Below are 461373 nucleotides of genomic sequence, written 5' to 3' on the forward strand. Positions count from 1 at the left end.
GGTCGAAGACTTATCCTGAGAGGTTCGAAAGATAAGCGGAAGAGATTGGAGAGAGTGAAGTCGCAAGACTTTCTGTATGAAATTCTGAAGGTACATGAATAGTTAAAAAAAAGAAAGCGTCAAAAACGCTTTCTTTTTTTGTGTATAAATATTAATTTGAAATATGAAATAATCATTCTGTACCTCATAAAATATTGTAAAATATAAAAATTAAAAAGCAACGGCATGTTATTCTTAGATAGCCGGATATTGAAGGCTGTTAGGGTATTTAAAAACTAATATAATGGTAAAAGATTGTGTATTTTTATTGCAATTACATGCATAAATCTATAAAATAGATATGGTGAATCATACGTAAACAGTGTGAAAAAGGGTATTTATCTGATATATTATATCAGATAAATAAGAACAATAATTACAGATGTATTGTAATAGAAAGGAACGATAATAGCAGGCAGCTATTGAAAAAGGTATGGGAATAAAAGAAGAAACAATAAAAATGAAAGCGGCAGCACCTTATCTGGCAGCTTCCTCTGTAGAACAGAGAAATAAAGCACTTCTAATGGTTGCAGAGAATTTAAGGGCAAATGCGGCAAAGATTTTTGAAGAGAATAAACGAGATCTGGCAGCGGCAGAAGAAGATCATATTGCACAGGCAGTGAAGAAACGCTTGAAGTTTGATGAGGGAAAACTAAGAGATGTTATAAAAGGAATTGAGCAGTTAGTTGCTCTGCCTGATCCATTAGGAAAAGTGACATTAAAACGCCAGTTGGATGAGGGATTAGTTCTGAATCGTGTCAGCTGTCCGATTGGTGTTATCGGAGTTATTTTTGAAGCAAGACCGGACGCACTTGTTCAGATATCATCTCTTTGTATTAAGAGTGGAAATTGTGCGATACTAAAGGGTGGTAGGGAGACAACATATACCAATCGTATCCTGTTTCAGGTTATACATGATAGTATAATAGATGCAGGGTTGCCGGCAGATTGTATGCTTCAGGCAGAGCAGCACAGTGAGATTGATGAACTTCTGTCGTGTCATGAGACGGTTGACCTTCTGATACCGAGAGGATCGAACAGTTTCGTTCAGTATATTATGAATCATACAAAGATTCCTGTTATGGGACATGCAGATGGAATCTGTCATATTTATGTAGATAGAGATTATGATCCAAATAAAGCGATTCCGATTATTATCGATGCAAAGACCCAGTATACAGCAGCATGTAATGCAGTGGAAACTTTGTTGATCCATAGAGATATAGCAGGAAAATTTCTTCCGGTTCTTGCAAAAGCATTAAAGGAAAATGGAATTACGCTTCGTGGTACAAAGGAAGTAACAGATCTGATTGGCGGAGAGACAATCGGTGAACAGGAGTTCAAAGAATATCTGGACCTGATTGTTTCTGTTAAGATTGTAGATACGGTAAATGATGCGATCGCACATATCAATAAATACGGTTCCCATCATACAGACAGTATCATTACCGAAAATGCGGAAACTGCAGAATTATTTATGCAGATGGTAGATTCTGCCGGAGTTTATCAGAATTGTTCAACTAGGTTTGCGGATGGTTTCCGTTATGGCTTTGGTGCAGAGGTTGGAATCAGTACAGGAAAGATCCACGCAAGAGGTCCGGTTGGTCTGGAAGGACTTGTTACTTATAAATACAAGCTGTTTGGATGTGGACAGATTGTAGATGATTATGCAACAGGAAAGAAAGAATTTCATTTTAAAGATTTATAATAAAAATCATTCACAAGATTATTACAGGAGTTAGAAAGATGCATAAGGAATTTCGAATGGGAAATGAAGCAATTGCGCTTGGGGCAATTGCTGCCGGGGTAAATTTGATTTCCGGATATCCGGGAACGCCATCGACAGAGGTACTTGAGACGGTTGCAAAGAACAGAACAAATGACTGTTATGTAGAATGGTCGGTTAACGAGAAGGTTGCCATGGAGGTAGCAGCCGGTGCTGCTTATTCAGGAGCGAGAGTTATGGTAACAATGAAGCAGGTCGGATTAAATGTGGCATCTGATCCGTTGATGAGTCTGGAGTATGTGGGAGTAAAAGGCGGTATGGTGATTCTGGTTGCCGATGATCCGGGTCCAATCTCATCACAGACAGAACAGGATACGCGAACATTTGCAGCATTTTCAAAGGTTCCATGCTTTGATCCTACATCGGCACAGGAAGCTTATGAAATGGTACAGGAGGCCTTTGAGTACTCGGAAAAATATAAAACACCGGTATTTTTAAGACCGACAACAAGAGTGTGTCATGGATATGCAACGATTGAAGTAAAGGATGCAGCAGAATACAAAAAGAATGAATCGGAGGGATTTGTGAAAGATTCCAAACGGTGGGTTATTTTCCCGAAGCTGTCCTTTCAGGCGCATCGTAATATTGAAAAGCGAAATGTCGAGCTGGGGGATGCCTTTTCTGAATATGGCAGAAATGTTGTGAGCAGGAAGATAGAGACAAGATTTGGTATTGCAACCGGTGGAATCAATTATACATATACAATGGAAGCCCTGGGAGACGATGCAGAAAAAATAGCGATATTTAAAGTAGCGACCCCGTTTCCGTTCCCGGAACGAAAAGCAGTTGAATATCTGGAACAGTTAGATGCGGTTTTATGTGTGGAAGAATTAGATCCGGTGATCGAACGTGCGCTTGCCTATATAGCGGGCAAATATCATCTCCCGGTAAAGATCTATGGTAAGCTGACCGGTCATGTAGCAGCCTCAGGTGAGAACACGATTGACAGTGTAAAGGACAGTATCACACAGTTCTTATTGGATCAGGGTATTGCAGTAGACCGGTACAAGGCGCTTACCGCAGGTGAAAAGAACAATCAGTCGGAAGAGTTGGCAGAGATGCCGGAGCTTCCGGTACGTCCACCTGTATTATGTGCAGGTTGTCCTCATCGTGCTTCCTTTTATGATGTAAAATGCGCTATGAAGGGAAAGAAGACAATCTTTTGTGGAGATATCGGATGTTATACACTTGGAAATGCCATGCCGCTTGATATGGTTGACACTTGTCTGTGTATGGGCGCAGGGCTTGGAATTGCGCAGGGTGTTTATCATACAGAACCGGATACGACATGTTTTGCATTTGTTGGAGATTCTACATTCTTCGCGTCAGCAATTCCCGGCGTCGTAAATGCGGTTTATAATCAGGCAGATATGACATTGATCGTTCTTGATAATTCCACGACGGCTATGACAGGACACCAGCCACATCCTGGAACCGGACATACGATGATGGGAGATATTGTAAATAAGATTGATATTGTTGGTATCTTAAAGGGAATTGGTCTTAAGACAGTAGAGACGATCAATCCATTTGAGCATGAAGCAGCGGTACAGACAGTTGCGCGTGTTGCAGCAGAACCGGGTGTGAAGGCAATTATTTTCAAATCTCCATGTATAGCCATTACGAAGTCGTCCAGATGTATGCATATAGATACAGATGCATGTATAGGTTGCCAGAAATGTATCAGAGAGATCGGTTGTCCGGCACTTTACACATTTGAAGGCAAGGTTTGTATCGATGAAAGTCTCTGTACAGGATGTACTTTGTGCAGCCAACTCTGCCCGGTACATGCAATCGGGGACGGACAAGAAGAAAGGGGGCAGGCATAATGAATAAGAATATTATTCTGTGTGGTGTCGGTGGACAGGGAACAGTGCTTGCATCCAAGCTGATCGCAGCCGCAGCTATGGAGAAAGGAATTCCGGTTATGAGTGCGGAAACGATCGGTATGGCACAGCGCGGAGGAAGCGTATTTAGCCACGTAAGAATGGGTGAAAATCTGTATTCACCAATGATAGCAAAAGGAACAGCAGATATGATCCTGGGATTTGAACCGGGAGAAACGGTGCGGATGCTTCCTTATCTGAAAAAAAACGGAGCAGTAGTCGTCAGCAATCGTGCGGTTATGCCGGTTACAGCATCGCTGGCGAAGACCGGTTATAACGGAGCATCTATGATCGAATATCTGAAGACACAGGTAGATCGGGTTTTGGTGATCGATACAGATCAGGCATGTGAAACTCTTGGGTCTGCAAAGGTGTTAAATGTCTTGATGCTGGGAGCCGCAATCTCAACCGGTATGCTTGGACTTGAAAAAGAAGATATCAAACAGGCTTTGATAAAAAGATTGCCGGAAAAATTACATGAGCTGAATTTCAGAGCACTTGATTATATACAATAAAAATATTTTATAAAATAGAAAGTTTGGAGGATAAATAATGGAGATTTCAGAATTACAGATCAGTCAGGTCAATAAACAGATCGAAGCATTGATTAAGGCTGAAAGTTTTTATGGAAAGAAGCTGGAGGAAGCAGGAATTACAAGAATTTCGACATCGGAGGATTTTAAGAAGCTTCCATTTTCAGAAAAAAAAGACCTGAGAGATGCATATCCACTTGGTTTAATGACAGCACCGGAAAGTGAGATCGTTCGTATCCATTCATCATCAGGAACAACAGGACTTCCGGTTATTATTCCATACACAGCAAAGGATGTAGATGACTGGGCAATCATGTTCAAGCGTTGTTATGAGCTTGCAGGTATCACGAATATGGATCGTATTCAGATCACACCGGGATATGGACTCTGGACGGCAGGAATCGGCTTCCAGAACGGAGCAGAGAAGTTGGGTGCTATGGTCATACCTATGGGACCGGGAAATACGGATAAACAGCTTCAGATGATGCAGGACATGAAATCTACTGTCCTTTGTTCGACGTCTTCCTATGCACTTCTTCTTGCAGAGGAGATCGAGAAACGTGGTATCAAAGATAAGATTTGCCTGAAGAAAGGTGTGATCGGTTCTGAACGCTGGGGTGAAAAGATGAGAAAACGTATCTCAGAGGAACTGGGAATTGAATTATATGACATCTATGGTTTGACAGAGATCTATGGACCGGGTATCGGAATCAGCTGTAAATATGACAACGGTATGCATTACTGGGATGATTATGTCTATATTGAGATTCTTGATCCTGTAACCTTAGAGCCGGTTCCGGATGGCGAAATGGGTGAGATTGTTATAACAACGCTTGTAAAAGAGGGCGCACCTCTGATTCGTTATCGTACACATGATCTTTCAAGAATTATTCCGGGAGAATGCCCATGTGGATGCAAGCATCCAAGGTTAGGTGTGATTATGGGAAGAACGGATGATATGATGAAGATCAAGGGCGTAAATGTATTCCCAAGTCAGATTGAAGAAGTATTGAAGGAATTCCCTGAATTATCAAGTGAATATCAGATTCGCATCTCCCATCTGGATGGAAAAGATACTATGAGAATCTATGTAGAGACGGATGGAAGCGTAGATTTCGTAGAGTTATCTAAGCGTATTGCAGAGAGAGTAAAGAGTCGGATCGGATTTACCCCACTTGTTAAGGTTGTAGAGATTGGGGTGCTTCCAAGAAGTGAGAAGAAGACAAAACGTGTAATTGACGAGAGATATGAATAAAGCAGAAAGCCGGATATGATATTTCATACCCGGCTTTGTTTTTGTCAGTAAATTATGAATTACAGATCAAATTTTGTTTTTACAAAATCTTCAATGATATCGGCGGTCTTTTTGAAGCCCAGGACGGTTGAATTGATCGTCATATCATAGTTCTTACTGTTGCCCCATTCCATATCAGTGTGATCCTTGTAATATGTTTTTCTGTTACGGTCATGACGTTTGATCGTAGCTTCAGCATCACGTTGGGATAACTGCTTGGTTTCCATAGTACGCTGTAACTTCGCTTCGGCATCAGCGACAATAAAGAATGAAGCTACACAATCCATATCCTTTAATACATAGTCGGCACATCTGCCAACAATTACAAAGGATTCTCCGGATGCTGCCTTTTCTTTTATAAAATCGAACTGAAGACCGGCAAGAATCTCTTCCGGAGAATTGCTGTATCCCTGAACGGTACGAGAGAACAGATATTTTCTAGGTGACTCATCATAGTCTTTAATATTATCTGTATCAAAATTATTCTGTTTTGCAACTTCTTCAATTAGATTACGATTGTAATATGGGACATTAAAACGTTTTGCAATGTCCTGTGCAATTACATGTCCGCCACTTCCATATTCACGACCGATCGTGATAATAACCTGTTTGTCCATATTTTATAACCTCCCTAAAAATATGTAAGTTTCTTAGAAGACGCTGTTATATCGAATAAATACACCGAGTGTACAAATGATCATAACAAGAATAGTAGCAGGAGCCATCTTCTTACAATATTCGCCCCATCCGACCGGATGACCTGCTTTAGCAGCTACTGAAGTACCAACAACATTTGCGGAAGCACCGATAGGTGTTGCATTTCCACCAATATCTGTACCAATGGCTAATGAATAGGCAAGGACGGCAAGAACCCCACCATTACCTGCTGCAAGTTCTTTGATAACAGGAACCATAGTAGCAGCAAATGGAACATTATCGATAAAGGCACTGCAGATAGCTGAGAGCCAGATGATAATAGCAACCATGATATACATATTTCCACCGCTGACGTTTTTGATGAATTTTGCAATGACTTCCAGAATACCGGTCTGCTCCAAACCACCAACGACAACAAATAAACCAATAAAGAATAAGAGTGTCTTGTAATCAATCTTCTTTAAAAGTTCCAGTCCATGTCTGCCGGAACAGATCAGTGTGATTATAGCTATTATAACACCAATCGCAGCAACTGTCAGCCCTGTCTGTGTCTGTGTAAGAAGCAGAACAACAGAAAGCAGGAAAATAACACAGCTGAAGATAAATCCGGATTTGTCTGTAATTGCTTCTGAAGGACTTGGTATTGTTGAGGTATCAACCCCACCTTCATTTTGCTTTAATTCCTTACGAAAAGCAAGATAAAAATAGACAATCATAATTACCAGTGAAATAAGAACAAATACACCTGTATTTGTCAGGAAATCAAAGAATGAAAATCCAAGTGAGGTACCGATGATGATGTTTGGTGGATCACCACAGACGGTAGCAGTTCCACCGAGGTTGGAGCAGAAGACTTCTGCCAAGATCATTGGAACCGGATTGAATTTTAATAATTGTGAGAGTTCTACTGTTACAGCTGCAAGGAACAGAATAACCGTGATACTTGCAATGAACATAGAAAGAAATGCTGACAGGATCATAAAGGTGATCAGAATTGGAACAATTCTGTATCGTACAAGCTTTGCAATCAGCATGCAGAGCCATGTAAAGAAACCTGCACGTTTCATACCTTCAACCATGACCATCATACCGGCAATAAAAATAATGGTCGCCCAGCTGATACCGCTGGAATCTTCAGATGCTTGTCCAACTGTATGCCAGAAGCTGGTTGTAAAAATGCTTTTAACGTTTAACACTTCCATGATAGCCTGTCCACTGTGCAGACAGATACCAAGGACAAAGATGATGGTGAGTAATCCACAGCCCAGCGTTATAAGATAATGTTCGATCTTATCAAGAACGATCAGCACAAACATAGCCAGGAAGATGGTTACTGCTAAGATGGATGCTAACATGTTTCCTCCTTCTTGAGAGATACCTGAAAATCATAATGGTAGTATCTCTTCTTATTTATAATATTTTTTTTCCGTTTATCATTATAGGAAGATTGCACAAAAAGTCAATATTTTTCGGTAAAGGTTCGGTAAAGGACGATGAAAATTGATAAAAAACAAGTAAATATGACTAAAAATAGAGTGAGTAAATAAAAAATAGTCATTATATTTGGTACAAATGTTACAGTTTTCAACCGTATTGTGGATAGGAACAAAATTAATTAAGAAGAAACTGTTGCATTTCCGTTCAGACTGGGGCATTATAGAGAAAGAATATTAAAGGAGAATGAGTAATTATGTATAAAATTATTTGTAAAGATGGCAGAGCAAAAAGAGCTACCTTTACGACTGTTCATGGTACAGTGGAAACTCCTGTATTCATGAATGTGGGAACTGCTGCTGCGATCAAAGGTGCAGTTGCTACGACAGATCTGAAAGAAATCGGCTGTCAGATTGAATTATCAAACACCTATCATTTACATGTAAGACCGGGTGATGAGGTTGTGAAGAAAATGGGCGGTTTACATAAGTTTATGTATTGGGATCGTCCAATTCTTACGGATTCCGGCGGATTTCAGGTGTTCTCGCTTGCAGGACTTCGAAAGATTAAGGAAGAAGGCGTTACATTTAACTCGCATGTAGATGGACGCAAGATATTCATGGGACCGGAGGAAAGTATGCAGATCCAGTCTAATCTTGCATCTACGATCGCAATGGCGTTTGACGAGTGTGCACCTGCAAAGGCGGAACGTTCTTATGTGGAGAATTCGGTTGCCAGAACCTATCGTTGGCTGGAGCGCTGTAAGGCAGAGATGACACGTTTAAACAGCCTGCCGGATACGATCAATAAGGAACAGATGCTATTCGGAATCAATCAGGGCGCAGTATATGAGGATATTCGTATTGACCATGCAAAAAGAATTGCAGAGCTGGATCTGCCGGGGTATGCTATTGGTGGATTGGCTGTTGGAGAGACAGCGGAGGAAATGTATCATATTCTGGATGTAACCGTGCCATATCTTCCTGAGAATAAGCCGGTTTATCTGATGGGTGTCGGAACGCCGATCAATATACTCGAAGCAGTTGACCGTGGTGTGGATTTCTTTGACTGTGTATATCCATCCAGAAACGGACGACATGCACATGTATACACAAAACATGGAAAACTGAATCTGAAGAATGCAAAATATGAGACAGATGACAGACCGATTGAAGAAGGCTGCGGATGTCCGGCATGTCAGCATTACAGCAGAGGTTATATCAGACATCTGTTAAAGGCAAATGAAATGCTTGGTATGAGATTTTGCGTCTTGCATAATTTGTATTTTTATAATAATATGATGAAAGAGATTAGACAGGCTATCGAAGAAGGCTCATATGCATCGTATAAAAAGTCTATGATAGAGAGTTTAACATCAAATGAAGTTTAGAAGGAGAATATTATGAACACATTAGGAATGGTTTTAAGCAGTAGTACAGCATCGGGTTCAGGTTCAGGCAGCACAATGTTTATCGTTGTATATATCCTGATTTTTGTTGCAATTATCTACTTCATGATGATCCGTCCACAGAAGAAGCAGAAGGCTAAGACAGAGGAAATGCATAACCAGATGGAACCGGGTGACAATATTATGACAACCAGTGGTTTCTATGGCACAATCCTTGATATTGTAGATGACACAACTATCATTGTTGAGTTTGGTAATAACAAGAACTGTCGTATTCCAATGCATAAGAATGCAGTTGCTGAGCTTGAAAAGAAGAATGCAGCAGTAGTGGAAGAAGATAAGGAAAAGAAATAAAGAATATCTTTTTAAATAAGAAGATGTCAGAACAGAAAAATCTCCATGTTCAGTAGAAAATCTGAATATGGAGATTTTTTTCTGTTCTTCAAAAAAGATGCGCTTTTATATTGTCCAGAATTCCGGTGGTGATCCGCATACCGCCGCGACCGGTTCCGAGAGAGATGTCCGGTTTGATCACACCGTGGAAATCCGTACCGCCGGAGACAAACAAGTCATGTCTGTCTGCGATCGCCCGGAGCTTTCCGCTCTCATAGGAATTGTTAGAAGAATGATAAGCTTCTAAGCCCTTTATCCCAAGTGGTTTCAGATAGTCCAGTAATTCCTCAATCTGGTTATAACCAAGCTTATAGAGTAATGGATGTGCGAGAACTGCACATTTGCCATATTGGTTGATGATCGAGAGAGCACGTTCACATGTGACCTCCGGTTTCGGAAGATAGTATCTGCATTTTTCGCCAAGGTATTTTTTAAATGCCTGATCCTTGTTCTTGACAATGCCGTCCTCAATCAGAATTCTTGCAAAATGCGCACGGGTAATGACTGTATCCGGATTTCCCTCTTGAAGTTTTTCGATGGTCATATCGATGCCGTCACGCTGAAACAGCTTGCACATTTCCACATTTCGGTTAAAACGTGCATCTTTTAAAGCGTTCAATTCAGCAAGAAGTCCGGGATTGGTATAGTCCATATAGAAGCCAAGAATATGGATCTCGCGTGAACCATAGTTGCACGAAAGTTCGATACCGGGAATCAATTCCATAGGAAGAGGATCCTGTGTATCCGGGGCCGGCTGATGATTTTCCATGAACCGGATTGCTTCCGGGACTCCATCAACCGTATCGTGGTCGGTGATCGCCAGAGCGGCAAGTCCCTTATCAAGAGCCATCTGGCACACTTCAGATGGAGTAAAAGAACCATCCGAAGCAGTTGTATGGACATGTAGATCTATAAAACGCATATGTATTCCTCTTTTCTTTATACAATGTAGGATTGGTTTACCGAAATCTAAAAAGATAAAAACAAACCAAAATAATTATAATATGAATCTAAAAACATGGCAAATTTTTAGACAAACTTATTGATATTTTTTATTAATTGGTATAGACTTAATTGACGGTTTATGAGAAAATATGTCTGATGGTTACGAAAAAAGAATAGATATTCATAACCGCTTTAAGCAGATTTTCATATTTCGAAAGGAGATTCACAATGATTTATTCACAGGAAGTTGAAAACATGTGCCCAGTTGGACAGGGCGTACATCATGGATGTGCTCCAATTCCAGAAGAAGCAAAATGGGTACAGGCAAAAGAAGTAAAGGATATTTCAGGCTTTACACATGGTATTGGCTGGTGTGCACCACAGCAGGGTGCCTGCAAGCTGACATTAAATGTTAAGGAAGGAATTATTCAGGAAGCATTAGTTGAGACAGTTGGATGTTCAGGTATGACTCATTCAGCAGCTATGGCAGCAGAGATCCTTCCGGGACTTACAGTTATGGAAGCTCTTAACACAGACCTTGTTTGTGATGCTATCAACACAGCTATGAGAGAGTTATTCTTACAGATCGTATACGGACGTTCACAGAGTGCATTCTCAGAGGATGGACTTGCTATCGGTGCTGGTCTTGAAGATCTTGGTAAGGGACTTCGTTCACAGGTTGGTACTATGTACGGTACATTAAAGAAGGGTCCTAGATACCTTGAGATGGCTGAAGGATATGTAAATGCTATCGCTCTTGATGAAGAGGGTATGATCATTGGATATAAATTCGTTAACCTTGGTAAGATGACTGATTTCATTAAGAAGGGTGATGACCCTAACACAGCTTATGAGAAGTCATGTGGACAGTATGGACGTGTTGCAGATGCAGTTAAACTCATCGACCCACGTACAGACAAAGAGATTGAGAAATAATAGAAGGAGGTAACGATATAATGGCATTATTTGAATCATATGAAAGAAGAATCAAACAGATCAATGAAGTATTAAACAGCTACGGTATCTCCTCAATCGAAGAGGCAGAGAAGATCACAAAGGATGCTGGTTTAGACGTATACAATCAGGTAAAGAGCATTCAGCCTATTTGTTTTGAGAATGCATGCTGGGCATACACAGTAGGTGCAGCAATCGCAATCAAGAAGAACTGCAGAAAGGCTTCAGAAGCTGCAGCAGCAATCGGTGAAGGACTTCAGTCATTCTGTATCCCAGGTTCAGTTGCTGATACACGTAAGGTTGGTCTTGGACATGGTAACCTTGGTAAGATGTTACTGGAAGAAGAGACAAAGTGCTTCTGTTTCTTAGCAGGACATGAGTCATTCGCAGCAGCAGAAGGTGCGATCGGTATCGCAGAGAAAGCTAACAAAGTTCGTAAAGAGCCACTTCGTGTTATCTTAAACGGTCTTGGTAAGGATGCTGCTCAGATTATTTCAAGAATTAACGGTTTCACATTTGTTGAGACTGAGTATGATCCATATACAAACACAGTTAAAGAAGTATTCAGAAAGTCTTACTCAGAAGGACTTCGTGCAAAGGTTAACTGCTATGGTGCGAACTCTGTACCAGAAGGTGTTGCTATCATGCACAAAGAGGGTGTTGATGTATCTATCACCGGTAACTCAACAAACCCAACTCGTTTCCAGCATCCGGTAGCTGGTACTTACAAGAAGGAATGTAACGAGTTAGGAAAGAAGTACTTCTCAGTTGCTTCAGGTGGTGGTACAGGTCGTACACTTCACCCAGATAACATGGCAGCAGGTCCTGCTTCCTACGGTATGACAGATACACTTGGACGTATGCACAGTGACGCTCAGTTCGCTGGTTCATCATCCGTACCTGCTCACGTAGAAATGATGGGTCTGATCGGTGCTGGTAACAACCCTATGGTTGGTATGACAGTTGCTGTAGCTGTTTCTGTAGAGGAAGCAGCAAAGGCTGGTAAGTTCTAAAAAAGCTAGGAAATAAGCCAAATAAAGAAACGTGAAAATACCTGAAAAAGTGATTGTAACTAACAAACAACTAACAGGTAACTAACACTCGTAACTAACAAAAAACGGGGCAGCAATTATAATGATTGTTGCCCCATATTTTTTATTCTATCTTTTCAATTTCAGTGTGAAGTTGCTTCATGGTCCTGTGGGTGTACACTTTCTCAGTCACATCCTCGATAGAATGACCAACTATCAGCTTTATGATGTATTCATCCATGCCAGCATCTTTGACCAATGTAATAAATGTATGTCTTGTATCGTGAGGACGGTGGGAGAGTTTTTATTTTCCCATGACCTTATTCCAACGGCTTCTGTATTTGTCGTATGTCATGCGCATACCAGACTGACTATCCGAATCATTGAATAAATAATCGGATTCCAATTCTTTAGCCTGATCTACTCGTTTTATGATCAAATCTCTTATTTTTGGATGAATAGGAACGCCCCTGTTGCGCCCTGCATCAGTCTTAAGACCGCCGAACATGGTATTATTTTCCAGATCAATATCAGCTATTTTCGAGATAGACAGTTCTTGTGGTCGCCATCCGCTGTATATACCAATTAGAATCATATCAACAACACCATAGTTTATGTTCTTCCAGAGTAGATCTATTTCCTCCGGCGTAAATGGAACACGAATGATCTGAGACTTTCCACGCTTGATGGCAATACAAGAGATCTGCATAGACTGCTTGATGGACAGATTCGGGATGTGAACGAGCTTTTTGAGGTGGCAAACCTCAAGGTTGAAGCCCCTGGAATGTTTGGAGATCCGGCAGAAGACTGCAACTGCCGGTACTGTCTCTTGCAGCGTGCCAGATGGGCGCTGGATGATGTAGAACTTGAGACTCTGAGAAAGCGAGCGGAATACTTCGGGTTGGATAAGACAAAGGATTTTGAAGAGTACCAGACGAAGTACTTTAAGGTGTCGTTTCAGATTGAGCATGAAAAAGATGTTGCTAATATTATTGATGATGGTACAATAAAATCAGGTGCAATTAGTGGGGCAAGGAACTCATTTGGCGAGAAGGCTCAAAAACATGCAGAAACATATTATGGATTGGTTCGTAGCATGACAACAGATGTTGCTAAGATATCAAAAGCTACAGGCATATCGGAAAAAGAAATCCAAGATATAAAGAATTATATATTCCTAGAAAAGCATGATTTGGGTGGAGAGAAAAAAGAATATTTTGCTCCTGATTATATGATGGCAGAATCTTGGCAGAGGTTAATGTCTGGCAAGCCAGAAAAACATGATATTACATTACTGAAACATGAAATCATGGAGAAAAAGCTCATGCAATCAGGAATGTCGCAGGAAATGGCACATATTGAGACGTCAAAGGTATATAATTATTCAAAGGAAGCAGGTGAGTTTTATGCTAAAATTAAAAAATATAAAAAAGAGTAATGGTATTATTTCGGCAGATTACGATCCTGAATGTAGTGGTGAAATTGGAAGAATATCAATAAATATAGATTCAGGAAAAGAAGTGGAGACAACAATATCACTTATGGATAGAGAATTTCCAATATATTTGAACCATGCACTTGATATATTAAGGAAAATTAAAGATGAAAAGGATATACCAGAAGAGAAGTTAGTTATGTGGTACTAAAAGTATCGTAATTTAATAGCAGTTAATTCAGACCATGATAAAAACATGGCCTTTTTTTATGCCCAAAGTCGGCTTAAGGCGATAAAACTGTGACCGACAAAGAATAACTCCGGCAAGAGTGATAACTGCCATGTGTGGCTACGATTAAAGCCAAGAAAGGATGGAACAATGGAATTAAAGGAACTGTTAGGAGAAGAATTGTACAAACAGGTACAGGCGAAGATTGACGAGAAGAACAGCACAGAGACAGACAAGCTCAAGCATGTAAGATACACAGATCTGTCCGAGGACAAGTACGTCAGCAAGGAGAAACAACGAACATATCACGATGCATCTTCTAAAGTCAATACAAGAATATTAGCAAATGATTCTTCTGGAATAGTGACAGAAGATGGATTACTTGAATTTGGAAACTTATGACGATCTTCGAGTTCTCTGTAAATTCAACCAGATGTGGCATTTTGTCCCATGCCTGACAGATTTCAAATTCATGAATATCTTTCAGAGCTTCTCATATTCGCGAAAAATACAATTTCTTTTATAAGAGAAAAATTTTTTGACAGCACGTAACGTGCAGATTTAATCTGGAAATAGCATCAGAAAGATCATAACAAACGGAAAAGTAAAATTAGAATTTGAATAGGAGACAAATGATATGCATAGAGAAGTGGAAGATAATACAGTTATATTTACAGCATTTAACAGAAAATTGTTAAGAGATTTAGAAGAATTGAGAAATCTTCTGGTTAGAAATAAACCTGAGAGAGTCATGAAAAAACTGAATGAATTAATTGAAGATACAAAGAGGGACATAACCGAATAGTTTGTAGTATGGGAAATGGTTCGCGAAAAAAACATTCTCTTTTATGAAATAAAAAATCATAAAAGCCTTTGACAGCACGTAACGTGCAGATTTAGGCTGAAGGAGGATGTATATGGAACTAATGACTTTAAGAACAATGTGTGAACGATTGAATGTTTCAAGAAGAAGTATTCAATGTTATGAGCAGGCTGGTTTATTGAAGCCTTCGGCAAAAAATAAATATGGTCATTTGCTATATGATGAGCAGGCGTTTCAGAGAGCACAAATGATTCGTTTCTTACAACAGCTTGGGTTTAAACTGGAGGAGGTAAAAGAAATTATAGATGCACCTGATAATGTAAGAAAAGATGCGATGGAAGTACATGTGAGAATGCTTGAATGTGAAACAGAAAAAATGACGGAACTTATTCAACAGGCGAGAGTTTATATTAATAGCATTAATGGAAAATCTGAAAATGGAGGGAAGACAAATGAGAAGTAAAAAGAAAATTATAATCACAACATTTATTGGGGCAATCATGTTGTTAGCAGGTTGTCACAGTGCAGGAACAGATCAAGAGCAAAAAGATAATAAAAAATCAGACTCTGAAACTGTAGAAATTGAGGATATTGATTGGAATGTAGGAGAAGGAATAATAGATGGAGACAGACATATTGTGATGAATTATGTAAATAATTCAAAGTTGGACATTGTTTATTTCGGCCTGGACTATACTGAAAAAGAGGGAATAACGGAAGAAGAAAAACAAAAGTTTTATTCGGACATAGAGAAGAAATTTAATTTGAGTGATGACGATATGATTAAAATAAAAGAAGAAACAATTGGAATGAATACAAGTGTAGAAAGATTGGTGAAAGAAGGAGATGAAGTATCTAACGTACCATGTCACTACTTTTCTGGAATTTATTATTTAAAGGATAAAGCACATCTGGAACTTATGCAGCCGGATATTGCAACAATAGAATTCGTAAGTAATGGTAGATTATATACAGAATATTATGATTTCAAATCACAGAAATACTCCTTGGAATCTGATAGTGAAGAGGCCGTACAATGGACAGAAAAAGAGATTGGAACAGAGATTGATAAGCCGGAAGCAGAAGTTATAAAAGTAACATTAGATCTGGATGATTATCTATGCTTTGATGTGTATGGAGTATCAGAGTCACAATTTGAGGAATATATAGATTTATGCAAGGAAAGGGGATATACAAAGGACGCAGATAAAGATGAGGATTCTTACGATGCGGAGCGGGATGATGGATATAGTGTTTCTATAGATTATGATCAGACAGATTGTATTATGGATGTTTCTGTTAGTAAGTAAATTTATTTATGATAGGCATAGCCGGATGGTATATTATGCAAACAAATATACCGTTCGGCTATAGTTTATTTGTTTCGTGTAAAAGCCGATATGAGAACATCTCAGGTTTTGCTTAAATGTTAAAAAATGAAGCCTTGGCAAATAAACGAACGTTTACTAAAATAAAAGTGTAAACGGTCGTTTATTTTTTGCCCAGAGGTTATTAGTATGAGTAATAGGAAAGAAGAAATATTAATTGCGGCACTTAATCTTTTCGCCAGGGATGGTTACGAGGCTGCCTCAGTCAGCCAGATAGCAGGAGAACTTGGTATGACAAAAGGAGATTATACCATCATTATAAGAGCAAAAAAGATATTTTTAACTGTATTGTGGAGCGGATGAAGCAACAGGATAGTGAGCAGGCATCAGATCATGATATGCCGGAGGATGATAAAGAGAGAATGCCTGAAAAGTATGAGACGGTGTCATTGGATGATTTTGTAAAATATAATATCATGAAGGAGAATATTGATTTTTATGGTAAGAGTGGTTTCAGACAGGCAAGCGAGTATGGTATCCGTTATCACGGATTGCCGGAGGGCTATCTGGTTGACGAGCAGGAAGTGGAAGAGTTTGATAGGCAGTTAACGATGTTCTTTTCTATTTTTAAATAATAACTGTTGATAAGTAACCGATAGGTAACTATAATAAAGTGGCCAAAAGGTAACCGATTGATGAGGCTGATTTAGGAGACAAGTGTGGAGATTAAAGAAAAGAATACAAAGGACAAAATACTGGAAGAAGCTTTAAAATTATTTGCACAGAGCGGATATATGGGAACATCCATGAATGATATTGCTTCAAAGCTTGGAGTAACCAAGGCTGCATTGTATAAGCATTATAAAAGCAAGCAGGAGATATTGGACAGTATTATTGACAAAATGAATGAACTGGATATGGAGAGAGTAAAGCGGTATGAAATGCCGGAGGGCGATCTGGAAAAGGTTGTGACCGAGTATAAAGAAACAGCATTTGATAAAATTAAGCAGTTTACAAAGGTGCAGTTTCTTCACTGGACAGAGGAAGAGTTTTCATCCTGTTTCCGTAAGATGCTGACATTGGAACAGTACAGGGAGCCGCAGATGGCACAGTTATATCAGAATTATCTTGCAGGTGGACCATTAACTTATATAGAAGCTTTGTTCTCGGATATGCTGGGGGATACAAGAAAAGCCAGACAGACAGCACTTGATTTTTATGGACCTGTTTTTTTGCTTTACAGCATATATGATGGAGTAGATGACAAGAGTCGGGTGATAAGGCTTCTGGAAGATCACATGGATCATTTTCTACAGGAAATGTAGAAAAATGTTATAAATACCCCTGATATAGAGGTAGGGGATTATACAATATACAACGATTTTGTACATGATCCGATTGATTTTGAAAAAAATAATGTTTTGTATCATTATCCTGTTAATAAGGATAAGCTAAAAATTGGAAAATTCTGTTCTATTGCATGTGGGGCAAAATTTTTATTTACCAGTGCAAATCACGCAATGAAATCGTTATCTACGTATCCGTTTCCTGTTTTCTTTGAAGAATGGGGATTGGATGCAAAGAAAATATATGCGATGCATGGGATAATAAGGGTGATATTGTAATTGGAAATGATGTGTGGATTGGATATGAAGCAGTTATTTTGTCTGGTGTAACAATCGGTGATGGCGCAATTATAGGCGCTCGTGCAGTGGTAACAAAAGATGTGCCTTCATATACGGTAGTTGGAGGAGTACCGGCAAAGCCAATTCGTAAACGATTTGATGAAGGAACGATTCAGAAACTTGAAGAAATCAGATGGTGGGACTGGGAAGAAGAACGAATTAAAAAGAATATTCAGGCAATACAGTCTGGCGATATAAGTATGTTAGAGCGTATGAATTAGAAATAAAAACATGACTTTAATAAAGGATATATACCATTTTAATTACAAAAGAGGTGAATGTAGACATGAGTACATTTGAACATGATCTTACAAAAGGAAATATCTGGAAGCAGCTTGTATGGTTTGCTGTGCCGTTTTTTATCAGTAATTTGATCCAGTCCTTATACAGCCTGATCGATCTGATCATATTAGGACATTTTGGCGGAACAAATTCCATATCGGCAGCTAATATCGGAGGACAGGTGCTTGTGATCCTGACAAATCTTGCTGCGGGACTGTCAGGCGGAGGAACTGTGATGCTTGGAAATTATCTAGGATCAAAACGTAAGGATAAGATCAATGGAGCGATCAGTACATTATTCATAACATTGACAGTTATGGCAGCAGCATTTATGGTACTGTTATTTATATTAAAACAGCCGTTACTTCGATTACTTGATACACCTGAAGAGGCATTTTCACAGGCAGAACAGTATTTGTTTATTTGCACTTTGGGCCTATTATTTATTTATGGTTATAATGCATTAAGTGCAATTATGCGTGGACTTGGTGACAGTCGGACACCGATGATCTTTGTTATGATTGCATGTGTGATCAACATTATTTTGGATCTGGTGCTGGTTGCCGGATTTCATTTAGGAGCCGGTGGTGCTGCTGTTGCAACTGTATTTGCACAGGGCTGTTCGATGTTATTTTGTATAATATATTTAAAACATCATGATTTTATGTTTGATTTCAAACCATCTTCTTTTCATTTTATAAAAGAGGGATTCCACACTCTGCTTCGTACCGGATTGCCGCTTAGTATTCAAATGGTTGGTACAAATTTTTCGTTTTTGATCTTGACTACATTCATTAACAGGGCGGGTGGTGTAGCAGCATCGGCTGCAGCAGGAATAGTAAATAACTTTAATGGATTTGCAATTCTTCCGGAAGCAGCGATCAGCTCGGCTGCATCAGCCATGATCGCACAGAATATGGGCAAGAAAGATGTGAAACGATCATCAAAGACTATGCACTGTTGTCTGGTTCTCTGTATTGGTGTGTCTTTGGTCGTGTTTACGTTGATGCACATATTCCCGGAGCAGATATTTCATCTGTTTGGCGTAAAAGAAGATGTCCTAGTCTATGGTATGCCGTATATCTTTGCTTTTTCGTTTGAATATGTGGGACTTCCATTTATCATGTCATTTAATACGGTTTCAACTGCAACTGGAAATGGATGGATTACGCTGGTTACAAATATGATATCTGCATTTATCGTTCGTATTCCGTTAGCATATGTTCTGGCGTTCCTTTGTGAACTTGGTGTAAGAGGAATTGCGATATCTATACCGATCGCGACAGCCGTTGGAGCTATAATATCATTTTTATTTTACAAAGCCGGAATTTGGAAAAAACACATTCTGTTATAAAAGGATTTATATGCCATATCTGAAAAATTGAGTATAATGTTTCTATCCGGGCAGTACAGATATAGAATGTACCTATCCCCGGCATAGAACGAAGGTTGTAGTATGTCAGTTTGAATATGGAGCGGAAAATGGCATTTTCAGAAAATACAAAAACAGAATCCGGGTGTTTTTTGACTATAGTAAATGTTATGACCGGCTTTATTATCTGAAACGGTTAAATAAAAATGCAATCCTGATCGCAGCATTTTACAGCAGGGAACTCAGTGATGTCCTTACCGCATCTGACGATATGAGTGAGTTGCAGTCTTATCTGGTAGATGAAGACTATAATATTCTTTATTCGGATAATGAAAAAAGCATTGGAAAAAATGCAGTTGATGTAATTGCAGATGTCACAATGGGGTATGATAATTACCAGTTGATCGGAGATGAAAATTTGATCGTGCAGGGAAAATGTGAGAATAACTGGAGAGTCCTTTTATAAATAAGTGTCAGATGATTCTTATCTTGTATCTCATCCTGCAAAATGATAGAATAGACAACTGAAAACGATAACCTGCTGATTAGCAGAGATAACATGGAGGATAAATCATGGCATCATGGAGAGATAATATTCGTCAGGTTGAACCATATGTACCTGGTGAGCAGCCAAAGAATACAAATGTGATCAAATTAAATACAAATGAGAATCCGTATGGACCGTCTCCAAGAGTAAAAGCGGTTCAGGATAATGAGGATCTGTTACGGTTATATCCGGATCCGACAGCAGGCGCACTGGTGGATGCACTGGCGGAGTATCATGGTGTGGATGCATCACAGGTATTTGTAGGTGTAGGTTCCGATGATGTACTTGCAATGTTATTTCTGACCTTCTTTAATTCGGATAAACCGATTCTGTTCCCGGATATCACATATTCTTTTTATGATGTATGGGCAGAACTGTTCCGGATTCCATATAAGCAGATGCCACTTGATGAGAACTTCCGTCTGAAGATAGATGATTATAAGGGCGAAAACGGTGGAATCGTATTCCCGAATCCAAACGCACCGACAGGTATCTACGAATCGTTGGATCATGTAGAGGAGATCATAAAGAACAATCCGGACGTGATCGTGATCGTAGATGAGGCATATATTGATTTTGGAGGAGAAACAGCACTTCCTCTGATCGACAAATACGACAATCTTGTGGTAGTCAGAACCTTTTCAAAATCACGTTCCATGGCGGGACTTCGAATCGGTTATGCGATCAGCAACCCTGAATTGATCAAAGCCTTAAATGATGTGAAATACTCCTATAATTCATATACGATGAACCGCCCGTCTCTTGTGCTCGGTGTAGAATCCATTCATGATGATGCATATTTCAGGGAGAAGGTTGGACAGATCATTGCAACCAGAGAAAGATTTGTGAAAGAGATCGCAGAGCTTGGATTTACCTGTCTGCCATCAACTGCAAACTTTGTATTTGCAACACATGAGAGTATTCCTGCAAAGGAGATCTTTGCTGCGGCAAAAGAGAATAATATCTATGTGCGTTATTTTGATAAGCCAAGGATTGACAATTATCTGAGAATCTCGATCGGAACGGATGCAGAGATGGACGTATTTGTTAGTTTTTTGTCAAAATATGTAAAAGAATATAAATAGGGATGGCTGGTTTTGCCTGTGAGCAGGCGGATAAAAGCATTGTTATCCATCGATAAAAAAATATAAGAGCGGATGTGTTTTTTGCAGATTTTGATAAGAAAGATGCGAAATACACATCCGTTTTTGTTTGTTCGGAAGAAAAACTGTTACAGAAACGCACAAGCTGTTACAAATAAACACACGCAAAATGTTGACGACACATAGGAAATTCTTTATCATGATGGAAGAAATATTTCAGCAATAGAATCCGGATTTTATCATTTTTTCGAAATGTTTCAGACAAAGAAGCTGCGAAGGAGAGATAAAATGAAATTTAATGAATTTACAGAAACAGTCAGAGATGGGCTGGCAGTTTTATTTGAACCGGACAATATGGAGGTTGCGGTTACCAGAGTTGTAAAAAATAACGGGTTGATTCTTACAGGAATCAATATAAGGGACAGAAATTCCATGATAACACCAACGATATATATTGACGATTTTTATAGAGAGGATATTCAAAAGGAGGAGATACATACTGTTGTTTTGAGGATAAAGGATATCTTTACGGAACGATGTACCAAAGTATCATCCGACAATGAAATTCAGAACTATATGGATTTTAACTGGGTGAAGAACCGGCTGATCTATACGGTTGTGAATCAAAGTATGAATGAAGAATATCTGGAGCATGTTCCGTATATTCCGTTTCATGATCTTGCGATCATATTTCGATGTGTCTTTCATAAAGGTGAGAATGGGATGGCATCATCAACGGTATCAGAGGATGATCTGAAACGATGGCATACAGATACGAAGACACTTTACCAACTGGCAGAAAGGAATACTCCAAGATATTTTCCTCCAGTGATCGACCGGATCACAGCATATCTAAAGGCGAGAAACTGTCTTCCTGCATTTGTGGAAGATGAGTTTTCGGGCGAGTGCGGAGAACTGTATGTAATATCAAATGAAATGGGATTAAACGGAGCCGGAGCTATGTTGTACAGGGGAATCCTTGATATGTGTACGGAGCTTGCCGGGGACAGTATCTATATTATGCCGTCCAGTATTCATGAGTGTATGTTTGTGGAGGCTGGAAAAGTGTCGGAGCCAAAGATGCTGGCAGATATTGTGAAAGAAGCAAATGACAGTGTGCTTCACCGACAGGATATCCTTTCTTATAATCTTTATTATTACGACCGGAAAAAGCATATGCTGACGACTGTAACTGTATAAAAACAGGTGTTTCATCAGAAACACAGGCATAAAAGCACCTTGAAAACAGAAGAAAAAAGAGAAGTTTACAACTGTGTTCTGCGTATATTAATTTGAAGCTTTTTTGATTGACAAACGAAAGAGCATGACATAGAATTATATAGTATATATTGGGTGTAAGTTTATGTGTTGAGAGGAGAACGGTGTGGCTGAGAATTACGTTTCAAGAAGGGATAAGATCGTTGCATCGGCAGTTGAACTAATCGGCGATCTGGGATTGAATGCTCTGACAACCAAGAATCTGGCTCGTAAGGAAAATATATCCGAAACTTTGATCTATAAATACTTCGGGGGTATTGATGAAGTATTGACGGAAGTGGTCGTACAGTATGCGGCATTTGATAAGAATATCCAGATGACCGTGGATCATCAGGCCGGATCAAATATGGATAAGTTACGTTTTTATGCAGATACATATGCAACCTATTATGATAATTATATTGGTATGGGTGCGATTATGCTGCATTATGAGGAATTATTGCATCTGAGTGAGACACGAGAGGTTATTTCTGAATGTATTTTGAAGAGAAATGAATTTGTCTGTAAGCTGTTTGAAGACGCTATAGCAGACAGAGAGATTCGGGAGGTATTTACCCCACGGGAATTGACATTGATGTTTAATGGTATATTTACAGAGGGTCTTTTAGAGCGAAGAACCAAATATTCCAAGAAAACATTTCGTGTTGAAGTAAAAGAGATGCTGAACCAGATTGAAAAGATGCTTAGATTTTAAAGTAGGAGGAAGTTTGTCATGAGAATATTAATTGCTGAGGACGATGTTGCAAATGCAAAGTTTTTATCAAAATATTTAAGTAAATTTGGAGAAGTTGTAATTACACCAGATGGAATTGCAGCTGTTGATGAATTTGTAAATCATTTGGAAAAGGGCGAAAATTTTGAACTTGTCTGTCTGGATATCATGATGCCGAAGATCGATGGATATAAGGTACTTGCATCGATTCGAAATGCAGAGAGAAAGCATGGCGTATCCAGAATGTTACGGTCAAAGGTTATTATGACAAGTGCACTGGATGAAACCAGCTTTGACAGCAATCAGGCCAGTGATGATTATGATGATTACATCTGCAAACCGATTGATATTATGAAATTCAACGAGATCCTTAAGAAGCTTGATGTTATTTAGGATGAATAAGAATGGATTTATTTGATTATATGAGAGAAAACCAGAAGGATGATGATTCTCCTCTGGCAAAACGAATGCGACCTGAGAGCTTGGATGAGGTGATCGGGCAGGAGCATATTATCGGAAAAGAGAAATTACTCTATCGTGCGATAAAGGCGGATAAGCTTAGCTCACTGATTTTTTACGGACCGCCGGGAACCGGAAAAACGACGCTTGCCATGGTGATCGCACATACGACAAAGGCGGATTTCAAGCAGATCAATGCAACAACCTCCGGTAAGAAGGATATGGAGCAGATCATAGAAGAAGCGAAGAATATGAAGGCAATGTATGGAAAACGAACCATACTTTTTATTGATGAGATCCATCGCTTTAATAAATCACAGCAGGATTATCTGCTTCCATTTGTGGAGGATGGAACGATCATCCTGATCGGAGCAACGACAGAGAATCCTTACTTTGAAGTGAATGGGGCTTTAATTTCAAGATCTAATATTTTTGAATTAAAACCGTTGTCAAAAGAAAATATAAAAGAGATCATATTAAAGGCTGTTTATGACCAGAGGGGCATGGGAGCCTTTAATGCATGTATAGATGATGATGCCGTGGAATTCTTAAGTGATATGTCAGAAGGAGATGCCAGAAGTGCACTAAATGCAGTAGAGCTTGGAGTTCTTTCTTCCGAACCGGAAGCAGATGGGCAGATTCATATTACGCTGTCGGTGGCAGAGGAATGTATTCAGAGAAGAGCATTCCGATATGATAAGGACGGAGACAATCATTATGATATCATTTCTGCATTTATCAAGAGTATGCGTGGTTCCGATCCGGATGCTGCCGTATTTTATCTGGCAAAGATGCTGTGCGGTGGAGAAAGCATTACATTTATAGCAAGACGGATCATGATATGTGCCTGTGAGGATGTTGGAAATGCGGATCCAAATGCAATCTGTGTTGCAACAGCATGTGCGCAGGCGGTAGAGCGGGTCGGTATGCCGGAGGCTCAGATCATACTTGCACATGCGGCGATCTACGTGGCGTGCGCTCCAAAGAGTAATGCGATCGTGAATGCGATCTTTTCTGCAAAAAATGTTGTGGAACATGAGCAGACAGGACAGGTTCCGGTCTATCTGCGGGATGCACATTATGGCGGAGCAAAGAAGCTTGGACATACAGGTTATAAATATGCACACGATTATCCAAATCATTATGTAAAACAGCAGTATCTGCCTGATGAGATCGCAGACAGACAGTTTTATGAACCGACGGATAATGGATATGAGCAGAACATAAAACAATATTTTAAGAAGATAAAGGAAGAACTTTAATGGAGAAAATGAAGCGGATAGCAGCCTTTCTTATGGTCCTTGTGATTCTTGGACTGGTTGTCTGGGTATTTATCTTGGGAATAACAGGCAGTGAATATTTTTCAGCGGCATTATTTCTGTGCATTCTGGTTCCGGTATTATTTTATGGAATCAGTCTGATCACAAAGCTGCTTACAGCAAAAGGAAAAGAACTGGCAGATCAGGCTGTGTCGTCAGATGAAACAGAAAAGAATAATGTTGAAAAATAAGGGATTATCTGATATACTCTATAAAGTTTTAAAAATTGAAACGAGGTATGTAACATGAGTTTATTATCACAGTGGCGCGATTATGCGTATGGTTTTGATGACAGAACACCAGAAGGAAAGCAGTTCTGGTTTGATTATTTTCAGGCAGAAAAAGGTATTTATGAAATAATTCTTGCAAATCCAAAGGCAGATCCTGTAAAAGGAACAGTAAAGGCACTTGCAGAGAAGTTTGAAGTAAGTATCCAGACCATGATCGGTTTCCTGGATGGAATTGATGACAGTCTGATCACATCGAATAATCTCGACGAGGTTACAGAGGATTCGGAAGTAACACTTGGTATTGATTATGAGAAGCTGTATATGAATATGGTTGGATGCAATGCAGAATGGTTATATACATTACCTGCATGGGACAAGATCCTTACACAGGAAAAGAGAGATGAACTCTATAAGAAAGAGAAGACATCCAGAACACTTGTAAAGCCTCCAAAGGTTGGAAGAAATGATCCATGCCCTTGTGGTAGTGGTAAGAAGTATAAGAAATGCTGCGGTAGATAATCTGATAAAGAAGAACTACAGCAGAATTTTATAACAGGAAAGAGAAAGAGAACAGACAGATGGTTGTATCCGTCCTGTTCTCTTTTCTGTTGAAGGGAAGAACGATTGGAAGAAAAACAGCAATTCAGTAAAGAACAATTAGAAGCGATCCGGCATGAAAAAGGGCCAATGCTAGTTCTGGCGGGACCGGGAAGTGGAAAAACGACGGTGATCACGCACCGGGTGAAATATATGTTGGAGCATGGTCGGGTAAATGGAAGTCAGATCCTGGTGATCACTTTTACCAAGGCAGCAGCAGGTGAGATGAAAAGCCGGTTTGAGAAAATAATGGGATATTCGAGTGGTGTTACTTTTGGAACCTTTCATTCGGTATTCTTTATGATCTTACGTCAAGCCTATGGATATAATGGAAGCAATATCATACTGGAATCGGAGAAATATCAGATCATTCGCAGTATTATTGAAAAACATAATATGGAATACAATGGACAGGATGATTTTGCAAAAAATGTAATTGCAGAGATCGGTCTGGTAAAAAGTGAACTGACACCGATCGGACAATATCATTCGATGAACATGAAGCCGGAAGATTTCCGGATTGCTTACAGGGAGTATGAAGAGGTACTTCGGGCGAATAATAAGATTGATTTTGATGATATGCTCGTATTTACATATGAATTGCTTCGGGATAGACCGGATATCCGGAGAATGTGGCAGCAGAGGTTCCGGTATATTCTGATTGATGAGTTTCAGGATATTAACAGGATCCAGTATCAGACTGTGAAGCTGCTGTTAGGAAAAGAACATAATATATTTGCGGTGGGAGACGACGACCAGTCTGTTTATGGATTCCGTGGCGCAGATACGAGGATCATGCTTGGCTTCCCGGATGATTTCCCGTATACCCGGATGGTCTGCTTAAGTATAAATTACAGATGCAGCAGTGCAATCGTGGAATCGGCAGGACGTATCATTAAGAACAATAAGAAGCGGTATCAGAAGGAGATCCGGTCTGCATTTGAGAAAGGTCAGTGTGAGCGTGTGCATGTGATTGAAGTCGAGGGAATGCGGCAGGAAACAGATGGTATCATACAGAAAATCCGGGAGATGAATCAGCAGGGTATCCCATATTTGGATATTGCTATTCTTTATCGTACCAATTCGGAACCATCCGGACTTGCAATGAAGCTGATGCAGAATAATATTCCATTCCGGATGAAGGATAATATGCCGGATCTGTTTTCCCATTTTGTCGTTGTGAATATTCTTGATTATATTAAGGCAGCACTTGGAAACCGAGAACGGGCATTATTTTTACGGATCATAAATCGACCGAACCGGTATATAAGCCGGGAGTGTCTGGAAACTGATCCGGTAGATCTGGAGCGGATGCAGGAATTCTATAAGGACAATCACAGGATAGTGCAGAATCTGGTAACCCTGGAAACGGATTTCAGGAGGATCGCAGAATTAAAACCATATGCAGCCGTTAATTATATCAGGAAAGCGGTTGGGTATGATGAATATCTGAAGGAATATGCTTTATATAGGGGAATCGATCCACAGGAGTATATGGATATTGCGGATGAATTTCAGGAGATGGCAAGAGGTGCCGATTCCTTTATTGAGTGGTTTAACCTGTTAAATGAATACAGGATAAAACTGAAGGAACAGGGAAAAACAGCGGAACACGCAAAGGATGCAGTTGTACTTGCGACGATGCATGGGGCAAAAGGACTGGAGTTTGATCAGGTATTTATCATGAATGCAGTAGAAGGAATGACGCCCCATAAGAAATCGGTCACAGATGCGGAACTGGAGGAAGAACGGAGAATGTTCTATGTTGCCGTTACCAGGGCACGATATGGTCTGTATATCTATGTACCGAAGGTGGTGTATGGAAAGACGGGACAGATTTCCCGGTTTGTAACAGAAATGGTGATCGACTATGATATGCTTCAGGTTGGAAATAAAATCATCCACAAACGATATGGCAAAGGTGTCATAACATTTGTGGATGATAAAAAAATCTGTGTGTATTTTGAAAAAGATCAGATTACAAAAACATTAAGTATCGAATATACGATAAAAAATAATCTGGTTACTGTGTCTGAAGATGATTAGTCATCTTCAGACATGGAATTGAATTCCATCTCATCCAGAATTTCATCAAAAGCATCAGCAACCATATCGAATTCTTCTTCATCATCAATTGGTTCCAGTGTGAATTCATCGTTTGGAAGTTCAATATAACGGTATACAAGAACCTCGTCATCATCATAACCTTCCGGTGCTTCGACAGGAAGCAAAGCAATATAAGAGGTATCCTCAACATCAAAGGTAGCAACAATCTCACATTCGAGGTTTGTTCCGTCGTCGAGTTCAAGTGACATCATTTCGATATCATCTAATTCATCATCATTCTGTTTTGCCATGTTTGGTCTCCTTATTAAAATAAAATTGACGGTCATTTCCGGGTATGCCGGATACCATTCAAAACTGTGTTGACCGATCATTTTCATCATAATGGAAAAGTAACCAAAAGTCCACAGCCAAATTTTATAATTGTAATAAAATGCAGCACCTTTATTCATTGAATTATATGTATAAATATGATAAAATTAATATTATTTTGGAGTTATTCCATGGGAGGAAATAAGAGAAGATGAAGAAAGTTGCTTATATTGCTTCAGAGTGTGTACCATTTATCAAAACGGGTGGTCTGGCGGATGTTGTAGGAACACTTCCAAAAATATTTGACAGAAATGAATATGATGTTCGGGTTATCATGCCGAACTATCTTTGTATTCCAAATAAATACAGAGAAAAAATGCAGTATCTGACCCATTTCTATATGGATATCGGATATAAGAATGATTATGTCGGGGTTATGTATCTGGAATACGAAGGAGTAAAAGTATATTTTATTGATAATGAATATTACTTCAATGGATTTACCCCATACGGAGATGTAAAGTGGGATATTGAAAAGTTCAGCTTCTTTTCAAAGGCAGCATTATGTATTCTGCCGGCAGTAGGATTCCAGCCGGATATCCTGCACTGCCATGACTGGCAGGCTGGTCTGGTTCCGGTATACTTGAAAACGTTATTTGCCGGAAATCCGTTTTTCAGTGGCATGAAGTCTGTTATGACAATCCACAATTTACAGTTCCAGGGTAAGTGGGATATCGATACGCTCAAGGCAGATTCCGGTCTCCCGGATTATGTATTCACACCGGATAAGCTGGAAGTCAGAAAAGATGCAAGTATGTTAAAGGGTGGTCTTGTATATGCAGACAAGATCACAACAGTAAGTAACACATATGCCAGAGAGATTCAGACACCATATTACGGTGAAGGCTTGGATGGGCTTCTGAGTGCAAGATGGCAGTCACTCTGGGGAATTGTAAACGGAATTGATTATGATGTATGGAATCCTGCTACAGACTCACAGGTGTACAAGAATTACAGTGTCGACAATTTCCGTGAACTGAAGAAGATCAACAAGGTTGAACTTCAGAAGGAATGTGGACTTCCACAGGATGATAAGCAGTTTGTGATCGGTATTATATCCAGACTGACAGACCAGAAGGGACTTGATCTGGTTGATCGCATTATGAATGATATCTGTTGTGATGGTGTCCAGTTCATCGTTCTTGGAACTGGTGACAGCAGATATGAAGATATGTTCCGTTATTATCAGGGCATTCATCCTGCAAAGGTTTCTGCGAATATTTATTATTCGGATGAAAGATCCCATAAGATGTATGCGGGTTGTGATGTTATGCTTGTCCCATCCAGATTTGAGCCATGTGGTCTGACCCAGTTAATGGCACTTCGTTATGGAACAGTTCCGATCGTAAGAGAGACTGGTGGTCTGAAAGATACAGTAGAACCATATAACCAGTTTGAGAATACAGGTACAGGTTTCTCATTTGCAAATTACAATGCATATGAGCTGTTAGATGCGATCAACTATGCAAAGGAAGTTTATTATAACAACAAAGACGCATGGTATGGTATTCAGGAGCGTGGCATGAGAATGGATTACTCCTGGTACAATTCAGCAAAGATCTATAACGATCTTTACAATTCATTATAAAAACAAACGGTCAAACTCATTTTTCATAAATGAAAAATCAGGCAGAAGATGTTGCGATACATTTTCTGCCTTTTTACCGCAGAACATATAGATCTGGGGCTGCGGTCGTACAAAAATAGGTGGATCTGCGCAGGAAAGGTGGTTTCATATGGCTTTTGACGGAGTTGTAATATCAAATGTTGTAAGTGATCTGAAAAAGAAATTAGTGGATGGAAGGATCTATAAGATCTACCAGCCGGAAAATGATGAACTGAATATTATTATAAAAAACAACAGGGAGAATTACCGCTTACTGTTATCTGCAGATGCAAGTCTGCCTCTGATCTATCTGCTGCCGGTGCCTAAGGAGAATCCGATGACAGCTCCGAATTTCTGTATGCTGCTTCGTAAGCATATCGGAAATGGCAGGATCGTAGATGTCTGCCAGCCGGGCTTTGAACGTATCGTGGAATTCACGATCGAGCACCTCGATGAGATGGGAGATCTGTGCAAAAAGAAGCTTATTATAGAAATCATGGGTAAGCACAGTAATATTATCTTCACGGATGCGGATGGAATGATAATTGATAGTATCAAGCATATATCCCATCTGGTAAGCTCGGTGAGAGAGGTCCTTCCAGGTAAAGCTTATGTATATCCACCGTCCGGTGATAAGCGTTCTCCATATGATGCAGATCAGGATTATTTTGCATCTTCGGTATATACAAAGCCTGTGACTGTTACAAAGGCAATTTATACCTCAGTTACAGGTATTTCACCCCTGATCGCAAATGAGCTTTGTTATCGTGTGGGAATCGATGGCGGACAGTCAACAGCAGCGTTAACGGATATTCAGAAAGAGAAGCTGTACCAGGAATTTGAGAAAATGGTTTCCGATATAAAGACAGAAAACTATGTGCCGAATATTGTATATGATGGGTATATTCCGGTTGAATTTTCATCAGTAAGACTCAGTATGTATCAGGATTATCAGGTAGAAGATAAGGATGAAATTTCAAAGGTTTTAGATGAGTATTACTTTAAGAAGAGCAAGGTAACAAGAATCCGGCAGAAATCAGCAGATCTGCGGAAAATCATCTCAACTGCGATTGAAAGAGCCAGCAAGAAATATGATCTGCAGTTAAAGCAGATGAAGGATACCGAAGGTCGGGAGAAATATAAGGTATATGGTGAGCTGATCAATACCTATGGATATGGAGTGGAGCAGGGAACAAAGAGCTTCCGTGCATTGAATTATTACACAAATGAAGAAATCGAAATTCCACTCGATCCGACAATATCGGTGCTTGAGAATGCCAAACGGTATTTTGCAAAGTACAACAAGCAGAAGCGGACATATGAGGTGTTAGAAAAGCTGACTGTTGAGACCAGACATGAATTGGAATATCTACAATCGGTTCAGACATTTATCGATATGACACTGGATGAAAATGCGTTAGCTCAGGTAAAAGAAGAGCTGATGATCAGCGGATATATCAAGGGAAGATATGGCAAAAAAGGGGATAAGCATACCAGCAAGAGCAAGCCATATCACTATATATCATCTGATGGTTTTCATATATATGTCGGCAAGAATAATCTGCAGAATGATGAACTGACATTTAAGTTTGCAAATGGCGGGGACATGTGGTTCCATGCAAAGAAGATGCCGGGCTCGCATGTGATCGTACGGATGGAGGGAGCAGAAGAACTTCCGGATCAGACCTATGAAGAGGCGGCAAGGCTTGCAGCATATTATTCGTCTGGAAGAGAGAATCCAAAGGTGGAGATCGACTATACAAAACGGATGAATCTGAAGAAGCCGGCAGGAGCCAAACCGGGATTTGTCATCTATCATACGAATTATTCAATGATAGCAGAACCGGTGATCCGTGGAATAGAAGAAGTAACGAGATAAAATATTTGATTTTTTATGGCGGTTGAAGTATAATATAGTATCCATTGTTTTAAGGAGAATGTGATTTTTATGATTAAGAGCATGACAGGTTTTGGACGAAGCGAAGTCGTTTCCGGAGCCCGTAAGATAGTTGTGGAGATTAAGGCTGTTAATCACAGGTTTTGCGAGATCAATGTAAAAACACCAAAGAAACTGAGTTTTTTTGAAACAACTATAAGAGCATATTTAAAGAAGTATATAGAACGTGGTAAGGTAGATGTCTTTATCACTTATGAAGATCTGACCGAGACAAATGTCTCAGTAAAATATAATAAAGAGTTGGCAGAGGAATATGTTGGCTATATGAATCAGATGGCAGCAGATTTTAATCTTACAAATGATATCAGTCCATCGATTATATGCAGACTTCCGGAGGTTTTTATTCTGGAAGAGCAGACAGTAGATGAAGATGAGTTATGGAGCCTGATACAAGGTGCACTTGACGAGGCGGCTGATAAGTTTGTGAAGTCAAGAATGGTGGAAGGTGAGAACCTGAAGGTTAATCTGCTGGAGAAGCTTGACAATATGACGGCTGCAGTCGATTATATTGAAGAAGTATCGCCGGAGCTTATAACAGCTTATCGTCAGAAATTGATCGACAAGATTTCAGAACTGATTGATAGCTCAGCAATCGATGAGAACCGGATTGCAACCGAGGTTGTTATATATGCGGATAAAATCTGTGTAGATGAGGAAACGGTTCGTCTGAAGAGCCACATTGACAGCACCAGAAAGATTCTGGAGGCAGGTGGAAGTGTTGGAAGAAAACTTGATTTTATTGCGCAGGAGATGAACAGAGAGGCGAATACGATCCTTTCCAAGGCAAACTCACTGGATGTATCAAACCGTGCGATCGAATTAAAGACGGACATTGAAAAAGTCAGAGAACAGATACAGAATTTGGAGTAAAAAAGATGGGAAACAGAGGTTCATTAATTGTAATTTCAGGTTTTTCCGGAGTCGGAAAAGGTACCGTTGTAAAGAGACTGGTGTCTGATTATGGATATGAATTATCGATATCAGCAACAACCAGAAGTCCACGGACCGGAGAAGAACATGGAAGAGAATACTTTTTCATGGATAAGAGCGAATTTGAGAATCTGATTGATTATGGCGGATTTATCGAGTGGACACAATATGTTGAGAATTACTATGGTACACCAAGAAAATTTGTGGAAGAAAGTCTGAATCAGGGTAAAAATATTATCCTTGAGATAGAAGTCATGGGTGCTATGAAGATCAAAGAACAGTACCCTGATGCATTGCTGATCTTTATCAGTGCGCCGAGCATTGACAGCCTGCGCGACAGACTGCGGGGCAGAGGAACGGAAGCAGAGGATGTAATTCTGAAGCGTTTAAAGAAAGCAACAGAAGAGTCTGCAGACATGGATAAATATGACTACATAGTGATCAATGATGATCTGGAAGAATGTATACAGACAGTGAATTCAGTGATCGTAGGCTATGCATGCAGAACATCAAATAATCAGGCTTATATAAAAGAAATAAGAGATGACCTGAAAGGCATCTGGTAAGAAAAAATATAGAAAGGGGATATAATTTTATGTTACATCCATCATACACAGACTTAATGGCAGTTGTAAATTCAGAGGTTGAACCTGGAGAACATCCGGTAGTTCAGAGCAGATATTCTATCGTGCTTGCAACTGCTAAGCGCGCAAGAGAGATAATAGCAGGACAGGAGCCACTTGTAAATACAGCAAGCAATAAGCCTTTATCCATAGCAGTTGATGAGCTTTACAGCGGCAAAGTAAAGATTGTCGGTGACGACGAAGAAGATAACTAATAAAAAAAGAGGTTGTTGCATTTTTGCGCAACCTTTTTCTTTTCTAAAAAGGAGAGCAGCATATGAAAGCAAGCGAATTATTAAAGGGACTGCAGTATTCGGTTATCTGCGGAGATGAAGATATTGAGATAAAAGAGATTTATAATGATTCCAGAAAAGTTGGAGCACAGGGATTGTTTTTCTGTATAGTGGGAGCCAAGTTTGATGGGCATGAATATATAAAAGATGTAACAGAAAAAGGAGCTGTCTGTCTGATCGTCCAGAAGGATGTAAATCCAGTTCCGGGCGTGTTGATCGTAAAGGTTGAAAGTACCCGGTATGCGATGGGAATCATCAGCAGCAATTTTTATGGAAATCCTTCGTCCAAGCTGACAGTGATCGGCATTACAGGAACAAAGGGCAAGACAACAACAACATATATGATCCGTGAGATGCTGATGAGTGCAGGACACAAGACTGGACTGATCGGAACGATCGAGATCATGGATGGAAAAGAAGTCATACCGGCGAACAATACGACACCGGAATCCATGATCGTGCATAAGAAGTTAAAGGACATGCTCGACAATGGCTTAGACAGTGTTGTTATGGAAGTGTCTTCACAGGGATTGATGCTTGACCGTGTGGCAGGGGTTGATTTTGATTACGGTATTTTCTCAAACCTTTCCAGAGATCATATCGGACCAAATGAACATAAGACATTTGAAGAATATGCAATGTGGAAAAGCAAATTATTCACGATGTGCAAAACGGGTATCTTCAATGCAGATGATGCATATGTAGATATGATGACAGAGCATGCAGCCTGCAAGATCGTGACCTATGGAATTCATGGCGATTATGATTACAAGGCAAACGATCATAATCTGTATAACAAAGACGGACATCTGGGTATTGGTTATCATTTGTCTGGAAAATTAAATGGTGATGTTCTGGTTAATCTTCCGGGTAATTTCAGTATTTATAATTCACTGGCAGCGATTGCAGTTGCAGATCTGATGGGCGTTCCATTTGACAAGATACAGGCAATCCTGAAAACGATCAAGGTAAAGGGAAGAGTAGAACTGATCCCAATCTCAGACAAATTCACGATCATGATCGACTATGCACATAATGCAGTCAGTCTTGAAAGCATTTTGGAAACATTGCGTGAATATAATCCTGGCAGACTGGTCAGCCTGTTTGGATGTGGAGGAGACCGTTCCAAAGAGAGAAGATTTGAGATGGGCGAGGTTTCCGGAAATATGGCAGATCTCACGATCATAACATCGGATAATCCAAGATCAGAAGATCCACAGGCAATCATCAATGATATAAAAACAGGAATCGATAAGACAACAGGAAAATATGTAGAGATCATTGACCGGAAGGAAGCAATTCGGTATGCGATCATGCATGCGGAACCGGGCGATGTGATCGTACTTGCAGGTAAAGGACATGAGGATTATCAGGAGATCAAGGGTGTGAAATATCACATGGATGAGAGAGACCTGATCCGGGAGATACTGGAGGAAGAAGATGTTACCAAGATATGCGGATATAATAATCGATATTTCGCATGAAGCCATTGACCGGCCGTTTCAATACCGGATACCGGATGAATTACAGGAAAAAATCCAGATAGGAAGCATGGTTAAAATCCCATTTGGCAGAGGCAACCACCTTCGTACAGGATATGTGATCGGTTTTTCGGATCAGACGGAATATCAGCCGGAACGGATCAAGAAGATTGCAGAACTTTGTGATCGGTCGGTTCCGGTGGAAGGACGACTGCTTGCGCTCGCTGCATGGATCCGGGAGAACTATGGATCTACAATGATCAATGCAATCCGCATGGTAATGCCGGTAAAGAAGACGATCCGGCAGTTGACGGATCAGATGGTTGTGCTGACGGATCAGATGGATGCAGAACAGTTAGCACGGGTCAGAGAACAATATCAGAAAAAACATGCACAGGCGAAGTTGCGGCTGCTACAGGCGCTGGAAGAAGTGCCGGAACGGTATCTGTCAATGGATATTGTCAGACAGAGACTGAATATCTCTTCGGTTACACTGAAAGCGATGCAGCAGGAAAAAGTCATCGCAGTCATCAGCAAAGAACGATATCGGACGGCGGGGATTTATGACTATAAAGAGGGATTTCAGATCACTTTAAACAAAGAACAGCAGATTGTAGTAGATGAGATAACCCATGATATGGAACAGGGACATCAACAGACTTATCTGTTGCATGGAATTACCGGCAGCGGTAAGACAGAAGTCTATGTGAATATTGTAAAGAAAACAGTGGAGATGGGAAAACAGGCGATCGTTCTGATCCCGGAAATTGCATTGACATATCAGACCGTACGGTATTTCCGGAATTACTTTGGAGACCGGGTGACAATCCTGAATTCCAGATTGAGTGATGGAGAAAAATATGACCAGTTCATGCGGGCAAAGAACGGGGATGTAGATGTTGTGATCGGTCCACGTTCGGCATTATTTGCACCATTTCAGAATCTGGGGATCATTATTATAGATGAGGAACACGAATCAAGTTATAAGAGTGATTATCCGCCGAAGTATCATGCAAGAGAGACAGCAGTAAAAAGGGCGGAGCTTGAACATGCAAGTGTACTGCTTGGTTCGGCAACTCCGTCCGTTGAGAGTTATCACAGGGCACTTAACGGGACATATCGTTTGCTTGAACTGCATGAACGTGCAGGAAGCGGACAACTCGCAAAGACATCAATCGTTGACCTGAGAAAGGAATTAAAAGCAGGAAACCGATCGATCATAAGTCGGGAACTTGCAGATGATATCGCGGATCGGCTTGCCCGCAGGCAGCAGGTAATGTTGTTTATCAATAAAAGAGGATATAACAGTTTCGTGTCATGCAGAAGTTGTGGGGAGGCACTGAAATGTCCACATTGTGATGTCAGCCTGACCAGGCATGGAAATAATCAGATGATCTGTCATTATTGTGGATTCCAGATGCCTCAGCCAAAAGTATGTCCTTCCTGTCATTCAGGGTTGATCGGCGGATATGGAACCGGAACTCAGAAGGTGGAGGAAGAGGTACAGAGATTGTTTCCGCAGGCGAGGATCCTTCGTATGGATAAGGATACGACAACTGCGAAGAATGCGCATGAACAGATCCTGGAAAAGTTTGGAAACGGAGAAGCTGATATTCTGGTCGGAACACAGATGATCGTAAAAGGACATGATTTTGCAAATGTAACACTGGTTGGGATCATTCTTGCAGACCTTACACTGTTTCAGAATGATTACCGTGCAGGAGAACGGACTTTTGATCTGATCACCCAGGCGGCAGGAAGAGCCGGAAGAGGGGAACAGCCGGGAAAGGTTGTGATCCAGACCTATAAGCCGGAGCATTATGCGATAAAAGCAGCAGCCGGACAGGATTATTCCTATTTTTATAAAGAAGAAGAGGCATATCGGGGACTGATGAAATATCCACCGGAATGGAATATGATGGTGGTATTGATGGTAAGTTCAGATGAAGCCTTTCTGGATCAGATGGCGGAGGATATCTGTGATTATATCAGAAGCTGTTCGGTAGATGACCGGAACATGAAGATAATCGGACCGTCAGCTCCGGTAATTGCAAAAATCCGTGATATTTACAGAAGGGTTGTCTATATTAAGAATTATCGGTATAATGAGCTGGTGGTTTTAAAAGATCAGATAGAACAATATATATCAGAGAAAAAAGAAGTTCAGGATTTAAGTCTTCAATTTGACTTTAATCCTTTAAATATGTATTAAGGAGAGAACGAGAGATGGCAACAAGAAAGATAAGAATCGATGGTGACAGTATTTTAAGAAAGATATGTAAGCCTGTTACGGAGATGACTCCACGGTTATCTCAGTTGATCGATGATATGTTTGATACTATGTATGAGGCAAATGGTGTCGGGCTTGCAGCGCCACAGGTAGGAATCGTAAAAAGAATCGTTGTAATTGATATCGGAGATAAGAATCCGTTGACGCTCATTAATCCGGAAATCATAGAGACTTCCGGCGAACAGACCGGAGATGAGGGCTGTCTGAGCCTTCCGGGTAAGGTTGGTCAGGTGACAAGACCGATGCGTGTTGTGTGCAAAGCCCTGGATCGAGATATGAATGAGATCACAGTAACGGGGGAAGGACTTCTGGCACGGGCAATCTGCCATGAGGCAGACCATCTGGAGGGTATCTTATATAAAGATAAAGTAGAAGATGGCTTATACGAGACAGAATAAAAGAATTACCAGATGACTATAAGGAGGCAGAGATAATCGTATGAATATTATATATATGGGAACCCCTGAATTTGCAGTAAAGCCTTTGCAGGCAATCGTAGATGCAGGACACAAGGTTCTTGCATGTTTTACGCAGCCGGATAAACCGAAGGGAAGAGGAAAAACACTTCAGCCAACACCTGTTAAGGAAAAGGCACTTTCCCTTGATATACCAGTTTATCAGCCGGTAAAACTCAGGGAGGAAGAAAATGTTCAGATTATCCGGGACTATCAGCCGGATGCTATCGTTGTAGCAGCCTATGGACAGATCCTTCCGGAATCTATCTTAAATATTCCACAGTACGGATGCATCAATATCCATGCGTCACTGCTTCCAAAATACAGAGGAGCAGCTCCGATTGAGTGGACGATCATTAATGGTGAGACAGAATCCGGTGTTACTACGATGTATATGGCAAAGGGATTAGATACCGGAGATATGATCGAAAAGACGGTTGTTCCGATCGCAGATACCGATACCGGAGTTACGCTTCACGATAAACTTGCAGACGCAGGTGCAGAGCTGATCCTGTCTACACTTTCAAAGCTTGAAAACCATACAGCTATACGGACACCACAGGATGATTCGTTAAGCTGTTACGCATCCATGCTGAAGAAAGAAATGGGAGAGCTTGATTTTACAAAAGATGCAGCTTCTCTGGAACGACTGATCCGTGGGTTACAGCCATGGCCGGTTGCTTATACGAAGATGAATCAGAAGACTGTACGGATCTATGAGGCTTCCGTTTGTGAACAACCGGAGGAGGCATTGGAGGATGGAACACAGATCGTTCCGGGAATGATCGTTCGTGTGACGAAGAAAAACTTTACGGTTGCATGTGGAAATGGAGCATTAATGATAAGAAAGCTTCAGCCGGAAGGCAAGAAGCCGATGGATTGTGCAGCATTTCTTGCAGGAAATAAACTTAAGACAGGTCAGATGATATATGAGTAAAACTTCAAGAGAGATCGTTCTGGATATTCTGCTTGATATTGACCGTAATGATCGATTTGCAGGGGATGCTCTAGGTGGAGCACTCCGGGCAAATCAGTTTATGAATAAAAAAGAACGTGCTTACATCAGCCGGTTGACGGAGGGTGTAACAGAGCAGAAGATCAGATTGGATTATATTCTTAATCAATTTTCAAAAACAAAAATTAAAAAAAGTAAGCCGGTCATCCGCTGTATTTTACGGATGGCAGCATATGAGATTTTTTATATGGATGCAGTACCGGATGAAGCTGCCTGTAATGAATATGTGAACCTGACAGGAAAAAGAGGGTTCCGGACATTAAAAGGGTATGTAAATGGCGTGCTCCGGAGTGTATGCAGGAACAAAGCGGCAATTACTTATCCTTCCATGGAGGATGGTGTAGAATCATATCTGTCTGTGAAATATTCAGTTCCGGAGGAGCTGGTGGGATTTCTGTTAAAGGAATACAGTACAGACCAGTTAGAGCAGATTCTACAGGCAGGCGAGCAGGAGCGTGGCACAACGATCCGTGTAAATACGATGCAGACGACAACGGAGAAATTTCGGAATATTCTGATCGAAAAAGGCATAAAAGTAGAAAAAGGATATTATAATCAGACGTCCCTGATTATTTCAGGATATGATTATATCCGTACGGTTCCGGGGTTCCATGAAGGCCTGTTTACGGTTCAGGATGAGAGCTCCAGCCTGCAGGTGCTTGCAGCAGGGATCAGATCGGGTGATGTGATCCTTGATGTCTGTGCAGCTCCCGGCGGAAAGACCATGTATGCGGCAGAACAGACCGGAGAACGGGGACATGTATATGCGCGTGATATCTCAGAAGAAAAGGTTGATAAGATCGATGAGAATTTGGAACGGTTAGAGCTTCATAACGTATCAACAAAGGTATGGGATGCAGCGGTTCCGGATCCGGATATGATTGAGAAAGCAGATGTTGTTCTTGCAGATCTTCCCTGTTCCGGACTTGGTGTTATGGCGAGAAAAAATGATATTAAATATCATGTAACAGAGGATATGGTAAGGGAACTTGCAGCAATACAAAAGACGATTCTGGATGTCTGTGCCGTCTATGTAAAACCGGGAGGGACACTGATCTATTCAACCTGTACGATCGACCGGATCGAGAATGAAGAAAACGTGACAGCATTTTTAAAGGCACATGAAGAGTACGAACTGGAAAGTCTTTCTGACTATATGCCGGAATGTTTAAAAAAACGTGCAGAAAAAGGGTATATCACTTTGCTGCAGGGAGTGGATCACTGCGATGGATTTTTTATTTCAAGATTGCGCAGACGGAAATAGCAGATAAGAAAATTGATGCCGGAGAGCAGAGCACTTTTCCGGTTATTCTATGGTTCAGGAAGAGAAAGATATGTTTACAGAGATAGAAGATATAAAAAAACTGGATATCCGCTCCATGATGTTTGATGAACTGGCAGTCTGGGTAAAGGCAGTCGGACAGCCGGCATTCCGTGCAAAACAGATATTTGAATGGGTGCATGAAAAAGGAATTGCAGATGCGGAAGAAATGACAAATGTTCCAAAGAAACTGATCGAGGAGATTAAAAAGCAGGGCATGCATGGTGTAGAAGAGGTGACCAGACTGGTATCGAAACAGGATGGAACCAATAAATTTCTATTCCGTTTACAGGATGGAAATGTATTGGAAAGTGTGCTGATGCGGTATAAGCATGGAAACTCCGTCTGTATTTCTTCTCAGGTCGGATGCCGTATGGGATGCCGGTTCTGCGCCTCTACAATAGGCGGTCTGATTCGGAATCTGGAAGCATCAGAGATGCTTGATCAGATCTATGCGATCGAACGGATCACAGGAGAACGCGTGTCAAATATTGTTGTAATGGGAACCGGAGAGCCTCTGGATAATTATGATAATCTGATTCGTTTCATCCGGATCATCAATGACGAGCGGGGCAAAAATATCAGCCAGAGAAATATTACGGTTTCAAGCTGCGGACTGGTTCCACAAATAAAAAAACTGGCAGATGAGGAACTTTCTATTACATTTGCTTTGTCTCTTCATAGTCCGACCGATGAAGACAGAAGAAAGCTGTTGCCGATTGCAAATAAGTATTCGATCGCAGAACTGATGGAAGTATGCAGGTATTATTTTGAAAAAACAGGCAGAAGGGTAACCTTTGAATATTCATTGGTGAAGGATGAAAATGATACACCGGAGCATGCATATAAGCTGGCGGAGCTTCTAAAAAATATGCACGGACATGTGAATCTGATTCCGGTAAATCCGATCAAAGAGCGTGAGTATTGTCGTTCACTCGGTGATTCTGTTGAAAAATTCAAATATATACTTGAAAAGAAAGATATAAATGTTACAATAAGAAGAAGTATGGGCAGAGATATTGATGCTGCCTGTGGACAGCTTCGAAGAAAATATGAAGAGGCAAAAGAGACTTTTTAGACGGGAGGCATCAGATGAGATCGGATGGTAGAACAGACATCGGTAAGAAACGAGCCCAGAATCAGGACAGCATTTTCTTTTGTGATGAGCCAGTTGGACCACTGCCAAATCTGTACATAGTAGCAGACGGTATGGGGGGTCATAAAGCTGGTGATGTTGCATCAAGGACTGCGATTGAATGTGTAACAGAATATATAAAAGAAAGCACGTTGAACAATTCGGTATCCGTTCTAAAAAGAGCGATTGTTTATGCAAATGATAAGATATACAGAATGGCAAGGGAGAACGAAGATCTGAAAGGGATGGGAACGACCCTTGTGGCGGCTGTATGTGAGGAAGATGCCCTGTATGTTGCAAACATCGGGGACAGCCGGCTGTATTTTATAGATAATGATATCAGACAGGTAACTCTGGATCATTCCCTTGTGGAGGAATTGATACGATCCGGACAGTTAGACAGAAATAAAGGTAGAAATCACCCCGAAAAAAATATAATAACCAGAGCACTGGGAATATCAGATAAGGTCATGATCGATTTCTTTGAGTTAGATATGAAGGAAAATGACAGGATTTTGTTATGTTCAGATGGCTTGACCAATATGATCGAGGATGATGAGATAAAAGAAATCGTGATGGAAGACAGCGGGGATATTACAGCAGCGGTTGAAAAATTGATTGACAGAGCGAACTATTACGGAGGAAAAGATAATATCTCCGTTGTGGTTGCTGTAAAATAGTGAGAGGTGTAAACATGTTAAATCCAGGAATGATACTCAGTAATCGTTATGAGATAATAGAATTGATCGGTACGGGCGGAATGTCTGAGGTTTATAAGGCAAAATGCCATGTGCTGAACCGATATGTAGCAATAAAAGTTTTAAAGCCGGAATTCAGTTCCGATGTGAATTTTGTAACAAAATTCAGGATCGAGGCGCAGTCAGCAGCCGGATTATCCCATCCGAATATCGTAAATGTATATGATGTCGGGGAGGACAATGGCATTTACTATATCGTAATGGAACTGGTAGAAGGAATTACCTTAAAGGAATATATTCAGGAAAAGGGAAGACTGAAATCAGATGAGGCAATTAATATTGCGATCCAGATCGCACAGGGACTGGAAGTAGCCCATCAGAATCATACGATCCACAGAGATATAAAGCCACAGAATATTATTGTGTCAAAAAATGGCGGAATCAAGGTTACAGATTTTGGTATTGCAAGAGCAGCTTCTTCCAACACTATGACAGCAAATGCCATGGGAAGTGTTCATTATATTTCCCCGGAGCAGGCAAGAGGCGGCTTCAGTGATGAAAGAAGTGATATTTATTCGCTTGGTATCACTATGTATGAAATGGTAACCGGACATGTGCCATTTGAGGGAGAGAATAATGTTGCGGTTGCATTGATGCATATACAGGGTGAGATGATCTCCCCTAGAGAATATTATCCGGACATACCGACGAGTCTGGAAAAGATTATTTTGAAATGTACACAGAAGAAGGCAGAGCGCAGATATCTGACAGCAAGTGCTTTGATCGCAGATCTGAAGCGCGTGCAGGCAAATCCGGATATTGACTGTGTTGTTGTGCCTCCAATCGTGCCAAGTTCGCCAACGGTTGAAATGACCTCGGATGAAATGAAAGCAATCAAAGAAGGAAGGCAGATGAATGAGCCGGTGTTGGATGAGGAAGATCTGGAACCGGAAGAGCATCCGGAAGACACACCGATCATACCACCTTCCAAATTTGATAATCTGTTTGATGATGACGACGATGAGGAGGATAACGAGGAAGAACTCAGACAGCCGGAAGATGATGACGATGCAGAACTGGATGAGCTGGATCCAAAACTGAAAAAGATCATTATGATATCAAGTATTGCAGTTGTAGTTATCATTGCAATCCTTGTTGCATTATTGATTTCTAAGATTGCCGGTTTCAAGCTATTCTCCGGAAAGAAGGATACGACAGATACACCGACGACTACGGAAGCAACAGAAAGTACTGACGATACAGATGAGAACAGTGATGCCAGTACAGATGATGTTACTACAAGTGAACAGGCAACGATTCCAATGGTCAATGTAGTAGGTCTGTATAAAACAGCAGCAGAAGAAGAACTGAAAAAAGCAGGATTCACAAACTATACATTTGAAACAAAGAAGGACAATGACGTTCAGGAGGGCTATGTAATCAGTCAGAGCGTAGACGAAGGAACGGCGGTCTCAGCAGATGAGGAGATTGTTGTAACGGTTTCAGAAGGCAAGGAAGATAAAGAAGTTCCGAATGTCAGAGGATATTCCGATGACCAGGCAACAACCTTGCTTACAGAAGCAGGCTTTACGGTTACCCATGGTTATGAATATGACGATACAGTAGAGAAAAATTATGTAATCAGTCAGTCGCCGGAAGCAAAGACAATGCAGCCGGAGGGTTCTACTGTTAAGATCATTGTCAGCAATGGTAAAGAGGTACAGGATGTACCGGTGCCAAATCTGGTAGGTAAGACAGAGAAGGAAGCAGAATCTCTGCTGAGTGATGCAGGACTGGTTGGAAATCCAAGCCATGCAAACAGTAATGATGTAAAAGCAGGAAAGGTGATCAGCCAGGAAATTGATGCAGACAGTAAGGTAGAAGAAGGTTCAACGATCAATTATGTGATCAGTGACGGACCGGAAACAGTTTCCTATACAGTTAAATTTACAGGTGCTATCACAAATGCAGGATATGATTTTGAGGCAGCAGGTAATGTATCAGTGACCGTATCTTATACGATCGGAGATGCAACTTATAAGATATATTCCGGAGCAGCCGGAGAGGAGTCCTTCCCACTGGATATCGGCGGAGCAGATTCCATCAGCGGTTTATCAGAGGATTCCGGTACATTTACGGTTATGATCACAGATTCAGAAGGACAGGATGTAACATCAAGCTTTAACACCAGTGGTTTATCAGCATCCTTTACAAAGGAATAGGTGCAGGTATGACAGGTAAGATCATAAAAGGCATTGGTGGTTTCTACTATGTTGTCTGTGAAAACGGCATCACATATGAATGTAAAGCAAAGGGTGTCTTCCGGAATCGGAAGATTAAACCTTTGGTAGGCGATAATGTTGAGATAGAGATATTAGATGAAGAGAAGAATCTGGGCAATATTGAAGATATATTGCCCAGATTTAACTGGTTAAACAGACCTGCAGTTGCAAACGTAGATCAGACTGTAATTATTTTTGCAGTGTCTGCACCAGCACCTAACTTCAATCTGCTTGACCGCTTTCTGATCAATATGGAGCAGCATGAGGTTCCTACAGTGATCTGCTTTAATAAAGTGGATCTGGAGGGCTTTCGTCAGAGTGAAGATATATGCAGATCTTATACAAAGAGTGGCTATGAGGTATTGTTTATCAGTGCCGAAAGCGGCTATGGGATTGATGTGTTAGAAGCAGTTATAAAAGGGAAAACAACGGTATTTGCAGGACCTTCAGGTGTAGGCAAGTCATCGACACTGAATTCATTATTTCCGGATGCCAATGTGCAGACGGGAGGTTTAAGTGAAAAGATCCAGCGTGGAAAACATACAACGAGACATTCAGAGCTGATGTTTGTAGATGATGATACTTATATTATGGATACACCGGGTTTCAGTTCGTTATATACAGAAGGAATCGAAGCAGAAGATCTGAAGCTGTATTTTCCTGAGATTGCAGCATATACAGGAACCTGTAAATTTAACATGTGTAATCACATCAGTGAACCGGGATGCCTGGTAAAGAAAGCTGTCAGCGATGGCAGAATCAGTAAGATGCGGTATGATGATTATGTTATGATATACAATGAATTAAAGGAAAAGAGGAAATGGTAATGTTAAAGCTGTCCCCATCAGTATTGTCTGCGGATTTTGGACATCTGGCAGAAGATATACAGATCATAGATCAGGCAGGAAGTGAATATATTCATCTGGATGTTATGGATGGGTCCTTTGTGCCGAATATTTCATTTGGAGCACCGGTTATCAAGAGTGTTCGTCCGGTATCTGATAAGGTGTTTGATGTTCATCTTATGATTGATGAACCGGTGCGTTTCTTACAGGATTATAAGAATTGTGGAGCAGATATCGTAACAGTACATGCAGAAGCCTGCAAGCACCTTCACAGAACCATCGCAGCCATAAAAGAGCTGGGAATGAAAGCCGGAGTTGCATTAAATCCTGCAACACCATTATCGGTACTTGATTATGTATTAGAGGATGTAGATATGATTCTGATCATGTCAGTAAATCCGGGCTTTGGAGGGCAGAAGTTTATTCCATCTTCCCTTCGGAAGATTACAGAGACCAGAGCACTGTTAAACAGCCGTGGACTTCAGACAGATATTCAGGTAGACGGCGGTGTCACTCTTTCTAATGTGGCTGAGATCATTCAGGCAGGTGCAAATGTATTAGTTGCCGGATCTGCAGTATTCAAGGGAGATAAGGTTGAGAATGTAAAAGCCTTCCATAAGATTTTTTCAGAAATACAATAGAAAGTAATAAAAAGGCAGAAAGCAGATCTGCTGTCTGCCGGAACAGGTAACAGGATATATGAATCGATATTTAGTTGTTACAGGAGGAACCGTTTCAAAAAAAGTGCTTGAAACGGTTCTTTCCGATTATGATTTTCAAAAAATAATAGCATGTGATAAAGGACTTGAAATCTGTCAGGAATGTGACATACTTCCGGATCTGGTTATTGGAGATTTTGATTCGGCAAAGACAGATATTGTAGCATCATATCGGGAAAAGACAGAATTTCTGGATCTGGATACACATAAGGATTTTACAGATACCCATGTTGCGATTTCTTATATACTGGAGCAGGAGATCAGACCGGATGAAGTAATTCTGGTTGGAGCAACCGGAACCCGTATGGATCATACTCTTGCCAATATTGGCTTATTAAAGCAGTTTGCAGAGTTCGGAATATCGGCATATCTGATCGACGAGCATAACAGGATCACGATGACAGCACACCAACATATCGTGAAGCGTACCGATGCATACAGATATGTGTCACTGCTTCCATATACGGAACAGGTGACCGGTGTAACACTTCAGGGTTTTTATTATAATGCACAGGGGCTTACATTGAAGCTTGGAGAAAGCATCGGCGTCAGCAATGAGCTGATTGCAGAGTGCGGTCTAATCGAATTTGAATCCGGATTATTAATTGTAATTGAAAGCCGTGATTGAGATAGAGTCATTATGTATATCTGTCTAAACGATATACAAGATCAAATAATAATAAAATGCAGTATTAAAGAATAAAAGGAAATAAAAAAGATACTCTGAAAGCAAAGGACCAGTGTAATCCCGTGATCAGAGTATCTTTTTATAATGCTTATTATCAGAATAATCTTTATTTTTTCTTAGAGTCTTTTTTCTGTTTTACTTTTTCAATCTTTGTCTTCTTGATCTCTTTTAATTTAGGCTCTTTTTTTGTCTGCTGTTCGTTTTTATCTGCCTTAGCTGTGTTCAGATCCACAGATTTCGGAGCAGAAGATTTATTTGCATCTGATTGCGAGATCTTATGTTCCAGCTCTGGCAGGCTCGCCTTATACTTTTCGGTGATCGGATCAGAGTACAGAGACATGTAGTAGCAGTAGAGTGCTTTATATTCTTCGGAGGTCTTATATCCATTTGTGTAGATATGACCGTGCATTTCGTCAAAGGAATCTGTAGTTAATTTCTTTGCAATATGAAGTCCGATATTAGAACAGTGACTTCCGATACGATCCAGACTGGTCAGGATATCTACAAGAGCAAAACCACCGTCGATATCGCAGTCTCCGGTCTGTAAACGGATAACATGGTGATCTTTGATGATCTCTTTTACCTCTGTGATTGACTGAGCAAGCGGCTCGATACGGGAGACAGCCGTTAAATCATCGTTTTTGAATGCCATAAAGGTTGTATCAATGATATTGGCTGTAGCCTGTAAGAGCGTATTGATCTCCATGGTTCCCTGTGTGGAGAAGGAGATTTTTTCATCGGTGATCTTTCTGCCGACGATCAGAAGATTTTCACAGTGGTCACCGATTCGTTCCAGGTCACTGACACTGTTTAATAATTCAGATGCCAGCTTTCGTTCGGATGAATGCAGCCGCTTGGAGGTAATCTTTAACAGATATTCGTTTAACGCACTTTCACATTTATCAATGAACATCTCATTTTCAAGAAGTTTTCCAGCAGTTTCTTCATTATATTCCGATAATAACTGACTTCCGAGTTCGAAGTTTTCCTTGATGGAGTCTGTCATGGAGAACATTACCTTCTGCGCCTGGGTAAGAGCAATGTTTGGTGTATCAAGAAGCATTGGATCGAGAGATGCAAGCTCTTTGTCAATTTTGGATTCTTTATCGTCGCCGATGATCTTACCGGTCAGATCTGCGATCTTATTTGCGAATGGAAGCAGCAGGATCGCAATGATAAAGTTAAACATAAAATGTAGGTTTGCAATTACACCACGGTTGATGATCTTATCTATGAATGGGAAGGTGATAAACAACTGAAGGCCATAGATCACAACAACGAAGAAAATCGCACCGATAATATTAAATAACAGATAGGACATGGCAACACGTTTTGCCTTTTTGTTTGCACCGATACTGCCGAGCAGGATGGCGAAACATTTTCCTATATTAATACCGATAATAATAGGAATTGAAGAACCATAGGAAACAACTCCTGTTGAGGATAATGCCTGAAGGATACCGACTGAAGCAGAGGAGCTCTGGATGATCGCTGTTAAGACAAGACCAATCAGGATACCAAGGAGTGGATTACTGAAAGAAATGAACAGATTCTGGAATGCTTCAGATTCTTTTAAAGGAGCGAACACAGCTTCCATTGTATTCATACCAAGGAATAAGATACCAAGACCGACTAAGATACCGGCGATATCTTTATGTTTTTTCTTATGGGCAAACAGAATGATAAAAGCACCAATACCGATCAGAACGGGTGCAAAAGAAGAAGGTTTTAATAATTTAAGAATAAACATATCTTCGCCAAGATCACCAAGACGTAAAATCTGTGCGGTTGCGGTACTACCGACATTGGCACCAAATACAACAGGGATCGCCTGACCAAGCTTCATGATACCGGCATTTACAAAACCGATCAGCATGATCGTAGTTGCTGCAGAACTCTGAATGATCGCTGTTACACCGGTACCAAGACCAAAGCCCTTAATCGCGCCGGTTGCCTGACTCTTACCGGTCGTCAGTTTTTCAAGTATCCGTTCCAGACTTCCTCCTGCCAGATTCTTCAGGGAATCGCCCATCATGTTCATTCCAAACAGGAACAGTCCTACGCCTCCAAGTAAAGTCAGTATTGAAAAAAAGTCCACTTCCATATCCTCCTGTGAATAAAAATTACCTTCTGAATAAATGTTAAAATCATGTAATGACCATGTAAAATAAAATTTACATGCTTGGATATTATAACATAGATAGTATTCTTGTTCTATATTTTTTATTAGGATGCTTACAAATTTGTAATAATATAATAGAAATAAAAAAGAAATATAGAAAAATTATATAAAAAGAGACTTGACACGAAGAAGCGGATAGTGAGAACATAAAGCAGTAAAAAATGATCGGAACCCGGGTGGGTTTGAAGGAGTCTTTGATATGAGCAGAAGCAAAAGAAAATATTTATTTCAGAATGATCAAAATACATTAAACGGGGCACTGCTGGCTGGAAATAATTCAATGGCAGAGATGCTGCTCTGGTCATTGGTCCTGCTGCCGCCGGTGATCGGAGTATATGGAGCCGGTGTGTGTGTTATCAATATTGGTCTGTTTGTCGGTACAACATTTGCCTGGTTGTTTCTGGTAAAGCGGCTCCGTTCTTATCGGGATCTTCCCCAGAAGACAATCGGAAGTATGTGGGAATTTTTATATGACAGATACCGGTCGGTTATATTAAAGGACAGCTTTCTTGTTGTATGGCTGCTGATCCTTCTGTCTATGACTGCAGCATTGCTGGAATATGGGAGTAAGGTGATCAGCAAGACGGTTGGCATGGAATATCACTGGGTTGCCGTAGGAATCGTGGTGAGCTTAAGCATTTATATGTGTATACTCGGAAATAAAGTAAGAAGTGTAATAAGGAGTATCTTCTATATAATATTGCTGTTTGTATTCTTTGTGCTGGTCATCAGTTTGTTTATGGTAAATAAACCATCGGAGCTTCTCGATATTTATGGAAAGCTGCATATGAAGGGCGGAACTAGTGTATATCTGAATATTCTGTATTATAACGGCACACAGACCGGTGTTACATATATTATATCCATGGTCGGTATGGGACTTGGCTGTCTTGGACTTCCATTTTTATTTAATGGAGCATTTGAAGCAAAGGACAGTCATGAGCTGGATCGTGGACGGGTGTTGTCAATCCTGTATACAGGCGTGATGATTGTTGTGATCAGTGTCTGGTCATTGTTAAATGCAGTATGTATCTATCCGTTAAAGGTGACGCTTGATTCTGGAATTGACGAACTGCTCCGGACTTATATTGCAGCCTTATGTCATAAGCTGGAAGTTCCGACAGAGATCCGATATGTTATACTTGGAGTTTTGGTTATTACGCTGTTGTGTCTGACCGAGCGTATATTTGCAATGAGTATGGAAGTAGCTCGGGGACTTCTGCCAAAAATGAAATGGATCAGGAATGAAAAACAGCAGAATGTGGCAGATATAGGCCTGCTGGTTATTCTTTCAGGCGCATTACTGGTGATCGTCGGTATATGGAAGCCGGAGTATCAGAAACTGATCACGGTTTCATGGGAGTATGCATCTGCAATGGCAGCTCCATGTATATTGGCAGTTGTCTGGCGAGCAGCAAGCAGACCGGGAATTTTTGCAGGACTGTTTACAGGGCTTGCGGTTTGTTCTGTCTGGTATTTTGTACCGATGATAGAAGGAAATACACTGGCGGTATCAACAGAACTGAGTGCGGGAACTGCGTCCTTTGTATTTGCTTTGGCGGTAACGATCATTGTCAGTATGTTTACGCATAAGAAAAATGAAGCGGAAAAGAAATTGTTTGACCAGATAAAGCTGGATCAGAGATAGAAAATGGAGATGCATGATGCTGTTCAAGATCATATGTGTTGGAAAGATAAAAGAAGAATATTATAGCAGTCAGATACAGGAACTCTGTAAACAGATCAACAAAAAGAACCGGGTAGAGATCATTCAGAGTGAGGATGAGAAAATACCGAAGAATGCATCCGATGCTGTAAAGCAGAAGATCATTGAAACAGAAAGCAGAAACAGTCTTGCAAGTATCGGCAAAAATGATTTTGTGATCGCTCTTTGCATAGAAGGTAAAAAATATACAACCGAACAATTTGCGGCAATCATACGTCAGGCAGAAGAGCGGGAATATGAAGCAGTATCCTTTCTGATCGGTGGTTCTCTGGGAACTTCAAACGAACTTATCAGACGTGCAGATGTGAAAATGAGTTTTTCGGATATGACATTCCCGCATCAGTTGATGCGTGTCATGTTGCTTGACCAGATCCGTATTATTTGTGATAAGTAATGTTGTTATTGATGGTATAGGCACGATAGAGCTGTTCCGTAAAGGCAATCAGGCAGATCTCGTTAGATAATGTCATACTGGAAACAGAAAAGATCTGATCGGATAAAATCGGCAGATCATCCGGAGAAAATCCAATAAAATAACTGATTTTTGAATATCCGCCCAGGGCATAGTCAGAGATCATTCGGGCAAAGGCTTCGGAAGAGATCGTGTGCTTGCCTGTCTGGTCAGGGGTGATCAGGATATTGATATCGCTGCCTGCAAAGGCAGCTTTTTTTTTGCCTGCACAGCAGACTGTAGCTTTACAGAAAGGTGACAGCCGCTTGATATATTCATGAACAGCCGCTTTTATATTTGGTGCCAGATTTTTTTCTTTTATATAGATCGTATAATTCATGCCAAAACTCCGAAATTTAATAAAAAAGATGCATTTATGATTGATTATTATAATACAATCGCACCGTCAATTACAATAGAATCGCATTTTTTCGGGTAAACTACTGGACAAAGAGGTGAAACTACTATATATTATCAACTTGATCATTACAAATTGAAGATAAACGTGGAGATAACAAGATGAAGAAGATAATAGCACTTGATATTGATGGTACATTGACTAATTCGAAAAAAGAGATCACAAAGCCTACACTGGATAAGATCATGGAGATCCAGAAAAAAGGACATGTTGTGGCAATTGCATCCGGACGGCCGCTGCCTGGAATCCGGAAGATTGCGGATGAACTGGAACTGAATCAGTATGGTGGATATGTGCTGGCATTCAATGGCGGACGTATCGTGAATTACAAAACAGGTGAGATCGCATATCAGGCATGTGTAGATAATGAGATCGCAAGAAAAATATATGATTACTGTGTTGAGAAAAAGATTGGGATGGTGACTTATAAGGATGACGTCGTTGTAACAGGAACCCCGGTTGATGATTATATGAGTCTTGAGGCAAGGATCAATCGTATGGAGATCGTACAGGTGGAGGATTTTCGTTCCTTTATTGACTTCCCGATCAATAAGTGCCTGCTGACAGCAGAACCGGATGTTGCAGAACAGGTGGAGCAGGAGCTGGTAGCCCTGTATGGAGATTCGGTTACTGTTTTCCGTTCCGAGCCTTTCTTTGTTGAGATCATGCCAAAGGGTGTGCATAAGGCAACATCCCTTGAAAAGCTTCTGGAATATCTGCACATGGATGTAAAGAATCTGGTTGCCTGCGGAGATGGATATAACGATCTGACGATGATCGAATATGCGGGTGTCGGTGTGGCGATGGCAAATGCACAGGAGATCGTAAAGGAACATGCAGATTATGTAACACTCTCAAATGACGAAGATGGTCTGGTTCCGGTTATTGACAAATTTATCCTGGGCGAATAAAGAAGACAGTCCGGCGTAAATGTTATATTTTTATGAACAGGTTGAATTTGAATATTATTTGTAGTAGAATACACCTTGTTTGTTCGTGAAAAATTGACATTTTGTACGAAAAATAGTTCTGTTGAGATGAAACATATACACAAACGTATAGGAGAATGAATAATGAGCGATAATATTTTTAGCGATGAAGATTTCGACGATTATGATGATATGGAAGATACAGCAGCAAAGCGGGCACAGAAAAAATCTGCTGAGCGCAGATCTTCCGGAAAAAAGAAGAAAAAGAGTAAAAACAAACCATGGATCATTGCACTTATAGCAGAAATACTGGTGATCATTCTTGGAGGTGTCCTTTTTGTAAATGCTTATATCAATTCAGCATTTAATAAAATGAATTTTGAAGAGTTAAAAGACGTTAAGGTGAATGATGACCTTGCAGAAGAAACCGTAAAGAAGATGACCGGTTATACAACGATCGCATTATTCGGTGTAGATAGCCGTGATATTGATATGGTAGAAAGCGGAGCACGATCCGATGCAATCATCATTGTAAGCATTAACAATGATACACAGGAGGTTAAGATGTCTTCTGTATATCGTGACACATATTTGGAGCTTGCAAATGATTCCAAGAGCTATGAGAAGGCCACACATGCTTATGCTTATGGCGGAGCTTCAGAGGCGATCAATACATTGAACAAGAACCTTGACCTGAATATTACAGCTTATGTAACTGTAAACTTCAAGGCATTGACAGAAGCAATCGATGCACTTGGCGGTCTTGATATCGAATTGAAGTCCAGCGAGCTTGACAAGCTGAATCAGTGTATCGATGAACAGCAGAGAGTCAATGGCATCCCGTCTACGTATGTATATGATACAGGTGTTGTACATCTCGATGGTGTTCAGGCTACCGCATATGCAAGAATCCGAAGTACAGACCAGGGTGATATCACCAGAGCATGGAGACAGAGAAAGGTTATCAGCCTTATGATCGAAAAGGCAAAGAGTGCCGGAATCTCCAAGTTAAATGACTGTCTGAATGTAGTTGTAGATGATATCAGCTCCAGCCTTACAAAGAAAGAGATTATGGATCTTGCAACGAACTGCTTCAATTACAAACTGGAATCCTCAACCGGTTTTCCATTTACATGGTCAACACCAACACTTGGAAGTAAGGGAAGTCTGGTTGTAGCAGGAGATCTGGAGAACAATGTAGTTGTTCTTCACAGATATCTGTTTAACGATTATGATTATGTTCCATCCCAGACAGTTAAAAATATCAGTGCAAATATTATCAACGATACAGGATATTATAACCAGATCGATCTGGATACGTTTACAGTAGAAGATGATCCGGATTCAATCGTTAATAAATAGTATATAGAAACATATCAGAAACGAAAGAACATCATGAAACCAGTCAGATTTTGTGGTGTTCTTTTTGTTATGGAGAACAGATCCGGAGCTACGATAATTTGAATAAAATCTTTCCAACTTCCTGTTTGAAATATAGTTATATTGTGCTATACTAGGATAGAAAAATTTTGAGAAAACATAAGAGGTTACAATTATGGAAATGAACAGAGTGTTATTGAAACTTAGTGGAGAAGCACTTGCCGGAGAAAAAAAGCATGGCTTTGATGAAAAGACTGTATATGATGTTGCCGGACAGGTGAAGAAGATCCTGGATAAAGGAATCCAGCTTTGTGTAGTAATCGGTGGTGGTAATTTCTGGCGTGGCAGAACCTCAGAAAATATGGATCGTGTAAAAGCAGATTCAATCGGCATGCTTGCAACTGTTATGAACTGTATCTATACCGCAGATGCTTTTCGTGTATTTGGAATCAAATCACATATCATGACACCATTTGCATGTGGAACAATGACAGAGCTGTTCAACCGTGATAAAGCTGTAGAATATATGGAGCAGGGAGAAGTTGTTTTCTTTGCCGGAGGAATCGGACATCCGTATTTCTCAACAGATATGGCAACTGTTCTTATGGCGGTTGAAGTAAAGGCAGATGTAGTCTTATCTGCAAAAGCAATTGACGGCGTATATGACAGTGACCCTAAGACAAATCCAAATGCAAAGAAATATGACAGCATGCAGATGAAAGACATTGTTGATAATAAGCTTGGAGTTATCGATCTTGCATCTGCAGTTCTTGCAATGGAAAACAAAATGCCGATGATGTTATTCGGCTTAAATGGTGAAGACAGTATTGTAAAGGCCGTTACCGGTGGCTTTACAGGAACATATGTGAACGTATAAATAAACAGGAGGAACAAAGATATGTTGACACAGTACGAAGAGAAAATGACGAAGACAGTTGAAAACCTGGAAGGGGAATATGCTACGATCCGTGCAGGACGTGCCAACCCTAACATTTTAAATAAGATCAAGGTAGAATATTATGGTGTACCGACACCGATGCAGCAGCTTGCAAATATCACTGTACCGGAAGCAAGAACGCTGATGATTGCACCATGGGAGCCATCACTGGTAAAGGCGATCGAGAAGGCGATCCTGAATTCAGATCTTGGGCTGACACCAAACAATGACGGTAAGAACATCATCCTGAATTTCCCTGAACTGACAGAGGAAAGAAGAAAAGAGATCGTTAAGGATATTAAGAAAAAAGGTGAGAATGCAAAAGTTGCTATCCGTAATGTCAGAAGAGATGCAAACGATGCAATCAAGAAGATGGAGAAAGCCGGAGATATCTCAGAGGATGAATTAAAGACAAACGAGGATAAGATCCAGAAGATGACAGACAAGTATGTTGGTCTGATTGATAAGGCTATTGAGAAGAAATCAACAGAGATCTTAACTGTTTAATTTGGAGTAATTATGAATAAAGAAATAAATGGAGAAATGATCAATATTCCTGAGCATGTTGCGATCATCATGGATGGAAACGGAAGATGGGCGAAGAAACGACTGATGCCAAGAACCTATGGACATTCAGAGGGCGCAAAGGCAATCGAGCGAACATGCGAGAATGCAGATGAACTTGGTATTAAATACCTGACTGTATACGCATTTTCTACCGAGAACTGGAAACGTTCAGTAGAGGAAGTATCTACGATCATGAATATTTTCCGCAAGTATCTGGTTGACAGCATCGAGCGATCCAATCGGAATAACATGCGCGTAAGGATCATCGGTAAGCGCGAGGACCTTCCGGAGGATATCGTGGAGAAGATGGATAATCTGGAGAAAGCTACAGCAAATAATACAGGACTTCAGTTTTCTGTAGCGATTAACTATGGCGGACGGGATGAGATTACAAGAGCGGTCAGACAGATTGCATCCGACTGTATGGCTGGAAAGCTATCACCGGATGCGGTTACAGAGGATACAGTCAGTTCCTACCTCGATACAAAGGAACTGACGGATCCGGATCTGTTGATTCGTACCAGCGGAGAGCTTCGGACATCGAATTTTCTTCCATGGCAGATCGCATATTCGGAATTTTATTTTACGGATGTGTTATGGCCGGACTTTGATATGGACGAGCTGGTCAATGCATGCCGGTATTACAGTCATAGAGACCGTCGGTATGGCGGGGTAAAATAAAGAGGAAATAATATGTTTAAACAACGGGCAATCAGTGCAGTGATCCTGGTGATCATTGCAGCAATCACACTTTATTTTGGCGGAGCACTTACATGTCTGGTAATGTGTGCGGTTTCGCTGATCGGTGTGATGGAGTTACTTCGTATATATGGGCTGAACAAGAAGGGACTTGGATATGCAGCTTACGGTGCAACGGTTTTTTATTATGCATTGTTGTATTTTGACCTGCATCAGTTTATATTACCGTTGATCGCGGTCTATATGCTGGTCATCCTTGCAATCTATGTGCTCACATATCCGAATTACAAAGATAAAGAGATCATGGCGGCGTTTTTTGCATTTGTATATGTAGGTGTAATGTTGTCGTATGTGTATCTCATACGAGATATGAAACATGGACTGATTCTTGTTCTGCTGATCTTTGTCAGCTCCTGGGGTAATGATACCTGTGCCTATCTGGTCGGACGCGCGATCGGTAAGCACAAGATGTCACCGATCTTAAGTCCGAAGAAGAGTATCGAGGGTCTGATCGGCGGAATCGTTGGAGCAGGAATATTAGGTGTTGTATTTGGTTTGATTTATAATCATTTCATGCAGGTTGCACATTCTGTATGGATATTTGCATTGATCGGAGCTGTATGTGCTCTGCCTGCAGTTATCGGGGATCTGGCGGCTTCTGCAATCAAGAGAAATAATGATATCAAAGATTATGGCAAGCTGATACCGGGACATGGCGGAATCCTTGACCGGTTTGACAGTATTATATTTACAGCACCAATTATGTATTATCTTATATTATATTTGTTGTAATCAGAAAAAGCAGTGTGGGAGAGCGTACAGATGAACTGTGCTCATAATTACGCTGCTTTTCCTTTATGTCGCATTGGAAATAGTGCAGACAGATAAAAAATGTTAGATACAGATGTTTGAAATGGGTAAAGGAGAACAAATATGAAACATGTAGCTATCATTGGATCCACAGGATCTATAGGGACACAGACACTTGAGATCGCAAGATGGAATCAGGATATAAAAATCTGTGCTTTATCAGCAGGAAGAAACATAGACTTATTAGAGAAGCAGGCGAGAGAGTTCCGACCGGAGATCGTTGGTCTGTGGGATGAGAAGCTGGCAGATGAATTAAAAGATCGTCTGAAGGATATGGATATCCGTGTCGTATCAGGCATGGATGGGCTGATCGAGATTGCAGAATACAAGACATCGGATATATTAGTTACCGCTATTGTAGGAATGATCGGTATCCGCCCGACTGTGGCAGCGATTAAAGCGGGAAAAGACATTGCCCTTGCAAATAAAGAAACTCTGGTTACAGCGGGACATATCATTATGCCGCTTGCAAAGGAAAAAGGAGTATCGATCCTTCCGGTTGACAGTGAACATTCGGCAATCTTCCAGTCATTGCAGGGAAATACACATGATTCCATTGAAAAAATTCTGTTGACAGCATCCGGTGGACCATTTCGTGGCAAGAGCAGAGAGTTTTTAAAGCATGTGAAATTAGAGGACGCATTAAAGCATCCAAACTGGAGCATGGGAAGAAAGATCACCATTGATTCAGCAACGATGGTAAATAAAGGGTTGGAAGTTATTGAAGCAAAATGGTTATTTGATGTAGCACCGGAAAATATTCAGGTTGTGATCCAGCCGCAGAGTATCATTCATTCTATGGTAGAATATAAAGATGGAGCAGTGATCGCACAGCTCGGTACACCGGATATGAAGCTGCCGATCCAGTATGCGCTGTTCTATCCGGAACGAAGATACATGCCGGGAGATCGTCTTGACTTTACGAAGCTTTCATCGATTGTGATCGAGACACCGGATATGGATACCTTTCTTGGGTTACGATATGCATATGAGGCAATCGGGATCGGTGGTTCGATGCCTACAGTATTCAATGCGGCAAATGAATATGCAGTAAAGCAGTTCTTAGACAGAAAAATCGATTTTCTTGATATCTATGATATCATCCGTGCATCCATGGATCATCATAAATTGATTGAAAATCCTGATATAGATGAGATTCTTGCAACCGAGCAGGAAGTATATGAATTTATTGAAAGTGGGTGTTAGTTTTTGAATATCATATTGATCATACTTGTTTTTGGTGTCATCATTTTCTTTCATGAGCTGGGACATTTTATCGTAGCAAAGATCAATCATATCACAGTAAAAGAGTTTTCGATGGGATTCGGACCGAAGCTGTTTCAGTTTCATAAGAAAGAAACACAGTATACGCTGCGGCTGATTCCACTTGGCGGCTATTGTATGATGCTCAGCGAAGATGATGAAGAAAACGAAAATGATGAGAATTCCTTTGAGAAGAAATCCATCTGGGCAAGAATGGCGGTTGTACTTGCAGGACCTGCCATGAACTTTGTGATCGCATTTTTATTTTCCATGGTGATCATTCATTTCTGTGGAAGTGATCCTGCGATCATAGGAGCAGTATACAATAAAGATAATATTGAAAAATACCAGATCGAAAATGCAGAGGAATATTTTAATGGTGTATATCCGGCGGAAGAAGCCGGGATATCAGATGGCGATCAGGTATTAAAGATTGAGGGAAGTACAGTTAAAAATTTCCGTGAGTTACAGATCTATCTTCAGATCTATGGAGATGGTTCACCGATCGATCTGACACTTGAGAAAGAAGACGGAACGGTCTATGATACGACGGTACATCCGGCAAAGACACCGGATGGCTATAAGATCGGAATAATGAGTGTCGGTTATCAGCTCCCGAAGAACTTCGGAGAGCTTTGTAAATATTCTGCTTATGAGACCAGATACTGGGTAAAAGCAACCTTCTTAAGCCTGAAGCTGATCGTTACCCGTCAGGTAAGTTCGGATGAAGTATCCGGTCCGGTCGGAGTAGCGAAGAACATGAACGATACCTTCAATGAGGCAGCAAAGAGCAGTGTGCTCGATCTGTTCTTAAACTGGATGAATTATATCGTACTGCTGTCGGCAAACCTTGGCGTTATGAACCTACTGCCGATACCGGGCTTGGATGGAGGACGATTTATCTTCCTGTTAATTGAAGCAGTAACGAGAAAGAAGGTTCCGAAGGATAAGGAGAATATCGTGACGCTGATCGGATTTGTTCTGGTTATGCTGTTGATGGTTGTGATATTATTTAACGATATCAAGAATGTATTCTTTCATTAGATGAACAGGAGTTAATATGTATAGAGATCATACAAAAGTTATAAAGATAGGAGACCGGGTGATCGGTGGTGGAAATCCGATCCTGATCCAGTCGATGACAAATACAAAAACCAGTGATATAGATGCTACAGTTGCACAGATCTTAAAACTTGAAAAGGCAGGCTGTGATATCATCAGAAGCACCGTAAATGATGATGCGGCAGCGGCAGCGATCCCTGCGATCAAGAAACAGATCCATATTCCGCTGGTTGCAGACATTCATTTTGATTACCGTCTGGCGATCGCAGCGGCTGAGGCGGGAGCAGATAAGATTCGTATCAATCCGGGTAATATCGGTGGTAAGGATAAGCTGGCACAGGTAGTAGCGGTATGTAAGGAACGGAATATACCGATCCGTGTTGGTGTAAACAGCGGTTCCCTTGAAAAAGAATTAGTTGAAAAATACCACGGCGTGACAGCAGAAGGAATCGTTGAGAGTGCATTGGATAAGGTTCATATGATCGAAGACTGCGGATATGACAATATGGTCATCAGTATTAAATCTTCCGATGTTATGATGTGTGTAAAAGCACATGAGCTGATTGCAGATCAGACGAATTATCCGCTGCATGTGGGTATCACGGAATCCGGTACGGTTATGAGCGGTAATATCAAATCCTCTGTAGGACTTGGTATTATCCTGCATGAGGGAATCGGAGATACGATCCGTGTATCTTTAACAGGGGATCCGGTCAATGAGATCATGACAGCAAAGATGATCTTAAAGACGCTTGGACTCCGTACAGGTGGAATCGAACTTGTGTCCTGTCCAACATGTGGAAGAACGGAGATTGATCTGATCGGACTGGCAGAACAGGTAGAAAAGCTGGTTGCCGATTATGATCATCTGAATATCAAGGTTGCTGTTATGGGCTGTGTTGTAAACGGACCGGGCGAAGCCAAGGAAGCAGATCTTGGAATTGCGGGCGGAAAAGGCTGCGGTATCTTGATCAAAAAAGGCCAGATCATAAAGAAGATCGACGAGAAAGATATATTATCAACATTAAAGTACGAGTTAGATAACTGGAGTGAATAGAACGTGCCGGTAGAAGCAAAATTATTTTTTGAAGTATTTCCTGAACTGAATATGGATAAAGAGCTGTCTTCCCTGTTTGAGGATACGATGATCGAAAAGGTGGTAATGAAGCAGGCAGAACGCCAGCTTATTATCAGCCTGCTGTCGAAGCACCTGATCAGCCGTCCGAAGATTGTACAGGTGGAAGATATCATTTGCGGACATTTATTTCGTGGACGTGGTTATAAGGTCATTATTGATGACCGTTATGAGCTGTCTTCCCAGTACAATACCAGAACCTTAACAGAGGTATATAAGGACAGTATCTTGTATGATGTCGAGAAGATCAGTCATGTTGGATATCGTTTATTAAAGCGGGCAGAATGGTATTATTCAGATGATATTATCACGCTTGCGATGGAAGACAGTAAGCTTTCAAAGAGCCATTCGATCGGGATCAAAAAGTATCTGGAGGAGACCTATAAGAAACGGTTCGGTATGGATATCAAAGTCGGTTTTGATTATACGGAATCTGATAAAGAGATGCTCCGCCGTGCAAATGAACAGAAGATGAAGCTTGAGATTGAGGCAATCTTAAGTAATGTACATGAGGATGCGGATTTGACCTTGGATGGTAAATCAGTAGATAAAAAGAAGCTGGTCGGAGAAGGCAAGAAGGATGCTCCGGCTGAAAAGAAAGCACCTGCACAGGACGAAAAGCCGAAGGAGACATTTGCCGCCAGAAGGAAGAAATATACCTCGAATGATCCGGATGTATTCTATGGCAGAGACTGCGAAGGGGAACTGGTAAAGATTTCTACATTAGTAGATGGTATCGGTGAAGTCTGTATTCATGGCCAGTTGATCAAGATGGAAGAAAAGGTTCTCCGAAATGGTAAGACTTTATTCATCTGCAATATTACGGATTTTGAAGATACGATCGCATTTAAGATATTTGCATCAGAGGATGATGTGCCGGTTTATAAGGATGAGTTAAAAGAAGGAAGCTTCTATCGGTTAAAGGGTGTGCCGTTATACGATACTTTTTCCAAGGAGTTAAATATTGCATCTGTGCGTGGTATCAAGCATATACCGGATTTCCGTGTGCCAAGAGTTGACACATCGCTTGAAAAACGTGTGGAATTACATATGCATACGGTTATGAGCGAGATGGACAGTGTTGTTGATATCGAGAAGATCGTGAAACGTGCAAATGACTGGGGACACCCGGCGATTGCAATCACGGATCACGGCGTTGCACAGGCATTCCCGATTGCAGCACATGCAAAGGGTATGAAGGATGGCTTTAAACTGATCTTTGGCTGTGAGGGATATTTTGTCGATGACCTGAAGAATCTGGTTATCAATCCCAAAGGACAGGATTTGAATACAGAATATATCGTATTCGATATCGAGACGACCGGTCTTAGTCAGAAGAAGAATAAGATCATAGAAATCGGAGCTGTAAAGGTAAAAGATGGAGAGGAGATTGATCGTTTCTCGGAATTTATCAATCCGGAAGAACCGATCCCTTATAGTATAGAGCAGTTGACTTCCATTACAGATGAGATGGTTATGCATGCACCGACCGTCGACGTGATCCTGCCGAAGTTTTTGGAATTCTGTGGTGATGATATCGTTGTTGCACATAATGCAGCATTTGATACCGGATTCATCAAGAAAAATGCCAAAGATCTTGGAATGAAATTCGATAATACGATCATGGATACCATGACACTCAGCCATGTGTTATTGCCGGAGCTTGGTAAGTTTACACTGGATCGTGTCTGTAAGGCGTTAAATGTAAAAAATGAACATCATCACCGTGCTGTTGATGATGCAAATGCAACCGCAAAAATTTTCGTAAAATTATATGAGATGTTAGTGGAACGTGGCGTAAAGACGGTGGAGGATGTAAATGAATTAGGTTCTGAATCGGATGATACGATCAAAAAAGGCAGAACATATCATGGCATCATTCTGGCAAAAAATGAGATCGGCCGTGTGAATCTGTATCGTCTGATTTCTGAAGCGCATGTCAGATACTTCAACCGCAGACCGCGTATGCCTATGAGCATGATCAATAAATATAGAGAAGGACTGATCTTAGGTTCTGCCTGTGAAGCAGGTGAGCTGTTCCGTGCGGTCGTAGATGATGCACCGGATGAAGAAATTGCAAGACTTGTTAATTTCTTTGATTATCTGGAGATACAGCCGATCGGAAATAACGAGTTTATGACCAGAAAGAAGGAGAATCCTTGTACGATCGAGGATCTTCAGAATTATAATAAGCGTATCGTGGAGCTTGGACGATTATTTAATAAGCCGGTTGTTGCAACCTGTGATGTCCATTTCCTTGATCCGGAAGACAGTATCTATCGTGCGATCATCATGAAAAGTAAAGGTTTTGAGGATGCAGTTAATCAGCCTCCGCTTTATTTCAGAACGACGGAAGAAATGTTGGCGGAATTCGAATATCTGGGAAGTGAGAAAGCCAGAGAGGTTGTTATCACGAATACAAATCTGATCGCGGATATGGTGGAATATATGGACCCGGTTCGACCGGATAAAGCACCGCCTATCATCGAGAATTCCGATGAGACACTTACGAATATCTGTTATGAAAAGGCTCATAAGATCTATGGACCGGATCTGCCGGAGGTCGTTGTAGAACGACTGGAACGTGAGTTACATTCCATTATATCAAATGGATTTGCCGTTATGTATATCATTGCACAGAAGCTTGTGTGGGATTCCAACGATCATGGCTATCTGGTTGGTTCCAGAGGATCTGTAGGTTCTTCCTTTGTAGCAACGATGGCAGGTATCACAGAGGTAAATCCGTTGTCGGCACATTATATTTGTCCGGAGTGTCATTTTGTTGATTTTGATTCCGAGCTTGTAAAATCATATTCCGGTATGTCGGGATGTGATATGCCGGATCGTGATTGCCCTCGATGCGGTCATCCACTGATCAAAGAGGGACACGATATCCCATTTGAAACCTTCCTTGGATTCAAAGGAGATAAGGAGCCGGATATCGACCTGAACTTCTCCGGTGAATATCAGTCATGTGCACATGCTTACACAGAAGTGTTATTCGGTAAGGGTAAGGCATTCCGTGCAGGAACTGTAACAACGGTAGCAGATAAGACAGCGTATGGTTATGTATATAATTACTTCAAAGATCTTGCAAAGGATGAAGCGAGAGCAGAAGCTACGGCAATGGGAGATCTGACCCAGAAGGAGATCGAGAAATATGTCGATGAAAAGGCTATCGTCACGAAACGAAGCTGTGAGATGGAACGTCTGGCAATCGGATGTACCGGCGTTAAGCGTTCGACCGGACAGCATCCGGGTGGTATGATCGTTCTTCCAAGGCATGAGGAGATCTATTCCTTCACACCGATCCAGAAGCCGGCAAATGATATGACGACGGATGTCGTAACATCTCATTTCGAGTACCATTCGATCGATCATAACCTGTTGAAGCTTGATATTCTCGGTCATGATGATCCTACGATGATCCGAAGACTGGAGGATCTGACCGGTCTTGATGCAACCACGATCCGGTTAGATGATCCTGATGTTATGGCGTTGTTCCATGGAACAGAAAGTCTTCATATTACACCGGAGGATATCAATGGCATTCCGCTTGGCAGTCTGGGTGTGCCGGAGTTCGGTACGGATTTCGCCATGCAGATGTTAATTGATGCAAATCCACAGAACTTCTCGGATCTGGTGCGAATCGCAGGTCTGGCGCATGGTACGGATGTATGGCTTGGAAATGCACAGGAGCTGATCAAATCCGGTCAGTGTACGATCTCGACCGCAATCTGTTGTCGAGATGATATCATGGTATATCTGATCCATATGGGCCTGGAATCCGGTACAGCGTTTCAGATCATGGAGAATGTCCGAAAAGGTAACGTAGCTAAAGGCAAATGTGCAAAATGGGAAGAATGGAAAGAGGATATGAAGGCACATGGTGTACCGGACTGGTATATCTGGTCGTGCCAGAAGATCAAGTACATGTTCCCGAAAGCCCATGCGGCGGCTTACGTTATGATGGCGTGGAGAATTGCATATTTTAAGGTGAATTATCCGCTTCAGTATTATGCAGCGTTTTTCAGTATTCGTGCATCAGCCTTCAGTTATGAGATGATGTGCTTTGGAAAAGAAAAGGTACTGTATCATATCAATATGATACAGAGTATTGATAAGAATAAACGAACTGCAAAGGATGAAGATAAGTTAAAGGATCTGAAGCTGGTTCTTGAGATGTATGCGAGAGGTTTTGAGTTCATGCCGATCGATATCTATGTGGCGGATGATATCCGTTTTCAGGTAATAGACGGTAAGATCATGCCGTCACTGGCTTCCATTGAAGGAATGGGAGAGAAGGCTGCAAAGCAGTTGAAGGATGCAGCCGGCAAAGGCAGGTTTATCTCAAAGGAAGATCTGCAGGCTCATTCTAAGATTGGAAAGAGTGCGATCGACAAGCTGTCAGAGCTTGGCATCTTAGACGGTATGCCGGATACCAACCAGCTTACCTTTGACTTTGTATAGACGGGCAGACCCGCTGCATAGATCTTCCTTAAATCATTTGTTACGCAGAACGTTTGCACTCTGTTTCTTACGTAGTGGTACTAAACTCGCTCCGTATAAAGGAGCTCGTTAAGGACCAACGTAAGAAAAGGTCTGCTTCACAAAGATATAAGGAAGATCTATGCAGCAGCCCTGTATCCCTTTCATTACGCAAAACACTTGCGTTCTGTTTTTCACGTAGCGGTACTAAGCTCACTGCTTACAGCAGTTTGCCAAGTACCGACGTGAAAAAAGGTTTGCTGCATGAAAGAATACAGAATCAGGACTTGGCAGATAAAAGGTATTGTTTCTGTCTATGATAAAATTAATGCAAAAATATGCTAAGTTGTATTTAGATATAAGGAAGATCTATGTAGCAGCCCTGTATCCCTTTCATTACCAAAACACTTACGTATTTGATTGACAATGCCCTTATTACAAGCTAAAATATGGTCAGTATAAAAAAATGTAAATTTACTGAAAAAAAAGCTTGCATTTTATCGTAGCTTCTGGTATATTAAACAAGTCGCTAAGATATATGGTTCATTGGTCAAGCGGTTAAGACGTCGCCCTCTCACGGCGAAAACAGGGGTTCGATTCCCCTATGAACTGCTATTTGATAACCTGGAAGTTTTTTCCAGGTTTTTTCTTTTTTATGCATAATCTATAACGCATGATAAAACTGCTTCGAATGAAAGACAGGCGAAAATAAAAACTATATTTATTGGAGGATTCCCATGAAGATTTTTAATACTCTTACAAGAACAAAAGAAGAATTTGTACCGATCAATGAAGGTAAAGTAGGAATCTATGTCTGCGGACCTACCGTATATGATTATATCCACATCGGAAACGCAAGACCAATGATCGTATTTGACACATTGAGACGGTATCTCACATATAAGGGATACGATGTAAATTACGTATCCAATTTTACAGATGTTGATGATAAGATCATCAAACGTGCAAATGAAGAAGGTGTTGATTCCAAGGTGATCTCTGAGCGCTTCATTGCAGAGACAAAGAAGGATATGGCAGCGATGAATGTACAGGAAGCTACGACACATCCAAAGGCTACCGAAGAGATCCCGGATATGATCGAGATGATCAAGACACTGATTGAAAAAGGACATGCATATGAAGTAAATGGCACTGTATATTTCCGTACCAGAAGCTTTGCAGATTATGGTAAATTATCTCATAAGAATATTGATGATCTGGAATCCGGACACAGAGCAGAGAATCATCAGCTTAAGGTTTCCGGTCAGGATGAGAAGGAAGATCCGTTGGATTTCGTTCTCTGGAAGCCAAAGAAAGAGGGAGAACCGTTCTGGGAGTCACCATGGGGTGAAGGAAGACCGGGCTGGCATCTGGAATGTTCTGTTATGTCTAAGAAATATATCGGTGATATCATTGATATCCATGCAGGTGGTGAGGATCTGATCTTCCCACACCACGAAAATGAGATTGCACAGAGTGAAGCAGCAAATGATAAGGAATTTGCAAGATACTGGATGCATAACGGTTTCTTAAAGATCAACAACGAGAAGATGTCCAAGTCACTTGGCAACTTCTTTACAGTAAGAGAGATCGCAGACAAATATCCACTTCAGGTTATCCGTTTCTTTATGCTGTCTGCTCACTACAGAAGTCCATTGAACTTCTCGGCTGATCTGGTAGAGGCATCCAAGAATGGTCTGGAACGTATCCTGACTGCTGTTGACAAGTTAAAGTCACTTGTGCCGGCAGATGTGGAGGGTTCCGATGTTTCTGTCGAGGCAGAATTAGATGGATATACGAAACGATTTGAAGCAGCTATGGACGATGATCTGAATACAGCAGATGCGATCTCAGTTATCTTTGAATTAGTAAAATATACAAATATCAATATTTCAAATGATACACCAAAGAAAACAGTAGATCTGGCGATCCGGACGATTGAGAAGCTGTGTGATATTCTTGGTATCATTACAGAGAGGGAAGAAGAACTGTTAGATTCTGATATCGAGGCTTTGATCAATGAACGTCAGGAAGCAAGAAAAGCAAAGAATTTTGCAAGAGCAGATGAGATCCGTAACATGCTCAGTGATAAGGGCATTATTCTTGAGGATACAAGAGAAGGAGTAAAATGGAAAAGAGCTTAGATCAGTATTTTACTGCGATATTAGGTGTAGAAGATTCCAATCCGGCGGAATATTCCGGGCTGGCGCTTGCTTATATAGGGGACAGTGTATTTGACCTTTTAGTAAAGACCGTTCTGGTATCAAAGGATAACAAACAGGCATTCAAATACCATAAAGAAGCTATTCATATCGTAAATGCAGAGTCACAGGCAGGTTATATCGATCTGTTGGAAGAGAAACTGACCGAGCAGGAAATGGCGATATATAAGCGTGGAAGGAATACAAAGACACATTCCAAGGCAAAGAATGCATCGGTAGGACAGTACAGGAAAGCTACCGGTTTTGAAGCGCTGATTGGCTATCTTTATCTGAATAAAGAATATGACCGTTTATTTGAGTTGACAAGAGACTGCCTGGAATCAAAACAACTGATTGAGCATTTACAATCTGATGATGTGGATTAGAAATGGAGCATAAGCATGGAAGAAAACAGAAATGAAAAGTTTGAGATAGAGGGTAGAAATGCAGTTATGGAAGCATTTCGTTCCGGTAAAACAGTTGACAAGTTATATCTGCAGGATGGCTGTCATGATGGCAGTATCAATTCAATCGTGCGTGAAGCAAAGAAGCAGGAGACGATTATTAATTATGTTTCGAAAGAGAAGCTGAACCAGATGTCTTCGACCGGAAAACATCAGGGTGTGATCGCTCATGTGGCAGCCTATGAATATTCAGCGATCGATGAGATCTTTGCAAAGGCTGAGGAAAAAGGACAGCCGCCATTTATCTTTATTTTGGATGAGATTGAAGATCCTCATAATCTTGGCGCAATCGTTCGTACAGCGAATCTGTGCGGTGCACATGGCGTTATTATTCCGAAACGAAGAGCGGTCGGAATCACAGCAACAGTTGTTAAGGCTTCTGCCGGTGCAATCGCATATACACCGGTGGTTAAGGTAACAAATCTGGCGAAGACGATTGATGAATTGAAAAAACGTGGTATGTGGTTTGCCTGTGCCGATATGGATGGAGAACTGATGTACCGCTGCAATCTGACCGGACCGATGGGACTTGTGATCGGAAATGAGGGTACAGGTGTCAGTCGTCTGGTAAAAGAAAAATGTGATTATGTTGTATCTATACCGATGAGTGGTGATATCGATTCATTAAATGCTTCGGTTGCGGCCGGAGTATTGGGATATGAGGTTGTCCGTCAGAGAATGGGTGTAAAATAGGGGAGTACCAACGCCGTGTGTGTGTATGAAAGAAATACCGATGAAGAAAATATCCGGTTGATCCGGGAAGAAAATGATAATGCCGCTTTTGAATATCTGATCAAAAAGTATATGGGAATCGTAAAGAAAGAGAGTCGTGCCCTGTATATTATCGGTGCAGAAAATGAGGACATCATTCAGGAAGGAATGATAGGGCTCATTAAAGCTATCCGAAGCTTTGACGGAAGCAAAGGGGCATCTTTTTCTACATTTGCAAATCTGTGTATCAAGCGACAGTTGATCACTGCGGTGAAGCTGTCGAACAGGAAGAAGCATTCTCCGCTTAATTATTATGTATCATTTTATACGGAAAATGACGATGATGTTGCGCTTGTGGATGAGCTGCAGGCAGATCAGGCATTTGAACCGGAGAATCAGATGCTTGGGCAGCTGGAATCCCAGAAGCTTGCGGAGACGATTGATAAAAAACTCAGCAAATTTGAAAGACAGGTGTTAGAAGGATATCTTGCCGGAAAAAGCTATGATGAGCTAGCGGAAGCATTTGGAAAGCCGTATAAATCTATCGATAATGCGATCCAGCGAATACGAAAGAAATTACGGGATATAGAACAGGATTAAAGATATAATTCTGGGGGAGCAGCTTATGATAAATTCTATAAATAAAAAGAATGGCCTGAGGAAAGTGATGATCATTGTCGGCATGTGCTTTGTCCTTGGGCTTTTTTCAGGATGTCTGGATTTATCGGATGAAACGAACGAAAATCAGACAGGAAATACAACAGAGAATATAACAGAATCGATTGACAGTACGGAAGCTACGTCAGATGAGCAAATAACTTCGGAAGCGAATATCGGGGGAACAACAGACGATCTTGCCGGACTTACAGTTACTTTCTTAGATGTCGGTCAGGGGAATGCGGTGTTATTTTCCTGTGATGACCATTACATGATGATGGATGGAGGTCCGTCGTCAGCGTCTTCATTTGTCGTGGCATACCTGAAAAAACAGAATATAGAGTCACTTGATTACGTGATCGCGAGCCATTATGATTCCGATCATATAAATGGTCTGGTGGGTGTGTTGAATGTATTTGACACAGAGACTTTTATCGGCCCGGATTATGTTGCAGATACAAAGATCTATGATTCGTTGATTGATAAGCTTGCGGCGCAGAACCTGACTATTACATTCCCAAAGGCAGGGGATTCTTATACCTTTGGTGATGCGGTATTTACAATAGTAGCACCGATTACTTATAGTGATGATAATGAAAATGATAATTCTGTCGGAATTCGTATGACATATGGGGATACTTCATTCCTGATCTATGGGGATGGAGAAGAAGCCGGTGAGCAGGCAATGATCGCATCCGGAGAGGAACTTTCCAGTGACGTTCTGATGGTCAGTCATCACGGCAGCAGAAATGCCACAACAAAAGAGATATTAGAGGCTGTTAAGCCCAGTTATGCGGTAATCAGCGTTGGGGCAGATAATTCATATGGACATCCGACCGAAGAAGTGCTTGATCGTTTGGCAAATGCAGGATGCACGGTGTATCGTACGGATCTGAATGGTACGATTCAGGCGTACAGTGATGGAAAAACAATTACTTTTATACCGGAACGGCAATCAGATATGTCAGGGGTGGGAGAAAATCAGAATCTGTCGGATGATACAACGAAGACAGATAATGTAACAAGAGAGAGTACGACAGAGAAAGTTCAGACGGAAATAGAAGCAGGATCAGAAAAGGCAGCAGAGCATACTTATATTATTAATACAAATACAGGAAAGTTCCATGAGCCGTCCTGCCGTTCAGTAAAGCGCATGAATGACAGCAATAAGAAAGAATATATCGGAAGCCGGGATGATCTGATCACGCAGGGGTATGAGCCATGTAAGATCTGTAATCCATAGGGTATGTTAAGAATGGAAGGATAAACGGATATGAAAAACAATTACAGATTTTTTCAGAATCGGGATTGTGAATTTTTCCCATGTCATAAAATAGAAAATGAAGATTCCTTTAATTGTCTGTTCTGTTATTGCCCCTTGTATCTGAAGGAAAACTGCCTTGGAAGTCCTGATTATATCTTAAATGGGAAAGGACAGAAAATCCGGGATTGCAGTAAATGTACGATCGTACATCGCCCGGAGATGTATGATGCAGTGATTGCACAGTTTCAAAAGCAGGACTGTGTGGTATTCGTCAGTATTTGGGATCTGAAGGATGAAATCATGGCGCGGATCGCAGAGATTGCTTCATGGGAACAGATGGAGCCGGAGAGCAGAAAAGAGCATAAGGATGAAGCCGAGAAAACGGTTATGCGTTTTTTATCCAGATACAATAATCGAAACCGGTATCTGGTACCTGTACTTTTGCAGCCATTTTCCAGAGACTGTATTAAGTCTGATGGATTTATGCTCGGCAAAAAGAATATTTCATGCCGGATACTGGAACGAATAGATCCGTCAAAGATTACACAGGGATATCTGTATGCATTTCATGCCCCGGAGATCCAGATCGAGGAGATGGATTCATTACTTGGAACTTATTATCTGGAAACCTTTCAGATTGCATGTATGGATATTGTAAGAAAATGGATAAGAAAATACCTGGAACGAAAGCACAGTGTAGAGTCGGGGCATTACTGCAGTCATTCTTTTGGACCCGGTTATTATGGAATGCCATTGGAAGCTGCCGGAATTCTTTGCAGCCTGATGGATACGGAACAGGTTGGAATCAGTTGGCATAAAGAACGAATGGAGCCGATGATGAGTCTGGCAGGAATTTATCTGATCAGTGAAGAACCACTGATACAGAACTGGAATGATTGTGAGAACTGTATCGGACAGTCCGTTGGATGTGAATACTGTATAAATAAATCCGGACATTAAAAAAGAGCTACTAACGGGAGTCGGACCCGTGACCTCCACATTACCAATGTGGCGCTCTACCACCTGAGCTATAGTAGCAACAACATTAGTTAATATATAGTAAAATGATGTATTTGTCAATAAGAGATTTACTGAAAGTTATTGAAAATTACTTGAGTTTTGTTGAGTTTTAGAATTTGCAGTTGAGGCTTTATGTAAAATGTGATAGACTTAAAAAAGTCATGCTAATTATATGAAGGAGGCATTAATGATGGCAGAAGAATCAATCGGGAAAAATTTTATTGAACAGATTATTGATAAAGATATAGCGGAGGGCAAGGTAACGAAGGTAGTCACAAGATTTCCTCCGGAACCGAATGGATATTTGCATATAGGACATGCCAAATCCATATTATTGAACTATGGTCTTGCACAGGAATATGGCGGACAGTTTAATCTGAGATTTGACGATACGAATCCAACAAAGGAAAAGACAGAATTTGTAGAATCCATATTAGATGATGTAAGATGGCTGGGTGCCGATTTCGGAGACAGAGTATTCTTTGCATCCAATTATTTTGACCAGATGTATGAAGCAGCAGTCAAATTGATCAAGAAAGGCAAGGCATTTGTATGTGATCTGACGGCAGATGAGATCCGTGAATACCGAGGAACGCTGACAGAGCCGGGTAAAAACAGCCCATACAGAGACAGAAGTATTGAAGAAAATCTTGCATTATTTGAAGCAATGAAGAACGGAGAGTTCCCGGATGGAAGCAAGGTGCTTCGTGCAAAGATCGATATGGCTTCACCGAATATTAATATGCGCGATCCTGTTATCTATCGTGTTGCCCGTATGACACATCATAATACAGGGGATAAATGGTGTATTTATCCAATGTATGATTTCGCTCATCCGATTGAGGATGCGATTGAAGGTGTAACGCATTCTATCTGTACACTGGAATTTGAGGATCACAGACCTTTATATGACTGGGTAGTACGGGAACTGGAATATGAGAACCCACCAAAGCAGATTGAATTTGCAAAGTTATATCTGACAAATGTAGTTACAGGTAAGAGATATATTAAGAAGCTGGTAGAGGATGGTATCGTAGATGGCTGGGATGATCCAAGACTTGTATCGATCGCAGCACTCAGAAGACGAGGATTCACTGCTTCTTCTATTAAGAAGTTTATGGAGTTGGTTGGTATCTCAAAGAGCCAGAGCTCTGTTGATTATGCGATGCTTGAGTATTGTCTGCGTGATGATCTGAAGCTTACAGCAAACCGTTATATGGCAGTCCTGAATCCGATCAAGCTGGTGATCGATAATTATCCGGAGGATCAGGTAGAATATCTGCCGGTTGAAAATAATCAGGAAAATGAGGAAGCAGGCTCCAGAGAAGTTGCATTCAGCAAATATCTCTATATTGAAAGAGATGATTTCATGGAAGAACCGCCTAAGAAATATTTCCGTCTGTTCCCTGGCAATGAGGTACGTCTGAAGAATGCATATTTTGTAACCTGTACAGGATATGAGAAGGATGAAGATGGAAATGTAACAGTTGTTCACTGTACTTATGATCCTGCGACCAAGAGTGGTTCAGGATTCGAAGGAAGAAAGGTAAAAGGAACGATACACTGGGTATCAGCAGAAAGTGCAATTGATGCTGAGGTTCGTTTATATGAGAATATCGTGGATGAAGAAAAAGGTAAGCTGAATGAGGATGGTACTTTGAATCTGAATCCGAATTCATTGACCGTATTACAGGGATGTAAGCTCGAGAAAGCATTTGAAGATGCAAAACCCGGTGAAGCATTCCAGTTCCTTCGTAATGGATTCTTCTGTGTAGATTCCAAAGACTCTACTAAGGAGCATCCTGTATATAACCGTATTGTTTCATTAAAGAGTTCCTATAAGCCGGGAAAATAAAATTTAGTCTATTAAAAGTATGAAAAATGATATATCAGAATTAGAAAACAGAAAATTATATATCCTGATCTCCAAGACACACACAGTTCCTGCAAGAATCATCAAATTCTGGACAAAAGAGCCATATGCACATGCATCCATTGCATTGGATCTGGAGCTTCGGGAGATGTACAGCTTCGCCAGAAAGGGAATCTATAATCCATTCAACTGCGGATTCATTATAGAAGATATTGATACCGGAATATTTGGCAGAGATGTTGAAACAAGCTGTGTTGTTCTGGAACTGACCGTGACAGATAAGCAGTACAGACATGTACTGCAGGAGCTTGCGGCATTTAAAACAAATGCTGATCGCTATCGGTATAATTTTTGGGGACTTTATGGTGTTATACGAAATAAGGCGATTGAGAGGAAATATAATTATTTCTGTTCCCAGTTCGTGGCATGTGTGTTAGAACGTTCTGGTATACATATTCTCGATAAACAACCGGGGCTTGTAAGGCCGGATGATTTTCGGAAGAGCAGTAATGTTAAGGTGATTTACAAAGGCCTGCTCAGAAGATATCGTGAATACCTGTGGACACATGATCTGGCACAGGCATTTGGCGGTCATGTAACCAAACAGGCAATGTAAAAAGGTGACAATATTGCTGTGAATTTTATACTATATAAAAAATACTGTGTACATTACACTCACTATTATGAAGCAAACCTGACCGAACGCCAGTCCTTAGTGAGCCGTATAATACGGCGAACTTAGTACTGCTGCGTTGAGGGTAGAGCGAAAGCGTTTTGCGGAATAATATGTGAAGTGCAATGTACACAGTATTTTTGTGTGTATCCTATGTTTATCAGGCAGTAATATTGTCACTTTTTATTCTACAAATGTATGATTAGCCTTGATTATGCCGCGAGGTAGGGCATCCTTTGAGTTCTTCCATGGTTCATTCTTGAATCGATAGTCGAATTTATCGATGAACCATCCGATATCTCCGTTGACACGTTCCATGTTTTCAAAATATAAGTGATTCAAGGCTTCGATGAATTCTTCACATTGGTTTTTGGACAGCTTTGTGACAGAGGTATCGTAGAGGATACCGTAGTGGTAAGTACAGAAGCCCTTGCTGCTTTTGAAGGTGTCCTTGAATTCAGGATCTTTTTTCCACATATGAAAGATCGTATCGACATAGCGGTCAAAGGTACGATTCATACGGTCACAGATAAAGCAGGAGCTTTCCAGTTCTTTGATATATGCACCAACACCGGAAAAATTTGACTGCTTGGAAAAAAGTCCCGGTTTTGTAGGAGTTCCTTTTTCTGATAAAGCTTTCAGATCCCGGATCGTTTTATCAGTGTGTGTTTTTAACATCAGGGCAAGTCCCAGACGATTCTTTTCTTTATATAACATGCCGATGTGATGGGAGCAGAAGCCCATTTTATCTGTCATAGCACGATTATCGTCTTCCATATAGCTTGGTCCCATCGTATATTCGATGGCATGTTCCTCCAGCGTTTTCTGCATCTGACAGAGAGGACATTCACAGTCTGCATGAAAGGCATCGTTGACAGGTATTGTGTATAATTGTTCAGCCATAGTATTCTCCATTTCTATATATCATTTGGATAGCAGCCTTTGAACAGGCGTTATCCTGTATCATGTCAGAAATCATCGGTTTGATTCCTGTATTAGAAGCATATCATGCAACACCTGAATTTACAAATCAAAATCGCCGGTTTTCGTTCTGAATTCAGGGTATATTTCATATAATGTAAGAGACCTTGTCCATTTAATATATTTTTTATCATTTTAGGGGTTGATTTTTTCCACAAAATGAATACAATAATAATTGTGTTAGCACTCAAGAGATATGAGTGCTAGGAACTGCCGGAGTACATAAGGCAGATAAGAACGGATTTAATATGTTAGGAGGAATATATATTATGAAATTAGTACCATTAGGAGACAGAGTTGTATTAAAACAGTCCGTAGCAGAAGAGACAACAAAATCAGGTATTGTATTACCGGGACAGGCAAAAGAGAAGCCACAGTATGCAGATGTTGTAGAAGTTGGTCCCGGAGCTGTTGTCGATGGCGTTAAGGTTCCTATGGAAGTAAAGGCAGGAGACAGAGTTATTTATTCTAAATACGCAGGAACAGAAGTTAAGCTCGGTGATGATGAATATATCATCGTAAAACAGAGTGACATTCTTGCAGTTGTAAGTGAATAATCAGATAGCAGAAAAACAGTTGGAGGTAGAAAAAAATGGCAAAGGAAATTAAATACGGAGCAGAAGCCAGAAAGGCTCTTGAAGCAGGCGTAAATCAGTTAGCAGATACAGTAAGAGTAACACTTGGACCAAAAGGAAGAAACGTAGTTCTTGCAAAGTCATATGGTTCACCACTTATCACAAATGATGGTGTTACAATTGCAAAGGATATAGAGCTGGAAGATGCATTTGAGAACATGGGTGCTCAGATCGTAAAAGAAGTAGCAACAAAGACAAATGATGTTGCAGGTGATGGTACTACAACAGCTACTGTTCTTGCTCAGGCAATGATCAATGAAGGTATGAAAAACCTTGCAGCAGGTGCTAATCCAATCATCCTCAGAAAGGGTATGAAGAAGGCTTGTGACAAGGCTGTAGAAGCAATTTCAGAGATGAGCCAGACAATCAACGGCAAAGAGCAGATCGCAAGAGTTGCATCTATTTCAGCCGGTGATGATGAAGTTGGACAGATGGTTGCAGATGCTATGGAAAAGGTATCAAACGATGGTGTTATCACGATTGAAGAGTCCAAGTCCATGAAGACAGAACTTGACCTCGTAGAAGGTATGCAGTTCGACAGAGGATATATTTCAGCTTACATGTCAACTGATATGGAGAAGATGGTTGCAGAACTTGATAATCCATACATCCTGATCACAGATAAGAAGATCTCAAATATTCAGGATATCCTTCCGGTACTTGAGCAGATCGTACAGGGTGGTCAGAAGCTTTTGATCATTGCGGAAGATGTAGAAGGTGAAGCACTTACAACATTGATCGTAAACAAGTTAAGAGGTACATTCCAGGTTGTAGCTGTTAAGGCTCCGGGTTATGGTGACAGAAGAAAAGAAATGTTACAGGATATTGCTATCCTTACAAACGGTAAGGTTATTTCCGAAGAACTCGGTTATGATTTAAAGGATACGACATTAGATGACCTTGGCCGTGCTAAGAGTGTAAAGGTAACAAAAGAGAATACAGTTATCGTAGATGGTTTCGGAACCAAGGAAGATATTCAGGGCAGAGTAAATGTTATCAAGGCTCAGCTTGAGGAGACAACATCTGAATTTGATAAAGAGAAGCTTCAGGAAAGACTTGCAAAGCTTGCAGGTGGTGTAGCAGTTATCCGTGTTGGTGCAGCTACTGAGACAGAGATGAAGGAAGCTAAGCTCCGTATGGAAGATGCATTAAATGCTACCAGAGCTGCTGTTGAAGAAGGCATCATCGCAGGTGGTGGATCAGCATATATTCATGCAGCTAAGAAGGTTGCAGAACTGGTTGCAGAACTTGAAGGCGATGAGAAGACAGGTGCTAAGGTAGTTCTTAAGGCTATGGAAGCTCCGTTATTCCACATTTCAGCAAATGCCGGTCTGGAAGGCTCTGTTATCATCAATAAGATCAAAGAATCACAGCCGGGTATCGGTTTTGATGCATACAATGAGAAGTATGTAGATATGATCGAAGCAGGTATCATCGATCCTGTTAAGGTTACAAGAAGTGCTTTACAGAACGCAACATCCGTAGCATCTACATTACTGACAACAGAATCTGTTGTAGCTGATATTAAGGAAGATGCTCCAGCTATGCCGGCAGGTGCAGGTATGGGCGGCGGAATGGGTATGATGTAAAAATAATACATCACTCATAAAGTTCAAATAGAGAATAAAAAGGAAGATAGTATTGTTTATTATCGTGTAAGATACATGATAGTGACATGCTATCTTTCTTTTTTTTATACACGCATAGACCATATTTCCAGACCTAGTGAAACATTTCATGCCGTTTTTCAGACATTTCGTGCATAGAATCCGGTATGGGGAAATGATTATGGTACAATACCAGAAAATAACTTATTTGGAACAACATAATGAGACATGCAGATATAATTATACTATATGTTGTATTATGTGTTGTATTCAGATGAATGAAAGGGGATAAGAAAATATGGTAAGACGACTAAAAGAAAACAAAGTTACAGGCATCCTGACGGCCTTGCTGGTTGGCATTGTTATGTTTGTAGGCATGGGAACAATGAAAGTAAATGCAACAGAATACAGGTCAGGAACGATTGATCCTACGACTCTACAGGTAGGGGATACGGTTTATGTAGGAGCTGAGTTGTCTCCAGACAAACAGATAGTAGTTTGCAAGCAATGTCATATGATCTGGATAACATACGGTGGCTCTTCGCAATATTGGATTGGAGACAGAATCAATTCTATTGTAATGAGATCAGATGCACACAAAGATCATGCCGGTTATGTTGGATATAGTGAGTTTAATTTTTACTTCACAGGAGAATATTTACCTAGTAATACTCCATATACAGTTATGGGAAATTCAAATCTTGGATATACGATTAAATATAATACAAATGGTGGTAGTGCAATAGCGGATGCTGTTAAACAGACACATATACCGAGTACATTTCCAACAACGACCAAAGCTGGATATGATTTTATTGGCTGGTATACAGATGAAAATCTTACACAGCCGGTATCGCGAGAACTTTCAATATTTGAAGATATAACGTTGTATGCAAAGTGGTCGAAATCGAGTGTACACCAGCATACATTTTCTAATAGTTGGAGCAGTAATGCATATGGTCATTGGCATGCGGCAACCTGTGAACATAGTGATTTGAAGGAAGATTTCCAGGAACATTCTTATGGAACTGCAGGTGAAGCCAGATATACATGTTCAATCTGTAAGTATGTAGATGCAGACAAGAAAGCTGCGGCAGATATCGTAGATGCGTCAAATACAGTATTAAAGGCAGATGAAGTGCAGGTCGGAGACAAGATTTATTTTGGTAATCAGTTATCGCCTAATAAATGGATCACTGTATGTAGGAAATGTCATATGATCTGGATCACATCTGCTGACTCTGATCCGGATAATATAGATGTAGGAATCAGTGATGGAGATCAGAAGTGTTATGAGGTTGAGCAGACGGATGAACATAAAGACCATAAAGATGATGTTGGATATGCAGATTTTAATTGGTATACAACAAATTCAAATAGTCCATTAGAGAGAAATGTTCCATATACAGTTATCGAGAATGATAACCTTGGATATAAGATCACATATAACACAAATGGCGGAAGTGAAGTAACTGAAGCTGTACATCAAAAGAAGCTCCCGGATGTGCTTCCAACAACAAGTAAAGCTGGATATGAATTTGCAGGCTGGTATACAGACGAGGCACTCACAAAGGCGGCTATGCCGGGTAAAGCATTAACAGGAAATACAATTCTTTATGCTAAGTGGACGGTGAAGCAGTCCCCTGTTGTAAAAGCAAAACGGACAAAAGCAAATGATCAGGCATTAAGTTCCAAGTTCAATATCACTACAGGAAAGCCGATTAAAGTAACATGGGGCAAGGTTGCAAAAGCAGATGGATATGATGTATATATGGCATATTGTAAGAAGGGAAAATACACCGTTGTTAAGTCTGTAAAATCTGCAAAGACCTTATCTGTGACGATCAATAAGCTGAATAAGAAGGCTGTAAATCAGAAAGATAATGTAAAATGTTATGTAGTTGCATATAAGAAGGTTGCCGGCAAGAAAGTGACCATCGGAAAATCCATTACAGGTCATGCGGTTGGCAAGAAGAATACGACTGTAACAGATGCCAAGAAGATTCAGATAAAGAAATCCGCTTACAGCCTGAAAAAGGGAAAAACAGCTAAGATAAAAGCAACTATTGTTAAAAAGAATAATAAACTTCCACTCTTTGGTCATACAGCAAAATTCAGATATGACACATCAAATAAAAAGGTAGCAACTGTATCCAAAGATGGCAAGATCACAGCAAAAGGAAAAGGCACCTGTTATGTATATATCTATGCAGTAAATGGATGCGCTAAGAAAGTAAAGGTAACAGTTAAATAAAAGTAAATAGAAAGAAGTTGTAAATTCGGCAGTGGCTTGGATGGACAGTAGTCTGAGACCACTGCTGATAAATGTTTCTGATAAATATTTCTAAAATAAGATGTTGACACGCATGGTTACATTTGATAATATTTATCGAGTAACTTAATATTCCATGAGGGAGTAGTTAGCGCGAAAGTGTGATTTGTCAACATTCTGATTATAATAAGAGAGTATAATCTGGCAAATCTTAAATAATGAGACTCATGTATATCGATTAACAGCTTGTGTAATATACACCGGCGGATAATTGATATACATGAGTCTTTTTTAATCTGTCGGACATACTTTATAGTAGTAGACAGTTCGGCTGACATCACTGGTATGGATAGAGAAAAAGGAGAATAATATGGAAAAATTCATTAACAACGCCCCGTTTGCTCTTGTAATTGTAATTCTTGTGATCGGTTTTGTACTGCTGATCAAAGGAGCGGATTTTTTTGTAGAGGGAAGCTCGAGTGTAGCAAAGAGACTGCATGTTCCATCTATAATTATTGGACTTACAATCGTTGCGATGGGAACATCACTTCCGGAAACAGCGGTCAGTGTATCAGCATCAATAGCAGGCAATAATGAACTTGCAGTTAGTAATGTAGTTGGTTCTAATATTTTTAATCTGATGGTTGTTATCGGAGTATGTGCAATATTAGCCACAGTAAATGTTGCAGGAGAAACGATAAAGAGAGATATTCCGCTTTCACTTATATGTGCCGGACTCTTAATGCTTTTAGGAATAATCGGCCTTGGAGACAAAACAGGCATGACGTTGGGACATATGGATGGTGCTATATTTATTGGTTTATTTGCAGGATACATTTTTTACATGATCAGGATTGCATTAAAGGCCAACAAAGAAGGAAAGAAAGTTGAGATTGAAGGTGGCTCGGATGAGGAAATTAAGCTTGTATCCGTTCCGGTCAGTATTCTGTTTATCGTTGGCGGAGCAATAGCGATTGCAGTCGGAGGGGATGTGACCGTTGATGCGGCATCAAGAATTGCAAGTGATCTCGGAATGAGTCAGACACTGATCGGACTTACAATCGTTTCGATAGGCACGTCACTCCCGGAGCTTGTGACCTCAATTGTTGCAGCCAGAAAGAATGAAGTTGATATGGCGCTTGGTAACGCGATCGGTTCAAATATATTTAACATACTTATGGTACTTGGTATTGCATCAGTAATCAGTCCGATCAGTATAATCAGAGAGAATATTATTGATCTGTGTGTACTGGTTGCATTTACTGTGTGTGTATGGATATTCGCAGGGACAAAGAAGAAAATCGGAAGAATCGAAGGTTTGTGTATGGTTGCTCTCTATGCAGTATATGCAGTTTATATTGTAATAAGATAAATGAGGGTATAACAAATGATATTATTTTTAAAGGTATTTTTTATGGAATTCATAGCGGAGATGGGAGATAAGACACAGCTTATGTTGATTGCTCTTACGTCTAAGTACAAATTAAAAGATATCATATTAGGAACTGCTGCTGCAATTCTTGTACTGAATGGTCTGGCGGTTCTTGCAGGTGGACTTGTCAGCGAATTTGTTCCGGAATGGCTCATTAAGAATATTGCAGCACTTGCATTTCTTTACTTCGCAGCATCAACGATTTCCGATGACGACGAAGAGGAAGAAGAAAACGGAAGATCAAAGATCGAGTTTGCGCCATTGGCTGTTTTCTGTATATTTTTTGTAGCTGAGCTTGGAGATAAGACTCAGCTTACCGCTATAACATTTGGTGCGAATGAAGGTATGGGGGCAGCACTTATTATATGGATCGGTTGTTCGCTCGGATTATTTGCAGCGGACATTCTTGGAATGCTGATCGGTTATCTCTTAAAGAGCAAAACTCCGGATGGACTGCTTAATACACTGGCATTTGTGATATTCTCGATATTTGGTGTGTATACACTTTATCAGGGCCTTAAGCTCATCTCTTCAAGTGTTTGCCGGATTCCGGTACTGCTGATACTTATAGCTGTAGTCGTTGTATTTGCGGGCTTATGTGCATTCCTTTTCGTACGGCGAAAAAAGAAAAAAAGAAAAAATACAGGAAACGAATAGAATACAAATCTCATTTCATTAAATAAATAGTCTGGATGTCAACGATAAGATTAACAATTCTGATAGATTATTGCGTGAAATAGTAGAAATAGTGCCATTTTTGTTTGATATTATACAAGAAACACATAAAGATATATCGTATTATTGATAATATATGTTATATTTGTATGTAAGGAGAAAACATGATGGTTGAAAGGAAAACATTATCGCAATTATCTGTGCCAATATGTCTGGAAACTTTATTCTATATGCTTTCAGGGATGGTTGATACACTTATGTTATCATCTGTAAGTGATCAGGCTGTGGGAGCAGTGGGAACAGCAAATACTTATATAGGTGTTTTCATTGTTATGTTTGGAGTGATATCATCGGGTATGATAGCTGTTATGTCACAAAATATCGGAGCGGGAAGACCCGGGATAGCATATCAGGCCAGACAGCTTGGACTTATGTTTAATGCGTTCATAGGTATTCTGATGTCTGTTGTTCTTGCAATTTTTTCCGGTAGAATACTTAGAATAGTAAGTATTGCTCCTGCTTTGTTTGAACCGGCTGAAACATACCTCAAAATTGTTGGTGGAACATGTTTTTTAAATGCGATTATTCCTATTTTTTCCAGTTATTTGAGAGTATTTGGATATACAAAGCATTCCCTGATAGGAACTATTGTTGGAAATGTTCTTAATATAATACTAAATTCGGTATTCTTATTTGTATTTAACTGGGGAGTAATGGGAGTTGCCGTTGCCACGGTTATTTCAAGGGTTGTAAATCTTGTTATTGTAGCGGTGATGGGCGCTGTACTTATAAAAGCAAAACAAAGTCCTGATCGTATTTTGCCGCGAAAGATACTTGCGCAGATTGTTAAAATAGGTTTTCCTTCTGCATTTGAAACAGCACTTTATAATATAGCAATGACATTTATAGTGCGTTTTATGAATCAGATGGATGCGAACGGAATGAATGTCACAGCTCGTTCGTATGCTATGCAGATAGCAAATTTCTCATATTGTGCAGGAGCTGCACTGGCACAGGCTAATGCTATTATGACAGGCTGGAGAATCGGAGCAAAGGAGTTTGAAGAATGTGACAGGGGTATAAAAAAAGCAGAGATATATGGCCTTGTAATAGCCACATGCTTCTCTGTGACATTTGCACTGTCCGGACACATTATAGTGCATATATTTACGGATGATGCACAGATGATAAGTCTTGTTGTAAAATTGTTAATAATAGATATATTCCTTGAACTTGGAAGGGTGACAAATCTTGTGTATAGTCAGGCGCTAAAAACCAGTGGAGATGCAGTTTTTCCGGTTATAATGGGTGCAATTTTCATGTATCTGTTTGCGGTTGGTGGTACATATTTTCTTGGAATACATTTGGGCTTTCTGGCGGTAGGAGCATATATTGCCATGGCAGGTGATGAATGTGCGAGAGCTGTTGGAATGGTGCTTCGATGGAAAAGCGGAAAATGGAAAAGTAAGAGTCTTATAGAACTATAGGAGAGATTATGTATTTTGAATTAAAGGAAAATAAACCACATGGTACAAAGGATGATCCGTTCAGTACATATCATATAGAGAATGCGGGTCAGTCCTTTCAGATACCGGTACATTGGCATGATGAATTCGAAATTATATATGTAAAAAGTGGTTTTTTGACTGTAAATATATCAGGAGAGAACTATATCGGGAAACCCGGGGATGCCTTCGTTGTATCACCGGGCAATCTGCATTTTATGGGTTCAAAGACCGGTACTGTAGATTATTTTACTTTTCTTTTCCCATTGAAATATATATCATTTTATACAGATGATATACTAGATGATAGATTACTTGAGCCGTTAGAGAGTGGTCGCCTGATGATAAGTCCCAGTGTAAAAGATACGATAAAAGAATTGTGTGAGCAGTTAATTGAGATATATAAAACAAAAAAGAGTGAAAGAGAGTTGAACATAGCGACGCAGATAAAGACCAAAATAATTCTTTTACAATTTATTCTTGAAATGTGGGAAAAGGGATTTATAGTAGAAAATAACACAAGTGGTAGAAATATTGTAGAAAAAGAAATGGTCTCGTATATACAGCAGAATTTTACAGGAAAAATATCATTAAGAGAATTTGGGGAGCAATTTCATCTTTCTGAAAAATATATATCCAGATATTTTAAGGAGCATTTTCATATTACACTTTCACAATATGTGGCGTATTTACGGTTAGAGTATGCAAAACAGCTGTTGCAAGACACTGATATTTCTGTTACAGAGGCAGCAATGCGGAGTGGTTATCAAAATATAAGCTATTTTATCAGAAGTTTTAAAAAAACATACGGAGTTTCTCCGTTAAAATACAGAAAAAAGCAAGTTGACTGTATGCAATAACATTGTATTGGCTGCGTTAGCTCTGATTTTGTAACGTTTTACGTTTTATGGAGGAAAATGATAATGTCAAAAGATGAATATTTAATTACAGATGCCCCTATAAAAGCACTGACTGTATTTGCAATGCCTATGATTCTGGGTAGCTTCTTTCAACAGGTATACAATATGGCAGATTCAATCATTGTTGGTCAGTATGTCGGTGCTCCTGCACTTGCGGCAGTTGGCGCCTGTGCCGCACTGACAAATGTTTTTATCTGTATAGCACTCGGTGCCGGGGTAGGGGCGGGGGTGCTCGTAAGTCGCTATTTTGGTGCCCAAGATTATAGCAAAATGAAAACTATTGTATCAACATCCTTGATCAGCTTTTTGATTTTAAGCGTACTTTTGGGTATCTTCGGTTTTTGTTTTTCTCGCTTTATGATGACTGCATTACAAACACCTGCTGATATACTGGAGGAAGCAGTGTTGTATCTTCGCGTTTATTTTGTGGGATTTCCGTTTTTGTTTATGTATAACATTCTTTCAACGATGTTTAACTCAATCGGTGAATCGAAGATTCCGTTAGGCCTTTTGATAGTTTCTTCTATTTTGAATATTTTTATGGACATTTGGCTGGTGGCCGGTCTTGGTCTGGGTGTGTTCGGGGCCGCTCTCGCAACTCTTATTGCACAGGGAATTTCCGCCGTGTTCTCGCTTTTGATTTTCTTTAGCCGGATGCGTCGATATAAAAGTCCCTTTAACTGGTTTGACAGGCAGGAACTATCTTCTATGCTTCAAATTGCCGTTCCGTCTGTTCTGCAGCAGTCTACAGTGTCAATTGGTATGATGATCGTACAGGCTGTTGTAAATCCATTCGGCACGCAGGCGCTTGCAGGTTATGCAGCAACGATGAGAGTAGAGAATGTTTTTTCATTGATATTCGTATCCATTGGTAATGCAGTTTCACCATATGTTTCCCAGAACTATGGTGCAAAGAAAATTGAACGTATCAAAAAAGGATATCATGCTGCGTTGGTGTTGGATGTATGTTTTGCAGTGCTTGCTTTTGTAGTTATTGAAACACTGCACACACAAATTTCTTCGCTATTTCTTGGTAAAGATGGAACTGCTTTGGCGTATCAGGTGTCTGGTGATTATATGAGATGGCTTGGTTATTTTTTCATTTTTATGGGTATTAAGATGGCAACTGACGGAGTCCTTCGCGGACTTGGAATTATGCGTCCGTTTCTCATTGCAAATATGGTAAACCTTGCGATACGCTTGTCGGTTGCATTGATTTTTGCACCCCGTTTCGGTATTGCGTTTGTCTGGCTTGCTGTACCGGCCGGCTGGCTTGCAAACTTTCTGATTTCGTATGTGGCACTTAGAAAAAGCTGGAGAATTCAACTAAAATTATACAGCAATTAATAAAGGAAAGAAGTTGGAATGATATAAAAGAATTTGAGTGATTAAAATCAATTTACACGTTTGTAAGAGATGAAGATCATAGAGTGTGGTTTTGTCAGTTTACATAGCATAAATCTCAATTAGTTTTATTGCTTTTTTCTTGATAATTACATATAATGTAAACGAGCAAGTACACTTGCTTGATTTAAGTGCGTTGCTACTTTGAGTGCAAACCTTTAATTTAAGTGCTTTGCAGCTTAAAATGCGAATTGTTAATTTCAGGGAGATAAGATGATTAGCTCCCTGTTTTGCTATACTATGGAGATAAAAATGAAAAACAAATCGGTGAATGCGTTCTATACGGCTGAGATTTTAGCACTTGTAGTTGCTTTGATTTTCTTTGCGGCCGGGTATGCCGAAGGTGGTCGGATATGCCTGTAAGAAGAATCATACAAAAGGAACTGTAACATATCAAAGTTCTCGGCAGAGCTCCAATCATGTCAAGGTACATAGCGGAAATGATGTCAGAAATTACAAATCACGTTATGGGAAAGGCATCCGGTCAACTTATACGGTGCTGCAGATTAAGGCGAATTCGCCTGTCAATGGTGCCGATGTGTTCTGGTATGAGGAAAATTGCAGCACTCTGGGCAGTAAGAATGTTTATATAGGCTATAATGATAATTCCATGTTGGTCTTATCACAGTTTGAACTGGTAATGACGATTATAAGCGGTGCATTTTTATTATTACATGCAGTTTCTGCGCTGTTAATCAGTAAGAAAAATTCATATGGAGGGAAGCTTTTCTGGTTTTTTAAATTTTGACCAATCCTGCCGGAAGTCATTTTATATTATGACAGAATTAAGTTGATAAAACAGAAAAATTAGAAATTTTAGAGGTATAAAGAATGATAAATTTAGTAGCACTTCCGTGTTTATGTGTAGATGTTTTTGATGGAACTGATGAACTATATGCTGGCGGTGAAGCCCTTAATTTTGCAGTCCATGCATCAAAATTTGAGGAGTTCAATGTTTCAATATTGGGTGCAGTTGGACAGGATTCTTACGCAAAATTTATTATGGATTCTATTTCTGATAAGAGAATAGATGTAAGCCACGTAAGAGTAGAAAAGGATAAAGTAACAGCGAATAATCGTACATATCTTACAGCTGGCGGTGACAGATATTACAAAGATGATTCATGGACGGGTGATATTGTTGATAAAATGATATTGAACCATGATGAATTGGAGTTTATCAAAAAATCAGATGTTGTATTTGTACATTTTTGGGCAGGCTGTTTTGGACAAATTATAGATTTAAAAAAGAATAACAATTTCAGATTGGCAGTGGATTTTGTAGAATGTCGTAATTTTAAAGAAATGGAAAAATATGCACCATATATAGATTATTTCATGATTAGTGGAGAGAAATCAATTCTCCCAATATTTGAAGCGTTTTCAGAGAAGTATAAAGGGCTATTTAATGTGTCTTTAGCTGATAAAGGAAGTGTTACATATCATAATGGTGAAAAGTATTTTGTTCAAGCTAATAAAGTTAAAGAAGTAATTGATACTACAGGTTGTGGAGATAGTTACCATGCAGGCTTTGTATGTTCACATTTGATAAATGGGAATATTTATGAGGCTATGAGAGTTGGGACAGAATTAGCAACAGAGACGCTGTCTCATTATGGTGGATTTTAAGAAGAAGAGAGTCTTTTGGAGTTCCTGAATTTCAATGATGGTTGGAACAGTATTGGATAATCTGTTACGGTGAAAAGAATTGTTATGAGAAAACAGCATATATTTCTTTTTATAACAACCAACGGATGAATGCGGTATAAATTATTTATGCTGGATGTCGGATTACTGGGGGCATTAAGTGAGTTGCCGGTGACATCTATATTGGAAGGAAATGATATTTTTATGGAATTCAAGGGTGCTCTCACAGAGCAATATGTATTGCAGCAGCTGATTTCAGATACGCCGTACGCACCATATTATTATGGAACTGAGAAAGCTGTACGTTTTTCGACTCTAAAGTATATGGATCAGGAATGGATGGTAAATATACCATTGTATGCGGTATGTAATTTATAAATATCAGTTTGTATAAGGGAATCGTGAAAATGGATATTAGATATAAAAGACTTACAGAAAAAGAACTGAATACGTTTATTCATATGAGGATAAATCAGCTTAGAGAAGAAGGTGCTAAAGAAAAGATAGATTTGGTTCCTGCATTGAAGGAATATTATACTCGACATATGGCGGATGGAACATTTGTATCTTGGCTTGCTCTTGATGAGGAAAATATTATTGGAACAAGCGGGATGTCATTTGTGGAGAAGCCTCCCTATTTTGGATGTCCAAGTGGAAAGATAGGATTGTTGTCCAGTATGTTTACTAATCCGGAATATAGAAGAAGAGGTATTGCAAAGGAACTGCTATCCCGCGTTATAGATGACGCCAGGGAATATGGCTGTGGAACAATACAGATTACAGCGTCTGATATGGGAGTTAAATTATATACGGATTTTGGATTTGTACATAATGGTAACTTCATGCAATATAAACTTTAACGGCTATAGATATGCGTTTATTGAAAATGTTGTGACACATTCAGACTATAGAGGACACGGCTATGCTACGAAATGCTTGGAATATGCAAAGTACATAGCGGAGCAGAATAACTGCTTTAAGATGATGCTTCTGACAGGATCAAAAAAGGAAAGTACATTAAGATTTTATGAGAATGCAGGATATAATAGTTCTGATAAAACTGCTTTTATTCAGTGGCTTGAATAACAATAGTTAAAGAACACTATGAGATAGTTGGAACAATTTTACGAGAGAAATATTTCCAGAAAGAGATATTAAGGTGAATTATGGGATTATTTGATAAATTAAAAAGAGAAAAAAACAATTTGACGATTGGTGCGATCATAGGCAAAGAGTATGAGCAGCAGTATTTTGATGAGTGTAAATATATTTGGAAAAATTATGTTCCGCAAGCTGGACAAGCAGATAATCTGCAGGGAGAATTATTAAGAGAAATAGAAAAGATTCGATGTGAAGCCCAGGACAATGGAAATATTAACTGGGATGATGACTATTCCTATTTTTGTGATTTTATCAGTGAAAAATTAACGGAACAACCTATTTTTTCAGAAGTCGAGAAACAAGAAATTAATTTAATAATGGCTTACATAAAAGAATGTGGAACATACGCCCAAAAATTCTACAGCGGAAAAAAATCAAAGAACAATGTGGATATGGAGAAGATTGCATATGTGAATGATAATTTGTACGATAGAATCTGCGATAAAATAGGACGCCTACATAAAGAAAATGGGGAGCCGATGCCATACGAGAAAAATGACGATATTGTGAGATGATTTCAAAAAGAGTGTTGGAGAAAAAGCTTTTATGAAAAGCTTGGCTTTGAGGCAAATACGGAGGTAATGTTATTATGATATTGTGCTTTTCCGGAACTGGTAATAGTCGTTATATAGCAAAGAAAATTGCAGATGAATTGCAGGACGAGATTGTAGATATGAATGCAAAAATCAAGGCAACAGATTATTCGCCAATGAAAACAGGCAGAAATATAATCGTAGTGGTTCCAACTTATGCGTGGCGTATTCCACAAATTGTATCGGAGTGGCTTTGTAAAACGGAACTGCTTTCTGCAGAACGCATTTGGTTCGTGATGGACTGTGGAGGCGAGATTGGGAATGCAGCGAAATATAATCGGCGCCTTGCGGAGCAAAAACATTTATGGTATATGGGTACAGCTCAGGTTATTATGCCGGAAAATTATATTGCTATGTTTGGTGCACCGAAAGCAGAAGAAGCAAGAAAGATTGTTAGAAATGCGGAACCTGCTATTATGGATATAATTGCGCACATTAAGGCAGAGCAACCGTTCGCTGTACCAAGAAACAATCTTTATGACCGGTTAATGAGTGGTCCGGTAAATCCGATTTTTTATCATTTCTTTGTGAAATCTGATGCATTTCGTACGGATGCTGCCTGTGTCGGTTGTGGTCAATGTGTTAAGAACTGTCCATTGAACAACATTACGCTTAAGGACAGAAAGCCTGTATGGGGAAAGCAATGCACTCATTGTATGGCTTGTATTTGTTATTGCCCTACAGAAGCTATTGAGTATGGGAAAAAGAGTGTTGGAAAGCCGCGTTACCATTTTGAAAAAATATTCTAAGAGTAATATTGATTGTAATCACGGTTATTGCATTATTCGTGATAATATCATTGGTTCGCCATAAAGTATGCAGTTCAAGAGAAAAAGATTTATTAACTCCGTTAGGTGAACTGGTAGAAGTCAACGGGCACAAGATGAGCGTATATACAGAGGGGGATGGTGATAAAACGCTTGTGTTCATGTCCGGAGGTGGAACCTGCTCACCAATATTGGATTTTAAGTCTTTGTATTCGCTGCTTAGCAATGATTATAAAATCGTTGTAGTGGAAAAATTCGGTTATGGCTTTAGTGATGTTGTAGACGAAAACAGGGATATCGATACGATGTTAAGCGAAACAAGAATGGCACTTGATAAAGCCGGAATAAAAGGACCATATGTGCTTTGCCCCCATTCAATGTCCGGACTTGAGGCTTTATACTGGGCACAGAAGTATCCGGAAGAAGTTGAGGCTATTGTTGGTTTGGATATGGCAGTACCAGACTATTATGATGAAATGAACATTAATATTCCTATTATGAAATTAGGGCAGTATGGTGCGGCACTTGGAATCACCAGATGGATACCGAGCCTTGCCGAGAGCGATGCAATCAAAGCCGGAACATTGTCTGAAAAGGAAAAAGAGATTTACAGAGCAGTATTTTATCAAAAAACTGCAACTGTAACGATGATCGATGAAGTAAAAGCTGTAAAACAGAATGCAAATATTGTAAAAGAAAACGGAATTCCGCAGGTGCCGATGTTATTGTTTATTTCTGACGGCTCCGGTGGAACCGGTTTTACAAAAGAAAAGTGGAGAAGTATTCCCGAAAATTATATTTCAGGTTGTGACAATGCAGGTTATATTGAATTGGATTGTCCGCATTATGTCCACGACTACAAATATGATGAGATAAGTAAAGAAATCAGGAAGTTTATTCAGTGAATGGAACAGGTGGTACATATGACTGTGTTGCTTTAATGGCATATTATGTCATTTGCAAATCAGTGACAAATCTTTCCGAGATAGAAGAAATAAATGAGACCTTATGGAGGATAGAAAATGGTAAAACCTATTGTAAAAGATATTCTTTTTCTGGGACAGAAATCCGTTCCGGCGACACCGCTTGATATGAATGTGGTAAATGATCTTCGTGATACATTAGCTGCAAACTGTGAGCGTTGTGTCGGAATGGCAGCAAATATGATCGGGTATAAGAAAAATGTGATCATTGTAAGTGCCGGACCTGTAGATATGATTATGATCAATCCTGTAATCTGTTCAAAGAGTGGACGTTATGAAACAGAGGAAGGTTGTCTGTCATTAGAGGGAAAACGAAAAACAACGCGGTATAAGAAGATAGAGGTAGAGTTTCAGGATGCTGGTTTTGTAAAAAGAAAGATGGCGTTTGAGGGATTTGTGGCACAGATTATTCAGCATGAGGTGGATCACTGTAATGGGATAGTGATATAACAGGAGACAAACATGGAAAAAGACTCAGGCAAATGGATCATGTATGGTGTAGACTGGGATGATCCGGAGTGTATTCATACAGTAGATGAGGCAATAGAATATATAAATGAGATTGGCTTCCTACCGCTTTTTAGAAATGATATACCGGGATTTTCGCTGGAAGAACGAACCGTGCCGGAGTACTGGTGGTGTGAGGATGTTGACAGAGATCCATGGATGTGGCGGGCGGTTATCGCAAGAAGACATGACATCGTATATGGCAAGTTTTTTAATAAAAAGGCAGGTTTTATATCGAGAAAATGGCTTCCTGTATTTGCCAATTACAGACGGGATGGATATGATTTTGATGCGCTGTATGAGGATGGAAAAGCCCCGAATAAGCATAAAAAGATCATGGATCATTTTATGGAAGAACATGTGGATACAGAACTGTATTCCAACGAACTGAAGAAAATGGCAGGGTACGGAAAAGACGGCGAAAAGGGATTTGATGGAGCTGTCACCAATCTTATGATGCAGATGTACCTTTGTAATTGCAACTTCAGAAAACGTGTAAATAAAAAAGGACTGGAGTATGGTTGGGATGTGGCGGTTTACTCGTCTCCGGAACATATCTATGGGTATGATTATGTAACCTCCTGTTACAAGGATGATCCGCAGGAGTCATGGAATACGATCATCCGGCACATGCATGATATTTATCCGATCGCAACAGATGCACAGATAAAAAAACTTTTGAAATAGAATCAAAGAAATTAATGATCTTCATGTAGAAGGTCTGCCTGAGGTAAAAAGACTGAATGCCCTTGTTGGAGAATATGTGAATTTAGAATACAGGCTTCCGAATGGAGAAAAAGTGAAATTCCTGGATGACCGGAAAACATATTTAGGCAATCAGCTTGAATGTGAATTTGGTGGAGACAGATACTTTGGAGTTCTTGCAGATATGGATTTTATTCTGATTTCAACATATGAAGCTCAGGGCAAAGATCCGGAACTGATAATTTACAAAAAAAGATAATTGCTTGACAAATCATTTTTTTGTGCTATACTTCATGCCAACAGAATAGTAAAAAATAAGTACGCAAGGGTGTGTTACATCGGTTGCGTACTTTTTTGTTTTATGAAATACAAGGGAGGTGGAACCTGGTGAAGACCCTTGAAACAAATGACTGGCTGGTCATGAACAGTATCATATACAAGATCTACACAACCGGTGATTTTGATGCCATGCGGACACAGTTTCTGGAACAGATCAAGACCGTCATTGATTTTGACAGTGCAGATTTTTATCTGGCATCATCAAATGAGAAAGAAAATCTGGAACGTCCGGTATTCCTCAACTGTGATGAAGACTTGTCAGATATTTATGAGAATATGGATTACAGCCGTGGTATTATGTTCAGTGGCAGGAGTATGGTATACCGGGAAACTGATATCATATCTGATGAGAAAAGAGTTCAAACCGAATATTATCAAAGAGTATATAAGCCAAATAACTGGCATTATGCGTTACAAATGATATTTGGACGGAACAAACATTTTCTGGGTGTGGTGACACTATATAGGACGATTGGTAAAGAGGACTTTACATATGAAGATGTATTCCTGATGGATATGCTTAAGGATCATATGGCATACCGGTTGTCACAGGACAGAAACAATCAGATGACCAGTCAGGAGAAACTGACGCTGACACAGGCAGTAAAGACCTATGATCTGACGAAGCGGGAGCAGACCATATTGCAGCTTTTGCTGCAGGGAATGGAGAATACGGAGATTTGTGACCGTTTATCCATAACGGTAAATACACTAAAGAAGCATATTTTAAATATTTATCGGAAACTGGGAATCCGAAACCGTGTTCAGATGTTTAAACTGATTAAAGAAAAAGAGTAGTTAATACCATAAAAGTAGTAGAAAAATGGTAATCCTGTTCTATTGAAGAATTAATTTGAAAGTAGTATATTTTCGTTAACAAGCAAAGGAGCTGTTCAGAGATGAACGGCTCTTTTTTGTTATATTAGTTGTATGTTGCAGATTGGAGGAAGAAAGAATGAAAGAAATCATATTAATAATCAGACCGGAAAAGCTGGAAGTATTAAAAAGCATATTGGATGAGAAGAATTGTGGTGGTATGACAATCTCAACCGTTATGGGATGCGGAACACAGAAAGGAACTGTTGAGGGCGTAAATGAGATTAAAGGCTTTAAAACTACGATCAATCTTCTTCCAAAAGTAAGAGTTGAAGTAGTAGTTGAAGATTCCAAGGTAGAGCAGATTATTCTGGATGTCAGAGAAAAGGTAGCTACCGGACATGTCGGAGATGGTAAGATCTTCATTCGAAATATCGAAGAGGCTATACGAATCCGTACCGGTGAACGAGGAGAAAAAGCATTATAGAGAAATTTGAAAAAGAGGTGATATGATTTGGCAAATGTTATAGTTGATATCAAAGACGTAAATAAAATATACGGAACAAATCATGTTGTAAAAGATCTGAATCTGCAGGTAGAGGAAGGCGAGTTCCTGACATTGCTTGGATCATCCGGATGTGGCAAGACGACAACGCTTCGTATGATCGCAGGATTTGAAGAACCGACGACAGGCTCCATTCAGGTAGAAGGTGAGCCGATTGAAGATAAAGAGCCATTTGAGAGAAATGTAAACACTGTCTTTCAGAGTTACGCTTTATTTCCACATAAGACCATATATGACAACGTAGCATATGGTCTTAAGATGAAAAAGGTTCCAAAGAAAGAGATCAAAGAACGGGTAACGGAGATGTTAGAGATGGTTCAGTTATCCGGATTTGAGAAGCGGTATCCAAGTCAGTTGTCCGGTGGACAGAAGCAGCGAGTTGCGATTGCAAGAGCGTTGATCAACCGTCCGAAGGTTCTGCTGTTGGATGAGCCGCTTGGTGCATTGGATCTGAAGCTTAGAAAACAGATGCAGCTGGAACTGAAACGGCTGCAGAAGAAATTACATATCACATTTATCTATGTTACACATGATCAGGAAGAAGCACTTACGATGAGCGACAGGATAGCCATTATGCATGATGGTGTCATGGATCAGATCGGATCACCGACAGACATCTATGAAAGACCGGCAACCAAGTTCGTAGCGACCTTCATTGGAGAGACAAATGTATTTGACGGAACGATCAAATCAATCGTAAACGGAAAAGCGGTTATAGGAATTGAAAATGGAGATGTAACAACCTCCGGCTCCGTGATCGAGACAGAGGAAAAGAACACCGGATTTTCAGTTGGTGAATTTGTAACCGTTTCTGTTCGACCGGAAAAGCTTCATTTTTCGGCAGAACCGGTAGAGGGCTTCAGCGTACCGGCACTGGTTAAGGATTATATTTATGTTGGCTCAGTCGTCAAGTGTCTGGCGGTTCTTCCAAATGGAAATGAAGTAAAGATGGAACGTCTGGCAGGCGAAGAACTTCCAAAATCCGGTGACAAAGTATTTATCTGCTGGAATCCGGAGGATGCGGTATTGATCCACAGTCTGGATAACAGCTTCTATCAGAGTATGGAAAATATAACACTGGCATAAGGAGGTGTTTGATATGAATAAAAAGAGATTCAGAGAAAAGACACTTCCGGCAACGATCATGGTAGGGCCGGTGACCTTATGGCTGATCCTGTTGGTAGCAGTTCCACTCATCTATATACTGGTCATGAGTTTTTGCAGTATTGATCAGTATTACAATGTAACATTTCAGTTCACATTCGATAATTACAAACATCTGGTGGACAGTTCTTATATTAAGATCTATGTTCAGTCACTTGTGATTGCATTGCTTACAACCGTGATCTGTATCGTGCTTGCATATCCGTTTACCTATATTATTGCAAGGACAAAGAGCAGATCAAAGAACCTGTTATATATGCTGGTTATTATTCCATTCTGGACGAATTCACTGATCCGTATCTATGGATGGAAGACATTCCTTGGTTCGTCCGGTTGGTTGAATACCGTGCTTATGAAGCTGCATCTGATATCAGAGCCATTGAACCTCTTATATAACCAGGGAACTACTGTATTTGGTATGGTGTACTGCCTGTTCCCATTTATGGTACTTCCGCTTTATACTGCGATCGGTAAGCTGAATCATACTTTATTGGAGGCTTCCTCTGATCTTGGAGCTAAGGGCTGGCGGACTTTCTTTGAAGTGATCCTGCCGCTGACAGCCAGCGGAATTTTCTCCGGCTGTATCATGGTATTTATCCCATGTCTTGGATATTTCTTTGTATCGAATATCTTAGGTGGTGGAAATGCAGATGTTATTGGTAACCTGATCGAGCGTCAGTTCAAGAGTGGAAATAACTGGCCGCTTGGTGCAGCCCTATCCATCATATTAATTGTTATCACATTGATCCTCGTCAAACTGTACCAGAAGACAGGCGGCGATATGGATAGTCTGGGGGTGTAAACGATGAGCAGAAAAGCAAAAGTAAGAACAAAGAGTATTCTTTCAAAGATCTTTTGTTCTCTGATTTATATTGTATTGTTTATGCCGATTGCAGTTGTTGTAGTGAATTCCTTTAATGCAACGACATCAAAACCATATTTGACCTGGAAGGGGTTTACATTTGACTGGTATGTGAAATTGTTTGAAAATCAGTCGCTTCTTACATCCTTTGGCAATACGATGATCATAGCATTGGTCACAACTGTACTTTCAACGATTATAGGTACGCTTGGTGCGATCGGAATGTACAAATATAAATTCAAAGGAAAAGGGATCATAGACGGACTTTTGTATATCCCGGTCGTTATTCCTGAGATTGTAATGGGTATATCCTTACTTACTGTATTCGCAAAGGTCTCGGTCCCAAGAGGTATGCTTACATTGATCATTGCACATATCACCTTCTGTGTGCCATATGTTATCTTCAATGTCAGGGCAAGATTATCCGGCTATGATATTTCGATCGAAGAAGCAAGTATGGATCTGGGAGCTAACCGCATCCGTACATTCTGGGAGATCACACTTCCGGTTTTGAGACCCGGCATTACAGCCGGTGCATTACTGGCATTTACGTTATCGATTGATGACGTTATCATAAGCTACTTTGTAAATGGTAATACGATGACTTATCCGTTACAGGTTATGGCAAGTATTAAGAGTGGAGTAGCACCTGATGTAAATGCATTATCAGCACTGATCTTAACAGGCACGATCATTTTTGTTGTCCTGACTCAGGGCAATCTGTTTAAGAAGAAAAAACAGTAGCTGTATAGAATGAAACAGTAAACAATTTATAGAAGTAACTGAACAAGGTTCAAGAGTAGAAGGGAGACATAATTATGAAGAAAAACAGAAAAAGAGCAGTAAGTATTGCATTATCACTTGTTCTTGCAATGACAGCAGTAAATATCACAGGCTGTGGTAAGAAAGCAGACAGTACAAAAGGAGAGTTAAACCTGTTCATCTGGACAGAGTATGTACCGGATGAAGTAATTAAGGATTTTGAAAAAGAATATGGAATTAAAGTAAATGTATCAACATTCTCATCCAATGAGGATATGCTTGCAAAGGTAAAATCAGAGGATGAAGGAACTTATGATATCGTACAGCCGAGTGACTATATGGTAGAATCCATGATCGCTCAGGGAATGCTTGAGAAGTTGGATCAGGATGCACTTACCAATCTGTCCAATATTGGTAGTCAGTATCTGGATCCTACATATGATCCGGGCAATGTCTACTCCGTTCCTTATCAGGGTGGTGTGGCAGCGATCGCAGTCAACACCGACAAGGTATCAACAGATATTAAGGGATACGCAGATCTCTTTGATCCTTCATTAAAAGGACAGATCGTAGCACTGGATGACTACAGAGCAGTTATCGGTATGACGGAGAGAAGCATGGGACTCAGCATGAATGAAACAGATACAGCAAAGCTTGCCGAGGTTGAAACGAAGCTTCTGACATTAAAGGATAATATCGCAGTATATGACAGTGACAGTCCAAAGTCATCTCTGATCAGCGGAGATTGTAATGTTGGTTACTGCTGGGCTGCTGAAGTAGCGCTTGCTATGGATGAGAACCCATCGATCAAGATTGTATTCCCTGAAGAGGGCGCATATAAATTCATTGATAACTGGGCAATCGCAAAGGGTGCCAAGAACTATGATAATGCAATGAAATTCATCAACTATATGTGTGATCCGGATGTTGCTACAAAGGTTATGGCGGAATACCCATATCTGAATGCGAATGCAACTGCAGTGGAGGCAAATGAAGATTACAGGAACAATGAAGCAAAGAATATACCGGCTGAGGTATTTGAAAAAGGTGAATTTGTTGGAAATCTTGATACAGATACATTGACTGTTTACAACGATATGTGGAACAAATTAAAGCAGTAATACAAAACGGCAAAAGACAGACAAAAAAGTTGATCAGGAGGAGTAAGATATATGGAACCAAAAAAGATGTATATTGATGGTGAGTGGGTAACAGGAAGTATGGAAAAGCCGTTTGACGTTATCAATCCGGCGACCGGAGAAGTGCTCGCGCAGGTCTATGAAAGCAGTGTAGAAGATGCCAGACGTGCGATCGCTGCGGCAAAGAAATCATTTTACCAGACAAGAGAGTGGCGTGATATGGATTCCCAGACCAGAAGTGATATGATTCTAAAGATCGCAGATCTGATCGACAAATATGCCGATGAACTGGCAATGCTGGATACTCTGGATAATGGTAAGCCGCTTCGTGAAGCAGAAGGAGATATCAGTGATGGTATTCATTGCTTCCGTTATTACGCAGGTCTTTGCAAGACTCCGCATGGTGGTGTATATGAGGTAAATGATGGATTTGGCAAGATGCATTCATATGAGACCAGAGAGCCGGTCGGTGTCTGTGCGCAGATCACTCCATGGAATTATCCGTTTTTGATGTCTGTCTGGAAGCTGGCTCCTGCACTTGCAGCAGGAAACAGTATCGTGTTTAAACCAAGTCCAAAGGCTCCGCTTTCAACAATCCGGTTATTCGAGATCTTTGAAGAAGCAGGACTTCCGAAGGGCTGCGTCAATCTGTTACAGGGTGATGCTGAGGTCGGAACGGAAATGGGCGAGAATACCGATGTTGATATGATCACATTTACCGGAAGTACCAGAGTCGGTCAAAGTCTGATGAAAGCAGCAGCTACAAATGTAAAGAAGATCGGACTGGAGCTTGGTGGTAAATCCCCAAATGTCATTTTCGCAGATGCAGATCTGGATGGTGCTGTAGAATGGGCAATGATCGGTATTTTCTTCAATCAGGGCGAGGTATGTTCCGCAGGATCAAGAATCATTATAGAAGAAAGTATCCATGATGAGTTTGTTGCCAGATTAAAGAAAAAGGCGGAAGCCATGACGATCGGCAATCCTGTGAACAATCCGGATATCGGACCTGTCATTACGGAAAAGGATATGGAGAAAGTTCTGTCTTACATAAAGAGCGGTATTGAGGAAGGCGCAACACTTGTAACAGGTGGTGAGCGTTATACAGAAGGAGAATGTGCAAAGGGCTACTTTGTACGTCCAACGATCTTTGATAATTGTACTTCGGATATGAAGATTGTCCGTGAGGAGATCTTTGGTCCGGTTGTCAGCATCCAGACCTTTAAGACAGAGAAAGAAGCGATTGCGATGGCAAATGATACCGTATATGGTCTTGCCGGAGCTGTATTTACTTCCGATATAACCAGAGCACATCGTGTGATCAGTGAGCTTCGCGCAGGTATCACATGGATCAACTGCTACAACCCAACCTTCAATGAAGCACCTTGGGGCGGCTATAAGATGAGCGGTATCGGCAGAGAGCTTGGCGTTCATGGTATCGAGGAATATCAGGAGGTTAAGCAGATCAATATCAATCTGAACCCGGGTATTGTAGGCTGGTATGAACACTAGATAAAACAGACCGTTCACTTTCTGAAAAATGAAGGTGGGCGGTTTTTTAATGCGTTTCAAATACCGAATGATTTGGCGAATAACAGAAATAGGGTAGAAAATGATACTTCGATAGAGGTATGACGATGGAATTACAAGTCAGTTATATGAGCTAAATATACTTATATTTAATTATATATAATAGATAAATGGTAGATAAATGGTATAAATTAGTAATTGAAAAAGAGCATGAGATACGATAATATACAGACATAGAAGCAAAGGAGCTTGTGAACAGGTCACAGGCTCCTTTTTTTCAGTTTAAAGATGAATATATTTTAAGGAGGATTTTAATATGAGTTATGAACAGGTAAGTAAGGATTTGGAAAAGGTAATTGGTTATATCCATTCAGATGAATTAACAGATGATGAAAAGAAATTAATGACAGAACAGACATTAGATTATTTTGATAATTATGTAAGCCCGGGCTGGTTAAAATACAGAAAGTCAGTATCTACCAACTCAGCAGTGCTTGAGTGGAAAGATCATGACGGTGTATGTGATGGCTTATATGGTGAAGAATTCATTGACTGTCTTGGTGGTTTCGGCATTTATACATGTGGTCATAGAAATCCGGAGATCCTTGATACCGTAAAGGCACAGCTTGATCATCAGGCGCTTCATTCACAGGAGCTGTTGGATCCGCTTCGTGGATATCTTGCGAAGGCAGTTGCAGATATCACACCGGGTGATCTTCAGTATTGTTTCTTTACAAATGGTGGTGCAGAGGCAGTCGAAATGGCATTGAAGCTTGCCAGAATCGCAACAGGCGGAAGATGGTATATCTCAACCGTTGGTGCATTCCATGGTAAATCAATGGGTGCAATCTCAATGGGTGGTAAGAATACATACAGAGTTCCATATACACCTATGGTACAGCAGGTACAGCATGTAGAATATGGTAATGCAGAGGATGCAAGAAAGGCAATCCGTAACCTGATCGCTGTTGGTGAAAAGGTTGCAGCCATGATCGTTGAACCAATTCAGGGCGAGGCTGGTGTTATCGTTCCACCGGAAGGATATCTGACAGAGTTAAGACAGATCTGTGATGAGTATGGTGTAGCGTTGATCTTTGATGAGATCCAGACAGGTATGGGTCGTACCGGTACAATGTGGAGATGCGAAGCAGAAGGCGTAACACCGGATATCATGACATTCGGTAAAGCATTTGGTGGTGGTATTATGCCAATCACAGGTATTATCTGTAAGCCATCCATGTGGGTACAGCAGTTGATCGACAACCCATGGTTACTTGGTTCTCCTACATTTGGTGGTAACCCTGTATGTTGTTCGGCAGCGATCGCAACGATCAAATACATGATTGATAATGATATTCCAGGACAGTGTGCAAGCAAAGGTAAGATCTTAAAGGCAGGACTTGAAAGTCTGAAGGCAAAATATCCTGAGATCATCGATGATGTCAGAGGCGTAGGTCTGATGCTTGCGGTTGAGTTCGTTACATCTGATATCGGTTACAGCATCGCAAAGGGCTTGTTCTCAAGAGGTGTTATGACAGCCGGAACACTTGTAAACTCCAAGTGTATCCGTTTCGAGCCGACAGCGGTTATTACAGAGGAACAGATCGCAGCCGTTATCGAGCGTATGGATGCGGCACTTGCTGATACGAAGAAAGAATATAATCTGTAAATTCATCGGTATATCGTGATGAAAAATCATCTGACCATAGTATAGGCAATGATTTTTCGGATGCATAGAATGTGCGAAGTATATATAAGACTACCGTTTATTCGGATACAGATTTGATCGTCAGTTGAAACTGCTATGATCAGACTGCCGGATGGACGGTAGTTTTGTTTTATAGAAATATTTATCCTGTAAAGCAATTTTGTTCTGGGGTAAAAGAGTCGAAGCGGCTCTTTGTATTTATACATAAATAGGGTATAATAAAGCTATTCATTCTATATGGGGAGGTATATACAGATGAGAAAATTAAAGATCACATTTAACGCGCCGGTGACGCTGGGCTTTGTATTCATTTGTTTTGTTGTAACGCTGCTTGGGGTACTGACCGGTGGCGGAAGTATCCGGTTATTATTTATGACATATCATTCATCGCTTACAAATCCACTCACATATCTGCGATTCTTTACACATGTATTCGGGCATGCAGGATGGAGTCATTTTATCGGAAATGCCTCCTATCTGTTATTGCTTGGACCGATGTTAGAAGAAAAATATGGTTCGAAAGAAATGTTGGAAGTGATCGGTGTAACAGCACTTGCGACCGGTATTGTGAATTACATCTTTTTCTGGAATGTAGCACTTTGTGGAGCGAGTGGTGTCGTATTTGCATTTATCGTGCTGGCGTCCTTTACCGGATTCCGAGCAGGCGAAATTCCGTTATCCTTTATTCTGGTTGCGATCATCTTTATCGGACAGCAGGTATATGAAGGTATCGTAGTACAGGACAATATCTCGAATATGGCACATATCATTGGCGGTATTGTGGGTGCAGTTGTCGGATATAATCTGAACCGGAAATAAACGGTGTGATATTTGCAAGGGAGGACTTCTCAAATGAATCGAACATGTGAAATACATGACACCATATTGCAGGATGATCTGAAATTGAGAGAAAGACCGCTTAAGGTTCTGGCGGCTGTTGATTCTTTTAAGGGCAGTATGACATCTGTTCAGGCAGGCATGGCGGTTAAAAAAGGTCTGGAGAAAAATTATAAGAATTGTGAGATCAAAGTGGTTCCGGTTGCAGATGGCGGAGAGGGAACCATGGATGCGATCGCCTATGGAAAATCGAACATGAAACGTCATACAGTTAATGTAACAGGACCGCTTGGACAGGTCGTAAAGGCTTCTTATATCAGTTATGATGAAGGAGGAGAAAAAGTAGCATTAATTGAGATGGCAGAGGCAGCAGGACTTCCGCTTGTACCGGAGTCAGCCAGAAATCCGATGCATACAACTACATATGGAGTAGGCGAGATGATAAAGGATGCCATGCTGCATGGATGCCGGAGCTTTATTATAGGGATTGGCGGAAGCGCAACAAATGATGCCGGGATTGGAATGCTGCAGGCACTTGGGTGTCATTTCCTTGATGAACATGGGAATGAAGTTTGCTATGGAGCAGAAGGACTTTCCAAAGTATGCGGGATTCACATAGAAGATATGTTACCGGAGCTTTCAGTATGTTCATTTCAGATTGCCTGTGACGTTACAAATCCGCTGGTTGGAGAGAATGGATGCAGCCATATCTTTGCACCGCAAAAGGGAGCAGATGCTCAGATGGTAGAGAACATGGAGAAATCCATGGTGCGTTATGCAGATCTGGTAGAACAGCAGAACTGGTCAGGCTGTAAGCAGGATAAAGTGCAAATGAATACAGACCCGGAGAAGTGTCAGATGGACAGCATAATAAATCGTATGACACCGGGAGCAGGTGCAGCAGGCGGTCTTGGATATGCATTTTTAATGTTCCTGCATGCAAGATTACGACCGGGAATTGATATAGTATTTGATGAGATCCATTTAAAAGAAAGAATAAAAAATGTCGATCTGGTTATTACCGGAGAGGGCCGGATGGATGCGCAGACGTTAATGGGAAAAACTCCGGCAGGCGTAGCAAAACTTGCAAAAGCACAGAAGAAAAAAGTGGTTGCATTTGCAGGCTGCTTCGGGAAAGGCATCGAACAATGTATGGAGAGCGGCTTGTTTGATGCATGTTATTCCATAACCGACGGACTTTCCGAAGAGGAACGAGGGAGAGCCATGCAGACAGAATGTGCCATGCAGAATATGGAACGAGCTGTGGAGGAGAAACTATAGCAAATAAGAAAGCCTGAATAGAGCAGTAAACTCTATTTAGGCTTTTTATGTAAGAACATTTAAAAGTCATATGACACTGTTAAGATAGGCGCAAGGAGGTAAGAAATATGACATATCAGATACTGATGATTGAAGATGATGAACAGATCTGCGAAGTAGTGAAAGATTATTTTACCAGAGAAAGCGAAAATGAGATTGTAGTACGGACGGCACAGAATGGACAGGACGGGCTGGATTTATTTGAGACGGAACGGGTGGATCTTGTATTGTTAGACATCATGCTTCCGGGAATGGATGGATTTGCGATCTGTCGGGAGCTGCGTAGGACGAGCATGGTTCCAATCCTGTTTTTAACAGCCAGAATTTCCGAACGGGATATCCTGCTTGGCTATGATCTCGGCTGTGACGATTATATCATCAAACCATTTTCTCTTGTGACCCTATATGCGAAATGCAAGGCACTGATCAGACGGTCAAAGGATCTCAGCAGAACCGGAGAGTTGGTCTGTGGCAGGATACATATGAAGCCATCGGAGTATAGGGTTCTTGTGGATTCTCAGGAAATAGAACTTGCGCCAAAAGAGTTTGCATTGTTGCGGATGTTGCTTGAGAACAAAAATAAGACTGTGGCAAGAGAACGGCTGCTGATCGGTGTATGGGGTTATGATTATGAAGGCAGTGATCGTTGTGTGGATAATCACATTCGAAAGATTCGAAAACATCTTGGAAGTGCAGGAAAGCAGATTAAAACAGTGATAGGAAATGGATATCAGATACGGGGTGACGACGATGAAAAAGAACAAAAAGAATGATAAAAAAAGAAATGCATTATTGTCGGAGCGGCAGAAAAGAAAAAGACAAAAGATAAAAAGAAAATGGATATGGATTTCATCTGGCATTATAGCAGTCAGCATAATATTGTATCTGCTGGTGATCGGTTATTACAGAAATCAGGTCAATCTGGAATTAAAAGAATATTTTCAGGTATCAACAAATAGTGTCAGTGCAAGTTTGGCTGAATGTCAGAAAGATATTGCAGGTATGACAGATATAGAGGAAGCCCGTAATAGAATACAGGAGATCTTTGCGGAGGAAAATACACCATATTTTTTGACAGCAGTTTACAGGCGGCATTTGGAAAACTCAGATGCAGTAGACAATATAGAAGAAAAAGACGGTGTAAATGCTGCAGATGAAAATCAAGAAACAGAAACTACGAAGCATACAGACGAAAATGATACAGAAAAATTAGAACAACAGGTACAGGATATAGAGGATGATATGGGGCAGATGCAGTCCAAAGTACAGATGTATTCACCGATTATGCCTTCTTTCCGGCAGGTGGTTCAAAATGCTGATGCAGGGGAATTTGCATGGAGTCTTCATGGCAGAGTAGATGAAGCCAATCAGTATAGTAAGACGAGCAGGTATTTGCTGGCTAAGATGGAGACTTATGGAGCACATCCGGCAGATATAACAGAGAGTATAAGTGGTTATCTGGGTGGAAACTATTATTTTAAAAGTCAGTATGTCGTTTTTGACAATGACATATATTATATCGTATCCGCTATGTATGCAGATCCATTTGGCTGGCATACAGAAGGCATCTGGTTATTTTATGGAGGGCTTGCAGTTGTATTTCTCATTATAATTGCAACGATCCTGACTGCGTTTATATCCTGTAGACGGATATTTTCACAGATGGAAGATGCAGAGAGAAAAGAAACGGTTATTACAGCACTTGCACATGATGTAAAAAGTCCATTGATGGCAATTTCCGGGTATGCAGAGAATCTGAAACAGTTAAACCAGACAGGAGAGTGCCGGCATTACATAGATGTTATTTTGGAAAATACATCTTACATGAATGAACTTTTATGTCAGTTAAGCGAGTATATCAAGCTTGGTAAAATGGAAGCGTTACAGACAGAGTCTGTAAGCATCGAACAGATATGGGAGCCGTTACAGGAACGGTATCAGAATCTTCTGGATGAAAAAGGTCTGGAGGTAAGAATGTCAGGAAACTGTACGGTAAAAGGTGATCCGCTGATGCTTTCCCATATGTTAGAGAATCTGTTTGTAAATGCAATTAAGTATTCACTGAAAGGAAGTGTGATCCGGCTGGTATTAAAGGAAGATCATCTGATCCTTAGCAATCCGATGGAACAGCCGATTACAACCGATCCGGAGGAGTTATGGAAGCCATTTGTAAAGGGAGACGAAGCAAGAACCGGCAGAAGCGGAAGCGGAATCGGATTGAGCATCGTGCAGGAGATCATGCAGATATTTGGCTACCACGGAAGTTTAAAAACAGAAGACGGTGAATTTGAAATAATGATTTATTTTTAAATAGAGAGTAGAAATTTTAAATAGTAGATTGACAGTGGTCTTACTATTATGTAACAAGCCTATCCACTCTGTGTAACTTCGAACTAACCTCGATCAAGTCGAGCTAAGGTCTCAGTTACGAATGTCGGTACTTGGGCAGCGTATTTTGCTGCCTTATGTACCGCTACATGAGGATAGAATGAGAATGTCTTGTGTAATAATAGGTAAGACCACTGTCAATCTGTTTTGTATAGTTTACAGTTAGAATACGCCAGAATCGCATTGCAAACACATGGAAAATAGGCTATATTTATGGGTGGTACTGTTAGTTCCATGTAACAGGAAGTAAGAGGAAATTTGTATGAATGAAAACGAGATTTCAGAGATGATCGAGCTTGCGATGCAGGCAAGAACAAAGGCATATGCGCCATATTCGAATTTTCAGGTGGGAGCCTGTGTAAAGATGGAGAATGGAAGTTATTATACAGGATGCAACATAGAGAATGCTTCCTATGGGGCAACAAACTGTGCGGAACGGACGGCTGTTTTTAAGGCAGTCAGTGAAGGGTGCAGAAAGCTGGCTGCGATCGCGATCGTTGGCGGACTAAAGAACGGAGAATGTGACTATACTTATCCATGTGGGATATGCAGACAGGTCATTGCCGAATTTGCCGAACAAGGCTGCGTGATCGTTGTAGCAAAGAACAAACAGGAATATAGGAAGTATTCGGTAGAAGAGCTGCTTCCGGAGACATTTCATTTGAATAAAGAAGAATAAAGGAGACATCAGATTGAGAGACTTAAAAGAATTAACAGGGTATGACATCATAACAGAAGAAAAGATCCCTGAAGTAAATGGAACAGGTTATATCTTAAGCCACAAGAAGACAAAGGCCAGAGTGCTTGTAATTGCAAATGATGATGAGAACAAGGTGTTTAATATCGGATTCCGGACACCGCCGTATGATGATTCTGGTATTCCGCATATTCTGGAACATTCGGTATTATGCGGTTCCAGAAAATATCCGGTAAAAGACCCGTTTGTAGAACTGGCAAAGGGTTCATTAAATACGTTTTTAAATGCAATGACATATTCTGATAAGACGGTATATCCGATTGCAAGCTGTAACGAAAAGGATTTTGAAAATCTTATGGATGTCTATCTGGATGCGGTATTCTATCCGAATATTTATGAACATACAGAGATCATGCGTCAGGAAGGCTGGCATTATGAACTTGAAACTGTAGAAGGGGAACTGATCTATAATGGTGTTGTGTTTAATGAGATGAAGGGTGCATTTTCATCTCCGGAACAGCAGATGTATTCAAAGATTGAAAAACTTCTTCTTGCTGACACACCATACAAGAATGAATCCGGTGGTGATCCTGCAGCGATTCCAACATTAAGTCAGGAACGTTTTCTTGATTTTCACAGAAAGTATTATCATCCGTCAAACAGTTATATTTATCTGTATGGTGATCTTGATATGTATAAGGAATTGGACTATATCGATAAGGAGTATCTCTCGAGCTTTGATTATAGAGAGATTGATTCTACGATCGCTGTGCAGACAGCCTATGAACAGATGAAGGATGAGAGCTGCTTTTATTCAATCGCAGAAAATGAGAGCGAAGAAAATCAGACATTTTTAACCTATAATATGGTAGTTGGCAGCAGCCTTGATAAGAAGCAGTCCGTTGCCATGAATATACTGGAATACGCAATTATGGACGCTCCGGGCGCACCTTTGAAGAAAGCATTAGTAGATGCAGGGATCGGAGAGGATGTCTTTGCTTCCTTTGATGATGGGATCCGGCAGACAATCTTTTCAATCGTAGCAAGAAATGCAAATATGTCCGATAAGGAACGTTTTGTGTCAGTGATCAGGGATACACTGACTGATCTTTCCGGGCATGGAGAAGAAGGAAAGGCGATCGATCGGACTTCGATCGAGGCTGCGATCAATAATTTTGAGTTTAAACATAAGGAAGCAAACTTCGGCAGATTTCCGAAGGGGCTTATGATGGGTCTGGATGCATTTAATACATGGCTGTATGATGATGCATCTGCACTTGAAATGTTTAAGTTAAATGAAGTATATGATGAATTGAAAGAAAGTCTGAAAACCGGATATTTTGAAGAACTGATCTGGGAAAAGCTGGTTCAGAATACCTTTGGTATGATTTTTGTTATGAAGCCGAAGAAGGGGCTTGATAAGGAGAATGATGCAGCAGAGAAGCAGAAGCTTGCAGACTATAAGGCCTCTCTTACGGAAAATGAGCTTGAACAGGTTGTATCAGATACAAAGGAATTAAAATTATATCAGGAGACACCATCTCCGGCAGAGGATATGGAGAAGGTTCCGTTGCTTAGTATTTCTGATATCAGAAAAGAGATCCATCCGTTAAAGAACCGTGAGGACAGCATTTATGGTATGCCATTAATAAGTCATGATATCTTTACTAACGGAATCGGTTATCTGGAGTTTATATTTGATATCAATGATCTGGATGCAGAGTTTGTTCCATATGTAGAGCTGCTCACCAGCATTTTCAAATATGTGGATACAGAGCATTACACATATGGTGAACTGTCCAATCAGATCAATTTCCATACCGGTGGTATCGGATTTTCTACAGGAGCCATGTATAAGGATGGCGGGAAGGATCATTTTTCATTCTTCTCCGTTAAGACAAAGGCCATGTATGACAAGCTTGGAGAAGGTCTGAAGCTGATCGAGGAGATCCTGTTCACATCGAAGCTTTCGGATAAGAAGAGATTGAAAGAGATTATATCGGAAGAAAAGGCCGGACTTAAGACTGATCTGATATCCTCAGGGCATATCACATCTGCAACACGCGCGATGTCTTATGTCTCAGATGTGATGGCATTTAAGGATATGACAGAGGGAATCGGATATTATGATTTCTTACAGGAGCTGGATCAGGATTTTGAGCAGAATGCAGATGCGATCATTGAGAAGCTGCAGACAACGCTTGCCGAGATCCTCAGAAAAGGAGCGGTAACAATCTCTTATACCGGTGACAATGATATCACGGAATTATTGGGCACAGATATTGAAGCGTTTGCAAGAAAGTTGTCGACCAGACCTGCTTTTGCAGAAAAACGTGTGATGAAAAAAGCTGTTAAGAACGAAGCCTTTAAGACTGCAAGCCAGGTACAGTATGCGGCTCTCGCAGGAAATTATAAAGAAAAAGGATTTGAATATACCGGAGCACTGGAAGTCCTACAGGTGATCTTCTCCTATGGATATCTCTGGGAGAATATCCGTGTAAAGGGTGGGGCATATGGAGCTATGTGTTCATTTGCCAGATCAGGAATGGGATATTTTACATCCTACAGAGATCCGAACCTGATGGAGACATATGATATCTATAAGAAGGCAGCAGACTATGTGGCAGGCTTTGATGCAAGCGACAGAGATATGACCAAATATCTGATCGGTGCGATCGCAAAGTTAGATTCTCCAATGACACCATCAGCAGAAGGAGCATTTAGCCAGACCTGTTACTTTGCAGGTATTACAGATGAGCAGCTTCAGAAAGAACGTGATCAGGTGCTTACTGCAAATGTAGAAACGATCCGTTCATTGGCACCTGTGATCCGGGCGATCACAGACGGCGGAGTTATCTGTGCGATCGGTGGGGAAGATAAGATCGAACAGAATCGGGCAAAGTTTAAAGAAGTAAAAGATCTATAGTTTTTACAGAAGTAACGAAAGAAGATATAAGTATATAGATTTGTAAATAGTTCTCCGGCAGGTTACAGGATTCTGTGCCGAATGGAGAACATGAATACATACAGAGTATGGAAGGAGAAGTATGAACGATACATACAAATCAGGATTTGTTGCGATCATAGGAAGACCAAATGTAGGTAAATCCACACTGATGAATCAGTTGATCGGACAGAAAATCGCGATAACGAGCAGTAAGGCGCAGACAACAAGAAACCGTATTCAGACCGTGTATACCTCGGATGAAGGACAGATTGTTTTCCTCGATACACCTGGAATCAACAGGGCCAAGAACAAGCTTGGTGAATATATGTTAAAGGTGGCAGAGGGAACATTAAATGAAGTAGATGTCGTTATGTGGATCGTTGAAGCAACGACATTTATCGGAGCAGGAGAACGGTATATCATTGAACAGTTAGAACGTGTTAAGACACCGATCATCATTGTGGTAAATAAGATCGATGCGGTAAGTGAAGAAGAAGTATTCAAGGCGATCTCGACCTATAAGGATGCCTGCAGTCATGCGGAGATCGTTCCGGTATCGGCATTAAAGGGAAAGAACAAAGATGAACTGATAAAGACGCTGTTCAAATACCTTCCATACGGACCACAGTTCTATGATGAAGACACGATCACCGATCAGCCGGAGCGACAGATCGTATCCGAACTGATCCGGGAGCAGGCTTTAAGACTTCTGGATAAAGAGATTCCACACGGAATCGCGGTTGTTATTGATTCGATGAAGGAACGTCCGAACGGACGGCTTATGGATATAGATGCAACAATCATCTGTGAGCGGGATTCCCATAAGGGTATTATTATCGGAAAACAGGGCGCAATGCTGAAAAAGATCGGCAGCAATGCAAGGTATGGCATTGAACAGCTATTAGATACACATGTGAATCTGAAGCTTTGGGTAAAGGTGAAGAAGGATTGGCGGGATACCGATACCCTTCTTCGAAATTATGGTTATAAGATGGATGAATCATGAAGGATGAGATAGTATTAAACGGAATCGTGCTTTCCTCCGGCCTTCAGGGAGAATATGACAGACGGCTTGTTATACTGACCAGAGAGCAGGGGAAGGTCACAGCATTTGCAAAGGGAGTCCGACGACCAAGCAGCCAGTTGATCTCAAAGACGCAGCTGTTTGTCATGGGAGCATTTACTGTATATCCGGGAAGAAATGCATATACACTTATCAACGTAGATGCAAAGGAATATTTTCATGAACTGACCTTTGATATGAACAAATACTGTTACGGATCTTACTTTTGTGAGATGATGTCATATTTTACAAGAGAAGGTGACCGGTCGGCAGATTATCTGAATCTGCTGTTTGTCAGCCTGAATGCATTAAAAAAAGGACTGCTGCCGGTGAAACTGATCCGTTGTGTATATGAACTGAAGATCATGGATATCTTTGGACAGGGACTGCAGAGCTTTCATTGCCCGATCTGTGGAAGCGACAGGCTGACACGGATATTTGATCCCTTATCCGGTGGAATCCTGTGTGAGAACTGCCGGAGCAAGGCTAAGAAAAGTATCCATATATCAGAGGACGCCAGATATGTGCTTCAGTATATTAATGGAGCAACGCTTGGAAATCTGTATAATTTCACGGTTTCAGACAGCGTGCTGGAAGAGCTTATGATGATCACAAAGGAATTTCTGGCGGTATATGTAGACCGGAAATTCAATTCTGTAGAAATAATTGAATCCCTGTCTTGAAAAAAACAGGGAGAGAAGGTACAATAACGTACAAATATAAAGATGAAATATAAATGGAGGACATTATGGAAAAGACATTAGACAAGATCGTTGCTTTAGCAAAGAACAGAGGTTTTGTATATCCGGGTTCAGAGATTTATGGTGGACTTGCAAATACATGGGATTACGGTAACCTTGGTGTTGAGTTAAAGAACAATGTAAAAAAGGCTTGGTGGAAAAAGTTCATACAGGAGAATCCATATAATGTAGGTGTTGACTGTGCGATCCTGATGAACCCACAGACATGGGTAGCATCCGGACATCTTGGCGGTTTTGCAGATCCTTTGATGGACTGTAAAGAGTGCCATGAAAGATTCCGTGCAGACAAACTGATCGAAGACTACATGGCAGAGAATAACATGGAGATCGAAGGTTCCGTTGATGGCTGGTCAAATGAAGAAATGGAGAGCTTTATCGAAGAAAAGAATATCTGTTGTCCTTCATGTGGAAAACATAATTTTACAGGTATCAGACAGTTTAACCTGATGTTCAAGACATTCCAGGGTGTAACAGAGGATGCAAAGAACACAGTATATTTAAGACCTGAGACAGCACAGGGTATCTTTGTAAACTTCAAGAATGTACAGAGAACATCCAGAAAGAAGATCCCGTTTGGTATCGGACAGATCGGTAAGTCATTCCGTAACGAGATCACACCGGGTAACTTTACGTTCCGTACCAGAGAGTTTGAGCAGATGGAGCTGGAATTCTTCTGTGAACCGGGAACAGACCTTGAATGGTTTGATTACTGGAGAAGCTTCTGTATCAACTGGCTAAAAGACCTTGGTATCAAGGATGAAGAGATGCGTGCCCGTGATCATTCACCGGAAGAGCTTTGCTTCTACAGCAAGGGAACAACAGATATAGAGTTCTTATTCCCATTTGGATGGGGCGAGCTTTGGGGTATCGCAGACAGAACGGATTATGATCTGACTCAGCATCAGACTGTATCCGGCGAACCAATGGATTACTTTGATGATGAGAAAAAAGAGAAATACATTCCATATGTTATCGAACCATCACTTGGTGCTGATCGTGTAACACTTGCATTCCTTTGTGCTGCATATGATGAAGAAAATATCGGAACAGAGGAGAAGCCGGATGTAAGAACTGTATTACATTTCCATCCTGCACTTGCACCTGTTAAGATCGGGGTCCTTCCACTGAGCAAGAAACTCGGCGAGGGAGCAGAAAAGGTATATGCTGAATTATGCAAATACTACAACTGTGAATACGACGACAGAGGAAATATCGGTAAGCGTTACAGAAGACAGGATGAGATCGGAACTCCGTTCTGTGTAACTTATGATTTTGATTCAGAAGAAGATGGTGCTGTAACAGTCCGTGACAGAGATACCATGGAGCAGGAAAGAGTAAAGATTGAAGATCTGAAGGCATATTTTGAGAAGAAATTCGAATATTAATCAGATGAAATGAATCAATATCTCGGATTAGAGTGCCCGGTTGATCGAATCTGAAAAATAAAAGGGACATTTGTCGGAAAAGAACATTATCCGGCGGATGTCTCTTTCTTTTTGAAAAAGATTCCGGAATATGCGGTTAAAAAGAGAAAAAAATTGAAAAAAGTGGTTTAATATTATTAGGTCATATGATATAATCACGTCAGAGTGGTGGGAAAATTCTGCCCTAAAGCAGGCTTTTTTCAGCATATATTTAATTAGATACGTAGGAGGTAATAAACAAATGGCAAACAAGTGGGTTTATATGTTTAGCGAAGGCGACATGACCATGCGTAATCTTCTCGGTGGTAAGGGTGCAAACCTTGCAGAGATGACAACAATTGGTCTTCCAGTTCCACAGGGTTTCACAATCACAACAGAGGCTTGTACTCAGTACTATGAAGATGGTCGTAAGATCAACGACGAGATCATGGCACAGGCTATGGAAGGTGTTAAGAAGATGGAGGAGATCAACGGCAAGAAGTTCGGAGATCTTGAGAATCCATTATTAGTATCAGTTCGTTCAGGTGCTAGAGCATCTATGCCGGGTATGATGGATACAATCCTTAACCTTGGTTTAAATGACGAAGTTGTTGCTGCAATGATCGCACACAACCCAGATCCAGCATTCGAGCGTTTCGTATATGATTCTTACAGACGTTTCATTCAGATGTTCTCAGACGTTGTTATGGAAGTTGGTAAGAAGTACTTTGAGCAGCTCATCGATAAGATGAAAGAAGAGAAGGGTGTTAAGTTCGACGTAGAACTTACAGCAGCAGATCTTAAGACTCTTGCAGAGCAGTTCAAGGCTGAATACAAGAACCAGTTAGGAACAGATTTCCCTTCAGACCCAGTTGAGCAGTTAAAGTTAGCTATCGAAGCTGTATTCCGTTCATGGGACAACCCACGTGCAAACGTATACAGAAGAGATAACGATATCCCTTATTCATGGGGTACAGCAGTTAACGTAATGCCTATGGTATTCGGTAACTTAAATAATGAATCTGGTACAGGTGTTGCATTTACTCGTGACCCTGCAACAGGTGAGAAGAAGCTTATGGGTGAGTTCCTTATCAATGCACAGGGCGAAGACGTAGTTGCCGGTGTTCGTACACCAATGCCAATCGCTCAGATGGAGCAGGAATTCCCAGAAGCATATGCAGAATTCCTTAAGGTATGTGAGACTCTTGAGAATCACTACCATGATATGCAGGATATGGAGTTCACAGTTGAGAACAAGAAGCTTTACATGCTTCAGTGTAGAAATGGTAAGAGAACAGCTCAGGCAGCTCTTCAGATCGCTTGTGACCTTGTTGATGAAGGACATAAGACAGAGGAAGAAGCAGTTGCAATGATCGATCCTCGTAACCTTGATACACTTCTTCACCCACAGTTTGATGCAGCAGCTCTTAAGGCAGCTACACCAATGGGCAAGGGACTTGGTGCTTCACCGGGTGCTGCTTGTGGTAAGATCGTATTTACAGCTGACGATGCAGAAACATGGGCAGCTAAGGGCGAGAAGGTTGTTCTTGTACGTCTTGAGACATCACCAGAAGATATCACAGGTATGAAGTCAGCACAGGGTATCTTAACAGTTCGTGGTGGTATGACATCACATGCTGCTGTAGTTGCTCGTGGTATGGGTACTTGTTGTGTATCAGGTTGTGGCGATATCATCATGGATGAAGAGAACAAGAAGTTCACACTTGCAGGCAAAGAGTTCCATGAGGGAGATTTCATCTCAATCGATGGTACAACAGGTAACATTTACGATGGAGTTATTAAGACAGTTGATGCTTCAATCGCAGGTACATTCGGTCGTGTTATGGCATGGGCTGATAAGTACAGAACACTTAAGGTTAGAACAAATGCTGATACACCAGCAGATGCTAAGAAGGCTCGTGAGCTTGGTGCAGAAGGTATCGGTCTTTGCCGTACAGAGCATATGTTCTTTGATCCAGAAAGAATCGCAGCATTCCGTGAGATGATCTGCTCAGATACAGTAGAAGAAAGAGAAGAAGCTCTTAATAAGATCCTTCCATATCAGCAGGGAGATTTCAAGGCTCTTTACGAAGCACTTGAAGGTAACCCGGTTACTATCAGATTCCTGGATCCACCTCTTCATGAGTTCGTTCCTACAGAGGAAGCAGATATTGAGAAGCTTGCAAAGGCTAAGAATAAGTCAGTAGAAGAGATCAAGGCACTTTGCAACTCACTTCATGAGTTCAACCCTATGATGGGTCACAGAGGATGTCGTCTTGCTGTAACATATCCAGAAATCGCTAAGATGCAGACAAAGGCTGTTATCCGTGCAGCTATCGAAGTTCAGAAAGAGCATCCAGATTGGAATGTTGAGCCAGAAATCATGATCCCACTTGTATGTGAAGTTAAAGAGCTTAAGTATGTTAAGAAGGTAGTAGTTGAGACAGCTGATGCTGAGATCGCTGCTGCTGGTGTTGAGCTTAAGTACGAAGTTGGTACAATGATCGAGATCCCTAGAGCAGCTCTTACAGCTGATGAGATCGCTAAGGAAGCTGACTTCTTCTGCTTCGGTACTAACGACCTTACACAGATGACATTTGGTTTCTCAAGAGATGATGCCGGTAAGTTCTTAAATGCTTACTATGATGCTAAGATCTTCGAGAATGATCCATTTGCTAAGCTTGATCAGACTGGTGTTGGTAAGCTCATGGATATGGCTGTTAAACTTGGCAAGCCGGTTAATCCAAAGCTTCATATCGGTATCTGTGGTGAGCACGGTGGAGATCCTTCATCCGTTGAATTCTGCCACAAGATCGGTCTTGATTATGTATCATGTTCACCATTCCGTGTACCTATCGCTAGACTTGCTGCTGCTCAGGCTGCAATCGCTAACAAATAATAGACTGCACGAAAACGTGAATTATAATAGTCAATAATAAAAAGTCTCTGTTACTGTTATATTGCAGTAACAGGGGCTTTTTGTCAGTTAATAATTAAAATTATATGTTTGCACATAATTGTGAACAATACAAAGAATCCCATTTGGTGTATGCCGGGCGGGATTTTTGTGTTATAGTGGTAGTTGTGAGATTAAAGAATAGAAAAAGATGAAAACAAGAAAGAGAAAACAGATGAAGACAGATAATAGTGCGAAAAAAGTGAACAGTGTAAAGAAAGAACGTAGGGAAAAGAAAGAGAAACTGACGATTGAAAAGAGAATATTACAACTATCATTTTTTGGAAGTGTATTGTTTATAGTAGCGGAAGGTGTGATGGCATGGTTTACCCATTCCCATTCTTTGTGGACTGATTGTTTGTTTGATGCAGCGGATTTAGTGATGATCGGACCGTTTCTGGTGCTTGTGCCCCTGCTTTATAAACCGGTGACAGAGAAGCATCCATATGGATATGCACAGGTAGAATCGTTGTTTTTACTGGTAAAGTACAGTGTATTATTAGCACTTACCTGCAATCTAATGGTTGAAAATATAAAGCTGTTATTACATGGTGGACATGAAGTTGATGCCGGCAGTATTGCTATATTTGAATTGCTTGTATGTCTTGGCTGTGCAGGCATGTATCTGTTGCTTGGTCATTACAGTAAAAAGTATGAGTCTACGACGATCAAAGCTGAGCTTTATATGTGGAAGCTTGATGTTATAAGCAGTATGGGAGTAGCCGTAGCATTTGCAGTTCAGATGATATTGTTTACAACGAGATTTCGGTTTCTGACGCCGTATATTGATCCTGCAGTAGCTGTAATTATGGCACTGCTCCTTATAAAAGAACCTGTAAAGGAGATTTTCCAGAGCATTAAAAATCTGATTTTATTTGCGCCGGAGGAAGATGTCTTAAATCAGATACGTGGAATCGTGGATAAACATATGAATGATTATCCCTATGAGGTTACATTCTTAGATGTTATCCAGACCGGACGGAAGCTTTGGGTTGAAGTATATATTGGAAATAAAACAGACGTTATACATATCAGCATTCTGCATCGTGTCCGGGATGAGATTAAGCAAGAACTGAAATACAAATACGATCAGGTATATATAGAGATTATACCGGATTAGGATAAAATGAAAGATTTCAAGTTATTATATAAAACAGAGGTGATCGATATGAAGAAATGGAAGGTTGCCGGACTGATCACAGTAGCCGGGGCATGTGTTATTGCAATCGTCTGGGGATTGCATGGTCGGACAAAGAATAATGCAAAATTGTTGCAGTTAGATGAGCAGGTATCGGATGATTCTGTTATATATGTAGCATTGGGAGATTCAATTACATATGGATATTCATTAGAACACGCTGAGAATGAACGATTTTCTGCAAGGATTGCTGCTTATATGAAACAACAGGGGATGCAGGTTGTCGAATGTAATCAAGGAGTAAATGGTCAGCTCAGTGGAGACATGTGGCAAAATATCAAGAAAGGCAAGATAGATCTGTTAGACCATGCTGATTATGTAACATTTTGCATTGGTACGAATGATGCACTTCTTCCGTTTGAATTCTTTGTTATGCAATACGAAGATTATTTTTATGGATATTCTGGTGCAGGAGATGATTCTCTGCTTTGGGGAAAAATTAACAAAAAGACATTTATCCGGGACTTTGAGGAGGCAGACCGGTCTGCGGAAGATAATCTGAATCGGTTTTATAATAATCTTTCAGATAGTATAGATCTGATTCGTAAGGATTCACCGGATTGCCGGATTGCAATTATGACATTATATAATCCATATCGTAATATGGATTATGAAATATCGGCAGGAGGGATAACGGTCAATATCGGCCAGTATGCAGAAGAAAAGATCAGTCAGGCAAATACAATTATTCGTACAGTATGTAAAGAAAAGAATATTGTACTGGCAGATTGCTATGAAGCCTTTGCTTCATCAAATGATATTGTGCTGAATAATCAGAATGCAGAAAATTATATAGATCCAGATGATCATCCAACAGCAGTTGGACAGCAGTTGATCGCAGATGTATTTATAGAAGCATTGTTTACAAAATAAGATGTAATCAGGCACAGTATTTACTTACAAAGTAAGATGTGATCAGAAGGCAGCATTTATTTACCAAGTAAAATGGAAATAGAATAGCATTCATTCATAATAGAACAGCAGTTTAATGAATAAAAAAAGAATAGTTGGAGCACATAATAAGACATTTTCGTATGATGTTACAGTTTAAGATATGTCCGAAATTTGGAATATATTTTTATAAGGATATCATATGAAAATGTCTTTTTTTGAAGCAAGAGGGGTATAATTTATGATTTGATCCGACAATATTTGCGTAACATTATGCGTTTTAAATTGTAGTCGCTTCTAATAAACTAACGCAAATTGTCAGAATAAATACACATATTGTGTTTGCAAGATGAATATATTTATAAAATGCATCTATTTTTCTTTCTTTTTAGAAAATATTTTGATATAATTATTATGTAACTGGAGGTTTGGATGCAGAGACAGCATTCAGAAACAAGAATAACGTTTATGTAAGAAAGGGATGATGAGAACATGAACAGAAAATGGGGAAAGAAATGGATGGCAGCAATGCTTTCGATTTCGATGGTGATCGGTATGTTTCCTGGGGTTGGAAATCCGGTCAGAGTTCTTGCGGATGAGCCGCCGGGGCAGGCGGTCACGCAGGCAGATATTTCAAATGCAGATAACAGTGGAAAGGATAAATATGGATTTAATCTGACGACACCAAGTTCATTTAATGCAAATGACGGTGAAAATCCATATGGTTCCGGCTATTCTGCATTTAATGAAAAGATGGAAGCATTTTTATGGTATCGATCCAGTGGAAAGAACCGAAATGCTGAGACGTATAACTATACGAAAAGCTCGGATATCAAGGGCTATTATGTTGGACCAGATTCGAAACGGAACAACAATGGATTTATGCAGAGCCGTACAGCATCCGGCGCAGCTGATGTCAAGTATGTAAATGTAGACGGTTATGATCCGTATGGAACCGGCCGTGATAATATGGTTGCACTTGTTGGCGCATCACTGGGAAAAGATCCGCAGCTTGTTGTAGCAAGATACAGTGCATCCGGTAAAGGTCAGGAATTAAGAAAGACCTTCAGCCTTGGATCGGGTGATGATAATGACTGGCTTCGGGATAATCAGTTGGAAAAATACAGTGCCTATAAGAATTATTTTACATTAAAGGCAGGAGATTTTGATGGTGATGGAGATGAAGATATCGCAGTCTATGTTCCAAAACGTGGAGATCCGTATATTATGATCCTGGACGGAATCACCTTATCGCCGATCAGTGATAATATTCCGGTTCGTAGTTTTATGGGAAATACCGGAGCGGATATGGCAGGTAAATTTACCAATAATGGTAAGACAGCAAGAGCAACAATCAACATGTCGATAGAAACTTCGGATATCAATCGGGATGGTAAAGATGAGATCCTTCTGGTTGGTTCCTATTCGAATATCCACGATGACAGTGATGGAAAGAAGCTGCAGCAGAGAAGCTCTGTATTTGCCTGTTATAAGGTAGAGAACAAGAAACCACAGCAGATGAATAAGTATGTAATGGATAAGGATACATGCAGTGTATATATGCGTTACGCATCTGTAGCAGCAGGTGATATTGATTTTGATGGCTTCCCGGAAGTTGTAGTTGCCGGTGTATACAGTGATAATGATGGCCCGGATGGAGATAAATCCGGTTCAAATAAAAAGTATATGCTGGTAACATTGAAATACGATCCAAATGAAGAGGTGGAGACATTAATTCCATCCGGCGGAAACGTAATGGATATGTGTAATTTTGTAAATGCAGGCTTTGATAAAGATGATAATGTGCATCCGCTTCCTGCATTGACCTGTGCGGCAGTAAACGGAAGAAATGATGCGGAGCAGGTTTTCTTAGATGGTGTTTTCTGGAAGTTTGAAAATGAATCATGGAAAAAGGACTATACAGCAAAGGTATGCCAGAGCAGTGATAAAGGAATCGGCGGTTATATCATATCCGATACCTGGGTAGACGGATGTGTGGCAGGAAACTTTGATGAAAATGATCTGGGAATTGAGCAGGTTTTATATACGACCGGATATAAGCAACAGAGCTTTAACCGGTACTTTTACCGGGTGAACATGTCCGGTAAGGAACAGAACAAGGATTCATCGACCGGTATCTGTACACCGGGCAGTTACTTTGATTCAAGTTCAAATGAGCTGGTGCGGCATGTCGGTATGAGTGATTTCCCTTGCCTGGCGATTGCAGCAGTTGATGCGGATAAAGATACAGATGTATTTACCTTTAAGAGCAAGAAATATACATACAGTAATGTAGATATTCTGGCTATATTACAGGCTGCTCCATATTTTGGAGAGCTTCAGGATAATTATTATAATGGCAATATCGGAGAAACCTTATATGGTAAGCTATCCGGACAAGGAACGGTAACCAGTAAGACGAAAATGGCATCCATCGGAGCATATGCATCATTTTCCATCGGTTCTTCAGCATTGCAGTTCCATACGGAGACGTCCTATACCCATGACTGGGAGTGGTCGTATGAGGATGAGCTTTCCCATGAGTATTCGATTAGTTTTGAAAATGATGGTACGAAGAATCAGGTAGTACTTTATCGAACGCCGGTTATATTGTATGAATATGTCATCACACCGGCGAATGGAAGTGCATCGTATACCATGGAGGTCGGAGTGCAGCAGCAGCCGGTCTATTCGACCATGGATGTAGATACCTTTAACCGATTTGCAGAAAGTGATGAAACTCTGCAGAATAAGGTAATTACGAAGGATATTCTGTCCAGTACGCCGGGATGTCCGGATACCTATGCGACCAGTTCACTTGGAATGAAGGGGTTTGTTGGCTATCCGAACTGGGTAGAGATCAATAATAAGGTCAATGACCAGACAACGGTAGCTATGAATATTACGAACAATACACAGAGCAGTAAAACAATGACCCAGACGAACAGCTTCGAACTGACACTTGGTGTAGAAGGTGAGATAGATGCCAAAGTGGCGAAGATGAATTATGGCGGTGGTGTCAAACTTGGCGGTGGCTGGGGCTCCGGTAAGACAACATTTGATTATTCATCAGTATCAAAGGAAGGCGTGGTAGCTTACCCGCCAGCGACGGATTCCCAGTACAGCTTCAGTACAAAATTTGGTATCTGGCAGGCAAAACTTGGCGACAACAATGTTCCGATCCTTGGCTTTGTTGTAAAGAATGTCGAACAGCCGCCATCTCCACCGGAAGATATCAGTGTGGATACAGTGACCGCGGATTATGTAACGCTTGCATGGGAAAGTGGTTATAAGAAGGCAGAGAAATATGAGATCTATCAGGTATTTAATGATGGTATTACAACCAATAAATACAGCCTGTTAGATACGATCAGCGGTGACAGTTCTTCTTACACCTATGATGGACTGAAACCATCGACGGAATATGAATTTGCACTTCGTTCAGTTGGAACAAACAGCGGAGGCGAGACTGTATACTCCGAATACACACCGGAGGTATCCGTTCATACACTGGCTGACAGTGAGAAACCGGATATCTTAAGCATGACAAGTGTACAGAGAGTTGTTGTCGGCGGTAATGCGAGCTTTGTGATCGATGCACTTCCGTCTGCAAATGCAAAAGGCGGTCTGTCCTATGCATGGCAGGTTCGAAAAGCAGGTTCGGTCAACTGGGTAAACCTGACTGACAAAGAAGCTTCCGGTATAAATGGAAGTACATTGAAGTTAAATGGTATCACAGAGGATATGGATGGCAATTCTTATCGATGCGTTCTTTCTGAGCTGATAAAGGGTGTGCGGTTATATGCATATGGAGCTCCGGGTATCCTGCATGTTGGAAGGGCTGACAGTATGATGACAGCAACGATTAGCAATACACAGTCCGACAGTGCGAATAAGGGAACCAATACAGCGTTTGGACAGTATACACAGACACGGACGGTTACGAATGAACGTACGGTATCGAAGACTGTAGCGGTTACGATCGGAACACAGAAGGAGACATTTGTCCAGTATAAGAATGGTGCAGTGGTATCCGCTGTATATCCGGATGCAGTAATACCGGAATTTATCTATTTTGACAGCCAGACAAATGAATGGTATGTACTGGAAGAATATAATGAGACAGCAGGAACAGCAACTGTAAAGGTGAAATTAAATGAAGTAATACCAAATGTATTCCAGAGTGGAACAACCGGTGATGCAGCCGCTCTCTGGAATGGAGTTGATGCAGATACAATAAAGCCTGTGACAGAACAGGTGACAGAGACGGCAGCGGGCAAGACTTATTATGCATATACAGCAGTAACAGCCGATGGTGAGATACTGTTGTACAGCACAGATGCTATGTCAGAAGCAGTTACACAGTGGTATCAGTTGGAACAGGGTACAGATGGAGCAATTACAGCAAAAGCGTATGCCGGTACTGTTCAGTCCTATGTGCCTGCTTATGCCGGATATAAAGAAGAATCTGCTGGCACTACAAATCAGCAGTATATCGAGGTTGATGGAACAACCTGGTATCTGTACTGGCCGGAGGCATACGAAGGAAATAATGCTTATATCATGTATGCAAAATCTGCCGAAGCAGATCGGACTGCGGATGAGACCTATTATTACAAGACTGAGCAGACGGTAACAGATGAGAACCAGCAGGAGCAGATCATTACAACATTTAATGAATTAAAGATCGCTACGGATGATGCCTTTTCTCTTATGGGAAGTGGAGCATCTAAGCAGTATGGTGTTACCCCTGGGGAGGTTGTTACCGTAAATGAAACATATGATACACAGGTTGAAGATATCATAAAGGGAGATCAGACAACGGTTCAGATCCATGTTGCAGAGGCAGTTACATCTTCTGTCAATATCGATAAAACAGGAATTGTAAATGTAAACTTCTTCAATAACCGGACCGGTTCTATTCGTGATATATCAACCGTTGTAGATAAGAATGGTAATGCTTCTGTTGTATGGAATCCGGAAGAAGCCGGAGATTATACGGTAGCTGTATCTTATGGAGGAAATACATCATTATATCCTACTGATACACAGACTGTTTATTATGTAGTAGATCGTACGGATAATATGGTATACGTTCTTTCCGGAAACAATGCGGAATATGGCAATACCATTAAGTTAGAAGTCAGACAGGGAAAACGGGAAAACGATACATCCGGCAATATAACGACAGAACCGCTTGCAGCAGATGCTTCTGTATCTTATCAGGTATCCTATGTGGATGGAGATGATAAGGTTGTAACGGAAAATATAGCCAGCAATACATTTACTCCAAAATGGCCGGGACAGCATACATTTGTTGCGACGATAACCAGACAGAACGGTACCAGTCAGACCAAATCATATGCGATGAAGATGCTTACCGTAAGCAAACGGCCGATCGTTATTACTGCTCCATCAAAGGATGGTATATCAGAGGATGACACGACAGATAAAGTATTAAGCCTGTCAGATGTTGTTGTAAAATATGCGGGTGATGACACAGAATCCGGTATCCTGGATTCAGATGCAGCTAAATATAAACTGTCGGATTTGATGACAATAGAAGCTGAGCCGAAGTTAGATGAAAATTCGACAGCAGGTGTTTACCAGACCGGAATCGCATGGCTTACAGTTGGAACTGAAGAAGACAGTGAGTATACAGATTTGGTAAAAGAATTCCTGAAAAAATATAATGTCACTCTGAACAGAGGAAAATATCAGATCGTATCGAACCAGTATACAGTCCGATATGAGTCTGATGGCAAGGGAACGATAAAAGGATATTGTGGAGACTCCAAAGAGCCATTTGCATCCGGAGCCGGATTAGCAGATCAGAGCAAGGTATCCTTTAAAGCAATTCCAAAGGATAATTATAAGATCAAAGCATGGAAGGTAACAGGAAGCGATGGAAATGATCTGGTTCTCGGAACTGATTATGTGGTAAATGGAGATACATTGATCGTTTCAGCATTGAGCAGCAGTGTTCATGTCAGTGTATCCTTTGCAGCAAAGACCTACCAGTTGAATTACGATCAGCCGGAAAACGGAAGTCTTCAGGCATATTATGTAAAGGCCGGAAGCTATGGAAGCAAGATCGATACAGGTGAGACCGTCCTTACGGGAAAGAGTATCCTGCTTCAGGCGGTTCCAGATGAGAATTATGTCGTAAAACAGTGGACGGTTTCTCATGGTGGTTCAGCAAAGATCCAGAAAAATACTGACGGAAGTATCTTTGCCGGAACAGAGATCACACTCGATAATGTGGAGACAGATACTGTTGTGGCCGTTGAATTTGAACCGGTAGAGACATATTCATTTGAGACAGAAGTGATCGCAGAAGATCCGGATACATCGGTTGCAGGCTGTAAGATCAATGTCTCAGAACAGGTTCAGGATGGCAAGGCAGCAAAGGGATCAACGGTGACACTTACGGCAGATCTTCCGGAATCCGTTACTGTATCAGAATGGAGAATCTATACAGATGATATACATTATACAGTTGCAGCAACCGGAGGAGATCAGTATGTAGTATCCAACGTCCAGAAGAACATGAAGATCAAGTTGGTTGTCAATATGTTCCAGATGGAAACACTTCATTTTGAAGCGGTAAATGAACAGGGACAGCAGGTAGATGATGTTGTTACGGCATGGAGTGATTCTGTGCAGATCAGCAATGATACAAAGATCGTAAAGAATCTGCCGGTTGTTATGAAAGCAGATGTACCGGAGCAGTATCAGATCGCAGAGTGGAAGCTGTTTATCGGTTCAGAAGAACAGACGATCGCAACCGGAAAGGATGCGAAGGAAAGTTCATTTAACAGTGTAAACAAATCCATGCGTGTTGTACTCGTTCTGCTTGATCGTCCAACTGTCACATATAACAGTGATAATAACGGAACACTGGAGTGTGATGTTGTATCCGGTGGTTATATTGACAGATACCACACAGAGGATATCGTTATGACAGCAGCACCGAAGACCGGATATGAAGTGGATCAGATCACAGTAATGATGGATGGTGCAGCTTACAGTGATATGACGGTTTCTGATATAGAAAATACAGACAATAAGCAGATCAAGATTCAGGCACCAGATACAGGCTTTGAGAAAAATGTAGAGGTTGCAGTTACTTATAAGGAGATTCCAAAGGTAGAACTTCAGTATGAGCTGGTATCGGCAGATGGAGCAAAGGCAGGAACAATAGCTGTTCATGTGGATCGCAAAAAACAGAATGATCTTATGCAGGATGTATCCGCTGGATCTGGCAGTCTTGAAGTATACCGGGACAGCACGGTTACAATGACAGCATCGGTGATCGCTGGCTACGAGATCAATGCATGGAGTATGAATGGTACAGATATCACAGCAGATGTCCGTACGAACAATACAGATCTGAGCAAACTGGTATGTACCGTTGATGAGAAGCTGTTACAGAATGTACCGATTAAGATCATGGTAACGGTTGTTAAGACGCCGGAGCCTCCGTTAGAACCGGAAAAACCGGTTGTAGAGGAACTGACTAAGAAGCAGATTGAGAAGAATTCACAGATACTTTCCAGCAAACAGAAGGTTGCATGGACACAGAAGGGAATCCAACTGACCTGGAAAGCTGTTAAGGGGGCACAGGGATATGATGTCTATGCAGCTCCATGTAACAGAAAGAAGCTGACTGTTGTTAAGACGATTTCAGGTGCAAAGAAGAACGCAACAGTACTGAGTAAGTATAAAGGCAAGAGTCTGAACCGGAAGCAGTCATACAGAGTCCGTGTCAAGGCATATCGTATTGTAAATGGGAAGAAGCAGTATATTGCTACAGGATTGACCCTCCATATCGCAGGGCCGAAGAACAAGACATATACAAATGTAAAGAAGATTCAGTGCAAGAAGACAGAGTATACCTTAAAGAAAGGTAAAACAGCAAAGATAACAACTAAGCTTATCTTACAGGATAACAAGAAGAAACTGTTATCCAAAGGGCATGGTGCTAAGCTTCGCTACAGCAGTACCAATAAAGCGGTTGCTGTTGTAACGGCAAAGGGTACGATCCGTGCAAAGAAAAAAGGAACCTGTTATATCTATGTTACTGCATTAAATGGAGTAAATAAACGGGTGAAGGTCACAGTAAAATAAAACTGCAAATTTAAGTTAAAAAAATTCCATGGTGGGGTAACACAGGAGCTTTCCGGCTCCCTGTTATCCCATTCATGGAATTTTATTTTTGTTCAAAATATTTATATAAAAATCTATTTCTTTCTGGACAGATAGGTGACAAAGATCATATATTTATCAATGATCTGTCCGGCGATAGCAATACCTTTTCCCATTGTAAAAGCTGCCAATATAGTTCCGATTCCAAGACCTTTGATATGACCGAGAAAGAAGCCTGTCATACAGGCAGTTGTAAGCAGACAGATGACGTCAAAAGAAATCTTAACGATTGAATATTTCTTCTTTATGATCTGCGACAGCTCGCGTGGAAAAAGGTCGGTAGGAACGATTGGCAGACCGCAACGGTTGGAAAGTGCGATACCGATACAGATCAGCACATAACTAATTATAAAATAAAGAATCCGGTATCCGATAGCGGTTGGAAGAATGTTGATCCACATTTCATGGACATCAAGCAGTTTCCCGAAGAAAAAACCAACGATAAAACTGCACAGATATTGAGGGACAAATTTCTTCCGTAAAATCATTAGGGTGAGAACCAGAAGTCCCTGAAAGATGTAGGTCCAAGTACCTAAGCTGAGCTTTGGGAGCACCTCGGAAAAGGCGTAAGGGACACTGGAAATCGCAGAAATCCCTGCACCGGAATATAACATCAGAACGACTGCGAAGCTGTTTATACATACGGCAACGATCAAAGCTATTTCACCATACACGATATGCCGAGTCATATGAGCATCTGTTTCTTGGATGATATGGTTTTGTATATATATATTCATTTTAAAGCTGCATCCTTTCATTTGTTTTTATCATATCGATATGTATAATGGATTATTTCGGTATTATATGTAAGCGGATTTGCTTCATTTTTATATGCCTTTCACGGTTTCGTATTGTAACACTCCATGCAAATGATAACAAATGAATAGTTTTTATAATTCTATAGATATTGTCTATATAAAATCTATGAGTATAATATAAATAATGGATTCAAATATAAATTTTTTGGATGAAAACAGAAAATGAATCGAACATCAAAAGTCAGATAGAAAGAGGTAAACGGATGAATTTATTTTATATACGATATTTCGTGGAACTGGCAAAGGAACAGCAGTACACGAAGGCAGCAAAGAATCTGAACATCACACAGCCGAGTTTAAGCCATGCGATTCACCAGTTAGAAGAAGAACTTGGGGTATTATTATTTGAAAAGACAGGACGTAACACTGTACTTACGAGGTATGGAGAAGAATTTCTGGTCTATGCGGAGAATACGATCCGGACGCTCGATCAGGGCATTCGTCTGATGCAGAAGGCAGCACATGGAGAAGGTGTCATAAGATTAGGGTTTGTTCGACCGCTTGGTATGGACTTTGTTCCGGGATTGGCTGATGATTATAGGAAAAGGTTACAGGATGAAATGGTTCAGTTTTCATTTCATACAGGAACAACACATGAGTTAGTAAATGGACTGAAAGAGAAACAGTACGATATTATATTCTGTTCCAGACCGGTGGATGAAAGTGGTCTGTCTGTTCTTCCGGTTGGCAGACAGGATCTTGTCGTAATTACCCCGGAGGGGCACCCGCTCGCAGAAGAGAAAAATGTAGATCTTGCGGATACATTAAAATATCCGCAGATTTATTTTGCGGAAGGTTCCGGTATGCGGGATGTGATAAACGAATTATATAGCTTGATAGGTGAGACACCGCAGATTGCTTATGAGACAGAAGAAGATGAAGTAATTGCCGGCCTTGTAGCGCATAACTTTGGAATTGCTGTTGTTCCTTATATGAAGCTCTTAGAACGGCTTACGGTAAAAATCCTGAAGCTAAGAAAGCCCCGGGCAGACCGGATGTATTATATGGTCTGTGACGCGACTGCTTATAAGCCTCCCTGTGTACAGAGTTTTTATGATTATGTGTCGGAAAAAAATGAAATGCAGGAAGATAAATTTATATGGAATATATAGGAAATCGGAATTTGCATAAAAGTTTCGCGTATACGACAGGTTTGTGGTATAATTTTACATGAGTGATATGTATGGCTTTTTGCAATATGTATACAAAAATGATAAAAGGAGATAAAGACTATGGCATGGTATGACAGCGCAGTATTTTATCATATTTACCCACTTGGATTGTGTGGATGTCCACATGATAACAATGGAGAGACAGGAGCACATTTTGACAAGTTAAATGAATGGGCGGAGCATGCGAAGCGGATCGGATGCAATGCGATTTATATAGGACCGTTATTTGAATCCGGTTCTCATGGATATGATACAACCGATTATCGGCTGGTAGACAGACGACTTGGAACAAATGATGACTTCAAGCAGTTCGTAAAGAACTGTCATGCAAATGATGTAAAGGTCATCGTAGATGGTGTATTTAATCATACAGGCAGAGATTTCTTTGCATTTCAGGATATAAAGCAGAACCGGGAGAATTCCAGATACAAGGATTGGTACTGCAATGTGAATTTCTGGGGTAACAACGAATATAACGATGGATTTTCCTATGATAACTGGGGCGGATATAATCTGCTTGCGAAATTAAACCTCTGGAATCCGGAAGTGAAGAATTATCATCTTGAAACCGTAAAGTTCTGGGTCGATGAATTTGATATTGATGGAATCCGTCTGGATGCTGCGGACGTACTTGATTTTGGCTTTATGAAAGAATTACGTTCCTTCTGCAATGGATTAAAGCCGGATTTCTGGCTGATGGGCGAGGTTATTCATGGAGATTATTCGAGATGGGCAAATAACGATATGCTCCATTCCGTAACAAATTATGAACTGCATAAGGGCTTGTATTCCGGACATAACGACCATAATTATTTTGAGATTGCACATACGATCAAGCGTTTAAATGGCATTGTAGGTGATAAGAAGTTATATACCTTCTGTGATAACCACGATGTAGCAAGAATCTACAGTAAATTAAATAACAAGGCGCATATGTACAATGTAGCGATCCTCGTATATACCGTACCGGGAATTCCGTCAATCTATTACGGTTCTGAATTCGGTATACCGGGCAATAAGGAGAATGGTTCAGACTGGAATCTGCGTCCGGATCTGAATCTGGCTGATTTTAATGAAAAAGATGAGCTCCCTGCATTGTATACAACACTTGGGCATCTGAAACAGAGATTTCCGGAACTGACCTATGGAGACTACCGGGAATTGTATCTGACGACCGGACAGTTTGCATTTGCAAGATGTCTGGATGGACGTGCAGTTGTAACAGCATTGAATAATGCAGATAACGGTGCACACATGGAGATCAATCTGCCGATTGGTGCAAATAAAGCAGTCAACCTCCTGACGATCGATCAGACAACAGAAGTACAGGAGGATACCTGTACAGATGATGCAACAGCAAAGGCATGGGAAAATGCACGAAATGAGCTGCTTGATAAAGCCGGTCAGTTGGTCGGAGCCTCCGGTGAGATCCGCTATAAGGCAGAAGATATCCGTAAGGCATTAGAAGCACTGGAAACAGGCGCAGACTTCGGACAGGCAGTATGGAATCTGTTTGGAAATCTGAATGATACCATGAACAACATGCATCGTGTGATCGGCGAATTCGAACAGACTATGCATAAGCAGGAGAGAAACTCTGTAGCCGCAGGCGGTGACTGTACAGGCGGAGAAAGCCTTGAGATCCGCGATGGGAAGCTGATCGTAGACCTCCCGGCAAACAAGGGTGTTGTCGTATATTTAACCAATGAATAATATATAATTTGCCTACATTTTACTTATAGTAATGAAAATTACTATGAGAAGATGGTATTAAGTATTTTGTATAATATTTTATTAGAGAAATTTATAGACAGAAAAAGTCCATCAGACTTGTTTTTTGAATGAGCAAGTCTGATGGACTTTTTTGTCGCAAAAATTTATGCATAAAGAATAAGAGCTATGCGTAGAATATTAAGATTGCATAGAAAAAAGAATGCAAAACCTCTAAAAAATATGTAGTTTTTTGTTGAAAATCACATAAAATAGTGTTAGCATAAATATGTATGTTAGTATATTTGTAACGAGACTGCACAGAATTGACGGAAGCCGCTTCTGTGCCGGGGGAATGGTTATAATTAAGGAGATTGTATATGATACTTATTGATACGCAAAAAGAAGAATTTAGCAAGCTGAGGGATATCCGCGTATTTGGAAGAATCAGTCACGATGATCGGTTTAATGGGAATCTGCTGGTGATCGGTCTTGGCGGTGTCGGAAGCAGAACCGTTTGTAACTTAAAGGGGATGATGGTTGATGATATCATACCGGAGGATAATATTCATTTTCTGATGATTGATTCAGACATTCCTGAGATGGAACAGACAATTGAGGACAGCAAAGAGCATGTTGGTTTTAATGCACTTGAAGTATTAAGTATCTACAGACCGAATATTGAAAATATACTTGCAGATGGAATCAAGAAAAATCCGGTACATCCGAATCTTGCAAACTGGATGGATGCAGACTTTCCGGATGTTACAGTGACAAAAGACGGTGCGCATGGCAATCGTCAGATCGGACGACTCATGTTTTCAAATGCTTATGAAGATATCCGTATGCTGTTATTTGACAGACTGGAAGAGATTCATGATAAGGCGAATGGTAATTGGATGGATGTGATCATTGTATCCAGTCTTTCCGGCGGAACCGGAAGCGGTATCTTATCTGATCTTACATATAATATCCGGGCGTATGGAAAAGCAAAGAAGTGGGCGAATCTTCGAATCGGAGGCTGCCTGTTGATGCCGGATGTTATATTTGGCAACAAGAGCGTAACGGAAGATCCGGAGTTAATGTTCCGGATGATGGCAAATGGCTGTGCTGCGTTAAAAGAAGTCGATTACTATATGAAGCTTTCAGAAAAGGATGATGCATATATATTTGAAAGCACCACCCACAAGCTGGTGATCCGGGAGAATCTGTTCGATGCCTGTATGCTGGTATCCGGTAAGAAGGACAGCCAGGGATACCTGCCGGAGGGTACAGTTCTGATGGACACAGCAAGATTCCTATATAAACTTGCATGTAACAAATATATCGGTAACAATGATGTAAACGATGACAGAAAGCTGCTTCGGGATGTATTCTTTGATAATGAGAAATATTCTGTGACAAACTGGAAGATGGAACATTCGGATTCTGAGATTGCGACAGCAAATTGTTATTATAAGGTTGTCAGTGAAGCAGATTACAAGATACCGATCCGTGAGATTGAGAATATCTGTGAGAGTGATCTGTTTAACAAAGCATATAAGCGTTTGTTTGTTTCGCCATTTGACAATCCGCAGATTGAAGTGGATATCAAGGATGCGTTAAAAGAGCTGGATGATTTTCTTCATGCAGAACCGGGAGATGAGATCAACCTCAGTGTGAACGGATTAATCCAGTTTGGACAGTTTACGAAGCCAACCTATAAGATGATCAAGAAGCATACAGATGGACTCAGAGAACATATGGGTGAGAAGCTTGATAATATGGATAAAGAGCTTCCGGTCATGATCAAGTCCATTAAGAATAAATTGTGGAATTCCTTAGATGCTGTAATTGCCAGATATATCAAGGTATGCGGTCCGTATGCAGCGATTGATATTATCGGAGCACCAACAGCCGGTGTAGCAGATTCTACCAGAGGTATGATGGCAGAGGTTAAGAAGCTGCAGGAGCTTCACAGTAAATATACACCATCCGGTGAATACTCCAGAATTATAGAATCTATATGTGAGATTGTAGCAAAACGTTTCTTCACTTTTCCGTCTGCAAAGCGTGAGACAGAGAATGGATATTATGATGCCTGTATCAAAGAGACACTTGCTGCAGAACGAAATCGGATCATGGATGAGATCGATGCACAGGATCTGTTTGGTGATACACTTCGTTGGTTGCAGCAGCGAGCAGAGCGTTTGGATGAGATCTATTCCCAGTTCGGAGAAGATCTGAAGAATTCAATCGAGGATCTTGCAAATGAAGGTAAGGTAACAACCAAGAATATATTAAAGAATGCAGCCAGACATGAATTCCTTCCGACTGATTATGTAAATGACAGTCGTATCAATGAGGTAAAGGATGGACTGATCCGGTTGATGTTAGATAATGAAGCAAATATTGATAACGGAAGAGTTGTTCCTGTCAAGGATGAGATGGAGAAGATTTATCGTCGTTTATTCAGCGGTATCGGAGCATATGGTCCGGAGAAGATGTTATCCGTTGCATTCTCTGATAAGAAGCTTGCGGAGAATGATATCAATGTTATGTTTGGTTCACCGACAAATAACCGACGGGATGAAGTTATGCAGAAGGTAGCTGCTGCATTTGTAAATGATATTCAGGAAGAAAAGCAGTTATGTGTGCTCAAGGATGGCTACAAAGAACTTTTGTTGAATAAGAAATATATATCAGTGCCAAATGTAATGCCGTATTTCAGTAGGGCAGTAAAAGGAATCCTGATGGATAAACCATATAATGAGAAGGAGGATTCCATTACATTGAATCCTGGTGAGATTGAGATTTCGATCAATGATATGTATGTCGGCGTGCCTGCATCTATGATGGCATGTACAGCAGAGATGCAGAAAGCCTATAATGCAGTAGATAGTTCTTATAAGGGACTGCATATTGACGAAGTGAATAGGGATATGAAAGATTTCCCGAATCTTTGCACGTTATAATAAATAGTATGAAAGAATCCTACATGTGGAGGTGTATGAAACCGTTAGTGTTTTTCAAACTTTCGTATGTGGGGTTTTTTTAAATTTGATTTTTACCGGAATATGGTTATACTAGAAAAAGGTTTACATGAATAGATAGAAAGGAAAATTTCCATGCTGATTTGGTATGCGGATGTGTCGGATATGACAGAGGAGCAGATGAAAAAGTATCTGGAAGAGCTGTCTGAGTATCGTTTGGAAAAAGTGAATAGGCTTCGATATGAGAAGGATAAGAAATTGTCGGTTGCTGCGGGAATTTTGCTTGACCGGGCATTAAAAGAGTGCCATTTGTCTGAGAAAGACTGTCGCTATCAGATCATGGAGCATGGCAAGGTTTATCTGGCAGATCATCCTGAGATAGCATTTAATATCAGTCACAGCGGATGCATTGCAGTTCTGATCTTTCATAAAGAAACGAAGCACGATCTGTCCTGTGGCATTGATATCGAGCTGATACAGGGTGGACGGGAGAAGATCGTGAACCGGTTATTTTCAGAAGCGGACAGAGAACAATATAAGAAGTTGGATCCGGATGCGGCTGCGTTATATTTTGCGCGGGTCTGGACCCGGATGGAATCATTTGGTAAGATGACAGGAAAAGGACTTGATTTTTCAGAACCGACTCAGAAAAAAATTATGGATCGTTCAGAGATGAAAAAGAAAAATGTCTATTTCCGGGAATTCAGAATAACAGATAAAACAGGTCGGGAATATAATCTCTGTGCCTGTGCAGATAAGGAAGGTTTGTTAGAAGAAACTGTATTTTCTGATAAGTCGGTTCTTTTTTCTTCTCAGAATGTAGATTGTGTGGTAATATGATGATGAAAATTTATGTACTGATACATAAGTGAAGTTTTGGAGGAACATGATATGAGTAAAAAAGCTACGAAAGCACTGAATAATCCGTATTATATCGCAAGATATAATGCATCAAAGAATAATCCAAATCTTACCAGCCGGGAAAAGACGGCTGAGATTTTAAATATTGACCGGACGCGGTTATCACGGATCGAGCTTGGCATGTCAGTTCCTTATCCGGAAGAAGTTCTGGCGATGGCGGATGAATATGAGATACCGGAGCTTTGTAATATGTATTGCTCAGGGGAGTGTGCAATCGGTCGTGAGACAGTGAAACCGATCAATGCAGATAGCTTGGATCGACTGATCCTTCAGTTCCTTGGATCTTCTCAGAAGATGGAGAATATCACGGAGCAACTGATCAATATCACCTCCGATGGAATTGTAGATGAAGGAGAACTGGAGCAGTTTGATTCGGTTCTGTCTGAATTGGAAAAAATGTCGGTCAACATTCAATCATTGATGATGTGGGCTAAAAAAAATAAAGATTCAATTATGAGTAAAAGAGGAAATTAGAAATGGCAGACAAGAATATCGAAAACGAGATCAAGAAAAGAAGAACATTTGCGATCATATCCCACCCGGATGCCGGTAAGACGACTTTAACAGAGAAGTTTCTCCTGTTTGGTGGTGCAATCAATACGGCAGGATCGGTAAAAGGAAAAGCAAATTCCAAATATGCGGTATCCGATTGGATGGATATTGAGAAGGAGAGAGGTATATCAGTTACCTCATCCGTTCTTCAGTTTAATTATGAAGGCTACTGTATCAATATTCTTGATACACCGGGACATCAGGATTTCTCAGAAGACACATATCGAACCCTGATGGCTGCGGATTCTGCTGTTATGGTTATTGATGCATCAAAGGGTGTAGAGGCACAGACGATCAAGCTTTTTAAGGTTTGTGTAATGCGTCATATCCCGATTTTTACATTTATTAATAAGATGGATCGTGATGCAAGAGATACATTTGAATTGTTAGATGAGATTGAAAATGTCCTTGGAATACGTACCTGTCCGATGAACTGGCCAATCGGTTCCGGTAAGGAATTTAAGGGTGTCTATGACAGAGAGACCAAGATGGTCGATACCTTTGAAGCAATCTCAACTGGTGGTGCGAAGAAGGCTGCGGAGACGCAATATCATATCGAGGATCAGGAGCTTAAGGATCTGATCGGACCGTACCTGTATGACCAGTTTAAGGAAGAAATTGAATTGGTTGATGGTGCAACCGATGAAGTCGATCTCGAGAAGGTTCAGAATGGAGAGCTTTCACCCGTATTCTTTGGTTCTGCACTGAATACATTCGGTATCGATATGTTCCTGAATTATTTCCTGAAAATGACGACACCTCCTCTTGGAAGAATGTCGGATCAGGGTGTGATCGATCCGGTTACAGAACCATTTTCAGCTTTCGTATTTAAGATACAGGCAAATATGAATAAAGCGCATCGTGACAGAATCGCATTTATGCGTATCTGTTCAGGTAAATTTGAAGCCGGTATGGAGGTTTACCATGCAGCCAGTAAGCGTAAATTAAAATTATCCCAGCCGCAGCAGCTTATGGCGCAGGATCGTAAGATCGTAGAAGAAGCATATGCGGGTGATGTAATCGGTGTATTTGATCCGGGATTATTTTCAATCGGTGATACTCTTACATTTCCGGGTAAGAAATTCCAGTACGAAGGAATTCCGACATTTGCGCCGGAGCATTTCTGTCGTGTTGTTCAGATGAATACGATGAAGCGTAAGCAGTTTGTACAGGGTGTTACTCAGATCGCGCAGGAGGGTGCAATTCAGATCTTTCAGGAGTTTACAGCAGGATTGTCTGAGATTATTGTAGGTGTTGTAGGTGTTCTTCAGTTTGATGTATTAAAATACAGACTGGAGAATGAATATGGATGTGAGATCCGTTTAGAGCCGATCCCTTATAACTATATCCGTTGGGTAAAAGATCCATCTACAGATCTTACAAAGCTGAAACGTGTCAGCGATGTTAAGAAGGTGAAGGATATGAAGGGTAATCCATTATTGTTATTTGCAAATGAATGGGTTATCAATCAGGTGCTTGAGCATAATGAAGGACTGGAACTGTTAGAGTTCAGAAAGAATTAAATAAATGAATAATCTACCTTGAAAATGTAAATCCTTTTCTTATGAGGCCTAAGAAAAAATCCGTTTGACAGACAGGCAGACATAAGCAGGAGGAACATGATATGGCACTGAACAGGGTAGTGATATGTGGTGTGAATACAGCCAGACTTCCGTTACTGACAGACAAGGAAAAGGATGAATTGTTTGACAGGATCGAGCAGGGAGATATGGCTGCCAGAGAGACCTTTATCAAGGGCAATCTGCGACTGGTTCTGAGTGTGATCCAGAGATTTTCGAATTCAAATGAGAACCCTGACGATCTGTTTCAGGTTGGATGCATAGGATTGATAAAAGCAATTGATAATTTTGACCGGAGTCTGAATGTGAAGTTTTCGACATATGCAGTTCCGATGATACTTGGAGAATGTCGGAGGTATCTGCGGGATAATAACAGTATCAGGGTATCCAGGTCGTTAAGAGATATTGCATATAAGGCAATCTACACAAAGGATGCTTTGTTAAAGAAGTTGGATCGGGAACCGACCGTGGATGAAATTGCAAAGGAGATCGATGTAGCACCGGAAGATATCACGACAGCACTGGATGCCATATCGACACCGGTTTCATTATATGAGCCTGTTTATCAGGAAGGCGGAGATACGTTATATATCGTAGATCAGTTAAGTGATAAGAAGAATAAAGAAGAAAATTGGGTAGAGAATATTTCATTGAAAGAGGCAATGAAGAAATTAAACGAGAGAGAATATAATATATTAAGGCTCCGTTTCTTTGAAGGAAAGACACAGACCGAGGTCGCATCGGAGATCGCAATTTCACAGGCGCAGGTCAGCCGTATCGAAAAGAGTGCGATCAAATCTCTAAAGGGCTACCTCAGATAATATATGGACGATTAAAAGGTATCTATATATTTATTCTACAGAGCATTTTCATTCTATTTTTACGCTGTATAACTTCGAACTAACCTCGGCTAAATAGCCTTGGTAAGGGCTCAGTTATCACGTAGCGGTACTAAACTCACCGCCTTGCGGTTCGTTAAGGACCGACATGAAAAAGGTCTGTAGAACAAAATATAGATACCTCTTTATTTGTTTATAGGTAAATCTGTGTTATTGTGATTTCCCATATTTTATTATAGTTTTTACATTTATTGTGCTTTTTTTGCTCTATTTATTCTTGTTTTGAGCTTCTAGCTGTGATTTGGCTTCGGTGGCAAGCTCTGCCATATAGTCCTGAACGGTTGTGCCGCCGGTATCGCTGTTTTTCATGAGATTTGCTTTCAGCTTTTCTACTTCCTCGAGTGGAAGATCGCTCATTATGGCAACCTCGGCCGGTTCGATGTGAACATTTAACATTCGTTCTGCCAGATCATATTTTGCTTTTGTTGTTCGATTCATTTCTGATTCATCTCCTTACTTATTCAGATCCTTCAGATAAGCTTCGTTGATCTCGATGATCTTATTCATAGCTTCCGGTCCCGGAGCACCGATTGTATTACGTTTATTGACACATTCTTCCATGCTGATCGCCAGATAGATGTCGTCTTCAAATACCGGACAGATTGCCTTGTAGTCGTCTAGTGGAAGCTCATCCAGCGAGATGTTCCGTTCGATACAGGTGAGAACCAGTTCACCTACGATGCCGTGAGCATCACGGAATGGAACACCGTGGTTTACCAGATAATCGGCAGCATCCGTAGCATTTGTGAATCCGTTCTTTGCAGATGCTTCCATACGGTCTTTATTTACAGTCATAGTTTTTATCATACCGTTAAATAATGCGATACATCCCTTTACGGTATCGATCGCATCAAAGGTAAATTCCTTATCCTCTTGCATATCCTTATTATAAGCAAGCGGAATTCCCTTCATTGTGGTAAGGAGAGAAGTCAGAGCGCCATAGACACGTCCGGTCTTACCACGAACCAGCTCTGCGATATCAGGGTTTTTTTTCTGTGGCATGATCGAGCTTCCTGTGCTGTATGCGTCATCCAGTTCGACAAACTGATATTCATTTGTATTCCAGATAATGATCTCCTCTGAGAAACGGCTCAGATGCATCATGATCGTTGAAAGAGCGGATAATAATTCGATGCAGTAATCACGGTCTGCGACAGAATCCATACTGTTAAGAGTAGGACCTGCAAAATCAAGCAGGGAAGCAGTTAACTCACGATCCAGAGGGTAAGTTGTGCCGGCTAAAGCACCGGAGCCCAGTGGACAGTAATTCATTCTCGCATAGATATCACACAGACGGCCGTAATCACGCTTGAACATCTCCATGTATGCACCAAAGTGATGGGCGAGAGTGATCGGCTGCGCCTTCTGTAAATGTGTAAATCCGGGCATATATGTGTGGATATGTTCCTTCATCAGGGAATGTAAGGTGTTCATTAATTCCAGCACAAGAGCTTTAATTTCGACGATCTCATCTCTTACATAGAGCTTCATGTCAAGAGCTACCTGATCATTACGGCTTCTTCCGGTATGTAATTTCTTACCGGTATCACCGATACGGTCGATCAGATTTGCTTCTACAAAGCTGTGAATATCTTCATATTTGGATGTGATTTCAAGTGTACCGTTTTCCACATCGGTAAGGATGCTGTTTAAGCCGTCGATGATCTGATCTCGTTCTGCTTCCGTAAGGATTCCGGATGCTGCAAGCATGGTAACATGCGCGATGCTTCCGCGAATATCCTGTTTATAGAACTTCTGATCAAAAGAGATCGAAGCATTAAAGTTATATACTAACTGGTCTGTTTCTTTTGTGAAACGACCACCCCAGAGCTGTGCCATAATGTAGTTCCTCTTTTCTCTAAAATTATTTTAACTGTTTCATTTTACAACAGGATGAGAGCTTAATCAACAAAAACAGGGATTAGCAGAAGAATTTTGCACGGTAAATATCAAATTTTTATGAAAAAGATATTTACAGGTTTACAGCAGTTGCGGACAGATGATAAAATAACCTAAATTGTCAGAATGGATGGATTGGATGAAGAAACGACATTTTATTTTGAAAGGAATCATTACGGCACTTGTGCTGATCGTTCTTTTCTATACAGGAAGATGGGCATTTTTTAATATATTTCATCGTCAGGATGTTGTGGACGGAATGGTAGCATTACGAACAAATGTGATGCATTCGATGGAAGATGGAAATGATTCTGATATCTTTTATGTAAAAAATGTAAAGATAAAGGATATAAGTGATATCAATAAATATGTGGATTCGGCATTTGGAAGTGTAGATACCTATCGAGTACTGGTGTCCTCCGGCGATTATCTTGCAATTCAACTTTCTTTTGATCGGAGTGAGAATTATTATGTGATCCGGAAGGTGCTTTTTGATGAAGAGATACCATCGGATAAAAAGAAAGCACTTGCCATGTATGATTCATATATAGAATTTTACAAGACCTGCATTAAAGAACCGATGAGCGATTTTGATAAGGAGAAAGCAGCACATGATTATCTGATAAAGAACTGTGTATATGGCTTTCCAGAGGAACAGCAGGATGCATATGATGCTTATGGTGTTCTTGTATCCCATAAGGCGGTCTGCGATGGCTATGCAGAGGCATTTTTTATGCTGATGACCTGTTTGGATATTCCTTGTGATATTGTGGTAGGGACTGCGGATGGAGATCTGCATGCATGGAATCAGATAGAACTTGACGGGGAATGGTATAATATTGATCTGACCTGGGATGATGCGGTTCCGGATATGGGTGAATATGTAAAACACACATATTTTAATCTGACAGATGATACACTTGCCGAAAATCATACATGGGAACGGGAGTTTTACCGTACCTGCACAGATACAGATATGAATTATTATGTGAAGACATTTGCAGTATTTGATGATTTTGAAGCATATAAGAAAGGGATCACGAAGCAGATCGGACGCTCGGATGTGCTCGAAGCAATTGTTTATTATATGGATACGGACAGACCGGATCTGTCATTTCTCTATGACAGTTCGGCTATAAAAAAACTTAAGTATCTGGTTGAAGATATGGGAGAATATTATGTGATCATTGTATATGTAAATACATGATTTTATTATTGTAAAACAAAATGCCCGCGACAGTACGGGAGAAAGGAAAACTCAATGTCTGATGAACAGGCGAGGGTGAAGTGTGATAGATATGAGCAAGAAAGAATTTATGGATCAGCTCAGAGAAGGGCTGGATGGCAATGTATCATATGAGAAATATTGTGAAACAATAGAATATTATGAGTCTTATTTCCGGAGAAAACTGGCAGAAGGAAAGACTGAGGAGGAGATTGTTGCGGAACTTGGCTCCGGGCGACTGATCGCAAAGACGATTGTTGATACCGCAGGAGCTGACCGGACAGAACAGAGTTATACTTATACAGAGACAACAGGCGGCGGACGCGGAAGTGTGAGCCGAGATGGAGAAGACGCACCAAAGGGCTGGCATGTCAAAATGGATGAAAATGGAAATACCAGTGTCTGCTTTGGAAAACTTGATTTTTCTACAACGCTTGGGAAGGTTGTGATCGGAATCGGACTTATTTTATTACTTGCACTGATTGTATTGCTTGTTGTGATTGGAGTTAAGATTCTTGTATATGTGATCATTCCGGTTGCTGCAATTTTATTTATTGTGAACCTGATTATCAGTCTGATCGACAATCATCGAATGTAGTCGGAAGTAGAATTTTTAACAGATAAAAAAGTTTTAAAAAAAGTTGAAAAAAGTTCTTGACAATTATCGGTATATCCCTTATACTAGCAAAGGTGTTCGACAGAGAGCACAAACGAAATGGGATCTTAGCTCAGCTGGGAGAGCATCTGCCTTACAAGCAGAGGGTCACAGGTTCGAGCCCTGTAGGTCCCATTTAAAATAAAATATGGCGGGATAGCTCAGTTGGCTAGAGCATGCGGTTCATACCCGCAGTGTCGAGGGTTCAAATCCCCCTCCCGCTACTAACCTTTAATCGTCATGAATGTCATGACGATTTTTTTCTTTGTAGAAAAGTTCGTCGATTATGAACGGATAAATTATTATAGAATGGATAAACATTTTATCATCGGGTGAGATGGGTAAATAAGAAATAAGGAGAAATCAAATATGCGAGTTGGAATGGGCTATGATGTTCATAAATTGGTAGAAGACAGAAAGTTGATCCTTGGCGGAGTGGAGATTTCATATGAGAAAGGATTGCTTGGGCATTCAGATGCAGATGTTCTGCTACATGCGATCATGGATGCGCTTCTTGGAGCAGCGGCACTGGGAGATATCGGCAGGCATTTTCCGGATACAGATGACCGTTATAAGGGTGCAGACAGCATGGTGCTGTTAAAGGAAGTGAAGAAGCTTCTGGACGAGAATTTTTTCTTTATAGAGAATATAGATGCGACAGTGATAGCACAGCAGCCGAAGCTTGCCCCATATATAGAAGATATGAGAAAGAATATTGCAGAATGTCTGGAGCTTCCGGTGAACAGGGTGAATGTGAAGGCTACGACAGAGGAAAAGCTGGGATTTACCGGAGCGGGCCTTGGAATCAGTTCACAGGCTGTCTGTCTGTTAGAGACTGTTGGAAACTATGATTATGATGTTATGGGAATGAATCAGGGAGGCTGTGCCGGTTGTCAGGGCTGTCCGGTCAGGTAGTAGGTAGTTCGGGTATGAATGAAGAAAGATACGATCATATGGATCGTAAATCGTTTGATTCGATCAGGATAGAGATTGCCGGAGCGGAAGATTTGAACGAGATACGAAAACTCTGGAAACAGTCATTTGACGATCAGGATGCATATATGGATTATTATTTTTCAAGTGTAGCAATAAGAAATCAGATCTTTGTGGCAAAGAATGGCTCTAAGATCATTTCCATGGTGCATTTAAATCCATATACTCTTGCTGAGACGACAGCAGGAGTGACAGCATATAAAAAGGGCGGTTATGTTGTTGGAGTTGCGACAGTCCCGGAATTTCGCAAACAGGGAATTATGTCGATGTTAATGAAGTATGTGCTGTCATATGCGGCAGAGAATAATTACGATTATATTTATCTGATGCCGGAGAAAGAGATCTATTATAAAGGACTGGGATTTGCTCCGGTGGTAGAAAGCGGCTTTTATAATATAACAGATCTGAAACCTGAGAAGAATGATTATGAGCTTTGTGGGTTGGAAGATATAACAGATGAACAGTTGCAAAGCTTTTCTGTAAAACTGACACAACGTTATGATCTCTTTGTACCACGAACCAGAGCCTATCTGGAGGATCTTGGAATGGAATGTCAGTCTCTATTCGGTGATGTATATATTATAAAGGATGAGAATGAGATAGCAGCGGTATATGGAATCATGTATGATGGGGATCGCGCAGAGATTGTTCAGTATTGTACAGTTACCGACTCAATCGATCCGTTGTTATATGGAATTTGCGAGAGTGATATTCCTGTATTTTCTGAGGTTGAATTGTTTGGAACATATACAGATCATAAGATGATAAAGAAAGGCCATGGGATCATGTTTTATGAGCCATATAAGGAGTGCACAGAATTATATAGAAAATCAGATCATATTTTCATAAATGAAGTGGTTTAAAAAAGTATGGATACCATGTATAATAATTATAGAATGTATATACAAAAAGGAGAAATAAAATGACAACAGATGGATATGTAGAACATATAGTGAAAACAAAGACTTCTGCCGGAATTATGGTATTGATTGTACTTGGAGCATTTATCACTGTGGTGGGAGCATTTTTTATGTTCTTTGTACCGGGAGGCGCAATCTTTGGACTTCCGCTTGCGGTTGTTGGTGTAATTATATTTTCACTTGCGATCAATCGAAAAGAGTGTGAGTTTGAATATTTGTTTGTAAATGATGATGTTGAGGTTGCAAGGATCACCGCAAAGAGCAGCAGAAAACAGATGTATCATTTTGAAGGCGGAGAAGTAAAGCAGATCACGACTGTAGATTCAATCTACAGGGATAATGAGCATCAGGCAAATTCCGGTATTAAAACGATTAATTTCACTTCAAAGGATAAGAACACAGAGAATCCTGTTTATTCTTTTATCCTGAATAAGAATAACCGCACAGAGGAAGTTCTGTTAGAGCTTGATGCAAAGACGATTGAACATGTAAAACAATTTTTTAAGGGAAAAATCCGGGAATAGAGAAAGTCAGGAACAGACACATATTTATAAGCAGAAAGACAGATACTATAAAAAGAGGTGCTTGCGATGAAGATTACTTTTTTTAAATATCTGTCTTTGTTTTTGACCGGAGGGATGGTATATTATTTTCTTGAGATATTTACCAGAGATTATTCTCATTATTCCATGATAATCTGTGGGGGGCTGTGTATGATTGCCTGCGGAGGTTTGAATCAGATGTTCCCGAGAATGCCGATTCCGCTACAGCTGATTTTATCGTCAGGGATCATAACTTTGTTTGAATTTGTAACCGGAGTTATCGTAAATCTGATCTTTCATGTTGGAGTATGGGATTATTCATACCTGCCATATAATGTAATGGGGCAGATATGTCTGCCGTATTCTGTGCTGTGGATGTTTCTTTCATTGATCATAATATTTGTGGATGATGGAATCAGGTATTTTCTGTTTGGAGAGGAATTACCGGAGTACAGATTATTTTAAATAAATGAAATGAGAGTTTTTTGTTGCTGAAGAAGCTGCGACATTTAGAGTAATAAAAAAAGCTTATAACAGATCCGGTCTGAAATCCGGACTTCTGATGATAAGCTTCTTTTATGTGGTGTGAAATTAAATACGAAATTATGGCTGAAGAGGAGTCATCTTAAGCCCTTTATACAGTTTGGTATAAAGACTTCTTTCGTCGGAGTAAAGCATGATTCCCCGTGCACCATCTTTAACAATGTAGGCGTATTTATTCTTCTGTACATTCATGTACAAAACTTCCTCCACATTCAGTTCTTTGGCCTTCACTTTAGCAACACTGACACTTACCGGCTGTAATTTATATTTTTTGATTGCCTGTTCAACTGTCATGATAAACACCTCCATCATATAGTATGCCTATGTTTGTTTGAATATAGTATATTGTATAGATAGCACAAAGTCAACTGTTAATAATGCACAAAAAGACAAGAATAGGGAAAAACTTCCGTTATTTTTTATAAAAAAGGAGAGATAAATAGTGAAAAATGCAAACTATTATACTATGATGGAAGAAGAATTGAAGAAAATATCGGATTCCGGCAGTAAAAAGAAGCTTTTGCTTCATTGCTGCTGTGCCCCTTGTTCCAGTCATTGTCTGGAAGTCCTGGCCAATTATTTTGATATTACTGCTTATTTTTATAATCCGAATATCACAAGTGATGAAGAATACGGGAAACGCTGGAACGAATTGAAACGCTTTGTCCATGAAGTATATCAGGAGAATGGGGTGAAACCATATCTGGAAGAGCATGAGAGCGAACGGTTTCTTGAAATGGCAAAAGGAATGGAAGAAGAGCCGGAACGCGGGATACGGTGTTATGCCTGTTATAAACTTCGTCTGGATAAAAGTGCCGCGTTTGCAAAAGAACATGGATATGACTATTTCACCACAACCTTGTCGATCAGTCCACATAAAAATGCAGACTGGCTCAATGAAATCGGAGAAGAGCTGGGTGAGCAGTATGGTATAATGTTTTTACATAGTGATTTTAAGAAGAAAAACGGATATAAACGCTCAATCGAGCTTTCAAAGAAATATAATTTATATAGACAGAACTTCTGCGGCTGTGAGTTCAGCAGAAGAGCGTATGAAGCAACAGAAAAAATGAAGCAGGAAGCTGCTCAGAAATAAGTTGACGAATTTCGATGAAAAAGTGTTGTCTAACAATAACAAATGTGTTAGAATTGACAAAACTAGAAAAAAGAGGCAGATGAGGATCTTTGTATGTGTGCACAGATTCTCTGTTCACTCTTTTTTTTTGAGCAAAAATAGAAAAAAGAAGAAAGGAATTGTATTATGAAAGCTTTTTTGATACTTGAAGATGGACATGTATTTGAAGGCACCAGTATTGGAGCAACCGATGAGATCATAAGCGAAATTGTTTTCAATACGTCTATGACAGGTTACTTAGAGGTGTTGACAGACCCATCCTATGCCGGGCAGGCAGTTTGTATGACATATCCGTTGATTGGTAATTATGGTGTATGTCTGGAAGATATGGAGGCTGATAAACCATGGCAGTCAGGATTTATTGTAAGAGAGATTGCGAAGAAGCCAAGTAACTTCAGAAGTGAACAGAGTATTAACCAGTTCCTTATTAATAACAATATAACAGGTATCGAGGGAGTTGATACCAGAGCCTTGACAAAGATCCTCAGAAATCAGGGTACAATGAAGGGCATGATCACAACAAATTCTTCTTATGACCTTGAAGATTGTCTGAAGCGGATCAAAGCATGGGAGATGGGACATGTTGTTCTTGACGTTACGTGCAAAGAAAAGAAAGTTTATCCGGGAGATGGCTACAAGGTAGCTGTTATCGATCTCGGTGTTAAGAGAAATATTATCAAATCTTTATTAAAGAGAGGCTGTCAGGTTACCGTATATCCTGCTGAGACACCTGCGGAGGAGATCATCGCAGATGCACCGGACGGCATCATGTTAACAAACGGACCTGGAGATCCAAAGGATTGTAAGGTTACAATCAAAGAAGTGAAAAAACTTTTCGATACAGATATTCCTATTTTTGCAATATGTCTTGGACATCAACTGCTTGCACTTGCAAATGGCGGCGATACCGTAAAGATGAAATACGGTCACAGGGGTGCGAACCATCCTGTAAAAGATTTAAAGACCGGAAAGGTTTATATTTCAACCCAGAATCATGGATATATGGTAAAAGAAGAGAGCCTTGACAGAAAGGTTGCCGAGGTCAGCTTTATTAATGTAAATGATGGTACAGTAGAAGGTGTTCATTACCTTGGTAAGAATGCACAGACCGTACAGTTCCATCCGGAAGCATGTGCCGGTCCTCTTGATACAGACTTCTTGTTTGATGTATTTATGAATATGATGGAGGTGTCTAAGTAATGCCAAAGAATCCGAATATTAAAAAAGTTGTTGTAATTGGCTCCGGTCCTATCGTAATCGGACAGGCTGCAGAATTTGACTATGCCGGTACACAGGCTTGTCGTTCATTAAAAGAAGAAGGTCTTTGCGTTGTTCTGATCAACTCCAATCCGGCTACGATCATGACAGATAAGGATATCGCAGATAAGGTATACATTGAGCCATTAACAGCCGATGTTGTAAAAGCAGTGATCGAGAAGGAAAAACCAGACAGCCTTCTGCCAACACTGGGTGGTCAGGCAGCTTTAAATATCGCAATGGAACTGGAAGAATCCGGTTTCTTAAGAGAACATGATGTTATGTTGATCGGTACATCTTCTTCAACAATCAAAAAAGCAGAGGACAGACTGGAATTCAAGAAAACCATGGAGAAGATCCATGAGCCTGTAGCACCATCTGAGGTTGTTACAACGGTAAAAGCCGGTCTCGAATTTGTTAAGAAGATCGGATATCCGGTTGTACTCCGTCCGGCATATACCCTCGGCGGAAGCGGCGGTGGTATCGCTGAGAATGAAGAAGAATTTGTCGAGATTCTGATGAATGGTCTGAGACTCAGCCGTGTCGGTCAGGTTCTGGTAGAGCGTTGTATCGCAGGCTGGAAAGAGATCGAATACGAAGTAATGCGTGATGCAAATGGTACCTGTATTACAGTTTGTAATATGGAGAATCTGGATCCGGTCGGTGTCCATACCGGTGACTCTATCGTAGTAGCACCATCCCAGACACTGGGTGATAAAGAGTATCAGATGCTTCGTACATCTGCATTAAATATTATTTCTGAATTAAATATCCGTGGTGGCTGTAACGTACAGTTTGCATTACATCCAACTACATTTGAATATTGTGTAATCGAAGTAAATCCTCGTGTAAGCCGTTCGTCGGCACTTGCATCCAAGGCAACCGGTTATCCGATCGCCAAGGTTTCTGCAAAGATCGCACTTGGTTATAATCTGGATGAGATCAAGAATGCAATTACCAAGAAGACATTTGCAAGCTTTGAGCCTGCACTGGACTATGTTGTTGTTAAGATTCCTAGACTTCCGTTTGATAAGTTCATCAAGGCAGATCATGATCTGACAACACAGATGAAGGCAACCGGTGAGGTTATGAGTATCTGCACAAACTTTGAGGGCGCATTGATGAAAGCGATCCGTTCTCTGGAACAGCATGTAGATGGTCTTCATTCCAGCAGATATAAGAATATGTCTGACAGTGATATCTTAAAGCTTCTGCATCATGTAGATGACAGACGTATCTTTGTTATTGCTGAGGCACTTCGTCGTGGCATTACACAGGAAGCAATTCACGATATCACAAAGATTGATCTTTGGTTCATTGATAAGATCAACAATCTGGTTGACTATGAACAGGAGATCCGTGATTCCAAGGGAGATATCTCCAAGGAACTGATGAAGGAGATCAAGCGTGTAGAATTCCCGGATAAGGTAATCGCACAGCTTACAGGAAAGACAATAAAAGAGATCAAAGAGCTGCGGTATGGCTATGGTATCCGTGCATCTTTCAAGATGGTTGATACCTGTGCTGCAGAGTTTGAAGCATCTACACCATACTATTATTCCTGCTTCGACGGTGAGAGTGAAGTAGAGGAAGATCATTCCGTAAAGAAGGTTATGGTTCTTGGTTCCGGTCCTATTCGTATCGGACAGGGTATCGAATTCGATTACTGCTCCGTACACAGTACATGGGCATTTGAGAGAAAGGGATACCAGACCATTATCGTAAATAATAATCCTGAGACAGTCAGTACAGATTTTGATATTGCAAATAAGCTGTATTTCGAGCCACTGACAGCAGAGGATGTAGAAGCAATTGTAGATCTGGAAAGACCGGATGGTGCGGTTGTTCAGTTCGGCGGACAGACAGCGATCAAGCTGACGGAAGCACTGATGGAGATGGGTGTTCCGATCCTTGGTACAAGTGCAGAGAATGTAGATGCCGCTGAGGATAGAGAATTATTTGATGAGATCCTTGAGAAGTGTTGTATCCCAAGACCTGCCGGAAAGACGGTATTTACCAGAGATGAAGCCTTAGAGGCAGCCAATGAACTCGGTTATCCGGTTCTGGTAAGACCTTCTTATGTATTAGGTGGACAGGGAATGCAGATCGCGATCTCTGATAAAGATATTATTGAATTCATGGATATCATCAACAGACATGTTCAGGAGCATCCTGTCTTGGTTGATAAATATATCATGGGTAAGGAAGTAGAAGTAGATGCCGTATGTGATGGAGAAGACATCCTGATCCCTGGTATCATGGAGCATGTAGAGAGAGCCGGAATCCATTCCGGTGACAGTATCTCTGTATATCCTGCACAGACACTTTCGCCAAAGATCAAACGTGTAATTGAAGATTATACAAGAAAGCTTGCAAACAGCCTTCATGTAATCGGTCTGATCAATATACAGTTTATCGCATACAATGATGAAGTATATGTAATTGAGGTAAATCCTCGTTCCAGCCGTACTGTTCCATATATCAGCAAGGTTACCGGTATTCCGATCGTAGATCTTGCAACCCGTGTTATCACAGGTGAGAAGATCAAGGATATGGGATATAAGCCGGGACTTCAGCCGGAAGCAGAATACTTTGCGATCAAGATGCCTGTATTCTCATTTGAGAAGATCCGTGGAGCTGAAATCAGTCTGGGACCGGAAATGAAATCAACAGGTGAATGTCTTGGTATCTCCAAGGACTACAACGAAGCCCTTTACAAGGCGTTCCTTGGTGCAGGTGTAAATCTTCCAAAGACAAAGAAGATGATTCTTACAGTTAAGGACGCAGACAAGATGGATGCAGTAGAAATCGGCAGACGTTTTGCGGCTCTTGGTTATGAGATCTTCTCTACAAAGAGCACATGTAGAATCCTGAATGAGAATGGAGTACCTGCTGAACTGATCAACAAAGTAGAGGAACCATCACCAAATCTGTTGGATCTGATCTTAAGTCATGAGATCGATCTGATCATCGATACTCCGTCACAGGGAATTGAACGAAGCAAGGATGGTTTCGTGATCAGACGTCATGCAGTTGAAACTGGTGTTACCTGTCTTACAAGCCTTGATACAGCGAATGCGCTGCTTACAAGTTTGGAGTCATCCGCAAACAGACGATTATCACTGGTTGACATCAGCGAATTATAAGTATAATATGATACAACCTGACAAAACAGGCTGCTGCATTTTGCAGCAGGCTGTTTTGCGTTCTTAATAGGAGGTGGAATATGCATAACATTCCAAGAGATGAGGTATTTGTGATCGGACATAAGAATCCGGATACGGATTCAATTTGTTCAGCAATCGCGTATGCAGATCTTAAGAATCAGTCAGAAAATAAATACATTCCCAAAAGAGCGGGTAATATCAATAAAGAAACAGAATTTGTATTAAATTATTTTGATGTGGAAGTGCCGGAGTTGATCAAAAACGTGGACACCCAATTGAGTGATATTTCTTACCGACTCGTTTCCGGTGTACCGGGTGATACAACAATGAAGAAAGCATTTGAGATCATGCAGAAGAATGATGCAACGACGTTGCCGGTTGTGGAGAATGGAAAGATTCGTGGAATATTAACTGTCGGAGATATTGCAGAAGCTTATATGTTGAATTCGGAGGACGACATTCTGTATAAAGCGAGAACCAGATGCCGTCATATTATTGAAACGATCGATGGTGAGATGGTTTGTGGAAATCCACACAGCTATATCACAAATGGAAAAGTTATCATTGGAGCGGCTCATGTGGAGTTGATGGAGCATTTTATAAAACCGGGTGACCTTGTTATCTTAAGTGACCGGAAGGAATCACAGCTGATGGCTATCGAAAAGGGAGCAGGTATGCTGATCCTTTGTCTGGTAGATAAGGTAGATGATGATGTAGTAAAACTTGCAGCATTTAAGGGCTGTTCGATCATTATATCACAGAATGATACCTATAAGGTGGCCAGATTGATCGGTCAGAGTATACCGGTAAGATTCTTTATGGTTCGTGATAATATCATGACATTTAATGAGGATGACTCGGTTGAAACGATTAAAAGTGTTATGTCGAAGACGAGAGTCCGGTATTTTCCTGTCGTAGATAAGAGTGGCAACTATTTGGGACTGGTTTCCAGACGTAATTACATCAATGCGAGAAAGAAACAGGTGATCCTGGTCGATCATAATGAACGTACCCAGTCGGTTGATAATATCGACAAGGCAGAGATTCGGGAGATCATCGATCATCACAGAATTGCAAATGTAGAAACACTTGCACCGGTTTATTTCAGAAATCAGCCGGTCGGCTGTACATCTACGATCATATATCAGATGTACAGAGAACAGAATATTATACCGGATAAGAAGATTGCGGGATTGATGTGTGCGGCTATTTTATCAGATACGCTGCTGTTTAAATCGCCGACCTGCACCTGCGAGGATAAGAATGCAGCATATGCACTTGCACAGCTTGCAGAGATAAATGTGAATGATTTTGCAATGGAAATGTTCGATGCCGGAAGTAATCTGAAGGGAAAGACGATTGATGAGATTCTGCATCAGGATTATAAGAAATTTGAGATTGACGGACGTACCTTTGCGATAGGACAGATCACATCGATCAATACCAGAGAGATTGAACAGATACAGAAGAGTATGTACGAGTATCTGACCGATTATACAGAAAATGGCTGTGATGTATTTTTGTTTGTAATGACAAGCATCTTAGACGATAGTTCCGGAATGCTGGCATTTGGAGATGAGGCAGAGGAGATCTGTTCCCGTGCATTCCAGACGAAATTTGTAGATCATTATGCATATCTGGAGGGCGTGGTTTCCAGAAAGAAACAGATTGTTCCGGCACTGGTTCGGGCTGTACAGGAACTCGATCAGCCGGAATAGAATAAAGGCAGAAAGGCAGATGTACAATGAAGAAATATCAGGCAGTTATATTTGATTTGGATGGAACACTTTTAAATACATTAGAGGATTTGGCGGACAGTACAAATTATGCACTTCGTCAGATGAATTACCCGGAACGGACAATCGATGAGGTCCGCCGTTTTGTAGGAAATGGTGTAGAAAAGCTGATGGAGCGTGCAGTTCCGACGGGAACTTCAGAAGATGATACATTAAAAGCACTTGCGATATTTAAGAAACATTATTCAAAGAATATGTTGAATAAGACAGGTTCTTACGAGGGAGTTATCGATGTGCTTAAGGTGTTAAAAGAAAAAGGAATACCGGCAGGGATCGTATCGAACAAATTTGATGCTGCAGTAAAGGGACTGCGGGATCAGTTTTTTGGAGAGTATATTTATACTGCGATTGGGGAGTCTGCAAATGTAGCAAAGAAACCGGCACCGGACACTTGCATCGAAGCAATGAAAGAAATGCAGATCGGACGGGAAGGTACAGTCTATGTAGGAGATTCAGATGTGGATATCATGACCGCGAAGAACAGCGGACTGGAATGTATCTCTGTTACCTGGGGCTTTCGTGATGAAGAATTCCTGTTAGAACATGGTGCTACCCAGATCATCCATAAGCCGGAGGAGCTGCTCGAATTCTTTTAAACGGTAGAGCTGCTGCCTGACTGATAAGGAAGTTGGATGGGCTTATGAATCGGTTTGATATGAAAGATATGCACTATGCAGATGTACATGGCGGATCAATGTATAAGGAATATGTAAGATGAATATATATACAGCGAATCAATATATAAAGGATACCTTCGGGGAGAAATTATACAAGCTGTCATTAAATGCCGGAACCACCTGCCCGAACCGGGATGGAACGGCAGGAATTGGCGGTTGTATTTTTTGCAGTAGTCTAGGATCGGGTGATTTCAGTCCAAAAGCGGATATGGACATAGATCGACAGATTGAACAGGCAAAACAGCTGGTTGCTTCGAAGTTCAAAGGTAAACATTATATTGCATATTTTCAGTCATTTACGAATACATATGGTGATATCGACCGTTTGCGGGATATTTATAGAAAGGCAGCGATGCGGTCAGACATTGCGGTTATTTCAATTGCAACCAGACCGGATTGCCTGGGAAATCAGGTGATCGATATGCTGCGTGATATACAGAGGATCAAGCCGGTGTGGGTAGAACTCGGACTTCAGACGATACATGAGGAAACGGCAAAGTTTATCAATCGCGGATATCCCATTTCGGTATATGACGAGGCGGTAAAAAAACTCAGGGATCTTGGTGTACATGTGATCGTACATATGATACTGGGACTTCCGGGAGAGACGCAGAGAGATATGATCGAAACAGCAGAGTATATAGGAAAGAGCGGTGCACAGGGCATAAAGCTGCAATTGCTTCATGTCCTTAAAGGAACCAACCTTGCTGAATTGTATCAGAATGGAGAATGTTCTGTTTTATCGCTGGAAGATTATACAGAATGTGTTGTTTCGTGTCTGAAGGTACTGCCGCCGGATATGGTAATCCACCGTCTGACCGGAGATGGGCCAAAGAAACTATTGATCGCACCGCTTTGGAGCGCAGATAAGAAAAAAGTAATGAATACGATAAATGCAGCAGTCAGGCAGGCATAGCCAGGGAAACTGATTGCTGCATTTTTGTTGTTTCTATATCTGCTGATTGCAGATAGATGCTGCTTCTAAAAAAGTAGAAGCAGCATGTTTGTAGACATCGGAAAGGGAGTTATATCGTTCAAACAATTCAAAAAAGTCCCAGGAAAAGGTGTGCCCGTAGGTAAACAGACGGAACAATTCTTCGTTTTTTAGATTTTCGAAAGAAGCAAGATCAATGCAGACGAGAAAGATCAGAAATTCAATATTGATATGATAGTATACGGCTGTGCGGAAGATCAGCCGGATATCCGGATAACTGCGGCCATGTTCATAATTGGAATAGGAGGAGGGTGTGAGTTTCAGATGCTTTGCTGCTTCCTGAATGGTAAGATGGTTTCCGGTTCTGAGTGCGGTTAGAGCACTTCCTATATTTGTTTTCGTTGTCATATTAGAAGTTCCTTTCATTTGTAGTTTTACTGTCTGAAATACGCAGATCTATATAAGTGTCAATCAGCTTTTGATCGATGGATGGCAGACAGGCGATTTTTGCAGATCGTTCATTGCTCTGTGCATCTGTGGGCAGAGCCGGAACGGCAAAGTATGGATTTTCTTCATAAACTGCTTCCGGCATTGCACCGGCCGGAGCATTCTGGACAGCCAGAGTATAGGCAAACAGAAAGTCGTGCTCTAATATCCGGGACAATTCCATGATATGCTGCATGCCGGGGATGATCCTTCCGGTTTCGTAACTGGCATAGCTGGCACGGGATACAGACAACTGTTTTGCGACCTGTTCCTGAGTCAGATGTTTCTTCTTGCGGAAATACTTTAATAAGTCAGGAAGTGGATTGTTTTCTTTTTTCATATTGGATTCCTTTCATTTGTTTTTTTCAATCATAACAGAAAAGGTAGCTGCAGGAGCGTTGATGTAATAACTTGTATGGTTTGATGTAATAACTTGCATGTTTCGGGATAAAAAGTTGCGTTTTTAATATTGATACGGTACAATTACAAAAGTTCAGAAGATAAAAATGGAGGTATAAAAATGAGCCGTGCAGATGATATATTTATTTCAATGTGCCGTTCGATCATAGAGAACGGATACAGTACAAAAGGGGAAAAGGTTCGTCCCAAATGGGAGGATGGAACCAGTGCCTATACGATCAAACAGTTTGGTGTTGTGAACCGGTATGATCTTTCAAAAGAATTTCCGGCGATCACACTTCGCAAGACATATGTGAAATCTGCTATTGATGAACTGCTCTGGATCTGGCAGAAAAAATCAAATAATATCCATGATCTGAAGAGCCATATCTGGGATAGCTGGGCAGATGAAGATGGCTCGATTGGAAAAGCATATGGTTATCAGATGGGAGTAAAACATCAGTATAAAGAGGGTATGATGGATCAGGTGGATCGTCTGATTTATGACCTGAAACATAATCCATATAGCAGACGTATGATAACCAATATGTATGTGCATCAGGATCTTCACGAAATGAATCTGTATCCATGTGCATACAGTATGACCTTTAATGTGACCGGAGACCGCCTGAATGCTATATTGAATCAGCGTTCACAGGATGTACTTGCAGCAAATAACTGGAATGTGGTCCAGTATGCAGTGCTGGTTCATATGATCGCGCAGGTGACAGGCTTCAAACCGGGTGAACTGGTTCATGTGATCGCAGACGCACATATTTATGACCGCCATATTCCGATCGTGAAGGAACTGATCGAGAGAGAAACCTATCCTGCACCGAAATTTAAAATGAATCCGGATGTAAAGGATTTTTATGAGTTCACAGTAGATGATTTTACGATCGAAGATTATAAGACCGGACCTCAGGTGAAAAATATTCCAATCGCGATTTAACGGATATTTGTAGTTATTTGAATAAAATTACTAAAAAAAGATGGTATTTTAAGATAAAATTCACAAAAAGTATTTGTCTATTCTAAAAACTTGTGGTACAATTTCCATATATTTTTGGAGGTGCGTTACACATGGAAGATATTATGATTACATCTGGCACAAGTTTTGAAGGATATGAGATCTCAGAATATGGTCCATATAGATTTGTGCAGACAATTTTAAGTTCAAACTTTCTGAAGGAGATTGGTTCATCAATTGCAGATATTGCTACAGATCGAAGCAGCATATATCAGGAGAAGCTGGATGGAGCAATGAATGAAGCAATCAAGTCATTCAAGGAGATGGCTGGCAAGACCAAGTACAATGCAGTTGTAGGTTTCCATACAAATGTAGTAGATTACTCATCTAATATTACATCTGTTGTTGCTGCGGGTACATTGGTTTCTATCAAGAAAGAATATCAGTCCGAGTTTGAGAAGAGCGTATTTGTCAGAAAAGAGTTATATGTTAATAACTATTATGACAAGCTTGTTCCAAGAGCTGTAAAGATCGTTCTTGCTTCAGAAGGAAAAGGAACCAGAATATCAGCATGGTTTAATAATTACAATATGGAAGATATCAAAGCAATCAAGGCAGATATTAAATTTACAAATATTTATGGTGATGAGATCACATTGACCGGAGTTGATTTCGTATTTGATAAAACAGGCCAGTCGCTTCTGAAGTCTGATTATGTTGAATGTAAGCTTCCGGATAAGTACATAAAGATCATTTCAAGCTCAAAGGTATATATCCAGAAGTATGTAACTTCCCGTGGAGTATATTCCTGCGGAGATGATCCGATCGATGTAGATCTCAGTCCATTAAAGTTCAAAGCCCTTAAGATGAAAAAAGGTCTGGATGCGGTATGTAACTATAAGTCAGACGGACTGGTATGGACCTGTAACTGTGGTCATGTAAATGAGGGCGGAGCAGAAGAATGTGTGATCTGCTCCAGAAAACAGGATGAGATGAAGAACACGGTTTCCTTTAATTATGAGCCTATGATCGAGGAAATGCGTCAGAAAGAATATGTTATGGAGATCAAGGATGTCCTTATGAAGCACATTAAGGACATTGATTCCGGCCTTCGTATGCAGTTGTTGGAAATCATGGAGTCCGGTCTTCAGTATGAGAAGACCCGTGGCAATATGAAGGATACGGTTATTGAAAAGGTAGAGAATCTGTTCCTTGGATTATAAAAATGCAGCAATATGTTCTACAGATAATTGAGCATCTGGAAGAAATGGGATATAAAAAACTGAATCCTGAAAGCAATAACGTATATGGCAGACTGGGAACAGATGCCATATATGTTGTTGTGCTTGGAAGCAGCAGAGATCTGAGGGCAGAAAGCTTACAAAAGTTTAACAGACAGATCATACATGACTTGTCTGCAGACAGTGATAAAAGGATCGAACTGCTTAATATATTACTGACACCGAATGGATTGTTTGATGATTCTGTAAATGAGATTGTTTCAAAGATGAGCAATGTCTGGCTGTTCAGTGAAGACTATGGCAAACTGTATGTGTTTGAAAATCAGCCAATGGATTTTGATGGCTTGCAGCCGGTGCTTGACAAACAGATCCTGCAGGAAAAGGACAGGAATCTTTCAAGGATCCGTAAAACGTTTGGTGTAATAACACCGATATTGATATTAATCAATATTATTATTTTTGTGATATCTGTATATACAAGAGATACAGCGGGAAATTCTTGGCTGGAGGAATTGCTTGCGGATAATTTGTATGACGTAATCGTAGAAAAGCAATATTATCGAATCATAACATCCATATTTTATCATTTTTCTCTGATTCATCTATTCAGCAACATGGTTGTTCTGGTTGCGCTGGGAGCGAGAGTTGAGAATCTGATGGGACGGATTGGCTTTCTGATTTCATATTTGTTTTGCGGGATCACCGCTTCAATTTGTTCGTTGATCAGCTGTTATTTGGGAAATTATTATACATATGCAGGTGGCGCATCCGGGGCAATCTGTGGATTAATGGGAGTGCTGATCGTATTTGCATTTTTTAATAAAGGACATATTTCAGGAATTTCGTTAAAAGATCTTTTGTTTTTATCCGTGCTCACAGTATTAAATGGATATGTTTCAGATGGAATTGATAATGCAGCGCATGTAGGCGGTCTTATCGCTGGACTTTTAGTTGGTATAATTACGATCCTGATCCATAAGGCTGTTGTAAAAGATAAACCTATGTGATAAAATTAAGAGATAAAAAAATTGTTAGGAGTATGGTTTGATGGGTACTGGAATAAGTATGTCAAGTGTGAATAAAATTAAAGAACTGGCTGAAAGCAGAGACTATAGTCTTGCTTTGGATATACTTGAACATCAGGATTTGACCAAGTCCCTTTCGCCACAGTTTATTAAGATCTGTGGTGAAGTTTATTATGAAAACGGGCGGTATCAGGAAGCCCGTGCTGCTCTTGTAAAAGCACATTCCATGGCACCTGTAGGGAATAAGATCATATATTCTCTGATCCGGGTATATTTATCCATGGGCTTTTATTCACTGGCAAATACCTATTATGAAATATATAAATTTAATCAGAATGAAAAAGATGCGGGTACATATAGGATCGAATATATGCTTGCGAAAGCAGAAAGAAAACCATACAAGGAATTGTATGGTATTCTGATATCGGCAAATGAAAAAGAAACAAGTGATATCTGGGATTTTGAGATGCTTTTATTGTATAAAGCAATGGGAAATGAAGAAAAATTCCAGTCGGAAGCCGAGATGTTCTGTGCAACTTATAAAGGTTCATCTTATATTGACAAGGTGAATCAGTTAAGAGAGAAATTATATGATGTTGATAAAGCCATCTATTGTTATCCTGAAACGGAAGCAATGGATGACGATATCGCGCAGCAGGATGTCCGTCTGATGGAAGAGAAAGTATTAGAAGCAGATGATTTGAGAATCCATCCGAAAGATCCAAAGATCACATTGATGGTTGAGGATCGGGAACCAGTTACGAATTCTATGAAGTTTAAACAGATGCTTCTGAAGTCGAAAGAAAAGAAAGAATCCAAGAAGTTACAGAAACAGGGGAAAAAAGCAGAACAGCAGAAAGAACAGACAGATCAGGAAGTATTGGATACTCCGGAGAATTCTGATCAGGAAGAGAATACCGGAAAGAAAAAGTGGTTCCTTAAGAACCGGATGTCAAAGAAAGAAGAAGAGGCAATTGAGGAAGCATTTGCGGAGCAGGAGAACTCAGAAGTAGACCGTGATCAGCTTCTTGGCGAGATTGTAAATCCGAAATCTGATGAAACTGTCGCTGAGAATGGCATGGAAGCTGAAGCAGAACCGGTTGCTGATCCTACAGGGGATGAGAAGAAGCCGAGAAGTCTGGATGAATTATCAGAGGATTCATTTGAAGATGGCGTTGACGATTTCGATTTTGATAACGAAGAATATGATTCTGTATTGATGGTAGATGTGGATGATGCAATCATGCCGGAACCATCGAATGAACATACAGAAGAGATTCTCGAAGAAGCTCCGGAAGAGATTATATCCGAAGATATAACTGACGCTTCAGATGTTGAGAAACCTGAGAATGTTGAATCGGAAGAACCTGAAAAATCTGAAACCGATGAGCAACAGATTGAGAAGAAATCAGAATATACGGAATCTGTTGAAGATCATGAGATTGCTGAGGCGGAGACAAAAGATGCTAAAGAACCTGAGACATCAGAATCGAATGAAGAAGATGCCGATAGTGCTGGGATGCCAGGGTCAGCCGGGGAAGATGATGATTCTGTTGTTATAGAGGAAGTAGAAGAAGCTGAGGAATCTGAGCTTGAAGAAACAGCAGAAACCGCTGAGCCTGCAGAAGATGCTGAAAAGGCAGAGATGCTGGAGGAAAATCAGGAACTGGAGTTAGAATCAACGGATACAATGGAGAAAACAACTTCTGATGATCCGTTTGATATAGATATAGCGATTCAGTCGCTTGATGAATATACATTTGACGCAGATACCTGGGAAGATGATTCATTTGAACAGGCATATGAGGATGATGATATTGTGGAGATTGAAGCAGCAACCGGATCTGACACAAAAGTGGAAGTCGAAACAGAGAATGAAGCTGAAGCGGAAGTAGAAATCGAGCCGGAAGTGGAGGTTAGGGCTGATTCCGAGCCTGGATCAGAATTAGAAGTCGAAGCTGAGGCTGATTCTGAGAAAGAATCTGAGAGTGAGACGGAAGCTGAGAAGGATGTTGAAATTGATTCTGAAGCTGTGGTTGAAATGAATTTAGAGGCCGAGGTCAATCCGGAATCTGAAACGGAACCAGAACCAGAATACGGGATTGAATCGGAAAAAACGGCACATAGATGGGACTTCCCGATATTTCGTTCAAGTCTGTTTCCGGATTATAACAGCGACAAACCTCCAGTTGTAGAGTTGATGAAAGAAACGGTTGATATGAAGGCTGAATATGACAGAAAAATGTCAGATAATCTGGAAAAAGAAGAACAGCTTATTAATCAGGCAGATGAATTACTGGCAAGACTTGGTATAGAGCTTGGAACCAAATATGCATCAAATACAGACTACTTCAATATGCATAGTGATAGCTTTGTTAACCTGATTGAAGATGAAACAGACGTCGAAAACGCGGATCTGTCATCTGATGAGAAGGTGATATCGGAACAAGAAGATAACAGAAAAGAACAGCTTGAGCACCTAGATAAAAAACAGGAGAAGAAATACAAGCTTAAGAGGAATGACAAATAATTAGATTAATATATAAATATTATTTTTTATTTGATAATGTGGAAGGAGGCGTACAAATTGGCTGTAGATCAAACAGAAGCTATGATTGCTGCGATAAAGGCACAGCTTGAAAAAGAAAGAGCCGCTGAAGCTGCAAAGCAGAAGAGACTGGAAGAAGAGCAGGCACTGAAAAATCTGAGCAGTAATAAAAAGAAGTCTTCAGATAGTGGAAGCAAGAGCCAATATAAGACTTTGTCTGCTGAAGAACTTGCGCGTATTGAGGAGAAGAAACGACGTAAGAGAGAAGAAGCATTGGGTATTGTTCATGAGGATAAGCCTGAAGAGACAGAGAACAACGAAGCAGAAACTAATAAGCCAGATACAAATAAAGAGGCAGAGGGTGAAGCAAAAGAAGCAAAGACAGAGGATAAGAATGACAAGCAGGAAATGCCGAAGATCAGTCTTAACCTTGGTGGTATTGCCGATGAAGGCCTTGGCGGACTTGGCGGCGGTTTAGGAAGCGGACTGGGAGAAGGTCTCGGTGGCGGACTTGGCAGCGGTTTAGGAAGCGGACTTGGTGGCGGACTTGGCAGTGTACCTTCAGAAGGCGGATTGTCCGGAAAAACAGAGGACGCAGGCAGTGGCCTTGGCGCTTCATTAAATATTAAAGGTAAGGTGGATGATTCCCTTTCACCTAGTAAAGTTGGTGAAGCAGAGAAACAGACACTTACAGATGATTCTGTACGTTTTGATGAGGATGATATGTCTTCTGTTGCTGCAGATGATGCAGAATGGACACCAGGAAAGAATGTTGAGGTAAAAGAAGTAAAGACACCAAAGGGTAATGATAAAAATGGTGACTTGTTCAGTATTTTACCTGACAGAAACAAAAACGCATCTGATGTTTCGTCCATGTATGATATAGATGATGATGATGATGATTTCCTTGGTGCCGGCATTGAGAATCTGTCAAATATAGATGAGACAAGTGAAGAAGAAGCAGCACGGATCAAGGCAGAAGAGGAAGCTAGGAAGAAAGCAGAAGAGGAAGCTAAGAAGAAAGCAGAAGAGGAAGCTAAGAAGAAAGCAGAGGAAGAAGCCAAGCGTAAAGCTGCAGAAGAAGAAAACCGTAAGAAAGTAGAGGAAGCCCGCAAGAAAGCTGCTGTAGAAAAAGCAAGGATCGAGGCTGAAACAAAGAAGAAGCAGGCAATCGAACTGGCTGAACGGAAAGCACAGGATGCAAAGAATGTTGTTGAGACCGCTCAGAAGACCATTGCAGATTCAGAGAAAGAAGAAAAAGAATTAAAACTTCAACTGGAAGAATGTGCAAAGAAGAAGGCTGCTTATGATGACAAGGTAAAGGCTGAATTTGATGCAAAGAAGAAGGCAGATGAAGAACTCCTTGCAAAAGAAGATGCAGAGCTGGATTCAAAGGTAACTTCGATCAAGAAAGAGATTGAGGATACAAACAAAAAGGCACAGAATGAGTCTGATAAGGTATTAAAGGAATGCGATCCTGAAACCATTAAGACAAAGATCATCAATGATGCGCAGGCTGTTGCAGATGCAGCGATCAAGAAGCTGGCAGATGCAAAGAAGGCAAATATCGAGAAGCATGAAGCTGAATATGCGAAAGCATGTAAAGATGCTGAAACATCATCAACCAAGCTTGAGGAAGATAAGAAGAAAGCAATTGAAGCTGCTAAGGAGAAGAAAGAAAAGCAGAATGACAAAGCTAAGAAGCTGATGGATGATGCAGAACAGAACAAGCAGCGTGCTGGCGTTATCTTTACTGATTCAAAGAAAGCAGAAGAAGAGGCAGCATCGAATCTTAAGAATACAACTGAGATGGAATCTGAGTCATTGAAGGCGCTTGCGGGACTTGAAAATAAACTTGCTGAAAGTGAGACCAAGTTAAAGACTGCAATGAACAATAATGATTCCGCAGCAAAAGCAATAGATACAGCAAAGAAAGCTTTAAAGGATGCAGAAGCAAAAGAAGCAGAAGCATTAAAGAAACTGGAGGAGGCAAGATCTGCAAAGGCAGCGGCTGAAGCCAGAATTTCCAAGGGCGAGGCTGATAAGAAGAAGCATCAGTCTGAAATTGATACGCTTAATGAAGAGAAGAAGACTACAAATGCAGATATTGCAGAAACAAAGAAAAATGTAGAATCCTTCAAGGCTGCAAAGGCAGAGGCACAACAGGCTTTGGATGCTGCAAAGAAGTCGGTAGTTGAAGCGGAAGATCTGCTTTCAAAGGCTGAAAATGCAGAGGAAGAAGCTGAACAGATTCTGGAAAAGGCTAAGATCGAAGAAGAAGTTGAGATCCAGAATGCCGAAAAGACTGCAGCAGATGGTAAAGATAATCTGGAAAAAGAAAAGAAAGCCAGAGATGATGCGCATGAGAAATTCCTTGCAGATGAGGAAGAAAAATATGCAACAGGAGAGGCTGCAGAACTTGAAAAGGTTCAGTCTGCTGCAATGACAGCAGAAAAAGAAGCTGCTGATTCCCGGAAGAAGGCAGAAGAAGCTGCAAAGAAGTTGCTGGATGCTGCAAAGAAGAAAGAAGAAGAATTAAAGAAGAAGATTGCGGATCTTAAGACGGAACAGGCAGAACGTATTGTAGCTAGAAAAGCTGCAGATGAAGAAGCAGTTAAGAAAGCAGAAGAAAAGAAGAAACATGATCTTGATTCTCTGTTAAAAGAAGAAATCAGTACAAAGAAGCAGTTAGAAGAAGTTACAAGCAGAGCTGCAGCGGCAGCAAAAGTGCTTGAAAAAGCAGTTAAGAAGGAAGAGGAAGCAAGAAAACAGGCGGAACTCTTGAAAGCCGGAAAACTGGATGAAGCTGCAAAGATTGATGTTTCATTAGAAGCAACAGATGAAGCTGCTGTAGAAGCAGAACAGAGTGAGATCAATCAGGAAATGAAGAAAGCATTACCTGCAGAAGCAAAATATCTGTATAAATATCTGTGTGTAAATCCTGCGGGAGCACAGATTGTAAATGTTCTTCAGACTATGAAGGTTGATCCAAAGAGGTCAAAGAACCTGGTAATCCTTGGATTACATGGATTTGGTTCTGCCAAAATCGGAGAAGATTTTGCAGAGTGCTATTATGACCTTGGCTTCTGTACATCTCCTGCAAAGGCAAAAGTAAAGGCAAAAGTAATCAACAGTGGTAAACTTGCAGGTGCAGTTACAAAACTGAAGGGTGGCTGTCTGATCGTTGAAAGTGCCGGATTGATCACACCGGAGCGTTTCAAAGAAATGGTTGATCTTTGTTCCACAGAAAAGAATGATGTAAAAGTTATTCTTACCGGCGAAAAAGTTGCACTCAGCAAGATGCTTGCAGATAATATGACACAGGCGAGAAGTTTCAATAACAGAGTATATTTCGATCAGATCAAGGAAGAAAATATGATCGTCATTGCCAAAGAATATATCATTGAAAAAGGTTATAAGTATGAAGATGGTATTGATGGCAATATTAAAAATGTACTTATGGCAATGGAATCTGGTAATATTGACAGATTATTGACAGCTATCGATGAAGCAATCGAACGTGCAGATGCAAGAAATGCAGAAGCAAAGAAAGTTATGAAGACGGATATAAAATAAGAAAGAAAAATAGCAGTCGTATGATTGTATTTTCCAGCTTATATTTTGGTTGAAAAAAATGGTGCCAATGTTTATAATATTTATTATTGTAAACTTGGCACTTTTTTGTGCGGTGATGAGGCAAGATTTGTATTTAAAGTAGATTTTGACAACTGCCGGGATAACTTTAAGGAGATATAAGATAGTATGGATATTGGAGTAGATTTGGGAACCTCAAATGTGCTGGTATATGTTAAAGGTCGTGGAGTAGTCATCAACCAGCCATCTGTTGTAGCATATGAAAAAAACTCAAAGCGCATTATTGCGATTGGAAATAAAGCGAAGAAGATGATCGGAAAGACACCGGAGTCAATCGAGGTCGTAAGACCGCTTGTAAAGGGAGTTGTTTCAGATTATACTGTTACAGAGCGAATGTTAAAAGTATTTATCCGTAGCGCGATGGAGAAACGGACCGGAGTTGGCAGACCGAAAATCTGTGTCTGCGTTCCGAGTGGGGTAACGGAGGTTGAACGAAGAGCGGTCGAGGATGCGGTCTACAGGACGGGTGCAAAAAGTGTCTATGTTATGGAAGAGCCGCTTGCGGCAGCAATCGGTGCTGCTGTTGATATTGAAGAAGCGAAAGGAAATATGGTCGTAGATATCGGAGGAGGTACAACGGATATTGCGGTTATATCACTTGGTGGAGCAGTTGAAAGTCAGTCGATCAAAGCAGCGGGTGATGATTACAATGCATCGATGATCCGTTATATCAGAAGAAAGTATAATCTTCTGATCGGAGAACAGACTGCGGAGAAAGCAAAGATAGCGGTAGGATCGGTCTATGAGAGGCCGGAGGACATCACCTATGTTGTAAAGGGAAGAGATCTGATCAAGGGACTTCCAAAGGCGATCACGATCACCGCAAATGAGACAATAGAAGCATTTGCAGATACAACTTCTCATATTTTGACGGCAATTCACGGGGTACTTGAGACGGCTCCGCCGGAGCTGGTCGCGGATATATCGGTAAATGGAATTGTTCTGACCGGTGGTGGCAGCTTGATGTATGGAATGGATAAGCTGATCAAGGAAAAAACGGGAATTGATACGTATGTTTCTGATAAAGCGTTAGAAGCAGTTGCACTTGGCGCCGGTATGTCGGTTGATATTGCAGCAAGAAAAGAAGAAGCATAGAAAGCAGAGAAAAGAAAATGACAAATACACATAATTTTCTGCCGGTGAATAAAAAAGATATGATAGAAAGAGGATGGGAACAGCCGGACTTCGTGTTTATTACCGGAGACGCTTATGTGGACCATCCTTCTTTTGGTCCGGCAATTATCAGCAGAGTTTTGGAAGCACATGGATATAAGATCTGTATGATTCCACAGCCGGATTGGAAAGATGATAAGAGTATAGATGTATTCGGCAGACCAAGACTTGGTTTTCTGGTTTCCGGTGGCAATATGGATTCTATGGTCAATCATTATACTGTTTCAAAAAAACACAGAAGTATGGATTCCTATTCTCCCGGTGGAAAGATGGGGCTGAGACCGGATTATGCAACAGTGGTATATTGCAATCTGATCCGTAGAACGTATAAGGATGTTCCGATCATTATTGGTGGGATTGAAGCAAGTCTCAGAAGACTTGCACACTATGATTACTGGTCAAATAAATTAAAGCATTCAATTCTGATCGATTCACAGGCAGATCTGCTTTCCTATGGCATGGGCGAACACAGCATGGTTGAGATTGCAGATGCGTTAGACAGCGGAATAGATGTCAGGGATATCACATTTATCAGAGGAACAGTCTACAAGACAAAGGATTTGTCCTGTGTAGAAGCTCCGGTGATCCTGCCTGATTATGCAGCACTTCAGGAAGACCGTTTAAAATATGCAGAAAGCTTTTATACACAGTATATCAATACAGATCCATATTCCGGAAAAGTGCTGGTGGAAGGATATGGCAACCGGGGATATGTTGTTCAGAATCCTGCGGCATATCCGCTCACGCAGATGGAGATGGATGACGTATATGGGTATGATTACATGAACACCTATCATCCAATGTATGAAAAGGATGGGGGAATTCCGGCTATAGCAGAGGTGAAGTTCAGTCTGGCAAGCAACCGTGGATGCTTTGGCGGATGCAGCTTCTGTGCACTAACTTTTCATCAGGGCAGGATTGTTCAGACCAGAAGCCATGAATCAATCATTGAAGAAGCAAAGCACATGACGAAAGATCCGGAGTTTAAAGGATATATTCATGATGTTGGAGGACCTACAGCGAATTTCAGACATCCGTCTTGTGAAAAACAGATGAAATATGGTGTGTGTCAGAATAAACAATGTCTGTTTCCAAAACCATGTCAGAACCTGAATGCCAGTCATAAAGATTATGTTGAGCTGCTCCGTAAATTAAGACAGATACCCGGTGTGAAGAAGGTATTTGTAAGATCCGGTATACGATTTGATTATCTGCTTGCAGATCATGATGATACCTTTTTACGGGAGCTTTGCCAGTATCATGTCAGTGGACAGTTAAGAGTTGCACCGGAGCATATCTCAGATAATGTTCTGAAGTACATGGGAAAACCATCCAATCAGGTATATGAGACATTTATAAAAAAATATGAGAAAATCAATGAACAGTATGGGTTGAAACAATATGCAGTACCGTATCTGATGTCATCACATCCGGGTTCTACTTTAAAAGATGCAGTCGCACTGGCAGAATACATCCGTGATATCGGATATATGCCGGAGCAGGTACAGGACTTTTATCCAACACCATCGACAATCTCGACCTGTATGTATTACACAGGGGTAGACCCGCGAACGATGGAACCGGTATATGTGGCGAGAGATCCACATGAAAAGGCAATGCAGCGTGCACTGATCCAGTACAGAAGACCGGAGAATTATGATCTGGTAAAAGAAGCTCTGATAAAGGCAGGGCGGACAGATCTGATCGGATTCGAAAAGCATTGTCTGATAACTCCAAGAAAGATGGATAGGAATACTTCGGGACATAAAGATGTCCATAAAAAGAATCCGTCAGGACAGGCAACACGGAATCAGAATAACAAGAACAGTAATCATAGAAAACAGGATAAATCCGGTAAAAATTCAGGAAGTTATAAATCCGGGCAGGATAACAGAAACAGCAGAACCGGGAAACCTGCAGGACAAAATGATAAAAAATATCAAAAACAGAAAACAGGAAAGAAAAAACACTGATATTTTATATAAAATTAAGAAAATAACCAGAAATGAAAAAATAATGATTTCTAATGCGTGCATTTCATTTTTGGTTGCGTGGTACTTTCTTTTGTGCTAGAATGTAGCCAGAAAGTGTGCTGTTATGTCAATAATGGTCATTATTGTGCCATTTACAGCATGAATGTACCATGATATAACACTTACATTATAAAAAAATACGGAGGATTTCATTATTATGGCAAAGAAAATTGTATTAGCAGGCGCATGCCGTACAGCTATCGGTACTATGGGCGGATCATTAAGTACAACACCAGCTCCAGTACTTGGTTCAATCGTTATCAAGGAAGCTTTAAACAGAGCAGGAGTTCCTGCAGATCAGGTAGATCATGTATATATGGGTTGTGTAATCCAGGCAGGTCTTGGACAGAATGTTGCACGTCAGGCATCAATCAAAGCTGGTCTTCCAATTGAGACAACTGCTGTTACAGTTAACGTTGTTTGTGGTTCAGGTCTGAACTGTGTAAATATGGCTGCTCAGATGATCGAAGCAGGAGATGCTGATATCGTTGTAGCAGGTGGTATGGAAAACATGTCAATGGCTCCATATGCTGTAATGCAGGGACGTTTCGGATACAGAATGAATGATGGTAAACTTGTAGATACAATGGTACATGATGCTCTTTGGGATGCATTCAATGATTACCATATGATCAAGACTGCTGATAACATCTGTGAGCAGTGGGGACTTACTCGTGAAGAACTTGATGAGTTTGCAGCAAAGAGCCAGCAGAAGGCTGTAGCAGCTCAGGAGTCAGGTGCATTTGACGCAGAGATCGTTCCAGTTATGGTTAAGAAGAAAAAAGAGATGGTTGAGTTCAAGAAGGATGAGGGACCAAGACCTGGTACAACAGTTGAGACACTTTCAAGACTCAGAACTATCAATCCAAATGGTTTCGTAACAGCAGGTAATGCTTCAGGTATCAATGATGGTGCAGCAGCTATCGTTGTTATGAGCGAAGAAAAGGCTAAAGAACTTGGTGTTAAGCCAATGGCTACATGGGTAGCAGGTGCTCTTGGTGGTGTTGATCCATCTATCATGGGTATCGGACCAGTTGCTTCAACAAAGAAGGTAATGGCTAAGACAGGTCTTAAGATCGAAGATTTCGATATCATCGAAGCAAACGAAGCATTTGCAGCTCAGTCAGTTGCAGTAGCTAAGGATCTTGGATTTGATGTTGACAAGCAGGTTAACCCAAATGGTGGTGCAATCGCACTTGGACATCCAGTAGGAGCTTCAGGATGCCGTATCCTTGTTACACTTCTTCATGAGATGCAGGCAAAGGGTGCTAAGACAGGTCTTGCTACACTTTGTATCGGCGGTGGTATGGGCTGCTCAACAGTTGTTAAGATCGAAGACTAATCCGGTCGGCTGAAAAACCATATTACATTTCTATATAAGGAGATAAACGATGGAATTCGTAACATATGAACAGGACGGATTTGTTGGTGTTATCACTATTAATCGTCCAAAGGCATTAAACGCATTAAACAGCACAGTTCTTGAAGAACTGGATGCAACATTCAAAGCTGTTGACCTGAATACAACAAGATGTCTTGTACTTACCGGTGCAGGAGAGAAATCATTTGTAGCAGGTGCAGATATCGGAGAGATGTCAACACTTACAAAGGCTGAAGGCGAAGCTTTCGGTAAAAAGGGTAATGACGTATTCCGCATGATCGAGACATTCCCAATCCCTGTAATCGCAGCCGTAAATGGATTTGCACTTGGTGGTGGATGTGAGATCTCCATGAGCTGTGATATCAGAATCTGTTCTGAGAACGCAGTATTTGGTCAGCCTGAAGTTGGCCTTGGAATCACACCTGGATTTGGTGGAACCCAGAGACTTGCCCGTCTTGTAGGTGCAGGAATGGCAAAGCAGCTGATCTACACAGCAAGAAATATCAAAGCTGATGAAGCATACAGAATCGGTCTTGTAAATGCTGTATATCCATTAGAGGAGTTATTACCGGCAGCTAAGAAGATGGCTTCTATCATTGCAGCAAATGCTCCGATTGCAGTTCGTAACTGTAAGAAAGCAATCAATGATGGATTACAGGTTGATATGGATCAGGCAATCGTTGTAGAAGAGAAATTATTCGGCGATTGCTTCGAGACAGAGGATCAGAAGGCAGGAATGGGCAACTTCCTTGAGAAAGATAAGGAAAAGAAATTAAAGGTTGTTCCTTTCCAGAATAAATAAATCAACAATCTTGATATTGACGTTTAGGGTGGTTATTTTGAAATCGAAATCAACCATCCTAAATGTTTGATATACCAAAGTGAGCATGTCAAACGAAACGTATATGAATTTCTCATGTTTGCTTAAAAATAATTTTTAGGAGGATATTAAAATGAAAGTTGGCGTTATTGGTGCAGGAACCATGGGTCAGGGAATTGCTAAGGCATTCGCTCAGGTTGATGGATATGAAGTAGCACTTTGCGACATTAAGCAGGAATGGGCTGAAGGCGGTAAGGACAAGATCGCTAAAGGTTATGCCAGACTTGTTGAAAAAGGAAAGATGACACAGGAGAAGGTTGATGGTATTCTTGCCAGCATCACTCCGGGTCTTAAGGAAGACTTATGCGCAGATTGTGACCTTATCGTAGAGGCTGCTTTCGAGAACATGGAAGTTAAGAAGACAACATTTTCTGAGCTTGACAAGATCTGCAAGCCAGAGTGTGTATTTGCATCAAATACATCTTCACTTTCCATCACTGAGATTGGAAATGGTCTTACCCGTCCTATGATCGGTATGCACTTCTTCAATCCAGCTGACAGAATGAAGCTTATCGAAGTTATCGCAGGTGTTAACACACCGGCAGAGAATGTTGATAAGATCGTTAAGATCTCAGAAGAGATCGGTAAGACACCTGTACAGGTAAATGAAGCTGCCGGGTTTGTTGTAAACAGAATCCTGATTCCAATGATCAATGAAGCTGCATTTATCAAGATGGAAGGTGTGTCAGATATCGCTGGTATCGATGCAGCTATGAAACTTGGTGCAAATCATCCAATGGGACCTCTTGAATTAGGTGATTTCGTTGGTCTTGATATCTGTCTTGCTATTATGGATGTACTCTATAACGAGACAGGCGACAGCAAGTATCGTGCATGTCCATTACTTCGTAAGATGGTACGTGGCGGCAACCTTGGTGTTAAGAGTGGTAAGGGATTCTATGTATACAATGCTGACCGCACAAAGACACCAGTTGATGCTCAGTAATTGACTGATAAATATATTTATGGAGGAAGAAATAGAATGGATTTCGCTTTAGACAAGAAGTATGAAATGGCGCAGAACTTATTCAGAGAATTTGCGCAGAATGAAGTAAAGCCTCTTGCTCAGGAAATTGATGAAAATCACAGATTCCCTAGAGAGACAGTAGAGAAGATGGCAAAGTATGGTTTCTTAGGAATACCTGTTTCTAAGGAAGATGGTGGACAGGGTTGTGATCCTTTAACATATGTTATGTGTGTTGAGGAACTTTCAAAGGTTTGTGGTACTACTGGTGTTATTGTTTCCGCACATACATCTCTGTGTGTAGATCCAATCCAGACATACGGTACACCAGATCAGAAAGCTAAGTACCTCCCAGATCTTGCTTCCGGTAGAAAGCTTGGCGCATTTGGTCTTACAGAGCCGGGTGCTGGTACAGATGCACAGGGTCAGCAGACAAAGGCTGTTCTTGATGGTGATGAGTGGGTTCTTAACGGATCTAAGTGTTTCATTACAAATGGTAAAGAAGCAGATGTATATATTATCATTGCAGTTACAGGTACAATTGAAAAACGTGGTAGAAAGCAGAAAGAGATTTCAGCATTTATCGTAGAAAAAGGCACTCCGGGATTTACATTCGGAACAAAAGAAAACAAGATGGGTATCTGTGGTTCATCCACATATGAACTTATCTTCACAGATTGTCGTATTCCTAAGGATGCACTTCTCGGACAGAAGGGCAAGGGATTTGGTATTGCAATGCATACACTTGATGGTGGTCGTATTGGTATCGCAGCTCAGGCTCTTGGTATTGCTGAGGGTGCTCTTGATATCACAATCGACTATGTTAAGGAAAGAAAGCAGTTTGGTCGTTCAATCGCTCAGTTCCAGAATACTCAGTTTGTACTTGCTGATCTTGCAACAAAGGTTGAAGCAGCTAAGTTACTGGTATACAAGGCAGCTAAGAAGAAAGAACAGTACCAGGCTGATCACAAGACTTCATACTCTGTAGAAGCTGCTATGGCTAAGCTGTATGCGGCAGAAGTAGCTATGGAAGTAACAACAAAGTGTGTACAGTTACACGGTGGTTATGGTTATATCAAAGAGTATGATGTAGAACGTATGATGCGTGATGCTAAGATTACAGAAATCTACGAAGGAACTTCAGAAGTTCAGCGTATGGTTATTTCTGCAAACTTATTAAAATAATTAGGAGGTACTTAACGTGAAGGTTATAGTTTGTATAAAGCAGGTACCTGATACAAAGGGTGGCGTTCAGTTTAACCCAGATGGTACATTAAACAGAGGAGCAATGCTTACAATCATGAACCCTGATGATAAGGCAGGTCTTGAAGCTGCACTTAGATTAAAGGATCAGTATGGAGCAGAAGTTACAGTTCTTACAATGGGTCTTCCAAAGGCTGCAGATGTTCTTCAGGAAGCAATCGCTATGGGCGCTGACAAGGGCGTTCTTGTAACAGATCGTGTTCTTGGTGGAGCTGATACATGGGCTACATCAACAACAATCGCTGGAGCACTCAGAAAGCTTGATTATGATCTTATTATTACAGGTCGTCAGGCTATCGATGGAGATACAGCTCAGGTTGGACCACAGATCGCTGAACATCTTGGAATTCCAGTTATTTCATATGCACAGGAGATCAAGGTTGACGGAGATTCCGTAATCGTTAAGCGTCAGTATGATGATGGATATCATATGTTAAAGGCTAAGATGCCTTGCCTTGTAACAGCACTTTCAGAGTTAAATGAGCCTAGATACATGACTCCAGGTGGAATCTTCGATGCAGTTAATGCAGAGATCACAACACTTGGCAGAGCAGACCTTGTAGATGTTGATGATTCAAACCTTGGTCTGAAAGGTTCACCAACAAAGATTGCAAAGGCTTCTGATAAGGTAAGAAAGGGTGCAGGCGAGAAGGTTGTACCTGATTCTCCAGATGAAGCAGTTAGCTATATTGTTGGCAAGTTAAAAGATAAGCATGTAATCTAATATAGTAAAGGAAAAGTGGTGAATAAAATGGGCGCAATGAACGCAGAAGATATGAAGAACTACAAAGGCGTATTTGTCTTTGCACAGCAGGTAGATAATAAGTTAAGTGGTATTTCATTTGAATTGATCGGTGAAGGAAAGAGACTTGCAGATAAGCTTAATGAAAAGGTTACAGCAGTCCTGATCGGTTTCGACGTAAAGGGTCTTGTAGACGAACTTGCAGAGTACGGTGCAGACAGAGTTATCGTTGTTGATGATCCAGAATTAAAAGAATACAGAACTGAGCCATATGCACATGCACTTGCTTCAGTTATCAATGAGTACAAGCCAGAGATCGTTTTAGTTGGTGCTACGGCTATTGGTCGTGATCTTGGTCCTACAGTATCAGCAAGAGTAGCTACAGGTCTTACAGCAGACTGTACATTACTTGAAATCGGTGATTTCCCTCTTGTTGCACTTCCAAATCAGGAGCAGAAGCACAATCAGCTTCTTATGACACGTCCTGCATTCGGTGGTAACACAATCGCTACAATCGCATGTCCTGATAATCGTCCTCAGATGGCAACAGTACGTCCGGGCGTTATGCAGAAGCTTGACAGAGTAGCTGGCAAGAAGGCAGAAGTGATCGAGTACAATCCTGGATTTACTCCAAACAACAAGTATGTTGAGATCCTTGAAATCTCAAAGGCTGTTTCAGATATCAAAGATATCATGGACGCTAAGATCCTTGTTTCAGGTGGTCGTGGTGTTGGTTCAGCAGAGAACTTCAAGCTTCTTGATGATCTTGCAGAAGTACTTGGCGGACAGGTATCATGCTCACGTGCAGTTGTAGATTCAGGCTGGAAGCCAAAGGAGCTTCAGGTTGGTCAGACTGGTAAGACAGTTCGTCCACAGGTATACTTCGCAATTGGTATTTCAGGTGCGATCCAGCATGTAGCCGGTATGGAAGAGTCAGATATCATCATCGCTATCAACAAGGATGAGGATGCTCCTATCTTTGATGTAGCTGATTATGGTGTTGTTGGAGATCTGAACAAGATCGTTCCTGCTCTTACAGAAGCAATCAAGGCTGAGCTTGCTAACAAGTAATTCAGTTTATAATTGAAAATGAACATTTCGAACTGCTGGGTTTTATACCCGGCAGTTTGTGTGTAAATGAGCCGACAGGCGAGATGGGGCATGAAAGAACATGAGAATGTTCTTTCACGCACAAAAGGGTGTGCCCTATTACATATTTTTCTGTTGAAACAATAAAAACAATGCTGTATGATAAATACTGTTGTGAAAAAGACAAATGACAGTTAGATAAAAGAAGAATAAGGTTGAAGAGACAAATGAGTAAGTATGAAAAACAGGAAGAATTGAAACGAGAAGAACTAAGCCAGGAAGAGCAGCTGTTAAAAACAGAAGCTGACAACACAAAATTGACAGACGACAGTAAGAATGTAAAAATGACAGATGCGTGTGAAGAAAGCAGAACAGAAAATACTGCCGGAGAAAATAAGATGGGAACCATGCCAATGGGGAAGCTATTGATTTCAGTATCACTTCCAATGGTAATTTCAATGTTGGTACAGGCACTTTATAATGTAGTCGACAGTGTATTTGTATCGCATTTTGATCAGGATGCACTGACGGCAGTATCGACGATATTTCCGTTACAGAATCTTATGATCGGGGTGACCTCCGGTCTCGGTGTCGGTTTTAATGCATTGATCTCCAAATCCCTTGGTGAAAAAAATCAGAAAAAAGCAAATGATGCAGCCAGGCAGGGAATCTTTCTGGAACTTATTGGATATGCAATTTTCTTATTGATCGGTTTATTTGGTATCGAAGCATTTATGAAGAGTCAGACGGATGTTGCAAAGATCATTGATTATGGAGTAGATTATGGACGTATCTGTTGTATCTGTTCCTTTGGTATCTTTGCACAGATGACATTTGAACGTATGTTACAGTCGACAGGTCGGACGCTTTACACAATGAAGACACAGGCACTTGGAGCTATTATCAATATTATACTTGATCCGATTATGATCTTTGGATATTTTGGACTTCCGGCAATGGGTGCTGCAGGTGCGGCAATAGCAACGGTTATCGGACAGTGTATTGCGGCATTACTTGCAATCTATTATAATCTGAAAAAGAATCCGGATATCCAGTTATCATTGAAAGGCTTCCGTCCGGAAGGTGATGTGATCGGAAGGATTCTTTCCATTGCAGTTCCTTCTATTGCGATGGTTGCGGTAGGCTCGGTAATGACATATGGATTTAACCGTATTCTATTTACATTTACGCCGATCGCAGTTTCAGTGTTTGGTATTTTCTATAAAGTACAGAGCATGGCATTTATGCCGGTTTTTGGTCTAAATAATGGTATGATCCCGATAGTATCATATAATTACGGAGCAAAACAGCCGGATCGAATGCTCAAAGCTGTTAAATATACAATGATGGCTGCAATCTGTTTCATGCTGTTATGTCTGACTGCGATGCAGGTGATTCCGGACCTGATTCTTAAGGTATTTGATGCACAGGAGGATATGATGGCGATTGGTATTCCGGCACTTCGTACGATGAGTATTTCATTCCTGTTTGCAGGAATCTGTATTGTATGCTCCGGTATGTTCCAGGCACTTGGTAAAGGTGTGTACAGTCTGATCGTATCCCTTGCCAGACAGTTGATCGTTCTGCTTCCGGTTGCCTATGCATTTGCAAAATTTACGCGTAATCTGGAACTGGTATGGTTGTCCTTCCCGATTGCGGAGGTTGTCAGTGTTATTCTTTCGATCGCTATGGCGTTACAGACAAAAAAGAAGATTATCGATCCTTTAAAGAATTCTGTGAAAACAGTATAGGTATAAGCAGAACATTTGTCATAAAATGGCATATTCTATAAAATAGCAGAATGTTTCATAAAGGATCAATATAAAACGACGGTTCGGGATATAGCTATGGTACATAAAGAATCAGAAAGAAGGAAATGAAATGAGTGATTTGATCTATCTCGATCATGCAGCAACGACGGCAGTTCATCCGGACGTTTTAAAAGAAATGCTGCCATATTTTACCGATAGATTCGGAAATCCATCCAGTGTTTATGGATTTGCGGCAAATAATAAAAATAAACTGACAGAGGCAAGAGAGACGATAGCCGGAGCACTTGGTGCAAAGCCGGAAGAGATTTATTTTACAGCCGGTGGTTCTGAGTCTGATAACTGGGCATTAAAATGTACGGCAGAAGCCTATGGAGTACATGGGGGACATATCATTACAACAAAAATCGAGCATCATGCTATCCTGCATACCTGCAAGTATCTGCAGAATAGAGGGTATGATGTAACTTATCTGGATGTAGATGAAAATGGATTGGTTGATCTGAATACACTTGAGGCGGCCATCCGGCCGGATACTTTTTTGATCTCGATCATGTTTGCAAATAATGAGATTGGAACGATTGAACCAATAAAAGAGATCGGAGAGATCGCACACAGACACGGTATTTTGTTTCATACGGATGCAGTTCAGGCATTTGGACAGATCCCGATTCACGTAGATGGAATGAATATTGATATGTTAAGTGCGAGCGGACATAAGTTTAACGGGCCAAAGGGAATTGGTTTTTTATATATCAAAAAAGGCTTAAAGTTAAAGAGCTTTATTCATGGTGGCCAGCAGGAGCGAGGACGCAGAGCCGGTACAGAAAATGTACCTGGAATCGTAGGTATTGCAAAAGCGTGTGAGATCGCAATGGCAGAAATGGAAGAACGGATGAAAAAGGAGACGGAGCTCAGAGATTATCTGATCGAACGGATATTGAAGGAGATCCCGTATACCAGACTGAATGGACATTCAAAGAAACGACTGCCAAATAATGTCAATATCAGCTTTCAGTTCGTGGAGGGAGAATCCATTCTGATCATGCTAGATATGGCGGGTATCTGTGCATCCAGCGGCTCTGCCTGCACATCGGGTTCGGTTGATCCTTCTCATGTGCTGCTTGCGATCGGACTTCCGCAAGAGATCGCACATGGTTCACTGAGACTAACCATTGGATATGAGAATACGAAAGAAGAAATGGATACGGTTGTCGATAATCTGAAACGGATCATTACAAATCTACGTAATATGTCACCGTTATATGAGGATTATGTCAAGAAAAATCATATACAGTAAGATTGTTAAAAATGAAAGATCAGATTCGGTCGGAGTGAATATAAGAATGCAATTGTGAAATGTGTGAGATAAAACGCCCCAAGTGTGAAGGAGAATGATATGTACAGTGATAAAGTGATCGATCATTTCCAGAATCCAAGAAATGTCGGTGAGATTGAGGATGCCTCCGGTGTCGGTACGGTTGGAAATGCTAAATGCGGGGATATGATGCGGTTGTATTTGAAAATTAATGAGGAGCAGGTGATCATAGACTGCAAATTTAAGACCTATGGATGTGGAGCTGCAGTAGCATCCAGTTCCATGGCAACGGAGATGATTAAAGGAAAAACAGTTGCCGAGGCAATGAAGCTTACAAATAAAGCGGTTATGGAAGCATTGGATGGACTTCCGCCGGAAAAAGAACATTGTTCTTTGCTTGCAGAAGAAACACTGCATGCAGCTTTGTGGGACTATGCAGAAAAGCATGGAATCAAGATTCAGGGACTTGTAAGGCCGGTACAGGATATTGAAGACCGGATGGTGAGAGAACTGGAAGATTAAACAGTATTTGGATACTTGACAGCCGGAGAAATCCGGTTCTATACTGCAAGCAGGAATTGCAGGAAGGAAGATAAGATGGATAAAAAGACAGTATGTGTCGGTATGTCAGGAGGCGTGGATTCTTCTGTAGCCGCATATCTTTTAAAAGAACAGGGATATAACGTGATCGGTGTGACCATGCAGATCTGGCAGGATGAGGATGCAGATCAGATCAGTGAGCATGGCGGTTGCTGTGGCTTGTCGGCGGTAGATGATGCGAGAAGAGTAGCTGCACAGCTTGAGATTCCTTATTATGTAATGAACTTTAAAGAAGATTTTCGAAAATACGTCATTGACTATTTTGTAGATGAATACCGGAATGGAAGGACTCCGAATCCATGTATCGCATGTAATCGGTATGTAAAATGGGAGTCGCTGTTAAGGAGGTCGTTAAGTATCGGTGGAGACTACATTGCTACCGGACACTATGCAAGAGTGGAACAGCTTCCAAATGGCAGATATACCTTACGCGTGGCAAAAGGAATCGAGAAGGATCAGACCTATGCACTTTATAATCTGACACAGGATCAGTTATCAAAGACGTTGATGCCGGTTGGAGAATATAATAAGACACAGATTCGGCAGATTGCCGCAGATATCGGTATCCAGGTAGCAAATAAACCGGACAGTCAGGATATCTGTTTTGTACTGGATGGTGATTATGCCGGATATCTGGAACGGGAAGAGGGCTTAAAGGCAGTACCGGGAAATTTTGTAGATATGAATGGAAAAGTCCTTGGTACACATAAAGGTATAATTCATTATACAATCGGACAACGGAAGGGACTTGGACTTGCGATGGGACACCCGGTATTTGTTGTGGATATTATCCCGGAGACAAATGAAGTGGTGATCGGAGAAAATGCAGATACATTTTCAAAAGAGCTGATTGCAGATAAAACGAACTTTATGTCTGTCGAGCATCCGGAAGATGGTATGCAGGTGATCGGAAAGATCCGGTATGCACATAAGGGTGTGCCATGCAGAATTTATATGTTGGATGATGCCAGGGTTCGTGTTGTATTTGACGAACCGGTCCGGGCAGCGACCAAAGGACAGGCGGTTGTTTTTTACGAAAATGACTATATCGTCGGAGGCGGCACAATAAAAGAGATCATACGATAGGAATAAAAATGACGCTGGTGTGGATGCTATTATTTAAAAAATTATTATTGTTCTGCCACATACTCACCTATTATTACGCAAGACACTTCCGTTCTAGTACTCTTATAATTTATGAAATACAGGCTTCATCTGTTCAAAGGTGCAGTAATAGCGGAAACCTGTGGCGGTCAGGATGTCTCTGGCATAGGTTTCAAAGTCATAGCCGATGTATTTTGGAATATGTGCATCGCTTCCGACAGTGATGATCTCACCACCTAACTCCTTGTAGAGTTTAAGAATAGACGGATGAGGATGTGCATAAGTCATGTTTTTATATAGGCTTCCGGTATTGATCTCGATGCCCTTCCCATGTTCGATGATTGTTTTCAGAATTGCTTCAAAGACATCTGCATAATCAGAAAAGCGGAAGGCTGATTCGCCGGATGGACAATAACGGACGGCATAGTCCAGATGACCGTATATGGAATAATTATCAAAGGTTTGCACATTTGCAAGAATGGATTCAAAATATTCCAGCAGTGCTTCTTTTTCCGAACGTCCTTCATAGTAAGCGGGATAGTAGGGATCCTTGCCATATACAAGATGAGAAGAACCTATAATAAAGTCAAAATCATGATATTTATCTGTGTAGGCAATGATCTTGTCTGCGATATGAGACATCAGGCCGAGTTCGACACCGAGACGGATCGTAAGTTTATTCTTGTACTGTTCCTGCAACTTTCTTACAGCAGAAATATACCGGTCTGTATCTAACAGAAAGGTATGACCTTCCTCGTCTTTTGGATAATCAATATCATGATGATCTGTAATACAGATTTCAGACATGCCGAGGTGCAGTGCCTGTTCAACAATATCTGTAAGTTCTGTTTCAGAATCATCGGAAAATTCGGAATGTAAATGATGATCGCAAAGCTTCATATGTAAAAACCTCCTGTTGGATGTTAACGTTGTGAAAATTGATATTATTATAGCACGTCAGGAAATAAAACACACCTGCAGGAACGGAAAAAATAGTGAATAAAAACAGAAGATAAGAAAAAATCTTACAAAAGAAGTATATATCGGCAACACAAGAATCATGTGTGAAATATTTCGAAAAAAGGGTTAAATGGTTGAAATAAATATGAAAATATCATAAAAAGTTGATTCTTTGTACATTTTGCAATATAGTGTTTGTTTATTTTTGCGTGAATTGGACAATTTTTTTTTGAGAAAGACTTGAAATTTACACACAAATTAGGTATGATTTTGTTGTGTGAATAGCACGATTAATTACTGCGCTTTGCAGTATATTATAAATACTTTTATTATTCAAAACTTAGGAGGAATAAAAAATGGCAGTAAAAGTAGCAATCAATGGTTTTGGACGTATTGGTCGTCTCGCATTCAGACAGATGTTCGGAGCAGAAGGATATGAAGTTGTTGCAATCAACGATTTAACAAAGCCTTCAATGCTTGCAGATCTTCTCAAGTACGATACAGCACAGGGTGGTTACTGTGGTAAGATTGGTGAGAACCTTCATACAGTTTCAGCTGATGATGAGGCTAACACAATCACAGTTGATGGTAAGACACTTACAATCTACAAGGAAGCAGATGCAAACAATCTTCCTTGGGGTAAGATTGGTGTTGACGTAGTTCTTGAGTGTACTGGTTTCTACTGCTCAAAGGAAAAGTCAATGGCTCATATCAATGCAGGTGCTAAGAAGGTTGTTATCTCAGCTCCAGCAGGAAATGATCTTAAGACTATCGTATTCTCAGTTAACCAGGATACATTAACAGCAGAGGATCAGATCATCTCAGCTGCTTCATGTACAACAAACTGTCTTGCACCAATGGCTAAAGCTCTTAATGATTATGCTCCAATCCAGTCAGGTATCATGTCAACAATCCACGCTTACACAGGCGATCAGATGATTCTTGATGGACCACACAGAAAGGGCGACTTAAGAAGAGCAAGAGCAGGTGCTGCTAATATCGTTCCTAACTCAACAGGTGCTGCTAAGGCTATCGGTCTTGTTATCCCAGAGTTAAATGGTAAGTTAATCGGATCAGCTCAGAGAGTTCCAGTTCCAACAGGTTCAACAACAATCCTTACAGCAGTTGTTAAGGGTGCTGACGTAACAGTTGATGGAATCAACGCTGCAATGAAGGCTGCTGCATCAGAGTCATTCGGTTACAACACAGATCCTATCGTTTCATCAGATGTAATCGGTATGAGATATGGTTCATTATTTGATTCAACTCAGACAATGGTATCAAAGATCGCTGATGACTTATATGAGGTTCAGGTTGTATCATGGTATGATAATGAGAACTCATACACAAGCCAGATGGTTAGAACAATTAAGTACTTCGCAGAGTTAGCATAATTGACTGACAAATTGTAGTAATTAATTTGACCTTACAAGGGGTCCGGTCTTCATGGACCGGGCCCTATATTTCTTTTACAGAGATGTATTTGCGTTCTGTAACAAATATGAAGATAAAAGTATAAAAATCAGGAGGTTTAATAGTAATGTCATTAAACAAAAAATCAGTAGATGATATTAATGTAAAGGGACAGCGTGTCCTTTGCAGATGTGACTTTAATGTACCATTAAAGGAAGGTAAGATTACAGACGAGAACCGTCTTGTAGCAGCACTTCCTACAATCAAGAAATTAATTGCTGATGGTGGAAAGGTTATTCTTTGCTCACACCTTGGCAAGGTTAAGACAGAAGAAGATAAGAAGACAAAGACTCTTGCACCGGTTGCGGTAAGACTTTCAGAGCTTCTTGGACAGGAAGTTAAGTTTGTTGCTGAGCCTGAAGTTGTTGGACCAAAGGTAAGAGAAGCTGTAGCAGCTATGAAAGATGGCGAAGTTATCTTACTTGAGAACACACGTTTCAGACCGGAAGAGACAAAGAACGGTGAAGCATTCTCTAAGGATCTTGCTTCTATCTGTGATGTATTTGTAAATGATGCATTTGGTACAGCTCACAGAGCTCACTGCTCAAATGTAGGTGTTGCAGGTCTTGTTGATACAGCGGTTGTTGGATACTTAATGCAGAAGGAAATCGACTTCCTTGGAAATGCAGTAGAGAATCCGGTAAGACCATTCGTAGCTATCCTTGGTGGAGCAAAAGTTGCAGACAAGTTAAATGTTATCTCTAACTTACTTGAGAAGTGCGATACACTGATCATCGGTGGTGGTATGGCGTATACATTCTTAAAGGCAAAGGGATATGAGATCGGTAAGTCATTAGTTGACGAATCTAAGATCGACTATTGTAAGGAAATGATGGAAAAAGCTGAGAAGCTTGGTAAGAAGTTATTACTTCCGGTTGATTCCGTTATGATCGACGATTTCCCTAATCCAATCGATGCTCCGGTTGAGACAGAGATCTTTGATGCAGACAAGATGTCAGCAGACAAAGAGGGCTGTGATATCGGACCTAAGACAATCAAATTATATGCAGATGCTGTTAAGACAGCTAAGACAGTTGTATGGAACGGACCTATGGGTGTATTCGAGAATCCTACACTTGCTGCTGGTACAAAGGCTGTAGCTGCTGCTCTTGCTGAGACAGATGCTACAACTATCATCGGTGGTGGTGATTCTGCTGCTGCTGTTAACCAGTTAGGATATGGTTCTAAGATGAGCCACATCTCAACAGGTGGTGGAGCTTCCCTTGAATTCTTAGAGGGTAAGGAACTTCCAGGTGTTGCTGCTGCAAACGACAAATAAATTATGTACATGCTCCATCTGACTCGGATGGAAGAATATACAGATAATGAAAATAATATTTTCAAGGAGATAAAAGACATGTCAAGAAAGAAAATCATCGCTGGTAACTGGAAGATGAACATGACTCCAAGCCAGGCTGTAAAATTATGTGAAGAGTTAAAGCCATTAGTTGCAAATGACGACGTAGATGTTGTATACTGCGTACCTGCAATTGATATTGTACCTGTAGTAGAGGCTGTTAAGGGCACAAATGTAGAAGTTGGTGCTGAGAACATGTACTTCGAAGAAAAGGGTGCATACACAGGTGAGATTTCAGCAGAAATGTTAGTTGATGCCGGTGTTAAGTATGTCATCATCGGACATTCAGAGCGTCGTGACTACTTCAAAGAGTGTGACTGTCTCTTAAATAAGAAAGTTAAGAAGGCATTTGAAGCAGGTCTTACACCTATCCTTTGCTGTGGTGAGTCATTAGAGCAGAGAGAAATGGGTATCACACTTGACTTCATCCGTCTTCAGATCAAGAGTGATCTGAAAGATATCACAGCAGATCAGGTTAAGAACATGGTAATCGCCTATGAGCCAATCTGGGCTATCGGAACAGGCAAGACTGCTACATCCGATCAGGCACAGGAAGTATGTAAGGCAATCCGTGACTGCATCGCTGAAGTATATGATACAGACACAGCAGAAGCTGTAAGAATCCAGTATGGTGGATCTATGAACGCTGGTAATGCAGCAGAGCTTCTTGCAAAGCCTGACATTGATGGTGGACTTGTGGGTGGTGCTTCACTTAAGGCTGACTTTGGAAAGATCGTAAACTACAATAAGTAATTTTAATACCAGATTTCATATAGAATCTGTAAAATCAGGAAAATGATCTGGTAAAAAAGATACCGTGAGGGATCGGGTGGCCAATAATATGACTGCCTGGTGTCCACGGTATTTTTTGTTATTCTATTATTCATACGAAATGAATAGATTTGTGGGATTTTTTTGTACATTTACGAAAAGTATACTTCGTTGACGATTATGTATAACTGTGATATAATTCAAACGATTTTTGAACAAATACGCAGAAAAGGAATTGACTATGGAATATTTAAAGACATTCTGGAGCAGAAGATATCTGCTTGCGGAACTGGTAAAAAAAGGTATTAAGTTAAAGTACAGGCGTTCATATCTTGGAATCTTATGGTCTTTGCTGGAGCCTATTTTGACAACGATCGTATTGACGATCGTATTTGGAACGTTATTTGATAACAGCAATAAAACTTTCCCAGTTTATATTTTGAGTGGTCGTCTGTTATATTCATTTTTCAGCAGCGGAACAAAAGCCTGTGCAAAATCGATACGGTCAAATGCAGGTATGATCAAGAAAGTATATGTTCCGAAGTATCTGTATCCGATGTCTTCCGTATTATTTAACTATATTATATTTTTGATTTCGTTGATTGTTATGATCCCATTGATGGTATTTTGTCATGTGAAGCCAACCTGGTCATTATTACTGGTTATCTTTCCGCTTATTCTGCTTCTGATGATCACATTTGGAGTAGGCATGGTACTTGCGACGGTTACGGTATTCTTCCGTGATATGGAATATTTGTGGGATGTTGTATTGATGATCATTATGTATACATGTGCGATTTTCTATTATCCACAGAGATTATTAAAGAGTGGATTTAGCTGGCTGTTAAAATATAATCCGTTATATTGCGTCATCCATAATTTTAGAGCATGTTTTCTGGGTGACCCGTTAAACTGGAATTATATGTTATATGCGTTCGTTTTCTCTGTTTTTGCAATCTTGATCGGAACGTATACATTCTATAAGAAACAGGACGAATTTATTCTTCATATTTAAGGAGACAGACATGGGCAAGGAAGCATTGATCGTTGATGATGTAAGCATGAAGTTCAACCTGAGCAGTGAAAAGGTTGACAATATTAAAGAGTATATAATTAAATCAATAAAACGACAGATCAGTTATGATGAATTCTGGTCATTAAAGCATGTCAGCTTTTCATTGGACAAGGGTGACAGGCTGGGAATCCTCGGCTTAAATGGTGCAGGAAAGAGCACCCTTTTAAAGGTTATTTCCGGTGTATATAAGCCAACAGAAGGACATGTGATCAAGCATGGAAAGGTTGTTCCGTTGCTGGAATTAGGAGCAGGCTTTGACGCACAGTATACTGGAAAGGAAAATATTTTTTTGTATGGTACAGTGCTCGGATATTCCAAGAGTTATCTGGAAGAAAAGTATGATGAGATCGTTGAGTTTTCGGAACTTGGACGTTTTATTGATGTCCCAATCAAGAATTATTCATCTGGTATGAAATCAAAATTGGGATTTTCAATTGCAACGATTGCAAATCCGGATATTCTGATTCTGGATGAAGTATTATCCGTGGGTGATGCCAGATTTAAGAAGAAGAGTGAAGCGAAGATCATGCAGCTTATGGAAGGCGGAACAACAGTATTATTTGTTTCGCATTCTCTGGAACAGGTACGACGGATCTGTAATAAAGCAATGATTCTGGATCATGGAACATTGAAATCCATTGGCGATATTGATACAATATCAGAGGAATATACGAAAATGATCGCGATTCCTGCTAAGCCAAAGAAGAAAAAAGCAGATGCTGGAAAAAAGGCTTCTGAAAAAAAGGCAGATGAGGAAAAGGCTGCTGATAAGAAAGAAAAATAATTAAAAGGAGAAAAATAATGAGTAAAAAACCTGTAGTTTTAATGGTACTTGATGGTTATGGAATTAGTGACAAGACAGAAGGCAATGCAATCGCACTGGCAAATACACCTGTTATGGATCAGATTAAGGCTGAATATCCTTATGTAAAGGGTGCTGCTTCCGGTCTTGCAGTTGGACTTCCGGATGGACAGATGGGTAACTCAGAAGTTGGTCATATGAATATCGGTGCAGGAAGAATTATATATCAGGAATTAACAAGAATTACAAAGTCCATTCAGGATGGCGATTTCTTTGAGAATGCAGAGATGTTAGAAGCAATCGAGAACTGTAAGAAGAACAATTCCGATCTTCATGTATGGGGACTATTATCCAGTGGTGGTGTACACAGCCATAATACACATCTGTATGCAATTCTTGAGTTATGTAAGAAACATAATTTTGAAAATGTATATGTTCATCCATTCTTCGATGGCAGAGATACAGCTCCAGCATCAGGAAAGGGCTTCTTAGAGGAACTGATCGCAGAGATGAAGAAGATTGGTGTAGGTAAGGTTGCATCCCTTTCCGGTCGTTATTATGCTATGGATCGTGATAACAGATGGGATCGAGTTGAGCTTGCATATAAGTCACTTGTAACAGGTGAGGGTGTACAAGCAGAAGATCCTGTTGCTGCAGTACAGGCATCTTATGACAAGGAAGTATATGATGAGTTTATCCTTCCTACCGTTATTACAGAGAATGGTAAGCCGGTATCACTTGTAAAGCCGAATGATTCCGTTATTTTCTTTAACTTCAGACCAGACAGAGCAAGAGAGATTACCAGAGCATTCTGCTGTGACGATTTTGACGGATTCAACAGACCAGACGGAAGATTTCCATTGGTATATGTATGCTTCAAAGATTATGATGAGTCTATACCAAACAAGATCGTTGCATTCAAGAAAGAAGAAATCGACAATACATTTGGTGAGTACCTTGCAGCGCATGGTAAGACACAGGTTCGTCTTGCAGAGACAGAGAAGTATGCACATGTTACGTTCTTCTTTAATGGAGGCGTAGAAGAACCAAATAAGAACGAAGACAGAATCCTTGTTAAGTCCCCTGCGGTTGCAACATATGATCTCCAGCCTGAAATGAGTGCTCCGGAAGTATGTGAGAAGCTGGTAGATGCTATCGGTTCTGATAAATACGATGTGATCATTATTAACTTTGCAAATCCTGATATGGTAGGTCATACAGGCGTGATCCCTGCAGCGATCAAGGCAGTTGAGACTGTTGATGCCTGCGTAGGAAAGGCAGTAGAGGCAGTTAAGAAGGCAGATGGTGTATTATTTATCTGTGCAGACCACGGTAATGCTGAGCAGATGATCAATTATGAAACTGGTGAACCACATACAGCCCACACAACAAATCCGGTACCATTCGTACTTGTAAATTATGATGAGGGCTATGGTTTAAGAGAAGGTGGATGTCTTGCAGATATCGCTCCAACACTTCTTGAGATCATGGAACTTCCACAGCCTAAGGAAATGACAGGTAAATCACTTCTTATCAAGAAATAATGAAAGAAGGACAGACAAATGAAGAAATTTTTTCAGGAGTTTAAAGAATTTGCATTAAAGGGAAATGTTCTGGATATGGCGATCGGTGTTATCATCGGTGGTGCTTTTTCAGGACTGGTAACTTCACTGACAGACTGTTTTATCAATCCACTCATTGGATGTATCGGTGGTGCCGAAGTACAGGGCAAGATTCATTTGCTGGGAGACCAGTATATTGATTATGGCTCGTTCATTACAGCAGTGATCAACTTCATCATCATGGCATTTATCATTTTCCTTCTGATGAAAGGGATTAAAAAGCTGTTATCTCTTGGAAAGAAAGAGGAAGTTGCGGCACCTTTAACAAGAAAATGTCCATATTGTTATGGTGACATTGATGTTAAGGCTACAAAATGTATGTATTGTACATCTGACGTAGAGCCAACTGTAAAAGCAGAAGAATAAAAAGAACGATGTTTTGTGTTATATGGACACAGAACGGAGTAACAATATAAAAACAAATAAAAAATACCTGCCGGAGAAGCATAGTTACAGATGCTTTATCCGGCAGGTATTTTTTATAAGATGAATACTTTGGAAAAAAGTGTGAATACTATAAAAGAATAAAAATTGCCAATAATTGTACGGATAGAAAGGCAGAATGGAGAATCACATGAACAGATTGGAAATTATTGAAATTAAAGCGAGAGAAATACTTGATTCCAGAGGAAATCCTACAGTTGAGACCGATGTTACGCTGGCATGTGGATGCAAGGGTAGGGCAATGGTTCCGTCCGGTGCATCCACCGGACAATACGAAGCGCATGAGCTTCGGGATGAAGAAAAACGTTACATGGGGCAGGGGGTTTACGGAGCCTGCAACAATGTAAATAACAGAATTGCAGATAAACTGATCGGAATGGATGTAACAAGACAGATTGATATTGACCGTATTATGATCGAGGCAGATGGAACTGAGAATAAGACACGATATGGTGCAAATGCCATGCTGAGTGTATCCCTTGCCTGTGCCAAGGCGGCTTCGCTGGCACTTGGAATGCCGCTTTACCGGTATCTTGGCGGAGTAAATGCAAAGCGTCTTCCGGTTCCGATGATGAATATATTAAATGGTGGAAAGCATGCGGATAATACTGTTGATTTTCAGGAGTTTATGATTGCTCCGGTAGGTGCAGAATCCTTTAAGGAGGCAATGGAGATCGCCTGTGAGATTTATCATACGCTGAAGATTGAATTGAATGTCAGAAATTTGAGCACAGGAGTTGGAGATGAAGGTGGATTTGCACCGAATCTTGCAACCACATATGAAGTACTGGATCTGTTAGTAGAGGCAATCGCAAAGGCCGGGTATAATCCGGGAGTCGATGTACAGATCGCAATGGATGCGGCAGCATCGGAATTATATGATGTAGCTTCTGACCGATATGTCTTTCCGGGAGAATCCCGGATGACCGGAAAGGAAATCCGAAGAAATTCAGAGGAGATGGTCCAGTTCTATGAGGATCTGGTGACAAGATATCCGATTTATTCAATCGAAGACGGACTGGATGAGAATGATATGAATGGCTGGAAGGTTTTGACCTACCGGCTTGGAAATCGTATCCAGTTAGTTGGAGATGATCTCTTTGTTACAAATAAAAAACGACTGAAAAACGGAATTGAAGATGGAATTGCAAATTCAATCCTGGTAAAGGTGAACCAGATCGGAACTCTGACAGAGGCAATGGATGCTGTGGAAACGGCTCATAAAGCCGGATATTCGTCGGTGATTTCCCATCGGTCCGGGGAAACAGAGGATACATTTATTGCGGATCTGGCTGTGGCTATGAATTGCGGACAGATCAAGACCGGAGCACCAGCCAGAAGCGAACGTACAGCGAAATACAACCAGCTTCTACGGATTGAAGAGGAGCTTGGCAAAAATTCCATATACGGAATGGAATGATCACCAATTAAGAACGAACAGGAAGCCGGGCGGTAAAATCGTCCGGTAATTCTGTTTTATAGGCGGCATAGACAGCAGTGTTATATAAGCGCGTTGCTTTGATATCCTGTTCAAATAGTAAACGGCCGGCATCGGAAAGGAAACGGATGCCATCTGCCGGCTTTGTAAAGACAGGAAGGTCACTGTTTCTCTTAATCTGACGAATCACATCGGATCCGGATCGGTTCAACGCAAGAATATGTCCATAGTGATTCCAACCGCTTTCTTTATACATGGACATAGTATTCTTCCGGATGTCCAGAATAAAATGCAGCAATGCACGGTTGATCCTTGTCTGGGTAAGATCTTTGGATTTTAAGGATTCAGCAATTGCAGCATATGACTGCAGAAGTTTTGTTTTCTTCAGTTTGTTATAGAGTCCCTCTGTCATATCGACGGTATCGGGAGCATCGTTCTGCATAATCAGACAGTACTGCAGAATAGATGTTAAGTGATCTTCAAAAATCGGATAGGTATGCAGATAGTCTGTCTTTAACAGGTCGGCAGAAGCGGTTGGAAGAACCTGGTAAAAGGTTTTAAATAATGCATCCGGTTCTGAGATATGGGCCAGACAGGTTTCCTGTAATAAATGGCGGATCGCGGAAGCTGAACAGATCGATCCCGTGATATCCTCACTGTTATATCCTGCGGAGGTTCTTTTTATGATATATGGTTTTATAGAGGAATGTGTTTTCTTCAGCGCTGAGAGATATTCGACTGCAAGGATGTTGTTTGGTTCCTTCAGAAGATCAGCACCGGCAGGGCAACAGCTCTTTATGGCATCTGCCCGTGCTGACGGATAGGACATTCCTTCTGCCAGATTTTTTTTCAGACATGCGGAAAATGAGGCTGGTTCATCGATCAGAATTTCAGCTACAGATTCCAGAAGAGACAGATCATCACATTCCGCACCAAAAACCAGATAATCTACAGTGTTCAGTTTGTTCAGAAGGTCGACACCCGCATAAGCAAAATCCCTTGCACTTGCTGTTGCATAGACAACCGGAAGCTCAAATACCGCATCGACTCCGGAGGCAACAGCCATTTCGGCACGCATAAATTTGTTGCAGACAGCAGGAAGTCCTCTTTGAAGAAAATTACCGCTCATAACAGAAATAATATGGGAACAGTCAAGTTCGGAACGGGTCTGTTCGATCTGGTAGCGATGTCCATTGTGAAATGGATTATATTCTGTAATGATACCTGCAGTCAGCATAAAAATTCCTCCTGAAATAAAATATATTTTCTAAATTATATTTTATATTTTTTCTTCTGTAAAGTATGATATAATTGGAATGTGCATGAAGGTAGGGCGTTGTCCCTGTGGTTTTGATGCACTTTTTTATTGCGTTTTTCAAAATGATGTACAATATTTTACACATAGCAGATAGTAAGATATAGAAAAAGGCTGTTAGAAATGAAAAATATCCGTAAGATCATAGATTAAGGATTGACATTTCGATAAAAGTTGAGTAGTATAATAACAGGAATCGAACATTTGTTTATGGAGGTAGTTTGAAAGATGATTAAAGATGATGATAAGAAGAAAGCGCTGGATGCAGCATTAGCACAGATTGAGAAGCAGTATGGTAAGGGATCCGTTATGAAGCTTGGTGATTCTTCTGCCAATATGAATATAGAAGTAATACCAACAGGATCATTAAGCCTTGATATTGCACTTGGACTTGGTGGAGTTCCGAGAGGAAGAATTATAGAAGTATTCGGACCTGAGTCCAGTGGTAAGACAACAGTTGCATTACATATTGTTGCAGAGATACAGAAACGTGGCGGTATTGCAGGCTTTATCGATGCAGAACATGCATTGGATCCTGTATATGCGAAGAATATCGGTGTCAATATTGATGACCTCTATATCTCGCAACCGGATTGCGGTGAACAGGCACTTGAGATCACAGAGACAATGGTGCGCTCCGGTGCAGTAGATGTGATCATTGTCGATTCGGTTGCAGCCCTTGTTCCAAAGGCAGAAATCGATGGTGAGATGGGAGATTCTCATATGGGGCTTCATGCAAGACTGATGTCACAGGCACTACGTAAGCTGACTGCAGTCGTAAGCAAAACAAATTGTGTTGTAATATTCATCAATCAGCTTCGTGAGAAAGTTGGTGTTGTATTTGGTAATCCGGAAGTAACAACCGGTGGACGTGCATTGAAGTTCTATGCATCTGTTCGTATGGATGTCAGAAGAATTGATACCCTGAAGATGGGTGGAGAGATCGTTGGTAACCGTACCAGAGTAAAGGTTGTGAAGAACAAGGTTGCACCTCCATTCAAAGAGGCTGAATTTGATATTATGTTTGGTAAAGGTATTTCCCGTGAAGGAGATATCCTGGATCTGGCAGTAGCAAATGATATTGTAGATAAATCCGGTGCATGGTATGCATATATGGGAGATAAGATTGGACAGGGACGTGAGAATGCAAAGGCATTTCTTGCAGAGAATCCGGCTATCTGTGCCGAGATCGATGAGAAGATCCGTGAGAAGCTTGGCTTAGTTGAAACTGAGGATGCAGAGGGAACAGAAACAGAATAAGTAGAAGGTGCCTGTATATATGCTTGTAACAGATATTAAGAAGATTGATGATAAGAGAAGCTGTCTGTATCTGGATTATGAGGCGTTTGGTCCGTTATATGCATCTGATATACGAAGATTGAAGTTGACGGTCGGATCAGAAACTGATGCAGAGAAAATGCAGCAGTTCCGGTCAGAGTATTTTTTTAAACGTGCGCTGAACAAGGCGGTCACAGCCATTAAGTATTCAGAAAAATGTGAATATGACATCCGGCAGAAGTTAAAGGAACTTTGCTATGATGAAGAAGTGATCGATACGACGCTTGATAAACTAAAAAAATATAAGTATATTGACGATGCCAGATATGCATCAGTTTATGTCCGGAGTCATATCCAAAGGAAAAGCAGACGAGAGATCACATATGCATTGTCATCCAAGAAAATTTTGAATGAATGGATCGAACAGGCATTCGAAGAAAACCAGCTTCCGGATGAAAGAGAGATCGTAGAGAAACTGATCCGGAAAAAATGTCCGGTTTCGGAACTTTCAGATAAAAGACAAAAAGTAACAGTATTTCTTGTCCGAAAGGGATATCCGTATCGTCTGGTTGCTTCCTGTATCTCGGAAATATTAGAAATGGGGTAGTCAGTAATATAAGAAAAGTTGCACAGAAAACAGGGCGAAAAATTGTTGTTTTTGTTTGTTTTCACTTGACATAATTAGTAAAAAATATTAAACTTAAATAGTTGTATAAGTGTACAATGAAAACTTAATAAGGAGGTGCTCCTGTGAGTGGTGATATTGCGTGGATAATCATTTATATTTGCATCCTTGTTGTATGTATCGTTGCCACATGGTTTATTGCTATTGCATATAGAAAAAATATTGCAGAAGCGAAGATTGGTAAGGCAGAAGTAGCAGCAAGGGAGATTATAGATGAAGCTCAGAAGGATGCTGAAGCGAAAAAGCGTGAGATTTTGCTTGAGGCAAAAGAAGATGCTTTGAAGACGCGGAATGACCTTGAAAAAGAAGTCAAGGACAGACGTGGAGAGATTTCACGAATGGAGAAACGAGTTCTCGCCCGTGAAGAAAGTATCGACCGTAAGACGGAAGCTATCGAGAAAAAAGAAGCAAGTCTTGCATCCAAGGAAGGTCAGCTTGAAAAGCAGAAGGCAAAAGTAGAAGAGCTTCAGGCAAGACGTTTACAGGAACTGGAAAGAATTTCAGGTTTAACCTCTGAACAAGCGAAGGAATACTTATTAAAAACTGTTGAAGATGAAGTAAAACATGAAACAGCAGTTATGGTCAAGGAATTAGAAACCAGAGCTAAAGAAGAAGCGAACAAGAAGGCAAAGGAATATGTTGTATCTGCAATCCAGAAATGTGCAGTGGATCATGTAGCAGAAACAACAATTTCACTGGTACAGTTACCTAACGATGAGATGAAGGGTAGAATAATTGGTCGAGAGGGTAGAAATATCCGTACTCTTGAAACCATGACAGGTGTAGATCTGATCATTGATGATACACCGGAAGCAGTTATTCTCTCAAGCTTTGATCCTGTTAGAAGGGAAGTTGCAAGAATTGCACTTGAGAAGCTGATTGTCGATGGAAGAATCCATCCGGCAAGAATCGAAGAGATGGTAGAAAAAGCGCAGAAGGAAGTAGAAACCATGATGCGTGAAGAAGGTGAAGCAGCAACCCTTGAGGTTGGCATTCACGGAATTCATCCTGAATTAGTGAGACTTCTTGGTAAGATGAAGTTTAGAACAAGCTATGGACAGAATGCATTAAAGCATTCTATCGAAGTAGCACATTTATGTGGTTTATTGGCCGGAGAAATAGGTGTCGATGTCAAAGTTGCGAAACGTGCCGGATTACTTCATGATATCGGTAAATCTGTAGATCATGATATGGAAGGCTCTCATGTACAGATTGGTGCTGACTTATGTAGAAAGTATAAGGAATCACCGATTATTGTAAATGCAGTAGAAGCTCACCATGGCGACGTTGAACCAGAATCCCTGATAGCATGTCTTGTACAGGCTGCAGATGCAATCTCAGCAGCAAGACCGGGTGCTAGAAGAGAGACTCTGGAGACTTATACTACACGTCTTAAGAAACTGGAGGATATTGCAAACTCCTATAAGGGTGTAGAGAAGACATATGCTATTCAGGCAGGTAGAGAGATTCGAGTAATAGTTGTTCCTGAACACGTTAATGATTCCGATATGGTATTACTTGCAAGGGATATTGCAAAGCAGATTGAAAATGAGCTGGAATATCCTGGACAGATCAAGGTTAATATCATAAGAGAGTCTCGCGTTGTAGATTATGCTAAGTAATTATTTTCAGCCTGTGGAATAAAATGTTCCACAGGCTTTTTTAGTGAATGAAAAATATGAAAAAATATGGATAGCTGGGAGGCAACAGATGGATCAGAAATTTATCAGAGAGAAAAAAGAACTGGCATATCATGCTCATATATTTGATGTATATAATGATTATTTGAGACTGCCGGATGGAAAACATGTAGTATATGATCTGGTCGATCATGTAGATGGCTGTTGTGTCTTGCCGGTGGATGAAGATGGAAACCTGATCCTGGTAAGTCAATATAGAAATGCGGTAGATGATATAACCTTAGAGGTTCCTGCCGGCTGTATGGATGAGGGAGAAGATCCGGGTCAGTGCGCAGTCAGGGAATTGGAAGAGGAAACCGGATATATTGCACAGGAACTTCAATTTGTAACAAAGACATATCTTGCGATTGGTACCAGTAATGAGCAGACCTATATTTATATTGCAACCGATCTGAAAAAGGGAATCAGACAACTGGATCCGGAAGAATTTATCCGAATCCGGCGGCTTTCATTGGCAGAAGCCATGACTATGATACAGACCGGAGAGATCGTTGATTCAAAAACTATTATTGCAATCCTGGCATATGCTGTAGAACAAATGAAGAAATAAATACCAGATGCAGTATAGCAAAAATAAATTACCATGAGTATATCCAGACGAATCATAGTAGATGAGAATGGTGGTTTTATTGTTTGATGCATATATTAGGACAGGGAAACATATGTATACGAGGGGGGATGATATGAAACGTAAATTTATATGGGCAATGTTCTGGATCGGCCTGATCCTTGGAACCTTGCTTGTAAACACACAATTAAATGTGCAGGAGATATTAGACCAGACAGGTATACAGACCGGAAAACAGGAACTGATCGCTTTGATCTGTAAAAGAATCGTGGAGCTGGTAGCGGTTGTAGCTCTTTTAAAGCTTGTTCCGGATAAAGCATCCGATGGTGCTCTTATGGGAATATCCGGACTGATCACCGGTATGATGGTTTCACTATATGCGATGAACGGAACTATGTTGTGTGCGTTTGCATTTTATATGATTGTTTTGATTATTGTGGGATTATATGCAATTGTTGTTAAAATTATATGTGGAACAACAGGAGAAGGGATGAGTCAGATTGCTGCTATGGTTGTCAGATTGCATAATTCTTTTTGGGGAACGGCAATTATTGTTACAATTTTATTACTGAATATTATTCTGGAAGTAAAAATTCTGAAATTTTTTTGAAAAAGTTTTACTACATGTGGTATACATAATTCTGTATAGACACATGATTTGGTAAAAACAAAGAAATTACGAAAAAACCTTGATTTTGCTTATAAAAATTATGTTTGATTTTATAGAAATTTGTATTTATAATGATATTTAGTCTACATAATAAGGGGAAAAATGCGTGGAAATTTACATAGAGAAATATGTTGATTATCTCAAAAATATTAAGAAATCAAGTGAAAATACAGTAGCTTCTTATCAGCGTGATCTGGTGAAGTTTTCTGATTTCTACCGGGAGAATGGAACAGAAGATATTCGTTCGATAAATGAGACAAATATCAACACTTATGTTCTGTATTTAGAAAAAAATGGAAAATCAATGGCAACTGTATCAAGAAGCATAGCTTCGATCAAGTCATTTTTTGGATTTCTTTTTCGGGAGAAAATACTGATGGATGACCCGTCAGTTAATATCAAGCCTCCAAAGATTGAAAAGAAAATGCCGGATATCTTAACGATAGAGGAAGTGAACCGGCTTCTTGACCAGCCGGGAGACCAGTCTCCGAAGGAGATTCGTGACCGGGCAATGTTAGAGCTATTATATGCGACAGGAATCCGTGTATCGGAGCTTGTTACATTGAAGATTACAGATGTGAATCTGAAGATGGGTTACATTGAATGCCATGACCTCAGAAAGTCGAGAATTATTCCAATCGAAGATTCAGCACAGCGCGCACTTGATAATTATATCTCGAATGTTCGAGTCGATATGTGTAAGGATTCAGAATATTTATTCTCAAACTGCAAGGGAACACCGATGACCAGACAAGGCTTCTGGAAGATTATCAAGGTATATGCCGATAAAGCAGGAATTGATAAGGATATTACACCGCATATGATCCGTCATTCGTTTGCGTCACATCTTGTAAATAATGGCGCAGACTTAAAGGCAGTACAGGAAATGCTGGGACATGCAGATATCTCAACGACACAGATCTATCTGAACAGCAAGCAGAGCCGCTTAAAAGAGGAATATCAGAAAGCGCATCCGCGGGCATAAGCGGAATGAACATAAAAGAAAACGATAAACGCCAGCCGACGGGCTATTGGCTGGGCAAAGCATAAGCTGCTGAATGTATATAGCAGAAAACATATTTGTGGATGATTATGCCGTATACAAGGTTAATACGCAGCAAAGTATGGATTGTACGAAAAAAAGTACATGGAAATAGTTGCATCTTGTCTGTAAAATAGAATATAATCCTTTCGGTTGATAAAAGTTTAAAAGTGAAGGACGACAGGAGAAAGAAAAATGGAGAACAATTATTATTCACCGGTACAGATTCTGGAAAATAATATAAAAGCAGGCATCAATAAAGCCAATATGGGTTTGCTTAAGATGATATTACTTGGTATGTTCGCAGGTATGTTTATTGCGATCGGAGCAGAGGGGTCAAACCTTGCAGCTCATAATCTGACAGGTGTAGGCGTTGCAAGAACATTAACAGGCGTGGTTTTCCCGATCGGTCTTATGATGTTAGTTGTAACCGGCGGTGAGTTATTTACAGGAAACTGTATGCTGACAATGGCACTTGCAGACCATAAGATCAAAGCATTACAGATGATAAAAAACTGGGTTGTTGTATATTTCAGCAATATGCTTGGATCTATACTGACAGCAGCTTGTGTATATGCTTCTGGTCAGTATGATTACTCAGATGGAGCACTTGGAGCATTCACGATCAAGGTTGCCATGGGTAAAGCAGATATTGATATCAGCAAAGCAATCTTTTCCGGTATCCTTTGTAATATTTTGGTATGTATCGCAGTATTGATGAGCAGTGCAGCGAAAGATCTGATCGGTAAGCTGTTTGGAGCATTTTTTCCAATTCTGATCTTCGTTATCTCAGGTTTCGAACACTGTGTTGCAAATATGTACTACATTCCGGCAGGAATCCTTGCATCCGGCAACAGCAAATATGTAGATAAGGCCTGTGAGCTTTATGGATATACATCCGCACAGATCTCAGATACACTTACAGTAGGTGGTTTTGTTCACAACCTGTTGCCGGTTACACTCGGTAATATTATAGGCGGCGGTATCGTTGTATCACTGGGACTGTATGCAGCGCATTTGGTGCTGGATAAGAAAGAGAAATAAAAAAAAGAGAATATTATTTTTGATATGTATGATAGAATAAAAGACCTTGTAGTTATGTACGACTACAAGGTCTTTTTTGTAATTTTAAAATACTATATGTCAACATATATTTAGAAAATATAAATATATGTTGACATATGTAATGCGTATATGCAATACTATAATTGCAACCATTATATTGCATAAAAGGGAGGAAAAATGAAGAAGATAAAAAGAAATATAATATTATTGGCATGTTGTATTACATTATTTAGCTCATTTGTTGTTTCGGCAACATCGGTGAGCAACTCTATAACTAATGGGGCTGCAACATTAACAGGATCGGCGCGTATGTATGATTATAGTAAGAAAAAAGATAAATGCATCATGACTGCAGCATTTGGGGGAGGAAAGGCAACTGAAGCTACATCAGGTTCGATATCTGGTAAAATACAGGGTATAGATGTAAAAGCGAAAAGAATGGATACGGGTAATTTAAATAAAAAAAATAAAACCTATAGTGATTCAAAAATTGTTAGTGATGCATATTGTGTATTTACTGTTACAATATCATTAAAAGGTGCAGATTCTAAAGAAATATATGCACACGATTAATATATAATACAAGAAGATGTACATATAATGGTTGTAGATTATCAAAGGAAGTTAAAATGAGGATAAGAGATAAAGAATTTTTTAGATTGTTTTTGATCGTATATACACTTATGTTTGTGATTATTTTTCAGTGCTTCGATATTATTAATAAAATGCAGGCTGAGTTAAAGGGAAGGTTATATAATGGTAATTATTCTAATTTGGCGGGAATTGAAACAAAGTGTGATGTATGTATGAATCATCTTAAGGCAGAATATAATCAGGCGGGTGAGCTTGAAGCTATGTCGATTGATGTTCCAGATAAGCATAGACAGAAGGAACATCTTGAAACTGCCAAAATGATCATAAAAGCAATGTATGGAAGAAATTTCACGGTGTATTCATATGCCAATGTTCGGGTTAGTGGAATGCTTCAGGAAAGGTCAGAAATGGCAGTTTTTTCATTGAAGGATGAATTGCCATTTAATATCACTAAAGGACGATCAATATGTTCGGACGATTTAGAGAAAAAAACTCGTGTTGCAATTGTATCTGAGGATATGATAAATACAATGGTGAAAAAAGAAGAATATTATTACATAAAAATTAATAATGAAGAGTATCGAGTTGTTGGAATTTATGAACCTGTTGCAGATAAGGCAGATGTGTGTTTTGCCTATTTTCCTCAAACAGAATATCAATTTGAGGAATTCTGCAGGAATTTTATAGATAATATTTTTTCAATTTCTAATATGAAGTGGGGAATATTTGGAGTTTATATTGGATCAGAAAATAGTTTTGATATAAATGAAATAGATGAATTTATTTCGGAACTTGAAAAAATATCCGATACAACATTTGATATAAAAGTAATAGATCGTTCGATTGCATCACCGAATGAAAAAATAAAAGTGTTAATTATAATATATGTATTATTGTTATTCTTTTGTATTGTTGTTTATATTCAGGTGATTGATATGTTTACAAAAAAAAGATATAAAGATTATGTAATATATCGTGCCTGTGGTTGCAACTGCAATATGATCGCAAGAAGATTATTTATGGAGATGCTGCCAATGTTTATCTGTTCATTTATTGCAGTTTTTATTGCAAATAGCGTATATAATGTCTGGCTGACAGATTCTGTATGGTATAGTATTTCATATGAAGGTGTTGCGTTTATGGCAGGAACATCTGTTGTTCTTGTTTATATGTCAATTTTCATCATAATTATGAAGTTGCGTCGGATTAATCTGGCAGAAGGGATTATGGATCTATAAATGAAACTTAGGTATTTATGGAAAATCACGTTGGATAATGAATGGAAACAAGGAATTCGAAGTTTTTTTAATGTTATTCTATATATTGTTGGAATTACAATAATTGGACTTCTGGTGTATTTTGTCAGTCTTGAAACAGATACGAAGAAGTCGGTAGAGCGTTCTATACGAAAAGAAATAAAAACATTAGGAAGCATAAGTGTTGAAGGGAATCCTTCAGATATTCAGTATAATTCAAATTTTAATCTTTTGAAAGTTGTTAAAAGTTTTAGTGGCATAGATGCATGTTCATCTGGATGGGGAAATGGTTCACTGGCAATATCCGGAGACTGGCGTATCGAATATGATGCATCGGAATACAGAGATGAAGACTTGAAATTACTGCAAGATATACAAAAAAAGAATGTTTATGATCCCGGATATGCAATACAGGGGAAAAGTTTGGAAACTACCTGGCTAGACGCTGGAGCGTGGGATATGATGAAAATTGATCTGCTGCAAGGCAGATGTCCTTCTGAGATTGATTATGCTTTATATGGTGACGCGATTCCAATCTATCTGGGGTATCGTTATAAAGATAAAGTGCAGCCGGGAACCCGCCTTATACATGGAGAAGAGGTTTATGTTGTAGAGGGGATTCTGAAGAAGAACAGTGTATTAGCTCCAAATAGTGATGATCTGATGAACATGTATCCGGAAGACCAGAATGCGATACCCTATCAAATACTTGATTATAGCATTTTGATAATTTTAAATTCAGAAATGGACAATACATATAATTGTTTTTTTACATTAAAAGATGGTTATTCATTTGATGATGTTCAAAGTTATCTGGATGCGTTAAATTTGAACCCGGATGTAGAATTTTACATCAATAGTGTAGAAAAATATCTGGATAATATGAGCAGGGAATCAGAAAGAAAAGAAATGACTGGGTTATTTGTGTATGTCACTGTGATTGTGTGTTTGATTCTGTCGTGCTTTGAAATTAACACGATATTGGCACAGAGAAGAGAGTTTGGGATACTTCTTGCTTATGGGTTATCGCATAGAGATATTATAAAGATGGTATTGATCGATAATATAAAAAAAATGATCATTGCAATTCTGATTATGACGTGCGTAATAGCCGGTAAACTGGCAGCGAACATTATGGTAGAGAATATGACATTTTATATGTTGAAGAATACGATTTACAGTCGGTTGGTCTTGACGATTGGAATGATAGGGATATTGCTTGTTCTTTTGGTCTGTATTGTACCGTCAATTCTGTTAAAGAAAATATCTCCGGCGGAATTACTTGGAGGAAAATAAATGATTCAATTAAAAGAAGCAAAAAAAATATACAAAAATGGCAGGACAGAATATCCTGCGTTGAATGGGATAGACCTGACTATAGAAAATGGAGAATATGTTGCAATTATTGGAACATCCGGATCGGGAAAAAGTACACTTTTAAATATCATAGGTGGGATGGATCAGACAACAGATGGTCAGTATCTGTATGATGAAAAGAATGTTAGCAAAATGAATTCTCATGCGCTTCATTTGTTTCGAAAGGAATATGTGAGCTTTGTATTCCAACGATTTGCACTATTGAATCAGTATAGTGTATATGAAAATGTCGAAGTACCGCTTTTGGCAAAGGGAATAGAGAAGAAAGAACGTAAGAAAAAAGTTCTTTCCGCATTGATGCAGGTTGGAATTCAGGATTTGTATAAGAAAAAGCCAAGTGAACTTTCGGGTGGGGAACAACAGCGGTGTGCAATTGCCAGAGCTTTGGTTATGGATACTCCTGTTGTACTTGCGGATGAACCGACAGGTTCTCTGGATAAAAACTCAGGCATTAAGGTTATGGAACTTTTAGAAGGACTGCATGAGCAGGGAAAGACCTTGATAATTGTAACACATGATATGGATATAGCAGAACATGCTGATCGTATAATACAGATTGAGGATGGAAAGATTGTTGCTGATACAAAAAAGAATTAAAAAATATTTATTATTGATAGGCGGAATTGTTATATTGCTTTCAGGTTGTGAAAAAAAAGAAAGTGATGATATGTTTGTGCTGGATCAGGAGGAAATGTCGATACAGGGAGAAGTTCAAAATAGTGAATTAGGGAAAAAAATGAAGGTACCGCAAAGCATCGATTGCAAGATGAAAACAGAAGATGCCGACTTACAAGCAATATTGATATCAGATAAGTCTGTCTGTATTCCAGATGTAGAACAACTTTATACAATGAAGTGCAGCAGAGAGAGACTGGATGCATCATACAAAAAGAAGATTTCAGAAGCAATATTTGGCGAAACAGTCCTGTATATATATGATGGCACCCCATTAATATCTGAATGTGATGAACAAATCCAATATTGCAAAAACAAGCAAAATATTTCGGATACCTTTTATAAACAATATTACCAGGCGAGTATTGAGGAGCTAGAGCAACAGAAAAAAACTGCACAGGAGATAAGAGAAAAGAATATTGATTTTTCGGCGGATCAGTACATTGGTATGATTAACGATCAAAAATATCTTCTTACATTTTATGGAAACGAAGACTATTGTGAATCCTTTGAACTAATGTTGTATCCGGAGAATTCAATGGAGAAATTTTTTGAGATTGATAACGGATATGGATTTGTTCAACCGACAGATATCTTGTCTGAAAATGAGTTGCTGTATTCGGATCTTTTGAATTATAGTGAAAATGAAGAAGATCTTTCAGTCGGGAATCGATGTAGTAAAACAATAGAGGAAGCGATAGATACCGCTTTGGGCTATGCTGGTGCATGTGTCTCATTGCCTGTTGATACGGGATGTGTAGAACCATTTTGTGTATCCTATATAAAGGGTGAAACAGAGGAAGAAGTACTTTTGTGTGATGGATATTCTATAACATTTCTTCCGAAAATTGAACAAGTTACTCCTTTTGTGTCAGATTTGTATTATGTAGAAAGTATAGCAGGTCAATATGACAACAGAAATGACAGCCAATCAAGCATTATGACAAATGGTTCAATATTACGCATTGTAATATCTTCGAAAGGTGTGGTTGGCATTGGTTGTGTAATGCCGGTGAAACAGGATGAAAAAGCGAAAAAAGTGGAACAGCTTTTAACGTGGGATGAGATTATGGAAGCCTTGAAAAATGGCTTGCCGGAATACATCAAAAAGCATGGTGCGTCATATTCGCAAATTGCATTTAATCATGTAGAACTAACATACTATTTAGAAGAAACAGAGGAGGGATATTGTTATATTCCTGTATGGCTTTTGGCAAATATTGATGCGCAGTTACAGGTTCCAGATCAGCTTATTCTACTGGATGCAAGAAATGGAAGATTTGTAGAAATAAAATAATATTCCAGATATACAAAATACAACTGCCCTATATAGAATAACATTGTGAAGATTTCGTTTTTCGATGTATATTGCCAGTAAATACAAATGCTTGTTTGATCCGTAGGTGAGTTAACACAGGAGTATTACGAATCAGGCATATGCATCGAATAGAAATCGCAACAAGTTATCTGTATAGGGCAGTTTGGTTGTATGTAGGGAATCCCATGCTGTAGAGGAAAGCCCTCCACTATTTATAAAACTCCACCAGCTTGTCCATTCTTGCGGACATATTATCAAACAGCGCATTCACGATCGTGATCGCAGCCATGGATTCTACAACGACTACAGCGCGGGGGCCGATGATCGGGTCATGTCTGCCGCGGATCGACACATCGATATTTTCACCGGATTTGTTAATTGTTTTCTGTGTGCTGGCAATCGATGGTGTAGCCTTGAAATGACAGGTGAGCAACAGATCAGAACCGTCGCTGATTCCACCCAGGATTCCACCGGCATGATTCGAGTTCTTGTTTACAACACCATCTTCGATATGGAAACCGTCATTATCATAAGAACCGGTATTTTCGGATACCATGACGCCATCCCCGATCTCAACTGCTTTCACAGCACCGATTGACATAAGGGCTTTGGCGAGATTTGCGTCTAATTTATCAAAGACCGGATCTCCCAGACCAGCCGGAACACCGGACACGATACACTTGACAGTAGAACCGATTGAATCATTTTGTGCTATGATATCAGAAAGATATGCAGATGCAGCTTCGCAGCTTTTTGCATCCGGCATGTTCAGTTCATTCTTTGAGATATAGTCTGCATCAAAGTCGGCAGGGTCGGATACGATATCGCCGATCGATGAAACATAGGTTGTAAATGAGATATTTAATGTCTTTAAGATCTTTGCGGCAATCGCACCGGCGGCAACTCTGCCGATCGTCTCTCTGCCGGAGGAACGGCCGCCACCACGGTAATCGCGAAAACCATATTTCTGGTCGAAGGTATAATCAGCATGTCCCGGACGATAGTAGGTAGCGATGTCACCGTAATCGCCGGAGCGCTGGGAGGTGTTCCGAACCATCAGTGAGATCGGAGTGCCGGTGGTCTTTCCCTCGAATACACCGGAAAGGATCTCTACCTGATCGGATTCCTTTCTTGGAGTTGAGAACTGGGAGAAGCCCGGACGTCTGCGGTTTAAGTATACCTGAATATCATCCTCGGTAAGTGGAAGACCGGCAGGACAGCCGTCAACGACAACACCGAGTGCTTTTCCATGGGATTCGCCCCATGTTGTGATCTTGAATTTATTTCCAAATGTTGAACCTGACATAATATGTAATCTCCTTCATATAGAATAAACACAGACAGCTTTTATATCTGGTGTATCTGTGTCAGATGGCTGAAAAACAGTATATTTATATTGCTCTCCATACCATCACGATGCTATTATATAGTAGTTGAAAAACAAAAAGCAACAGAAAATGCTTTTTATTATGGTAGTTGAAAAACAAAAAATACGTTTTGTGCAGTGAAAAGCACAGAAACCCCTGATTTTAAAGTTGACACACCGTTGAAAGTGTGGTAGTCTGACAAAGGTCAGCCTGTACTTAGTTTAAGGAGTCTCCGTCCTTTTACCCAGTTCAGGCCAAGTATAATATTATGGAGGATTGTTATCATGATAACAAAAGAGCAGAAACAGGAAATCGTTGCTAAGTATGGCAAGGATGCAAATGACACAGGTTCAGCAGAAGTACAGATCGCACTTCTTACAGCAAGAATCAATGACTTAAACCAGCATTTCAAGGCTAATCCTAAGGATCACCATTCAAACCGTGGTCTGTTAAAGATGGTTGGTCAGAGAAGAAACATGCTTGCTTACTTAAAGAGCAAAGACATTGAGCGTTACAGAAAGCTGATCGAGAGCCTTGGCTTAAGAAAATAATTTCTGCATCACAGATAAGAAAGACAGGTTGTTCCAATGTATGTTGGGATGACCTGTTTTTTTTGGATTCAATCTTGTATTTGACATATGAGTATGCTAAACTTTAAGAGATTGCGGCATGGCAATTCGAGACTTCTACAAGCTGTATCTATAAGGTGCGTCTTGTAGTTGTTTCGAGCCTGCTGCGGTTAATAATAGAAAAACAGGAGAAAAGAAAATGAGCAAAGAATTCAAGACTTATTCTATGGACATTGCCGGCAAGACACTTCGTGTTGATATCGGCAGAGTAGCAGCACAGGCAAATGGCGCTGCATTTATGCATTATGGTGATACAACTGTATTATCAACAATCACTGCATCTGAGAAGCCAAGAGACGGAATCGACTTCTTCCCATTAAGCGTTGAGTATGAAGAGAAGATGTATGCAGTAGGAAAGATCCCTGGCGGATTCAACAAGAGAGAGGGAAAAGCATCTGAGAACGCAGTACTTACATCCCGTGTTATCGACCGTCCGATGCGTCCGTTATTCCCTAAGGATTACAGAAATGATGTTACATTAAATAACCTTGTTACATCTGTTGATCCTGAGTGCAGACCAGAGTTGGTTGCCATGCTTGGTTCTGCTATCGCAACTGCAATTTCAGATGTTCCATTCTGCGGACCATGTGCAATGACACAGGTTGGTATGATCGATGGAGAATTCATCATTAACCCATCTCAGAAACAGTGGGATGAGGGTGATTTGAAGCTTACAGTTGCATCTACAAGCACAAAGGTTATCATGATCGAGGCTGGTGCAAATGAGATTCCTGAAGACAAGATGATCGAAGCAATCTATAAGGCACATGATGTAAACCTTTCTATCATTGAATTCATCAACAAGATGGTAGAAGAAGTTGGTAAGCCAAAGCATGATTATGTAAGCTGCGCAATTCCGGAAGAATTATTTGCAGCTATGAAAGAGATCGTAACTCCTGCTGAGATGGAAGTCGCTGTATTTACAGATGAGAAGCAGGTAAGAGAAGAAAATATCAGACAGATCAGAGAGAAATTCGAAGAAGCATTTGCTGACAATGAAGAATGGCTTGCTCTGATCCCTGAAGCATTATATCAGTATCAGAAGAAGACAGTAAGAAAGATGATCTTAAAAGATCGTAAGAGACCGGATGGACGTGCAATCAACCAGATCAGACCACTTGCTGCAGAGGTTGATATCATCCCTAGAGTACATGGTTCTGCAATGTTCACTCGTGGACAGACACAGATCTGCGATATCGTAACACTTGCTCCATTATCAGAGATCCAGAAGATCGATGGATTAGATGAGAATGTAGTATCCAAGAGATACATGCATCACTATAATTTCCCATCATATTCTGTAGGTGAGACAAAGGTATCCAGAGGACCGGGACGTCGTGAGATCGGACATGGTGCACTTGCTGAACGTGCATTACTTCCTGTATTACCATCTATAGAAGAGTTCCCATATGCGATCCGTGCCGTATCTGAGACATTTGAGTCAAATGGTTCTACTTCCATGGCATCTACCTGTGCATCCTGTATGTCACTGATGGCTGCCGGTGTACCATTAAAGTCAATGGTTGCAGGTATTTCCTGTGGTCTGGTTACAGGTGATACAGATGATGATTATGTAGTATTAACAGATATTCAGGGCCTGGAAGATTTCTTCGGAGATATGGACTTCAAGGTAACAGGTACTTATAAGGGTATCACAGCAATCCAGATGGATATCAAGATCCACGGACTGACAAGACCGATTGTAGAAGAAGCTATCGCAAGAACAAGAGAAGCAAGATTATTCATTATGGATGGCGTTATGAGCAGTGCAATTCCTGCACCAAGAACACATGTTAATGAATTTGCTCCAAAGATCGTTCAGATCAAGATCGATCCTGATAAGATCGGTGAGGTAATTGGTCAGAGAGGAAAGACGATCAATACGATCATCGAGGAGACAGGCGTTAAGATCGATATCGATGATGACGGAAACGTATCTGTATGTGGCGTTGAACAGGAGAGCATGGACAAGGCTATGAACATGATCAAAATGATCGTTGAGCCACTTGTTGTTGGTGATGACTACAAGGGTAAGGTTGTTAAGATCCTTGACTGTGGCGCAATCGTTTCACTTGCACCAAACAAAGATGGTCTGATCCACATTTCAAAGCTTTCTGACAAGAGAGTTGCAAAGGTAGAAGACGTTGTAAATGTAGGCGACGACGTTGTTGTTAAGGTTATCAAGATCGACGAAAGAGCTGGACGTATCAGCCTCAGCTTAAAGGACGTAGAGAATAAATAAAAAACAAAAAATATACAGGAGGGTATGTGTGTGAAATACGGACATTTTGATGAAGCCAAAAAAGAATATGTAATAGACAGACCGGATACTCCTGCACCTTGGGCGAACTACCTTGGTTCGCCTGCCTATGGTGCGATTATCTCCAATAATGCAGGTGGTTACAGCTTTGAAAAGAGTGGTGCGAACGGAAGAATTATCCGTTACATCTTCAACAGCTTTGACCAGCCGGGAAGATATGTATACTTAAGAGATGACGATACTTCAGATTTCTGGTCAGCATCCTGGCAGCCGGTAGGCAAGAGCCTGAATGAATACAAGAGCGAGTGTCATCACGGAACTGCTTATACCAATATCATGGCAGATTATTCCGGTATCCATTCTGAGGTACTTTATTATGTACCGCTGGATAAGACACATGAGGTATGGAATGTAACTCTTACAAATAAATCCAATAAGACCAGACATCTGTCTGCGATCGGTTTCTGTGAATTTACAAACGACTGCAACTATGAGCAGGATCAGGTAAACTTACAGTATACATTATTTATTTCAAGAACCTACTACAGAGATCAGAAAATCCTTCAGGTGATCAATGAGAATGTAGTGAATGATTCAGTGGATGGAAATGCTGTAAACAAGCGTTTCTTCGGACTTGCAGGCAGTGAAGTTGCTTCTTACTGTGGAGATAAAGAAGAATTCCTTGGTATGTATCACACATATGCTGATCCGGTTGCTGTTATCAATGGTGACTGTGGTAATAAATTAAATTATAACGAGAATTCTTGTGGTGCACTTCAGACAAAGATCACACTTGAGCCGGGCGAATCAAAGACATTTTCATTTATTCTTGGCATGAAGGATGAAGCTACAGCAAATGAGATCATGAAAGCCTATGAAGATGAGAAGACCTGTGCTGCAGAGCTTCAGGAGCTGATCGATTACTGGCATGGCAAGTTAGATAACTTCCAGGTTAAGACACCGAGCGAGTCATTTAACAACATGATCAATACATGGAATTCTTATCAGTGCTTTATGACCTTTATCTGGTCAAGAGCTGCATCCTTTACATACTGTGGCCTGAGAAACGGTTATGGCTACAGAGATACCGTACAGGATATTCAGGGTATCATCCATCTTGCACCGGAAATGGCGCTGGAAAAGATTCGTTTCATGTTATCCGCTCAGGTAGATAATGGTGGCGGACTTCCGCTGGTTAAGTACACACACAACCCTGGTCATGAGGATACACCGGATGATCCATCTTATGTAAAAGAGACCGGACATCCTGCATATCGTGCAGATGATGCATTATGGTTATTCCCGACCATTTACAAATATATCGCAGAGTCAGGTAATATCGGCTTTATAGATGAGATTATCCCATTTGCAAATAAGGATGAAGGAACTGTATACGAGCATTTGAAGAGAGCAATCGACTTCTCTATGAACCGTCTGGGTGATAATGGAATGCCTGCAGGACTTCATGCGGACTGGAACGACTGCTTAAGACTTGGCAAGCGTGGAGAATCTACATTTGTAGCAATGCAGCTTTATTATGCAATGACTGTAATTAAGTATTTTGCAGAGTTAAAAGACGATGCAGATTATATTGACTATATCAATGAGATCCAGTATAAGATGGGTAACACAATTCAGGAGAAATGCTGGGAAGATGACCGTTATATCCGTGGATATAAAGAGGGTGGTATGGTGATCGGTTCCAAGAATGATCCTGAAGCAAGTATGTGGCTGAACCCTCAGTCATGGGCAGTTATCAGCGGTCTTGCTACCAGAGAACAGAGCGAGCTTGCATTGGAATCTGTTCACAGAGAATTAAATACACCATATGGTGTCAGACTGATGTTCCCACCATATAAGAAACATGCGTTTGACGGAGCGTTAATGCTTCTGTTCAATGCAGGAACAAAGGAGAATGCAGGTATCTTCTCACAGCCACAGGGCTGGATCATCCTTGCTGAAGCATTGATGGGACATGGTAATCGTGCATTTGAATACTTTGACGAGAGTTCACCGGCATCTATGAATGATAAGGCCGAGGTTCGTAAGTTAGAGCCTTACTGCCATGGTCAGTTCACGGAGTCAGTTGGAAGTCCTTATGAAGGCCGTTCCCATGTTCACTGGCTGACAGGAACAGCATCTACCTGTATGGTTGGATGTGTTGAGGGTATCATGGGTATGCGTCCTGATTTCTACGGAATTAAGATCGCACCTGCAGTACCATCTGACTGGAAAGAGTTCAATATCACAAAGAACTATCGTGGCAAGAAGTTAAATATTCATGTTACAAATCCGGACGGACATGAAAGTGGCTGCCAGAGCATGACTGTAAATGGAAAGGTAATGGAAGATAACTACATTCGGTTTGATGAACTGGATGATGTAAATGAGATTACACTCGTTATGTAATTTATGAATAATTTCATATAAAGTATCAAACAATAGGCAGGAAGAAATGAAAAAATCTTCCTGCCTGTTATTTTTTTGCAAAAAAGTTATGGTTGAATGGAAAAGCAAAAATGATATTCGATTTATACAGGCGGAACATTTCTGACTATAAGAAAGGAAGTCGTTTACATGGATCAGGAATTAAAAAGACAGGACCTCATTGTAGAAAATGGTCAGATCATCATAAATGGAAACAAAGAAAAATATAATATATTGTTACTTGATATCATTGGGGAGATTGAGGGACATGTCAGTCTGCCGTCCGATACCAAGACTACAAAATATGAGCATATATTGCCGGAGCTTGCGGTTGTTCAGGATGACGAAAGCATCAAAGGTGTACTCGTATTATTAAATACAGTAGGCGGGGATGTAGAAGCAGGCCTTGCAATAGCAGAGATGCTGGCATCAATCAGCAAACCGGTTGTTACACTGGTGCTTGGAGGGAGTCATTCGATCGGTGTGCCGCTTGCGGTATCAGGTAATGTATCATTTATCGTACCGACAGCAACGATGGTTGTGCATCCTCTCAGAGTATCCGATACCGTGCTAGGTGTGAGACAAAATTACGAATATATCGAACGGATGCAGGACCGAATCATACAGTTTACGTCTTGTCATTCCAAGATCGGTGAAGATTCATTAAGATCGATCATGTTCAATACACAGGAATTATCCAAAGATATCGGTTCGGTTCTTGTTGGAAAAGAAGCGGTCGAATGCGGCATTATTGACAGGATCGGAGGAATATCGGCTGCATTAAACAAACTCTATGACTTGATAAATTGATGGAATGATAGTAAAATAGGCTGATGGTTCGTTTTTTTTACGGCTATTGGCCGGTACATAGAAAAACGGTATAGATAGAGAAAACAATAAAACAGTGCTGGTTATACAGCGGATTGGAGCAATTATGTCACTATTAGAATCAATCATTATGGGAATCATTCAGGGAGCAACCGAGTTCCTTCCCGTCAGCAGTTCAGGACATCTCGCAATCTTTAAGAACATGTTTCATGTAAATACAGATACAGGCATCATGTTTGATATCCTGCTTCATTTTGGCACACTGGTTGCCATCTTTATTGTGTATTGGAAGGATATTGTTGAACTGATCGTAGAAGGATTTACGATTATCGGTCTTGCCTGCTGCAATGTAGGGAGATTTTTTGCAAATCTGTTTTCCAAGGAGAAGAAACCATATCGTAAGATCATTGAAACGGAATACCGTAAATTCGTAATGCTTGTTATTTTATCAACACTTGTAACTATGGTGATCGCACTTCCGTTTGAGAGTAAGATTGAAAATGCCGGAAATACTTTATTAGTTCCGGGATTTTGTCTCTGTATCACATCTGTGATTTTATTTATTGCTGATCGTGTTCAGAAGGGCAATAAAGGACCGGCAGAGGCTACATATAAGAATTCGTTATTTATCGGTCTGGCTCAGGGTATTGCAACTCTTCCCGGTATTTCCAGATCGGGCTCTACGATCACAGCAGGTCTTGCATGTGGATTTAACAGAGAATTTGCAGTAAAATATTCATTCATCATGTCGATTCCGACAATTCTTGGAGCATGTATTCTTCAGATCCCGGATCTGGCAGGTGCAAGTCTTACCGGATCAGAGATCCTGAATTATGTGATCGGTATGATCGTTGCGGGCGTTGTAGGCTTTCTTTGTATCAAAGTGATGCTGAAATCAGTAAAGAACAATAAATTCAAGGGATATTCCATTTATTGTTTATGCGCAGGTGTGATATCTGTCATTTATTATTTTGTACGTTAATTTAAGTAAGTAAGTGGGAGAAGAAAATGGCTGAAACCAGAAAGAAAAACGGGACGGCAAAACAGAACGGAACGACCAGAGCCACCGGTGGAACCGGGAAAAATGGTACGGGGAAAAAAAATAGTACAGCTAAAAGGTCAAATACAGTATCGAACCCAAATACATCAAAAAAACAGATGGAACAACAGATAGAAGAAGATAACAGGGAAGTACGTCTGGAAGTAATCCTGTTAGTCATTCTTGCTTTTTCCATATTCTTGATGATCGCTAACTTTGGAAAATGTGGAAAGGTCGGCGATGCAATATCCGGTTTCCTGTTTGGTGTGATCGGATTTGCCGAATACATATTTCCGGTATATCTTTTTATATCATCGGCATTTATTATTTCTAATCTTGGTAATAAAAAGGTTAGAAATGAAGTAATCTATATCGGTGTGGTTCTGATGATCATATCGATGATCAGCCAGATGATCTTCACAACCGATTATTTATCTGTAAAACAGTTATATCTGGATGGATATAAGGAGCATATGGGCGGTGGAATTATCTGTGGCGGTTTGTTCTTTATTTTCAGAAATACGATCGGTATCGTGGGCGTAACACTGGTAATGATCCTTGGTGCGCTTGTTATGTTTGTCCTGATCACGGGAATCTCAGTGATCGATACATTTAAGAATCTGATCAACAGCTTTTACAGGGAAGAAGAATATGAAGAACCGGAGCAGGAGTGCAGACCGGTTAAAAAGAATAAGAAAAAGTCCGGAAAGTCCGGAAACAGCCAGGTAAGGCTTGAGAACCTGAAGGTCTATGAAAGCGGTGAAAAGCAAAAGGGCAAAGCGAAGGACTTCTTTGAGAATGAGGATGAGATTCATGAAATAAATGTACCGGATGACGATTTTCTTACATTTAATAATGATGTAGAGAAGATTGTACTTCATGATGAAAGAGAAGAACAGATACCGGTATCGTTTGCGAAGAAAACGTCGGTTACAAAGAGCAGGAGAAAATCAGAACCTGCTCCTGTAGAAACGGCAGCCGGTGTTTCGTCGGCAGTTCCTATGGGTGATACACAGGAGATTCCTGTTCAGCAGACAAAAGACATCTTTGATGCAGAATTTGAGGATGAAGAAGATGTTCTTTCCGGTGCGATCAATGGAAATGAGCATCCGGAGGTTGTCAGTGTGATACCGGATGATTATGATCCGGATATGGATTCTGCGTTTTCCAGTGTGACAGGAAAGACAGAGAACTCTCAGACGGTGAAGAAGCCTGCACCGGCGGCAGACAAGCCCGGACAGAAGAACTATAAAGAGGGAGCAAAGTATAAATTTCCGGGATCCAATCTTCTGGCACAGCCGCCGAAGAATCACAATGCGAACCGGGATGCACAGGTACGTTCTACAGCGATCAAGTTGAAGAATACATTGGAAAACTTTGGTGTTAATGTTACGATCACAAATTATAGCTGCGGACCGGCGGTTACCCGGTTTGAAATGCAACCGGAGCAGGGCGTTAAGGTCAGTAAGATCCTTGGTCTTGCCGATGATATCAAGTTAAATCTTGCAGCCGCAGATATTCGTATCGAAGCTCCGATCCCCGGCAAGGCAGCGATCGGAATCGAAGTACCAAACAAAGAAAATTCAATTGTTGCATTTCGCGAACTGGTGGAATCGGATAATTTCAAGAATTCCAAATCCAACATCGCATTTGCAGTCGGTAAAGATATCAGTGGACAGGTTATTGTTACGGATATAGCCAAGATGCCGCATCTGCTGATCGCCGGCGCCACAGGCTCCGGTAAATCGGTCTGTATCAATACGCTGATAATGAGTATCTTATATAAGGCAAAACCGGAAGAAGTAAAACTGATCATGATCGATCCGAAGATGGTAGAGCTTGCCTGTTATAATGGCATTCCACATCTGCTGATCCCGGTTGTAACCGATCCGAAGAAGGCATCCGGTGCACTGAACTGGGCGGTAGAGGAAATGACCAGAAGATATCAGATGTTTGCAGAATGTGGAGTCAGAAATATACAGGGATATAATGACAAAGTAGAACAGGCACTTGCTTCCGGATCAGTAGATGATGAGAAGCTAAAGAAAATGCCGACGATCGTTGTGATTGTGGACGAGCTTGCCGACCTGATGATGGTTGCTCACGGAGAAGTGGAAGACGCGATTGTCCGTTTGTCACAGCTTGCCAGAGCGGCAGGTATCCATCTGGTTATAGCAACTCAGCGTCCATCGGTAGATGTTATTACCGGTCTGATCAAGGCAAATGTTCCATCGAGAATTGCATTCGCTGTATCATCCGGTGTAGATTCCAGAACCATCTTAGATATGAATGGTGCAGAGAAGCTTCTCGGTAAGGGTGATATGTTATTTTATCCGACCGGTTATCCAAAACCGGTTCGTGTACAGGGAGCTTTTGTTTCTGATGAAGAAGTGTCAGCCGTTGTGGAGTATCTGAAGAAACAGAACGGTGTCGGAACGTATGATGATGATATATCTAAGTCTATTACACAGACCGGAGCGGCCGGTGCACCCGGTATGAGCGGTGGAAGTGATAAGGATGATTATTTTGTAGAAGCCGGACACTTTATCATTGATAAAGAAAAGGCCTCGATCGGAATGCTGCAGCGTGCGTTTAAGATCGGCTTTAACCGTGCGGCACGTATCATGGATCAGCTTGCAGGTGCCGGGGTTGTAGGTCCGGAGGAGGGCACAAAGGCAAGAAAGATACTTATGACGCAGGAAGAATTTGACGAATATATAGATAATAATTTATAATACAAATTCAAATGATATTTATACAGGGAAAATGCCGGTGAAGGGATATAGCGTGCATAGGCAGATTTTACCTGCTATAGGATAAAATTACACTCAGGGAGGACATATTAAATGTTAAACGACATCGAAATTGCACAGCAGGCAGAGATGAAGAATATAAAGGAGGTTGCAGCAAAGCTTGACATCAAAGAAGATGATATCGAGATGTATGGCAAATATAAAGCAAAGTTGTCAGATGAGCTGATCGCTTCCGTACAGAAAAATGAGAATGGTAAGCTGATCTTAGTTACAGCGATCAATCCGACTCCTGCAGGAGAGGGCAAGACAACGATTACAGTCGGACTTGGTGAAGCTATGGGCAGACTGAACAAGAAAGCGGTTATCGCACTTCGTGAACCATCACTTGGCCCGTGCTTTGGTATCAAGGGCGGTGCTGCCGGCGGCGGATATGCACAGGTAGTACCGATGGAGGATCTGAATCTTCATTTTACTGGTGATTTCCATGCGATCACATCTGCAAACAATCTGCTTGCAGCAATGATGGATAACCATATTCATCAGGGAAATGCACTCGGCATTGATGTGAACCGTATCGTATTTAAAAGATGTATGGATATGAATGACCGTGCGCTGCGTCATACCGTGATCGGACTTGGAAAGCGTGTAGATGGTGTGCCAAGAGAAGATGGCTTCGTGATCACGGTTGCATCAGAGATCATGGCGATCCTTTGTCTGGCAGCGGATTTCAATGACCTGAAGGAAAGACTTGGCAGGATCATTGTTGCTTATAATTACCAGAACGAGCCTGTAACAGCAAAGGATCTGAAAGCGGTTGGTGCTATGGCTGCACTCTTAAAGGATGCGATCAAGCCGAATATGATCCAGACGTTGGAGCATACACCTGCACTTGTGCATGGCGGACCATTTGCAAATATCGCACATGGCTGTAACAGTGTAATCGCAACAAAAACAGCATTAAAGCTGGCAGACTATGTAATTACAGAGGCTGGATTCGGAGCAGATCTTGGTGCAGAGAAGTTCTTTGATATCAAGTGCCGTATGAACGGACTGAAGCCGGATGCAGTTGTTCTTGTTGCAACCGTAAAGGCATTGAAGTACAACGGCGGCGTACCGAAGACAGAGCTTGGTCAGGAGAATCTGGAGGCATTAAAGAAAGGTATCGTAAACCTTGAAAAGCACATCGAGAATCTTCAGAAGTATCAGGTTCCTGTTGTCGTTACTTTAAACCGTTTCATCACAGACACAGATGCGGAACTTGCGTTTGTAGAGAAATTCTGTAAGGACAGAAACTGTGATTTCGCTCTTGCAAATGTATGGGAAAAAGGCGGCGAAGGCGGTATCGAGCTTGCAAATGCAGTATTAAATACACTTGAGAACAAAAAGAGTGATTTTAAAGTATTATATAAAGATGAGCTGTCAATTAAAGAAAAGATCTCATGCATTGCAACAGAGATCTATGGTGCAGCAAATGTAACATACAGTCCGGAAGCAGATCGTGCGATCGCTAAGATTGAAGAGATGGGATTTGGAAACTTCCCTGTATGTATGGCAAAGAATCAGTATTCACTTTCGGATGATCCAAAGAAGCTTGGAAGACCGGAAGGATTTGATATTAATATCCGTGAAGTATATGTCAGTGCAGGTGCCGGCTTTGTGGTCGCAATCACAGGTACGATTATGACAATGCCTGGTCTGCCTAAGGTGCCGGCTGCTGAAAATATCAGTGTAAATGATGATGGTGTAATTTGCGGATTATTCTAAGGAGGAATAAATCAAATATGGCTCAACTGATTGATGGAAAAGCAATATCAAAACAGATAAAAGATGAATTAAAGGAACAGGTTGCAGAGCTTTCAGCAAAAGGTGTAAAGATCTGTCTGGCAGTTATCCAGGTAGGAAATGATCCGGCATCTTCCGTATACGTCGGCAATAAGAAAAAGGCATGTGCCTATATCGGCATTGATTCTTTGTCTTATGAGCTTCCGGAAGAGACAACGGAGGAAGAACTGTTAGAACTGATCGATAAATTGAATAAGGACGATGCTGTAAATGGAATTCTGGTACAGCTTCCGGTTCCAAAACATATCGATGAGGACAAGATCATTAAAGCAATCTCACCATTAAAGGATGTTGATGGCTTCCATCCGATGAGCGTTGGAGCATTAAGTATCGGTCAGCCTGGATTTGTATCCTGTACACCGGCTGGTGTGATCCAGCTCTTAAAGCGTTCCGGAATCGAGATCGCAGGAAAAGAATGTGTCGTGATCGGCAGAAGCAATATCGTAGGCAAACCGATGGCTATGCTGTTATTACGCGAGAATGGAACGGTTACGATCTGTCATTCAAAGACAAAGGATCTGAAAGAGGTATGTAAGCGTGCAGATATTCTTGTAGTTGCGATCGGCAGACCGAAGATGATCGATGCATCCTATATCAAAGAGGGCGCAACCGTGATCGATGTCGGAATACACAGAGATGAGAATAACAAATTATGCGGCGACGTTGATTTTGAATCAGCAAGCAAGGTTGCAGGAGCAATTACTCCTGTACCGGGTGGAGTTGGTCCTATGACGATCGCAATGCTTATGCATAACTGTGTAGATTCGATCAATATAAAATAACCTGAGGAAAGAACATATATGAAAGTATTGATGGTATCATTGGGCTGCGATAAGAACCTTGTGGACAGTGAGGTAATGCTCGGACTTCTGCATAAGGCAGGACATGAGATCACAAATGATGAACATGAGGCAGAGGCAGTTGTTATCAATACCTGTGCATTTATCAAAGATGCGCAGGAAGAAAGTATTAATACGATAATAGAATACGGAGAGCTGAAGAAGACAGGATCATTAAAGAAGCTGATCGTTACCGGCTGCCTGTCACAGCGGTATAAGGACGATATTCTTGCAGAACTGCCGGAGATTGATACAATTGTCGGAGCTGCAAATTATGATGCGATCGTGGATGCAATCGGATCTGAAGAAGAACATTCCTTTGTTACAGATATCAATTATATGCCGGAGGCAGTTGGCGGACGTATCGTTACAACCGGAGCTTCAATGGCATATTTAAAGATCGCAGAAGGCTGTGGCAAGATGTGTACTTATTGTGCGATTCCATATATCAGAGGAAAGTACAGAAGTATTCCGATGGAACAGCTTCTGGCATCTGCAAAAGAGCTTGCTGCACAGGGAGTAAAAGAACTAATCCTTGTTGCACAGGAAACAACACTCTATGGAGTGGATCTGTATGGTGAAAAGACACTTCCGAAATTATTACATGAACTCTGCAAGATCGAGGAAATCCAGTGGATACGTTTGATGTACTGCTATCCGGAGGAGATCACAGACGAGCTGATCGATACGATCGCGGAGGAAGAAAAAGTCTGTCATTATCTCGATATACCGATTCAGCATTCAGAAGATCCTGTATTGCGACGCATGGGAAGACGTACCTGTAAAAAGGATATTGTAGAATTGATCGCAAAGCTTCGGATCCGGATTCCTGATATTGCGATCCGTACAACGCTGATCGCAGGATTTCCCGGTGAAACAGAAGCGGATCATGAAGCGCTTATGGAGTTTGTGAATGAGTCGGAATTTGACCGCCTGGGTGTGTTTACATATTCACCGGAGGAAGGGACTCCGGCAGCATCATTTCCTGATCAGATTGAAAATGAGGTTGCAGAAAAATGGCGGGATGATATAATGGCATTGCAGCAGGAAGTATCATACGACAAGAATCAGGAGCTGCTTGGCAAGAGTCTTACAGTACTGATCGAAGGCTATGTTGCAGAAGACGATGTATATGTCGGAAGAACTTATCGGGATGCGCCCGATGTAGATGGTATGGTATTTGTTGATGCACCGTATGAGCTGATGTCCGGCACCTTTGTACAGGTTCGGATCACAGATGCAAATGAATATGATCTGACAGGGGAGATGATAGAATGAATTTACCAAACAAATTAACAATATTGAGAGTTATAATGATTCCATTTTTTGTTGTGTTTATGTATCTTGATTTTGCAGCAGCCAAATGGATTGCGCTTGGTATCTTTATCGCTGCAGCGATCACGGATACATTAGATGGACAGATCGCAAGAAGATGTAATCTGGTCACAACATTTGGAAAATTCATGGATCCGTTAGCAGACAAGCTTCTGGTATGTTCTGCAATGATCGCACTGGTCGATCAGGGACGGATTCCTGCATGGATCGTTATTATCATCATTGCGAGAGAATTTATCATTAGCGGATTCCGGCTGATTGCAGCAGAAAAGGGTGTTGTTATTGCGGCTGGTATCTGGGGCAAATTAAAGACTGTTGTCCAGATGGTCATGGTTTGTTTCCTGATCGGTAATCTTGGTGGAAAAGTGATATTTGTAATCGAACAGGTGCTGATCTACGCTGCACTTGTATTAACGATCATTTCACTGATCGATTATCTGGTATCAAACAAAAATGTCCTGAAGGATTAATATAAAGTTAAAAGCTGTATAGTTATGAACAACTAACTACAAAACAGACAATTATGGGGAAAATGGGGTATTTTCTGACAATTACTTCCACTTTCCCCTTTTGTTTTTTAAGTAAAAATAGCAGGGATGCCCGATTGTTAAAAAGTGCTGAAAAAACTGTGTCGTAATGATAATTTTACTTGAAATAAATTCGTAAAGGCTTTACAATAAAATCGGCATAAATTTGGAATTACTTTTATGTAACTCCTAAAAATAAATTTAATGGAGGACTAGAAATGAGCAACAAACTCACCCTGTCAGCAAGCGATAGAATTAATGCATTGCTTGATGACGCAAGCTTTGTTGAAATCGGTGCTTATGTGAAAGCAAGAAATACTGATTTTAACATTCAGGATAAGGATACTCCAAAAGATGGTGTTATCACCGGATATGGTGTTATCAATGGCAATTTAGTGTATGTATACAGTCAGGACGCTAAAGTTTTAGGCGGTTCTGTTGGTGAGATGCATGCTAAGAAGATTGCAAAAATTTATGATATGGCTATGAAGATGGGTGCACCTGTCATCGGTATGATCGACTGTGCAGGACTCAGACTTCAGGAAGCTACAGATGCACTGAATGCATTTGGTGAAGTATATGGCAAGCAGGTTATGGCTTCAGGTGTTATTCCTCAGATCACAGCTGTTTTTGGTGCATGTGGCGGCGGTGCTTCCCTTGTTCCATCATTATCAGACTTCACTTTCATGACAAAGGAAGGTGCAAAGTTATTTGTAAATTCTCCAAACGCTTTAGCAGAGAACAATATTACAAAGTTAGATACTTCCGCAGCTGATTATGTAAGTGAGAATACAGCAAATGTAGATGGTGTATTTGAGACAGAAGAAGAATTACTTGGTATGATCCGTGCATTGGTTGAGGTTCTTCCAAGCTGTAATCTGGACGACAAGGAAGCTTCTGCAAATGACAATCCAAACAGAATTATCCCAAATCTTGATTCTTACAAGAACGATCCAAGAGCAGTGATCCAGAATATTGCCGATGATTCTCTTGTGCTTGAGATGAAGAAGGAATATGCAGGAGATGTTGTTACAGCTCTGATCCGTATGGATGGTATCACAGTTGGATGTGTTGGTAATCAGGAAGATACGATCACAACAGCGGGTGCATATAAAGCAGAAGAATTTGTAGATTTCTGTGATGCATTTAACATTCCTGTTCTTACACTTGTAAATGTAACAGGTTTTGCTGCAACAGTTGAAGAAGAGAAGACCATCTCAAAGGCTCTTGCAAAACTTACAAATGCATATGCAGATGCAACAGTTCCAAAGGTTACGGTTGTTATGGACAAGGCCTATGGAACAGCATATACGGTTATGAACTCCAAGGCAATCGGAGCTGATATGGTATATGCATGGCCGGATGCAGTGATCGGTACTATGGATCCTGAGATGGCAGTTAAGATCATGTATGAAGATGAACTTGCAGCAGCAGACGACAAGCTTGCCTTCATCAAGGAGAAGAAAGCAGAATATGTTGCAGCTCTTTCAGGAGCAGCTTCGGCAGCATCCAGAGGATATATCGATGATATCATCGAGCCTGATGCTACAAGAAAGAGAGTGATCGCAGCGATCCAGATGCTCCTTTCAAAGGAAGAGATGAGACCTTATAAGAAACACGGTACTATATAAAAGGAGTGACAACTAAATGAAGAAAAAATTATTATTAATAGTTTCTATGTTAGCTGTTACTTTTATGTTTGCCGGATGTAGTGCTTCTGATGATAACGGAGTAAAATTTGCTTATAACGATCAGGAGATCGCTCAGGTAGCAAAAGATGCCTGTGAGACATATCAGAAATATGCAAGCGCAGATGAGACCTATAACTATGTTATAGAAGCAGGCGAGGATGCAGGGGTTTCTGAAAATGAGATAGAAGCAGTCAAGTCATTCCGTAATATCGGTGATGAGTGCGGTGAGTTTAAAGATTTTACAGGTGAATACAAGATTACAGAGACAGAAGGAAATGTAATCGTTACTCTTTATGCTGACTGTACAGAAAAAGAAGCGTTGATCAAGGTAACATTTGTAGACAACAGTGCAACATATAACTTACAGAGATATCAGTTAATGAATCAGTATGGTTACAGTGAAGAGCAGGCTGATGAAGCCCTTTCTTCACAGGGTATGTACCCATATAAGTCAACTGATGTTGAGATTGCAGCAAACATGACATTTGAAGATAAGATGAAGGCAGCCGGAACCAACACCCTGATCGGTATGGCAACTGTATTCGTTGTTCTTATCTTTATATCATTTATCATCTATCTGTTAAAATTTGTTCCCGGCTTCTTTGATAAAGAAGCAAAAGCAGCCAAGAAGGCAGCTAAAAAAGCAGAAGAAGCAGCTAAGGCAGAGCCTGTTGCTGAGACAAAGGAAGAAGATGCAGGATCTGCACCGGCAGGACAGATTGTTGACATCGTTAAAACAGAAACAGGTGAAAGCGTAATGAATGATTCTGAACTGGTTGCAGTTATCACAGCCGCAGTTGCTGCTGCATCAGCAGGACAGAATGCATATACAACGTATCCAAGCAAAGATAAGCTTGTGACACGTCCGATCAGACGTATTAAGAGATAATAATAGGAGGATATATCGATGAAGAATTATAGAATTACAGTAAATGGTACATCATATGATGTTTCAGTTGAAGAATTAGCAGGTGGCGTTGCCCCTGTAGCAGCACCAGTTGCAGCAGCTCCTGTAGCAGCACCGGCACCAGCGGCAGCACCGGCACCAGCACCGGCAGCTAAGTCAGCGGGCGCAGGTTCCATTAAGGTTGCTTCTCCGATGCCTGGCAAAATCCTTGATGTTAAGGCAAATGTTGGTGATGCAGTTAAGAAGGGACAGGTTATTCTGATCCTTGAAGCTATGAAGATGGAAAACGAAGTTGTTGCTCCGGAAGATGGTACAGTAGCAAGCATCGACGTTGCATCAGGTGCAACTGTTGAAGCAGGAGATACATTAGCAACTCTGAACTAATGCTGTACTTGTATAAATCTGATAGGAGGAACGACTAAATGAGTAGTATAGTTGACGTATTGTCAAATTTAGCAAATCAGACAGGTTTTGCAAGTCTTGACTGGAAAAATTACGTTATGATCCTTGTAGCGTTCGTTTTCATGTTCCTTGCAATTAAGTTTGGTTTTGAGCCACTTCTTCTGGTACCAATCTCATTTGGTATGTTACTTGTTAACATGTTTCCAGATATAATGGCAGAAGGCGGATTATTACATTACTTCTACATGTTGGATGAATGGAGTATTCTTCCTTCACTGATCTTCATGGGTGTAGGTGCCATGACAGATTTTGGCCCGTTGATCGCAAACCCTGCAAGCTTTCTTCTTGGAGCTGCAGCACAGTTCGGTATCTACGGCGCATATTTCCTTGCTTTCCTGATGGGATTCAATGGTAAGGAAGCAGCAGCTATTTCTATTATCGGTGGTGCAGATGGTCCTACATCTATCTTCCTTGCCGGTAAACTCGGAATGGGTGGTACATTACTTGGACCAATCGCAGTAGCAGCATATTCTTATATGTCACTGGTTCCGATCATCCAGCCACCTATTATGAAAGCACTTACAACAAAGAAAGAGCGCCTGGTCAGAATGCCACAGCTTCGTCCTGTAACCAAGCTGGAAAAGATTCTTTTCCCGATTATCGTTACAGTCGTAGTTGTTCTGATCCTTCCTACAACAGCACCACTGGTTGGTATGCTGATGTTAGGTAACCTGTTCCGTGAGTGTGGTGTTGTAAAACAGCTTACAGAGACAGCATCCAATGCTATGATGTATATCGTAGTTATCTTACTTGGTACATCTGTTGGTGCAAGTACAAGTGCAGAAGCTTTCTTAAAGATCAGTACTTTAAAGATCGTATTACTTGGTCTGATCGCATTTGCATTCGGTACAGCAGCCGGTGTATTATTTGGTAAGTTAATGTGTCTGGTAACAAAGGGTAAGGTTAATCCGCTGATTGGTTCAGCCGGTGTATCTGCCGTACCTATGGCAGCCAGAGTTTCTCAGAAGGTAGGTTCCCAGTATGATCCTACGAACTTCCTTCTGATGAATGCAATGGGACCAAATGTTGCAGGTGTTATCGGTACAGCAGTTGCAGCAGGAACATTCCTTGCAATCTTTAATGTACAGTAATGATCATAATCATATGAGAATATATTCAGGAGGTTCGAAATGGCAGAAAAGAAACCGGTTAAGATTACCGAAACTGTATTACGTGATGCGCATCAGTCACTGATCGCTACCCGTATGACAACAGAACAGATGCTTCCAATCATCGATAAGATGGATAAGGTTGGATATCATTCTGTTGAGTGCTGGGGTGGTGCTACATTCGATGCATGTCTCAGATTCCTTAAGGAAGATCCATGGGAGAGACTTAGAAAATTAAGAGATGGTTTTAAGAATACAAAGCTTCAGATGTTATTCAGAGGTCAGAACATTCTTGGTTACCGTCATTATGCAGATGATGTAGTTGAATATTTTGTTCAGAAGTCAATCGCAAACGGTATTGACATTATCAGAATTTTCGACTGCTTAAATGATATCAGAAACCTTGAAACTGCTGTTAAAGCATGTAACAAGGAAAAAGGTCATGCACAGGTTGCACTTTCCTATACATTAGGTGATGCTTATACACTTGATTACTGGAAAGATATGGCTAAGAGAATTGAGGATATGGGTGCAGATTCTATCTGTATCAAGGATATGGCAGGTCTTCTTGTTCCATATAAGGCAACAGAACTTGTTCAGGCATTAAAGGAAGGTTCTTCCCTTCCAATCCAGCTTCACACACACTATACATCAGGTGTAGCTTCCATGACATACATGAAGGCTGTTGAAGCAGGATGTGATATCATTGATACAGCAATTTCACCATTAGCACTTGGTACAAGCCAGCCTGCAACAGAAGTTATGGCTAAGACATTTGAAGGCACACCATATGATCCTGGATTTGATCAGAACCTTCTCGCTGAGATCGCTGATTACTTCAGACCATTAAGAGAAGAGTGGATTAAGTCCGGTCTTCTGAATCCAAAGGTTCTTGGTGTTAATGTTAAGACATTATTATATCAGGTACCAGGTGGTATGTTATCAAACCTTGTATCACAGTTAAAGGAAATGAACGCAGAAGACAAGTTTGAACAGGTTCTGGAAGAAGTTCCTAGAGTTCGTAAAGACTTCGGTGAACCACCTCTTGTTACACCATCCAGTCAGATCGTTGGTACTCAGGCTGTATTAAATGTTGTTACAGGCGAGAGATACAAGATGTGTACAAAGGAAGCAAAGGCACTTGTTGCTGGTGAGTATGGTCAGTCTGTAAAGCCGGTTGATCCAGAAGTTAGAAAGAAAGTAATCGGTGATCAGGAGCCTATCACATGTCGTCCTGCTGATCTTCTTGAAAATGAGCTTGGTAAGATCGAGAAAGAAATGATCCAGTATAAGGAACAGGATGAAGATGTATTAACATATGCATTGTTCCCACAGGTTGCTGTTGATTTCTTCAAGTTAAGAGAAGCAAAGAAGACAAAGGTTGATGCAACACTTGTAAACAAAGAGGATAAGGCATATCCGGTATAAGATTATAAAGTGTTATGTCGTTTGAAAAATGACATATGCAGGTATACTATGGGAAGAGCAGACTGGTGGTATCCGGTCTGTATCTTCCCATGTTTATATCATGAATTTTGTTATCTGTCAGATATAGCAGAGGCAGGGGATTGTTTTGAGTAGAGGTCTAGAGAAATATCATGAATAAGAAGAAATATGTGAACCGGAATTATCTTACAACAACGAGAATTATAGCACTGGGCTTTCTGATTACAGTTATTGTAGGAACAATATTATTATCATTGCCGATTGCATCTGCAAACGGAACATGGACAGATCTTCTGACGGCTGCGTTTACATCGACGACATCCGTATGTGTGACAGGTCTGGTAGTCGTTGATACATTTTCCTATTGGAGTTTGTTTGGTAAAGGTGTGATATTAATTTTGATCCAGATCGGCGGACTTGGAATCGTTTCGATCATCACACTGTTTATGTTGTTATTAAGAATGAAGATAACCTTGAAAAGTACAATGCTGTTGCAGGATGCATTTAACCTGAACAGCAAGCAGGGACTTTTGAAGTTTACGATAAAAGTAATAAAAGGAACATTTCTGATCGAAGGGATCGGAGCACTTATTTACAGTTTTTATTATTGCAGAGAATACGGATTTTTAAAGGGAATCTGGTTTTCGGTATTTCATGCTGTTTCAGCATTTTGTAATGCCGGTATCGACATTATGGGTGCGGACAGTCTGATTTCATACCATTCCAATCTTTTGATGATGCTGAATACGTCGTTTCTGATCATTATGGGCGGAATCGGATTTATTGTATGGTGGGATACGGTTGAAGCGTTTCGAAGAATCCGTACAAAGAGATGCAGTATCCGGTCGGCATGGAATGGCGTTCATTTGCAGACGAAGATCGCGATTTTTATGACATTGCTGTTATTGATCGGCGGTACAATTGTTATCTATTTCCTTGAACGTTCCAATCCGGACACTCTTGGTAATTTATCCGAAAAAGACCGGATATTAAATGCTTTTTTTCAGTCGGTAACATTTCGTACGGCGGGATTTGCTGCAGTATCTCAGGTGGCACTTCGACCGGTGACAGCTTTCTTTGGAGTGCTTCTTATGATGATTGGCGGTTCTCCGGTTGGAACGGCAGGAGGAATGAAGACCGTAACCATCGCAGTTATTTTCTATACCTTTGCTGCCATGATCAGAAACCATGAGGATACAGAGGTTTTCAAGAGAAGCATTCCGGTATCCGTTGTAAAAAAAGCAGTTGCAATTGTATTCTTAAGTATGAGTACAATATTTATTATGACGATATTATTGCTGGCTACAAATGATGTGAATCTGCTGGATGCTCTGTATGAAGTGGCAAGTGCCGTCTGCACAGTTGGCTTATCCAGAAATCTGACTCCTGTTTTGAACACGGCAGGAAAGATCATTATTATAATCTGTATGTATATTGGACGAGTTGGACCGATATCTATGGTGGTAGCATTTAATACACAAAACGGAAAACATCGGCTTCTTCATTATCCGGAAGAAGATGTGATCGTTGGATAAGGAGGAAAGTATGAAAAAATCATTTGCGGTAGTAGGGCTTGGACGATTTGGAATGAATGTTGCCCTTACTTTGATGGAGTCCGGTGCGCAGGTTCTGGCAATCGACAGTGATCCTGAATGTGTGAAGCGGATCTCATCACGGGTTACATGTGCAGTGACGGTTAATGTATGTGAGACAGAGAGCCTGAAAGAAGCAGGACTTGAGAATATGGATGGTGTTGTAGTTGCAATGGGTGATAATCTGGAAGCCAGTGCAATGACGATTATAACAGCAAAAGAACTGGGCGTTCCATATATTCTTGCTAAATCGAATAACGATGAAGCAGCAAAGATCCTGTCCAAGATCGGAGCGGATAAAGTTATCTATCCGGAAAAGGATGCCGGAATCAATGTTGCAAGAAAGCTCTTATGCAGCAATTTTCTGGAATTCTTTGAGATTTCGGATAACGTCAATGTAGCAGAGATTTCGGTTCGACCGGAATGGGTCGGCAAGACATTAAAAGAACTTGATTTCAGAAGAAGTTATAATATGAATATCATTCTGGTAAAGGAAGACGGACGTTCGATTGAACATATCACCCCGGAGCTACAGTTAAAAGAAAGCTACAGACTGTTAGTGACTATATCGAATGAAGGTTTAAAGAGGATGATGCAATGAAAAAAATAATAGTAGTCGGTGGTGGTGCGGCCGGCATGATGGCTGCGATCACAGCTGCGGAAAATGGCTGCGAGGTTGTATTATTTGAAAAGAATGATCGCCTTGGAAAGAAGTTATTCATTACAGGTAAGGGGAGATGCAACCTGACAAATGCAGGGGATGCAGACCGCTTTTTTCAGTCGGTGACAACAAACAGTAAATTCATGTACAGTCCGTTTTATACCTTTGATAATCAGATGACGATTGATTTCTTTGAGAAACTTGGACTAAAGACAAAGGTAGAACGCGGAGATCGTGTATTTCCGGTCAGCGATCATTCATCTGACGTGATCGGAGTATTAAAAACGAAATTAAACCGAAATCAGGAGATTACAGTAGAACTACAGACGGAAGTTCAGAAGCTTATTATAGAAGATCAGGTAGTAAAAGGCGTACAGATCAAGACGGTACATGGAAAGAAAGATGTGTATGGAGATGCAGTCGTCATAACAACCGGCGGGATATCGTATCCGCTTACCGGATCAACCGGAGATGGTTACCGGTTTGCAGAGAGCGCCGGTCATGCGATCAAAGTGCCTTTACCATCACTTGTTCCATTTGAATTAAAGAATGAATTTTGCAAAGAACTTATGGGACTATCATTAAAAAATGTAGAGCTTGTGATAAAATGTGGTAAGAAGTGTCTGTTTGAAGAACAGGGAGAACTTTTGTTTACACATTTTGGCATCAGCGGCCCTCTGGTAATAAAGGCATCTGCATATCTTCATAAATATCTGGATAAAGATTTAAGTATGTATATCGATCTGAAGCCTGCAATGACGGAAGAAATGCTGGATGATCGTATCCTTCGGGATTTTAGTAAATATACAAATAAAGATTTTCATAATTCGCTTGGTGATCTGCTTCCTGTCAAACTGATCGATGTAGTTATAAAACGTTCAGAAATCGATCCATATAAGAAGGTGAATTCGATCACAAAGGAAGAACGGAAGAATTTAGTAACCGTACTCAAACATTTTACACTTTCGTTTCAGGGGCTTCGCGGCTTTGATGAGGCAATCATTACAAAAGGCGGTGTCAATGTAAAAGAGGTTGATCCTTCAACGATGCAATCGAAGCTTGCAGATCACCTGTATTTTGCAGGGGAGGTTCTGGATGTAGATGCACTGACGGGCGGATTTAATCTGCAGATCGCATGGTCGACCGGATATCTGGCAGGACTTGCATGCTCAGAAGAAAGTTAATAAAGTAAATAGATAAAAGGAGAGAAAAAATGAATATAGCAATTGATGGACCTGCAGGAGCAGGAAAAAGTACAATAGCAAAATTGGTAGCAGGAAAACTCGGATATATTTATGTAGATACCGGAGCAATGTATCGTGCAGTTGCACTTGCATTATTGAATGCAAAGATCGATGTAACGGATGTAGATGCAGTTGCTAATGAGATAACAGGGATTGAGATCACAATCTGTTATGAAGATCATGCACAGCAGGTATATCTGAATGGAGAGAATGTAACCGGAAGCCTCAGAAAAGAAGAAGTGGGTAACATGGCATCCAAATCATCTGCTATCCCATGTGTAAGAGAAAAACTGTTAGATCTTCAGAGAAAGCTTGCAAGAGAAAATGATGTTGTTATGGATGGTAGAGATATCGGTACAAACATTCTTCCAAATGCAGAAGTAAAGATCTATCTGACCGCTTCTTCTGCAGTTCGTGCAAAGAGAAGATACGATGAACTGATAGCAAAGGGGGAAACACCGGATATTGATAAGATCGAAGCTGATATTATTACAAGGGACAAACAGGATATGGAACGTCCAATCGCACCGTTAAAGCAGGCAGATGATGCTGTATATCTTGACAGCTCAGATCTTGGTATCGATGAGGTTGTGGCTAAGATCATCAGCATCGCAGAAAAATAAAACCGGAGTATGGACAAAATATGGAAATTATATTAGCAAAGTCGGCCGGATTCTGTTTTGGGGTACAACGTGCCGTTGATACAGCGTATAAAGAAGCCGGGAAACAGCATGTATATACCTATGGCCCGATCATTCATAATGAAGAAGTAATCGAGGATCTGAGAAAAAAGGGAGTATTGGTGATCGAAGATCTTGCAGAGCTTGATCAGCAGGAAGATGAAACGGTTATTATCCGGTCGCATGGAGTATCAAAAGATGTCATGGAACAGTTAGAAGCCAGACATGTCAATGTGGTAGATGCAACCTGTCCGTTTGTGAAAAAAATCCATACGATCGTACAGGATGAGAGCCAAAAAGGGAACCGCATAATCATTGTTGGGAATAAAGATCATCCGGAAGTTGAGGGTATAATTGGCTGGTGTGAGACGAAATCATATACAGTACAAAGCGTTTCAGAAGCGGAAAATTTGGTGAAAAATATAGAAAATGAGCCGGATTTTGAGCATATTAACTTCAGTTTAGTATCACAAACCACCTTTAATAAGAATAAATTTAAAGATATTGTTGATATTATTCGAAAAAAATTGTATAATGTGGTTGTTCATGAGACAATCTGTAATGCAACGGCAGTTCGACAGACGGAAGCAAGAGATATTGCAAAGACTGTAGATGCTATGATCATTATAGGTGGTCGAAACAGTTCTAATACTCAGAAGCTATATGATATTAGTAAACAAGAATGTGAGAATACTTACTATATACAGACACTCGTTGATTTGGATTTGACTACTTTTGAATCCGTTAGTAGGGTAGGTATTACTGCGGGGGCATCTACCCCAAATTATATTATTAAGGAGGTTCATAGTAGCATGGCAGAGTTAAGTTTTGAACAGATGTTAGAAAATGATGAAAGCAAGGCGTCAATCAGACAGGGAGAGATTATCGACGGTACAATTATCGGTGTTAAGCCGGATGAGATTGTAGTTGATATTAAGTATAAGTCAGACGGTATCATTACCAGAAATGAATATACAAACACTCCAAACGTCGATTTAACAGAGTTGGTAAAAGTTGGGGATCCAATCACTGTTAAGGTTATCAAGACAAATGATGGTGAAGGACAGGTAGCTCTTTCATACAAGAGAGTTGCAGCAGAGAAAGTAAACGAGAAGTTAGAAGAAGCATTTAACAATGGTGACATTCTTACAGGTAAGGTTGTTCAGGTTGTAAATGGTGGCTTAAATGTTCTTTACGAAGAGACAAGAATCTTCATTCCAGCAAGTCTTGTATCTGACTTATATGAAAAGAACCTTGATAAGTACTTAGACCAGGATATTGAATTCCAGCTTACAGAGTTCAATCCTAAGAAGAGAAGAATCATTGGTAACAGAAAGAAACTGATTGTTGAGAGAAAAGCTGCAGCTGCAAAAGAATTATTCGAAAAGATTGAAGTTGGCATGACAGTAGAAGGTACAGTAAAGAATGTAACAGATTTCGGTGCATTCATTGACCTCGGTGGTGCTGATGGACTTCTTCATATTTCAGAGATGTCATGGGGCAGAGTAGAAAGCCCTAAGAAGATGTTCAAGGTTGGTGATACTGTTAAGGCATTCATCAAGGACATCAATGGTGACAAGATCGCATTAAGCTTAAAGTTTGATGAGACAAACCCATGGTTAAATGCAGAAGAGAAATATGCTGTTGGAACAGTTGTAACAGGTAAAGTTGCACGTATGACTGACTTTGGTGCATTCGTTGAATTAGAGCCAGGCGTTGATGCATTACTGCATGTTTCACAGATTTCATACGATCACGTTGCAAAGCCAGAAGATGTATATAAGATTGGTGATGAGATTGAAGCTAAGGTTGTTGACTTCAAGCCGGAAGAGAAGAAGATCAGCCTGAGCGTAAAGGCATTACTTCCAGTTCCGGAAGAGACAGAAGAAGTTGTTGAAGCTCCAGTAGAAGAATAATCAAAGATTGTTTTTTATAAAATGTAAAATACCCACTGATGAATATTCATCAGTGGGTATTTATTGTTTTATGTATGTTCCAGTTTGATCTGTACCCCTGCTCTTATTCCGCAATCTTGAAACTTTCGCTTTTGCAATATGTTCCAGAACTATTTGATCTGCTTTAAGATATTGAGAAGATATTCTTTTAACTGTATCCTGTCATTGATGAAAGTATCGTTCAGTTCAATATATCCATCTTTGTCAGTATGTTCATATTTGAATATGTGTGACTGCTTGAACTTGTTCTGGCGGATAAACGAACTTGTTTTTGTAGTGTATGCCGTTTCTGGGCGGGCTTTTTCTTTATAAGCACTTTCGACATAACAGGCAACATCCTTGTGGATAGCAGTCTGTTCTAATGGCAGATAGAAATAATTTTTATAGTCCTTATAAAAATATTTCAGTGTATCATGGATAACTGGAATATCGATCGTCACGACTTCATCTATGCCTGATATATGTATATCATTACAGTTGGTATCAAATGGAATCGCAAGCCTTCCTGTCTGTATACAGATCGTAAACTGTGTATCGGTACAGGTAGTTTTCGATATAGAAAAATTGCCTTCAAAGAAGGAAGTAAGTGTAAGGGAACCGGACACATAGAAAAGTCCATAGATGTCATCCTTATTATGAGATAAAAGCATATCCTGTAATTGTGTATCTTTTGTACCTAAATAGTCCTGGTAGGTATCGATCAGAAGACCGCCGGAGTGAAATTCATCCCGTTCCATTCCCATAACAGATTCCAGAGCAGACTGTTTCATTGAATCCATCTGAAGCAGCTTTTTATATTTCCTTATTTTCCGATAGACATCGATACTGGTAATTGAATCGAAGGATATCTCCTGACGGAACTGTCGGTATTTTTCCTTTATATATGGCAGATCGAAGGTGTCGCCATTGTATGTAACGAGATATTTGTAATCAGCCAATATATCCTTAAATGCAGCGAGCATCTTTGGCTCGGAACAACCGTCATCATTGAATAATAAGGTAATACGAAACTGTTCGTCGTTTAGAATCGTTCCATATCCGATCAGATAAAGATCTGACCGGGCAGCGCTTAATCCGGTTGTTTCAATATCAAAGAAGAGATATTGATCCGGCGTTTCTTTCATCCAGTTCAGATTAACTGAAGAAAGTGGCATCGTATAGTCGTATTGAATCATAGTATGTAACCTCAAATGTAAAAAAATCGAATAATCTCATGATATGCCCCTGCGATCAAAAAATCAATCAGATATTTCCATAATGAGAAAACTGTGTTATACTTGGCATAGTAAAATTTGGAGACATATTATTATGATAGCATACATTTCAGGAGCACTTGTCAGTGCAGGAGAGAATTATATAGTGATCGATAACCACGGTATGGGATATCGGATCTTCGTATCTGGTAAGTTTCTTGAGCATATTCCAGCATATGGAACGCAGATCAAAATATACACACACATGTATATAAGAGAAGATGAATTGACATTGTATGGGTTTCATTCAGAAGAGGAATTATCTGTATTCCGTATCTTGATCGGAATCAGCGGGGTAGGTCCGAAAGTCGCTATGGCAATCCTTACAGCTCTTACGATCCAGGAGCTTCAGCTCGCGGTGATCTCAGAGGATGCGAAGACGATATCAAAAGCAAATGGTGTCGGCGCCAAGGGCGCATTAAGGATCATATTGGAATTAAAAGATAAGTTAAAGATGGAAGATATGATGGATGCAGCCTATGAGCAGTCGATCGTACAGGATACACAAGATTTAAATGCAGCAAGAGATGCGATTCTTGCACTCGTAAATCTGGGCTATTCGAATTCCGAAGCAGCACTTGCCGTAAAAAAGATTGGGGATACCAGTCAGATGGATATAGAATCGATATTAAAGGCAGCATTGAAGAAATTAATATAAAAACAGATACAGGTGGACACAGTGGGTAGAATTATTTCAACAGAAGCAGATATAGAAGAATTAAATAGTGAATATAGTTTGAGACCAAAGTATCTGGATGAATATATTGGACAGAATAAAGTAAAAGAGAATCTGAAGATTTTTATTGAGGCGGCAAAGAGGAGAAATGAACCGTTAGATCATTTACTCTTATATGGTCCGCCGGGCCTTGGTAAAACGACATTAGCATCCATAGTTGCAAATGAGATGGGTGTTAATATCAAGATCACATCAGGACCGGCAATCGAGAAGCCGGGCGAACTGGCAGCTATTTTAAATAATCTGTCAGAGAATGATATATTATTTATTGATGAGATTCACAGATTAAACAGTCAGGTAGAGGAAGTCTTATATCCTGCAATGGAAGATTTTGCGATTGATGTCGTGATCGGAAAAGGAGCAGGAGCAAGGTCAATCCGTCTGGATCTTCCGAAATTCACATTGATCGGAGCAACGACAAGAGCCGGTATGCTGACAGCACCGCTTCGTGACCGATTTGGCATGGTTGATCGGCTGGAATTCTATTCACCGGAGGAATTGAAGCAGATCGTAATACGGTCCGGGGATGTATTGGGTGTAGAGACCGATGATGCGGGCGCACTTGAAATTGCAAAACGATCCAGAGGAACACCAAGACTTGCCAATCGTCTGTTAAAGAGATGCCGGGATTTTGCACAGGTATGCCACAATGGCTGTATCGATTATGAGGTTGCAAAGACAGCACTGGATAAGCTTGAGGTTGACTCCATGGGACTTGATAATACAGACCGGAACATATTAATGACAATGATAGAGAAGTTTGGTGGAGGTCCGGTGGGACTGGATACTCTGGCTGCTGCCATTGGGGAAGATTCCGGCACGATTGAAGATGTATATGAGCCATATCTGATCAAAAATGGTTTTATCAACCGGACACCGAGAGGACGGGTTGTAACAGAACGGTGTTATAAGCATTTCGGACTGGATGCATTTATCGAATAGGTTATTTTGGCCCATACAATAAATGAATTACGGGAAAATAATACCTGTATGGTACAGGTAAAAAATATATATGAAAGAAATAAAATGAAATATAAAGGAGGAGAGTCATGTCACAAAAAAATGATATCCCGGTGGTTATTAACAATAAAGTGTATACATTGAGCGGATTTGAAAGTGAAGAATATCTCCAGAATGTAGCTTCTTATATCAATGGTAAGATCCAGGAATGTCAGTCTTCCGAAAGTTACCGCCGTTTTAATGCAGAATATCAGAGTGTATTACTTGCACTTAATATCGCAGATGATTACTTCAAAGCGAAGCTTCAGGTAAATCAGATGCTGACGGAGGATGACGATAAGGACAAACAGATTTATGACCTCAGACATGAAGTGATCGAGACACAGATCAAATATGAATCTGCACAGAAAATGATTGATGAATATAAAGAAAAAGTCAATGCTCTGCAGAGAGAAATAATAAAGTTGGAAGCAGAAAATAATGTTAAATAGACCTGAGATTTTAGCTCCGGCAGGCTCTATGGATGCGCTGAAAGCTGCGGTAAGTGCAGGCGCTGATGCATGCTATGCCGGAGGCGATATGTTCAGCGCCCGTGCATTTGCCGGAAACTTTGATACAACAGAATTACTGGAAGCAATTGATTACTGCCATATTCATAATGTGAAGTTATATATGGCAGTTAATACTTTGCTCAAAAATAGTGAAATGAAGAAACTGATTCCTTACCTTGAGCCTTTTTACAGGGAAGGTGTAGATGGGATTATTGTACAGGATGTCGGTGTTATAAGAAGTCTTTCACAGGCATATCCGGATCTGCCATTACATGGAAGTACACAGATGAGTGTATGCAGTACCTATGGGGCAGAATTTCTTAAAAATCTTGGGTTGACAAGATTTGTTCCTGCCAGGGAATTATCCTTAAAAGAAATAAAATCAATTAAAGAAGCAGTTGATATTGAGATTGAAACATTTGTGCATGGTGCGATGTGCTTCTGCTATTCAGGAAAATGTCTGATGAGCAGCTTTGCAGGCGGAAGAAGCGGCAATCGTGGACGCTGTGCGCAACCATGCAGAAAGGCATATAACAGCAGAAAGTTTAATCATGAATATGCCCTCAGCATGAAGGATATGTGTACACTTGCGGATTTACCACAGTTAATCGAGGCTGGGATTGATTCCTTTAAGATCGAAGGAAGAATGAAGAAGCCGGAGTATGTAGCTGCGGCAGTTCATGCATATTCTGAGATTACAGATGAATACATAAACGGTCATGTGAATGAGAAACGGATCAAATATCATACAGACCGGCTGATGGATATCTATAACCGCGGTGGTTTTTCTTCCGGCTATTATTATATGAAGAACGGTAAGGAAATGCTTGCAAACAAGCGTCCGAATCATACCGGTACATTGATTGGTAAAGTGGAAGCTGTGGAAGCACCCCATGTATACATCCGTCTGGAACGTGGAATTCAGGCAAAGGATGTTCTGGAGATCCGTACCGGAACAGAACAGAATATTGAACTGACTTCGAATATAACCGCACAGGCCGGACAGAAGATCCGACTGAATGCGAATAATCTTCGGCAGATCCGAAAAGATATGCAGGTCTATCGGACAAGAAATAATGCGCTTATTGATGATATTAACGTAAGGTTTATACAGAAGGAAAAACAGACGGATATCTATGGAAAGGTGACTGCAAAGATTGGAAAGCCGATCATGCTGGAGTTGTTTTCAGATGTGGATGATATCTCGGTAAAGGTAAGCGGAGAATGCGTGTCACAGGCTGCAAAACGTCCGGTTGAGGTGACGCAGATCATAGATAAGCTGTCAAAGACCGGTGGAACAGGATTTAACTTCTATCTGGAAGCGGAGTGCGATGAGAATATATTTATTTCTCTTGGAAGTCTGAATGTATTAAGACGGGAAGCCGTCTGCCAGTTGGAACAGGCATTGATCGGACGATATAAACGGACGATACCGGATGATAAGAAGTTGCTGGCGGAGGAAACTATTTATGATCAGAAACAGACAGATACCAGAGATGCTATGGAATGCGGTTGCTATGTATCTGTAAAAACAATAGAACAATTTCGAATTGTTAATAATTATAAATTGGTACAACATGTTATAATTGATCATAATATCGTGCATGAAGCAGAAATCGGAAAAATGAGAGAAGATAAAAAGATCTATGTTTCCTTTCCGGATATCCTGCGTGAGAATAAGAAACAAGGAATAAAAGATCTGTATTTTCTGTCTGGAATGTTTGAGGGTATCTATATTAAGAATATAGATGAGATTGGTTTTCTGAAGAAGCAGGGATATAAGGGAATGGTATTGCTTGATCCATTCTTATATGCATATAATGATGAAGCTGTTTTATTCTATAAGGAGCTGTTTCCACAGGTAATGCTGATCGGTTCTGTGGAACTGACACATCAGGAATGGAGCGGTCTCTGTGAAACAGATATTGAAAGATTATATGGATATCAGCCGGTTATGATCACAGCCCAGTGCTTTGTCAATAACTATCTGGACGGATGTGGTTATAATAAACGAGAACGTTTCTCGTTCCGGGATGAAAAGGGCAATCGCTTTTATAGTGTGAATAACTGCCGGGATTGTTATTCTGTTATATATAATGGGGTTCCGACAAACAATATCAAACAGTTGACAAATAACAGAAATACTGATATAACCAATGAATATTTGATTGATTTTACCATCGAAAACGAAGATCAGACGAAGAATGTGATGGAGCTTCTCATGAAGTTCCATGCCGGAGATATGGATGAAGAATTCGATGAGATGGATTATACAAGAGGACATTATATAAAGGGTATTGAATAATGGCAACTATTATTACAGAGATATCAAAATACTTAATCATATTTTTTATGGTTCTGTATACAATTAAATGTTTTACGGTGCTGAAACCGGTGCGGGAAGATAAAAAGAATCATGCATTAAATGTGCAGATCGTCTATGTGTTTATTATACATTTTTTATGTTATCTGACACTTTTTTTAAAATATAAAACGATCAGTATCGTGATCTTTTATCTGCTGCAGATGATCGTTTCTATTGTATATATGGTATCGTATCATGGAATATACAAGAAATCTTCCAGATTGATCACAAATAATATGTCATTTTTGCTGTTGATCGGATATGTCATGCTGACCAGACTGGATTTTGATCTGGCAAAAAAACAGTTTGCATTTGCAACGATCACACTGGTGATCACGGCATTTATTCCGCTTGTGATCATGAAATGCAAAAATCTGAAAAACTGGGATATTTTCTATGCAATCCTTGGAATCGGTTTTCTAATTACAGTCTTTGTTCCATTTCTTGGAGTATCCAAATACGGCTCTACAAACTGGATCCAGATTGGATCGATTTCCCTGCAGCCGATGGAATTTGTAAAGATTATATTTGTATTCTTTCTAGCAAGCGCTTTAAACAAAGCAAAGGGATTTAAAGATTACATTAAAGTTACACTTGTTTCCGGTATCTTTATGCTGATCCTGGTAGCAGAAAAGGATCTGGGTGGTGCAACAATCTTTATGATGATCTTTATCATGATGATCTATCTGGCAACACAGAAGACAATGATCCTGATCGGTGGTCTGGGTGGTGCAGCAGTCATTGCAACGGTTGGATATTCGCTGTTAAAAGACAAATTCAGTCATGTAACAACCCGAATCAACGCGTGGTTAGATCCATTTTCCTATATTAATGACGCCGGATATCAGATTTGCCAGTCACTATTTGCGATCGGATCGGGCGGGATGGAAGGAAGAGGTCTGGGTAAAGGGCTTCCAACAGCAGTTCCGGTAGCGTCCAGTGATTTTATCTTTTCTGCGATCTGTGAGGAACTGGGTGTTGTGTTTGCGCTGTGTCTGATCCTGATGTATATCAGTTGTTTTATATATTTTATAAATATATCCATGAAGATTCGTAACTCATTTTATAAGAATGTTGCATTTGGATTCACGATCTGTTTTATATTCCAGACATTTTTGAATATTGGCGGTGTAACAAAGTTTATCCCGTCTACCGGTGTGACACTTCCGCTTGTCAGTTATGGTGTAAGTTCAGTTGTGAGCACATTATTCCTGTTTGGAATCATTCAGGGAATCTGTGTACTTGAAAATAATGGAGTTGGTGGTAATGAAGAGCAAACGGTCTACAAACAAAGCAATCATGAAGAAGTATTCTCAGGGGAGTAGAGAAGCACAGGAAAAACAGAAAAATGACAAAAAGAATGTTCCTGTTCTTGTGATCACATATTTTGTTATATTTATTTTTATCGGCATGATGGTGCATCTTGTTAAATATGTTGTTGTCGATGCAGATTCAGATATTGCAAATTCATACAACAAAAGACAGAATCTGTATGCAGAAACAGTAATAAAAGGTCAGATCATTTCAGATGACGGAGTTGTTCTGGCGGAGACAAAAACGGATGATGATGGAAACGAAACCAGAGTTTACCCATACAGCAATATGTTTGCACATGCAGTTGGTTATGATAGCAATGGACAGGCAGGTCTGGAAATGGTTTCCAATTATTATCTGCTGACATCTAACCAGAATATTTTATATCGTATTTATCATGCATTATCTGATAAGAAGGATATGGGAAATAATGTTATAACAACACTGGATTATGATCTGCAGAGTACAGCATATAATGCACTTGGTGATAATGATGGTGCGGTCGTAGCGATCGAGCCATCAACTGGAAAGATCAAAGCAATGGTTTCAAAGCCGGATTTTGATCCGAACCAGATCTCCTCTGTTATAGAAGAAACAGCAAATTCGGACAGCTCCTGTCTACTAAACCGTGCAACCCAGGGAATGTATCCGCCGGGATCGACATTTAAGATCCTTACAACACTGGAATATATAAGAGAAAATCCCAACTATAAGTCATATTCCTATGAATGTGAGGGGGATGGCATATTTAACAGTGTATCCATTCACTGCTATAATCATAAGGTGCACGGAACCGTTAGCCTGGAGGATTCTCTGGCGTATTCCTGTAATACATCCTTTTCCAATATCGGAACGAAACTTGATATGGATGCATTAAATAAATTGTGCGGAGACTTTCTGTATAATAAAGAATTGCCGTATGATGGCTACTATAAGAAATCCAGTTATACCATGACATCAAAAACAGATAAGTCCCTGATTCCACAGACAGTAATCGGACAGGGAGAGACACTGATCACGCCGCTTCATAATGCGATGGTCATGTGTGCAATCGCAAATGGTGGGGTTCTTATGAAGCCATATATGATGGATCGTATTGAGAACTGTGACGGAAGCGTTGTAAAAAAATTCTCCAAGGATTCTTATGGCAGGATTATATCCTCAGCAGAAGCACAGACATTGACAGAGCTTATGATGTCGGTAACGGAATATGGTACAGCGTCCGATTATTTTTCAGGAGCTGAGTATACAGTAGCAGGTAAGACGGGAACTGCAGAGTTTAATGAGAACAAGGATTCCCACTCCTGGTTTATAGGTTTCTCCAATGTCAATAATCCGGATCTGGTGGTCTGCGTTCTGATAGAAAATGCAAGCAATACCGGAGCATCTGCAACATCAATCGCCAGAAAGATATTTGATGCATATTATAATTAATCAGCTTGAAATAATGCAGTAATACTGATATACTTATAACCAATTAAGGACTGGCAGGGTAAGCCGGTTCAGAGTTTTATTCGTAGTCGAATGTGAGTAGAACTTGAAGCATTTACAACACCGAAAAGACAGGAGGAACTGCTGTGATCGAAGCAACAAGCTGTGGAGGTGTGGTAATCTTCAGAGGAAAAGTATTATTACTGTACAAAAACTACAAAAACAAATATGAAGGATGGGTTCTCCCGAAGGGTACAGTTGAGAAAGGTGAAGAGCATAATCAGACTGCACTTAGAGAAGTAAAAGAGGAGACAGGTGTTAGCGCATCTATTATTAAGTATGTAGGAAAAAGCAATTATACATTTAATACTGCTTTTGATGTGGTAAACAAGGATGTACACTGGTATTTGATGATGGCGGACAGCTATTACAGCAAACCGCAGCGTGAAGAATATTTTGTGGATTCCGGTTACTACAAGTATCATGAAGCCTACCACCTTCTGAAGTTTCCGAACGAAAAGGATATTCTGGAACAGGCATATGCAGAGTATGTAGAATTGAAACGGAATAATCTTTGGGGAAGCAGAAAGTATTTTTAAGGTTCAAAATCTGACTGTTTATTATGAATGGTCAGATTTTTTGCTTTCAGGATAATGAATGACAAGCGTACGGAAATAACACAAAAATGAAAAAGTGATCAAGAAAGGATGCTGGTTCGGATGAACGGATTAACAGACAGGAAAGAAACAGATAACAGAGAAATGGCAACGCAAAACAATGACCATGAGAATTCATCACAGAGTGGAAGAAAAAAGAATGGAATATTGTTAAATCTTATACTTGCAGTATGTGTACTTGTTTTTCTTGGCTGTGGCTGCTATCTGGGTGTTTATTTTTTTACCAGCAGACAGGCAGAGTCAGCGTTTGCAGAGATCAAACTGGAAGTGGAGCAGGACAATTGTACGGAAGAAACCGGAAAACCGGTTTATACAACAGTACAGGAAAAAAAGGTTTATAAAAAGTACGCATCTGTATATGAGGAGAATACAGACTTTGTTGGATGGCTGTATATATATGGAACAAGAATCGATTATCCGGTCATGTATACGCCAGAGAATGAAGAATATTATATCCATCGGAATTTTCAGGGGGGTTACAGTGCTGCTGGTACGTTATTTGCAGCAGCAAACTGTTCTCCGACAGGGAAGGTATCTGACAATGTCATTATATACGGACATAATATGAAAGCAGGGACGATGTTTCATGATCTGTTAAAATATGAAGATGAAGATTTCTATAAAGAACATCAGACGATCATATTTGATACTTTAGATGGACCGGGTACATATATAGTGATCGCAGCCTTTTATACAAAAGCCTATCCGGAAGGGGATACAGAGCATTATAATATATATGACTTTGCAGATGCGGGATCAAAAGAGAAATTTGATGATTATGTCAGCCGGGTAAAAGCAAATACACCATATACGATCGAAGAAACGGCATCCTATGGGGACAAGCTGCTGACCTTATCCACCTGTGCGTATCATACAGAAGATGGACGGTTTGTTGTGGTTGCAAAGAAGATCGGCAACAACAGCCGGCTGCAGTAAAAGAGTCTGTATTTGGGTGTGCATCTAGCGGGCAAATATTGGGCAAAATAGTTGAAATGCCTGCATTTTGAGTAATAAAAAAAGCCACAAAATGGCTTAAAACTTAGATTTTTTATTAAGCAAAATACAAAGAGTGCCGGCAGCGGGACTTGAACCCGCACGATGTTGCCACCAACAGATTTTGAGTCTGCCTCGTCTGCCAATTCCGACATGCCGGCGTCTGTGAACCTTTGTAATAGTAACACATGGCTACAACAGTGTCAATGATTATTTCCTGAAATGAGGTGCGAAACAATGATGAAACGTAGTGTAAAACAACAACTGAATGCAAAGCTGAATGAGATGAATATGAATCTTGCAAACAATTATAAGGATCTGGCACATGATGCCTTAAAGGAGCTGGATCAGATGGTGGAAGATCTGAAACAATCCGGAGATTTAAAGGAAAAGGATTACCAGAAAATGCGCCAGATGGTTGACGGATATAAGGTAAAGCTTTCCGATTATCATCATTAAAGGCTGATCAGCTCATTTTAATTATTTCTTTTTTTAGTTTCTTTATGATCTTTTTTTCAAGACGAGAGATATAAGACTGGCTGATTCCTAACAGGTCAGCCACTTCTTTCTGGGTGCGTTCTACACCGTTAATCGTGTTGATCCCGTACCGCAATTCAATAATGGTACGTTCCCGTTCTGTCAGGTGAGAGACTGCTGCCGTTAACAGGGAATGATCCATTTCTGTTTCCATATTCTTGTAAACCGTATCTTCCTCGGTTCCAAGAATGTCAGATAATAATAATTCATTTCCATCCCAGTCAACATTCAATGGTTCATCAATCGAAATCTCCATGCGGAGTTTGCTGTTCCTGCGGAGATACATAAGGATTTCATTTTCGATGCATCTAGATGCATAGGTTGCCAGCTTGATGTTTTTGTCGCATTTAAAGGTATTGATTGCTTTGATCAGTCCAATCGTACCGATTGAGATCAAATCTTCTACGCCAATTCCGGTGTTGTCAAATTTCTTTGCAATATAAACAACCAGACGAAGATTCCGTTCAATCAGTATTTTTTTAATCTCCTGATCGTCGCCGTTCCCAAGTCCGGCTACCATGGCACTTTCTTCATATGGTTCTAATGGGGCAGGAAGAATATCACACCCGCCTATGTAATGGACATCTTTGGAGGATGAAGGAAATAAGGTCATAATATTGGATACCATTGAAAATTTAAAATCTCGATTTGCGAATGTGTTTATCATAGTTTCTTACCTTTCTCATATATACTGAATTTAATAAAATACATTTCTTCATATGACTGATCTGTAACGTATGTCTGCTGATCCCGATCAGTGGCCGGTTGCAGATTATATGATTATTAATAAAGAAAAAGTCACAGTCAAATGCCAGCATCAGATCCGATTCCGAACTGATCGTTCGGTAGGGGATCAGGTGGATGCCCTCCGGCATATAGATGGAGGACTTTCGATCAAATGGTTGGATCCCATTTGTATAATCGTATACAAGCGCATGAAGCTGCAGGGGCAACAGGTCATACATGATTTCCGGTGAGGCGATGACCACATGTTTGCCGGTTGAAATATCTTTTAGCGTATTGCCGGTATCCAGATAGCCGGTTGCCTGTACAACATTCTGTTTTCTGCCAATAAACAAATTGGAAAAATAATTCATATGTTTTTCTTTCAATTGATTTGCAAATGCAATTATATATAGATGCGGTGAAATAATACGTCGGATTAAGGAATTTGAAACCAAGGAATACCGACGTAATATGACAAATGTGGATAAACAGGGGATAAAATCCCTGTTTTTTAGACTGAAAATCCTATTTTTGTGTATAAATCTGTTGATAATGTGGAAAAGTTCCAACTTTACTTACATTTTTCGATATTTTCAAACAATTAACAACATTTGATGAAATCATAAGAATATTCTAAATATCAATAAAAAATCATATGATTAAGAGATAAAAATAATACATAAAAAGCGGGATAGTAAGGGAAAATGGAAAATAATATTGATACGCAATTGGAACTTGCACTGGAGACCATGCAGTCATATGAGGACAGCGAATCGGAGCTGTATGTTGGATACAATGCAAAAGATCGGAGCTGGCAGCTTCTGATCCGTTATAATGATGATATTACAGATTTGGTGGATCGATATCTGACACGGATCTATTATCTGCTGGCTGGATATGCAATTATAGAAATAAAGGAAGTGTATATCAATGCATTTGCAGCAGATCCCAGAATCCTGTATGTGGATAAATCAAAGAGTGTAGATCAGCAGGTATCCTATGCGCAGTATGCCTCCTGCCTGTCCGGAACCTTCATTAATAACTACGGACTGGATGGAAGCGGAACCCTTCTTGCAGTTATAGATTCTGGTATTGATTACCGGCATAATGAATTTATCCGTGACGGAAAAAGCAGGATTCTGGAATTATGGGATCAGCAGGCAGAATATCAGAAGAAATATGTGAATCCATACGAACTTGGACGCATTTATACAAATGAAGAACTGAATGCAATACTAGATGGAAACTACACAGAAAGTCTTCCGTCAGAGGATCGCTCCGGTCATGGTACGCAGGTGACTGCCATAGCAGCAGGAACCAATATCGGTGTAGCTCCACAGACGGAGCTTCTGATCATTAAAGTAGGAAGTGATACGGCATCCAGACTTCCGACTACACTGGGAATGATCCTTGGAATTGATTATGCACTGCGAAAGGGAATAGAACGTAATCAACCGATATCTGTAAATCTTAGTTATGGTAATAATTATGGTTCTCATAAGGGTGATTCGTTGATGGAAAATTATATCAATGACGTTTCAAGGCTTGCGGTGTGTTCCATATCCACCGGAACCGGAAATGATGCGATTAACCGGAGACATCAGCGGGTAATCCTTGGAAATACTTCCTACCGTATGATCGATCTGTTGGTCAGTGATTATGTGACATCCTTTAATCTGCAATTATGGAAAAATTATAACGACCGGTTTGATGTTATGATCATTACACCAAATGGTGATATCGTTCTGACTTTGAGTGAATCGCAGAATATTGGAACCGGAACTTATCGGAATACATTTGTCAAAGGAATCTATGGAACGCCGAATCCATATAACCGGAATCAGGAGATATTTATCTCATTTCAGGGGCGGGATAATTATATTGATAAAGGACAATGGAAGGTTTTGATCCATCCGAAGCAGATCGTCAGTGGGGTAGTGGATGCTTATCTGCCAATCCGTGCAAGTTTGACTGGAAATGTTGAGTTCTTAAATCCAACAGAATTTGGAACATTAACGATTCCTTCTACGGCGGAAGGACTGATCACAGTAGCGGCCTATGATCAGAATGTCGATGATTTTGCATATTTTTCCGGACGGGGTTATACAGCAAATGATCAGATTAAACCGGATCTTGCTGCACCCGGTGTGGATATTTATACTGCATATCCGGGAAATGATTATTCCTTTGCGTCGGGAACATCTATGGCGGTACCATTTGTATCCGGTTCTGCATGTCTGCTGATGCAATGGGGAATTGTGAATGAAAATGACCCATTTCTATATGGAGAAAAACTGAAAGCTTCGTTGATCCGGGGAGCGAAAAGGATAAAATCAGCGAGAACGTATCCAAATATCTATGTCGGTTGGGGAACTTTATGTGTAGAAAATTCTATCCGATAGAAAAAAGAGCCAGTCACTAGAAGATCTAGTGATTGGCTCCACTTAATACATGATCTTTAATTGCTTTAAAACTTTCTTTACTGATTACATGCTCGATCTTGCAAGCATCGGCAGATGCGATATCGGGATCAACACCAAGCTGTATAAGCCAGGCGGAGAGAAACTCATGTCGTTCATATATCATTTCAGCAATTTCTTTTCCTGAATCGGTGAGTGAAATAAACCCTGCATCATTCATTGTTATGTAGTTATTCTCACGAAGATTCTTCATAGCAACACTGATGCTTGATTTCTTATAACCAAGTTCGTTTGAGATATCAACTGAACGGACAACAGGAAGCTTCTTGCTTAATACCAATATCGTTTCCAGATAGTTTTCAACTGATTCATTCGTTGTTAACATAGCTTTACCCCATTAAAAAATTATTTACAGAAAATTATATCACAAACCGGAATAAGGTTCAAATGAAAGAAGGATAAAACTAATGACATCCGTGACAATTGTTACAGTTTCCTCCGCACTGAACAGATTTTCCGGACTTTTTATCTTTTATCATTGAACGGATCGCAAGTACGCACACAATTATAATAATGGCAGCAACAATAATAGTACCAATATATTTTTCCATAATAATCCAACCTTTCATTTTATAATCGTAATTAGTTTAAACTAACTGTTTAAAAATGTCAAGTATAATAAATAAATTTGCATTTTAAGAATATAGCTTTGTTATATACGACTAAGATACGTTACAAGCTTCTAAATGATGTTATATTTTTCTAAAAAATGTTATTGACTTCTAATGATGGTTAGTATATACTAACGATGAAATTTGAAACAGCATATTGCTTAATGATAAATTTATACGATTATGAAAGAAGATGGAATATGATGCCTTTAACTTTTATGAATATTGGAGAAACAAAGACCATTACCAAAGTTGGTGGAAAAAATGAAACAAGACAGTTTCTTGAGAAGCTTGGTTTTGTCGTGGGTGGAGAAGTAACAGTTGTTTCAGAGATAAACGGTAACATGATCGTAAATGTAAAAGAATCCAGAGTTGCCATCGGAAAAGATATGGCAGCCAAAATTATGGTATAAGGATACCGAAAAAACAGAAATATAAGTATTTGCACATTGGTAGCTGCCGGTGCAATTGTTTATATATACAAATGTATAAGAAGAAAAGCTATCACAGAATCCGGTCTGAATATGTGGAGACGTTCTTATATGTATAAAGAAAAAGAAGGAGCAAAATGGTATGAAGACATTAAGAGAGGTTGCCGTCGGACAGACAGTTAAGGTAACAAAACTTGTTGGCGAAGGACCTGTAAAGAGACGTATCATGGATATGGGAATCACGAAAGGTGTAGAAATCTATGTCAGAAAAGTTGCACCGCTTGGTGATCCGGTTGAAGTAACAGTACGCGGTTATGAGCTTTCTTTAAGAAAAGCAGATGCCGAAATGATCGTTGTTGAATAAATGTGTGGATCGTACCGATCCTACATACAACGAAGCAGATGATTTACTTATTTGATGAATCATAGAAAATGACAGACAAAAAGGAAGGAGCATAAAAATGTCAGTTAAAATAGCGTTGGCAGGTAATCCAAACAGTGGAAAGACAACATTATTTAACGCACTTACAGGTTCAAACCAGTATGTAGGTAACTGGCCTGGTGTAACAGTAGAGAAAAAAGAAGGAAAATTAAAGGGTCACAAAGATATTATCATCACTGACCTTCCCGGTATTTATTCACTTTCTCCATATACATTAGAGGAAGTTGTTGCCAGAAATTATCTGATCAAGGAATATCCGGATGCGATCATCAATATTATTGATGGTACGAACATCGAAAGAAATCTGTACTTATCAACACAGTTGATCGAGTTGGGAATCCCGGTTATCATGGCAGTTAACATGATGGATCTTGTAAAGAAGAATGGTGACAAGATCGATATCAAGAACCTGAGCAATGCACTTGGATGCGAGGTTGTAGAGATCTCGGCATTAAAGGGTACTGGAATTGATGAAGTAAAAGAAAAAGCAGTTGCGGCAGCACAGAAGAAAGTACAGAATAAGCGTGTACATAGCTTCGATCAGGCTGTTGAAGATGCAATCGACAGCGTAAGTGCAAAGCTTACAGTTGAAGAAAGAAAAAAGAGATTCTTTGCGATCAAGCTTCTTGAAAAAGACACAAAGATTGCAGAGCAGATGGACAGTGTTCCGGATTGTAAAGATGAGATCAAAGCACTGGAAGACAAATTTGATGATGATACAGAGAGTATTATCACCAGTGAGAGATATGCATATATCTCATCTATCATCGGAAAATGTGTGAAGAAGAATACAAAGGGTGAAAAGCTTACAACCTCAGATAAGATTGATAAGATCGTTACAAACCGTATCCTTGCACTTCCGATTTTCATCATTGTAATGTGGCTGGTTTATTACATTGCGATGTCAACAGTCGGTGCATGGTGCACAGACTGGACAAATGATAATCTGTTTGGTGACGGTTTCCATTTATTCGGTATCGGAAGCAAAGATTATGAAGAAGCATCCGGTGATTACGATGCAGCTACAAATGCACTTGACGCATATGGTGTACTTGTAACAGATGATGAAGATGCTATAGATGTTGATGCAACAAAGGCAGCTATCGAAGCAAATACAAATACAGAAGCAAGTGTTAAGTATCAGATGGAAGATGAAGAAACTCTTGATACTTACGATATCGATGTATATTATTCAGAAGTACCTGCCGGTGCAAAAAAAGATAAGACAAATGCTATGTCTTATTTAGATGCAGTAGAATACTTCAACAAGACAGAGATGGCAGAGATCGATCCTGCTGATTATGGTGTATTCGTTCCATCTATTCCTGATCTTGCAGAAAGAGGTCTTGATAAGATCGGATGTGCTGACTGGTTAAAGGGACTGATCCTTGACGGTATTATCGCCGGTGTTGGTGCTGTACTTGGTTTCGTACCTCAGATGCTCGTATTGTTCATCTTACTTGCAATCCTTGAGTACTGTGGCTATATGGCACGTATCGCATTCATCATGGACCGTATCTTTAGAAAATTCGGTCTTTCGGGAAAGTCATTCATTCCTATTCTTGTAGGTGTAGGTTGTGGTGTTCCTGGTATCATGGCATCTCGTACAATTGAAAATGAAAAAGACCGCCGTATGACAGTTATGACAACAACATTTATTCCTTGTGGTGCTAAGGTTCCGTTTATTGCAATGATCGCAGGTGCGATCTTCGGTGGATCTTCACTGGTTGCTACAAGTGCTTACTTTATCGGTATTGCAGCAATTATCTGCTCCGGTATTATCTTAAAGAAGACAAAGATGTTCGCAGGAGATCCTGCTCCATTCGTTATGGAGTTACCTCCTTACCATATCCCGACAATCGGTTCTGTATTAAGAAGTATGTGGGAGCGTGGCTGGTCATTCATTAAGAAGGCCGGTACCATCATCCTCCTCTCAACAATCTTTGTATGGTTCACAACATACTTCGGTATTCTGGATGGTAAATTCCAGATGCTTTCAGAAGATCAGATCGACCACAGTATCTTAGCTAAGATCGGTGGAGCAATCTGCTGGATCTTCAAGCCACAGGGATGGGGCGACTGGCAGGCAACTGTTGCATCTATTACAGGCCTTGTTGCTAAGGAAAACATCGTTGGTACTATGGGTATCCTTTATGGTGGTGGGGAAGGCACTGTATACAGCGAGCTTGCAAAAGCATTCACAACAGCAAGTGGTTTCTCATTCCTCGTATTCAACTTACTCTGTGCTCCATGTTTCGCAGCAATGGGTGCTATTAAGAGAGAGATGAACAGTGCAAAATGGTTCTGGTTTGCAATCGGATATCAGTGTGGTTTCGCATACCTTGTATCCCTTGTTATTTACAGAATTGCAGGACTCTTCACAGGTGCATGCTCATTCGGTATCGGCACTGTTGTAGCAATCCTGATCATCGTTGCTTTCTTCTTCCTGTTATTCCGTCCGGATCCAAACAAGAAGGTCAAGACAAGCAAAGAATTCTTAAATGCATAATTATAAAGGCTAACATATAATACACATACAATACGATGCGCGCTTCCCTTTGTGGCAGCGCGCATTTTGTGTATCGGTTATTATACAGAAATCAGATTTATATAAATTCCTGTCTGCCGGCTGGCGTTCATAGAATTGACAGACAAGATGACAAATGTAGATATTTATTAAAACTCCGTGAAATGAGTTGACAAATAAATGTATGATAGAGGAAAATGAATGTATACTATAATACAAGAACACTTACTTGTCAGAAATGTTTTTTGAAAGTACAGATGTAAGATGATTGAGATGTCTGTATAATTAACGAATGACGAATTGGAGGTTTTTACTATGGCAGTTATACATTTAAATGAAAAAGAATATGAAGATCAGGTTTTAAAGGCAAAGGGACTTACGCTGGTTGATTTCTGGGCCACCTGGTGCGGACCATGCAGAATGGTTGCACCGATCGTTGAAGAATTGGCTGACGAATTTCCAGAGGTAAAGGTATGCAAGGTAGATGTAGATGAGAATCAGGAACTTGCACTTGCAAACAAGGTTGTATCAATTCCGACATTTTTATTATATAAAGATGGAGAAGTTATAAAGAAAATCGTGGGAGCAGTTCCAAAATCCGAACTGATCCAGGCAATGCGCCAGTTTCAGTAGATAAGAATGCAGTCCAAAACGCTTGCAAAAGAAAGCATATTATTATAAGATGAAAGACAGCGACCAGATAAATGGGTACATGAATTGACTAATTTACTAAACGGAGGTTTACAAATGAAAATGTTATCATTATCAGAGGAACTTAAGGGTAATTCTTATCCCGGCAGAGGAATCGTGATCGGACGTTCGGAAGACGGAACAAAGGCAGTTACTGCATACTTTATCATGGGTAGAAGTGTGAATTCCCGAAATCGTGTATTTGTTACAGAGGGCGAAGGAATCCGTACAGAAGCATTTGATCCATCCAAGCTTGAGGATCCAAGCCTTATCATTTACGCACCGGTTCGGGTTCTTGGCAATCGGACGATCGTAACAAATGGTGATCAGACCGATACGATCTATGATGGAATGGATAAAGAGCTTACATTTGAACAGTCACTGAGATGCCGCGAGTTTGAACCGGACGGTCCAAACTATACACCGAGAATTTCCGGAGTTATGCATATCGAAGGCGGACAGTATGACTATGCAATGTCTATCTTAAAGAGCAATAACGGAGATCCATCGGCATGCAACCGATATACATTTTCATATGAGAATCCCGCAAACGGAGAAGGACATTTTATTCATACATATATGCATGATGACAATCCACTTCCAAGCTTTGAGGGAGAACCGAAGTTAGTTGGTATATCAGGTGATATCGATACATTTGCAAATATGGTATGGGAAAGCCTGAATGAAGATAATAAGGTATCTCTGTTTGTCAGATATATTGATATCGCAACAGGAAAGTATGAGACAAGAATCATTAACAAGAATAAATAATCATCATGAATCGGGAGGAAATACAGAATGAACGAAATTCAATTAAAATACGGATGCAATCCAAATCAGAAGCCATCAAGAATCTATATGGAGGATGGAAGTGATCTTCCGGTTACCGTATTAAATGGTAAGCCGGGCTACATAAATTTTCTGGATGCATTTAATGGCTGGCAGCTTGTTAAAGAATTAAAGGCAGCAACCGGACTTCCAGCAGCTACATCTTTTAAGCATGTGTCACCGGCAGGTGCAGCAGTAGGACTTCCTCTTACAGATACACTTGCAAAGATCTACTGGGTAGATGATCTGGGCGAACTGTCACCACTTGCATGCGCATATGCAAGAGCCAGAGGTGCAGACCGTATGTCATCCTTTGGTGATTTCATTGCATTGTCAGATGTCTGCGATGCAGATACAGCCCGTCTCATTAAGCGTGAAGTATCAGATGGTGTAATTGCTCCCGGGTATACAGACGAAGCTATGGAGCTTCTGATGCAGAAGAAGAAAGGTAATTATAATATTATCCAGATCGATGAGAATTATGTTCCTGCTGAGATTGAACGTAAGCAGGTATTTGGAATTACATTTGAGCAGGGAAGAAATGAACTGAATATTGATAAGGATCTTTTATCCAATATTGTAACAGAGAATAAAAATATACCGGAAGAAGCTCTTATCGATATGAAAATTGCACTGATCACATTAAAATACACACAGTCTAATTCTGTATGCTATGTAAAAGGTGGACAGGCAATCGGTATCGGGGCCGGTCAGCAGTCCAGAATCCATTGTACAAGACTTGCCGGTCAGAAGGCAGATAACTGGTGGCTTCGTCAGTCTCCACAGGTTATGGGACTTCAGTTTGTTGATGGACTTGGACGTGCAGACAGAGATAATGCGATCGATGTATATATGGGTGATGAATATGAGGATGTTCTCCGTGATGGCGAATGGCAGAAGCGTTTCAAGGTAAAGCCGGAAGTATTCACAGCAGAAGAAAAGAAAGCATGGCTTGCCGGAAATCAGAATGTTACACTTGGTTCTGATGCATTTTTCCCATTCTCAGATAACATTGAACGTGCGAAGAAGAGTGGTGTTGCATACATTGCTCAGCCGGGTGGATCTGTCAGAGATGATCTTGTAATCGAAGCATGTGATAAATATGGAATGGTAATGGTATTTACAGGAATCCGTTTATTCCATCACTAATCAGGAGTTTATTGCTATGACAGGAAGAAATCGTAGAAGACGCAGAAAAAGAAAATCCAATATAGATTTTGTCAAAGTGTTTTTCTTTTTAGTCACTTGTCTGGTCATTGTTTTTGCGGCTGTTGTAATATTATCAAAGATCATATCGCATAAGGACCGCTATTTTGATGAAGGACTGGCGTTTTATCAGAATGCAGAATACGATAAGGCACTTGACCGGTTTGCCGATGCACTTTCTGAAAAACAGATATTTTCTCGGAATAAAGACAAGAATACCAGACTGTATATGGCAGATATTTATATGAAGACCGCTGATTATGATAAAGCGGTAGAAGAATATGATACTATTTTACAACAGACATCTGCGGACAAAAAGAATGTCGGTAAAATGAAGGAGATCGCCCAGGCATTGGCTGACTTTTCGGACAGCAATTATGCCGGGGCACTCCCGGTTCTGGAGCAGTATGTAAAGGATTATCCGGAATTATATCTGTATATAGGAACCTGTTATGCATCTATGAATGATGCAGAGCATATGTTTGAGAATTATGAAAAATACATAGATAAATATGGATATAATTCATATCTGTATGCCCAGTATGCCGCTTATTATATCAGTATTGGTGAGATGGACAATGCATATGGGTATATTAATAATGGACTTGCAAGCGATAATACCTTCCAGAAAGAGTTGCGTTTGCAGGAGATCAGTTATTATGAAAAGATCCAGAACTATGATAAGGCTTATGAACTTGCGAAAGAATTATATGAGCTTTATCCGGAGTATCAGGATGGTGTAGATGAATATAATTTCCTTTATACCAGAGTATCCCATGATGATGAATAGTTAGAATTGGCAGGAGGCATTTTATTCGTGGAAATACAATTATGGAAAGAGATCTTATCTCCGTATGAGCAGGCTGTAGATGAACTGCTCTTGAAATTTAAGCATATTATAAAAGATTATCGAAGTCAGGGACTGTATTCTCCAATTGAGAATGTAACCGGACGTGTAAAAAGAATTTCAAGTATTTTGGATAAGATGCAAAAGAAACATATTCCGATGGATCATATCGTGGAAGAGATGGATGATATCGCCGGAATCCGTATCATGTGCCAGTTCGAAGAAGATATTTACAAGGTTGTAGAGATCATAAGGAATCGCAGGGATATGTCGATCCGAGAAGAAAAAGACTATATTACGAATGCAAAAACAAGTGGGTACAGAAGTTTTCATATTATATTAAATTATGATGTATATACGATTAAAGGGCTTCAAACGATTCAGGCAGAGATTCAGATCCGTACAATGGCGATGGATTTCTGGGCAACGATTGAGCATTCCCTTCAGTATAAGTATCGTCATAATATGCCGGAACATATCCGGGAAAAACTGTTAAATGCAGCAAATGCAACTGTGGCGCTGGATCAGGAAATGTCATCTGTCCGGGGTGAGATTATGGATGCACAGAATTCGTTCAATTATAAGGCATCTATCGTTGCAGACATTTTAACAAATATTCAGAATTTATATTATGTAGGCAACCAGCGTGAGGTTGTGAAGATACAGAATGAATTTTATGATATTTACCAGAAGGATGATCTGGAAAAGCTGGAGGATTTTTCCAAACAGCTTGATATTATCGCAGAAGGATACAAAGCACAGGGGTTATAGATTATGAACTTACCGGAGTCATTTACAAACAGGATAAAGACACAGTTAGGAGACGACTATGATGCATATATGAATTGTCTGGATCAGGGCATGCATCATGGACTTCGCGTGAATACAAATAAAATCAGTGTGGAAGATTTCTTAAAGATCTCTCCATTTGAATTAAAGCCTGTACCATGGACAACAAATGGTTTTTATTATGATGACAAAGCATGTACACCATCCAAACATCCATATTATTATGCAGGGCTTTATTATATTCAGGAACCGAGTGCGATGGCACCGGCGAGTATTCTTCCTGTTGAAGATGGGGATGTTGTTCTAGATATCTGTGCAGCACCGGGAGGTAAATCAACCGAGCTTGCAGCAAAACTTCATGGCACCGGGTTTCTGATCTCAAATGATATCAGTAATTCCAGAGCTAAGGCATTATTAAAAAATCTGGAATTATTCGGGATCGGTAATATGTGTGTGGTAAGTGAAGCTCCGAATAAGCTGAGCACAAAATTCTATCAGACCTTTGATAAAATTTTGATTGATGCGCCTTGCTCCGGTGAAGGAATGTTCCGTAAATCCCAGTCAATGGTAACAGCGTGGGAAAACAATGGTGTTGAGTTATTTGCCGGTTTACAGCGTGGAATCTTAAATGAAGTTGTAAAAATGTTAAAACCGGGTGGAACCATGCTGTATTCGACCTGTACGTTTTCTCCGGAAGAAAATGAACAGTCAATCGAATATCTTTTATCACTGGATGATACATTAGAATTAGTCGAAGTTCCGAAGTATCCGGGCTTTTGTAATGGAAATCCTGCGTGGGGAAAGACCGAAAATGCAGAACTTGAAAAATGTGCAAGATTATGGCCGCATCATATCGAAGGGGAAGGGCATTTTGTTGCACTTATTCATAAAAAAGAGGCAGAACAGACACAGGTATTTCAGTCATGGATACACAGAGGCTGTAAGCCGGATAAAAATGCAGAAGAATTCCTTGCGCACATTTCATCGGATGCCGGGATCCGGTCTGCATATATTGAGGAAAATAAAGGAAGACTGTATTATATGGCAGAACATATGCCGGATGTATCCGGGCTTCGGATGTTAAGACAGGGATTGTTCCTTGGCGAGATCAAGAAGAACCGGTTTGAACCGAGCCAGTCACTTGCTATGTATCTGAAACAAGGACAGTTTGATAATGAAGTAAATCTGACATCTTCAGATGACCGTGTTTTAAGATATCTGAAAGGCGAGACGATCGAAGCATCGGATCAGAAAATTAAAAATGGATATGTGCTTGTTCTGGTGGACGGATATCCGCTTGGATGGGCAAAAAATACAAACGGAACGTTAAAGAATAAGTATTTATCTGGATGGAGGATGATGTCATGAGTAAAATAGCAGTCGTTACCGGAGCTTCTTCCGGACTGGGCAGAGAGTTTGTTGTTCAGATCAGTGAAAAATATAAGACAATCGACGAGATATGGGTGATCGCCAGGCGTGCAGAACGATTGTATGCCTTAGAAAGAGAGATTGAAGGCAAGAAGATTATTGTTCTCCCGCTGGATATCACAAAGCAGGAAGATCTTGAAGCCTATAAAAAGATGCTTGCAAAGGAACATCCATGGGTACGTGTTCTGGTGAATGCAGCAGGATATGGCATTATGGGACATGTAGAAGATGTTGTATGCGAAGAACTTACCGGAATGATCGATGTTAACTGTAAGGCTTTAGTTGCCATGACGAAGATCACTCTGCCATATATGAAAGAACAGAGCAATATCATTAATATTGCATCATCAGCGGCATATCTGCCACAGCCATCCTTTGCTGTATATGCAGCAACAAAATCCATGGTTAGAAGCTTTTCAAAAGCATTAAATAAAGAATTGGAGGACAGAGATATTACAGTGACAGCAGTATGTCCGGGACCGGTCAATACAGAGTTCTTTGATGTTGCCGAGAAATATTCCCATACAAAGGCATTTAAAAGATTGTTCCGTGTAGAAGCAAAGAATGTGGTAAAACGGGCGTTATTTGATGCGTATTACCTGAAGACAGAATCTACCTACAGCATAACGATGAAAGCGTTTAAGATCGTAACAAAGCTGCTGCCGAATGACTGGATCGTTTCCATGATCAAATAGAGACAGATATCCGGTAAATACAGAGATTTGCCGGGGTATGAGGAACATTATAATAAAAACAGAACAGGACAAAAACAATGGAAAAAGGACAGTATGGATATATAAAAAAACATAAGAAAAAGATCATAACCAGTATTATTATACTTGGTGTTATGATCCTGACAGGAGTAATTCTTTCGCTTGCCATGTTTAAAACAACAAAAACCTTGATCATCATACTTCCGATATTGATCAGCCTGCCATTTGCCAAACAGATCGTAGCACTTATCATGTGTTCCAAATTCAAGCCTTTAACAGAGGAAGAACACAAGAAGATAGAAAAAGGGATCCATTATGAGAACCGGGACGGCATCCTGTATGATATCTCGCTCAGTCGATATGAAGGAATGTTGTTTTTCCCTGCCGTGATCGTGCGGGATGGCAGAATGTTATTCTTATATCAGAAAGCATTTGACAAGAAGATTCCGGATGTGGAATTCCTGAAAAAAGAAATTACACGTTCCTTTGAAATGATAAAGAAACCATATGTTATCGTTACAGCGTTAACCGTGGATGAATTTATAAAGAAAGCGGAAACGATCAAAGAACCGGATGAAGATTATCTGGTAAAGGATCAGTCTATGCGTGAAAAATTATTTGAACTTGGTGTATAGGAGTCGGGCATGAAAGAGATCATTATATCGCAGAACGAAGCGGGACAGCGTGTGAACAAATTTCTTTTGAAATATCTGAATAAGGCACCGTCAAGCTTTGTTTATAAGATGATACGAAAGAAAAACATCAAATTGAACAATAAGAAAATTGAAGGAAACGAATACGTCTATATCGGAGATACGATCCAGATCTATATGTCTGATGAAACGATCGCCAATTTCAGGGAAGATGTCAGTGGAACACACAGCACTTCCTCTAAAAAGAAGATTCCGGTTGAGATCATCTATTTGGATGAAAATATTCTGATCGCAGACAAACCGACTGGCGTCCTGTCACAGAAGGCATCAAAAGATGATTACTCTTTTAATGAAGCATTGATCGACTATCTGCTTGATAGTGGGCATATCACAACTGAAGAACTGAGAACTTATCGTCCGTCTGTATGCAATCGTTTAGACCGCAATACATCCGGACTCATTCTTTGTGGGGTGAGTCTTACCGGAAGTCAGGAATTATCCAGAATTATAAGAGAACATCTATTACATAAATATTATTATACACTTGTACGGGGACGCCTGACGCAGAAGCTTGACAGTACCTGTTATCTACAGAAGGATAATGCAAAAAACAAAGTCCGGATATCGGATCACCCATGGGAACAGGGCAAGAGTGAAGAAATCCATTCAATCTTTTATCCGGTAAAAAAAAATGATGATTATACGTTGGTAAAGGTTGAGCTTATCACAGGTAAGTCTCATCAGATCCGTGCACAGTTAAAGCATCTGGGATACCCGGTAGTCGGTGATACAAAGTATGGCATACCTGAAGTGAACCGGTATTTTTCAGATTCTTATCATGTAAAGCATCAGCTTCTTCATTGCGGAAACATTATATTTAAAGAAACAGACGGTCCGCTTTCTTATCTGAGCGGGAAAGAGTATTCGGCATTTCTTCCGGAACCGTTTCGGACGATCGAAAAAGATTTATTTGGGTAATTTGGATAATAACTTTAGTAAGATCAGAATCAGATAAAAGATAAAGAGGCAGAATCGGATGGCAACTTGGAATTCCAGAGGACTTCGTGGTTCCTCACTTGAGGAACTGATCAATTATACAAATGAATATTATCGGGAAAAGAAGCTGGCAGTTGTCCAGAAGATCCCGACTCCGATCAAACCGATCCGTATGGATAAAGACAGCAGCCAGATCACGCTGGCGTATTTTGAAAAAGATTCTACGGTCGATTACATCGGTGTCGTACAGGGCATTCCGATATGCTTCGATGCGAAGGAATGTGCGGTTGATACGTTTTCTTTACAGAATATACATGAGCATCAGTATCATTTTATGAAAGAGTATGAGGAACAGCAGGGAGTCAGCTTCCTGATCATATTTTTTACGCATAGAAACAAATATTACTATTTACGTTTTTCGGAATTAAAGACTTATATGGATCGCGTGAACGAGGGACATGCAAAGAATTTCAAATATGAAGAACTGAATCCGGATTTCTTTATTCATGCAAAAAATGGAGCACTGGTTCATTATCTGGAGCTTCTCGATAAAGATTTGCAGTTAAGAGCATAAAGGATCAGGAAAAATCTTGACAAATGCCAACGTCTCACCTATAATGAGCACATTGTTGAAATAACTAATTATCGTGTTATCACTTTAATACGGTAAAGCAAAAAGGCATGGATAAAAGGAGGAAAAGAGATGCAGGATAAACTGTTACAGACTCCGGACGGAGTAAGAGACACCTATGATGTAGAATGTAAAAAGAAAAGAAAGATTATTGAGAAGCTGCATCATACTCTGGAGTTATACAGCTATCATGATATAGAGACACCTACATTTGAGTATTTTGATATATTTAACCGTGATAAGGGATCTGCACCGTCAAATGAAATGTACAAGTTCTTTGACCGTGATAATAATACGCTGGTATTACGCCCGGATATCACACCTAGTATTGCAAGATGTGTAGCAAAATATTACAAGGATGAACAGCTTCCGATCCGTCTGTGCTATACAGGAAATACATATTCAAACCCAAGAAAATTGCAGGGAAAATTAAAGGAAGTTACACAGATCGGTGCTGAGCTTATAAATGATGATTCTTCTGCAGCAGATGCAGAGATCATTGCAACTGTTGTTGATTCTTTTAAGGCACTTGGAATCGACGAGTTCCAGATCGAGATCGGACAGATCGATTACTTTAAGGGCATCGTTTCAGAAGCCGGAATTACAGAAGCCGAAGAACTTCAGATCAAGGAATACATCAATATTAAGAACTTCTTTGGTTTGGAGGAATATCTGAAGAAACTGGATCTGAGTCCTGTTTTAAAGAAAGCCTTTCTTGCATTTGACTCTTTATTCGGTGGAGAATCCATGTTAGAGCAAGCAGAAAAGCTGGTTACGAATCCGGTATCACTTGCAGCTGTTCACAGATTACAGAGAATCTATAAGGCATTATGCTGTTATGGATATGACAAATATATCGGCTTTGATCTCAGTATGTTAAATGGTTATAACTATTATACCGGCGTGATCTTCCGCGGATATACCTACGGAACCGGAGATGCAGTTGTAAAGGGTGGCCGATATAATAACCTGTTAAAGCAGTTTGGCAAAGATGCACCGTCTATTGGTTTTGCATTTACCGTAGAAGAACTGATCATGGCACTGTCCAGACAGAATATCGAGGTTTCGGTTGAATATTCGAATACGATCATTCTCTATGATATTGAGAATCAGGAGTCCGCGATCAGTCTTGGTAAGAGTCTGCGCCAGAATGATAAGAAGATTGAATTGATACGCAAATCTGTCAGAAAGTCAGTGGAAGATTATCTGGAATATGCAAAAAGAGAGCATTTTTCCGGACTGTTTTATTTTGAAAACAGTGATACGGTCAAGGTATTTGATCTTGTGTCCGGTGATGAGAACGAGGTGGCTATCGCATCCTTGAAATAAGCGGACAAAAACAGAAAGAAATCCAAAATTAGAATTTGATCGATGGATAGATTGGAGAGGTAAATCAATGAGATATTTAACATTTGCACTTGCAAAAGGCAGACTTGCAAAGAAAACCCTTGCATTGCTTGAACAGATAGGAATTACCTGCGATGAAATGAAAGACCCGGATACCAGAAAGCTGATCTTTGTGAATGAAGAAATGAAGCTGAAGTTCTTCCTTTCAAAGGCAACAGATGTACCAACCTATGTAGAATACGGTGCAGCAGATATCGGTGTAGTTGGTAAGGATACGATATTAGAAGAAGGCAGAAACCTGTACGAGGTAATGGATCTCGGATTCGGTAAATGCCGGATGTGTGTCTGTGGTCCTCATAAAGCAAAAGAATTATTGAAGAAAAATGAGATCATCCGTGTTGCCAGCAAATATCCGAATATTGCAAAAGATTATTTTAATAATCAGAAGAACCAGACGGTTGAGATCATCAAATTAAACGGTTCGGTCGAGCTTGCGCCGATCGTTGGCTTATCAGAGGTGATCGTTGATATCGTTGAGACCGGAAGTACTCTTCGTGAAAACGGACTGGAAGTTTTAGAAGAAGTTTGTCCGTTATCTGCAAGAATGGTTGTAAATCAGGTAAGCTTAAAGATGGAAAATGAGAGAATCAGAAAGCTGCTTGCTGATCTGAATTCGTTGATTAATAAGGAGGCATAAAAATGAGAATTGTAAATCTGACGGAAGAAACCAGAAAGAACATTTTAAAGGATCTGTTAAAAAGAAGCCCAAGCAATTTCGGATCTTATGCAGATACAGTAGAGAAGATCGTAAATGATGTCAGAGATCGTGGAGACGAGGCATTATTTGGATATACCAAGCAGTTTGATAAAGCAGATATCAACGCCGGAAATGTTCTGGTTACAAAAGAAGAGATTGAATATGCTTATACACAGGTAGATGAGAAACTGATCGAGGTTATCAGAAAAGCAAAAGAAAACATTCGCACCTATCACGAAAAACAGCGTCAGTACAGTTGGTTTGATTCTGATCCGAAGGGTATCATGCTTGGACAGAAGGTAACAGCATTGGAATCTGTCGGAGTATATGTACCGGGTGGAAAAGCTGTGTATCCATCTTCCGTATTGATGAACATTATGCCTGCAAAGGTAGCAGGTGTTAAAAATATTATAATGACCACTCCTTGTAACAGCGAGGGTGAAGTATATGCGACTACACTGGTTGCAGCAAATGAAGCCGGTGCGACTGCTATCTACAAGGCAGGCGGCGCACAGGCAATCGCGGCTCTTGCATATGGAACGGAATCCATTCCAAAGGTTGATAAGATCGTAGGACCCGGAAATATCTTCGTTGCACTTGCAAAACGTGCGGTATACGGACATGTCAGCATCGATTCGATTGCAGGTCCATCCGAAATCCTTGTAATTGCAGATGAGACAGCAAATCCAAGATATGTTGCAGCCGATCTGTTATCACAGGCAGAGCATGATGAGATGGCATCCGCCATTCTGATCACAACTTCAAAAGAACTTGCCGAAAAGGTATCAGCTCAGGTCGATGAATTTATAAAGGTATTATCCAGAAAAGAGATCATTCGGAAATCCATTGATACATACGGCTATATCTTATTAGCTGATAATATGGCAGATGCGGTTGAAGCAGCAAATGCAATTGCTTCCGAACATCTGGAGATTGTAACTGCAAATCCATTTGATGTTATGACAAGGATCAAGAATGCCGGTGCGATCTTCATCGGTGAATATTCATCCGAACCACTGGGTGATTATTTTGCCGGACCGAACCATGTACTTCCAACAAACGGAACAGCGAAGTTCTTCTCCCCGTTAAGTGTGGATGACTTCATTAAGAAATCAAGCATCATCTATTATTCCAGAGAAGCTCTTGAAGAAGTACATGAAGACATTGAAAGCTTTGCAAAATCAGAGCAACTTACAGCACATGCTAATTCTATTGCAGTAAGATTTGAATAGTGGTATAATATGAAACCAAGATTGCACAGGCGTCTGTATTATCAGTCCGCCTGTGCTTGTAGTTGCCAAAGTATCGGAAGAAAAATGTATAAAAACAAGGGAGAAAAGATATGGCGGATAGAGCAGTAAAATGCACAAGAAAAACCAGCGAGACAGATATTGTTCTGGAATTAAATCTGGATGGAAAGGGAGATGCAAAGATCGATACCGGTATCGGATTTTTCGATCATATGCTGACAAGCTTTGCCAAGCACGGATTTTTTGATCTGAATCTGACCGTAAAGGGTGATCTGTATGTGGATTGTCATCATACGATAGAAGATACGGGAATTGTTCTTGGAAAAGCGATCAAAGGTGCGCTTGGAGATAAAAAATCCATTAAGCGTTTCGGTAATTTCTTTCTTCCTATGGATGAAACGCTTGTTATGTGTGCGATCGACCTTTCCGGAAGACCATATCTTGTTTATGATCTGAACCTTACAACAGAGCGGGTTGGATATTTTGATACACAGATGGTAAAGGAATTCTTCTATGCAGTATCCTATGGTGCGGAGATGAATCTGAACCTGAAACAGTTCTCTGGTTCCAATGACCATCATATCATCGAAGCAGCTTTTAAGGCATTTGCAAAAGCTTTAGATGAAGCAACTTCTATAGACGACAGATTAAATGGTAAAGTGTTATCTACCAAAGGTTCACTTTAAGGAGGTACTATGAGTTATAAGAAAATTATTCCATGTCTGGATCTTGAGAATGCACTTGAAATGGCAAAGTTCTATAATGATGCCGGTGCAGATGAGATTGCATATTTTGACAGTAAAGCAACAAAGGAAGGCAGAGAAGCGAATATTGCAGTTATCAAAGAGATCTGCAAGAATGTCGATATTCCATTGATCGCATGTGGTGGAGTAAGAAGACTGGAAGATATCAAGAAGATGTTATATGCAGGTGCTTCCAAGGTTTGTATGAAATCAGCAGCATTAAATACACCGGAGCTTGTAACGGAAGCCGCTGACCGTTTTGGTTCAGAACGTATCATCGTAACGATTGACCTGAGCGAATGTAAAGAGCCTGTAGCCTATGCAGAGCAGCTTAAGGAACTCGGAGCAGGTGAGCTCCTGTTATTACATAATAATATGGTTCCTGAATATATGGATATCGTAAATGAGATCAAAAACCGTGTAGCACTTCCTGTTATTGTTTCCACCTATTCAACAAATGGGGAAGCAATCTGTGAGATGCTTGAAAAGACAAATGCTGAATCCATTTCTTTATATAATCTGAAACAAATGGATATAATGGAGATAAAGCAGGAATGCAGAAAAGAAGGCATTCCGGTTAATACATTTGAAAGTGCAGTATCCTTTGATGAATTCAAGCTGAATTCTGACGGGCTGATTCCATGTATCACACAGCATTATAAGACCGGGGAAGTTCTTATGATGGCATACATGAATAAGGAATCCTTTGAAAAGACGATCGCAACCGGCAGAATGACATATTACAGCAGAAGCAGACAGGAGCTTTGGACAAAGGGGGAGACATCCGGTCATTTCCAGTTCTTAAAATCATTAAAATTAGACTGTGATAAAGATACCCTGCTTGCAGAGGTTTCCCAGATCGGTGCAGCCTGTCATACCGGCAGCCCGACCTGTTTCTTTACGGATCTGGTTAAGAAGGAATACGATAATACCAATCCGTTAAAGGTATTTGAAGAAGAATACGATATTATCGTTGACAGAAGAAATCATCCAAAGGAAGGTTCCTATACAAATTATCTGTTTGACAAAGGAATTGACAAAATACTGAAAAAGGTTGGCGAAGAGGCAACAGAGATTGTAATTGCTGCCAAGAATCCTGATTCAGATGAAATAAAATATGAGATATCAGATTTCCTGTATCACCTTATGGTTCTTATGGTTGAAAGAGGTGTCAGTTGGACTGATATTACCAAAGAACTGGCTGATAGAAGGTAGGAGGAGAAAACAGTGGAAAAATATGGCGTAAATCAGTTAAGAAAAATGTTTCTGGAATTTTTTGAGAGCAAGGGACATCTGAAGATGAACAGCTTCTCACTGATTCCACATAATGATAATAGTTTGTTATTGATCAACTCAGGTATGGCACCATTAAAGCCTTACTTTACAGGACAGGAGATCCCTCCAAGAAGACGTGTGACCACCTGCCAGAAGTGTATCCGTACCGGTGATATCGAAAATGTAGGTAAGACTGCAAGACATGGTACATTCTTTGAAATGTTAGGTAACTTCTCATTCGGCGATTACTTCAAGCATGAAGCAATTTCATGGTCATGGGAGTTCCTGACCAAGGTTGTAGGCTTAGATGAGAACCGTTTATATCCATCTATCTACGAGGATGATGACGAAGCATTTGATATCTGGAATAAAGAGATCGGAATTGCATCGGAGAGAATTTTCCGTTTTGGGAAAGAAGATAACTTCTGGGAGCATGGCGCAGGTCCTTGTGGTCCATGTTCCGAAATCTATTATGACAGAGGCGAAAAGTACGGATGCGGTAAGCCCGGCTGTACAGTAGGTTGTGACTGTGACCGTTACATGGAAGTATGGAACAACGTATTTACCCAGTTTGAAAATGACGGCCATAACAACTATACAGAACTGGTTCAGAAGAATATCGATACCGGTATGGGACTGGAGCGTCTGGCTGTTGTTGTTCAGGATGTAGATTCCATCTTTGACGTTGATACGATCAAAGCGTTGCGTGATAAAGTATGTGAGATGGCTGGCGTGAAATACATGGAAGACGAGAAGACAGATGTCTCGATCCGTGTTATTACTGATCATATCCGTTCTGTTACCTTTATGGCATCTGACGGTATCCTTCCATCAAATGAAGGACGAGGTTATGTATTAAGACGTCTTCTCCGTCGTGCAGCAAGACATGGCAGATTACTTGGTATCGAAGGCAGATTCCTTGCAGAACTTTCAAAGACAGTAATCGAGGTTTCTAAGGATGCATATCCGGAGCTGGAAGAAAAGAAAGCACATATCTTTACCTGTATCAATACAGAAGAAGAAAACTTCAATAAGACGATCGATCAGGGCTTATCAATTCTGAACGGCTTCGTTGAGGAGTTAAATAACAGCGGCAAAAAAGTATTAAATGGCGAAAATGCATTTAAGTTATATGATACCTATGGTTTCCCTCTTGATCTGACAAAAGAGATTCTGGAAGAAAAGGGAATCGAGGTTGATACGGAAGGCTTTAATAAGGCTATGGACAAGCAGAGAGAGACTGCTCGTAAATCAAGAAAAGTATCAAACTACATGGGCGCAGATTCAACTATTTATGAAGATATCGATACAGCTCTTACAAGTAGGTTCATCGGTTATGACAAGGTAGAAGCATCTTCCGATATCATTGCCATAACAGCAGAATATAAAGAGGGCGATCAGGTAACATCCGAACTGGTTGATGTTATTTCCGAAGGCACAAACGGTTCGATCATCACAGCAGAGACACCATTTTATGCTACTATGGGTGGTCAGATCGGTGATACTGGTGTGATCGAGACAGAGAGCGGACGTTTCATTGTTAAAGATACGATCAAGGTTGCCGGTGATAAGATCGCACATCTTGGCTATGTTGAATCCGGTGAATTAAAGAATGGAAGCACAGCGAAGCTTTCTGTAACAGCAGACAGACGTGCACTGATCTGTAAGAACCACTCCGCAACACATCTGCTCCAGAAAGCCTTAAAGATGGTTCTTGGTGATCATGTAGAACAGGCTGGTTCATATGTATCAGAAGACCGTTTAAGATTCGACTTTACACATTTCCAGGCTATGACTCCTGAAGAGATCGCCAAGGTGGAAGCAATCGTAAATGAACAGATCGATAAAGATCTTAAGGTTAAGACAGAGGTTATGAGTATTGAAGATGCCAAGAAGACAGGTGCTATGGCATTGTTTGGCGACAAGTACGGCGAGAAGGTTCGAGTTGTATCTATGGATGACTTCTCTGTTGAGTTCTGTGGTGGTACTCATGTCCCAAATACCGGTGTGATCGGTACATTTAAGATCATCTCTGAAATGGGTGTTGCTGCCGGAGTAAGAAGAATCGAAGCACTGACTTCTGTTGGCGCATTTAATTATTATAAAGAGATGGAAGATGAATTAAAAGCAGCGGCAAAGGCAGCAAAAGCTGAACCTGCAAAGCTGGCTGAAAAGATCGAGACAATGCTCGCTGAGATCAAAGCTCTTACATCTGAAAACTCCAAGTTAAAGGATAAGCTGGCAAAGAATTCTGCCGGAGATGCACTTGCTGATGCAGTAGATGTAAATGGCGTAAAGGTTCTTGCTACCAGCGTAGAAGATACAGATATGAATGCACTTCGTAATCTGGGAGATGATTTCAAGAACAAGCTTGGAACATCGGTTGTCGTTCTTGCTTCCGCCAAGGATGGTAAGGTAAATCTGATCGCTATGGCAACAGACGATGCTGTAAAGAAGGGAGCACATGCAGGAAATATTATCAAAGCGTCTGCAGCACTTGTAGGCGGTGGCGGCGGTGGTCGTCCAAACATGGCTCAGGCCGGGGGAAAGAATCCTGCCGGTATTGCAGATGCACTTGCAAAAGCAGTAGAAATAGCCAAAGAACAGTTAAATGCCTAAAAATAGAAAATAATAAAATTTTTTGTTGACGTTTCAATAATATATGTTATAATTGACTTCGTGCTTAAATAATACCCAAACAGTTGTTATTTTATTAGCATAGTACACAACTGGAGGGAGGTCAGGTGAGAGAATGTCAAATGTAATAGTTAAAGAAAACGAAACATTAGATAGCGCTCTTCGCAGATTCAAGAGAAATTGTGCGAAGGCTGGTATCCAGCAGGAGATTCGTAAGAGAGAACATTACGAAAAGCCAAGCGTTAGACGTAAAAAGAAATCAGAGGCAGCTAGAAAGCGCAAATATAAATAATCTATAGTTTGGATTAGTAAATATGATTTTTTTGAGTACCGAGCAATCGGTACTCTTTTTTTGCGTAAGTGAGCCAAGCACAGATTTCGTGTTTACACGAAAATCTGTATTTGGCGAACGAGCGGCATCGAGCCGACAGGCGAGATGGTGCGGTGTAAGAACATGAAATGTTCTTACAGACGCAAAAAAGAGAAAATTACAAAGTAATTTTCTTGTGGTTGCGGAAGTATCTATCTGTGCTTGGCTCACTTACGCAAAAAAGTTGACGCTAACATCACTATAATATATGATAAAATTAATATACGAAAACGAAAGGGGACAAACAAATATGAAAAATGCAATTAACATTCTCGCAATGATCTTTTCATGGGGAGCATTGATCTTCAGTATTTTTGCATTTGGAGATATGACCGGAAATATATTAAAGGCAGTCACCTATGGATTGATTGTAGGAAATGCAGTCCTGGTAAACTTTATCTGTGTCCATAATCTTAAAGAGAATAAAGAGTAAGTCATAATCCGATACCCAACCAACATAATATAGATATAAAGCTAGTTGGGTATCATATCATGCAGCTTCCATTTAATCATAACAGTCTATATGATGTGCCGGATGTCACACCGGACATAAAAAAAAGTTCATCCAAAATCACAATTCATGATAATCACATTATCTATATTGAAAACTATAAATGTATTATATCCTGTTCGGATACCCAGATCCTTGTAAAAACAAAAAAGAATACCATATCGATAAATGGAATTTGCCTGAAAATTGAATATTATTGTCCGGAAGAACTGAAGATATCAGGCAACATTCTATATATCAATTATGAATAATATTGTGTACATAGAAGGGGGAAACCGGATGTTTGATATTATATTAAGGTATCTGTATGGATTTGCAAAAATTCATCTTCGCGGCATTCATATCAACCGTTTTGTAAATCTGTGCAAAGCCAGAGATATTAAACTTTGGAATCTGGAGCAGAAAGAAGATGAAATATTCTTTTTTACTGCTTCAAAGGATATAGCACGATTGGAAGAACCTGCACGGAAAACAGGAAGTGATGTAGAGGTTCTAAGAGTATATGGTATTCGCGAGTTTATTCGAAAAAATAAAAAAAGAATTCCGTTTGTGGCTGGGTTTATCTTGTTTGCTGTTCTGATCTATATTCAATCGTTATTTATATGGGAAATTTCCGTTTCCGGTGAATCAGATTATACATCGGATGAGATACTACAACATATCAATGAATATTATGTGCAGACCGGAACTCCAAAGTCAAAAGTAGACTGCGCAGAGCTGGAGAAAAATCTCCGGAAAGACTTTGAAGATATCGCCTGGATATCATGTGCGCTTACGGGAACAAAGCTGTCGGTGGAGATCACGGAAACATTGAATGTATTTACGGATACCTCCATGAAAGAACCATGCAACATCATTGCTTCACAGGACTGTACGATCACGGAGATCGTAACAGCATCCGGAACACCGGTAGTAAAGGCTGGAGATGATGTGAAGAAAGGCGATATCCTGATCTCTGGTGCAGTTTATCTGTATGATGATAATAATGAAGTTCTGGATACAAATTATGTATCTGCAGAAGGAACTGTATATGGAATCTGTGTATATCATTACAAAGATACAGTTCCGTTATCCTGCTATTCCAAAGAATATACAGGAAATGAAAAGAGCTATTATTCCTTTGGTGCATTTCAGTACAGCCTTACCCCTTATGTACCAAAATGCTCTTTCGAAGAATATGATTTGTTCAGTGATACGAGCCGGCTTCATATAGGTAAGAATTTTTACCTGCCATTTCAGATAGAAGCATACACAATAAAGGAGTACCGGTTAAAAAAAGAAACAGTATCCATGGAAGCGGCGGCTGCGTCAGTAAAAGAAAAATTAAGTCGTTATATTGGCAATTTGCAAGAAAAAGGGGTGCAAATAATAGAAAATAATGTTAAAATAACGAATAGCGGAGATGAATGTCTTGCGGAAGGAGATATAACCGTAAGACAGTTGATCGGGATTCCGCATGAATTACAGATTATAAGTGAGGAACAGACGCTTGAGTGAATTCAGCAAATCAATTACAGTTATGTCCGAATACGTTCAGAATGTATTTGGACAATTTGATGTACATGCAAAAAAAATAGAAAAAGCATTTCATGTTTCTATGATCCTGCGCGATGATAAGCTGAAGGTTTCAGGAGAAGAAAAAGACGTGGAGCAGGCGGTTCATGTACTGATCCAGTTATTTGCAGTTGCAGCCAGAGGTACTGCGATCGATGAACAGAAGGTTGATTATACGATCGCCATGTCTAAGGATCACCCTCAGGAAACACAGGAAAATATTGCTGATCTGGATCGGGATATCATATGTCACACGATCAATGGCAAACCGATCAAACCAAAAACACATGGACAGAAGGCATATGTAAATGCAATCGATAAATCCATGATCGTATTCGGTGTAGGTCCTGCTGGAACCGGTAAAACATATCTCGCAATGGCAAAAGCGATCACTGCTTTTAAGAATGGTGAAGTAAACCGGATCATTTTGACACGTCCGGCAATTGAAGCTGGCGAAAAGCTTGGATTTCTTCCGGGAGATTTGCAGAGCAAGGTCGATCCTTATTTAAGACCGCTTTATGATGCATTATATGAGATCATGGGACCGGAGTCCTTTGCCAAGAATATGGAAAAAGGTCTGATTGAAGTAGCACCACTTGCATATATGCGGGGACGTACACTGGACAATGCTTATATTGTACTGGACGAGGCACAGAATACAACACCGGCACAGATGAAGATGTTCTTAACCCGTATTGGTTTTGGATCGAAAGCAATCATTACCGGTGACCTTTCCCAGAAGGACCTTCCGTTTGAGACAAGATCGGGACTGGAAGTAGCTTTGACCGTTATCAAAAATATCGAAGAAATCAGTGTCTGCCATCTGACAAGTCTTGATGTTGTAAGACATCCGCTGGTACAGAAGATCGTAAATGCATATGAGGTTTACGAGGAGAAGCAGAACAGGCAGAAAAAACAGCGTTCGGAGCAGGAAAATCGTAACCAAAACGATGGCAGACGATACGGAGAGAACCGAAATAATAAAAGAAAAAGGTAAGAAATACAATGTCATTAAATGTAGAAAATGAATATGGAGAAATCCAGATCCCTGATTATGAACATGTGATCGAAACAGTGATCGGACAGGCTCTGGATTTTATAAAGTGTCCTTATGAATGTGAGATTTATGTATTGCTCACAGATAATTCGGGCATACAGACTATCAATAATTGTCAGAGAAATATCGATGCACCGACAGATGTATTGTCATTTCCTCTGATTGATTATAAAGAACCGGGAGATTTTAGTGTTGTAGACGGGGATACCTGTGATTATTTCAATCCGGAAAGCGGAGAACTGATGCTTGGAGATATCATTATTTCCATGGATCGCGTATATGAACAGGCAGAAAGCTACAATCACTCGAACACCAGAGAACTGGCATTTCTGGTAGCGCACAGTATGCTTCATTTGTTTGGTTATGATCATATAGATGAAGAAGAGCGCAAACAGATGGAAGATCTTCAGGAACAAATACTTAATGAGAAAGGATACACAAGGGATTATGAAGAAAACTAAATATGCAATTGCTTTAGCAGCATTAGGAGTTTTATCACTTGGTGTTATGGGATGTGGTAAGAAAGAGACATCAACAGAAGCAACCACAGAAACCACAACGACAGAAGCAACAACAGAAGCTACCACAGAGGCAGCAACAGAAGTACAGCATGAGGGCGTATATAACGACCTGACTGGCGAATGGGTTACAGACCGGACGGAAGAGTACGGTCGTCCGATCGCAGTTATGTTAAATAATATTTCTGACGCTATGCCACAGTGCGATATAGGTAAAGCAGATATCGTTTATGAGATGAAGGTAGAAGGTGGAATCACCAGACTGCTTGGTATTTTTAACGATTATTCCAATCTTGAAAAACTTGGATCAATCAGAAGCTGCCGTCCATATTATGTAACCGTTGCTATGGAATATGATGCAATCTATATGCATTACGGTCAGTCCCCACAGGGTGAGGAAAAACTTTCAAGCTCAGGAATCAATAATCTGAGTGGTTTAAGTTCAGAAGGTGGAGTAACATACTACAGAGCATCTGACAGGGTATCACCACATAATGTATTTACAGATACAGAAAAGATCAAAGCCGGCATCGAACAAAAAGGATATGAAACAAAGCATAGCGATAGTTTCAAGAGTGTGTTCTCATTTAATGAAGAGATCACAGCTCCTGCTGGCGGCGAAAAGGCAGAAAAGATTACAACTCCGATCAGCAATTACACAACACCTTGGTTTGAATATCATGCAGATGATGGCCTCTACTACAGATTCCAGTATGGCGGAGAACAGACAGATGGAAATACAGGTGATCAGCTTAAGTATGAAAATGTCCTGATCCAGTTTGCTCATTATACAAGCATTGATGATCATGACAGACAGCAGCTTGATCTGGTTGGTGAAGGAACCGGACTTTATGCTTCCAATGGAGTGATCGTTCCTGTAACATGGAAAAAATCATCTGAAAATGCGATCACAAAGTATTATACAGAGGACGGCAATGAATTAAAGCTGAATCCTGGAAAAACATGGGTGACAGTATTTGAAAAAGACAAAGCTGACAGCGTAACATGGGAATAAACAAATAAATATATAAGAAAAAAGGAAAACAGGCAGGTAAAAGCTAATAATTACCAGCCTGTTTTTTGCATAGATCTGATGGATGTGCAGATAATCATGATAAGAGGTGATTATCTGTGAAAAAAATTTTATTGATTCTTGGTGGGATGCTCATTCTGTTTTTGCTTGCTTTTTGCTGTTCCTATACGATATACCAGAAAACTGACAGCTTTTCGGATGATTCATATGCCGTAGAAACAATAACAGGCAAAGGACGATCCGGCAAACGACAAGAGATTCAATACAATCCAATTTCAGAAGAAAAAACATCAGAAGAAAAAACACCAACATATGGAACGACAACCGGAGAACGATCGTTGTCCGAAGATGCTTCCACACAGGTGGCGGCGGAGTCGTATCGTTTTCTGGTAAATGAATTAAATGGATATGTAGCGGTCTTTACAGCAAATGGCAGTTTGTATGAATTTACCGATATCCGGATCAAGGATCTGGACAACATTCTAAAAAACAGGATCATAAATGGTATTAAATTTCAAAAAGAGAAAGAATTGTTTACTTTTCTTGAATCATGTTCCAGTTAATGCTAGAATATGGATGGTTTAAAAGGAGTAAATAAAAATGATATATGACTTGATCGTAGCAGGTGCAGGTGCTTCTGGTATGACTGCAGCTATCTGCGCAACGGATGCAGATATTTACAAACAGTTTCAGCATAAAGCAGATCAGACCCGGAAGCGTTCTGTACTGATCATTGAGAAAAATAAAAAGATCGGAAAAAAACTATATGCAACCGGAAATGGCAGATGTAATCTGTCAAACAGCAGTTTTCGTCTGGAATGTTATAACAGTAAAAATGAATTTTTCCCATATAAGGTGATCGGAGCAAAGGATTATCAGATTGTAAATCAATTTGCGGAACAGCTTGGTGTAGCTGTCAACGATGAACACGGATATTATTATCCAATGTCCAGACAGGCATCTACGATCGTCTGGGCGTTCAACGACCGTCTGAAGAAAAATCAGATCCAGGTTCATACCGGAGAAACCGTTATAGGTCTGGAAGAACAATCCGATCATACATATTGTATTCAGACGGATCAGGGACAATATTATGCAAGAAATATAGTTCTTGCATGTGGTGGAGCTGCAGCACCTGCCCTTGGTGGTACAGATGCAGGCTGTAGTCTGTTAGATCAACTGGGTATTCCGTATTATCCATTTCAACCAGCACTCTGTAAGCTTCAGGTAAAAGAAAAGATGTCTGGGTTGGCAGGTGTTCGTTCAAAGGCACTGGTAACAGTAATGGATGCATCTTCCGAAATCCACGCACAGGAATTTGGCGAGGTCCAGTTTACCGGTCAATCATTATCAGGAATTGTTATATTTAATCTCAGCCATACAGCTGGGGAGATGCTGCAGGATGGTGAGAGCGTTAGCCTTTGTCTGGATCTTGTACCAGATATAAATGAAGCTGATCTGTATATGCATTTCAGGAAATTCCGGACAAATAATCCGGAAAGGTCGCTTCAGGCGTGCCTGAATGGCTTTGTACATGAAAAACTTGCGACTTATATACTAGAACAATGCAGATGGAAACAGGAAAGAATATCGGAACTAAATGATGTTGAACTGCAGAAGCTGGCAGATCAAATAAAGAAACTGACCTTTCATGTCACAGCAACAGCCGGAGCAGAAGATGCACAGGTATCAAGAGGCGGCGCAGACACTCGTTTTATAGATCCGGAAACTATGAAGCTTACTGTACAGGAGCATGTATATGTGATAGGGGAGCTTTTGGATACCGACGGAATCTGCGGCGGCTATAATCTGATGTGGGCGGTCATAACTGGGATGAAAGCGGGATTTAGTATTTATGATTCGAATTAATAATATTAAGTTAAAAATTGGATACAAAAACGAAGATATTGAACAGGCAATCCGGAAAAGTTTAAGGATAAATAGCTTTCTATCCTATAAAATGGCTAAATTATCGATTGACAGCCGGAAGAAGGATCAAATCCATTATGTTGCCTCTGTAGATGTGTCCTGTGATCAGGAAGAGAAAATCCTAAAAAAAGTTCACAATAACAATATTATGTTAATTAAAGGGACGGATTTTAAAATCCCGGAGCATGGATCGATGCCGATGCAGTATCGACCGGTTATTATCGGAAGCGGTCCGGCAGGTTTGTTTGCAGGTCTTTTTCTTGCAAGAGAGGGCTATCGACCGATCATTCTGGAACGTGGTATGGCAGTTGATGAACGAACAGCCTGTGTAAATGGATACTGGAAAAAGGAACATCCGTTAAATCCAAACTGTAATGTTCAGTTTGGTGAAGGAGGGGCCGGAACATTTTCTGACGGTAAATTGAATACCGCAATTAAGGATAAATCAGGAAGAAGGACTGCGGTTCTTAAGACATTTGTCGAATTTGGTGCAGATCCGTCAATCCTATATGTGAATAAGCCTCATATTGGTACAGATGTGTTATTGACTGTAGTCAAGAATATTAGAAATGAGATTATAAGGCTGGGTGGAGAGGTGCGATTTGAGCAGCTTGTAACAGATATAGAAGTGATAAATCCTGAGACAACGCTCTTACATATAAAGAAGCTTTTGAAACCGGAAGAAACATATGAATTAAAAAGCAATGCGGTGATACTTGCGATTGGTCACAGTGCAAGAGATACCTTTGAAATGCTCTATAAGCGTGGAATTCCGATGGAACAGAAGCCGTTTGCAATGGGACTCCGAATCGAACATCCAAGAACCTTTATCAATGAAGCACAATATGGATATCATCCCGATTATGAAGATTTACTGCCGACAGCAGATTATAAGCTGGTGCATCAGGCAGCAAACGGACGGGCGGTCTACTCCTTCTGTATGTGCCCCGGTGGTTACGTTGTAAATGCATCCTCAGAATCCGGAAGGATATGTGTCAATGGTATGAGCTACAGTGACCGGAAAGCGGATAATTCAAACAGTGCGATCGTTGTGAATGTTACGCCGGAAGATTATCCGGGAGATCATCCGCTTGCCGGTATGTATTTTCAGAGAGAGCTTGAAGAAAAGGCGTATCAGGCAGGAAAAGGAGCAGTTCCGGTACAACGTTTCGGTGATTTTAGAATGAACAGAATGTCTGAAATAGCCGGCAAGATCAAGCCTTGCATAAAGGGGGCTTATACGTTTTCCAACCTGAATTGTTGTTTGCCAGAGTATATCAGAGATGCTATAATAGATGGTGTTTTGTCATTTGACCGGGTGATATCTGGTTTTGCAGATGATGATGCAATATTAAGCGGCGTGGAAGCAAGAACATCTTCGCCGATAAAGATACTACGCGATGCAGATCTGACATCTGCACATACTTGTATTTATCCATGTGGAGAAGGTGCAGGTTACGCGGGAGGTATAACATCCGCAGCCGTTGACGGAATAAAAGTTTTTGAGGCAGTTATGTCGAAATTTATGATACCGGACGCATCAACCGGAAATCAGAGAATGTGAGGTTTCAGATTTAAAATGGAAGATCGTTTATACTTAAAAAATAAAAAAAGAATCGTGATCAAGATCGGTTCATCTTCATTGATCCATGAGGAGACGGGTGGGCTTGATTACATAAAACTTGAAAAACTGGTACGGATCATCAGCGATCTGAAAAATCAGGATAAGGATGTTGTATTGGTATCCTCCGGTGCAATCGGTGTTGGTTCGAAGTCGTTAGGGCTTCAGAAAAAGCCAAAGACAACATCACTCAGACAGGCATGTGCAGCAGTTGGACAGGGACAGCTCATGATGGTATACCAGCGTCTGTTCTATGAATATCACCAGATCGCAGCTCAGGTTCTTCTGACGTTTGATGTAATCACATCTCAGGAAAGAAGACATAACGCTGTAAATACTTTTAATGAATTATTACAAATGGATGTTATTCCTGTAGTTAATGAGAATGATACAGTTGCAATTGAAGAAGTGGATATAAACTTTGGAGATAATGATACCCTTTCCGCTATCGTAGCCAACATGATCAATGCTGATCTTTTATTATTATTAACAGATATTGATGGCTTGTACACGGACGATCCAAGAAATAATCCGGATGCAACATTGATCCCTGTCGTAGAACGCATCGACGATAAGATCAAAGCAATGGCAAAGGGCGCCGGCTCCGGATATGGAACCGGTGGTATGACGACAAAGATTTCTGCGGCGAAGATTGCTGCAAATTCAGGAGCAGATATGCTTATTTTATCAGGAGATGATATAGGAAATCTCGGTCGGGCATTAAATGGTGAATCTGTCGGAACCTTATTTAAAGCATATAAAGAGCCGAATTTTGATGTCGTAAGATACATTACACATAAGGAATATCTACAGTAGCAATGGATATAGTATGTACCATCGTATCATATACATATATAAGATGGGTCTGATCAAACAGAAGCAGTATCCGATTCCGAAATAACAGAAATGAACAGGTGAATAAGAATGGACGAAAAAAAGATTGCAAGAATCAATGAATTATATAAGAAATCCAAGACTCCGGCAGGACTTACGTCGGCTGAAAAGGAAGAACAGAAAAATCTCAGACAGGAATACATTTTTGCCATGAAACAGAATCTGAGAAGTGTATTAAATAACATTGATATCAAAGAACCGGATGGTAGTATTACCAGGCTGGAAGATATCGATCCAACAAAAAAAGTATGATGGAACAGACAAAAGCAGAACTAAGAAAACAATATAAACAAAAGCGACGTGCCTTAACACCGGAGCAGGTGACCGTTGCTTCAGCGCAGATCAGGAAGCAATTTCTGAATTCAGATGAATATAAAGATTGCAATCATCTGCTGATCTATGTCAGTCAGGATAATGAAGTGGATACGGTCGAGATTATAAAGCAGGCACTTACAGATGACAAAGTCGTTGCTGTGCCAAAGGTATACGGAGATCATATGCATTTTCATCGGATCCATGAAATGAGCGATCTAAAGGTAGGTGCGTATGGCATCTTAGAGCCTGCCGGCTGTGAGATGCTTCATCCGACGGAAGGAATTCTGATCGTCCCGGGAATTGTATTTGATATAAACGGACATCGGATCGGATATGGCGGTGGATATTATGACCGTTATATGAAGCTTCATCCGGAACTTACTGCGGTTGCATTTGCCTATGATTATCAGGTGTTGCCGGAGATTTCATGCGAATCATTTGACGAAAGACCGGATCAGCTTCTGACTCCGTCAGAGATATACAGCTTTATGGAGAACAATAAATATGATTAATGAAATAGATAAAAAAATAGATAAAATCGATATAACAGAACCTTGTCCTGCCGAAGAACCATTTCGGCAATATTATTTTATAAAAAAAGCAAGGGGGTATTACCGGGAGCTTGCGAAAAAAGCAGGAAGAAACCTGACCTGTTCGATCCAGACCTATGGATGTCAGATGAATGTAAGAGACTCCGAGAAGCTGACCGGTATTCTGGAAGAAATCGGATATACAAGCAGTGATTCTGAGGATGCAGACCTTGTTATATATAATACCTGCACAGTCCGTGAGAATGCGAATCGAAAAGTCTACGGACATCTTGGAATCATGAAACATGACAAAGAGACACATCCAGATAAGATGATCGGGCTTTGCGGATGTATGATGCAGGAACCGGATGTTGTAGCTACAATTCAAAAGAAATATCGATTTGTAGATATGGTATTTGGCACGCATAATGTATTTAAACTGGCTGAAATCTACTGCAACCGTATCGAAGCCGGCGGACAGGTAGTGGATATCTGGAAGGATACCAATCTTGTTGTGGAAGATCTTCCGGTTAAGAAAGAATTCCCATTTAAGTCCGGTGTCAATATTATGTTCGGATGTAATAATTTCTGTACATATTGTATCGTGCCATATGTTAGAGGCAGAGAACGCAGCAGACAACCGGAGGACATCATAAGAGAGGTTAAGCGGCTTTCAGAGGAGGGTGTAAAAGAGATCATGCTCCTTGGTCAGAATGTGAATTCTTATGGAAAGACGTTAGAAGAACCGATGACATTTGCCGAATTATTGCAGAAGGTGACAGAAGTTGATGGAATCGAACGTGTTCGTTTTATGACCTCCCATCCAAAGGATCTGTCCGATGAATTGATCGATGTGATCGCGGCAAATGAAAAGATCTGCCGTCACATCCATCTTCCGATGCAATCCGGCTCATCCAGGATATTAAATCAGATGAATCGTCGCTATACAAAGGAATCCTATCTGGAATTAGTAGACAAGATCCGCAGACAGATTCCTGAAATATCACTTACAACCGATATTATTGTCGGTTTTCCCGGAGAAACAGAAGAAGATTTCTTAGAGACAATGGATGTAGTGAATCGGGTAAGGTTTGATACAGCATTTACATTTATATACTCCAAGCGTACCGGAACACCGGCAGCAACATTTGAGGATCATGCAACAAAGGAAGAGATCCAGAACCGGTTTGATCGCCTGATCAAGCGAGTATCAGAGATCAGCGGTGAGGAGATCTGCCGTTATAAAGGGCAGGTCATGCCTGTACTGATTGAAAGCGTCAGCGAACAGAATCAGGAACTCTTAACCGGTCGTCTGTCAAATAATATTCTGGTACATTTTAAAGGTGATCCGTCTATGATCGGCGAGATCCGGGATGTTTCGCTGGATGAATGTAAAGGCTTTTATTATATGGGAAATCTTGTATAAACCGAATTTATAGAATAGGGGTAAAAAACAGTGGCAGCTTTAACACCAATGATGCAGCAGTATATGGAAGTGAAGAATCAGTACAAGGACTGTATATTATTTTACAGACTTGGTGATTTCTATGAAATGTTTTTTGATGATGCCCTGACCGCATCCAAGGTTCTTGAGATCACTTTGACCGGAAGGGACTGCGGACAGCCGGAACGTGCACCGATGTGCGGCGTTCCATATCATGCCTGTGATGTCTACCTGAATAAGCTGATCGAGAATGGTTTTAAGGTAGCGATCTGTGAACAGGTTGAAGATCCAAAGCTTGCAAAAGGCATAGTTAAACGTGAGGTTATCCGGGTGGTAACACCGGGTACCAATATGTCAAATGCAATTCTTGATGAAACAAGAAATAATTATCTGATGAGTATTTTTGAAAACAATGGTGCATTCGGAATTTCACTGGTAGATATCACGACCGGTGAGTTTAAGACAGCGAGAGTTCCATCCTTATCAAAGCTTACGGATGAGATCAACAAATATTCTCCTGCCGAGATCATCGGCAATCATTCTTTCATGAATTGTGATCTGGATTTCATTTATCTGAGGGAGAAAATGAAAATTTCCATTTCTGAAGCGCCGGAGCATTATTTCAATCAAATGCTCTGTGAAGATGCAATTATGAGGCAGTTCGGAGTTAATAATATGGACGGACTTGGACTGAAGGATTTCCCTGACTGTATTTTATCCTCCGGAGTTCTGCTTCAGTATCTGCATGAGACACAGAAGAATTTCCTTGCACATATCAATCATATCGTGCTGTATTCCATCGACGATTTCATGATTCTTGATTCCGCAACCAGAAGAAATCTGGAGCTTTGTGAGACACTTCGTGACAAACAGAAACGAGGTTCTTTGTTATGGGTATTGGATAAAACCAAGACAGCAATGGGTGCGAGAATGCTTCGAAGCATGATCGAGCAGCCTTTAATATATAAAAAGGATATCGAAGCAAGACTTGATGCAGTAGATCAGTTAAATAATGATATGATCAATCGTGATGAGATGCGGGAATATCTGAACCCGATCTATGATCTGGAACGACTGATGACAAGGATTTCCCTACGATCCGCAAATCCACGCGATATGATCGCATTTAAGACATCCCTTTCATATCTGCCGTATATCAGACAGCTTTTACAGATCTATCCGGATGGGCTTCTTGCAGATATTTATGAGAAAATGGATGAATTACAGGATATTTATGACCTGTTAGAGCGTTCAATCAACGACGATCCTCCGATACTGATTCGAGAAGGCGGTATTTTCAAGGATGGTTATCTGGAAGAAATCGATACTTTAAAATCAGCAAAGACAGATGGCAAGACATGGCTTGCAGAATTGGAGGAACGGGAAAAGCAGAAGACAGGAATAAAGAATCTTCGCATCAAGTTCAATAAAGTATTTGGCTATTATTTTGAGGTGACTAATTCCTATAAGGATCTGGTACCTGAATATTTTATAAGAAAACAGACACTTGCAAATTCAGAACGATATACAACAGAAGAATTGGACAATCTTGCAAGTTCGATTCTTGGTTCTGAAGATAAATTATATGCACTGGAATATGAAACCTATGTTGCGCTCAGAGATAAGATTGCGGGTGAGATCCTGCGTGTGCAGAATACAGCAAGACAGATTGCTTTATTAGACTGTCTCTGTTCGCTGTCATATGTGGCATCTGCCAATCAGTTTGTTCGTCCAGAGATTAACGAAGATGGTGTAATTGATATCAAAGAAGGTCGCCATCCTGTCGTTGAGAAGATGATGAACAACGGTATGTTCATATCAAATGACACCTATCTGAATAATTTTGAGAGCCGGATATCGATCATAACCGGACCGAATATGGCTGGTAAATCCACCTATATGCGTCAGACGGCACTGATCGTTTTAATGGCGCAGATCGGAAGCTTTGTTCCTGCTGCTTCAGCAAATATCGGTATCTGTGACCGTATCTTCACCAGAGTAGGGGCATCCGATGATCTTGCAAGCGGTCAAAGCACTTTCATGGTAGAGATGAGTGAGGTCGCAAATATTCTTCGAAATGCCACGAAGAACAGTCTGCTGATCTTAGATGAGATCGGACGAGGAACCAGTACATATGACGGACTTAGTATTGCATGGGCAGTTGTGGAATATATTAGTAACAGTGAACTGCTTGGAGCAAAAACGTTATTTGCCACCCACTATCATGAACTGACAGAATTAGAGGGTAAGTTATCCTCTGTAAACAACTACTGTATAGCAGTAAAAGAAGACGGTGATGATATCGTATTCTTACGAAAGATCGTAAAAGGCGGAGCGGATCGAAGCTATGGTATTCAGGTAGCCAAGCTTGCCGGAGTACCGGATATCGTGATCAATCGTGCAAATGAGATCTGCAACCAGCTTATCGATACGGATATAACGACGAAATTAAAAGATATCAAGATAACAAATGATTTTCATAAAAGTGCTTCCGATACCCAGATGTCATTTCTGGCAAATCCGGAAGAGAGTGCCATTCTGGAGGAGATCAAGAATGCAGATCTGTCCAACATGACACCGATGAAAGCATTGTTATATCTGAATGAATTACAGGAGCGAATCCGTTAAGGAGAACCTATGATAAAATTACTGGATCAATATACAATTGATAAGATCGCAGCCGGTGAAGTGATCGAACGTCCCGGCTCGGTTATAAAAGAATTAGTGGAGAATTCCATCGATGCGGGTGCAACTGCGATCACCATCGAGATCAAAGAAGGCGGTATGAGTTTTATCCGTATCACAGACAATGGATGTGGTATCTCAAAGGAGGAAGTTCCGGTTGCCTTCCTTCGTCATGCAACCAGTAAGCTTCAGACGGCGGATGATCTGTTAAAGATCGCATCCTTAGGCTTCCGTGGCGAGGCGTTATCTAGTATAGCCGCAGTTGCCCAGGTAGAGCTGATCACCAAGCAGGAAGATGCGCTTACCGGAACCAGATACCAGATCCACGGCGGAAAAGAGATCTCAAATGAGGAAATCGGCGCACCGCTTGGTACAACGATTGTTGTAAGAAATCTGTTTTATAATACACCTGCCAGAAAGAAATTCATGAAGGCGCCTGCAACAGAGGGCTCGTATATCTACGATCTTGTCTGTCGTATGGCAATGTCACATCCGGATGTTTCATTTAAGTTTATTATGAATGGAACAGATAAGCTATTTACATCCGGCAACGGCAGACTAAAAGAGATCATCTATCATATATATGGTAGAGATATTACGAATAACCTTCTGGAAATCCATGCAGCAAATGATCAGGTAAAGATCACAGGATATCTTGCAAAACCGAGTATATCCAGAGGTAACCGTTCATTTGAAGATTATTATGTAAACCAAAGGTATATAAAGAGCAATATATTAACAAAGGCAATCGAAGATGCATATCGTACCTTTGTTATGGTTCATAAATTTCCATTTACAGTTATCAATTTTGAGATTGATCCATCTCTGATCGATGTAAATATCCATCCTGCAAAACGGGAATTGAAGTTCATAAATGAACCGGATATGTATGATTTTACTTATATCAGTGTCAGAAAGGCGCTGTTATTTAAAGAACTTATCCCGACTGTTACACCGGGAAAGGATAAGCGGCCGGAGACACTGGCAGAACGAAAGGTGGAGAAGCGTCCGGAGCCATTCGAAACAAACCGGAGGGCCACAGAGCTTCCTCCGCAGCCGACAAGGCCAGCGCAGCAGAAAAAGCCAAGCATGCCAATGCAACCGGCAAATTCAGGAATATCTGCTCAACCAACGTCGACACCATCTGTTACGATGGAAAACAGAAGCAACTCGCCGGTTGAAATCCAATATTTGAAAGAAGATAATCAGTCTGGTAAAAATATCACAAATAATATGGTTGCTGAAAATATTGTTCCGTATTTGACACAACCGGCAAAGACAGCATTAAATTCTGCTGAAACGAGTGTACAGACTAACGAAACATCAGAACAGAAGAAACAGGAACCGATCATATCGGAAGCTAAGATTAAATACGAGCAGATGGATATGTTTGAAGATAAATTCCTGACACCGGAAGCTAAGAAAAAGCACCGGATCATCGGGCAGTTATTTAAGACATACTGGCTGATCGAGTACGAAGATAAGTTCTTTATCATGGATCAGCATGCCGCACATGAAAAGGTAAAATTTGAGGAATTAATGGCAAACTATAAGAATAAGACTGCCATTCCTCAGTATCTGATGCCACCTGCGATTGTATCCTTGAGCGGAACAGAATCAGAGTTCTTACGGGAAAATCTGGAATTTTTCCAGAATCTGGGATTTCAGATCGAAGGTTTCGGTGGAAAAGAATACAAGCTGTCAGCCGTTCCGGCAAATCTGTTCGGATTAGACGGCAGAGAATTATTTCTGGAATTTATCGGAGAGTTATCCGAAAACGGACAGAAGCAGACGATTGATACATTTATCAGTAAACTTTCCACAATGGCGTGTAAAGCTGCGATAAAGGGGAATACTTCCATTAGCTTTAAGGAAGCAGACATCCTGATCGATCAGTTGATGAAGCTTGAAAATCCATATACCTGTCCGCATGGCAGACCAACCCTGATCTCCATGACAGAGACAGAACTGGAAAAGAAATTCAAACGAATTGTTTAGTAATTAAACTTATATAGAAACGGAGCAGCAAATGAAGCCTCTTGTTATATTAACCGGACCGACAGCCGTAGGTAAAACAAATCTGTCGATCGGTCTTGCAAAAAGAATAAATGGTGAGATCATTTCTGCAGATTCCATGCAGGTCTATCGAAAGATGGATATCGGAACTGCCAAGATCATGCCGGAGGAAATGGATGGCATTCCCCATCATCTGATCGATGTATTAGATCCGAAGGAGCCGTTTAATGTTGTATTATTTAAAGAACTTGCAACAAAGGCGATGGATGATATCTATGCCAGAGGACGGATACCTGTCATTGTCGGCGGAACCGGCTTTTATATTCAGGCAGTTTTATACGATATTCATTTCGATGAAAATGACGATGATAAAAGCTACCGTACTTATCTGGAACAGCTTGCCGAAAAACATGGAAATCTCTACCTTCATCAGATGCTTGAAAAAGTGGATCCGGCGTCAGCCGCAGCCATTCATTATAACAACCGCAAACGTGTGATCCGGGCATTGGAATTCTATAAAGAGACAGGAAGCCCGATCTCCGAACATAACGAGAAAGAATCCAAACGGATTTCTCCATATAATTTTGAATATTTTGTGTTAAATGATGCAAGATCAAAATTATATGATAGAATAGACAGGCGAATTGACATCATGGTAAAACAGGGATTGATCGAAGAGGTAAAGGCATTAAAGGATCAGGGATATACAAAAGATCTGATATCCATGCAGGGGCTTGGATATAAAGAGATCCTCGATTATCTGGATGGTGTAACATCTCTGGATGAAGCCCTATATATCTTAAAACGTGATACCAGACATTTCGCCAAGCGTCAGATCACATGGTTTAAGAGGGAAAAAGAAGTCACCTGGGTGGATAAGAGTGAATTCACATCAGAAGATACCATTATGGATTTCATGCTTGAACAGTTGCGGTCAAAGGGAATTATTTCATAAAATAAAATGGAGCAGATAAAATGAACACATTATTAAAAGATTATTATACATCCTTACACATTGATGAACGGGTATTTGATTACTGTCAGAAGATTGAAGACAGCTTAAAGGACCGTTTTGCAGCGATCGATGCCATCTGTGAGATCAACCAGATGAAGGTCATCAAAGCCATGCAGGATAATCGCCTGGCGGAAGCGCATTTTGCAGGTTCCTCCGGATATGGTTATACCGATGACGGACGAGATGCACTCGAACGGATCTATGCAGATGTATTCCATACGGAAGATGCGCTGGTCCGTTCTCAGATCACCTGTGGAACACATGCGATCTGTACGGCGTTATTTGGTAACTTAAGACCGGGAGATGAACTGCTTGCAATCTCAGGAAAACCATATGATACGATGGATGAGATCATCGGACTTCGCCCTTCACCGGGTTCTTTGGCAGAATATGGTGTTACATACGCCCAGGTAGATCTAACACCGGAAGGAGAGTTTGATTTTGAAGGAATCCGAAATGCGATCAATGAACACACAAAGCTTGTGGAGATCCAGCGTTCCAAGGGTTATGCCGTACGTCCGACTTTATCCTGTGAGAAGATTGGAGAAGTGATCACATTTGTAAAGAGTATCCGTCCAGACATCATCTGTATGGTAGATAACTGTTATGGTGAATTTGTTCAGGATAAAGAACCAACAGACTATGGCGCAGATCTGATCGCAGGTTCCCTGATCAAGAATCCGGGTGGCGGACTGGCTCCGATCGGTGGTTATATCTGTGGTAAGAAGGAATATGTGGAAAATGCCGCATACCGTCTTACAACTCCGGGACTTGGCAAAGAGGTTGGTGCATCTTTAAATAATACAAAGGCTTTTGCACAGGGCTTATTCATGGCTCCATCGGTTACGGCAAGTGCTTTAAAGGGCGCGATCTTTGCTGCAAATGTATATGAAAATCTTGGTTTTAAGACAGTCCCGAATAAGACAGAGGATCGTTTTGATATCATACAGGCAGTTGAACTTCAGACACCGGAACGTGTGGTTGCTTTCTGTGAAGGGATTCAGGCGGCTGCACCTGTTGACAGTTATGTAAAGCCTGTACCATGGGATATGCCGGGATATGATTCTCCTGTTATCATGGCGGCCGGTGCATTTGTATCCGGTTCTTCAATTGAACTTAGTGCGGATGCCCCTATGAGAGAACCGTATGCTGTATATTTTCAGGGAGGACTTACCTATCAGCATGCAAAATTTGGAATTGTAATGACATTGCAAAAAATGGTAGAAAATAACCTTATAGTGTGGTAGATTTAGTTCGAATGTCCCTTTCTTTCAGGCATTGGAGAGGCGGAGAGAAAAGGAGGACATATGAATTCTAATTTTACAATGCGGGATATGGCTGTTACAGAGCGGCCATATGAAAAATGTCAGCAAAGTGGTCCATCCGCTTTGAATGATGCTGAACTGCTTGCAGTTATACTTCGAAGCGGAAGCCGAAAAGAAAATGCACTGGTTACAGCCCAGCGTATTCTGAACCGTCATTCGGTTCATAAAGGCTTAGTCGGACTGAAGCATCTGACATTGGAAGAACTGATGTCGATTGATGGGATTGGATATGTAAAAGCGATCCAGATGCAGTGTATCGGTGAATTATCAAGACGGATAGCGGAAGCGGAATATAAGCCATTTCTGACATTTGGGAATCCGCAGAGTATAGCAGATTATTTTATGGAACGTACCAAATATCTGGATAAAGAGCGGGTTTACAGCCTGCTGTTTGATTCCAGACATTGTTTGTTGGGAGAAAACTGTATATCAGAGGGAACAATCGATCATGCAGTTATATCTCCAAGGGATATCTTTATAGATGCCTTAAGCTATCACGCAGCATATGTTGTTTTGCTGCATAATCATCCATCCGGGAATCCGGAACCAAGCAGACAGGATATCTGCTTGACAAAGAGAGTAGCAGAAGCAGGCAGAATGCTTGGAATCCTGTTATCTGATCATATTATTATAGGGAATAATTGTTTTGTCAGTCTGGCAGAAAGAGGAATGTTGAATGAGACGTCGTAATAGAAAAAGAATAGAAATAACTCCAAAATATTTTTTGCTTGCATTAACGATAGTATGTGTAGTTTTAATGATCGCATCACTGTTTTTTGACAGTATAATGCCGTCAGTCCGTAAAGCAACAAACACGTTTATTCTTCCAATGCAAAAAGGAGTAAATACAGTAGGAAGCTGGGTAGAATCCAAGGTAGAAGCACTGAAAAATTACGAAGATATTGTGGCGGAAAACGATCAGTTAAAGGAACAACTGGATACCTATAGATCCACACTTGCCCAATATGAACAGAACTCTTATGAGCTGGACCGGCTGCAGAAACTGTATGAGTTGGATGCACAGTATACTGATTACGATAAAACAGGAGCAAGAGTGATATCTAAGGATACCGGAAACTGGTTTGATGTCTTTTATATTGACAAAGGAACCGATGATGGACTGTCTATTGGTTGTAATGTATTATATGGAAATGGTCTGTGCGGAATTATCACAGAGATTGGAGCGGATTATGCAAAGGTCCGTTCGATCATCGATGATACAACAAATGTAAATGCAACAATCCTGCCGGCTCAGGCAATCTGTAATGTATCCGGAAGCCTGACAAATTATGCAGACGGCTACCTGCTTGCGGAAAATATAGATAAAGATGCAGATATATCAGAAGGAGATCAGGTTGTGACCTCACATGTTTCGAGCAAATATCTTTCTGGAATCAATATAGGCTATATTGCAAAGATAGAAAATGATTCCAACAATCTGACCAAGACAGCGTATATTACGCCGGCTGCTGATTTTTCTAATATTGAAGAGGTTCTGGTGATCCGCCAGACAAAGAAAAATGTTACAGATTAAAAACAATTGATAGAACTAAATGGTAGAAGAAGGTTGAAACAGAATTGAAACGAGTATTTACATTAGGAATTTTGATCATTATATGTTTTGTATTACAGACGGCATTATTTCCCTATATAGAAATTGCCGGAACAGCACCGGATCTGATGCTGATACTGACAGTTTCTTTTGGTCTTATGCGCGGTAGAAAAGAAGGAATGCTGGTTGGTTTTTTCTGCGGTTTTCTGTATGATCTGTATTTTGGATATGCGATCGGACCGTTTATGATTCTTTATATGATTCTTGGATATTGCAATGGATTTTTCCACCGTTTATATCTGGTGGAAGATGTTCTTTTACCAATGCTGATCATTCTGATCGACGATCTGTTTTTTAATTTTGCAACATATATTATCTTTTTCCTGTTGCGGAACAGGCTGGAATTTTCAATCTATCTGAAGAATATCATTCTTCCAGAAATGATCTATACAGCATTGATCACACTCTTTACATTCAAATTTTTTGTATTTGTGAACAAGACACTAAAGCGTCTGGAAAAAGCAAACGAATAAGAACTGGAAGGAAAATACAATGATAAAAGAATTTTTGAATCTGATAAAAGAAAATATTGTAGAACATGTAAAACACCGGTTGTTTGTTGTGACATTGATCGTTCTGGTTCTCTTTGGTGTACTGGTTTACCGTCTGTTTGATCTACAGATCGTAAACGGAAAAAAGTATCAGGAAAGCTTTACCTATAAATCAGTGAAAACAGTCTCGGTGAAAGCAACCCGTGGAAATATATACGATTGTAACGGAAAACTGATTGCTTATAATGAAGCTTCCTATACATTGTCATATAACAGTGCTACCGATCTGTCAGAGATTGCTGCTGCACAGGGAACAACATCCAACGAACTGCGAAATGATATAGTATATAAAACGATCCTGATTCTGGAGCAGAATGGAGATAAAATATCAGTCAGTCTGCCAATCAAGCTGACAGGAAAAGGATTTGAGTTTACAGTATCAGGAACATCATTGAATACTTTTCTTATGAATGTATACAGTGCCAGCTCTGTCGATAAACTGACAGATCAGCAGGCATCCTCAACAGCAGAAGATGTATTCCGTTATATGAGAGGAAAGGATCTTTTCAATATTTCAGATACTTATTCGGATGAAGCAGCATTAAAGATTCTTGCCGTCCGGTATGAGATCTGGCTGAACCGTTACCAGCAATACATGTCTGTCCAGCTTGCGGATGGTATCAGCGAGGAAAGCTATGCAACGATCAAAGAAAATTCAAATGAACTGCCAGGCATGGAAGTAAACGTAGAATCCCACCGTGTCTATAATGATGCTATTTATTACGCACATATTATCGGATATATCGGAAATATCTCAAATGAAGAGATGGACAAATATAACGAGAATCTGGATGATTCCGAAAAATATACGGCTGATGACATGATCGGAAAAGCCGGGTTGGAAAGTGAATTTGAATCTTATCTGCGTGGTAAAGACGGATATCAGAAAATGTATGTAGATAATCTGGGGAAGGTGATCGAGATTATTGATTCGCAGGATTCTGTAGCAGGAAATGACATTTATCTGACGATTGACTCGGATCTTCAAAAATACTGTTATAATGCTCTGGAAAAGGAAATTACTTCCATCCTGCTTGCACATATTAAAAATGTAACAACATCAAATGACAAAGATGATATCCCGATCACTGACGTTTATTTTGCATTATTTGATAATAACATTATCAGCATTGACGATCTGGCAGCAAAGAATGCCACAGATCTTGAGCGTTCAGTAAATGATATATTTCAGAGTTCCAAAAGCTATACACTTGGAAGACTGGATGATATCCTGAATTCAAGTCATATACCATTATATAATCTGACAGACCAGTATCAGGATTATATGGAATTTATCTGCGAACAATTAAGTGATGCAGGCATTTACAGTCCAAGCAAGATATCAAAAACAGATGATACCTATGTATCTTATATCAATAATAATATTTCGCTGTGTGAGTATCTGAAATATGCGATCAGCCAGGGCGCAATCGACATTTCCTGTATTTCAACGAAAAGTGACTATTATGATACAGATGAAATCTACAATGTGCTGACGGAATATATTTTAAAAGAATTTGAAAATAATACCAGTTTCGACAAACTTGTTTTCAAATATATGATAATATCAGGAGAACTTACAGGAAGTCAGGTTATTAATCTGTTATATGACCAGGGTATCTTAAATATGGCAACAGATGAGGACTATTCCGATTATAAGGCAGGATCCATCAACAGCTTTGACTTTATGTGTAAAAAAATAGAACAATATGAGATAACTCCTGCCATGCTGGCACTGGATCCATGTTCCGGTTCGATCGTTGTGACTGATCCAAATTCCGGAGCTGTAAAAGCAATGACAAGTTATCCAAGTTATGATAATAATCAGCTCACAAATTCCATTGATGCAGATTATTATGCAAAGATTACGTCGGACAAGACAACACCAATGTACAGCAGAGCAACGATGCAGCAGACAGCTCCCGGATCCACCTTCAAGATGATAACTGCATTTGCAGCAATGAATGAAGGCGCAATCGGTATCAATGACGTGATCCAGACCAAAGGATATTTTGATAAAACAGAAACACCTGCGAAATGCTGGATTTATCCATCAGCACATGGAACGATCGGTATATCCAAGGCAATCGAAGAATCCTGTAACTATTTCTTCTATGAACTGGGTTACCGTATGGCAACACAAAATACCGGAACCTATAGCGATATCACTGGTGTAGAACGGCTTCAGAAATATGCAGGTATGTTTGGATTTGACAGCACCTCCGGCATTGAACTGCCGGAAAGTAAACCGCAGATATCAGATGCAGATGCAATCCGTACTGCGATTGGACAAGGTACAAATAACTTTACAGCAACACAGCTTGCCCGATATGTTACAACACTAGCAAACAGTGGTACATGCTATGACCTGAGTCTTGTTTCAGAGATCAAGGATATTAACGGTAATGTTGTATATAAAAATGAGCACAAGGTTCACAACCAGCTCGATTTTCCTGCCGAGCAATGGAATGTTGTCAGACAGGGCATGCGTCAGGTTGTTTCCGTCCATACGAGCAGCAGTGCTTTGATTAATCAGATCAATGTTGCAGTAGCCGGCAAAACAGGTACGGCCCAGCAGAGTGATGCCAGACCGAACCATGCGTTATTTGTATCATTTGCACCATATGAAAATCCTGAAGTTACGGTTACAAGTGTAATCCCGTTCGGATATTCTTCTGGTAATGCAGTCGAATTGACCGGACTTGTATATGCCTATTTATACGATCCGGATGTACTTGAAAATACAACGATCACCGGTAACAACGCACTTTCAGATTAAAAGATAAGACACGTCGGATAAATTCATTTTTGAACAGTTATATTTATGAAAACGAGGTAAGAAACATGGATACCGACGTTATTATTAAGGCGAACAGCCACGGGATCAGGATTATATTTCATAATGATGATCCATTGGAGCAGCTCCTGGTGGATATAAAAGAAAAATTACAGCATCAAAATGCATTTTTAAAAAAAGAAGGAAAAATTTCTGTTTCTTTTGAAGGACGGGAGTTGAGCCGAGAGGAGATTGCGCAGATTCTGTTTGCATTAAATCATCTGCCGGAGACTGAGGTGGAATTTATTTGCGATATTCCTGATAAAGGGAGAACAGAGGATCTCTGCAATCAGATTGATATTCCTCCGCACAGGTCAAAACACCGGCAGCCCGCCGCTGTCGGACATACAGCACATGTGGATCATGTTATTAGGCATGAAGCTCCTGCTACAGATACGGCCGCTTCAAATAAAAAAGTATCATCAGATGATACCGCAGGTCAGAATGTTTCATCTTCAGAAGATAACAACCTGTTTTTTTACGGAAACATTCGGAGTGGTCAAACACTTGAAGTAAAAAAAAGTATTATAATAATTGGTAATGTTGAAAAAAGAGCAAAGGTTATTTCCGGTGGAAATATCATTATCCTCGGCAGCTTGCAGGGAAGTGCAGTCGCCGGAAAAGATTTGCAGAAAAAACGCTTTGTACTGGCTCTTACCATGGAACCGGTTCATATAAAGATCGGAACTGTCAGCTATGCAGCAAAACGACAGTTCCATGATAAATTAAATACAAAGGATGCAGTGATAGCATACTGTGAAAATGACCAACTGATCTTTCAGCCGCTGTCGCAAGCTTCACTATAAGATAAAAATTCTAAAAATCAGTATGAAAAGATAATTTACGGAGGTGTTTTATGAGTGAAGTAATTGTTGTTACATCAGGAAAGGGAGGCGTTGGTAAAACCACAACTTCAGCCAATATCGGCACAGGTCTTGCAGGTCTGAAAAAAAGAGTGGTCATGATCGATACGGATATCGGACTGCGAAATCTGGATATCGTCCTCGGACTGGAAAACCGTATTGTTTATAATCTGGTTGATGTAGTAGAAGGAAACTGCCGCTATAAGCAGGCATTGATAAAAGACAGGAACAATCCGGAGCTTTTTCTAATGCCATGTGCACAGACCAAGGACAAAACCGCTGTTTCTCCGGAACAGATCATAAAATTGATCGATGAAATGCGTTCGGATTTTGATTATATAATCATTGATTGTCCTGCCGGAATCGAACAGGGATTTAAAAATGCTATTGCAGCCGCAGACAGGGCAATTGTTGTTACAACACCAGAGGTATCTGCGATCCGGGATGCAGACCGTGTTATCGGGCTGTTAGAAGCAAATGAGATTACGTCGATTGACCTTATCATCAACCGGGTACGATATGATATGGTAAAAAAAGGTGACATGATGTCTGTCGATGATGTTGTTGATATTCTAGCCGTCAACCTTCTGGGTGTAATACCGGATGATGAACAGATCGTTATATCAACAAATAAAGGAGAACCACTTGCTGGAAGCAATACAACATCCGGCAATGCCTATATCGATATCTGTAAACGGATTCTTGGTGACAGTATTCCCTTGACTGATTACAATACATCGATCCGGCGAAACCCTTTCAAACGGTTATTTCGAAAAAAACATGCATAAAAGGGGTGAGTGGTAGGAATGAAAGATATCAAGGTAATCAACAATGTTGTAAGTTATAATTCTGGTCATTATGCCAGAGAACGTTTAAAATATATCCTGATGGCCGACCGGATTGGATGTACGCCAGATGTCATCACAAGGATCCGGGATGATCTGTGTAAATGCGTTTCTAATTATGTTAATATTGATTCGCCAAATACAACCGTACAGCTTTCAGAATCCTTCCTGATCGCCAAGATCCCGGTTAAAGGAATACATATGAAAAAGGAAAAAGAAAAAGATGAAACACTTCAAACAGATGGACATATCAACGGAGAAAAAGTACAGACTGATCAATTATAATTTTAAGCTGATCCTGTTCGTGATCGCAGCCATGATCATGGGAAGCATTACGATCTGCAGCGTTCGTCCGGACTTCCTGACGAAACAATTGATCGGTGTCAGTGCATGTATCATCGGTATGATCGTTGTATCACTGATCGATTATGATTTTATTTGCAAATATTATATGGTACTCTATGTCATCAATATCGGCCTGTTGTTGCTGGTTCTTGTCGCAGGTTCCGGTGGCGGAGATACAGGAGTTCATCGATGGTTTTATATATCAGATTCGTTCACCATTCAGCCATCAGAATTTGCAAAAATCATTCTGATCCTGTGTACGGCTGTATTTCTGGAAAAAAATTATGAAAATCTTAACACGCCAAAAGTACTTGCAAAGCTTGCAGTATTTTTGGCTGTTCCTGTTGGACTGATTGTGGCCGAACCAGACCTTTCAACCTCAATCTGTGTTATGGCAACGCTTTTTATCATCATATTTGTCGGAGGGCTGAGTCTGAAGCTGATCGGTATCATGATTCTGGTCCTGGTTCCCGCATTTGGAGGATTTATCTGGTATATTCAGCAGGATAATCTGCCTCAGTTTTTGAAAACTTATCAGATTAATCGTATTCTGGGACATATATACGGAAGTGAATATGGTGCTTCGTCTGACCAGCAGGATAATTCAGTTATGGCAATCGGTTCCGGTCAGCTATCCGGAAAAGGAATCAACAATTCAACGGTAGCTACCGTAAAAGATACCAATCTGATTTCTGAGCAGCAGACAGATTTCATTTTTTCGGCGGTCGGAGAAGAATTAGGATTCATTGGAAGTGTTATTATTATTGCAATTTTATGCCTGATAGTGTTACAATGTATTCGGGTTGCCAGGCATGCAAAAGATAAAAAAGGAATGTATATTGCGACAGGTATTGGGGCGCTTGTTGCATTCCAGACATTTATCAACATTGGAGTTGCAACAGCACTTTTGCCGAATACAGGACTGCCGCTCCCGTTCATCAGTTACGGACTAAGTTCGCTTGTCAGTATGAGTGCCGGAATCGGACTCGTTTTGAACATAAACCTGCAAAAGAAAAAGTATTAGGAGGAGAGCTATGAATATAGGGTTAATAGCACATGACGCAAAGAAAAAACTGATGCAGAATTTTTGCATTGCATACAGAGGAATCTTAAGCAAAAATGAATTATATGCAACAGGAACGACAGGACGTTTGATCGAAGAGGTCACAAACCTTAATGTTCATAAATATATCGCTGGACATCTCGGAGGGGAACAGCAGTTAGGTTCCCAGATTGAAAATAATGATATTGATATGGTTATTTTCCTGAGAGATCCATTACATCCAAAGGCTCATGAGCCGGATATCAATAATATATTTTTACTTTGTGATATGCACAATATTCCATTAGCAACCAATCTTGCGACTGCAGAGCTTCTGATCAAGGCGCTTGATCGGGGCGATTTGGACTGGAGAGAATTTTACAAATAAACAATGGAGAGTTTGATATGAAATATCAGATAAAACTGCTGATTTCCATCCTGACAATCGGCATCCTGTTTACCGGATGTGCCAGACGAAGCTATGATACCAGTGATCAGCTTGTGCTTGGAATATCAGAAAATCTGCCGCTGTACAGTACAGACAGTTTCGGAGAAAACCATACGGTCATTCCGGATGGTGAAAGCCTGGCGGATGATAATTATAAAGATACAAAAGCTGCGGTACTGTTGAACGATACAACACAGGAAGCGTTGGTCGTCCATAATGCACATGATAAAATATATCCTGCCAGTATGACAAAATTAATGACAGGACTTCTTGTGATCGAAGCGATTGAAGATGGTTCCTTATCGCTTGATGAAACCATTACTTTAAGTCATACCGTTACCTTTCAGGAAAATAACGTCGGAGCTAGTGACCTGACAAAAGGATGTAAAGTTACAGTTAAGAACCTGTTATACGGATTGCTGATCCGTTCCTATAATGATTGTGGTGTTCTTTTAGCAGAACGGATTGCCGGCAGCGAAGATGCCTTTGTTGAAAAAATGAATGAACGGGCATATGAGCTTGGAGCTACGAATACGCATTTTGTGAACTGCCACGGTCTGCATTCGGATGACCATTATACAACTGCATATGATCTTTATCTGATCTTTTCAGAATTTATCAAACATGATCTGGCATATCTGATTGATTCCCTGACATCTTATGATTTTACATATACAGATGCAAATGGTGAAACAAGAAGCGTTACATTAGAAGCAACGAATGGATATATTTCAGGTGAATTTCAGTTCCCGGAAGGATATTCTTTGGGATCCTGGAAATCGGGAACGACGACGGCTGCGGGTAATTGTCTGATCCTTGAATTTGTAAAGGATGATACCGGCGACAAATATATCGCTGTTATCGCAGGTGCAGAAGACCGTAGTACGTTATATAATGATATGACAATGTTGATCAATACTGCAAAATAAACAGTTAATCAAATAACTGTTTTAATATATTTTAAATCATTCAGGAGGTTTATTATGATTCAGATTATTACAGGTGATAAAGGAAAAGGAAAGACAAAGGTTTTAATTGACAAGGTCAATAATGAAGTAAAGGTTGTAGCAGGTTCTGTTGTATTTATCGACAATAATAACAAGCACTTATATGAGCTGAGTAATCGTGTCCATATGATCAACTGCACTAATTATGAAGTTAATAATCTGGAGATGTTTGCAGGGTTTGTTCTCGGAATAATTTCCCAGACAAAAGATATAGAGAAGATTTACATTGATAATTTTACATCTGTTGCTTATGTCAATAAAGAGCAGGTAAAAGTAGCACTGGATATCATTAATAATATCAGTGAGAAATTTAATATCAGTATTATAATATGTTTTGCAACAGACAGTTCCGATGTTCCGGACGAATATAAAGATAATATCATTGCTGCTTTATAGTTCCATATCAACTGTCTTATACGCATATATTATATGGAGTAAAAGGAGATATATATGGCTTCCATAAGAAGAAAGAAGAGAAAATGGCAGCCGGTGAAGATCAGTTTTGGATTTGTCATATTTGCAATTATGTTTGTATACATGTTGATTCGTATCATTATGTCGCTTGGTGACCATGATCTGAGTGTATTTCAGGTGGAAGAGAGCAATTATGATACGAATTTTACTGCCACCGGACTTGCTGTGAGAAAAGAAACTTTGAATTACAGCTCTACCTCCGGATATGTCTGCTATTATATCCGGGATGGCGAAAAAGTTGCAAAGGGTGCCAGTGTATATTCTGTTGATGAAACCGGTTCCATGCAGGATGCATTGTTTGATGTTCAAAATAGCGGAAGCAGTGTGTTATCCGATAATGATTATAAAGATCTGAGCAAACAGATTCAGATTTTTAAAGCAGGATTTTCACCGTCAGATTTTTCAGAAGTATATGAATTTAAAAATTCCATGGACAATAAGGTTCTGGAAATGTATGAAGATATGGCGCTTGAGCAGTTATCTTCAAACCAGTCATTTGATTCAACTTTTTCAGCTTCGAAATCAAATGTCAGCGGTATTGTAACCTATTACATGGATGGCTTTGAAGGTTATGATATCAACAATCTTTCAGCAGATGATTTTGATAAAACAAAATATACCAAAGAAATGTTGAAAAAAAGCGATGTGGTTGAGTCCGGGAAACCTATATATAAGATCATAGATGATGAAAACTGGAAGATTGCAGTCATGCTTACGAAAGAAGAATATGCAAAAATCAAAAAGAACGAAACAATCCGGTTTACAATCAATGATTCATCCAGACGGTTATCTGCAAAGTATGAAACAGTTGAACAGGATGGAAATTATTTCATTATTATAAATATGCACCGTTATCTGGCAGAATATGTCGCTGATCGTTATCTGAATATCACATTTGTATTCTCAGAAACAAAAGGACTAAAGATTCCGAATTCAGCGATTACCGAAAAGGATGTTCTGATGATCCCAGTCAGCTATCTGACTGGAGGAAGCGGAACAACCGAGAAAAAATATTTTAATAAGATCGTATTAACAGCGGATGGGACAACTTCGGTTGAACAGATATCCCCTACTATATATTTTACAGATGATCATTTCTGTTATGTGGACCCGGCAGATATAGATGATAATACCGTTCTTGCAGCAAACGAATCAGATATTACATTTAACACATCTACCGCCGGCACATACAAATTAAAAGGTGTTTTCTGCGTTACACAAGGTTCTGCAGTATTTAAGCAGATCGATGTTATTGTAGATGGTGATGATTATTCGATCATTGATCCAAATACCGCATATGGTATCTCCGCTTACGACAGGATCGCATTGGATGCCACCTCCGTAAAGGAAAAACAGATCATATATTAGGAGTGATGAATGATGTTACAGGAAAATTATGAAAGCGTAGATAAAAAGATCACAGAAGCATGCAGACGGGCTGGTCGGAACAGGGATGCGGTTACTCTGATCGCTGTCAGCAAGACCAAACCGTTAAGTGATATTGAAGAATTATTACAGAATACAGATGCTGAAAATTTTGGAGAGAACAAGGTTCAGGAACTGGTCGATAAATATGAACATATATCCAGACCGGTCAAATGGCATATGATCGGGCATCTGCAGACGAACAAAGTCAAATATATCGTTGATAAGGTCTGCCTGATACATTCTGTTGATTCCGTGAATCTTGCAAAAACGATTGAAAAAGAAGCAGCAAAGCATAATGTTGTTGTTCCTGTTTTAATAGAAGTAAATGTTGCAGGGGAAGAAAGCAAGTTTGGTGTATCCGTTGAGGAAACGGAAGACTTGATCCGGCAGATCAAAGACTTTCCTCATATACATATTGATGGACTGATGACGATTGCACCATTTGTAGCCAATCCGGAAGAGAATCGCGTGCACTTCCGTCGCCTTAAGGAATTATTACTTGACATCAATTCTAAAAACATTGATAATGTTCATATGAATGTCTTATCAATGGGTATGACAAACGACTATGAAGTAGCTGTCGAGGAGGGTGCTACCATGGTCCGAGTTGGAACCGGTATCTTCGGTGAAAGAAATTATAATATTTAAAGGAGAACCATTATGGCAAAGAATGGAAAAAAAAGCTTTCTGGATTTTTTCAAAGTAGATGAGTCCAGTGATGAATATGAAGATGATTTATTTGAAGATGATGAATATGATGACGATGACGAAGAGGATTTCGAAGAGGATTATGTTCCAAAGACCAAAGCTGTAAACGGACGTGCATCTTCCTTTACCGCTGCATCACAGACAGCAGCCCAGCCTGCAAAAAAACAGAAATTTACAAAAGCTGCCAGAACATCAGCTCCAGCATCATCAGGCAATTCAAAACTTGTATCTTTTAACAACAGAAGCCAGGGAGGTTCCCAGCAGGTATTTGTTATTAAACCAGATGAATTTGATGATGCCCAGATGATCATTGACCATTTAAAGGGTGGTCAGGCGATTGTGATCAATATGGAAGGTATGGAGTTATCAACAGCCCAGCGTATCATTGATTTCATTGCCGGCGCATGTTATTCCTTAGATGGTTCATTACAGGCGATATCCGGTAATATATTTATTGCAGCACCTGCTGACATCTATGTATCAGGCGATCTCAGAGAAGAGTTATTAAATGATGCTTTTCTTTCTCCTGAATTAGGAAAATATTAAGTCAATTTTGATATCAGTCTGTATCAACATATTCTGAAGGTATGATAGGGAGGATTACAAATGCTTACACCTGTTGATTTACAACAAAAGAAATTTCAGCATGGCATGGGGTATACAAAAAAAGATGTTGACTCATTTTTTGACATTGTTGTCATGAGTTATACGGAATTATATAAGTCTAATGCTGAATTAACAAATCAGGTAAAAACACTTACCGATAGTCTGGTTCATTACAGAACAACAGAATCGAAGCTTCAGAAATCACTTATGCTTGCAGAGAAGAATGCAGAAGAAGCTACGAAGAATGCAAATGACAAGGCTAAAATCATTGAAAATGATGCCAAAATCAAGGCAAATAACATAGTTCATCAGGCACGGGAAGAGCTGGATCGGATTGAAGACAGCATTGAAGGAATCAAACAGCAGTATCGTGATTATACAATGGCATTTAAAAATCTGATGGATTCTCATCTTCAGTTTCTTGCTACCAATCCAATTAATGAAGAATTGGGAGTAGACTTTGATGAGATCATGAAGGATGCCAAGTATTTCAACGGAAATGCTGCCGTCTATACACCAGGTTCATCTGGCAGTGAAAACGCTGGATCAGGTTCCTTTGCATCCTTTGGAGGAGATCCTCAGGGCAGAGAAGAATCTACACTCGGCGGTGGCGGAGGCTCAGGAATGGGCGATTCCACACTTGGTGGAAGTGCAGGCAGCGGCAATGTTGCCAGTGATTCTTCTGTTTACACAAAAAATTTAGGTGGTGGATCATTTGTTGATCCATTCAAATTCAGAAACGAATAATATAATAGAATTTTTCTTTAATTCCCTGTCTGAATGAATGTCGGACAGGGAATTGCTAATAAAAGATATACTCCAGAAAGGTAACGATAATGAAAAAAAACAGTATTCTTGCATGTATAAGTATACTTCTTTTGATCGGACTGGATCAGTTTGTGAAATTTCTGATCACAAGTCATATGGCTTTATATGACACAAAACCTGTTATCAAACAGGTTTTTCATATTACATATATTCAAAATAAAGGAGCTGCATGGGGCAGCTTGCAGGGAAAGCGTTATTTTCTGCTGGCAATAACCATTCTTGTTCTGGCATTTCTTGTATATTTTTATGTTCGGATGTTAAAGCTGAATAAGTACAAAGATCTTCGGATTTTATTTATTTTTGTTTTTTCCGGAGCTGCCGGAAATATGATCGATCGTATCCGTCTTGGTTATGTAATAGATATGTTTGATTTCCGTCTGATCAATTTTCCGGTCTTTAATGTTGCAGATATCTATGTAACCTGTAGTATGATCATCCTGTTGGTTTTTATCCTGTTCAAATACAAGGATAATGAACTGGACGATCTATTTGGAAAGTCAAAGAAAGATTCAAAGCAGGAATAATATATGGAAACTTATAATATTGAAGCAGATGAAAACTGGAAAGGCAAACGGGTTGATAAAAGTTTAGCCGATTACTTTGACGATTATTCGCGCTCATTTCTGAAAAAACTGTTAGATGATGGAAATGTACTGGTGAATGATAAAAAGGCAAAACCAAGCTTGAAAATCGCGTCTGGTGACAAAATAGATATTACGATTCCGGATATTTCACCTGTAGAAATTGAACCGGAAGATATTCCGCTTGATATCGTATATGAAGATGATGATATCATCATTGTAAACAAACCAAAGGGCATGGTCGTTCACCCGGCTCCCGGACATTATTCCGGAACACTGGTAAATGGTCTGATGTATCATTTCAAGGATTCTTTATCTGGCATTAACGGAGAACTTCGTCCCGGTATCGTGCATCGAATTGATATGGACACAACCGGGCTTCTTGTTGTCTGCAAAAATGATGCTGCACATAATTTTCTGTCGGAGCAGCTTGCCGTTCATTCGATTACAAGAAAATACTATGCGATCTGCTATAATTATTTTACAGAAGATGAAGGTATGGTAGATTTTCCGATTGGAAGACATCCAACCGAACGTAAAAAAATGGCGGTTAATTATAAGAATGGCAGACATGCAGTCACCCGTTATAAAGTTCTGAAAAAACTGAAAAACAATTTCTGTCTGATCGAATGTCAGTTGGAAACCGGACGGACACATCAGATCCGTGTCCATATGGCATATATCAAGCATCCGCTTTTAGGAGATGCCGTATATGGACCTAAAAATCAGCCATATCACCTGCAGGGGCAGACACTTCATGCCGGTGTACTTGGTTTTATTCATCCGTCTACAAAAGAATATGTGGAATTTTCAAGTGAACTCCCTGAGTATTTCCAGAAACTGTTAAAACAACTGGAGCTTTAAAATTCGTTTTATATTAATTTTAATATAAAACGAATTTTTTGATTTACATTTTTTTGTGGAAATGTTATAATTTTTATTATAAAAAGTAAACAAATTTATAGTTTTTATACAGAAAACAGTTGTTTATTATTTATAGCAAATTAAAATCATACTTGCAAAGGGGGCTTTTATTATGGCTTGCAATAAAATCATTACAATAGGACGACAGTTCGGAAGTGGCGGAAGAGAAGTCGGACAGAAACTTGCTGAAAAGCTTGGTATTCCATTTTATGATAAGGAACTTTTAAAGATAGCGGCAAGAGATAGTGGCATCTGCGAAGAATTATTTGAGAATTTTGACGAGAAACCAACAAACAGTTTTCTCTATACATTGGTAATGGATCCGTATTCATTGGGATTCGGAACATCCGGCGAGTTACCACTGAATCATAAGGTATTCCTGGCTGCATTTGACACGATCAAATCTATTGCGGAAAAAGATGGTTCCTGCGTATTTGTAGGTCGTTGTGCCGATTATGCTTTAAGAGATTATTCCAATATTGTAAATGCATTTATATATGCTGATATCGATGATCGTATAAAACGTATTGCGCAGAAATATGAACTGACTGATGCGAAAGCTAAGGATCTGATCCGTAAAGAAGATAAGTCACGTGCATCTTACTACAACTATTACACATCCAAGCGTTGGGGCGAGATGAAAGGCTACGATATCTGCCTGAATTCCAGCCAGTTTGGAATTGATAATTGTGTAGATATGTTATACGATGCCGTTACCAAATATTAATGCAATATATAATACATATAATTAATAACCATTCATACAGGTATTCTTGATAATACTTTATGGCTCGGATAAATGACAAATGATATTACATAATGAAAAATGTGCTGAGAAAAACTCAGCGCATTTTTTAATTGTCGCGTTTTTCCCGCAACTGAACACGATTTCTTGCACTTCGTCGTCTGTCCTCATCCATATCTGCATAATGTTTTCTTGTCGTATTTACATCACTGTGTCCAAGGACATCAGCAACCAGATAGATATCACCGGTTTCCCTGTATAATTCTGTACCATAGGTACTTCTTAATTTATGTGGAGTGATATGCTTCATAGGGATAACACCTTCAGAATATTTCTTCACCAACATTTCAACAGAACGAACAGACATTCGTTTTCTCTGACTGGATAAGAAGAGAGCATTTTCATGTCCGGACACCGGCTCTATATGTTTGCGTTCCTCAAAATAATCCGTTAAAGCATCTGTAACTTCATCACCGAAGTAGACATAAGATTCATAACCGCCTTTTCTGGTCACCTTCACTCGACCATTATTAAAATCCACATCATTCAGATCGATGCCGACACATTCCGATACCCTTATGCCGGTTCCCAGCATAAGGGTTAGAATTGCAAGATCACGAACCTTTGTTTTTGCATGATATGCCTGTTGGTGCTCGGTTAAATGATCACCATATTCAACAGCATCTAAAAAATCCGCAATCTCATTTATGTCTAATCTGGTTATTGTTTTTCCATGAATCTTTGGCATATCTACTTTTTCAGCCGGATTTGAACTTATACGGTTATTTTTATAGAGATATGCATAGAATACACGTAAAGCCGATAATTTACGTTTAATTGCCTGTTCACCGTTCGTATAGATCTTTCCGTTTTTTTCATAATATTTCAAATATTCCAGATATTCCTCGATGTCTTCAGCCTCAAGCCTTGAAATATCATCCAAGGTGATATCGATCGGCTTACGTCCACGAAACTGTGGACATTCGCTGCATAAAAAGTTATAAAATGTCTTTATGTCGATGGCATAACCAAGTCGCGTTCTGGATGAAGCCTTATTTTCAATTCCTCGAAAGACAACCTTGACATATGAAGGAAGCTCTGCAAGAATATCTCTTAGTGAAATTGTATTTTTTATATTGATGTCATTTGTATATTCATTTGCCATAATAGATTTACCTTCCTATTATTCCGATGCAACTTTTCGTAAAACCTGAGTTTAGCGAATAGTTGTATCTGTTAAATTAGTTATATCACACTCTGACTCCAAATGCAATTCTTTATTTCATATCAAATAAAAATCCGTTTTATTCTTGTAGAATTTCCTTCATATGTTGTTAAGATTGTCTTTCGAAGAATTGTATAGATATCTCCTTGAAACAAATTTCATTTATAAGTATAATATACACGGTTATGAAACAAATCTTATCATTTTGAGGTAATTATATGAAATTACAAAAGTTATTAAGTTATACTAGACGTGCCATCGATTCATATGAAATGATCGATAATGGTGATAAAATTGCAGTTGGAATTTCTGGTGGTAAGGACAGCCTGACTTTACTCTATGCTCTGGCTGAATTACGACGATTCTATCCAAAAAAATTTGATCTGATCGCTATTACAGTTAATCTCGGTTTTGATAATTTTGATACTACAAAGATCGAACAATTATGCAAAGAACTTTATGTTCCTTATTATATTGTAGATACAGAAATATATGATATTGTATTTAATATCCGTAAAGAGAAAAATCCATGTTCTCTATGCGCGAAAATGCGAAAAGGTGCATTAAATCAGAAACTAAATGATCTCAGATGTAATAAGATCGCTTATGCGCATCATAAGGATGATTTTATTGAAACCTTTTTAATGTCCTTATTATTCGAAGGCAGAATCCATACTTTCTCACCAAAAACATATCTGGATAAAAGCAAATTGATGGTTATTCGCCCTCTTATGTATATAAACGAAGGTGAAATTATCTCTTTTAAAAATGATATGCAGCTTCCTGTGATTAAAAGTCCATGTCCTGCCGATGGATATACGAAACGTGAATATGCAAAACAGGCACTGGCGGAGCTGGAAAAGGAAACTCCCGGTTGCAAACAACGGATTTTTTCCGCTATTGAACGAGGAACTCTGGATGGCTGGCCTGTAAAGATTGACAATCCAAGACTTTACAATAAAGATGCCAGATAATCGCATTTAAGTATAGAATTTATTCTGTATTCTATACTTGTTTTATGATTATATATATACTCCTGTTTTTAAAAATAAAAAGTATCTGTTTTTATGTTATATGGTAAATCTTGATTCAAACAGACAGTCAATATAACATTACATAACAGATACTTTTTATTATTTATTCGTAATCATTTACTTTATAATATGGAATCAGTAAATTAGTTCCATCTACGATGACATCTGTATTCAGATTATTCATCACAAGCACTTCATCGATATAATCCTGTGTAGAAGCATACTCTTCCGTCTTGTATTCATTTGCGATGTCCCAAAGGGTATCTCCTTCTTCTATGGTGATACATTTATAATATTTCTTACTTGCGTTCGATGCGCTGGTTGCTGGTGAATCCTTATGTGATATAAGGATATACAATACTGTAACCAGAATAATACCTGCTATAATGAAAATCTTCTTTGTACTGATAAATCTTACTACGTTCTTCATGTTCTCTTCCTCCTTAAAACTTAATTCTATATATAATATAATTCTCTGAACAAATGTTTGAATAAATTATATCGAACAGTTGTTCATTTGTCAATATATTTTCGAACATTTGTATGGATTATTCGAAAATATATTCGTCATATCCCAATGACTCCTTTATAATACCAATATGGATGGGGAAAAAAAAGTACGCAAGAAGAAGAACATTTGTTTGCAAAACAAACAATTGTGTGCTACTATTATTTATATAACTTTTTAAATACATTTAGGAGGATTTACATATGGGTAAAGAAAAGCTCACGGATAAGCAGACGCAGATCCTTGAATATATACGTCATGAGATTCTTGCAAAGGGGTATCCGCCATCAATCAGAGAAATCTGTCAGGCTGTTGATCTGAAGTCTACTTCTTCTGTACATGCTCAGTTATCATCATTAGAGGCAAAGGGCTATATCAGAAGGGATCTGACAAAGTCCCGCTCAATTGAGATCATAGACGATGATTTTTCACTTACCAAACGGGAACTGGTAAACATCCCTATCGTTGGAACGGTTTCTTGTGGTCAGCCTATCCTTGCTGAACAGAACATCGAAGACTATTTCCCTGTTCCACCGGAATATATTCATAATACGAATAACCAGACCTTTATGCTTCGTGTAAAAGGTGACAGTATGATCAATGTAGGTATTTATGAAAAGGATCTTGTAATTGTTGAGCAGTGCTCTTCTGCCAGAAATGGCGAAATCGTCGTTGCATTGATCGAGGATTCTGCAACAGTTAAGACATTTTATAAAGAAAATGGTTATGTCCGGTTACAGCCGGAAAATGATTATATGGATCCGATCCTTGTCGAACATTGCGAGATCCTAGGCCGTGTGATCGGTCTGTTCCGCAATTTTATCTAATCATACTTAATTTGTTCAAATTTTTTATAAAAATGCACCTCAAACGATATCAGGCATAACAAATACCTGACAAACTGATATTCCACCTGTCTACTCGACAAGGGGAATATCAATTAAGAGGTGCATTTTATTATATCATCTTTAATTAATATACCTGTTTATCCGGCTGTCTCTCTGCGATCTCCTTGAATGCATCAAAGTTCTGCTTGAACAGCTCTACAACCTGTGGATCAAAATGCTTTCCGGACAGGCTTACGATCTCATTATACGTCTCTTCTACGGACCATCCGCGCTTGTAGTACCGTTCAGAGGTAAGTGCATCGAAAACGTCACATACCGCCATTAAACGGCTGATATAGGCAATCTCCTCACCTTTCATACCTAGATATCCTGTTCCGTCCCAGCGTTCATGATGCTCCTTTGCAATCGTTCTTGCAATCTGCATGATCTCACCCGGACAATGCTCCAGAAGTGCATCACCATAGAGAACATGACTTTTCATAATCGCAAATTCTTCATCTGTCAGTTTACCGGGCTTATCCAGGATCTCCTCACTGATCATAAGCTTTCCGATGTCATGCATCATGGCAGCCGTTGACAGCTTATCAACGTAATCATCATCAAAACCGGATGCCTTTCCGAGCACCCGCATGTAATCTGCTACACGTTTGATGTGTTCTCCTGTATATTTGGATTTACTCTCGGATAATTCAGCAAATGCAAATATCAGCTCTTTCTGATTGCTCTTTACTTCTTCTGCGTTATCAATTACGGAATTCAGCATCGTAGAGTTTCTGGATACAATGAAATATGCAACGAGTGACAGGATCAGAATCGTGATCACACATGGAAATACCGATAAGACCATGCTGTCTGTATAGTCCAGATAAATCGGCGCAACCATGAAATCACAGTATGTAAGATTGATAAAATCTGCAAGGATAACACCGACAGTAGACATCAGCGCAGTAAATACGACCAGCGTCTTATTATAATATAACGATGTCAGCAGGATCGGAAAGATCCAGACAACCAGTGCCATATGGGAAAATACAGAGCTCAATATCATACAGTTAAAAACTGCGATACATATGACTACATATTTGATTGCCTCATTCCTGTCATGCTTGAAAAAGTCAATAACAAGTGTCGGAATAAGCGAAAAAATACAGCAGAGAACCATACATATCGTAACCACTACAAGGTTACATTCTCTGCTGAAAAATGCAAATGCCCATAACGCAACTATCAGTGCAACAAAAAAACGCATACACTTCGCTGCTATATGATTGATCTTTATATAATTGTCTTTTAATAATCTGTTATCGTTCATACCTACCCCAAAAACATATCTATGAAAGTAAATCCTTTGTTACATCGGCTGCATCATTCCAGATGCGTTCGATATCATAGAATCTGCGTGCCTCATCCGAAAAGATATGAACAATTATATCATAATAATCTAACAAAATCCATCCTCCCTGTGAATATCCTTCCACACTTTTTAAAGAATATCCGGCTTTGTGCATTTCTTCTTCCACACTGTCACACATCGCCTGTACCTGATTCTTGTTTGTTCCGTCTGCAATAACAAAATAATCAGCTACAGCAGAGATCTTTTTAATATCAAGTATCTTAATATCAAAGGCTTTTTTATCATCCAGGGCTTTATAAACAATTGCTGCCATTTCCTGTGCTGTATTCATATATGACGCTCCTCCTGCTCTGTATATTGATTTTAATATTGTACCCCATCCGTTTATTTATTGTTGCCTGTTTAAATATCGTCTTCTTTCAGCTTATCCGCTACCGATTGATGAGCAACATAATAATTATAGGTATCGATTGACATCGGATCAGTATCATCCGTTGTGGTCTCAAGATACGATAAAGTATTTTTCAGTATATGAACGATGCATTTGTCAATATCGGTAAATGCTTCCTTCCGGATCTCCTCGATCTCCTTTAATGGTTTCCGGTTCGGCTCGATATAGTCTGCAACAAACAGGATCTTCTCAAGCATATTCATTGCCGGTTTTCCGGTGGTATGACATGCGATCGCAGACAGGATATCCGGATCCTTTACATCGTACTTTTCTCTTGCGTAGAATGCCCCAAGCTTGGCATGTAAGAGTTCCGGATTATTATATTCACATTCGCTGATCGGAAGATTATTCTTCGTACAACGCTCGATCTTTTCTTCCGGTGAAAGGCACTTTGCACAATCATGTAACAGTCCTGCAGTCAGTGCTTTTTCTACATTTACACCATGTACCATAGCCAGACAGCCTGATACATATTCTACCCCTAACGAATGCTCAAATCTTCGATCTGTCAGTTTCTTCTGAAGTTTCTCTCTCATTTCCTGTCTGTTCATTGTTCTGCCCCTTCTCCTGTAAATTGTTCCTGAACTATATTATACTGTTTTACCAATCTGCGTCAATTATTTGTCTATTGATCAAGGTTTTCATCCGTCTGATATAGCCCATATTCCTTAATATAGCGGTATACTGCCATTGGTACGGCTCCTGATATATCCTGTCCATTTTTAATGGCTTCCCGGATGCTGGACGATGACACATCAACCGGATGGATCTGCATCTGTCTGATATCCGCATCTGCATATAGTTTCTTTAAATGCCGGATCTTAGCATCGACATCTTCTGCCTGGATCTGATCTCTCGTTGTAACGATCAGTTTGGAAAGAGAAAGAATCCTGTCCGGCTCTCTCCAGGTGTCAAATGCAAGGATCGAATCCCCACCCATAATGAAATACCATTCCGTATCCGGATACTGTTCATGCAGCTGTACCAGTGTATCAATGGTATAGGTAACTCCGCCACGCTGTAATTCCAGATCCGAACAACAAAGTCCGTCATGATCCTTTACTGCAAGCTCTACCATATGGAGTCTGTCTTCATTTGTAACCGATCTGTCCCACTTCTTGTATGCCGGGATATGATTCGGCATCAGCCAGATTTGATCCAGTGCAAACTGCTCCAGAGCCTGTTTTGCAAGCTCCAGATGGCCGTTATGAACCGGATTAAAGCTGCCGCCTAAAATACCAATCTTCATATTCTGATCTTTCATATTATTTTGGGAGCTCGATCTTCTTATGCTCTTTGGATGGACGATAGAATACGATCTTACGGCCAATGACCTGAACGACTTCTGATTTGGTACGTTCTGCGATCATGGAAGCCATTTCTCTCGGATCATCCAGACAATTCTTTAATACTGAGATCTTAACCAGCTCTCTTGCCTCTAACGCTTCATTTACAGATTGTGTAAATTCCGGTGTCAGGGAACTCTTACCGATGTTTAAGATCGGATCGATATTCATTGCCAGTCCTTTTAAATATGCTCTCTGCTTACTTGTCATAGTATACTCCTAACTTATATCCTGTAACCGGCAGAATCACCTGCCGGTTTGTTATCACATTTATCTTTATTTATAATAGTCAAATTCCAGTCCATACATACGAACGGTATCGCCTTCGCCGATTCCAAGCGCTTCCAGCTGGTCTAAGATACCGTTTGTCTTTAAGAATTTCTGGAAGAACTCAAATCCTTTTTCTGATTCCAGATTCGTATATCCAAGCATACGTTCAATACGAGGTCCCTCGATCACATATACGTCATCTTCTTCATTGTAGCTGACCTCAAAAGGAAGATCCGGATTATCATGGAAATCGAGATCAACCTCCGGTTCGAATTCGACTACATCATCCGGTGCATTCTTTACAAGGTCGTTGACATACCATAAAAGCTCGGAAATACCCTTACCGGATACTGCTGAGATCGGGAATATCTTCACACCGTCTTTTTCGAATTCTTCCTTTAACATCTCGATCACAGTCTCGTAACCGATCTCATCTAAGGCATCGATCTTATTTGCCGCTATAACCGTTGGACGGCTTTCGATATCCTTGTTGTATTTTTTCAATTCTTCATTAATGATCTTTACATCATTGACCGGATCTCTGCCATCGATCGAAGCTGCGTCAACAATGTGGATGATCACCTTTGTACGTTCGATATGACGCAGGAATTCCAGACCAAGTCCGACCCCCTCTGCTGCGCCTTCGATGATTCCCGGGATATCCGCGATAACAAATCCATTATGCTCTCCGAGATCTACAACACCAAGATTTGGTGTCAGTGTCGTAAAATGATATTCTGCAATCTTTGGTCTTGCATTTGTAACTCTTGCAAGGAAGGTTGATTTACCTACGCTTGGGAAACCAACAAGACCGACATCTGCGATACACTTAAGTTCCAGATCGACGATCAATTCTTTTGCCGGCTGTCCCGGCTGTGCGTACTTTGGAGCCTGCATGGTTGACGTAACATAATTACGGTTACCTCGTCCACCTCGTCCACCCTTTAACAGTACGACCGGTTCTTTCTTATCTGCCATATCAAGGATCACTTTTCCTGTCTCAGAATCCTTAATGACAGTTCCTGGCGGAACTTTTAATACAACATCTGCACCATTTGCGCCATGACAGTTTCTCTTACCGCCCGGTTCGCCATCCTGTGCTCTGTACTTTGTTATATGTCTGAAATCAGTCAGGGTGTTCAAACCTTCATCTACTACAAAGATCACGTCTCCACCTTTGCCGCCATCTCCGCCATCCGGACCTCCGTCCGGCACGTATTTCTCACGACGGAAGGATACATGTCCGTCTCCGCCTTTTCCTGCTCTGATAAATATTCTGGCTCTGTCTGCAAACATTGCTTTCCTCCTTTATACATACATCCGTATGTAAAGAAAAAGCCGGAATAAACTATATTTACTCCGGCTAATAACATGCATAAACTAAGTAATATTACTCATTTACTACAGGGTAAATAGAAACCTGCTTCTTATCTCTACCCTTTCTCTCAAATCTAACGATACCATCAGCAGTAGCGAATAATGTATCATCTCCGCCGATACCAACGTTAAGACCTGGATGAATCTTTGTTCCACGCTGTCTGTAAAGGATGTTTCCAGCCTTAACGAACTGACCGTCAGCGCGCTTAGCTCCTAATCTCTTAGACTCGGAATCTCTGCCGTTCTTAGTAGAACCCACACCTTTTTTATGAGCAAAAAACTGAAGTTCCATCTTCATCATTTCAATTACACCTCCTTAAAGGTTATACAAACAAAATCACTATAGGATTCACTGATATCCGTAATACCTGTCTCAAACACTCCCATGATCAGTAAGGCATCATGTCCCGGCTGTTCATCAAACAGAAACTTCATATCTCCGTTTTTCTGATTGCTGTCTACATGAAATGCTTCCTCACAAAAGCGTTCAACAGAATTCACAACCGTGATCGCAAGTGCCGATACAGCACTACATACGATATCAGATCCTGAATCTGCATATCCTGCATGACCGGATACATAAAATCCCATTGTATCTGAATTAGCTTTTTTATAAATGGTTACCTTTATCATAACAGATTATGCGTTGATTGACTTGATCTCAACCTGTGTATAAGCCTGTCTGTGACCATTCTTCTTATGATAGCCAGTCTTTCTCTTGTACTTGTAAACAACTACCTTCTTAGCCTTGCCATCACCAATTACAGATGCTGTAACGGTTGCGTTTGCAACTGCATCACCACATTTAACGTCTGAATCAGTACTTACTAAAATAACGTCGTCAAATGTTACTTCGCTGCCAGCTTCTGCTCCAAGCTTCTCAACTCTGATTACGTCTCCTTCAGCTACCTTGTACTGCTTACCGCCTGTTGCTATAATTGCGTACATAGGGTTTACCTCCTTAATCAAACTCGCCAGTTGTGGTGTCGCATAAAATATGCGAACTTATACCTCACTGTGCGGCACACTAGTATACTCTACCATTTTGGTTTTATTTTGTCAACTGTTCTTTCAGCGATTTGCGAATTTTTTTTCGGGTTAGTTCCACCAGAGAAAGCTTAGTAACATCCACAAATGCTGCAGGAACAGAATCCTTTGCAAGCTCCTGTTCGAGGATATCTTTTATAACATCCATCGAGTCCGGCTGTTTCATATTTATAAAATCAACTACGATGATCCCTGACAGATTCCGCAGTCTCAACTGTCTGCATACCTCGACTGCCGCTTCAGAATTGATACGGAGCAGATGTTCCTCAAAGGAATGTTTATCGACCGATTTACCGGTATTTACATCGATCACGACCATTGCCTCCGTCTGTTCGATCACCAGGTAGGCACCCGACTTCATCCAGACCCGTTCTTTTTTCAGGTTTTCCAGATTTTTTGGCAGATTATATAAAGTCATCAGATTACAGTTTTTATCATTATACATGGTAAGCTTCACATCCGTGATCTGTTTCTCTGACAGATAGGTCTCGAATTCATCAAATACCGCCTTCTGATCCGTTACGATCTCTTGAAGCCCTGCATTATGCTTTAATATAAAATAATCGAGATATTCCGCATCATTCTTATACAGACAGGAATAACAGGTTCTGGTCTTTGCTGTCTGTATGATTTGTTCTAATTTTTCAGATAGTTCGTTTAAATCCGACAATACAACTTCATCCGGCAGCTCCTGACAGACAGTTCGTAAGATACAGCCAAATCCATCCGGCAATACTCTCTTCGCCAGTTGGTGCAGATGATCTCTTGTCTCTTTCTTTCGGATCTTCCCGGATATACCAATCCTGCCTGATGTATTCACAAGCAGATTTTCTGTCTTCAATTCAATTTCCGACGTAGCGACCGGATTCTTTGTCTTGATCGCATCCTTGCTTACCTGTACGAGAATCTCGTCTCCGGCTTTTAACACAGAATCTTTTTTTGCATTTAAAAATATATGTTTATTATCAGTGATACTGTAATAGCACGGAAGCCCTGTACCGATATCGACAAAGGCTGCGTCTATATTGGACACGATATTTTCCACCTTGCCGACATAGATATTTGATAAGATGGACTGTCGATCAAATAACATCAGATCTGACAGCTTTCCATCCGAATAAAGAGCTTCCAGTATATGATCTTCATAATTTGTTATTACAAGCTTATTCATCAGAATTCTTCACCTGCCATATAAAGCGGCTGTAACGAGCCGTCTTTGTCATAATACGTTTCCAGTCGGTGAATATAGATTCGGAAGAAATCATAGGTCTCACCGCAAAGGTCATATAATGCCTTTACCACTAATTCCGGTTTCAGATTATAGACACTTCCGGTCTGTAACAGCATGTAGATACTGTCACCTCTCCGTTCCAGCTTTAAAATACCTGGACGGATATTTTCTTCTTTTTCACTCTTTTTTGTTTTCTTTAATACAATGATCTCGTCCTGTTTATTCAACTCTTCAACGGAAGCAAGCAGTTTTTCACTGAGATCATTCTGCTCCCGGAATGTGATCTCATAATCCGATGCAGCAACGATCGACATAGCATTCTTTGCATTCTCCGGGATCTGCACACATTTCGTAACATGTATCTCATCAACGGATACCGCATTTAAAGCTTCGATCATCTCAGCCGAAGTTGTCACAGAATTAAATTCTGCATCAAAATATTCACCATCCGATGTAATCCCAAGTGCAAGCGGTGCTGCAAATGAAATGATCTGGTGTGGGGAATAACCTTTGGAATAACTGATATCCAGCTTTGCCCGGCGGATCTCCTTCTGGAAATAACGCATGACATCCAGATGACCGATAAATTTCAGATTTCCAAGCTTGGAGTATTTAATTCTTATTTTCAAAACAAACACCTCCTCCAAACTTCGCTGCGCCGCAGCCGGAACACTTCATCCGGCAGTTTGGTGTAACGACCTCTGCCTGTGCGCGCTCCCATTCCTTTTCCATAAACTTTCTTGTCACTCCGATATCTATGAAATCCCACGGAAGGATCTCATCCACACTTCTGTCACGATAGGTGTAGAAACCGATATCAATATGATTCTTTTCAAGCGCATTATCCCAGTTTGATTTGTCAAAATATTCCGTCCATGCATCAAAGATCTGTCCGGACTGATAGACATCATAGATTACCTGACAGAGTTTACGGTCACCTCTGGCAAGCAAACCTTCTAAGATCGTAATATCCGCTTCGTGGTATGCGAATTTCAGGCTCTTGTGGTTCTTTGCTTCACGGAATTTATCTTTAACAAAATACGCACGCTTCTGGAATTCCTCCGGTGTTATCATCGGCGCCCACTGGAATGGTGTAAATGGTTTTGGTACGAAATAAGAGGCGGAAGCCGATACCATGACACGGCCATCCCGCTTCTCCTTTGGTATATTTGCAAAATACAGCTCACTGATCTCCTCTGATAGATCAGCAATACCTGTAATATCGTCATAAGTCTCTGTCGGAAGTCCCATCATAAAATACAGCTTGACCTTATTCCAGCCGCCAAGGAACGCCTGTAACGAACCATTTAATATATTCTCTTTTGTCAGACCTTTATTTATAACATTTCTTAATCGTTGTGTTCCGGCTTCCGGTGCAAATGTCAGGGAATTCTTCTTGATATCCTGAATCTTCTGCATAACATCAAGGGAAAATGCATCGATTCTGAGGGATGGCAGAGAGATATTGACATGGTTGTTGTCCATCTTCTCAATCAGACAGTCCGTAAGCTCAGGAAGCGACTGATAATCACTGGAACTTAACGAACTGAAGGTAATCTCCTCCTGACCGGTATTATCTAACATAGCCTCTGCATAATGTTTCAGTACGTTTACATCCTTTGGTCTGGTCGGACGATAGATCATCCCTGCCTGACAGAAACGGCATCCACGGATACATCCCCGCATGATCTCTAATACAACACGGTCCTGTGTGACCTTCATATAAGAGACAACCGGCTTCTCAGGATAGACAGCGGATGACATATCCGTAACTACCTGCTTAAGGATCGTCTTTGGGACCTCTTCGTATTTTGGTCCAAATGATGCGATCGTTCCATCCTCATGATAAGTGACATCATAAAGAGCCGGCACATAAAGCCCCGGAATCTGCGACACCTTGATCAGAAATTCTTCTCTTGTCATATCGGAATGTTTATAGATTTTATATAATTCGATCAGATCTCCGTATACCGTCTCGCCCTCTCCGATATAGAAAATATCAAAGAAATCAGCGATCGGTTCCGGATTATAAGAACAGGGACCTCCTCCGATCACGATCGGATCACCCTTTTCCCGATCCTTCGACCAGATCGGAATCTCTGCCAGATCAAGCACCTGTAAGATATTCGTATAACACATCTCATACTGAAGAGTGATTCCAAGAAAATCAAACTCTTTTAAAGGATCCTGAGACTCCAGTGCAAATAACGGAATGTGCTGTTCTTTCATAACTTTATGCAGATCCGGCCACGGAGAATAGACACGTTCACACCAGGTATCTTCTCTCCGGTTGAACATGTCATATAAAATCTGGATGCCGAGATGGGACATTCCGATCTCATACACATCCGGGAAACACATGCAAAATCTGACATCGACCTGCTCCTTGTCCTTCATGACACTGTTATATTCCCCTCCGATATATCTGGCAGGTTTTTCGATACTCATTAAAATCTCATCTGATAATGCAAGCTTTCTCATTTTGTTCTCCGTTATATATAATTAGTTCTTGAAACTGTGGATAGGTGCAGGGATTCTGCCTCCACGGTTAATAAATTTTTCACATGAAAACTGGTTGACAGGCATAATTGGCGCATAGCCAAGCAGTCCGCCAAATTCAGCCTGATCGCCAACGCCCTTGCCGATAACAGGGATCAGACGTACAGCCGTTGTCTTCTGGTTGATCATACCGAGTGCCATCTCATCTGCAATGATACCGGAAATGGTAGCTGCTGATGTATCACCGGGGATTGCGATCATATCAAGTCCAACTGAACATACGCAGGTCATTGCCTCTAATTTCTCAAGGGAAAGTGCACCTGCTGATACAGCATCGATCATACGCTGATCTTCACTGACAGGGATAAATGCACCACTTAAACCACCAACATAAGAAGAAGCCATAACGCCGCCCTTCTTTACCTGATCATTTAATAAGGCAAGTGCTGCCGTAGTTCCCGGAGCACCGGCATATTCCAGACCGATCTCCTCAAGGATCTCACCGACACTGTCTCCGATTGCAGGTGTAGGTGCAAGTGACAGATCCACGATACCAAACGGAACACCGAGACGTTCGGATGCTTCCTTTGCAACAAGCTGTCCAACTCTTGTAACCTTAAATGCTGTTTTCTTGATCGTCTCACACAGTACTTCAAAGTTCTCACCACGAACTTCCTCTAACGCACTCTTAACAACACCCGGGCCGCTGACACCGACATTGATAACACAATCGCCCTCAGTAACGCCGTGAAATGCACCAGCCATAAACGGATTATCATCCGGTGCATTACAGAATACTACGAACTTGCAGCATCCAAGGGAATCTTCCTCTTTTGTAAGCTCTGCTGTCTCTTTTACCATTTCACCGATCAGTTTTACAGCATCCATATCGATACCGGTCTTTGTAGAACCGACGTTTACAGAACTGCATACCTTACCGGTACATGCAAGTGCTTCCGGAATGGAACGGATCAGAAGTTCATCGGATGGAGTCATGCCCTTACATACAAGAGCGGAATAACCACCGATAAAGTTTACGCCTACGGCATCTGCAGCCTTATCCAATGTCTTTGCGATCGTTACATAATCATCTGTTGACTTACAAACAGAGCTTCCGATCAATGCGATCGGTGTGATCGAGATTCTTTTATTTACGATCGGAATACCATATTTTCTTCCGATATCATTTCCGATAAATACAAGATCCTTTGCCTTGGTTGTGATCTTGGTGTAGATCTTCTCACAGGTTTCTCCTACATCCGCACCAACGCAGTCTAACAGGCTGATACCCATTGTGATCGTTCTGACATCCAGATTCATCTTGCTGATCATGGCATTGGTTTCAATTACTTCATTTATACTAATCATAGTGTGACCTCTTTTCGCCTATTTCTATTCTAAATCTTAGATTCTATGCATGGTTTCAAAGATTTTCTCATGCTGTACCTTAATCTGTACACCAATCTCATCGCCGATCTCTTTCAGTTCATTTGCGATAATTTCTGTTGACTTTGAAGATTCCTGTATATCAACGACCATCATCATATTGAAGTACCCGCCTACAATTGTCTGTGCAATATCAAGGATATTGACACTGTTCTCTGCAAGGTATACACAGACCTTTGCTGTGATTCCGATGCTGTCTTTACCAACTACTGTAATAATTCTTTTTTTCATGATGTATGTATCCTCCTATATATCACCATTTATTTGGTTTTATAATAAATTCTTTTGATATGCAAAAGAATCTTCTTCAAATAGTATTTTTATAACTGATGAACGGTTCATCATCATTAATTCCCGACTGTGAGCAAAGCACCGGGCCGGTCGCGTCTCGCTACCTCAAGACCGAATTCCCTGACATCCGATGCATATTCATTATCTGAAAGCTCAAGCTTTACCGTTTCATATGCAAGCTCTTCAAAATTATTTTCCTTACTCAGGTGTCCAAGCAGGATTGCTTTGATATGGCTGTTTAACAATGCTTTTATTAACTGCCCGGAACGCTCGTTGGACAAATGTCCACGGTTTCCCAGAATACGTTGCTTCAGATAATATGGATATGGTCCCGCCTGAAGCATCCGTATATCATGATTTGCTTCGATCACCATAATATCGGAATTCTTTAATTTATTTACAACATAGTCATCAAAATTCCCCATATCCGTTGCAATGGAAAACTTACTTTTTCCGTCACTGATACTGTAACATACCGGATCAGCGGCATCGTGCCAAATCGCTGATGCATCGATCGACAGATCGTTGATAAAGAATGGTTCATCCGGTTCGATCTCATGGAACAAGCTGTCATCAATCGTTCCAACGGATGACATTTTCTTAATCTCAGAGATTGTTCCCCCTGTTGTATAGATCGGTATGCCATGCTTTCTCGCCATAACACCAAGCCCTTTCACATGATCAATATGCTCATGTGTTACAAGAATTCCATTCAAATCAGAAGGTTTTCGGTCGATCTCATTTAACGCTGTTTCAATTTTCTTACCACTTACGCCTGCATCTACAAGCAGATGTGTCTCTTCATTGCCTACATAATAGCAATTTCCACTGCTACCACTGGCAATACTCAGTAATTCCATATTCTACGCCTCAACTCTGCATCTCCAAAATGTATGAAAAAGCTTCCTGAATATCAGCTTACTCTATCTTTCATACTTATTCCGGTCTAATATGTCCGAAACGGCAGATGCTCGATATATATTGTATTAAAATCCGAACGATTACTCAGATCCACATACCGGATCTTCTCTTTAAACCTGTTTATTGTATCAATAAAACCCGGTTCAATCAAGGACAAATATGCGCCCTCAAGTGAAGTATTGCCAAGAACCTTCATTTTCCCCTGAAAGCTCTGCGGGAATAGTCCCAGTGTTACTGCATTTGTCAGATTTAGATGGAATCCAAAGCCTCCTGCAATACAGACTTCAGCAATATCGGAAAGCTCAATACCGATCTCTCTTACAAGCATCATGATTCCTGAAAGGATTGCTGATTTTCCAAGCTGAAATGCCCGAATCGTCTCCATATCAATCTTCATGTTGCTTCCCATCGAGATACCGGATTCAAAATACGGTTCCGCAAGCACTCCTTCCGCATCCATCTGTCCCCGTTTTAACAATAATGCCAGCATGTCAAATATATTCGAACCGAATACATTTGCTGTACGAAAACATCCTTCAAACGCTGAACCACAGGCAGCAGAGGTCGCCACTCCGTATTCCTTATTACAGAGAATGATCTCCCCGTTTGTTCCAAGATCGATCAGCATACGATATGAGAAATCTCGATCAATCTCTGCGGCAACTGCGCCTGCTGCAATATCTGCGCCGGAAAATGCCGCAATATTCGGCAGACAGATAACATCCGAAGCCGCATTCTCAAAAGATGGAGAAGCGATAAAGTCATTCTGTTCTATCACCCGGATATCCGAATTCTTAAGTGTAAACGGATATCCAAACAGATTCTCTGTCGTAAGCCCTTCTGCGATCGAAAGCATCGTTGCATTTCCTGCCAGAACATATCTGCGGATATGATCTACAGCTTCCGGCGTATTTATAAGCATATGGTCAACACCCTTTTGAATATCCGAAAACAAAAGTGACCTCAGATGCTCCAGACCTTCCTTTGTATCTGCCGCTTGAATCCTCGCTACGACATCAGCACCTGTCGCGATCTGTGAGTTAAGCGTACTGAATGAGCATTTAACCGCTTTCTCGTTCAGATCCACAAGCTCCATACCGATCGTAGTCGTACCGATGTCAATGGCAATGCCATATGCGGAAGTAACAGGCTTCTTTCTCTGTTCGGTTGGCAGATTCATCTTATGCCCTGTAATACCGGTAAGCTGTTCTTCCTCCAGCCGTATCGAGATATCCCTATCTACAATGTACTGGCAGCTTTTTACAAAACTGCCAGTATCCTGATTCCATACCAGACACCGGTTACAGCGTCCTTTCATGCCGCAGTTTCCTGCAAAGACATATCCTGCCGCAGTCAGTACCTGATACAGATTATCTCCTTTATTACATTTGATCTGTTCTGTTCCGTTTACAGTTACATTTATCATTAATTATAAATTCCTGTTGTCATTTTTTCCTTTGGTCTGTAACCATGTTCTGCGAGCGTATTAATGATCAGCTGCTTATGTTCCGGACCAAATGCTTCCAGTGTGATCACAAGTTCAACTGCCGAATTACGGTTGATCGATACAAACTGGTTATGCTCCAGTTTGATGATATTTCCCTGTAAATCTGCAATAATCTTGGAAATATTCATCAATGCGCCCGGCTTATCCGGAAGCAAGGTTGAAACTGTGAAGATACGGCTTCTGGCAATCAGTCCGTGCTGTACTAAGGATGCAAATGTGATCATATCCATATTACCGCCACTTAAGATGCTGACAACCTTCTGTCCCTTCACATTCAGATGCTTTAAGGCTGCAACAGTAAGCAGACCGGAATTTTCAACCAGCATCTTATGATTTTCCAGCATATCAAGGAAGCAGACGATCAGTTCATTGTCTTCTACTGTGATGATACCGTCCAGATTCTTCTGAATGTATGGGAAGATCTTTGATCCCGGAGTCTTAACTGCTGTACCATCTGCGATCGTGTCTACCATTGGAAGTGTCGTTACTTTCTTATTCTTCAAAGAAACCTGCATACAATTTGCGCCTGCGGGTTCTACACCGATCACTTTGATATTCGGATTCATCATCTTGGCCAGTGTAGATACACCGGTAGCCAGTCCGCCACCACCGATCGGAACAAGAATATAATCTACAAACGGAAGCTCCTTAATGATTTCCATTGCGACAGAGCCCTGTCCGGTTGCAACATCCAGATCATCGAATGGATGAATAAAGGTATAACCCTTATCTTCTGCAAGCTCTAATGCATATGCGCAGGATTCGTCGTATACATCTCCATATAAGATAACCTCTGCACCATATGATTTGGTGCGGTTTACTTTGATCAGAGGAGTTGACGATGGCATAACGATCGTTGCTTTTACCCCATATGCTTTTGCTGCATATGCAACACCCTGTGCATGATTTCCGGCTGATGCAGTGATCAGACCTTTCTGTCTTTCTTCGTCTGTCAATGTACTGATCTTATAATATGCTCCACGGATCTTATACGCTCCGGTAAGCTGCATATTTTCCGGTTTAAAAAATACTTTATTCCCTGTCAGGTTGCTGTAATATTCGCTCTCTACCAGCTTTGTTGGTAAAACAACTTTTTTAATTATATTATATGCCTCTTCAAATTTTTCTAATGTAAGTTCTTCTGCCATTGTCAGTCTCCTTTTTCTGTATTTCATATTCAGACAGTTATTATCCACCATTGTCATTACTTTTTTATTTTCAAACAGTTACTAGAATAAACTGCACGATTTTCATAATTATAGATCAGCTTCATCCATAAGAATGTCAATCTCGCTTCGGTCTTCGTCAAAGCCTGAGAACAGTGCTTCCACATATGCGGACGGATCAAAACGCTGTAAGTCGTCAATCTTCTCACCGATTCCGATAAATTTAACCGGAACATTCAATTCTGCCTGAATTGCAATCGCGATACCACCCTTGGCTGTACCGTCTAACTTTGTGATCACGATACCATCAATCTCCGTTACATTGCTGAACTGTCTTGCCTGCTCTAATGCATTCTGTCCGGTCGTTCCATCTAACACGATCAGGGATTCTACATTTGCATCCGGATAATCTCTGGAAATGATGCGGCGCATCTTAGCCAGCTCATCCATCAGGTTCTTTTTATTATGAAGTCTTCCGGCTGTATCGATCAATAAAATATCGGTATTTCTTGCCTTTGCAGCAGATACCGCATCGTATACAACTGCCGCAGGATCTGCGCCCTCATTATGAGAGATCATCTCTACACCTGCACGATCCGCCCAGGTCTTTAACTGATCGATCGCGGCTGCACGGAATGTATCAGCGGCTGCGATCAGAACCTTTTTACCGCTCTTCTTATACTGGGCTGCCAGCTTACCGATCGTAGTTGTCTTACCGACACCATTTACACCGATCACAAGTATAACTGATTTTTTCTTTTCAAAATCATATGCACTTTCATCCACCATCATCTGATCTCTTATGATATTGATGATCAGTTCCTTGCATGCCGCAGGTTCTTTGATCCTGGCCTCCTTGACACGTTCTTTCAGGTTCTCGATCACCTTTTCCGTTGTCTCATATCCCATATCAGCCATGATGAATGTCTCTTCCAGTTCTTCATAAAAATCATCATCAATATGGGATGCTCCAAACACGGAAGAAAAACTGTCTACGATACTATTTCTTGTCTTACTGAGTCCTTCTTTTAATCGTTTGAAAAATCCCTTCTTTTCCTCAGCCATAGCTTATACCTCCTTATTTGTCCAGATCGTTCTCGATCAGATTTACGGATACCAGAGTGGATACCCCCTTTTCCTGCATCGTAATACCATACAGGATATCGGCTGCTTCCATGGTTCCCTTTCTATGTGAAATGACAATAAACTGTGTGTCCTTTGTCAATCGGTTCAGATACTGTGCAAATCGTCTTACATTTGAATCATCCAATGCTGCTTCGATCTCGTCCAGCAAACAGAATGGTGATGGTTTCAGACTCTGGATCGCAAATAACAGTGCAATCGCAGTCAATGACTTTTCACCACCGGAAAGCTGCATCATGTTCTGTAATTTCTTTCCCGGCGGCTGTGCAATGATACGGATACCGGTCTCTAACAGATTGGTATCATCGACCAGTTCCAGTGCACCTCGTCCACCACCGAACAGCTCTTTAAAGACCTTGTCGAACATAACCTGGATCTCTTTGAACTTCGTATTGAACTGTTCCTGCATGGATACATTCAATTTCTCGATCACATCTAACAGATTCTTCTCTGCAAGAACGATATCATCATGCTGTCCCTTTAAAAACTCATATCGTTCTGATACTTCTTTATAGTCCTCGATCGCATTGACATTGACATCACCAAGTGATTTGATCTTTGCTTTTACTGCGGTGATCTCTTTCTTTAAGGATGAAAGATCGTTTAATTCCTCATCCCGGAACTCTACCGCCATATTTAATGTCAATTCATATTCTGCCCACATATAATTTGACAGCTCATCCGACTTCTCCGTATTCTTCTCAATCGCTGAATCAAGCTTGAATACTGCCTTTTCCAAACCTGCGATCTTCTCGGATAATTCTTCCCGGATCGCAAAGAATTCTTTATGACTGGCTGTCATATCATCCCGTTCTTTATGATATGCTGCAAGCTGTTCTTCCTGATCAGATACTTCATCGGAATCTTTCTCGATCGTCTTACGGATCGCCTCTGCCTGTTCTTCTAACTTCGTGATATCTGTGCCTGTCGCCTGTACCTGTGTTATATAGGATGCCAGTTCTTCCTGTAATTTCTCATCATCCAGACGGATACGTCTTATATTCTCCTGAATAAAGTCATCCTTCTGTTTGACTGAGTTATATTCGATCAGTAATTCAGATACCTTCGTATTTGCCGCTGCAAGCTTGCTCTGTGCTTCGATAGCCTTGGCTTCCAGTTCCTTGATCATTTCTTCACACTGAACCTTGGCAGCTTCATGCTTCTTATTATTATCAGCAAGCTGATCTTTATTTGTATTGATCTCCGCTATCTGACTGTTCAACTCATTGATCTCTTTCTGGATCGATGCAAATGCTTTCTCAGACTCTGCAAGCTTGGATGCTACCTGCTCCATATTTAAAGACAACGTATTCTTCTCAAGATATGCCTGCTGAAGTCTTGTGTTTAAGCTCTCAATCTGCGCGCGGAGTGCATCTCTTGACGTTTTTAATTCTTCATCCAGTCCGGCTGCATCCTTTGCGATCAGATTTAACTCATCGATCTTTTCCCTGATCTCATCCAATTCTCTCTTTCGTCCAAGAAGATTACTGGAATTACGGAAAGCACCACCTGTCATTGATCCGCCCGGATTGATCAGTTCACCTTCGATCGTAACCAGTCTCATAGACTGATTGTATTTTCTCGCAACTGCAAGTGCATGGTCGATGTTATCTACAACCACAATCCTGCCAAGCAGATTCTTAACGAGTCGATCAAATTTTGCATCTGCCTTTACCAGAGAAGAAGCGATACCGATCACGCCCTGTTCTGACAGAACTTCATTTCGAACCTGTCCACGGTCTGTGATCGTATTTAACGGAAGAAAAGTTGCACGACCATATTTGTTTTGTTTTAAGAACTGAATGATCTTCTTTGCCGTGCTGTCATCCTCCGTAACAATATTCTGAATGCTTCCGCCGAGTGCAGTCTCGACAGCAACCTCATACTTCTTATCTACATCGATTATATCAGCAACAACTCCAATAATGCCCGGATTGTTCTTTTTCTGCTCCATAACACGACGGATGCTGTTGCCATAGCCATCATAGCGTTCTGTAATATTCCGGAGTGCTTCCATCTTGGATCTGGTCGCTGATAATTCTTCGTTTGTATTATGTATCCGCTCACGATTGACTTTATTTCTGTTCTGATTTTCTTCCAGATCCTTTTCTGCAGTTTCGAGTTCCTTGATAATGCCGGATACATTCTGATCCAATACAGATAGCTTTGCCTGTAACTCATCATGTTCCTTCCGGTCGTTATTATCATCACTTTTAAATTGCAGATATCTCTGGTTTAACTGGGTCTTACGGAAGTTGATGTTCTCAAGCATCGCATCATATCTTCCGACCTTCGCCTGAAGATTTCCACTCTCATGGATATATTCGATGATGTCGGATTTACATTCTTCGATCTTATCCTGACATTCATGGATATAGGCATCCAAGCGGCTGCTTTCTCCTTTTGCAGTATCCAGAGAACCGGAAATGGTTGAAACCTGATCTCCAAGGGCATCCTTTTGTCCTTGATAATTCTCCATCTCTTTCCGATCAGTTTCCCGCTGACGGTTGATCCTGTCGATCTGTTCCTGTATATTCTTATCATTCTGTCGGGAGTTCAAGATCTGCTGGTTGATAACGTTGATCTCACCTTCCAAACGTTCATTTTTTAACCGGAGCTCATGCACCTGATTCTTGGATGCATCGATTGCCTGATTGATCTCCTCTAACGCCTGCTCGATACGCTCATATTCTTCCTTTGTATGCTCCAGTTCTTCTTTATTCTGCGTGAGATCATTATTTAAGATTTCCCGATTCTCTGTATCTTTATCAAGAATCTCTTTTAAATGCTCCATTTCAAGGAAAAAAGCATTGATATCCAGTTTCTTCAGTTCGTCCTTAAACAACAGATATTTTCTCGCTGTTTCTGACTGCTTCTGTAATGGACCGACCTGCTTTTCCAACTCATATAAAATATCATTGACACGACTTAGATTGTCACGCTCTGCTTCTAATGATTTCTCGGCTGCCGCTTTGTTCTTTTTAAATTTTACGATTCCTGCCGCTTCATCGAACAGTTCCCGTCGTTCCTCCGGTTTACCATTTAAGATCTTCTCAATCTGACCCTGTCCGATAATGGAATATCCCTCTTTACCGATACCGGTATCAAAGAACAGCGAATTTACATCCTTTAAACGACTGACTGTACCATTAATAAGATATTCACTTTCTCCCGAACGATACACACGTCTGGCAACCGTTACTTCATTATAATCAATCGGCAGATGATGATCACTGTTATCTAACGTGATCGCTACATAAGCAGAACCCTGTGGCTTACGAAGCTGTGTACCGGAGAAGATTACATCCTCCATCTTAGAGCCTCGGAGACTCTTTGCACTCTGTTCACCAAGCACCCAGCGGACAGCATCCGCTACGTTACTCTTTCCCGAACCATTCGGTCCAACGATACAGGTTATTCCATGATTGAATTTAAATACGATTTTATTTGCAAATGATTTGAAGCCGTTTACTTCAATACTTTTTAAATACATATATTAACCCTGCTTTTTCTTTATTTGTAACAGTGCATTATATGCTGCCGTCTGTTCCGAAGCCTTTCTGGATGCTCCTTCACCTGTTGCAACATGCTCCCCATTAATGCACACCTCGGATACATAAGATTTATTATGATCCGGCCCCTTCTCCTCTAACAAGGCATAAGTAAGGGTTTTTTCTTCTTTCTGCGCAAGCTCCTGCAAGGTTGACTTGGCATCATAAAACAGTGAATGTGTCTCAACATCATCAAGTAAAAACCGGTGGACAAATTTCTTTGCCTCATCTAAGCCGCCATCCAGATAGATCGCACCGAGAACTGCCTCAAACAGATCACACATGATCGAGTTCCGATTTCTCCCTCCGGTCAGATCTTCTCCCCTGCTTAACAGAACATAATGTCCAAACTTTAGTTCCTTGGATATCTGAGACAAGGTAAATTCACATACCAGACTTGCTCGGAGCTTTGTTAATTTTCCTTCCGGGTAATCCGGATAATTTTTATAAAGATATTCACTTACAACGAATTCCAGGATTGCATCCCCAAGGAATTCCGATCGTTCATAGGATTCTACTTTATTGATCTTCCGCTCATTTGCATAGGACTTATGTGTTAACGCTGTTACAAGCAGTTCCAGATCATGAAAGGTATACCCAATGATATCTTCTATATTATGAAATCGTTCTGTGTTCATAATTACTTCGCCACTTCTTTTCCAATATTCTCGGCAATTTTTTCATTTACACCATTTTCCTTGAAATTAATACACTGGAAAATAGCGCTCTTAACCTCTTCGTTATGAGAATTACCGTGGATCTTTACAACAAGGCCCTTTAAGCCAAGCAACGGTGCACCACCTTTGTTCTTCGCATTAAAACGTTCCTTCAAGCCATTCAATGAACTCTTGATCAGAAGTCCTCCGATCTTGGTTTTAAATGAAGACATGATCGTATTCTTGATCTCACCTAAAAGCATCTTTGCAAGACCTTCATACAACTTTAAGATAACATTTCCGACAAATGCTTCACAGACAATGACATCTGCTGCACCATTTGGAATCTCTCTTGCCTCGATACTTCCAACAAAATTAATGTCCTTACATTCTTTTAATAATGGATATGTCTCTTTTACAAGAGCATTTCCCTTTTCTTCTTCATCGCCGATATTTACGATTGCAACTCTTGGATTCTTTACATGCTCGATATTCTCCATATAGATAGAACCCATCTTGGCAAACTGTAGCAGATGCTCCGGTCTCGCATCGACATTCGCTCCACAGTCGATCAGAAGGGAATAACCCTTTGATGTAGGAAGTAATGGAGCAAGTGGTGAACGCTTTACACCTTTGGAACGTCCGACTACCAACTGTCCACCTGCAAGGATCGCACCTGAGCTTCCGGCTGAAATAATCGCATCAGCTTCTCCGTTCTTTACCATATTCAGACCAACCACCAGTGAAGAATCCTTCTTGCTTCTGACAGCCTGTACCGGGGCTTCATGACAGGTGATCTCCTCTGTTGCATTTACAACCTCGATCTTTGACTGATCGTAAGTATATTTTGCAAGTTCCTTCTTTATTACATCTTCTTTACCGGCCAGTATTATCTGTGCCTTTGCGCCTTCATTGATTGCTTCTACTGCACCTCTTATGATCCACTCCGGTGCATAATCTCCACCCATGGCATCTACGACTACTCTTGTTACTTCGCTCATCTTATTCCTGTTTCCTTTCTATACCGGAACTATTCCGGCATTTCCATATTTCTTATTATACGAATCGGAGTCCAGACTCCTACGCAGACCAACCCCAGGGTTTGTCAGAATAGGACTCTGCTCTGACCGTATAAATGCACAAAGCTATTATATATTTTGCCTTTCTTAAAGTCAACAGGGGATATCGGTGCAAAAAAATAAAGCCTTCCGATCGCTCGGAAAGCTCTATTTATAATTACTCACCTACTGAGATAATCTCTTTCTTGTTGTATGAACCACAATTCTTACATACTCTATGTGGAACCATTAATTCGCCACACTTGCTGCACTTTACTAATGCAGGAGCAGTCATCTTCCAGTTAGCTCTACGCTTATCTCTTCTGGCCTTTGAACTCTTATTCTTTGGACAAATTGACATTAATCACACCTCCTCAACCTTTCAAGATGTTTGCAAAAACTGATAATCTTGGATCCGGAACAAAATCATCACAATCACATGTTTCATGATTCAGATTTGCTCCACACACTTTGCACAGACCTTTGCAATCATCTTTGCATAATATCTGCATCGGGACTAAAGTCATTAGTTCCTTCTGTAAAAGCATGTCCATATTAATAATGTGATCTTCCAGATAATCTAATTCCTCGATCTCATCAACTTTATCTGTTTCAAAGATAGCCATATCGATCATCTCGTCTATGTCCACTTCAAAATCCTCTGTAATTTCATCCAGACAACGGTCACATAGCATCTTAAGTGTGACAACACAGCCGCCCTTAAGACTTGCTTTTCTCTTACCTTCATTTCTGGCGGTAAGATGAAAATCCTTTACATTATCGACTACATATACATTTCCGTTGAAAGAAAATTCCTTCAATTCAGATATAACATCGTAGTCTTTTACCTGTCCTTCTGTCGATAAAATCTCTGATAAATCAATTAACATAATATCTCCTAAAAATCGCACATTGGTTATTATACATATTTGAATACTCTTTGTCAACGATAAAATCACATATTTTTTGCCATATTTTCTTTTTCGTTACACTAAAGCAACAGTCTCTCTGGCAATCGCAAGCTCCTCATTTGTAGGAACTACAAATACCTTTACCTTGGAATCCGGTGTGGAGATCAGCTTTTCATCTCCCATAACCTTGTTTGCTTCCTGATCGATCGTGATACCCATGTATTCCATATCTGACATTGCAAGGTTTCTGACATATGGATTATTCTCACCGATACCGGCTGTAAATGCAATCGCATCTACTCCACCCATTGCTGCGGCATATGCACCGATATACTTCTTGACACCATATGCAAATACATCAAGTGCAAGACGACATCTGTCATTTCCTTCTTCCATACCCTTGCCGAGATCTCTGAAATCACTGAATCCACCGGAGAGACCATAAACACCGGACTTTTTATTTAAGATCGTATTGATCTCTTCGATATTCTTTCCTGTCTTGTTTGCAAGGAATTCGATAATGGCAGGATCGATATCACCGGATCTTGTTCCCATGATCACACCTGCAAGCGGTGTCAGACCCATGGTTGTATCTACTGATTTTCCACCCTTAACCGCTGTAATACTGGAACCATTGCCAAGATGACATACGATGATCTTTGTATCTTCGATATTTTTTCCAAGAAGCTCTGCTGTTCTCTTTGATACAAAGCTGTGGCTTGTGCCGTGGAAACCATATCTTCTAATCTTATAGTCTGTATAATATTCATAAGGAATACCATAGATATATGCTTTATCCGGCATTGTCTGATGAAACGCTGTATCAAATACACCGACATTCGGAACACCCGGCATCAGCTTCTGGCATGCACGAATCCCGATCAGGTTTGCCGGATTATGTAATGGCGCAAGATCGTTACATTCTTCAATCGCAGCAATTACTTCATCTGTAATCACAACAGACTTGGCAAATTTCTCACCACCATGTACGATTCTGTGACCTACCGCATCGATCTCGGACAGATCAGTGATCGCACCTGTCTCTTTATCTGTTAATGCTTCTAATACATAACTGACTGCTGCATTATGATCCGGCATAGGAAGATCCTTTGTATATTTCTCTTTTCCTGTCGTTGTATGGGTAAGTCTTCCATCTACAGCGATACGTTCACATAAGCCCTTTGCAAGAAGTTCTTCTGTATCAGAATCGATCAACTGATACTTCAATGATGAACTGCCACAGTTAATAACTAAAACCTTCATATTAAATATCCTCACTTTATATATTTTGTTCTGACCGGCACAGCGCCTGTCGTATATAACATAATTTATTTATACAGTTATCTGCTTGAATCTTTATGTGTCAGACAACACATTATATTCTACATTCATCTAATATGTGCTTCAAGTCTTTTTTCGTATTTTCAAGCGACCCGGAATTATCAATCTTATAGTCGCAGGCTTCCAGATAAAAAGCTTCCGACTCCTGTGAATCGATAACCGCCTGCGCTCGTTCTTTGGTAAAGCCACGATATTCGCAGAGTCTGGATATCCGGACATCCAAGTCTGCATAGACATAGCACATCTTATCACAGATACTCTTATATCCATCCTGAATCAGCAAAGCAGCTTCAATCACGAACAGCTTTTTTCCGGCATCCTTCTGTTCCTCAATCCGGCGCAGGATTTCTTCTTTCACTAACGGATGTGAGATACTGTTCAGCAAAGCCAGCTTATCTTTATCGTGGAATACGATATCTCCAAGCTTCTTTCTGTCAATCGAGCGGTTAACCGTTGATTGACCGTTGTCTGTCACTGCATTTCCTTCAGCAGGTGCAGATATATCTATATCAGTATCCATCAAAACCTCCATACCAAATGCATCCACAATTCCCTGATAAACCGTTTTCCCGGGTTCCATCAACTCATGTGCCAGACGGTCTGCTTCTATTATATATGCATCATATTCTTCCTTTAATATCGTAAGAACTGCTGTCTTTCCGCAACCAATGCCTCCTGTTAGTCCAAGGATCAGCATCTCATCTTTATTTCGCATCATACCAGTTATCTCCTTCACTGATACCGATCTCAAGCGGTACTGCCATGTCGGCTGCACCCATCATTTCCTTTTCCATGATCTCTTTTACAATGTCAATCTCATCCTTTGCAGTCTCTACCAGAAGTTCATCATGGATCTGTAAGATCAGGCGGGATTTCAGTCCTCGTTTTTTCAGTTCCATATTCACACGGAACATAGCAATCTTAATAATATCTGCCGCTGTTCCCTGAATCGGCGAATTCATTGCAACACGTTCACCAAAGCTTCTGGTCATGAAGTTTGAAGACCGAAGCTCCGGTACAGGACGGATACGACCGAACATCGTCCGCACAACACCATCTGCTTTTGCTTCTTCCACCTGACGGTCAAGGAATGACTTTATATTCTTATAGGTTGCAAAATATTTCTCAATATAATCAGCCGCTTCTTTTCTGGATATTCCAAGATCCTCCGACAAACCAAATGCACTGATCCCATAAACAATACCGAAGTTAACTGCCTTTGCATTTCTTCTCTGCAAGGATGTTACCTGATCGATCGGAACATCGAACACCTCAGAAGCTGTCGTTGCATGGATATCTACATGATTCAGAAAGGCATTCTGCATAACCTGATCTCCGGACAAATGAGCAAGTACACGAAGTTCAATCTGAGAATAATCAGCATCTACAAATACATATCCATCCTCCGGAATAAATGCCTTTCGAATCAGTCTGCCAAGTTCCAGTTTCATAGGAATATTCTGGAGGTTCGGATCAGTCGAACTGATACGGCCGGTCGCTGTGATCGTCTGGTTAAAGGTTCCGTGAATCCTGCCATCTTCTGATATATATGCCGTCAATCCCTGCGCATAAGTGGAATTCAGCTTTGTAAGCTGACGATATTCCAGTATCGCAGGTATGATTGGATGGTCATTCTTTATCTTTTCCAGCACATCAACGCTGGTGCTGTATCCGGTCTTGGTCTTCTTACCACCGGAAAGTCCCATATCTTCAAATAAAATAACACCTAACTGTTTTGGCGAATTAATATTAAACTCTTTTCCTGCATAACCGATGATATCAGTATGCAGTTCGTCGATCCTGCTCTGCAGCTTTACGCTGTAATCATCCAAAGCTTTTCGGTCAACCCTGATTCCCCGGTGCTCCATATCATAAAGTGTATATACCGTTGGCATCTCGATCTCATTATAGAGGGTAAACATCTCCTGTTTTTCCAGATGTTCCATCAGAATATCACCTACAAGATATGGGATCAACGCCTTATATGCAAATAATTTCTGAAAAGTTTCATTTGCAAAAGAAAACAGATTCAGTTCATCTTTTCCAACCAGTTCTTTTTCAGACGGCAGTGTTGCACCAAGATAATTCCTTGCGACCGCATCATAGGAATATACATCCTCCATCGGATTTAAGAGATATGCCGCTACACCGATATCATGCACCTTTGTATCACTCTCATCAAACGGAAAGACTGACAATGCTTCCTTTAAATCCAGAATATCGATCTGCATACCGTTCCTGGTGGCTGATACTATATTCTCTGTCAGTCTGTCATGCTCCATTCCATTCAGATTCGACAAAATATAGACCTCTTTATCAGATGTGGCAGCAGACAGCCCGAATAAGGTTCCATCCTTCCAGATTGGATATAAACCGATCTTATCTATATTTTTCATCTTATCGGCAAGAAAACCATCTATCTGCTCCGTTGTTTCAAGCAAGGTGATAACCGGATTGATCTCCGTCGTCTCTGTCACTGTGCCAAACTTTTTTAACAGACTGTTAAAGCCTAATCTTTTAAAAATCTTATATGAATCATCATTGAATAATGATTCGATCGTCATTTCATCCAGAGAAACATCCAGCTCGCAGTCCAGTTTGATCGTTGCAAGATCCTTTGACATAACTGCAAGATCCATGTTCTCGGTCAGATTCTTCTGAACACGCGGAGGCTTTACCGTATCCAGATGATCCAGAATATTCTCCATGCTTCCGTATTCAATCATCAGCTTTGCCGCTGTCTTTTCTCCGATTCCCGGAACTCCGGGAATATTATCAGAGGTATCGCCCATAAGCCCCTTCATATCTATAAACTGAACCGGTGTAACACCATATGCCTCAACAACATCCTTTGCATAATAATTTTCTATCGTTGTGCCGCTTGCTTTTGTTTTTGGGATCCGCACAAGGATCGTATCTGTTGCAAGCTGCAGAAGATCTCTGTCACCCGATACAATCACAGTTGCATAGCCATTTCGTTCTGCCATCCTTGATATCGTACCAATGATATCATCTGCCTCATAACCGCCTTTTTCCACAATCGTGACATGCATAGCTGTAAGCACTTCTTTCATAAGCGGAACTTGTTCACGAAGTTCCTCCGGCATCGGCTTTCTGGTTCCTTTATATGCGCTGTATTTCAGATGACGGAATGTCGGTTCATGCACATCAAATGCTACACACATATGATCCGGCTTTTCCTCATCCATGATCTTAAATATAATATTAAGAAAACCAAGAACTGCATTTGTATGCAATCCTTCATAGTTTGTGAGATCCGGCAGACCATAGAATGCACGGTTTAATATACTGTGTCCATCAATTAATAATATTTTCTTCATTTTCCAAATCGTCCTTCTCTGCCGTTTCTTCGGCGACTTCCAGATAGTTTTTGTGTGTCTGGTTATATCTCTTTATTTTATCCATAAACTGTACATTTTTATCACTGGTTCCGGGAAGATCATCCTTTTTATATAAAATTTTCTCCAGATATTCAATCATATATTTATTGTCAAAAAACAGCTTTTCTCCAAAAGTATCACTATAATAATATTCTGTCTGCGATTTCTGTTTGGCATTCTGCTCATAATGATATACTTTTTCCAGAACTCCACTATATACCCATACAAGTCCGATCACAATTGCAGCCAGAACCAGAACGATTGTAGAGGTTGCGATTCGTTTAACGGCTGTCATACGTGTCATTTCTTCATCCAGCTTATCATCCAGTTCCTTTTTGAAGTTCGTGGAAAGATTTTCTTCATTGTCCAATTCTTTCATACCAACGATCAAGGTATAGTAGATTTCCAATTCTTCCGAACAGTTTTCACAATTTTTGACATGCTTAATAAACTCCTTCAATTCATCGTCCGGGAGTTTGTTCTCTATGAATGCCATGATCTTTGATTGTGCTTCCAAACATGTCATCTGACTGTCACCTTCTTCATCCTGTCCGTATATTTTTATCTTCTATCGAATATGATCCTGAGATTCATCGGTTGTCTTAACAATCTCCCGTATCACAATATGGAAAGGGTCGCCCTTTCCCGGAACAACCTCTACACGGTCACCGACTTTATGACCAAGCAATGCTTTCCCCATCGGAGATATATTGCTGATAATACCATTTAATACATCTTCGCGGACTGTCGTTACGATACGATAAGTATCTTCTTCATCATCTTCTTCAAAATAAACACGAACAGTATTATTCAAACCTACTTCATCATCCGCTGACTCATCTTTTATGATCTCAGCAGTTCTTACCATACGATCCAGATAACGGATTCTTTTTTCATTCGCATTCTTATCCTTCTTCGCTGCATAATACTCGAAATTCTCACTCAGGTCGCCCTGTGCTCTTGCTTCCTTTACAGCTTCCAGCTTTTCTTTTCGAACTACTACTTTTCTATATTCGATTTCTTCTTCCATCTTCTTGATGTCAGATTCTGTTAACTGATTAAACATAAAACCAACCACCCTGTTCACATTTTTGCTAACAGTATAGCACAAAACATTTTTGGATACAACAAAAGCAGATTTTACGTCCGAAAACATAAAATCTGCTCCTGTTATTATATAAAATAAAATATATTTACTTCAGATTAGTTGTTGATGAGCTTGTCTTCACCATTCCAGCTGTACAGCTTTCTGATGCTCTCGCCAACGATCTCTGATGGATGCTCAGCAGCTTTCTTTCTCATAGCCTTGAAGTGAACCTGACGTCCTGCAGGTGACATATCAAGTAAGAATTCCTTAGCAAATGTACCATCCTGAATATCAGAAAGAACTTTCTTCATAGCCTTCTTTGTATCTTCTGTAATGATCTTAGGACCTGTTACATAATCACCATACTCAGCAGTATTTGAGATAGAATATCTCATTCCCTTGAAGCCTGACTGGTAGATCAGATCTACGATCAGCTTCATCTCATGAATACACTCAAAGTATGCATTTCTTGGATCGTAACCGGCTTCGCAAAGTGTCTCGAAACCAGCCTGCATAAGTGCACATACACCACCGCAAAGAACTGCCTGCTCACCAAAGAGGTCTGTCTCTGTCTCTGTTCTGAATGTTGTCTCAAGAACGCCAGCACGAGCTCCGCCGATACCAAGTGCATAAGCTAATGCTCTGTCAAGAGCCTTTCCTGTGTAATCCTGCTCTACAGCTACAAGACAAGGTGTACCCTTTCCTGCCTGATACTCAGAACGTACTGTGTGACCAGGTGCCTTAGGAGCGATCATGGTTACATCAACATTCTTAGGTGGAACAATTGTTCCGAAGTGGATATTGAAACCATGAGCAAACATTAACATATTGCCTTCTTCAAGGTTTGGCTCGATATCGTTCTTGTACATATCAGCCTGTAACTCATCATTAATAAGAATCATGATAATGTCTGCTTTCTTAGCAGCTTCTGCAGCTGTATATACTTCAAATCCCTGTGCTTCAGCCTTTGCCCAAGACTTGCTTCCTTCATAAAGACCGATAATTACGTTACAGCCTGATTCCTTTAAGTTAAGGGCATGTGCATGTCCCTGTGAACCATAACCGATAATAGCGATTGTCTGTCCGTCCAGTAATGATAAATTACAGTCTTCCTGATAATAAATTTTTGCTTCTGCCATTATTTTGTCCTCCTGATATAAATGACTTCTTTATAATAATTAACTGCATAATTGCAATCAATCTATCAATAGTTAAATAAGATGCACATGATTAATCCTGACGCTGACCTCTCACCAGTCCTGTCAGACCGGTACGAACCAGTTCAATGATCTCAAATCCATCTAACAGTCCGAGAAATGCTTCACACTTCGAGGTTGCACCTGTTAGCTCAATGATCATGGAACCTTTTGAAACATCAACGATGTTTGCTCGGAATATATTTGCAATGGACATGATATCCTGACGGGTATCCTTATCACTTCTTACCTTTACGAGTACAAGCTCTCTGCATACTGATTTGCCCGGCTCCAGTTCAACGATCTCTACGACATCCTCGAGCTTATTCAACTGTTTCTTAATCTGGCTCAGACTTGCATTATCTCCGCTTACTGCTACAGTCATTCTGGAATATGCAGGATTCTCCGTAACACCTACCGTAACGCTGTCGATATTATAACCTCTACGGCTGAATAAACCTGAAACTCTGCTCAGTACACCTGATGTATTATCTACAAGAAGTGACAAAACTATATTATCCATCAATAAGTACCACCTTTCAAACCTATGAAACGGCTGTATAATCAATACAGCACAAATCCTTGTTTTATTATAGTTATCTTGTCAATTATTGTCAACGAAGAATTACTCAATATCAAGCAATCTTTTTACAACCTGAACACATTCTGCCGCATCCTCTGAATAACCATCTGCATGAATCTCCTCAGCAAAGCTCTCTGTGATAACAGCACCGCCGATAACGACCTTAATATCCAGATTTTTTGCTTTTACCAGTTCCACGACATCCACCATTTTCATCATAGTTGTTGTCATCAGTGCCGAAAGTCCGATGACCTTGGCATCATTTTCTATGGCTGCATCAACGATCACATCCGCAGGTACATCTTTTCCAAGATCGATAACCGGGAATCCGTAGTTTCGAAGCATCAAGACAACCAGATTCTTTCCGATATCATGGATATCTCCCTCTACGGTAGCAACCACGATCGCAGGCATTGACTTTCCATCATCCTCCCGTACGATAAGTGGTGTGATATGATTGATCGCAAGCTCCATCGTCTCTGCGCTGGCGATTAACTGTGGCAGAAAGTATTTTTTCTGTTCAAATAATTTTCCAACACGGTTAATTGCCGGAATCAGCTCATCATCAATAATCTTCTGCGGATCTATCCCCTGTTCTAGTTCTTTTTTGACATCTTCTGTAATATTTCTTTTATTTCCTTTTACAACATCTGTGTAGATAACACTTTTTTCTTTTTCATCCTCCTGACTGCCTCCATTCTGTACAGGTGCAGCCGTTGTGATCCCGAGAGGTTTTACATTCTGGATATACCGGATATCTCCTTGGTCTTTGTTAAGAAGCATATCCGATGCATATGCCATATTCATAAGCATGGTCTGTGACGGATTTGCAATTGCCATCGTAAGACCATTCTGGATCGCCATCGTAAGAAAAGCTGCATTTACAAACATACGCTCCGGCAATCCAAATGAGATATTCGAAAGTCCGCATATCGTAGCAAGCCCCATATCATGACAATAACGGATTGTTTTCAGGCAGTTGACAGCAGCAGCTTTCTCTGCTCCGACTGTTGCAACCAGACCATCGACCACAACATCCTCTTTCTGAAAGCCCATCTTATAAGCAGCATCCAGAACTGTATGTATAATGCTTTCTTTTTCATCACTGTCCTTTGGAAGTCCCTCATCAGAAAGCGGAAGCAGAATGAACATCGCACCATATTTTCTGACCAACGGAAGGATCTCCTGCATTTTTACCTTTTCCAGAGATACAGAATTCACAAGTGCACGTCCCGGATAGATACGAAGTGCCGCTTCGATAACAGCAGGGTTACTGGAATCAATACATAACGGAAGATTCACTGCCTGTGACACCTCATATACAACCCTTACCATCATTTCTTTCTCATCAATACCATTCATGCCGACATTGATATCAAGGATTGATGCACCCTTTTCCATCTGTTCTTCTGCCATCGTCATAACAGTATCGAGAACTCCTTCCCGAAGCTCCGCCTGCAGTTTCTTCTTACCGGTTGGATTGATTCGTTCTCCAACTACCATAAAAGAACCATCTAAGTTGATCTGTCTTGTCATGCGTTCTGATGATAGCAAACGTTCTTTCTTGTCTAATATCTCAGGAATATCCATTGTCTTTGCCATATCGGAAAGTGCTTTGATATGGGCAGGAGTTGTTCCGCAGCAGCCGCCGACCATACCGGCTCCTGCTTCTATGATCATCTTCATATCTTCTGCAAAGGTTTCCGGTGTCATGGCATATACACTTTTACCATCCACAAGTTCAGGCATACCGGCATTCGGCTTCGCAAATACAGGGACAAATGCTACCTCTTTCATGGCAGCCACAAGCTCTGTCATCTTGTCCGGTCCTGTGGAACAGTTTACACCTATTGCATCCACGCCAAGATTCTGTAATACATTGACCGCGGTTACCGGATCCGTTCCATACAAGGTTCTTCCGTCCTCGTTAAATGTAAGGCTCGCCATGATAGGGAGATCACAGATCTCATTTGCAGCGATCACAGCAGCTCTGGTTTCGGCAAGGCTCATCATTGTTTCTACAACAAGAAGATCACAGCCCGCCTCAACAAGAACTTCGATCTGTTCTTTATAGATATCAACCAGCTCTTCAAACTGAAGTTTTCCCATCGGATACAGCATCTCACCTGTCATGGTAAGATCACCTGCGACATAACCATGCCCGCACCCGGCAACGGCCTGCTTTGACAGAGCTACCAGATCCATATTCATCTGATAGAGATCAGTTTCCAATCCATATTCACGAAGTTTTAAACGATTACAGGTAAATGTCGGAGCATATAAGATATCTGTGCCTGCATTCAGATACGACGTCTGAAGTTCCAGCATAACTTCTTTGTGCTCCAGTATGTATTTTTCCGGACATACACCAAGTGGCATGCCTGCATTCATCAGATTTGTTCCGGTTGCTCCATCTAAGATCAGTATTTTCTCATTGAACAGTTGTCTAAATTCGTGTTTATTCATTCGTTATCACACCTTCGTCGTCTATTTTGTTATCTCCGTCTGCCGCTGTCGTTGCAAGCATATCACATCGTTCATTCATCGGATGTCCTGCATGTCCCTTTACCCAGTGAAAGGTTACTGTATGCGGCTCTTTTGCTTTTAACAGTCGTTCCCACAGATCCCGGTTCTTTACCGGTTCATTCTTGCCACGTTTCCAGCCCTTCTTGATCCAGCCCCATATCCAGCCTTCATTAAATGCCTTTACAAGATACTGGGAATCTGAATATAATTCCACATTACAGGGTTTTATCAATGCTTCTAAACCAACAATAGCTGCCATAAGCTCCATGCGGTTATTGGTCGTCTTATTATAGCCCTGTGAAAATTCCCGTTCATGGAGCGTTCCTTTTCCATCTATAAACTGGATAACCGTACCATATCCGCCCGGTCCGTCCGGATTTCCTCTCGCTGCACCATCTGTATATATCTTTACATCCATTCTTTTCGCACCTCATATCTATTCTAATTAATCCATATCCGCTTATAAATGACTGATTATCACTTTTCATCAAATGATCGAAATATTTTATTCTGTGCCATCACTATAACTTTCGATCAATTCTGTAAGAAGTCTGCTCATTTTATCAGACATCTCCTTACTGCGATCCAGAATATCCTCATGCTTTAATTCAGCACCAAGTCCTGCCGCTTTATTTGAAATTGCCGAAAAACCGGATACCCGGATTCCCATATGGCAGGCCGCGATTGCCTCACATGCTGTACTCATACCAACCGCATCTGCGCCAAGCATATGAAACATCCGTATCTCGGCCGGCGTCTCATATTGAGGTCCTGATGTCTGAAGATAAGTACCTTCCACAGTATGAAGTCCCATTCTCTCAAATATTTTCCTGCTTATCTGTATTTTTTCTTCGTCATATATATGGCTCATATCCGGAAATCTGACACCAAACTTGTCTATATTCCTTCCAATCAAGGGAGATGGAACAAAGCTTGATATCTGATCCGAAATGATCATGATATCTCCCGGTACCAACTCTTCACTGATTCCTCCTGCCGCATTGGTAAGAATCAGCCACCGTATTCCAAGAAGCCCCATCAGCCGGATCGGTTTCACGACATCCTGCATGGAATATCCCTCATAGTAATGAACTCTGCCCTGCATGACAACAATCGGTTTTCCACAGGAATAACCAAATATAAATCGTCCCTTATGGCCGGCAACTGTCGAAACAGGGAAGCCCGGAACCTCTTTATAATTAATATACACCGGATCATCCATGGTAAATGCATCACCCAGTCCGCTTCCAAGTACGATCCCTATCTCCGGCTTCATCTTTATTTTACCAGTGATATAACGAACAGCCTCATCATACATAAATAACATCTCCTTATCCCAGTGCCGCAGCTCACCTGTACCCAGTCTCTGAAATACATAATTCTGATTTTCCACATATATCCATATGGTAAAAAAGCTGACACCCATCTGAATGTCAGCTTATTTTCATAAAACGGAGATAGAGAGATTTGAACTCTCGCGCCGGTTGCCCGACCTACCGCTTTTCGAGAGCGGACCCTTCAGCCACTTGGGTATATCTCCTTTTCCTATGACTTTGCTATAATACCATTAATACACAAAATATACAACTATTTTTTATTTGTAAAATACGATTTCGCCTGTATTAAATGAGTTGTGCTCACAATATCAACCTGCTTTTTTCTGATAAAATAAACATCTTAATAATAACAGATCACAGGCATACCTGCGTATATATTTTCATAAATAACCGCTGCTTTCTGATATGGCAGATTAACGCAGCCATGCGAACCGCCGGAATAATAAATGTCTCCGCCGAACTCATCACGCCATGTCGCATCATGAAGCCCGATTCCACGATTAAAAGGCATCCAGAAATTCACCTTTGTCTCGTAATCTTCACCTCTGAGAACCGATGGTGATTCCTTATATGTAACCGAATATAATCCATCCGGTGTACCATGACCGTTCTTCACGCATCCGGTAACACAAGGGGAATCTGTGACCAGTTTTCCACTTACAATCAGATAAACATGCTGATTCGTCAGATCTACTTCTACATAAGAATATCCAATGTCATCCGATTTTGTATATGCTGCTCCTGTCTGAGAAAATTCAGGGATTCGTTCCTGCGATCTGCCACTTGCAAGAGTTTCCCGAAGTCCTTTTGTCTCAGCTTCTACATCGATCTTCCAGCCATATCGGTTTCCGGTTTCTTCTACATATCTTCCGGTATAGGTCTGAAAGGTTCTCGTTGTTCCGACAGTATTATATGTCTCTGCAAGTTGTCTCACATATGCCTGAACCGATTTCTTTTTGAACTTCCATTTTCCGTTATCATAATAGAGCCAGCTGCCAAATGTTGATGCATCAAGCGTCCATGTTACACGATCAATGCTGTAGTTGATCTGAACCGCAAGATATGTTTCCAGTGCTTTTTTCCGGTCTGCGATCTCCTTACTGTCTGCCGTGATCTCTGCATTCTCATAACACGCTTCTTTATCAAGGTCTGTAGTAGCTTTCACCTGTTCAAGTGCCGTTTCTATCACTTCCTGCACCTTATCTGTATCCAGATAACTACCTTCTGTCTCTGGTATGATAACCGCCTCGCTCTTTTCAACTACTACATAGGCATTCTTTGGCTTTTCCATATTCTTTTCCTGCATACAGTCCTGATTTTTTAAGAACTGATACAACTTTTCTTTATCATATGTTACTTCATAACTGGTTTTATAATCTTTCCGATTATCATTCAGATACAAAAACCACAGAAAGCCATTTTGTTTCTTCTTGATGCTTTTCTCATTGGAAACTGCCTGTATCGTCATATCGATATCTTCCGGACGGATCACAAATGATGCATGTTCTCTGCCGTTTACGCTTAAAGAATATTCACTCATATATGTATCGATCGTGTTTTTTACGGATTTTACTGTATGATAGGATACATTCTGTCCGTCAATATATGTATTCTTATTAAAATGAAAGCTGAACCAGATCGCCAATGTAAGATAACAAAGAAAAATAACTCCGCCCACAAAAATTGATATAATAGCAACGATCTTTTTTCCTTTTTTCCGTTTATTGATCTGTTCATAGACACTTTTATCGATATAGACATCTGCCGGCATGGCAGCAGCCGTTGCCGTGGCAGCAACCTCTGTCTGCTCTACTTCTTTGTTTTCCTCACTCATAATCTTCCCCTGTTATTCTCCTTCCAGATGGATCACGCATATCTCGGGTTTATTATTGACCCGAAACTTTAAAGTATGACCACCAAGTCCACCTGTTAAGATCATTTTTTTATTACGACATTCATACATACCCCGATAATATTTTGGAAACAGCCGTACCATCGGTGATACCACACCTCCAAGAACAGGAAGTATGACCATGCCCCCGTGTACATGACCGGATAACACCAAATCAGCTCCCCATTCCGCATAAACCGAAAAATAATCCGGGTTATGCGCCAGTAGAATCGTATATGCATCCTGATGCCTTGTTGGAAGAAGCTTCACCAGATAGTCCGTCTCCATCTTCTGAAGCCGGAATCTTCTGTAATAAGCTGCATCTATGTCAAGCCCCACGATCTGAATGTTGTCAGATGCCAGAGTAGCTTCCTCATTTATGAGCCAATGAGCGTAATCCTTTGTCTGTTCATACAGGCATTCCCAGATATCTCCATACTGCTCTGTATATAAACCGGTTCGCATCTCATGATTTCCCTTTGAAATATAAACAGGGAATTCGCTTCCAAGCTTTTGCAGAAGGTCTATCGCAACACCTGGACTGACATCTTTCTTTCCGACTATAACATCTCCTGCGATCAAAACTGCATCAGGAGCAATCTTTTTTATCTCTTTTATGAGATCCTCATTTTTATCTCCGAATTCTGCATTATGAAGATCTGCGATCATCGCAAATGTAGCAGACTTTTTTATCCTTTTATCCGTGATTGTATAATGAGATACCGAAAGCATATGATTCTCCCGTCTGCTTTCGATCAAAACTGCGCACAGACAGATAATCGCAAATATACAGATGATACTGATAATATCGAATAACATTTTCTCTTCCTCTAGGAACGAAAGGCAAGATATAATACTTTTTTAAAGCTGTAGCCAAACGTCATTTTCTTTATATTTTCTGCTGCAACGACCTCGACTGAACCAAGGATACGACCATTGATTGAATATTCTATATGACCGACAACATATCCTTTTTTTATCGGTGCTGTAAGCGGTTCATCCTGAACCAGTATCTTCTTTACATCATCTGCCTTTTCCCCGCGAAGCAGAACGGATGAGAAGTCCGATGCACTGTCAATCGTCAGCTCGTCACTGATACCATTTTCTATAGAAACGCTGCGGGTGTCAAGTACATTTTCATCTTTATACAGATTGCAATTTGCATATCCATAATCTAATAGCTTGCAGGCCTCTTTATTTCTGATATCCTTTGTTTCAGCTCCCATGATGACTGCGATCAATGTAATGCCGTTTCTGTTCGCCGTCGCCGACATACAGTATTTAGCTGTCGCCGTATATCCGGTTTTAAGCCCGGTTGCCCCGGTATACATATTTAGGAATTTATTTGTATTAGCAAGGTCAAATCTTGACTCTCCCCTTGCGGTTTTATGTACGATTGAATCCATCCAGATACCGGAATAATTCAGGATCTCAGGATGTTCGTCAATCAACTGTCTGGACATGATCGCAATGTCTTTTGCCGATGTCTCATGTCCATCTGCATCCAGTCCACATGCATTGACGAAATGTGTATGCTCCATTCCAAGTTCCTTTGCCCGGTCATTCATTCTCTGAACAAAGGCTTCCTCGCTTCCTGCCGTGAATTCTGCCATAGCAACTGCCGCATCGTTTCCTGATGCAATAATGATACATTTTATCATATCTTCAACCGTCTGCTGTTCCCCGGTCTCAAAGAAGCATTGTGAACCACCCATAGAAGCTGCATGTTCACTCACAGTTACAATATCAGACATCTGATAATCACCTGCCTTCATTGCCTCAAAAATCAGAAGCAGCGTCATTACCTTTGTGACGGATGCAGGTTTCCTTGCTTCGTCTGCATTTTTCTCATATAATACCGTTCCTGTCGTTGCTTCCATAAGGATACATGATTGTGATTCCAATTGAAGTCCGGACTGATCTGTCGCTATTTCATCTGTTGCTGTTCCATCTGTTACAGCAACACTATATATTACCGATTGGCCGATATGTCCGACTACAAGTGCTATTCCAAGAACCGTACCTGCAAATGCTCTGCCTATCCTCTTTCCCATTTTTACCCGTTTCAATAACATCCCTCTAATCTGTTCATTTATACAATTTATGCTTAAAAAAATGAATAAAGAATGTTTGTGTTGATATTTTTCTTTCATAATTAATTATATTCTGCTATAATACTACAGAATTATGCGCAATATGCGGTAATTTAAGAAAGAATGACACTTTCGTCATTTATTAACTGGACAAATTATAACAGGAGGAAAAATCAATGAGTATGAAATTGGTCAAACGAGTACCAACCGGTGAAGAGATCAAAGAGTTATATCCTCTCTCACAGGAACTCAAAGACATTAAAGCAAAACGAGATGAAGAGATCAGAAAAATTTTTACCGGAGAAGACAAGCGATTTATATTTATAATTGGTCCATGTTCCGCTGATAACGAAGATGCTGTATGCGACTATCAGAACAGACTGGCAAAGGTTGCAGAACAGGTCAAAGATAAAATTCTTGTAATTCCACGTATATATACGAACAAACCAAGAACAACGGGTGATGGATACAAAGGGATGTTGCATCAGCCGGATCCGAATAAGGCTTCTGATATGTTAGAAGGTTTATATGCAATCCGTAAAATGCATATCCGCGCGATCAAAGAAACCGGACTCACAGCAGCAGACGAAATGCTCTATTCCGAGAACTGGCAATATGTTGACGACATCTTATCCTATGTAGCGATCGGTGCACGTTCCGTTGAGGATCAGCAGCACAGATTAACGGCAAGTGGAATGGACATTCCGGTTGGCATGAAGAACCCAACCAGTGGGGATTATACTGTTATGATGAATTCTTGTCTTGCTGGACAGCATCCGCATACTTTCTTATATTCCGGATGGGAAGCCCACACAGACGGAAACCCACTGACTCATTGTATATTAAGAGGTGCATTAAACAAACATGGTCGTTCCATCTCAAACTACCACTACGAAGATCTTCGTCTTTTATATGAATCATACCAGAAGTTCAATCTGGTAAATCATTCATGTATCGTTGATGCAAATCATAACAATTCAGGCAAAAAATTTGATGAACAGCCACGAATCGTAAAAGAGGTTATCCACAGCCGCAATTACGATCCTGATATCAAAGAACTTGTAAAAGGTGTTATGGTTGAAAGTTATATCGAAGATGGTAATCAGCCGGTTGGTGGAGGATGCTATGGCAAATCCATCACAGACCCTTGTCTCGGATGGGATAAGACAGAACGTCTCTTAAAGGAAGTTGCTGATCTGTTATAAAAATCCGATACCGTGTAATGCAATGATATCAAACATCTTTTAAGTTGAGATGTAATGCAACGATATCCAAGCTTCTTTTATAAATAAAGATGTAACACATCGTTTATAGCTATAAAGGCAAAAAGAAACCTGCCAGTTAATATCTGACAGGTTTCTTCTTTTTTACTCTTTGATGATGCGTGACAGGAAATTTCTTCCCAATGACACATCACCAGCAATATTTAATTTTCCTGTAGCATATGCATAAATCGGATCCATTACTCCATTTATCACCCGTTCCAGACTGGATATTGTAACGATAAACTGAACATTTCGTTGTTTATATTCCCCCGAAATGACCTCAAGTGTACCATCTTTCAAATGAATATAAAAATGTCCACTGTCACGTCCAATAACATCAAACTGGAAATAAGTATCATCCTGTAATCCATCTATGTTCCTATGTACTGATAATTCATGAAAATAATCGAGACATTCCCTATATGTCATACAAATCAGCCTGCTTTATAAGAATTCGAAATCGTCATCCTCATCGCCATCACCGATCAGAACCTGATTGCGTTTAACGCCTTCTTCGATTTCTCCTACGATTACTTCGTCTTCTTCATCCTCTGTTACAGCACTCTTCCCTGCAAATGCCTGTGGCTTGCTTTCCTCTTTTGGCTCTTCCTTTGGCTTCATCTTCAGCTTCTGAGGTTCTGCTGTTGTCTGAGACTTCATCTTCAGCTTTGTAATCGGATCAGCTTCTAACGCATCTTCATTGATTGATGAAGCTGTCGTGCTGGCTGTTGCTGTTACAGTACCGCCATTTGCCTTAAGCTCTTCCATCTCCGCTTTTAACTTTGCAAGTTCTGCCTTTGCATTGGAAAGAACTTCATTTGCACGTTTCTTTGCATCGTTAATGATTTTGTTTGCTTCACTGTTTGCCGCATTCTGTTCCTTTTTGGAACCCGGAGCAGCCTGCTCTAACTGTTTCTCTAATTCATAGATCTTTACACTATTATCTCTGAGAGAATTCTGAGCCAGTTCATTTTCTGCTACAGCGGCATCATATTTTGCCTGTAATGAAGCAAACTCATCCGATACTTCTCTCATAAATGAATTTACTTCATCTTTATTATAACCAAAAAGTCCCTTTTTAAAGGTCTTTTCTTCAATGCTTTCCTTTGTTAACATTATAGCGCTTCTCCTTTACGTGTTTATTTAACATAACCTAAACTCAATTATATTAATTCTTTGTATGTTTTTCAAGAAATAATCGTATGTTTTTGAAAAAATTTACAATTTTTCATGCAAGATATTCAATTTGGATCCATTCCCATGTATTTTTTACATTTCACGGCTATCAAACAGGATCGTAAACGGTCCATCATTGGACAGATCCACTCTCATATCCGCACCAAAAATACCGCTTTCTGTAACTGCGATTTTTTCCCTGCAAGCAGACAGGACATATTCATATAACGCATTTGCTTTTTCAGGGTTGCCTGCCTTTGTAAAAGATGGGCGGTTTCCTTTCTTACAGTCTGCACATAAGGTAAACTGTGATACGATCAGAAGCTCACCGTTTACATCTGTAAGAGAAAGATTTGTCTTGCCATTTTCATCCGCAAATATACGAAGTCCCAGCAGTTTACGGATTAATTTGTCTGCAACTTCTTCTGTATCTTCTTCGAATACACCTACAAATACCAACAGACCTTTTCCGATCTTTCCTACCTCTTTATCATCTACTGTTACACTTGCATGATTCACTCTCTGAATCAGAAATCTCATAATTTTTATCCCCTTTAGCGCTCCGACATGCTGATTGCTTCTACTGCAACGCTTCCTCCACGGACAACCTCGATCCGATTTGGAAAACTCTGCTTGAATAACTTGATCGCATCATTGTTCTGATTTTCTGTCTGTAAACATTCCACCAGAATATTCTTTCTGTCATAGTCCGTGATCTTGAAGTTAAATGCATTTGCAATACGGAATACTTCATCCTTATCATCGGTATTACATTCTTTTACCTTGATGAATAAGATCTCTTTATTATGAATCGGAATATCCGTATAATCAACCACCTTGATTACTTCCACGCTGCGGTTCAACTGCTTCTTTACCTGTTCAAAAGTACGGTCATCACTGGTAAAACTGATCGTCATTCTGGATACCGTCGTATCCTCTGTTTCTCCTACAGTCAGACTGTTCAGGTTATAGGATTTACCGGAAAACAGACCGGAGATTCTTGCAAGTACACCTATTTCATTTTCAACATATAAACATATCCATCTTTTCTTTTCACTCATCTGTCTATCCTCCTTAACAATCCATGATCATATCATTTAATGACTTGCCACCCGGAACCATAGGGAATACATTTGCAGTCGGATCAATATAGAACTCTATAACTGTAGGTCCCTTTGTATTTGCCTTTGCCTGCTCAAATGCTGCTTTGATCTCTTCTTCCTTTGTAACACGGATTCCAAGCGCCTCATAGCTTTCCGCCAGTTTTACAAAATCCGGTGTATATTTCGGACAGCATTTGTCAGGATTCTGGCAGTCATGATTACAGCTCTTTCTGTATCTCAGACAGGTACTGCTGTAACGCTTGTTGAAGAACAGCTCCTGCCACTGACGTACATTTCCAAGATAACCATTGTTTAAGATACAGATCGTGATCGGAAGCTCCTGTGCAACCGCAGTCGCCATCTCCTGAATATTCATCTGTACACCACCATCACCGGAAATGCAGATAACATTCTTATCCGGGTTACCGATCTTTGCCCCGATGGCAGCAGGAAGTCCATATCCCATCGTACCAAGACCGCCGGAGGTTAAGAGCTGGTTCTCACCGCCAAGTGCAATATACTGTGTTGTCCATAACTGGTTCTGTCCTACATCTGTAGTAATAATGAGATCGTCATACATCTCATTGATCGTCTTAATGATCTTCTCAGGTGTAACACCTTTATAAGAATTCATGTTGATAGGATACTGTTTCTTCACTTCCATGATCTCAGCAACCCAATCGGATATATCTAATTTCTTTGCATATTTTAACATCTTCGTGATCGCAAGCTTTGCATCTGCTACGATTGGGATGTCTACCTCGATATTTCTGGAGATTGATGCTGCATCGATATCGATATGTATGATCTTTGCATTCTTTGCAAATGTGTCAATCGTACCGGTGATACGGTCGTTAAATCTGGTTCCGATCGAGAATAAGACATCACATTCCATGATTGCTTTATTGGATGCGAGATTTCCATGCATTCCGATATTACCAACATATAAAGGATGGTCCGTCGGAATTGCTCCCTTACCCATGATCGTAGTAACAACAGGGATTCCTGTTAATTCACATAATTCCTGCATTTCTTTTCTTGCATGTGCGATATTCACACCGCCACCGATCAGAAATACCGGTTTCTTTGCATGGTTTAATTCTGCCAGAGCCTTCTTAAGCTGACCAGAATGTACACCCTCTGATGGCTTATATCCTCTGATATTTACTTCATCCGGATATTCATCCGAACCCATTGCAAGCTGGATATCTTTTGGTATATCAACCAGTACAGGACCCGGCTTACCGGTTCTTGCGATATAGAATGCATTCTTGATAATTCTTGCCAGATCTTCTCTCTTTCTGACTGTTACTGCATATTTGCAGATGTTTCTGGTGATACCTACGATATCGACCTCTTGAAAGGCGTCGTTACCGATCAGATTCATCGGTACCTGTCCGGTAAAACATACCAGAGGAACACTGTCATAATTTGCTGTTGCAATTCCTGTAACCAGATTCGTTGCACCAGGCCCGCTTGTAACCAGACATACACCAACCTTTCCGGTTGATCTTGCATATCCATCTGCTGCATGAACAAGTGCCTGCTCATGTCTTGGAAGGATCATATCGATTCCCTCTGCATCGTATAATGCGTCAAATAAGTCGATCGCTGTTCCACCCGGATAGGCAAACAGTGTATCAACATGTTCTTCCTGTAATGCCTTTACAAACATCTGTGCTCCATTAATCTCCATAACCTATATCCTCCTTTAATTGTCATCCATATAAATTTCCAAAAAGAGCGTTTCCCATCCACTAAAAAAGCCCTAAGCCGTATATCAGCTTAGGGCGAATAATCATATCCGTGGTACCACCTAAATTCAGGTTCTTCCTGCTCTCATCCAATACTTACAAATCTTATCTGCGTTATATTGTATTCCTGTAACGGGGAAATCCGTTGAATCCTACTCAGCACTTCTTACGAAGTCATGCTTTTCAGTCCACTGCTCGAAGGCTACTTCCATACATCCTAGCTGAAGATTCTCACCACCATCTTCTCTCTGGGAGCCGGTCCTGTATGTACTCCTCCTTGTCATTGCATTTGACATATAAACTGTTGTTACTTTAGCATAAATGAGAAAAAAAGTCAATGCGTTTTCTGGGAAAAATCACCAAAATACCTGCATCAAACATACAGGACAATCCCCTTTTCTAAACGTTCGATTTCAAAGGCTGCATCCCGGTTGGCATCATATGTAATAAAGATCACCTTTGCAAACCGATGAATAATTCCACGCTCCAAAATATAATCCAGAACACGGTACTCACTCTTATCCGCTACCGTTTCCAGAACCTCCTGAAGCATAACATCATATTCCGTAAGTTCAAATACCCCACGGTGAACAACACGATTTTCTTTTGTATCCATATGATAGATCGTATGACCTGTTGACAGACGGATCAGCTCATGACTGACAGATGCAAGTGCTTCGATCAGCTTCTGATTCGTCTTCCTGTCTTCCTTAGGAGCATAATCAAAAAATATCATGACGGAATTATCATTTGGTGTATCCAGTTCTTTTACCATGGTTTTTCCCATCTTAGCTGACATTTTCCAATGAATATTTTTGATACTGTCACCTTTCATATATTCCTTGATCTGAAGGATCTCTGAAATATCATTTCCTTTTACATGCTTGTAATTCACATCATTCTCGCTCACAAGACTGCCTTCTACATCATACAGATCCATGGAACGCTCTTTCGGATATTGATAAAACATACAATCCTTATGCGAACGGATCTCCGCTTTCGTCAAACCGAAATAGTCATATATATAGATTTTATATATTTCAACATTAATCTGTCCGCAGTACTTACTCTCTATCGGAAACTGGTATTTCTCTCTGCTTTTTCTTGCCGCCGAACATTCGATATAAGTAGGGAATTCTGTTCCAAATACAACATTTTCACAGTTAAACTCTATCCTGATCTTTGGAACCGGAAAAAAAGATGAATTCTCTATTTCAAGAAGTAAGGCAGGATTTTCCTTTAACTCATTGATAATATCAAACTTCACTGCAATCTTCCCCGCATTATACCGATTGATAAAAAACATCGGAAGCCAGATAATCCCAAACATTCCAAACAGCCATAAGGTCTGCAGTTTGTTTGTCCAGATAAATAAAAGCAACAAGATAACGATAAAAATAATATATGCAATTTTTTTCTTCATATCGTTTTCTCTCCTCCTATATCAGACATTTGACAAACCGCATCCTGCATCTGCCCCAGAGATTACTGGAATGATAAACCTCTTGTTTTACCGTTTGTGCATAGTCTCTTACAACCGCAACATCCGTATAGTCAAGTTCTTCTCTACTGAATCTGTTTTTCTGTAAAACCGTAATAACTTCTGACGGAAGGGATTCTTCCATCTTCTTACCGGCATATTTGTACAAGGCTTCTATATACAGACTGGCTGCTGCAACTGCTTTTTCCCGGTTTTCACTCTTCATTGCTTTTTTTCGTTTGCTGCAGACCACTGCACGTCTGACAATAACAACGATCAGGAATAATACGAGCAGTGAAACAATTGCGATCAGAATATATAACAGATTGATCTCCGTTGAATCATCATTATCATTATTGTCCTGATCACTGCTGGAATCTTCTGATTCCGAATCCTGATTATCGGAACCACTGACCGCACCGTTACCAATGGTACTGTTATCATCCTCAGAATAGAAGCCCGGTGTAACTTCAACCGGAATAAATCCAAGCCCATTTACATAAATCTCTACCCATGCATGTGCATCCTGATCCAGAACATCAATCGATGTCTCTCCCTCTTCCGGAGCAACCAGATATCCTTCTACATATCTTGCCGGAATATTATAATATCGGAACATCATAGCAGCGGCTGTTGCAAAATGAACGGAATATCCTTCTTTTTTATTCTCGATCAGATTCTTTACAAAATCTGTTCCGGGATCATTAGCTGTTACATCTTCACTGTAAGTTATAGTGTCCCGCAGATAATGTCTGACTACATCAATCGCATCAAACGGATTTAGTTTTTTTCCGGCTTCCGGCAGAGTCCGGTCAAAATACTGCTTCATTTCATCCGAAACCTCTGTATAATTCTGGCTTGCAAAATAAGCATATGTCTGTTCACAGTCAATAAAATCCGTATCACCGGTGCCTTCCGTATACCAGCTTTCATTATAGATACTCTCATAGTCATTCTTCGAAAGTGTATCCATATAAAATCTGTACGGTTTTCTGTTTCCAAATCCCTGTGCTACAAAATTTACATCCTTCTTTGGTGCATAAAGATCCGGAAGAGAATCGTAGGTCATATTTTCAGGCAGATATTGATATTTACTGCTTGCAGCCAGGTTTTCAACCTCAACCGATATAATATCTGACAACGGCATATCTGCATCATTGATCTTTGTAATATCCATATAACTTGCAAGTGTTGCTAAAGGATAATAATTAAATTTTGCAAAGTATTCAAATACACCTTCATAATCTCCGCCGTAAATATCCTTATCGTTTTCTGTCCAGCCGTCTTCCGTGTATTTGGAACCGACATAGCCTCGAAGATACATCACAGCAGGCTCTGACATCTCGATATGGAGTTTTTTGCTTCCATTTGTTTCAACTGTATGAAACCGTTTGAACGATCCCTCCGGATAATCATTTTTGCCATAGATCAGATTGCCGCCGTTATATACAATTGAATCTTTTATATCATCAACCACCGGGATCGGTATGTATGTGAGCAGTATAAAGATCAGACATGCAGCTCCTGCCAGAACTCCTGCAAATACAAGCATTCCTGCATACATGTCCTTCGTGATCCGTCCTTTGATATTGCCAGCAAGCAAAATTCCCACCATCGTAACTCCGGCAAGTACGAGCGTCCATACTGACGGAATACATTTATACATGAATCCGGATGCACAAAGCAGGAATTGGAGCAGCACTACCCAGACATTCAGATGAAACCGAATGAAAATTGCAAATACAAATGTTACGAGCAGAGAAAGAATTATGGATGCAATATATTCATCTGCAACCAGACTGTCCTCATTCACAACAAACATCAGATTTGCCATCGCCATATTCTTATTGACCGATCTGAGTACATCATTTGCGATTGCTGAAAAACCATTTGAAACACTGTTCAACAGGATCACAGACAGGACAGCGATCACAATAGCCATCCCTGTACCGCCGATCCAGCCTGACTTTTTCCTGAGAAAAAGGATCTGGGAAATAACTGCCATAACAAGTGCCGGAACCGCTGTCACAATCAGTGAAACTTTAACCTGAAATGCACTGAAGCAGCAAAATAATACACTCACCGATGCCAAAAAGGTAAGCACTATACGAATTGCAAGATAATTGGATTCTTTTACGGAAAGTGCCTGCAGATCGAGCCGGATCTCCTGTCTGTTATTTTGCAGCTTTAATCCATTTTGCAGCTTACGTTTTGGAATCATTCGTTTTTTTCTGTCTTTTTTATGTTCTTTCTCTATCTGTGTCTTTTTGTTTTTCATAATTATTCAACCAAATCTACATCTATATCCGGAGCATCCAGATCTTCATCATCGTCGTCTGATCCCTTTTTATTGCCGGATCCACTTCCGTCGCCATCGCCGTTACCGTCACCGTCGCCAAAATCATCTCCGTCACCAAAATCATCTCCACCATCACCGCCATTGCCATCATTATTATGTTTATTACCGTCTTTTTTTGATGAATCACCGTCGTCTGATGTTTTTTTACTATCCTTTTTCGGGTCATCCTTTGGCTTTTCAGTATTAGCTTCCGTATTCTGTGCCGGTGCATCGGTTTTAGGCTCAGATGTCTTTTCTTCTGTTGTCTGTTCCTGCTCTGTAGATTCTGTCGTCATTTCAGTCGTCGTTTCTGTACTTGATTCCGTTGTAGACTCTGTTGTGATCTCGATCATAGCATTGCCACCCTGCATTTCCGTCGTTGCATCACTCTCTGTCGTAGTATCTTCCGTATTCTCTGTATCGTCTTCTGAACGGTCCTGTCCGGATAACTTAGCCGCCTGCTCCTTATCTGCCTCCTGATTTTTCATATAATCCTCACGTTCGAATTCCGAACGGTCACGCTTACATGCAGTCATGGAACATCCAAGAGTCAGACACAATGCAAATAACAAGATTTTTCTTTTTTTCATTTCATCAGGTCCTTTCTCGCATCTTCTTACCTTAATTCAGCTTCTGTTTTAATTGGATCTTTCTCCCGCCATAGAAGGAGCTTCTGTCGTCTGACAGATATCGTAAATAATATTTTCTGCTCCATTCTTCTCTCTGCGTGCAGAAGGTGTCAGGATCAGACGATGTTTGAATATATCATAAATAACATACATAACATCTTCCGGAATCACATAGTTACGATCATACATATAGGCGCATGCTTTTGCCATATTAGCGAATGCCTTTGTGCCTCGTGGACTGATACCACACTCAATCTTATCATGATGTCTGGTTGCATCAACCAGTCTGGAAATGTAATCTGCAATCTCATAAGAAATATATACATTTGCGACTTCTGTACGCATCTGTATCAGATCCTCTACGCTCATGACAGGCTGTACAGCATCAATCGGATTCTGTCCATGATCCTCCATCAGCATCTCTACCTGACTCTGTACATCAGGATACCCCATACTTAAACGCACCATAAAACGGTCAAGCTGGGAGTCCGGAAGTGCCTGTGTGCCACCACTGGTGATCGGATTCTGTGTTGCGATCGTTATAAATGGTTTTGGAAGCTGATACGTAACATTGTCAACCGTTGCTGTCGCTTCTGCCATAGCCTCAAGCAATGCCGCCTGTGTCTTACTGGAAGTACGGTTGATCTCATCAGCTAACAGCAGATTCGTAAATACCGGTCCTTTCACAAACTCCATCTTTCCTTCCCGCTGATTATACATGGAATATCCAAGAATATCACTTGGCATTGTGTCCGGTGTAAACTGGATACGATTATCCTGCATAGAAGTTGCTTTTGAAAATGTCTTTGCAAGTGTTGTCTTGCCAAGTCCCGGATTATCCTCCAAGAGGATATGTCCGGATGCAAGAACGGTCATAATGATCTTAACAATGATATCATCCTTGCCTTTAATGACTTTGTTCATTTCCATTCTAAGATCTGCAATTTTTTTATTCATCTTTTTCTACCCCGTATGTTATTTCTTCTTCCATTTTGCATAAATCACAATGTTTTTATCTTTAATCTTTGTGCTGTTCTTTACCTTAACTTTTTTGTTGTCCTTATCGATGTAATACCAGCCGACCAGTTTATAACCTGCCCTCTTTGGCTTTAATGCAGCAAGTTTTCCCTTTAAGAATCCGGTCGCTACACTCTGATTTCTTACTACTTTTACTTTCTTTGTACTCTTACTGCCAAATTTTCCTTTATTCGCATCGAAAGTTACACTGACTTTATCCGCTCCGACATCATAGATCTTTGTCCATTTGCTGTAAATCTTTGCTCCGGTCGAATCATAACGATAACTTCTAACTTCAAAAATTGCATAAGTCTGCAGGCTGATCGCAGGAAGGATCTTTTCTTTCTTATTTCTGATATCAAAGGTCGTTGCATTGCTTAACTTTTTAGCAGTTGGTGCATACCGATATTCATATCCATCGGCTTTTTCACATTTCCAGGTTAATGTAACTTTATATTTTCCTTTATTTCTGCCTCTTGTTATCTTGTTAAAGGTAGTCTTTTTCGCTGTAACCTTTTTCGCTTTGACCTTTGTCCATTCTGCAGTCGCTGTGACATTCTGTTTGATCGCCGTTCCCTGCATCAGAGTATAAGTCTTTGTTCCTGATTTATAAGTCCACCGGGAGAACAGGTATCCGGCACGTTTTGGTACAGGAAGTGTTCCATTTTTAAATCCGGTATTGGCAGAATCTTCAAATTGATAAGTTTTCACATAAGATGACTTGTTGTTTATTTTTCCACCGTTTGCATTATAGGTTACTTTATATGTATTCTTTTTCCAGAATGCATACAATGTAACATTATCCAGTATCGTTACACGATCTGTGCTCTTTCGCACCTTTAACTGCTTTTCATCTGTTGACCAGCCCTGAAAAGTATATCCGGTTCTGGTTGGATTTTTAAGATTATTATATGTAGAACCATAGGTTACATAAATCGTTCCTGAAGTATTCGCCTCTCCATCGTTATAGATCAGAGTGACCTTATACCGGTTTGCCGTCCATTTTGGATACAATGTGATCGTCACATGGTTATCTTCCGTTTTTGTATCCTTTAATATCTGATTCAGATTTTTCTTTCGGATGATATCCCCGGCAAAAAAGTCCGTTCCGGTTCCATCTTCCCTTGTATTCCATCTGTCAAAGGTATATCCGGCTTTGTAATATTGTTCATCCACATCTGATATGGTTACATTCTCACCATACAGGAAATCCTTTGGTGCGATCACCTGATTACCAAGCTTATATTCCAGACGATAATTAAATGCCACCCATTTAGGAACCAGTACAACATCCTTTCCTGCTTTTGTTGTCAGGTTTTTCTTATATGTTTCGCCCGGCTCAAAAACAGTATTCCTTATATCCTCGGTCACATTCTTTGTATCATCCAGAACCCAGCCCGCAAATACATATCCCTCTTTACTGAACTGGGAAATATCATATGCAGGGATCGTATATTCCGCATCATATGTACATGCTATGGATTCCGGTGCTGTTCCGATTACATCATCATCCGAATTCTCCAGACTGAATGTGATCGTATAATTAATCGGCTCCCATAACGCATATAATGGAATGGTATCTGATGTATCAATAAAGTTTGTAACATCCGCACCATCTGGCAGCACCTGTTTGGATGGAAGCTCTGTATACCAGCCGGCAAATGTATAACCAGCTCTCTTGTATACACATTTATCTAATTTTGCCGCTGTATCATAATAACATTTTTTATCCGGCTGTACGCCACTTACGGTATAGCCCGGATCATCGTTTGTGCCATATTCTTTATACGGATAAAATGTAAATGTATATGACTTTTTCTCCCAGACCGCATACAGTGTCACATTTGCTTTATTTGTAGTTGTAAGATTGATCATATTGGCTCTTGGCGCATAATCAACTGTTGATCTGTCCGCCTTTCTGGACCATCCCATAAATGTATAGCCGGTACGCCCCGGAATATTCTTTGGCAGGCTCTGATCATAAGTTGCATTTACAACCTCCGGAGTCTTGTCATCTCTTTCCACAAAAGTAACTGTATATGTGATCGGTGTCCAGACAGGGAATAAACATATGATCTCTGTTTTCGTTGTCAGGTTCTTTACACTTGCCTGATCTGCATATACAACTTTATCCGGATTGCCATTGACCGCCCATCCTTTAAATATATAACCATCTCTGGTAAACTTACACGGATCTAATTTTGCTGCTTTATCATAGGTTAATGTCATATCCGACATAGCACCCTTTTCTGTTGAATATCGATGCTGAAAACGAATATTATACTGGATCGGTATCCACTTAGCATATAATGTGATCACGCCAGTCTTTGTAATTCCCTTAACAGACTGTCCTGCCTTGTAGTTGGTGCCGGTTCCATCTGCTTTTGTATTCCAGCCGCCGAATGTATATCCGGTTCGTGTCAACGCATTGGAAGACAATGTAATGTTTGTTGTATATACAGCACTTGCCACAGCAGGTACTATTCCGCCGGTTTTTCCATTTCCATTATAAGTAATCGTATAGTTATATGCTACAGGTGAAGAAACTAACGTACCACTTGCCTTAACTTTATTATATGATCCGCTGTTCTTTACCCAGATATTTGTAGTACTCTTTCCTGCCTTTGAAAATGCATTTGCTGCAACTCCGGTCAGGTTTGAATTTTTAAAATTGAATTTCGTAACTGCAGTACAGTTTGCAAATGCAGTACCGTAAATCTTTGTCAGAGAATTTGACATACTGAAATCCACATTTGTAAGTGCTGTACAATTCTGGAATGCATTTACATTGATCTGAACCAGAGAGCTTCCGGATACCGTTTTTACAGATGTGATCGTTTTATTATTTGCATATGCAGATCCTGCGATCATGGTTACCTTATACGTTTTACTATTCACTACAACTGTATTGGGAATTGTGATTGCACCCTTGCTGACACCTGCTACTCCTGTTTTTGCAGGTTTGATCGATACTGTCTTTGCCGTCTCATCTACGATTGTACAGGTCCATTTGCCCGACTTATCGGTATATGTTGCTGCAGATGCATTCCCTGATATACTGAAAATACAGATTCCGCAGCAAAGAACTGCTGCAACTGCCAGGATCAGCTTTTTAAATCTTATACTATTACTCATCTTACTTGCCCTCCTTATGGTATTTTTTTACTGATCGTACTTCCAAATTTTCCATATTTCTTCTTGCCATTCTTTACTTTGTACTGTCTGGCTCTGAAATAATATTTTGTTCCATTTTCAAGTCCGCTGATCATCGTTGATAATGATGTCTTTGAACTCTGTATCTTAACAGATTTTGCATTTGAGAAATCACTGTATTTTGAATAATAAATAATACAGCCTTCCGCACCTGCATATTTCCGGATCGTCAACCGGACATTTACCTTGCCGGTTGATTTGGATTTCCAATGCGCATAAATCTGTGTATCTTTTGCAAATGTCGTTCCTGCCGTTACCTTGGAGCCTCCGGTATAATCCGTCCACCATCCATCAAAGGTATAATTCTCTTTTTTTGCTCCAGGAAGTCCCGTAATTCCTGTTCCGGTATCAATTGAAAATTTGCTCTTATTTCCATTGACCTTGCCACCTGCAGCATTCAATGTAACCGTTATCTTCTTTGCCTGCCATCTTGCATATAACGTCAGACTGCCTTCCAGATCCACAACTGTTGAACTGGTATACTGAATTTTTCCGGACTTGCTTGTAAACCAGCCTTTAAATTCATATCCATCCCTTACCGGTGTTGGAAGCGTGCCACAGGTATCCACATAGCCTACAACCTTGCTGGTCCGTCCAACGGTTCCGCCATTTGGATTAAATGTGATCGTAACATCATTTTCTGTCCATCTTGCATATAACGTCACGGTTCCTTCATAAGGAAGCAGATTCTTTACAGTTGCCTGATCTTTATAGACCTTTCCACCTGTCTTATCGGTACTCCAGCCATGGAAGGTATATCCCGGTCTCCGATATGCTGATGCTGCAAGTTTAATGGATTCTCCATATGTAACAGTCTCACCCTTCATGCTTCCATATCCTCCGTTCGCATTATAAACGATACGATAGGTTACCGGGCTCCATACTGCATATAACGCAATACCATCTTCCGTATTATGCAGGATCTCTGCTTCATCTTCATATACAACAACATTCTTATCTGATTCCTCTGCCCATCCGATGAACTGATATCCATCCTTTTCATATGTACACTTTGGAAGCTTTGCTGTTTCTCCACATTTAAAGACAACTGCTTCCATATATCCTTCACCATCTGTTTCGTCGAAAACAATACTGTATGTTTTCTGTTCCCAGACAGCATTTATCCGAACTTCTGTATTAGCCCCATATAATTCCCTGAGGTAGGAATACAGTTTGCTCAATCTCCAGGATTGTATGGTTTTGACCGGATAGATTGTTTCATCCTTATCAAACTGGAAACCGATCAAAGAGCTTCCCTCTTTCTGAAAATCCGTTGAGAAAATTTCATATGCTGTTTTAGAATCATCCAGATTATCTGCTGAGAGCACAATTTTCTTTTCCGTACCAGTTCCGCCATTCGGAACAAGTGTCAGATTATATCCGGAGGCATCACTCCACACCGCCAGAAATTCATAATATCCGGATGCCGTTGCATAAATATTCTGTGTATCACTGAATTCTGCCTCATCCTCGTAGGTTCCGACAATAAAGCTATGGGAATCATCCGGATTCGTATATATCCATTGCCATCTGTAAAATTTCTTTCCAGGACAGGTAAATGTACACTTTGGAAGCTTCAAGGTTTCGCCCTGCTTTACGGTAGCCTCCTGCATGGTTCCCTGACCTTCACCGGCAGAGAAACGGATCTTAATGCTTCTCTTTTCCCAGATCGCATAAAGTGTAATAGAGCTTTCGGCTGTCAGTTTTGTGACCTTCTGACCTTCTTTATAAGATGTTCCTGTTCCATCCGGCTTTGTATTCCAGCATTTGAAGACAGAATCGCTCTTCATAAAATTATTCTGTCGCAATTCTATATACTGGTTATACACAACCCCATCCTGAATGTTCATAGAACCAATACCACCGTTTGCATTGTAGCGGATCTGATATGTATTTGGAACAGCCGATGCATATAATACGACATCTCCCTGTCCGGAAGGATCCACCTTCTGACCATACTTATAAGTTACTGTATATTGTTCTCCATCACTGTCTGTCAAAGTACCGGTAAACTTTAAACTGTATCCTTTATATACATTTTTATCATATGATGGATTCAGTGTTACCTGCGTATTATATCGAAGGTTCGTCTGTTCTACTTTATTATAAGTCTTAGAGCCTACTGTCTTTGGTATCATATATGTAATCTTATATGATCCGGTGTAGACCGCCTTATAATCAACATTTCCATAATTTTCTTCATTCTGCAGCTCTTTTATCATTCTTTGATATGTCGCTTTATTGGCAGTATAAATTGTTTTATTACCCGTACCAAACGCACTTCCCATTTCCAGATCAGCGGTATCAAAGGTAATATTGTTATTTGGCAGATATACATTTCCAAGATCACATTCATCGAATGCCAGTCCACTAATAAACTTTAATTTAGAACCACTTTCAAATGTAATCTTTCTCAAACCAGAATAAGCGAACGCTGCTACACCTATCCTTTCTACAAGCTTTGGTATAACAATTTCTTTTAAATTCACACAGCTATAAAATGCAGCCTCATCTATCTCTTTCAAACATGAACCTTTTTCAAATATAACCTTTTTTAATTCACAACTCATAAATGCATTTTCACCAATGATGACACAGTTCTTTGGAATCGTGATATTGGAAATCGATTCATCACATGCGAAGCAATCCTCACCAATCGAATATACACTATACTTCTTATTCGCAGGGTTTGTAATTACATTAGGGATTGTATATGATGCTATTTTCTTTGTTGATTTTGGATCATACATTATCAGTTCTGCTTTACCGGGATTATTACCGTTCGGTTCTGAAATTATACGATAATTATAGATTTCATCGACGGTCCACCATTCATTCACCCACCAATAACTGCCCTTTTTCATTTTTGATATATCTTTGAATTTCGATCCTTTTTCAAAATTAACTTTTAATACTCCGGCATTAAATGCTCCGGCACCAATTGAAACTACAGACTTGGGAATGGTAATTGTAGATATCGTTTTTTTGGTAGAAAATGCTTCTTCTCCTATTTTTTTTAATTTCGAGCCTGATTCAAATGTTACTTTTTTTATATTCATATCTTCAAATGCATAATCACTTATTGTTTCGCAATTTTTTGGAATTGTGATCTCGGTGATTTTTTCTTCTACATTTGAATAATCGTTCTCGTCAACTGACATACCATCAATCTCTACAACAGTATATTTCTTTTTATTTTTACCTATGATCGTATTTGGGTAAACTATCTTATTGCCAAAATGCCCACCTGATACTTCAGCAGAAATTGAAACCTTTCCAGGTGTCTTTCCCTTTGGATCGGTAATCACTTCATACCAGAACTTTCCATCTGAAGTATTACCACAATCCCCTTCCTTTGCATTTGCTGTACCAGAACAGAATAAACTTCCTGTCAGGATCAGGATGCCCGTTATCATCATGATCATAAAATGTCTGAATGCCTTTGAATGATTCCTCATATTCTTCTCTCCCTTTACAATATTTAATCGTTATACCTCTGTATTCCAAATAATTTTTTATATAAAAAAGTGCTGTAAAAAACATATGCCTTCTCCATATGCTTTTTTACAACACTATTCGGTTCAGATATAGAATTGTCTGTTGTCCATCTATGTTCCCCCTGCCGGATCTCCCCGGCTTTCATGATCTGTTTCCAATTTCTTCCTGGTGCTTTATTGATTTCTATGTCGCATTTCGTACATTATAGCAATCTTACCAATTTTTGTAAATAGTTTTGTTTATATGTTATATTTTACTGCCCTGTTTCATACAATTATACGACGAAACCGAAACGAGTTATCTATGTGTTCTATTTCTGGATTTTATAATGTACATGGCAGATACCTGGAAACGCCCGGACATTTTCGTGATATTCTGTCTGCCATGAATGCAAAGCAAAAGCATCGCGGGCCGGATGATGATGGTATTCTTCTGACGGATACATGCGGACTGTCTCATACAAGATTATCCATCCGGGATATCAAAGCCGGACTTCAGCCCATGTCCCGCACAGTGCAGGGAAGAACGTTCACGATCGTATTCAATGGAGAAATCTATAATACAGATGAACTGAAAAGGGAACTGATCTTACGCGGTTATTCCTTTTCCACAACATCCGATACCGAGGTACTGCTGTTTTCATACATATACTATGGGCCTGACTTTGTAAAACATATCAATGGTATATTTTCTTTTGCGATCTACGATCATGCCGAAGAAGCCATTTTCCTTTACCGGGATCCATTCGGTGTAAAGCCTTTATATTATACCTTTTTATCTGACCGGACACTTGTCTTTGCATCAGAGCGAAAGGCACTGTTCTGTTATCCCGGCACATTTCCAAGACTGGATAAAAAAGGCTTATGTGAGATTTTCGCCATCGGGCCGTCCAAAACGCCCGGTTGCGGTGTCTTCAAAGGAATCGACGAACTAAAACCCGGTCATTATATCCGGTATGACCGATTCGGCTATTCCACCATCTGCTATTTCCGGATCCAAAGCATACCTCATACCGATGACTATCAGACAACCGTGGAAAAGACCTCTGATCTGTTAAACACTGCAGTAAAACGACAGATCGTATCCGATGTTCCGATCTGTACCTTTCTGTCCGGCGGTATCGATTCCTCGATCGTCAGTGCCATCTGTGCGGAAGAACTGAAGAACCAGGGGCAGATATTAGATACCTATTCCTTTGATTTTACCGATAATTCACGCTATTTTAAATCAAATGCCTTTCAGCCGGAACAGGATCGGCCATATGTAGATCAGATGGTCTCTTTCCTCGGAACGAAACATCACTACCTGACCTGCAATATGGAAGAGCTTGCCGACCTGCTTTATGATTCCGTTCTTTCCAGAGACCAGCCGACCATGGCAGACGTTGATTCATCCCTGCTGTATTTCTGTAAGCTGGTATCTGAAAACAATAAGGTTGTGCTGACCGGGGAATGTGCCGATGAAATATTTGGCGGATATCCATGGTTCTACCGGGAAGATCTGCTTGCATCCGATACTTTTCCATGGATGACCGATCTTACACCAAGAAAGCAACTGTTGGATCCGGAATTTGCAGATGCTCTGCAGATGGATGACTATGTAAAAAATCTGTACCATCAGATCATCTCCGAGATTCCGGTGCTGCCGGAAGAATCCGATATCGAGAAATCCCGTCGCCGGATCGGTTACATGAATATCCGGATGTTCATGCAGACCCTGCTTGACCGTATGGATCGTACCAGTATGTATCATGGTCTGGAGGCAAGAGTACCATTTGCTGACATCCATCTTCTGCAGTATGTCTTTAATGTGCCATGGAAATACAAATACCGAAACCAGACAGAGAAAAGCCTGCTCCGTCATGCCGCTGTAAATCTGGTTCCAAATGAAATCCTGTTCCGGAAGAAAAGTCCGTATCCTAAAACCTATAACCCACTTTATGAAACGATCCTTGCCGACCGGTTAAGAGAAGTGATCCACGATGTTGCAAGCCCTGTCAACCGGTTTCTGGATAAAAAAGCAGTTCTGCAGTTTCTGGAATCTCCGAAGGATTATGGAAAACCATGGTATGGCCAGTTAATGGCAGACCCACAAATGATGGCATATTTATTGCAGATCAACTTCTGGCTGAAAGAATACCAGATCTCCATCGAACTCTGACCATAACACCCACCAGCCGGTGGGTGTTTATATCTTATATACCAGAACCCAAAAACACCCGATACTCTATCGTCTCCTGACAACAGATTATTATCTTATAATAATGGATCTCTTATAAAGTAAATAAAGGCTTGTGCCCTGCTGACAATAATATAATGCTCTATATATTACTTCGACATTCACGTAATTTCGTTATGAGACTTGCACTAGCCGTCAGCACCAAGCCCATGTCTGAACCCGTGAGGGTGAGTTTGGGCGACTGCTGACAAACAGGTGTGCAAGTCGAATAGAAATGAAGTGAGTCGAGTAATATATAGAGCATTATACATAGCAGCAAGGGAACAAGCCCTCATTTTTATTTGTCACATAACACCGGCTGAATCTGCTTCCCCTTTAAAGCCTCCTCTATCGTCTCCGGTATCATGGACAGTTTTCCGATCAGGGAATTCGGCTTCTTTACCGGATCATCCTGATAAAATGGAACAAAATAAATATTCTTCATATTCATCAGCATTCCGATATTCTTAAAATTCATTCCCATCGCATCATTTGTTGAAATGCTGATGATCAGCGGTTTATTATTCCTGATATGCGCCTTCGCTGCCATCAGCACCGGAGAATCCGTGATACCATTACATAACTTTGCAAGTGTGTTGCCTGTACATGGAGCGATCACCAGTACATCCAGATATGCTTTTGGTCCGATCGGTTCTGCCTCCTGGATGGTAAAGATCCCTTTCTTCCCTGTTATCCTCTGAATGTCTTTTACAAAATCATCCCCTCTGCCAAATCTGGTATCGTACGTTGCAGACCGTTCGGAAAAGATCGGATATACCGATATTCCAAGCTTTGTCATTTCCTCTATCTCTATCTTTACTTTATCAAAAGTACAAAACGAACCGGTTATTGCAACGCCGCAATTGCACCCTGATAAACTCATATCTATAATCCTTTCCATTCTATACAATTCATAAAATCATTCTGATCCATACTGTTTTATCAATTCCAGGCTGTTGTGTCTGGTTCCAACTATTTAACAAAACCAGACAAAAACTACTGCCTGACAATGATTTTATGTTTATTATAGTGTATGCAGGATCATAAACTATGTGACTGTTTTATCAAAGATACGACAAAACTGCCTCGCCCAGGATCTCACCGGAAGTTTTGGGCGAATACCGTCCCGGAATCCCCAGACTGTGTTTATAACAGATCCCCTGCTCATCCAGATATGCAAAATCCGTTCCGCCCGGTTTGGATGCTATATCCAGAATAACAACATCCGGACGAAGCTTTGACAAGACTGTCCGATCAAGCACAGGCGCCGGTATCGTATTGTAACAGAAATCAAATGTATCCAGCTTTTCACAGGAAGCCAACTGATTCAACAATATCGTATGACAATCCCCCATGGCTGCCTTAATACAGGCTTCCACACTTCTGGCTGTAACCGTCACCTCCGCACCCATACGAAGCAGCTTCTGTGCAAGGACACGCCCGCATCTTCCATAACCGGTAACCAGACATTTGCTGTTTTCTATATTGATATCACTCATCATAAAGCTTTCCGTGATCGCACCTTCTGCCGTTGCAACCGCATTTTTTAGCGCAACACAGTCATCCTTCATATAATCGTGACATGGTATACCTGATTCTGCACAGGCTTTTGTCAATTCCTGTGAGATCACGCCCCCACATACCAGACCAAAGTCCCCCACCATGAAAGCAAGTGCTTCTGCCGTAAGCTCTGAGCAGCCATTGATATGGATTCCGTCCTTTGTAACCGGAACTGGAAGCAACAGCCCGGTTTCTTTTAAAGTATCATCGGTCTTGAGATTTCCAATTATATCCTGTAATTTTTCTCCGGTATCTGCAAGTTCCGGCACCTTCCATGTAAAAACCGGATAGCCCTGTTCTTTTAAATATAAGACCAGATAGTGGCAACGCAGGTCACCACCCACTACAACAAACTGTTTCAAATAATAACCTCCCTGTTTCTTTTCATCAATCTTATACTCCATATTATATAGTAACCTGTCATCTGTTGCCCGTATACTACAACTATACTTCAACGATCAGGAATAATTTCTGTCAATATAATACTTTATGTACCCACTTATAAAATCCATCCATGTCATTCCGGATATTGTTTCTGTAATAAATACCGGATAAATAGCATAGACCTTACCGTTAATTGACAGAACAACGGAACCAATCTGCATCCCGGTTTGCAACGGAAGTCCAAGTTTCTCCGGCAGAATATACCGGACAGTGATCTGCTCATCTTCCCGCAGCAACAATGTTTCTGAAAAGCTGCAGTCCCATGCGATCGTGGCCTTTTCTGCATCCTGCTGTTTTCGGTAATTGGAATCATACTGAATAGGAATGTCCGTTTTTTGCAGGATATCATCTTTTATGGTATGTTCCTGATAATGATCCAGTCCATAGTTCATAAGCTTTTTCGTATCTGCCCATTTATAAGTTTTATTCCCCGGCCAGCCGCATCCAAGCAAAGCTACGATGAACAGCTTTCCATCCCGTTCTAACGCTCCAACATAACAATAACCGGCTGTTCCTGTAAATCCGGTCTTACCTGTCAGTGCTCCATCCATCATATTCAGAAATGCATTATGATTATTGCAGGTAAAGCTTCTGGTTCCTGCAAGATTGGTAAAAGAATAGACAGACGTTCTTGTGATCGTAAGAAATGTATCCTTTTCAGACGACTCTTTGATACAATACCGCAGGATCCGAGCCAGGTCAGCAGCCGTTGTTCCGTGTATTCCATGTTCATCCTTTGCATCTAAGCCATTTGGCGTAATAAAATGTGTCTTCATGCAGCCAATATCCTCTGCCTTCTGATTCATCAGCTCCGCAAATTGTTCCACACTTCCGCCAATATGCTCTGCGATCGCAACTGCACTGTCATTATGGCTTTCCAGCATCAGCGAATACAGAAGATCTTTTAATTTATATTCCTCTCCCTCTCTGATATTAAGCTGTACATCCGGCATCTTTGCTGCATAGGAAGATACGACCACCGTATCGTCCAGATCACCATATTCAAGTGCCAAAATACAGGTAAGGATCTTCGTCGTACTGGCATTTGCACGAACTTCTTCACCTGCTTTATCATACAGGATCCTGCCGTTTTCTCCATCCATCAGAACAGCCGACAGTGCATGAAGATCATTGTCTGTGATCTTTTGCTCTGTATCTACCTGAAGGGTATTGCTGTTCTGTTTGCTGTGATCATTCCAATGAACTATCCTTTGCTGTTGCGGCTGCATCACAAATGCTTTCGCAGGAATCACAGAACAGAGCAATACTGAAGCAACAAGGATCCATGCAAACAGAAAACCTGCGGGAATCTTCTGTCGCCTTCTTCCTGCAGGTTTCTGTTTTCTTTTATGATATTTGAAATATAACCCTAACATACGATCACCGGATATATTCTTTCTTCATAAAAATATATTCCGGATCTGTCGGTTTTATGACTCGTTATCCAGCCCGAGTGTGATCTCATTTGCCTCTTCCTGTGCTTCCTTCTTAAAGTCCTCGATCTTATCCGGACTGATCATCGGAAGCTCCTCTGTCGATGCAACGCCGAAGCTTCGCAGGAATTCCTCTGTCGTTCCAAACAGGATCGGTCGTCCCGGAGCATCCAGTCGTCCAACCTCATCTACCAGTCCGTATTCCATCAGCTTATTGATCGCATGTGCACAGGAAACTCCACGGATGGCTTCAATCTCCGGTCTGGTGATCGGCTGCTTATAGGCAACGATCGACAGGGTTTCAAGCAGTACATCCGTCAGATTTGGTTTCTTCGGTGTACAGACAACCTTTGTCAACACATCGTAGTACTCATTTCTGGTACACAACTGATATGCATTTTCAAGCTCGACCATCTTAATGCCCCGATCAGACTGATTATAAATTTCCAGCACCTCTTCCATCTGCTTGGACAGCTTCTTTGTCTCCATCTCCAGTGCCTTAGCCAGTCGATCTACTGACACAGACTCCCCAATGGAAAACAGTATTGCTTCAACTGCAGAAACCAGATATTCTGTACTGTATTCTTTATAAACAACCGGCTGTTCTTCTACATTTTCCAGTGTTATCTCATTTACTGTTGCTTCGTTCTCTTTTATCTCACCCATACCCATCTTATCCTCGTTCTGTCTCATTGGCTTCACCATCTGCCTGATGAATGGCTTCTGCATTTGTCTCTATTGAATCCGGCACATCTGCATCTGTTTTATCTGTATCAGTATTCTGGCTGTTCAACTCATATGCAGCAATGTCATCTCTGGAATCAATGATGATCTCTCCAAATATCTCTTTCTGCCGGATCTTAATGGCTCCAATCTTCATAAGCTCTAATATTGCAAGAAATGTTACGATAATATTCGATCTCGATGCCTGCATTTCAAGCAGTGTCCGGAAATTGATGCCTGCAAGTCCGCGGACCTGTTCCCGTACCTCCGCCATCTTTGCTTCCAGTGAGATCTCCTCTCTCTCGATATTTTTGAACTTACTACGGATCGGATCTACCTTTTCAACCTGTTTCCGCATCACGGATTTGAAGATCTCATTCAGTTTTTCCAGATTCATATCATATTCCGAGATCAGTGCAACCGGATCCACGACCGGCTTGAAATTTTTCACCTCTGCAGGAATGCTTTCTTTTTTATAAAATGCCTTTGCACCGTCAAGCTCCAGATCTTTCAGCTCACTTGCCGCATATTTGTACATCTTATACTCCAGCAATCTGCGGACAAGCTCTTCTCTCGGATCCTCTTCCTCCTCATCCTCTTCTGTTACCTTCGGAAGAAGCATCTTGGATTTGATACGGATCAGAGTTGCCGCCATGACCAGGAATTCACTCATAACATCCAGGTCTTCCTCTTCCATATGATTCACATAATCCAGATATTGCTCTGTGATCGTTACAATCGGTATATCATAAATATTTACTTTATTCTTTTCGATCAGATGAAGGAGCAGATCAAGTGGTCCTTCAAATACATTCAGTTTTACATCGATTGCCGACATATTGTCTCCCTTTATCCCATACAGACGCCATCAAGGTTTTTTCACATCTGTTCTCTGTATGCCTATATAATAATGCAGACCAGTCCGCCATTTCCATCATTTACGATCTTCTCCATGGTATCCTGAAGCTTCTGCTTGCTTTCTACATTCATCTTATTTGTCTTTGTATTTAATCCATCCTCTACAAGCTGCTCGATCGACTTGCCAAAGATATTCACATCCCAGATATCTTCTCCATTCTCTCCGGTGCTTGTTTTGATATATTCGACCAGATCCTCCGCCTGCTCCTTCGTACCAACGATCGGTGCGATCTCCGTTGTAATATTCGCTTTGATCATATGAACCGATGGTGCCTCTGCCTTGATCTTTACTCCATATTTGTTGCCTGCCTTGATCAGCTCCGGTGTTTCCAGTGTAATATCCTTCTTTTCCGGCATTACCAGACCATAACCGCCATTTTTCACACTGTCAAGTGCATTTATAACCCCATTGCAGAACTTTTTCTTTTCTGCCATATCTTTGATCTCTGTAATAAAATCATACTCATTATGGATTTCTGTCCCAAGCATATCGGAAAGCATCTCATAATAATATCTTCCATAGATCGTAACCTGAACACTCAGCGAACCGTCTGCAAGATTTACATTGTTATATGTATACTTTTCCACATATTCATTTTCCGGAAAAGCAAAATGAACCATATCATATATGTGCTGATTGCTGTTCATGATGTCCATGGCATTCTCGATCACACTCTTTTTGATCTTATTGTCATTCTCGGATACCTCCAGCCACTTTGGTATCACAAAATTAATACAGGTGATAGGAAAACTATACAGCATCGAAGTAAAGATCGCATTGATATCATTTCTGCTCAACTGATCACAGTTTACGGGAAGAACCGCAACACCATATTTATCTACCATCGTTGCTGCAAGCTCTTTTGTTTCTTTTGCTCCCGGTCGATTTGAATTCAACAGGATCACAAACGGCTTTCCAATAGCTTTTAATTCCGCTATCGTTTTCTCTTCTGCTGCAAGATAGTTTTCTCTTGCCAGATCGCCAAAGCTGCCATCACAGGTCACCACGATCCCGATCGTTGAATGACTGTTGATCACCTTCCTGGTTCCGATCTCTGCCGCTTTTGCAAATGGAATATCATAATCAAACCATGGAGTCTTGACCATCCGTTCTTTTCCATCCTCCATCTGACCTTCCGCTCCATCTACAACATAGCCAACGCAGTCGATCAGCCGGACACGCATATCGATCTCATCATCTACCCGGATCTCGACGCCTTCTTTGGGTATGAATTTGGGTTCTGTCGTCATGATTGTCTTACCGGACGCAGACTGTGGCATTTCATCCAGCGCAATCTCACGGTCATTCTCATCTTTTATATTTGGAATGACCATCATTTCCATAAACCGTTTGATAAATGTTGATTTTCCGGTTCGTACCGGACCTACAACACCTATGTAAATTTCACCATTTGTTCTGGCATTGATGTCGTTGTACACATTAAAGCCTCCCATATATACCTCCTGCATTTCTTACACATTTTCCGTTTCTGCTCCTGTATTTGTATCATAAAAAATGGAAATACAAAATCTGTTTCCTATGTAAAGATTATCATATAAGTAATATATGAAAGAGCTTTTACAAGTATGTCAAAAACTTACTCCTCTACAGATATCTCTGCCTTTCTGTCTCTGGTAAGCAGATCCACAACTGCTTCACGGGCAGGCTTGCCCTCGAATAATACCTTATTTACCTCTTCAACGATCGGCATATCGACTCCGTACTTCTTTGCAAGCTTCAGTGTCGCCTTTGCGGAATATACCCCTTCTACTACCATCTTGACCTCAGCCATTGCTTCTTTGTAGCTCTTGCCCTGTCCGATCAGATAACCGGCATTCCGGTTACGGCTGTGCTTGGACGTACAGGTAACGATCAGATCACCCATACCGGATAAACCGGCAAGTGTCTCTACATGTGCTCCCATCGCAGTTCCGAGTCGTAAGATCTCTGCCATTCCTCTGGTCATTAACGCTGCCTTCGTATTATCTCCAAAACCAAGACCATCCGTAATTCCTGCAGCCAGCGCAATAACATTCTTAACAGATCCGCCAAGTTCGATTCCGGTTACATCTGTACTGGTATACACACGGAATACATCATTCATAAACGTATTCTGGATCAGCTTAGCAGTATCCATATCGCGTGCTCCGGCTACTACTGTTGTCGGAATACCAATACCAACCTCCTCTGCATGGCTTGGTCCGGAAAGAACTGCAACCTTTGCTCCAGGGATCTCACTCTCGATGATCTCTACGATCGGAGTCAGGGTTGCCTCCTCAATGCCCTTGCTGACATTGACGATCAACTGATCGTTTGTAATGTAAGGCGCGATCTTCTTTGCTGTGCTCCGGATAAATGGGGACGGAACTGCACAGACGATCATTTTTTTCCCTTTTATCGTCTGTTCCAAATCTGTTGTAAATGTGATTGTTTCATTCAGATGAACACCTGGAAGACGATCCCTCTGCTCCCTGTATGTGTTCAGCATTTCAATCTCTTTTTCATCAATGGACCAGACGGTAACATCATGCCCATTCCCCGCCAGCAGGTTTGCAAGTGCAGATCCCCAGCTCCCTGCTCCTAAAATACCTATTATCATACTAAATACCTCTCCATCTTTATAACTTTGTGGTCGATATAATTTAACATACTATGCCTGTTCTTCTGTTGTCTTATTTCTTCCCTTTAAAGAGAATTTATTCTCTGTTCCTTTGATCAGTCTGACAATATTCTGTTTATGACGATAGATTGCAAGCAAGGTAATAAGTCCTAAAACAATGCAGCTTTCAAGTTTCATCGAATCGGATGTAAAACCATAAGAACCTGTATATGCAAATATTGTATAGGAAACTAAAAGTCCCAGGACAAGGCAGATAGAACCTACGGATACATATTTAGTTACAACCACACAGAATACGAATAATCCTAGTTCAATAAGCGCAACTCTCCAATCCAGTAAACCGATTGCGATTCCGGATGTCGCTGCAATTCCTTTACCACCTTTAAACTGCATGTAAAACGGAAAATTATGTCCAAGTACAACGCCTGCCGCTGTATAGATTACAAACAAATATACGTTTTCAATGCCAAGAGCATTCATGATAATATGTGTGACGCTGCATGCGATCACTGATTTAAACAGATCACCAAGGAATACAACTGCTCCAGCCTTCTTTCCAAGTACACGAAGTGCATTTGTCGTTCCTGCATTACCACTTCCATATTCCCTTATATCAATACCATGTAATTTACCGTAAATATAGCTTGTCTGGATGATACCAAAGAAATATCCTCCAATCAGACATATGATTCTCGCCAGTACTAACATTATTTTTCTTTTCTCTCCCTGATAATAAATTTTAAAGGTGTTCCCCGGAAACCAAATGCTTCTCTGATCTTGTTTTCAATATAACGTGTATAAGAGAAATGCATCAGTTCTTTATCATTTACGAATATAACAAATGTAGGCGGCTTAACAGCTACCTGCGTAATATAAAACAGCTTCAGACGTTTACCTTTATCTGTAGGCGGCTGCTGCATCGCAACTGCTTCTGTCATGATCTCGTTCAATACACCAGTCGCAACACGAAGCGAGTGATTCTCGATGACAGCATCGATTGTTTCAAATAATTTCGGAAGTCTCTGTCCGGTCGCTGCCGATACGAATAACAGCTCTGCATAAGGCATATAAGACAGCTTTTCCCGGATCTCCTTTGTAAACTTATAAATGGTCTTGTCGTCTTTTTCCACAGCATCCCATTTGTTTACAACGATGATCATACCTTTTCCACGTTCATGTGCAATACCTGCGATCTTCGCATCCTGATCTGTGATACCCTCTGTTGCATCAATGACCAGAACCGCTACATTACATCGTTCAACAGCCGATACAGTACGGATGATACTGTAACGCTCAATATCTTCTTTGATCTTGCTCTTTCTTCGAAGTCCTGCAGTATCAATAAACACATACTCCGTTCCATTTCTGACGATTTCGGTATCGATCGCATCTCTTGTCGTTCCGGCAATATCAGATACGATCACACGGTTTTCACCCAAAAGCTTATTGATGATCGATGACTTACCTACATTCGGCTTACCGATAATGGCAATTCTAGGTCTGTCATCTTCCTCTTCATTTTTTGATTCTTCATCAAAATGAGACACAACTTCATCTAACATATCTCCGATTCCAAGTCTGGATGCACCGGATATTGGAACAGGATCGCCCAGTCCGAGATTATAGAACTCATATACATCATTCATATATTTCTCAAAGCTGTCCACCTTGTTTACAACAAGGATCACCGGCTTCTTCGATTTACGGAGCATCTGGACTACCTTATGATCATCGTCCACAAGTCCCTGTCTGACATCTGTCATAAATATGATAACATCAGCAGTCTCAATGGCGATCTCTGCCTGCTCCCGCATACTTTTTAAAATAATATTGTCGCTTTCCGGCTCAATTCCACCGGTATCTATGATCGTAAAATTATAATCGAGCCAGCTCACATCTGCATAGATTCTGTCTCTGGTTACGCCAGGCGTATCTTTTACAATTGAAATTTTCTCTCCTGCCAGTGCATTGAACAGGGTAGATTTACCTACATTTGGGCGTCCAACGATGGCTACTATCGGTTTACTCATTTACGTTTCCTCCGTCTGCTGTCGATTTCAGCATGATAACAGCTCCCAGATTGCCACGTTTCCCATGGCTCGCCCTGTGTGAAAACAGGAAATCCGGATTGCAGCATGTACATATGTCGGTTACATTTATATGGTCAGGCAATATACCTGCACCAGTCAGATTATAATAATTTGCCCGGTGTAAATCAAGCAAATACTTACCATTTCCAATTTTTTTTGTCATTTTATCATACTGTTCCGGTAAATAAGCATCCTGAAATGCCTCAGCTACATCCTCGCTTACCTCATAACAGTTCTGACAAATAGACGGTCCGACCGCACAGATCAGATCCGAAGCCTCACATCCATACTCCTTATTCAAGGCTTCGACCATATGGAGGCTGATATTCTTAACGGTTCCGCGCCAGCCGGAATGATTCATGGCTACAACCTCTTTTACAGGATCATAGAAAAAGACCGGTACACAGTCCGCATAAAACGTGATCAATGGCAAATCCTTTACATTCGTCATCAGACCATCTGTTTCCGTTATATCCGATTCTCTTGTGATACCTTTTCCGGCATCTTCCTCTGTTATTTTACGGATCACAGTTTCATGTACCTGATCAGAAAATACCAGTCTTCTGTAATCATATCCGACTGCCTGTGCCAGCCTCCTGTGATTCTCCATAACTGCATCCATATCATCTCCACGATGAAAGCTCAGGTTCATCGTAGAATATATTCCTTCACTGACCCCACCAAGTCTCGTTGAAAATCCATGAACTATCCCCGGCAGTTCCAGATTCTTAAATACAATATACGGAACTCCGTTTTCCTCTTTTATCTCTGTTGTCTTATCCTGATTGATATATGTTATGTTATACATTTTCATACCTCATAACCTTAATAATATCCCTGATAAGGGAAGGCATCTTTCATATGATGGATCTCATTCTCCGCCACCGCAACCACATCGAATCGTACCGGTGTATTGTAAGGATCATATCCATACCGTTTCATATAATACAGGGCTACCCTGCTGATCTGACGCTGTTTGACAGGTGTTACCGCCGCCTCCGGCGATCCGTATCTGCTGTTGCTCCGATATTTTACTTCTACAAATATCAGATACCCATCTTTTGATACGATCAGGTCGATCTCTCCGGATGCGACCCGGTAATTTCTCGCAAGTATCTGGTAACCTGCATCTTTCAGATATGATGCAGCCATCTCTTCATATTCTGTTCCCTTTTTTCTTGTATTATAATGGTCGATACAGTTGTTCTCCTTTTTCTGTCTATCTTCTATTCTTTCCAGAAATGTGTGATAAAAGATCTTCTGTGGATCTCACATGGTCCAAGTAATTTTAATGCTTCTATATGCTCCTTAGATCCATACCCCTTATTCTTTGCAAATCCGTATCCCGGATAGATCTCATCATAAGAAACCATCAGACGGTCTCTTGTTACCTTCGCTATAATACTGGCGGCAGCGATCGAAGCAGATTTTGCATCTCCTTTTATGATCGAAACCTGTGGGATCTCTACCTCCGGTATCTTAACCGCATCGTTTAATAACAAATCTGGCTGAACCGTAAGCTTACGGATTGCGATCCGCATGGCTTCATAATCTGCATTTAAAATATTGATCTGATCGATCAGCTTCTCATCTGCCATACCGATTCCGTAAGCAACCGCTTTTTCTATAATCTCATCATATAATTCTTCACGCTTCTTTTCAGAGAGCTGCTTGGAATCATTCAGGTATAGAATATCGCAATTCTCCGGCAGAATGACAGCCGCAGCTACTACCGGACCTGCAAGCGGGCCACGGCCTACCTCATCAATTCCACAGATATACTGACAGTCCGCATGCTGTCTCTCATATTCAAACATATGCTCCATCCGGTCAAGCTCTTTTTGATGTGCTGTAAGCTTCTTTTCAGCAGAAAGGATCAGTTTTTTTACACCTTCCCTGTCATCCTCTGCATATCTTTCCATCACATGTCTGACTGAATGTATATCTGCATTTGCAAATTCGGATTTAATCCCTGTTATACTTTTTCTTTTATTTTCCATCTCATCCTCATATAAGCATAAATGGCTGTTGTTTCTTACACGACAGCCATTTATCTGTACTTATTGTTCTTCTTTATTTAAAAAACCGAATCCACCGGTAAACCGGAATACTGCTTTCCCCACAAATTTATTCTTATGGATATTACCGACATCCGACAACCGGCTGTCCCGGCTGTTATTCCGGTTATCACCCATAACAAAATACTCATCATCACCAAGTGTGACCGGTTCTGCCGCAAGCCCTCTGTGATTTTCTTCTATGACTTCTTTTCCATAATCTTCCTCCAATGGTTCATCATTGATATAGATCACACCATCTTCATCAATATATACGGTTTCACCCGGAAGTCCAATGATACGTTTGATATAATAGGTATCATCTTCTTCCTCGTATGGAAATACAACAATATCAAAACGTTCCGGATCTTTAAAATGATAGGACAGTTTATCGATCCAAAGGCTGTCACCATTATGAAGGGTATCATTCATGGAGTCTCCGCTCACCTCTGTACGCTGTCCAACATATGTAAGGATCAACCAGCATATTGCAACGATCGCCAGAATATATAAAGCGAGACTGATTAAATCTTTTACGATATTGATCTCTTCTTTCTCCTGTTTCTTCTTTTTCTTGTCTTTTTTCTTCTTTTTTCCCGGCTGTTCTTCTTCCTCCAGTACATGAGTATTGGAGGATGCATCTGAATCAGCAAAATAATTCGTTACTGTTTCTCCGGCTTCATTTACAACATCAGACGCTGCTTCATTCTTTTCTTCCGTCTCTGCCTGCTCCGAAGGAATTGTTTCTGTTTCTTCCTTCTTCTGCTCCGGATCTATTCCCTTTTTCTTTAACTTTGCAAGCTGCTTTTCACGCTTCTTTTCAAGCTTTTCAATCTCTTTTTCCCGTGCTTTTTTTGCGGGATCATCGTCAAATATAGCATTCAGTGCTTCCACACGTTCGTTATCATCTTTCATATCAACTACTTATCCTTTACAACAGCCGGTCGTTCCAGTGATATCCTGCCAAGCTTTCCTGCCCGGAAATCATCCAGTAGCTGCGCTGCAGCTTTATCGATATCCAGTTCGCCGCCTTTTTTTATACATGCCCTTTTTTCTGCGATCTGTTCCAGAATATGAACAGAATCGGCATCCTCATTAATATTATACCTATCAACAAGGCTCTGACAATAGTTTAATTGTAAAAATTTGATCAATTCATACGCAAGGTCGGTAATACTTAAAATCTCATCATTGATCGAACCGATAAAAGCAAGTCGTAATCCAACCTCTTTATCATCAAATTTGGGCCACAATATTCCTGGGGTATCCAATAATTCAATATCTTTTCCAAGACGTATCCATTGCTTTCCCTTTGTAACACCCGGCTTATTTCCAACCTTTGTACATGCTTTTCTGGCATAAGAATTGATAAATGTAGATTTACCGACATTTGGAATACCAACAATCATCGCACGAAGCGGACGGTTAATGATACCACGCTTTCTGTCCCGCTCGATCTTTTCTTTACAAGCTTCCTTTACCACATTACTGATATTCTTCATGCCATCACCGGATCTTGCATTGATCTTTGCTACAAAAAATCCTTTTTCTTTATAATAATTTTCCCATTCTGCTGTTGCTGATGCATCTGCCAGATCTGTCTTATTCAACAGAATCAGGCGGTATTTGTTCGCTGCAAGTGCATCAATATCCGGATTCTTGCTGCTATATGGCACTCTGGCATCGATCAGCTCGATCACAACATCGATCAGCTTGATGTCTTCCTGCATCATACGTTTTGCTTTTGTCATATGTCCGGGATACCATTGTATATTCATCGTGTCTTTATCCTTCCTAATATCTCTGCTTTTTTCACATTTCCCACTTTCAGGAATCTGGAATCTTCACTGTTATTGACATTATCACCAAGCAGGAAATACTCATCATCCCCCAGCTTTACTTCATTCTCTGCCAGTCCTGCTGTAAATATATAATCATCAAATGGCAGATCCGTCCGTTCACTGCCATCAATATATAATTTTCCATCTCTGATCTGAACGGTCTCTCCCGGCAATCCGATCACACGTTTAATATCATAATAAGCATCCGGCGTATCAACACTTCGGTATGCAACAATGTCATATCGATCCGGAGAGCTAAGAAGGTAACATAACTTATTTACTGTAACCTTCTCCTGATTAGTACACACCGGATTCATGGAATCACCAACGACATACACAGACTGAAAACAATAAGAAACCATTCCATATCCCAGCACAACTGCGATCAGAACGGACAACAGCCAGCCAAATATCGTTCTGACCGTACGCCTAAAGCTTCTTTCTTTTCTTCTCTGCCGACGTTTCTCCCGCCGTATTCTTTTTCTGCGTTCACTTTTATCGCTCATATCTCTACTCCGATAGATTCATATTACAAAAATGGCTGGAGCTATCAACCCCAGCCACTTTTTCATGTAACCTGTAAAAATTATTTAACAAGCTCTTTAACCTTTGCAGCTTTACCAACTCTTGAACGTAAGTAGTAAATCTTAGCTCGTCTTACTTTACCATGTCTAACTACTTCAATCTTCTCAACAAATGGTGAATGTACTGGCCATGTCTTTTCTACGCCAACACCGTTTGAGAACTTTCTAACTGTGAAAGTCTCTCTGTTGCTTCCACCCTGTCTCTTAATAACAGTTCCTTCGAAAATCTGGATTCTCTCTCTGTTACCTTCTTTGATCTTGTTGTGTACTTTAACAGTATCACCTACTGCAAAGTCAGCAACTTCTGTCTTCATCTGAGAAGCTTCAAGATTCTTAATGTAATCGCTATTCATTTGTGTGACCTCCTTGATATTTAGATGTTCTTACTACCACACCGGTACAGAGGACCATCGATTTTTTTCACAACTCGTTCAGTTTACCATACAAATAAAAAGAATGCAAGAAAAATCTACACCTTTTTGGGTGTACGACCTTGCATCCTTTTTGCCATAGTTCATGCTATGGAGCTGGTGGGATTCGAACCCACGTCCAAAAGCTCATTCATCACGGCATCTCCCATCACATTCCGTATTTTAACATTTCCTCAGTACCACGCCTACGGACAGGCTGGATACATCAGTAGCTTCATGAATTTTCCGATACCGCAAAGCTTAAGCACCGGAGTTTCCCGTTGGATGATACCAGATCTGAAAGGTACGGGGGACCTTAAAGCTGGCAGTTGCCTTTAATTAGGCAGCGTAAGCTAAATTATCGTTAGCGTTTATATTTAATCTAAGTTTTAACGTGGTCCTAGTCCACGGATGGCTTCCGTGACTGCAAAACCCCTGTCGAAACCAGTCAACCCCTGGTTTGTAAAGGAAAGCTCTGTTGTCAGGTGCTTTCTTATATATTACTCAGCAGCTTCTGTTGTGTCAGTCTCTGCTGTAGTTGTCGTTTCAGATGAAGTATCTGCTTCAGAAGCTGTATCTTCAGAAGTATCACTGTCAGTATCCTCTGCATCGGATGCTGTAGCTGTACTGCTGTTCTCAAAATAGCTTCCATATCCCTGTTCTGCCCATGTCTGGCTGACATATGCGCCAAGCTTCTCAGCTTCTACATACTTTGGAATCGCTTTGTATATCTTTACACCCAGTGTAGCTGCAAGAATACATCCAACTAACACGCCAAATATGCACCATCCAAGGATTTTCTTTCTCTTTTCACGCTTCATGATCGCTGCGCGGTTCTTCTTCTCATATTTTCTTTTATCTACTTTACTCTGGCTCACTTACCTGACCTCCCAGTAAAAATCTTATTGGAGTATATCACATCTGTATGAAATATTCCAGTATTTCACAAAATCTTTAAAACTTCATATGAAATATCGGGAATTATCCAGTCCATCAGCCTCGGATATTCTGGAAATCCTGTATCAACTCTTACAAATTACGGATCTTGAACTCACGCTCATTCTCACGCTTGACATCCTTCTTCGCAATGTCCTGACGTTTGTCGTATAATTTCTTACCTTTTGCCAGTCCGATCTCCATCTTAACCAGACCGTCACGGATATAAACCTTTAAAGGAACGATCGCGTATCCCTTCACCTGCTGGGCTCCCATCAGCTTATTGATCTCGTATTTGTGAAGTAGCAGCTTTCTGGTACGAAGCGGGTCTTTATTAAATATATTACCCTTTTCATATGGGCTGATATTCATACGGTAAATGTAGATTTCTCCCTTATCGATACTGATAAAGGATTCTTTGATGCTACAATGTCCCTGTCTGACTGATTTTACTTCTGTTCCGGCCAGTGCGATCCCTGCCTCGTACTTTTCTTCTATGAAATAATCAAAATATGCCTTTTTGTTATTTGCGATGAGTTTGTTGCCTCTTTCCTTTGCCATGTCCTGTTTCATCTCCTTCTTTGGCATCTGACCGGATCACGAATTCGATCCGTCTGCTCTGTTTGTCTGCCAGCTTTACTTTTACCTTAACGGTATCACCGATCGAATATTTCTTTCCGGTTGATTCTCCGATCATAGCATATTCATCCTGCGAATACACATAAAAATCGTCATAAAGTGTCGACACATCTACAAATCCCTCAATAGTATTTGGAAGCTCTACAAAGATACCACGGTTAATGACTCCTGATATGATACCTTCAAATTCTTCTCCGATATGATGCTCCATGTATTCCACTTTCTTTAAACGCTCTACCTGACGTTCTGCTTCTTCTGCGCGGCGTTCTTTTCTGGAATTATCATCGCATACCTTTGGAAGGATCGCATCATAATGCGAAAGTCTTCTGTCATCCAATCTTCCATGAATATTATCCTTAATGATCCTGTGAATCTGAAGATCCGGATATCTTCGGATCGGCGATGTAAAATGGCAGTAATATTTACAAGACAATCCAAAATGTCCTTCACATTCCGTCGAATATCTCGCCTGCCGCATCGTACGAAGTGTCATACGGCTGATCAGATTCTCACATGGCTCACCCTCGATCTTTGATAACAGCTTCTGGAACTCCTTCGGATGAATATTCTCTTTGGATGCCTTAAAGTAATATCCAAACTTGCTGATCAGAATGGATAACTGCTTTACACGCTCCGTATCCGGTGCTTCATGGATACGATATTCAAATGGAATCTGTTGCCAGAAATAGTCCTCAGCGATTGTCTCATTTGCAGCCAGCATAAAGTCTTCAATGATCTGATTCGAACGTCTTCTCTCATACACTCCGATATAAGATACCTGACCGTCTTCATCAACTGTGATCTTAGACTCATCAAAATCAAAATCAATCGAACCTCGCTCATGTCGGATCGTTCTTAACAACTCTGACACATGAAGCATTAATTCAAACATCGGAACCAGTTCTTTATATTTTTCTGTTTCTGTCGGATCATGATCCTCTACGATCGCAGATACACTTGTATATGACATTCTGCGGTCAACATTGATCACCGATTCACAGATCTTATGATTGATGATCTTGCCGTTTGCATCTATATCCATCAGGCAGCTAAGCGTCAAACGGTCTTTTCCCTCATTCAGTGAACAGATACCGTTTGACAGCTTATGCGGCAGCATCGGTATGACCTTATCAATCAGATAACAGCTTGTTCCACGCTTCAACGCTTCTTTATCAAGTGGAGAATTCTCCCTTACATAATGTGTAACATCTGCAATATGAACGCCAAGCTTATATAACCCGTTTTCCTCATAGAGTGTGATCGCATCATCCAGATCCTTTGCATCCTCTCCATCGATCGTAACGGTCTGCAACTGTCTGAGATCGGTTCTTCCTGCCATCTCTTTCGTTGTTACCTCATCCGGTATATTCTTCACCTCTGCCATAACAACATCCGGAAAATCAACCGGAATATCAAGATCTCTTACAACCGATAATACATCCGTCTCCGGATCATTAATATGTCCAAGTATCTCAACGACACGTCCCTCTGCAGATTTAGACTTTTCTCCATAATTTGTGATCTCCACAACAACCTTATGTCCGGTTACTGCTCCCATGGATTTCTTCTCCGGTATAAAGATGTCACTGTCTAATTTACCGTTATCCGGAATCACAAAACCAAAGTTTCGGTTCTTCTGATAGGTTCCGACCAACTGTTTTAAACCTCGTTCCAGAATCCGTTCTACATGCGCTTCTGTTGATCTGCCCCGGTTGCCGGATGCAACACGGATCAGCACCTTATCATTATGGAATGCTCCCATCGTATACTTCTGTGGTACAAAGAAATCTTCCTTATATCCTTCCACACGGACAAATCCAAATCCTCTCTGATTGCTGATGAATGTACCGACAAGGACACCCTTTCCAAGCTTCTGATACTTACCTTTGGAGGTTTTCTCGATCCTGCCCTCATCGACAAGCTCATTTAAGATTTCTAACAGATCATCCTTATCACGCCCTCCGATCTGAAGCAGATAACAAAGCTCTTTAAATTTCAACGGTCTGTAATCATCGTCATTGATCAGGGTATATATATTCTCTTTTCTTTCATTCTTTAATTCTTCTGTCATAAATACCTCTCTGTATATCTAAAAAGTGCTTACATATAGGATATATGTAAGCACTGATAAATTCTGTATATGAACTAGAACAGCTTAGAATCAAGAAGCAATGCAATTATTATAAAAAGAATACCAAGCACAGTTGTTATCTTTCTGAGAACCGCATCTTTTGAACTTCCTTTATTCTTGCCCCAGTATGAATTATCATAATTACCGCCGGTAATTGAACTTGTCAGACTGGCTGATTTACCTTCCTGTGACAGGACAATAATTGTTAATGCTATACATATAATTACATATACGACCATGATAATTGTCTTTACCATATTGCCACCTCCATTCCAAGTGTTCTGGTGTCAAATGCGCTTTTACACCAACTTTGTCCATGATAACATAGTCATTTGAGATTCGCAACCACTTTTTTCATAATTCTGCAAATCTGCTTTTCAGATCAAAGCCATGATTCATAGGTCCGCTTCCATGTCCCAGATCCATGCCATCCGCAAGCGCACCGGATATATAATCTTTTGCGTTTCTTATCGCCTCATCGATCTTATACCCTTTTGCAAGATTTGATGCGATTGCACTTGATAGTGTGCATCCGGTTCCATGAGTATTCGGATTATCGATCCGTTTTCCATAATACCAGTTGACTTTTCCGTCCGAATATAAGACATCATTTGCATCGTTGATACTGTGTCCTCCCTTGCAGAGAACCGCACAGCCATAGACTTTTGATATTTTTTCAGCTGCACGAACCATATCCTGTTCATCACGGATCGTCATTTCGGCCAATACCTCTGCTTCTGGAATATTCGGAGTAATGACCTCTGCGATCGGAAGCAGACATTCTTTTAAAGCACCGATCGCATCTTCGTCGATCAGCCGGTGTCCACTGGTTGATACCATAACAGTATCCACTACCACATGTTCTGCCTGATATTTCTTTATTTCATCTGCAATCACACGGATCAGTTTCTCAGAAGCGACCATGCCGATCTTAATCGCATCCGGCCGGATATCCGTAAATACAGCGTCAAGCTGTAAGGAGAGCATCTCGGATGATGTTTCCTGAATTCCTGTTACTCCCATCGTATTCTGGGCAGTTAATGCCGTGATTGCGCTCATGGCATAACAACCATTTGCCATAATGGTCTTTATATCTGCCTGGATTCCCGCACCGCCGCTGGAATCACTTCCGGCTATTGTAAGAACTGTCTTCAACCCTTTCGTCTCCTTTACTTTTACAAATACTTTCGTTACCGGTCTGTTCCTGCCTGCTGTACATTTTATCAATTCTGTATCATGCCGGTTTTTTTAAAGAAAGAAAATATTATATAATTCCTTTGTATTGTCAACATACAGCGTACTGTATTTTTTCAACTCATTTATATGCTCCGCACTCGCAGCATCATAGATACCACATACTTTGAAGCCTGCATCAAATGCTGTCCTTGCGCCATGATAAGCATCTTCAAACACCCATGTATCAGCAATGTTCGTCTGCATATACTTTGCTGCCTGAATATAGATATCCGGATGTTCTTTTCCAATTCCTACCTCCGAGCAGGTAAGGATCTTTTTGAAAAAATGATCCATATGATTATGCTTCAGTACGGCTTCGATATGAACCCTGTCTGTCGCAGTCGCTACTGTCATTGGGATCTTCCGCTCCTGTAAGGCAGATAAGAACTCTATGATCCCCGGCTTTGGTTCTGCTTCATTTCTGTAAAATGCACCAATCGTTTCATTGATCCCATCTATGATTTCAAGAATCGTTTTTGATAAACTGTAATTCTTCTTAAGGTATTCTGCCGATTCTGTAATCGTAAAGGTATACAGTTTTTTCTGGAGATGGGGTTCTGCTTCGATACCCATTCCTGCCAGATACCGTTCTGCCGCATGTTCCCACATTTCCATAGAATCGATCAGTGTTCCGTCTATATCAAAGATCGCACCTTTTATCATCCTTATTCTCCTAACATCTTCTTTGTCTGTTTTTTTAGATCTGCCGTGGCAGCCTCAATATCTGTCTGACCAAAGATCGCGCTGATAACTGCGATACCACAAATTCCACTTTGATTTAATTTCACAACATTATCTCTGGTTATGCCGCCGATTGCAATAACCGGGATATGCACATGCTCACAGATTTCCTTTAACGTCTCAAAACTGACTTCTGTTGCATCATCCTTGGATCCGGTTGGAAATACCGCACCAACGCCCAGATAATCCGCTCCATGCTCTTCAGCCAGTTTTGCCTGTTCCACTGTCTGTGCAGATACACCGATGATCTTATCGTCTCCCAGCACCTTTCTGACATCTAAGGCCTCCATATCAGACTGTCCGACATGAACACCATCCGCTCCGATCTTCTTTGCAAGCTCTACATTGTCATTGATCACAAAAGGAACCTTATAGTTTCTACATAATTTCTGGATCTCAAGCGCTTCTTTATAAAATGCTTCATCATCCAGATTTTTCTCACGAAGCTGGATAAAGGTCGCTCCGCCTTTTAATGCTGCCTCTACCTGACTGATCAGAGTTGCACCGTTCAACCAGTGTCTGTCTGTTACTGCATATAACAGAAGCTCCTCCGGTTTTGTATTTGTCTGCTTACTCATAGCCTCATTCACTCCTTATCTGATCTCACACTTTGCCATACTGCAAAGCTTATCTGCATCCATATTATAGATTGCGTCAATAATGCGGTTTCTATAAGTAGCATTACCATCTGTCGGTTCCATATTCGCATATCCGACTTCGCCCGCAACTCCCATCAGTATAACGGCAGTTGCAGCAGCTTCCAGCTTGTCATCCTGATTTGCTGTCAGATAAGCTGTCATAAGACCGGACAACTGGCATCCGGTTCCTGTGATCTTACCCATCTCCGGTCTTCCGTTCCGGATCACATAACAAATATCTGCATCTGCTACCAGATCGATTGCACCTGTAACAGCGATGATACAGCCGAGCTTTCCCGCAAGCTTCTTCACAAAATCAACCGCCTGATCGAGAGTATCTTCTGTGACTGCATCAGCCACATCTGCATCTACACCCTTTGTACTGCCGGAACCAAATGCAAGAGTCTTGATTTCTGATATATTTCCACGGATCACATCAAATTTTATCTCATTTAAAAGCATTAATGCTGTCTCTGTACGTAGTCTGCTGGCTCCTGCGCCCACCGGATCAAGCAATATGGCGTGTCCCAGCTCATTTGCCTTTTTGCCGGCAGCAAGCATAGATGGGATCGTATTCTTATTTAAGGTTCCAATATTAATATTTAAACCACCACAGATACCGGTGATATCTTCTACATCGTCAATATCATCTGCCATGATCGGACTTCCTCCACATGCCAGAAGCACATTTGCAACATCATTTACTGTTACATAATTCGTGATATTATGCACCAGTGGAGTTTTCGTCTTTACATTCTCAAAACATGTTTTTATCATTTTATCCACCTCCTGTAATAGCAGCTTAACTATACTCAGTTTTCTTCTCTTTTTCAACCATTTTTATTCGAAAAGATATTCTCTTATTTAAAATTCCTGCCACCAGCCTGCCCGGCTGATTTATATTAATTAATGCCTGCTTCTTTCTATTTATAATTCATAGTGATCACTCTTTTTTCATAAAATACTGATGAACACATGAATTGGAGTTTTCCTTATGAAGCATCCTTCTGTCTTATCGATCCGCTCATTCTGCTTATATCCGGCTTTCATCCTGCTTGTTATCGTCCTCTGCCTGAATTCTTCCTTTGTTTCCAAAAGCTTCGCAGAGGGCCTAGTGTTGTGGTATAACAATCTTGTGCCCCTTCTGCTTCCTTTTCTTCTGATCTCGGGTTTCTTCCTGTCTATGATTGACTGGGAACATCCAAACCGGGCAGGCTGTCTGATCCTGTTATTCTTATGCGGGCTGTTCTGCGGCTACCCGGTCGGTGCGATAGCTATAGGCAGGCTCTACAAAAATCAAGTCATATCAAAAAATTTCGCCCATGCCATTATGCCCCTCTGTAACAACATCAGTCCTATGTTTCTGATTGGATATGTCTGTAACCAATATCTGAACGGCCAGATAAATACCATCAACGTACTGGCAGTCATCTACCTGCCACAGATCTGCTATGCTATCCTGTACTATCTGCTATCAAAAAATTCTTTACATATTTCGCTTTTTAAACAAAATAAAAAAACAGTTCACAAATCTCCTAATGATGCGAAAGATCTCCAAATACCTCTCTCTGAAACTACGGGCACTATGTCCGAATATGCTGCAGCACAGGATATCGGCAATTCACCATCTGTTATCGAAAATAGTATAACAACCATCACCGTTATAGGTATCTATGTCGCTGTTTTCTCCGTTTTGTATAACCTTGCGATTGCATGTGGAGGAAATATACCAACTTTCCATATTCTGGCATGCTACCTGGAGATAACAAAAGGTCTGTCCGAATTATCCGTTTTTCCACTTTCTTCCATACAAAAAACAGCTCTGATCCTTTCTGTTACATCGTTCGGAGGAGTCTCATCCCTCTTCCAGTCCATGCACATTTTAAAAGATACAAAGCTGTCTTTTGTACGCTATACATTCGGTAAATGTATCTGCGCTGTATTCAGTTATCTAATGACTCTTTTATTCTTAAATTACAGGATATAAATTCCTAATCATCTAAAAAATCATCGTCAAAATCATCATCCTCGTCATCTTCGTCATCATTGGAGTATTCTGTCTTACCATATACGTTATAATCCTGCTCATTTTCTACAGTTGTATTATTCTCCTCTGATGTTGTCTGTGTTGCTTCTTCAGGAGCTGCAGCCTGCTGTGCTGCTCCGGTCATATTTGCAATATCTCCATTAATCTCATTTGTATTATTCAATACAATATCCAGATTTGACTGTAAGGACTGAATCAGGTTATCGTAATTTGCCTTTTCAGCCTCTAATGTTGCATTAATATAATTGCTGACCTCTGTAAGCTTATCCTTAGTGTAATACATAGAACCCAGACGAATCTCGTTTGCATCTGCATTTGCTTCGTTTACAATCTGATCAGCCTGACTTCTTGCCATATCTAAAATCTCATTTGCACGGATATTTGCAAGTTCTACAATCTGACTCTGATCAACCAGCTTATTTGCCTCTGCAACAGATTCTGTAATAATAGAATCTGCCCTTGTTCTGGCATCTGCAAGTATGGCTTCCTTGTTGCGCATGATCTTCTTGCAACGCTCAATTTCATTTGGAAGCTTTAATTTTAATTCATTCAGCATCTGCTCCAGATCATCCTTTGGAACAATGATCATACTGGATGACAATGGCTTGTACTTACAATTATCTATAAAAATCTCAATCTCGGAAATCATTTCCTCAATGCCTTTTTTTGCCATGACTTATTTCCTCCTAAAACTATCTGATATATTTTTCTTTTATCCGATCGACAACTCCTGCTGGTACAAACTGTTCCACATCTACACCAAAGCTGGCATACTCTTTTACGATACTGGAACTCAGATATGCATAATCAATACTGGTTGTCAAAAATACGGTGTCTATCTCTGGAGCAACCTTGCGATTACTCTGCGCGATCTGTAATTCATATTCAAAATCGGTTACAGCCCTTAAGCCTCTGATGATCGTCTTCACCCCATTCTGTCTGGCGAAATCAATCAGCAGACCTCCAAAACTCTCAACACGAACATTCGGTATGTCTGACACCACTTCAGACAACATATTAACACGTTCTTCTACAGAAAACAATGGAGTTTTTGAAGTATTATTCAAAACACCGATTATAACTTCGTCAAACATCTCCGCAGAGCGTCTGATAATATCAAGATGTCCTAATGTTACGGGATCAAAGCTTCCCGGATATATTGCACTGCTCATTTTTATAGAATCTCCTGTATAAATGTATGCTTATTTGTCTTGTATTTCTTCACACGATCGATCTCATATCCTATATCGGTCAGATAATCGTATTCCGTATCCAGATCTGATTCTACAATGATCCAGGTATTCTTATCAACAATGCCGGATGATGCAAGACGGTTCAGCACCTGTTTTTCCAATAATTTTCCATATGGCGGATCCATAAATATAATATCAAACACAAGTCCTGACCGTTCCAGACTGTCGATCGCTGCAACACAGTCTCCTGTGATGACTCTTGCCTTATCTTTCAATTTCGTAAATTCCAGATTCCGGTTAATGCAGTCAACCGCTTTCCGGTTCTGTTCTACAAGGACTGCCTGTTTTGCTCCACGACTCAATGCTTCGATCGCAATCGCACCGCTTCCGCTGAACAGATCCAGGAATGTACAATCCGGCAATTCTCTCGATATGATATTAAATAAGGTCTCTTTGATCCGATCGGTTGTCGGTCTGGTATCCATCGTGTCGATCGTTTCCAGCCGAAGGCTTCTGGCAGTTCCCGCTATTACTCTCATAAATCATGATCTCCCATAGGTTGTTAAAATCTTTTTTTATTGTATATATTTCATCCCTTTTGTCAATAGAAACTCTCAATTTTTTCCTTAATATACCTTCCGCTGTCTGACAGATCATCATCTGTAAAACCGCTTGTCTTTGTACAGGAGGAATCAAATAATGATGACGTTTCAGCTTTGTTCGAGATATTCCATGCCGCATAGCTTAAGTTCCTATCATTGATCAGATCAAACCATGCATCAGACTGATTATAATCAATCGAACCGTTTCCTGATGCATCACACAAGCCAAACTCTGATACAAAAATCGGGAGTCCGGAATCAAGTGCCGACTGAACCTTATTTCTCAGATCATCCTTATGGGTTGCGGCATAGAAATGAACCGCATACATCAGATTGGTCTGATCTGTGATCGGATCTGCAGCTGCCACATCCACATCCTGACTCCAGGTTGGTGTTCCGACAATGATAATGGCATCCGGTGCATTTTTTCGTATGATCGGGATGATCGTTTCCGCATAGCTCTTTACAGAATCCCAGGTTGTACCACCATTTGGTTCATTTGCGATCTCATAGATCACATTTCCGTAAGAAGCATATTTCTTTGATATCCGGTCAAAGAAATCCTTTGCATCATCTATATGCATATTTGGATCATTGTCATTTAAAATATGCCAGTCAATTATCGCATACAATCCAAGATCCGTTGCTGCATCAACACCTTTTCCCAGAAGCTCCTCGATCTCTGATTTATTTCCGCCTGAACAATATCCATAGGAATCTCCTGTATCTGTATACATAGCAAAACGTACCAGATTGATACCAAAGGAATCTTTGAAATACTGATAAGTGTCCTTACTTACAAAATCAGCAAACCAGGTAAGTCCGTGTGTACTGACACCTTTTAACTGGAATTTACTGCCTGATGCATCCACCAGGTCCGTTCCTGATACCGCAAGCTTTCCATGTGCCTTATACGGATTATCTTCTTTTTTACCGTTTTTAGTATCTGTGACCTTATTACTTCCGGACTGATCTTTTTTATCACTGTCAACAGACTGCCCATCTGTCTGAGCTGCCTTCTCACCGGTGACAGTTGTTACTTCTTTTCCTGCGATCATCAATGTACAACGAACAGGCTTCACATCCGATGCTGATAAATTATATCCAAAATCAATGCTGCCACCAGCCGGTATCTCCTCATTATAACTTTCTGCGGTTACATGAACCACCGATCCATCTGCCGTATACTTTCCATTCCAGAGCTGGTCGATCGTTACTTTCCCGGAAAATTCCAGATCAACGCTCCAATCCGTTGCAGCTTTATCGGTCTTATTATAGATCGTGACCGTCTCTGTAGCGGCTGTCATTCCGTTATTTTCCCATGTACTTCCAACCGTTACTTCTGCATATAAGGTCTTCTTGTCATCTGTCGACTTCTGAGTATCGGATGCACCCTTTTCCTTCTTTTGATCAGCGCCATCCTCAGCCTTTTGCTCCGCATTCTGCCCGGATCCCTCTATCACAGCTTCTGTTCCGGCATTCTTCTGTCCGTCCGGATCATTATTTTTCCGACTTTTTGTCACCAGTATAACTGACAGTGTCACAACAGCCGCTGCAAGTACTATGATGACTCCCCATAATACGATCGTCTTTTTCTTCTGGTTCATTTTTGCACTACTCCCTTTTTATTTTCTTTTTTATTCACCCTTTTATTCTGTCCGGATGCTGCTTTCATTTCTCGTATAACATAGTTGTCCACTTCCCCTGCTCCATATCGGATCTGTTCATATATGGCAGAAATACCCTCTACATTTCCATCCTCCGTCTCTGTTATCTCCTGCCTGATATCTTCACAGGTCATCCGTTTGTTAAGTGTGATTACATCCTTATATCGCAGGATCGACTTCTTATAAATTTTTCTTGCCCGTTCTTCAGCTGTCAATCTGTGCATTATACGTCTATCTGTTATACGTTCTTTATATTGATCCGGTTCTTCGGAGATAAGCTCGATCACATCATCTGCATAGCTTCTCGGTTTCAAAAGGAAACGGATCACCTGCAACAATATCCGTACCAGAAAGAATATCAGAAGAAGAACTACACATACCTTTAATATCAAGGTAAATACATCATATCCCTTTACACTGTTCTGATAATATTCATTTAAAGTATCCTGATAATCGAGACTGGTTGCTGCCGGTCCTCCCTTCGTAAGCAGCGTCAGCACAAATACCCATATGACCATGATCGCACCAAATACTGTCTGAACTACCTTTGCAAATGCACGCGCAAGTACATTTACAAACCCGGACAGATCAAGGAAACGACAGGCTCCCATTAATAACAACACAAGCACTGCAAGGAATAATACAACCCTGCCATTTATAAATGCGATATCCCGGATGGATTGCTCCGATACTTCTGTTGTCTGTGAGATATAGCGTTTCAACCCCTGTATATACCGGATCATCATATATATAGCCATAAGTAATGCAACTGCAATATAAGACAGGTTCGACAAAACAGGAAGTTCCATGCCGATACTTGCAAAATAAACAAAAATCCCTGCTAAGATCGATGGCCATGGTTCGCTCATATCTGTAAGTCTGGAACCTCTCTTTGCATAAGCTACCGCACACGGCAGCAGATACCCGATATCATAAATCCCTGTAACCGTTCGGATCCATACTGTGCCCGGCAAGATAACTAAAAGTCCCGCAAGCACCAGATGTCCAACGGTAAGTAATATATGATTCGGTGCAAAATCTCTGATCAGATAGGACAACAGAAATATTCCTGCGATCCAAATGGCATCCACAAACCGCGGATCTTGTCTCATAAATATCATGCTGAATGTATACATGAACAATTCCGCCGTTACCACCTCATAAAGATAACGCAATCCTCGCTCTGCCCAATATATCTTATGTGTCATTTAACTCTACCTCCATTCCATGAAGATAAGGTCTGATATCATCGCACCCCTGTATATTCAGATATGGAACTATCATATAAATATTCTTTCCTTTTTCAGCCATATGATCAAGCTCATCCAGCAAATCCTTTTTATGGTATGCAGATACGATGAGATATGTTGTATTGCTGTCTACATCTGTCACTTCCTGCTTCAAGACTTCAACAAATCTATCGATCCCGGCATTTTCCGTTATCCGTGCCAGATATTTATCAACCGTAAATCGATGTTCTCCGGAAGAACCAAAATCCACCCATTCCATCTCACCGGATAACAGATCATATCCATTTGCCCGTATCATGACAGGAATCCGGTTATCCAGAAAGTAAGATGCTGCCGTGGATGCTATACTGATACACATTTCCTGTATATAATGAACTCTTATCATGGTGTTCGGCTCCAGACAGACAAGTATCTTCACCCTCTGTTCTGCCGTGTGCTCATATACATTTACCATCAGGTCGTCGCATCTGGCTGTTGCTTTCCAGTTAATGCTCTTTCTCGGATCTCCCACGCTGTAAGTCCGCAGACCGGAAAAAGCAAACGGATCCGGAAAAAGACTTCTCCTTGATGTCAGATCACCCAACATACCATCTAAGACCGTATCAAGCTGTATATTAGAAAGTTTTTCAGGGAAAACATACAGAAATGCCTGATTTTCTACAGACAACGCAAATGTCTTCGACATCAAAAAATCCTTTGCCATCAGCTTTACAGCACTGATAAAAAACAATCCTCGTTCTTTCGCCGTAAATGAAAGCTTTCTGACTACCTTCCGGTTTCCCATAATCGAAAACGGATCATTTCTATGATAAAAATCCGTAACAACCGCATTCTCATTTTCCTGAAACTGCAAGGATCTCGCTGTGGAAAACTTCACATGTAAAGTTGTAAGAGGCAGCATCTTTCGATTTGTAATTGTCTCTGTTATCCCTGATTTATCGCCAATCTCCAGATACCTGTCATCAAAATCCAGATCAAGAGAAAGCCCCTGATCCCAGTATTTGCGGTAAATAACAGTCTGTCCGAGATAGATCACCAGAAAGCACAATACTGCTATCAGTATCTCCATATTAATTCTCCCAATCTTCAACCGGAACAGCGATCTGATCGACCAGTTCCCTGATCACTGTCTTTTCTTTTTTCTCATCCATGTGTCCTGCCATGATCACACGATGTGCAAGGACATATGGTGCCATATAACGGACATCATCCGGACGGACAAAGGTTCTGCCCTCCATAGCAGCATATGCCTGCGACAGACGAAGAAGCCCTATCGTGCCTCTGGAGCTTGCACCAACCTGTATCCGGCTGTTATTCCTGGTTGCAAGGATTATGTCTGCAATATATTCCTTTACGCAAGAATGAACAAAAACTTCTCTGACCGCTTCCTGCATCGTCTTTATATGATCTGTATCACAGACCGTCTGAAGTGTATCAAACGGATTCTCAGACATAAAACGATCCATGATTGAAACCTCTGTAGCCTTTGAATTATCTCCCATGGAGATCTTTATAAGAAAACGGTCAAGCTGGGCTTCCGGAAGCGGGTATGTACCGGTCGTCTCGATCGGATTCTCTGTTGCAATAACAAAAAACGGTGCTTCAAGCCTATGACTTTCTCCATCGATCGTCACCTGCTGCTCTTCCATTGCCTCAAGCAGACTGGATTGTGTTCTCGGTGTTGCACGGTTGATCTCATCTGCAAGCAGGATATTTGTAAATACCGGTCCCTTCACCAATACAAAATCTTCTGATTTACGATTATAGATACTTAAGCCTGTAATGTCGGATGGCATAAGATCAGGTGTGAACTGAACTCTCTTAAACTGCCCTCCGATGCTTTTGGCAAATGTCTTTGCTAAAAGTGTCTTGCCGGTTCCCGGTCTGTCCTCCACCAGTACATGACCTCCCGCAAAAAGTGCCGCCAGTATCACACGTATCTCCTTCTCTCTGCCGATCAGTACTCTCGATATATTCTCACAGATCTTATCTGCCTTTTCTTTTACCTCTGTTATCTCCATCGTTCTAATCTCCTTATAATATCGGTTTTCCATACATCTCATTTCTTGCTGCTACACTTCGGTCAAATTCTGTCCGTATGCGGTCACCATACTTCTCATAGACATCCGATGCTGCCTTTAACATGTCGGCATGTTTATAGATATCTCCCATCTTAAACAGCACATCTCCGCTCTGTCTGATACCAAAGAAATCTCCCGGTCCTCTCCGTTTCAGATCTTCTCCCGCAATATAAAAGCCATCGTTTGAATCTGCAAGTACATTTAATCGTTCCATCACTTCTTTATTTTTCTTTCCACTGATAAAGATACAATAAGACTGCAGATTTCCACGTCCCACACGCCCACGGAGCTGATGCAGAGCTGCCAGTCCAAACCGTTCTGCATTTTCTACCATCATAACCGTGGCATTCGGATTATTGATCCCTACCTCGATAACCGTTGTAGATACCAGTACATCAACCTTTTTTTCATAAAAATCCGTCAGGATACGGTTCTTCTCATCCCCTGTCATCTTGCCATGCAGATAGGCCACATGTATGCTGCTGTCAAGCTTCTGTGACAGTTCTTCCGAATACTCAACTACATTTGTCACATCATCTAAGGCTTCGCTTTCCTCCACCATCGGGCATACCACATAGACCTGATGTCCTTTCTTAACCTCTGCCCGGATAAACGCCTGTGCTTTCGGACGGTAGCTCTCATCCACTACACAGTTTTTGATCGGAATCCGTCCTGCCGGCAGTTCATTAATTACCGAAATATCAAGATCTCCGTACATAATGATCGCAAGGGTTCTCGGAATCGGTGTCGCACTCATAACAAGAACATGTGGCGTTCCCCCTTTTAATGATAATTTCTCTCTCTGTCTTACGCCAAACCGATGCTGCTCATCCGTTACAACAAGCGCCAGATTATCATATTCCACCTTGTCCTGTATCAACGCATGCGTTCCTACGATCACATCCGCACGATGCTCTGCAATCTCCTGATACGCTTCCCGTTTCTCCTTTGCCGTCATCGAACCGGTCAACAGCGCAACATGGATTCCATATGGCTCAAATAAGCCGGTCAGTTCTTTAAAGTGCTGATTTGCAAGTACCTCGGTCGGTGCCATGATCACACCTTGATAACCCTGCGTCGCACAGGCAAATAATGCGATCGCGGCAACGATCGTTTTACCGGAACCAACATCCCCCTGCACAAGACGATTCATCACATGCTCTGAATCCATATCTGCCATGATATCCCGAACCGCATCCATCTGTGCCCCTGTCAGACGATACGGAAGACTCTCGATAAACCCTGTCACCTGCTCCGTAAATGGTATCTTCGCCTGATTGTATTTCACCGTATCATGTTCTTTCAGACTATGCATATTCTCTATAAATTCATAAAATTCATCAAAGGCAACCCGCTTGATCGCAGCTCTTAAGTGATCCTCCGTATCCGGGAAATGGATATGGGTTACGGCTTCATTTGCCCGCATCAGATCATATTCATCCCGAATGTTCTCCGGTATATAATCTGAAAGCGTCTGAATCAGAGGAAGCGTTCCCTTTACCGCTTTCTGGATCGTCTTGCTTGTAATCCCCGCCGTACAACCATATACCGGCTGCCATTCTTTTAAAATTTCCTGATATTTGGGCACTGTGTAGTACTCCGGCTGGCTCATCGTATACATGCCATTCTTATATTTCACTTCTCCGACAAAAATATAACGATCTCCAATATGAAAATAATTACGCAGAAAAGGACAATTAAACCATGTCAGTTTAATTGTCCCGGTATAATCTTTGGCATAGGCAGTCGCAATCGAGAATCCGCGAAGCTTCTTCACTTCCACCCGACTGTTGATCGTCACACTTACTGCCTGACGCTCATCTGCCTGTATATCCTGAATGTCAACAGGATCCATATATGTAATATAAGTTCTTGGATAATAATGGATAAGGTCACTCACTGTAGAGATACCAAGCTTTGCCAGATTACCGGCTGTTTTTTCTCCTATCCCTTTAATACAAGTTACCTTATCCTTTAATTCCATGTAGTTTTTCTCCCTTTATTCTACAGAAACAATGTAATAATAGATTGGCTGACCACCATAGTAGTTCTGTACATCGCAGTCCGGGAAGCTTTCTTCCACTCTTGCCGCAAATGCCTCTGCATCCTCCTTCTTTACATCTGCTCCGTAATAAATACTGATCAGTTCGCTGTCTTCATCTACTGCATCTTTGATCAGATCGAATGTAACATCCGAAATGTCATTACCAACGGATACCAGTCCCTTATCACCGATACCCATGATATCTCCCTCATGGATGGCTTTTCCATCGATGGAGGTATCTCTGACTGCATATGTTACCTGTCCGCTCTTTACATTTGATACAGCTTCTAACATATTGTTCTTGTTATCCTCTAATGTCATCGTACTGTCAAACGCTATCATTGCACTGATACCCTGTGGCGCATTTGCCGTTGCAAGGACAATGATATTCTTATCTTCACATAAGCCGGCTGCCTGATTGGCTGCAAGAACAACATTTTTATTATTTGGGAATATAAATATATTCTCGGCATGAACCTTCTCGATCGCATTCAGCATATCCTCAGTGCTTGGATTCATCGTCTGACCACCTTCGATCACATAATCAACTCCAAGCTCCGTAAAGAACTCCTTTAATCCATCACCCATGGATACTGCGATGAAACCATATTGTTTCTTTGGCTGCTGTTTTTCTTTCTCTGCCTGTCTTGCAGCTTCCTGTCTGGCTGCTTCTTCCCGTTCTGCCTGCTTGATGACCTTCTCATGATGCTCCAGTCTCATATTATCAACCTTCATATTTGACAGATAACCAAGGGTAAGACCTTTTTCAAATGCCTGGCCCGGATGGTTTGTGTGAACATGGATCTTAACGATTTCATCATCTGATACACAGACAATGGAATCACCGATTGACTCTAAGAACTGTTTCAGATCTTCTTCCTCTTTTATGCCGTATGGTTTTTCCAGATTAATAATAAATTCTGTACAATATCCGAACTTGATATCGGCCGACAGATCTTCAGAATACTTTGGATTGTCAACACCGGATACTCCTGCTCCGGAAGGCTTTGTATCTGCAATTACGACACGTCCGAGAATACAGTCAACTGCACCTTTTAATACTTCCATCAGACCCTGTCCGCCGGAATCCACAACACCGGCCTCTTTTAATACCGGAAGCAGCTCCGGTGTGGAAGCAAGCACTTCATCTCCATGCTTAATGATGGTTTCGCAGAATTCCTCCAATGTAATATCTGTACCTGCACATTCTCTGGCCTTAGTAGCAATACCTCTGGCAACTGTAAGGATCGTTCCTTCCTTTGGCTTCATAACAGCCTTATAAGCTGTCTCAACCGCCTTCTGGAATGCATCAGCAATCTCGATTACTCCTATCTCTGTTTTATCCCCGATCTTCTTGCTGAAACCACGAAGAAGCTGAGAAAGGATTACACCTGAATTACCTCTGGCTCCACGAAGGGAACCGGTTGACATTGCCTTTGCGATATCACTCATTGTCTCCTTACAGGATTCAACTTCCCTTTTTGCTGACATGATCGTCATTGTCATATTTGTACCGGTATCTCCATCCGGTACAGGGAACACATTCAGCTCATTAATATAATCTTTTTTATTATCAAGGTTATTCGCACCGGCTATAAATGCTTTCTTCAGTGCAAGTACATCAATCGTATTTTTCACTTCTACAGTTCCTCCGTCTAATCCAGAATCTTTACATCTTCAACAAATACATTTACCTGACTGACCTTAAGAGATGTAAAATCTTCTACTTTATATTTTACAGACTGCATCAGATTATCTGTTACAGCCTTGATGCTGACACCATATGCCACAACGATATGAAGCTCTACCACAATATCTCCATTCTCATCAAACGTAACATGAATTCCCTGCGTGATATTGTTTCCTTTTAACTGTTTTACGATTCCGTCTTTTACACTGACAATACCCATACCAACAATGCCAAAGCAATCGAGTGCTGTCATACCTGCTACCTGTGCAACCACATTCTCATCCAGACTGACGGTTCCATTATCATTATTTATATATTCGTTCATAGAAAACCTCCCATGCTTTTGTCCTGTTATATGATGTGCAGGAATCCCATCTCCTTGTCATTCTGAAAAGTATATTTAAAAATAGGCAAACCTGTCTCACCATAATTATAAACATATAGTTCTATTATAACAGAGAATATGCAAATTTCAAGACAACCATTTATTGTCTATTCTTTTTAAAAAAATTAAAAATATGCTTGCATATAACAAAATTATCTGATATAGTAACATTTGTTGTGAACTTATGAGAGGATAAGTTTAATAAAAATAAGGAGGTGCTATCATGGCAAAATGTTCAGTTTGTAATAAAGGTGCTCATTTCGGTATCAAAGTGAGCCATTCACATAGAAGAGCAAATAAGATGTGGAAATCAAATGTTAAGTCTGTTAAGGCTATCGTAGATGGTTCTCCAAAGAAGATTTATGTTTGTACTTCATGTTTAAAATCTGGAAAGGTTGAGCGTGCATAGTTCACCTCGTATTCTTTCTAAAAAAGACTGCCATAATACAATGGCAGTCTTTTTTGTTTTCTTTTTTCAGACTGCCGGCCAAGCTTCTATCATAAATTCTCAAAATCTCTCCTGCCTTAACCCGGTCAGGTCATTGACTTTTAGCATCTGCAAAATAATATATATGCCATTAAAAAAAAGATTACAATAATCAAAAATTCCAGAAACCCTTCTACCAGATAGCTGAATATCATTCCGATCGCAACGAAAAAGAGGGCAAATCCAACTACACGCTTCAAACAACATCACCGCCAAAAAAAAGACTTCACATACCACTATAAGATATGCAAAGTCTTTTTCTTTTATGTCTGTTTTATTCCTCTGCCGGTTTCGATGCTTCTTCTACCGCCTGTTCGATCTGCTCTTCTTCCTCTGTCTTTTCCTTCTTAAAGAAGCTGGTGATCCGGTCAACGATCTCAGGTGCCATATCAATGATCTTGCTGATGGCATCCTGATTCTTAATATTAACAAGTCTTGTCTTACCATTTGAGATAACCAGAACCGCAGCCGGACTGAGCTTTGCTCCGATACCACCGGCCGCATTATTGCCGGTCTGTTTATTGAACGCACCGGCCGCCATACCGAAATTCACATCAAGAAGTGGAATAATGATCGTATCTCCTACCTTGATAGGATCTCCCACTACAGATTTGGATGAAACAAATCCATCCATTCCATGAAACAAAGTGCTGATCGTTCCGTCAATATTTGTATTTGCCATTACTTATTTCCTCCCGAAATCTTTTTTAAATATGCCATAGATCTTTTCACGTATTTATTAAAGTATACCTTGCAGCAATAATATAATATATTATAAACCCTGATTCTTCCTTTTATGAAAATATCCCCTTCCAATATCTTCTTGGAAAAATCCGGAGTTATATCTATTTTATTATAATATAACGGTAAAATCAAACTTAGATATCCAAGCTGTTTTCCGGTAGATGCCGGATCTCCTGAACCATATGTCACCTGACCTTTGATCTTTGTCGGATTCAGATGCTTTAATAACAGGATCACGTTTCGCTTTAACACCTGAAATGCCTGCTTTGTTGTACCCGCCCGGACGAATTTCTTATACTGCTCCGCCTTATCTTTCATATGGTGCAGTTTTCTTACAACTGCTTCGATCTTATCCTTTACCGCAATAACAAATCGGTCGAACTTCTTACCGATACGGGTAAATATCGTCTCCGGACTTTTTTGAAATTCCGAATGATCTTCTGCAAATTCCCGGTTAGCATCTCTATCTTCTCTGTCGGGATCTGCATCCTGCATCATCTGATCTGACAAACCATCCTGCTGATCGGATTCAGCATCTTCTGCTTCCTGCTTTTCCGTTTTTTTCGTTTTTTCGGCTTCTGCCTGTTCGCGTTTTTCCTGTTTTTTTGCTTTTCGAGTCTCTGCCTTTTCCTGTTTTTTCAGTTTTTTTGCTTCTCTGACTTCAGCTTTTTCCCGCATACGAGTTTCTTTTTCACTTTCTGCGACTTCTGTCTCCGTATCTGTTTCTTCCTGGCTTTCTTCCGAAAATCCATCTTCATTGGATACCAGCGTTCCGCCAAATGACCGCAGCCAATATACAAAGCCGTTTTCATCATAATTTGCTTTGAAGCAGAATACAAAACCCAACCATGAGGCTTTTAATTTGCATATAAAATTGTCATGTTTTTCTGCATAAAACCGATACCGGACAGGAACGAATAATAATAAAAGCAACAGTACAAGTACAAGCCCTATCAGGATCAATACTGTAATCAACAGAATCTTTAATATCAATAAGAAAATATGTAACATATGCTCCCCTTATATCAGCACACTGTCATGTCATATAGAAAATAGTCCTTACAATCAAACTTTCCGGTCGTACCGTATACATCCCGGATAATATCCCGTATAAGAAAAAACGCTCCGGCCTTTGTCATCGACATTCCAACGATAACGATATCATCCGTTCGTTTCTTATAGTACGGCTGCAGGAATTCATTTGCCTCATAAACCTCTAACAGTCCGTCCTCAAACAATGGAAGTGTTATGACATAAACATCCGCACAAGGCTTCCGTTTTTTTATTCTTTTTATCAGTCGGGATGCCGTCTTATCCGGCATAACTCCGGTATAAAGCCGCTTTGCTATTGTCATTTTTTCACTCCCCTGCTCTGTCCGACCTCTCTCTAATCTTCCATAATTCCCTGAATGATCACATAACATGCAAGAACCTCGCTGCGATTTGAACAGCGCACCAGTGCATTATCAATATAATCTTTGATCTCCTGCTGTGTATTAAAGAACACAGGAATTGTAGAAAGTATCTTCGCCATGACCGCACGATTAACTACCTGTGAGTTTCCGGTAAATACCTCTCCGAATTCTTCTATCAGTTTATCCTTTTTTGAAATAATATATTCAGAATCCGCAAGTGCGCCTGTCTCAATCTTCACATGATCGATATCTACAAACATACTTCCGGATAATAGTTTTTCCAGTGTATCAATACGATGATAAGCATCCTCCAGACCAAGGCGGATAATATCCGGCTGATTGGAAGATACGATATCATAGATCGGAGCTTCAAGCACCATCCGGTGTTCTCCCGCTTCCTCCTGCGCGCCTTCATTTGCAACCAGCATATCATATGCATCCGTCGGAAATTCATCTTCGTTCTCCATGGATTCATAGATGCGTCTGATAATAGATAATGCCCGCATACAGGATTCCGATACTCCTGACTTGCATTCAGCCGCAAGCATCATGCTGTACAGATCATTTACCAGCTCGATCAGCATCATATAATCAGATACGACATCATTGATAAAGCCTGCACTTTTATCCAGAACCGTTGACAGATTCCTGTATCCGTCAAAATCAAGATGTGCATAATCTCCCTCTTTAATAATCTCGTACGCTTCATGCAGAGAAGAATATTCTGTCTCGAATTTCTCCGGAAGCTGTAATAAGGCAGTTTCTTCTACTGTCTCTATAAAATCATCCAATGAACTGATCTCACAACCATTATAAATTGATAAAGTCTGTCCGATAATATCGTAAAATCTTGCCTTTGTCATACGAAGCGGAAGCTGACCTACGATCTGCTGGATCTTCGCATTTACCGCTACCTTATCCTTATCTGCAAAGATGAAGTTAAAGACCTCCGCACTGAACTGCTCTGCATCAAATTCCTCAAACATCTTCTCAAGTTCTTCGTCCACATTTTCCTCGAATCCATATTCTTTTCGGTTCAGGATATATTCGTACAACTCAAACGCATCAGTATATGCAGTAAGTACCTTCATCTTCTCCGTGATCTTATTTCTCATTTCGGAGATAAGCGCCAGATCCTTGTCATCCAATTGATCCGCATCTCCTGCCAGATATGTTCCGACCAGCTTATTGATTCCCATAACACATTCATAAATATATGGATCCTCTGCAAAATCTTTGTCTGCCATCAGTTCACGGATCACAACATAGTTTAATGCAAATTTCTGACAGGCATATTCGAAATCTGCCGTCATGACTGCATCTGCAAATTTTGCAAGATTCTCATCCATATTGTTCTTACGGGTTATCTCTGTGATCAGTTTTTTATCTTCATTATACATAACTATCTATTTTCCTCTCATCCTTAATTAAATCCATCTCTTATTTATGCTCATGCGTAAACAAATGATCCTGGCAATATTCCTTGTTGCCTGTACATCTGGAGCAATAACGGAACTGCATGTCAGGTGCTTCCTTATCTGTGATGCCGCATACATAACATTTATGTGTCACATTCTCTGAATTGTTGACACGCACCTGCTTCGCATAATTCCTCCTTCGCTTGATCTGCTTTGGAGAAAGCCGTCTGAAATCTTTTGTGCTGAAATAGAAAATTACAAAGTTTAAAAGTGACATTACGATATTTACACGTCCCATCAGGTTTGCGTTCATAAAATAATATCCTATAAACACCAGATACAAAACAGATAACCACTTCATCTTAACCGGAATGATCATTGCATACAGTACCTGCATATCCGGATAACAAACTGCAACTGCCAAAAATAAAGACAGGCAGATATAATAACTGGATACGATATAGATATGAGAATCCCATGACATCGGAATATGAAATACATACTGACAAAGTATATATGCGATCATCGTTCCTGCCATCGTGAGAAACATACCACCAAATATATACAGGTTGTACAAAAACGTACCGATTGAACGTTCTAACAGATTACCGATACTGTAATAAAAGAACAACATAATGATAGTAAAGATACTGACACTTAATTCCGGAGGAGTGATTACCCATGTAAGTAATCTCCAAACTTCTCCCTGCATAACAAATGCAGGAACAAGAATCAGTTTTGATAAAACCTGTGGTGCAAACATCAGAAGCAGATAGCCAATGACATATCCAAGGATCAGATACAGGGACAGATTCTTGATCGCATACCGACCAAACTTCCTTTCAAGCTTGTTTATCATCTTCATGAATGGATCTCCTTTTAATTTCATTCATACTATTTGTTTTCGGTATATAAACAGATTTTCCAACATCCGTTATATCCACAAATCAGGGAACTGCCATATTCCCATCCAATGAGAATATGGCTGATAGTATCCCGACATTATCAAATTATATAATAGAACGAAAAACTTTACAACAGCACAATCATGAAGAATTTCTAACTTTTATATATCTTAATCCACAACCAGCTCCAATCCTTCCGGCAAAACGACCTGATACAAGTTCTTATTGTTCTCAAATAATTCCTGTGGACCGACACCAAAATACATGAATACAGATTCAAAGGTATCTCCTTTTTTCACTGTATAATGCATCTTTCCATCTCCGGAGCCTTCCTGTTCTATCGGAATACAGATTTCTTCCCCTTCCTGCATATTATAGACATTTACATACGGATTTGCAGTTATGATGTCACAGAGATTACATTTGTAGTGTTTTGAAAGCTTATATAATGTATCCCCTTTTTCTACTACATGGATCACTCCATTGCAATGATCATAATTTTCCATTTCATACCATCCGGCTTTTTTATTATTATATTCGGAATCTGAAAAATGTTCCCTTTTCTTTTTATTAAAATACAAATCTTTCTCTGCCTTTTTCTAAAATAAAAATTAAATAATAAAAAATCAAGGAAAATCAATCCTAAAATAAATATTAAGTTCGTCAGAAAAGGGAAAAAATCATTGTTTTTTGTAAAACGTTCCACTATAATAGATTCGGTTCAATAAAGAGAAAATTTTGCAAAAAGATTAGGATGGTTTTTATGTACAAATTAGGAATTGACATCGGCTCAACAACCGTAAAAGTTGTTGTTCTTGATGATTCACACAAGATATTATTTTCTGATTACAGAAGACACTACGCAAACATAAAGGAGACATTACAGGCTCTTATAAATGATGCAAAAGCCAGGCTTGGTGATGTAGAAGTTACTCCGGCGATCACCGGCTCCGGCGGTCTTGCGCTGGCAGAGGTTATCGGTGTACCTTTTACCCAGGAGGTAGTCTGTGTTTCAGAAGCATTACAAGACTATGCTCCACAGACGGATGTTGCGATCGAGCTTGGTGGCGAAGATGCCAAGATCATATATTTTACAAATGGAATCGAACAGCGTATGAATGGTGTCTGTGCTGGTGGTACAGGTTCCTTCATCGACCAGATGGCTACTCTTCTTCAGACAGATGCCAGTGGTCTGAACGAATATGCAAAGGACTATGATACGATCTATCCCATTGCTGCCCGCTGTGGTGTATTTGCCAAGACAGATATCCAGCCTCTGATCAATGAAGGTGCAACCAAGCCGAATCTGGCTGCGTCTATCTTCCAGGCTGTTGTCAACCAGACAATTTCCGGTCTTGCATGTGGTAAGCCGATCAAAGGAAATGTTGCGTTCTTAGGCGGCCCGCTTCATTTCCTCCCGGAACTGAAAAATGCATTTATCCGTACTCTGAATCTGACCGGGGATGCGATCATCGATCCGGGTCATTCTCATCTTTTTGCTGCAACAGGTGCTGCCCTGAATTCCAAGCCGGAGATATCCAGAACGCTCGGCGAACTCAGTCATTCCTTAGACGGTGAGTTACATATGGCTGAAAATGTACTCCGTCTCCCTCCATTATTTGAAGACGAAGCAGCCTATGAAACATTCAAGGAGGAGCACAATAAATATAAAGTAAAACGCGGTGACCTTGCTACATATAAAGGGAACTGCTTCATCGGTGTTGATGCCGGTTCTACAACCACCAAGGTAGCTCTTGTCGGTTCAAATGGTGAATTATTATACGACTTCTACAGCAGCAACAACGGAAGTCCGTTAAATACAACGATCAAAGCGATCAAGGATATCTATTCCAAGCTGCCGGAGGGTGCTGTCATCGCCGGTTCATGCTCTACCGGTTACGGTGAAGCCCTGATCAAGCAGGCACTTTCTCTTGATTTTGGCGAAGTAGAAACGATTGCCCACTATACAGCAGCAGCATTCTTTGATCCTGAGGTTGACTGTATCCTCGATATCGGTGGCCAGGATATGAAATGTATCAAGATCAAGAACAAAGTCGTAGATAATGTCATGTTAAATGAAGCATGTTCCTCCGGCTGTGGTTCTTTCATTGAAACATTTGCCAAATCCTTAAATTATGATATTGCTGATTTCGCAAAGATCGCTACAACTGCCAAGACTCCTATCGACCTTGGTTCCAGATGTACGGTATTCATGAATTCAAAAGTAAAACAGGCTCAGAAGGAAGGTGCATCCGTAGCTGATATCTCAGCCGGTCTTGCATATTCCGTTATTAAGAATGCACTTTTAAAGGTTATCAAGCTGACGGATCCAAAGGATCTCGGTAAGAACATCGTCGTACAGGGTGGTACCTTCTACAACGATGCTGTCTTAAAGAGCTTCGAGGTGATTTCCGGCAGAACCGCTATCCGACCGGATATCTCCGGTATCATGGGTGCTTTCGGTGCTGCCCTTATCGCCATGAATAAATATAAAGAGGGATTTAAGACTTCTATGCTGTCGATTGATGAGATCAGCAAGCTGACTTACACCACAAATATGACCAGATGTAAGGGCTGTACCAACAACTGTCTGCTGACGATCAACCGTTTCTCAAACGGTAAGAATTTCATTACTGGAAATCGTTGTGAAAAGGGTGTCGGTCTTAAGAAGAATGCTGATAACATCCCGAATCTGTTCGAATATAAATTAAACAGGATCTTCGACTATACCCCGCTTACACCTGATATGGCAAAACGTGGTGTGATCGGTATTCCTCGTGTCCTGAATATGTATGAAAATTATCCATTCTGGTTCACTTTCCTGACAAAGCTAGGATTCTCGGTAGTACTTTCTCCAAAGTCATCCAGAGATATCTACAGTCTTGGTATCGAATCGATTCCAAGTGAATCCGAATGTTATCCGGCTAAGATCTCACACGGACATGTTATGTGGCTGTTAAAGAATGGTATCACATCCATTTTCTATCCTTGTGTTCCATATGAAATGAACGAAACACCGGAAGCAAATAACCACTACAACTGCCCGATCGTTACATCCTATGCCGAAAATATCAAAAACAACATGGAAGAATTAAAGGATGACAAGATCACCTTTATCCGTCCGTTCGTCGCACTGGATAATGAACAGGCTCTTGTCGATCGTATGTATCGTGAAATGAAAAAATACTACGATGTTACAACCGATGAGATCGCATCTGCTGTCCGTGCTGCATATGAAGAAGCAGAAAAAGTAAAGACCGATATCCGTGAAAAAGGCGAAGAAACTCTTCGATATATCGATGAACACGACATCCTTGGAATCGTCCTTGCCGGTCGTCCATACCATATCGACCCTGAGATCAACCACGGTCTTCCGGAACTGATCAACTCATATAAGATCGCTGTTCTGACAGAGGATTCCGTTGCTCATCTGGGACAGGTAGATCGTCCGCTTATCGTATCTGACCAGTGGATGTACCACTCCAGATTATATAAGGCAGCAAACTATGTTAAGACCTGTGACAATCTGGAACTGATCCAGTTGAACTCCTTCGGCTGTGGTCTGGATGCCGTAACAACCGACTGTGTAAATGATATCCTGACAAAATCAGGAAAGATCTATACCGTTTTGAAGATTGATGAAGTAAGTAACCTTGGTGCTGCCAGAATCCGTATCCGTTCACTGATCAGTGCAGTTAATTCCAGAAAGGAACAGAACTACAAGACCTGCCCGTCAAGCAGTGCGATCAACCGAATCGAATTTACCAAGGATATGATGAAAGACTACACCGTTCTTGCTCCACAGATGTCACCGATCCATTTCAATCTGCTGGAATCTGCATTCAAGGTTATGGGACTCAATATCGAGATCCTGCCGGATGCAACCAAGGAAACAATCGATGTCGGATTAAAATATGTAAATAACGATGCCTGTTATCCTTCTCTGATCGTCGTTGGTCAGTTGATGAGTGCCATCACATCCGGTAAATATGATGTAAATAAACTTGCAGTTATCATGAGCCAGACCGGTGGTGGCTGCCGTGCAACCAACTATGTCGGATTTATCAGACGTGCGCTTGCAAAAGCAGGTTACGGCCAGATCCCTGTAATTGCATTATCAGCTCAGGGATTTGAGAAGAACTCCGGTTTCCCTATCACCTTAAAGCTTGCAAAGCGGGCAATTCAGGCACTTGTCTATGGTGATGTCTTCATGCGTTGTCTTTACCATACAAGACCATACGAGAAAGAACCGGGATCTGCAAATGCGATCCATGAGAAATGGGAAAAGATCTGTAAGAAGACACTGGAAGAAACAGGAAGCACCGCAAAATTCAAAAAGAATATCAACGGAATCGTACATGACTTCGATACTCTCCCGCTTCTTGACATCAAGAAGCCAAGAGTCGGTATCGTTGGAGAGATCCTTGTAAAGTTCCTTCCATCTGCCAACAACCATCTGGTTGATCTGCTGGAATCAGAAGGTGCTGAAGCTGTTATGCCGGATCTGCTCGATTTCTTCATGTACTGCTTCTACAACAGTAATTATAAATATGAATATCTGGGCAAGACACACAAAGGCGCAATCATCGGAAATGCAGCCATCTCGCTCCTTGAGCATATGAGAAAGCCTGCAACTGATGCTTTAAAGGCAAGCAAACGTTTTGATCCACCTACACCGATCACGCATCTTGCAGAATATGCCAGACCTTTTGTATCCATCGGTAACCAAACCGGTGAAGGCTGGTTCTTAACAGGTGAAATGATCGAGCTTATCAACAGCGGTGCCGCAAATATTGTCTGTGCACAGCCATTTGCCTGTCTGCCAAACCACATTGTCGGCAAGGGTGTTATCAAGCATCTTCGTGAGGCTTATCCGGATGCTAACATTGTGGCAGTCGACTACGATCCAGGAGCATCCGAGGTTAACCAGATCAACCGTATTAAGCTGATGCTGGCAGCGGCCAACAAGAAGCTCCGGTAACAAAATACATGCAGTTATAGCTTACAATATAAAAAACAGCTACATATATCTTCTATTCCGCAGATCACTTGCGTTCTGTTTTTCACGTAACGGTACTAAATTCACCGCTCTTGCGGTTCATTAAGGACCGACGTGAAAAAAGGTCTGCTTCATAGAGATATTTGTAGCTGTTTTTATTTACCCTTTTTTCTGCATGTATTTTGTTCTTATAGTAAGATAATATCTTACATCATCCGCATAGGGATGCCACGTTCACTTAAATACTTCTTCAAATCTGATATTTCAAGCTCTTTGTAATGGAATAATGATGCCGCGAGTGCAGCTTCTGCTTTTCCTTCTGTCAGTGCGTCGTAGAAGTGTTCTTTGGTTCCTGCTCCACCGGAAGCAATAACCGGTACATTTACATTCTCTGCAATCGTTCTGGTAAGGTCGATATCGTATCCGGCTTTCGTACCATCACAATCCATACTGGTAAGAAGGATTTCTCCTGCACCGAGTTCAACTGCTTTCATTGCCCATTCTACTGCATCGATACCACAGTCAATTCTACCGCCATGCTTGAAGATATTCCAACCGCCATCCGGTCGTTTCTTTGCATCAATGGCAAGAACTACGCATTGACTTCCGAACTTATCGGCTGCTTCTGCGATCAGATTCGGATTGTCGATCGCTGCTGAATTAACCGATACCTTATCTGCACCTTCGCGGAGAATGGCTTTGAAATCATCAACGGTACGGATACCACCGCCAACCGTAAATGGAATAAAGATCGTCTCAGCCACACGTCTGACCATATCTACTACGATATTTCTCTGATCGGAGGATGCAGTGATATCTAAGAATACAAGCTCGTCCGCACCGGCTTTATCATAAGCTGAAGCAACCTGAACCGGATCTCCGGCATCTACCAGATTTACAAAATTAATACCCTTTACAACTCGTCCGTTTTTCACATCCAGACATGGAATAATTCTCTTTGTATGCATGATTACGCCTCCAATTCTATAAAATTCTTCAGGATCTGAAGTCCAACGGTTGAACTTTTCTCCGGATGGAACTGGCAGGCAAATACATTGCCATGTTCGATCGAAGCATGGATATTCGTTGAGTAAAATGTGGATGCAGCTACATCTTCCTCATGATCTGCCTTCAGATAATACGAATGAACGAAATATACATATGGATGTTCCGGAAGTCCTTTAAATAACCTTGCTTTCGGATTGATATCAAGTGAGTTCCATCCGATCTGTGGAATCTTAAGTCCCGGCGCATCCGGAATCCGAAGGATCTGTCCATCTACGATTCCCAATCCTGTTACTCCCGGTGTCTCCTCGCTTGTCTTAAATAATAACTGAAGTCCAAGACAGATACCCAGAAATGGTTTTCCCGAATCAACGACATCATAAATAACATTTTTCAATCCATATTCATTGATTTTTCCCATTGCATCGCCAAAGCTTCCAACACCCGGAAGAATAACTCCGGAGCTGTCCATAATGACATCCCTGTCTCTTGTAATTATGGCTTCTTCGCCAAGAAATTGTACGGCTTTTTCGACGCTTTTGATGTTACCTGCATCGTAATCAATAATCGCTATCATTTGTTTTTCCGTTTTAACCTTTCTCTATGTTTTCTTCCCTACAACCGCAGCTTTGTTCCTTTACTGCCACGTTTACATGCTTTGATTCGTGTAAACAGGATCTCTGTGTTATCTACAAAGAAGCTGTCCTTTGTGCTGCCGACTGCTACTTCTTCGATCTCGTCATCGTCGGTGATGTTCACCAGGCGGATGCAGCCTGCGCCTTTTCCCTTGACCGGGATCTCGCTGATCTGGATTCTTGCATAGTAGCCAAGCATACTCTTTACAACGATGAAATCTTCCATCTCGGCATCATGGATAAAGATGATATCTTCTTCCTGCTTGGATGCTGCGATCATCTTACGAAGTACATCGTAGTTATTTCCCGGAACCAGCTTTGCCTGACCATGCTTGGTCACAAATAACAGGTTCTTATCTATGATCTGCTCGATGCAGCACATATATAATATGTTTTCATTTCCATTCATATTGCAGAATTCAAAGATCTGAATACCCTTATCCGACAATCTGCCGATCAGACCGGAACCATTTCCCTTTTTACCGGTATTCTTCTTTGCCTGAAGCTTGATGATATCAGCAACCTTGATCATATACATCTGATTATTATCTGCAAATACACCAACACGTTCTGTGTTCTTGCATTTGAATGAGAACCGGTAGTCTTTGTCGATCTGCGCTTTGTTTTTATCATAAAGATTGGCATCAACGACCTTGATATAGTAGAAACGATCGAGAAGTACAGCAACCTCTGTCTCAACTGCCTGTGCCTTCTTAACGACAACTTCGCCACAGTCTGCGATCACAGTCTTTCTTGGAATCGCATATTTCTCCTTAATCTCTAACATATCTGCGATCATCTGCTTCTTCATATTGCTCTTGCTTTCAAGCAGCTTTGAATACTTCTTGATCAGCTTCTCTGCATCTTCCAGTTCTTTCTTAAGGGCATTTACTTCCAGACCGATGAGCTTCTGTAAACGCATTGCAAGGATCGCATCTGCCTGTTTCTCGGTAAAGCATAAGAACTTTGCATCTGCCTCTGAACCTTTGAACCGGAATGTAATATTGGAGGTATCTCCATGCATCAGACATGCCTTTGCATCCGCTACCTTCTTACTTCCACGCAGAATCTCTATGATCAGGTCGATACAGTCAACCGCTGTAAGAAGACCGGTCTTGATCTCCCGTACTTCCATCTGATTTTCTAACAGCTTCGTGTATTTGGTATTGTATAGTCCGTATTTGAAATCTGTATAGATTGACAGGATCCGCTTCAGTCCCATGACCTCCGGCTTGCCATCATAAATACAGTTGATATTTACACCAAAGGTATCCTCAAGTCCTGCCTTTTTATATAAAATATTAATGATATTCCGGATTTCTTCATCTGTTGTACCCTTCTTTACATCAATACACAGACATTCTCCGTTCTTGTCTCCACGGTCAGCGATATCTACAACGGCCGGTAATTCACGGTTTCTGGTAAGCTCTGCAACCGTATCCAAGAACTTCGCTGTTCCACCGATCATCGTAAACGGGATCTCGGTTACACAGATACTCTTTCTTCCATGACCGATATCACGGATCTCCACCTTACCTCTGACCTTGATCCTGCCAAGTCCTGTTTCATAGACCTGCATCAGGTCTGCCTTGGATGCATTGATGATACCGCCGGTTGCGAAATCCGGTCCTTTCATCACATCTAACAGATCCTCAAGCGGTACTTCCGGATCATTCAGATACATCACGGTTGCATCGATCACTTCTCCGAGATTATGTGTCGGAATATTGGTTGCCATACCAACTGCGATTCCTGTCGAACCACTGACTAAGATATTCGGAACCTGAAACGGAAGAAATGTAGGCTCTGTCTCTGTTCCATCGAAGTTTGGAATAAACTGATCCTTAAAGAAAGACAGATCCTTCATGCAGACATCCTCGGTATATTTGGATATTCTTGCCTCGGTATATCGCATTGCCGCTGCACCGGAGCCATCTACCGAACCAAAGTTACCATGCGGATCTACAAGTGGGATCGGAAGCTTCCAGTTCTGCGCCATATTTACAAGACCTTCATAGATTGAACTGTCTCCATGTGGGTGATATTTACCCATCGTATCACCGACGATTCTCGCACATTTACGATGTGGCTTGTCCGAACCTGCCAAACCGTTTAATGAATACAGGATACGACGCTGTACCGGCTTTAAACCGTCCCTGACATCAGGGAGCGCACGCTCTGTTATAACGCTCATGGAATAATCTACATAGGATTGTCCCATTTCACTTTCATAATCAACATTTAAGATTTTTTCAGACATAGATTTCCTCTTTCCTCTTAGATATCAAGCACTGCATCTGTACTGTGTGTCTCAATATATTCTCGTCTCGGTGCTACTTCTGTTCCCATCAACGTCTGTGTCAGCTTATTTGCTTCCACGATACTGTTGATCGATACCTGCTTTAACACACGGCTCTCCGGGTTCATCGTTGTCTCATAGAGCTGGTCTGCATCCATTTCTCCAAGACCTTTGTAACGCTGGATCGTGAATTTACCGGTATGCTTCTTTCGATAACGGTTCAGTTCTTCATCTGAATACAGATACTGCATATGCTTGCCCTCGCCCACTCTGTAAAGCGGCGGGATTGCGATATAGATGTGACCCTCATTGATCAGATCCGGATAAAACCGATAGAAAAATGTCAGAAGCAATGTAGCGATATGCGCGCCATCGACATCGGCATCAGTCATAATGATGATCTTGTCATAGTTTAATTTATTAATATCAAAATCGTTGCCATAGCCCTGCATAAAGCCGCATCCAAATGCATTAATAAGTGCTTTGATCTCGGCATTCTCAAGAACCTTGGCTACTGTTTTCTTCTCTACGTTTAAGATCTTACCACGAAGTGGCAGGATCGCCTGATATTTACGGTTTCTGGCTGTTTTAGCAGAGCCGCCGGCAGAATCACCCTCGACTATGAAAATCTCGCATTTGGACGGATCATTGGATTCCTGCTTGGCAAGCTTTCCATTTCCTTCAAAGGAGAATTTATTCAGATTGATCTTGGATTTTTCCAGAGCCTTCTTCTTAGACAGGCTGACTGCACGATCACAGATATCCTTTAAGACATCGTAGTTACGGTCAAAATAAACGGTAAGCTGTTCTTTTACAATATCATCGACAGCCTTTGTAACGTCTGTATTCGACAGCTTCGTCTTCGTCTGCCCTTCAAACTGCGGATCCGGATGCTTTACAGATATGATTGCCTGCATACCGGAACGGATGTCCGCACCACTTAAGTTCGCATCCTTTTCCTTTAATAACCCAAGCTCATTTCTTGCATACGAGTTGATCAGCTTTGCAAATCCTGACTTGAAACCTGTTACATGTGTTCCGCCTTCCGGATTCGTGATATTATTTGTAAAACCGATGATGTTTTCTTCCCCATCCTCTGTCATGACGAATACGATATCAGCAGTTATATTCTCTTTCTCTCCACTGATCGCAATGATCGGCGAAGTATGTGTAAGTCCTTCCGATATATCCTCTACAAATGCGGACAGACCGCCCGGCTGATGGAATACGACCGGTTCCTTGCCGTCTCTCTTATTATGAAATGTGATCGTAAGCTCCGGATTCAGATATGCCGTTTCCTTGATTCTCTGCATGATCGCATCGGCTTTGAATTTTACTGTTTCAAAGATCGTATCATCCGGATATAGGGTTACCTTTGTTCCGGTTCGTTTCTCTTTTAACCGGGTACGCGGCAGATTTCCTTCCGGAGTCAGCTCCGTTACCGGAACGCCATACTCATAGCTGTCCGTGTAGAGATATCCGTCTCTTGCGACCTCAACCAGCAGCTTCTTTGATAATGCATTTACAACAGCAGAACCTACACCATGAAGACCACCACTGATCTTATATGTGGAGCTGTTGAACTTACCACCAGCATGCAGTACGGTATATACGACACGTTCCGCAGGTATTCCCTCTGTCTCATGTATATCAACAGGAACACCCCGTCCATCATCTGACACGGTCGCTGAACCGTCTTCATTGATACTGACATATATATTTTTACAATAACCTGCAAGGTGCTCGTCCACGGAGTTATCGATCAGCTCCTGAATCAGATGGTTCAGACCGCTTCTTCCAGTGTTACCGATATACATACCCGGTCTGAGTCTTACAGGCTCCAGTCCCTTCAGCACCTCTATATTTTTTGCACTATACGACATAACATTTCCTCTCTATCCACATAATCATTGATTAGTATATTCTGTATTCCATTTTTTTGCAAAGAAATTATTCTGTTTCTTTCTTTTCAATACCGATTTTTTCTTCGATATCGTCTGTCTCCCCGATGATATCCAGATCAAAATAGAACACAACTCCATCTTTTACATTATACACACCATAACACTTCTTATGTGCCTGCATGGTAGCCGCAACAATGGACAGACCGATGCCGCTTCCGCCATATTCTCTGGTTCTTGCCTTATCTACCTTGTAGAACTTGATGAACAGCTTCTCCAGTTCGCCCTCCGGTACATTTGGTCCCTGATCATATACATAGACACGGAGATTTCCAAGGATCGATCCTTCTTCATATGTGGCTCCCGGTTTTTCATACATATATTTTTCTGTCCAGACACGGACTTCTTTCTCTTTATAGCAGTAATGGATCGCATTTGTCAGATAATTACGGAAGACTTCTTCGATCATGAATTCGTCCGCATAGACATTGATCGGATCTACATCATCATAAACGATCGTAACCTGACTCTGCTCTGCAAGGATTGCAGACGAATCGATGGAATTATGGATCAGATCAACGATATTGAACATTTCCTTATTCACTCGGTTCTGCCCGAATTCTATCTCATTCAGATCAAGTAACTGCTTTACCAGCTTATTCATCTTGTTTGCTTCATCAACAATGACATCACAGTAAAAATTCTTGCTTTCTTCATCATCATTGATATTATCCCGCAAGCCTTCTGCATAACCCTGTACCAGTGCGATCGGTGTCTTTAATTCATGTGATACATGTGACAGGAATTCCTTACGCATCTCGTCAATCTTGATCTTCTCATCAATCTCCACCTGAAGCTTCTGGTTTGTCTCCTTAAGCTCCGTCAGCGTCTTATTCAGCTTATACGACAGATCATTCATATAACAGGACAGCTCACCGATCTCATCATTGGACGGATGCTCGATCCTTGCATCAAAATCAAGAGTTGCCATTCGTTTTGCAACCCTGGTAAGCCGTTTGATTGGTCCGGCAAATATCTCACTGACAAAATACATCAGAATACAACTGATGATTGCTGTTGTAATCAGTACAGCCATAAAATATTTGATCGTTGTCTGGATCGTGGAATCCACTCTGGCAATTGTGGTACGCACGATAATAACAAATCCATTATCCAGAAATCCGAGCAGATCAAAATAACTCTGAGCTGTATCCTTATCCTTTGTGATCTGTATCTTATAATCCTTATGCTTCTCGACCTCTTCCCGTTCGATCTGGGAATTATTCGCATCTATACTGTCTGAGAACATCAGGAACTCACCGATACTTTTCAGATTGTTAAATACAGCCGTATCCTCATTTACCGTTGTATAGATCTTCATATGAACATCATCCACAATATAGATCATCGCATCGGATTTATTCTCGAGCAGGCTCTCCATGCTGTCAAGGTCATAGCTGCCATCTCTGTTCTTATTTGATGAATCTTTGAAAAAAGCATCACATTCCTGATAGGTCTGGATCAGATTATTTTTCAGTTCATTGTAGTAATATTTTTTAATGAAGATAACGGACAAAATGCCTGACAGCAGGATCATCACAGTAATGATCGCCATCAGACAAAGTGTTATCTTACTCCTTATCGACCTTTTTCTCATCATCCACCTCGAACTTATATCCCATGCCCCAGATCGTCTTGATATAGTCACCTTTATCCTTCAACTTGCTTCTGAGCTTCTTTACATGGGTATCAATCGTTCTGGCATCTCCAAAATAATCATAATTCCATACATTATTCAGTATCTTCTCTCTGGATAATGCAACTCCTTTATTCACCATAAAATAATTCAACAGCTCAAATTCTTTATAACTGAGTTCGATCGGTTCTCCATCGATCGTTACGATATGGGCTGCAAGATCCATCGTGATACCGCCTACCGAGATCACACTGTCAGCTGGTACATCACTGGTTCTTCTTAAGATTGCTTCTACTCTGGCAACCAGGATCTTCGGACTGAACGGCTTCGTGATATATTCATCAATACCAAGTTCAAATCCCAGAAGCTCATCTCTTTCATCTGACTTTGCAGTCAGCATGATGATCGGAACCTGTGAGAACTTCCGTATCTCCTTACAGGTCTCCCAGCCATCCATCTTCGGCATCATAACATCTAAAATGATCAGTCCGATGTCTTTATTATTCATAAAGATATCAACCGCTTCTTCACCGTCTCCTGCTTCCAGAACAATATATCCTTTCTTACTCAGGAAATCCTTGACCAGCTTACGCATTCTGCTCTCATCGTCAACTACCAATACCTTTATACTATCCATATGCGACCTCCTGTTATTTTCATTTCTTGCTGTATTCTAACAAACATCTATGTCATAAATGTGAATTTCAAGCGGGAATTTACCGTTTTCTCTTTTTCTTCTCCACAACCGGGTGATTTGCTTCATATTTCGCATACAGATCCGGCCGCCGTTCTTTTGTCCGGCTGATCGATTGTTCCAGTCTCCATGCCTCTATATTCTTATGATGACCGGAAAGCAGCACATCCGGAACCTTCTTCCCCATGAATTCTACCGGTCTAGTATATTGTGGATATTCTAACAGATCGTCATGAAAGGATTCGATCTCCGCACTGTCATCATTGTTCAATACCCCAGGAACCAGTCTGGATACAGTATCAATGATCGCCATTGCCGGAAGCTCACCGCCGGTTAAGACAAAATCACCGATCGATACATAATCCGTTACGATCAGCTCCAGCACACGTTCATCGATACCCTCATAATGTCCGCATAAAAGTACCAGATCATCTTCAACGGCAAATTCTTCTGCCACCTTCTGTGTAAATGTCCGTCCCTGCGGTGTCATATATACAACCTTTAATTTCTTTCCTGTCTTTTCACACAAATACTGATAGGCATTATAAACCGGCTCTGCCTGCATCACCATTCCGGCTCCGCCGCCATACGGATAATCGTCTACATGCTTATGCTTATCCTTTGTAAAATCCCTGATATTCACTGCTTCAATATGGATCAGCCCTGCTTCCATCGCCCGGCCGGTAATACTGGTTCTAAGCCCGTCCATGATCATATCGGGGAATAATGTAAGAACATAAAAATTCATCATTCTCTCCATTCGTTCTAATCTTCTGCGATTTTCAGAAGATGTACCTTTACCGTTTTATTTACCGTATCAATATCTGTTACCCATTCCTTTACAACCGGAACATAGATATCGTCCTGTCCTTTTTTCTTTATAACAAAGATATGATTCGCCGGTGTCTCCAGTACATCATCGATCACACCGATCTCTGTGTCATTCTGATCGTATACCTTTGATCCGATCACATCACAGATAAAGAACTCACCATCCTCTAAGGCTACGGCATCCTCTCTGTTTACAAGAATATCATATTGTCTTAAAGCTTCTATATCATTTATACTATCATACCCTGCAAGCTTCAAAACTACCATGTTTTTTAAAAATTTACAGGATGTACATTCAGTTTCAATCTCTTTGCTGCCTGATACCAGAAAACATTTTTTCAGGCTTTTAAATCGATTCAGGTCATCCGTTGTCGGATATACTTTTACCTCTCCCTTGATACCATGCGGTGCTGTGATCACACCCACTCTCAGTCTGTCTTCCAAAATTATATCTTTCCTCCACTATAACTAAAAATGGGGGAGTTATGATAACTCCCCCAAAAAGATCTTTGTACTACTTAATATCTACAATTACCTTTTTGTCACCCTTTGAAGCAGCTGCTTTTACAACTGTACGGATGGATTTGGCAATTCTGCCTTGTTTTCCGATAACCTTGCCCATATCCTCTGGTGCAACAGTCAGTTCAACTTTAATTATATCGTCTTTCTCTGTCTCAGTAACAGATATTTGCTCTGGATGATCTACTAGGGATTTTGCAATGATTTCAACTAAATCTTTCATTTAAACACCTCCCTGGTGATATTATTTTTCAATACCTGCCTGCTTAAATAACTTAGCAACAGTCTCAGTTGGCTGAGCACCTGTCTGAAGCCACTTCTTAGCTGCTTCTTCATCGATCTTTACTACGCTTGGCTCCTGGTTAGGATCATATGTTCCGATCTCCTCGATGAATCTACCATCTCTTGGGGATCTTGAATCTGCAACGATTACTCTGTAAAAAGGATGCTTCTTATAACCCATTCTTCTTAATCTGATTTTTACTGCCATTTTGTTTGTTCCTCCTGAAATAAAATATAAAATATAAAAATTTATTTAAATCCAAACGGAAGCTTGAATCCACCGTGGCGTTTCTTGCCACCCATCATACCGGACATCTGCTTCATCATTTTCTTGGATTGTTCAAACTGCTTTAAGAAACGATTAACTTCCGCGATCTGAACGCCCGCACCGTCTGCAATACGTTTCTTTCTGGATGGTGAGATCGGATCCTTCAGACATCTCTCATTCGGTGTCATGGACTGAATGATCGCCTTCGGCTTCTTGCCTGCATCTTCATCGATCTGTACATTCTTCATCTGACTGGACATTCCGGGCATCATGGAGAGCAGATCTCCGATTCCACCCATCTTCTCAAGCTGATCCATCTGTTCCATAAAATCATTGAAATCAAAGGATGCTTTCCGGAACTTCTGTTCCATCTCTTTCGCTTTCTCATCATCGATCGCATTCTGTGCTTTCTCGATCAGCGATTCCACATCACCCATTCCCAGGATCCGACTCGCCATACGGCTCGGATAAAATGGTTCCAGATCTGTCAGCTTCTCACCCATTCCTGCATACAGGATTGGCTTTCCGGTAACAGCCTTAATGGAAAGTGCCGCACCGCCTCTGGTGTCACCATCTAACTTCGTTAGGATCACACCATCTATACCAATCTTATCGTTAAATGTCGTTGCAACATTGACAGCATCCTGTCCTGTCATCGCATCAACGGTAAGAACTGTATATGTAACATTAATATTTTCCTTGATCTCCGCAAGCTCATCCATCATATCTTCATCTACATGAAGTCGTCCGGCAGTATCGATAAATACCAGATTCATATGATTCTTTTCTGCATGCAGAATCGCAGCCTTGGCAATATCAAGCGGCTTATGATTATCTCCCATCGTAAAGACAGGCACACCAACCTTTTCACCATTGATCTGCAGCTGCTTGATCGCAGCCGGTCTGTATACATCACAGGCAACTAACAATGGTTTCTTGCCTTTATTCTTAAACTGATATGCAAGTTTTGCAGCCGTTGTTGTCTTACCGGCACCCTGAAGACCGCACATCATAATGACTGTAATCTCATTTGACGGAAGTAATTTCAGCTCTGTTACATCAGAACCCATCAGCTTATCCATCTCTTCTTTTACAATCTTAATGACCATGTGTCCGGGATTCAAGCCCTTAAGGACTTCTTCACCAACAGCTCTGTCACTTACAGCTTTGATAAATGATTTAACAACCTTGAAGTTTACATCGGCTTCCAGTAAAGCACGCTTTACTTCTTTCATTGCCTCTTTTACATCATCTTCTGTAAGAACACCCTTGCTTCTCAGTTTCTTGAAAACATTTTGAAGCTTGTCAGATAAACTGTCAAAAGCCATGAATATCTCCCTTCGTTCCTAACACTCATCTACTAAAACTCGTCCAGTATCCGATCCGATAACCGGTCGATTGCTTCTATCTTCGAATTCAGCCTGTCATCCCGATTCTCCTCCATCAGCTCCGAAATGCAGTCTTTCATCTTCTCGACCTGCTTTCTCGCTTTCATGAATTTGTCAACAAGCTGTAACTTATCTTCATATTCTTCCAAGATCTTATCGCAGCGCTTGATCATGTCATAGACACCCTGTCTGCTGATCTGATTCATTCTGGCAATCTCGGAATAGGACATATCATTATTGACCACATCTTCATAAATTGCTTTCTGATGCTCCGTCAAAAGCTCTCCATAAAAATCATATAATAAAGACTGTCTGACTATTTTCTCCATACGATCACCGCCTGTAAAGTATTTTCCCTTTACCATGGGTTATTCTATACCATGTCTGCATCGTTGTCAAGTAAAATATCTTGACAAATTAATTTTTACCCGAATATCCTCTGTTTTGCCACTTCCATATCTGCAAGCATCTGTGCTTTTAATTCTGAAACACCCGAAAATTTCTGTTCTCCGCGAATAAAGGATAACAATTCCACGACCAGCTTCTGTTCATAGATATCCTCATCAAAATCAAAGATATGCGTCTCGATCGTTACCCTGCGATCTGTATTCACCGTCGGATTGTCTCCGATATTCGTAATCCCATAACAGACCCTGCCGTCCTCCAGATGTATCCTTGATGCATAAACACCCGTCACCGGATAGATTTTCCCATGCTTTGGAAGCAGATTTGCCGTTGGAACCTGGATCGTCCTGCCAAGCTCTCTGCCATGCACTACATGACCGGACAGAAAATAAGGTCTGCCAAGGAATGTTTCTGCTTCTTCCATTTTTCCCTCACTGATCAACATTCTGATATAAGTGGAACTTACAATGACATCATGGATCTTTTTCTTTTCTATCACGATCACCTGATAGCCGTATTCGCCGGCCATCTTCCGCAGAAGCTCTACATTCCCGCGTTTCTTTTTTCCGAATCCGTAATCGGTTCCTACGACTACATATCCTGCATGTAACCTTTTTACAAGGATATCCGTTACGAAAGCTTCCGGTTCCATCGATGCAAATGCATCATCAAACGGATACTCCACCAGTACATCGATTCCCATCTGTTCTGCAAGCATACATTTTTCTTCCGAGGTTATGATGCTTTGAAGCTTATCTACATCAAAGATCGAATTTTTACGAATATCAAAGGTAAATACGACTCCGGTATATCCATCCTTCTGTAAACGAAGCACCTCGTCAAGCAGCAGCTTGTGACCCTGATGAAAACCGTCAAACTTGCCAAGTGCAACGACGGAACCTTTTTCTGTATTGATCTGTATATCTTTCTGATTAAAATAATGCTGCATTGTCTTCTATCCTATCATCTATCTGTCTCTGCATTCTTCGGGAACATCTTTACCGGCCGGCAGATGCTCTTTTCCTTTTCATATCGGTATATTGCTGCAAAGCTGTCCGTTTCATCATAGACACGGATACCCGGAACATCTGTAACCGTTTCCGGGCTCACAGCTTCCGCAAACTGGGACAGCTGAAGTTTGTTTCCATTTCTTAACAGCTTTCTTGCATATTCATCTGTACCGATATGAAGCTCCGGATACTCCGGCAGCAACAGTTCTTTCTTCATTACATATGAAGCGATCGTTCCCTGATCTCTCGCCTGCTCGATCTCCGCAAGTGTCAGGCTGTCTTCAACCCTGAAGTTCTTCACTTCAGTACGGACCAACTTCTCCATGACTGCTCCGCAGCCAAGCTTTTCTCCGATATCCCGGCATAAGCTTCTGATATACGTTCCCTTGGAACAATGTATGGTAAATGTAACCCTTGGAAGCGACACATCCTCTATCTTTACCTCAAAGATTGTTACCTCTCTCGGACTCCGTTCGATCTCAATTCCCTGTCTGGCATATTCATAGAGCTTTTTGCCGTTTACCTTGATAGCCGAATACATCGGCGGTATCTGGTCATAAGTACCGATAAAGCTGTTTACCGTTTCTATTACCGATGCTTCGTCCGGGATATCTGCTGTCTCTGTAAGGACTTTTCCTGTTACATCCTCTGTATCTGTTGTCTTTCCGAGCAGCATGACACAGCGGTATGTCTTATCCTTATCAATCAGCATTTCGCTTAATTTTGTTGCCTGTCCAAGACACACCAAAAGCACACCTTCCGCCATCGGATCAAGTGTGCCTGTGTGACCGATCTTCTTCTGTTTTAAAATACCACGAAGCTTGGCTACTACATCAAATGATGTATAGCCCTGCTCCTTGTATACATTTAAAAAGCCGTCTAGCATAACTGTTCCTTAATCTCCTCTATCACACCGGCAAGGATCTCTTTGATATCTCCCTGCATGCTGAAACCTGCAGCACGAACATGACCACCGCCGCCATGATTGCAGGATATCCTGCTTACATCAACGATATTATTCGACCGAAGTGAAATCTTGTATTCATCTTCTCCCGTCTGATAGATAAATACCGCCGTTTCCGTTCCCTCTGTGATCCGAAGCTGATCGACAATACCATCCGTATCGATCTTGCCTGCACCACTTTTTCGGAAATCCTCTGTCTCAAGCACTGTGCTGATGATCCTGCCATCTGCATGCTGCTCTGCTTTTGTCAGAGCGATTCCAAGCAGCTTATTTGCGACAAATGTCTTCTTATAGAAGGTTTCATCTATAATAAATGACGGATTTGCACCCTTTTCGATCAGATCACCCGCTATACTCATCGCACTCTTTGTTGTATTGCTGTGTTTGAATACGCCTGTATCATGTACAATTCCCATATAGAGTGCTTCGGCAGCATTCTTATTAATCTTATCCTGTTCCATCAGCTTATAAAGTGCTTCTGCCGCGGAACACGCTTCTGCATCCACATAGCATACCTCACCAAATCCCGGATTGGAGATATGATGATCCACACACATTGTATGCTTCGCATGTTCAAAGATTGGAAGAAAATCTCCCTGTCTTTCCTTATCACCACAATCCACCGCAATACACAGATCATAGACCTGATCTGTCGGTGTATGACTGATCTTATCTGCATCATGTAAAAAGAGAAAATCCTTGGAGAATTCCTCCAGATAGATCTGTACCTGCTTATCATAATTGCTGATGATATAATTATATAATCCAACCGTTGAGCCTACACAGTCGCCATCCGGACGTACATGTCCGGTTATAGCGATCGTGTCTGCCTGCTCGATCATGGTAAGAAAATCATTCTTCATTTTCTGTATCATCCTCATCATCTTCGATGTCTTTTACAACATCATCAATCTTTTTGGACATTGTTACACCGTATTCGATCGACTGATCCATGATAAATGTGATCTCAGGTGTATTTCTGAGATTAATGGAATGTGCAAGTTCTCTTCTGATAAATCCCATTGCACTGTTCAGTCCCTCCAGTGTGGAGTTTACGGAATCCTGATCTCCAAGGACACTGATGTATGCCTTGCAATATTTCAGATCCGGTGTTACAACCGCCTCTACTACGGATGTCATCGGATTAATGCGGGGATCCTTGATCTCTCTGCTGATGATCCGTGAGAGTTCTCTCTGAACCTCTGCATTAATTCTTGTATTTTTTACACTGTTCTTTCTCATTATTTTCTTGGAACCTCTACCATCTGATATGCTTCAATCTGATCCTCTACCTGAATGTCATTAAAGTTCTCAAGAACAATACCACATTCAAATCCTGACTTAACTTCCTTCACATCATCCTTGAATCTCTTTAAGGAAGCCATCTTGCCTTCGTAGATCAGATTTCCTTCACGGGTTATTCTTACGCTGCAATTCCGGTTGATGATACCATCTAATACATAAGAACCTGCGATCATACCGACACCGGAAGCCTTGTAGGTCTGTCTGATCTCTGCATGACCAATTACCTGTTCTTCAAAGATAGGATCTAACATACCCTTCATTGCAGACTCAATATCTTCAATTGCATTGTAGATGACTCTGTATAAACGAACATCTACACCTTCTGTCTCTGCTGTCTCTTTTGCTCTTGCATCCGGCCGGATATTGAAACCGATTACGATCGCATTGGATGCGGATGCCAGAATGATATCTGACTCGTTGATCGCACCAACACCGGAATGGATACATTTTACTGCAACTTCATCATTTGAAAGCTTTAACAGACTCTGCTTAACAGCCTCTACAGAACCCTGTACATCAGCTTTGATAATGATGTTCAGTTCCTTGACATTACCTGCCTGGATCTGGCTGTACAGATCATCCAGTGACATTCTGGATTTCGTCTCAGCAAGCATCTTCACTCTGCTCTGCGAAATGTATGTCTCAGAAATCTGTCTTGCCTCTTTCTCATTATCAACTGCCATAAAGATCTCACCGGCTGATGGAACTGTATCCAGACCAAGGATCTGCACCGGAGTGGATGGAGTTGCTTCTGTTACACGGACACCCTTTGAATTGTGCATTGCACGAACCTTACCATGGGAAGATCCGACTGCAAGATAATCTCCTACATGAAGTGTACCCTTCTGCACTAACATAGTTGCAACAGGGCCACGTCCCTTATCAAGCTCTGCTTCGATTACGATACCACGGGCATTTCTGTTTGGATTTGCCTTTAACTCAAGAACCTCTGCAGTTAACAGGATCATCTCAAGCAGGTTATCCAGTCCTTCACCTGTATGTGCGGAAACCGGACAGAAGATCGTTGATCCGCCCCAGTCCTCAGGGATCAGTTCATATTCTGTAAGCTCCTGCTTTACACGCTCGATATTTGCACTTGGTTTATCGATCTTATTGATCGCAACGATGATCTCGATACCGGCTGCCTTTGCATGGTTAATAGCCTCTATCGTCTGTGGCATAACACCATCATCTGCTGCTACAACAAGGATAGCAATATCGGTAGACTGTGCGCCACGCATACGCATAGCTGTGAACGCCTCATGTCCAGGTGTATCTAAGAATGTGATCGTCTGTCCGTTGATCTCTACTACAGATGCACCAATCGCCTGTGTGATACCACCGGCCTCGGCTGATGTTACATTTGTCTTACGGATCGCATCAAGAAGGGATGTTTTACCATGGTCAACGTGACCCATAACGCAGACAACAGGTGGTCTGGAAACCATATCCTTCTCGTCTTCTTCATCCTCTTTTAAGAGCTCCTCGATCACATCAACTTTTTCTTCCTCTTCAGCAATACAATTATATTCCAACGCGATCTCTGCTGCTGCTTCAAAGTCTAACTCAGAGTTCACGTTATACATCTTACCTGCAAGGAAGAGCTTCTTGATCAACGCATTTACAGGCTCTTTGATAATGTCTGCAAGTTCTTTGATCGTTACAACTTCCGGAAGTGTGATCGTACGGATCGTTTCCTTATCCTCTGCCTGCTGCTGTGGCTGCTGCGGCTGATGATGCTTGTTTCTGACATTTTTAGCCAGTCTGCTGATATCTGCCTCAACCTCTTCCGGAGATCTTCTGTTGCCCTTACGAGGCTTATTCTTATCTCTGTTATAATTGTCTCTGTTCTGGCTCTTTAAATCTTTGCCCGGCATCTCTTTTGCTTCAAAATCCTTACGGGTATTTGCTTTTGGACTTCTTCTCTGATTGTTATTATTATCATCCTCGTCATCCTTGCCAAATCCCATCGGAGTATTGTTTCTATTATTGTTGAACCGATTGTTTCTGTTATCCGGTCTGTCACCGAACTTCGGCTTGTCGAAGCCGCCCTGACGATCTCCATTTCCGGAAAATCTGCCACGATCCTGACCACCACGGCCATTGTTTGAGAATCTTCCTCTGTCCTGACCATTTCTGTCATTGTTAAATCTCGGTCTGTCAGAATTATTTCTGTCGCCGGAATTATTGTATCTTGGTCTGTCAGTGTTATTTCTGTCAGTGTTATTTCTGTCAGTGTTGTATCTTGGTCTGTCGGAATTGTTTCTGTCAGTACCGTTTCTGTCATTATTATATCTCGGTCTGTCAGAATTATTTCTATCACCATTTGTAAATCTTACACGGTCACCGTTATTTCTGTCGTTGTTATATCTTGGTCTGTCATTTCCCTGCTTGTCGCCAAATCTTGTCTTATCAGAATTCATACGCTCACTATTGTTAAATCTTACTCTCTCATTATTTTGTCTGTCGGAATTATTTCTGTTTCTGTCATCTCTGACAAATCTCGTATGTCCCTCATCTTTACCCTGTTTCGGCTTATTCGCTTCCCCTGTAGCCGGTCGATCATTTCTTACAGCCGTTTTCTTAGGCTCTTCTTTTACAGAAATCTCTTTCTGAACCTTTTCCGGTGCTGTCTTTGCCGCCTTTACGTCCTCCGACTTCTTTTCCGGTACAGGCTTTGCTGCCGGCGCATCTGCTTTCTTTGTACCGGTTCCGCATGCCTTCTTAACGATATTGATCATATTCTCATCAACAGCCGACATATGGCTCTTGATCTCGATACCATTTTTGCCAAGGATTGCTTTGATTTCATTGTTGCTTATATTCAGCTCTTTTGCCAATTCGTGTACTCTCAGTTTCGTCAAAAGTTACACCTCCATATTTTCACTCAAACTCATGTATTTTATGATCTGTTTCGCAAATCCTTCATCTAAGATCGCGATCGACGTCCGGAATTCTTTTCCAACGAATTTTCCCAGACTGTCTTTGTCTCCAAATTCAAAATATGGAATCTCATAAAAATTACATTTTTGATCAAATAGTTTCTTTGTATTATGGGCTGCATCACATGCCACGATCACGGCACATGCGCTTCCGTTTTTTACGGCCTTTTCTACTGAAAAGTTTCCGCTTACCAGCCTTCCAGCCTTTGCACATAAGGAAATCATGGAATAAATCTTCTTACTGTTCAATTGCCTCTAACTCCTTATCCAGTTTCTCATAAACCTCTTTTGGAATCTGCATCTTGAATGAGCGTTCCAGAGATTTACTCTTCATAGCTTTTTTCAGGCACTCTGCCTTACGGCATATATATGCCCCCCGTCCATTCATCTTGCCGGTCAGGTCGATCGCAAAATTATTCTCATTATCCTTCACGATACGGATGAGTTCTTTTTTCGGTATCATCTCATTACAACCAAGGCACTGTCTGAGCGGTATCTTCTTTGCCATAACATCACTTCCTATGCTTATATATTTATCTCCGTTCCAATCGGCATGGTACCCGGTCAGAACTTCATTTTATTCTTCGTCTTCTTTTACTTCTTCTGCATCCTGCTGCTCCAGAGATTCTTCATAAGAACCATCAACGATATCGTCGATATTGTCAAATGCTTCTTCCTGCTCCGGCTCTTCGTAGTCATCATTTTCTTCTGAGAAATATCCCATCTCTTCTGCCTGTGACTCACTCTTAATGTCGATCTTATATCCTGTCAGCTTTGCAGCAAGTCTTGCATTCTGACCTTTCTTACCGATTGCAAGTGATAACTGATAATCCGGTACAACGACAAATGCGCTCTTTTCATTCAGATCTACATCAACTGCAATAACCTCTGATGGACTTAATGCATTCTTGATGAAGATTGCCGGATTCTCATCCCAACAAATAATATCGATCTTCTCACCGTTCAGATCTTCTACTACGTTGTTAACACGGCTTCCATTTACACCTACACATGCACCTACCGGATCTACATTCTCATCATGAGAATAAACAGCGATCTTGGAACGAGAACCGGCCTCACGGCAGGAGCTCTTGATCTCTACTGTACCGTCTGCGATCTCGGTTACTTCCTTTTCAAATAAACGCTTTACCAGATCAGGATGTGTTCTGGATACTGTGATCTTAGGTCCTCTGGAGCCTTTCTTTACTTCTGTTACATATAATTTGATACGGTCACCTCTGTTATATACTTCGCCGGGAACCATCTCAGACTCTTTTAATATTGCTTCTGTCTTATCATCCAGACTGACATTGATGTTGTTTCCAACATATCTCTGAACGATACCTGTGATGATATCCTTCTCTTTTGTATAGAAGTGATCGTAGATCGCATCTCTTTCGCTCTCATTAATTGCCTGAACGATTACATTTCTTGCTCTCTGTGCTGCGATTCTTCCGAAATCCTTTGTTGTGATCTCGATGTTGATGATATCTCCGAGATCATATTTGGAATTCATCATCTTAGCTTTTTCCAGAGAAATCTGTGTCGCAGGTCTTTCAACCTCTTCTACAACCTCTTTCTTCGCATATACATGAAACTCACCGGTCTCACGATCCATAACAACATCGATATTCTCATCGGTATCAAAGTCCTTCTTACAGGCCGCCTTTAAGGATCTTTCGATCGCATCCAGCAGAATATCCTTGCTGATGTTTTTCTCCTTTTCTAATTGATTTAATGCTTCGATAATTTCTGACACTTTTTTATCCTCCCGCTTCTTTTATTAATATACAAATGCAAGTCTTATCATCGATATATCTTTTCTTGCAATCTTCAGTTCTTTCTCATCTTCTGTCAAAATGGTAACTGTTTCTTCATCATACGCTGTAAGTTCACCTTCAAAATCTTTACAGTTATCGATCTTGGTATATGTCTTAATCTCTACGATCTTGCCAATACTCCGTTTAAAGTCATTTTCCTTCTTTAATGGTCTTGTAAGCCCCGGAGAGCTGACCTCCAGAATATAGGCATCCTTAATGAAGTCATCTGCATCCAGCAGATCACTCATGGCTCTGTTCACGATCTCACAATCTCCGATCGTTATTCCACCTTCTTTATCTGCATAGATCCGCAGATAATAATCACTGCCTTCTTTTACATATTCCACATCAACCAGTTCAAGGTTATTTGCTTCAATGATCGGCAGAACCATCTCTGTTGCTTTTGCTTCAATATCTGTTTTCTTCGTAGCAATACCACCTTTCTACAAAAACTAAGAGTGGGCCAAAACCCACTCTTAATAGTTACCATAATCTTACTAAAACAAGATTATAACACGTTATAAGGAAAATGCAAGTATTTTTTATCGCATGCCCTTCGCTCTCAGCTCATCTTCCTTCGCATAACGATCCAGAATCTTATTTGCCTTTCGGTCATCGATCATATACTTATTGCTGATTGCCTGTTTGATGATCTCATCCAGTGCCAGTTCCCTTAAATAAGCATCCTTGATATTAATGGACGCAATCTCTCGGTATGCTCCCATCTTTCTGGTCAAGGTTCCATACTCATAAGGAATCAGCTTCTCGATCATATTACGGATCTCCTTTGCTACATTTGAACTGTAGCCTCCTGTTGTGACCCCTATCACCAGGTCTTCACGCATAACAATTCCGGGGAACAGGAAGCTGCTGACATCCTTGTTATCTGCTACATTGACCGGAATATTATGTTCGTTACAATACTTTCCGATCTTAGCATTTACATCATCCCTCTTAGTCGCTGCAATTACCATATCTGCCGTATCAAGCGCATCTAATGTCATATTCGACTCATGTACACTGATTCCCGGTACTGCCTTGATCTCATCGCAGATCCTCGGTGCGATAACTGCAATCTTACAGTCAAACTTTATCAGAGAGTTAATCTTTCGAAGTGCGGTCTTTCCTCCGCCAAGTACGATTACTTTTTTGTTTTCCAGATTGATAAACATTGGAAAATATGCCATAGTGAAACCTCCTGTCGTTTCTTTCCTTTTATATTACTTTTCAATAAATTCTTTTTTCATATACCTCATCATTCTATACCATGCATAACACTTGTTTCTGTCGTTTAAATCTTCTAAACGATCATTACACCACGCATAACATACATTCTTTCCTGCTTCTGCATTGATAAAGTATTATTGGCATGAAATATGATTTTGTCTCATATAATAAACAGATTATAATTCAGGATTACTAAAATGGCAAATGGAAACAATAACGGAACATTAAAAATCAGGATCATCTCGGAACAGACTGCATATCCAGTAACCGGTGCGGTCGTTTCTGTCGCATCAACCGGAACTCCGGATGAAGTTATAGAGGAACTGCAAACAGACAGCGACGGTATCATCGATGGCATCACCCTTGAAACTCCGCCACTGGAATACAGCATGGAACCATCTGACAACCAGCCATATTCCGAATACAATCTGAAAATCAATGCACCCGGATTTGAACCACGTATCATCTCCGGTGTACAGATGTTTACCGACGAAAAGGGCATTCAGGCAGTTAAACTGCGTGTTTCTGACACTGACCAATCGAGCTATAACCCAACGGTGATCGGTGCTCATACCCTCTGGGAAGAATATCCGCCAAAGATTGCTGAGGATGAGATTAAAACAGTTGCAGAGACAGGCGAGATCGTCTTGAGCCGTGTCGTGATTCCGGAAACCATCGTGGTTCATGATGGAGCACCTTCTGACCCAACTGCAATCGACTACTATGTACCTTACAAAGACTACATAAAGAATGTTGCATCAAATGAAATCTACTCCACATGGCCGGATGCTTCTCTGCGAGCCAACATCCTTGCAATTATGTCCTTCACCTTAAACCGTGTCTATACAGAATGGTATCGTGGAAAGGGATACGATTTTACGATCACATCTTCAACCGCTTACGATCAGAAATGGATCTATAACAAGACTATATATAAAAATATCTCCCGTATCGTTGATGAACAATTTGCCAATTATCTATCAAGGCCGGGTGTCACCCAACCGATCTTTACACAATACTGTGACGGGAAACGGGTCACCTGTCCAAACTGGATGACCCAATGGGGTTCCAAGCATCTTGCCGATCAGGGACTGTCTGCGATAGAGATCTTACGCTACTACTATGGCGATTCCATTTATATCAACTCTGCCGAAACCATTGCCGGTATTCCATCCTCTTATCCGGGATACGATCTGTCAATCGGTGCAACCGGTGACAAGGTTCGTCAGCTTCAGGAGCAGTTAAATCGTATCGCACAGAATTATCCGTCCATACCAACGGTCGCCGCCGATGGCATCTATGGACCTGCCACTGCCGATGCCGTCAGACGCTTTCAGCAGATCTTCGATCTGCCCGTTACCGGCATCACCGACTACTCCACCTGGTACAAAGTCTCCCAAATCTACGTTGGCGTCACCAAGATAGCCGAGAATATCTGATCACCGAACGACAGAGAACCCTGCATACCCTTTATTCCGCAGAACACTCGCGTTCTATTTTTCACGTAACGGTACTAAACTTCTCACCTTCGGTGACTCGTTAAGAACCGACGTGAAAAAAGGTCTGCTCCATAAAGGTATGCAGGGTTCCCTGTCTGTCTATGATAAGATATAGTCTACTTCGATACTTGATTCCACTGACAGATCAAAAGTGCGTTGTTGCTTTTATATCATGGTATCTTGTTTTCATATCGTAAAAGATCGTATCTGGTTGTTCAGCAATCACTTTACCTTATAATTTAAAATGAGAACTGATATTACTATTATGAAGCAAGCCTGCCTGAGCGTTGGTACTTAGGCTGCGTCTTTTGCAGCCTTATGTACCACTACGTCGAAGGTAGAGCGGAAGCGTCTTGCGGAATAATATGTAATATCAGTTCTCATTTAATTGTCAACGCATCCCTCTTGCTGAACAACCAGATACGATCTTACATTACTGATCAAAGCAAGCTACTATCATATAAAGCAACAACGCACTTTTGATCGTCCCTCTTAATATGTATCGTGGTCGTCGTATTCGTTGTAGTCGTCGAATTCATCGCTTTCATGATCCATGAACTCACGGCTGGAAACCTTCTTTTTGGTACGTTCATCTTCTACCATATTTGATAACATTTCCTTGACCTCTCTGGACTTCTTGATATTCTTGATCTCGAAATCTCCCATTGTCTTATCTGCGGAACAGCATTTGATCGTTCCAAGTCCGCACATTCTCTGCCATAATTTACGTTCCAATGAAACATCCATGATGCGATAAAGTCGTACTTCATCTTCTTTCACACTGAAGAACCCCGTACTGATAAATAACCGATCCTCTGATATGCTGTACTTTGTAAATGTCCATGGTAATCCGAAAAATATACGTTTGCGATCCTTCCATATAATCTCTGCCATTTCAAAACCTCCCATATTTTTATAAATCTGTAAAAATACTAACACACCTCCCGCTAAAGTTCAACAAATGGATTTTCTCATCCGACTGTTTTCAGATTTCCGATTGCAACCTTTCCTCTTTTCCTGTAAACTAAAAGCATCATTTTATCGCGATCCGTTGTTTATGGCAGGGAGGTAAGAGCTGCATATGCTTAATATAGAAATTACTGAAACAAAGAACTTCGTTAAAAAGCTTCTGATGGAACCGGTCTTTGACACATTTTTGCTGGTGGAAGCTTATGTCCGTTCCGACGTTTCTTATACGATTGACGGCAGACTGAATCCATCTTTTTTTGATACGGAAGAACTGGAAGAAATGACTTCAAATACTTATACGACATGGGGGGCTGTCAGACATCATATCTTCAATGTCATCAAGGGCAATAAACTCCCATTAAACTTCAAGATCGTGCTGATCTTATCGGACGCGAACATTAACCGGATCATTGAACAGAACCATCTGAATCTCACGACATCCGACATTGCAAATCTGTCTTTAAACATCTACTTTGATGGAGAAAAGATCTCACTTACAACGATGGCATCCATGAACATTTTCTCCATGGATAAAACACTTGCAAACATCTGGGATGCAAATGTATCTGCTTTTTTTAAACAGAATCAGATCTTTTAACCACCTGTTACAGCACTAATTTCTAAATAAACCATAAAATATTTATGAATTATTAGCACTCAACATATTTGAGTGCTAATTTTGTCTTGACTTCTATTTTTTTCTGATTTATGATACCTGTTAGTGATAACACAGAACAGATAGGGCAGATATTTCTCGCATTACACATATATAGATATTTGCGTATTCCGATTTGTTCTGACAACTGGAATAATATAGAATTTATATAAGGAGATGCATTTTTATGAAAAAAGGAAGTTTATCAATTAACAGCGAAAACATTTTCCCTGTCATCAAGAAATGGCTGTATTCCGACCATGATATCTTTGTCAGGGAATTAATCTCAAACGGCTGTGATGCTGTAACAAAATTAAAGAAATTATCTCTGATGGGCGAATTTGACGAACCGGACGAACCTTATCGTATCGATGTGATCGCAAGCCCGGACAACAAGACCTTACAGTTTATTGATAATGGTATCGGTATGACTGCTGAAGAAGTCGAAAAGTATATTAATCAGATTGCATTTTCCGGTGCTGCTGCTTTCCTTGAGCAGTACAAGGACAAGGCAACAGAGGAACAGATCATCGGTCATTTCGGACTCGGTTTCTACTCCGCATTTATGGTTGCCGATAAGGTAACGATCGAATCCCTTTCCTACAAACAGGACGCAGAACCTGTATATTGGGAATGTGAGAACGGAACAGACTTCTCCATGGATAAAGGCGACAAAGAAACCAGAGGTACTGTTATCACCCTGTATCTGAATGAAGACAGCTATGAATTTGCAAATGAATACCGCATCAAAGAAGTAATCGACAAATACTGCTCTTTCATGCCTGTAGAAATCTACTTTACAAATGCAGATGCCCCTGCAAAAGACGAAGAAGAAAAGGCAACCAAAGCTGAAGCATCGGAAGAAGCTACTGCTGAAACCGATGAAACAAAGGATGCTGCCGAAAAGAAAGAAAAAGAAGCACCAAAGCCTTTAAATACTACAACACCTCTCTGGACCAAGCATCCAAATGACTGTACAGACGATGAATACAAAGACTTCTATCATAAAGTATTCCATGATTACAAAGATCCATTGTTCTGGATCCACCTGAACATGGACTATCCATTTAACCTGAAAGGAATCCTGTACTTCCCTAAGATCAATACCCAGTATGATAATCTGGAAGGAACGATCAAGTTGTATAACAACCAGGTATTCGTAGCTGATAATATCAAAGAAGTTATCCCTGAATTCCTGATGCTGTTAAAAGGTACCATCGACTGTCCGGATCTTCCGCTGAACGTATCCAGAAGTGCTCTGCAGAATGATGGATTTGTTAAGAAGATCTCCGATTACATCACAAAGAAGGTAGCCGATAAATTATCCGGTATGTATAAGGTTCACAGAGAAGATTATGAGAAATATTGGGATGACATCAACCCATTTATCAAATTCGGCTGCTTAAAGGATGAGAAATTCTTAGAGAAGATGAAAGACTTCTGTATCTACAAGAATCTGGAAGGCAAATACCTGACTCTGCCGGAATATCTGGAAGCCGGAAAAGAAAAATACGAAAACAAAGTCTTCTATGTTACGGATGAAGTTGCTCAGTCACAGTACATTAACATGTTCAAAGAGGAAGGCATGGATGCCCTAATCATGACACAGACGATTGACAGCCCATTTATCACGCTTCTGGAACAGAAAAATGAAAATGTACATTTCTACAGAATCGATGCAGATCTGTCCGATAATTTTGTAGATGAATCATTATCCGAAGAAACAGCAAAGGATTATACCGACAAGCTGACCGAACTCTTCAAGAAAGCACTGGATGTCGAAAATATCACGATCAAGGTAGAAGCATTAAAGAATAAAGACTTATCTTCTATGCTGACCTTATCCGAAGAATCCAGACGTATGCAGGAAATGATGAAGATGTATGGTATGGCCGGTATGGGCATGGATCCTGCCATGTTCGGCGGCAAGGGTGAAACACTGGTATTAAATGCCAACAATAATCTGGTCAAATATGTCCTTGACAACCCGGATGGCGAGAACACTCCTACCATCTGCTGTCAGTTATATGATCTGGCAGTCCTTGCCAACAGACCATTATCTGCCGATGCCATGACCAAGTTCGTCGCAAGAAGCAACGAGATCTTAAGCATTCTGGCCAAATAATGCCATTCATTTAAAATATAAAACACAGGGATTGCCCCTATACAGACCATAAGCCCCATTATAAATGACTCGTTACGGTTTCTGTTCAATGCATATGCCTGATTCGTAAATACTCCTGCGCTAACTCGCCAACTAAACGTTGGCTCAGACAAGCGCTCGTATTTACTGGCAATATGCATTTCACGACGAAACCTTCACTAAATGTCATATTACAATGGGGCTTATGGTCTGTATAGGGGCAATCCCTGTGTTTTGTATAATTATATGAAAGTATTATTTGGCCAGAATCTCAATTCCGTGCTCGGTCATAAGAAGGGTGTATTCCCACTGGGCAGATGGCTTGCCATCATCTGTACGGATTGTCCAGCCATCGTCAGCATCCTGCCATACGTCAGGCACACCAAGATTGATCATTGGCTCAATCGTAAATGTCATGCTTGGAGCAATCACATAATCCTTGCCCGGCTGTCCGATATGGCTGACATACGGATCTTCATGGATATCAAGTCCCACACCATGTCCGCCGATCTCACGGACGACAGAATAGCCCTGCTCTTTGGCAAATGTATTGATCGCATATCCGATATCACCGATCGTCGAATATGGCTTACATACTTCTACTCCAAGATCCAGTGCTTTCTTTGTATCCTCTACCAGTTTCTTCCAGACCGGATCAACATCTCCGATCATGAACATACGGGATGAATCGCCAAAATATCCATTATATTTCGTTGTACAGTCAATGTTGACAATATCTCCATTTTTCAGGATTGTTTTCTCATCCGGGATACCATGACAGACAACATCGTTGATCGATATACAGACACTCTTCGGATATCCTTCATATCCAAGGCAGGCAGGTATTGCATTGATTGATTTCGTATATTCATAGATTCTTCGATCAAGCTCACCTGTAGATACTCCTTCTTTTACAAATGGAGTGATGAAATCAAGCACCTCTGTATTTACCTTGGATGCCACACGGATTCCTTCGATCTGTTCCGGTGAACGCATCATTCTTCTCGTCGGGATCTTATATCCCTTTAGCTTCATTTCTTCCAGTTTGCTGTCGATGTTCAAATGGCAGGATTTGTATTTCTTTCCACTTCCGCACCAACAGATATCATTTCTTCCTAGTTTCATTTTTCTACCAACCGTTTCTACTTTACGCCATAAATGTCATAATAAGCATCGATCGCAGCCTTTAACTTATCATCGATTATGACTTTTCCCTTATATTCTTTATTATATAAATGCTCTACAACCTCTGCCATTGTAACAATAGCAGTTGTCTGGATACCATATTCTTCCTGAATCTCTGTCAGTGCACTCTTCTTGCCCTGTCCACGCTCCATACGGTCAACAGAAACAACGAGTCCCATAACATCTACATCTCCCTGTGCCTTAATGATCGGCATAGTCTCCTGAATTGATGTTCCGGCTGTTGTTACATCTTCAATGATAACAACCTTATCACCATCTGAGATCGGGCTTCCGAGTAAGATCCCCTTATCTCCGTGATCCTTGATCTCTTTTCTGTTTGAGCAATATTTGATGTCTTCATCATACATTTCTGCAATTGACATGGTAGTTGCTACTGAAAGCGGAATTCCCTTGTATGCAGGTCCAAACAATACATCAAAATCAAGACCAAACGCACTGTTGATTGCTTCCGCATAGAACTCACCCAGTCTCTTTAACTGTGCCCCTGTTCTGTAAAATCCGGTATTTACAAAGAAAGGTGTTTTTCTTCCACTCTTTGTTGTAAAATCTCCAAATTTTAATACATTACAATCGATCATAAATTCAATGAATTCCTGTTTGTACTGTTCCATTTTTCTTTCATTCCTCCTTGATTTCAGACCATTTATGTACCCTTTAGTTAGGCATTTCGAACTCATTCTAGCACAAATGGTTTCGAAACACAAATGGTTAATTTTTTCTGTTCCATTTTGTATCTAATTGTTGTACAATAGCCAAAGGTCTATATTTTTCGACATACCTTTAGAACAATTCCGTCCTATATTACCATATTTACGAAAAAATATATACATTAGAAAGGAAATTTTATCAATATGAAGAAAAAAACAGCACTTTTTCTCTGTCTGATCCTGCTTATTTCCACTATCGGAACAGGATGCAGCAGCAAAAAAGACGCCATCCGATTCGGTGCGGCGGATATCGGCGGTATCTATTATACCTTTGCAAATGCTTATGCCGGTCTGGTCAACAACGATGCCCCTGATTACAGCATTGAAGTAAAGAAGACTGCCGGATCTGCGGCAAATCTACGACTGCTTGCCGACGGTTACATTGATCTCTGTATTGCACAAAATGATATGATTGACGACGCAGTAAACGGTACAGGCACATTTGCGGGGAAATCGATCAGTGGATATTCCGCTATCGCCTCTCTGTATCCGGAAGCCTGCCAGATCATTGTAAAAAAAGATTCAAACATCAAGTCTCTCGATGACCTGACCGGAAAAACCATAAGCATCGGAGCATCCGATTCCGGTACGGAACGAAATGCAAAACAGATCCTTGAGGTTGCCGGTCTGAATAACGATCTGGTCACAACCACAAACCTTGACTATATCGATGCTGCCGAAAGCCTGGTTTCCGGTGAAATTGATGCTTTCTTTGTTACAGCAGGCATTCAGACCACGGTCATTGAAGAGCTGACAAGAACCTGTGATATCCGTTTGATCGGACTTAACGACAGTTGTAAAAATAAGCTATTGTCTGCTTATTCGTATTACTCCGATTTTACCATTCCCGCAAATACCTATTCCGGTCAGACCGAGGATGTATCAACGGTCTGTGTGCAGGCTGTCATGCTTGCAGATAACGACTTATCGAAGGATACTGTAGAAGATCTTACGAGGCTGCTGTTTGAACATGCAAATGATCTGCAATATTCACTTTCGATCGATATGCAGTTAAATGAACAGGCAGCAACAAAGGGCATCACGATCCCATTTCACAAAGGGGCTGCTGCTTACTACAAAGAAAAAGGGATTACCGTTGATGTACGATAATTTCTGAACATAAGAAAGGGTAATTATGAAAATTCAATTAGATATGTATCAGACACTTGCGATTGCCGTCCTTGTGTTGATGCTTGGAACATTTTTGAAAAAAAGAATCTTCTTTCTGGAAAAATTCTGTATACCTTCTCCTGTTATCGGTGGACTCTTATTTGCAATCTTCACCTGTATCTGTTACAGTACGGGATTGGCAGAATTTTCCTTTGATGATACCCTACGGGAAGTCTGTATGGTATTCTTCTTTACCTCTGTAGGTTTTCAGGCAAATCTGAAGGTCTTAAAGAGCGGTGGCAAATCACTGGCGGTCTTTCTGGGACTTGTTATTGCTCTGATCGTACTTCAAAACCTACTCGCTGTCGGCATGTCCAGGATCCTTGGACTTGACCCTCTGATTGGTATGTGTACCGGATCAATCCCAATGGTCGGCGGACACGGAACCGCAGGTGCCTTCGGTCCGGTTCTGGAAGACTTTGACATATCCGGTGCAACCACAATCTGTACTGCAGCTGCAACCTTTGGTTTGATTGCCGGAAGTCTGATCGGCGGTCCACTCGGAAAACGACTGATTGAGAAGAAGAATCTGTTAGAAACGGTTGTGCCTGAAGATGACAGTCTTTTGATCGAAGAAGAAAAGAAACATGAACGTCATACAAATATGTATGCAGCTGCTGTTTTTCAATTGATCCTTGCAATAGGACTCGGAACGATATTCTCATGGTTACTGACAAAAACCGGGTTAACTTTTCCAATCTACATCGGTGCTATGATCGCAGCCGCACTGATTCGAAATATCGGTGAATATTCCGGTAAGTTCACGATTCATATGGGTGAGATCAACGACCTTGGCGGTATTGCTCTCTCCCTGTTCCTCGGTATTGCAATGATCACATTAAAACTATGGCAGCTTGCATCTCTCGCTCTTCCATTATTTATCCTGCTGACCAGTCAGGTTATTCTGATCTGTCTGTTCACATACTTTGTTGAATTCAACATCATGGGACGTGACTACGATGCTGCTGTTCTGGTTGCCGGAACCTGTGGTTTTGGAATGGGGGCAACACCAAATGCCATGGCAAATATGCAGGCAATCTGTGATAAATATTCGCCATCCGTAAAAGCCTATCTCCTGATTCCGCTTGTTGGCAGTTTATTTGCAGACTTTATCAACAGCCTTGTTATTACATTCTTCATCAACCTGTTATAAAAGGAGGATATTCTCATGTTCGGACATAGAAAAGATAAGAAAAAAGATTATAATCTGACTTACGACAATCTCGCAATCCCTGAAATTCATACGCAGTCAGACTCGGATTCGAGTGATGCTGACACTTCGAATCCTGTACATACAGAATCTTCCAAGGAGGAAGCGAACATCTCCTATGATGTCGCCATCCCTGAAGTTCATATCCGGAAGAAAAAATAAAAAACTCCCTACAGACAGCATATATATTTTATGTAGCAGACCTATCTGAACGTCGGTTCTTAACGAATCACTGTAAAGTGATGAGTTTAGCACCGCTACGTGAAGATAGAACGAAAGTGTTCTGCGAAATAAAGATATATATGTCGTCTATAGGGAGTCTTTTATTTATTCTTCTCTTTTCATATAGACCTGCTCGAAGGATTCGATATTCACAGGCTTACTATACAGATAGCCCTGAATATGGTTGCATCCCATTTCCTTCAGGTATTCTGCCTGTTCCTTGGTCTCTACTCCTTCCGCTATACATTCCACTCCAAGATCTGTGCACATCTCAACCAGATGTCTTAGAATCGTTCTGCTGGCTATATTCTTGTCTATATTATAAACCATACTCCGATCCAGCTTGATCACATCAAACTTCATAGAAGAAAGAATCGATACATTGGAATATTTGGTTCCAAAGTCATCCATGGCAATCCTGAAACCTGCAGTATGCAGTTTATTTGCAATTCTGGTAACCATCTCATGTTCCATCTCACCAACAGACTCTGTAATCTCGATCTCGATCATATCCTTTGGAACTCCATAAGATTCAACAATCGCATTGATACGCTCCGGCATATCTTCTTCCAACAGAGATATTCTAGAAAAATTACAGGAGACCGGGATCAGATTATACCCTTCTTTTTTCCAACGTATAAGCATTTTACATACATTTTCAAGCACAAAGAGATCCATATACTTTATATTTCTGCTTTTTTCCAGACGATCGATCACATTTGCGAGGTTATCCGGTTTGGCATATCTCACCAGTGCTTCTGCACCATAACAACGATCATTCGAATAGTCCACCTTCGGCTGTAAATACACAAAGAACATTCCGTCTTCAATGTCTTTTTTTACAAGCTCTCTCGTTAATGTACTCCATTTATAAGAATGTTCATCCTTCTGATCGTACCACTTCTGTTTCTCCATATAGAGCATATCATACGCATGGTTTTCCATCCGCTTGATATCTTTCTCATAATCATCCCATACATATCCGATACATGCCGTAAAATCGCCAATCTTAAGCTGACCTTTCAATGCACGAACCTGATCCAGAAAATCACACTGTGAAATATTCTCACAAATTACAGCAAAATCATCATCTCCAATCCGATAAATACAGGATTTCGGAAATACCTTATCTAACAGTCGGTAATAATCGATCATCAGATTATCAACAAAGGACTGTCCAAATTCATCAAATATGTTACGCACTTCATTGATATCAATAATCACTATACCCACTGATTCCAGATTCTGTCTGCGGATTATGTAATCCATATAGCAGATACGATTATATGCTCCCGTTATACGATCATGCGTTACTTCATAATTTCGTTCTTCTGCAAGCGCCCGGCTGACAATATCATTTCCAATATACAAGGACAAAAGATTCATAAGCTTCAGGTCGCCACTGTGAAGCTGCGGATTAAAGATAATGATCCTTCCAATAATCTCAGACTTATTGTCTTTGATCGGGACAGAATACATTGACCATATCCTGTTTTCCAAAAAAAACGAATACAGATCCGAAGTTTTGTATGGGTAGTCCGGAATATGATTAATGATCAGTGCACCTTTTTTGCTCGATATACTCTGCAGTTCCTTCCGGACAGTTTCTTTATAAAAGATCTCCAGTTTTTTCCCAAACGAATTACTATTTGCTGATTTCCATTCATGATATTCATATAACTTATTGGAATCACATTCCACCAGACAAGCATGTTTTGCGCCATAATATTCTCCAAGTGTTTCTAACAGTTTGCTGTAATTTAAGGAATGCTCTCCTCCTGTAGAAATCTGTGTAATACTGGATACCAACGCGTCCTCAATATCATAACGGTTAGAAAGAACCTGTGTTACTTTATCGGCATCAGAAATATCAACAGCCATCTCCATACGACACTTTCTTCCATGCCAGTTTACAATCCTGTCTTTTAAAACATATTCTTTTCCGTTATTGAGATTCTTATGATGCGAGATAAAACTCTTCTCCGTTGATAACAGCTTATTCGTACAGAAGCTGCACGGAAGATCCATACCCTGAAGCACCTTATAACAATGCTTGTCAATATAAGAAGTATCGTCTTCATCCAGACCAACACCAAGCTTCGCTGCCTTATTCATATATTGCAGCTTATAAGAATTCATCTCCGTTACATATACAACATCCGAGATATCATCCAACAGATAATCCTCTTCATCCGAATAACTGCTGAACTTAGAATTTAATACCGGTTTAGCTTCATCCATCTTCTCACAGAAAAGCATACAGCGGTCTTTGCCCTGCCGTTTGGAATAATATAACGCCTGATCCGCTTTATAATATAAAGAATCGAATTTCAACGACTTTGATATAGTATCAACTGCAATACCGATCGATGCCGAGTGCTCCGCCTTACATTTAATCGCACGAATTCCTTTATTAAGTGTCTTCGCAACCATGTATGCCGTATCTTCATCGACTACATCCGGAATAAACATAGAAAATTCATCTCCGCCGAGACGACCACTAAATCCACCATATGTATTTACAACGCTTTCCAGAACAACTGCTGTGTCACACAGCAAATCATCCCCCGCATAATGTCCCAGTGCATCATTTACTAATTTAAAATCATCCAGATCGATCATATAGAGTGCACACAGCGTCTCATCAAATTCCGCAAGGAACCTGGATACTTTAGACACAAAGGTGCTATGATTATAAACCCCTGTAAGAGAATCACGTTCCGCACGTAGAATCAATTCCTGACTCTGCAGCTTCTCCTCATGAATCGAATACAACTTACCTACAATCTTTTTTACCACACCGTTTGTATCAGCAACACTGACAAGCATTGCACGATGCCAGAGATACACACCGTTACCGATAAAATCAACCCTGATTTCAACGGTTTCGGTATCCTTAACAGCTGTAAGTTTAGCCAATACATCTGATACCTCTTTTTTATCTTCCGAGTAGATCAACTGACACTGAGCAAGATTTGCAATAAAATCTTTATCATCAAAAACAGTTATGGTTGTGCCATCCATATACTTAGATATATGCATGCTGTCATCTTCTACCGTATAGGAAAACAAGAGTTCATCACTTCCCTGCGCCACTAACTTCAGCATCTCAGTCTGTGCACTCTTTTCCAGTTCTTCTTTCTTTTTATCTGTAATATCTACACAGACAGCGCATATAGAAAAAACGCTTTTTCTTGCCGCAAGAAGCGACAGGCATACCTGCACCCAATAATATGATTCCGGATTATTTTTATTAATAAAGCGATATTCACCAATTGTCATCTTATTTGACAACAAGGTCTCCTTAATCTGTCGTTTCAGTTCTTTCCGATCTTCTTCAAATGCCAGATTGATATATTCATTTCCTTCTGTACCAAGCTGACCTTTTTTCAGGTCGAACATCTTATAAAAGCTCTCACTGATATATTCTACTGTGATCTTCTTATTTCCGATATCAAATACTCCGACACCGCCCGCCAGATTATTGAGAATAGACTCCAGCATACGGTTCTTATCCGCTAATTCCATATTTAGTTCAGAATTGATATCGGTCAGATTTTCAAGCTGCTTCGACAACTTCTTGGTATTCGTTATATCTGTAATAAGGATCTCCCCGCACATTTCTCCTTCTTCCGACTGAAATGCCCTCCCAAAACAAAATACATATATAATTTCACCATTTTTCTTTTTTAACCGATGTCCCAGATATGCTTCTCCCCGGCTCGCCATCTTTGCATAGATGATCTTTGTATAATCCTCCCAATCTTCATCCAGCATAATATCCTTTACATGAAGCTGTAAGTGCTCTACATCTTCCGCAGAATAACCAAGGATCTGTTCAAATCCCTCATCTACCTTTAGAATCTTCATATCTCTGATACGTGTCTGATATCTGGAATATATAATTTCTTCAAATTGTTTTTCCATAACCAACTAACTGCCTCCCCAATACATCCTATAAAGCAGATAACCCAATATCTTTTATTTTACACACCCAATCAACTCATTTATATCATCAATCTGATTCTCGATCAGATACTTCTCAATTCCATCTGTAATCTCCACTGTTGCATATGGATTATTGAAGTTTGCTGTGCCAACTGCAATTGCCGATGCACCGGCCATGATCATTTCGAGAGCATCCTCAGTCGTAGCGATACCGCCCATGCCTATGATCGGAAGCTTGACAGCATTTGCAACCTGATACACCATCCGTACTGCGATCGGATGGATCGCGGGACCTGATACACCGGCAGTCTTATTCTTTACAGCAAATGTACGACGCTTAACATCAATCTTCATGCCTGTAAGTGTATTAATAAGTGACAGCGCATCTGCTCCGCCTGCTTCCGCAGCTCTTGCCATCTCAGTAATATCTGTAACATTCGGACTGAGCTTCATGATCACCGGCTGCTTTGCAACCTTCTTTACTGCCTGTGTTATATCATAAAGAGCTTCCGGCTTCTGACCAAATGCAATTCCTCCCTCTTTTACATTCGGGCAGGATACATTCATCTCAAGCATATCAATATCTGTATCTGCCAGCCGTTCTACGACATCTATATAATCTTCCTTTGACTTTCCGCATACATTTACGATCACTTTTGTATCATATTTTGCAAGGAACGGAAGATCTCTTTTTATAAAAGTATCAATACCCGGATTTTGAAGTCCGATGGCATTCATCATTCCGCCATATGTCTCTGCAATTCTGGGTGTCGGATTGCCCGGCCACGGAACATTTGCCACACCCTTTGTCGTAACTGCTCCCAGACGGTTCAGATCGACAAATTCCGAATACTCCATACCTGAACCAAATGTACCGGATGCAACTGTAATTGGATTCTTCCATTCTACTCCTGCGATGTTTACCGCCATATTTACTTTACTCATTACAGTTCCACCTCCTCAGCATAAAAGACAGGACCATCTGCACAGATCCTTGCATTGTGTACCTTTGAATGCTCATCCACATTCTTTGTCTGACAGACACAGGCAAGACAGGCACCTACACCACATGCCATCTTTTCTTCCAATGAAATCTCACAACGGATATTCTGCTCTGCCGCATACTGTTTGATTCCCCGAAGCATCGGAGTCGGGCCACAGGCATATATGATATCACCGGTTACCGCACATGCTTTGATCGCATCTATTACATTTCCCTTTGTTCCATGCATTCCATCTTCGGAAGACAGATACACACTACCATATGGTTCAAATTCTTCATTTAAGAAAAGCTCATCCCGGTATCCAAGTACGATGGACTTCTCACAGTCCAGCTCTTTTGCGAGCTGCAGCATCGGTGGAATTCCGATCCCTCCACCGATCAGAATTGCTTTTCCGGATTCCTTCATAAAGCCATTTCCAAGCGGACCAAGAATATCAACCGTATCTCCTGCCTGTAATTTTGAGAACTCATTTGTTCCCTTTCCAGCGATACGATATACCAGGCGAAGCGTACCTGCTTCTTTATCAATTCCACATAAACTGATCGGTCTTGGAAGCATACGGCTTCCATCCTTTGAATATACAGAAACAAATTGACCCGCAACCGCCTGCGATGCAATCTCCCCTGCTTTCAGGATCAGACTATATATATCTGTTGCTATACAGGTCTGACTCACAACCTCTGCTGTTATCTTTACTTTTCCCATGTATCTATGTCCTCCCGTGATCTCTTGTATATGATCTGTACGCCTCCACTATCACCACACATCGTGTACTGCATACTGTTTTTCTGATAAATCCGATATTTATAATACGCTGTTGATATCTTCGATCATATCAACAACAGCCTGACGGGAAGCATCTGCATAATTTGCTTCGCCAAATGAAGCATATTTCTCCTGCTTGTATGCTGCAATGATTCCTCTGGATGAATTTACGATCGCACCAAGTCCATCTTCATTGAAATAATGTACCAGATCAGCAGCCTTACCGCCCTGTGCTCCGTAACCCGGAACAAGGATAAATGACTTCGGCATGATCTTACGAAGTACCTTACCCATCTCTGGATACGTTGCTCCTACAACAGCACCGACACTGCTGTAACCGCTCTCACCGATCGCGTCTTTGCCCCATTCATTAACCATAGCGCCAACCAGCTCATATAATGGCTTGCCATCGACCAGACGATCCTGGAATTCTCCGGATGAAGGATTTGATGTCTTGACCAGTACAAAGATCCCCTTCTTTTCTTCCTTACATACATCTACAAAAGGCTTAATTCCATCGGTACCAAGATATGGATTTACAGTTGCAAAATCCTCACCAAATGCGGAATATGTCTTACTTCCGACCGCAACCTTTCCAAGATGTCCGACTGCATATGCTGCAGATGTTGAGCCGATATCGCCTCTTTTAATATCTGCGATCACAACCAGATCCTTTGACTTACAATAATCAACCGTCTTCTGAAATGCCTTTAAGCCCTCGATACCAAACTGCTCATACATAGCGATCTGTGGCTTAACAGCAGGGATCAGATCATGAACCGCATCTACGATACCTTTATTGTACTGCCAGATAGCTTCTGCAGCACCCTCTAAAGTCTCACCATATTCATCAAATGCTGTCTTCTTTATATATTCCGGCACATAGGAAAGCATCGGATCCAGTCCAACAACGATCGGTGCCTTTGTCTCTTTGATTTTTTTTACTAATTTGTCTATCATGTCTTTTCTCCCTTATATATAAAAATTTATTGTTCACAAAAATAGCTTCCAAGTATCTTAAATGTCTCTGTCTCATTTATCAACTGGAATACAAGTGCCTGGATCTCTTTCTGAAGCAGGTTTCCGTTTAACTCGATATAAAACCGATAATTCCATTCTCCTCCACGGAACGGCACCGAATGGATCTCGGTCAGATTCACGCCATAATCGGATATCATCGATAATACACTCGCCAGACTTCCGCTCTTATTCTTACAGACAAAGACGATCTTTAACCGGTTATGCTCCGGCAGAACTACCAGTTGTTTTCCGAATGTAACGACCTTCTTCCGGTGTCCCTCGTCCAATACCTCATCGCACCTGTAAATATAGAAATCATTCATGGTAAGTGCCTCATGCAGCGAATCCGACACACCATAGCTGATATCCTCAAATATACCCATTCCGGCATCTGCTTCATCCTTCCGGATCAGCTCCATGACCTGTTCATAATCACTGACTGTATTTACCAGATCTCTGGAATAGCCCTGACATATGTAAAGTTCATGCTTCAGCATGGCAAGCTTCTTTACCTTCGGTTCCTCCGTCACAAACGATACATCCAGACAATTACGAAGTTCTAATGTTCTCCCATACTGATACTTTCTGCTGACCTCCATAATACGCTTGATCAGTGCCGTATATTCTTTCTTGATGCTGTCGTCTACATCCCCGGTCAGCTTCGTTATAATGGCTTCTTCCCGATCCGGCTTATATATAGCATCCTCTGATTCTGCCTTTACCCTTGCGACCTGATCTGCAAGTATCATTCGTTCCTTAAACAGCACCTTGATCTGCTTATCAACTACGTCGATCTGCTTTCTAACTTCCTCTAATGTCATTTCTCCGGCTCCTTTTGGCATAACATATATTCATTAATATATCATTTTTTCAGCATGAAGTAAACCGCTGCACACGGAAATGATCGAAGTCCTGCGTCAGTTTTTCAAAACGGGACAAATAGCAGAGCGACAAATGCTGCAACTAACAGCACTCCCAAAAGTACTCCACAAATGATCTTCCATTTCGTATTCTTAGACAGAATCATACATATTAGAACAATCAACACTCCTGCCATATCGATCCCGACATCGATCATTTTTCCGCTCCTGCCCGGAACCAATAACTGATGCATCTCATCCGAACATGCATATAATAACGAAATTAAGACAGCTATGCTTCTGTTATAAAATCTGCTCTGGCTCATGGATATCTTCACCGTTGCCAGATATGAAAGTAAGAACAGGATCGCATATTCTGTCACATGTGCAGCCTTTCTTATAACAAGCTCCAGAATATCCTGTAGATTCTGCATCTCCTGTGGTGAATCCTGCCGTACCTTTTCCAAGAGATCAGTTATAAACAAACTGATCTTCCCACTCTGTCCGGAGGATTCCTGTCCGGTCTTTCCTGACATATAGAATATAAATACCATCCATATGATAGCCGGAATTATATAAAGAAACTTTTTTTTACTTTCTGCTGTATTCTGCTTTCTTTTTCCTGATGAGGACTTACTGTTTGCCGATCTGTCTGTATTTTTATTTGCTTTTCTATTTGTTGTTCTTGATTCGCCTGAAGTTTTAGCTTTATTTGCATTTGTGGATTTTGCTTTATTTGTTGAATTATTCTTCTGCATCTCTGTCTAAATCCTTTTCTGATATGTTCATTCGACTCATTCTTTATTCTTTTACCTTACTGTTCTTTCATCTTGCCATTTCTTCTCCCGTGTTTTTCTGAAATAATTTACTCTGGTCAAATTATCCAAAAAATAATATTCAGACATCCCGCATACCTTTATAATAGCTGCTTTTTTTCAGCAGATTTCACATTGTCAAAAAATGGCGGATTTGATAAAATTTCATAAGAGCGTAACTTGTATTCTATTGTACTACAAAAAGAAGAATTTTGCTCACAAAAACAAAAATGGGAGGACATTATATGTTTAACAAAAATAAGAGGGCGAAGAAATTTTCCGATCTCCTGATCCCAGGCATTATATTGATAATCATCGGTATCGTATTTGCCTTTCAGGGAATCCGGGATTACAGCAAACTGAATGGGGATCTGCTCAATCTGAATACTGCATCTGAAAAGGATCTGGATGCCGACAAATATGTAGAGATTGATGTTGACTATGCTTTTTATTCTTTCTGTGAGAATGTTGAAACTACAAATTATGTATTCAAAAGAACAACAGACCAGTATTATCTGATAAGTGCACTTAAAGACAACGAATACTACATTGGACTGAATATTGCTGAATCAAAAAAGTCTGAGCTTGAAGCTTTATCCGATTACACCTGGTCCCAGTCAGGTGCAGATCCGGGTACATTACACTACATCGGCAAATTATGCAAATCAGACAGTGAGATTATGGGATATATGAAAAATTATATCTACGATATGTATGAAGCTGCCTATGATATCACTCTTACCTCCACAGAAAAAGCTACACTGGATTCTTATATGCTTCCATACTATATTAAGATCATGACAAAAGAGGGATGTCGTACATCTATCATTATCGGTCTTATAGCCTTCGGTCTTGGTATCCTGCTTATTATATTAGGTATTATTCGTCACAAGAACACGGTATACGGTCCGGATATCCAGTCAGAACCATATACTGGTGCATATGGCAATCCAACAACTCCTGATATGAACACCGGCATGAATTCAGGCTATGCCGATCCAAACGCACAGGAGCCAACGACTCCATTTTCAGACAGCAATACATCTGAAGCAGCCACAAGTGGCTTAGATCCTGACACCTTTGATGGCGATGGAACTTCATCTTTTAAATTGAAAGACTAACTCAAAATCCGACTGATGGGAAATTCCTGTCAGCCGGATTTTTTATTAGAGTGTATTATATATTTACTTCTTAATTAGTGTTCTGTGCTATTCTGCACGATCATTCATAGAATGATTAACCGAAGTATCTCTTTAAAAGACCTTCAAATGCCTTTCCATGTCTTGCCTCATCTCTTGCCATCTCATGAACAGTATCATGGATTGCATCCAGATTCAGTGCTTTTGCACGTTTTGCAAGATCTGTCTTACCGGCAGTTGCACCATGCTCTGCTTCTACTCTCATCTCAAGGTTCTTCTTTGTTGAATCTGTAACTACTTCACCAAGAAGCTCTGCAAACTTAGCTGCATGCTCTGCTTCTTCATAAGCTGCTTTCTCCCAGTAGTTACCAATCTCAGGATAGCCTTCTCTGAATGCTACACGAGCCATTGCAAGGTACATACCAACTTCTGAACATTCGCCCTGGAAGTTTGCTCTTAAATCTTCCATGATATCTTCCGGTGCACCCTGTGCTACACCTACAACATGCTCAGATGCCCATGTCTTATCATCACCCTGTTTGATGAACTTCTCAGCAGGTGCCTTACATACAGGGCACTGTGCAGGAGCTTCTTCTCCTTCATATACATATCCACATACACTACATACAAACTTTGCCATAATTAAAATCTCCTTTGCTTTTTTATTATTATTCTTATTGAGAAACGTTATCAATTTCTATGATTCTATTTTACACAATTTTTGATAAATGTCAATAGTTATTAGGAATGATTCTCAATTATTTTTTTATTTATTTAATCTGCCTTTAACCTGTCTATCCTTATTCTGTAAGAAGCTGTTTATCTGTGTTCTCCAAGGAAGAACAATGCCAGTGTTCCGGGACCAGAGTGTGCTCCGATCACCGGACCAACATAGGATATCGTGATCCTGTCATTTCCGAACCTCTCTTTAATAATAGAAGCAAGTTTCTCTGCATCTTCTATACAATCACCATGACTGATAAAGATATCCTGATCTTCCGGATGTACCGCCAGCTTCTCCATCCGGTTTGCAAGCTCTGTGATCGCTGCTTTTCTTCCTCTGACCTTACTTACATTGATCAGATGTCCCTCGTCATCCACATGCAGGATCGGCTTGATCGACAGCATTGTGCCAACTGTTGCTGTCACACCTGATATACGGCCTCCTCTTTTTAAGAAGAAAAGATCGTCTACTGTAAACCAATGGCATAGCTTTAACTTGATATCTTCTATATACTGTGCATTCTCCTTCAGACTTTTTCCTGCATCTTTTGCCTGACATGCCTTATATACCAGAAGTCCCTGTCCCATAGATGCCGCAAGGGTATCAACACTGATCATCTTTCGTTCCGGATACTCCTCCATTAATTCCTGACCGGCCATATACACAGTCTGATAAGTAGAACTAAGTCCGGATGAAAAGCCCAGATATAAGATATCTTTCTTCTGATTAAACAATGCTTCTATGGCCTCCGATGCCTGCGAGATATTCGCTGCAGAAGTCTTGATATTTGCCCCATTTCTTAATTTGCTATATACTTTCTCAATATCTGCCTGATCATTATGAAAACTTCCCTCGCCCTCAACAATAAAATCAAGCTGTAAGATCTCCAGTTGATATTTCTTCACGATATCATCCGGCAGATCACAGGATGAATCTGTCAATATAACATAATCATTCATTTTAACATCCTCCATTACCATTTTATGGCAAATATGGTTTTTAAAACCACATGATATATTTTATCAAATCGTTATGTAAAGTATACCACACCTTATAAATGTTCTCAATATATTCTGTTGCATCCAATTAAAAAGAGAACCCTGTTTTTTTCAGGATTCTCCTTATTTCTTTTCTTATAAATTAATATGTTCTATTGGAATAGTAATAATATAATGTCTCACCAGCACCAGTCTTTGTATTATACATCACAACATATACATATGCATTATTTACCTTGGATAACGTAATCTTTTTTGAAAAACTTGTTTTGTCGAGCCATGTATAAGATTTTCTTGTTGACCCATTTACAACATATACGCTTCGAATCTTCCATCCTGCGTTAGCTTTGATCGATAACTGCTTTTTAGATACTTTCTTATTCAGTCTGTAATCATCATTCTTTGCATATTTGGATGCGTAATTCTTGCTGCCAATCTTGAACGTCTTTACCGGATTCGTATACTTCTTTACCGTAAGCTTTGTCTTGATCTTTACTCCCTTTGCTGTACAGGAGATTGTTGTTGTTGCTGCCTTCTTGCCAAAATATGCTTTAACATATCCATCTTTTGCTTCTACACGGATATCCTTGTTCGTGCTTTTCAATTTTTTGATCTCTGACTTTTTAGAACATCCTATAATTGAAATTATAGTGTAATATGAAGAATACTGATCCCCAGGCTTGTAAGTAACAACTCCGTTACTTGGATAAAAATAAACCTTTTTGCTTGTTGCAGCGCTTACATCCTTCATGCTGGTTGCCGGTACTGCTAATAATGTGAATACCATTGCAAGAGCTAAAAATACAGCTAATAATCTCTTTGTTGCTTTTTTCATTTTTTCTACTACCTCCATAAAATCATCTTTTATCCGGCGGCATTCTGACCTCTCATCTGTATGCCCCAAATTTAGTTTTATTTTATACTATTTCCCATTTTTTTACAATAGGGACAACGCATTTTAATCCTAAATTAATGTACCTTATTCATCTTCTCCATACCATTTAAAGAAACGTTTTGCATACTTCTCTGCCTTGTTTCTTGAGAAGTTAAATCCACGGATCGCACCTTTCTCTTTATAGGTATCCCGAATTCCATTAAAATACCATTCCATTCTGTCATACGAGAAGCCCTTGATATCCTTATAATTATTATATTTGTTATAATAATCGTCATATTGGTAGTTATCGTACTCGTAGTAATCATCATCCTGTCCCGTCATATAGTTATCTACAATGAACTCATATACTTCTTCCGCTCCATCTGCACCAAGTGACGTCACATACCGGAAATCCACATCCTTTGGATCCTGATTTTCCAGATTATATCTGGCAACCAGATAAGCCGGTCGAAGGAATGATACGATGATATATACAGTAACGATCACAAACATCGAATAACGCACCAGTGGAAAACGGTCAGCATAGATTCTGACGATCACGCCTGCAAGCACCACAGCAAGAACAGCCAGTGCTGCAAATACCAGAATCCTCATATAAGTAAGATCATATGCTTTGATATACATTGTCATACGAAGTGCCGAAGATGCGATCATCACGTAGGTACAAGCCGACATAATAGTCAGTACGATATTAAGCACCGTACTTTTACTGAAAATTGCATGACAGATCAATACCAGTATCACATTCAGCACTGATACGAACATAAGCTGGAAGAATCCCTGTCTGGCATATTCCGCATAAGTCATATCATCCGGCAGTGACATATTATTTGTAAACAGATATAGGATCTGGATCACTGAAAACAGCAAATACACCAGGGTAAGAAGCCCCATTGCCGTGATCGCAATGATTGGTTCATGTGTTCCTGCTTTTGCCTGTCTGTGATGTCTGCTTCCAAACGGTGCCGCAACAATAATTCCATATGTAAATAGTAACGCCGCAAATGCAAATACCAGAAACCAGATTGCATCCCATGACAGGAAAATATTTCCAAGTAATGTTTCAACTGCATCTCCAAATATCTGATCTGCACTGGAAAGCAGGCTGATCATTACGAACAGCAATGGAATCGCAACGACAACACCGATCAGAATATAGACAAATTTCGCACGTTTTCTTGCATTTTCATGTTCTCTGTTATATTGTCTGTAGTCTGAGAAAAAACGGTCAAAACAGGTAAACGGCTCTGCCATCTTCTCGATAACCGTAAGACCATATTCGACAAATCCCATGTTTTTAAGATCATCAAAATACCGGAGAAGCCCTGCACACACAAGAAATAAAATGCAAAGATGATCCAAAACGATCAAAAATGAATCATCGGTCCTGCAAACTGATACCCCAAGCAAAAGGATACCTGCATAATGCGGAATCAGCTTCGTCTGCTTTCCAAAAAGTTTCCCAAAAGATAACGATTCTCCGTCATTTACCGGCAGATTCTTCTCATGGCGCATGATACTGAAACTCATAAACAAAACGGTCATAACTGCCATGAATACAGCACAGATACTTGCATAATTCCGGTACATCAGCACACTGTAGATCATGGCATAACCAAACGCAAAACCGCCAAAAATCTCAAACCGTTCGGGCGATACCCCCGGTCTTGATCTTCTCGGCTTATAATCGTAATTTGACTGCCATCCAAAATTTGGCGGCACATTATTATAGTTTGATTGTCCTCCAAAATTCGGTGGCACATTATTATAGTTTGGCTGTCCTCCAAAGTTTGGTGGCACATTATTATAGTTTGGCTGTCCTCCAAAGTTTGGTGGCACATTATTATAGTTTGGCGGTACATTATTATAATTCGGCTGTCCGCCAAAATTCGGCGGTGTATTATTTATATCCATATTAAGTAACCTCCCATTCCTTCCTGTAACGAAAAAAATCTATATCCATAGTTTCATGTTCCCCATTTTTTGTCAAGTGAATATTTATTAATATACTTATGCAGCAAAAACACCAGTTCTCCTGAAATCTTTACAAAATAAAAACTTCCGAACATGAGCCCCTGTTTTTCAATACAAGGTCATATCCAGAAGTTTTTCCTTTACATTCTCTTACTGATATTTTAATTTTTCATCTTCAAACTCTTCCAACCGCTGTCTGTATGCTTCCATAATAACAGATTCATATGCAAGAACCGGTTCTTTTATACCAAGTAATTGCATCAGATACTTTACAAACAATGGATTCATAATAAGAAATGGTCCAACTGTATATGTCGCAAAGAAATTCTTTCTCTTCAAACCTTCTTGTTTTATTCCCGGATGAAAACCATCCCCGCGAATCACATCATAGAAATAATCCTTTGAATTATCTCCATAAGAATGACTGAACTGCGCTTTAAAACCAACCAGCTTTATATCTTCATACTGTCCAAATACAAGAGAATGATATCTATGCATCATATCTCTCTTTGCATAGGTATTAAAAATACCAAGTCCTTCTATTCGACTTCCATCTTCATTCTCAATGTACTGTTCAACGATCTCGACTGCATTCCCGGTAAAGAGAAATACTGTTCCAGCCTCGATTTGCTCTTCCAGTTCTTTCTTATACGGTTTCAATGCCTGAATCGCCAATTCCTGCTGATTCTCTGTCATTGCTCCCATATATACAAGGTTTGCCCTGCCCTCTGTAAATGCCGGTTTATCATATAAGCCGGTATAAATAACTGTTGCCTCCGGCATACAGTCTTTTAAATAATTTACGTTCTGTAATTCACCGAAAAGATTGGCAAATTCTCCATATAGAACTTCTATTGTAATATCTGTTCCCATTTGTTATGCCTCTCTTTCCTTCAAATACTGTTTCAGATTATCCCGAAGTACAAGTGCTGTATCATTTTCATGAATATCATGAAGAATGTATACACTGTCTGTTCCATCCAGATTCAGGGATTTATATGCACCTGCTTCATCCGTTGTCTCTTTGATCTTTTCCTCCGGAACCCCGGCCATCATTAAACGGAGCTTATAATCTTTCGTCCGCAGACCACCTATTACGATGTTCGTAATATTCGGCTGATTTAAGAACTCAAAATCCGTATCAAAGATCCATGTCATATTTTCAGATGAATTTTTCCGGTCAAATATATCTTCCAGCAAAAGAATGACCTCTTTATTTCCCGGTTCCTTAGACACATAATCAAATACACAGGAACATGCAATTGGATTCTGTCCTTTTGCCATATTGGTCACTATCGTGATCCCATCCACTGTACTTCTGGAATATCTCGATTCCACAATATTAAGATTCTGGATCGCGTTCCGGATCTGCTCACCTGTCAAACCAAATTCACGAAGAGCGGTAACTGCAGTCAGCTCATTGTACAGATTAAATGTACTGTTGCTGATCATCGGATACTGTTCCCTGCTCTCATTATGTGTAACTGTTATTACTTTGTTCTCATAATCAACATCTGCCTTATAATCGCCTTCCGGTGACGTATATCCACAGAACTCACAGACAGCTTTTCCAATATGATGATACCGGACATAGTTATATTTTAATTTATGATGACACTTTGGACAGATCCGCATATCATTGATCAGATTAATACATTCCTCCCGGTCAGATGGAAGTCTGTTGATTGAAAAGTATGTTTTTTCATTTTCCGATCCAAGATTTGAACTAATCAGATCATCCGCATTTAAGATCAGATGTGATTCTTTTGGCATATTATTATTGATAAAGTTAAAAATAAACTCCGGGTTTGCATTTCTCTGAATGGAATCACGGAACAGGTTCGTACATACCGCATATGTTGGTTTTACGTATGGATAGATCAGCTTTGAACTTCTTTCATCGACTTCAAATACTGCATATTCTTTCTTTGCCTTTCCTGTCAGAGTACTTCCTGCGATCAATGAACTCGCTACTCCGGCATTCACATTAGAACCAGCACGGTTGTTCAAAACGTCATAGCCATTTGCCTCCAGAATATCTATGATCATATTACATACTGTTGTCTTGCCGTTGGTTCCTGTTACTGTTATGATCGTTTTCGGTTTATCTATACATCCCATGAAATCCGGACAAAGCTTGACTGCCAGCTTTCCCGGAAAATAACTTGCGTTCATCTTCAACATTCTCTGCATGGTTCTTGCCAGTTTGCCCATGAACAAAGCAAAAAAGAACCTTACATTCTTTTTATACATCTAGCTACCTCATTTCATATCTGTAAATTATCATTAGTATGTCCATTTAAGCCACATATAATATAACCACTTATTCAAAAATATGTCAATCAATTTGCCTTATTTATTCAGTTTATTTCGCCAACACCCTCTTTTACTTAAAAATGGCATCTGCCAGATCAGGCAGATGCCAACTTGTTTTTTCAATATCGAGGGTTTCTTTTATTCTTCCTCATTCACCTGAGAAAGCTTGGCTGCCTGATCTGCTGCGATCAGACTGTCGATAATCTCATTCAGATCACCGTTTAAGATCTGTTCCAGCTTATACAAGGTGAGTTTGATTCTGTGATCGGTTACACGACCTTCTGGGAAGTTATAAGTACGAATCTTCTCTGAACGATCTCCGGTTCCAATCTGGCTCTTACGGTCTGCAGCTTCTGCATCATGCTGCTTCTGAAGCTCCATATCATACAGCTTGGAACGGAGCAGCGCAAATGCCTTCGCCTTATTCTGAAGCTGGGACTTCTCGGTCTGGCTGTAAATCACGATACCGGTTGGTATATGTGTCAGACGAACGGCTGAATCTGTTGTATTGACACACTGACCACCGTTACCGGATGCTCGCATGACATCGATACGGATATCATTTTCATTGATCTCTACATCAACTTCCTCTGCTTCTGGCATAACTGCAACTGTTACAGTTGAGGTATGGATTCTTCCGCCAGACTCTGTCTTCGGGATTCTCTGTACGCGGTGAACTCCACTCTCATATTTCATCTTGGAATATGCACCATCACCTGTGATCATGAATACCGCTTCCTTGAAACCACCGATTCCATTCTCATTCACGCTCATCAGTTCTACTTTCCATTTGAACTGATCAACGTATTTCTGATACATTCTGTAGATCTCATATGCAAATAATGCGGCTTCATCTCCGCCTGCACCTGCACGGATCTCGACGATAACATTCTTGGAATCGTTCGGATCTTTTGGAAGAAGCAGAATCTTTAATTCATTTTCCGTCTTTTCTACTGTTGCCTTTGCTTCATTTAATTCTTCCTTCGCCATTTCACGAAGCTCTTCATCATTTTCTTCTTCAAGCATAAGCAGACTGTCTTCGATCGTCTGTTTTGCATCTTTATATTCTTTGTACTTTTCTACGATAGGAGTCAGTTCACTCTGCTCCTTCATTAATTTGCGGAATTTGTTCTGATCAGATACGATATCCGGATCTGTCAACTGGTTATTTAATGTATCAAGTCTGTCTACTAAATCTTCTAATTTATCAAACATAATAATCCTCCTGCAGCACATGCTCATTTCCTGTTCATGTGTCTGTTAATATATCCAGCCTTTTTTCAGGCTTTTCTTCCAATTACAACCCTGTCATTTTCTGCGAGGTCTTTCACTACGCGTACATCTTCAAAATGCTTATCTACAAGGAGCTGCTGCACATCATGTGCCTGATGATTACCAATTTCAAATAAAATATATCCTTTTTCATTTAAATAACTCTCCGCATTTTCTATAATTGCTCTGTAAAACTTCAATCCGTCCGCATCGCCGTCCAATGCCAGCCTCGGCTCATAATCCCGAACCTCCGGCATCAATCCGTCAATCACTTTGCTCTCTATATATGGTGGGTTAGACAAGATCATATCATATCTTTTATCTATCTTATCAAATAAATCTGATTTTATAACAGTATAATCAGATACTTCTAATCGTTTCGCATTTTTTGTCGTAAGTGCGATCGCGGAATCTGAGATATCACACAGATCTATATGAATATTCTGATTCATAAGTGCTACCGACAATCCGATGCACCCGGAACCACAGCACATATCCAGCACAGACATCTTATCAGAATGTATGTCCTGAATCAAGCGGTTTGCCTGTTCCACCAGAACTTCTGTGTCAAATCTTGGAATCAGTACATCCGGTGCAGTCTCAAAATCATACCCCATAAAGCACTGTATGCCTGTTATATATTGTAACGGAATACGTTTTGACCTTTTATCGATCAACGCTTCATAGGAAGAACGAATCGTTTCGGTAACATCTTCCTGCCGGTTCATAATATATGCCATCTTATCCTGCTTTGATACAAAGAGCCATAATAACTCTGCATCGATATCTGCATCCGGCACATTATGTTCGTTCAGTTTTTCTTTTCCTGCTGTTACAAGCTGATACTGAGTCATACGTCTATTTCCTTTTACATTCACTGGCATCATTTCAATTTCTTAATCTTCGATCTCTCCACGCTTCATAGCGTCCTGATAAGCACGCCAGTCGATCACCGCTTCTACCGAACGAATTGCCACCTCACACATCTCAAGATCCGGTTCCTTCGTCGTAAGACGCTGTACCCACATACCGGGTACACTTAATATATTCGCAAGCTTTGAGTCACTTCTGCCTGCAAACATGATAAATTCATACGAGATTCCCGCAATAATCGGAACCAGAAGTACACGCGACAGCAATCGCAGCCACATAGACTTCACATTTATAAACATAAATACAATAATGCTTATGATCATAACGACTACCAAAAAACTGGTTCCACAGCGTTTATGGTATCTGGAATGTTTCTTTACATTTTCCGGAGTCAGCGGATCGCCTGCTTCAAAACAGTTGATCGTCTTATGCTCTGCACCATGATACATAAATACACGTTTGATATCCTTCATCAATGATATTAATACTACATATGCAAGAAAGATCACCAACCGAAGCACACCTTCCGCTACCGCTATCAATACATTGCTTTTTGTCACATGCTCAAGTAGTCCTGCAATAAATGCCGGAAGCAGCATGAATAATGCGATCGCAATGGCAAGTGATACAATAACGGTTCCGATCATCATCAGATCATCTCCTGTACTGCTTTCTTTTTTATTGTTTTTACTGCCGTTCTCACCTGAACCGCTTCCATTATTACTTTCTGTATCTGACAACCTGAAATCATCTTTATTTTCACTCTTTCCAGTCGGTTCTTCCTCTTCATAAAAATCGGCTGAATATGTCAGCGTTTTAACTCCAATTACCAGCGACTCAAAGAAATTAACCACTCCACGAAGAATCGGCAATTTCAGGATTTTATATTTTTCACCTATCGGTGTATAGCTTTCTACTTTAACTTCAATTTCCTGATCCGGCTTTCTGACTGCTACTGCGTACTGATCCTCGTATTTCATCATTACGCCTTCGATCACCGCCTGACCACCTATTCTGGCTCTTTTCAAATTCTATACCTCGTAAAATTGTTTCCTAAAACAAAAATAGGCTGAGATTAAAAGCTTTAACCTCAACCTATCATCCTTTTTATTAGTTTGACTGTGAAACACCGTACTTACGGTTGAACATATCAATTCTACCACGAGCCTTAGCTGCCTTCTGCTGGCCTGTATAGAATGAATGACACTTTGAGCAAATTTCTACATGAATTTCTTCTTTTGTAGAACCTGTAACAAATTCGTTTCCGCAGTTACATACAACCTTTGCCTGATAATAATTTGGATGTATTCCTTCTCTCATTTAATCTCACCTCTTTATTATATTATTGATATATGAGAATAGGCCATCAGCCTCACTTCTTCATAAAACACAGCTTTTGTATTCTAACATAAACCGGCATAGAAATGCAAGTGTTTTTTTATTTTCTTAGCAATGATTTTTTAACATAATAGATAAACTCTTTATTATTCTTGGTCCGAACGAATAATTTCAGTACATCCTCCAGCATATCCTCTGCCTTATTACCGGATAATATCTTGTGAAGTGCATATACAACTTCCTGTTCTTCCGGTGATAATAACAGATCATCCCGTCTGGTACTGGATTTTGCAATGTCGATTGCAGGGAAGATTCTCTTTTCTGCGAGCTTCCGGTCAAGCACCAGTTCCATATTACCGGTTCCTTTGAATTCCTCGAATACGACATCATCCATCTTGCTTCCTGTCTCAACCAGCGCTGTCGCAAGGATCGTAAGACTTCCACCCTCACGCATGTTCCGGGCAGCACCAAAGAATTTCTTCGGCATATGTAACGCCGCAGGATCAAGACCACCGGATAAGGTTCTTCCACTTGGTGGAACTGTAAGGTTGTACGCTCTTGCAAGTCTCGTAATACTGTCTAATAAGATCACGACATCTTTCTTCTGCTCTACCAGTCGTTTTGCACGCTCGATCACCATCTCAGATACACGCTTATGATGCTCTGGCAGCTCATCAAATGTCGAATAAATAACTTCTACATTGGGTCCCTCTATGGATTCCCTGATATCCGTTACTTCCTCCGGTCTTTCATCGATCAGAAGCACCAGCAAATGAATCTCACTGTATCTGGTACTGATACATTTTGCAATCTGTTTCAGCAAGGTTGTCTTACCTGTCTTTGGAGGGGAAACGATCATACCACGCTGTCCTTTACCGATCGGTGACAGCAGATCGATCATACGGATCGGAATCGGGCTGTCCTCCCCATCCATATTGATCCGTTCATTCGGGAAAATCGGCGTCAGATCTTCAAATGCTTTTCTTCCTGCAATGCTTGCAGGACTTTCTCCATTGACAGAAGCTACATATAATAATGCACCAAACTTCTCTCCCTGCGTCTTTACGCGGATATTTCCCATTATGATATCTCCGGTCTTAAGTCCAAATCTACGAATCTGCGCCGGTGATACATAGATATCCTGATCTCCCGGCAGATAATTGGCACTTCTTATAAATCCATAGCCTTCCGGCATTACTTCCAGGATTCCATGTGCCATCTTACCACTGTCAAGCTCCGGTCCATTTGGTTCCTGCTGAGCGGATGAGCCTTCCTGCCTGTTCTCAGGCTTCGTCTCCATTCTTACCTCTGCTTTTATCTCTGTATCTGCAGCCGTATTTTTTTCTTCTATAACAGATTTTTCAAATGCGGCTTTCTTTTCTGATACTACAGAACTTTCAACTGCTGCTTTTTTCTCTTCCATTGCAGCCTTTTCAAGAACTGCTTTTTCCATATTCATTTCCGGCTTTGTCATCTCGGTTGCAAGCGTTTTGTTCTCCTGAACATGGTCTTTTCTTCCGTTATTTACATTTGGTGTATTGTTTCCATGATAGGAATTGTTATTTCTGTTATTATTCCCCTGTGACCGATAGTCCTGTCTTTTTCCATTCCGGTTGGTCTGCCTTCCGGCAGTATTCCTATGCTGTCTTCTTCCGGATTCTCCTGATCTCTGGCCATTTTCTACCCGGTCCCTGTCCACTTTTTTTACAGCATCTTCTTCGGATCTCTCCGGCTGCTCTGTGTGTTTCGTTTTTTCAGTCTGTTCTACTTTTTCTGGCAGCTCTACTTTTTCTGGCAGCTCTGCCTTTTTCGGTTTCCGTGTTCTTTCTGTCTTTTTTATTTTTTCAGCATCTTTTTTCTGTGAATTCACGTCCTGATTTTCTTTCGCATGGCCTGCTTCATCACTGTAATTTTTTTCAAGGAATTCGATCAGAGCCGGCTTACGAAGTGCTGATACACCCTTTATCTTATGCTCCTTTACGAATTGCTTCAATTCCTCTAATGATGCATTTTTGAAATCCATCTTTTACTCCTTCCAATTTTATCCGTTTTATTTAATTCACACACATTCTTATTCTTGGGGATTATCCTAATGAATTCTTTTCGAAACAGGTATATCAACTGTATGACTACCTGTGCATCCTGCTTATCAGATATCCGGATGCCACATGAGCGTTGTATTTAATAGCCTTAGTATAGCATAAAAAAAAGTTTTGTAAATCATTTTCTTTCACCGCAGCATTGCTTCATTGATTTTATGCTTTTCTTGTGATACATTTATTCTTACAAAACATACAAAGGATATTATTATGAATACTGAATCGATCGTCTTATACAAATTAATTATATTATACATGCTGGATCGTGTGGATTTCACACTGACCAATTCCCAGATTTCCGATTTTGTTCTGACAAAGGGATATACGAACTACTTCACGCTTCAGGAAGCCATTAATGGACTGATCGAGTGTGATTTTGTCTATGTCTCCATGATACGGTCTTCTTCCCATTATAAGATCACTGACAAGGGTGAAGAAGCCTTAAGCATGTTTGAAAACCGTATTCCATATGCTATTAAACAGGATATCCTGGACTATTTCGATAATCAGAAAATTAATCTGAAAAACGAATCTGAGATCTATGCCGATTATGCCTTAAATGATTATGGCGAATATGTCGTTACCTGTGTGATCAAGGATCGGAAAGAAACTCTGGTCGATCTGAAATTTAACGTACCAACAAAAACGCACGCCGTTGCTATCTGTGATAACTGGCGTGCGAAAAGTGCCGAAGTATATGACTATCTCGTCAATACTCTCTGGCTGTATTCTGATGATAAGGGCGAAAAACAGTCCTGATCATTTATTCTGATTCTGCGATCCGGTCTTCGATCAATTGCAGGATCTCTTCTTTTCCCTGCTTGGTCTGTGCCGAGAACGGAATTATGATCGTTCTCTCTACCGGCTGGATCTTCTGTCTGATGATCTTCAGATTCTTCTGGATCTGGCTTCTCTTGATCTTATCAAGCTTTGTTGCAATAATTACCGGTTCATATCCGTTTTTTACAATCCAGTCATACATGATGCAATCATTCTCTGATGGCTCATGACGGATATCAATCAACAAAAATACAAGCCGCAACTGTTTTGAGGTATGCAGATACCGTTCTACCATCTTACCCCATTTTGCACGGATCTCTACGGATACCTGTGCATAGCCATATCCCGGAAGATCGACAAAATACAGATCATGATTAATATTATAATAATTGATCGTCTGTGTCTTGCCCGGCTGTGATGATGTTCTTGCGAGCGACTTCCGGTTTAACAATCCATTGATCAAGGAGGATTTTCCTACATTTGACTTACCGGCAAATGCGATCTCTGGCATCTCTGTCTCTGGAAGTGTACTTGTAATTCCACATACTGTTTCAAGTTCAGCACTCTTAATTATCATTTCTTTTCTCCTTTTGCAAGTGCAAGACTAAGCACCTGTTCCATTGTTTTCACACAGGTAATATCCAGCCCGTCTGTAATCTCTGTACTGATATCATTAAGGTCTCTGCGGTTCATCTCAGGGATCAGCACCTTCTTAATACCGATCGTTTTTGCTGCCAGAAGCTTTTCTTTTAAACCACCGATAGGAAGTACGCTACCCCGCAGAGTGATCTCTCCTGTCATCGCAAGATCTCCTCTTACCGGCTTATTAAATATCGCAGAATAAATGGCTGTCGCCATCGTGATTCCCGCAGAAGGTCCATCCTTTGGAACTGCTCCTTCCGGAATATGGATGTGGATATCATGCTTTTCAAAATAATCTTCACCCAGTGTCTCTGATTCCTTCATCGTACGGATATACGATAAACCTGTAACAGCAGACTCCTTCATGACATCTCCTAATTTTCCGGTAAGCTGTATACTGCCATTTCCTGGCATGATATTTACTTCTATATTAAGTGTTACTCCACCTACCGCAGTCCATGCAAGACCTCGTACAGAGCCTACCTTATTGGTCAGATCATAGCTGTCATCCATGTACTTCTCTGTTCCGAGAAGCTGTGGTATCATGTCCTTTGTTACTTTTACTGTCTCCACCTGTTCTGTAAGGATCATTCTGCATGCTTTTCTGCATATCTTATCAATATTTCGCTCCAGATCACGCACACCAGCTTCTCTGGTGTAATGACGGATGATATATTTGATCGCTGATCCATTGATCTTGAACTGCTTCTTTGTCAGTCCGTTTCTCTCGATCGCCTTATTGACCAGATACAGCTTTGCAATGTTGAACTTCTCATTTTCCGTGTATCCGCTGATCTCGATCATCTCCATACGATCGGCTAACGGTCCCGGAATCAGGGACGCATCATTTGCTGTTGCGATAAATAATACCTTGCTCAGGTCGATCGGCACTTCAAAATAATGATCGTAAAATTTATTATTCTGTTCGCTGTCTAAAACCTCTAACAAAGCAGAGGATACATCTCCCTTGTAGTCGCTGCTTACCTTGTCTATCTCATCAAGCAGTACCAGCGGATTCTCTGTCTTTGTCTTTGCGATCGACTGTGCGATCCTGCCCGGCATAGCACCGATATAGGTTCTTCTGTGTCCACGGATCTCTGCTTCATCCCGAACGCCGCCAAGTGACATACGGACATATTCTTTTCCTGTCGCGGTAGCGATCGATCTTGCGATCGATGTCTTACCGGTTCCCGGAGGTCCAACCAGACACAGGATCGGCATGTTGCCTTTTTCATTTAAGATATGAACCGCCAGATAATCTATGATCCGTTCCTTTACTTCTTCCAGACCATAATGATCCCGTTCCAGAATCTTAATTGCCTTTTCCAGATTATCATTCTCTTTTGAAGATTTGCCCCATGGATAGTCGAGCAAAGTCTCGATATAGTTTGTAAGGATACCGGATTCAGCAGCCATCGGCGGCAATGCACGAAGTCTGGATATCTCTTTCGTAAGCTTCTCTTTGACTTCCTCCGGAGCAGTCAGATTCTGTAAACGCTCCATATATTCATCTGCCGCTTTTTCTGTATTATCATCCTCGCCAAGCTCTTTCTTTATGACCTTCATCTGTTCCCGGAGAACATATTCTCTCTGATGCTTATTTACGCAGTCCTGTAATTTCTCCTGAATCTCCTGACGGATGGCTAAAATCTCCATCTCCTCATCCATCGTCTGAAGGATCTTCATTACACGTTCTTTTACATCGAGAGTTTCCAGTATCTCCTGCTTCTTCGTATATGGCGCAGGAATGAATTCTGTCACTCCATCGGCAAATTTTGCAAGGTCATCGATCGTAAGCAGTTTTTTATATAACAGCTTATTTGTTCCCATTCCATTTGCAAATGCTTGTCTGAGCTTATCCGTAAGCATACGGATCAATGTTTTTTCCTCTACTTCATCCAGATGGTTTGTTTCTTCTGTATCTATATATTCAAAGTCTGCATTATATGCTCCATCTTCCTTATAAAATGAAACGATCCTTGCACGTTTTTCTGCTTCGATCAGAATGCGGACTGTTTTGTTCGGCATTTTCAGATATTGTTTGATCTTTGCTGTAACACCGATCGGATAAAGATCAGGAACCTTGCTATTCTCCTTTACTTCCTTTGCCGTAACCAGCAGGATGCTGCAATCACCTTTCATCGCATTGGCAACTGCTTCACAGGATTCCTTGCTGATCACATCCAGATGTGAGGAAGTATCTGGCATTATAACAATATTGTTCAAAACGATCATCGGTCTGTTCCAGACGATATTATCCATACTTTTATCTCCTTTATATCAAAAAACCGGGATGCATAACATCCCGGCTTTCTGCTTAAGCTATTTCATCACTGTTTTTTACTGAACGCTTCTTCTTTATCTGCTTTTTCTCAGCCGGATTATCAGAATAAGTGATTTCTGGTTGTGCTCCATCCGTTATAACTTCTTTTGTGATCACGCATTTTGCAACTCTGTCATCTGATGGAATCTCATACATAAGATCAAGCGTTGCTTTCTCTATGATAGAACGAAGTCCTCTGGCTCCGGTCTTTCTCTCCATCGCTTCTTCTGCTATAGCGTAAAGCGCATCCTTATCAAATTCCAATTCCACGCCATCTAATTCAAATAATTTCTTATACTGCTTGCAGATCGCACTCTTTGTATCTGTCAGGATTCTTACAAGCGCATCCTTATTCAACAGATCAAGTGTAACTGTGATCGGCAGACGTCCGACAAATTCAGGGATCAGGCCATATTTTACAAAGTCCTGAGGAGTAACCTGCTTTAACAGTTCTCCGATATCCTGCTCTGTCTTATCAACAACCTCTGCATTGAAGCCGATGGCTTTCTTGCCGATTCTGTTGTCAATGATCTTCTCCAGACCATCAAATGCGCCACCGCAAATAAATAAAATATTTGATGTATCGATCTGTATAAATTCCTGATGTGGATGTTTTCTGCCACCCTGTGGTGGCACTGATGCAACCGTTCCCTCCACGATCTTTAACAGCGCCTGCTGTACACCTTCACCGGATACATCTCTGGTAATGGATACATTCTCGCTCTTCTTCGTGATCTTATCGATCTCATCAATATAGATAATTCCATGCTCTGCACGTTCTACATCATAATCGGCCGCCTGAATCAGCTTCAACAGAATATTCTCTACATCCTCACCAACATATCCGGCCTCTGTCAATGCAGTTGCATCGGCAATGGCAAACGGAACATTCAAGATCTTCGCAAGTGTCTGTGCCAGATATGTCTTACCGGAACCGGTTGGTCCGACCATAAGAATATTACTCTTCTGAAGCTCTACATCAAAGTCCTTATCCGCCATGATACGCTTATAATGATTGTATACTGCAACGGATAAAACCTTCTTCGCTTCTTCCTGACCAATTACATACTGATCCAGAAATTCACGGATCTCCTTTGGTTTCAGTAAATTAATGGAATCTTCAGCACCTGTTTCTTCCAGCTCTTCGTCAACGATCTCTGCACATATCTGTACGCACTCATCACAAATGTAAGCGTTTGGTCCTGCTATAAGTTTTCTGACCTGATCCTGCGTCTTATTACAGAAGGAACATCTAAGTAGTTTTCTATCTTCACTACGATTTGCCATTCCAATACCTCTTTATACTATCTTTTTGCGATCACACTATCAATCAGACCATATGCACATGCTTCTTCTGCTGACATCCAGTTATCTCTCTCTGTATCAGCAGCGATGGTCTCATATGGCTTTCCGGTATTCTCGCTTAACATTCTATTTAATTTCTCTTTTGTCTTTAAAATATGCTTCGCAGCAATTTCAATCTCTGTAGCCTGACCCTGTGATCCGCCGGATGGCTGATGGATCATGATCTCGGCATTTGGAAGTGCAAATCTCTTACCTTTTGCACCACCTGCAAGCAGGAATGCACCCATACTTGCTGCCATTCCACAGCAGATTGTAGATACATCACATTTGATGTACTGCATTGTATCATAAATCCCAAGTCCTGCTGTTACAGAACCGCCCGGACTGTTGATATACAATGAGATATCCTTGGATGGATCTTCGGACTCCAGGAACAGGAGCTGTGCGATCACTATACTTGCTGATGTATCATTTACTTCTTCTCCCAGAAAGATAATTCTGTCTTTCAGAAGTCTTGAATAAATATCATATGAACGTTCACCACGGCTGGTCTGTTCAATGACATAAGGTACTAAACTCATATTTACACCTCCAAAATATCGCAATCAGAAATTATGGATTAAACTTCCTTTGCGTTATCTACAACAACCTTAACTGCCTTTTTAACAGCAAGATCCTTTTTAATGCTATCCTTTTCTGTATCACCCATGAAGCCTTCGATATCTTCTACATTCATCTGATACTGTTTTGCCATAGCTTCCAGTTCTTCATGTACTTCATCGTCTGATACCTCAATATTTTCAGCAGCAGCAATTGCTTCCAGAACAAGACGGGATTTGATTCTCTTCTCTGCGTCTGGTTTGATTCTCTCCATTAATGCTTCCTCTGTGATATTGCAGATCTGCATATACTGCTCAAGGTTGATTCCCTGATACTGAAGATTCTGAGCGAACTCATCTTTAATTCTTTCCTGTACATCTGCAACCTGTGCATCTGCAACGTCCATCTTAGCATTCTCGATTACTTTCTCGATCAGCTTGTTTTCTTTCTCGTTCTCAGCATCCTTCTGTTTCTTCTCAGCAGCCTTGCTCTTGATGTCTTCTTTGTATTCATCTAATGTCTCAAAATCTGAAACTTCACTTGCAAATTCATCATCTAACTCTGGTAATTCTACAGCCTTGATCTCTTTGATCTTGCATTTGAATACTGCTGGCTTACCTGCTAAATCTTCTGCCTGATAATCTTCTGGGAATGTAACATTTACTTCTACATCCTCATCGATGTTCTTGCCAACGAGCTGATCTTCAAATGTATCAATGAATGAATGGGAACCAAGAACGAGCTTGTAGTTCTCAGCCTTACCGCCTTCGAACGGAACACCATCAACTGATCCTTCGAAATCAAGTGTAACTTCATCATCCATCTGTGCTGCTCTATCTGTTACAGGGTTATATCTTGAGTTCTCTTTCTGAACCTTTAAAAGCTCTGCCATAACTTCATCATCTGTTACTTCTACGTCAGCCTTTTCTACTTCGAGTCCCTTATAATCACCAAGTTCAACTTCAGGCTTAACAGCTACTTCTGCTGTAAAGATGAAATCCTTGCCCTTTTCGATCTGAGTTACATCGATAACCGGTCTTGATACAACATCAACATCTGATGCACTTACTTCCTTTGGATAATACTCATTAATTAATGAATTAGCTGCCTCTTCATAAAATACTGCAGGTCCATACATCTTCTCAATAAATGCCTGTGGTACATGACCCTTTCTGAAACCAGGTACATTGAATTTACCTTTCTGCTTATTGTAGGCAGTTGTCATTGCCTTACCAAACTCCTCTGCCGGTACTGTAATTGTAAGTTTTGCCATACTGTGTTCCAGATTTTCTACTGCTAAACTCATTTTTTATTTCCTCCTTAAAATTATGCAAATGATGCCTTATGCCATCATCTTTTAATAATATATAAGGCA

416 protein-coding genes, 6 tRNA genes, 1 other RNA gene, 1 pseudogene and 1 other annotated feature are annotated in these 461373 nt (G+C 40.6%); of the genes and pseudogenes, 262 read left to right on the forward strand and 162 right to left on the reverse strand.

The genetic code is table 11. The features are described 5' to 3' along the window. Window positions 1-472: 472 nt before the first annotated feature. Genes OCV60_RS02460 through OCV60_RS02475 form a run of 4 tightly spaced genes read left to right on the forward strand, consistent with a single transcriptional unit; the run spans window position 473 to window position 5499 of the window. A complete protein-coding gene (locus tag OCV60_RS02460; protein WP_173789261.1) occupies window positions 473-1747 on the forward strand; it encodes a glutamate-5-semialdehyde dehydrogenase in 1275 nt (424 codons plus the stop codon). Window positions 1748-1785: 38 nt separating this feature from the next. Further along, a complete protein-coding gene (iorA, locus tag OCV60_RS02465; protein ID WP_262529222.1) occupies window positions 1786-3654 on the forward strand; it encodes an indolepyruvate ferredoxin oxidoreductase subunit alpha in 1869 nt (622 codons plus the stop codon). Further along, window positions 3654-4226 (forward strand): indolepyruvate oxidoreductase subunit beta, encoded by a 573-nt coding sequence (locus OCV60_RS02470; RefSeq protein ID WP_118675489.1) that lies wholly within the window; start codon window positions 3654-3656, stop codon window positions 4224-4226. Before iorA ends, OCV60_RS02470 begins: the two co-directional genes overlap by 1 nt. A gap of 37 nt (window positions 4227-4263) precedes the next feature. Further along, window positions 4264-5499 carry a phenylacetate--CoA ligase family protein gene (locus OCV60_RS02475; RefSeq protein WP_118675488.1) on the forward strand — a complete coding sequence of 412 codons (1236 nt, stop codon included), beginning with the start codon at window positions 4264-4266 and terminating at the stop codon, window positions 5497-5499. 59 nt (window positions 5500-5558) lie between these two features. Here the strand turns inward: OCV60_RS02475 and OCV60_RS02480 are convergent, their stop codons facing one another. Continuing rightward, window positions 5559-6155 carry a cytidylate kinase-like family protein gene (locus OCV60_RS02480; RefSeq protein WP_117807739.1) on the reverse strand — a complete coding sequence of 199 codons (597 nt, stop codon included), beginning with the start codon at window positions 6153-6155 and terminating at the stop codon, window positions 5559-5561. A gap of 33 nt (window positions 6156-6188) precedes the next feature. After that, window positions 6189-7550 (reverse strand): ArsB/NhaD family transporter, encoded by a 1362-nt coding sequence (locus tag OCV60_RS02485; protein ID WP_021943210.1) that lies wholly within the window; start codon window positions 7548-7550, stop codon window positions 6189-6191. A gap of 335 nt (window positions 7551-7885) precedes the next feature. Between OCV60_RS02485 and tgt the strand changes: the two genes are divergently transcribed. Both tgt and yajC read left to right on the forward strand, forming a co-directional pair. Next, window positions 7886-9019, forward strand: a complete 1134-nt coding sequence (gene tgt, locus OCV60_RS02490; protein ID WP_008401543.1) for a tRNA guanosine(34) transglycosylase Tgt — start codon at window positions 7886-7888, stop codon at window positions 9017-9019. A gap of 12 nt (window positions 9020-9031) precedes the next feature. Beyond that, on the forward strand, window positions 9032-9391 hold the full coding sequence (gene yajC, locus OCV60_RS02495) for a preprotein translocase subunit YajC (RefSeq protein ID WP_021943212.1): 360 nt from the start codon (window positions 9032-9034) through the stop codon (window positions 9389-9391). 88 nt (window positions 9392-9479) lie between these two features. Here yajC and OCV60_RS02500 read toward each other — a convergent pair whose 3' ends face one another. Next, a complete protein-coding gene (locus OCV60_RS02500) occupies window positions 9480-10352 on the reverse strand; it encodes a PHP domain-containing protein (protein ID WP_021943213.1) in 873 nt (290 codons plus the stop codon). A gap of 251 nt (window positions 10353-10603) precedes the next feature. Between OCV60_RS02500 and OCV60_RS02505 the strand changes: the two genes are divergently transcribed. Both OCV60_RS02505 and OCV60_RS02510 read left to right on the forward strand, forming a co-directional pair. Next, complete coding sequence (locus OCV60_RS02505; RefSeq protein ID WP_008401546.1) at window positions 10604-11311, forward strand: iron-sulfur cluster assembly scaffold protein; 708 nt, start codon at window positions 10604-10606, stop codon at window positions 11309-11311. Between the two features lie 20 nt (window positions 11312-11331). Beyond that, window positions 11332-12342 carry a GGGtGRT protein gene (locus tag OCV60_RS02510; RefSeq protein ID WP_008401547.1) on the forward strand — a complete coding sequence of 337 codons (1011 nt, stop codon included), beginning with the start codon at window positions 11332-11334 and terminating at the stop codon, window positions 12340-12342. A 322-nt stretch (window positions 12343-12664) separates the two neighbouring features. On the opposite strand, the gene OCV60_RS02515 is transcribed toward OCV60_RS02510, so the two are convergent. Continuing rightward, complete coding sequence (locus OCV60_RS02515; protein WP_262529226.1) at window positions 12665-13069, reverse strand: site-specific integrase; 405 nt, start codon at window positions 13067-13069, stop codon at window positions 12665-12667. A gap of 27 nt (window positions 13070-13096) precedes the next feature. On the opposite strand from OCV60_RS02515, the gene OCV60_RS02520 reads away from it, so the two are divergent. The 20 genes and pseudogenes from OCV60_RS02520 (at window position 13097) to OCV60_RS02615 (ending at window position 27805) form a co-directional block, all read left to right on the forward strand. Further along, complete coding sequence (locus OCV60_RS02520) at window positions 13097-13798, forward strand: hypothetical protein (protein WP_182428119.1); 702 nt, start codon at window positions 13097-13099, stop codon at window positions 13796-13798. Then, a complete protein-coding gene (locus tag OCV60_RS02525) occupies window positions 13767-14006 on the forward strand; it encodes a hypothetical protein (protein WP_118675437.1) in 240 nt (79 codons plus the stop codon). The genes OCV60_RS02520 and OCV60_RS02525 overlap by 32 nt, the downstream gene beginning before the upstream one ends. A 168-nt stretch (window positions 14007-14174) precedes the next feature. Next, entirely contained in the window at window positions 14175-14426 is a 252-nt protein-coding gene (locus tag OCV60_RS02530) for a hypothetical protein (RefSeq protein ID WP_118675436.1), read from the forward strand. A gap of 235 nt (window positions 14427-14661) precedes the next feature. Then, entirely contained in the window at window positions 14662-14829 is a 168-nt protein-coding gene (locus OCV60_RS02535; protein WP_192919820.1) for a hypothetical protein, read from the forward strand. A gap of 112 nt (window positions 14830-14941) precedes the next feature. Continuing rightward, complete coding sequence (locus OCV60_RS02540; protein WP_161117288.1) at window positions 14942-15310, forward strand: MerR family transcriptional regulator; 369 nt, start codon at window positions 14942-14944, stop codon at window positions 15308-15310. Then, a complete protein-coding gene (locus tag OCV60_RS02545) occupies window positions 15300-16157 on the forward strand; it encodes a DUF6591 domain-containing protein (protein ID WP_262529230.1) in 858 nt (285 codons plus the stop codon). Before OCV60_RS02540 ends, OCV60_RS02545 begins: the two co-directional genes overlap by 11 nt. Before the next feature lie 207 nt (window positions 16158-16364). Continuing rightward, window positions 16365-16538: a TetR/AcrR family transcriptional regulator gene (locus OCV60_RS02550; RefSeq protein ID WP_262529231.1), complete on the forward strand. Its 174-nt coding sequence runs from the start codon at window positions 16365-16367 to the stop codon at window positions 16536-16538. Next, the gene (locus OCV60_RS02555; protein WP_243000371.1) at window positions 16535-16810 is read left to right on the forward strand and encodes a hypothetical protein; all 276 of its coding nucleotides are present in this window, start codon (window positions 16535-16537) and stop codon (window positions 16808-16810) included. The genes OCV60_RS02550 and OCV60_RS02555 overlap by 4 nt, the downstream gene beginning before the upstream one ends. An 84-nt stretch (window positions 16811-16894) precedes the next feature. Further along, on the forward strand, window positions 16895-17500 hold the full coding sequence (locus tag OCV60_RS02560; protein WP_262529233.1) for a TetR/AcrR family transcriptional regulator: 606 nt from the start codon (window positions 16895-16897) through the stop codon (window positions 17498-17500). A gap of 9 nt (window positions 17501-17509) precedes the next feature. Continuing rightward, window positions 17510-18081 (forward strand): annotated as a pseudogene (locus OCV60_RS13010) (CatB-related O-acetyltransferase). 65 nt (window positions 18082-18146) lie between these two features. Next, window positions 18147-19496: an MATE family efflux transporter gene (locus tag OCV60_RS02570; protein ID WP_021943221.1), complete on the forward strand. Its 1350-nt coding sequence runs from the start codon at window positions 18147-18149 to the stop codon at window positions 19494-19496. A 163-nt stretch (window positions 19497-19659) separates the two neighbouring features. Next, window positions 19660-19980, forward strand: coding sequence for a hypothetical protein (locus tag OCV60_RS02575; protein WP_262529234.1), 321 nt, complete (start codon window positions 19660-19662; stop codon window positions 19978-19980). Window positions 19981-20087: 107 nt separating this feature from the next. Further along, window positions 20088-21146, forward strand: a complete 1059-nt coding sequence (hisC, locus tag OCV60_RS02580; protein ID WP_262529235.1) for a histidinol-phosphate transaminase — start codon at window positions 20088-20090, stop codon at window positions 21144-21146. 306 nt (window positions 21147-21452) lie between these two features. Then, entirely contained in the window at window positions 21453-22364 is a 912-nt protein-coding gene (locus tag OCV60_RS02585) for a DUF5688 family protein (RefSeq protein ID WP_262529237.1), read from the forward strand. Between the two features lie 184 nt (window positions 22365-22548). After that, the gene (locus tag OCV60_RS02590) at window positions 22549-23136 is read left to right on the forward strand and encodes a TetR/AcrR family transcriptional regulator (protein WP_021943224.1); all 588 of its coding nucleotides are present in this window, start codon (window positions 22549-22551) and stop codon (window positions 23134-23136) included. An 18-nt stretch (window positions 23137-23154) separates the two neighbouring features. Then, complete coding sequence (locus OCV60_RS02595; RefSeq protein WP_021943225.1) at window positions 23155-23547, forward strand: response regulator; 393 nt, start codon at window positions 23155-23157, stop codon at window positions 23545-23547. A gap of 11 nt (window positions 23548-23558) precedes the next feature. Further along, on the forward strand, window positions 23559-24875 hold the full coding sequence (locus tag OCV60_RS02600; protein WP_262529238.1) for a replication-associated recombination protein A: 1317 nt from the start codon (window positions 23559-23561) through the stop codon (window positions 24873-24875). After that, on the forward strand, window positions 24875-25123 hold the full coding sequence (locus OCV60_RS02605; protein ID WP_262529239.1) for a hypothetical protein: 249 nt from the start codon (window positions 24875-24877) through the stop codon (window positions 25121-25123). The genes OCV60_RS02600 and OCV60_RS02605 overlap by 1 nt, the downstream gene beginning before the upstream one ends. Before the next feature lie 54 nt (window positions 25124-25177). Then, a complete protein-coding gene (locus OCV60_RS02610) occupies window positions 25178-25681 on the forward strand; it encodes an SEC-C metal-binding domain-containing protein (RefSeq protein ID WP_021943228.1) in 504 nt (167 codons plus the stop codon). Window positions 25682-25786: 105 nt separating this feature from the next. Continuing rightward, entirely contained in the window at window positions 25787-27805 is a 2019-nt protein-coding gene (locus OCV60_RS02615; protein ID WP_021943229.1) for an ATP-dependent helicase, read from the forward strand. Here the strand turns inward: OCV60_RS02615 and OCV60_RS02620 are convergent. Further along, complete coding sequence (locus tag OCV60_RS02620) at window positions 27802-28116, reverse strand: DUF1292 domain-containing protein (RefSeq protein WP_021943230.1); 315 nt, start codon at window positions 28114-28116, stop codon at window positions 27802-27804. The genes OCV60_RS02615 and OCV60_RS02620 overlap by 4 nt on opposite strands. 230 nt (window positions 28117-28346) lie before the next feature. On the opposite strand from OCV60_RS02620, the gene glgA reads away from it, so the two are divergent. The 16 genes from glgA (at window position 28347) to OCV60_RS02700 (ending at window position 46473) form a co-directional block, all read left to right on the forward strand. Continuing rightward, entirely contained in the window at window positions 28347-29783 is a 1437-nt protein-coding gene (glgA, locus tag OCV60_RS02625) for a glycogen synthase GlgA (protein WP_021943231.1), read from the forward strand. 148 nt (window positions 29784-29931) lie between these two features. Continuing rightward, window positions 29932-31680 (forward strand): Rqc2 family fibronectin-binding protein, encoded by a 1749-nt coding sequence (locus OCV60_RS02630; protein WP_117784982.1) that lies wholly within the window; start codon window positions 29932-29934, stop codon window positions 31678-31680. A gap of 69 nt (window positions 31681-31749) precedes the next feature. Beyond that, on the forward strand, window positions 31750-32628 hold the full coding sequence (locus tag OCV60_RS02635) for a YicC/YloC family endoribonuclease (RefSeq protein ID WP_021943233.1): 879 nt from the start codon (window positions 31750-31752) through the stop codon (window positions 32626-32628). Between the two features lie 5 nt (window positions 32629-32633). Beyond that, window positions 32634-33254, forward strand: coding sequence for a guanylate kinase (gene gmk / locus OCV60_RS02640; protein ID WP_021943234.1), 621 nt, complete (start codon window positions 32634-32636; stop codon window positions 33252-33254). Window positions 33255-33283: 29 nt separating this feature from the next. After that, entirely contained in the window at window positions 33284-33526 is a 243-nt protein-coding gene (rpoZ, locus tag OCV60_RS02645) for a DNA-directed RNA polymerase subunit omega (protein ID WP_021943235.1), read from the forward strand. 62 nt (window positions 33527-33588) lie between these two features. Beyond that, window positions 33589-35088, forward strand: a complete 1500-nt coding sequence (locus OCV60_RS02650) for a UDP-N-acetylmuramoyl-L-alanyl-D-glutamate--2,6-diaminopimelate ligase (RefSeq protein ID WP_173788598.1) — start codon at window positions 33589-33591, stop codon at window positions 35086-35088. Next, entirely contained in the window at window positions 35045-37297 is a 2253-nt protein-coding gene (gene priA / locus OCV60_RS02655; RefSeq protein WP_262529242.1) for a replication restart helicase PriA, read from the forward strand. Before OCV60_RS02650 ends, priA begins: the two co-directional genes overlap by 44 nt. Window positions 37298-37311: 14 nt before the next feature. Then, window positions 37312-37773 (forward strand): peptide deformylase, encoded by a 462-nt coding sequence (gene def / locus OCV60_RS02660; RefSeq protein WP_117784980.1) that lies wholly within the window; start codon window positions 37312-37314, stop codon window positions 37771-37773. A 40-nt stretch (window positions 37774-37813) separates the two neighbouring features. Next, the gene (gene fmt / locus OCV60_RS02665) at window positions 37814-38767 is read left to right on the forward strand and encodes a methionyl-tRNA formyltransferase (protein WP_117784979.1); all 954 of its coding nucleotides are present in this window, start codon (window positions 37814-37816) and stop codon (window positions 38765-38767) included. Then, window positions 38760-40109: a 16S rRNA (cytosine(967)-C(5))-methyltransferase RsmB gene (gene rsmB / locus OCV60_RS02670; protein ID WP_262529243.1), complete on the forward strand. Its 1350-nt coding sequence runs from the start codon at window positions 38760-38762 to the stop codon at window positions 40107-40109. The genes fmt and rsmB overlap by 8 nt, the downstream gene beginning before the upstream one ends. 70 nt (window positions 40110-40179) lie before the next feature. Then, window positions 40180-41244, forward strand: coding sequence for a dual-specificity RNA methyltransferase RlmN (gene rlmN / locus OCV60_RS02675; RefSeq protein ID WP_021943241.1), 1065 nt, complete (start codon window positions 40180-40182; stop codon window positions 41242-41244). A 14-nt stretch (window positions 41245-41258) separates the two neighbouring features. Then, a complete protein-coding gene (locus tag OCV60_RS02680) occupies window positions 41259-41981 on the forward strand; it encodes a Stp1/IreP family PP2C-type Ser/Thr phosphatase (RefSeq protein ID WP_021943242.1) in 723 nt (240 codons plus the stop codon). A gap of 14 nt (window positions 41982-41995) precedes the next feature. Further along, window positions 41996-44221, forward strand: coding sequence for a Stk1 family PASTA domain-containing Ser/Thr kinase (gene pknB / locus OCV60_RS02685; protein ID WP_118483790.1), 2226 nt, complete (start codon window positions 41996-41998; stop codon window positions 44219-44221). 8 nt (window positions 44222-44229) lie between these two features. Continuing rightward, window positions 44230-45108, forward strand: a complete 879-nt coding sequence (rsgA, locus tag OCV60_RS02690) for a ribosome small subunit-dependent GTPase A (protein ID WP_021943244.1) — start codon at window positions 44230-44232, stop codon at window positions 45106-45108. Next, window positions 45108-45767, forward strand: a complete 660-nt coding sequence (gene rpe / locus OCV60_RS02695) for a ribulose-phosphate 3-epimerase (RefSeq protein ID WP_117784975.1) — start codon at window positions 45108-45110, stop codon at window positions 45765-45767. The genes rsgA and rpe overlap by 1 nt, the downstream gene beginning before the upstream one ends. A gap of 58 nt (window positions 45768-45825) precedes the next feature. Continuing rightward, on the forward strand, window positions 45826-46473 hold the full coding sequence (locus tag OCV60_RS02700; RefSeq protein WP_117784974.1) for a thiamine diphosphokinase: 648 nt from the start codon (window positions 45826-45828) through the stop codon (window positions 46471-46473). Between the two features lie 166 nt (window positions 46474-46639). Here OCV60_RS02700 and OCV60_RS02705 read toward each other — a convergent pair whose 3' ends face one another. After that, window positions 46640-48631 carry a Na/Pi cotransporter family protein gene (locus OCV60_RS02705; protein ID WP_330659681.1) on the reverse strand — a complete coding sequence of 664 codons (1992 nt, stop codon included), beginning with the start codon at window positions 48629-48631 and terminating at the stop codon, window positions 46640-46642. A gap of 283 nt (window positions 48632-48914) precedes the next feature. On the opposite strand from OCV60_RS02705, the gene OCV60_RS02710 reads away from it, so the two are divergent. Together OCV60_RS02710 and OCV60_RS02715 are read left to right on the forward strand one after the other, a co-directional pair. After that, the gene (locus OCV60_RS02710; protein WP_262529245.1) at window positions 48915-50363 is read left to right on the forward strand and encodes an SLC5/6 family protein; all 1449 of its coding nucleotides are present in this window, start codon (window positions 48915-48917) and stop codon (window positions 50361-50363) included. Between the two features lie 16 nt (window positions 50364-50379). Then, window positions 50380-50835, forward strand: coding sequence for a 23S rRNA (pseudouridine(1915)-N(3))-methyltransferase RlmH (locus OCV60_RS02715; protein ID WP_117784971.1), 456 nt, complete (start codon window positions 50380-50382; stop codon window positions 50833-50835). Here the strand turns inward: OCV60_RS02715 and OCV60_RS02720 are convergent. Next, window positions 50819-51232: a 23S rRNA (pseudouridine(1915)-N(3))-methyltransferase RlmH gene (locus OCV60_RS02720; RefSeq protein ID WP_117784970.1), complete on the reverse strand. Its 414-nt coding sequence runs from the start codon at window positions 51230-51232 to the stop codon at window positions 50819-50821. The two genes, OCV60_RS02715 and OCV60_RS02720, sit on opposite strands and share 17 nt — an antisense overlap. Before the next feature lie 179 nt (window positions 51233-51411). Here OCV60_RS02720 and OCV60_RS02725 point away from each other — a divergent pair, with 179 nt between their 5' ends. The 17 genes from OCV60_RS02725 to OCV60_RS12925 all read left to right on the forward strand — a co-directional run bounded on the left by OCV60_RS02725 (window position 51412) and on the right by OCV60_RS12925 (window position 70897). Further along, the gene (locus tag OCV60_RS02725; protein ID WP_118675120.1) at window positions 51412-52221 is read left to right on the forward strand and encodes a Cof-type HAD-IIB family hydrolase; all 810 of its coding nucleotides are present in this window, start codon (window positions 51412-51414) and stop codon (window positions 52219-52221) included. A 162-nt stretch (window positions 52222-52383) separates the two neighbouring features. Next, entirely contained in the window at window positions 52384-53601 is a 1218-nt protein-coding gene (locus OCV60_RS02730; protein WP_117784968.1) for an LCP family protein, read from the forward strand. Between the two features lie 199 nt (window positions 53602-53800). Then, window positions 53801-54496: a UMP kinase gene (gene pyrH / locus OCV60_RS02735; RefSeq protein WP_117785014.1), complete on the forward strand. Its 696-nt coding sequence runs from the start codon at window positions 53801-53803 to the stop codon at window positions 54494-54496. 21 nt (window positions 54497-54517) lie between these two features. Continuing rightward, window positions 54518-55063, forward strand: coding sequence for a ribosome recycling factor (frr, locus tag OCV60_RS02740; RefSeq protein WP_008401599.1), 546 nt, complete (start codon window positions 54518-54520; stop codon window positions 55061-55063). Window positions 55064-55075: 12 nt separating this feature from the next. After that, the gene (locus OCV60_RS02745; protein WP_118675122.1) at window positions 55076-55804 is read left to right on the forward strand and encodes an isoprenyl transferase; all 729 of its coding nucleotides are present in this window, start codon (window positions 55076-55078) and stop codon (window positions 55802-55804) included. 12 nt (window positions 55805-55816) lie between these two features. After that, window positions 55817-56614: a phosphatidate cytidylyltransferase gene (locus OCV60_RS02750; RefSeq protein ID WP_008401601.1), complete on the forward strand. Its 798-nt coding sequence runs from the start codon at window positions 55817-55819 to the stop codon at window positions 56612-56614. Between the two features lie 141 nt (window positions 56615-56755). Continuing rightward, the gene (gene dxr / locus OCV60_RS02755) at window positions 56756-57898 is read left to right on the forward strand and encodes a 1-deoxy-D-xylulose-5-phosphate reductoisomerase (protein WP_118675124.1); all 1143 of its coding nucleotides are present in this window, start codon (window positions 56756-56758) and stop codon (window positions 57896-57898) included. 3 nt (window positions 57899-57901) lie between these two features. Then, entirely contained in the window at window positions 57902-58999 is a 1098-nt protein-coding gene (locus OCV60_RS02760) for a M50 family metallopeptidase (protein WP_173788601.1), read from the forward strand. Window positions 59000-59015: 16 nt separating this feature from the next. Continuing rightward, entirely contained in the window at window positions 59016-60074 is a 1059-nt protein-coding gene (gene ispG / locus OCV60_RS02765) for a flavodoxin-dependent (E)-4-hydroxy-3-methylbut-2-enyl-diphosphate synthase (RefSeq protein WP_008401604.1), read from the forward strand. 3 nt (window positions 60075-60077) lie between these two features. Continuing rightward, entirely contained in the window at window positions 60078-64622 is a 4545-nt protein-coding gene (locus OCV60_RS02770) for a PolC-type DNA polymerase III (RefSeq protein ID WP_262529249.1), read from the forward strand. Between the two features lie 558 nt (window positions 64623-65180). Next, window positions 65181-65252, forward strand: a tRNA-Glu gene (locus OCV60_RS02775). 125 nt (window positions 65253-65377) lie between these two features. After that, window positions 65378-66784, forward strand: a complete 1407-nt coding sequence (cysS, locus tag OCV60_RS02780; protein ID WP_262529250.1) for a cysteine--tRNA ligase — start codon at window positions 65378-65380, stop codon at window positions 66782-66784. Further along, on the forward strand, window positions 66769-67227 hold the full coding sequence (locus OCV60_RS02785) for a Mini-ribonuclease 3 (protein ID WP_008401608.1): 459 nt from the start codon (window positions 66769-66771) through the stop codon (window positions 67225-67227). The genes cysS and OCV60_RS02785 overlap by 16 nt, the downstream gene beginning before the upstream one ends. 15 nt (window positions 67228-67242) lie before the next feature. Continuing rightward, on the forward strand, window positions 67243-67998 hold the full coding sequence (gene rlmB, locus OCV60_RS02790; protein WP_008401609.1) for a 23S rRNA (guanosine(2251)-2'-O)-methyltransferase RlmB: 756 nt from the start codon (window positions 67243-67245) through the stop codon (window positions 67996-67998). Between the two features lie 15 nt (window positions 67999-68013). Beyond that, window positions 68014-68616: a sigma-70 family RNA polymerase sigma factor gene (locus OCV60_RS02795; protein WP_117807699.1), complete on the forward strand. Its 603-nt coding sequence runs from the start codon at window positions 68014-68016 to the stop codon at window positions 68614-68616. Between the two features lie 25 nt (window positions 68617-68641). Then, entirely contained in the window at window positions 68642-69916 is a 1275-nt protein-coding gene (locus tag OCV60_RS02800) for a ComEC/Rec2 family competence protein (RefSeq protein ID WP_262529251.1), read from the forward strand. A gap of 30 nt (window positions 69917-69946) precedes the next feature. Beyond that, the gene (locus OCV60_RS12925) at window positions 69947-70897 is read left to right on the forward strand and encodes a cysteine-rich small domain-containing protein (protein ID WP_021943263.1); all 951 of its coding nucleotides are present in this window, start codon (window positions 69947-69949) and stop codon (window positions 70895-70897) included. Between the two features lie 5 nt (window positions 70898-70902). On the opposite strand, the gene OCV60_RS02810 is transcribed toward OCV60_RS12925, so the two are convergent. Beyond that, window positions 70903-70975 (reverse strand) — tRNA-Thr (locus OCV60_RS02810). A gap of 172 nt (window positions 70976-71147) precedes the next feature. Between OCV60_RS02810 and OCV60_RS02815 the strand changes: the two genes are divergently transcribed. Together OCV60_RS02815 and OCV60_RS02820 are read left to right on the forward strand one after the other, a co-directional pair. Next, window positions 71148-72812 carry a glutamine--tRNA ligase/YqeY domain fusion protein gene (locus tag OCV60_RS02815; protein ID WP_044946142.1) on the forward strand — a complete coding sequence of 555 codons (1665 nt, stop codon included), beginning with the start codon at window positions 71148-71150 and terminating at the stop codon, window positions 72810-72812. A 19-nt stretch (window positions 72813-72831) separates the two neighbouring features. Next, window positions 72832-73446, forward strand: a complete 615-nt coding sequence (locus OCV60_RS02820) for a hypothetical protein (protein WP_021943265.1) — start codon at window positions 72832-72834, stop codon at window positions 73444-73446. A 240-nt stretch (window positions 73447-73686) separates the two neighbouring features. On the opposite strand, the gene OCV60_RS02825 is transcribed toward OCV60_RS02820, so the two are convergent. Continuing rightward, window positions 73687-74406, reverse strand: coding sequence for a DUF6062 family protein (locus tag OCV60_RS02825; protein ID WP_021943266.1), 720 nt, complete (start codon window positions 74404-74406; stop codon window positions 73687-73689). 347 nt (window positions 74407-74753) lie between these two features. On the opposite strand from OCV60_RS02825, the gene OCV60_RS02830 reads away from it, so the two are divergent. From OCV60_RS02830 to OCV60_RS03020, 39 genes are all read left to right on the forward strand, one after another. Continuing rightward, the gene (locus tag OCV60_RS02830) at window positions 74754-75041 is read left to right on the forward strand and encodes a co-chaperone GroES (RefSeq protein ID WP_021943267.1); all 288 of its coding nucleotides are present in this window, start codon (window positions 74754-74756) and stop codon (window positions 75039-75041) included. Window positions 75042-75076: 35 nt separating this feature from the next. Beyond that, the gene (gene groL, locus OCV60_RS02835; protein ID WP_117807695.1) at window positions 75077-76708 is read left to right on the forward strand and encodes a chaperonin GroEL; all 1632 of its coding nucleotides are present in this window, start codon (window positions 75077-75079) and stop codon (window positions 76706-76708) included. Between the two features lie 316 nt (window positions 76709-77024). Next, window positions 77025-78980, forward strand: coding sequence for an InlB B-repeat-containing protein (locus tag OCV60_RS02840; RefSeq protein ID WP_262529252.1), 1956 nt, complete (start codon window positions 77025-77027; stop codon window positions 78978-78980). Between the two features lie 388 nt (window positions 78981-79368). After that, window positions 79369-80370 carry a calcium/sodium antiporter gene (locus OCV60_RS02845; RefSeq protein ID WP_008402794.1) on the forward strand — a complete coding sequence of 334 codons (1002 nt, stop codon included), beginning with the start codon at window positions 79369-79371 and terminating at the stop codon, window positions 80368-80370. Between the two features lie 15 nt (window positions 80371-80385). Continuing rightward, window positions 80386-81087: a TMEM165/GDT1 family protein gene (locus OCV60_RS02850; protein ID WP_262529253.1), complete on the forward strand. Its 702-nt coding sequence runs from the start codon at window positions 80386-80388 to the stop codon at window positions 81085-81087. 182 nt (window positions 81088-81269) lie between these two features. Further along, window positions 81270-82592: an MATE family efflux transporter gene (locus OCV60_RS02855; protein ID WP_117784938.1), complete on the forward strand. Its 1323-nt coding sequence runs from the start codon at window positions 81270-81272 to the stop codon at window positions 82590-82592. A gap of 8 nt (window positions 82593-82600) precedes the next feature. Further along, window positions 82601-83470: an AraC family transcriptional regulator gene (locus OCV60_RS02860; RefSeq protein WP_262529255.1), complete on the forward strand. Its 870-nt coding sequence runs from the start codon at window positions 82601-82603 to the stop codon at window positions 83468-83470. Between the two features lie 6 nt (window positions 83471-83476). Then, a complete protein-coding gene (locus OCV60_RS02865) occupies window positions 83477-84877 on the forward strand; it encodes an MATE family efflux transporter (RefSeq protein WP_330659697.1) in 1401 nt (466 codons plus the stop codon). 888 nt (window positions 84878-85765) lie between these two features. Further along, on the forward strand, window positions 85766-86563 hold the full coding sequence (locus tag OCV60_RS02870; RefSeq protein WP_173788608.1) for a PfkB family carbohydrate kinase: 798 nt from the start codon (window positions 85766-85768) through the stop codon (window positions 86561-86563). Between the two features lie 129 nt (window positions 86564-86692). Beyond that, window positions 86693-86959: a DUF4143 domain-containing protein gene (locus tag OCV60_RS02875; RefSeq protein WP_262529258.1), complete on the forward strand. Its 267-nt coding sequence runs from the start codon at window positions 86693-86695 to the stop codon at window positions 86957-86959. A 29-nt stretch (window positions 86960-86988) separates the two neighbouring features. Next, entirely contained in the window at window positions 86989-87441 is a 453-nt protein-coding gene (locus tag OCV60_RS02880; RefSeq protein WP_021943279.1) for a GNAT family N-acetyltransferase, read from the forward strand. Then, window positions 87413-87667: a GNAT family N-acetyltransferase gene (locus tag OCV60_RS02885; RefSeq protein ID WP_330659683.1), complete on the forward strand. Its 255-nt coding sequence runs from the start codon at window positions 87413-87415 to the stop codon at window positions 87665-87667. The genes OCV60_RS02880 and OCV60_RS02885 overlap by 29 nt, the downstream gene beginning before the upstream one ends. An 80-nt stretch (window positions 87668-87747) precedes the next feature. Next, on the forward strand, window positions 87748-88257 hold the full coding sequence (locus tag OCV60_RS02890) for a hypothetical protein (RefSeq protein WP_262529260.1): 510 nt from the start codon (window positions 87748-87750) through the stop codon (window positions 88255-88257). A gap of 74 nt (window positions 88258-88331) precedes the next feature. Further along, window positions 88332-89084: an EFR1 family ferrodoxin gene (locus OCV60_RS02895; RefSeq protein WP_118675144.1), complete on the forward strand. Its 753-nt coding sequence runs from the start codon at window positions 88332-88334 to the stop codon at window positions 89082-89084. An 8-nt stretch (window positions 89085-89092) separates the two neighbouring features. Next, a complete protein-coding gene (locus tag OCV60_RS02900; protein WP_262529261.1) occupies window positions 89093-90007 on the forward strand; it encodes an alpha/beta hydrolase in 915 nt (304 codons plus the stop codon). A 117-nt stretch (window positions 90008-90124) separates the two neighbouring features. After that, on the forward strand, window positions 90125-90535 hold the full coding sequence (locus OCV60_RS02905) for a peptide deformylase (RefSeq protein ID WP_117784927.1): 411 nt from the start codon (window positions 90125-90127) through the stop codon (window positions 90533-90535). Window positions 90536-90547: 12 nt separating this feature from the next. Beyond that, the gene (locus OCV60_RS02910) at window positions 90548-91279 is read left to right on the forward strand and encodes an AlkZ-related protein (RefSeq protein ID WP_117784926.1); all 732 of its coding nucleotides are present in this window, start codon (window positions 90548-90550) and stop codon (window positions 91277-91279) included. 76 nt (window positions 91280-91355) lie between these two features. Further along, the gene (locus OCV60_RS02915) at window positions 91356-91556 is read left to right on the forward strand and encodes a hypothetical protein (RefSeq protein ID WP_262529263.1); all 201 of its coding nucleotides are present in this window, start codon (window positions 91356-91358) and stop codon (window positions 91554-91556) included. A 128-nt stretch (window positions 91557-91684) separates the two neighbouring features. After that, window positions 91685-92434 carry a response regulator transcription factor gene (locus OCV60_RS02920; protein ID WP_262529265.1) on the forward strand — a complete coding sequence of 250 codons (750 nt, stop codon included), beginning with the start codon at window positions 91685-91687 and terminating at the stop codon, window positions 92432-92434. 157 nt (window positions 92435-92591) lie between these two features. Continuing rightward, a complete protein-coding gene (locus OCV60_RS02925) occupies window positions 92592-92939 on the forward strand; it encodes a P-II family nitrogen regulator (protein WP_008402823.1) in 348 nt (115 codons plus the stop codon). A 27-nt stretch (window positions 92940-92966) separates the two neighbouring features. Continuing rightward, window positions 92967-94103, forward strand: coding sequence for an ABC transporter ATP-binding protein (locus OCV60_RS02930; RefSeq protein WP_262529268.1), 1137 nt, complete (start codon window positions 92967-92969; stop codon window positions 94101-94103). Between the two features lie 13 nt (window positions 94104-94116). Beyond that, window positions 94117-94983 (forward strand): ABC transporter permease, encoded by an 867-nt coding sequence (locus OCV60_RS02935; protein WP_262529270.1) that lies wholly within the window; start codon window positions 94117-94119, stop codon window positions 94981-94983. A gap of 3 nt (window positions 94984-94986) precedes the next feature. Continuing rightward, window positions 94987-95787 (forward strand): ABC transporter permease, encoded by an 801-nt coding sequence (locus OCV60_RS02940; RefSeq protein WP_262529272.1) that lies wholly within the window; start codon window positions 94987-94989, stop codon window positions 95785-95787. A 74-nt stretch (window positions 95788-95861) separates the two neighbouring features. Then, the gene (locus tag OCV60_RS02945) at window positions 95862-96926 is read left to right on the forward strand and encodes a polyamine ABC transporter substrate-binding protein (protein ID WP_262529273.1); all 1065 of its coding nucleotides are present in this window, start codon (window positions 95862-95864) and stop codon (window positions 96924-96926) included. Window positions 96927-96977: 51 nt separating this feature from the next. Beyond that, complete coding sequence (locus OCV60_RS02950) at window positions 96978-98456, forward strand: aldehyde dehydrogenase family protein (RefSeq protein WP_262529275.1); 1479 nt, start codon at window positions 96978-96980, stop codon at window positions 98454-98456. A gap of 334 nt (window positions 98457-98790) precedes the next feature. Further along, a complete protein-coding gene (locus tag OCV60_RS02955; protein ID WP_008402829.1) occupies window positions 98791-100143 on the forward strand; it encodes a putrescine aminotransferase in 1353 nt (450 codons plus the stop codon). A gap of 294 nt (window positions 100144-100437) precedes the next feature. Next, complete coding sequence (locus OCV60_RS02960) at window positions 100438-101001, forward strand: rhomboid family intramembrane serine protease (RefSeq protein ID WP_262529277.1); 564 nt, start codon at window positions 100438-100440, stop codon at window positions 100999-101001. Between the two features lie 33 nt (window positions 101002-101034). Continuing rightward, window positions 101035-102300, forward strand: a complete 1266-nt coding sequence (locus OCV60_RS02965; RefSeq protein WP_262529279.1) for a glycerate kinase family protein — start codon at window positions 101035-101037, stop codon at window positions 102298-102300. A 107-nt stretch (window positions 102301-102407) separates the two neighbouring features. Then, window positions 102408-103112, forward strand: coding sequence for a response regulator transcription factor (locus OCV60_RS02970; protein WP_262529280.1), 705 nt, complete (start codon window positions 102408-102410; stop codon window positions 103110-103112). Beyond that, complete coding sequence (locus OCV60_RS02975; RefSeq protein ID WP_262529281.1) at window positions 103090-104649, forward strand: sensor histidine kinase; 1560 nt, start codon at window positions 103090-103092, stop codon at window positions 104647-104649. The genes OCV60_RS02970 and OCV60_RS02975 overlap by 23 nt, the downstream gene beginning before the upstream one ends. 340 nt (window positions 104650-104989) lie before the next feature. Next, window positions 104990-105406, forward strand: a complete 417-nt coding sequence (locus tag OCV60_RS02980; protein WP_262529283.1) for a cytidine deaminase — start codon at window positions 104990-104992, stop codon at window positions 105404-105406. A gap of 13 nt (window positions 105407-105419) precedes the next feature. Then, entirely contained in the window at window positions 105420-108350 is a 2931-nt protein-coding gene (locus OCV60_RS02985; RefSeq protein WP_262529284.1) for an insulinase family protein, read from the forward strand. 121 nt (window positions 108351-108471) lie between these two features. Next, the gene (gene era, locus OCV60_RS02990) at window positions 108472-109377 is read left to right on the forward strand and encodes a GTPase Era (protein WP_008402838.1); all 906 of its coding nucleotides are present in this window, start codon (window positions 108472-108474) and stop codon (window positions 109375-109377) included. Continuing rightward, window positions 109374-110117 (forward strand): DNA repair protein RecO, encoded by a 744-nt coding sequence (recO, locus tag OCV60_RS02995; RefSeq protein WP_161117332.1) that lies wholly within the window; start codon window positions 109374-109376, stop codon window positions 110115-110117. The genes era and recO overlap by 4 nt, the downstream gene beginning before the upstream one ends. Before the next feature lie 65 nt (window positions 110118-110182). Further along, entirely contained in the window at window positions 110183-111580 is a 1398-nt protein-coding gene (locus OCV60_RS03000) for a glycine--tRNA ligase (RefSeq protein WP_021943736.1), read from the forward strand. 280 nt (window positions 111581-111860) lie between these two features. After that, the gene (gene ppdK, locus OCV60_RS03005; RefSeq protein WP_021943737.1) at window positions 111861-114497 is read left to right on the forward strand and encodes a pyruvate, phosphate dikinase; all 2637 of its coding nucleotides are present in this window, start codon (window positions 111861-111863) and stop codon (window positions 114495-114497) included. 232 nt (window positions 114498-114729) lie between these two features. Beyond that, window positions 114730-115674 (forward strand): cation diffusion facilitator family transporter, encoded by a 945-nt coding sequence (locus OCV60_RS03010; protein WP_117822722.1) that lies wholly within the window; start codon window positions 114730-114732, stop codon window positions 115672-115674. A gap of 48 nt (window positions 115675-115722) precedes the next feature. Then, window positions 115723-116625 (forward strand): SGNH/GDSL hydrolase family protein, encoded by a 903-nt coding sequence (locus OCV60_RS03015; RefSeq protein ID WP_262529288.1) that lies wholly within the window; start codon window positions 115723-115725, stop codon window positions 116623-116625. A gap of 510 nt (window positions 116626-117135) precedes the next feature. After that, on the forward strand, window positions 117136-124773 hold the full coding sequence (locus OCV60_RS03020) for a fibronectin type III domain-containing protein (protein WP_262529289.1): 7638 nt from the start codon (window positions 117136-117138) through the stop codon (window positions 124771-124773). 113 nt (window positions 124774-124886) lie between these two features. Here OCV60_RS03020 and OCV60_RS03025 read toward each other — a convergent pair whose 3' ends face one another. Then, window positions 124887-125540 (reverse strand): DUF6198 family protein, encoded by a 654-nt coding sequence (locus OCV60_RS03025; protein ID WP_117785012.1) that lies wholly within the window; start codon window positions 125538-125540, stop codon window positions 124887-124889. Between the two features lie 332 nt (window positions 125541-125872). On the opposite strand from OCV60_RS03025, the gene OCV60_RS03030 reads away from it, so the two are divergent. The 7 genes from OCV60_RS03030 to sigG all read left to right on the forward strand — a co-directional run bounded on the left by OCV60_RS03030 (window position 125873) and on the right by sigG (window position 135397). Continuing rightward, window positions 125873-126781 (forward strand): LysR family transcriptional regulator, encoded by a 909-nt coding sequence (locus tag OCV60_RS03030; RefSeq protein WP_021943742.1) that lies wholly within the window; start codon window positions 125873-125875, stop codon window positions 126779-126781. Window positions 126782-126901: 120 nt separating this feature from the next. Next, window positions 126902-128554, forward strand: a complete 1653-nt coding sequence (locus OCV60_RS03035) for an alpha-amylase family glycosyl hydrolase (protein WP_117784913.1) — start codon at window positions 126902-126904, stop codon at window positions 128552-128554. 377 nt (window positions 128555-128931) lie between these two features. Continuing rightward, a complete protein-coding gene (locus OCV60_RS03040; protein ID WP_262529291.1) occupies window positions 128932-131505 on the forward strand; it encodes a tubulin-like doman-containing protein in 2574 nt (857 codons plus the stop codon). A 153-nt stretch (window positions 131506-131658) separates the two neighbouring features. Further along, a complete protein-coding gene (locus tag OCV60_RS03045; protein ID WP_118675158.1) occupies window positions 131659-132363 on the forward strand; it encodes a 4'-phosphopantetheinyl transferase family protein in 705 nt (234 codons plus the stop codon). A gap of 51 nt (window positions 132364-132414) precedes the next feature. Further along, window positions 132415-132918, forward strand: coding sequence for a helix-turn-helix domain-containing protein (locus tag OCV60_RS03050; protein WP_118675159.1), 504 nt, complete (start codon window positions 132415-132417; stop codon window positions 132916-132918). Window positions 132919-132920: 2 nt separating this feature from the next. Then, window positions 132921-134519 carry a peptide chain release factor 3 gene (locus OCV60_RS03055; RefSeq protein WP_118675160.1) on the forward strand — a complete coding sequence of 533 codons (1599 nt, stop codon included), beginning with the start codon at window positions 132921-132923 and terminating at the stop codon, window positions 134517-134519. Window positions 134520-134620: 101 nt separating this feature from the next. Next, window positions 134621-135397 (forward strand): RNA polymerase sporulation sigma factor SigG, encoded by a 777-nt coding sequence (sigG, locus tag OCV60_RS03060; RefSeq protein ID WP_008400680.1) that lies wholly within the window; start codon window positions 134621-134623, stop codon window positions 135395-135397. Window positions 135398-135682: 285 nt separating this feature from the next. Here sigG and OCV60_RS03065 read toward each other — a convergent pair whose 3' ends face one another. Continuing rightward, complete coding sequence (locus OCV60_RS03065; RefSeq protein WP_008400681.1) at window positions 135683-135913, reverse strand: hypothetical protein; 231 nt, start codon at window positions 135911-135913, stop codon at window positions 135683-135685. Window positions 135914-135928: 15 nt separating this feature from the next. Then, complete coding sequence (gene argH / locus OCV60_RS03070) at window positions 135929-137314, reverse strand: argininosuccinate lyase (RefSeq protein ID WP_008400682.1); 1386 nt, start codon at window positions 137312-137314, stop codon at window positions 135929-135931. Between the two features lie 199 nt (window positions 137315-137513). On the opposite strand from argH, the gene OCV60_RS03075 reads away from it, so the two are divergent. From OCV60_RS03075 to OCV60_RS03110, 8 genes are all read left to right on the forward strand, one after another. Next, window positions 137514-138581: a transglutaminase domain-containing protein gene (locus tag OCV60_RS03075; protein WP_243000356.1), complete on the forward strand. Its 1068-nt coding sequence runs from the start codon at window positions 137514-137516 to the stop codon at window positions 138579-138581. A 91-nt stretch (window positions 138582-138672) separates the two neighbouring features. Further along, complete coding sequence (locus tag OCV60_RS03080; protein WP_173788632.1) at window positions 138673-139197, forward strand: DUF1700 domain-containing protein; 525 nt, start codon at window positions 138673-138675, stop codon at window positions 139195-139197. A 119-nt stretch (window positions 139198-139316) separates the two neighbouring features. Further along, window positions 139317-139389 (forward strand) — tRNA-Val (locus OCV60_RS03085). A gap of 15 nt (window positions 139390-139404) precedes the next feature. Further along, window positions 139405-139478: transfer RNA gene (locus OCV60_RS03090), tRNA-Met, on the forward strand. 145 nt (window positions 139479-139623) lie between these two features. Further along, window positions 139624-140169 carry a 2-C-methyl-D-erythritol 2,4-cyclodiphosphate synthase gene (gene ispF / locus OCV60_RS03095; protein WP_117784909.1) on the forward strand — a complete coding sequence of 182 codons (546 nt, stop codon included), beginning with the start codon at window positions 139624-139626 and terminating at the stop codon, window positions 140167-140169. Window positions 140170-140183: 14 nt separating this feature from the next. After that, window positions 140184-141110, forward strand: a complete 927-nt coding sequence (locus OCV60_RS03100; RefSeq protein ID WP_147341657.1) for a GNAT family N-acetyltransferase — start codon at window positions 140184-140186, stop codon at window positions 141108-141110. Window positions 141111-141169: 59 nt separating this feature from the next. Beyond that, window positions 141170-141691, forward strand: a complete 522-nt coding sequence (locus OCV60_RS03105; RefSeq protein ID WP_021943755.1) for a DUF6106 family protein — start codon at window positions 141170-141172, stop codon at window positions 141689-141691. Window positions 141692-141757: 66 nt separating this feature from the next. Continuing rightward, on the forward strand, window positions 141758-142174 hold the full coding sequence (locus OCV60_RS03110; RefSeq protein WP_262529293.1) for a putative ABC transporter permease: 417 nt from the start codon (window positions 141758-141760) through the stop codon (window positions 142172-142174). A 138-nt stretch (window positions 142175-142312) separates the two neighbouring features. Here OCV60_RS03110 and OCV60_RS03115 read toward each other — a convergent pair whose 3' ends face one another. Then, complete coding sequence (locus tag OCV60_RS03115; protein ID WP_021943757.1) at window positions 142313-142546, reverse strand: hypothetical protein; 234 nt, start codon at window positions 142544-142546, stop codon at window positions 142313-142315. Window positions 142547-142691: 145 nt separating this feature from the next. Between OCV60_RS03115 and OCV60_RS03120 the strand changes: the two genes are divergently transcribed. From OCV60_RS03120 to mnmL, 6 genes are all read left to right on the forward strand, one after another. After that, entirely contained in the window at window positions 142692-143348 is a 657-nt protein-coding gene (locus OCV60_RS03120; RefSeq protein ID WP_416810448.1) for an epoxyqueuosine reductase QueH, read from the forward strand. 165 nt (window positions 143349-143513) lie between these two features. After that, window positions 143514-144587, forward strand: a complete 1074-nt coding sequence (locus tag OCV60_RS03125) for a carbamoyl phosphate synthase small subunit (RefSeq protein WP_021943759.1) — start codon at window positions 143514-143516, stop codon at window positions 144585-144587. Beyond that, entirely contained in the window at window positions 144587-147790 is a 3204-nt protein-coding gene (gene carB, locus OCV60_RS03130) for a carbamoyl-phosphate synthase large subunit (RefSeq protein WP_021943760.1), read from the forward strand. Before OCV60_RS03125 ends, carB begins: the two co-directional genes overlap by 1 nt. Before the next feature lie 80 nt (window positions 147791-147870). Beyond that, window positions 147871-149529: a putative manganese-dependent inorganic diphosphatase gene (locus OCV60_RS03135; protein ID WP_117807641.1), complete on the forward strand. Its 1659-nt coding sequence runs from the start codon at window positions 147871-147873 to the stop codon at window positions 149527-149529. A 26-nt stretch (window positions 149530-149555) separates the two neighbouring features. Continuing rightward, a complete protein-coding gene (locus OCV60_RS03140) occupies window positions 149556-150203 on the forward strand; it encodes an HAD family hydrolase (RefSeq protein ID WP_021943762.1) in 648 nt (215 codons plus the stop codon). Window positions 150204-150321: 118 nt separating this feature from the next. Beyond that, on the forward strand, window positions 150322-151200 hold the full coding sequence (gene mnmL / locus OCV60_RS03145; protein WP_021943763.1) for a tRNA modification radical SAM protein MnmL/YtqA: 879 nt from the start codon (window positions 150322-150324) through the stop codon (window positions 151198-151200). 33 nt (window positions 151201-151233) lie between these two features. Here the strand turns inward: mnmL and OCV60_RS03150 are convergent, their stop codons facing one another. Beyond that, a complete protein-coding gene (locus OCV60_RS03150) occupies window positions 151234-151626 on the reverse strand; it encodes a helix-turn-helix domain-containing protein (RefSeq protein WP_021943764.1) in 393 nt (130 codons plus the stop codon). A 1-nt stretch (window position 151627) separates the two neighbouring features. After that, window positions 151628-152044 carry a helix-turn-helix transcriptional regulator gene (locus tag OCV60_RS03155; RefSeq protein WP_021943765.1) on the reverse strand — a complete coding sequence of 139 codons (417 nt, stop codon included), beginning with the start codon at window positions 152042-152044 and terminating at the stop codon, window positions 151628-151630. 180 nt (window positions 152045-152224) lie between these two features. Here OCV60_RS03155 and thyA point away from each other — a divergent pair, with 180 nt between their 5' ends. The 17 genes from thyA to mnmA all read left to right on the forward strand — a co-directional run bounded on the left by thyA (window position 152225) and on the right by mnmA (window position 175839). Next, window positions 152225-153055 (forward strand): thymidylate synthase, encoded by an 831-nt coding sequence (gene thyA, locus OCV60_RS03160; RefSeq protein ID WP_021943766.1) that lies wholly within the window; start codon window positions 152225-152227, stop codon window positions 153053-153055. 131 nt (window positions 153056-153186) lie between these two features. Continuing rightward, entirely contained in the window at window positions 153187-154296 is a 1110-nt protein-coding gene (locus OCV60_RS03165) for a YbjQ family protein (RefSeq protein WP_021943767.1), read from the forward strand. A gap of 2 nt (window positions 154297-154298) precedes the next feature. Then, window positions 154299-155321 carry a rhomboid family intramembrane serine protease gene (locus OCV60_RS03170; RefSeq protein WP_021943768.1) on the forward strand — a complete coding sequence of 341 codons (1023 nt, stop codon included), beginning with the start codon at window positions 154299-154301 and terminating at the stop codon, window positions 155319-155321. A gap of 40 nt (window positions 155322-155361) precedes the next feature. Further along, window positions 155362-157869 (forward strand): midas domain-containing protein, encoded by a 2508-nt coding sequence (locus OCV60_RS03175; protein WP_262529297.1) that lies wholly within the window; start codon window positions 155362-155364, stop codon window positions 157867-157869. A 57-nt stretch (window positions 157870-157926) separates the two neighbouring features. Continuing rightward, window positions 157927-161463: a hypothetical protein gene (locus OCV60_RS03180; RefSeq protein ID WP_021943770.1), complete on the forward strand. Its 3537-nt coding sequence runs from the start codon at window positions 157927-157929 to the stop codon at window positions 161461-161463. Window positions 161464-161649: 186 nt separating this feature from the next. Further along, window positions 161650-162636, forward strand: a complete 987-nt coding sequence (gene mreB, locus OCV60_RS03185) for a rod shape-determining protein (protein WP_021943771.1) — start codon at window positions 161650-161652, stop codon at window positions 162634-162636. Window positions 162637-162653: 17 nt separating this feature from the next. Then, window positions 162654-164687, forward strand: a complete 2034-nt coding sequence (locus OCV60_RS03190; protein WP_021943772.1) for a YgiQ family radical SAM protein — start codon at window positions 162654-162656, stop codon at window positions 164685-164687. A 217-nt stretch (window positions 164688-164904) separates the two neighbouring features. Continuing rightward, window positions 164905-166089, forward strand: coding sequence for an acetyl-CoA C-acetyltransferase (locus OCV60_RS03195; protein ID WP_008400709.1), 1185 nt, complete (start codon window positions 164905-164907; stop codon window positions 166087-166089). A 49-nt stretch (window positions 166090-166138) separates the two neighbouring features. Beyond that, a complete protein-coding gene (locus OCV60_RS03200; protein ID WP_008400710.1) occupies window positions 166139-166930 on the forward strand; it encodes an enoyl-CoA hydratase-related protein in 792 nt (263 codons plus the stop codon). Between the two features lie 151 nt (window positions 166931-167081). Then, on the forward strand, window positions 167082-167954 hold the full coding sequence (locus OCV60_RS03205; protein ID WP_021943773.1) for a 3-hydroxyacyl-CoA dehydrogenase family protein: 873 nt from the start codon (window positions 167082-167084) through the stop codon (window positions 167952-167954). 36 nt (window positions 167955-167990) lie between these two features. Beyond that, a complete protein-coding gene (locus OCV60_RS03210; RefSeq protein ID WP_008400712.1) occupies window positions 167991-169157 on the forward strand; it encodes an acyl-CoA dehydrogenase in 1167 nt (388 codons plus the stop codon). 16 nt (window positions 169158-169173) lie between these two features. Then, complete coding sequence (locus OCV60_RS03215; RefSeq protein ID WP_008400713.1) at window positions 169174-169959, forward strand: electron transfer flavoprotein subunit beta/FixA family protein; 786 nt, start codon at window positions 169174-169176, stop codon at window positions 169957-169959. A 27-nt stretch (window positions 169960-169986) separates the two neighbouring features. Further along, complete coding sequence (locus OCV60_RS03220; protein ID WP_262529301.1) at window positions 169987-171048, forward strand: electron transfer flavoprotein subunit alpha/FixB family protein; 1062 nt, start codon at window positions 169987-169989, stop codon at window positions 171046-171048. A 362-nt stretch (window positions 171049-171410) separates the two neighbouring features. Further along, window positions 171411-172817 (forward strand): MATE family efflux transporter, encoded by a 1407-nt coding sequence (locus OCV60_RS03225; protein ID WP_416810449.1) that lies wholly within the window; start codon window positions 171411-171413, stop codon window positions 172815-172817. Between the two features lie 130 nt (window positions 172818-172947). Continuing rightward, window positions 172948-174135 carry a cysteine desulfurase NifS gene (nifS, locus tag OCV60_RS03230; protein ID WP_262529303.1) on the forward strand — a complete coding sequence of 396 codons (1188 nt, stop codon included), beginning with the start codon at window positions 172948-172950 and terminating at the stop codon, window positions 174133-174135. A 99-nt stretch (window positions 174136-174234) separates the two neighbouring features. Further along, window positions 174235-174675, forward strand: a complete 441-nt coding sequence (gene nifU / locus OCV60_RS03235; RefSeq protein WP_021943777.1) for a Fe-S cluster assembly scaffold protein NifU — start codon at window positions 174235-174237, stop codon at window positions 174673-174675. A gap of 75 nt (window positions 174676-174750) precedes the next feature. Next, window positions 174751-175839: a tRNA 2-thiouridine(34) synthase MnmA gene (mnmA, locus tag OCV60_RS03240; protein ID WP_021943778.1), complete on the forward strand. Its 1089-nt coding sequence runs from the start codon at window positions 174751-174753 to the stop codon at window positions 175837-175839. Between the two features lie 102 nt (window positions 175840-175941). On the opposite strand, the gene OCV60_RS03245 is transcribed toward mnmA, so the two are convergent. Beyond that, a complete protein-coding gene (locus tag OCV60_RS03245) occupies window positions 175942-176757 on the reverse strand; it encodes a histidinol-phosphatase HisJ family protein (RefSeq protein WP_117784902.1) in 816 nt (271 codons plus the stop codon). A 416-nt stretch (window positions 176758-177173) separates the two neighbouring features. On the opposite strand from OCV60_RS03245, the gene gap reads away from it, so the two are divergent. The 8 genes from gap (at window position 177174) to eno (ending at window position 185781) form a co-directional block, all read left to right on the forward strand. After that, on the forward strand, window positions 177174-178211 hold the full coding sequence (gap, locus tag OCV60_RS03250) for a type I glyceraldehyde-3-phosphate dehydrogenase (protein WP_021943780.1): 1038 nt from the start codon (window positions 177174-177176) through the stop codon (window positions 178209-178211). Between the two features lie 146 nt (window positions 178212-178357). Continuing rightward, the gene (locus OCV60_RS03255; RefSeq protein WP_008400723.1) at window positions 178358-179569 is read left to right on the forward strand and encodes a phosphoglycerate kinase; all 1212 of its coding nucleotides are present in this window, start codon (window positions 178358-178360) and stop codon (window positions 179567-179569) included. Window positions 179570-179647: 78 nt separating this feature from the next. Next, on the forward strand, window positions 179648-180400 hold the full coding sequence (gene tpiA / locus OCV60_RS03260; protein ID WP_021943782.1) for a triose-phosphate isomerase: 753 nt from the start codon (window positions 179648-179650) through the stop codon (window positions 180398-180400). A gap of 259 nt (window positions 180401-180659) precedes the next feature. Further along, window positions 180660-181433 carry an ABC transporter permease gene (locus OCV60_RS03265; RefSeq protein ID WP_117784900.1) on the forward strand — a complete coding sequence of 258 codons (774 nt, stop codon included), beginning with the start codon at window positions 180660-180662 and terminating at the stop codon, window positions 181431-181433. Window positions 181434-181443: 10 nt separating this feature from the next. Next, window positions 181444-182277 carry an ABC transporter ATP-binding protein gene (locus OCV60_RS03270; RefSeq protein ID WP_117807624.1) on the forward strand — a complete coding sequence of 278 codons (834 nt, stop codon included), beginning with the start codon at window positions 181444-181446 and terminating at the stop codon, window positions 182275-182277. A gap of 17 nt (window positions 182278-182294) precedes the next feature. After that, entirely contained in the window at window positions 182295-183839 is a 1545-nt protein-coding gene (gpmI, locus tag OCV60_RS03275) for a 2,3-bisphosphoglycerate-independent phosphoglycerate mutase (RefSeq protein WP_262529306.1), read from the forward strand. A gap of 18 nt (window positions 183840-183857) precedes the next feature. Beyond that, window positions 183858-184283 (forward strand): large conductance mechanosensitive channel protein MscL, encoded by a 426-nt coding sequence (mscL, locus tag OCV60_RS03280; RefSeq protein ID WP_021943786.1) that lies wholly within the window; start codon window positions 183858-183860, stop codon window positions 184281-184283. A 208-nt stretch (window positions 184284-184491) separates the two neighbouring features. After that, entirely contained in the window at window positions 184492-185781 is a 1290-nt protein-coding gene (gene eno / locus OCV60_RS03285) for a phosphopyruvate hydratase (protein WP_262529307.1), read from the forward strand. Window positions 185782-185788: 7 nt separating this feature from the next. Here eno and OCV60_RS03290 read toward each other — a convergent pair whose 3' ends face one another. Next, a complete protein-coding gene (locus OCV60_RS03290) occupies window positions 185789-187036 on the reverse strand; it encodes a tRNA(Met) cytidine acetate ligase (protein WP_262529308.1) in 1248 nt (415 codons plus the stop codon). 306 nt (window positions 187037-187342) lie between these two features. Here OCV60_RS03290 and recA point away from each other — a divergent pair, with 306 nt between their 5' ends. From recA to OCV60_RS03350, 12 genes are all read left to right on the forward strand, one after another. Next, window positions 187343-188374: a recombinase RecA gene (gene recA / locus OCV60_RS03295; RefSeq protein ID WP_117807620.1), complete on the forward strand. Its 1032-nt coding sequence runs from the start codon at window positions 187343-187345 to the stop codon at window positions 188372-188374. 19 nt (window positions 188375-188393) lie between these two features. Next, window positions 188394-188999: a regulatory protein RecX gene (locus OCV60_RS03300; RefSeq protein ID WP_262529309.1), complete on the forward strand. Its 606-nt coding sequence runs from the start codon at window positions 188394-188396 to the stop codon at window positions 188997-188999. Between the two features lie 176 nt (window positions 189000-189175). Continuing rightward, window positions 189176-190699: a ribonuclease Y gene (rny, locus tag OCV60_RS03305; RefSeq protein WP_465245475.1), complete on the forward strand. Its 1524-nt coding sequence runs from the start codon at window positions 189176-189178 to the stop codon at window positions 190697-190699. 88 nt (window positions 190700-190787) lie between these two features. Continuing rightward, window positions 190788-191327, forward strand: coding sequence for an NUDIX hydrolase (locus OCV60_RS03310; RefSeq protein WP_118483640.1), 540 nt, complete (start codon window positions 190788-190790; stop codon window positions 191325-191327). Window positions 191328-191460: 133 nt separating this feature from the next. After that, window positions 191461-191955, forward strand: coding sequence for a hypothetical protein (locus tag OCV60_RS03315; protein ID WP_147340246.1), 495 nt, complete (start codon window positions 191461-191463; stop codon window positions 191953-191955). Between the two features lie 166 nt (window positions 191956-192121). Continuing rightward, a complete protein-coding gene (gene xerD, locus OCV60_RS03320) occupies window positions 192122-193000 on the forward strand; it encodes a site-specific tyrosine recombinase XerD (RefSeq protein ID WP_262529311.1) in 879 nt (292 codons plus the stop codon). 252 nt (window positions 193001-193252) lie between these two features. Then, window positions 193253-194101, forward strand: a complete 849-nt coding sequence (locus OCV60_RS03325) for a formate/nitrite transporter family protein (protein WP_262529312.1) — start codon at window positions 193253-193255, stop codon at window positions 194099-194101. A 198-nt stretch (window positions 194102-194299) separates the two neighbouring features. Beyond that, window positions 194300-194695, forward strand: a complete 396-nt coding sequence (locus OCV60_RS03330) for a thiamine pyrophosphate-dependent enzyme (protein WP_262529313.1) — start codon at window positions 194300-194302, stop codon at window positions 194693-194695. A 56-nt stretch (window positions 194696-194751) separates the two neighbouring features. After that, window positions 194752-195954: an ABC transporter permease family protein gene (locus OCV60_RS03335; RefSeq protein ID WP_117784889.1), complete on the forward strand. Its 1203-nt coding sequence runs from the start codon at window positions 194752-194754 to the stop codon at window positions 195952-195954. 30 nt (window positions 195955-195984) lie between these two features. After that, a complete protein-coding gene (locus tag OCV60_RS03340; protein WP_262529314.1) occupies window positions 195985-197268 on the forward strand; it encodes an FtsX-like permease family protein in 1284 nt (427 codons plus the stop codon). Beyond that, on the forward strand, window positions 197269-197946 hold the full coding sequence (locus OCV60_RS03345; protein ID WP_008400747.1) for an ABC transporter ATP-binding protein: 678 nt from the start codon (window positions 197269-197271) through the stop codon (window positions 197944-197946). Further along, entirely contained in the window at window positions 197924-199321 is a 1398-nt protein-coding gene (locus OCV60_RS03350) for a hypothetical protein (RefSeq protein WP_262529315.1), read from the forward strand. The genes OCV60_RS03345 and OCV60_RS03350 overlap by 23 nt, the downstream gene beginning before the upstream one ends. Before the next feature lie 229 nt (window positions 199322-199550). On the opposite strand, the gene aroC is transcribed toward OCV60_RS03350, so the two are convergent. Further along, on the reverse strand, window positions 199551-200648 hold the full coding sequence (aroC, locus tag OCV60_RS03355) for a chorismate synthase (protein ID WP_021943799.1): 1098 nt from the start codon (window positions 200646-200648) through the stop codon (window positions 199551-199553). A 345-nt stretch (window positions 200649-200993) separates the two neighbouring features. Between aroC and rpsO the strand changes: the two genes are divergently transcribed. The 20 genes from rpsO (at window position 200994) to OCV60_RS03455 (ending at window position 226896) form a co-directional block, all read left to right on the forward strand. Then, window positions 200994-201260, forward strand: coding sequence for a 30S ribosomal protein S15 (rpsO, locus tag OCV60_RS03360; RefSeq protein WP_008400751.1), 267 nt, complete (start codon window positions 200994-200996; stop codon window positions 201258-201260). Between the two features lie 217 nt (window positions 201261-201477). Beyond that, on the forward strand, window positions 201478-203580 hold the full coding sequence (locus OCV60_RS03365; RefSeq protein WP_021943800.1) for a polyribonucleotide nucleotidyltransferase: 2103 nt from the start codon (window positions 201478-201480) through the stop codon (window positions 203578-203580). Window positions 203581-203610: 30 nt separating this feature from the next. After that, window positions 203611-206007 carry a glycoside hydrolase family 94 protein gene (locus OCV60_RS03370; RefSeq protein ID WP_262529317.1) on the forward strand — a complete coding sequence of 799 codons (2397 nt, stop codon included), beginning with the start codon at window positions 203611-203613 and terminating at the stop codon, window positions 206005-206007. 168 nt (window positions 206008-206175) lie between these two features. After that, window positions 206176-206835, forward strand: a complete 660-nt coding sequence (locus OCV60_RS03375) for a ClpP family protease (protein ID WP_021943802.1) — start codon at window positions 206176-206178, stop codon at window positions 206833-206835. 124 nt (window positions 206836-206959) lie between these two features. Continuing rightward, complete coding sequence (locus tag OCV60_RS03380; protein WP_021943803.1) at window positions 206960-207835, forward strand: undecaprenyl-diphosphate phosphatase; 876 nt, start codon at window positions 206960-206962, stop codon at window positions 207833-207835. 26 nt (window positions 207836-207861) lie between these two features. Beyond that, on the forward strand, window positions 207862-210627 hold the full coding sequence (locus OCV60_RS03385) for an FtsK/SpoIIIE family DNA translocase (protein WP_262529318.1): 2766 nt from the start codon (window positions 207862-207864) through the stop codon (window positions 210625-210627). 111 nt (window positions 210628-210738) lie between these two features. Next, window positions 210739-212409 carry a formate--tetrahydrofolate ligase gene (locus OCV60_RS03390; protein ID WP_008400758.1) on the forward strand — a complete coding sequence of 557 codons (1671 nt, stop codon included), beginning with the start codon at window positions 210739-210741 and terminating at the stop codon, window positions 212407-212409. Window positions 212410-212426: 17 nt separating this feature from the next. Beyond that, window positions 212427-213269 (forward strand): bifunctional methylenetetrahydrofolate dehydrogenase/methenyltetrahydrofolate cyclohydrolase FolD, encoded by an 843-nt coding sequence (gene folD, locus OCV60_RS03395; protein WP_021943806.1) that lies wholly within the window; start codon window positions 212427-212429, stop codon window positions 213267-213269. A gap of 18 nt (window positions 213270-213287) precedes the next feature. Further along, complete coding sequence (gene rimO, locus OCV60_RS03400) at window positions 213288-214604, forward strand: 30S ribosomal protein S12 methylthiotransferase RimO (RefSeq protein ID WP_117784884.1); 1317 nt, start codon at window positions 213288-213290, stop codon at window positions 214602-214604. After that, a complete protein-coding gene (gene pgsA, locus OCV60_RS03405; RefSeq protein ID WP_117784883.1) occupies window positions 214601-215131 on the forward strand; it encodes a CDP-diacylglycerol--glycerol-3-phosphate 3-phosphatidyltransferase in 531 nt (176 codons plus the stop codon). The genes rimO and pgsA overlap by 4 nt, the downstream gene beginning before the upstream one ends. A 275-nt stretch (window positions 215132-215406) precedes the next feature. Then, the gene (locus OCV60_RS03410) at window positions 215407-216819 is read left to right on the forward strand and encodes an acyl-CoA carboxylase subunit beta (RefSeq protein ID WP_008400763.1); all 1413 of its coding nucleotides are present in this window, start codon (window positions 215407-215409) and stop codon (window positions 216817-216819) included. A gap of 16 nt (window positions 216820-216835) precedes the next feature. After that, complete coding sequence (locus OCV60_RS03415) at window positions 216836-217768, forward strand: OadG family protein (protein WP_008400764.1); 933 nt, start codon at window positions 216836-216838, stop codon at window positions 217766-217768. Window positions 217769-217786: 18 nt separating this feature from the next. Beyond that, on the forward strand, window positions 217787-218170 hold the full coding sequence (locus OCV60_RS03420) for a biotin/lipoyl-containing protein (RefSeq protein WP_008400765.1): 384 nt from the start codon (window positions 217787-217789) through the stop codon (window positions 218168-218170). 38 nt (window positions 218171-218208) lie between these two features. Then, the gene (locus tag OCV60_RS03425; protein ID WP_008400766.1) at window positions 218209-219339 is read left to right on the forward strand and encodes a sodium ion-translocating decarboxylase subunit beta; all 1131 of its coding nucleotides are present in this window, start codon (window positions 218209-218211) and stop codon (window positions 219337-219339) included. 39 nt (window positions 219340-219378) lie between these two features. Further along, the gene (locus OCV60_RS03430) at window positions 219379-220785 is read left to right on the forward strand and encodes an oxaloacetate decarboxylase subunit alpha (protein ID WP_008400767.1); all 1407 of its coding nucleotides are present in this window, start codon (window positions 219379-219381) and stop codon (window positions 220783-220785) included. A gap of 170 nt (window positions 220786-220955) precedes the next feature. Then, window positions 220956-222338, forward strand: coding sequence for a TrkH family potassium uptake protein (locus tag OCV60_RS03435; RefSeq protein WP_021943811.1), 1383 nt, complete (start codon window positions 220956-220958; stop codon window positions 222336-222338). 10 nt (window positions 222339-222348) lie between these two features. Then, window positions 222349-222996, forward strand: coding sequence for a potassium channel family protein (locus OCV60_RS03440; RefSeq protein ID WP_262529319.1), 648 nt, complete (start codon window positions 222349-222351; stop codon window positions 222994-222996). Continuing rightward, complete coding sequence (locus tag OCV60_RS03445) at window positions 222993-224240, forward strand: BaiN/RdsA family NAD(P)/FAD-dependent oxidoreductase (RefSeq protein ID WP_262529320.1); 1248 nt, start codon at window positions 222993-222995, stop codon at window positions 224238-224240. The genes OCV60_RS03440 and OCV60_RS03445 overlap by 4 nt, the downstream gene beginning before the upstream one ends. Before the next feature lie 29 nt (window positions 224241-224269). Further along, window positions 224270-224923 (forward strand): (d)CMP kinase, encoded by a 654-nt coding sequence (gene cmk / locus OCV60_RS03450; RefSeq protein ID WP_021943814.1) that lies wholly within the window; start codon window positions 224270-224272, stop codon window positions 224921-224923. 20 nt (window positions 224924-224943) lie between these two features. Beyond that, entirely contained in the window at window positions 224944-226896 is a 1953-nt protein-coding gene (locus OCV60_RS03455) for a bifunctional 4-hydroxy-3-methylbut-2-enyl diphosphate reductase/30S ribosomal protein S1 (RefSeq protein WP_021943815.1), read from the forward strand. A gap of 149 nt (window positions 226897-227045) precedes the next feature. Here OCV60_RS03455 and OCV60_RS03460 read toward each other — a convergent pair whose 3' ends face one another. Further along, complete coding sequence (locus OCV60_RS03460) at window positions 227046-228110, reverse strand: ribonuclease H-like domain-containing protein (RefSeq protein WP_021943816.1); 1065 nt, start codon at window positions 228108-228110, stop codon at window positions 227046-227048. A gap of 133 nt (window positions 228111-228243) precedes the next feature. On the opposite strand from OCV60_RS03460, the gene ruvA reads away from it, so the two are divergent. The 8 genes from ruvA (at window position 228244) to OCV60_RS03500 (ending at window position 237158) form a co-directional block, all read left to right on the forward strand. Further along, the gene (gene ruvA, locus OCV60_RS03465; protein ID WP_262529322.1) at window positions 228244-228846 is read left to right on the forward strand and encodes a Holliday junction branch migration protein RuvA; all 603 of its coding nucleotides are present in this window, start codon (window positions 228244-228246) and stop codon (window positions 228844-228846) included. Window positions 228847-228867: 21 nt separating this feature from the next. Then, window positions 228868-229866 carry a Holliday junction branch migration DNA helicase RuvB gene (gene ruvB, locus OCV60_RS03470; protein ID WP_021943818.1) on the forward strand — a complete coding sequence of 333 codons (999 nt, stop codon included), beginning with the start codon at window positions 228868-228870 and terminating at the stop codon, window positions 229864-229866. 107 nt (window positions 229867-229973) lie between these two features. Beyond that, a complete protein-coding gene (locus OCV60_RS03475) occupies window positions 229974-230375 on the forward strand; it encodes a cell division protein ZapA (protein ID WP_008400777.1) in 402 nt (133 codons plus the stop codon). Further along, window positions 230365-232740: a U32 family peptidase gene (locus tag OCV60_RS03480; protein WP_021943819.1), complete on the forward strand. Its 2376-nt coding sequence runs from the start codon at window positions 230365-230367 to the stop codon at window positions 232738-232740. The genes OCV60_RS03475 and OCV60_RS03480 overlap by 11 nt, the downstream gene beginning before the upstream one ends. After that, entirely contained in the window at window positions 232740-234125 is a 1386-nt protein-coding gene (locus tag OCV60_RS03485; protein WP_021943820.1) for an FtsW/RodA/SpoVE family cell cycle protein, read from the forward strand. The genes OCV60_RS03480 and OCV60_RS03485 overlap by 1 nt, the downstream gene beginning before the upstream one ends. Next, window positions 234067-235548, forward strand: coding sequence for a peptidoglycan D,D-transpeptidase FtsI family protein (locus tag OCV60_RS03490; protein WP_021943821.1), 1482 nt, complete (start codon window positions 234067-234069; stop codon window positions 235546-235548). The genes OCV60_RS03485 and OCV60_RS03490 overlap by 59 nt, the downstream gene beginning before the upstream one ends. A gap of 143 nt (window positions 235549-235691) precedes the next feature. Continuing rightward, window positions 235692-236144 carry an NUDIX hydrolase gene (locus OCV60_RS03495; protein ID WP_008400781.1) on the forward strand — a complete coding sequence of 151 codons (453 nt, stop codon included), beginning with the start codon at window positions 235692-235694 and terminating at the stop codon, window positions 236142-236144. A 120-nt stretch (window positions 236145-236264) separates the two neighbouring features. Beyond that, complete coding sequence (locus OCV60_RS03500; RefSeq protein WP_021943822.1) at window positions 236265-237158, forward strand: class B sortase; 894 nt, start codon at window positions 236265-236267, stop codon at window positions 237156-237158. A 134-nt stretch (window positions 237159-237292) separates the two neighbouring features. Here the strand turns inward: OCV60_RS03500 and OCV60_RS03505 are convergent. Beyond that, window positions 237293-237376 (reverse strand) — tRNA-Leu (locus OCV60_RS03505). A 76-nt stretch (window positions 237377-237452) separates the two neighbouring features. Here OCV60_RS03505 and OCV60_RS03510 point away from each other — a divergent pair. After that, window positions 237453-237674, forward strand: a complete 222-nt coding sequence (locus OCV60_RS03510; protein WP_021943823.1) for a hypothetical protein — start codon at window positions 237453-237455, stop codon at window positions 237672-237674. A 7-nt stretch (window positions 237675-237681) separates the two neighbouring features. Here OCV60_RS03510 and sigE read toward each other — a convergent pair whose 3' ends face one another. Beyond that, window positions 237682-238380 carry an RNA polymerase sporulation sigma factor SigE gene (sigE, locus tag OCV60_RS03515; RefSeq protein ID WP_262529543.1) on the reverse strand — a complete coding sequence of 233 codons (699 nt, stop codon included), beginning with the start codon at window positions 238378-238380 and terminating at the stop codon, window positions 237682-237684. A 7-nt stretch (window positions 238381-238387) separates the two neighbouring features. Continuing rightward, the gene (locus tag OCV60_RS03520; protein WP_309295070.1) at window positions 238388-239047 is read right to left on the reverse strand and encodes a sigma-E processing peptidase SpoIIGA; all 660 of its coding nucleotides are present in this window, start codon (window positions 239045-239047) and stop codon (window positions 238388-238390) included. 135 nt (window positions 239048-239182) lie between these two features. Between OCV60_RS03520 and OCV60_RS03525 the strand changes: the two genes are divergently transcribed. After that, window positions 239183-240880 carry a S8 family peptidase gene (locus OCV60_RS03525; protein ID WP_117784874.1) on the forward strand — a complete coding sequence of 566 codons (1698 nt, stop codon included), beginning with the start codon at window positions 239183-239185 and terminating at the stop codon, window positions 240878-240880. Between the two features lie 25 nt (window positions 240881-240905). Here the strand turns inward: OCV60_RS03525 and OCV60_RS03530 are convergent, their stop codons facing one another. Further along, window positions 240906-241283, reverse strand: a complete 378-nt coding sequence (locus tag OCV60_RS03530; protein WP_262529327.1) for a metal-dependent transcriptional regulator — start codon at window positions 241281-241283, stop codon at window positions 240906-240908. A 79-nt stretch (window positions 241284-241362) separates the two neighbouring features. Then, window positions 241363-241527 carry a FeoB-associated Cys-rich membrane protein gene (locus tag OCV60_RS03535; RefSeq protein ID WP_317258975.1) on the reverse strand — a complete coding sequence of 55 codons (165 nt, stop codon included), beginning with the start codon at window positions 241525-241527 and terminating at the stop codon, window positions 241363-241365. A gap of 242 nt (window positions 241528-241769) precedes the next feature. Between OCV60_RS03535 and OCV60_RS03540 the strand changes: the two genes are divergently transcribed. The 55 genes from OCV60_RS03540 (at window position 241770) to OCV60_RS03810 (ending at window position 296401) form a co-directional block, all read left to right on the forward strand. Next, on the forward strand, window positions 241770-241982 hold the full coding sequence (locus OCV60_RS03540) for a FeoA family protein (protein ID WP_044945044.1): 213 nt from the start codon (window positions 241770-241772) through the stop codon (window positions 241980-241982). 160 nt (window positions 241983-242142) lie between these two features. Continuing rightward, window positions 242143-242364: a FeoA family protein gene (locus tag OCV60_RS03545; protein WP_008400791.1), complete on the forward strand. Its 222-nt coding sequence runs from the start codon at window positions 242143-242145 to the stop codon at window positions 242362-242364. 97 nt (window positions 242365-242461) lie between these two features. Next, window positions 242462-244951 carry a ferrous iron transporter B gene (feoB, locus tag OCV60_RS03550; protein ID WP_117784872.1) on the forward strand — a complete coding sequence of 830 codons (2490 nt, stop codon included), beginning with the start codon at window positions 242462-242464 and terminating at the stop codon, window positions 244949-244951. A gap of 333 nt (window positions 244952-245284) precedes the next feature. Next, window positions 245285-245602: a thioredoxin gene (gene trxA, locus OCV60_RS03555; RefSeq protein WP_021943830.1), complete on the forward strand. Its 318-nt coding sequence runs from the start codon at window positions 245285-245287 to the stop codon at window positions 245600-245602. 114 nt (window positions 245603-245716) lie between these two features. Next, the gene (locus OCV60_RS03560) at window positions 245717-246430 is read left to right on the forward strand and encodes an IMP cyclohydrolase (RefSeq protein ID WP_008400795.1); all 714 of its coding nucleotides are present in this window, start codon (window positions 245717-245719) and stop codon (window positions 246428-246430) included. A 27-nt stretch (window positions 246431-246457) separates the two neighbouring features. After that, complete coding sequence (locus OCV60_RS03565; RefSeq protein ID WP_021943831.1) at window positions 246458-247636, forward strand: phosphoribosylaminoimidazolecarboxamide formyltransferase; 1179 nt, start codon at window positions 246458-246460, stop codon at window positions 247634-247636. 16 nt (window positions 247637-247652) lie between these two features. Next, window positions 247653-248483, forward strand: a complete 831-nt coding sequence (locus OCV60_RS03570; protein WP_021943832.1) for a tetratricopeptide repeat protein — start codon at window positions 247653-247655, stop codon at window positions 248481-248483. Window positions 248484-248510: 27 nt separating this feature from the next. Further along, window positions 248511-249311 carry a GTP pyrophosphokinase gene (locus OCV60_RS03575; protein ID WP_173788643.1) on the forward strand — a complete coding sequence of 267 codons (801 nt, stop codon included), beginning with the start codon at window positions 248511-248513 and terminating at the stop codon, window positions 249309-249311. A gap of 3 nt (window positions 249312-249314) precedes the next feature. After that, window positions 249315-250697 carry an RsmF rRNA methyltransferase first C-terminal domain-containing protein gene (locus OCV60_RS03580; RefSeq protein WP_021943834.1) on the forward strand — a complete coding sequence of 461 codons (1383 nt, stop codon included), beginning with the start codon at window positions 249315-249317 and terminating at the stop codon, window positions 250695-250697. Next, the gene (locus tag OCV60_RS03585) at window positions 250694-251452 is read left to right on the forward strand and encodes an SDR family NAD(P)-dependent oxidoreductase (protein WP_021943835.1); all 759 of its coding nucleotides are present in this window, start codon (window positions 250694-250696) and stop codon (window positions 251450-251452) included. The genes OCV60_RS03580 and OCV60_RS03585 overlap by 4 nt, the downstream gene beginning before the upstream one ends. Window positions 251453-251529: 77 nt before the next feature. Then, on the forward strand, window positions 251530-252105 hold the full coding sequence (locus OCV60_RS03590; RefSeq protein WP_021943836.1) for a hypothetical protein: 576 nt from the start codon (window positions 251530-251532) through the stop codon (window positions 252103-252105). Window positions 252106-252114: 9 nt separating this feature from the next. Further along, a complete protein-coding gene (locus OCV60_RS03595; RefSeq protein ID WP_021943837.1) occupies window positions 252115-253101 on the forward strand; it encodes an RluA family pseudouridine synthase in 987 nt (328 codons plus the stop codon). A 58-nt stretch (window positions 253102-253159) separates the two neighbouring features. Next, window positions 253160-253693, forward strand: a complete 534-nt coding sequence (locus tag OCV60_RS03600; RefSeq protein ID WP_008400805.1) for a Holliday junction resolvase RecU — start codon at window positions 253160-253162, stop codon at window positions 253691-253693. 129 nt (window positions 253694-253822) lie between these two features. Beyond that, entirely contained in the window at window positions 253823-255079 is a 1257-nt protein-coding gene (gene hisZ, locus OCV60_RS03605; protein ID WP_021943838.1) for an ATP phosphoribosyltransferase regulatory subunit, read from the forward strand. 67 nt (window positions 255080-255146) lie between these two features. After that, window positions 255147-255794 (forward strand): ATP phosphoribosyltransferase, encoded by a 648-nt coding sequence (gene hisG / locus OCV60_RS03610; protein ID WP_021943839.1) that lies wholly within the window; start codon window positions 255147-255149, stop codon window positions 255792-255794. A gap of 2 nt (window positions 255795-255796) precedes the next feature. Then, a complete protein-coding gene (gene hisD / locus OCV60_RS03615) occupies window positions 255797-257086 on the forward strand; it encodes a histidinol dehydrogenase (RefSeq protein ID WP_021943840.1) in 1290 nt (429 codons plus the stop codon). A gap of 110 nt (window positions 257087-257196) precedes the next feature. Then, the gene (gene hisB, locus OCV60_RS03620; RefSeq protein ID WP_117784862.1) at window positions 257197-257790 is read left to right on the forward strand and encodes an imidazoleglycerol-phosphate dehydratase HisB; all 594 of its coding nucleotides are present in this window, start codon (window positions 257197-257199) and stop codon (window positions 257788-257790) included. Between the two features lie 9 nt (window positions 257791-257799). Then, window positions 257800-259062, forward strand: coding sequence for a bifunctional phosphoribosyl-AMP cyclohydrolase/phosphoribosyl-ATP diphosphatase HisIE (hisIE, locus tag OCV60_RS03625; protein ID WP_008400812.1), 1263 nt, complete (start codon window positions 257800-257802; stop codon window positions 259060-259062). A 12-nt stretch (window positions 259063-259074) separates the two neighbouring features. Then, window positions 259075-261741 carry an alanine--tRNA ligase gene (gene alaS, locus OCV60_RS03630; RefSeq protein ID WP_021943842.1) on the forward strand — a complete coding sequence of 889 codons (2667 nt, stop codon included), beginning with the start codon at window positions 259075-259077 and terminating at the stop codon, window positions 261739-261741. A gap of 133 nt (window positions 261742-261874) precedes the next feature. Beyond that, window positions 261875-262051, forward strand: coding sequence for a 30S ribosomal protein S21 (rpsU, locus tag OCV60_RS03635; RefSeq protein ID WP_008400815.1), 177 nt, complete (start codon window positions 261875-261877; stop codon window positions 262049-262051). Between the two features lie 328 nt (window positions 262052-262379). Further along, a complete protein-coding gene (locus OCV60_RS03640) occupies window positions 262380-262562 on the forward strand; it encodes a hypothetical protein (RefSeq protein ID WP_021943843.1) in 183 nt (60 codons plus the stop codon). Window positions 262563-262621: 59 nt separating this feature from the next. Further along, window positions 262622-262891 (forward strand): YabP/YqfC family sporulation protein, encoded by a 270-nt coding sequence (locus OCV60_RS03645; RefSeq protein WP_008400817.1) that lies wholly within the window; start codon window positions 262622-262624, stop codon window positions 262889-262891. A 28-nt stretch (window positions 262892-262919) separates the two neighbouring features. Next, on the forward strand, window positions 262920-264137 hold the full coding sequence (gene yqfD / locus OCV60_RS03650; RefSeq protein ID WP_021943844.1) for a sporulation protein YqfD: 1218 nt from the start codon (window positions 262920-262922) through the stop codon (window positions 264135-264137). Next, window positions 264130-265191 (forward strand): PhoH family protein, encoded by a 1062-nt coding sequence (locus OCV60_RS03655; RefSeq protein WP_021943845.1) that lies wholly within the window; start codon window positions 264130-264132, stop codon window positions 265189-265191. The genes yqfD and OCV60_RS03655 overlap by 8 nt, the downstream gene beginning before the upstream one ends. 8 nt (window positions 265192-265199) lie before the next feature. After that, entirely contained in the window at window positions 265200-265712 is a 513-nt protein-coding gene (gene ybeY / locus OCV60_RS03660) for an rRNA maturation RNase YbeY (protein ID WP_021943846.1), read from the forward strand. Continuing rightward, entirely contained in the window at window positions 265699-266784 is a 1086-nt protein-coding gene (locus OCV60_RS03665) for a DUF3048 domain-containing protein (protein WP_117807572.1), read from the forward strand. Before ybeY ends, OCV60_RS03665 begins: the two co-directional genes overlap by 14 nt. Window positions 266785-266900: 116 nt before the next feature. Continuing rightward, window positions 266901-267365: a hypothetical protein gene (locus OCV60_RS03670; RefSeq protein ID WP_021943848.1), complete on the forward strand. Its 465-nt coding sequence runs from the start codon at window positions 266901-266903 to the stop codon at window positions 267363-267365. A gap of 37 nt (window positions 267366-267402) precedes the next feature. Beyond that, window positions 267403-268671: an aminoacetone oxidase family FAD-binding enzyme gene (locus tag OCV60_RS03675; RefSeq protein WP_262529335.1), complete on the forward strand. Its 1269-nt coding sequence runs from the start codon at window positions 267403-267405 to the stop codon at window positions 268669-268671. Next, window positions 268658-270295: an NAD(P)/FAD-dependent oxidoreductase gene (locus OCV60_RS03680; RefSeq protein WP_262529336.1), complete on the forward strand. Its 1638-nt coding sequence runs from the start codon at window positions 268658-268660 to the stop codon at window positions 270293-270295. The genes OCV60_RS03675 and OCV60_RS03680 overlap by 14 nt, the downstream gene beginning before the upstream one ends. 15 nt (window positions 270296-270310) lie before the next feature. Continuing rightward, entirely contained in the window at window positions 270311-271168 is an 858-nt protein-coding gene (gene proB, locus OCV60_RS03685; RefSeq protein ID WP_008400827.1) for a glutamate 5-kinase, read from the forward strand. Window positions 271169-271276: 108 nt separating this feature from the next. Next, window positions 271277-271498: a DUF896 domain-containing protein gene (locus OCV60_RS03690; RefSeq protein ID WP_021943851.1), complete on the forward strand. Its 222-nt coding sequence runs from the start codon at window positions 271277-271279 to the stop codon at window positions 271496-271498. After that, the gene (locus OCV60_RS03695) at window positions 271495-272073 is read left to right on the forward strand and encodes a 5-formyltetrahydrofolate cyclo-ligase (RefSeq protein ID WP_262529338.1); all 579 of its coding nucleotides are present in this window, start codon (window positions 271495-271497) and stop codon (window positions 272071-272073) included. The genes OCV60_RS03690 and OCV60_RS03695 overlap by 4 nt, the downstream gene beginning before the upstream one ends. Beyond that, window positions 272066-273517 carry a tRNA (N6-isopentenyl adenosine(37)-C2)-methylthiotransferase MiaB gene (gene miaB / locus OCV60_RS03700; RefSeq protein ID WP_173783609.1) on the forward strand — a complete coding sequence of 484 codons (1452 nt, stop codon included), beginning with the start codon at window positions 272066-272068 and terminating at the stop codon, window positions 273515-273517. The genes OCV60_RS03695 and miaB overlap by 8 nt, the downstream gene beginning before the upstream one ends. A 30-nt stretch (window positions 273518-273547) precedes the next feature. Beyond that, the gene (gene mutS / locus OCV60_RS03705; protein WP_117784854.1) at window positions 273548-276163 is read left to right on the forward strand and encodes a DNA mismatch repair protein MutS; all 2616 of its coding nucleotides are present in this window, start codon (window positions 273548-273550) and stop codon (window positions 276161-276163) included. Window positions 276164-276172: 9 nt separating this feature from the next. Further along, window positions 276173-278218: a DNA mismatch repair endonuclease MutL gene (gene mutL / locus OCV60_RS03710; protein ID WP_262529340.1), complete on the forward strand. Its 2046-nt coding sequence runs from the start codon at window positions 276173-276175 to the stop codon at window positions 278216-278218. Between the two features lie 31 nt (window positions 278219-278249). Further along, a complete protein-coding gene (miaA, locus tag OCV60_RS03715; protein ID WP_118674542.1) occupies window positions 278250-279191 on the forward strand; it encodes a tRNA (adenosine(37)-N6)-dimethylallyltransferase MiaA in 942 nt (313 codons plus the stop codon). A 20-nt stretch (window positions 279192-279211) separates the two neighbouring features. Then, window positions 279212-280498 (forward strand): methionine gamma-lyase family protein, encoded by a 1287-nt coding sequence (locus OCV60_RS03720; protein ID WP_021943857.1) that lies wholly within the window; start codon window positions 279212-279214, stop codon window positions 280496-280498. A 60-nt stretch (window positions 280499-280558) separates the two neighbouring features. After that, the gene (gene radC / locus OCV60_RS03725; protein WP_021943858.1) at window positions 280559-281266 is read left to right on the forward strand and encodes a RadC family protein; all 708 of its coding nucleotides are present in this window, start codon (window positions 280559-280561) and stop codon (window positions 281264-281266) included. Beyond that, window positions 281253-282110, forward strand: coding sequence for a rod shape-determining protein MreC (gene mreC, locus OCV60_RS03730; RefSeq protein WP_021943859.1), 858 nt, complete (start codon window positions 281253-281255; stop codon window positions 282108-282110). Before radC ends, mreC begins: the two co-directional genes overlap by 14 nt. A 44-nt stretch (window positions 282111-282154) precedes the next feature. After that, complete coding sequence (mreD, locus tag OCV60_RS03735) at window positions 282155-282661, forward strand: rod shape-determining protein MreD (RefSeq protein ID WP_173788658.1); 507 nt, start codon at window positions 282155-282157, stop codon at window positions 282659-282661. 19 nt (window positions 282662-282680) lie between these two features. Further along, window positions 282681-285518 (forward strand): penicillin-binding transpeptidase domain-containing protein, encoded by a 2838-nt coding sequence (locus OCV60_RS03740; RefSeq protein ID WP_173788659.1) that lies wholly within the window; start codon window positions 282681-282683, stop codon window positions 285516-285518. Between the two features lie 65 nt (window positions 285519-285583). Further along, complete coding sequence (locus OCV60_RS03745) at window positions 285584-286381, forward strand: septum site-determining protein MinC (RefSeq protein ID WP_117784849.1); 798 nt, start codon at window positions 285584-285586, stop codon at window positions 286379-286381. Window positions 286382-286431: 50 nt separating this feature from the next. After that, on the forward strand, window positions 286432-287226 hold the full coding sequence (minD, locus tag OCV60_RS03750) for a septum site-determining protein MinD (RefSeq protein ID WP_118674544.1): 795 nt from the start codon (window positions 286432-286434) through the stop codon (window positions 287224-287226). An 18-nt stretch (window positions 287227-287244) separates the two neighbouring features. Beyond that, the gene (locus OCV60_RS03755) at window positions 287245-287568 is read left to right on the forward strand and encodes a cell division topological specificity factor MinE (RefSeq protein WP_021943864.1); all 324 of its coding nucleotides are present in this window, start codon (window positions 287245-287247) and stop codon (window positions 287566-287568) included. After that, window positions 287507-288652, forward strand: coding sequence for an FtsW/RodA/SpoVE family cell cycle protein (locus tag OCV60_RS03760; RefSeq protein ID WP_173788660.1), 1146 nt, complete (start codon window positions 287507-287509; stop codon window positions 288650-288652). Before OCV60_RS03755 ends, OCV60_RS03760 begins: the two co-directional genes overlap by 62 nt. A 10-nt stretch (window positions 288653-288662) precedes the next feature. Next, a complete protein-coding gene (locus tag OCV60_RS03765; protein WP_021943866.1) occupies window positions 288663-289058 on the forward strand; it encodes a methylglyoxal synthase in 396 nt (131 codons plus the stop codon). A gap of 17 nt (window positions 289059-289075) precedes the next feature. After that, window positions 289076-290047, forward strand: a complete 972-nt coding sequence (locus OCV60_RS03770; RefSeq protein WP_021943867.1) for a D-alanyl-D-alanine carboxypeptidase family protein — start codon at window positions 289076-289078, stop codon at window positions 290045-290047. A gap of 54 nt (window positions 290048-290101) precedes the next feature. Beyond that, the gene (locus tag OCV60_RS03775; protein ID WP_021943868.1) at window positions 290102-290521 is read left to right on the forward strand and encodes a hypothetical protein; all 420 of its coding nucleotides are present in this window, start codon (window positions 290102-290104) and stop codon (window positions 290519-290521) included. Window positions 290522-290575: 54 nt separating this feature from the next. Next, window positions 290576-291967 (forward strand): biotin/lipoyl attachment domain-containing protein, encoded by a 1392-nt coding sequence (locus OCV60_RS03780; RefSeq protein WP_021943869.1) that lies wholly within the window; start codon window positions 290576-290578, stop codon window positions 291965-291967. Window positions 291968-291979: 12 nt separating this feature from the next. After that, a complete protein-coding gene (locus tag OCV60_RS03785) occupies window positions 291980-292675 on the forward strand; it encodes a YggS family pyridoxal phosphate-dependent enzyme (protein WP_118674546.1) in 696 nt (231 codons plus the stop codon). Window positions 292676-292687: 12 nt separating this feature from the next. Beyond that, window positions 292688-293281, forward strand: a complete 594-nt coding sequence (locus OCV60_RS03790) for a cell division protein SepF (RefSeq protein WP_021943871.1) — start codon at window positions 292688-292690, stop codon at window positions 293279-293281. Window positions 293282-293341: 60 nt separating this feature from the next. Further along, the gene (locus OCV60_RS03795) at window positions 293342-294088 is read left to right on the forward strand and encodes a DivIVA domain-containing protein (RefSeq protein ID WP_118674548.1); all 747 of its coding nucleotides are present in this window, start codon (window positions 293342-293344) and stop codon (window positions 294086-294088) included. An 89-nt stretch (window positions 294089-294177) separates the two neighbouring features. After that, complete coding sequence (gene lspA / locus OCV60_RS03800) at window positions 294178-294693, forward strand: signal peptidase II (RefSeq protein ID WP_117784843.1); 516 nt, start codon at window positions 294178-294180, stop codon at window positions 294691-294693. A gap of 3 nt (window positions 294694-294696) precedes the next feature. Further along, window positions 294697-295614, forward strand: a complete 918-nt coding sequence (locus OCV60_RS03805) for an RluA family pseudouridine synthase (RefSeq protein WP_262529350.1) — start codon at window positions 294697-294699, stop codon at window positions 295612-295614. A 172-nt stretch (window positions 295615-295786) separates the two neighbouring features. After that, the gene (locus OCV60_RS03810) at window positions 295787-296401 is read left to right on the forward strand and encodes a cytidylate kinase-like family protein (protein ID WP_021943875.1); all 615 of its coding nucleotides are present in this window, start codon (window positions 295787-295789) and stop codon (window positions 296399-296401) included. A gap of 127 nt (window positions 296402-296528) precedes the next feature. Here the strand turns inward: OCV60_RS03810 and OCV60_RS03815 are convergent, their stop codons facing one another. Beyond that, window positions 296529-297584 (reverse strand): tyrosine-type recombinase/integrase, encoded by a 1056-nt coding sequence (locus OCV60_RS03815; protein WP_021943876.1) that lies wholly within the window; start codon window positions 297582-297584, stop codon window positions 296529-296531. Between the two features lie 278 nt (window positions 297585-297862). Between OCV60_RS03815 and OCV60_RS03820 the strand changes: the two genes are divergently transcribed. Continuing rightward, entirely contained in the window at window positions 297863-298618 is a 756-nt protein-coding gene (locus OCV60_RS03820) for a tRNA lysidine(34) synthetase (protein ID WP_117784840.1), read from the forward strand. A 163-nt stretch (window positions 298619-298781) separates the two neighbouring features. On the opposite strand, the gene yneA is transcribed toward OCV60_RS03820, so the two are convergent. Then, a complete protein-coding gene (gene yneA / locus OCV60_RS03825) occupies window positions 298782-299108 on the reverse strand; it encodes a cell division suppressor protein YneA (RefSeq protein WP_021943887.1) in 327 nt (108 codons plus the stop codon). Between the two features lie 281 nt (window positions 299109-299389). Between yneA and lexA the strand changes: the two genes are divergently transcribed. After that, window positions 299390-300013: a transcriptional repressor LexA gene (lexA, locus tag OCV60_RS03830; protein WP_262529357.1), complete on the forward strand. Its 624-nt coding sequence runs from the start codon at window positions 299390-299392 to the stop codon at window positions 300011-300013. Window positions 300014-300158: 145 nt separating this feature from the next. On the opposite strand, the gene OCV60_RS03835 is transcribed toward lexA, so the two are convergent. The 37 genes from OCV60_RS03835 to OCV60_RS04015 form a co-directional block, all read right to left on the reverse strand. Then, window positions 300159-301346: an HD-GYP domain-containing protein gene (locus OCV60_RS03835; RefSeq protein WP_021943888.1), complete on the reverse strand. Its 1188-nt coding sequence runs from the start codon at window positions 301344-301346 to the stop codon at window positions 300159-300161. A gap of 19 nt (window positions 301347-301365) precedes the next feature. After that, entirely contained in the window at window positions 301366-301719 is a 354-nt protein-coding gene (rsfS, locus tag OCV60_RS03840) for a ribosome silencing factor (protein ID WP_021943889.1), read from the reverse strand. A gap of 71 nt (window positions 301720-301790) precedes the next feature. Beyond that, window positions 301791-302390, reverse strand: coding sequence for a bis(5'-nucleosyl)-tetraphosphatase (symmetrical) YqeK (gene yqeK / locus OCV60_RS03845; RefSeq protein WP_021943890.1), 600 nt, complete (start codon window positions 302388-302390; stop codon window positions 301791-301793). Between the two features lie 74 nt (window positions 302391-302464). Continuing rightward, entirely contained in the window at window positions 302465-303088 is a 624-nt protein-coding gene (gene nadD / locus OCV60_RS03850; protein WP_262529361.1) for a nicotinate-nucleotide adenylyltransferase, read from the reverse strand. A gap of 16 nt (window positions 303089-303104) precedes the next feature. After that, window positions 303105-303395 (reverse strand): ribosome assembly RNA-binding protein YhbY, encoded by a 291-nt coding sequence (yhbY, locus tag OCV60_RS03855; RefSeq protein ID WP_021943892.1) that lies wholly within the window; start codon window positions 303393-303395, stop codon window positions 303105-303107. A 66-nt stretch (window positions 303396-303461) separates the two neighbouring features. Beyond that, the gene (gene obgE / locus OCV60_RS03860) at window positions 303462-304751 is read right to left on the reverse strand and encodes a GTPase ObgE (protein WP_117784837.1); all 1290 of its coding nucleotides are present in this window, start codon (window positions 304749-304751) and stop codon (window positions 303462-303464) included. Between the two features lie 94 nt (window positions 304752-304845). Further along, entirely contained in the window at window positions 304846-305133 is a 288-nt protein-coding gene (rpmA, locus tag OCV60_RS03865) for a 50S ribosomal protein L27 (protein WP_004850948.1), read from the reverse strand. 5 nt (window positions 305134-305138) lie between these two features. Further along, window positions 305139-305465, reverse strand: a complete 327-nt coding sequence (locus tag OCV60_RS03870; RefSeq protein WP_262529370.1) for a ribosomal-processing cysteine protease Prp — start codon at window positions 305463-305465, stop codon at window positions 305139-305141. A 6-nt stretch (window positions 305466-305471) separates the two neighbouring features. Then, complete coding sequence (gene rplU / locus OCV60_RS03875) at window positions 305472-305780, reverse strand: 50S ribosomal protein L21 (protein ID WP_008400876.1); 309 nt, start codon at window positions 305778-305780, stop codon at window positions 305472-305474. Window positions 305781-305883: 103 nt separating this feature from the next. Beyond that, window positions 305884-307050: a ribonuclease E/G gene (locus OCV60_RS03880; protein WP_262529372.1), complete on the reverse strand. Its 1167-nt coding sequence runs from the start codon at window positions 307048-307050 to the stop codon at window positions 305884-305886. Continuing rightward, window positions 307050-307739, reverse strand: coding sequence for a TIGR03936 family radical SAM-associated protein (locus OCV60_RS03885; protein ID WP_021943896.1), 690 nt, complete (start codon window positions 307737-307739; stop codon window positions 307050-307052). Before OCV60_RS03885 ends, OCV60_RS03880 begins: the two co-directional genes overlap by 1 nt. Beyond that, window positions 307723-309591, reverse strand: a complete 1869-nt coding sequence (locus OCV60_RS03890) for a TIGR03960 family B12-binding radical SAM protein (RefSeq protein WP_262529376.1) — start codon at window positions 309589-309591, stop codon at window positions 307723-307725. Before OCV60_RS03890 ends, OCV60_RS03885 begins: the two co-directional genes overlap by 17 nt. A 21-nt stretch (window positions 309592-309612) precedes the next feature. Then, window positions 309613-310977 carry a PFL family protein gene (locus OCV60_RS03895; RefSeq protein ID WP_021943898.1) on the reverse strand — a complete coding sequence of 455 codons (1365 nt, stop codon included), beginning with the start codon at window positions 310975-310977 and terminating at the stop codon, window positions 309613-309615. Between the two features lie 36 nt (window positions 310978-311013). Next, a complete protein-coding gene (locus OCV60_RS03900; protein WP_008400881.1) occupies window positions 311014-311286 on the reverse strand; it encodes an ACT domain-containing protein in 273 nt (90 codons plus the stop codon). A 116-nt stretch (window positions 311287-311402) separates the two neighbouring features. Then, the gene (locus tag OCV60_RS03905; protein ID WP_262529379.1) at window positions 311403-312206 is read right to left on the reverse strand and encodes an MBL fold metallo-hydrolase; all 804 of its coding nucleotides are present in this window, start codon (window positions 312204-312206) and stop codon (window positions 311403-311405) included. An 86-nt stretch (window positions 312207-312292) separates the two neighbouring features. Next, entirely contained in the window at window positions 312293-313693 is a 1401-nt protein-coding gene (locus OCV60_RS03910) for an ASKHA domain-containing protein (RefSeq protein ID WP_262529381.1), read from the reverse strand. Next, window positions 313693-314922, reverse strand: coding sequence for a threonine ammonia-lyase (gene ilvA, locus OCV60_RS03915; protein WP_021943901.1), 1230 nt, complete (start codon window positions 314920-314922; stop codon window positions 313693-313695). Before ilvA ends, OCV60_RS03910 begins: the two co-directional genes overlap by 1 nt. Window positions 314923-315030: 108 nt before the next feature. Beyond that, window positions 315031-316005, reverse strand: a complete 975-nt coding sequence (ftsY, locus tag OCV60_RS03920; RefSeq protein WP_118674572.1) for a signal recognition particle-docking protein FtsY — start codon at window positions 316003-316005, stop codon at window positions 315031-315033. A gap of 13 nt (window positions 316006-316018) precedes the next feature. Further along, window positions 316019-319576 (reverse strand): chromosome segregation protein SMC, encoded by a 3558-nt coding sequence (gene smc, locus OCV60_RS03925; RefSeq protein ID WP_262529387.1) that lies wholly within the window; start codon window positions 319574-319576, stop codon window positions 316019-316021. Window positions 319577-319579: 3 nt separating this feature from the next. Next, window positions 319580-320272 (reverse strand): ribonuclease III, encoded by a 693-nt coding sequence (rnc, locus tag OCV60_RS03930; protein WP_021943904.1) that lies wholly within the window; start codon window positions 320270-320272, stop codon window positions 319580-319582. A 2-nt stretch (window positions 320273-320274) separates the two neighbouring features. Continuing rightward, window positions 320275-321291: a phosphate acyltransferase PlsX gene (gene plsX / locus OCV60_RS03935; RefSeq protein ID WP_262529390.1), complete on the reverse strand. Its 1017-nt coding sequence runs from the start codon at window positions 321289-321291 to the stop codon at window positions 320275-320277. 235 nt (window positions 321292-321526) lie between these two features. Continuing rightward, a complete protein-coding gene (gene rpmF, locus OCV60_RS03940) occupies window positions 321527-321709 on the reverse strand; it encodes a 50S ribosomal protein L32 (protein ID WP_008400890.1) in 183 nt (60 codons plus the stop codon). A gap of 13 nt (window positions 321710-321722) precedes the next feature. Further along, window positions 321723-322238 carry a DUF177 domain-containing protein gene (locus OCV60_RS03945; protein WP_021943906.1) on the reverse strand — a complete coding sequence of 172 codons (516 nt, stop codon included), beginning with the start codon at window positions 322236-322238 and terminating at the stop codon, window positions 321723-321725. Window positions 322239-322334: 96 nt separating this feature from the next. After that, window positions 322335-323522 carry an acetate/propionate family kinase gene (locus OCV60_RS03950; protein WP_117807541.1) on the reverse strand — a complete coding sequence of 396 codons (1188 nt, stop codon included), beginning with the start codon at window positions 323520-323522 and terminating at the stop codon, window positions 322335-322337. Window positions 323523-323634: 112 nt separating this feature from the next. Continuing rightward, entirely contained in the window at window positions 323635-324318 is a 684-nt protein-coding gene (coaE, locus tag OCV60_RS03955) for a dephospho-CoA kinase (protein WP_262529394.1), read from the reverse strand. Further along, window positions 324305-326941, reverse strand: a complete 2637-nt coding sequence (gene polA / locus OCV60_RS03960) for a DNA polymerase I (protein WP_262529396.1) — start codon at window positions 326939-326941, stop codon at window positions 324305-324307. The genes coaE and polA overlap by 14 nt, the downstream gene beginning before the upstream one ends. Further along, a complete protein-coding gene (locus tag OCV60_RS03965) occupies window positions 326919-327527 on the reverse strand; it encodes an anti-sigma factor family protein (protein ID WP_117784828.1) in 609 nt (202 codons plus the stop codon). Before OCV60_RS03965 ends, polA begins: the two co-directional genes overlap by 23 nt. A 42-nt stretch (window positions 327528-327569) precedes the next feature. Then, window positions 327570-328067, reverse strand: coding sequence for a transcription elongation factor GreA (greA, locus tag OCV60_RS03970; RefSeq protein WP_117807758.1), 498 nt, complete (start codon window positions 328065-328067; stop codon window positions 327570-327572). 137 nt (window positions 328068-328204) lie between these two features. Continuing rightward, the gene (gene ilvC / locus OCV60_RS03975) at window positions 328205-329227 is read right to left on the reverse strand and encodes a ketol-acid reductoisomerase (RefSeq protein WP_008400897.1); all 1023 of its coding nucleotides are present in this window, start codon (window positions 329225-329227) and stop codon (window positions 328205-328207) included. 91 nt (window positions 329228-329318) lie between these two features. Continuing rightward, the gene (ilvN, locus tag OCV60_RS03980; protein WP_008400899.1) at window positions 329319-329807 is read right to left on the reverse strand and encodes an acetolactate synthase small subunit; all 489 of its coding nucleotides are present in this window, start codon (window positions 329805-329807) and stop codon (window positions 329319-329321) included. Window positions 329808-329909: 102 nt separating this feature from the next. Continuing rightward, window positions 329910-332333 carry a homocysteine S-methyltransferase family protein gene (locus OCV60_RS03985; RefSeq protein WP_262529402.1) on the reverse strand — a complete coding sequence of 808 codons (2424 nt, stop codon included), beginning with the start codon at window positions 332331-332333 and terminating at the stop codon, window positions 329910-329912. Next, window positions 332326-332811, reverse strand: a complete 486-nt coding sequence (rnhA, locus tag OCV60_RS03990; protein WP_008400901.1) for a ribonuclease HI — start codon at window positions 332809-332811, stop codon at window positions 332326-332328. Before rnhA ends, OCV60_RS03985 begins: the two co-directional genes overlap by 8 nt. An 87-nt stretch (window positions 332812-332898) precedes the next feature. Beyond that, window positions 332899-333819, reverse strand: coding sequence for a purine-nucleoside phosphorylase (locus OCV60_RS03995; protein WP_262529406.1), 921 nt, complete (start codon window positions 333817-333819; stop codon window positions 332899-332901). Window positions 333820-333845: 26 nt separating this feature from the next. Then, window positions 333846-333933, reverse strand: a tRNA-Ser gene (locus OCV60_RS04000). A gap of 137 nt (window positions 333934-334070) precedes the next feature. Next, the gene (locus OCV60_RS04005) at window positions 334071-335564 is read right to left on the reverse strand and encodes a L,D-transpeptidase family protein (RefSeq protein ID WP_262529410.1); all 1494 of its coding nucleotides are present in this window, start codon (window positions 335562-335564) and stop codon (window positions 334071-334073) included. 12 nt (window positions 335565-335576) lie between these two features. Beyond that, window positions 335577-336440, reverse strand: a complete 864-nt coding sequence (locus OCV60_RS04010; RefSeq protein ID WP_262529416.1) for a metallophosphoesterase — start codon at window positions 336438-336440, stop codon at window positions 335577-335579. 11 nt (window positions 336441-336451) lie between these two features. Continuing rightward, complete coding sequence (locus tag OCV60_RS04015; RefSeq protein ID WP_021943917.1) at window positions 336452-337690, reverse strand: D-alanyl-D-alanine carboxypeptidase family protein; 1239 nt, start codon at window positions 337688-337690, stop codon at window positions 336452-336454. 200 nt (window positions 337691-337890) lie between these two features. Here OCV60_RS04015 and OCV60_RS04020 point away from each other — a divergent pair, with 200 nt between their 5' ends. Further along, on the forward strand, window positions 337891-338919 hold the full coding sequence (locus OCV60_RS04020) for a 3-deoxy-7-phosphoheptulonate synthase (RefSeq protein WP_021943918.1): 1029 nt from the start codon (window positions 337891-337893) through the stop codon (window positions 338917-338919). A 162-nt stretch (window positions 338920-339081) separates the two neighbouring features. Here the strand turns inward: OCV60_RS04020 and OCV60_RS04025 are convergent, their stop codons facing one another. From OCV60_RS04025 to OCV60_RS04075, 11 genes are all read right to left on the reverse strand, one after another. Then, window positions 339082-339408 carry an SCP2 sterol-binding domain-containing protein gene (locus OCV60_RS04025; protein WP_021943919.1) on the reverse strand — a complete coding sequence of 109 codons (327 nt, stop codon included), beginning with the start codon at window positions 339406-339408 and terminating at the stop codon, window positions 339082-339084. A gap of 15 nt (window positions 339409-339423) precedes the next feature. Further along, window positions 339424-340095, reverse strand: a complete 672-nt coding sequence (locus OCV60_RS04030; RefSeq protein ID WP_021943920.1) for a DivIVA domain-containing protein — start codon at window positions 340093-340095, stop codon at window positions 339424-339426. 153 nt (window positions 340096-340248) lie between these two features. Then, entirely contained in the window at window positions 340249-340695 is a 447-nt protein-coding gene (dtd, locus tag OCV60_RS04035) for a D-aminoacyl-tRNA deacylase (protein WP_021943921.1), read from the reverse strand. Window positions 340696-340709: 14 nt separating this feature from the next. After that, entirely contained in the window at window positions 340710-341216 is a 507-nt protein-coding gene (gene ilvN / locus OCV60_RS04040) for an acetolactate synthase small subunit (RefSeq protein WP_021943922.1), read from the reverse strand. Between the two features lie 13 nt (window positions 341217-341229). Next, the gene (gene ilvB, locus OCV60_RS04045) at window positions 341230-342954 is read right to left on the reverse strand and encodes a biosynthetic-type acetolactate synthase large subunit (protein ID WP_021943923.1); all 1725 of its coding nucleotides are present in this window, start codon (window positions 342952-342954) and stop codon (window positions 341230-341232) included. 87 nt (window positions 342955-343041) lie between these two features. Then, window positions 343042-343305, reverse strand: a binding site (T-box leader). Between the two features lie 80 nt (window positions 343306-343385). Continuing rightward, window positions 343386-344435: a DUF58 domain-containing protein gene (locus OCV60_RS04050; protein ID WP_262529422.1), complete on the reverse strand. Its 1050-nt coding sequence runs from the start codon at window positions 344433-344435 to the stop codon at window positions 343386-343388. A 16-nt stretch (window positions 344436-344451) separates the two neighbouring features. Beyond that, a complete protein-coding gene (locus OCV60_RS04055; RefSeq protein ID WP_262529424.1) occupies window positions 344452-346770 on the reverse strand; it encodes a transglutaminase domain-containing protein in 2319 nt (772 codons plus the stop codon). Window positions 346771-346772: 2 nt separating this feature from the next. Then, window positions 346773-347420, reverse strand: coding sequence for a hypothetical protein (locus OCV60_RS04060; protein ID WP_262529426.1), 648 nt, complete (start codon window positions 347418-347420; stop codon window positions 346773-346775). A gap of 48 nt (window positions 347421-347468) precedes the next feature. Continuing rightward, window positions 347469-348416: an AAA family ATPase gene (locus OCV60_RS04065; protein ID WP_117784818.1), complete on the reverse strand. Its 948-nt coding sequence runs from the start codon at window positions 348414-348416 to the stop codon at window positions 347469-347471. A gap of 18 nt (window positions 348417-348434) precedes the next feature. Beyond that, entirely contained in the window at window positions 348435-351611 is a 3177-nt protein-coding gene (locus OCV60_RS04070) for an InlB B-repeat-containing protein (protein ID WP_262529428.1), read from the reverse strand. 14 nt (window positions 351612-351625) lie between these two features. After that, window positions 351626-355147, reverse strand: a complete 3522-nt coding sequence (locus OCV60_RS04075; protein ID WP_262529430.1) for an InlB B-repeat-containing protein — start codon at window positions 355145-355147, stop codon at window positions 351626-351628. Window positions 355148-355490: 343 nt separating this feature from the next. Here OCV60_RS04075 and asnB point away from each other — a divergent pair, with 343 nt between their 5' ends. After that, the gene (asnB, locus tag OCV60_RS04080) at window positions 355491-357347 is read left to right on the forward strand and encodes an asparagine synthase (glutamine-hydrolyzing) (protein WP_262529432.1); all 1857 of its coding nucleotides are present in this window, start codon (window positions 355491-355493) and stop codon (window positions 357345-357347) included. A 355-nt stretch (window positions 357348-357702) separates the two neighbouring features. Here the strand turns inward: asnB and OCV60_RS04085 are convergent, their stop codons facing one another. From OCV60_RS04085 to thiM, 25 genes are all read right to left on the reverse strand, one after another. Continuing rightward, complete coding sequence (locus OCV60_RS04085; RefSeq protein ID WP_262529434.1) at window positions 357703-358287, reverse strand: dipicolinate synthase subunit B; 585 nt, start codon at window positions 358285-358287, stop codon at window positions 357703-357705. A 181-nt stretch (window positions 358288-358468) separates the two neighbouring features. After that, window positions 358469-359326 carry a dipicolinate synthase subunit DpsA gene (locus OCV60_RS04090; RefSeq protein ID WP_262529436.1) on the reverse strand — a complete coding sequence of 286 codons (858 nt, stop codon included), beginning with the start codon at window positions 359324-359326 and terminating at the stop codon, window positions 358469-358471. Window positions 359327-359422: 96 nt separating this feature from the next. Beyond that, window positions 359423-360784, reverse strand: coding sequence for a D-alanyl-D-alanine carboxypeptidase family protein (locus OCV60_RS04095; protein WP_262529438.1), 1362 nt, complete (start codon window positions 360782-360784; stop codon window positions 359423-359425). A gap of 54 nt (window positions 360785-360838) precedes the next feature. Further along, the gene (gene scpB / locus OCV60_RS04100) at window positions 360839-361534 is read right to left on the reverse strand and encodes an SMC-Scp complex subunit ScpB (protein ID WP_243175740.1); all 696 of its coding nucleotides are present in this window, start codon (window positions 361532-361534) and stop codon (window positions 360839-360841) included. Further along, a complete protein-coding gene (locus OCV60_RS04105; protein ID WP_262529442.1) occupies window positions 361515-362402 on the reverse strand; it encodes a segregation and condensation protein A in 888 nt (295 codons plus the stop codon). Before OCV60_RS04105 ends, scpB begins: the two co-directional genes overlap by 20 nt. A 62-nt stretch (window positions 362403-362464) precedes the next feature. Further along, a complete protein-coding gene (gene spoIVA / locus OCV60_RS04110; protein WP_021943931.1) occupies window positions 362465-363937 on the reverse strand; it encodes a stage IV sporulation protein A in 1473 nt (490 codons plus the stop codon). A gap of 143 nt (window positions 363938-364080) precedes the next feature. Further along, complete coding sequence (locus OCV60_RS04115; RefSeq protein WP_021943932.1) at window positions 364081-365082, reverse strand: NAD(P)H-dependent glycerol-3-phosphate dehydrogenase; 1002 nt, start codon at window positions 365080-365082, stop codon at window positions 364081-364083. Between the two features lie 51 nt (window positions 365083-365133). Next, window positions 365134-365811: a glycerol-3-phosphate 1-O-acyltransferase PlsY gene (plsY, locus tag OCV60_RS04120; RefSeq protein WP_118674605.1), complete on the reverse strand. Its 678-nt coding sequence runs from the start codon at window positions 365809-365811 to the stop codon at window positions 365134-365136. Then, window positions 365811-367133 (reverse strand): ribosome biogenesis GTPase Der, encoded by a 1323-nt coding sequence (gene der / locus OCV60_RS04125; protein WP_021943934.1) that lies wholly within the window; start codon window positions 367131-367133, stop codon window positions 365811-365813. Before der ends, plsY begins: the two co-directional genes overlap by 1 nt. Then, window positions 367126-368001, reverse strand: a complete 876-nt coding sequence (pgeF, locus tag OCV60_RS04130; RefSeq protein ID WP_021943935.1) for a peptidoglycan editing factor PgeF — start codon at window positions 367999-368001, stop codon at window positions 367126-367128. Before pgeF ends, der begins: the two co-directional genes overlap by 8 nt. Window positions 368002-368018: 17 nt before the next feature. Then, window positions 368019-368450: a YraN family protein gene (locus OCV60_RS04135; protein ID WP_317258976.1), complete on the reverse strand. Its 432-nt coding sequence runs from the start codon at window positions 368448-368450 to the stop codon at window positions 368019-368021. Beyond that, a complete protein-coding gene (locus OCV60_RS04140; RefSeq protein ID WP_262529447.1) occupies window positions 368420-369193 on the reverse strand; it encodes a ribonuclease HII in 774 nt (257 codons plus the stop codon). The genes OCV60_RS04135 and OCV60_RS04140 overlap by 31 nt, the downstream gene beginning before the upstream one ends. A 60-nt stretch (window positions 369194-369253) precedes the next feature. Next, on the reverse strand, window positions 369254-370165 hold the full coding sequence (lepB, locus tag OCV60_RS12930; RefSeq protein WP_021943938.1) for a signal peptidase I: 912 nt from the start codon (window positions 370163-370165) through the stop codon (window positions 369254-369256). Between the two features lie 5 nt (window positions 370166-370170). After that, window positions 370171-371028 carry a ribosome biogenesis GTPase YlqF gene (gene ylqF / locus OCV60_RS04150; protein WP_021943939.1) on the reverse strand — a complete coding sequence of 286 codons (858 nt, stop codon included), beginning with the start codon at window positions 371026-371028 and terminating at the stop codon, window positions 370171-370173. After that, window positions 371025-371597 carry a signal peptidase I gene (gene lepB / locus OCV60_RS04155; protein ID WP_021943940.1) on the reverse strand — a complete coding sequence of 191 codons (573 nt, stop codon included), beginning with the start codon at window positions 371595-371597 and terminating at the stop codon, window positions 371025-371027. The genes ylqF and lepB (OCV60_RS04155) overlap by 4 nt, the downstream gene beginning before the upstream one ends. Window positions 371598-371677: 80 nt before the next feature. Continuing rightward, a complete protein-coding gene (gene rplS, locus OCV60_RS04160; protein WP_021943941.1) occupies window positions 371678-372028 on the reverse strand; it encodes a 50S ribosomal protein L19 in 351 nt (116 codons plus the stop codon). 166 nt (window positions 372029-372194) lie between these two features. Next, window positions 372195-372541: a transfer-messenger RNA gene (gene ssrA, locus OCV60_RS04165) on the reverse strand. Window positions 372542-372585: 44 nt separating this feature from the next. Continuing rightward, window positions 372586-372963, reverse strand: coding sequence for a hypothetical protein (locus OCV60_RS04170; RefSeq protein ID WP_117784806.1), 378 nt, complete (start codon window positions 372961-372963; stop codon window positions 372586-372588). 151 nt (window positions 372964-373114) lie between these two features. Continuing rightward, window positions 373115-373582, reverse strand: a complete 468-nt coding sequence (gene smpB / locus OCV60_RS04175) for an SsrA-binding protein SmpB (protein ID WP_021943943.1) — start codon at window positions 373580-373582, stop codon at window positions 373115-373117. Next, the gene (gene rnr, locus OCV60_RS04180) at window positions 373545-375731 is read right to left on the reverse strand and encodes a ribonuclease R (protein ID WP_021943944.1); all 2187 of its coding nucleotides are present in this window, start codon (window positions 375729-375731) and stop codon (window positions 373545-373547) included. The genes smpB and rnr overlap by 38 nt, the downstream gene beginning before the upstream one ends. Window positions 375732-375805: 74 nt before the next feature. After that, a complete protein-coding gene (secG, locus tag OCV60_RS04185; RefSeq protein ID WP_021943945.1) occupies window positions 375806-376048 on the reverse strand; it encodes a preprotein translocase subunit SecG in 243 nt (80 codons plus the stop codon). A gap of 97 nt (window positions 376049-376145) precedes the next feature. Then, window positions 376146-376946: a bifunctional hydroxymethylpyrimidine kinase/phosphomethylpyrimidine kinase gene (thiD, locus tag OCV60_RS04190; RefSeq protein WP_262529550.1), complete on the reverse strand. Its 801-nt coding sequence runs from the start codon at window positions 376944-376946 to the stop codon at window positions 376146-376148. 93 nt (window positions 376947-377039) lie between these two features. Further along, a complete protein-coding gene (locus OCV60_RS04195) occupies window positions 377040-377690 on the reverse strand; it encodes an HAD family hydrolase (protein WP_021943947.1) in 651 nt (216 codons plus the stop codon). A gap of 2 nt (window positions 377691-377692) precedes the next feature. After that, the gene (gene thiE / locus OCV60_RS04200) at window positions 377693-378346 is read right to left on the reverse strand and encodes a thiamine phosphate synthase (protein WP_021943948.1); all 654 of its coding nucleotides are present in this window, start codon (window positions 378344-378346) and stop codon (window positions 377693-377695) included. Window positions 378347-378361: 15 nt separating this feature from the next. Beyond that, window positions 378362-379183, reverse strand: coding sequence for a hydroxyethylthiazole kinase (gene thiM / locus OCV60_RS04205; RefSeq protein WP_021943949.1), 822 nt, complete (start codon window positions 379181-379183; stop codon window positions 378362-378364). Between the two features lie 217 nt (window positions 379184-379400). On the opposite strand from thiM, the gene OCV60_RS04210 reads away from it, so the two are divergent. Beyond that, window positions 379401-380393 carry a hypothetical protein gene (locus OCV60_RS04210; protein ID WP_262529456.1) on the forward strand — a complete coding sequence of 331 codons (993 nt, stop codon included), beginning with the start codon at window positions 379401-379403 and terminating at the stop codon, window positions 380391-380393. A 4-nt stretch (window positions 380394-380397) separates the two neighbouring features. Here the strand turns inward: OCV60_RS04210 and OCV60_RS04215 are convergent, their stop codons facing one another. The 10 genes from OCV60_RS04215 to OCV60_RS04260 form a co-directional block, all read right to left on the reverse strand. Beyond that, the gene (locus OCV60_RS04215; protein ID WP_117784800.1) at window positions 380398-381126 is read right to left on the reverse strand and encodes a hypothetical protein; all 729 of its coding nucleotides are present in this window, start codon (window positions 381124-381126) and stop codon (window positions 380398-380400) included. 19 nt (window positions 381127-381145) lie between these two features. Then, window positions 381146-381625 carry a pantetheine-phosphate adenylyltransferase gene (coaD, locus tag OCV60_RS04220; protein ID WP_021943952.1) on the reverse strand — a complete coding sequence of 160 codons (480 nt, stop codon included), beginning with the start codon at window positions 381623-381625 and terminating at the stop codon, window positions 381146-381148. Between the two features lie 2 nt (window positions 381626-381627). After that, window positions 381628-382185, reverse strand: a complete 558-nt coding sequence (gene rsmD, locus OCV60_RS04225) for a 16S rRNA (guanine(966)-N(2))-methyltransferase RsmD (protein WP_021943953.1) — start codon at window positions 382183-382185, stop codon at window positions 381628-381630. 62 nt (window positions 382186-382247) lie between these two features. Further along, entirely contained in the window at window positions 382248-383855 is a 1608-nt protein-coding gene (locus OCV60_RS04230; protein WP_117784799.1) for a cellulase family glycosylhydrolase, read from the reverse strand. Further along, window positions 383852-385123 carry a hypothetical protein gene (locus OCV60_RS04235; RefSeq protein ID WP_262529459.1) on the reverse strand — a complete coding sequence of 424 codons (1272 nt, stop codon included), beginning with the start codon at window positions 385121-385123 and terminating at the stop codon, window positions 383852-383854. The genes OCV60_RS04230 and OCV60_RS04235 overlap by 4 nt, the downstream gene beginning before the upstream one ends. Continuing rightward, entirely contained in the window at window positions 385113-386234 is a 1122-nt protein-coding gene (locus tag OCV60_RS04240) for a DUF58 domain-containing protein (RefSeq protein WP_117784797.1), read from the reverse strand. The genes OCV60_RS04235 and OCV60_RS04240 overlap by 11 nt, the downstream gene beginning before the upstream one ends. Window position 386235: 1 nt before the next feature. Beyond that, window positions 386236-387186, reverse strand: a complete 951-nt coding sequence (locus OCV60_RS04245) for an AAA family ATPase (RefSeq protein WP_262529462.1) — start codon at window positions 387184-387186, stop codon at window positions 386236-386238. A gap of 13 nt (window positions 387187-387199) precedes the next feature. Further along, window positions 387200-389230 carry an ATP-dependent DNA helicase RecG gene (recG, locus tag OCV60_RS04250; protein ID WP_262529464.1) on the reverse strand — a complete coding sequence of 677 codons (2031 nt, stop codon included), beginning with the start codon at window positions 389228-389230 and terminating at the stop codon, window positions 387200-387202. Window positions 389231-389245: 15 nt separating this feature from the next. Then, window positions 389246-390928, reverse strand: a complete 1683-nt coding sequence (locus OCV60_RS04255; protein ID WP_262529466.1) for a DAK2 domain-containing protein — start codon at window positions 390926-390928, stop codon at window positions 389246-389248. Between the two features lie 17 nt (window positions 390929-390945). Next, window positions 390946-391305, reverse strand: a complete 360-nt coding sequence (locus OCV60_RS04260) for an Asp23/Gls24 family envelope stress response protein (RefSeq protein WP_008400960.1) — start codon at window positions 391303-391305, stop codon at window positions 390946-390948. Window positions 391306-391588: 283 nt separating this feature from the next. Here OCV60_RS04260 and rpmB point away from each other — a divergent pair, with 283 nt between their 5' ends. Beyond that, on the forward strand, window positions 391589-391774 hold the full coding sequence (gene rpmB / locus OCV60_RS04265; RefSeq protein WP_008400961.1) for a 50S ribosomal protein L28: 186 nt from the start codon (window positions 391589-391591) through the stop codon (window positions 391772-391774). Between the two features lie 352 nt (window positions 391775-392126). On the opposite strand, the gene OCV60_RS04270 is transcribed toward rpmB, so the two are convergent. The 6 genes from OCV60_RS04270 to OCV60_RS04295 all read right to left on the reverse strand — a co-directional run bounded on the left by OCV60_RS04270 (window position 392127) and on the right by OCV60_RS04295 (window position 396915). Next, the gene (locus OCV60_RS04270; protein WP_021943960.1) at window positions 392127-392534 is read right to left on the reverse strand and encodes a GerW family sporulation protein; all 408 of its coding nucleotides are present in this window, start codon (window positions 392532-392534) and stop codon (window positions 392127-392129) included. Then, complete coding sequence (locus tag OCV60_RS04275) at window positions 392534-393607, reverse strand: DUF2953 domain-containing protein (RefSeq protein WP_243000340.1); 1074 nt, start codon at window positions 393605-393607, stop codon at window positions 392534-392536. The genes OCV60_RS04270 and OCV60_RS04275 overlap by 1 nt, the downstream gene beginning before the upstream one ends. Window positions 393608-393621: 14 nt before the next feature. Then, entirely contained in the window at window positions 393622-393951 is a 330-nt protein-coding gene (locus tag OCV60_RS04280; RefSeq protein ID WP_021943962.1) for a hypothetical protein, read from the reverse strand. 32 nt (window positions 393952-393983) lie between these two features. Next, window positions 393984-395411, reverse strand: coding sequence for a hypothetical protein (locus OCV60_RS04285; protein ID WP_117784792.1), 1428 nt, complete (start codon window positions 395409-395411; stop codon window positions 393984-393986). Between the two features lie 40 nt (window positions 395412-395451). Then, the gene (locus tag OCV60_RS04290) at window positions 395452-396294 is read right to left on the reverse strand and encodes a hypothetical protein (RefSeq protein WP_021943964.1); all 843 of its coding nucleotides are present in this window, start codon (window positions 396292-396294) and stop codon (window positions 395452-395454) included. 210 nt (window positions 396295-396504) lie between these two features. Then, window positions 396505-396915, reverse strand: a complete 411-nt coding sequence (locus OCV60_RS04295) for a LysM peptidoglycan-binding domain-containing protein (protein WP_262529474.1) — start codon at window positions 396913-396915, stop codon at window positions 396505-396507. Between the two features lie 182 nt (window positions 396916-397097). Here OCV60_RS04295 and OCV60_RS04300 point away from each other — a divergent pair, with 182 nt between their 5' ends. Beyond that, a complete protein-coding gene (locus tag OCV60_RS04300; protein ID WP_262529477.1) occupies window positions 397098-401315 on the forward strand; it encodes a 2-hydroxyacyl-CoA dehydratase in 4218 nt (1405 codons plus the stop codon). Between the two features lie 224 nt (window positions 401316-401539). Here OCV60_RS04300 and hisF read toward each other — a convergent pair whose 3' ends face one another. The 22 genes from hisF to OCV60_RS04410 form a co-directional block, all read right to left on the reverse strand. Then, window positions 401540-402301: an imidazole glycerol phosphate synthase subunit HisF gene (hisF, locus tag OCV60_RS04305; protein ID WP_117784789.1), complete on the reverse strand. Its 762-nt coding sequence runs from the start codon at window positions 402299-402301 to the stop codon at window positions 401540-401542. Between the two features lie 2 nt (window positions 402302-402303). Further along, window positions 402304-402915 (reverse strand): imidazole glycerol phosphate synthase subunit HisH, encoded by a 612-nt coding sequence (hisH, locus tag OCV60_RS04310; protein ID WP_021943968.1) that lies wholly within the window; start codon window positions 402913-402915, stop codon window positions 402304-402306. A gap of 38 nt (window positions 402916-402953) precedes the next feature. Then, the gene (locus OCV60_RS04315) at window positions 402954-405233 is read right to left on the reverse strand and encodes a DNA gyrase/topoisomerase IV subunit A (RefSeq protein ID WP_021943969.1); all 2280 of its coding nucleotides are present in this window, start codon (window positions 405231-405233) and stop codon (window positions 402954-402956) included. Between the two features lie 17 nt (window positions 405234-405250). Beyond that, window positions 405251-407155, reverse strand: a complete 1905-nt coding sequence (locus OCV60_RS04320) for a DNA gyrase/topoisomerase IV subunit B (RefSeq protein ID WP_262529481.1) — start codon at window positions 407153-407155, stop codon at window positions 405251-405253. A 67-nt stretch (window positions 407156-407222) separates the two neighbouring features. Further along, window positions 407223-408830, reverse strand: coding sequence for a sensor histidine kinase (locus tag OCV60_RS04325; protein ID WP_021943970.1), 1608 nt, complete (start codon window positions 408828-408830; stop codon window positions 407223-407225). Further along, the gene (locus OCV60_RS04330; RefSeq protein ID WP_262529483.1) at window positions 408805-409506 is read right to left on the reverse strand and encodes a response regulator transcription factor; all 702 of its coding nucleotides are present in this window, start codon (window positions 409504-409506) and stop codon (window positions 408805-408807) included. Before OCV60_RS04330 ends, OCV60_RS04325 begins: the two co-directional genes overlap by 26 nt. A gap of 79 nt (window positions 409507-409585) precedes the next feature. Continuing rightward, the gene (trmD, locus tag OCV60_RS04335) at window positions 409586-410311 is read right to left on the reverse strand and encodes a tRNA (guanosine(37)-N1)-methyltransferase TrmD (protein ID WP_021943971.1); all 726 of its coding nucleotides are present in this window, start codon (window positions 410309-410311) and stop codon (window positions 409586-409588) included. A 17-nt stretch (window positions 410312-410328) separates the two neighbouring features. Beyond that, window positions 410329-410838 (reverse strand): ribosome maturation factor RimM, encoded by a 510-nt coding sequence (gene rimM, locus OCV60_RS04340; protein WP_021943972.1) that lies wholly within the window; start codon window positions 410836-410838, stop codon window positions 410329-410331. 70 nt (window positions 410839-410908) lie between these two features. After that, window positions 410909-411136: a KH domain-containing protein gene (locus OCV60_RS04345; protein WP_008401006.1), complete on the reverse strand. Its 228-nt coding sequence runs from the start codon at window positions 411134-411136 to the stop codon at window positions 410909-410911. A gap of 21 nt (window positions 411137-411157) precedes the next feature. Continuing rightward, complete coding sequence (gene rpsP / locus OCV60_RS04350) at window positions 411158-411403, reverse strand: 30S ribosomal protein S16 (RefSeq protein ID WP_021943973.1); 246 nt, start codon at window positions 411401-411403, stop codon at window positions 411158-411160. Between the two features lie 41 nt (window positions 411404-411444). Next, window positions 411445-412791: a signal recognition particle protein gene (gene ffh, locus OCV60_RS04355; protein ID WP_008401009.1), complete on the reverse strand. Its 1347-nt coding sequence runs from the start codon at window positions 412789-412791 to the stop codon at window positions 411445-411447. A 32-nt stretch (window positions 412792-412823) separates the two neighbouring features. Then, the gene (gene ylxM, locus OCV60_RS04360; RefSeq protein ID WP_021943974.1) at window positions 412824-413180 is read right to left on the reverse strand and encodes a YlxM family DNA-binding protein; all 357 of its coding nucleotides are present in this window, start codon (window positions 413178-413180) and stop codon (window positions 412824-412826) included. Between the two features lie 95 nt (window positions 413181-413275). Continuing rightward, window positions 413276-414205 carry a bifunctional riboflavin kinase/FAD synthetase gene (locus OCV60_RS04365; RefSeq protein WP_021943975.1) on the reverse strand — a complete coding sequence of 310 codons (930 nt, stop codon included), beginning with the start codon at window positions 414203-414205 and terminating at the stop codon, window positions 413276-413278. 14 nt (window positions 414206-414219) lie between these two features. Next, window positions 414220-415152, reverse strand: coding sequence for a tRNA pseudouridine(55) synthase TruB (truB, locus tag OCV60_RS04370; protein ID WP_021943976.1), 933 nt, complete (start codon window positions 415150-415152; stop codon window positions 414220-414222). Further along, complete coding sequence (locus OCV60_RS04375; protein WP_262529489.1) at window positions 415146-416093, reverse strand: DHH family phosphoesterase; 948 nt, start codon at window positions 416091-416093, stop codon at window positions 415146-415148. Before OCV60_RS04375 ends, truB begins: the two co-directional genes overlap by 7 nt. Next, on the reverse strand, window positions 416083-416472 hold the full coding sequence (gene rbfA / locus OCV60_RS04380; RefSeq protein ID WP_008401014.1) for a 30S ribosome-binding factor RbfA: 390 nt from the start codon (window positions 416470-416472) through the stop codon (window positions 416083-416085). Before rbfA ends, OCV60_RS04375 begins: the two co-directional genes overlap by 11 nt. Further along, window positions 416472-419399: a translation initiation factor IF-2 gene (gene infB / locus OCV60_RS04385; protein ID WP_021943978.1), complete on the reverse strand. Its 2928-nt coding sequence runs from the start codon at window positions 419397-419399 to the stop codon at window positions 416472-416474. Before infB ends, rbfA begins: the two co-directional genes overlap by 1 nt. A gap of 3 nt (window positions 419400-419402) precedes the next feature. Further along, a complete protein-coding gene (locus OCV60_RS04390) occupies window positions 419403-419702 on the reverse strand; it encodes a L7Ae/L30e/S12e/Gadd45 family ribosomal protein (RefSeq protein ID WP_008401016.1) in 300 nt (99 codons plus the stop codon). A 13-nt stretch (window positions 419703-419715) separates the two neighbouring features. Then, complete coding sequence (rnpM, locus tag OCV60_RS04395; protein WP_008401017.1) at window positions 419716-419985, reverse strand: RNase P modulator RnpM; 270 nt, start codon at window positions 419983-419985, stop codon at window positions 419716-419718. Between the two features lie 69 nt (window positions 419986-420054). Then, window positions 420055-421236 (reverse strand): transcription termination factor NusA, encoded by a 1182-nt coding sequence (gene nusA, locus OCV60_RS04400; RefSeq protein ID WP_021943980.1) that lies wholly within the window; start codon window positions 421234-421236, stop codon window positions 420055-420057. A 24-nt stretch (window positions 421237-421260) separates the two neighbouring features. Continuing rightward, on the reverse strand, window positions 421261-421710 hold the full coding sequence (gene rimP / locus OCV60_RS04405) for a ribosome maturation factor RimP (RefSeq protein WP_262529551.1): 450 nt from the start codon (window positions 421708-421710) through the stop codon (window positions 421261-421263). Window positions 421711-421839: 129 nt separating this feature from the next. Further along, on the reverse strand, window positions 421840-422484 hold the full coding sequence (locus OCV60_RS04410; protein WP_021943981.1) for a precorrin-2 dehydrogenase/sirohydrochlorin ferrochelatase family protein: 645 nt from the start codon (window positions 422482-422484) through the stop codon (window positions 421840-421842). A gap of 237 nt (window positions 422485-422721) precedes the next feature. On the opposite strand from OCV60_RS04410, the gene OCV60_RS04415 reads away from it, so the two are divergent. After that, window positions 422722-423963: a peptidoglycan-binding domain-containing protein gene (locus OCV60_RS04415; protein ID WP_262529497.1), complete on the forward strand. Its 1242-nt coding sequence runs from the start codon at window positions 422722-422724 to the stop codon at window positions 423961-423963. A gap of 552 nt (window positions 423964-424515) precedes the next feature. Here the strand turns inward: OCV60_RS04415 and OCV60_RS04420 are convergent. Next, window positions 424516-424917 (reverse strand): PH domain-containing protein, encoded by a 402-nt coding sequence (locus OCV60_RS04420; RefSeq protein WP_262529499.1) that lies wholly within the window; start codon window positions 424915-424917, stop codon window positions 424516-424518. Window positions 424918-425104: 187 nt separating this feature from the next. On the opposite strand from OCV60_RS04420, the gene OCV60_RS04425 reads away from it, so the two are divergent. Then, window positions 425105-425590, forward strand: coding sequence for a DUF5721 family protein (locus OCV60_RS04425; RefSeq protein WP_021943984.1), 486 nt, complete (start codon window positions 425105-425107; stop codon window positions 425588-425590). Window positions 425591-425834: 244 nt separating this feature from the next. Continuing rightward, complete coding sequence (gene htpG, locus OCV60_RS04430) at window positions 425835-427772, forward strand: molecular chaperone HtpG (protein WP_117784778.1); 1938 nt, start codon at window positions 425835-425837, stop codon at window positions 427770-427772. A 273-nt stretch (window positions 427773-428045) separates the two neighbouring features. On the opposite strand, the gene OCV60_RS04435 is transcribed toward htpG, so the two are convergent. Together OCV60_RS04435 and pyrE are read right to left on the reverse strand one after the other, a co-directional pair. Beyond that, window positions 428046-428915, reverse strand: a complete 870-nt coding sequence (locus OCV60_RS04435; protein ID WP_008400640.1) for a methionyl aminopeptidase — start codon at window positions 428913-428915, stop codon at window positions 428046-428048. 17 nt (window positions 428916-428932) lie between these two features. Then, window positions 428933-429607 (reverse strand): orotate phosphoribosyltransferase, encoded by a 675-nt coding sequence (pyrE, locus tag OCV60_RS04440; protein WP_044944879.1) that lies wholly within the window; start codon window positions 429605-429607, stop codon window positions 428933-428935. Between the two features lie 240 nt (window positions 429608-429847). Between pyrE and OCV60_RS04445 the strand changes: the two genes are divergently transcribed. The 3 genes from OCV60_RS04445 to OCV60_RS04455 are packed head-to-tail and all read left to right on the forward strand — an operon-like array spanning window position 429848 to window position 432245. Further along, entirely contained in the window at window positions 429848-430813 is a 966-nt protein-coding gene (locus OCV60_RS04445) for a TAXI family TRAP transporter solute-binding subunit (protein ID WP_262529501.1), read from the forward strand. Window positions 430814-430838: 25 nt separating this feature from the next. Next, on the forward strand, window positions 430839-432026 hold the full coding sequence (gene gltS, locus OCV60_RS04450) for a sodium/glutamate symporter (protein ID WP_008400636.1): 1188 nt from the start codon (window positions 430839-430841) through the stop codon (window positions 432024-432026). Between the two features lie 15 nt (window positions 432027-432041). Continuing rightward, a complete protein-coding gene (locus OCV60_RS04455) occupies window positions 432042-432245 on the forward strand; it encodes a hypothetical protein (protein WP_021944174.1) in 204 nt (67 codons plus the stop codon). Window positions 432246-432410: 165 nt separating this feature from the next. Here the strand turns inward: OCV60_RS04455 and OCV60_RS04460 are convergent, their stop codons facing one another. The 6 genes from OCV60_RS04460 to OCV60_RS04485 all read right to left on the reverse strand — a co-directional run bounded on the left by OCV60_RS04460 (window position 432411) and on the right by OCV60_RS04485 (window position 440660). Further along, window positions 432411-436232: a bifunctional diguanylate cyclase/phosphodiesterase gene (locus OCV60_RS04460; RefSeq protein WP_262529504.1), complete on the reverse strand. Its 3822-nt coding sequence runs from the start codon at window positions 436230-436232 to the stop codon at window positions 432411-432413. 54 nt (window positions 436233-436286) lie between these two features. Further along, window positions 436287-437198, reverse strand: a complete 912-nt coding sequence (locus OCV60_RS04465; protein WP_008400631.1) for a dihydroorotate dehydrogenase — start codon at window positions 437196-437198, stop codon at window positions 436287-436289. After that, window positions 437198-437962 (reverse strand): dihydroorotate dehydrogenase electron transfer subunit, encoded by a 765-nt coding sequence (locus tag OCV60_RS04470; protein WP_117784772.1) that lies wholly within the window; start codon window positions 437960-437962, stop codon window positions 437198-437200. The genes OCV60_RS04465 and OCV60_RS04470 overlap by 1 nt, the downstream gene beginning before the upstream one ends. A gap of 99 nt (window positions 437963-438061) precedes the next feature. Continuing rightward, window positions 438062-438982: an orotidine-5'-phosphate decarboxylase gene (gene pyrF / locus OCV60_RS04475; protein WP_021944171.1), complete on the reverse strand. Its 921-nt coding sequence runs from the start codon at window positions 438980-438982 to the stop codon at window positions 438062-438064. A gap of 26 nt (window positions 438983-439008) precedes the next feature. Beyond that, entirely contained in the window at window positions 439009-439863 is an 855-nt protein-coding gene (locus tag OCV60_RS04480; RefSeq protein ID WP_021944170.1) for a chorismate mutase, read from the reverse strand. Window positions 439864-439967: 104 nt separating this feature from the next. Continuing rightward, on the reverse strand, window positions 439968-440660 hold the full coding sequence (locus tag OCV60_RS04485) for a VanZ family protein (protein ID WP_117784771.1): 693 nt from the start codon (window positions 440658-440660) through the stop codon (window positions 439968-439970). A 302-nt stretch (window positions 440661-440962) separates the two neighbouring features. Between OCV60_RS04485 and OCV60_RS04490 the strand changes: the two genes are divergently transcribed. Continuing rightward, window positions 440963-441838, forward strand: coding sequence for a DUF6709 family protein (locus OCV60_RS04490; RefSeq protein WP_262529507.1), 876 nt, complete (start codon window positions 440963-440965; stop codon window positions 441836-441838). 115 nt (window positions 441839-441953) lie between these two features. Here the strand turns inward: OCV60_RS04490 and OCV60_RS04495 are convergent, their stop codons facing one another. From OCV60_RS04495 to rho, 11 genes are all read right to left on the reverse strand, one after another. Further along, window positions 441954-442496, reverse strand: a complete 543-nt coding sequence (locus tag OCV60_RS04495) for an NADH peroxidase (protein ID WP_117807480.1) — start codon at window positions 442494-442496, stop codon at window positions 441954-441956. Between the two features lie 179 nt (window positions 442497-442675). After that, window positions 442676-443539, reverse strand: a complete 864-nt coding sequence (locus OCV60_RS04500; RefSeq protein ID WP_117807479.1) for a DegV family protein — start codon at window positions 443537-443539, stop codon at window positions 442676-442678. A gap of 181 nt (window positions 443540-443720) precedes the next feature. After that, window positions 443721-444413: a hypothetical protein gene (locus OCV60_RS04505; RefSeq protein ID WP_262529509.1), complete on the reverse strand. Its 693-nt coding sequence runs from the start codon at window positions 444411-444413 to the stop codon at window positions 443721-443723. A gap of 144 nt (window positions 444414-444557) precedes the next feature. Next, window positions 444558-446390: a DUF4153 domain-containing protein gene (locus OCV60_RS04510; protein ID WP_262529510.1), complete on the reverse strand. Its 1833-nt coding sequence runs from the start codon at window positions 446388-446390 to the stop codon at window positions 444558-444560. A 210-nt stretch (window positions 446391-446600) separates the two neighbouring features. Continuing rightward, a complete protein-coding gene (locus OCV60_RS04515; protein ID WP_021944163.1) occupies window positions 446601-447323 on the reverse strand; it encodes a hypothetical protein in 723 nt (240 codons plus the stop codon). 3 nt (window positions 447324-447326) lie between these two features. Beyond that, complete coding sequence (locus OCV60_RS04520; RefSeq protein ID WP_021944162.1) at window positions 447327-448703, reverse strand: Mur ligase family protein; 1377 nt, start codon at window positions 448701-448703, stop codon at window positions 447327-447329. Between the two features lie 201 nt (window positions 448704-448904). Further along, window positions 448905-449981, reverse strand: coding sequence for a peptide chain release factor 1 (gene prfA, locus OCV60_RS04525; protein ID WP_008400612.1), 1077 nt, complete (start codon window positions 449979-449981; stop codon window positions 448905-448907). A 65-nt stretch (window positions 449982-450046) separates the two neighbouring features. Continuing rightward, a complete protein-coding gene (gene prmC, locus OCV60_RS04530; RefSeq protein ID WP_021944161.1) occupies window positions 450047-450892 on the reverse strand; it encodes a peptide chain release factor N(5)-glutamine methyltransferase in 846 nt (281 codons plus the stop codon). A gap of 42 nt (window positions 450893-450934) precedes the next feature. Next, window positions 450935-451939 carry a DUF1385 domain-containing protein gene (locus OCV60_RS04535; RefSeq protein WP_262529512.1) on the reverse strand — a complete coding sequence of 335 codons (1005 nt, stop codon included), beginning with the start codon at window positions 451937-451939 and terminating at the stop codon, window positions 450935-450937. Window positions 451940-452021: 82 nt separating this feature from the next. Next, on the reverse strand, window positions 452022-452231 hold the full coding sequence (rpmE, locus tag OCV60_RS04540; protein WP_008400609.1) for a 50S ribosomal protein L31: 210 nt from the start codon (window positions 452229-452231) through the stop codon (window positions 452022-452024). Window positions 452232-452349: 118 nt separating this feature from the next. After that, the gene (rho, locus tag OCV60_RS04545; protein ID WP_117784767.1) at window positions 452350-454272 is read right to left on the reverse strand and encodes a transcription termination factor Rho; all 1923 of its coding nucleotides are present in this window, start codon (window positions 454270-454272) and stop codon (window positions 452350-452352) included. Between the two features lie 286 nt (window positions 454273-454558). Here rho and OCV60_RS04550 point away from each other — a divergent pair, with 286 nt between their 5' ends. Then, window positions 454559-455107 carry a DUF4364 family protein gene (locus OCV60_RS04550; RefSeq protein WP_021944158.1) on the forward strand — a complete coding sequence of 183 codons (549 nt, stop codon included), beginning with the start codon at window positions 454559-454561 and terminating at the stop codon, window positions 455105-455107. Between the two features lie 4 nt (window positions 455108-455111). Here OCV60_RS04550 and yihA read toward each other — a convergent pair whose 3' ends face one another. From yihA to tig, 5 genes are read right to left on the reverse strand one after another with little or no spacing between them, the layout of a single operon-like run. After that, window positions 455112-455705, reverse strand: a complete 594-nt coding sequence (gene yihA / locus OCV60_RS04555; protein ID WP_117784766.1) for a ribosome biogenesis GTP-binding protein YihA/YsxC — start codon at window positions 455703-455705, stop codon at window positions 455112-455114. Further along, entirely contained in the window at window positions 455702-458032 is a 2331-nt protein-coding gene (gene lon / locus OCV60_RS04560) for an endopeptidase La (RefSeq protein ID WP_021944156.1), read from the reverse strand. Before lon ends, yihA begins: the two co-directional genes overlap by 4 nt. Window positions 458033-458087: 55 nt before the next feature. After that, on the reverse strand, window positions 458088-459380 hold the full coding sequence (clpX, locus tag OCV60_RS04565) for an ATP-dependent Clp protease ATP-binding subunit ClpX (RefSeq protein ID WP_021944155.1): 1293 nt from the start codon (window positions 459378-459380) through the stop codon (window positions 458088-458090). Window positions 459381-459397: 17 nt separating this feature from the next. Beyond that, complete coding sequence (clpP, locus tag OCV60_RS04570; RefSeq protein WP_008400599.1) at window positions 459398-459979, reverse strand: ATP-dependent Clp endopeptidase proteolytic subunit ClpP; 582 nt, start codon at window positions 459977-459979, stop codon at window positions 459398-459400. A 38-nt stretch (window positions 459980-460017) separates the two neighbouring features. Then, entirely contained in the window at window positions 460018-461304 is a 1287-nt protein-coding gene (gene tig / locus OCV60_RS04575) for a trigger factor (RefSeq protein ID WP_262529514.1), read from the reverse strand. Between the last annotated feature and the right edge of the window lie 69 nt (window positions 461305-461373).

The organism is Coprococcus ammoniilyticus (assembly GCF_025567345.1).
Lineage (GTDB): Bacteria > Bacillota > Clostridia > Lachnospirales > Lachnospiraceae > Coprococcus > Coprococcus ammoniilyticus.

Bases quoted from the DNA above. Each gene is read 5' to 3' on its own strand.
- OCV60_RS03020 (WP_262529289.1), top strand. From the start codon at position 117,136: ATGAACAGAAAATGGGGAAAGAAATGGATGGCAGCAATGCTTTCGATT.
- ispG (WP_008401604.1), top strand. From the start codon at position 59,016: ATGTATAGAGATCATACAAAAGTTATAAAGATAGGAGACCGGGTGATC.
- OCV60_RS03570 (WP_021943832.1), top strand. From the start codon at position 247,653: ATGACAGGAAGAAATCGTAGAAGACGCAGAAAAAGAAAATCCAATATA.
- rpoZ (WP_021943235.1), top strand. From the start codon at position 33,284: ATGTTACATCCATCATACACAGACTTAATGGCAGTTGTAAATTCAGAG.
- OCV60_RS03560 (WP_008400795.1), top strand. From the start codon at position 245,717: ATGAAAATGTTATCATTATCAGAGGAACTTAAGGGTAATTCTTATCCC.
- lon (WP_021944156.1), bottom strand. From the start codon at position 458,032: ATGGATAATATCGTCTGGAACAGACCGATGATCGTTTTGAACAATATT.
- OCV60_RS03410 (WP_008400763.1), top strand. From the start codon at position 215,407: ATGAGCAACAAACTCACCCTGTCAGCAAGCGATAGAATTAATGCATTG.
- OCV60_RS03785 (WP_118674546.1), top strand. From the start codon at position 291,980: ATGTTACAGGAAAATTATGAAAGCGTAGATAAAAAGATCACAGAAGCA.
- OCV60_RS03025 (WP_117785012.1), bottom strand. From the start codon at position 125,540: ATGACTCGGCATATCGTGTATGGTGAAATAGCTTTGATCGTTGCCGTA.
- OCV60_RS03330 (WP_262529313.1), top strand. From the start codon at position 194,300: ATGAAGAAGATAAAAAGAAATATAATATTATTGGCATGTTGTATTACA.
- OCV60_RS04315 (WP_021943969.1), bottom strand. From the start codon at position 405,233: ATGTCTGAAAAAATCTTAAATGTTGATTATGAAAGTGAAATGGGACAA.
- OCV60_RS02715 (WP_117784971.1), top strand. From the start codon at position 50,380: ATGCTGTTCAAGATCATATGTGTTGGAAAGATAAAAGAAGAATATTAT.
- cmk (WP_021943814.1), top strand. From the start codon at position 224,270: ATGAATATAGCAATTGATGGACCTGCAGGAGCAGGAAAAAGTACAATA.
- OCV60_RS02545 (WP_262529230.1), top strand. From the start codon at position 15,300: ATGAGAAGTAAAAAGAAAATTATAATCACAACATTTATTGGGGCAATC.
- OCV60_RS02965 (WP_262529279.1), top strand. From the start codon at position 101,035: ATGAATCGAACATGTGAAATACATGACACCATATTGCAGGATGATCTG.
- OCV60_RS03870 (WP_262529370.1), bottom strand. From the start codon at position 305,465: ATGATAAAGGTAACCATTTATAAAAAAGCTAATTCAGATACAATGGGA.
- nifU (WP_021943777.1), top strand. From the start codon at position 174,235: ATGTACAGTGATAAAGTGATCGATCATTTCCAGAATCCAAGAAATGTC.
- OCV60_RS03835 (WP_021943888.1), bottom strand. From the start codon at position 301,346: ATGAACGATAACAGATTATTAAAAGACAATTATATAAAGATCAATCAT.
- OCV60_RS03125 (WP_021943759.1), top strand. From the start codon at position 143,514: ATGAAAGCTTTTTTGATACTTGAAGATGGACATGTATTTGAAGGCACC.
- OCV60_RS02820 (WP_021943265.1), top strand. From the start codon at position 72,832: ATGAAAAATGATATATCAGAATTAGAAAACAGAAAATTATATATCCTG.
- OCV60_RS02525 (WP_118675437.1), top strand. From the start codon at position 13,767: ATGCTAAAATTAAAAAATATAAAAAAGAGTAATGGTATTATTTCGGCA.
- OCV60_RS04075 (WP_262529430.1), bottom strand. From the start codon at position 355,147: ATGAGGAATCATTCAAAGGCATTCAGACATTTTATGATCATGATGATA.
- OCV60_RS03565 (WP_021943831.1), top strand. From the start codon at position 246,458: ATGAACGAAATTCAATTAAAATACGGATGCAATCCAAATCAGAAGCCA.
- hisD (WP_021943840.1), top strand. From the start codon at position 255,797: ATGAGAATTGTAAATCTGACGGAAGAAACCAGAAAGAACATTTTAAAG.
- OCV60_RS04215 (WP_117784800.1), bottom strand. From the start codon at position 381,126: ATGGCAAAAAAAGGCATTGAGGAAATGATTTCCGAGATTGAGATTTTT.
- prfA (WP_008400612.1), bottom strand. From the start codon at position 449,981: ATGTTTGATAAATTAGAAGATTTAGTAGACAGACTTGATACATTAAAT.
- OCV60_RS03050 (WP_118675159.1), top strand. From the start codon at position 132,415: ATGAGTAAAAAAGCTACGAAAGCACTGAATAATCCGTATTATATCGCA.
- ispF (WP_117784909.1), top strand. From the start codon at position 139,624: ATGCGAGTTGGAATGGGCTATGATGTTCATAAATTGGTAGAAGACAGA.
- OCV60_RS03110 (WP_262529293.1), top strand. From the start codon at position 141,758: ATGAAGATTACTTTTTTTAAATATCTGTCTTTGTTTTTGACCGGAGGG.
- OCV60_RS03690 (WP_021943851.1), top strand. From the start codon at position 271,277: ATGGACGAAAAAAAGATTGCAAGAATCAATGAATTATATAAGAAATCC.
- spoIVA (WP_021943931.1), bottom strand. From the start codon at position 363,937: ATGGGAGGCTTTAATGTGTACAACGACATCAATGCCAGAACAAATGGT.
- lspA (WP_117784843.1), top strand. From the start codon at position 294,178: ATGAAAAAAAACAGTATTCTTGCATGTATAAGTATACTTCTTTTGATC.
- OCV60_RS04060 (WP_262529426.1), bottom strand. From the start codon at position 347,420: ATGAAAAAAAGAAAAATCTTGTTATTTGCATTGTGTCTGACTCTTGGA.
- OCV60_RS04070 (WP_262529428.1), bottom strand. From the start codon at position 351,611: ATGAGTAATAGTATAAGATTTAAAAAGCTGATCCTGGCAGTTGCAGCA.
- OCV60_RS04055 (WP_262529424.1), bottom strand. From the start codon at position 346,770: ATGAAAAACAAAAAGACACAGATAGAGAAAGAACATAAAAAAGACAGA.
- gpmI (WP_262529306.1), top strand. From the start codon at position 182,295: ATGAGTAAAAAACCTGTAGTTTTAATGGTACTTGATGGTTATGGAATT.
- pknB (WP_118483790.1), top strand. From the start codon at position 41,996: ATGTTAAATCCAGGAATGATACTCAGTAATCGTTATGAGATAATAGAA.
- OCV60_RS04490 (WP_262529507.1), top strand. From the start codon at position 440,963: ATGTTTAACAAAAATAAGAGGGCGAAGAAATTTTCCGATCTCCTGATC.
- asnB (WP_262529432.1), top strand. From the start codon at position 355,491: ATGTGTTCTATTTCTGGATTTTATAATGTACATGGCAGATACCTGGAA.
- OCV60_RS04510 (WP_262529510.1), bottom strand. From the start codon at position 446,390: ATGGATATAAATAATACACCGCCGAATTTTGGCGGACAGCCGAATTAT.
- OCV60_RS03720 (WP_021943857.1), top strand. From the start codon at position 279,212: ATGAACACATTATTAAAAGATTATTATACATCCTTACACATTGATGAA.
- OCV60_RS03200 (WP_008400710.1), top strand. From the start codon at position 166,139: ATGGAATTCGTAACATATGAACAGGACGGATTTGTTGGTGTTATCACT.
- OCV60_RS03030 (WP_021943742.1), top strand. From the start codon at position 125,873: ATGAATTTATTTTATATACGATATTTCGTGGAACTGGCAAAGGAACAG.
- OCV60_RS02595 (WP_021943225.1), top strand. From the start codon at position 23,155: ATGAGAATATTAATTGCTGAGGACGATGTTGCAAATGCAAAGTTTTTA.
- carB (WP_021943760.1), top strand. From the start codon at position 144,587: ATGCCAAAGAATCCGAATATTAAAAAAGTTGTTGTAATTGGCTCCGGT.
- OCV60_RS04495 (WP_117807480.1), bottom strand. From the start codon at position 442,496: ATGGCAAAGTTTGTATGTAGTGTATGTGGATATGTATATGAAGGAGAA.
- OCV60_RS03105 (WP_021943755.1), top strand. From the start codon at position 141,170: ATGACAACAGATGGATATGTAGAACATATAGTGAAAACAAAGACTTCT.
- mreB (WP_021943771.1), top strand. From the start codon at position 161,650: ATGGATATTGGAGTAGATTTGGGAACCTCAAATGTGCTGGTATATGTT.
- ilvA (WP_021943901.1), bottom strand. From the start codon at position 314,922: ATGGCAGAAGAACTTACATTAGAAAAATTTGAAGAGGCATATAATATA.
- mnmL (WP_021943763.1), top strand. From the start codon at position 150,322: ATGAATATATATACAGCGAATCAATATATAAAGGATACCTTCGGGGAG.
- OCV60_RS02845 (WP_008402794.1), top strand. From the start codon at position 79,369: ATGGAAAAATTCATTAACAACGCCCCGTTTGCTCTTGTAATTGTAATT.
- OCV60_RS02530 (WP_118675436.1), top strand. From the start codon at position 14,175: ATGGAATTAAAGGAACTGTTAGGAGAAGAATTGTACAAACAGGTACAG.
- era (WP_008402838.1), top strand. From the start codon at position 108,472: ATGAACGATACATACAAATCAGGATTTGTTGCGATCATAGGAAGACCA.
- OCV60_RS03540 (WP_044945044.1), top strand. From the start codon at position 241,770: ATGATGCCTTTAACTTTTATGAATATTGGAGAAACAAAGACCATTACC.
- OCV60_RS04260 (WP_008400960.1), bottom strand. From the start codon at position 391,305: ATGAACGAATATATAAATAATGATAATGGAACCGTCAGTCTGGATGAG.
- rimO (WP_117784884.1), top strand. From the start codon at position 213,288: ATGAAAGTATTGATGGTATCATTGGGCTGCGATAAGAACCTTGTGGAC.
- OCV60_RS02555 (WP_243000371.1), top strand. From the start codon at position 16,535: ATGAAGCAACAGGATAGTGAGCAGGCATCAGATCATGATATGCCGGAG.
- OCV60_RS03175 (WP_262529297.1), top strand. From the start codon at position 155,362: ATGGGTACTGGAATAAGTATGTCAAGTGTGAATAAAATTAAAGAACTG.
- frr (WP_008401599.1), top strand. From the start codon at position 54,518: ATGTTGACACAGTACGAAGAGAAAATGACGAAGACAGTTGAAAACCTG.
- ilvB (WP_021943923.1), bottom strand. From the start codon at position 342,954: ATGGAGATTAATGGAGCACAGATGTTTGTAAAGGCATTACAGGAAGAA.
- OCV60_RS03040 (WP_262529291.1), top strand. From the start codon at position 128,932: ATGATACTTATTGATACGCAAAAAGAAGAATTTAGCAAGCTGAGGGAT.
- OCV60_RS03245 (WP_117784902.1), bottom strand. From the start codon at position 176,757: ATGAAGCTTTGCGATCATCATTTACATTCCGAATTTTCCGATGATTCT.
- lexA (WP_262529357.1), top strand. From the start codon at position 299,390: ATGGGTAAAGAAAAGCTCACGGATAAGCAGACGCAGATCCTTGAATAT.
- OCV60_RS04460 (WP_262529504.1), bottom strand. From the start codon at position 436,232: ATGGAAAAACAATTTGAAGAAATTATATATTCCAGATATCAGACACGT.
- OCV60_RS03165 (WP_021943767.1), top strand. From the start codon at position 153,187: ATGGAAGATATTATGATTACATCTGGCACAAGTTTTGAAGGATATGAG.
- miaB (WP_173783609.1), top strand. From the start codon at position 272,066: ATGATTAATGAAATAGATAAAAAAATAGATAAAATCGATATAACAGAA.
- hisF (WP_117784789.1), bottom strand. From the start codon at position 402,301: ATGCATACAAAGAGAATTATTCCATGTCTGGATGTGAAAAACGGACGA.
- OCV60_RS02860 (WP_262529255.1), top strand. From the start codon at position 82,601: ATGTATTTTGAATTAAAGGAAAATAAACCACATGGTACAAAGGATGAT.
- OCV60_RS04095 (WP_262529438.1), bottom strand. From the start codon at position 360,784: ATGTTAGGGTTATATTTCAAATATCATAAAAGAAAACAGAAACCTGCA.
- OCV60_RS02460 (WP_173789261.1), top strand. From the start codon at position 473: ATGGGAATAAAAGAAGAAACAATAAAAATGAAAGCGGCAGCACCTTAT.
- argH (WP_008400682.1), bottom strand. From the start codon at position 137,314: ATGGCACAGCTCTGGGGTGGTCGTTTCACAAAAGAAACAGACCAGTTA.
- OCV60_RS03680 (WP_262529336.1), top strand. From the start codon at position 268,658: ATGATTCGAATTAATAATATTAAGTTAAAAATTGGATACAAAAACGAA.
- OCV60_RS02880 (WP_021943279.1), top strand. From the start codon at position 86,989: ATGGATATTAGATATAAAAGACTTACAGAAAAAGAACTGAATACGTTT.
- OCV60_RS02950 (WP_262529275.1), top strand. From the start codon at position 96,978: ATGGAACCAAAAAAGATGTATATTGATGGTGAGTGGGTAACAGGAAGT.
- OCV60_RS03880 (WP_262529372.1), bottom strand. From the start codon at position 307,050: ATGAATAAGCTTGTAATAACAAATTATGAAGATCATATACTGGAAGCT.
- ybeY (WP_021943846.1), top strand. From the start codon at position 265,200: ATGTCATTAAATGTAGAAAATGAATATGGAGAAATCCAGATCCCTGAT.
- thyA (WP_021943766.1), top strand. From the start codon at position 152,225: ATGAGCCGTGCAGATGATATATTTATTTCAATGTGCCGTTCGATCATA.
- rpe (WP_117784975.1), top strand. From the start codon at position 45,108: ATGTTAAAGCTGTCCCCATCAGTATTGTCTGCGGATTTTGGACATCTG.
- plsY (WP_118674605.1), bottom strand. From the start codon at position 365,811: ATGTTAGTACTGGCGAGAATCATATGTCTGATTGGAGGATATTTCTTT.
- OCV60_RS03985 (WP_262529402.1), bottom strand. From the start codon at position 332,333: ATGAATAAACACGAATTTAGACAACTGTTCAATGAGAAAATACTGATC.
- OCV60_RS02515 (WP_262529226.1), bottom strand. From the start codon at position 13,069: ATGCAGATCTCTTGTATTGCCATCAAGCGTGGAAAGTCTCAGATCATT.
- plsX (WP_262529390.1), bottom strand. From the start codon at position 321,291: ATGAGCGAAGTAACAAGAGTAGTCGTAGATGCCATGGGTGGAGATTAT.
- OCV60_RS03535 (WP_317258975.1), bottom strand. From the start codon at position 241,527: ATGAAAGGTTGGATTATTATGGAAAAATATATTGGTACTATTATTGTT.
- OCV60_RS02785 (WP_008401608.1), top strand. From the start codon at position 66,769: ATGGAAAAGAGCTTAGATCAGTATTTTACTGCGATATTAGGTGTAGAA.
- OCV60_RS03140 (WP_021943762.1), top strand. From the start codon at position 149,556: ATGAAGAAATATCAGGCAGTTATATTTGATTTGGATGGAACACTTTTA.
- OCV60_RS02890 (WP_262529260.1), top strand. From the start codon at position 87,748: ATGGGATTATTTGATAAATTAAAAAGAGAAAAAAACAATTTGACGATT.
- OCV60_RS12925 (WP_021943263.1), top strand. From the start codon at position 69,947: ATGAAAAACAATTACAGATTTTTTCAGAATCGGGATTGTGAATTTTTC.
- thiE (WP_021943948.1), bottom strand. From the start codon at position 378,346: ATGAGTAAGCAGACAAATACAAAACCGGAGGAGCTTCTGTTATATGCA.
- OCV60_RS03035 (WP_117784913.1), top strand. From the start codon at position 126,902: ATGGCATGGTATGACAGCGCAGTATTTTATCATATTTACCCACTTGGA.
- tpiA (WP_021943782.1), top strand. From the start codon at position 179,648: ATGTCAAGAAAGAAAATCATCGCTGGTAACTGGAAGATGAACATGACT.
- yajC (WP_021943212.1), top strand. From the start codon at position 9,032: ATGAACACATTAGGAATGGTTTTAAGCAGTAGTACAGCATCGGGTTCA.
- OCV60_RS03640 (WP_021943843.1), top strand. From the start codon at position 262,380: ATGAAAAATGCAATTAACATTCTCGCAATGATCTTTTCATGGGGAGCA.
- OCV60_RS04230 (WP_117784799.1), bottom strand. From the start codon at position 383,855: ATGAACCAGAAGAAAAAGACGATCGTATTATGGGGAGTCATCATAGTA.
- OCV60_RS03325 (WP_262529312.1), top strand. From the start codon at position 193,253: ATGGAGAACAATTATTATTCACCGGTACAGATTCTGGAAAATAATATA.
- truB (WP_021943976.1), bottom strand. From the start codon at position 415,152: ATGCTAGACGGCTTTTTAAATGTATACAAGGAGCAGGGCTATACATCA.
- ruvA (WP_262529322.1), top strand. From the start codon at position 228,244: ATGATAGCATACATTTCAGGAGCACTTGTCAGTGCAGGAGAGAATTAT.
- OCV60_RS03015 (WP_262529288.1), top strand. From the start codon at position 115,723: ATGAAGAAATGGAAGGTTGCCGGACTGATCACAGTAGCCGGGGCATGT.
- OCV60_RS02505 (WP_008401546.1), top strand. From the start codon at position 10,604: ATGATTTATTCACAGGAAGTTGAAAACATGTGCCCAGTTGGACAGGGC.
- rnc (WP_021943904.1), bottom strand. From the start codon at position 320,272: ATGAACACAGAACGATTTCATAATATAGAAGATATCATTGGGTATACC.
- OCV60_RS04115 (WP_021943932.1), bottom strand. From the start codon at position 365,082: ATGATAATAGGTATTTTAGGAGCAGGGAGCTGGGGATCTGCACTTGCA.
- OCV60_RS02470 (WP_118675489.1), top strand. From the start codon at position 3,654: ATGAATAAGAATATTATTCTGTGTGGTGTCGGTGGACAGGGAACAGTG.
- OCV60_RS02940 (WP_262529272.1), top strand. From the start codon at position 94,987: ATGAGCAGAAAAGCAAAAGTAAGAACAAAGAGTATTCTTTCAAAGATC.
- OCV60_RS03900 (WP_008400881.1), bottom strand. From the start codon at position 311,286: ATGAAAAAAAGAATTATTACAGTAGTTGGTAAAGACAGCATCGGAATC.
- OCV60_RS02980 (WP_262529283.1), top strand. From the start codon at position 104,990: ATGAATGAAAACGAGATTTCAGAGATGATCGAGCTTGCGATGCAGGCA.
- feoB (WP_117784872.1), top strand. From the start codon at position 242,462: ATGTCAGTTAAAATAGCGTTGGCAGGTAATCCAAACAGTGGAAAGACA.
- rnr (WP_021943944.1), bottom strand. From the start codon at position 375,731: ATGACAGAAGAATTAAAGAATGAAAGAAAAGAGAATATATATACCCTG.
- scpB (WP_243175740.1), bottom strand. From the start codon at position 361,534: ATGAGACAGAACGAGGATAAGATGGGTATGGGTGAGATAAAAGAGAAC.
- OCV60_RS03480 (WP_021943819.1), top strand. From the start codon at position 230,365: ATGTTAAATAGACCTGAGATTTTAGCTCCGGCAGGCTCTATGGATGCG.
- OCV60_RS02895 (WP_118675144.1), top strand. From the start codon at position 88,332: ATGATATTGTGCTTTTCCGGAACTGGTAATAGTCGTTATATAGCAAAG.
- OCV60_RS02720 (WP_117784970.1), bottom strand. From the start codon at position 51,232: ATGAATTATACGATCTATATAAAAGAAAAAAATCTGGCACCAAATATA.
- pgsA (WP_117784883.1), top strand. From the start codon at position 214,601: ATGAATTTACCAAACAAATTAACAATATTGAGAGTTATAATGATTCCA.
- OCV60_RS03375 (WP_021943802.1), top strand. From the start codon at position 206,176: ATGGATCAGGAATTAAAAAGACAGGACCTCATTGTAGAAAATGGTCAG.
- OCV60_RS04020 (WP_021943918.1), top strand. From the start codon at position 337,891: ATGAGTATGAAATTGGTCAAACGAGTACCAACCGGTGAAGAGATCAAA.
- OCV60_RS02600 (WP_262529238.1), top strand. From the start codon at position 23,559: ATGGATTTATTTGATTATATGAGAGAAAACCAGAAGGATGATGATTCT.
- OCV60_RS04280 (WP_021943962.1), bottom strand. From the start codon at position 393,951: ATGACAATAGCAAAGCGGCTTTATACCGGAGTTATGCCGGATAAGACG.
- hisH (WP_021943968.1), bottom strand. From the start codon at position 402,915: ATGATAGCGATTATTGATTACGATGCAGGTAACATCAAAAGCGTCGAA.
- sigE (WP_262529543.1), bottom strand. From the start codon at position 238,380: ATGGTATCCAATATTATGACCTTATTTCCTTCATCCTCCAAAGATGTC.
- mscL (WP_021943786.1), top strand. From the start codon at position 183,858: ATGAAGAAATTTTTTCAGGAGTTTAAAGAATTTGCATTAAAGGGAAAT.
- OCV60_RS02680 (WP_021943242.1), top strand. From the start codon at position 41,259: ATGAGATCGGATGGTAGAACAGACATCGGTAAGAAACGAGCCCAGAAT.
- OCV60_RS04030 (WP_021943920.1), bottom strand. From the start codon at position 340,095: ATGTTAACAAAGGAAAGCATTGAAGAAAAGACCTTTAAAAAGGGACTT.
- yneA (WP_021943887.1), bottom strand. From the start codon at position 299,108: ATGAAGAACGTAGTAAGATTTATCAGTACAAAGAAGATTTTCATTATA.
- lepB (WP_021943938.1), bottom strand. From the start codon at position 370,165: ATGAAAGATGATAACGAACGTGTGGAAGCACTGAATGCTATATTTGAC.
- rlmB (WP_008401609.1), top strand. From the start codon at position 67,243: ATGGAAGAAAACAGAAATGAAAAGTTTGAGATAGAGGGTAGAAATGCA.
- OCV60_RS02620 (WP_021943230.1), bottom strand. From the start codon at position 28,116: ATGGCAAAACAGAATGATGATGAATTAGATGATATCGAAATGATGTCA.
- clpP (WP_008400599.1), bottom strand. From the start codon at position 459,979: ATGAGTTTAGTACCTTATGTCATTGAACAGACCAGCCGTGGTGAACGT.
- OCV60_RS03205 (WP_021943773.1), top strand. From the start codon at position 167,082: ATGAAAGTTGGCGTTATTGGTGCAGGAACCATGGGTCAGGGAATTGCT.
- OCV60_RS04210 (WP_262529456.1), top strand. From the start codon at position 379,401: ATGAAGCATCCTTCTGTCTTATCGATCCGCTCATTCTGCTTATATCCG.
- OCV60_RS02630 (WP_117784982.1), top strand. From the start codon at position 29,932: ATGGCTTTTGACGGAGTTGTAATATCAAATGTTGTAAGTGATCTGAAA.
- OCV60_RS04515 (WP_021944163.1), bottom strand. From the start codon at position 447,323: ATGGGAACAGATATTACAATAGAAGTTCTATATGGAGAATTTGCCAAT.
- OCV60_RS03740 (WP_173788659.1), top strand. From the start codon at position 282,681: ATGATAAAAGAATTTTTGAATCTGATAAAAGAAAATATTGTAGAACAT.
- sigG (WP_008400680.1), top strand. From the start codon at position 134,621: ATGGCACTGAACAGGGTAGTGATATGTGGTGTGAATACAGCCAGACTT.
- OCV60_RS03415 (WP_008400764.1), top strand. From the start codon at position 216,836: ATGAAGAAAAAATTATTATTAATAGTTTCTATGTTAGCTGTTACTTTT.
- OCV60_RS04325 (WP_021943970.1), bottom strand. From the start codon at position 408,830: ATGAGAAAAAGGTCGATAAGGAGTAAGATAACACTTTGTCTGATGGCG.
- OCV60_RS03010 (WP_117822722.1), top strand. From the start codon at position 114,730: ATGAAGACAGATAATAGTGCGAAAAAAGTGAACAGTGTAAAGAAAGAA.
- OCV60_RS04105 (WP_262529442.1), bottom strand. From the start codon at position 362,402: ATGTCGGCAATCGATGTAAAACTGAATGTATTTGAAGGACCACTTGAT.
- OCV60_RS03905 (WP_262529379.1), bottom strand. From the start codon at position 312,206: ATGGAATTACTGAGTATTGCCAGTGGTAGCAGTGGAAATTGCTATTAT.
- mreC (WP_021943859.1), top strand. From the start codon at position 281,253: ATGAGACGTCGTAATAGAAAAAGAATAGAAATAACTCCAAAATATTTT.
- yihA (WP_117784766.1), bottom strand. From the start codon at position 455,705: ATGATAATTAAGAGTGCTGAACTTGAAACAGTATGTGGAATTACAAGT.
- OCV60_RS03950 (WP_117807541.1), bottom strand. From the start codon at position 323,522: ATGAAGGTTTTAGTTATTAACTGTGGCAGTTCATCATTGAAGTATCAG.
- coaE (WP_262529394.1), bottom strand. From the start codon at position 324,318: ATGATGCGAAATAAAGATGAGATGCTGATCCTTGGACTAACAGGAGGC.
- hisG (WP_021943839.1), top strand. From the start codon at position 255,147: ATGAGATATTTAACATTTGCACTTGCAAAAGGCAGACTTGCAAAGAAA.
- OCV60_RS02925 (WP_008402823.1), top strand. From the start codon at position 92,592: ATGAAAGAAATCATATTAATAATCAGACCGGAAAAGCTGGAAGTATTA.
- OCV60_RS03150 (WP_021943764.1), bottom strand. From the start codon at position 151,626: ATGACAACGAAAACAAATATAGGAAGTGCTCTAACCGCACTCAGAACC.
- priA (WP_262529242.1), top strand. From the start codon at position 35,045: ATGTTACCAAGATATGCGGATATAATAATCGATATTTCGCATGAAGCC.
- thiM (WP_021943949.1), bottom strand. From the start codon at position 379,183: ATGATAAAAACATGTTTTGAGAATGTAAAGACGAAAACTCCACTGGTG.
- OCV60_RS02910 (WP_117784926.1), top strand. From the start codon at position 90,548: ATGGAAAAAGACTCAGGCAAATGGATCATGTATGGTGTAGACTGGGAT.
- OCV60_RS03475 (WP_008400777.1), top strand. From the start codon at position 229,974: ATGTCACAAAAAAATGATATCCCGGTGGTTATTAACAATAAAGTGTAT.
- OCV60_RS02970 (WP_262529280.1), top strand. From the start codon at position 102,408: ATGACATATCAGATACTGATGATTGAAGATGATGAACAGATCTGCGAA.
- OCV60_RS03425 (WP_008400766.1), top strand. From the start codon at position 218,209: ATGAGTAGTATAGTTGACGTATTGTCAAATTTAGCAAATCAGACAGGT.
- OCV60_RS04140 (WP_262529447.1), bottom strand. From the start codon at position 369,193: ATGGAAAATAAAAGAAAAAGTATAACAGGGATTAAATCCGAATTTGCA.
- OCV60_RS03065 (WP_008400681.1), bottom strand. From the start codon at position 135,913: ATGAATCGAACAACAAAAGCAAAATATGATCTGGCAGAACGAATGTTA.
- eno (WP_262529307.1), top strand. From the start codon at position 184,492: ATGAACAGATTGGAAATTATTGAAATTAAAGCGAGAGAAATACTTGAT.
- rnhA (WP_008400901.1), bottom strand. From the start codon at position 332,811: ATGGATGTAAAGATATATACAGATGGTGCAGCGAGAGGAAATCCGGAC.
- OCV60_RS04285 (WP_117784792.1), bottom strand. From the start codon at position 395,411: ATGTATAATGAAGATAAAAAACTGATCACAGAGATAACCCGTAAGAAC.
- OCV60_RS04195 (WP_021943947.1), bottom strand. From the start codon at position 377,690: ATGATAAAAGGTGCGATCTTTGATATAGACGGAACACTGATCGATTCT.
- smc (WP_262529387.1), bottom strand. From the start codon at position 319,576: ATGTATTTAAAAAGTATTGAAGTAAACGGCTTCAAATCATTTGCAAAT.
- OCV60_RS03385 (WP_262529318.1), top strand. From the start codon at position 207,862: ATGGCTGAAACCAGAAAGAAAAACGGGACGGCAAAACAGAACGGAACG.
- rpmE (WP_008400609.1), bottom strand. From the start codon at position 452,231: ATGAGAGAAGGAATACATCCAAATTATTATCAGGCAAAGGTTGTATGT.
- OCV60_RS03430 (WP_008400767.1), top strand. From the start codon at position 219,379: ATGGCAGAAAAGAAACCGGTTAAGATTACCGAAACTGTATTACGTGAT.
- OCV60_RS02725 (WP_118675120.1), top strand. From the start codon at position 51,412: ATGAAGAAGATAATAGCACTTGATATTGATGGTACATTGACTAATTCG.
- OCV60_RS02830 (WP_021943267.1), top strand. From the start codon at position 74,754: ATGAAATTAGTACCATTAGGAGACAGAGTTGTATTAAAACAGTCCGTA.
- OCV60_RS03590 (WP_021943836.1), top strand. From the start codon at position 251,530: ATGGAAAAAGGACAGTATGGATATATAAAAAAACATAAGAAAAAGATC.
- hisC (WP_262529235.1), top strand. From the start codon at position 20,088: ATGGCATCATGGAGAGATAATATTCGTCAGGTTGAACCATATGTACCT.
- fmt (WP_117784979.1), top strand. From the start codon at position 37,814: ATGAATATTATATATATGGGAACCCCTGAATTTGCAGTAAAGCCTTTG.
- rpsO (WP_008400751.1), top strand. From the start codon at position 200,994: ATGATAACAAAAGAGCAGAAACAGGAAATCGTTGCTAAGTATGGCAAG.
- OCV60_RS03945 (WP_021943906.1), bottom strand. From the start codon at position 322,238: ATGTTAATTGATTTATCAGAGATTTTATCGACAGAAGGACAGGTAAAA.
- rpmB (WP_008400961.1), top strand. From the start codon at position 391,589: ATGGCAAAATGTTCAGTTTGTAATAAAGGTGCTCATTTCGGTATCAAA.
- rplS (WP_021943941.1), bottom strand. From the start codon at position 372,028: ATGAATAGCGATTACATTAAGAATCTTGAAGCTTCTCAGATGAAGACA.
- OCV60_RS04330 (WP_262529483.1), bottom strand. From the start codon at position 409,506: ATGGATAGTATAAAGGTATTGGTAGTTGACGATGAGAGCAGAATGCGT.
- OCV60_RS03075 (WP_243000356.1), top strand. From the start codon at position 137,514: ATGAAGAAACGACATTTTATTTTGAAAGGAATCATTACGGCACTTGTG.
- OCV60_RS02840 (WP_262529252.1), top strand. From the start codon at position 77,025: ATGGTAAGACGACTAAAAGAAAACAAAGTTACAGGCATCCTGACGGCC.
- rpmF (WP_008400890.1), bottom strand. From the start codon at position 321,709: ATGTCAATTTGTCCAAAGAATAAGAGTTCAAAGGCCAGAAGAGATAAG.
- mutL (WP_262529340.1), top strand. From the start codon at position 276,173: ATGATAAAATTACTGGATCAATATACAATTGATAAGATCGCAGCCGGT.
- ylxM (WP_021943974.1), bottom strand. From the start codon at position 413,180: ATGGAGAAAATAGTCAGACAGTCTTTATTATATGATTTTTATGGAGAG.
- folD (WP_021943806.1), top strand. From the start codon at position 212,427: ATGGCTCAACTGATTGATGGAAAAGCAATATCAAAACAGATAAAAGAT.
- OCV60_RS02650 (WP_173788598.1), top strand. From the start codon at position 33,589: ATGAAAGCAAGCGAATTATTAAAGGGACTGCAGTATTCGGTTATCTGC.
- gmk (WP_021943234.1), top strand. From the start codon at position 32,634: ATGGGAAACAGAGGTTCATTAATTGTAATTTCAGGTTTTTCCGGAGTC.
- OCV60_RS03155 (WP_021943765.1), bottom strand. From the start codon at position 152,044: ATGAAAAAAGAAAACAATCCACTTCCTGACTTATTAAAGTATTTCCGC.
- rho (WP_117784767.1), bottom strand. From the start codon at position 454,272: ATGGATTTCAAAAATGCATCATTAGAGGAATTGAAGCAATTCGTAAAG.
- der (WP_021943934.1), bottom strand. From the start codon at position 367,133: ATGAGTAAACCGATAGTAGCCATCGTTGGACGCCCAAATGTAGGTAAA.
- gap (WP_021943780.1), top strand. From the start codon at position 177,174: ATGGCAGTAAAAGTAGCAATCAATGGTTTTGGACGTATTGGTCGTCTC.
- OCV60_RS04445 (WP_262529501.1), top strand. From the start codon at position 429,848: ATGAAGAAAAAAACAGCACTTTTTCTCTGTCTGATCCTGCTTATTTCC.
- OCV60_RS04420 (WP_262529499.1), bottom strand. From the start codon at position 424,917: ATGGCAGAGATTATATGGAAGGATCGCAAACGTATATTTTTCGGATTA.
- OCV60_RS04390 (WP_008401016.1), bottom strand. From the start codon at position 419,702: ATGATTTCCTTATGTGCAAAGGCTGGAAGGCTGGTAAGCGGAAACTTT.
- mnmA (WP_021943778.1), top strand. From the start codon at position 174,751: ATGGATAAAAAGACAGTATGTGTCGGTATGTCAGGAGGCGTGGATTCT.
- pyrE (WP_044944879.1), bottom strand. From the start codon at position 429,607: ATGGAACAGTACAAACAGGAATTCATTGAATTTATGATCGATTGTAAT.
- ffh (WP_008401009.1), bottom strand. From the start codon at position 412,791: ATGGCTTTTGACAGTTTATCTGACAAGCTTCAAAATGTTTTCAAGAAA.
- OCV60_RS03695 (WP_262529338.1), top strand. From the start codon at position 271,495: ATGATGGAACAGACAAAAGCAGAACTAAGAAAACAATATAAACAAAAG.
- OCV60_RS03195 (WP_008400709.1), top strand. From the start codon at position 164,905: ATGGCAAAGAAAATTGTATTAGCAGGCGCATGCCGTACAGCTATCGGT.
- OCV60_RS03890 (WP_262529376.1), bottom strand. From the start codon at position 309,591: ATGAGAAAGCTTGCATTATCAGATGAGATTTTAATGAGTATCGAAAAA.
- OCV60_RS03820 (WP_117784840.1), top strand. From the start codon at position 297,863: ATGAAATTACAAAAGTTATTAAGTTATACTAGACGTGCCATCGATTCA.
- OCV60_RS02540 (WP_161117288.1), top strand. From the start codon at position 14,942: ATGGAACTAATGACTTTAAGAACAATGTGTGAACGATTGAATGTTTCA.
- OCV60_RS03390 (WP_008400758.1), top strand. From the start codon at position 210,739: ATGTTAAACGACATCGAAATTGCACAGCAGGCAGAGATGAAGAATATA.
- OCV60_RS02745 (WP_118675122.1), top strand. From the start codon at position 55,076: ATGAATAAAGAAATAAATGGAGAAATGATCAATATTCCTGAGCATGTT.
- OCV60_RS02535 (WP_192919820.1), top strand. From the start codon at position 14,662: ATGCATAGAGAAGTGGAAGATAATACAGTTATATTTACAGCATTTAAC.
- OCV60_RS04270 (WP_021943960.1), bottom strand. From the start codon at position 392,534: ATGGCAAATACAAATATTGACGGAACGATCAGCACTTTGTTTCATGGA.
- OCV60_RS03815 (WP_021943876.1), bottom strand. From the start codon at position 297,584: ATGGCAAATGAATATACAAATGACATCAATATAAAAAATACAATTTCA.
- nadD (WP_262529361.1), bottom strand. From the start codon at position 303,088: ATGAAGATTGGTATTTTAGGCGGCAGCTTTAATCCGGTTCATAACGGC.
- OCV60_RS03780 (WP_021943869.1), top strand. From the start codon at position 290,576: ATGGCTTCCATAAGAAGAAAGAAGAGAAAATGGCAGCCGGTGAAGATC.
- OCV60_RS04005 (WP_262529410.1), bottom strand. From the start codon at position 335,564: ATGAGTGAGGAAAACAAAGAAGTAGAGCAGACAGAGGTTGCTGCCACG.
- OCV60_RS02610 (WP_021943228.1), top strand. From the start codon at position 25,178: ATGAGTTTATTATCACAGTGGCGCGATTATGCGTATGGTTTTGATGAC.
- OCV60_RS02500 (WP_021943213.1), bottom strand. From the start codon at position 10,352: ATGCGTTTTATAGATCTACATGTCCATACAACTGCTTCGGATGGTTCT.
- obgE (WP_117784837.1), bottom strand. From the start codon at position 304,751: ATGTTTGCAGACAGAGCCAGAATATTTATCAGAGCAGGAAAAGGCGGA.
- OCV60_RS02710 (WP_262529245.1), top strand. From the start codon at position 48,915: ATGAGCAGAAGCAAAAGAAAATATTTATTTCAGAATGATCAAAATACA.
- OCV60_RS02550 (WP_262529231.1), top strand. From the start codon at position 16,365: ATGAGTAATAGGAAAGAAGAAATATTAATTGCGGCACTTAATCTTTTC.
- OCV60_RS04485 (WP_117784771.1), bottom strand. From the start codon at position 440,660: ATGCAGAAGAATAATTCAACAAATAAAGCAAAATCCACAAATGCAAAT.
- OCV60_RS04465 (WP_008400631.1), bottom strand. From the start codon at position 437,198: ATGAGTAAAGTAAATATGGCGGTAAACATCGCAGGAGTAGAATGGAAG.
- recO (WP_161117332.1), top strand. From the start codon at position 109,374: ATGAAGGATGAGATAGTATTAAACGGAATCGTGCTTTCCTCCGGCCTT.
- OCV60_RS04300 (WP_262529477.1), top strand. From the start codon at position 397,098: ATGTACAAATTAGGAATTGACATCGGCTCAACAACCGTAAAAGTTGTT.
- OCV60_RS04365 (WP_021943975.1), bottom strand. From the start codon at position 414,205: ATGCAGCATTATTTTAATCAGAAAGATATACAGATCAATACAGAAAAA.
- OCV60_RS03805 (WP_262529350.1), top strand. From the start codon at position 294,697: ATGGAAACTTATAATATTGAAGCAGATGAAAACTGGAAAGGCAAACGG.
- OCV60_RS02885 (WP_330659683.1), top strand. From the start codon at position 87,413: ATGGTAACTTCATGCAATATAAACTTTAACGGCTATAGATATGCGTTT.
- groL (WP_117807695.1), top strand. From the start codon at position 75,077: ATGGCAAAGGAAATTAAATACGGAGCAGAAGCCAGAAAGGCTCTTGAA.
- rpsP (WP_021943973.1), bottom strand. From the start codon at position 411,403: ATGGCAGTAAAAATCAGATTAAGAAGAATGGGTTATAAGAAGCATCCT.
- OCV60_RS03580 (WP_021943834.1), top strand. From the start codon at position 249,315: ATGAACTTACCGGAGTCATTTACAAACAGGATAAAGACACAGTTAGGA.
- proB (WP_008400827.1), top strand. From the start codon at position 270,311: ATGGAAGATCGTTTATACTTAAAAAATAAAAAAAGAATCGTGATCAAG.
- OCV60_RS02750 (WP_008401601.1), top strand. From the start codon at position 55,817: ATGTTTAAACAACGGGCAATCAGTGCAGTGATCCTGGTGATCATTGCA.
- OCV60_RS02850 (WP_262529253.1), top strand. From the start codon at position 80,386: ATGATATTATTTTTAAAGGTATTTTTTATGGAATTCATAGCGGAGATG.
- OCV60_RS02605 (WP_262529239.1), top strand. From the start codon at position 24,875: ATGGAGAAAATGAAGCGGATAGCAGCCTTTCTTATGGTCCTTGTGATT.
- OCV60_RS04050 (WP_262529422.1), bottom strand. From the start codon at position 344,435: ATGAAGAAAAAAATTGCATATATTATTTTTATCGTTATCTTGTTGCTT.
- OCV60_RS04550 (WP_021944158.1), top strand. From the start codon at position 454,559: ATGAATACTGAATCGATCGTCTTATACAAATTAATTATATTATACATG.
- OCV60_RS04235 (WP_262529459.1), bottom strand. From the start codon at position 385,123: ATGACACATAAGATATATTGGGCAGAGCGAGGATTGCGTTATCTTTAT.
- OCV60_RS02855 (WP_117784938.1), top strand. From the start codon at position 81,270: ATGATGGTTGAAAGGAAAACATTATCGCAATTATCTGTGCCAATATGT.
- OCV60_RS03000 (WP_021943736.1), top strand. From the start codon at position 110,183: ATGGAAAAGACATTAGACAAGATCGTTGCTTTAGCAAAGAACAGAGGT.
- OCV60_RS03190 (WP_021943772.1), top strand. From the start codon at position 162,654: ATGACAAATACACATAATTTTCTGCCGGTGAATAAAAAAGATATGATA.
- pyrF (WP_021944171.1), bottom strand. From the start codon at position 438,982: ATGATAGACAAATTAGTAAAAAAAATCAAAGAGACAAAGGCACCGATC.
- OCV60_RS03755 (WP_021943864.1), top strand. From the start codon at position 287,245: ATGAAAGATATCAAGGTAATCAACAATGTTGTAAGTTATAATTCTGGT.
- nifS (WP_262529303.1), top strand. From the start codon at position 172,948: ATGAGTGATTTGATCTATCTCGATCATGCAGCAACGACGGCAGTTCAT.
- minD (WP_118674544.1), top strand. From the start codon at position 286,432: ATGAGTGAAGTAATTGTTGTTACATCAGGAAAGGGAGGCGTTGGTAAA.
- OCV60_RS03765 (WP_021943866.1), top strand. From the start codon at position 288,663: ATGAATATAGGGTTAATAGCACATGACGCAAAGAAAAAACTGATGCAG.
- polA (WP_262529396.1), bottom strand. From the start codon at position 326,941: ATGAAGAAAATATTATTAATTGATGGACACAGTATATTAAACCGTGCA.
- OCV60_RS03270 (WP_117807624.1), top strand. From the start codon at position 181,444: ATGGGCAAGGAAGCATTGATCGTTGATGATGTAAGCATGAAGTTCAAC.
- hisZ (WP_021943838.1), top strand. From the start codon at position 253,823: ATGCAGGATAAACTGTTACAGACTCCGGACGGAGTAAGAGACACCTAT.
- OCV60_RS03530 (WP_262529327.1), bottom strand. From the start codon at position 241,283: ATGTTAACAACGAATGAATCAGTTGAAAACTATCTGGAAACGATATTG.
- OCV60_RS03665 (WP_117807572.1), top strand. From the start codon at position 265,699: ATGAAGAAAACTAAATATGCAATTGCTTTAGCAGCATTAGGAGTTTTA.
- OCV60_RS03910 (WP_262529381.1), bottom strand. From the start codon at position 313,693: ATGATAAATGTAACTGTAAACGGAACAGAACAGATCAAATGTAATAAA.
- tig (WP_262529514.1), bottom strand. From the start codon at position 461,304: ATGAGTTTAGCAGTAGAAAATCTGGAACACAGTATGGCAAAACTTACA.
- OCV60_RS04415 (WP_262529497.1), top strand. From the start codon at position 422,722: ATGGCAAATGGAAACAATAACGGAACATTAAAAATCAGGATCATCTCG.
- rlmN (WP_021943241.1), top strand. From the start codon at position 40,180: ATGTTTACAGAGATAGAAGATATAAAAAAACTGGATATCCGCTCCATG.
- OCV60_RS03790 (WP_021943871.1), top strand. From the start codon at position 292,688: ATGGCAAAGAATGGAAAAAAAAGCTTTCTGGATTTTTTCAAAGTAGAT.
- OCV60_RS02960 (WP_262529277.1), top strand. From the start codon at position 100,438: ATGAGAAAATTAAAGATCACATTTAACGCGCCGGTGACGCTGGGCTTT.
- OCV60_RS04500 (WP_117807479.1), bottom strand. From the start codon at position 443,539: ATGAATGATTATGTTATATTGACAGATTCATCCTGTGATCTGCCGGAT.
- rplU (WP_008400876.1), bottom strand. From the start codon at position 305,780: ATGTACGCAATTATAGCAACAGGCGGTAAGCAGTACAAGGTAGCTGAA.
- OCV60_RS03310 (WP_118483640.1), top strand. From the start codon at position 190,788: ATGGATCAGAAATTTATCAGAGAGAAAAAAGAACTGGCATATCATGCT.
- OCV60_RS03435 (WP_021943811.1), top strand. From the start codon at position 220,956: ATGAATAAGAAGAAATATGTGAACCGGAATTATCTTACAACAACGAGA.
- OCV60_RS03345 (WP_008400747.1), top strand. From the start codon at position 197,269: ATGATTCAATTAAAAGAAGCAAAAAAAATATACAAAAATGGCAGGACA.
- OCV60_RS04375 (WP_262529489.1), bottom strand. From the start codon at position 416,093: ATGAAGAATGATTTTCTTACCATGATCGAGCAGGCAGACACGATCGCT.
- aroC (WP_021943799.1), bottom strand. From the start codon at position 200,648: ATGTCAGGTTCAACATTTGGAAATAAATTCAAGATCACAACATGGGGC.
- pyrH (WP_117785014.1), top strand. From the start codon at position 53,801: ATGAACAGAGTGTTATTGAAACTTAGTGGAGAAGCACTTGCCGGAGAA.
- OCV60_RS03420 (WP_008400765.1), top strand. From the start codon at position 217,787: ATGAAGAATTATAGAATTACAGTAAATGGTACATCATATGATGTTTCA.
- OCV60_RS03745 (WP_117784849.1), top strand. From the start codon at position 285,584: ATGGATACCGACGTTATTATTAAGGCGAACAGCCACGGGATCAGGATT.
- OCV60_RS03115 (WP_021943757.1), bottom strand. From the start codon at position 142,546: ATGACAGTTGAACAGGCAATCAAAAAATATAAATTACAGCCGGTAAGT.
- OCV60_RS03600 (WP_008400805.1), top strand. From the start codon at position 253,160: ATGGCAACTTGGAATTCCAGAGGACTTCGTGGTTCCTCACTTGAGGAA.
- dtd (WP_021943921.1), bottom strand. From the start codon at position 340,695: ATGAGATTTCTGATTCAGAGAGTGAATCATGCAAGTGTAACAGTAGAT.
- OCV60_RS03265 (WP_117784900.1), top strand. From the start codon at position 180,660: ATGGAATATTTAAAGACATTCTGGAGCAGAAGATATCTGCTTGCGGAA.
- OCV60_RS04435 (WP_008400640.1), bottom strand. From the start codon at position 428,915: ATGAAACTAGGAAGAAATGATATCTGTTGGTGCGGAAGTGGAAAGAAA.
- OCV60_RS04345 (WP_008401006.1), bottom strand. From the start codon at position 411,136: ATGAAAGATTTAGTTGAAATCATTGCAAAATCCCTAGTAGATCATCCA.
- OCV60_RS03775 (WP_021943868.1), top strand. From the start codon at position 290,102: ATGATTCAGATTATTACAGGTGATAAAGGAAAAGGAAAGACAAAGGTT.
- OCV60_RS03510 (WP_021943823.1), top strand. From the start codon at position 237,453: ATGATGAAACGTAGTGTAAAACAACAACTGAATGCAAAGCTGAATGAG.
- OCV60_RS04275 (WP_243000340.1), bottom strand. From the start codon at position 393,607: ATGTTACATATTTTCTTATTGATATTAAAGATTCTGTTGATTACAGTA.
- OCV60_RS03500 (WP_021943822.1), top strand. From the start codon at position 236,265: ATGAACGGATTAACAGACAGGAAAGAAACAGATAACAGAGAAATGGCA.
- OCV60_RS03255 (WP_008400723.1), top strand. From the start codon at position 178,358: ATGTCATTAAACAAAAAATCAGTAGATGATATTAATGTAAAGGGACAG.
- OCV60_RS03220 (WP_262529301.1), top strand. From the start codon at position 169,987: ATGGGCGCAATGAACGCAGAAGATATGAAGAACTACAAAGGCGTATTT.
- greA (WP_117807758.1), bottom strand. From the start codon at position 328,067: ATGTTTAATCAGTTAACAGAATCTGACATCAAGAAGATGGAAGAAGAA.
- cysS (WP_262529250.1), top strand. From the start codon at position 65,378: ATGAAGATTTTTAATACTCTTACAAGAACAAAAGAAGAATTTGTACCG.
- OCV60_RS03100 (WP_147341657.1), top strand. From the start codon at position 140,184: ATGAATGAAGAAAGATACGATCATATGGATCGTAAATCGTTTGATTCG.
- yhbY (WP_021943892.1), bottom strand. From the start codon at position 303,395: ATGACAAGTAAGCAGAGAGCATATTTAAAAGGACTGGCAATGAATATC.
- OCV60_RS04470 (WP_117784772.1), bottom strand. From the start codon at position 437,962: ATGGGAAAAGTAAAGATAACAGCAGAGGTTGTGAGTCAGACCTGTATA.
- trxA (WP_021943830.1), top strand. From the start codon at position 245,285: ATGGCAGTTATACATTTAAATGAAAAAGAATATGAAGATCAGGTTTTA.
- OCV60_RS04320 (WP_262529481.1), bottom strand. From the start codon at position 407,155: ATGTCGTATAGTGCAAAAAATATAGAGGTGCTGAAGGGACTGGAGCCT.
- OCV60_RS03210 (WP_008400712.1), top strand. From the start codon at position 167,991: ATGGATTTCGCTTTAGACAAGAAGTATGAAATGGCGCAGAACTTATTC.
- OCV60_RS03795 (WP_118674548.1), top strand. From the start codon at position 293,342: ATGCTTACACCTGTTGATTTACAACAAAAGAAATTTCAGCATGGCATG.
- OCV60_RS03055 (WP_118675160.1), top strand. From the start codon at position 132,921: ATGGCAGACAAGAATATCGAAAACGAGATCAAGAAAAGAAGAACATTT.
- def (WP_117784980.1), top strand. From the start codon at position 37,312: ATGGCAACAAGAAAGATAAGAATCGATGGTGACAGTATTTTAAGAAAG.
- ilvC (WP_008400897.1), bottom strand. From the start codon at position 329,227: ATGGCAGAAGCAAAAATTTATTATCAGGAAGACTGTAATTTATCATTA.
- OCV60_RS02905 (WP_117784927.1), top strand. From the start codon at position 90,125: ATGGTAAAACCTATTGTAAAAGATATTCTTTTTCTGGGACAGAAATCC.
- OCV60_RS02815 (WP_044946142.1), top strand. From the start codon at position 71,148: ATGGCAGAAGAATCAATCGGGAAAAATTTTATTGAACAGATTATTGAT.
- OCV60_RS04085 (WP_262529434.1), bottom strand. From the start codon at position 358,287: ATGAGTTTATCAGGGTGCAATTGCGGCGTTGCAATAACCGGTTCGTTT.
- OCV60_RS04240 (WP_117784797.1), bottom strand. From the start codon at position 386,234: ATGGAGATACTGATAGCAGTATTGTGCTTTCTGGTGATCTATCTCGGA.
- htpG (WP_117784778.1), top strand. From the start codon at position 425,835: ATGAAAAAAGGAAGTTTATCAATTAACAGCGAAAACATTTTCCCTGTC.
- OCV60_RS04455 (WP_021944174.1), top strand. From the start codon at position 432,042: ATGTTCGGACATAGAAAAGATAAGAAAAAAGATTATAATCTGACTTAC.
- rbfA (WP_008401014.1), bottom strand. From the start codon at position 416,472: ATGAGAAAGAACAGTGTAAAAAATACAAGAATTAATGCAGAGGTTCAG.
- recG (WP_262529464.1), bottom strand. From the start codon at position 389,230: ATGGAATTAAAGGATAAGGTAACTTGTATTAAAGGGATAGGAGAAAAA.
- hisIE (WP_008400812.1), top strand. From the start codon at position 257,800: ATGAGTTATAAGAAAATTATTCCATGTCTGGATCTTGAGAATGCACTT.
- OCV60_RS02730 (WP_117784968.1), top strand. From the start codon at position 52,384: ATGAGCGATAATATTTTTAGCGATGAAGATTTCGACGATTATGATGAT.
- OCV60_RS03770 (WP_021943867.1), top strand. From the start codon at position 289,076: ATGAAATATCAGATAAAACTGCTGATTTCCATCCTGACAATCGGCATC.
- OCV60_RS03335 (WP_117784889.1), top strand. From the start codon at position 194,752: ATGAGGATAAGAGATAAAGAATTTTTTAGATTGTTTTTGATCGTATAT.
- OCV60_RS03760 (WP_173788660.1), top strand. From the start codon at position 287,507: ATGAAACACTTCAAACAGATGGACATATCAACGGAGAAAAAGTACAGA.
- OCV60_RS03440 (WP_262529319.1), top strand. From the start codon at position 222,349: ATGAAAAAATCATTTGCGGTAGTAGGGCTTGGACGATTTGGAATGAAT.
- OCV60_RS04025 (WP_021943919.1), bottom strand. From the start codon at position 339,408: ATGACATATAGGGAATGTCTCGATTATTTTCATGAATTATCAGTACAT.
- OCV60_RS04010 (WP_262529416.1), bottom strand. From the start codon at position 336,440: ATGTTATTCGATATTATCAGTATCATCTGTATATTTGCGATTATCTGT.
- OCV60_RS03965 (WP_117784828.1), bottom strand. From the start codon at position 327,527: ATGACATGTTTGGAAGCACAATCAAAGATCATGGCATTCATAGAGAAC.
- OCV60_RS02475 (WP_118675488.1), top strand. From the start codon at position 4,264: ATGGAGATTTCAGAATTACAGATCAGTCAGGTCAATAAACAGATCGAA.
- rsfS (WP_021943889.1), bottom strand. From the start codon at position 301,719: ATGAATACAGCACAGGAAATGGCAGCAATTGTTTATAAAGCCCTGGAT.
- ilvN (WP_008400899.1), bottom strand. From the start codon at position 329,807: ATGGATAATATAGTTTTGTCACTTCTTGTAGATAATACATCAGGTGTA.
- secG (WP_021943945.1), bottom strand. From the start codon at position 376,048: ATGGTAAAGACAATTATCATGGTCGTATATGTAATTATATGTATAGCA.
- OCV60_RS03545 (WP_008400791.1), top strand. From the start codon at position 242,143: ATGAAGACATTAAGAGAGGTTGCCGTCGGACAGACAGTTAAGGTAACA.
- OCV60_RS02935 (WP_262529270.1), top strand. From the start codon at position 94,117: ATGAATAAAAAGAGATTCAGAGAAAAGACACTTCCGGCAACGATCATG.
- OCV60_RS03225 (WP_416810449.1), top strand. From the start codon at position 171,411: ATGACAGATGCGTGTGAAGAAAGCAGAACAGAAAATACTGCCGGAGAA.
- OCV60_RS03045 (WP_118675158.1), top strand. From the start codon at position 131,659: ATGCTGATTTGGTATGCGGATGTGTCGGATATGACAGAGGAGCAGATG.
- trmD (WP_021943971.1), bottom strand. From the start codon at position 410,311: ATGAATTTTTATGTTCTTACATTATTCCCCGATATGATCATGGACGGG.
- hisB (WP_117784862.1), top strand. From the start codon at position 257,197: ATGGCGGATAGAGCAGTAAAATGCACAAGAAAAACCAGCGAGACAGAT.
- OCV60_RS04520 (WP_021944162.1), bottom strand. From the start codon at position 448,703: ATGTATAAAAAGAATGTAAGGTTCTTTTTTGCTTTGTTCATGGGCAAA.
- OCV60_RS03315 (WP_147340246.1), top strand. From the start codon at position 191,461: ATGAAACGTAAATTTATATGGGCAATGTTCTGGATCGGCCTGATCCTT.
- ppdK (WP_021943737.1), top strand. From the start codon at position 111,861: ATGGCAAACAAGTGGGTTTATATGTTTAGCGAAGGCGACATGACCATG.
- pgeF (WP_021943935.1), bottom strand. From the start codon at position 368,001: ATGTATAACATAACATATATCAATCAGGATAAGACAACAGAGATAAAA.
- prmC (WP_021944161.1), bottom strand. From the start codon at position 450,892: ATGACTCAGTATCAGCTTGTAACAGCAGGAAAAGAAAAACTGAACGAA.
- coaD (WP_021943952.1), bottom strand. From the start codon at position 381,625: ATGAGCAGTGCAATATATCCGGGAAGCTTTGATCCCGTAACATTAGGA.
- OCV60_RS03895 (WP_021943898.1), bottom strand. From the start codon at position 310,977: ATGATTAGTATAAATGAAGTAATTGAAACCAATGCCATGATCAGCAAG.
- OCV60_RS03810 (WP_021943875.1), top strand. From the start codon at position 295,787: ATGGCTTGCAATAAAATCATTACAATAGGACGACAGTTCGGAAGTGGC.
- OCV60_RS02955 (WP_008402829.1), top strand. From the start codon at position 98,791: ATGAGTTATGAACAGGTAAGTAAGGATTTGGAAAAGGTAATTGGTTAT.
- recA (WP_117807620.1), top strand. From the start codon at position 187,343: ATGATTAAAGATGATGATAAGAAGAAAGCGCTGGATGCAGCATTAGCA.
- OCV60_RS03525 (WP_117784874.1), top strand. From the start codon at position 239,183: ATGGAAAATAATATTGATACGCAATTGGAACTTGCACTGGAGACCATG.
- OCV60_RS02975 (WP_262529281.1), top strand. From the start codon at position 103,090: ATGAAAAAGAACAAAAAGAATGATAAAAAAAGAAATGCATTATTGTCG.
- ilvN (WP_021943922.1), bottom strand. From the start codon at position 341,216: ATGAGTGAAAAGAAAAGATGGATATGTTTATATGTTGAAAATGAAATA.
- OCV60_RS03595 (WP_021943837.1), top strand. From the start codon at position 252,115: ATGAAAGAGATCATTATATCGCAGAACGAAGCGGGACAGCGTGTGAAC.
- OCV60_RS03460 (WP_021943816.1), bottom strand. From the start codon at position 228,110: ATGATTCAATACGACTATACGATGCCACTTTCTTCAGTTAATCTGAAC.
- OCV60_RS03675 (WP_262529335.1), top strand. From the start codon at position 267,403: ATGATATATGACTTGATCGTAGCAGGTGCAGGTGCTTCTGGTATGACT.
- OCV60_RS03645 (WP_008400817.1), top strand. From the start codon at position 262,622: ATGCAGCTTCCATTTAATCATAACAGTCTATATGATGTGCCGGATGTC.
- OCV60_RS03490 (WP_021943821.1), top strand. From the start codon at position 234,067: ATGAAGAGCAAACGGTCTACAAACAAAGCAATCATGAAGAAGTATTCT.
- OCV60_RS04505 (WP_262529509.1), bottom strand. From the start codon at position 444,413: ATGAAAAAAGCAACAAAGAGATTATTAGCTGTATTTTTAGCTCTTGCA.
- rnpM (WP_008401017.1), bottom strand. From the start codon at position 419,985: ATGGCAAAGAAGATACCGCTCAGACAGTGCCTTGGTTGTAATGAGATG.
- ylqF (WP_021943939.1), bottom strand. From the start codon at position 371,028: ATGAATATACAATGGTATCCCGGACATATGACAAAAGCAAAACGTATG.
- radC (WP_021943858.1), top strand. From the start codon at position 280,559: ATGAATTCTAATTTTACAATGCGGGATATGGCTGTTACAGAGCGGCCA.
- OCV60_RS02485 (WP_021943210.1), bottom strand. From the start codon at position 7,550: ATGTTAGCATCCATCTTAGCAGTAACCATCTTCCTGGCTATGTTTGTG.
- OCV60_RS03995 (WP_262529406.1), bottom strand. From the start codon at position 333,819: ATGGGTGTCAGCTTTTTTACCATATGGATATATGTGGAAAATCAGAAT.
- rsgA (WP_021943244.1), top strand. From the start codon at position 44,230: ATGACAGGTAAGATCATAAAAGGCATTGGTGGTTTCTACTATGTTGTC.
- OCV60_RS03585 (WP_021943835.1), top strand. From the start codon at position 250,694: ATGAGTAAAATAGCAGTCGTTACCGGAGCTTCTTCCGGACTGGGCAGA.
- OCV60_RS03135 (WP_117807641.1), top strand. From the start codon at position 147,871: ATGCATAACATTCCAAGAGATGAGGTATTTGTGATCGGACATAAGAAT.
- OCV60_RS03300 (WP_262529309.1), top strand. From the start codon at position 188,394: ATGCTTGTAACAGATATTAAGAAGATTGATGATAAGAGAAGCTGTCTG.
- OCV60_RS02800 (WP_262529251.1), top strand. From the start codon at position 68,642: ATGATAAATTCTATAAATAAAAAGAATGGCCTGAGGAAAGTGATGATC.
- OCV60_RS04065 (WP_117784818.1), bottom strand. From the start codon at position 348,416: ATGAATAAAAAAATTGCAGATCTTAGAATGGAAATGAACAAAGTCATT.
- dxr (WP_118675124.1), top strand. From the start codon at position 56,756: ATGAAACATGTAGCTATCATTGGATCCACAGGATCTATAGGGACACAG.
- rsmB (WP_262529243.1), top strand. From the start codon at position 38,760: ATGAGTAAAACTTCAAGAGAGATCGTTCTGGATATTCTGCTTGATATT.
- lepB (WP_021943940.1), bottom strand. From the start codon at position 371,597: ATGAGCGATAAAAGTGAACGCAGAAAAAGAATACGGCGGGAGAAACGT.
- yqfD (WP_021943844.1), top strand. From the start codon at position 262,920: ATGTTTGATATTATATTAAGGTATCTGTATGGATTTGCAAAAATTCAT.
- clpX (WP_021944155.1), bottom strand. From the start codon at position 459,380: ATGGCAAATCGTAGTGAAGATAGAAAACTACTTAGATGTTCCTTCTGT.
- OCV60_RS02870 (WP_173788608.1), top strand. From the start codon at position 85,766: ATGATAAATTTAGTAGCACTTCCGTGTTTATGTGTAGATGTTTTTGAT.
- OCV60_RS02825 (WP_021943266.1), bottom strand. From the start codon at position 74,406: ATGGCTGAACAATTATACACAATACCTGTCAACGATGCCTTTCATGCA.
- OCV60_RS03455 (WP_021943815.1), top strand. From the start codon at position 224,944: ATGGAAATTATATTAGCAAAGTCGGCCGGATTCTGTTTTGGGGTACAA.
- OCV60_RS03485 (WP_021943820.1), top strand. From the start codon at position 232,740: ATGGCAACTATTATTACAGAGATATCAAAATACTTAATCATATTTTTT.
- iorA (WP_262529222.1), top strand. From the start codon at position 1,786: ATGCATAAGGAATTTCGAATGGGAAATGAAGCAATTGCGCTTGGGGCA.
- miaA (WP_118674542.1), top strand. From the start codon at position 278,250: ATGAAGCCTCTTGTTATATTAACCGGACCGACAGCCGTAGGTAAAACA.
- rsmD (WP_021943953.1), bottom strand. From the start codon at position 382,185: ATGAGAGTAATAGCGGGAACTGCCAGAAGCCTTCGGCTGGAAACGATC.
- OCV60_RS04290 (WP_021943964.1), bottom strand. From the start codon at position 396,294: ATGAAGATGATAAACAAGCTTGAAAGGAAGTTTGGTCGGTATGCGATC.
- gltS (WP_008400636.1), top strand. From the start codon at position 430,839: ATGAAAATTCAATTAGATATGTATCAGACACTTGCGATTGCCGTCCTT.
- yqeK (WP_021943890.1), bottom strand. From the start codon at position 302,390: ATGAACAGACAGGAAATGAGAGAGAAACTTCAGAAGAAACTGACAGAT.
- OCV60_RS04425 (WP_021943984.1), top strand. From the start codon at position 425,105: ATGCTTAATATAGAAATTACTGAAACAAAGAACTTCGTTAAAAAGCTT.
- OCV60_RS02635 (WP_021943233.1), top strand. From the start codon at position 31,750: ATGATTAAGAGCATGACAGGTTTTGGACGAAGCGAAGTCGTTTCCGGA.
- OCV60_RS02585 (WP_262529237.1), top strand. From the start codon at position 21,453: ATGAAATTTAATGAATTTACAGAAACAGTCAGAGATGGGCTGGCAGTT.
- smpB (WP_021943943.1), bottom strand. From the start codon at position 373,582: ATGGCAAAGGAAAGAGGCAACAAACTCATCGCAAATAACAAAAAGGCA.
- OCV60_RS03445 (WP_262529320.1), top strand. From the start codon at position 222,993: ATGAAAAAAATAATAGTAGTCGGTGGTGGTGCGGCCGGCATGATGGCT.
- glgA (WP_021943231.1), top strand. From the start codon at position 28,347: ATGAAGAAAGTTGCTTATATTGCTTCAGAGTGTGTACCATTTATCAAA.
- OCV60_RS03365 (WP_021943800.1), top strand. From the start codon at position 201,478: ATGAGCAAAGAATTCAAGACTTATTCTATGGACATTGCCGGCAAGACA.
- rpmA (WP_004850948.1), bottom strand. From the start codon at position 305,133: ATGATGAAGATGGAACTTCAGTTTTTTGCTCATAAAAAAGGTGTGGGT.
- OCV60_RS02510 (WP_008401547.1), top strand. From the start codon at position 11,332: ATGGCATTATTTGAATCATATGAAAGAAGAATCAAACAGATCAATGAA.
- OCV60_RS02945 (WP_262529273.1), top strand. From the start codon at position 95,862: ATGAAGAAAAACAGAAAAAGAGCAGTAAGTATTGCATTATCACTTGTT.
- OCV60_RS02700 (WP_117784974.1), top strand. From the start codon at position 45,826: ATGAATCGATATTTAGTTGTTACAGGAGGAACCGTTTCAAAAAAAGTG.
- OCV60_RS04245 (WP_262529462.1), bottom strand. From the start codon at position 387,186: ATGGAGATAACAGAGGTAAAAGAAAAGGCAGATAAGATCTGTGAGAAT.
- OCV60_RS03380 (WP_021943803.1), top strand. From the start codon at position 206,960: ATGTCACTATTAGAATCAATCATTATGGGAATCATTCAGGGAGCAACC.
- OCV60_RS02875 (WP_262529258.1), top strand. From the start codon at position 86,693: ATGCGGTATAAATTATTTATGCTGGATGTCGGATTACTGGGGGCATTA.
- OCV60_RS02570 (WP_021943221.1), top strand. From the start codon at position 18,147: ATGAGTACATTTGAACATGATCTTACAAAAGGAAATATCTGGAAGCAG.
- OCV60_RS02480 (WP_117807739.1), bottom strand. From the start codon at position 6,155: ATGGACAAACAGGTTATTATCACGATCGGTCGTGAATATGGAAGTGGC.
- OCV60_RS04410 (WP_021943981.1), bottom strand. From the start codon at position 422,484: ATGGCATATTTTCCAATGTTTATCAATCTGGAAAACAAAAAAGTAATC.
- OCV60_RS03170 (WP_021943768.1), top strand. From the start codon at position 154,299: ATGCAGCAATATGTTCTACAGATAATTGAGCATCTGGAAGAAATGGGA.
- tgt (WP_008401543.1), top strand. From the start codon at position 7,886: ATGTATAAAATTATTTGTAAAGATGGCAGAGCAAAAAGAGCTACCTTT.
- OCV60_RS03080 (WP_173788632.1), top strand. From the start codon at position 138,673: ATGAGCAAGAAAGAATTTATGGATCAGCTCAGAGAAGGGCTGGATGGC.
- rpsU (WP_008400815.1), top strand. From the start codon at position 261,875: ATGTCAAATGTAATAGTTAAAGAAAACGAAACATTAGATAGCGCTCTT.
- OCV60_RS04480 (WP_021944170.1), bottom strand. From the start codon at position 439,863: ATGACATTAGAGGAAGTTAGAAAGCAGATCGACGTAGTTGATAAGCAG.
- OCV60_RS03290 (WP_262529308.1), bottom strand. From the start codon at position 187,036: ATGCTGACTGCAGGTATCATTACAGAATATAATCCATTTCACAATGGA.
- ftsY (WP_118674572.1), bottom strand. From the start codon at position 316,005: ATGGCTGAGGAAAAGAAGGGATTTTTCAAACGATTAAAAGAAGGACTC.